Consider the following 461,373-nt stretch of genomic DNA (forward strand, 5'->3'; position numbering starts at 1 on the left):
ACTAACAATGCAAGGAAAGGCACCAAGGCCAGAGCCACGAACAACAAGCGCCGCGCAGGCAAAACCCCAGCCCATTAAATGGGCCCTTCCTTCATCAACAACTTCAACAAAACCGGCAACAAAACCAACACCAACGGCAACTGCACAATCAACCCAGAAATAATAGCAACCGCCAAAGGCTGCTGCATAGCAGCCCCTTGCCCAAGGGCAAAAGCAAGCGGCAGCAGCGCCAAAATAGCCGCAATAGTGGTCATGGCAATCGGCCGCAACCGATTCCTCCCAGCCGCGATTAGCGCCTCCTCAACCGCAATACCTTCATCCCGCACCAACCCCTGCAACTCCGATACATAAAAAATCGCCACCTCGGTCACGATACCGATAATCATCGTCATCCCCATCATCGCGGAGATGTTCAACTCGATACCGGTGATCCACAACCCAATAAACACAGCGCCCGCCGCGAGCAACGGCATCGCCATCACCGCCAGCGCAATCCGGAAACGCTCGTACAGAAACAGCAGCAATCCAAACACCAACGCAATCGCAGCACCGAACACGCTCAACAAACCCTTGAAAGCAATCTGCTGTTGCTGGTACAAGCCGCCCAGTTCGTAATACACGCTGGTCGGCAACAAGCTCTTGTCACTTAGCGCCTTCTGCACATCCGCGATCGTCGAGCCCAGATCGCGGCCGTCGATGCGCGCCGTCACCGCCACCATCCGCTTGAGATTGTCTCGGCTGATCTCCGGTTGGCCCGTCACCGTCACCTGATCGGCAACACGGTTCAACGCGAACAGATGGCCGTCCGGTGCGCGAATCTGCAGCAGTCCCAGTTGCGTATCGGTGAGCTTCAGTGCGCCCGCCACGCGCACCCGCACGCCCACCGTCTTCGGTCCGGTCTGGAATTGCGTCGCAACGTTGCCTTCCACCATGTCGGACACGGCCTGCGCAATCGACTGCGGGTCCATGCCCTCGGCGGCTGCGGCCTCAGGGCGGATGTGCAATTCGAGCGCGTCGCCCGCCGGATTGATGCCGTCGTTCACGTCCACCACGCCCTGAATCTTGCCGATCTGCGCGGCGACCTTGCGTGCGGTGGTGTCGAGTGTGTTCTGGTCGTCGGAATAAATTTTTATCTGCACCGGCTGCGGCACCGCGGTCAGGTCGCCGATCAGGTCTTCCATCAGTTGCGCAAGTTCGATGTTCACGCCGGGCACCTGCGTTTCGATCTTCGAGCGGATTTCTTCCATCACCGTTTCGATCGGCTCGCGGCCAGTCGATTTCAACCGCACGAAGAAGTCGCCCTTGTTGGGCTCGTTCAGGTCGCCGCCGAGTCCGGCGCCGGTGCGGCGCGAGTAAGTTGCAACGTTCGGATTCGCGCGGATGATGCCCTCGATCTGCTTCATCAAGCGGTCGGTTTCCGTGACGGATGTGCCCGGCTCGGTGTGATAGTCGAGCACGAAACCGCCTTCGTCCATGCTGGGCATGAAGCCGCTGCCCACGCGCGTGAACGCGAATGCGGCCACCACGATCAGCGGCACCAGGCCGAGCAGTACGAGAACCGGGCGTGCCGTGACGTGCTCGATCAGATAGTCGTAGCGCCGGTTCATCCAGGAAGCGAAGCGGGTTTCCTTGTGTTCCTCGGCGTCCTTCGGTTTCAGCCAGCGGTCGCACAGTATCGGCACCGCGAGCCACGTGACGAGAAACGAAATGAACAGGGCACTTGCCATCGTCACCGAGAGCGCTTTGAAAAACGCACCCGTCACGCCCGACAAAAACGCGAGCGGCACGAAAATGATCAGCGTCGCCGCCGACGAGCCGGCAAGCGGCCGCGTGAATTCAAGCGCCGCCGCCATCACGCGGCCATGGAACTTGTGCGCACCGCCTTCGCGCATGCGTCGCACGATGTGTTCGATCATCACGATGGCGTCGTCGATCACGAGGCCGACCGCAGCCGCCATGCCGCCGAGCGTCATGATGTTGAAGCCCATGCCGAACACGTCGAGCAGCAGGATCGTCGCGGCCATCACGACCGGCACGAGCGCGACCGCGATCGCGGTGATCTTCCAGTTGCGCAGGAAGGCAAACAGCGTGAAGGCGGCCAGCACCACGCCGATCATGATCGCGTCGCGCACGCTGGTCGCCGAGGCGATCACCAGTTCGCTCTGGTCGTACCAGTTCGAGAGATGCACGCCCACCGGCATCTGGTGCTGAAAGTCGGCGAGCTTTGCGCGGATCGCCTTGGCCATCGCCACGCTGTTCGCGCCCGGCTGCTGATAGACGTTGAGCAGCACGGCGTCCTGGCCGTCGGCGGTGACGCGCATCCATTGCGGCACGACGCCCTGGCGAACCGTTGCGATGTCGCCGAGGCGGATCTGGGTCGCACCGTTGGTCGACACCACCACGTTGCGCAGTTCGTCGAGTTGCGTGATCGTGGTGTTGGCAATCACGAGGTACAGCTTGTAATGATCCTCGATGCGGCCCGTGGCCATCAGTACGTTGCTCGCGCCGATCGCTTTCGATACATCCGGGAGCGAGATCTTGTAGGCGGCAAGGCGCGCCGGATCGATCGCGACTTCGAATTCGTCCTGCGCGCCACCCGTCACTTCGACGCGCGCCACGCCCTCTACTGACGACAGCAACGGGCGCATCTGGAACTGCGCGAGATCGCGCAGCGCCGACAGCGATTGCTGGTTCGATGTCAAGCTATACGCGAGCACCGGGAACACGGTTGGGTCCATGCGCCGCACCTGCATCGAGGTCCCTTGCGGCAGCGTCGCGAGGATCTCGCTGATGGCCGACTGCGCCTGTAACGTGGCCTGAGCCATGTCGGTGCCCCAGTCGAAATTGATCGAGATTTCCGCGGCGCCGCGGCTCGTGGTCGATTCGACATCGCGAACGTTCGGCACGCGTCGCAGCGCTTCTTCGACGGGCATCGTGACGAGTGTGGCCATCTGTTCAGCAGGGCGGTCGCCCGCGTCGAGCGAGACGACGGCGCGTGGAAACGCGACGTTCGGGAACAGCGAGATCGGCAGGCGGAACGCGGTGAGTGCGCCCGCGATCGCCAGCAGCGCGATCACGAACAGCAGCGAGCGCCGGTGCTTCTGCATCCATTGACCGAAATTCATCGCGGCGCGCCTCCGCCAGCCCGCACCGCCATGCCGTCCTTCAATTCATAGTTGCCGCTGACGACGAGGCCTTCAGCAGCGTCGATCGGGCCGTCCACGCCGTAGCGCTCGCCGTTCTCGACCTGCGTGACCACGGCCACGCGGCGCGCCTTGTTTTGCGGCGTGATCTGGAATACGTACGCGCCTTTGTCGTCTTTCAGCACGGCGGCACGCGGCACGACCCAATGCGTGCCGCTGCGCGTCGCGATATCGGCGCTGACACGCGTACCTGGAATGAATGCGCTCTGTCCGAGCGGGACGTTCGCGCCGACGTTGACGAGCTGGCTTTGCTGATCGATCGATGCCCCGACCAGCACAACGTGGCCGTCCGCTGCGGCCTTGGCGAGCGAGGTGGACAGGCCGTGCAGCGTGACCGTGTCGCCGGCATGGATAGCAGGGATGTCCGACGGTTCGACGCCAAGCATCACATTCGCGCGGGCATCCTTGCCGTTTCCGCCTGCCAGCTGCAGGATCGCCGCGCCGGGCTGCACCTGATCGCCCTGTGCCGCCGTTATCTGCAAAACCACGCCGTCGATCGGCGCCGTGACGATCTTGTTGCCGCTCGCGACGCCCGTCTGGCTTTGCGCCGCGAGCGCCTGCTGCGCGTCCTCGGCGGCCTTGCGGGCCGTGGCGAGTTGCGATTGCGTGGCGAGCCCTTTGTCGTACAGCGATTGCGTGCGCGCCAGTTCGCCTTGCGCCAGTGTCACCGCGCTCTTCGCCTGAGTGGCGGCCAATACTGCGGCAGGGTCGGCCTGCACGACGAAAAGCGGCGCGCCGCGCGTCACGCTCTGGCCGGCTTGCACGCGCATCTGCACGATACGCGCGAGGTAAGGCAGGTTAACCGTGGTCAGATTCGACGCGGACGCGGCGACGATGCCATACGCGCGGACCGGTTGCGCGATGACGGCGCGCTGCACCCGTACGGTTTGCACGGATACGACGGCCTGGTCGGCCGCATCGTCGCCAGCGGACGCGCTAGCCGCATCGGCCGCATGCACGCCGATGCTCATCAGTGCAGCGCAGGCGAGAGAAATCGCATACGCGGCGATGCGCGGCCGCCGCGCTGCTAGTGGGCTATTTCGCATGAGTTTCGGTGAAGGTCTGAGCGGAGGTAAAGGCGTCGGGGATCGCGCTGCCGAGCAACGCCTGCAAGCCGACGCGTTGTTCGGCGAGCGATTCGCGCAGCGTGGCGACGTCGACACGTTTGGTGAGCGCGGCGCTTTCTGCATCGGTGTAGGCACCGAGCACGAGTTCGTGCTGCGCGTAGGCAGCGGCCGCATGCTGCGCGGTGAGATCGACGTCGGGCAGCGCGGCTTCGGTCTGCTGCAACTGTCGCGTGAGAATTACGCTGTCCGTGCGTAGATGGGCCACATCGGCATAAGCCTGGTTCAGGCGCGACTGATACTCGTCGCGCAGGCGCTGACGCGTCGCTTTTTCGATCGCGACGTTGCCTTGATTGCGGTTGAAGATCGGCAAACTCAGATTGATCTGGAAGCCGCTGGTGTAGATGTTCGAGGTGTCGCGCGCACGCACGAAACCCACGGAAAGGCTCGGAAACTGGCTGAGAATTGCCGCGCGGTATTTCTGCTCCTGCGCTTCATAGCCTGCCTGCAGCGCGATCAGATCGGGGCGGCGTTGCGCGAGTTTGGCCAGCGCTGCGTCGAGCGTCGCGTCGGACAGTTCGGTCGCGTCTTCGCTGCTGGTGAGTGACAACTGCACCTCCGGCGAAAGGCCGAGTAGCGCGTTCAGATCATGATGCGTCTGTTCCGCGGCGCGTTCGGCGTCTGTATATTGCTTGCGTGCGTCGCTGTAGGCGGTGAGTGCGGCTGTCAGCGTGTCGTCGGTGAGATTGCCGTCGCGGTGCGCTTCGGCCATGCGCTCATAGCGCGTGCGCGCGAGGTCGCGCTGCTGTTGCAGCAGCGGCAACGTGTCCTGCTGGAAGCGCGTCTTGATGAACAATTGCCGCGCCTGGGCGACGATCTGCCATTCCTGCCACAGCAGCCCGAGGTCTGTTTTGGCGACCGTCGCGTCGGCGGATTGTTTGTTCGCGCTGCGTAGCACGATCGCCATCACGTCGATGCTCAAACCATAATTGAACGCGCGCGTGGCGCCGGCCGCGCCCGGGTAATCGCTCGATACGCTCAGTTGCGGGTCGGGCAGCAATCCGGCTGAATAGGCCTGCGCTCGGGCAATGCCGAGATCGTCGCGGGCCAGCTTCAGGTCGGGATTGTTCGCCACTGCGAGCATCGCGACTTCGTCGATGTCGAGCCCATCGGACGGATCGAAGCGATGCGTGGCCAGTTCAGGCAGCGGCATGGTGGACGGATCGATCTGGATGCGTTCGAGCGAACGGGCCGAGGTCGACGTATCCTGCGCTGCGAGCGGCTCGCGGTGATACCACGTGCAGCCGCCGAGCAGCATCGCGCAGATCGGCACGAGCACGCGCAACCGCGCCGCTGTAGCGGTGTTGAAAACGGGCAAAATCCGGCTCCTGAACAAAAGGTGAGACGGCCGCGAACGGCTGTCGCCAAACAGGTGCCGATTCTGCTGACGGGGTGCTTAAGGAACGCTTAACGGACATTAAGCCTCGCCTAAGCGTCCCCTAAGCGTTTCCTAAGGGACGCATAAGGAAGCGTTAAGCTAACGGGCCGGACAATGCGGGCAAACTGGAGAGAGGAGAGGCCATGCGTCTGCTACTGGTCGAAGACGACGACATGATTGCCGAGACGGTTCTGGGCGCGATGCGCCGCTCGGGCTACGCAATCGACTGGGCTGAAGACGGCCGCGCGGCGGAACTGTCGCTGGGCAACGGCGTGTATGACCTCGTGCTGCTCGATCTCGGCCTGCCGAAGAAGGACGGCATCGACGTGCTCAATGCGTACCGCAAGAACGGAGGCGCCGCGCCGGTGATCATCCTGACCGCGCGCGACGCGGTCGATGAGCGGATTCGCGGCCTCGATGCGGGCGCCGACGATTACCTGATCAAACCATTCGACCTCGACGAGCTGGCCGCGCGCGTGCGCGCGCTCTTGCGGCGGCGCACTGGCCAGAAGCAGCCCGTCTATGCGCACGGCGATCTCACACTCGATCCCGCGGCGCACGAAGTCACCAAAGGCGGCGAATTGCTGCCGCTCGTGCCGCGCGAGTTCGCCTTGCTGCAGGCATTGATCGAAGAGCCTACGCGCGTGTTCACCAAACCTGAACTGGAAGAGAAGCTCTACGGCTGGGGCGAGGAGGTGGGCAGCAACACCATCGAAGTGCACGTGCACAGCTTGCGGCGCAAGATCGGCGCGGAGCAGGTGGTGACCGTGCGCGGCGTGGGCTACCGTCTGAAGAGGTGCTGATGACGTCGATTCGCCGCTGGCTGCTGGGCTGGCTGATTTTCGGTCTGGCCGCGGCCTCGGGCGCGGCCGGCTTCGGCATTTTTCACACCGCACGCGAAGAAGCGGGCGAACTGTTCGACTACGAACTGCGTACCGTGGCGCTGTCGTTGCCGTCGAATCTGGCCGGCGCTGGCGACGGCGAACATCGCAATCCCGACCTGGGCGACCTGGCTGACGACCGCGTCGTGATCGAAATCTGGGACCGCTCCGGCAATCTCATCTATCACTCGAGGCAGGCGCCGGTATTCTCGCGTTTGCCTGCCGGTTTCAGCACGGTCGAGCGCGGCGAGAATCACTGGCGCACGTTCGGGGTGGAACAGCGCGACCGTTATGTCCAGGTTGCACAGCCGATCTCCGTGCGCGAAGACCTCGCGTTGAAACTGGCGCTGCATACGCTCTGGCCGCTCGGCGTGCTCGTGCCGGTGACGATCGTGCTGGTGTTGCTGGTGGTGGCAAGGGGGTTGGCGCCGATCGGTGGCCTGACGCGCGCACTGACGACCCGTTCGCTCGATTCGCTGGAGCCATTGCATCTGGACGGCAGCGTGCCGGTTGAAATCAAGCCGCTGGTACAAGCGCTCAACGATCTTCTGCAACGTCTGAACGTTGCATCGCAGGCGCAGCGCACGTTTATCGCCGACGCCGCACATGAGCTGCGCTCGCCGCTTGCGGCGCTGAAGCTGCAATTGCAGGCGGCTTCCCGTGACGGCTCGCTAAAGGGCGAGGGGCAAACGCTGGAGCGCGTCGAGGGACGGGTCAACCGGATCATTCACCTGGTGCAGCAGTTGTTGACGCTGGCGCGTGAGGATGCGCATCCGGTGACGTCGATGGTGCCGGTGAGTCTGCGCCGGATCGGCGAGCAGGTCGTCGGCGATTTTTCGCTGCTCGCGGAGACGAGGGAGATCGATCTCGGGCTTGAGTGTGAAGACGCGCGCGCGAACTACGATGTCTACACGGTGCTGGCTGAACCGCACGGGATGAGTGTCCTGTTGGGGAACCTGATCAACAATGCGATCCGGCATACGCCGCGGGGTGGGCGTGTCGACGTGATTCTGAAACGGTCGGGCGAGCGCGTGGGGTTCAATGTCGTGGACAGCGGGTCCGGGATCCCGGAGGCTGAGATCGAGCGGGTTTTCGACCGCTTCTATCGCGGGGAGGAAGCCCAGGGAGACGGCAGCGGACTTGGGCTGGCGATTGTGGCCCGGATCGCCGCACGGCATCAACTGCAGCTTTCCCTGCGCAACAATGCCGGCCGGCCCGGCTTGTGCGTGTCGGTTTTTGGCCTGACGGCGGTTGAGGTGACGGTGCCTGTGGCGGTCAAAAGCTAATTTTTTCCTCTGTTTTTACCTTGGCGGCAAAAAACAAGATCTTCAACTCCATCCTTCGAAAAGCGCAATGAAATACGGGCTTTATTCGCGCTCACTGAAATGCGAACGCGGCAAGCGGGGCGGAAAGTATCGAGTTTAATCGTGCCATAGCAGAAGGTTCGCCACTGCTGGCGCGCGGCGTCTCACCGCCTCTCACGAGCATGTTTCAACACGCTGCTACAATCCTGTCTTTCTCGATTGATTGTGCGCTATGGGTTTCGAACAACTTGCTGAATTAAAGAAGCAACTGGCCGCGGCACGCGCCGAAGCTGCGCCTGCGGCCAAGCCGGTCGCCAAGCCCGGTGCGAAGCCCGCGCGCAAGCCGTCGCCGCCGCGTCGTGCCGCGCCTGGTCACAAGCCAGCGACAGACGCCAAGCCGGCGGCTGACGCCAGGCCTGCGGCCGACGCGAAGCCGGTGGACCCGGTGGTGAAATCGATCGGGAGACTGCAAAAGCGCTTCCCGAATGTTTTCCCGAAGAATCCGGCGCCCAAGCTGCCGCTGAAGGTTGGCATCTTCGAGGACCTCGTGGTTCATGCGAAGGAGCTGTCGCTGAGCGAAGCCGAGTTGCGCGACGCGATCAAAACCTGGTGCCGTGGCAGCCGCTACTGGAAATGCCTGGTTGAAGGCGCCGCGCGCGTCGATCTGACGGGTGGCGAAGCAGGCAAGGTGACGGCGCAGGAAGCGGCCGGCGCGCAGCGTCTGCAGGCGCATCGTGCGGGCAGGGGCGCGGCGAAAGCAGCGGCTTCGTCGGCTGATTCGTCCGCCAATGCTTCTGCTGCGTCGGCCACTCCGCAAGCCGAGGCAGAGAGCCAGCCGCAAGTCGCTTCGACGGACACCCCCGACGCTGAATCGGCTACACCGCCGGCAGCACCGTCGGCCACCGCCGAAGCGTAAAGCGTAAAGAAAAGGCCCGCCGCCCGGTTAAAGGCGGCTGCCTTGCGCCGCCAGTCGGACCCTCACGAAGCCGACGTGCTCGCGCAGCACATAGAACGCGTCGGCGTATGCGAGCGGCATACGCAAGCGGCTCAGCGAGGCCTCGATATGATCGAGCTCCGCGAACAGCTGCTTGCGTTCCTCCTCGGTCGAATCGGCCAGTGCGCCACGTTCGATCGCAATCAGCGCCCCGTAATAGCGATAGATACGCGAGCGCACGCGCCACCGGTACAGCGCCGGGATCAGGCGCATCGCCGGAAACAACAACACCGCCATCGGCAGCAGCAGAACGAGCGTGCGATCGCCGATGCTCGCGAGCCAGAACGGCAGCGTGCGGTATAGAAAACTCTTGCCGGTCTTGTAGTAGCGCTGCGCGTCTTCGCTGATCTGATATTCATGGGCGACCGGACTCGGAAACTCCCCCGCGCGCTGCAACAGCCCCGGCATGCCGTGCACCTCCTGGGCGGCCTCGATCAATAAGTCGGAAATCGCCGGATGCAGACCGGTCCGGGCCACGAGCTCGACCGTCGGGCTGATCAGATGGATGGTGTCGGGCGGAATTCTGCGCCTGAGATCCAGCACGCCGGGCGGCAGGTCGATCTCGTCGAGGTAGGGAAAGAGACGCGTATAGGCGCTCGCTTCATCGAAATCCATCACCGAGATGCCGGGCACTTTCAGGAGCCGCAGCATCAGGCCGCGTGTCGCGGAGTCGCCGTTGAGGATCGCCGCGTCGACGTCGCCGGCCACGAGTTGCGTGGCGGCCTGCATGCCGTCGCTCGGCACCAGCACCGTGTTGCCGCCTGGTTGGATGCCGTTTGCTTCCAGCAGTTTGAGCGAGAGGAGGCGCGTGCCGCTGCCTTCGCGGCCGATTGCAATCCGTTTGCCCTCCAGTTCTGAAAGCTCGCTGATACCCGAGCCGCGATAGAACACCACCACCGGAATATAGAAAACGCTGCCGAGCGACATCAGCGACGAAGTATCGAGCCCATCGGCCACACCGCCTTGGACGAGCGCGAGATCGACGTGCTGCTTCGGATCCAGCAGACGGCTTAGATTCTGCACCGAGCCATCGGACTCCAGCACCTTCAGCGTGATGCCGTTGCGGGCGAGGATCTTCTTGTACTGATTCGCGGTGACGAGGAACGAGCTATCGTGCGGACCCGCGCTGATGGTGATGGTCTTCGGCGGCGCCGGATCGACCACCCAGACGATGAGCGTGATGATCAGCACGATCAGCGCGGCCACGATGATGTATGGCAAGGTGTGATCGCGCCACTCGGCGTGCGACTGATCGCCGGGAAAATGCGGGGGACGCGGGCGATACGCTTTCATGGGCACTCCGTGCCGGTAGCCGGGATGAGGCATTGTCCACTGTCTGCTGCGTATCGGCCAAATGTTCGGCATAACCGGCGCCTTGGCGGCCAGGACACGCGTTAGGCCATGGCATAATCTGCGACAGCTTCTTATCGTGTCGCCGGGCGCATGTTGAGTCGTTTCCATCGGAGGATCGGCAGTTGGCTGGGATTGTTTGCGATCCTGACGGCTACGCTCGCGCCAACGATCTCCCATTCGCTCGCCGCACGCAATGGCGGTGAAGCCGGAGTGGGAGGCGAGCATTGCTCGATGCCGTCGATGGCTTCCATGCCGGACATGGGCGCCATGTCGTCGATGCCCTCCATGTCCTTCATGCACGATCAGGCATCGGACAACTCCGGCAGCACACACGCTCAACACGCTGCCATGTCCGACGGCGACGCCTGCGGCTATTGCAGTCTGCTCGCTCACATGCCGGCGGTGCCCAGCGTCGAGGCGCTGTTTTTCGTCACCGTCCGTGCTGTCCAGCACACCGTCGCGACCCGCTTCGAACGCGTTCGCCGCGTCGAGCCGCTCACCTTCGCGCAGCCCCGCGCCCCTCCGTTCGCATCCTGATTCGAGTCATACCGTTGCGATGCCATGAGCGCATCGCGATGCCGCCGCACGTCCGTTAGTTGACGCGCGCGCCGGCATTGTCACGACCCATGAACAGGATGAACCATGCAAACCCAGGCAACGCGCAGCGCGCTACCGCTGCGCGCGGCGTCGCTCGTTGCGGCGACCGCCAGCGTATTTCTCTTCGCTCCTTCCTTCGCCAGTGCTCACGCGATTGCAGGTAATCGCGTCTTTCCGTCGACAATGGCCGTCGACGATCCCGGTGTCGGCGACGAAGCCAACCTCGAGTACGGCCATCAGCGCGTACCCGGCGACGCCGGCGATCAAAGCATCAATACATTCGACTTCGAGTACGACAAGCTGATCACACCGCGACTGGCGGTCTCGGTAGACGGCACCTACGCGATGCAAAACAATCCCAAAGCGCGTGGCTTCGACAACTTCGGTGTCGGTCTGAAGTACTTGCTCTACGTCAACGATGAACACGAGTTCATGACCTCGGTCGGTGTGAACGCTGAACTCGGCGGCACGGGAAACCGAGCGATTGCGGACAACTTTTCGACGATCTCGCCGACGATTTACGCCGGCAAGGGCATGGGCGATCTCCCTGCATCGCTTGCATATTTGCGGCCGATCGCAATCACGGGCGAAGCCGGCCCGGCGCTGACAACAGGAGCGGGGCAGCCGAACGCCTTCAACTATGGCTTCACGGTGCAATACAGCTTGCCGTATCTGCAGCAGCACGTGCACGACATCGGCTTGCCGCAGCCGTTGGCGAACGTGATTCCGCTGGTGGAAGTTCCGCTCTCGAGAAGCCAGGGGCAGACAACCGGCACGGTCAATCCGGGCTTCATCTGGATCAACCGTTATGGCCAGTTCGGCGTTGAAGCGCAAATCCCGATCAACCGCGCTAGCGGCTCGCATGTGGGCATTCTGGTTCAGGCGCATATTTTCTTCGACGATGTCGCGCCCACTACTATCGGCAAGCCTCTCTTCCAGTAACAGTAACGTATGAACACCGTAACGCAGGAGCAAGCGATGAAAAACGATCGACATGACTGGCTGCGCGCCGCAGCGAAGGTGCCCTTGCTGATTGCCGGGCTCGCGTTCGCGAGTGCCGCTTTCGCCCATGTATTTCCGCAGAAGCAGGAGCCGGGTGCCGGCGCGACGGTGGCGTCGCCCGCTCAGGTCCGCGTGATATTCGACGGGCCGCTCGAGCCGTCATTCAGCTCGTTGACGGTGACCGACGCGAGCGGCAAGCAGGTCAACACGGAGAAGTCCGCAGTCGACGCCCATCAAGCGGCGGCGATCGCCGTGCCGCTGCCGCCGCTCGCGGCGGGTCACTACACCGTGCATTGGGTGGCGGTGGCCTCAGATGGGCATCGCACGCATGGCGACTATGCATTCGACGTGAAGTAGCACTGAAATCGTGCCGCGCTGCGTCATCGCAATGGTGGCGCGGCGTGTCCGAGTTCGCCCGGGATCGGATGCGCTTGAAAAGTACTATCATCGAATGCAGGCGTTAAGCGCCTGGCTGTGCAACGCAGCCGGCCTTGGCCTCCCGGGAGAGAACCCATGGTGGAGTTTGTGAAGGCGCTCCTCGGCGAGGAAAACGGCCATCAGCGCCGCCAGATCGCATGGCTGTACGCGTTACTACTTACTTTCAATATCGCGGCTTGGGTGGCGGCCTTCGTGGCATTCCGCGGCTATCCGCTGCTGATGGGCTCCTGCCTGCTGGCTTATTCGTTTGGTCTGAGGCATGCGGTGGACGCGGATCATATCGCGGCCATCGACAACGTCACGCGCAAACTGATGCAGTCCGGCCAGCGTCCGGTGACGGTCGGACTGATGTTTTCGCTCGGCCACGCCACCATCGTCGTTCTCGCGACCATCGGCATTGCGGCGACCGCCATGGCGTTGCAAAGCCGTATAAGTGGCTTCAAGGAAACCGGCGCCATGATCGGCACGCTGGTGTCGACGTTCTTCCTGTTTGCCATTGCACTCCTGAATCTGATCGTGCTGCGCTCGGTGCTGCGCGCTTTTCGGCGCGTGCGCCGAGGCGAGCCTTATGTCGATGAAGATCTCGACATGCTGCTTGCGAATCGCGGTTTGCTCGCGCGTATTTTCCGACCGTTGTTCCGTCTGATCAGCAGGAGCTGGCACATGTACCCGCTCGGCTTTCTGTTCGGGCTGGGTTTCGATACGGCAACCGAAGTCGGGCTGCTCGGCATATCCGCTGCCGGCGCCGCGCAAGGCATGTCGATCTGGTCGATCCTGGTGTTTCCGGTGCTGTTCATGGCCGGCATGACGCTGATCGATACGACCGACAGCATCCTGATGCTGGGCGCCTATGGATGGGCCTTCGTGAAGCCGGTCCGCAAGCTCTACTACAACGTCACCATCACGACGATCTCGGTGCTTGTCGCGCTTCTTGTCGGCGGCATAGAAGGCCTCGGATTACTGGCGGACAAGCTGCATCTGAATGGCGGATTCTGGCAGGTGGTGGGCAGTCTGAATGAGAACTTCGGCATGATCGGCTACGCGATCATCGGCGTATTTCTGGCGAGCTGGTTATTGTCGGTCGCGGTTTACAAATGGATGCGATTCGAAGAACTCGAGATCCACTCGTGAGCGTGGCGGCAGATCAACGGTCGCGATTGATGACGCTTACGCGGCATTGAGCTAAACCCTTAAGGGCTATCGTCAGAGAATTACAAAAGGCACGCCTGCCGAGTCCTTATCGGTCCAATACGCTGCGCGTAGTTTAGTGAGTTAGTTACGGAAATTGGGTTATTTCGTATCGCTGAACTATACTCAAAAAAGTTTTTCGGGCTCATCACGGTGGGCACCTATCACCAACAATACATGCAGCAAATCCGATCCTTTTAACCGCATCGCGCGGAATACTTATCGATCGATTGCTGGACACGTGACTGCCGTGCGGCACTCGCCACGTATCTTTGCCTGACCTGAAAAGAACGTGGTTCGCAGTGGAGACACTCATCATGGCAGAAGCAGACAACGTCCCCTATGGGCGCAAGACTCAGCACGCGCCGGCTCTCAAGGAAGTGCACATCATCTGGATTACCGCGGGCCTCGGCTGCGACGGTGATTCGGTATCAATTACCGCGGCGACTCAGCCGAGCATCGAGGATGTAATTCTTGGTGCTATTCCCGGTCTACCAAAGGTGCATTTGCATAACCCCGTATTGGCGTATGAAAACGGCGACGAGTTTCTCAAGCCGTTTCATCAGGCCGCGCGTGGCGAGCTTGAGAACTTCGTGCTGGTAATGGAAGGGTCGATTCCAAACGAACGTATCAATCGTGAAGGATATTGGGCCGCACTGGGCACCGACCCCGATACGCAGGAACCGATCACGATTCCGCAATGGCTCGACCGGCTTGCGCCGCGCGCGCTGGCGGTGGTCGGCGCGGGCACCTGCGCGACCTACGGCGGCATTCACGCGATGGAAGGCAATCCGACCGGCTGCATGGGCCTCGCCGACTATCTCGGCTGGGACTGGAAGTCGAAAGCGGGCTTGCCGATCGTCAACGTGCCGGGTTGTCCGGTGCAGCCGGACAACTTCATGGAGACGTTGCTCTATCTGCTCTATCAACTGGCCGGCCTCGCGCCGATGATTCCGCTCGACGAAGCGCTGCGGCCGAGGTGGTTGTTTACGCGCACCGTTCACGACGGTTGCGATCGCGCGGGCTCCTACGAGCAGGCGATCTTCGCCACCGAATACGGCAGCCCGAATTGCATCGTCAAGCTGGGTTGCTGGGGGCCGGTCGTGCAATGCAACGTGCCCAAACGCGGCTGGATGGCCGGCATTGGCGGCTGTCCGAATGTGGGGGGTATTTGCATTGGCTGCACGATGCCAGGCTTTCCCGACAAGTTCATGCCGTTCATGGATGAGCCGCCAGGAGCGGTGCTGTCGTCGAATCTCATCAAGAGTTATGGGCCGCTGATTCGCAGTCTGCGCAAGCTGACCAGGAACACGCTCAACGACGAGCCGAAATGGCGTCACAACGGTTCGAAACTCACTACCGGCTACCGTCGCTGATCTGGCGGCGTAGTTGGCGGAATTCGACTTGTCAGCAGGGAGAAGGTCATGGCCGTTAGTACCGCACCTGAAGCGACCACCAGTACCCAGGCAGCGCCGGGCAAGCTGGTCGACATGAACTGGGATCCGATTACGCGGATCGTCGGCAGTCTGGGGATTTACACCAAGATCGATTTTGCGAACCGCCGCGTGGCGGAGTGCTACAGCACGTCGTCGATCTTTCGTGGCTACAGCATTTTCATGAAGGGCAAAGACCCGCGCGACGCGCACTTCATCACGAGCCGCATCTGCGGAATCTGCGGCGACAATCACGCGACCTGTTCGGTGTACGCGCAGAACATGGCCTACGGTGTGAAGCCGCCGGCAATTGCCGAATGGATTGTCAATCTGGGCGAAGCGGCCGAATACATGTTCGACCACAACATCTTCCAGGACAACCTCGTAGGCGTGGATTTCTGCGAGAGGATGGTCAAGGAAACCAATCCCGGCGTGTGGGACAAGGCACAGAAAACACCTGCGCCGCACGCGGACAAGCACGGCTACAAAACCATCGCGGACATCATGACCGCGCTCAATCCGTTCACCGGCGAGTTCTATCGCGAGACCTTGATGGTCAGCCGCTATACACGTGAGATGTTCTGCCTGATGGAAGGACGTCACGTGCATCCGTCGACGCTTTATCCCGGTGGTGTGGGTACGGTGCCGACCATTCAGTTGTTCACGGACTACATCACGCGCTTGATGAAGTACGTCGAGTTCATGAAGAAAGTCGTGCCGTTGCATGACGATCTGTTCGACTTCTTCTATGAAGCGTTGCCGGGTTACGAAGAAGTCGGCCGCCGTCGCATTCTGCTCGGTTGCTGGGGGTCGTTCCAGGACCCGAACGTATGCGACTACAACTACAACACGATGACGCAATGGGGCCGTGGCATGTTCGTCACGCCGGGCGTGGTGGTGGACGGCGAACTGGTGACGACCGATCTCGTGGATATCAACCTGAACATCCGCATCCTGCTGGGCAGTTCCTATTACGACGACTGGGATCACGAAGAGACCTTCGTCAAGAACGATCCGCTCGGCAATCCGGTGGACCGTAAGCATCCGTGGAATCAGACCACGCTGCCGCACCCGCAGAAGCGCAAATTCGACGGCAACTACACGTGGGTGATGTCGCCGCGCTGGCTCGACAAGCGCACTGGCGATCACCTTGCGCTCGATACCGGCGGTGGACCGATCGCGCGCTTGTGGGCCACCGCGTTGGCGGGTCTGGTCGATATCGGCTATATCAAGGCGACGGGTCACAGCGTGAAGATCTATTTGCCGAAGACCGCGCTCAAGCCCGAAGTCGAATTCGAATGGAAGATTCCGAAGTGGAGCAATGCGATTGAACGCGATCGCGCCCGCACGTATTTTCAGGCGTATTCAGCGGCTGCGGCCTTGTACTTTGCCGAGCAGGCGCTGGCCGAATTGCACGCTGGACGCACTCGTACGTTCAGCGACTTCACGGTGCCGGAAGAGGGCATTGGCTGCGGTTTCCACGAAGCGGTGCGCGGCGTGCTCTCGCATCACCTCGTGATCCGCGACGGCAAGATCGCCAACTATCATCCGTATCCGCCCACGCCGTGGAACGCCAATCCGCGCGATATCTACGGTACGCCTGGGCCCTATGAAGACGCGGTGCAGAACACGCCGATCTTCGAAGAGAACGGCCCGGACAAGTTCAAGGGCATCGACATCATGCGCGCGGTGCGCAGCTTCGACCCGTGCCTGCCGTGTGGCGTGCATATGTACGTCGGCAACGGCAAGACGATCGATACGTCGCACTCGCCGACCTTTGGCGTGATGCAGGGAGCGCACACGTGAGCAACGAGAGCGCGGTCGTCGCCCAGCAACGCCGCATCGAGGAATTGATTGCGGCGCTGGAAGCGCTCGACGATCCGCGCGCGAGAGAGCCGGCGAAAGAACTGCTGCAGGTCGTCCTCGATCTGCATACGAACGGGCTCGCACGGCTGATGGAGATCGTGTCCGAGGCGGGCGTGATGGATGACGCCATGATCGAAGCGTTCGAGCGCGACGCTGGTGTGTCCGCGTTGCTGCTGTTGCACGGCTTGCATCCGCAGGATCTGCCGACGCGCGTGTCGCGTGCAGTCGAGAAGATGCGGCCGTTGCTTGGCGTACAGGGCATCCAGATCGAGTTGCTCGACGCCGCGGAGGAGGCCGTGCGTGTGCGCGTGGCCGGCCGTCTGCAGGGCAAGCACAACTCAGTGGGCGAATTGCAGCAGGAAATCGAACGTGCGATTTTCGAAGCAGCGCCGGAAGCGATGCGTGTCGAGATTGCAGGTCTGACGGACGTCAATGTGCACGAGCTGCGCTTTGTGCCGCATCACACCGATGCGGCGGATGACGTAGCAAAGGACGTGACAAATCAGGTAGCAAATGAGGTAGCAAGCCGGACCGAGGCCGGCGCGCAATGACGCCCGCCGCTCCGACACGCGGCTGGGTCGCGCGGCTGCGCCAATTCGTGCGCAACGCCGACGACATACAGTGCGAGTTGTGCGGCCTGCCGCTACTGCCCGATCATCCGCATCTGTTCGAAACCGCCAAACGAAAGCTCTTTTGCTGTTGCCGCGCGTGCGCGCTACTGTTCGGCAGTCAGCAGAATGCGCGCTATCGTCCGGTGCCGCGCGACGCACACTATCTCAACGGTTTTCGCATGAGCGATGCGCAATGGGACGCGCTGGCGATTCCTATCGATATCGCGTTCTTCTTTCATGACAGCGCGGCGCAACGCGTCGTGGCGCTGTATCCTGGACCCGCCGGCGGCACGCAATCGTTACTGGAACTGCGGGCGTGGGACGAACTGGTCGCGGAAAACCCGTTGCTCGCGCAACTGCAACCCGACGTCGAAGCGCTGCTGGTCAACCGCAGCGAAGGCGCGCGCGATTACTACCGTGTGCCGATCGACCAGTGCTACGCGCTAACCGGCGTGATTCGCGCGCGGTGGCGCGGACTGTCCGGCGGCAGGGAGGCGTGGGATTCGATTCATCGTTTCTTCGCCGCACTGAAGGCCCATGGCCGCGTGCCGGAGGGCCTGCTCCATGCCTGATCTCGAGTTCACTGTCGAGTCGGCGGAAGTCGTGCCGTTCGCCGCAGCGCCGCTGCTGACGTTCAGGCTGCGTATCGCCAATACCCCGGCGCAGGAAGAGATCGCCAGCATCACGTTGCAATGCCAGATCCAGATCGAAGCAACGCAGCGCCGCTACGCGCCCGCCGAGCAGTACGGACTCGAGGACCTGTTCGGGGCGCCGCCGCGTTGGGGCGAGACGCTGCGTACGCTGCTATGGGCGCATACGTCGATAGTCGCGCCACCGTTTGCCGGCGAATGCACGCTCGATTTGCCGGTGCCATGCAGCTACGACTTCAATGTGGCCGCAACCAAATATTTTCACGGCCTTGAAGAAGGCGAGATTCCACTGATGCTGCAATTCAGCGGCACGGTGTTCTATCGCGAAGACGACGGCGCGTTGCAGGCCGCGCCGATTCCCTGGCACAAGGAAGCGGCGTACCGGCTACCCGTCGCGCTATGGCGCGACATGATGACCCGCTACTACCCGAACGGCGCCTGGCTGTGTTTGCATCGGGACGTCTTCGATCGCCTCTCGCATTACAAAAGCAGGCGGGGTCTCACGAGCTGGGAGCAGGCGGTGTCGAGCCTGCTCGACGGCGTCGAGGAGGACATATCGTGAATGCGGTCGAGAGCGTGGTTCAGGCGGTGCTGTACGAAGGCTACATGCTGTATCCATACCGGCCGACTTCGGTAAAGAACCGGCAACGCTGGACCTTCGGCGGCGTGTATCCGCGCGCCTATGCCGAGGGGTCGGGTAGCGATCCGTGGGTGACGCAAACCGAGTGTCTGCTGCGCGGCGACGAGCACACCCGCGTGGCCGTGCGGCCCGGTTTTCTGCAGGTGATCGAGCGAACGGTACTCGACGTGGACGAGGGTTCCGCCGCGCGGCCGGAGTCGGGCGAGCCGGCCTGGCGCACTGTGCCCGTGCTCGATATCGACGAGCGGCGCTACACCCCATGGCAGGAAGCGGCCGAGCGGCACATCGCCGTGCCGGTTCTGATGATGGGCGAATTGCTTGACGCACCGCTGCGGATCGCCTTTTCGTTCGATGCCGCCAGCGATCTCGAACCGCTCGCTGACAGGCAAGGCACGCTACGTGGCGCTCTGCGCCGTATCCGCGCTTCGCTGCAAGGCCATGTCGAATTGAGCGCCGCGAGTGTAGCCGCCGGCGTTTATCGTTTGACGGTGCGTATCGTCAACGAGACCCTGCTCGACAATGCCCACGATTTGAAGCGCGATGCGGCTTCCCTATACGCGCTGGTGTCCTGTCATACGGTACTGACCGTCGAGGGCGGCACGTGGATTTCTTCCATCGATCCGCCCGCGGAGCTGGCCGCGGCTGCTGCCGCGAGCCGCAACATCGGCGTGTGGCCCGTTCTCGTGGGTGACGAACAACAGCCCGACACGATGCTCGCCTCGCCGATCATTCTGTACGACTTCCCGCAGATTGCGCCTGAAAGCGCCGGCGATCTATTCGACTCCACGGAGATCGACGAAATCCTCACGCTGCGCATTCTCACCATGACCGACGACGAAAAGCGCGAAATGATCGCCACGGACGAGCGTGCGCGTGCCTTGCTTGCACGTACCGAAAGTCTCGGTGCCGAGCAGATGGAAAAGCTGCATGGCACGTTACGGCAGGTGCGCGTACTCGACGGCGCGAGTGTCGGCGGATTTTCACCGCTGGAAACACCCGCCATGCCGGTCTCACCATGGGCGGAACTCGACGCGCGGCCGCATCTGGCTTGCGTGCGGGTGGCGGGCGTCGAGATCCGGATCGGCGATCAGGTGCGTTTGCGTCCACGCGGTCGCGCGGACATCTTCGATATCGCACTGAGCGGCATGGTTGCCACGATCGAATCGATCGAGCGCGATTTCGACGATCACGTGCACGTTGCCGTGACGGTCGACGACGACCCCGGCAAAGACTTCGGCCTGCAGCGCATGCCCGGCCATCGTTTCTTCTTCGGCCCGGACGAAATCGAGCCCCTGGTCAGTGGCGCCGGCCCGTCCCGGCCATTCGGCTCGTTCAGTCAACCGAGTCGTAAAGGAGGGCACGCATGAGCGCGATTCTGGTGGCGGGCATCGGCAATGTGTTTCTCGGCGACGATGGTTTCGGCGTCGAAGTGGTGCGCCGACTGCGGGAGAAACTGGCGGCCGGGGAATTGCCGGCGTTCGCTGACGGCGTGAGCGTGGCGGACTTCGGCATTCGCGGCATCGATCTCTGCTATGCGCTGCTCGACGGCGTGGACAGCGCGATTCTGATCGACACGACACAGCGCGGCTGCGCGCCGGGCACGCTGTATGTGATCGAGCCGTCCGTGGAAAATGCCGCCGGCGATGAGCCGGGCGATCCGTATGCGGCGCCGATTCTGATGTCGCCGCACGAAATGGATCCGGCCAAAGTGCTGCAAACGGTGCGGATGCTGGGCGGTGGCTGCGAGGACATTGTCGTGCTCGGTTGCGAGCCGCAAGACTTCGGGTTCGAGCATGGCGAGGAAGGAAGAATGGGGTTGAGCGGCACGGTGGCGGCGGTCGTCGAGCAGGCGGTCGAACTGGCTGTGACGCTTGTGATGGCAAGGATGGAACGGTTGCCCGCGCGAGCCGCCTGAGCGCTCGGGCTGCGGGCGGCTAAGCGGTGGGCCGTCACGGATACGGTGTGAAATAACTGAAGTGGGAGGCGTCATGAAAGGCTTTCTGAAGTACCTCTTGTTGCCGGCGTTGGTGCTGGGCGTGATGGCGAATATGAAGGACATCAAGCGCTATATCCGTATCCGCAACATGTAGGCGACAACAGTCAGGGAGGTGGCCATGAGCACGCATTCACAGCCTGCAGGACAGTCTTCACCTCCACTCCCGATGGTTCACGGACCGGTCGGTGAGGAAATCCGTGTGCGCGGACTGGTGCAAGGCGTCGGCTTTCGCCCGACCGTATGGCGGCTCGCGCATGCGTGCGGTGTGGTCGGCGACGTGCGCAACGATAGCGACGGCGTGCTGATCCATGCGTGGGGCGATGCGTGGACGCTGCAACGCTTCATCGAAAGCCTGAGCGCGGAGTGTCCGCCGCTCGCACGCATCGACGCCATCGAGCGGCATCAACTGAGTGAAGCGGCCGAGGCCAGCGATTTCCGCATCGTGGCGAGCGAGACCGGCCATGTGCAGACCGGCGTCACGCCTGACGCAGTGATCTGTGCGGACTGTGCAGCGGAGATCGCCGACCCGGCGAATCGCCGTTACCGTTATCCGTTTACGAACTGCACGCATTGCGGACCACGTCTTTCGATCGTCCAGGCCATTCCCTACGATCGCGCCAATACGACCATGGCCGCGTTCGACCTGTGCGAAGCGTGCCGCGCCGAGTATGAGAATCCCGCCGACCGGCGCTTTCACGCGCAACCGGTTGCGTGTCCCGTATGCGGCCCGCGTGTCTGGCTGGAAACCCGGCACGGCGCACGGGCTGATGGCGACGATCCCTGTCGTGCGGCAAGCCTGCTGTTGCGGCATGGTTCGATTGTCGCGATTAAAGGCCTAGGCGGCTTTCAGCTTGCCTGCGACGCGTGCGATGAAGCCGCGGTCGCCCGTTTGCGTCAATTGAAACGGCGCGAGCGCAAACCGTTTGCACTGATGGCGCGCGACCTGCAGGCCGTACGCCGCTATTGCAAACCCGACGAGACAGAGCTCGCCCTGCTGCAGAGCGCGGCAGGACCCATCGTCATCCTGCGCGCCGACGGCGCGGAGTGCGTCGCATCTGGCGTCGCGCCGGGTGTGGGCACGCTCGGTTTCATGCTGCCGTCCACGCCGTTGCATCGGTTGCTGATGGAGTCGATCGACACGGCACTCGTGGTGACAAGCGGCAACACGAGCGACGAGCCGCCGTGCATCGACAACGCGGATGCCCGAGCGCGCCTCGGTCGCATTGCCGATGTTTTCCTGATGCACGATCGCGATATCGCACGCCGGGTCGACGATTCGGTGGCCCGCGTGGTGCAGGGCGAACCGCGTGTGCTGCGTCGCGCGCGTGGCTATGCGCCCGCTCCGTTGCGGTTGCCGGCGGGCTTCGCCGAAACGCCGGCGGTGCTGGCAATGGGCGGCGAACTCAAGAACACCTTCTGCCTTGCGGGCAATGCGCAGGCAATCGTCTCGCACCATCTCGGCGATCTGGAAGACGCGCTGACCTATGCGGACTATCGTCGCTCGGTGGCGCAGTATCTGCGCCTGTTCGAACATGAACCGCAGGCAGTGGCGCTTGACTTTCATCCCGAGTACCTATCGCGCAAGATCGGCTATGACCTCGCACAAACATGGCAGGTCCCGGCGGTCGAAGTGCAGCACCATCACGCGCATCTCGCCGCGTGCATGGCGGAAAACGGCGTGGCGCTCGATGCGCTGCCGATGCTCGGCGTCGCGCTCGACGGTCTCGGTTATGGCGACGACGGCACGCTGTGGGGCGGAGAGTTCATGCTGACGGATTATCGCGGCTTCACGCGTCTCGGGAGATTCAAACCGGTTGCGATGCCCGGCGGCACACGTGCCGTAGACGAACCGTGGCGCAACGCTTACGCGCATCTGCTGGCGGCTTTCGATTGGCGCGGCTTCACGCGGCAATACGCGGGACTCGACATACAGCAGTTCCTCAGCAGCCGTCCGCGCGACGCGCTCGATACGATGATCGCGAAACGCGTCAATAGTCCGCTGGCAAGCTCTGTGGGGCGTCTGTTCGACGCCGTGGCGGCGACACTCGGCGTGTGCCGGGAGCGCGTGCTTTATGAAGGGCAGGCGGCTATCGAGCTCGAGGCGCTGGTCGATCTGCACGCGCTGCGAAACGACAGCGACGCCCATGCGTACCCGTTTGAAATCATCAGCACCATGCCGGACGGCCTGCGTTGCATCGAACCGCAGCCGATGTGGGAGACCTTGCTGGACGACCTGTTGCGCGGCACATCCGTGCCGGTGGTCGCGGCACGATTTCACAAGGGGTTGGCCATTGCGATCGTCCGAATGGTCGAATGCCTGGCCGACCTGCTGACAGGCCCGGTCGATGCGCGCAGTGTGGCGCTGTCCGGTGGTGTTTTCCAGAATCGCATCCTGTTCGAACAGGTAGCCGGGCGGCTCGGTGCAGCCGGTTTTCGGGTGCTGACGCACCGGCAGGTGCCGGCTAACGACGGTGGGTTGTCGCTGGGGCAGGCGGTCGTGGCGGCGGCCAAGGGGCGCGACGGGTTCTGATCGTGGCGCTGAGGCGGCGGTGTAGCGGTAGTGGCGCGGAAGTAGCAGTGCGGAAGTAGCGGCGCACAAGCGGGTTAAAGGGAGAACACCATGTGTTTGGGCATCCCGGGACAGATCGTCGAAGTGACCGATGCGGCGAACGATCTCGCGCTCGTCAACGTCGGCGGTGTGCGGCGCGTGATCAACATTGCTTTCGTGATCGGCGAGGGACGGACGGCGAACTCGTGCGTCGGCGAATGGGTGCTGGTGCACGTGGGCTTCGCGATGAGCCGGCTCGATGAGCAGGAAGCGGCGCGCACGCTCGCGTTATTGCACGAACTCGGCGTCGCGCAGGGCGAGATGGACGACATGGCCAAGGTGGGCGAACTGCAGGACGAACTGCGCGAAGAATTGCGCAGCGCGCCTTAAGCGTCCGATCGGAAGCCAACGGAGACCGGCATGCCCGAACATGAATCTCTGCAGGCGTTGTATCCGTTCCTGCACGGCGCACGCCAGGACGCGGACAAGCTCGACGCGGCGTTGCTCGATTCAGTGCGTCTGAAAGCCAAGGACAGCGTCGACACCAAACAACGCTTCTTCGACGAAAACGGCCCGGCAGTAGTGCGGATCGCTCACGCGATTGCGGAGATGTACCGCCGCGACGGCAGGCTCTTCACCATGGGCAATGGTGGTTCGAGCTGCGACGCCTCGCATATTGCCGTCGAATTTCTGCATCCGGTGACCACGGGTCGCCCGGCACTCACCGCCATCAACCTTGTGGCTGACACGGCCATGATGACTGCGGTCGGCAACGATGTCGGCTTCAGCCATATTTTCGTGCGGCAACTGGTGGCGCAAGGCCGGCGTGGCGACGCGCTGGTCGGCGTGTCGACCAGCGGAAATTCCGAAAACCTGCTGACCGCCTTTGCGAAAGCGAAAGAGATGGGCCTGCTGACCATCGGTCTGTCCGGCCACGACGGCGGACGCATGGCTGCCAGCGCGGCTGTCGATCACTGCCTCGTGGTGAGAAGCGACAGTATTCATCGCGTGCAGGAGACCCACGTCGCGATTTATCACATTCTGTGGGACCTCGTGCATACCCTGCTCGCCGACGACCGCGGCGGCCTCGCCGGTTCGGCTGGACTGGCCAGCTCGGCGGAGGGAGGTGCGCCATGAAATACGTCGATGAGTTTCGCGATCCGCACAAGGCGAAAACGCTGGAGAAGGAAATCCGCGCGCTGGTGTCCCGCATCGAGCGCGCCAAACAACGGCCGCTGCAAATCATGGAAGTGTGTGGCGGCCATACCCATACGATTTTCCGCTACGGTATTCAGCAAATGCTGCCCGATGCGGTGGAGTTCGTGCATGGTCCCGGTTGCCCGGTGTGTGTGCTGCCGATGGGCCGCGTCGACGATTGCGTTGCGTTGGCCGAGCGCCCGGAAGTGATCTTTACGACCTTCGGCGATGCGATGCGCGTGCCGGGTTCGAAGAAGAGCCTGCTGAAAGCGAAAGCCGACGGCGCGGACGTGCGGATGGTCTATTCGCCGCTCGACGCCTTGAAGATCGCGCAACAAAACACGGATCGTGAGGTGATTTTCTTCGGCCTTGGCTTCGAGACGACCATGCCCAGCACTGCGATGACGGTCCTGCAGGCACACGCGCAAAAGATCCACAATTTCTCGCTGTTCTGCAATCACATCACGATCATCCCGACCATCAAGGCGATTCTCGATTCGCCCGACTTGCATCTCGACGGCTTTCTTGGCCCGGGGCACGTCAGCATGGTGATCGGCACACGGCCCTATGATTTCATCGCGCGGCACTATCGCAAGCCGATTACGGTGGCGGGATTCGAACCGCTCGATATATTGCAGTCGATGTGGATGGTGTTGCGGCAGATCGAAGCAGGGCGCTGCGAGGTGGAGAACCAGTATGGCCGGATCGTGACCGAGGACGGCAATGCGCAGGCTTTGTCGGCGGTGATGCGCGTGTTCGAGACGCGCGAGTTCTTCGAATGGCGTGGACTGGGTTCGATCGATCACTCGGGCGTCAGGGTTCGTGAGACGTTTGCCGCTTTCGACGCGGAGCGCAAGTTCGACGTGCCGAACCTGAAGATCGCCGATCCGAAAGCATGTCAATGCGGCGAGGTGTTGAAGGGTGTCATCAAACCGCATCAATGCAAGGTGTTCGGCACCGCCTGCACACCGGAGTCGCCGCTCGGCTCGTTGATGGTGTCGAGCGAAGGTGCCTGCGCAGCTTACTACAACTATGGACGTATCGATACATCGCGGATCGATGAGCGGCGCGTTGCTCGGCAAAGCGCGAAATCAACCGATGCGACAGCCCAGGCGTGCCTTGGCGCAAGCGGCTTGGCCGTTGTGCCTGATGCGCCTGCGCTGATTGACGATACGATCACTACGGCGGCCACGCGAGGCCATTCATGAACGACCGCGTGCCCGACCCTCTACAGCCCACGGCGCCTCGCCGCGTCGCCCGCATACACGACGCTTCCGTCAATCTCGCACATGGCGGCGGTGGCCGCGCGATGCGGGATCTGATCGAAGACGTATTCGTCTCGACCTTCGACAATCCCACGCTCGCGGCGCTGGAAGATCAGGCCGTCTTCGCACTCGCCGATCTTGCTACGCATGGAGACCGTCTCGCGTTTACGACCGATAGCTACGTAGTCGATCCGCTGTTCTTTCCAGGTGGCGACATCGGTACGCTGGCTGTATCGGGAACGGTCAACGATCTTGCCGTGTGCGGAGCGACACCGTTATATCTCTCGTGCGCGGTGGTGATCGAAGAAGGTCTTGCCGTCGATATCTTGCGGCGTGTTGCCGCGAGCATGCAGCGAGTCGCGCTCGAAGCGGGCGTCGCGATCGTGACGGGTGATACGAAGGTGGTCGAACGTGGTTGCGCGGACAAGCTCTTTATCAACACCGCCGGCATCGGCGTGGTGCGCCACGACGTGTCGATTTCAGCCCGCAACGCACGCCCCGGCGACGTCGTGATCGTCAACGGTTATCTCGGCGATCATGGCGCGGCGATTCTGGTCGCACGTCAGCAGCTTGCCCTGGAAGCCGATGTGGAAAGCGATTGTTGCCCCCTCAACGGCCTGATTGCGGCAATGCTCGATGCGTGTCCGCAGATTCATTGTTTGCGCGATGCGACCCGCGGCGGCGTCGCGACGGTGTTGAACGAGTTCGCACAGAGTTCGAACGTGACGATACGGCTGCGCGAAGCGGACCTGCCGTTGCGGGAGGAGGTCAAAGGCGCGTGCGAGATTCTCGGCCTCGATCCGCTGTATCTGGCTAACGAAGGCAAGCTGGTGGCCGTCGTGCCCGCCGATGCAGCCGGGCGGGTGCTCGCGGCCATGCGCGCGCATCCGGCGGGGCGCGAGGCGGCGGCAATCGGTACGGTGGAGATGAGCGAGGCGGGCGCGGGTGGTCTTGTCGTCATGCAGACCGCGTTCGGTGGACAACGCATCGTCGACATGCTGGTGGGCGAGCAACTGCCGCGCATCTGCTGACCGCTGGAGGAGCGCGCCATGCATGAGTTGAGCATTGCCAACAGCGTCGTCGAGATTTGTGCGGAACAGGCCAACGGCGCGCGCGTGCGAAGGGTGACGCTGGAGATCGGGCGATTGTCGGCGGTGATGCCGGACGCGATCCGGTTTTGCTTCGACGTCTGCGCGAAAGATACAGCCGTGGAGGGCGCGACTCTGGAAATCATCGAGATGCCTGGGCAGGCACGTTGCCTCGCGTGCGGCGAGACGCTCGACGTCGATGTGCCGTTTGGGCAGTGCGAATGCGGGAGCGACAATCTCGAACTGATTTCGGGGCAGCAGTTGAAGATCCGGCAGATGGAGGTGGTGTGATGTGTACGACATGCGGATGCTCGAATACGCAGGGCGCGGCGGTGACCGATCTGGATGCGGAGGAGGCGGCGCAGACGCAGGTGGACGCGCAATCGCAATCGCAAGCTAAGCGAGAAGGCGCCGCAGCCGGCGCGCGTGAACCGTCGTATCGACGAGTGACTGACAATGAGCAGGGGCATGCGCACCTGCATCCGCAGAGCCATTCGCACGTGCGCGGCCAGCCACATTCACACGACTCGCAGTATCCGCACCATCACGAGCATGAGCATTCGCACGACGGTGTCCACGCGCATTCCCATCCCCATGAGCATTCACATGACGGCGACCACTCGCACGATCATAGCCATGCACATGATCACCCGCATAACCACGGGAGCGAGCACGTCACGTCAATCACCTTGGAGCAGGACATTCTGGCGAAGAACCAGTTGCTGGCCGAACGCAATCGCGGCTGGCTGGCGGGGCGATCGATTCTCGCGCTGAATCTGATGAGTTCACCGGGCGCGGGCAAGACTACTTTGCTCGAGCGCACGATCCGCGATCTTGGCGAGACGTTGCCGCTCACGGTGATTGAAGGCGACCAGGCGACGCTTAACGACGCCGAGCGCATTCGCGCCACGGGGGCACGTGTGGTTCAGATCAATACCGGCACGGGGTGTCATCTGGATGCGGAGATGGCGTCGCGGGCGCTGACGCAACTCGATCCGCCGATGCATTCGGTTGTGGTGATCGAGAATGTCGGCAACCTGGTGTGTCCCGCGTTGTTCGATCTTGGCGAAGGGGCCAAGGTGTTGATTCTTTCCGTCACGGAGGGTGAGGATAAGCCGATCAAGTATCCGCATATGTTTCGGGCTTGTTCGTTGTTGTTGTTGAACAAGATCGATCTGTTGCCGTATTTGCGGTTTGATGTCGAGAAGTGTATTGGCTATGCCCGGAAGGTCAATCCTGGGATTGAGATTCTGCAGGTGTCGGCGCAGAGCGGCGAAGGGATGGAGACTTGGTATGCGTGGCTTCGGGCGATGCGGTAGGGGTTTTTGTGCCTGCTCGGCGCTTTTGTCAGTGTTCTTGGGGCTTTGGCCTTTCCTTGTTTTGTTAGTGGTCTATTAGCGTTGCCCCTGTGCGGGGCGGCACCTACTTCTCTTTGCCGGCTGCAAAGAGAAGTAGGCAAGAGAAAGCAGCTCAAACCGCTAATGCTAAGTGGGCACCGTGGTCTGCTGCGGGTAGTGGTGCATCTGGAATCTGGGTTCGTGCCCCTGCATACGCCAGTGACAAGGGCGTCATACTTCCGGCGGCGCTGCGCGCGCCGAAGAGCAGTTCATAAAACCACCCGCTACGTTTTAACGTCTACGCCTCGCCACCGGGCCGTGGCTCGCCCTTGCACCGCCGCAACTGTGACCGTGATTGAGGGGCACCGACGTATCATTTGAAGCGGGGGTTCTCGGGCGAATGCAGGAGCGCGTCGCCGAGGCGAAGCCGACGGCCCCCTGCAGACTTGAACCGAAGCCTGTGGTTTCCCATGCAGACCCGTCCGCGACGCACGCAGTGCGGAGTGGGAGCTGATGAGCCCCTTGTCACTAACGCGGAATGTGCGAGAACACGGATTCCAGATGCACCACTACCCATGGCAGACCACGGGCCCCACTTAGAATTAGCGGTTTAAGCTGCTTTCTCTTGCCTACTTCTCTTTGCAGCCGGCAAAGAGAAGTAGGTGCCGCCCCGCACAGGGGCAACACTAATAGACCACTAACAATGCAAGGAAAGGCCAAAGCCCTAAGAACACTGACAATGAGCGCCACGCAGGCAAAAGAGGAATTCAGAACTTGTGCCGCAGGACCACCCGTGCTGCCAAAGAACAAAGTATTCGGATTGGCGACATCGAGACAACCCACACCCAGCGCCAACGGCCCATTCCCTTAATCTGATCGACTGTTTCGTTGAAGCCGTCGCGGCGGCGCCGCAGTTTCAGTTCGATACCGATAGCGCGGGCGTAATTTAAGCAGGCCACGCGCCGCGGCTGGTTTCAATCGTTCCCGTCGCACCTCAATGCGACGCCGAGCGCTTGATGCGGTGGAAATTGCGATCGAAATAGATCAAGCCATCGCCATCCGTGCGCACGCTGATGCAGGTGGTTTTGACGAACATGACCGAGTGCGAACCCACTTCCTTCAGATCGACGATCTCGCCCTGCAGACTCGCGAGTGCGTCGCGCAAAACCGGCACGCCGTGCGTGCCGTCGTCCCAGATCGGCCAGCCAAAGCGTTCCTCCATCGGCACCTGCGTCATGCCGGCGAAGTGACGCGCGAGCAGTTCATGCTCACCGGGCAGTACGTTGATGCAAACATGCCGGTTGCGTTCGAAGGTGGCGTGCATCGCGCTCGAGCGGTTCAGGCAAACGAGCAGCGTGGGCGGCGTATCGGTCACCGAGCACACGGCGCTCGCGGTGACGCCGCAGCGTCCATGCGGACCAGCAGTCGTGATGACGTTCACGGCCGCGGACAGATGCGCCATGGCCTGACGGAATTGCTGCCTGGCTGCCAGGTCAGGATCGGCGGCGGGAGTCGTTTGCGTTACTTGCGAGGTCGGTGTCATGTTCTGGGTTCCTGGGGCGCGGTAGGGATCTGGATTCAAGCGTAATCAATCCACGCGCGGAAAAAAATCAGCGCGAGCGGTGCGCGTAGAGGCCTCTTTCCCAGTCCGTCTAAAGGTTTCCCCAATGCCTGTCTGCATGGTGCAGCGTATGAGCGATTTTTATCGCCGCCACAGGGTAATTATCGCTTTGCAGCGCTTTTTCCACTGGTTATCATGAACCCGCAAGACGCTTCGAATTGCACCCATCCCGAACCGTTCCACAGACGCCATGTCCCAGCAGCCTCAGTCCGCTCCGTCCCTCGCACCGATCGTCTATATCGTCGACGACGATAACGGCATGCGTACCTCGCTCGCCTGGCTGCTCGAGTCGGTCGGCGTGAAGTCGGCGGGCTTTGCTAACGCTAGTGAATTTCTGAGCGCGTTTGATCCGAACGTGCCCGCGTGCCTCGTGCTCGATGTGCGCATGCCGGAGCAAAGCGGCTTCGACGTGCAAGCGGAGTTGAACCGTCGAGGTGCGACGCTGCCGATCATTTTCGTCAGCGGTCATGGCGACATTCCGATGTCGGTGCGGGCTTTGCAGAATGGCGCAATTGACTTCGTCGAGAAGCCGTATAACTCGCAGCAGATGCTCGATCGCGTGCAGCGTGCGTTGAAACTCGCGTCGCAACGTCATGCTGCCGATCAGAAGCAGCGCGAGTTACGCAAGCGCCTGGCGTCGCTCACGGCACGCGAGAAAGAAGTGCTGCGCGGCGTGATCGACGGTAAGGGCAGCAAGCGTATCGCCTCCGATCTGTCCATCAGTGTGAAGACCGTCGACGTGCATCGCGCAAGCATCAAAGACAAACTTGGCGCGGCGTCTATCGCGATGCTGGTGCGCGACGTAATGGCGGTGTGGGATCAGGAGGCGGCCGCGTCGAGCACTAACGCATGAACAGGCCGCCGTTCACATCCCAGCATGCGCCGTTTGCAAAGTAAGCGTTCTCAGCAGCCAGCATGACCGCGACATCGGCGACATAGTCCGCTGAGCCCAGACGTCCCGCCGGAATGTTGGCGATCACCGCCTTCAGTTTGTCGGCCGCGACGCTCTCGTGCACGATCGGCAGATCCATCGGCCCAGGCGAAATTGCATTGACGGTCACGCCCGCTGCGCCGAGGTCACGTGCGAACACCTTGGTCAATGTAATGACACCGCCTTTTGCTGCGGCATAGTGCGCGCCGGTGGCCGATCCGCCGTTCTGTCCCGCCAGCGAGGCGATATTGACGATGCGGCCCGCGCCGGCGTCGGCGAAATACTGGCCGAACACCTGGCAGCCGAACAGCACGCTACGCAGGTTCACGTTGATCACCTGATCGAATTGCTCGGCGGTGATCTCCATCACGGATACGACTTTGGATGCGCCCGCGTTGTTGATCAACGCGTCGATGCGGCCCCAGCGTTGCAGGATCGCATCGCGTGCGGATTCGAATGCGCTCTTCGAGGTGACGTCGAGATTCAGTGCGAAGGCGCTCGAGCCGTCCGCGCTCAGATCGCGGGCGAGGGCCTGTGCGGCATCGAACGCAATGTCGCCGATGGCGACCGCATAACCCGCTGCATGAAAGCGTGTGGCAATCGCGGCGCCAAGACCACGCGCGGCGCCGGTGACGAGTACGACTCTTTTCTGCATTGCTTTTTACTCCGAGATAAGAGCGGCTTCAAATCGCGCCGCAATCGCGCACACCTGCTCATCCGCCCCTTTGCGTCCGACGATCTGCAAGCCGGCCTTGAGCGGCGAGCCATCGATAGGCAAGGGCAAGCTCAGTGCCGGATGGCCACTCAGATTGAACGGCCGGATCAACGACGACATGGCGATGACGGAGGTGCCGCCGCGTGCCTCGTCGAGCGTGATCGGCAGCGCGGAAAGTGTGGGCAGAATCAATACGTCCACGCTTTCAAGCGCGTGATCGACAGCGGCTGTGAATTGCCGACGCACCGACTCTGCCGCCTCGCATTGCGCCGCGGTTGTATTCGCAGCGGCGCGCAGCCGTGCGTCGAGATCGGCGCCGAGCTTGCCGCTTGCCACGAGATGGCCGAACGCATGAAAAGTTTCTACGTTGATGATCGCGAGGCCTGCTTCGAAGGCTGCGGCAAGCCCTGCGAGTTCCAGCGTGCGAGCGGTGCAATCGGCTTGGTCCGCGGCGCGCGTGACGGCTTTAAGGATTTCCGGCGCTGCGTCGACCTGCACGATACCGACGTTCCACGCGCCGCTTCCTGAAACTTGGGCCGCCTGCGTGTCGAAGTCGGCGGTGATCGCCTGCATCGCGGCGACGATCATTTGCATCTCGCGCGCGAACGGCCCGACGCAATCGAGCGTCGATTCACGCGGTGCGACGCCGCGCCGCGAGACGCGTCCAAAAGTCGGCTTCAAACCGATTACGCCGCAACACGCGGCGGGGCCGCGAATCGAACCACCGGTGTCCGTGCCAAGCGCGGCATCCGCAAGCTTCAAACCAACGGCCGCCGCCGATCCACTCGACGAGCCGCCAGGAATGCGCGAGGCGTCCTGGGGATTTTGCGGTGTGCCGGTGTAATCGTTGATACCCGTCATGCCGAACGCGAGCTCGTGCATATTCGCCTTGCCGACGATGTGCCAGCCGGCATCGAGCAAGCGCTCCACGACTTCCGCGTGCTGCTGCGCGGGTGGTGCGTCGGCCAACGCACGGCTCGCCGCCGTGGTCGCATAGCCGTCGATATCGATCGTGTCCTTGATCGCGATGCTGGGGCCTGTGCCGCCTAACGACAAAGTCTGGATAAACTCGTTCATGGGTTCGGTTTCCTTGCGTTGACTTGCCAGGGCGCATCGAAAAGGCGTTCGGTGCGAAAGTGCGTGATGAGCCAATCGTGGCCATTGTCGGCGGGTGCGAAATCCACGTCGAGGCGCGCCGAGATCAACTCAGCTTGCGCGTCGACATAGCCGGACGCTTGCAGCATGATCCAACGGCCTTTCGCGCTTGCGCCCCGCACCTCGATGGTTTCCGACGTGAGGAAATGCACGTTGACCGAGAAATGCGGCGATGGCGGCAAGTAGCGCGTGAGCATCGCGAGAATTTCCGCGTGACCTGTGAGGTGGCCGAACTTGCTCGCGTACTGCGGGCCGATGCCTTCCCAGATCGCGTCGGCAGCGAAGAGGGCCGCAAGCGTCTCGCCCTCGAGCGCCCCCGAGGGCACGTCGCAGAGCGCCATATAGCGCGCCATCGTGCGGCGCACGGCGGATTCGGCTTCGAGCGCGGCAAGCCGTTCGGTCAACTTGGCAAGCGTATCCGGGTTCTCGTTCATCGCATCGTGCTCCGGCGCGTTCAAGCCGCGTTGGCGTGTTGCGGCGGCACTTGCAGCGCGCGGCCAACGCGCGCTTCGATCTTGCCGTACCGCCACAGGTTGTATTCGCCGACCGGCGTGGTGCGATACAGATTGCACACCGCCACGGCGGTATCGAAGTCGCGCACGTCGGCCATGATGTAGAAGGTCCACGGCGAGTTGTCGGCATTGCCGACGGTCAGGCGATCGTCGTCCATGATGCCGAGCACGTTGACGCCGTCCATCGATTCGACGGCAGCCAGCATCTTGCCGTAAGCCTGCCAGACTTCGCCGATTTTCTCGCGCGGCAAGTCGAAGAAATTCTGCGTCACGCCGCAGCAGAACAGAACGCGCAAGGGCAGGTTCGGGTTATCGGACATTGTGTGGTTCTCCATGAAATCGTTTGAACGGCAAAATCAACAAAATCAGAAAATAGCTTACAGGTAGCCCGGAATCGGCGGCACGCCGACGAACACCGCACCGGCGCCGTCGAAGTTACCTTCGCCGAGGAACGCGTGCTGGGTGACCACCATCGCGTCGCGCACCAGGCGTTGCAGCGGATGCGAGCGATAGATCGCCATCGTGCCACCGAGCCGGTAGGCGCGCTGCACGACGTCGGCGCCTTCGCGAGCGATCTGCGTCGCGGCGAGCCGCAGCAGGCTGGTCTGCTCGGGTGTAACGGGGTTGCCGGCGAGGATCGATTGCCAGACGTCGTCAGTGGTGTCGTAGAAGAATGCGCGGGCCGAACGCAATTGGGCTTCGGCTTTCGCGAGTTCGATCCGGTAGTACGCGCGGTCGGCGAGTTGTGGCGCGCCGGTTGTCGTCTTGCGGCCGCCGGCCATCTGGTTGGCGACATTGAGCGCCGCGCGTGCGAGGCCGAGGTTGACGACGGCCAGCACTTGCGCCGCGTAGGCGATGGTCGGATAGCGATACAGCGGTTCGTCCACGCACGGTTCGCCGCCCCGCACGAAGGTCCAGTCGTCGGTGACGAACTGATCGGTAACGCGCAGGTCGTGACTGCCGGTGCCTTGCATGCCGACCACGTCCCAGTTCTCGACGATCTCGACCTGATGCGGGCGGAACACGGCGGTGCGCGGTTTGCCGGGCGCGCCAGCGCTTGGGCCGGCCGCGCCAATCCCCACGCCAAGCCAATCCGCGCCCTTGCAGCCGCTCGCGAATTTCCACGTACCGTTCACGCGCCAGCCGCCGTCGGCAGGCTGAGCGGCTTGTACCGGGAAGAGACCGCCTGCGAACACCTGATCGGGACCGTCGGCGTAGATCTGCGCCTGAGTGGCCAGCGGCAAGGCCGCGAGATACACGTTCGCCGAGCCGAAGCTCGCGACCCAGGCGGCTGAGCCGTCCGCTACCGCGATACGTTCGATCATGTCAAGAAACGCGGTAGGCGCGAGCGCATCGCCGCCAAAACGCTTAGGCGTTGCCGCGCGATACACACCCGCGCGTTTGAGTTTGGCGATGACATCGCGCGGCACATGCGAGAGGCGATCGAACTCTTCGCGCCGTGCGGCGATTTCGACGATGACGTCGGCGAGCGGCAAGCGCGCTGCATCGCGGCTGGCTTCTGCGACGGCGGCAACAGTGTCGATGGCGGTGTCTGACATGGCGGGGGCATCTCCTTGATTCGTTATCGGCTGGAACACGAGGCACGTTTCGGTCGCGGGCAAAGACGCCGACGACGGCGCGTGCAGGGTGAAGCCAGTCTAGAAATGCAAAAAGAACGCTTCAATTGGGACGCAAGACGTGTTTTTAGGTACGGCGCCGGGGGTATCTAAAGAAATCTTCAGACGCGAATCATGCCGACTGGTGTTATGTTCCTCCACGTACGCGATCGAACTTTTGTGCAGCCTCGCCCGATGAATTTCCCCGCCGAAGAAGATTTCCACCGCCTGCTCGACGCGCTGACGCTGTGCGTGCTGCTGCACGACGCCGAAACGAAGGCGATCGTGTGGGCCAATCGGGCAGCTTGCGAGGCGCTCGGTTTCACGCTTGAGGAAATGCTGCCGCTCAAGGCGAAAGACATGACCCGGCCGGTACCGAAGTATCGGCGCGAGATCGGCGTCGGGGCCATGGACCGTGCGATCACGGAAGGTCCGCAGGTCTACGAGTGGTGTTACCGTTCGCGCACGGGCGCCGACATGCTGTCCGAAGCCATTGCAACCTACGTGCCTTTGCAGGAGCGTGCGGTGGTGATGGTGCAGTTTCGCGACATCAGCGTCGAGGACACGCTCAAGCAAACGCTGCGGCGCTATGAGTCGCGGCTGCGCGAGTTCATGCAGGATCTGGGTGAGGGCGTGGCCGTACTGACGCCCGCGGGCGAAGTGGAGTTCGTCAGCGAATCCGGACGGCGTGTGCTGGGTCTGGAAGAGGGCGCGCCGATGGGCGACGTGCTCGACTATTGCAGCGAGCCGGATCGCGACCGGCTGCTCGAACAGCTCGCCACCGCACCGCGCATCCAGCCTTCGCCACCGCAGCGTTATCGCATCACGCGCCGCGACGGCACGCCGGGCTGGTTGCGCATCACCTGCCGACGAATCGAGATCGAAGACGACCTCAACGGCCGCCTCCTGCACTTTCGCGACATCACGGACGAAGTGGCTATCGAAGAGGCGCGCCGTAACGAGGCACGGCTGCTGGAATACGCGGGGCGCTACAACGCGATGGGCGAAATGGCGACCGCCATCGCGCACGAGTTGAGTCAGCCGCTCGCCGCGGTGCGCAATTTCATCGAGGGCGCGATTCTGCGGCTCGGCCAACCCGGTCCCATCGACGATGCATTGTGGGGCCTGCGCAGCGCTGATCGCCAGGCCGAGCACGCGGCGGTGATCATCAAGAGCGTGCGCGATTACATTGTCAAGCGGGAGCCGAGCGAGACCCAGGCGGACTTGCGAGACGTCGTCGCGGACGTCGCATACTTCATCGAATTGCGCGCGAGAGACGCAGGCGTTGCGGTCACGATCGAGCAGGCACCGGAAGTCTTGCCGGTGTATTGCGAGCGCGTGCTGATTGGCCAGGTGGTGCTGAATCTGGCCTTCAACGCGATCGAGGCGCTGACTGAATGCCTGAATGCCGCTGCGCGGCGCGGTGAATTGCGCCTCGTCACCAGCCTGCGCGGAAAATACGCGCTCGTACAGGTCATCGACAACGGCCCGGGCGTGCCTGCTGAAGCGCACGGCCGCCTGTTCGACGGGTTTTCTTCGTCGAAGGCGGGCGGCAACGGCATCGGTTTGTCGCTGTGCAAAAACATCGTCACGCGGCATGGCGGCGAAATCTGGGCCAAACCGGCGCGGCAGGGCGGGCTTCAATGCAGCTTCACGCTGCCGATTGTGGCCGCTCCCGCCGGCTGATCGCATTTCAGTCATGCGCCGTGTTGATGTTCTTCGGAATGGTCACGAGTGTGATCGCGGTGATGAGGCCGAAGCCGATCAGCATCAACGCGACTGGCCAGGGCGCATGGAACTTCGAATACAGCGCGATAGCGACGAGAGGTGCGAGTCCGCCGGAAAACACCGAGGCAATTTCATGGCCTAGCGCCATGCCCGAATAGCGGACCTCGGTGGGAAAGAGTTCACCCATCAGCGCGGGCTGTGTACCGATCATCGCGGCGTGGCAGAAGGGCAAACCTAATGCGAGCGAGAGGAACACCAGCAACGGTTCATGCGTATCGATCAGCCAGAACGCGGGAAACGCGATCACGACGAGGCCGAGCGCGCCGATCATATACACCGGCCGCCGGCCGATCACATCCGATAGCCGCCCCCACAGCACGATCGTGGCGAGTTCGAGCAACATCGCGAGCATCACGCCGCCGAGCATCACCGAGACCGGCACACCGATCGTCTTGCCGTACACCAGCACGAACGAAAGGAAGATATACGTGCCGCCGTTTTCGGCGATACGCAGCCCCATGGCCTGCAATACCTGCTTCGGGTGATTGCGCAGCACGGTCAGCACCGGCATGTGCTTCGGTTTGGCCGCGGTAAAGTCGCGGCTCTCGGGCAGGCTTCGGCGAATATAGACACCTACGCCGAAGATCAGCACGCTAGCGAGAAACGGCAGGCGCCAGCCCCACGACATGAAGCTCTCTACTGGCAGCCGCTGCACCAGATAGAACGCGGCCGCCGACAGCACGAAGCCTCCCGCCACGCCCAACTGACTGAACGATGCGTAGTAGCCACGGCGATTCGCCGGTGCGCTCTCGCTGATGAGCAGCACGCCACCGCCCCATTCGCCGCCGGATGCGATGCCTTGCACGACCCGCAAACAGATGAGCGCGATAGGCGCGAGGAAACCGATCTGCGAGAACGTCGGCAACAGGCCAATGCCGAAGGTCGCGACGCCCATCATCATCAGCGTCACGACGAGCGCGCGTTTGCGGCCATGCCGGTCGCCGATGTGCCCGAACACGATGCCGCCTAGCGGCCGCGCCAGGAAGCCGATCGCGAAGCCCGCAAACGCGGCGAGGGTGCCCATCAGCGGGTCGCCGTGCAGCGGGAAGAACAACGGCCCGAAGATCAGGGCCGCGGCCGTGCCGTACAGAAAAAAGTCATACCACTCGAGCGCGTTGCCGATCACGGAGGCGACGATGATCCGCCGCAGTGTCCGCGAGGTCGCAGGCGCCGCTGGCGTGGCGGCTGATACGGCCGAGGGAGAAAGCGTGTCGTTTGGCATCGTCGTGCTCGCTGGTTCGCTTGTGGGGGGAAGGGACGCTAGCGCCCGAGTGACTTCGCGGTCTGGCCGCCGATACCGAAGTCGGTATTCGGAATGTCTTTGATCATCACGCGGGTGGCGTCGAGCGGCGAGTCGAGCACAGCAGCACTCGTTTCACTGAGCATGGCGATCAGCGCGGTCTTTTGCGCGGGCGTGCGGCCCGCAATCAGGATCGCGACGATCACGAGCAGCGATGCGCGGCTGCCTGCACGATCCGCTGCGCTCGAGCCGCCGATGCCGAAATCGTGCGGCGGCAATTCACTCAGCAGAACTCGCACCGATTCGGCGGGTGCGCTGATCGCGTCGACAGTGGCCTGAGTGAGACCGGCAATCAGTTGCGCTTTACGCGCTTCTGCGTGGCCGGCCGGTAGATAAACCTCTAGTGTGGGCATTGTTTTGCTTCGCTTGCGTTTCGAGAGTTCACAGCAGGAACCCGATCGCGCTGAGCGCCTCGGTCGAATCGATCAGGCGGATCACCTTCTGCACGATGCGTGGCTCGCCGCTCGCGAAACTGATGCGATGCGTGAGATCCGCCGCGAACAGGGTCGACTTGCCGCGTTTGTACGCGACGATGACCTGCGCCGAGCTCACCTCGACCTCGTCGCTCGCATCGCTCGACAGCGTGAAACGCGAGACCGTGCGCACGGTGCGGGCGGCGTCGCTCGCCGAGGCCGAATAGCCGGACGTCATGCGTTGCACGCGCTTTTCGCGCATGTCCTGATCGTCGTATGCGTAGTTCAGCGTGGCGGCGAAATCGGTGGTGTCGTGATCGATCGGCACCACGTAGAAGCCTGCCGGGTCCCACAGCGAAAGCCACGCGTGATAGTCCTTGCGGTCCAGCAGTTCGGCTTCCCGCCAGATCAGTTCGATCGCGCCGGCAAAGGTCTTCTGCGAGAACAGCGTGTTCCTGTCATCCATCATGCTTGCTCCATCATCGTGCGCCATTGCGCGTACGCTTCCCGCATCCCGGTTTCGTCGGTAGCGTGGGCGGTCTTTTCGCCGTTCGGCGCGGTGCTCTCGCGATTCAGGCCGCGGTTCACGAGGATCGGCAGATCGGGGCCGGCATGCGAGCCGCGCTGCACGCGTTCCCATGCTTCGGCGTCGTCCGGGCTGCCGAAACCGAATGGGCCCTGGAAGTGCTCGTGAATACGCAGACGCACGCGGTTCGCTTCGTCGGGGCCGCCGTCCATGGCAAGGGCGACGTGACGGATTTCCGTCTCGTTTGCGGAGATGGGCCGCAGCACGCGGAAAAACGCCATCGAGAGTGCAAGGTTCGGAAACAGATTCAGGTTGAACCCGACGCCCATCAGCGAGCGCACGATGCGTCGCACCTCGTCGGGCGTATGCTTTTCGCCAAGCGTGGCGGCGAGTTCCTGGAAGCGTTCGGGAATGGGCGCGCCGTCATCCTTGTCGAGATCGATGAGTTCCGGCACCAGCACGGCGAGGCTATGGCCGTTGCCGAGTGAGCGGCAGAAGGCTTCGTCGCTTGTCATGAAGCTCGTGATCGCCGCGGCGGTTTCGTCGTCGATCGATTTCATCCACGACTTGTGGACGACCGGGAAGTGATACAGGTCGGTGGTGTTTTCGAGCTGGATCTTCCAGTTACCGTTAAAGCGGAAGCGATGTTCGCCGTTGGCTTTGATAGGATAGCCCGCGCCTTGCTTCATGAAGAGGTCGATCCACGGCTTGGCGCCGCCGAGGAAATCTTCGAGCGGCTCGATCTCCTGATTAAAGCTCGCGAAAATCAGACCTTGATAGATCCCCACGCGCAAGCTGGCGAGCGGCAACTCGGTCTTGTCGATCACGCCTTCATAGCCGTCGCCATAGGGCAGTGCGCGCAATGCGCCGTCGAGGCCATACGTCCAGCTGTGATACGGGCACGTGAAGCCTTTCGCATTGCCCTTGTGCTGTTCGCAGACCGTCGCGCCGCGATGGCGGCAGCGGTTCTGCAGCACGTTGACGGCGCCGCTCTTGTCGCGCACCACGATCACCGGCTGACGGCCGATCGTGGTGGTGCGGAAGTCGCCCGGATTCGGCAGTTCGCTTTCGTGCGCTACCCAGATCCACGTCTTGTAGAAAATGCGCTCGAGTTCGGTTTCGAAGACCGCCGGGTCGTAGTACAGCGAGGGGGCGACGCGGTCGGACTGCGCGCGCTGATACAAGGCGCTCGCGTCGACGGTCTGATATGAGGAATCGCTCATCGTGGTGTAGGTGGGGTGGTCGATGGAGCAAAGTCTCGCTGAGCGACTGATATGCGTCAAATTGATCTAAAATAAAATATAAAATCAATCTCATGGATATCTAGATGAATTCGCTAGACCACGTCGACCTCAATCTGCTACGCGTTTTCCAGGCGATCGTCGAGGAGCGCAGCCTCACGCGGGCCGGTCAGCGGCTTGCGCTGTCGCAGCCGGCAATCAGTTACTCGCTGGGGCGTTTGCGAACCCTGTTCGACGATCCGCTGTTTATTCGCACGCGCGCCGGTATGCAGCCCACGCCGATCGCGCTCGAACTGTCGGGCATCGTCGCGCGGGCGCTGGATACGGTGCGTGAGGCGCTGCGTTACGCGGAGCATTTCGATCCTGCGGCGAGTACGCGCACGTTTCGCTTATCGCTGTCCGATGCGGGCGAGTTGGCGTACTTGCCGCCGATTTGCGAGGCGTTGCACCGGCAGGCGCCGCGCGTGAAGTTGCGCATCGAGCCGCTGCCGGTGGAAGAAATCGAAGATGCGTTGCGCGCCAGCCGGCTCGATTTTGCAATCGGCAATCTGCCGACCTTGACCGCGCGCACGCGTCATCAGGCCCTGTTCGAAGAGACTTACGTTTGCATGACACGCAAACGGCGCGGCCTGCCACGCACGAAAGAACTGGCCATGAAGACGTTTCTGGACGCGTCGCACGTGCAGATCACGTCGGTCGAGCACAGCCACTATGCACTCGACGATGCGTTTCGTGCGCAAGGTGTGGGCCGGCATATTGCGTTGGAGCTACCGCATTTCGTGGCCTTGCCGAGCGTGCTGGCCGTGACCGATCTGTTCGCGACGCTGCCGCGGCGTCTTGCGCAGATTTTCAATCGTGATGGCGGGTTTCAGCTCTACGAGTTGCCGGTTACGTTGCCGATGGCGGCCGTCACGATGCATTGGCACGAGCATTTCGATCAGGACGAGGGCAACGTTTGGTTGCGCAATCTGATGGGCGATATCGTGCGGCGGTTTGATGAGCGGTGAAACGGGCGCCCGACGAGTGCCAAGGATTTGGCGTCGCTGAGCGCTTTTGGCTGCCTTTTCAGTTACTGCGGTAGCGCGGACAGGGCGATTTCGCCGGCGCTGTTCAGCTGCTCGACTTGCCAGCACGTGTCGATCAGCTTGCGTGTTCGATCCGGCGAGAGAATGCCTTCGGTCAGATCCGAGAATTTCTTCTCGAGTTGCTGATCGGTCATCGGCACTTCGGTGCTGCCGATCGCGTGCTGGATGAATTTATGCAGCTTGCGCCCATCCTTTAGCGTGATGGTCATGTCAACCTGCTCCGGTTTGACCGCCGGGTCGATGATGGTATTTACCTTCTCTCGCAGTGCCACCGTCATCGGGTCACGTACTTTCGCGTCGCTGAACTGCTTTTCACCCGCTGCTCCGTCGATCACGGCAATCGCCACTGCGTGATAGATGCTGAACTTGCCCTCGAGGCCGATCTGCGGGGTCTTCTTGCCGGTTAGTTCGATGACGAGAGGATTCACGCGCAAATCGATACGGTCGATCTGCTCAGCTTTCAGATGGTATTGATTGCGAAGCTGGATTGCTGCGTCGATCGCCGGGTGGATCACGATGCCGCACGCAAAAGGCTTGTAAGTGTTTAACGTCGACTCGTAATGGGAGCCTAAGCCCTCGGTGATTTCGCGGTAGTCCTGTTTGGTGCTGATGGTGTTCGCCCATCCCCGTTTCGCTTCGATCATGCCGTCCGAACTGGTGTAATCCTTGCCTGCCAGCAGCGCGGCGAAAATACCATCGGCGGCCGCGCGTCCTGGGTTGAAGCTCTTGTTCATCGAGCCGAAAGATTCCCGCAGCCCGACCGGCTGCGACGCGGCGAGGCCCAGTGCCCAGATCATTTGCTGAACGCTCAAGCCCATGAGTTTGCCGGTCGCCGCCGCCGCACCGAATACACCGCACGTGCCCGTGATATGCCAGCCGACATCGTAGTGGTTCGGATATACGGCATTGCCGATGCGCAATTCCGTTTCCACGCCGAGCACGAGCGCATTCAGAAAGTCTTTGCCCGACACTGGACGATACTGTGAGTACGCCAGAATGGCGGATACGACTGGACCAGCCGGATGAATAATCGTCTTCAGATGGGTATCGTCGTAATCGAAAATGTGACTGCTGACGCCGTTGATAAACGCCGCGTTCATGATGTCGAAGCGCTCGGTACGGCCAAGCAGGTTTGCCTGCGGCGCCCCGGAAAACGGTGTGAGCGCCGCCACTGCGCGATCCACGGTTTCGTCATGCGAACCACCGACAGCGACTCCGACCCAGTTCATCAATGTCCGCACGCCCTCCTTACGGACCTGAGCGGGCAAGTCCTGATAACCAGTCTTGACAATAAACTCCGCGAGGATGCGCGTGACTTTCGGCGGGTGTGCGGCGTCGCCGTTGGTGGGCGCAGGCACGGGGGGCGCACTGGCTGCGTCTGGCGCTTGAGCGAATACCACCTTGCTGGCGGCCGCCGATGCCAAGGCGCCCACAGCACCTGTTTTCAGAAAATGACGCCGGTCGATCGTAGACATGAAAATTGTCTCCTTCAGGTTCGATATTCGATAGCCTGGACGGCAGTTTTCACCTTCAAGGCTTGTTGGATGTTGGATGAGCTCGCGCAAGGACACGTCATGTCGTGATCAACGGCCTGAGTTCGCGAATGTCCTTAAGCGTCTCCAGGTGGTTAATTCTCTCGATCAGCCTGGCGGTTTTCGCCGCGCCGAGTACGGGCGCCATCAGATCGCGCGCTTTCGCGTTGACGGCCTCGGTGGACAGCGGGTTCTCCTTCGTGCCGGGCGGAAAGCGCGTGAAGTGGTCTACGGTGCGGCCATCCGTCAGCGTGACTTCTACTTTGGCGCCGCGCGGCGCGGCGGGGTCCATCAACGACTGGTCAGGTTGCACGGTGACTTTCGCGCGCTGCGCGACGATCACTGGATCGTGCATCAACGCGACATCGTGACTGTCGCGAAACGACACCGCGCCTTTGACCAGTGCGAGCGCCACCAGGTGCTGACAGTTGACGTCGGGCATCGCACTGTCGCCGACGATGCCTTCCGCGTCCGACGGAATCCGGACGACGATGCTGCGCACGTTATCCGGCGTCAGGCCGTACTGCTTGCGCAGGCTCAGCAACGCGTCGAGGGGCGACTGGATCGGATAACCGACCGAGTAAGTCTTGATGGCCGTTTCGGTCACGTAGAAGCGGGTGCCGAGTCCGTCGAGCATGGCTTGCGGGTTCGGCTTCGTCGATAGCGCGATGAACAGGTTGTGCGTGCCATCAAGCACATCGTAGACGCCGGTCATACCCGACCGAACCATGCCGACTGCCGTCACGCCGTTGCGCGCACCCATGCCGGCAAAATCGAAGGCCTTTTCGATGTGGTCCTTGTCCTTGACCCAGCTCCATAGTCCCGACACCTGTTGCGCCGAGTAGGAAAGTGCATAGCGCATCTGGGTTTCGTCGAGCCTCGCCATCGATGCCGCTGCACCGAGCGAGCCGAACGTCGAAGCGGTGCCCTCGGCACTCCGATGCGAGCCTCTCACGAGATCGGGCCCGAGTGCCATCAACAGCCGACAGGCGAGATCGTATCCGAGTGCGACAGCACGGATCATTGCCTCGCCGCTTTGTGCCTGATGTTCGCCGACCGCGAGGGCCGCCGGCACCACCGAACTGCCGGGATGCGCCTTTGTCACCGGCTCGAAGTCATCGGTTTCGTCGGAGTGTGCGCACATGGCGTTGGCCAGCGCTGCGTTGACGGTCGTCGTGCGAAACGACGAGCCGATCACCGATGCCTGCGGTTCGCCACCCAATTCGCGCACGTAGTTCGAGGCCATCATGCCGGGCCGCATCCGCGCGCCAGAAACCATTGCGCCGAACGTATCGAGGATGCGCTGCTTGCAGGCGACCATCGCCGCCTCGGGCAGCGGCGTATCGCGCGTCGACACCATGTAACGCGCGAGCTGGCCGGTGATATCGGCGCCTTTCGCGGCCTCATTGCCGTCCTCGTTTGCCGCGCTGGCGACGCGCAGCGGCATGATCGATAGCGCCGCCAGCGCGCCCGCCGATCGCAGCAGCCGGCGACGTGCCGATATGAAGTCTCCGTCCATGAACATGGCGTCTCCGTGGCTTTTTATGGCATTGTGTCGGGACCTTAGTGTCGACACTTTTGGCGGTCTAGTCAAATATTACGCTGGATTTTGGCAAAACGTACGCCAACTGTGCTCACTTTGATGGAGATGAGAAAGACCTGCCGTCCTTGAGGCAGGGGGCGAGTCGGCACCGTTTGGTAGAGTTGGTTTGGTGGCGCGGCAGCCATCCCGATCGAATGAGGAGTTGTGATGAGCCAGAATGTCGACAGAAGCAGGATAGAAGAGGGCACCGAATCGCCGCCGGTCACGGAGATCGTCGACTGGGTGGCGCGCGGAATCATCGAGGGGCGACTGTTGCCCGGCGACGATCTGAACTCTGTCGATCTCGCGAAACGGTTCAACGTCAGTCGCACACCGGTGCGCGAGGCGCTGTTCGTGTTGAGCCGCGAAGGACTGGTCGACTGGTCGCCGCGCCACCGCCCGCGCGTGTCGGCAGTCAAGCTGAAGGACGTGCGCGAGATCTATCAATTGCGCGCGATTCTTTACGCACAGGTGTCGGCCGCGATTGTCGAACACGCGACCGACGCCGACATCCAATCGCTCTGGGACGCTCATCGCCGTCTCGCCGAAGTTGCCGCGCGAGGCGATGTAGACGGCTATTTCTGGGCGAACGTCGCGTTTCGCGACGAGGAACTCCGGGTGTGCGGTAACGGCATTTTCAAGGAAGTGCTGGACTCGATGCGCATGCGCACCAACCGGTTGCGTCGTTTGAGTACGTCGTTGCCGGGACGTTTGCAGCGCTCATGCGCCGATCATCAGCGACTTTGCGAGGCGTATTCGGAGCGCGATGGGGTGCTTGCAGCAGCGCTGAACCGGTCGATCGTGTTGAGCGCGCTCCAGGCAATCGAGCAGGCATGGGATCACGTGCCTGAAAGCGGCAATATCGCGACTCCGTAGACCGTATTAAAGCTGTCGCCGTTACGTGCGCATCACGACAGCCGCAGTCGCCTCACGTCCTGCTGGGGAGGCGCGCCGAACAGACGGCTGTACTCGCGACTGAACTGCGAGGCGCTTTCGTAGCCGACCTGGATCGCGGCACTACCCGCGTCGATGCCAAGGTTGAGCATCAACTGCCGCGCTTCCTGCAGGCGCAACTGCTTCTGATATTGCAGAGGACTTGTTCCGGTGATGTTGCGGAAATGCTGACGGAACGTTGAAGGACTCATGTGCGCGTGCGCGGCCAGGTCATCCACCCGGAGTCCCTTCGAGAAATTCTGCTTGAGCCATCTCACGGCCCTGGCGATCTGTTGGCTCGGCGATCCGTTGGCCGCAAGGTGCTGTAACTGCGGACTGTGCGGACCAGCGAGAAGCCGCACGATGATTTCCTGCTGAAAGAGCGGCGCCAATTGCGGAGCCAATGCCGGTTGGTCCAGCAATTCGATCAGCCGGATCAGGACGCCGATCAAGGCATCGTCAAGGGTTTCGATCGTGATGGGCGTGAAGGCAGGTGTTCGAGGCGGAGCCGGCAACTGCATCTCCGCAGCTGTCTTCACGATGTCACGGCTGTCCAGTGTCAGCATCAGGCCCAGCATCGGTTCCTCAATACTCGCGCGCGTGACGTGCGAGATCACAGGCAGGTCGATGCTTGCCAGCATCGATTGGCCGGGGCCGTAGTTCACCACCTCTTTTCCTACCAACGCCTGCTTATGGCCCTGGGCAACGACGCCCAGCCCGAGGCTAAAGATGCAGTGCAACGGCTCGGTTGGCCCTTTCCGGCGGTGAAGGGAAAGGGCTGGTATGGCTGTGGCGTAGTCGCCGTCAGACTGGGCAAAGCGGGCGATGGCTCGCGCGAGGCCGTGCGTGCGTGTGGCAGTCGTACTCATTGGCTGGGAAACCCGGTATTTCATGCGCAATCTCTAATGCCAGGACGGCGGAAACACTTTACTCCGGTAGAAGACCATTCACGTTGCTTTAAGCACGCTTCGTCAGTTTGGGCAAGAAGTTCGGCGCTTTCGGCAACCTCCCCGGTGCCAATCGCGCGACACTGAAGCCAGTTAATTCATATCCGATGCTCGAATTTTGGGGCATCAAGAACAGAGAGGACCCACGTATGAATAGCAAGAAAGTGTGGCTGATTACCGGCGCTGGCCGCGGCATGGGCGTGGATATCGCCAAGGCAGCCTTGGCGGCCGGCCACGATGTTGTGGCGACCGGCCGCGATCCTGAAAAGGTCAGGAACGCCATCGGCGATCACGATAATCTTCTGGTCGTCCAGTTGGACGTGACCAGCTCCGCGGATGCCGAGGCCGCCGTCGAAACCACCGTCCAGAGCTTTGGTCGCATTGACGTGCTGGTCAACAACGCGGGCAACTTCTATGGGGGCTTCTTCGAGGAGCTTAGCCCCGCCCAGGTGCGTAGCCAGCTCGAAACGCTTCTGTTCGGCCCGATGAATGTTGCCCGGGCTGTATTGCCGGTGATGCGCAAGCAGCACTCTGGCCTGTTAGTCACAATCTCATCGACGGCTGGCATTACTGCCGGTGTGTTTTGCAGTGCATATGCCGCTGCAAAGTTTGGCGTCGAAGGATGGATGGAGTCGCTTGCCCAGGAAATTGCTCCCTTTGGCATTCGCACCATGCTGGTAGAACCAGGTTTTTTCCGAACAGACCTTCTCAGCGCAGACTCAACGACCTACGCCGAACTCTCCATTGATGACTATGCGTCCCGCACTCAGGAGACCGTGACTGCGTGGAAAGGCATGAACGGCAAGCAGGGTGGCGATCCGGCCAAACTTGCCGCCGCGCTAGTGGAGTTGACGGCACAGGAAGAGCCGCCCGCTCGCTTCGCCGCCGGCGCGGATGCAGTTGAGGCTTTTGAATCCAAAGCGAACACCTTGCTCGCTCAGGCGAATGCCCACCGCGAGTTGTCTTCGTCGCTTTCATACGCCCCAGAATAAAGACGGGCGCCGCCGGACAAGTGGCGACGCCCGCAAGTCGACTTAATAGGGCACTCCAAGAAGCAACGGCTGGGTTTTCTACGGAACCGCAGTCAGAATTCGCCTCGCTTTTGTCGGATATTTCTCTAGATGCAGCCTATGATCGTTGTCTCGACTGTGTTACCTCGATCGAGTCACCGACGATATTGCCTTTCATTCCCGAATAGACGGCCGTGTTGGTGGCCTTCCGTCTTTTTATCCATCAGAACCGCGAGAGTCCGAACAGCGTGCAGTCATCGCCGCATGCGCGACACTGGCGCGAGCGGCCGTTTGTTAAGCACTGGATTCAGGCGCCTCAGCACCGCGCGGCCCGCCGCCGGTGCGTCTGCCGAAATCGTGCGACGAGTGCAACAGATGGGGACCCGTCGCGACACGCTGAGGGAGCGACCATGCGCGCACTCGACATCATGACGCCGTCCGTCGTCACAGCCACACCGGACATGACAATCCACGACGCGGCACGACTGTTCGTCGATAATCGTATCAGCGGCATGCCGGTCGTCGACGCGAACGGACAGGTCGTCGGCATCGTTAGCCAGGGCGATCTGCTGCATCGCGTGGAGACTGGCACCTGCCACGGAAAGCGCTCGTGGTGGCTCGAACTGCTGTCGTCTTCGCCCCGCGGGGAGGCTGCGAGGTATGTGAAGGAGCACGGACATGTCGTCGGCGACGTGATGTGCGACCGGGTGATTTCGATTCCCGAGGACATGCCGTTCCAGCAGATCGCGGACCTCATGGAGCGCCGGCATCTCAAACGCGTGCCGGTACTGAAGGACGGCAAGCTGGTCGGAATCGTGAGCCGTTCGAACCTGATTCGCGCACTCGCGAGCGTCGCACCGGCCGTGGACTCGGCTTCGCACGACGATGTGAGCCTGCGCGAGGCAATAGTCATGGAAATGCACGGGCAGCGCTGGGGGTTGCCGAAACAAGGCGTGCTCGTCACGGACGGCGTCGCGCATCTGTGGGGCGTGATCGAGTCCGAGGAGGAAAAGCGCGCGATCCGAATCGCGGCCGAGGGCGTGCCCGGCGTCAAGCGCGTAGAGAGTCACCTGGTGTTTCCGAGCGTGATGCCGTCGCTATAGCGCAGCGCCGATCAAGAGGCGCTTGGAGCCCGCTTCAAGCGTCCTTCCGCGCCTTCAACCCCGCTTGAACAACTCCCGCGCCAGCGAACAGAGCAGCGTGGTCGTCGGCGACTCGTCCTGCAAGCGTCGGCTCATGATGATCGGCGACGAGATATTGGCCGCCGGAACCGGCCGGTACACCACGCCATGCGCGCGCAAACCTTCGACGCTTTCCGGCACGAGACACACGCCAACCTGCGCCGCAACCAGCCCCAGCGCGGTTTGCAACTCCCTCACTTCATGAACCGCTTTCGGCTCCAACGCATGGTCGTGCATTGCCGATAGCTGCTGGTCCGCATAGCTCGGCCGCGGTGTGCTCGGATAGACGATCAGCGTTTCCTCAGCAAGCGCGGCAAGCGTCAGCGCCTTCTTCTGCCGCGCGAGCGGGTGATTTTGCGGCAATGCGGCAATCATCCGTTCTTCGACGAGCACTTCGCGCGCCAGTTGCGCATCGTCGAAGCGCAAGCGGCCGAAACCCACGTCGATACGGCCGCCTTTGAGGGCACCGAGTTGCTCGATCGTAAACATTTCGATCAGCGACAACTCGATATGCGGCGCCGCTTCGCGAAACGCGCGGATCACCGCGGGCAACGCGCCATAGAGCGTGGACGGCACGAAGCCGATCACGATGCGCTCGGCCAGTTGCGCGAGGCGCCGCGTGAGCGGGGCGAGTTCGTCGGCATCGTCGACCAGACGCTTGGCCTGCGCATAGAAAATGCGGCCGGCTTCGGTCAGCCGCAGCGGCCGCGAGCCGCGCTCGAACAGCGCGAGGCCAACGCTTTCCTCGATCTGCTGGATCTGGCGGCTGAGCGGCGGCTGCGTCATATGCAGGCGATTGGCGGCCCGCGTGATGTTCATTTCTTCGGCGACCGCGATGAAATAGCGGAGTTGGCGAAGTTCCATGCATACCCCTAAGGTATGGAAGTAGTCGGAATCGGTGTTGGACTGCTTCGCGGGTTGTTTCTACTATGGGGCTCTCATGAAAGCAGTTCAGGAGAGCACCGAATGATAGCAACACCCGTGAAGATCGAGAGCGTGGAGACGATTCTCGTCGACGTACCGACGATTCGTCCGCACCGGCTTTCGGTTGCAACGATGAATTGCCAGACGCTCGTGCTGGTGCGCATCCGTTGCGCCGACGGCATGGTTGGCGTGGGCGAAGGCACGACCATTGGCGGCCTCGCATACGGCGAGGAAAGCCCGGAAAGCATCAAGGTCAACATCGATACGTACTTCGCGCCGCTGCTCAAAGGCATGGACGCAACCCGTCCGGGCGCGGCGATGGCGAAGCTGCGCACGCTGTTTCAGGGCAACCGCTTTGCGAAATCCGCGGTTGAAACCGCTTTGTTCGATGCCCAGGCGCAGCGTCTCGGCGTGCCGCTGTCGGAGCTGTTCGGCGGCCGTGTACGCGATTCGGTGGACGTGGCGTGGACCCTCGCAAGCGGCGATACCACCCGCGATATCGACGAAGCCGAGCGCGTTTTCGAAACGAAGCGGCATCGCGTGTTCAAGCTGAAGATCGGCTCGCGTGCGTTGGCCGACGACGTCGCGCACGTCGTGGCGATTCAGAAAGCGCTGGAAGGCCGGGGCGAAGTGCGTGTCGACGTGAACCAGGCATGGACCGAATCCGAAGCGATCTGGGCCGGCAAGCGCTTCGCCGATGCCGGCGTTGCGCTGATCGAGCAGCCGATTGCCGCGGAGAACCGTGCGGGCCTCAAACGCCTGACGGATCTCGCTCAGGTGCCGATCATGGCGGACGAAGCGCTGCACGGCCCGGCGGACGCATTCGCCATCGCCAGTGCGCGTGCGGCAGACGTCTTCGCCGTCAAGATCGCGCAATCGGGTGGTCTGACTGGCGCCGCACAGGTGGCGGCGATTGCGCTCGCCGCGAATATCGACCTGTACGGCGGGACGATGCTCGAAGGCGCGGTGGGCACGATCGCCTCGGCACAACTCTTCAGCACCTTCGCCGAACTGAAGTGGGGCACTGAACTCTTCGGGCCGCTGCTGCTGACCGAAGAGATTCTCACCGAGCCGCTGCGCTACGAAAACTTTGCGTTGCATCTTCCACAAGGACCCGGTCTCGGCATCACGCTCGACTGGGACAAGATCGACCGTTTGCGGCGCGATACGTGCAAAGGCGCAAGCGTTACCACGAACTGACGGTTCATCCGCTAACCGCCGAGAACATTAAACGAAGGAGATACCCCATGAACAAGCAAGCTATCGACGCACTGCTGCAGAAATTCAACGACAGCGCCACCAGCGAAGGCAATCCGCGCACAAAGCAGATCGTCCAACGCATCATCCAGGATCTGTTCTATACGATCGAAGACCTCGACGTGCAGCCGGCCGAGTTCTGGACCGCGCTGAATTATCTCGGCGACGCAGGCAAGAGCGGCGAGCTCGGTCTGCTGGCCGCGGGCCTCGGCTTCGAGCATTTTCTCGATCTGCGTATGGACGAAGCGGAAGCCAAGGCCGGTATTGAAGGCGGCACGCCGCGCACCATCGAAGGACCGCTGTATGTGGCGGGCGCACCGGTGTCCGACGGGCATGCACGACTCGATGACGGCACCGATCCCGGCCAGACGCTGGTGATGCGCGGCCGCGTATTTGCTGAAGATGGCAAGCCGCTCGCCAACGCGCTGGTTGAAGTGTGGCACGCGAATCATCTCGGCAACTACTCGTACTTCGACAAGTCGCAGCCGGCGTTCAATCTGCGCCGCTCGATTCGTACGGATGCCGAAGGCAAATATAGCTTCCGCAGTGTGGTGCCGGTCGGTTACTCGGTGCCGCCGCAAGGGCAGACGCAGTTGTTGCTCGATCAGCTGGGCCGTCATGGGCATCGTCCGGCGCATATCCACTTCTTCGTGTCGGCGCCGGGCTGCCGCAAGCTGACCACGCAGATCAACATCGACGGCGATCCGTATCTGTGGGACGACTTTGCGTTCGCCACGCGCGACGGCCTCGTGCCGGCGGTCAAGCAGGCTGAGGGCGCGGAAGGCAAGCCTTATGGCGTGGAAGGCCAGTTTGCGTTGATCGACTTCGACTTCACGCTGTTCAAGGAGCGTGACAACCTGCCGGGCGCTGAAATTGACCGGCTGCGCGCCGAAGCCTGAGGCTGTGGCTGTGGCGCTCTAACGCGCCGATGACTGAAAACGCATACACGTACCGCATGAATCAATCGACCCTGGCTGCGCGGCGGAGTATTCCGCGTAGTCGGGGTTTTTCATTACCGATCAGAGAAGGAGAGCCAGCATGCTGTTTCACGTTGAGATGACCGTCAACCTGCCGCTCGATATGGACGCCGAGCGCGCCGCGCGCTTGAAAGCCGATGAGAAAGCCATGTCGCAGAAGCTGCAGGAAGAGGGCGTATGGCGGCACTTGTGGCGCATCGCCGGGCGCTACGCGAACATCAGCGTGTTCGATGTGGAAAGCCCGGCGCAACTGCATGACGTGCTGAGCCAGTTACCGTTGTTTCCGTATATGGATATCGAAGTGCGCGCACTGTGCCGGCATGCATCGTCGATTCGCGACGACGACCGGTAAGGGCGTAAAAAAGAAGGTGCTGCGAATGCAGCACCTGGTTTGCATTAAAGAGTCTTAGAGATCGAGCACCAGCAGCGGTGACGTGGCGCGCGAGACGCAGCAGCAGATCACTTTGCCGCTAGCCCTTTCAGCTTTGCTCAGGCAATGGTCGCGATGCTCGGGCGTGCCGCTCACCACATCGACCATACAGGTTCCGCATACGCCTTCGCCGCATGAGGTATCGACTTCGATACCGATCGACGCCAGCGCCGCGACGATGGTCGTATTTTTATCGACATGAACCGTAGCCCCGCTGCTGGCGATCTGCACATCGAATGCATCGAGCGCGTTCGATTCGCTGCTAGCTGCCGAAACGGGCTCGGCGGCGAAGCGTTCAAGGTGAATCGCCTCCGAAGCCACGCGCGTTTCGCCGATCGCCACCACACGCTCCATGAAGGGCCCCGGGCCGCAGGTATAAATGTGCGAACCTTCGCCCGCGCTTGCCACGCAGTCGGCCAGCACCGCATCGAGCTGTTCTTTTTCGACGCCGAAGTGAGGCCGTACGAAATCGCTGAACGGTGCGCGTGAGAGTAATGGCAAGAACGCCGCATGCTCCGCACTGCGCGCGAAATAATGCAACACGAAGCGCTCGTTCTGCTTGAGCAGGCGATAGGCCATGCTCAACAGCGGCGTGACGCCAATGCCTGCCGCAATCAGAATGTGCTCGCTCGCGCCGGACGCAAGCTGGAACAGATTGCGCGGCGCACCGATCGTCAATTCGCAACCGACCGTCACGTCGTCATGCAGCGAGCGCGAACCGCCGCGCGACGCGTCTTCACGTTTGACGGCAAACAGGTGCGCTTCACGATGATCGGGGTCGCCACACAGGGAATATTGCCGCGTGATGCCTGAGGGCACGGTGACGTCGATATGGGCGCCGGGTTCGTAGCGGTCGAACGGTTGTCCGTCCAGACGCGAGACACTGAACGAGCGCACGCCGTGCGCTTCGTCACGCACGCTGTCGACGCGTACGCTGAAGGTGGTTCTTTCCATGATCTTGCTGGCCAAAGGACAGAGAGGGGCAGAGCGGACGCCGCATGCAATGCGCAGCGCCCGGTTGTGCGTCAAGGATAAGAAGCCGCCGACAATCAGGCAAATCGATTAAAAATCGGTTATGAAATAAGTCGAATTGATAATATGGTGCGCAGCCATGCGCCCTCGTCATCCTTCGACACCGGCCAGATGCCGGACCAGCGCCTTTTCCGGCCGTTTCAGCGCGTTCAGGTCGCGCATGCAGATCAGCAACTGACGCGTGGCCCAACTGTCCGTCAGTTCGATCGTGCGAATGCCCGGCGTGCCGCGATAGCGTTTCGCGGCGGTGGCCGGCACGATGGCGATGCCCGCGCCCTGTTCGACCATGCAGCAGATGCTGTCGAAGGTTCGCATATGCGCGCGGACGCTGAGAGGCTGTCCGGATAGCAGGGCGCGTTCGCCGAGATACGCGTGCAACGCGCTGCCCGTACTCAAGCCGATGAATTCATGGTCGGCCACTTCCGCAAGCGTCACGCGGCGACGCGCGCCCAGCGGGTCGTCGCGGCTGGTAACCAGCACGAGTTTGTCGACGGCGAAAGGCACCGTTTGCAACGCGCCGTGTTCGACGGCATCGGAGATGATGCCGATCTCAGCCGCGCCGGTCAGCACCGCTTTCACGGTTTCGCTGCTTTGCCGTTCCTTCAGATCGATCTGCACGTTGGGGTGATCGCGCAAAAAGAGCCCAACCGGGGCAGGCAAAAACTCGGTGATCGCGGCGGTATTGGTCCACAAGCGGATGAGGGCTTTGCTGCCGGCCTGATGTTCGCCGAGCTCGCCTTGCATCAGGTCGATCTGGCTGAGCACGAGTCGCGCATGATGCGCGAGCGTATCGCCCGTTGCGGTGGACTCCACGCCGCGTCGGCCCCGCTCCAGCAAGGGCACGCCCAACGCGTCTTCCATGCCGCGCAAACGCGCGCTGGCCGATGGCAGCGACATGTTCGCGCGCGCCGCGCCGTGCGTGATGCTGCCAGTGTCGAGGATGTTCAGGAAAAGGCGGAGATCGATCAGGTCGAAGCGCATGGGGTCGAATTTTAGTTGGTGTCGTAACCGTGACTGGCGTTGCGGTTGCAGATGCAGTTGTGGTTTTAGCCTTAGCCCTAGCCTAAGTCACAGTACGTATCTTACGCATTGTGGACGGCGCTGCGGCAATCGAAAATCGCGGACATGACATCCAGAACCTCATCCCCATGACCTCTTCTTTTGCGCTGCATGTAAGCGTGATTGCCGCGACCTTCGTGCTGGCCGGCTTCGTCAAGGGCGTGACCGGTATGGGCCTGCCGACCGTCGCCATGGGCGTGCTCGGCACGCTGATGCTGCCGGCGCAGGCGGCAGCGATGCTGTTGCTGCCGTCGTTCGTCACGAACGTCTGGCAGCTGTTCGCGGGGCCCAGCGTGCGGGAATTGCTCAGACGTTTGTGGCCGATGATGGTGGGCATCGTCGCGGGCACGCTCGCGGCTGCATCGTTCATTGCCGGCGGCGGTGGCGAATGGGCCGTGGCCGGCTTGGGCGCCGCGTTGACGCTCTATGCCGCGGCCGGGCTGATGGCGTGGCGCTTCTCGGTGCCGGCACGCCACGAGCGCTGGCTGTCGCCGGCGGTCGGCGTGGTCACCGGCGCGATCACCGGAGGGACCGGCGTGTTCGTTGTGCCGGCGGTGCCTTATCTTCAGGGCTTAACGTTAAAAAAGAGGATCTGGTCCAGGCGCTCGGCCTGTCGTTCACCGTTTCCACCATCGCGCTCGCGATCGGACTGACAAGGGAGCATGCATTTGCGGTCGACGACCTCGGCACGTCGCTTTGCGCCGTAGCACCTGCCTTGCTCGGCATGTGGATCGGCCAGCGGGTGCGCGGCCACATTAGTCCGGCGACCTTCCGCCGCTGGTTTTTCATTTGTCTGCTCGGCTTGGGTATTCAGTTACTGGCGCGCGTATTCGTTTGATCAGGAAGTGGGAAGCGTGAAGCAGGAGGGCTGGATTGTGTGGTCGACTATTCTGGATACGTTAGGCGCGTTGGCTGTACTGGCAAGTGTGGCAGTGCAGATCGCGTTCATCCGCAAATGCGGAAATCGGTGAGCCGTCAGGTTCATCTTCGGTTAGCGCGGCGCAAGCCGTTCAGGTAGCGCGTAGCGTTGCATCGTGCGTTCCATGCCATCGAGAAACGCCTGCTCCGCGGCGTTCATCTTGCGTGCGCGCAGCCACAGCAGATCGATGTCGACGTCGACCAGACCCTCTTCGGGTGGCAGACGCCACAAGCGTTGCTGTGCGAGATCGTCGCGCACGATGTGCTCGGGCAGACAGCCGATGCCATAGCCCGCGAAGATCAGCCGCCGCACTTCATCGAGGCTCGGCGAGGCCGCCACGATGCGCCCGGTAAAGCCGCGCTGATCGCGAAACACGGTGAGCGGCGACAAGCTGTCGCCAATCTGGTCGCTGGTGAACGATACGAAGTTTTCCGCCAGCAATTGATCGATCGACAATGCATGCCGCCCGAACAGCCGATGATGCCGTCCGCAGAAAAGCGCATACCGTTGCCGCAGAAAGCAGCGCTGTTCGAGTTTATCGACGGGCGTGCGGCACAAGCCGAGCCCGGCCGTGGCCGTTTTTTGCAGCAACGACGAGATGATGTCCGACGAGCGCATCACTTCGATCTGCAAATCCACGCGCGGATAGCTCTTGTGGAATTCCGCGAGGAATTCGTCATAGACGCCGGAGTCGATCCGGCTCACCGACAGAAGCCGGATCGACCCGGTGATGTCGTCGCTGCGGTCGTCGAGTTCGGTTTCCAGCCGCGACATATGGCCGTAAATATCGCTGGCAATGCGGTACACCTCCTCGCCGGCGCGAGTCGGTTCGAAGTGCGGGCCGCGACGCTGGATCAGATTGCGCCCCAGCGTGTCTTCGAGCCGTTTAAGCGCCTGGCTAACTGCAGGTTGCGTCAGATGCAAACGGGCCGCGGCACGGCTAACGCTGCGCTCCTGCATGATCACGAGGAAGGTGCGCAACAGGTTCCAGTCGAGCCGGTCATTCAAAAAACGCGTGACGTCCGCGCGCAACTGAGTCATGGAATCACCTTCGACATTAGCCAGATTTATAGCCGGGATAATAAACCGAAATTTGACTAATATTTTATGGCTGGCGATAAAACACCTCACAAGATGGCCTGATATCAGGCATCGCGACAGAGGAGCCGCCATGAACGCTTCACCCCAAGCCACCCGTCAGCCCGTGCGAGCGGCCAGCGCCGCTTTCATCGGCACGATGATCGAGTGGTATGACTTCTACATCTACGCCACGGCCGCCGCGCTGGTGTTCGGCGAGTTGTACTTCCCCTCGCATGACCCGTTTGTCAGCACGATGGCGTCGTTCGCGACCTTCGCGGTCGGCTTCTTCGCGCGGCCGTTGGGCGGCGTGATCTTCGGCCATCTGGGCGATCGTATCGGCCGCAAGAAGGCGCTGATGACCACGCTGATGATGATGGGTGTCGCCACCGTGTGCGTCGGCTTGCTGCCGGCTTATACGAAAGTGGGCGTGCTCGCGCCTGTGCTGCTGGTATTGCTGCGCGTGGTGCAAGGCGTGGCGGTGGGTGGCGAGTGGGGCGGCGCCGTGCTGATGGCTGGCGAACATGCGCCGAAAGGGCGGCGCACGTTCTTTGCTTCGTTCGCGCAACTGGGCAGCCCAGCCGGGCTGATTCTTTCGCTGATCGCATTTCGCGCGGTCACGTCGATGTCGCACGACGATTTCATCGCGTATGGCTGGCGTCTGCCGTTTCTGGCGAGCGCGGTGTTGCTCGTGGTCGGCATTTTCATTCGCCTCGGTGTGAACGAGTCGCCGGAATTCCAGCGCGAGAAAGAAGCGAAGCGTACGGTCGAGTTGCCGATTGCCGAAGTGTTCCGTTCTTCCGGCGCGCTGGTTGCACTGTGCATCGGCGCGAACACGATCGGCATTGCGGGCGTGTACTTCACCAACACTTTCATGATTTCGTACACCACGCAAAACATCGGTGTGTCGAAATCGTTGATTCTCGATTGCCTGTTCGCGGTCGCAATCATTCAGTTTCTGTCGCAACCGCTCGCCGCGTGGCTCGCTGAAAAGATCGGCGGTGCGCGCTTCCTCAAGTTGGCCGCGTTCGCCGCGATGCTCTCGCCGTATCCGATGTTCACGCTCGTGCAGAGCGGCAGCCGGCTGTCGATGATTGTCGGCATCGCGCTTGCCGTGGTGTGCATGGCGAGTTTCTATTCGGTGATCGCGGGCTTTGTCAGCGGCGTGTTTCCGGTGCGGGTGCGTTATTCGGCGATCTCGCTGTCGTACCAGGTGTGCGGTGCGATTGCAGGTGGTTTGACGCCGCTGGCGGGGACATGGCTCGCGCACAAATTCACCGGGCAATGGTGGCCGCTTGCCGTGTTTTACACGTGCCTCGCGGGCATCTCGTTGTCGTGCATCGTCGCACTGGATGCGCTGAAACACCGTCGTGCCGACGCACCCGAAGCACTGCCGGCACGCTGAATCAAATGAAATCCAAGACGTTGCCGGCGCGTGCGATGATGGCCGCACCGGCCTACGCCTGAAGCAAAGGAACTGGACTATGCAGACGTTTTTTCATCCGGCGCAGTTGAAGCATCATCCGCGCAGCTATCTGTCGCGTGGCCAGATGCGCACGCCGCAGGAAGTGCCCGAACGTGCGTTGCGCCTCGTCGAAGCCGTGAAGAAGCTCGGTTTCGACGTGCAGGAGCCGACGGATTTCGGGGCCGCACCGCTCGCCGCGGTGCATGGCATGAACTATCTGCGCTTCCTCGAAGAAGCGCATCGCGAATGGAAAAAGATTCCCGCGGAGTGGGGCGACGAAGTGATGTCGAACGTGTATATCCGCGAGAACAATCCGTTGCGCGGCGTGCTGGCGCAAGCGGCTCGCTATCTCGCCGACGGCAGTTGTCCGGTCGGCGCGGATACCTACGAATCCGCTTACTGGTCGGCACAGAGCGCGCTGGCCGGCGCGCACGCGATTCTCGACGGTGCGGGTGAAGCGTACGCGTTATGCCGCCCGCCGGGTCATCACGCGCGTGCCGAAGCGGCAGGCGGTTTCTGCTATCTGAACAATGCAGCGGTTGCAGCGCAGGCGCTGCGGCAAGAGTACGGGCGCGTCGCGATTCTCGATACTGACATGCATCACGGCCAGGGCATTCAGGAGATTTTCTACGGTCGTGACGACGTGTTGTACGTGTCGATCCATGGCGATCCGACGAATTTCTATCCCGTGGTAGCCGGTTTCGAAGACGAACGCGGCGCGGAGCAAGGCGAGGGCTATAACGTCAATCTGCCGATGCCGCATGGTTCGTCGGAAGCCGTGTTCTTCGAGCAACTCGACGCGGCGCTGCGTGTTCTCGCGCGCTTTCAACCGGATGTGCTGGTCGTTGCACTGGGCTTCGACATCTACAAGGACGACCCGCAATCGATGGTGGCGGTGACGACCGAAGGCTTCGGCCAACTCGGCGGCCAAATCGGTGCGCTGAAACTGCCCACGTTGATCGTGCAGGAAGGCGGGTATCACATCGAAACGCTCGATGTGAACGCGCAGTCGTTCTTCGGCGGGTTTGCGTCGAAGCGATGAAGTCAGGCGGGTGTCGCGCCGGCGTCAGCGTCGGTGCCCGCCGTGCCCTTGTCTAACCTTGCCCCACGCGTTCCGCCCCCAACGTCTTTCCGATTGTTCGGCTCATCCGACGTATCTATTCGTTTCCAGCCGCTTTATCCATGCGGCCAGTGTGCCTACATTGTCTCCAGTGACAGCGCCACTGCCTGTCTCGCTTCATCGGCGTCAGCCCTCGAATCTTCGCGGCAGCGACGCCGGCGCGAACTCCATCCAAAGGAAACGATCATGAGCAAACTCACAGGTAAGGTTGCGGTTGTAACGGGCGCATCGAAAGGCATCGGCGCCGGGATTGCCAAGGCACTCGCTGCGCAAGGCGCGTCGGTGGTGGTGAACTATGCGTCCAGCAAGGCAGGCGCGGATGATGTGGTTGCCGCAATCACCGCGGCGGGCGGCAAGGCTGTGGCCGTTGGCGGCGATGTGTCCAAGGCAGCGGACGCGAAAGGCATCATCGATTCGGCAGTCGAAACGTATGGCCGCCTCGACATTCTCGTCAACAATTCCGGCGTGTATGAGATGGCGCCGATCGAAGACATCACCGAAGCGCACTTCCACAAGCACTTCGACGTGAACGTGCTGGGTCTGCTCCTGGTCACGCAAGCGGCGGTGAAGCATCTGGGCGAAGGCGGCAGCATTGTGAACGTCAGCTCGGTTGTCAGCCGCATCACGCCGCCGGGCAGCTCGGTCTATACCGCCACCAAGGGCGCGGTGGACGCCATCACCGGCGTGCTCGCACGTGAACTCGGCCCGCGCAAGATTCGCGTCAACTCCGTGAATCCCGGCATGGTGGAAACGGAAGGCACGCATACCGCCGGCTTCATCGGCTCGGACTTCGAGACCTGGGCGCTCAGCACAACACCGCTTGGCCGTATTGGTCAGCCTGACGATATCGCCGACGTCACCGTGTTCCTTGCGTCCGATGACTCGCGCTGGATGACTGGCGAAAGCCTGATTGCTAGCGGCGGTATGCGGTAACAGGATTGGCTGGCAGCGCGTTGTGATGGGTTCATGTGGCAATGCCATGCATTGCCACGATACGCGCCCGCTGCGCCAGGACTGGATGAAAACGCCGCCGGGCAATCGTTGCCCGGCGGCTTATTGTTTTATTGAGCCGTCACAGTAGCGGCGCTTATCAGCTCCACCGCAAACAACGCGTCCAGCAGATTCGACCCCGGCCGTTCAGCCAACCGCGTGAGCGATTCGATCATCTGCACCTGGCAATCCTGAAGCGGAATCATCCTGATCCGCCGCGATTCCTTGAATTCGGCGCGCGCGATCACGCCTACCCCCATGCCTTGCGCGACCGCTTCCTCCAGCGCTTCGCGCCCATCCACGTACATCACCGGTTCAACCTGCAACGACTCGCGCACCAACTCGATCTCCAGCAACTGCTGCGTGACTGATTGCCGCTCGCGAAAAATCATCGGCTGTTGCACCAGTTCCGCGTAACTCAGCTTGCGTTTCTTCGCCACCGGATAGCTCGCCGGCACCATGGCCACCAGCGGATCGCGCCGCAGCACGCGTGACTCGAGCCGGCTATGCACTTGTGGAGCGGCGGTAATGGCGGCGTCGACCGCGCTCGACAGCACGCGCTGCATGCAATCTGCGGCATTGGCGATCGAGAGCGTTACGACGATGCCCGGATGAAGCTTGCGAAACGCGCCGATCAGCGCGACGGCCAGATCGGGCGCGTCCGCCGCCAGCGAGAGCGAGCCGGACTCGAGCCCACCTGCCGATTCGAGCAGTTGCCGCGCGTCGCGCTCGCAACTGAGCATCTGCCGCGTCACGGTGAAAAGACGCAGACCGAGTTCAGTGGTTTCGACGCCGCGCGGGCCGCGCTCGAACAATTTGACACCGAAATCCTGCTCGAGCCGCTTCACGTGATCCGACACCGCCGGCTGCGTGAGCGACAGCGCCTGCGCCGCTTTGGAAAATCCGCCGTGTTCCGCGACCGCATGAAAGGCCCGCAATTGCGCGTATTGCACGTCTGCCTCGCCGAGAGATAAGTTTTTGCGATACCTGCATCGATTATATCGATTTTACCGATGGACAGCCTTTATGTACTGTGTCATGACCGCAACAGCGATATCGGAGATTCCGACCATGGAAAGCGTCATCGGCAGCGCCCCGACAGTGTCCGCACTGCCTTCAACCGTGATGTGCGCCGCGCCGGCCCAGGGCGAGCCGTATCTGTTGACGCCGGGACCGCTGACCACGGCGTTCTCGACCAAGGAAGCGATGCTGCGCGACTGGGGTTCGTGGGACGGCGACTTCCGCGCAATGACCGCTCAACTGCGCCGCAGCCTGCTGGACATTGCCGGCGACACCGCCGGCGAGTACGACTGCGTACCGCTTCAGGGCAGCGGCAGCTATTGCGTCGAAGCCATGCTCGGCAGCCTGATTCCGCGCGACGGCCATGCATTGGTGCTGGCCAACGGCGCCTACGGCAAGCGCATCGCAACCACCCTCGGTTATCTCGGCCGCGCCTGCACGGTGCTCGACAAGGGCGACTACCTGCCGCCGCGCGGCGCCGAAGTCGAAAGCATGCTGGACGCCGATCCGCGCATCACGCACGTGGTCGCGGTGCATTGTGAAACGAGCTCCGGGATTCTCAACCCGATCGAAGAAATCGCCGCAGCCACCGCTAAAAAAGGCCGCGAGCTGCTGATCGATTCGATGAGCGCATTCGGCGCGCTGCCGCTCGATGTGCGTCAGATTCCGTGCGAGGCCTTTGTCTCCTCGGCGAATAAATGTATCGAGGGCGTGCCCGGCTTCGGGTTTGTGATCGCTCGCAAGAGTGCGTTGCAGGAGGCCAAGGGCCGCAGCCATTCGCTCTCGCTCGACGTGTACGACCAGTGGGACGTGATGAACCGCACCGGCCAATGGCGCTTCACGCCACCGACGCACACCGTGGCCGCATTTATCGAAGCATTGCGTCTGCACAAGCTCGAAGGCGGCCAGCCCGGGCGTCTCGCACGTTACGCGAACAATCGCGACGTGCTGGTCGCGGGCATGCAGGAACTCGGCTTCGAGCCGCTGCTGAACGCGCGTTGGCGCTCGCCAATCATCGTGACGTTTTTTGCGCCGGCGCATCCGTCGTTCAAGTTCGAACACTTCTATGAATTGATGAAGAAGCAAGGTTTCATCATCTATCCGGGCAAGCTGACGGTGGTGGATAGCTTCCGCATCGGCTGCATCGGCCAGGTGGATGAGCGCGTGATGCACCGCGTGGTGCGAGCCTGCGCGCAGTCGCTGCAAGCGATGGGTGTTGCGCACGCCGCGCCGCCGGCGGCCGCGCTCGAAGAGCGCAAGACCTTGGCCGAAGCGGCTTGAGTACGGAAAACAAATGCGCGGCACGTCGCGCGAGCCTTACAACTTCCAGAGAATCGAAGTAAATGAAACACGTAAAAGCAGTGATTTTCGACTGGGCCGGCACGGTGGTCGATTATGGTTCGTTGGCGCCGATGGGCGCTTTTGTCGAGACGTTCGAGCAGTTCGGCGTATCGATCACGATCGACGAAGCACGCCGCCCGATGGGCATGGCCAAGCGCCCGCATATCGCGGCGCTGATGGCGTTGCCGCGTGTGTCGCAGGCATGGGCCGACAAGTACGGCCACAAGCCGGGCGAAGCGGACATCGACGCCGTGTACGACGTCTTCGTGCCGAAGAACATCGCGGTGGCCGCGAGCTACAGTTCGGTGATCCCGGGTGTGGCAGAAGTGGCGAGCGCGCTGCGCAGCGACGACATCAGGATCGGCACGACCACGGGCTATACGCGCGAAATCATGGCCGAGATCGTGCCCGGCGCGGCGGCTCAGGGTTTTTCGCCGGACAGTATCGTGTGTACGGGTGACACGCCGGAAGGGCGTCCGTCGCCGTACATGATCTACAAGACGTTGCCGGAACTCGGCGTGTGGCGCGCGAAGGATGCGATCAAGGTCGACGACACCGAAGTCGGTATCGAGGAAGGGATCAACGGCGGCACGTGGGCGGTGGGTGTTGCCGTGAGCGGCAATGCTTTCGGCATGGCCGAGGATGATGTCAAGGCGCTGGCGCCGGATGAATTTGCATGGCGGCGCAAGGTGGCGATTCAGAAGTTGCAGGCCGCTGGTGCGCATTATGTGATCGATAGCGTGGCGGATCTGATGCCTGTGGTACGCGATATCGATGCGCGGTTGGCGCGAGGTGAGCGGCCTTAAAAAGCAACAAACCCGGCAAAAGCCGGGTTTGTCGCATCTGGAGCAGGTATTAGTCGGTACGAAGGCCGCCGCGCTGCCTGATCTGCTTCTGGGTCATGGGCCTCCCCGCGATCGCATAGTCGTGATCGAGAGAAATGGTGATCTTGCCGTACCTGTGGTCGACGCTGAGCATGACCTGCTGCCCGGGGCGGAAGCCGATGCGTTCGAGCAACGTATCAGTGACAAGCATCCACGGAAAGGCGACGCGCCTCGCCTGTTGCTGAGGGCTGTCTGTGGCAGGTGCCCGTTCAAGTGTTGCAGAAATGTTCGTTGGTGGTTCGGCGCGGGTGCGGCGTGGTTTAAGATTGATGTTAGCCATGGTCAACTCCCTTTTTGAGTTGGTTGTGGTCAGCGGGCCGTGAGTGTTGGTAGCACTCATGGCCCGCGCTTCGTTTACCTTCTGCGTTTGCCTCTCGGTTCGGTACATGCACCTTGTTGCTTCACGTCAGGCACGGTCGCGGCGCGGACGTTATGTCATGACTTCGTGTTCGATAGCCCGCTCGATGAGCTGGTTGAGACTGATCCCTTCGGCCGCAGCAGTTTCGACCGCGCGCGCATGAAGCTCGGGGTTGATGCGTGCATTGAAGCGGCCGGAGAAGTGGCGAAACGGATCGATGCCGTTCTCCTTGCAAACCTCAAGGAAAGCCGCCAGGGACCTGGAGCCCTCGGCCTTGAGAGTGGGGATATCGCTGGCGTAGAAGTCAGCACCGCCGTTCAGGCCGAGGAATTCGCCGCGCAGCATATCAGTGTCGGGGTCATACGTGACGACTGCGCGATGGTTGTCGATGGTAAGGATGTTCATGGTTTGACTCCGTTCGATTCGAGCCATTTGCGGATGCTGGCGACCGCGCCCTTGTCGGTGGTGGGGCGCGGGTGCGGGCGGTGATAGACCTGCACTTGGCCGAACAGCACAACAGCGATTCTGGAGCCCTCGCGCTCGGTGATCTTTGCGCCGAGCTCGAGGAAGAGCGCTTCGATGTCGGACCATCGCACATTGGCCGAAACGGGGCGTGCGAAGATCAGTTCAAGGGTTCGGGAATGGGCTCGCTTCATGAGGGAAAATGGTACCACAAATTGGTACTGTGGTGTGGCTATCTGAACCAGTTGGCCTCAGCGTTTGTGAACAGAGCATACAGATCAAACGCCTCGAAGGATTTACGACGATGGCCGGGGTCTACGCTGCTGTGTGAGAGCAGGGCAGGTGGTTAGCACGCACAGAAGATTTATTTTGTCTGCGTCCCTGCCGAAGATATGCTCGATTCGTTCTAATAGAACAATCCCCCATTCACACCGTTCGTGGAGCGCCATCCGATGACCTGCATCGCGCAGATTTCCGACATCCACGTCCGGCCGAAGGGTTCGTTGTATCAGGACCTGGTTGACTCGAACGCCATGCTCGCGCAGGCGATTACCGCGCTGAACGAGGTGAGACCGGCGCCTGATCTAGTCATCATTACGGGCGATCTTGTCGACGAAGGCAGGCCCGCTGAATACGCGATGGTGCGCGAACTGCTCGGCGCGCTGACGCTTCCTTACATCGTAATGCCCGGTAATCACGACAACCGTGATCATCTGCGCGAAGCGTTCGCGGATCATCCATGGCTGCCTCGCAGCGGTCCGCTGCATTTCACACGCGACGTCGGCACGGTGCGCTTGATCGCGCTGGATACCTCTGTGCCTGACAAGCATCACGGCGAACTGAACCGCGACGATCTGGCGTGGCTCGATGCGCAACTGGACGCTTGCCAGGACCGCACGGCCGTGATCGCCATGCATCATCCACCATTCATTACCGGCATACCGTATCTCGATCTTTATGGACTGCGCGATGCAGAGCCGTTCGCGGCCTTGATTGCTTCACACCCGCACGTCGATCGTGTGATCGCGGGGCATGTGCATCGATCGATGCAGACGAGGCTCGGCCCTGTGCCGGTGCTGACCTGTCCGAGCACGACGACGCAGATTGCTTTGCGTGTGGAGGCCGATGCGCAACCGGCGTCGTATCTCGAGCCGCCTGCTTTCATGCTGCATCGCTGGGTGCAGGGCAAGCCGGCCGTTTCGCATCTGAGCTATATCGGCCGGTTCGAGGGGCCGTTGCCGTTTGCGTGAAAGCGTAGCGCGGACCGTCTATTGGTCGCGGTCATCACTTTGCAGAGCTCGCCAATTCGCGCGACAGTCCCAGGACAGCTTGCAGAATCGCCGCGCGCGCCTGTCCGAGAATCATCCCCCGCCATGCGTCGTCATCGCAGTAGAAGGCTTCGCGAATAGCATGATGGATCGCGCTGATGTGCTGCTGCTCTGCCTGTGGATGCTGGCGCAGCCAGGCGTCGGCTCGCAGCATGTGCAACATGTCGACGAGTGGAATCGTGCCGTATTCGATTGCGATCGCCGTGGTATCGGCGTGCCTGCAGGTCCGGCGCAGCGTGTCGAGCACCGGTCCTGCTACATTGGCCGCGACCGACGTGCCGTCGAGCGGACTCGTCACGTCGGCACCCCACCAGCCGCGAGCGCGCTGCAGCTCGCCGTCACCGACTTGCCCCACGCAGATTTTCTCGCCGTGCCCGTACGGGCCCAGTCCGGTATGAAAATCGATCCAGCCAATGCTGTCGCACGCCGCGCCGTGCCGTTCGAACAGCGTTTGCAATAGCCGCGTGCTCCAGACAGAACGATGGCCGCCGAAGAACATGCCGTCGGCATGCTGATATTGTCCGACGGTCAGCGCCCGCTGATACGCTTGTTCACCGCGTTGTGAGATGTAGTCCGCAATGGCCGCCGCGTTTTCGTCCGACGGCGGCCAGCTCGACGGCACCAGCAATGCGTGCAGATCGTCATAGGCGGGATTGACCGGTAGCGGCAGCGAGAAATCGACGCTGTTGCGGTTCAGATCAACGTTGTCCTCGTTCGTGCGGCTCAAATGCGAGGAACCATAGGGATTGATCGCGTGGACCAGCAGGATCGCGACGTTCAACCTGTCGAGCAAGGCCTGCAGCGGGCGGTCATGCAACAACGCGATCTGCGCCGCCGAGCCGCAGAAGCCCTCCACCCCGTGTGTGCCGGACGTCAGCACGAGCAGCCGCCGCGCTGTCGCGGGGCCGAGCCGCACGACATCGGTGGACAGGTCTTCGCCTTCGAGACCTTGGTGCTCCGGTATCACGTGCGTTTCCACGCGTGCCTGAATAGTCGCGGCGGCCCGCCGATACCGCTCGCGGGCGTTCGCATAAGACGACTGGAAATACGGTGATTCGTTCAAGGGATATCCTCGTGAGACGGGTGCCTGCGAGCGGCCGACTGCTTAGGCCGGCGTCAGAAACGATTCGGTTAGGCGCACCCAGTAGGTTGAACCTAGCGACAGCACGTCGTCGTTGAAGTCATAGCTCGTGTTGTGCAGCATACAGGGGCCAAGACCATGACCGAGGTCGCGGTGCTCGCCGTGACCGTTGCCGATGTACGCGTAGCAGCCCGGCTTCTCGAGCAGCATGAACGAAAAGTCTTCGGCGCCCATGGTTGGATCGATGTTCGTCTCCACGTGATCCTTGCCCACGATGTCCTGCATCACGCCCAATGCGAAATGCGTTTCCTTCTCCGTATTGACGGTCGGCGGATAGTTGCGCCTGAACGAGAACTCGACGCTGCAGCCATAGGCGAGCGCGGTCGCTTCGGCGAGCTGCTTCATGCGGGTTTCGATCAGGTCCAGCACGTCCACCGAGAACGTGCGCACCGTACCGGCAAGCGTCGCCGTATCGGGAATCACGTTGACGGCTTCGCCCGCGTTGATCTGCGTGATGGACAGGACCGCCGCGTCGATCGGACGTTTGTTGCGCGTCATGATGCTCTGCAGGCCTGTGCCGATCTGCATCGCGGTGAATACCGGATCGATGCCGTTGTGCGGAATGGCCGCGTGCGCGCCGACACCCGTCACCCGAATGCGGAATTCATTGCTCGACGCCTGCGTCGCGCCGACACGCGCGCCGAATTCGCCGGCAGCCATACCCGGCCAGTTATGTAGCGCAAACACAGCATCCACCGGAAACCGTTCGAACAGTCCGTCCTGGATCATGGCTTTTGCGCCGCCACCGCCTTCCTCGGCGGGCTGAAAGATGAACACAACCGTGCCATCGAAATTTCTATGCTGTGAAAGATACTGCGCCGCGCCGAGCAGCATCGCGGTATGGCCGTCGTGGCCGCACGCATGCATCTTGCCTGTATGCTGCGATGCATGCGCAAACGTGTTGAGTTCCTGGATCGGAAGTGCGTCCATGTCGGCACGCAAGCCGATCGCCTTGCGGCTGGAGCCGTTGCGCAGCACGCCGACGACGCCCGTCTTGCCGAGTCCGCGTGTGACTTCAATTCCCCACGACGCGAGCTTCTGTGCGACGACGTCCGCGGTACGGTTCTCTTCGTAGCAGAGTTCCGGGTGCGCGTGAATGTCACGACGAATCGCCTGGATCTCGGCTTGAGCCTGAGTAATCTCGGGAATGATTTTCATAAGGATCCTTTCTTTAGATAGGGTTCGACGCACAGGCGTGACACGTCGTGACGCAACACGCCCAAGGCCGGGTATGACGTGTTTCCGGTTACGTTAGGGGTTGCTTCGAGCGGTCCTCCAGCAGTGCAATCGTGACCAATCCGATGACGCAGCCGAACAGCCCGTAATAGACGACCGCGAGCTTGTCGTCGGTTATCTTGATGAGCAGCGTCGCAATCGCGCCCGCGAAGCCCCCGAAGATCATGACCGCAAAGTTGTAGCCGATGGCCATACCCGTCGAGCGCACATGCGACGGAAACAGTTCGCAGACGAACGCACAGTACGATCCCTGAAAGAGGCCGAGCGATGCCATCAGGCAGCACTGGACCAGAATCAGCACCGGCAGTGTCGGATGGCCAGTCAGCAGCACAAAGAGTGGATAGGAGATCAGCAGACTCAGAATGGTGGAGATCATCATCGGCTTCTTCCGGCCGACAGCGTCCGAGATAAGCCCCGACGCGAAGGTCGCGGCAATATAGGCAATGGCCGCGCAGCACGAGGCAATCACGCTGCTCGAGAACGGGATGCCCAGCGTCTTTGTCGCGTAGCTCGGCATGTAGTAATAGAAGATGTAAGTGCCGATGGTGCCGTATACCGTCAGACCAAAACCGGCGAGAATCGCCCGCCAGTGAATCACGATTGATTCGAGAAAGGGCGATTTTGCGGTCGGCAACCGATTCCCTTGATGCTTGAAAACCGGCGATTCGTCCAGCTTTGAACGCACATAGAGTCCCACCGGCACGATCAGCAATCCGAGCATGAAGGGAATGCGCCAGCCAAACTGGTCGAGCTGCTCCGGACTCAGAAACCGCGTCAGCGCCACGCCGGTCAGCGCGCCGAGCAGCATGCTGCACGCCTGGCTGATCATCTGAAAACTGCCGTAAACGCCGCGCCGTTCAACCGGCGCATGTTCGACGAGAAACGCTGTTGCACTACCCACTTCGCCGCCGGCGGAAAATCCTTGCAGGAAACGTCCGATCAGCATGAGTATCGGCGCAAAGATGCCGATCTGCGCATAGGTGGGCGAAAACGCGATGATCCCCACGCCGGCTGCCATCAACAAAATGGTCACCACCAGGGCGGCTTTGCGCCCGTGACGGTCGGCATAGTTGCCGAGAATGATCCCACCGAGCGGCCTTGTCAGAAAGCCCACACCGAAGGTTGTCCATGCCGCCAGCAGCGAGGCGGTGGCATTGTCGCTCGGGAAAAACTGCTTCGCGATGATCGCCGCAAAAAACGAGAAGACGGTGAAGTCAAACCACTCGAGCGCATTGCCGATTGTGGCAACGACAATCACCCGCGCGTCGAACGGCTTCGCGCCTGCGGTGGCGAGAGACGACGCAGCAGATTCGCCTCGTTGAACGGATACATCCATTTCTGGCTCCTTGAGCACGGCAAATAGTCTGTTTTCGATAAATCAAGCGGTCCCGTCAGCATTGAAACGCAGGTGGGCCGCCTTCATGCCTTGTGCTTAATCCCGCTTCATCATTCGACTGCTCATTGTCCATAGCCGTGATCATCAAAGAAAGCTAAAATTTCTTGTGATTTGCTTCAGAATTTTTGATGTTTCAGCAGCGTCCGGATAGTTGCGGGCGCATTCGTTTCCGGTGTCGTCGAGGTTGACTTGAGCACGTTACGCTTTCTCCGTACCTTCGTAGCGGTGGTACGCCACGGCTCGTTTGCGGTTGCAGCCGAGCAGATGGCACTCACGCAATCGGCGGTCAGCATGCAGATGCGCGCGCTCGAAATCGAGTTCAAACATGAACTCTTCGACCGCTGCGGGCGCAAGGTGATGCTGAACGCGATGGGCAAAAGCCTGTTGCCGCACGCGCAGCAGTTGCTATCGCTGTATGAGGCCATGAGGCTGGTGGCGGGTGGCCTCGAAGAGGACGTCGGGCCTGTCTCCATCGGGGCGGTCGAATCGGTCGTGGGCGCGCTCGCCGAGGCTGCGGCGCATCTGAAGATCGCGCGACCGAACCTCGATGTAAGAATCATGGCTGCAAAATCCGTCGACCTGGCCGCGCGCGTCGACGCGGGCGAGATCGATGCCGCCGTGATCATCGATACCCCCGGGCGCCGGCCAGCCAGCGTGCAATGGACGCCTGTCTACTCGGAGCCGCTCGTGCTGCTCGCCAACGCGAATATGGTTCCTGGATCGGTACCCGAGTTGCTCAAGTCGCAGCGATTTCTGCGCTTTGACCGGACGCAGCGAACCGGCGTCGTCATCGATCGCGCGCTACGCAAGCAGCGCTTCAAGGTGAACGAATTTCTCGAACTTAACTCGCTGGAAGGCATTGCGGAATTGGTGCGCCAGGGGATCGGCGTCGCGGTTGTGCCGCTGTTGCGGCGTTCGTCCTGGATCCGCGACGAGGCGTTGCGGGTGATACCGTTGTCTCAGACAGATGCGAGACGAAACGTGGGCATGCTGGAGCGCGCTGAGCACGGCAAGATGGCCGTGACAGCGGCGCTTGTGAGGCACCTGAAGGAGGTGATTTGAACCTCGCCATGTGGGGGAGCCGTTTGGTCTGATTTTCTTCGCCGCCGTTGCCATTGCTGCTGTTGTTGCTGAATACCCGGGTCTGCGGACTGTTGTCGAGCGGCGCGCGCGAAGCTGCCCGCGACGGCGACCTTGACGAAAGCCTGCATGGCCTGAAAAAGATTGACCATGTGCGTGCGAAATACGTGTTCGTTCAAGCGCGTGGCGAGATTCAGATTGCGCCTGAGCAGCTGCAATTGTCTGTTGATTGGACGCGTTGTCTAACTTTGAGAGAAAACCCAGGCGGCGTGCGGCTGGCGCTCAAGTTTCGAATGCAGATGCCGTTGACACGAGCTAGTCACTTCCGGGAACCCAGCCGTGCAACTCGCTTACAGTAACGACCGTCTGTCCAGCAGGATGTTGGTTGATCCGTCCGCCGCTGGCGAACCCGAGGTGGAATCGTCGGTCATCGAATGGCTGTTGCACGACGATCAGGTGATGCGCGAATGCTTCACGCACGCGGCGGAAATTCTGAAGAGCGTGACCGGCGCGGCGATCACCGCGATCACGCTGCTCGACGAGGAGCATCAGCACTACCGGGCCGAAGTCGGCATGGCGATGCCGCTCGTGACCCGCGCGCGCTCGCTGGCCGACTACGCGGTGCGCGACGCGGACCTGTTCGTCATCGAGGATGCCCACGACGACACCCGTTTCGGCGAATGCATGCTGGTGCAGCGCCATCCCTTCGTGCGCTTTTACGCGGCGATTGCACTGCGCGCGCCGAACGGTGAGATCGTCGGCGCGCTGTGCGCGATGGACCCGGCGCCCGGCCGCCTCGATGCCTCGAAACGCGGCGTGTTTTACCACCTGCGCGCGATGATCGAAAACGATCTGAAAATGCGCACGGCCACCGCAATCGATCCGCTCACCCAGTTGTACAACCGCCGCTTCCTGCTGGAAAGCATCGCGCGCAAATGGAAAGACGCACGCGAGGGCGACGTAATGGGCTCGGTGGTGGTCGACGTCGACTGGTTCAAGCAGTACAACGACACCTACGGCCACCAGGCGGGCGACCATTGTTTGCGCAAGGTAGCTTCGGTGATGCAGGCGGCGGCCGACGGCGATCGCATCATTGCCGGCCGCATGGGTGGCGAAGAGTTCGGACTGCTGGTGCTGCGAGCGGAGCCAGTGGCGCTCGAAGACACGCTCGAAGCGCTGCGGCAGGGCGTCGAGGATCTGGCGATCGAGCATCGCGCCTCGCCGTTCGGCATGGTGACGGTAAGCGTCGGCGCCTCGCTGACGCGTATGACCGAGGGCTCGCGGCTGGCGCATCGCGAAGGCTTCGCGAGCGCGGACCGGGCGCTGTATCGCTCGAAACACGAAGGCAGGAATCTGGTGACGATGGCCTAGGACAGGCCGCCTCGCTATAGCGCTGCCGTTATCAGCTTCAACCCCGCAGGCAGCGATTCGCCGAACACCCGGCCTTCGTCGGCGTCATCGAGTTCCACGGTCTCGCCGACCATCGTGATCCACGCGCGCGGCGCATTGGCCGCTTCGAGTTTGCGCACCACGGCATGGCGCACGTCTTCCGGCAGGTCGCGCGAGCGGTCGCCGGTCATGCGGGCGATCTGCACGGCGGCGAACGCTGCGGGGTCGACCTTCTTCCAGTCGAGCGCGAGGATCGTGTTCAGCCAAAGCGCCGCGACGTCCGGCGGCACGACGCTATGCGCGCTGCCGTAGAACGGCCGCCGCGCACCGATGCGGCCGACCGCCCACCAGCTCTGATGATTTTCCGCGGGCTTCTTCAAGCGCGTGAGCACGGACTCGCCGAGCTCGATCTTGCGTTCGACCGGAATACGTTCGAGCGACGCGCTCAGCCGGACCATGTCGGTGAAGCCGGTTTTCGACACGTCGAAGGGCAACTTGTGACGCGATTGCGCGGCCGTTTGCAGATAGGCCATCGCGTCGAGCACGCGCAGTTGCGCGCTTTCATCGAGGCCTCCCGCAGCGCGGCGCCATAGCGTCCACCATTCCGACCAGACCTGGCTTTCGTTGACGTACTGGATGCCGTCGTCGAAGAGCGACCAGAGTTGCTCCACGCGCCATTCGTCGAGCGGATAGCCGAAGCCAGGCCGCACGCAATAGCCAGCAAGATTCAGCCACGAGCGTTCGTGATCCGCCGAGCGCCGCCGACGGCGCGCGCGTTCCCACAGCGCGCCGAAGAGTTCACGCAGCAGCGCGCTGTTCCAAGCTTCGCGAGGCCCGAGCAGCTGTTCGAGTTGCGAGCGCAGGCGTTTGATTTCTTTCGGGTCGATTTTTTGCGCGCGCGTGCCGAAGCAGCGGTCGATATGGTCGATCGCCTGGTCGAGCGCGGGGTGTCGGGCTTGCGATGCACCCGCCGCCAGGTTCACCTGAGCATCTTCGCGGCGCAACTGGAATTCGAGCAGCCAGCGCTGCGCCGGATTGTCGAGCTCGATGCAGTGCACTTCTAGCGTGCCGATTTCGGTCAGCGACGTTGCGATCTGTACGGCGGTTTCGCCGCGCGTCGTGCTCGCGCCGCGCGGTTGCACGATCGTCGCAATAGGTGGCAGCCGAACGAAATCGCCTTGTGCAAGGTCGGCAAGTTCGCCTAGTTGATAGACGGTATCCGCGCTTGAAGAGGCCAGGTGAAAGCGCACAGGGTGGCCGAGGCGCAACGCGAACGTACGGTCTTCGATCCGGATCTCGTGACCTTCTTCGGTACCGCGCGGAAGCAGGCAGATGCCGCGTTGCGTCGGTTCGGCGTCGCGTGCGCCGTCACTCGTTTCGTCCAGCACGAGGAAATAACTGCGCGCCGAGCCGCCACCGATTTTCGGCGCCTGACCCGCGCGGGCGAGGGCATAAGCGACCGCGCCACGCGCCACGGCGACGTCGGGATTGTCGTTGTGCAGAACGTTGAGCGCTTCGCCGCGCCACGTGCCCAAAGTGCTGGACAGGCGTTGCGCCAGCGCTTCAGCGCGGAATACGCCGCCGTTCAGTAACAGCGTGTCGGGCACCGGCAAAGGCTCGTCCTGAGCTTCACCCGCATCGGAAGGAAGCGCGGAGGAATCAGTAGCCGAACCCAGCGCCTTACGCGACTGCGCCGCGAAGCGGTTGAGAAACGCCGCGATATGACGCGTGACCGCGGCATCGGTGGCATAGGGCAGGCCGAACTCGACGATCGCGCCGCGCGGCCTGCCGGGCCGTTCGTTCGATGCCACCGCCGGAAAGAAGCCGTCGACGATGATCTGCTCGACTTCCTCTCGTGTGACCTGCACCGTGCGTGCGCCGCCGATCAACTTCGAGCCCGCGCCGAGCAGCGTGATCGAAGCCGACTCCGGCGCGTCTGGACCGAGCAGTTGTTCCTTCGCGCCGCGGCAACGCTCGACCAGTTGTGAGAGGCTCGCCGCCGACAGACGCGTGCGCTCGTTGCCCGCTTGAGGCAAACGTGCCTCGACGCGATGCGCGAGTGCGAGATCCATGTTGTCGCCGCCGAGCATCAGATGGTTGCCCACGCCGATACGCGTGAGCTCCGGCTCGCCGTCACGCATGCGGACTTCGATCAGCGTGAGGTCGGTGGTGCCGCCGCCGACGTCGCAGATCAGGACGAGTCGCGTGTCCGACAGTTCGGTCGCAAGGCTGTCGCGATGATGAAACAGCCAGTCGTAGAACGCGGCCTGCGGTTCTTCGAGCAGCCTTAATGTCGGTAAACCCGCCATGCGCGCTGCTTCCACCGTCAGCGCTCGCGCGCCTTCGTCGAAAGAAGCGGGCACCGTCAGCACAACGTCTTGCGCTTCGAGCGGCGCGTCGGGAAAGCGTTGATTCCAGGCCGCCCGCACGTGTGCCAGATAGCTCGCGCTGGCTTCGACCGGTGAGACCTTGCGGACATCGTCCGCGGCGCCCCACGGCAGGATCGGCGCGACCCGGTCCACGGACGCGTGCGACAGCCAGCTTTTCGCACTCGCCACCAGCCGTCCTGGCACCTGGCCACCGAGTGCACGCGCGAGCCTGCCGATTACTACGGGTGGATACTGCTGACTTTCGCCAGCACGATCGACCGCGTTGTCAGGCGCGCGCCACGGCAACTGCAGATCGCCCGCACTCAGCTCGCCCGGCGCCGCGTGATACCGCACCGAAGGCAGCAGCGGCCGCGCCGCGACTTCGCCGAGACTCACCAGTTGATCGATCTCGAAGACGCGAATTTCCTGCGAGCCCACCGCGGCATACGCCAGCACCGTGTTGCTGGTGCCGAGATCGATGCCGACGCTGTAGCGCTTCTGCTTCACTTCAGTCATGCATTGGCGTTGCCGCGCAGTCGAACTCGACCTTCCAGCGTTCGTCGGTGCCGCGCGGCACGGCTTCGAGTTCGAGCGTGCCGGCTTCCGTCACGCGCGCACGCAGTTTCACCGGCACGACTTCACCAGCGGTGCGGCCGGCGGACGGCAACGTTGCCTGGATTTCCTCCAGCTCCTGCAATTCCTCGGGGCCCCAGAAGTCGAGCAGCGTGCCGACCTGATCCTGACGACGCACCGACGATCCGAAGAAGCGGAAGTGCACCGGCTCGCCGACGACCAGCCCGAACTCCTGCGCCGGCAATTCGGCGTCCGTGCCTTCCTCCATGCCGAACGGCGCGACGCACAGCGCCTGCACCGGCGGCTCGAGACCGGGGACGGCGGGCATCGCCGATTCGATCGCGATGTAGTACGCGCGTGCGGTGCCGCCGCGGATACGCACGCCCTGGCCGCGCCGCACGTAGCCGTAATAAGCCGCGCCGCGCGCGACGGCGAGATCGAGATCCGCGCCCTCGAGCAGACGGGCTTGCGGCGCACCTTCGGCACCGAGCCAGCCGTTGAGCGTGCCCATGATCCGCTCGACCAGCAGCGGCGACTTGAACACACCGCCGTTGAAGAGCACGGCAGTAGGGTGCAGGAAAGTCGCGCCTTCCGTCGTGGCGATATCGCGCAAGCCTTCGAGTTCAGCCAGCGCGCCCACCTGACGGCCAAGGAAGGCCGCCAGATGCCGCGTGATGCCCGCGTCCTGCGCATACGGCAGGCCGAGTTGCGTCAGACCGGCACGCGCACGGCTTACCGGACGCGCAGCGCTATCCACCTGCGGGAAGAATCCTTCGAGGATCGTCTGGGTCAACTCCGCACGCGTGAGTTCGGTGCGGATCGAACCGCCGATCAGCTTCGAACCGCGGCTCGGCACGACGAGCGGCACGGTATCGGTCGACGGGTCGCTGAGCAGCGTTTCCTTCGCCGAGCGGCAGGCATAGGTGAGGGCGCGCAGTTGCCACGCGTCGGCCTGAGTACCCTGCGCCGCAAGTTTGCGCGCGACCACGTGGGCAAGCGCCAGGTCCATGTTGTCGCCGCCGAGCAGAATGTGTTCGCCGACCGCAACGCGATGCAGTTCGAGATTGCCTTCGCGCTCGATCACCGCGATCAGCGAGAGGTCAGTCGTGCCGCCGCCCACGTCGACCACGAGAATGATGTCGCCGACCTTGACCTGCTTGCGCCATTGGCCGCCGCTCTTCTGAATCCAGCTATACAGCGCGGCTTGCGGTTCTTCGAGCAAGGTCATGCGTCCGTAGCCGGCGGCTTCGGCGGCTTCGGCGGTCAACTCGCGCGCAGCCGGATCGAACGACGCAGGGATCGTCACCGTGATGTCCTGCTGGCTGAACGGCGCGTCCGGATGCGCGTGGTCCCACGCTTCGCGCAAGTGCGTCAGGTAACGCACCGAGCTTTCGAGCGGCGACACGCGCGCGACTTCGGGCGGCGCGTCGTTCGGCAGAATCGCCGCGCGACGATCGACGCCCGGATGGCACAACCAGCTCTTGGCGCTCGACACGAGCCGGATCGGCGTGGCCGCGCCGCGGCTGCGGGCGAACTCGCCGACCGCGAATTCGCGCTGGCCGGTCCACGGCAGGTACAGGTCGCCCGAGGCAAGTTCGTCCGGATGCGGCAGGTAGAGGAACGAGGGCAGCAGATCGAGGTTGTCGATCGCGCCTGGGCCCGTGAGTTGTGCGACCGGCAGCACGCCTTGAGTGGTCTTTTCCCCATCGCTGGCCGTGGTGTCCACGTAGGACAGCGCGCAATGCGTGGTGCCCAGGTCGATACCGATTGAGAAGCGTGCGTCGCTCATAGCTCCACCTCGGCCGGTGCGATGACCTTGGCGTTGTGGCTGTCGGTCAGCTTCGGCAGACGCACTTCGTCGACACGCCAGCCGCGGTGGCTGATGCTGCCGTTGAACGGCGCCTTGCCGACCACATTGCCGGTCAGGCGAATCGAGGTGGCGTCGAAACCTTCGGCCAGCGTCACGCGGCTGCCTTCGGCTTCGTCGCGCACCGGACGGATCGTGAAATGCTCACGCAGCGTCATGCGGCAGCCGTCGTGCACGAGGCGGGCAGCGGCGCCGATGTCGGCGTCGCTATAGGCCTTGATGTCTTCTTCGACGAAATCGATGAAGCGCGCGTCGCGTTGCAGCAGACCGAGCAGTTGGAGTGCGGCGTCCGGGCTTGCTTCTTTCAGCGTGGGGGCCGGTTGCGGGGCGGGGGCCGGTGCCGCGGCGGGAGCGGGCGTGGGTGCGGGTGCTGCGCTCGCCGCAGCGGCGCCGCTGTTACGCAGACGCAGCACGCCGGCGGCGAATTCACCATCGCCGAGGATGCTGAAAAATGTACTGACGGCAAGTGAAATCCTGCCGAGGAAGGACGGGTTCGAATCGGTCATGAATGCTCCTGAGGGGCTCTGTTAAAGGACGAGCTGTCCTGGCTGCGCCGCACGCGACGGGCCCGACGTGCCTGATTGGCGTGCTGGGCCGTCGTCATGCGTCATTGCGAGGGTCGGCGGCAAGCCTGCCGCCGAGGTCTGATTCATCCGGATTCGCGGCGCGTTTTGCGCGCGCAAAACCAGTATTTTGCCTTGTCGCGCGCCCGACGCGGGCAAAGGCGGGAATTCTAGCGGCTAATGGGTGGAGATTGGCGGGTGGTGGAGGCGCTCTTCCGGATGTGCACGGCGGCCCGTTTCACGCGGCGTGCGGCCCGAATTCGGCCACCACCTGATCGATAAACGCGCGCAGTTTCGGGGTGGCGCGGCTGGCCGGAAACACCAGATGCATGGGGCGTGCGGGCGCTTCGTAGCCGTTCAGCAGACGTACCAGCCGACCCGCGGCGAGTTCGTCCTTCACCGCCACTGCGGGCGCGAGGATTACTCCGCCCCCATTAAGGGCTGCGGCCAGCAGCGCTTTCACGTCGTTGGCCTGAAAGCGGCCCGAGATCGGCACCACATGTTCGCCCTCGGCATCAGTGAAACGCCATGCGGTGTCAACCGGCAGGCTCGTATAGACGAAGCTCAGGCACTCGTGCTGCGCCAGCGCTTGCGGCGTCTGCGGCTCGCCGCGCTCGGCCACGTAGCCGGGCGACGCGCAGGCAACCAGCCGGTACGGCATCAACTGCCGCGCGATCAACGACGAATCCGACAGCGAGCCGAGACGGATCGCGGCTTCATAGCCTTCGTCGATCAGATCGACGAAGCGGTCGGTCAGCGCCAACTCGACCCGTACCTCGGGATTGGCCTTCAGGTAACGCGTGATCATCGGCGCGAGACAGCAGACGCCGAAAGTCACCGGCGCCGTGATGCGCAAACGCCCGCGCGGCGAGGCAGACAGCTCCTGCGCGACGGATTCAGCCGCGTCGGCATCCGCCAGCAGCGCCTTGCAGCGTTCGTAGAAAATCTGGCCGATCTCCGTGAGGCTCTGGCGGCGCGTGGTCCGGTTGAGCAAACGCGCGCCGACGCGTTCCTCCAGCGTGCTGACATGCTTGCCGGCCATCTGCGCGGAGATGCCGAAGGCGAGCGCGGCCGCGGCGAACGAGCCGCTGTCGGCCGTTTTCACGAACACGGCCATGCTGGTCAAACGATCCATGATTCACCACTACTGGTTTCGACAGCCATCAAACTACGCCCGTTTATCCGATTGAAGTTTTGAATCATAGTGCTTCTCACCGATGGGCGGGCGCTCAGCCGAGCGATCCGCGGATAAACATGGAGTGTGAAACATGAAGATAGGCATTCTCGGCGCCGGTTTTCTCGGCCGCGCGATGGCGATCGTCGCGAAGAACCATGGTCATGAAGTGATGATCAGCAATTCCCGTGATCCGCGGACCTTGATCAGTACGGCCGCAGTGCTTGGCTGCGCGCTCGGTACGGCTGAAGAGGCGGCGAAGTTCGGCGATGTGGTGGTGGTAACCGTGCCCTTCAGCAACATTGGCGCGCTGCCGGTTGCGGCGCTCGACGGCAAAATCGTTATCGACACGTGCAACTACTATCCCGACCGCGACGGCCAGATTGAGGCGCTCGACAGTCGCTCGACGACCACCAGTCAGATGCTGGCCGCCGCGTTGCCGGGTGCGAAAGTGGTCAAGGCCTTCAACGCGATTCTGGCGAGGGACCTCGAAACGGACGGCAAGCCTGCCGATGCGTCGAATCGCCGGGCTTTGCCGTTCGCCAGCGATGACGAGCAGGCCAAACACGTTGTGCGCGAGCTTCTCGATCAGTTCGGCTTCGATCCAGTCGATGCCGGCGCGCTCACCGACAGTTGGCGTTTCGAGCGTGCGAAGCCGGTCTATTGCATTCCACTGGATCGCGCGGGCATCGTCGAAGGATTGGCGGCGGCGCAGCGGGACGTCGAGTTGCCGCATGGATCGTGGCGGCATTGAGTAGCGCGTGGCGATGTGTTCCCAAAATTAAATCGATATGCGACTATGCCCTCCATGGAATCCCGTAACGTACTGTTCAACTTTCACCACCATCACGGCCGCATGCTGTTGCGCCGTGGTTCGTTACGTCCATAGCAGGGAATCGGGATTTCACTGATCCCGTTTCATGCACCAACGACCAAGGCGCCCCCAGGGCGCCTTTTTTTATTTCTACGCACAAGAGACCAGATATGACCATGATCCGTGGAACCAGTTTTATCGTCGGAACCGAAGCCGCACAAATTCGTGCACTCGAAAATCGCTTCCAGAGCTACCTTCATTGAATCCGGGGCAGAGGAGGCGATCGTTCCCGCGCTGTGGGGACAAGACACCTTTATCCAGAAAGCCGGTGGCAGTGAGGTCATCGGGCAGATGTGGGCTTTCCCGGACAAGAAAGGCAGACCGTGCTGTCTGATCCCGGAGGCGACAGCGCTCTTCCAGGAGCGCTGCACGGAATTACTGGGACGGCAGACGGAGCGCATGCTGTTCTACGTTGCGCGATGCTATCGGTATGAACGGCCGCAGGCAGGCCGATACCGCGAATTCTCGCAACTCGGCTTCGAATATCTTTGCCCGGATCCTCAACGGGCCAGCCTGCGCAGCCAGGAGATCGTGGCGGGTTTTCTGGATTCGTTCGGACTGCGCTACGAAATCGACAGTTCGGCTCGACGCGGTCTTAGCTATTACCTGAACGGCATGGGCTTCGAGATGCGCTGCACCGAACTCGGCGCGCAACAGCAGATCGTCGGCGGTGGGGCGTATCGGGAAGGCGCGGGTTTCGGCATCGGCGCAGAGCGGTTGCTGCTTGCGATGGTGGCTCAGGGGCTAGCGTAGAAGGCCGTGTAGAGATTGATCAACACGAGCCGATCTGTTGACTGAAGCGCCTCGCGCTTCAGTCAACAGGATGTGGCTGCGGATTTAAGCGATGCCGGCGCCAAGAGCCGGGAACACATCGGTGAACAGCAACGTGATCAGCTGTTGTCCCGCAGGGGTGGACCAGTCCTGCGCGATTTCCGCCATGAGCGTGTTGGTGGCGGTGAGCACCACGCCCGCATCGTGCATCCGTTGACGCGAAAACTCTTCGGAAAGATCGCTAGGCGATCCCGAAGCATCCATCACTGCCTGCACGCCAAAGCCTTCGAGCGCAGCATCAATTGCCGGGAAGATCAGGCAAACGTCGGTGGTCACGCCGGCCATGATCAGGTTCTTGCGTCCCGTGGCGAGCACCGCTTCGCGGAAGTCGGGATAGGCCCATGCGTTGACGACGCCGGGGCGCTTGATTCGCGCCGCGTGCGCTTCGGGCAGAATCGCGGCGATTTCCGGAAGAATCGGCCCTTGGGCATGGTCTTCCTGACTGGACGTGATCACGACCGGCAGATTGAGAATCTTCGCCATCTTGGCCAGCGCAATCGACTGTTTCGCAGCGAGTTCGCGGTCGATGTTCTTGATCAGTTGCATCGTGCCGACCTGATGGTCGATCAGCAGCAAGGCGGTGTTGTCGGCAGTGAATCGTTCAACCTTCATGAAGTAACTCCTAAGTAGTGATGGGGCGTATGCCCCGGGTTCGTGGAGGCCTGTTACAGCCTTCCCATCTCGCCACGGTGGTAAGCGGCGGTTGCCGCGATCAGGCTCTCCTCGCTCGCAAAAGCCATAGGTCCGTTTGAAAGCACAGGCTGGTGCAGCGGTTCGCCGATGAACACGGCGACCCTGGCGCCGCCAGCAATGGCTGCTAGCTTGTGCGTCGTCGTGTCGGACGCGGACGGCAGGATCGGAGCACCGAGGTCGTCGAGGTCAAAGCCTTCGCCATCGAGCTCCGCGCGGCCGTGGATCGGCATGAAGAAGGCGCGCTCGCCCGCGGCCACCGGGAGCGCCAGCTCAGCGCCGGCCTTCAGCGTGATGTCCAGCAAGGTGACCTGCGTCGGCGGTGTCAGCGGGGAGCGCATGCCGTCAAAACTGCCCAATGGAACGCGGACGCGAACACCGGGGCGCTCCACCACCGGCACGTCCTCAGGGGCGAGGCTCAGCGCGAACGGCGCCGCATCCTGCTTTGCCTGCGGGAGATTGACGAAGATTTGCAGCAGGTGAGTGGTACTCCCCCGCACTGCGGGATTTTCTTCATGGACCACACCCCGTCCTGCAGCAGTCCAATGTAGGCCGCCCGGTTCGATCAGCGTGCTGTTACCGAGCGAATCGCGGTTGGCAATGCCTGTCTCCGAGTCGAGGAACAGGTAAGTCACCGCGGAGAAACCGGCGTGCGGATGCGGCGGGAAGGTGGGCGCACTCATCCAGGCGTGGTCGATACCCATGAAGGGATCGAGTTGCGAGGGATCGGAACCATGCAGGCGGTACGCGCGGAAATGGCTTCCCCGATTGGCGCGCTGCATGCGGGCGATGGCGGTTGACATGGCCCGGTCCTCAGACGTTACCGGCCGCACTCGGCGCGAAGTGATCGACGCTTGCGCCGAACAGGGCGACGTGGGTGAAAAGCTGACGCATCTTGTGCTCCTCAGTAGTGACGTGTTCATCAGATGTGGTCATCATCCGGAAAACCGTAGGTGGGATAAAGATGGCAAAATGGAAATCATTGAGCCATTTTTGGAGCAGTGAGGTGGAGTTTCTGAACGACATGGCGCTGTTCGTCGAGGTGGTCAAGGCGAAGAGCTTTCGCCGCGCGGCCGAGGCAATCGGGGTGCCCAACTCGACGCTGTCGCGCCGGATCAGTGCACTGGAGAAGGCAATCGGATTGCGCCTTCTGCATCGGACTACGCGCAAGATCGAGCCGACCGAAGCCGGTCAGCTCTACTTCGAACGCGCGAGGCGCATCGTGGAAGAGGCGCGGCTTGCGCACGAGCAGCTCGGTGAGATGCTGGCGCAGCCAGTTGGCGTGTTACACGCGTCGTTGCCGGTCGATTTCGCGAATATTTTTCTCGCGCCTTTGCTCGCGGAATTCGCCCGGCGTTATCCGGGCATCAGCTTCGAGTTTGACCTCACGCCGCGTCGCGTCGACCTGGTCACCGAACCCGTCGATGTCGCGATTCGCATGGGCGAGCCGCCGAGCTCGAATCTGATCGCGCGACAGCTCGCTCGTTTGCCGCGGTATCTCTATGCATCGCCGCGCTATGTCGAACTTTATGGTGAGCCAGGTGAGCCGGCCGATCTCTTGCGGCACGAGTGCTTGCGTCTCAAGCCGGCGGAAGTCGCCGGATGGAGTCTTCATCGGGGAAAGGAAACGGTCGAGATTGCAGTAGGCGGCCGGTTTTTGCTTAACAGCGTCGGCATGATCCGGCGACTGGCGACGCTCGATCTCGGCATTGCCGTGCTGCCTGAAGAAATCGCGGCCGATGATGTCGCCGCCGGGCTGTTGCATCGGGTGATGCCAGAGTGGCAAGCGCCGTCTGTTCCCGTCTACGCCATCACCGAGACGCGGTTGCTGCCCGCGAAGACACAACGTTTCATCGAGTTCTTGCGCGAACATCTGGGGGCGTGAATAGGCCGGAGCATGACCGGCCACATTCCCAACGTTCGATCTAACTCATCGCATCGAGCAATCCATACCACGCAACCCCAGCGCTGATATAAAAGCGCTGAAGCGCGTGCAGCGGGATCCGCCGGATCGATGTCGGCGGCAACGGCAGTCCACGCGTCGCGCCTGCCAGATGCGCAGCGAGGTGCTTGCCGAGCGTCGTGGCCATCGCGATCCCGCGGCCGTTGTAGCCTAGCGCGATTGTCAGTCCCGCTGCGGGCAGATGAACATGCGGCAGGAAATCCCGCGTGATGGCGATGCGTCCGGCCCAGCGATACTCGTACTCGACGTCCAACAGTTGCGGGTACAACAATCTGGCGGCGCGTTCGAGGTGCGCCCAGTCCGCCGCACCGCGTGGTTCGCGAAAAGGTCCGCGGCCGCCAATCAACAGGCGGCCTTCGCTGTCGCGCCGGAAGTACAGCAGCAAGCGCCGCGAATCGGACGCCACTTCGCGGCCAGGCAGTATGCTTGCGCTGATGCTTGCGGCGAGCGGCTTCGTCGCCACGATGAAGCTGTTCGCCGCGATCACCGACTGCGCGATCCCCGGCCACAGCGAATCGCTGTATCCATTGGTTGCAAGCAGGACCTGACGCGCATCGATGGCCGGTCCGTGAGCCGTGTGAATGCGCCATCCATCGGCGCGCTGTTCGAGACGGCTCGCGACCGTCGTGCCGTGAATCGCCACGCCACGCGCGAGGGCAGCGCGCGCAAGTCCACGCGCGTAGCTGAGCGGTTGCACGCTGCCCGCGCGCCGGTCCACCCATCCCCCGACAAACGCCTCCGTGCCGAGCCGCTGCGCAATCTGCGCGCGATCAAGTAACTCGACGCGCGCGCCACGCGATTCCCACTGGCGCGCCCGCGCATGCAGCGTATCGAGCAGTCTGGTCGAATGCGTGGGCTGAATCCAGCCGGCGCGTGTCGCATCGCATGCGATGCCGTGGCGCTCGATCAGATCGAACACCGTGTCGGCTGCGCCGCCCGCCATCCTGACAAGCGCGTCGCCATCCTCCGGGCCAAACCGGCGCAAGAGTTCGTCGGGGTCGTACTTGAGACCCGGGATCACCTGTCCGCCATTGCGTCCCGATGCGCCCCAGCCCGGCTCGTTCGCATCGATCACGCAGACGTCCACACCGAGTTCGCTCAAATGCAGCGCCGTGGATAAGCCCGTGTAACCCGCGCCCACAATCGCCACCTGAACACGCTTCGGTGCATCGAGCGGCGGCGTGCGCACCGCGGCCTCAGCGGTGGCAGCCCAGAGCGAGGGCGGCAACGGCTGGCCTGCTTCTACTGACTTCATTGCACGGTTCCGTTCGACGTGGGCGTGAGCATGCGGCGCAGAAAATCGCGCGTGCGTGGATGGGTCGGCCGCTCGAGCAGATCGGCTGCCGCGCCTTCCTCGCAAATGGTGCCGTCGTACAGAAAGCACACGCGATCGGCTACTTCGCGTGCGAAGCCCATCTCGTGCGTGACGACGATCATCGTCATGCCGTCGTTCGCGAGTTGCCGCATCACGCCGAGCACTTCGCCGACGAGTTCCGGATCGAGCGCGGAAGTTGGTTCGTCGAACAGAATCGCTTTCGGCTCCATCGCCAGAGCACGCGCAATGGCGACGCGCTGTTGCTGGCCGCCCGAGAGCTCCGCTGGATACGCGTCCATCCGATGCGCGAGGCCGACCTTGTCGAGCAGATGCCGCGCTTTCTCGCGTGCCGCATCACCGGCTTCCTTTTTCACATAGAGCGGCCCTTCGCAGACGTTCTCCAGCGCCGTGCGATGCGGAAACAGATTGAAGCGCTGAAACACCATGCCGACCTGCGTGCGCAACTCATGGATGTGCTTCGACCTGGCGTCGACGCGCGCGCCTTCGACAGTGATCGTGCCCGCGTCGTAGGTTTCGAGACCGTTGATGCAGCGCAGGAGCGTCGACTTGCCCGAGCCCGACGGCCCGATCAGACAGACGACCTGGCCGGCTTCGACGTTGAGGCTGACGCCCTTAAGCACCTCCTGATCGTGGAAGCGCTTGTGAATGGATTGAACTTCGATCATCGCTTTCCCTTCTGACCGAGACGGCGCTCAAGGCGCCGCAAGCCGTAGACGAGCGGCAGGCTGAGCGCGAGATAGAGCAGCGCGACGAGCGTGAATACCGTCATGTTCTGGAACGTCGACGACGCAATCAGCTGGCCGGCGCGCGTCATTTCCGCGACGGTAATGGTCGAGGCCAGCGACGAGTCCTTCAGCATCATCACGAGCGTGTTGCCATACGGCGGCAGCGCGATTCGAAACGCTTGCGGCAGGATCACTCGGCGCATGATCAGCGGGCTACGCATGCCGATGGATTGCGCGGCTTCGATCTGGCCGTGGTCGATTGCCTGAATGCCGGCGCGAAAGTTCTCCGCCTGATACGCCGAGTAAGCAACGCCCAGCCCGATGAAACCCGCCTGGAACGCGCTCAACTGCACGCCGAGATCGGGCAGCACGAAGTAGATGTAGAACAGCTGCACGATGATCGGCAGGCCGCGAATCACGTTGATGAACGTGGCCGCTGCGTTCGAGAGCACCTTGTTCGACGACACGCGCATCAGCGCCAGCACGAGGCCGAGGAGCGTACTGAGAACGAACGCGCAGAAGGTGATCTCGACGGTGACGACCGCGCCTTTCAGCAGGATCGGCAGGAAGTCGAGCGCATTCTGGATGAACATGACGTGATCTCCTCAGGCAGCGAGCCGCGTCATTCCACCTGCCACTTCTTGATGATCTGCGTGAGCGTGCCGTCTGCCTTGATCTTGCGGATGCCGGCGTTCAGCTTCTCCAGCGTTGCGTTATCGCCCTTGCGCACCACGAAGCACAGTTGGCCTTTCACGCTCGGCTGATAACCGTCGACGAGCCGCAACTGCGGGTTCGGGTTCTTCTGCAACTGGTACGCGATGATCGGATGGTCGCCAAAGCCTGCCTTGATGCGGCCGAGCGCGACGTCGCGCATGATGTCCGCGACCGAATCGTACGTGCGCACTTCCTTGAAGATGCCTTTCTTGTTCAGCGCGTCGACGAAGGCGGTGCCCACTTGCGCGCCGACCACTTCGCCCTTGAGATCGTCCATCGACGTGTACTTGCCCTTGTCGTCGGCGCGCACGATCAGACCTTCGCCGTACGAATAGACCGTGTCGGAGAAGTCGACGACCTGCTCGCGGGCTGGCGTCTTCAGCATGGCGGCGGAGATCACGTCGATCTTCTTCGTGGTGAGCGACGGGATCAGCGCGGAAAAGGTGGTCTGTTCCACCTTCACGTCGAAACCGGCGGCCTTGCCGGTTGCGGTGATCGCATCGACCAGCAGACCCTGGATCGAATTGCTCTTCACGTCGAGGAAGGTGAACGGCACGCCGGTGGCCGTCGCGCCGACCGTGTACTCCGGCTCGGCGGCTGCCATGGCCGGCGTTGCTGCGAGGACCAACAGCGCGACGACTGCGCCGGCGATGCGCTTGACTAACTGGATCATGAGATTCTCCACGACGGTGACGGACTACGATTGAGGAATCGGTGGCTGGTTTGACTTCATCATATTCGAGTCAAAAATATCGAATAACATTATTTGCGTATCGATATTCGATATGCTAACGTCAATGCATCACGATCACCATTGGGTATTTCCATGAGCGGCAAAGGGGTGGAGCAGGCAAGCGAGAGCGAAGCGCCGGGCGAAGTGCCGGACGCGCTCTTCAATCAATCGCTGGAAAAAGGCATCGCAGTGCTGCGCGCATTCAGCGCGCAACGCCGGACCATGAGCTTGCCGGAAGTGGCCGAGGCGACTTCGATCACGAAGAGTTCAGCGCAACGGATGATCTACACGCTGGAGAAGCTAGGCTACGTGCGCAAACATCCCCGCACGAAGCGCTATCAACTGACCCCGCGTGTCGTGCAGATTGGCTTCAACTACCTCGCGGCGGATACGCTCATCGACGTGGCCAACCCGTTCCTCTCGGAACTCACGAACGTGACCGGCGAGACGACCAGCCTGACCGAACCGGATGGCGCGGAGATGCTGTACGTCGCGCGTTTTGTCTGCATGAAGTTCGTACCGATTCACATGCCGATAGGCAGCCGTATTCCGATGTACTGCACGGCATCAGGCCGTGCTTATCTGAGCGCGCTGCCGGACGACGAAGTGCGCACGCTGCTCGAGGCGAACGACCGTGTCGCGCATACGCAGTACACGGTGACGGACATCGGCGAGATCGAAGCGCTGCTCGGGGAAGCGCGCCGCAGGGGTTATACGTCGAACCGTGAGGAACTGTTCATCGGTGACATGACGATTGCGGCGCCGGTGCTGGATGGTGAAAGAAGACCCGTGGCGTCGGTGCACGTGGTCGCGCCGACCAGTCGCTGGACGCTAGCCGATGCCGAGCAGCGCCTCGCACCCGCGGTGATCGATTGCGCGCGTGGCATCAGCAATTCGATCAGGACGCTGGGTTGACCTATCCGTGCAGTTCGCCGACAAGGCGGGAAAGGCGTGCAATGCGATGGCGATACATCGGCGCCTGCGGCGAGTTTTTCAGATGTTCGACGCGGTCGCGCCAGTAGGTCGGCGGAAAAGGTTTTTGCGGCGCGCATGCCACTACGCGTTCAAGATGAACGAGTTCGCTTTCGAAAAGATGGTGGTGCATTGTTCGATTTCCCCGTGGATGGCCAGTCTGGTCCGTTCGCGACGTCGCTAACTATCTGACACCGCTCAGGGCTTCTAAAGCAGATTCTCGTCCGCGCGGTGGACTGCGCGGTAATGCAATGCAACGCAACGCAAAAAGACCGCTTACCTGGCTATCCGGAAAAACCTGGGGGGGTGGCCGGGTGCGTGAGTGCCGCAACGTGCTTCACGCAGGATCGGTCGATGTGCCGCGATTGACGCGGACAAATTAAAAGGGCGGGCCGCCGCTGCCTGTCCCCGCAAAGGGAGGCAACGACGGCCGAACCTCGGAGCGGCCCGCCTGATGCATAGCCAGGCGGATTCCACCATGTCGGTTTTACGCATTGCAACGATCTTCTCTACGGAAGTATTCGGTTGCCGCGTGCCGACACACAACAGTTACAGCTACAACAACAGCACAGCCCTCTCTCAAACTGCCGCCAGCGACTTGGTATCGTTGGCGTTGATCGCGCGTCAAACATGGTTCGGATCACTAACCGCAGGGTCGTGACGATTCACGGCGATCCCTCGATCAGCAACGTCGGCGATCCGCAAACAAACAGGACGTCGCCAGACGTCGGTGCGTCGAACACATTGCAGCGCGCGATCTTTTTTGGTCCCTCAGGCTCCCCGGCTTGTCTGGCAGGTTTATTGCACGTTCTGGGTACTACTGCAGCCTTGGTGGTCGTTTTTATCGATCGGTGGCGGCCATCAACGGTATATAAGCAATCAATGTGCCATGCTGCGAAGCCGCATGGCAGCGGGAATGTCGAAACGTTTCAGTCGCGGCATTGGACAGTCTCGTCCATGCGCACGCCCGGAAGTGGACGATTTCGTCCAATCGGCAAATCGTGGCGCATTGAAGGACTAATTCGTCCGTATGACGACGAACCCGGCGAGTCGGCAGGAAGGCGTGTGGGGAAGAGGCTGATTGAGGCGAGAACATCCGGCGCGGCGCGGCAATCGCGCGCCGCGCCGGATGGACAGACAGGCAGGGAAGGCAGTGCTGCTTACGACTGGAGGCTGACCTTGCTATAGGTCAACCGGCTGGGGCGCACCTGCATACGCACCAATGACACGAGGAAGCTGAACCCGGCCTGATTCGGATCGATCACCGGCACATAGGCGCCCAGTTCCTTGGTGAGCAACTGGGAGACGCGGCTCGCGACATCCACGAAACCGGTGCACCCGAGCAGAATGGACTGCGCGCCGTCCTTCTTGATCGCCTTCAGCGCCGCTTCGAAGGTGCGAATGACCACCACATCGACGTCGTCGAGTTGCGCGACGGGGCAATTGATCGCACGGATCGACGCGAACGAGTCCTGGATGCCATAGGTCTGCGGATGACCGCGCTGCATCGCGAGCGTGCTTTGCAGGATCGTGACGATCGAGAAGCGCTGGCTAAGCGCGAGCGCCGTGAAGGCCGTAGCGGGAAAGCCGCCGATGATCGGAATGTCGATCACCTCGCGCGCGGCTTCAACGCCGCACATATCGAAGTCGGTCAGCCAGATCCCGTCAAAACCGTCGTTTGCGATTGCTTGCGCAAGTTCGACCACCGGCATGCCGTTCTGCAGCCAGTTCGTGCGGTTCTCGATATCGGGGTGCCCCTGCGTGATGTTGCGGATCTCGACCTGGACGTCCGGCGGCACGACCGGTGCGATTGCCTTCAGGATGCGCTCGTTGTATTGCGACGTGGCGACGGGCACGAGCACACAGATGCGCAGAGTGGGATTCAAAGGCGTGTTCAAGACAGGTTTCCCCTGGTCGTGGAGGGGAGCGATTCCAGCGGCACATACGGCCCGAGATAGCCGAGCGAGTTCAGCAGCTGCATGAAGCTGTCGAGAATCAGACCGGGCTTGCGCAGTTCGGCTTCGGCACGCCAGGCAATCAGCGTGACGGGGCGCTTGCCGATTGCCGGGTTCAGCGAACCGTCATCCTGCACGAGGTCGCCGTTGCTGTAGATCGACTGGCCTTCGCCGCCGACGAAATAGGCGACGCTGTCCGGCGACAGCACGATCGGCTGCGGACTCGCGCTGTCCCACGCGAGCAGCGACTCGTTCTGGTACAGCACCGTGTAATTATGCTGGCCGGCCTGAATGCGAATCTTGCCGACGTCGAAGCCGCCGCTCGTATCGACTTCGGCCGAGACCAGCTCGCCCGGCTCCGAGATAGCCCGCGCGGCGAGCCCGCAACGCTCATTGAGATAGCCGATCATCTGCTGGGCGCTGCCGATCTGCCCGGCCTGCACCGCGCGCCCGAGGTCCAGCGCGCGTTTTAGCGTGCCGCGGATGGGTGTCGCGCGGCCGATATCGGCCGGCGTCATGACCCACATCGCGAGGCCGCCGAACTGGCCGAACTCGGGATCGGCGACGACCGGACGCATCATCTGTTCGACGATCGCCGACACGTCGCGTTGATGAGTCGGACCGCCGTGGTTGCTGTCGCGCGGCGTCACGTCGAGTTCGACGCACAGGCCGCCCTGGCTCACGAGGAACGCCGGGCGCGGATCGATTTCGGCGGCTGCGAAGGTGAGCATCGGCAGCGAGGGAACGGCGCGGCCGGCTCCGTCAGCGTCGATGACCGCAAGGCCGAGCTTCGCCGCCACGAGCGCCGCCACCGTGAAGCCCAGCGCGCCGCTTTCCGGCGGCATCACATAGGCGAGTCTGGTGGATTGCGATGCGAGCCGGGCCTGGACATTCTGCACAGCCGTCACCGGCCCGAGTGGGTAGATGGCTGAATTGATCGCTTCGGGCGCACCGAGATAGGCGACCATGACCGCCGCGCCTTCGGTGGCTTCTTCGACGGACACAACCTTGATCGTGTCGGTCGAGTAGTAATCGCCGGGGACAAAATGCGCAGCCAGATGCCGCGCGGATTCGATTGTGCCGCCGCCACCGCTGCCAAAGAACGCGGCCCCTAGCAGCAGCGGTTCCAGGTCTTCCTTGCGTAACTCATAGGCCATTTGTTATTCCTTTCGTATAGACGTCGATAGAAACTTCGCGCTGGAGTTCGGCGAGCAAACTCATGGCGCTGGTGACACGCGTGGTTGAATCAGTCGTCAGCGAACGCAAACCGCGCTCGAGGATGTCGATTGCTTCGGCGATGCGGCCGGTGGCGCGCAACAGATCAGCGAGATAACGCGCGGCGTCCACGCGCGCCGGCACCGAACCAAACGCAAGCGCGGTGGACAACGCGGTACGCAGACCCAGTTCCGCCGCGTTCACCTCGCCGAGTGCCCACTGCGCCCGCGCCCGGGTAACCAGCAATTCGCCCAGGTAGACACGTTCCTGACGCGCGAGGGTCTCGTCGATCGCGGCGGCGAGCATCGTCTCGCAGGTTTTCGCGCGGCCGGCGCGCAGCAGCAGCTCGCCGTGCTGCCATGCCATGAAGGAATAGAACAGCGCACCGCCGTTGCAAACGACGTGATTATCGTAGCCGTCGAGCATGACAGTTTCCGCTTCATCGGAATGGCCGAGCGCACTGAGGTGGCAGGCGCGAAGGACCTGCCCGACGCCACGGTAGAACGCGAAGCCGTTCGCGATCGAGACCGACTCGAGTTCGCTCGCGAGGTGCCCCAGCCGGTCCATGTCTTCGAACAGGCAGGCGAGCCAGGAGGCGCCCTGAAGGTTGACGGCATGAGCGAACGCGTGCGCGCCTGGCTCGGAGGCGCGCAGGATCAACATTTCCATGGCGCGCCGCGCCTGTCCGAAGGCGCCGATCTGGTAGGCCGCGAGTCCTTCGAAAGTCAACGCGAGACTGGCGAGATCGATCCCTTGCGAGCCGGTACGGGTGTCGTCGCGCGCCACGCCAAGCAGGTTGCCGCGCGCGAGACAGGCGAGGGCTTCTTCGCTGTCGCCGAGCCAGAAGAGAGTGTTCGTCATTGCGACGTGAGCTTCGTCGAGTGACACCCGGTCGCCGCCGTTCTGCGCGCGCTCCAGCATGTTCTGCGCGGTTGCGCGCGCCTGCTTGAGTTGCAGCGTCGTCAGCTGCGTGGTCCAGACGCCGAACTGGATCGCGGCGATTTCGGCGGGGGTACAGACGCCTTCGCCGACGGCCAGCGCGGCGGCGTAGCAAGCGGTGGCCTCCGCGTACAGCCAGCCGTGCACGCTACGCAGGCTCATGCCGAGCAAGCGGTAGGCGTCGAACTGAAGACGGCGCGCGGCCTCCTGTTCGTGCGGTGTTTGCAGCAGGTCGAGGCAGCGGCGCAACGGCGGAATGGCTTCGGCGAACTTCGATTCCTCGATCAGCGCGCTCGCATGTTCGAGACACTTGCGCGCTTCACGGTGATGTTCCTCGCGCGACTTCAGACGCCGCTCGATTGTCTTGCGGCCTACGCCCAACAGGGTGGCTGCCGCACTCTTGTTGCGCCCGGTCCGCTCGAGCGCGCGGTCGATCAAAAGGTCTTCAGCGGCCGCGAGTTTGTCGCGCCCTTCGAGTTGCAACAGCATGTCGGCGAGGCTGGCGCGCGACACCGGTCCGCCGGTTTCGTTGGCGAGAAACGGCTCGAGCGAGTCGACGTCGATGTTCGTGTTCTCGGCGAGCACGCTCAACTGGCTGATCAGGTTGCGCAATTGCCGGATGTGGCCCGGCCATGCGTGCTGGGCAAGCCGGCGAACGGCGGCCGGCGAAAACTCCAGACGACGCGTGTGCTGCGACGCGAAGTGGGTGACAAGCGCGGGGATGTCCTCGACGCGCTGTTCGAGTCCGGGCACGGCCAGCACGAAGACCGCGAGCCGGTAGAAGAGGTCCTCGCGGAAGAGCCCTTCGCGTGCGAGTTCGCGCAGGTCGCGGTGAGTCGAGGCAACCACGCGTCCTGCGAAATGCAGACTGGTTGACGAACCAATCGGACGGAAAGTTCGCGTTTCAAGTACGCGCAGCAGTTTGGGTTGCAGCGCGAGCGGCAGTTCGCCGATTTCATCGAGCAGCAGCGTGCCCTTGCCGACCTGCTGGAAAAGTCCCTGGCGGTTTTCGCCCGCGCCGGTGAAGGCGCCTTTAACGTGGCCGAACAATTCGGCTTCGACGAGGTTCTCTGGAATCGCGCCGCAGTTGACGTCGACGAAGGGTTGATCCTGACGCAGGCTGTGTGCGTGCACACGGCGAGCGACCAGTTCCTTGCCTGAACCAGTCGGCCCAAAAATGAGCAAGGGATGATCGGTGGGGGCAACCCGATCGATCATGCGGACCAGTTGGCGAAACGCTGGCGCGCCGCCTACGAAGGCGCCGGAATCAGCCTTGTCGTGAGCGAACGGAACGTCAGGGGTGTAACTCATTACAAAATACGCTCCACTTGATCCGCGTGTTGCGCAACGCGGAAATTACCGTCGAAAAGACGGGGCGGACGGTCATGCAAATCGGTCTGGCGTCTGGCCAGTTTGTCCAATTGCGTGGTCGAATCCGTCCACCGTAATAAAGAGACAGAGTATGACGGCTTGTTGCCGATGTTGTCTTTTCGAAAATAACCCTCGCAACAACGCGATTGCGGATTGCATTGCAGTGTGCTGCGAGGGTGGGCGAGTCGATTTCTCTGTGGCGGCGGTGGCCGTAGAAATGAAAGTATCAGCGGGGAATGTAAATATCAGCGGGGAATGAAACGTGTCCCGGGTGCCGTGCCGGGCTCATCGAATGAAAGGTGAGTGTGAAGATTGGAGGCTGCGTTTACAGCCAGCGCCAGATGCCCGCGGCCCACCCCGTGAGCGGCATATGAGCCCAGGTCGCGACGAGCCACATAACGAAACCGCCCAACAATGCATGCAAGCCGAAGCCGCCCAGCCGCGCACGGCCAGCGGCGATCGCCGCGAACGGCAGGTAGCTCGTCTTCGACTCCCACTCAGGCCAGAGATCGGGCTGAAGCTGCTCTTTCTTCCGGTCCTGCAAGGCGGCGCCGACGAGCGCGAGAATCACAATAGCCGCTGCAACGATGTTGCTCTTGGCCACTGGGAACACAGCGATGTGACACAGCCCCCACAGTACGAACGACCACATCATCGGGTGGCGAGTCACTGCGTACACGCCGAGCGCCGCTGCCGGGAATGCAGCGGGCCGGCCGCCGGTGGGCAGCGCCGGGTTGCGAATCAGAGAGCCCATCAGGAGGATCGATGCTATCAGCATGATCACGGTTGCAACCGCCCAGACCCCGTCTCCTGCTTGCCATAGTGGTGCCGTCAAAGGCGCCTTCAGGTAGGCGGCGATCAACCAACCAAGCGTCGCGAACGCCACCAGCGAATAGACGCCCAGGAACCCCGTTTCGCCAATCGTGCTGACCAGCCGCCTGCGCAGCGGATGGGATAAAACAAAGTGACTCCCCACGAAGGCGACTGCCGCCGCCGCAACTGCGCTGGTGCTTCCCATTGGCCCGGCTCCTCACGTTATATCGCTGGCTGACCGTACTGCGCGTGTTCGATTTCCAGTACCGAAGATTACTCCTTTGCGCTTTCCCTTCTTGTGGCTGCATGTGGCAACATCGCGGAGATCTCTAAATCACGTCCGGCCTTACGCAGGCCCACACACTTCAGGAGAGCCCATGTTCGACCACGTCAAATTCGGAGTGAGCGACTATGCAGCGAGCAAAGCGTTCTTCCTCAAGGCACTCGAACCGATCGGCGTAGCGGTTGTCGGGGAGGGGCCGCCGACGTACGGCGTCGAGCTTAGCCCGCCGGGCAAGGCTTCTTTGTGCCTATACCAAACTGATGAGAAGCCGGCGCATCTTCACCTGGCATTCACGGCCGACAATCGCCGGCAAGTCGACGCTTTCTATCGCGCGGCGCTGGAGACGGGTGCCAAAGACAATGGTGCGCCGGGTCTGCGCCCGCACTACCACGCGAACTACTATGCCGCTTTTGTGATTGGTCCGGACGGGCACAACATCGAAGTGGTTTGCCACCAGCCCGAAGCTTAGTCCTTCCATCTAGCGGACTCGCGAGGCCCGGCGCGCGTCCGCTTCGGGCCTCGCGGCGAACGGTCAGGTTGATGGCTGTTCAGATCGACTTGACCTCGCCGCCATCCATCCTCAGCGTCGAGCCAGTCATCCAGTGCGCCCCGGGCGACACGATGAACGCCATCAACTCGGCGATCTCTTCGGGTGTGCCGTAGCGCGCGATTCCCGCTTCGACCGGAAAGCGCGCCGTCGCTTCTTCAACTGTCATGTTGTGAAGCGGCGCCCAATGTTCCAGATAGGATTGCCGCCGACCTGTCATCACCGGGCCGGGCAGCACGCTGTTGACCTGCACGCCGTCTGCAATCCCACGGTCCGAGAAAGCCTTCGCCAGCGCCACAATCGCCGCGTTGATCGTGCCCACGGCGGCGTAGGGTGCTTTGGGAAACAGCGCCGAGTTACCCGACATCAGCACCACCGATCCCGATGTTTTCTTTAACGACGGCCATGCCGCAATCGTCAATCGCCGCGCGCCGTGCAGCTTCAACGCGAAGCCGCGGTCCCATTGATCGTCGCTCATTTCGAAGACATCAATCTGCGGTACCGCGCCCGCGATGTTGAGTAATGCGTCGATCTGGCCGAACGCCGACAGCGTCTGATCGACCACCTTCTGTGCGGCTTCCGGATCTGACAGATCGAGGTCGATTGGAAGCGCTTTTGCGCCGGTCTTTCTGACTTCGTCAGCGGTCTGAGCGAGGTTCTCGCGATTGCGCGCAACCACCACGATCGACGCAAAGTCTCGCGCCAATCTGATGGCGGTTGAACGGCCGATACCCTGGCTCGCACCTGTAACGATTGCTACCTTGTTCGACATTTCCTTTCTCCTTCATTCCTGAACTGAACTGGACCCGATGAGTCGCTAAACCAGCGATTCAATGGACAACCACCACGCCGCGTTCGCCTGTCAGCGAATCAGAAATCCGGAAATAGCCGCTGCGATCTCCGCCGCATGCGTTTCCAGCGCGAAGTGGCCGGTATCGAAAAAACGCACCTCGGCATTCGGGATGTCGCGCTTGAACGCCTCGGCGCCGGGCGGCAGGAAAAACGGATCGTTCTTTCCCCACACAGCGAGGAACGGGGGCTGGTGGCTGCGGAAGTACTGCTGGAATGCGGGATACAACGCGACATTGTTCCGGTAGTCGCCGAACAGATCGAGCTGGATCTCGTGCGCGCCCGGGCGGCTCAGATAGAACTCGTCAAGCGAGTAGCCGTCTGGCGATACGGACGCCGTGTCTTGCACGCCATGCCTGTACTGCCACATGGTCGCGTCGTGCGTCAGCATCGCGCGAAGCGCCTCGCGATTGGCTTGTGACGGATCCTGCCAGTAAGCGCGAATCGGATTCCAGCCTTCGCTCAGGCCTTCTTCATACGCGTTACCGTTCTGCGAGATGATCGCCGCGATCCGCTCGGGATGCCTGAGTGCAAGCCGGAAGCCGGTCGGCGCGCCGTAGTCGAATACGTACATGGCAAAGCGGTCGAAACCGATCTGCTCGGTGAAGCGTTCGATCACGGTGGCGATGTTGTCGAACGTGTACGTGAAGGCATCGCGGCTCGGCATGTCCGACTGGCCGAAACCAGGCAGATCGGGCGCGACGATATGGAAGTGCTCAGCCAGTAACGGGATCAGGTCCCGAAACATGTGGCTCGAGCTCGGAAAACCGTGGAGGAGGAGCAGTTTCGGCGCGGTCGGACGACCCGCTTCGCGATAGAACACCTTGATGTGGTCGACGTCAGCGTAACGATAGGAAATGGCGGACATGAGTTGACTCCCGGTTGGGCAGCGGTGAGTTCGAAATGGCAGGCGCGAACAACGCCTGTCGGTATGACGGGTTTGAGTAATCCCTAGCGTGCCGAGACGGCTTGAACTGCTTCGACGATCACGTCGGTGACGATGTCAGGGCCTGTAACGGTGGGCGTGTGATCGACCTGGTGTGAATGCACGCGCGCCTTCATGCGCTGTGCCATGAAATGTTGCGTGTCGGGACTGATCATCCGATCCTGCTCCGCGGTCAGGAACCAGCTCGGCCGGTCCATCCAGAGTGGGCGCCCGACCGGCTCGCCAATGCACGACACTGAAATGGGACGTTGAACCGCACCGAGCACCGTCAATTCCTGCGTCGTGGCGTTCTGCGCGAACGCCGCTGCGAATGCCTCTTCGGGCAGCCAGATCAGGCCATGCTGATCCGGTGACAGTTTGGGCGCCAGCGGATGCGCTTCGCCACGGTAGAACACATCGCCCACCGTTTCGCCTTCGGCAGGCGCAAGCGCGGCGACATACACCAGCGCCTTGACGTTGTCGGCGCGCGTCGATCCGATTACTGCGCCGGCGTACGCATGCCCGGCAAGAACAACCGGACCTTCAATGCGCTCCAGCGTTCTGTTGAGGGCGGCCACGTCGTCATGCAACGAGGTCAGCGGCAACGGCGCCGCTACTGCGCTGATGCCGCGTGCCTTCAGGCGTTCGACGACTTTGCTCCAGCTTGATCCATCTGCCCACGCGCCGTGCACAAGCACCACGCTCACATTGCCAGTAGACATTTCTCGCTCCTTTGAAGGAATGGGGTGCTGCTTGTAATGCACGTTCATCGCGTCGAGTTGTGCGCTGCGTAACCTGTAAAACGCGTATTTACAGGTTACAAACTGGATGTGTAACTTGTCAAGTGCATTTTTAGTGGTTACACTGCATCCATCGTCACTTCATATTCGTCATGAGAAATGGACTATCGTCAGATGCCCGCGATCCTCGTGGCCGATGCGCCCGGTCTGGATTTCCTGAACTCGATCGCGACGCCGGTGGATGAGCCGGTCGACTGGATCGGCGATGGAGAAGATCTGCTCGCCTGGCTGGAGCAGACCGGGTTCGTGCCGCCCGCGGCGCTCGCGGAAATACGGACCCGCTCGACGCCGGCCGAACTCGACGACGTTGCGGCACGTGCGCGCGAATTGCGCGAGTGGTTCAGGGGATTTGTGCGAAAGAGGAAAGGGCGGCCGCTCGCAGCCAAAGATTTGCGCGAACTCGAACCCGTGAATCAACTGCTCGAGCGCGACCAGCAGCATGGCGAAATCGTTCCGAACACCTCGGGCGGCGCGGCAGGCTTTGAGCTTCGGGCGAAGCGGCGCTGGCAGTCGGCGGAGTCGTTATTGATGCCGATCGCCGAGGCGTTGGCGAAGCTGGTTTGTGAAGAGGACTTCACGTACGTGAAAGCGTGCGAAGGCCCTAAATGCACGTTGCTGTTTGCGGATCACACACGTGGCCACGCGCGGCGGTGGTGCAGCATGGCGATCTGCGGCAACCGCGCAAAGGTCGCGGCGCACCGCAAGCGGCTCAAGGAGCAGGAGAACGGCTAGCTTTCGCGGCCAAAGCCGCATCACACAGCAACGCACGTCGGGTCAATGTCTGAGTCGACGCCGCCTCGGCCGATTCGGGTCGCGTATGAACCTTTTGATGGAACACCGCTTCGTTCTCCGCGCAAGTCAAATGAATCCGCCGGCTGCGCGCAGTCACCATGCCGGCGGCGCGACAGTCGGTGAATCAGGCGGGAGATCGGGGTGACGGCTACGTAGGCTCGCTCTCGTACCCGCAAACAGGCAATGCAGCGAAGCGTAGCAGGGAAGGTTGCCGCCAGTTGGTTTCCGGAAGAACGAATTACTCGCGTATGTGCAGTGGCCCACACTTCTCCGTGGCTTGCCGGGCGGCACGATGCTTGCTGAAATAATCGCGGGTGTTTTTCTTTGCGCGAAGTCGGCGCTCGGTGCAAGCGAAGGAAACTGACGCAGCATCGTGGTCAATTCCGGACTCAGACAACGCCAGTTCCGGGCTTGATTGCGGCAGAATAATCAGCTCGACCCGATTAAGATTAATTATTCCATTCGCATACTCTGACGGAAAGGCCGCGCAAGTTTGCACTGTTCATGCAAAGACCCCGGTACTATATGGTTCAGCGGGAATTGGCCCGGGAGCCAGCGTGAGAGAAGCCGGCGTGCAAGCCGGTGTGAAACGCGCCGCATATTCCACGTATAAACATGAACAATTTTATTCGACCCCCTGTTTCCTATCCGGCATCCGTCGTTTTCGTGGACGACAGCGACAGCTACCTCGATGCATTGCGCCGATTCTTTCCGGATGTTTCAACCAATCTGTTTTTCACTCGGCCCCAAACTGCACTTGCTTTCATCCGCAAGCATGCTCGCGAGCATTCGCTGGTGTTTGCGCCGGCCTCGGCCGGTTTGAGCGAGGTCGGTCTGGAACGGTTCGTTGAAACCTCGGCCGAGCGTGACGTCCTGGCCCGGAACGCCCGATTTTCGGAGGTGGCCGCGGTTGTTGTGGATTACGACATGCCCGGACTCAGCGGCGTCGAATTCCTTTCGTCCATATCCAATTTGCGTTGTGCGAAGGTGCTCCTGACCGGCGTTGCGGATGAGACCGTCGCGGTAAAAGCCTTCAATGCCGGCATTGTCGATCTGTATCTGAGAAAGACGGACGCGGATTCGGCTAACCGACTGGTTCATTTTTTGAAAGATGCCAGAAGCCGGCATTGTTCGGAGGCAGGCTGGTTGGGGCTGGGCGAAAACGGCCTGACCTATTGCGATCCGCGAACGAGCAAGGCTATCGACGCGGTGGTTGCCGCCGAAAACATCGTCGAGTATTACTGGCGTCCGGAGCAGAATGCCATCCTGATGTTCGACCGGGCGGGCAACCCGAGTGTTTTCCTTGCCTGGGCTGAGAACGACTGGATCGCCCAGGCGGAAATTGTGGCGGATGAGAGCGGGCCGGCGGATCTGTTGCGGCGGATGGCGGTACGCGAGTCGATGCCGATTTTCTGGCCGTACCTGGCCTATCGTCCCGGTACGAACTACAAAACGGTCACGCCGCAATCCATCCCGGGTTGGGACGACGCTTTCTATTGCTGGAGCCGAATCGATTCTGCCGACGTGGGTCTGAGCACGCAGACATTTTCGCAATGGCGCAGCGGCCGGATGCAGCAGACCAACTCATGAAGGATCGGCCCCTTCGCATAGTCAGCTATGAACCTGCCGGAATAGACCGACGTTTTCCGCCCCATTGAGCCACATGTACGCCATTCCGACCGCCTTTGTCTCTGCGCTGTTCGTGGTGTTCGGACTCTATGTACTCATCACACAAGGCGTGACGCGGCTGTCCGCGCCATTCCTTCTGATGTGCGCGGCGACATTTGCATGGCAGGGCACATGGACCTTGCTGTTCCAGACAGAAGATCCCCACATTGCGAGCGTGCTGGTCCGGGTCGGTTATCTCTTCATTCTCTTTCTGCCCACAACGTTCTATCACTTCGTCACCGAGGTGGCGGCGAGGCGCCGCGAGCGGCCCATCTTGCTCGCGTCTTACGGCATGTGTGTTGTCCTCGCCGTGCTGCTGCCCGGCACCGAAGTAGTCTCCGGCTACCGGCACTTTTTCTTTGGCTACTATCCGAGCGCCGGGACGCTGCATCCTTTGCACGTCCTGCAGACCGTGTTGCTCGCCGCCCGCAGCGGACAGCTTCTGCTCGCCGCGCGCAAGCAGGCCGGCAGTGAAGCGCGCCGGCGTCTCGATCTCTGCTTTGCAAGCCTCTGCCTATACTCGTTCGCGGCAGTCGACTATGCGGTCAACTACGGTTACCCGTTCTATCCGCCGGGTGTGCTGTTCATTGCGCTCAGTCTGGGCCTTCTCGCGATCACGATCGTTCGTTATCACCTGATTCACCCCTATGCGATCGCAGCGACAATCGCGCACGAAATCGCGACGCCGCTCGCGACGATCGCCATGCACGCCGACGAAATCGCCAGCGTATGGGCGCATGTGTTCAAAGGTTACAAGCTGGCGGTCACGCATGGGCTGTACGACGATCAGGAGGGGCATTCCGGGCAGTCCGAGCGCATCAGCCACCTCGCCACGGCGATCAGAAGGGAGGTGTCGGGCACCAGCGCGATGGTCGAGATGGCGCTCGCATCGTTCACCCTGGATCGCCTGGACCGCACTCGCTTCAGTCCTCATTCTATGCAGCAATGTGTGACGTCGGCGCTGGAGCGCTATCCGTTCCGTAGCGACGAACGCGTACGCGTCACCGTGGCGCCGATCGACCCGGCGCTATGCTTTTCGGGTTCGGACACGTTGGCGGTTTTTGTGCTGTTCAATCTGCTGAAAAACGCGTTGCACGCGATTCACGTGAGCGGCGAAGGCGAGATCGCAATCAGCGCGGTTCAGGAAAACGGCTTCTGCGTACTGCGATTCCGCGACACGGGGCCGGGCATCGCGCCCGACGTGCTGCCGCATATCTTCGACGCCTTCTTCTCGACGAAGCGGCATGGAAGCGGCGCGGGAATGGGGCTCGCCTTCTGCCGCCGCGCGGCGGAATTGCTGGGCGGCACGATCGAATGCATGTCGACGCGCGGTTCACACACCACCTTCACCGTGCGCTTACCGGTACCGGGGTCGCCAGCGGACCGTGCACTGAGTAAAGCGCCGGCGCGCTCCTTGCGCCGGCGTCCGCAGTGAAGATTAAGGGTGGAATTAGCGGTGAAACTTAAAGATCAAACTCAGCGGAAAAACTGAACGGCGAAAGTCCGCCGCTGAGATCAGGCGGCCAGTGCCGTCATCGGCAGCTCATATTCCTTGACCCGTTCGACGATTCCTTCCGGAAAGCGCCTGATCTTCCGGTCCCGCCCGGCGTACAGGATCTGCTGGTAACCCTGTGAAACCTGGCGCCCATCCACGCAGAAGCGAAACAGCAGGTAGGCGGAGCATTGCTTGACCTGCACCGTGTTCAGATAGCAATCCACGTGCTGGAAGGGGAAGGTCTCGTGGACGTACTCCTGGTGCGCGCGTTTGGTCACGAACATGCCGTCCGATCCCAGCAGGTCATTGTGGATGCACTCATGAAACCACCGCTCGCGGCAAACACCTTGCCACTCGAAGTAGCGTGAGAAGTACGTATTCATGAACGCGTTCGAGTCCTTTAGATAAATATCGAACGTGTGGTGGAAGGTTTTGAGCGAGCCCGTGGCGATCGGGTCTTCCGAAAGAAGGGCGGATCCTCGGTTGAGGGCGGTAGGGATATTGTCACGCATCAACATACGATTTTCCTTTCGCAGGAACGGCTGCTTGCGGCAACCACGCATGCCTCCCTGTACGGCAGGCACATCCCATTCTGTTGGGGATGTGGGTCGTGTGGCTATTGGCTGACAAACATGTGACGAAGAAAACCTGAACTTTCGATGACCACGATACGGGGCCGCAACCCCGGAACGTGGACATCCCCACGCCTGGCCGAGGCTTCAGGCCCAGCTAATTGAGCCTGGCTCCGGACACACCCACGACGATTGCAGCCGCTCGCGAATCTCCGCCAACGATTGCGTGACCAACAACTCGCCGTCGCGGAACACCGGCACCAGTGCGCCGCCTTCCGCCTGCTCGACCGTCTGCTGTTCGTACAGCACGAACCGGTCGCCTTCTTTCTCGACCCGCAGGAGCCCCTTGGCGGACTTCTTGGTACCGTCGTCGGTTGCCGGATCCTTGTAGATGTCAACTGCTTCGCCGCCCACTTCGGCATAGATCGCCTTGAGCGCATAGCCGAAGGTGTCGCGGGAATTCATGCCGTACACATAGCTCCCGATACCGAGCACCACGTTGCAGGACGCAAAGCCCTTGGCCGCGAGGCGCAGCATGATGTCACGCGCGCGCGGCAGCGTGATCGAGTCGCCGTAAATCAGCCCGACGTGCGAATCCAGCACCTTGTAGCCCTTGGCCGTGGTCGTGCCACCGTAAATATTCCACAGGCACTGGACCGCGCCCGTGCGCTCCGCTTCGCTAATCGACTCGCCGGTCGCTTTGACCGTGTATTTGCCGGCTTCGGACACGGCCAGCGTGCCGTTGCTGTGGAGCAATTCTTCGTCGGTGTAGCCGGTCAGGATTTTCACCGGGTCGCCGGAATCCGGCCGGAACACCACTTTTGCGTTGCCGAGCGCGTCCGGCTTGCGGGCGAGGATGTCCGCCTTGAGTTCCTTTGCGACGACGGTCATCACGTTCCAGAAGTCGAACGTGTCGCTAACAATCGAGACCATGCCTTGCGGGTAGCCTTGCGTCACGAATTCGCGGACGACTTCCAGTTCCGCCTGACGACGCAGCGCCTTGGGCTCGAGCGCCGCATGGGCGGGATCGCGTTCGAGGCGTTGCAAGGTCAGCAGGATCCGCAGCGCCATCACGCTGTGCTCGGATGCGGGAATCGAGCCGCCGACGAGCTCACGGTCGGCATCCGCGCCATAGTGGTCTTCAAGATAGTCGATCGCCGGAATCGTATCGGTACCGGTGAAGGACAAAAGGTGGCCGGCGCCGCAGCGCATTGCATCGTGCACGCCGCTCATGCCGCGCATCGAGAAGTCGTGACCTTGCCAGTTCACGAAGTCGAGCGGGGCACCGGTCAGGTTCGCGAAATAGGTCAGCAGCTTGCGGAATTCGAACGCAATGGTCGCTACGGTGGAGGGTTTCCACGATTCGCAGCTGACCACCGTTTCAAAGTACGTCGATACCCACGGGAAATCCGGATGGGTGTTGATGAAGATGACCGGGGGCACCTTGATGTCGACACGCGAGCCTTCCGGCAGCGAGCGGATTTCGAGCGGCAGATAGCCCAGATCGTGCAAGCGTTCCAGATTCGACACCGGCACGGCATCCGGTCCCAACGCCGTATCCATGCGGCGCTTGTATTTGCGTACGGCCTGCGCCTTGGGCTTGCGGAAGAACTCGTTGCCGAACAGATCGATCAGGAATTCCTGAATGAAGCCTTGCAGACCAAACCAGACGACCTTGTCGTCGAAGAGCTCGCGCAGAACCGGCGCGTACTTCGCCGAGCGCGGCGTGAAGTTCGCAACGAGCTTCGTCGTCGCCTTCGGATACATTGAAGGGTGGCCGGTCTTGTAGAAATCGGCCAGGTTGAACGGGACGAGGTTGTTCTTTTCAAGGACTTCGTTGCGGTCAGGGGCGTTCATGAAAATCTCCTGGCGATGGGTGATGGGCGATGGGTTCAGACAACCTGGCAGCGGGTGTCGCCGGTCCAGTTGTTGCGCGTGAAAATCGTCTGGTAGTGTTCGAGCAGTGGCCCGAGGCCTTTGCTGAAAATGCCGTGCGTCACGTAGAGATACAGCGGTTGGTCCTGGCGCTGTTCGGCCTGACGGGTCTTGAGCACGGAGGCCAGTTCGGTGAAGGTGCGGCCACCGTCGCAGATATCATCGACGACGAGTAACGGACAATCGGGCAGGGCACCCACCACCTGGGTGCCGGTAATTTTGCCGGTTTGGGTATTGCGCACCTTCTCCGCAAATACGACATCGAGTTCCAGGGCGCGGGCCAGCGCTGTTACCCGCTTGCGCGCGCCGGCATCCGGCGCCACCAGCGCGACCCGCCCGAGGCTTGCGAGCGCCTTGCGAAGCGGAGGCAACGGATCGGCGACGACGACCCGATTCAGCAGAGCAGTCACGACGTCGCTGTGCGGATCCTGCACTTCGACCTGTGCATAGTCCTGCGTGTTGATCAGGTCGCAGAAGACACGCGCACTGAGCGCTTCGCCGGCATTCGCGACGCGGTCCTGGCGGGCGTACGGCACGTACGGCATCGACAGGCGAATCGGCGTGGCGGGGTAGCCGCGGCGCAGTGCGTCGGTCACCATCAGCAGCGTCATGACCGACCCGGCATCAGGAAGGTGCGCCTGAATGCGAAGCGCATGGGCAGGCTTGCCCAGCTCTACGGTGACGTTGACTTCGCCCCCGGGAAACACCAGCTTGCGTACCTCCAGCGCTTGCTCCTGCAGATCACGCGACACGGTAAAAACCTGAATCATTGTTGTCCTCCGTCGGCCTTCGTCGAAATGTTCGACTAACTTGCCGCAAGTATATTTCGACTTAGTTGAGATTTGCAACTATGTATGGAAAAATACTTATGCCGCATACCCGGTCGACGGAGTTCTCAATGAAACAAAGCCACACCAAGCCAGACGTCAGTGTCGATGTCGTTCTGCTGACCTTGGACGAGGGCATGCTGAAGGTGGCGCTGCACCGGCGTGCGAGCGCGCCAGGAAAGGGCAGTCTGGCGTTACCGGGCGGGTACGTGCATGTGGATGAGGACGCTTCGCTGGAAGCAACGGCCCACCGCGTGTTGCGGGAGAAGACTGGTCTCGAACCGCGCTATCTCGAACAGTTGCGCACTTTCGGTGGTCCTGAGCGCGATCCGCGCGGCTGGTCGGTTGCGGTGTCCCATGTGGCGCTGATCCCCCATGGCGAGCTGAGTCAGGCCGGAGCCGGTGTGTTTCACTTCTACGACGTGGACGATCTTCCCGATCTCGCATTCGATCACGCCGGGCAGGTTCAGGAGGCGGTGCAGCGTGTACGCAACAAGGCTAGCTATTCGACGCTGCCGTGCTGGCTGCTGCCCGAATTGTTCACGTTGACGCAACTGCAAGGCATTTACGAACAGATCTTTGGGGAAACCGTTTCACGCGGGACGTTCCGCTCGCGTCTCGGGATCAGGGTGGGCGAAGTGACGCCGGGCGAATCGGCAGACGAAGCCGATATTCTGATTGCCACCGAGCAGTTCCGGGGAGGCAACCAGCGGCCGGCGCGGTTGTTCAGGGTGAATCGCCTCAGTCTTTTCAAGCGTGCGTTCTGGTAGGGGCGCTACGCCGCAACACTCGCTTGCAACCACCTAAGAAGCGGTTTCAATTTCTCGCGATATTCATTGCGCGGCGGATGCACCAGATAATATCCAGCCCCGGTTTCCACCACGCGCTTGAACGGCGTCACCAGTGAGCCACTGGTGAGATTCTCTCCGACCAGGTTCAGATCCCCCAGCGCCACCCCCAAGCCGCGTGCCGCGGCGCTGAATGCGAGATCCAGCGTGTCGAACACCTGCTCCCGATACGTATGCGCGGCAAGGTTGCCTTCCTGCTGCAGCCACAGAATCCAGCCTCGCCGGCCGAAGCTGGAATGCAGCAACGTGTGGTGTTTCAGATCTTCGGGTTCCACGAGCGGCGGTGTGCCGCCAGCAATCTGCGGCGAGCACACTGGCGTCAATCTCTCGCGCATCAGACAGGTGGCTTCCAATCCTTCCCAATTGCCGGTTCCGAACAGGATCGCCGCGTCGAGCGTGCCTTCGCCGAAATTGGTCGGCAGGAACCATGCGGTGTCGATATTCAACTGCGTGCCGGGCACTTCAGCGTAGAAGTCGGTGAGGCGCGGCAGCAGCCAGCGCGCCGCCAGTGTGGGCGTGACACGCAGGGTAATGGTCTGGCCGCCTGAGTTGGTGATGTGCATCGAGCGGCGCGCGGTTGCCAGCAACTCTTCGACGATCGGCACCAAGCGTTGGCACTCCGCAGTCTGCACGACCATGCGGGTGTGCCTGACGAACAGCGCGCAACCGAAATACTCCTCAATCTGCTGGATATGCCGGCTCACCGCGCTCTGGCTGAGAAACAGCTGCTGCGATGCAGCCGTGAAATTGCCGCAACGGGCGACCACCAGCAGGGTTTGCAGCACGTTGAAGGGAGGATAGCGTTCGATCTTCATTTATGCACAACTCGCATGGTAACCATGAGATTTTACCGTTTGTGGCCGGAAAATTGGCGTTCTTAAATCCCTTCAACAAGTCCGGATTTCCATGCCCGAAGTAGCCTCGCAGTGAGTGCCGGGGTGCCGCCGCTGAGCATCGGGTTTGCCTTACCCAGCGGGCAGAAACACCGGATCGACGCCGTGTCGAACAATGCGTTTAAGGGAGTTTTAGTTTGGTCCGATCTACCGTCACGTTGCCCGTGCAACAGGGCATGCGAGCGTCGCAAAGCCATGCAGACAGTGCAAGTGCGTCTGAGGAGTCGGGCAACGGTTCTCAAATGGGATATGTGGAGCGCCAGCTGGTTCAGACCGCACCGCGCTGGCCGGAAGGACACCGTTCCTGCGTCGCGCTCGCGTTCGATCTCGACGGCCCGACCGGCGATGCGATGCTCAACGGTTCGATCTGGACCAACCCTTCGTATTTCACCCTGGGCAGTTATGGCCCGTGGCGCGCGCTTGGCCGTCTGCTCGATATGCTGAACGAGCGGCGTGTGCCGGCAACCTTCTTCGTGCCGGCCTGGGTGGTCGAAAACTGGCCGGATCAATGTGCGGCGATCATCGCGGGCGGCCATGAGATCGCTTACCACGGCTACCGGCACGAGGCTTTCTGGACTCTGGATCGCGACGGCCAGCGCGAAGTGATGGAACGCTCCGCGGAAGTCTTCGCCAAATATCTCGGCATGCAGCCGGTTGGTTTTCGCACGCCGTCGGGCGACTGGGGGCCGGACACGATTCGCTTGCTGATGGAGGCCGGCGTGCGCTATTCGAGTTCGATGCGTGGCGACGATCGTCCTTATCTGCTGCACGCCGAGGGCATCGCCGAGCCGATGGTCGAAATTCCGGGCCGCTGGGAGCTCGACGATTATGCGTCGCTGGCCTATCACCGCAACCCGGATTTTCCGGCGAGCCTCGACCGCATTGCCAGCTATGACACGACGCTCGACAACTGGCGTCGCGAATTCGACGGCTCACATCGTGACGGACTTTGCCTGACCACGCTGTTTCATCCGAAGGTGTCCGGCAAACCCGGCCGGATTGCGTTGTTGGAAAGACTGATCGATCACATGCACGCACAAGGCGACGTATGGTTCGCCACGTGCCGCGACGTCGCGCAATGGTGGCTCGATAACAATGCCTCGGGACACGCGCAGGAGTTCAGCGCATGAATGCACTTCACTGGCCGCACAACGCGCGCTGCGCGGTGGTCGTCACGGTCGACTTCAACGACGAACACGGCATCCTGACTCAGGAACCACGTATCGCCGGCCGCGAGAAATCTCTGTCGGTCTGGCGCTATGGTGCGAAACGAGGCGTGGATCGCGTGCTCGATGCGTTCGATGAGTTCGATGTCCGCTCGAGCTGGTTCCTGCCGGGACGCGTTGCTCAAACTCACACGGACTTGCTGCGCCGTATCGACGCGCAGCAACACGAAATCGGCACGAGCGGATTTCGCTGCGAGAACTTCGACACCCTCACGTTCGATGAGCAACGACAGGCGTTCCTGGCAGGTCAGCAAGCGCTCGTCGACACACTCGGTCGGCGCGTGCAGGGTTTTCGTTCTTTCTACGGCAATTGGGCGCCGGGCTTCGCGGACTTTCTTCGCAGCGAAGGGGTCACGTGGTCGTCTTCATGGCGCGGCGACGATCTGCCGTATTTTCATCTACCGGACGCAAACGCCGGGACTGTGGTGGTCGCGGACACGCCCCCGCTGGTCGAACTGCCGCTTCACTATGAACTCGAAGACGAGCCGTACTTCGTCTACAACCTCTCGCCTGCAGTACCGGTCGGACAGCCACGGATTCCCTCGTATCGGGAAGTGCTGTCGAACTGGAAGCAGGACTTCGCGGCGTTCCGCCGCTTCGGTCTGTGCTTCGTGCTGAGGCTGCATCCGGAGCTCATCGGTACAGCGGGACGTATCGACGTGTTGCGCGAGTTGCTGGCGGAGATGCGTTCGCATGACGACGTGTGGTTCGCGACGGGCGCGGAAGTAGCGGCCTGGTGGCGCCAGAACGTCGATGGCAACGAGCCCGGTCATCCGGCCGAGGTTTTTGCACGGCATCGCGAGGCTGCACGATGAGCGCGCGTGATCTGTCGCTGTCGGAGCAACTGGCGGCATTCGTCGCCGGCGTACCCGACGACGCGCTGCCTGCTGCCGTCGTCCATAAGGCCAAGCGGCACATCCTCGACACATTCGGCGCGTCGCTCGCCGGTGCCGCGGCCGTGGAGTCGCGCAGCGCGCGGGCGGTCATGTCCGGCGACGGGCCAGGCGTCGCGCAGGTCTGGGGCACGCGGCAGTCGCTCGGCCCGCGCAGCGCGGCCTTCGTCAACGGTGTCGCCGCGCACGCATTGGAACTCGACGACTCGGGCGGCTGCGATCATTCCGGCGCGGTCGTGCTGCCCGCCGCATTCGCGGCGCTTGCGTGCTCACCGCGACCAGTCTCGGGGCGTGAATTTCTCGCGGCAGTGGTGCTCGGCTATGACGTCGGCAGGCGAGTACTCGAAGCGTGCGGCGGATATTCGCCGCACAACGCACGCGGCTGGCATTCGACGATGACCTGCGGCGTGTTCGGCGCGGCGGCGGCAAGCGCGCGCCTCCTCGGACTCGACGCCGCGCAAACCGGCGCGGCGTTCGGCCATGCTGGCAGCTTCAGCGGCGGCCTATGGGGTTTCATTCACGACGCGTCGCAAACGAAACGCATGCACACCGGCCGCGCGGCTGAAGGTGGATTGCTGGCGGCATTGCTGGCGAGGGAAAACGTCAGCGGCCCGACGCAGGTGTTCGCGGACGTATGGGGCGGCTTCTTCAACGCGTTCGCTCCCGACACGCAGAAGCCCGAAGCCTTGCTGCACGAACTGGGCGACACGTGGAAGATCATGCGTTGCTCGATCAAGCCGCACGCGTCGTGCCGCAGCACGCATGCAGCAGTCGATGCCACGCTCGATCTGCTGCGTGACATCAGATTCGATCCGAACAGGCTCTCGAACGTGCACGTCCGATTGAGCGCATTCGTCGAAGGCATGTGCGGTGGCCGCGATTTGCGCAACCTGGCCTCATCGCAGATGAGTTTGCCGTATGCGGTTGCTTCGGTGCTGGTCTATGGCCATGCGAGGATTGGCGCTTATCTCGAGGCTGCGCGAACCGATCTGCGGGTGGCCGCGATGATGGAGCGCATCACGCTCGAGGTCGATCTGACGATGTCCGATCTGGACGAGCCCGTCGTCACGCTCACGATCGCCGATGAGATGCCGCGCTCGCGGCAGGTGCTCACGCCGCTCGGCGATCCGCGCAATCCATTGTCGGATGCAGACTTGCTGTCGAAGTACCACGCCCTGGCCACGATGGCGCTCGACGACTCATCGGCGAACGCGCTTGCCGACTCCGTACTCGATCTGGACAATCTCGCCGACGCGCGAACGCTTCTAGCGTGGCTTGGCGGCGATGCCGATGCCAAACCCGCGCTGCGATAGCACGACAGACCGTGACCGAAGCTCAATCGTTTTGATGACAAGCGTTCAATTCTTTAAAGGTATGTCCTCCATGTCCAAGCTGAACCCGCTGCGCGTTGCGTCCCGTTTGATGACTGTCTGCCTGTCGACCTTTCTCTTCGGCGCTGCAGCCCATGCGCAAGCGTTGCCTGATTCGATCGCCAAGGTCAAAGTCATCAAGGTCGCGGTCAACTCGATCTACCCGCCGATGGAATACAAAGACCCGGAGAGCGGCGAATTGACCGGTTTCGATATCGACCTCGGCAATGCGATTGCAAAGCAACTCGGCGTCAAGCTGGACTGGCAGGAGTCAGCGTTTGAACAATTGCTGCCCTCGCTCGCTACCGGGCGTGTGGACATGGTGTTGAGCGGATTGAGCGATGTGCCGGGGCGCCGTGATACAGCGGACTTTCTCGACTATCTGAATTCAGGCGCGCAGTTCTACATCCTGACGGGCGCGCATGGCGGCGAGATCCGGCAGTCGGCGGATCTGTGCGGGAAGCCGGTCGGCACGAGCCGCAGCACGTCGTTCCCGGCGGACACCGCAGCATGGAGTACGAAGAACTGCGTCGGCAAGACGCCGATCACGGTAGTGGGTACGGAAGACACGTCATCCGCGCGTATGCAGTTGAAGCAGGGGCGAATCGTGGCAGGCGTGCAGGGCAGCGAAACCCTGCCGTACGCAATGAAGCTCGAACCGAACACCTACAGGCCCATTGGTGAACCGTTCGCGGCTTCGCCTGAAGGTATTGCCTTTGCGAAATCCAACCCGAAGCTGCGCGATGCGGTGCGGGCCGCGCTCGACAAGCTGGTCGCGAACGGCACATACAGTGCGATCGTGGCGAAGTGGGGCCTGCAATCGAGCGCGGTTCAGCAGGTGACGATGAACGGCGCGAAGGACCATTGAAGCAGATGGGTCACTCGACGTATTCGCTCAGCCACGTGGCGAATGCGGACACGAGCGGCGTATCGGACAACTCCTGCCGGGACACGAGGTAATACGCGTGTCTCGACGGCACGGTGATGTTGAACGGCCGGATCAGCGTGCCGTCCATCAGGTCGTCCCGCACCGAGAAACTGTCGCCGAGCGCCACACCCTGACCGTGAATCGCCGCTTCGATACCGATATGCGCATTGCCGATTTCCAGAATCCTGATGCCCTCGAGTTTGTCGGCCGATGCATGCGCGAGCCATCGCATCCACGACCCCGAGTGCTCGCAAAACAGCGCTTTGCCCGCGAGATCCTCGGTCTTGCGGATCGCGTTGGGACCGTTCATCAAGGCGGGACTGACCACCGGAAACAGCGCGGGATGCGTAATCAGCGTGACGTGACGATCGCGCCAGCGGCCTTCTCCGTAGCGCACGCATACGTCGACATCGGGCGAATACACCTCGCGGTCGTCGTTGGAGGGGATCACTTTCAGATTGACCGCCGGGTACTGGTCGAGAAACTCGCCGATGTGCCGGGCCATCCAGCGCGACGTGAACAGCAGCGGCGTGGACACGACGAGATCGCCCGCCATCTCTGGTGAGTCCAGCTTGACCACGGCGTTGGCGATCATGTCGAACGCGTTTTTGACGGGCTGCAGCAAAGCTTCGCCTTCGCGCGTCAGCTTCACGCGCGCCTTTGATCTGACGAACAGCGTAACGCCGAGTGATTCTTCGAGAATGCGGATCTGATGGCTGACCGCGCTGGCGGTCACGTGCAACTCCTGCGCGGCGCCGGCCACGCTCGAGCGCCGTGCCGCGGCTTCGAACGCACGGAGGGGATTGAGCGGTGGCAGACGGTTTCGCATGTGGCGGGAAGGGATGCTGAGAAAAATTTCATTTGAACGGAATTTAATTCTCGCTACAAGAAGAAAAACTGGATACGTACAGTGGAGTCAACTTAACCGAGGGCTGGCAGCGATGAATATTTCTGAACCGATCGAGCGTTTGTGGGGTGGGCGTTTCAAGTCGGGGCCGTCGGCGGCGCTGAAGGCGTTGTCGCGTTCGGACCCGAGCTTCTTCCGGCTCGCGCCTTACGATCTGGCCGGTTCCCGCGCACATGCTCAGGAACTGCGCCGCGCGCAGATTCTGACCGAGGAAGAGCTGCAGCAACTGCTGGCCGAAATGGACACGCTGCAAGCGCAGTACCTTGCAGGCGAGATCGGGCCGTCGCAGGATGACGAGGACGTGCACACGTTCCTCGAACGCGAATTGACGCAGCGTTTGGGCGCCACCGGCGGCAAGCTGCGCGCGGGCCGTTCGCGCAACGACCAGGCGGCCAACGACCTGCGCCTGTTCCTGCGCGACAAGGCACGCACGCTGACGCACGCGGTGATCGATTTGCAGAACGCACTGATCGAACAGGCCGATGCGCACACCCGCAGCGTGACGGCGGGCTTTACCCATCTGCAGCCGGCGCAGCCGGTCGTGTTCGCGCATCATTTGCTGGCGCACGCGCAGTCGATTTACCGCGACGTCGATCGTCTGGTGGACTGGGACCGGCGCAGCGCGCGCTCGCCGCTGGGCGCGGCAGCGTTGGCGGGCTCGGCGATCTGCCTCAGCCCGGAGTTGTCAGCCGCTGAGCTCGGTTATGACGCGCCGTGTGAGAACTCGATCGACGCCGTCGCTTCACGCGATCACGTGGCGGAGTTCGTGTTCATTGCGAGCATGCTGTCGGTGAATCTGTCGCGGCTGTCGGAAGAAGTGATCCTGTGGACGACGCGTCAGTTCGGCTGGGTCGTGCTAGACGATGGCTACGCCACGGGCAGCTCGATCATGCCGCAGAAGAAGAACTCGGATATCGCGGAGCTTACGCGCGGCAAGGCGGGGCGACTGATCGGCAACCTTGGCGGCCTGCTGGCGACGCTGAAGTCGCTGCCGCTCGCCTACAACCGCGATCTGGCGGAAGACAAGATCGCCGCGTTCGACAGCATGGACACGTTGGAGTTGGTATTGCCGGCAATGGCTGGCATGATCCGCACGATGCAGGTGAACGTGGACGAGATGCGCCGCCAGGCGCCGCTGGGTTTCACGCTCGCCACGGAGGTGGCCGACTGGCTCGCGCTGCGCGGTATTCCGTTCAGTGAGGCACACGAGATCACGGGCGCGCTGGTGAGGGCGTGTGAAGAGCAGGGCATCGAGCTGGGTGAAGTATCCGTGGCGACGTTGGCGCAGGTGGATGCGCGGCTGGAAGCATCGGTGCTGGAGCACGTGACGCTCGAAGCGGCGGTGGCCGCGCGCAGCGGCTACGGCGGCACGGCGCCGGCTCGCGTGGAAGAGCAGATCACCCGGCTGCGTGCGGCGATCGACCGGCAGGCCGCGTGGGCGGCCGACTACAGGGGGCCATCATGGTAAGCGTTTCCAACGATCGGGCGGCACTGCCCGCGGAGGCTCAGAAGCAGATGACAGAGATGAGTGAAGACGTCACCGACATTTCGCATCTGGTCCATGTGCGGCGCCGCTACTGGGGCCGTTATGTGGCGTCGGCAGCGATCATCGCGTTGATCGGGTATGTGGTGCTGGCGTTCGCGCATGGGCAGATCGAATGGAGCTACGTCGCGCGCTTCCTGACGGCGCGTTCGATCCTGAACGGCCTCGTCAACACGATCGTGATGACGGTGCTGGCGATGGTGCTGGGCGTGGTGCTCGGCGTGATCACCGCGATCATGCGGCTGTCGCCCAATCCGGTTTTGCAAGCGGTCGCGCAAGGCTATGTGTGGCTGTTTCGCGGCACGCCGGTGATCCTGCAATTGCTGCTGTGGTTCAACCTCGCGCTGGTGTTTCCGTCGATGGGGATTCCGGGCCTTTTCGAATTTCGCACGGTGGACGTCATGACGCCGTTCCTCGCGGCGTTGCTGGGTCTGGGGATCAACCAGGGGGCGTACACGTCGGAAGTGGTGCGCGCGGGGCTGCTGTCGGTGGACACGGGCCAGTATGAAGCGGCCAAGTCGATCGGCATGCCGCGGCTGCAGGCGCTGCGCCGGATAATTCTGCCGCAGGCGATGCGGGTGATTGTGCCGCCGATCGGTAACGAGCTGGTGGGGATGGTGAAGCTGACCTCGCTCGCGAGCGTGATCCAGTATGCGGAGATGCTGCACAACGCCGAGAACATCTACTACGCGAATGCACGGGTGATCGAGCTGTTGATGGTGGCCGGGGTCTGGTACCTGGTGGTGGTGACGGTGCTGTCGTTCGCGCAGTCGCGGGTGGAGCGGCACTACGCCCGCGGGGCGGGACGTGCATCGGGCCGGCAATGAAGGCGCCAGCGACGACAGGACAAGGAGCCGAAATGAATTCAATCGTTCGCGCGGTCGACGTGCGCAAATCATATGGCGAGTTCAAGGCCTTGCAGGGCATCACGCTGGATGTGGCCAAAGGCGAGGTGCTGTGCGTGATCGGGCCGTCGGGCTCGGGGAAAAGCACGTTCCTGCGCTGCATCAACCAGTTGGAGAAGATCAACGAAGGGGCGCTGTGGGTGAACGGCGAACTGGCGGGCTACCGGCGCGTGGGCAACCGGCTGCACGAACTGTCGGAGCGGCAGGTGGCCCGTCAGCGCCTTGCGACCGGCATGGTGTTCCAGAAATTCCACCTGTTCCCACACAAAACGGTGCTGGAGAACGTGACCGAAGGTCCGGTGCAGGTGCTCAAACGGCGTCGCGCGGAAGCGGAAGAAGAGGCGCGTTCGTTGTTGAAGCGCGTAGGGCTCGCTCATAAGTGCGATGCGTTTCCGGTGGAACTGTCCGGCGGACAGCAGCAACGGGTGGCGATTGCACGTGCACTGGCGATGCATCCGCAACTGATGCTGTTCGACGAGCCGACCTCGGCGTTGGATCCCGAACTCGTGGGCGAAGTGCTGGCGGTGATGCGGGACCTCGCGCGAAGCGGCATGACGATGATCGTGGTGACGCATGAACTGGGCTTTGCACGCGAGGTAGCCAACCGCGTGGTCTTCATGGATCAGGGGCAGGTGGTGGAAACCGGCACGCCTGATCAGGTACTTGGGCAGCCAAAACATAAACGTACGCAGGATTTCATCTCGGCCGTGCTGTCCTGATCACAACCGCGGGTTCCGGCTGGGACCCGCTTTTCAGATTCTTCTAACAAGCGAGTTTCTATGAACGCGTCCCTTCGTTTGCGTGAATGGTTCACCCTGGTTGTTGGCGTCGTGGCGCTGCATGCGCCGCTGCTTCATGCACAAACCGCTTCGTCGATTGGCAAGAGCACGCTCGTCGCGGCGATCGTGCCGAACTATCCGCCGTTCGAATACAAGGACCCCGCTACCGACAAGCTGATGGGCTTCGACGTCGATCTCGGCGAAGCGCTTGCCGCGAAGCTCGGCGTCAAGCTCGAATGGCAGGAAACCAACTTCGACCAGATGATGAGCGCGCTGACGACGAAGCGCGTCGACGTGATCCTGTCGGGCATGACCGATCTGCCCGAGCGCCGCGGGGCGGTGAACTTCCTCGACTACATCACGACCGGTCCGCAGTTCTATACGGTGAAGGCGCGTGCGGGTGAATTCGCGACGATGGATGCGTTGTGCGGGAAGACTGTCGGAACGAGCCGCCGTACATCGTTTGTGAACGATACGACGAAGTGGAGCAATGAGCATTGCGTGAAGGCAGGTAAGCCGCCCATCAAGGTGGTCGGTACGGATGGCTCGTCGGACGCGCGCATGCAGTTGCGCCAGAACCGGATCGATGTGGCAGTTCAGGGCGGTGAGACTTTGCCGTACCAGAACTCGATTGAGCAGAACGCGTACGCGCCGATCGGCCAGCCATTCCTGTCGCAGTACACCGCGATCGGCATGTCGAAGGACAACGCGGCGCTCAATACGGCGTTGACCAATGCGTTCAATCAATTGATCGCTGACGGCACCTATCAGAAGATCCTGGCGAAATGGGGTTTGCAGCAACACGCTGTGCCGAAGGCGCTTGTTAACGCTGGGACTTGATACGGTCGGCCGCTAGCCTCGCCCAGGCTGTCATCAGGCTCGACAGATGGTTGGCCCACGCCGCTGGCTTCCCGAGCCAGCGGCCCATGGTAGTGGGCTTGAGCGCTTCGAAGCCGCCGTGCGTTTTCAGCTCCGAGCCATCGCCTTGCCGACATGCTCCGCAAACGCTTTCACCTTCGCCGAATGCCGGCGCTCCAGCGGGCTCACCAGATGGATCGGGATGGGGATCGTGTCCCAGTCCGGCAACATCCGCTGCACTTCGCCACTGGCTAGCTCGTCGTCGAACAGCCATGTCGGCGAATAGCCAATCCCCATACCCGCGAGCACCGAGGCCCGCATGACCTCGCTGCTGTTGGTTTGCAGATTGCCTTCGACCCGCACGATGCGCGTGGTTCCCACCGGATCCGTCGCGCCGGGCCCCGCCGTAAAACGCCACGCGTTGCGCATCGCCAGTTCGGTGTAGACGATGCAGTTGTGCTCGACCAGGTCGTCGGGAACGCGTGGCGCTTTCGTTCCTTTGGGCAGTGAGCGCACATAGCTGCGATGCGCCATCAGCATCCGCTGTGCCGTTCCCACGCGACGCGCGATCAGGCTGCTGTCCGGCAGATCGCCGAGCCGCACCGCGACGTCGATCCCCTGTTCCACAAGGTCGACAAAACCATCGCTCAGGCGCAGGTCGATCTTCACGCCCCGATGCTCTGCCAGAAACGACTGAACCAATGGCATGAGCTTGAGGCGCCCGAAGCCGACTGACGCCGCGATTCGCAGCCAACCCGTCAGTTGCTGTTCGCCGCGCCGCAGCGCGCCTTCGGCCTCCGCGATCTCCGCGACGAGGCGCCGCGCCTGCTCGAAATAGTGTTCACCTTCTTCCGTTAGCGCGAGCGAACGCGTGGTTCGCGTCAGCAGCCGTGCGCCCAACTCGCGCTCGAGTGCCGCGACCTGTTTGCTCACTGCGCTTTGCGTCGTGTCGGCTTCGTGCGCGACCGCGGAAAAGCTGCCGGCCTCCACCACGCGCACGAACGTCTTCATTGCCTGCAGCTTATCCATTTTGCTCAATATATTCCTATGCGGAATCAGTCATATGAGCATACACCATCTATATCCCCAATCTGGAATCAGTCAAAGTGCAGTCATCGCAAACGCGATTCGATGCAACCCAATCCAAGGAGTACGGACATGAACTCACCCGTCGTTCTTATCACTGGCGCGCTGACCGGTATCGGCCGCGCTACCGCTCTTGCTTTTGCTCGCGAAGGAAACCGTGTGGTCGTCAGCGGTCGTCGCGAAGAGGCAGGTCAGGCGCTTGCCGCCGAATTGCGCGCGCTCGGTGCTGAAGCTGAATTCCTGCGCGCCGATGTGCGCTTCGAAGCCGAAGTGCGCAGCGTAGTCGAGCAAACCGTGGCGCGTTTCGGGCGCCTCGACGTGGCGGTCAACAACGCAGGCACGGAAGGTCAACTGGCGCCGATCGTCGAGCAGACAGCAACCAACTACGAAGACACGTTCTCGGTCAACGTGCTCGGCACGCTGCTGTCGCTCAAGCACGAAATGCGCGTGATGCTGGAGCAGGGCGCGGGTTCGATCATCAACCTCTCGTCGATCGCGGGCCAGGTGGGCATTGCGGGCGCGTCAGTCTACGCAGCCAGCAAGCATGCGGTCGAAGGCCTCACGAAGAGCGCGGCGCTCGAAGGCGCTGCCGCAGGCGTGCGCGTCAACGCCGTGGCGCCCGGTCCTGTAGCGACCGAAATGCTCGACCGTTTTGCCGGCGGCAGCGAGGAGGGCAAGGCCAGCTTCCTCGCAACGATACCGGCGCGACGCGCCGCGACTCCGGACGAAATCGCCCAGACCATCGTCTTCCTTGCGAGCGACAAGGCGCGCTACCTCACCGGACAGAACATTGCAGTCGACGGCGCCTATACCGCGCAATAACGCACAGGTTTTCCCACCCAGCTTCATTCATCTTTTTTACTCAGGAGTATCACCATGACCACCATCAACGTCCCGACACGCGACGAAGTCTCCCCGGCTAACCAGGCTATCTTCGACAAGCTCAAGAGCAGTCTCGGCACAGTGCCCAACCTGTACGCGACGCTGGCCCATTCGGAGCATGCGCTCGGCAGCTACCTCGCGTTCCAGAACGCGAAGAGCAGTATCACCGGCAAGGCGCGCGAAGTCGTGAACCTCGTCGTGAGCCAGGTCAACGGCTGTGAGTACTGTCTGGCCGCCCACACGATGATCGGCAAGATGAACGGCTTCACCGACGAACAGATTCTCGAAATCCGCAGTGGCAAGGCAAGTTTCGACGCGAAGTTCGACGCGCTCGCGCGTCTGGTGAAGAACATCACGGTTAACCGCGGGCACGCCGATCAGGCGCTTGTGGATGCGTTCTTCGCTGCGGGCTGGACCAAGGCCAATCTGGTCGACACGATCATCGTGATCGGCGACAAGACTGTCACCAACTACCTGCACTCCACGACGCATGTACCGGTGGACTTCCCCGCTGCGCCGCAACTGACTGCATGACGGTTGCAGCCGGGCAAGGCGGAGCGTTCATGCGATGCTCGCGTTGCCCGGCTGACTGGAGCGTTACCTGTATCTATCCAGTCAGCGATCCCGGCATGTCAGCCAGGTGCCTGGCTACAATGAAGAGCCTTGAAAGCACTCCCGATGAACTGCAAGCGATCAATTGAACACGGAGAAGACGATGATAGAACGACACATGGTGACGACAGCGTTTGACCTTCCGGGCCACAGGATAGAGCGCTCATTCGGCGTCACTCGCGGGATCATCGTTCGGTCCCGATCCATCGTTGGCGCACTTGGCGCGTCGCTGCAGACGATTTTCGGAGGCAACATCACGCTTTACACGTCGCTGTGTGAGCGAGCGCGGCAGGATGCATACGAGCGCATGATTGCGCAGGCTGCGGACCTGGGCGCAAACGGCATCATCGGTATGCGGTACGACGCAACCGAGATAGCGAGGGGCATTACGGAGGTGCTGTGTTACGGGACGGCGGTCCGCGCGACGTTGCTGGCTTGAAGAGCCTGTGCCGATCAGCGCTGAGAACATGACCACCTGGTCATGTAATGCTTTGCGAGTGAAATGGGTTTGTATGCCTGCATGAATCGTGGCACGATGGTTTTTTGACCGGGCGTGATTCTGTGCGATCCGCGCCAGTACTGGCGAATCGCACATGTGTCGAATATAACTATGCATCGCAGGCGTTTTGTATTGGCTGCACTGAGTGCGGCAGGCGTGACGCTCCGTGCGCATGCAGCATCCGCAGACCCATTCGCTATCGTATACCCGCATTACCGCCCCGAAGATCGGGCACGTGCGGTCTTCCCCCTGGCGGTGCTCGACCTCGCAATGAAAGCGGCCGGCGCCGATTACGTGGCGCGGCAGGCTGACGTCCTGATGGAACGGGGGCGTGCGCTGGCAGAACTGGCGGGCGGGAGCAACGCCATCAATCTGCTCTGGACGAGCACGGACGCCGAGGCGGAACGCGGCTTGAACGTGGTACGGATTCCTATCAATCGCGGGCTGATCGGCCACCGGATCTTTGTCATACGAAAAGATCGTCAGGCTGATTTCGACAGGGTGAGGAACCTGGACGATCTGAAGGCATTGACGGGTGGTCAGGGGCTTGGCTGGATCGACACAAAAATCATGAGAGCAGCCGGTCTGAACATAGAGACGGTTCCCTATGAGACAGTGTTCGACATGGTTCAGGGTGGCCGGCTGGACTATTTTCCGCGCGGTGCCATTGAAGCTTTCGCGGAACTGGACGAGCCGCGGCACAGAGATCGGGATCTGGTTGTCGAGAAGCACCTGCTTCTGAAATACCGGTCGGACTTTATTTTCTACGTCTCCACGAAGCACGCAAGCCTCGCCCAGACCATTAACAGGGGGCTGGAGAAGGCCTATCTCGACGGATCGTTCATGCGGCTGTTCAACTCGCATCCCTACATTCAGGACGGGCTGCTCCGTTCCAACCTCGCGAGCCGCAAGGTCTTCGTTCTCGACAATCCGTATCTTTCCGAAGAAGATCGCCGGATCCCGGGCAAGTACTGGATGAGCTAATGTCGTGCGGGCTTGGAGGCGTGCTTTGCTTCAAGCATCATCGTGTCGCCGGCCATCTTAAGAAAACTATCAACGATTGGATTGGTGTACTGCAGCTGCGGACATACGGTGAACCCCCGAAACATGACGTCCGGTGAAAACGGCCGAAACTGGATCTTCGTGGGATTGGCATCGATAGTCGCGAGCGGATTCACGATGCCGATTCCCAGTCCGCGCGACACCATCGCGCAAATCGTCGCGCCGTATGGCGTTTCGATAGTCGGCACCTGATTGACTTCCGCCTGACGCAACACGCGATCCAGCGACGACCGCGTGTCGTCCGCATACGAAGCCAGAATCAACCTTTCGTTACGCAGATCGCGTGCATGGATACGTTTGCGCGCGGTCAGCGGATGCCCGGCCGGTAGCGCACACACGCCGGGTAGCCGGTATAACTCGGCGCTCGTCACACCGAACGCTTCGGGCGTAGTCGTAGCAAAGCCGATATCGCAATAGGCCGACGACGCCCAACGCTGGATCGTGCCTTCACTGCGCATTTCCAGCGATATCGCGATGCGTGGATAGACGGCGAGAAAACGCTCGATCACCATCGGGATGAACGACAACGCCAGCACCGGCGCCGCGACAAGCCTTAGACGGCCACTGCCGAACTGGCGGATTTCACGCGCGGAATGCGCCAGTTTCTCGATACCCACAAAACTCCGGTCCACTTCGCGATAAAACGCGCTCCCCGCATCCGTGGCCTGAATCCGTCCGCCGCTGCGCGTGAACAGCGCCAATCCCGTCGAAGCTTCCAGTTCCGCAATCAACCGGCTGACGCTTGGCTGCGACGTGCCAAGCTCCTCGGCGGCGGCGGTCATCGAGCCGCGCAACATGACCAGCCTGAACGCATCGATCTGCCGCTGATTCATCGTTTTGCCTCGTCTGCCTTCGTTAATCCGGCTCCCAGCTTGCCATATCAAATTTGAATGGCGGACGTTTTTGGTCGTATTTGACCGGATGGTCGACGAAATCCTAGACTGGCTTGCATCTTCTTACCGGCCATAGACGATGCGCTCCGATGCCCTGCTGCTTCACGACGATTTTCGCGTGGCCCCGTACTGGTGGGACGCCGCGCCGCCCGAAACGGCCCGTGACGCGTTGCCGTCCGGCGTCGACGTGGTGATCGTCGGCAGCGGCTATTGCGGCTTGTCGGCGGCTGTGGAAGCGGCGCGCCTCGGCGCCAGCGTCGCCGTGCTCGACGCTGCGGAGATCGGGGCGGGCGGCAGCACGCGCAGCGGCGGCATGGTGTCGAGCGGACAGAAACTCGCGCTGACCAATGCGATTCGTGGCGTATCGGCAGAGCGGCTGGGACGGCTGATGCGCGAGTCGATGGCGAGCTTCGATTACCTGAAGCGCCTTGTCGCCGAGGAGTCGCTCGACGCCGATCTGCAGATCACGGGGCGTTTCTTCGGCGCATTCACGCCGCGCCACTTTGATCGTTTGCGGCGCCAGGGCGATCTGTTGCGCGACAAGACCGGCGTGACGGTGCACGTCGTGCCGCGCGCGGAGCAGCACACGGTGATCGGCTCCGATTACTACTACGGCGGGATTCTCGTCGATGAATACGGCGGTTTGCATACGGCGAAATATCATCGCGCGCTGCGCGATCTCGCACGGCGTTGCGGTGCGACTTTGCATTCACATGCGGGCGTGGAACGAATCGAACGCAATGGCGCGGGTTTTCGGGTTCACGCAACGCGAGGCAAAATCGACACGAAGCATGTGCTGGTCGCGACCAACGGCTACACCGGACGGCTGCTGCCGTTCTTCGCGCGGCGAGTGCTGCCGGTCGCGAGTTACCAGATCGCGACGGAGCCGCTGCCGCCCGGGCTGATGGCCGTGCTGAATCCGGGGCGGCGCATGATCAGCGATTCGAAGCGCAATCTGTTCTACACGAGGCCATCGCCCGATGGCACGCGAATGCTGTTCGGCTCGCGCCCTGCTATCCGCGAGGTGAGCGAGCGTGAAGCGGCGAGGATGCTGCACGCGAAGATGATCGAGTTGTGGCCCGCACTGCGCGACGTGCGCATCACGCACGCGTGGAAGGGCTACGTCGCGATGACGGGCGACAAGCTCGCGCATATCGGTGAACAGGACGGCATTCACTACGCGCTCGGCTGCAACGGCAACGGTGTCGCGCTGATGAGCTATCTGGGCTCGCGAGTCGCGAGATCCATGCTCGGACTCGATGCACAGGCGGGCGCATTTGGTGAGGGCACGTTTCCGGTCAGCCCGGCTGGCATGGCGAGCCGCCTGAGCGTGCCGGTCGGCACGGCGCTCTACGCGTTCGACGATTTCTGGAGCGGCCGCGCGCGCGCCGCGCTTTCTTGACAGACTTCCCATCGCAGGTCCTTTCGACGGAGCAAACATCATGCGTTTTCGCCATCTTCTCAGCCTCTTTGCGGTTGTCGTGCCGCTATCGCTCGCGTTGCAAGGCAACGCCCGTGCCGACGACATCGGCACGTTGACGCCCGGCAAGCTGGTCGCCGGCGTGGATGCGAACAACAAGCCGTATTCGTATATCGACAACGGCAAGATGACGGGCTTCGACGTCGAACTGCTGCGCGCCGTCGCGGCGAAGCTCGGCCTGAGCGCGGAGTTCCGCGCGCAGGATTTCAGCGGACTGCTGCCGAGCGTCGCGAACCAGCAGATCGATCTGGCCGCCGGGTCGATTTCGATCACGAAAGAACGCCTGAAAATGGTCGATTTCTCAGAGGGCTATCTGACGGGTCTTCTGAGCGTAGCAACCTTGCCCGACAGCACGATCACGAGCGATCCGTCATCGGTGAAGGGCAAACGGATCGGCGTCGTGCAGGGCACCATCGAGGACACGTATTCGGACAGCTACCTGCCGGGTGCGCAGATCGTGCGCTTTCCGAACCTGAACGCGGGATTCCTTGCGATGCGCTCGAAATACATCGATGGCTACTTCGTGGATAAAACGCTCGTAGAAGGCTTGCAGGGCAAGTATCCGCAAATGAACATCGCGGACAAGCTCGACATCTCCGCCGTCAATCTGCCTGCCGGTTTCCCGGTGCACAAGGGCAACGCCAAGCTCGAGGCGGCGCTGAACAAGTGCATCGGCGAACTGGTCGCGGACGGCACCTGGCTTAAGCTGTACCTGCAGTTCCACCCGGGTTATTCGAAGCCCGCGAGCCTGCCGCCGTACGCGATGAAGACCGATAACTGATTGAGTTCGGCCGACTGCGGACCGGCGGCTGAACCCGCCGCCGACGCTCAACAGGGAGCGCACCATGAATGCTTTCTTGCAGAACTTTCTCGACTGGCCGTTGCTGATCTCGTCGATACCGTCGTTGCTGTGCACGGGCCTCGTCAACACGCTGGTGCTATCGGTGTTTTCGACTGTGCTGGGGATTGTCGCGGGCATGATGCTCGCGTTGATGACGGTGTCGCATACGCGCTGGTTGATGCTGCCCGCACAGGTGTTCATCGACGTGTTTCGCGGGCTGCCGGCCGCGCTCGTGATCCTGCTGGTCGGCCAGGGACTCGCGCCCGTGGGGCTCGCGATCTTCGGACCCAATCCGTATCCGCTTGCGATCGTCGCACTTGGGCTGATCTCGTCCGCGTATATCGCGGAGATTTTTCGTTCCGGCATTCAAAGCGTGGGACGCGGACAACTGTCCGCGTGTCAGGCGCTCGGCATGACATACTGGAGCAGCATGCGCCACGTGATCGTGCCGCAAGGCGTGCGGCGTATCTTGCCGGCGCTTGCGAACCAGTTCATTTCGATCGTCAAGGATTCGAGTCTGGTCTATTTTCTCGGCCTGCTGACTTCGCAACGCGATCTGTTTACGATCGGCCAGAACACGTCGGTGAATACCGCGAACCTGTCGCCGCTGGTGGCCGCGGGTGCGGTGTATCTGCTTGTGACCGTGCCGCTCACGCACGCGATCAATCACATCGACCGCTGGACCAACCGTCATGCGAATCCGGCGCGCGGCAATTCCAGCACACGATTGTCACGCCGGCAGCGCAAGGCGCAGGCTTCGGCCAGTTCGACTGTGCCGGTCAGGGCCGGCATCGCCGATCAACATAACTAGTCTTCACAGGCAGGACACCAGCCACAATGGGACCCAAAGTAGAAACGGTCGCTGACGACACCACCTTGCCCGCGCAAGTCGATGTCGTCGTCATCGGCGGCGGCATTATCGGCGTGAGCACGGCCCTTTATCTGAGCGAGAAAGGATTGCAGGTCGCGCTATGTGAGAAAGGCCATATTGCGGGCGAGCAATCGAGTCGCAACTGGGGGTGGGTGCGCGTCACGCATCGCGACATGCGCGAGTTCACGTTGAGCATCGAAAGCCTGAAGCTGTGGCGGAAAATGGATGCGACGCTCGGCATCGACACCGGCTTCAACCAATGCGGCATCCTCTACATGACCGACGAAGACGCCGTGATGGACAGTCATCACGTATGGCTCGACAAGGCGCGCCACGTAGCGGGCGATACATTCGACACGCGCGTGGTGGACGGGCGTGCCGTTGCTGAACTGTTGCCCGGCGCGACGAAAGCGTTCAAAGGCGGACTCTACACATCCGGCGACGGTCGCGCCGAACCGCAAAAGGCGGCACCGGCAATCGCCAATGCGTTGCGCAAACGCGGCGTCAAGATTCTGACGCCATGCGCCGCCCGTGGCATCGAAACAAGCGCAGGGCGCGTCAGTGCGGTCGTCACCGAGCACGGCGCGATTCGTTGCAACAGCGTCGTGGTCGCGGGTGGCGCGTGGTCGCGGTTGTTCTGCGGCAATCTGGATGTCGACGTACCGCAACTGCTGGTAAAAGCCTCCGTGCTTCGCACCGAGCCGCTCGACGGTGGCCCGACCTGTAGCGCGAGTAACAAGAAATTCGCGTTTCGCAAGCGCGCCGACGGCGGCTATACGGTCGCTTTTGGCTTCCGCACCTACAGCGATCTCACGCCCGATTCCTTTCGTCTGTTCTTCAAATATGTCGAAGCGTTGAAGAGCCAGCTGGGCGCTTTGCGCATCGGCATCGGCGCTCGTTTCTTCGATGAACTGCGCCGTCCGCGTCATTGGGCGCTCGACCGTCCCACAGCGTTTGAAGCGATCCGCACTCTCGATCCCGAACCGATCACCCGCTACACCGACGCAGGTTTGCGCGAGTTCATCAAGGTCTTCCCGCATCTGGCGCACGCGCGAATCGCGCAGCGCTGGGCGGGCTACATGGACGTGACGCCGGACGCGATTCCAGTGATCTCCGGTGTCGATACGGTGCCGGGCCTCTTTATCGGCACCGGCTTTTCGGGGCATGGATTCGGCATCGGCCCGGCGGCCGGAAAGCTGATGGCGGATCTCGTGACGAACGACACGCCGCTTGTCGACCCGCATGCATTCCGCCTCAACCGGTTCAGCGACGGAACCAGGATTGTGATCGACGCGGGCTTCTAAGGTGGTCTTTCTACGCTTTCTACGGAGCTATCCGTGCAAAGAGTGGCGATTATTTGCCGAGCCACTTCGCGCTCATTTGCGCGTACTCGCCGTTCGCCTGGCTCAGATGCAGCCACTGGTCGACAAAGTGTTTGAACACGTCGTCGCCGTTCGGCAGCAGGTAGCCCATCTCGGCATATTGCAGCGGCTTGTCGGGATTGACGGCACATAACTCGGGATGCGCCTTGCTCTGCACGATTGCCTCCGCAGCTTCGGTAACGAAGACGTCCGCGTGTCCCTTGATGATCTCATCGAAGATCGTGAGGTTGTCCGAGTGCATGGTCAACTGGGCGTGGCTCAGTTTGGTCCTGGCGAACTTCTCGTTGCTGCCACCCGGATTCGCGATCACGCGGACGGACGGTTGGTCGATCGCTTCGATGGACTGATATTTGGCGACGTTTTCGCAGCGCGTAAGCGGCGTTTTACCGTTGACCATATACGGCGTGCTGAAGTACGCCTGTTTCTGCCGCTCAAGCGAAACTGAAATACCGCCTGCCGCGATGTCGCATTTACCGGCGACGAAATCCGGCAGCAGGTTCGCCCAGGTGGTCTTGACGAATTGTGGTTTCGCGTTGAGGGCCGTGGCAAGCGATCCCATCAGATCAACGTCAAGTCCTTCGAATTCACCCGGTGCGCGCTGGAAGCTGAACGGCTTGTAATCGCCCGGCGTGCACACCCGCAGAATGCCGCTCTGCGTGACACGCGCGAGCGTAGACGGCGGCGGCGTCTGTGCAAATGCAAAAGACTGCGCGAGTAGCAAGGTCAACGCGACAACGAATTTCATAGTCCAACTCCGTCAAGAATCAATTGAAAAGTTCAGAAGGATTATCACAGCCAGAATTTCCAGAAAAAATATCCGGTCATCACAAAGCTGAAGATCAGAATCAACACACGCAGCAGGTTTGCGTCGATGCGCTGGGCAACACGCGCGCCCCACAGGCCGCCGATCAGCGAACCGGCCATCATCAGCGCGGCCGAAGCCCACGCGACCTGCCCGCCCACCGCGAGCGCTGCGATCGACGCACCCGCCGCCACCGCGCCGAGCAGGTTCTTGAAGCCGTTCAGCAGTTGCGTCTCGCGCATACCCGACATGCTCAGGCCTGCCATGACGATGATCCCGCTGCCTGCATTGAAGTAGCCGACCATCAGGCTCGCGAAGAATTGGATCGTCGTATGAAGCCGCGTGGCTTTCCCGCCAGAGGCCGCCGCCACATCCGTGGACCGGCGCGCCGCTGCCACCACGCGCGGCGCCAGCAGGAACATCAGCGTAGCCAGCAACATCAGGAGGGGAATGGCACGCGTGAACGTTGCGGCCGGTGTCATGAGAAGGAGTGCGCCGCCCGTTACGCCACCGGCGAGGCTTGCTGCCGCATAGCGCAGTAGCCGGCGGGAGTCGCCGGAGAGACGATGCCGATAACCATAGGCGGCTGTTATCAGGCCGGGCCACGCGGCAACGGCGCTGGTTGCATTCGCAACCGTCGGCGGTACGTTAAAGAACAGCAGTGCCGGCAGCGTGATGAAACTGCCGCCGCCCGCGATCGCGTTGATCACACCGCCGCACAGACTGGCGACGAAGAGAAAGGGATATTCGTAGGGATGCACGTCGGACCTCGCAAGAAGGCCCTCAGTGTCAGGGTTATCCCGAGGCAGAATTTATTCTTATCGGAGCGCTTCCGCTGCATCAAAAAAAGGAAATCTTTTGGATCGTCAGCATCACGAGAGTTTTTTACTTTTGACAAACGCCCAGTCGTCCAAGCCGTGGTGGCGGACAGTCGGGATGCTCTATCAACGACAATGTTCCGCATGTCTCGCCTGTGCGTGGCGCGACTTGCTTGCCATAACGTCATGTCATGGGCACCACAACAATTGCGGCGTTGTCGCCATTAAATAGACTCACTATATTGGGCTCAATGCGCATTACATTTACGATCTCTTTCGCTTAACCCTTTCGAGGACAAAGTCGTGATCAAGAAGCCCATGTTGCGCCCGCTTGCGGCGGTTCTGATTCTTGGTGTCGCGGGTCTGGTGCCTGCGTGTCTCACGCCTGCTTTTGCTGCGGGGAAGATTACCTTTGTTTCTCAAGGCGGCACGTATCAGGAAGCGCAGACCAAGGCGATCCTCGATCCTGCGGCGAAACTGCTGAACATTACCGTGAACCAGGACAGCATCCCGGACGCGTGGCCGCAGATCAAGGCGCAGGCCGCAACCGGCAAGCCGATCTGGGACGTGGTCGATACGCCGACGTCCAACTGCCTGCGCGGCGGCCACGAAGGCCTGCTGGAGAAGCTGGATTTCTCGAAGATCCCGAATGGGGCTGCGATGCCCGAGAAATATCGCACGCCGTATTCAGTCGCCTATGAGTTCTATTCGACGGTCATCGGCTACAACAAGAAGTCGTTGAAGAAAGTGCCGCAGAGCTGGGCCGATTTCTGGAATGTGAAGGGATTCCCCGGCACGCGTGCGTTGCGCAACGATCCGCAGACGGTGCTCGAAGCCGCGCTTCTGGCCGACGGCGTGCCGCGCGACAAGCTTTATCCGCTCGACGTCGATCGTGCGTTTAAAAAGCTTCAACAGATCAAGCCGGACGTGACCGTCTGGTGGACCTCAGGCGGGCAGTCGGCACAATTGCTGCACGACGGCGAAGTCGACATGACGATGATCTGGAACGGCCGCGCAAGCGCCGTGCGTAAAGACAACCCCGATATCGACTTCACGTTCAACGACGGCATTCTGCAGAACACCCAGTTATGCGTGCTGAAGAACGCGCCGAACCTGGCCGACGCGATCAAATTCGTCAACGCCGCTGTCTCGCCCGAATTGCAGGCGAATCTGCCGCTGTATATCGACTATGGCCCGGGCAATCCGGCGGCCTTCAAGACCGGCAAGATCGACGCGAAACGCGCGAGCGAGCTGCCGAGCTCACCGGACAACGCGGCGAAGCAGGCGCTCATGTCGGAGGAGTGGTGGGCCTCGGACGCCGGCATTCAGGCGAAGGCGCGCTGGCTCAAGTTCATGCAGTAAGGCGCGGGCTGACGTCGACGCGCGGGCTCACAGGCTCGCGCGCACGTTTTGCTCACCCGTTCCGCACGTTTCAACGCCCGCGTAATCATCGAATGTGATCGACTATCTGATTCTCGGTGGCGGTTCGGCGGGCTGCGTGCTCGCCGCGCGCCTGTCCGAAGACGCCGGCAAGACCGTCTGCCTCGTCGAGGCCGGCCGCAATATCTCGCAGACGGACATGCCGGCTGCCGTGCGCAGCCGGTATCCTGGTCGCGCCTATCTCGACACGGCGAACATCTGGCAGCGCCTGAAGGCGCGCATGAGCATGTCGGCAACGACACGACGCTACGAACAGGCGCGCCTGCTCGGCGGTGGTTCGGCAATCAATGCGTTGATGGCGAATCGCGGCGCGCCCGCCGATTACGACGAATGGCACGCGCTTGGCGCGCACGGGTGGAACTGGAACGCCTGCCTGCCGTACTTCCGCAAACTCGAATCCGATTGCGACTTCGACGGCGAACTGCACGGCAAGAGCGGCCCGGTTCGCATTCAGCGCACGAACTGGGCACGCATTTCGCCCTTCGTGCGCGCGGTGCTCGCCACGCTCGCAGCGCGCGGCCACGTGCGGCGTGACGATCAGAACGGCGGGTGGGAGGACGGTACGTTCATCGGATCGATCGCGGTGAGCGAGGCCGGCGAGCGGATCCCGACGTCGGTCTGTTATCTCGACGATGCCGTGCGTGCCCGTCCGAACCTCCAAATCCGAACCGGAATGCTCGTCGAGCGCGTGCTGTTCGATGGCACGCGCGCAGTCGGTGCGCGCATCGTCGGCAGCGAGGGTGGCGAGGGTGGCGAGGGTGGCGAGGGCAGGGATGGCGCCAGCGACGAATTGCGCGCCGCGTATGTAATCGTCTGCGCCGGCGCGATCCACAGTCCCGCGCTGCTGATGCGAAGCGGCATCGGCCCGGCCGCTGAACTCGCCGCGCTCGGTATCGAAGTGCGCGCGGACCGGGCTGGCGTCGGCGGCAATCTGATGGAGCATCCGTCGATCGCTGTTTCCGCAGTTTTGCCGCGGGCCGCCCGCACGCCGTTTCCCGACGAGCATCACGAGCAGGCCATCGTGCGCTTTTCGTCAGGCATGCACGGCACCGTGCCCGGCGACATGCACGGTGCGATCCTGTCGCGTTCGGGCTGGCATTCGGTGGGCCACCGGCTCGGTACGATCTTTTTCTGGGTGAACAAGTCCTACTCGCGCGGCCGGGTGACGCTCATGTCGGCGAGTCCGCATAGCGAGCCTGCTGTCGATTTCAACATGCTGTCCGATGCTCGCGATCTCGAACGTCTGAAGGGCGCGCTGCGCTTCGGCGCTGAAACGCTGGCCGATCCGCTAATGGCGAAGCATCGCTCGACGCTTCTACCTTCGAGCTATTCGCCGCGTGTCGCGAGTGTGGCCGTGCCGGGTGCGTGGAATGCGTTGCAACGCGGCACGCTGAGCGCGCTATTGGATATCGCGGGTCCGTTTCGCGCGTGGCTGGTGCGACGCGTGGTCACTCAGGGCGTGACGCTGAACGACCTGCTCGCGGACGACCGTGCCTTGACGCAATTCGTCACGCGCTCGGTTGGCTGCACCTGGCATCCGTCGGGAACCTGCCGGATTGGCGCCGTCGACGATCCGCTCGCTGTGTGCGATGCGCGTGGCGCCGTGTATGGCGTGAACGGGCTTTATGTGTGTGATGCGTCGCTGATGCCGTCAATACCGTGCGCCAACACGAATATCCCGACCATCATGATCGCGGAGCGCATCGCGGATATGCTGCGTGGCCGCGCCTAGGGACTTGCTGGGTCGAGAAAGGGAAGGCGGCCCGTCGACCGCCGCGACGCTCAGTTGCCCTCAGTCCCCATACCCCACGATGCCTTTCACCTCAAGAAATGCCTCGAGCCCCCACTCGGCGTATTCGCGCCCATTGCCTGACTGCTTGTAGCCGCCGAAAGGCGAGCCGGCATCCCACGACGGGTAGTTCAGGTACACGCTGCCCGCCCGCAACCTGAACGCTACCCGCCTCGCGCGCTCGTGATCGGCGCATTGCACATAGGCCGCGAGGCCGAAGGGACTGTCGTTCGCAATCGCGATCGCATCATCTTCGTCGCGATACGGCATGATCGCGAGCACGGGCCCGAAGATCTCTTCGCGCGCGATCGTCATAGACGGACGCACGTTCGCGAACACAGTCGGTTGCACGTAATAGCCGCGTTCGAGACCGTGCGGACGGCCGAGGCCACCGGCCACGACTTGCGCGCCCTCGTCGATGCCGGCTGCGATCAAACGTTCCACGCGCTCAAATTGCACGCTGCTGACAACCGGCCCCATCGTCGTGCGCTCGTGGTCTGCGGGGCCGACGCGATGTGCTTCCGCCGCCCGCCGGGCAATCGCCACCGCCTCGTCATGGCGCGCCTCCGGCACCAGCATGCGCGTCGGTGCATTGCACGACTGGCCGCTGTTGTTGAAGCACGAGTTGACGCCCGCCGTCACGGCGGCTTCAAAGTCGACGTCGTCCAGCAGAATGTTGGCCGACTTGCCACCCAGCTCCTGATGTACGCGCTTGACGGTCGGCGCCGCGAGCTTCGCGATCTCGATGCCCGCGCGCGTCGAGCCGGTGAACGACACCATGTCGACATCGGGATGCGCTGCAAGCGCCGCACCAACGGTCGGTCCATCGCCGTTCACGAGATTGAAAACACCGGGCGGCACGCCCGCGGCGTCAAGAATCTCCGCGAACAGCAGGGCGTTAAGCGGCGTGACTTCGCTGGGTTTCAACACCATCGTGCAGCCGGCCGCAATCGCGGGCGCAGCCTTGCAGACGATCTGATTGATCGGCCAGTTCCACGGCGTGATGAGCGCGACGACACCCACCGGTTCGTGATTAACGAGCGTGGTGCCTTTATTGCGTTGCCACGCGAACGTTTCGCACGTGCGGATCAATTCGTCTAGATGCCGCCGTCCGATCCCTGCTTGCCATGCGTGCGCCATCGCGCGTGGGGCGCCCAGTTCGCGCGAGATCGTGTCGCCCATCTCGTCGTGACGTTCAAGAAAAACCTCGAGAATGCGGCGGATCAGCGCGAGGCGCTCGGCGGGTGTGGTCTGCGAGAACAACGTGAACGCGCGTTTTGCCGCAGCGACAGCGCGATCGATATCGGCGGGTGTGCCCATTGCCACTTCGGCGAACGCTTCTTCGGTGCAGGGATCGATGACCGGCAGGCGTGCCGTGCCCGACGGCTCGACCCACGCGCCGTCGATATAGAACTTCAGTGCATTGATCATGTGATAGGTGTGTAGGTGGAGTTCAGGCGCGCGCCGCGCCGGAGCGCCGGCTCACCACGACGATCATCACGAGGCACAGCGTCAGCGCCGTGAGCATCGTACTGATCGCGGCAATGGTCGGATCGATCTCGTCACGCAGCGTGACGAACATGCGGCGCGTCAGCGTCTGGTTCGAGCCGCCCGACACGAACAGGGCGACCACCGTTTCGTCGAGGGCCTGTATGAACACGAACACGGCGCCAGAAATAACGCTTGCCTTGATCTGCGGCAGCGTCACCGCCATGAAGCTGCGAAAGCGATTCATGCCGAGGCTGCGGGCGACCATTTCCTGGGTGCGGTCGAAGGTGCGAAGGTCAGCGCCGACCGAGATCAGCACATACGGCAGCCCGAGCATCGTATCCGCGAGAATCAGCCCGCCGAGCGTATTCACGTAGCCGGCCTGCGAGTAGACGAAAAACACGCCCACCGCGACGATGATGATCGGCACCATCAACGGCAGCATCAGCAGCGTGCGCAGATAGCGCATGATCCAATGTGTGCCGTTCTGGATCGCGTAGGCAGCGCACACGCCGAGTGGTGTGGCGAGCAGTGCGGCGCAGACCGAGGCGGTCAGCGTAGTGCGCGCGGCGTCGATCCACGCGGGGTTGTCGAAGAAGGAGTGATACCAGCGCAGCGAATAGGCGGGCGGGGGGAAGGTCATGAAGCGCGTGTCGGAAAACGACAGCGGCACGACGATCAACACCGGCACCATGAGGAACAGGAGGATCAGCACGACCGCCGCACCGAGGACGATCCGTCCGAACGAGAGCTTTGTCATTTCGCGCCCAGGGTCTTTTCGAGTGGCACCACACGGCTCGCGGCGTAGAAAATCGCGAACACGCAGATCAGCAGCACGACGCTCACCGCGCTCGCCGCGCCCCAGCTGTTATAGATCTCGACGTTGCGGCTCACCACCATCGACACCATGATCGACTTGCCGCCGCCCATCAACTCGGGTGTGATGTAGAAGCCGAGGCACAGCACGAACACGAGGGTGACGCCGGCGAACACACCGCTCATCGAAAGCGGCAGGAACACGCGCATGAACACATGCAGCGGCGAGCCGCCCAGACTCGCGCCCGCCTGCGAGAGATTCGGCGGAATCTTCTGCATGGCCGAGTACAGCGGCAGCACCATGAACGGCAGCAGGATATGAACCATGGCGATGATCGTGCCGAACTGGTTATAGGCGAGCTGCACCGGTCGCTCGATCAGGCCCGAGGCGATCAAGGCCTTGTTGACGAGGCCCGTGCGCTGCAGCAACACGAGCCACGCGTAAGTGCGCACGAGCACGCTCGTCCAGAACGGCAGGATGACCATGCCGAGCACAAGCGCACTCAGCTTCGGCGACACTGAAGCCGCGAAGTACGCCACCGGATAGCCGAGCACCAGCGTGATGACGGTCACGATGATGCTCAGTTTGAACGTAAGCAGGAAGGTTTCGAGGTAAGCGCCTGAGAACATGCGCCGATAGTTCTCGAGCGTGAAGCCGTCGTGATAGATGGACTGCCACGACAACCAGGCGAGCGGCACGACAAGCAGCACGACGATCACGAGGAGCGCCGGCGCCATCAGGAGAAGCATCGTGCGATCTTCGCGTCGCTGGTAGCGCGCGGCAGGATCGGACTCGGTGGCCTGCATCAATGAGTGTCCTTGGAGCATCCGTTTGGCGGTCGTCATCATGCACCTACGGCGTCGAGAAACTGATACCACGCGGCGACGAGCCTCACACCCGGCGCGCGCAGCGAATGAAAAGGCACGGGCCGCAAGCCAGGCGCGCCGAGCAACGAAAGCTCGGGCGTCTCGCCGAGGGCGAGCGCGGCGGCATGCTGTCCGAGCAGGCTGGCCATTGCGACGCCTGCTCCGTTATACCCCAGACAGAAGGTGGTGGCATCGTCGCTGCGCCCGACATGCGGCAGCGAATTGAACGTCATGCCGACATAGCCCGACCAGCGATACGCCACGGGTACATCCGCGAGATCGGGAAAGAGCGCGACCATCGCTCGCTGCAGTCCATCGAAGCCGGTCGTCTGGCCTTCCTTGCCGAACGCGTCACGGCCGCCGAACAGCATGCGGCCGTCCACCTTGCGGAACCACTTCATCATGCGGCGCGTTTCCGTGTAGCTGCGGCGTTCGACCATCAGGCGCGCGTCGAGATCGGCGGGCAGGCGCTCGGTGGCGATCATTGCGCTGCGGAACGGCACGAGTTCGCGTTGATACGGCGCGGTGGCCGGCGTGAGATCCGAATAGGCATTGGTCGCGACGATCACCTGCTTCGCACGCACCGTACCGCCTGGCGTGCGCAACGTCACGTGCGTATCGCCGGGCGCGCGATGCATCTGCAATACCGGTGTCGATTCGTAAATCGGCACGCCGCGCAGCGTCATGCCGCGCGCGAGTCCGCGCAAGTATTCGAGCGGCAGGATCGTGCCGGCGTCCTTGCTCAGCACGCCGCCAACAAAGCCCTTCGACCCCGTCTCGCGCTCGACTTCGGCGCGCAATTGCACGCTCATCGATGTATCACCGAGCGTCGCGCGTACCCAGTCGGCTTCGGCGCAGATCGCCGCGAGCGCGCGCTCGGTGTGCGCGCAGCGCAGGCTGCCCGTATGCTCGAAGCGGGACTGCGTGAGCCCGAACTCGTCGACCAGCGATTCGACCACCCGCACGCCTTCATGCGCGAGCCGATGCATACGCTTCGCGGTATCGAGGCCATGCAACTGGTCGATCGTGGGAAACGACAGCCTGAATTTCGACGACACGACGCCGCCATTGCGCCCACTCGCGCCCCAGCCGACCACGTTCGCGTCGAGCACGGCGCAACCGACGCCGCGTTTTTGCAGCGCATAGGCTGCGGCGAGGCCCGAGTAGCCCGCGCCGATCACCGCGACTTCGACGTCGAGATCGCGCGCGAGCGGCGCGCCGGTGCTGACCGCCGCGCCCGCATCGGGCGATGCCGCAGCAAGCGCTTGCCAGAGCGAGTCGGGCAGGGGCGAGGGGCGTGCCTTCGGCGCGAGCATCGGTTCAGGCGGCGAGGCGCGCTTCGGCTTCGACGGCGTCCGCGAGCTCGGCGAGCGTCGGGAACATGAACGTCGGCGTCGTGACAGCCTCAGGCACCGGCGTAGCGCCGAAGCCCTTCTTGCCCTGACGACGCTCGATCCAGCAAGTGGCGTAGCCGAGTTCCGTGGCGACGCCGATGTCGTGGTACTGGCTTTGCGCGGTGTGCAGAATCTCGCCGAACTTGTAGCCGAATGCCGCCTGACGGCCGCGGTTGTACGCGAAGAATTGCGGATCGGGCTTGGCGACGCCGGTTTCGTCGCAGCAGACCGTGTCGTCGAACGGGTCGCCAAGCGTGTGCGCATAGGCCGACAGTGCGACGCGGTCCGCGTTGGTCATGGCAACCAGGCGGAAGTGTTTGCGCAGACGCTTGAGCGCGGCGACCGAATCCGCGAAGGCCGGCCATTCGAGCACGTCGCGCTGGAAGGCGGCGGCCGATTGCGCGTCGTCGGGCAGACCGAGTTCCTTCGCCAGCGACAGGTAGACGTTGGCCATTTCATGGCTCGAGCGGCCCGGATGGGTCGCACGGCCGCGCATGTACGGCTCGAAGATCTGGTCGTCGGTCAGGTCCTTCGCGGCCGGCCCGCCGAGGCGCCGCACGGAGGCGAGCACGCCGCGCTCGAAGTCGATGAGTGTGCCGACGACGTCGAACGTCAGGACCTTGAAATCGGTGAGCTTCATGAAATCATCCTTTTGCAGTTTGCTGTAAAAACGGGAGAGGGAGTGCCCCAAGCGCGGGCGGATAAAAAATGAGAGGAGTCAGGCGGGCACGACGATGGTGTCCTGCGGATCGAGAACGACGCTCATCGGCGCGCCCGGTTCCGGAATGCGCCGGCGCGCGTCGTGGCCGCCGGGCTGCCTGAGGCTGATGGCAGTGCCGTCGGCGAGCGTGGCGAACACGCGCAGGCTTTCGCCCTGGTACAGCACCTCGGTGACGTGGCACGACAGACGATTCACGCCGTCGCGCCGCTCGCCGCCGTCGATCACGAGTTTTTCGGTTTGCACCGCGAGCAGCAGCTTGTCGCCGCGCGGCAGCGGGTGCGCCGTGCGCAGAACCGTATCGCCGAGGCGCACGGCATCGTCGCCGGCGCGCGTCACGGCGAGCAACGTCGCCTCACCGATGAAGCTCGCCACGAAAGCGTCGCACGGGCGGTCGTAGAGCCGCTCAGGCGTGTCGATCTGCACGAGCCGGCCGTTCTTCAGCACGGCCACACGGTCGCTCATGGTGAGCGCCTCGCGCTGATCGTGCGTCACATAGACGATCGTCGCGCCGAGCTTGCGATGCAGCCGCCGCAGCTCGATCTGCATGGTTTCGCGCAGTTGCTTGTCGAGCGCGGAGAGCGGCTCGTCCATCAGGATCAGTTGGGGCTCGAAGACCATCGCGCGGGCGAGCGCCACGCGCTGGCGCTGGCCGCCGGACAGTTGACCGATACCGCGGTTTTCGTAGCCCGAGAGTTCGACCATGGCGAGCGCATCGGCGACCTTCTTCGCCCACGTTGCTTTGGGCTGACGGCGCGCGCGCAGCGGAAACGCGACGTTCTCGCCGACGCTCATGTGCGGAAAGAGCGCGTAGTTCTGGAAGACGATGCCGATGTCCCGTTTATGCGGCGGCGCAAATGTAATGTCGCGCTCGCCGACCCAGACCGCACCCGAACTCGGCTGCACGAAGCCGCCGAGAATGCCGAGCAGTGTGGTCTTGCCTGACCCCGAAGGACCGAGCAGCGAGACGAATTCGCCCGGGGCGATGTCGAGCGACACGTCGTCGAGGGCCACGACCGGGCCATAACGTTTCGCTGCCGATCGGATCGAAACACCTGTTTTCGCTCGTGCGTCCATTGCGTCCTGTCTCGCTGTAGAGGCCTGCGTTAGGGAAAATATAGGCCGCGTCATTATTGACGGCAATTCCCAAATTGTTGGATAAGGCATAACATCAGGTCATGCCTAACCTTCGCAAAAAACTGCCGAGCGCCAATGCGCTGTTCGTGTTCGAAGCTGCCGCGCGCTGCGGCAACTTCACGCGCGCGGCGCAGGAGTTATATGTGAGTCAGCCCGCGGTGAGCCGCATGCTGGCGCGCATGGAAGACCATCTCGGCGTGCGCCTTTTCGAGCGCGTGCGGGGTGGGATCGAACTGACCGAGAACGGCAAGATCCTCTACCGGAAGATCTCGGAAGGCTTCAATGGCATAGAAGGCGCTATACGGGAGATCGAGGCGCGGGCGACTGGCGTCGAGTCCGTCACGCTCTCGGTGTCCACCGCATTTACTACGCATTGGCTGATGCCGCGCATGAGCCGGCTGAACCAGGCGTTTCCGAATGTCGATTTGCGGTTTCAGCTGATCTCGGGGCGTATCGGTGGGCCGCTCGTCGATGTCGATCTCGGCATGCGCTTTTTACGCGAGGACGAGATCGGCGAGAACAGCGTGCTGGTGATGCCGGAGACGCTACTGCCGGTGTGCAACCGGCGCTATCACGAGACGGCCGCGACGCAGACGGGCCGCGAGCACGGCGACACGGTGATCGTGATGGACGACGGCGAGCGCGGCTGGCATGAGCGCTTCGCCACGTTCGCGGCACACGGGCGGCACGTGGCGAGCATGCTGAGCTTCAACGACTACGCGATCGTCGTGCAGGCGGCGCTGCTGGGGCAGGGCGTCGCGCTTGGCTGGCTCAATGTCGTGTCGCATTGGCTTCTCGAGGGCGCGCTGCTCCCGTCCGAGGAGGAATTGATCGTGACGAACCGGCGCTGCTGTCTGGTGTGGCCGGAGAATCGGCCGTTGCGGCCGGTTGCAGCGGATGTGCGCGACTGGATCATCGAGGAGACGCGTGCCGATGTGCGGGCCGTCGACCGCAATTATCCGAAGCTGGGACTGCGGCGTTTGCTGGCAGAGGCGGGGCTCGTGATCGGGCCGGGCCAGGATGATGGGCGAAGGGTTAAGGCAGCCACGCCTTGATTGCGCGGCAGGAGGTCCGCCCCTCGTTGTTCCAGCCGGCCCTGATTTCCAGGCCCGCACTCCCCGACACAATCAGGCCAGATCGCGTCCGCCGGTTTCTTCGAGCATCGTCACGGCGCAGAGCGAAATGATGACGCACGCAATCATGTACCAGGCCGGCGCCATCGTATTGCCCGTCACCTTGATAAGCCACGCGACGACGAGCTGCGCCGTGCCGCCGAACACCGACACCGCCACGGCATACGCGCTTGCCAGATAGCCTGCGCGCACATGTTTCGGGAAGTTTTCCGGCATGAGCGCATACGCGGGCGCCGAACCCATCGTGTAGAAGAACATCAGAAGGACGATCAGGCCGGTGACGACCGGCAGCGTCGGAAACTGGTTCATCAGCCAGAACGCGGGATACAGCAGCGCGATCAGCACTACGCGTCCCAGCACGGTCAGCGGCTTTCTACGGCCCATGCGGTCCGACAGCGCGCCCCAGATCGGGCACATGAGCAGCGAGACACAGGCGGCGCCAATCGAGACCAGCATCGACAGCTTGGGCGGCATCTTCAGATACTGAATCGAGTAGGTGGGGATGTAGTACATCAGCACGTATGTCGCGACTGTCATGCCCATGATCGCGAAGACCGTCAAAAACCATTTGCGCACGAGGGCCGGTTCGAAGCGCGAGTGCTCCGTTTTGACGGGCTCATCGTCCACGATATGCCGGCGCAGATACACGCCCACGGGCATGATCAGCGTGCCGGCCAGAAACGGAACGCGCCATCCCCAATCGAGCAGCTGCGGACCGGTCAAATGATAGGTGAGCAACGCAGCCATACCCGAGCCGAGCAGGGCGGCCGCGCCCTGGCTCGCCAGCTGCCAGCTTGCGCGAAAGCCACGCCCTTTTGCAGAACCTGTTTCCAGCAGGGTCGCGGTGGCCGCGCCAAACTCGCCGCCCTGCGCAAAACCCTGCACGAGGCGCGCCACCACGATCAACGCGGGCGCAGCAATGCCGATGGTTTCGTAGGTCGGCGCGAGACCGATCGCTGCGGAGCCGACTGCCATCAGGAAGATCGTCAGCGTGAGCGCGGCCCGGCGCCCGCGTTTGTCCGCGTAATGGCCGAGCACGAAGCCGCCGACGGGCCTCGCCACGAAGCCGATCGCGAACGCCGATAACGCCAGCAACGTCGACACGACGGGATCCTGCGACGGAAAGAACAGCTTTGCGATGGTCAGCGCGAAAAAGCTGTAGACCGTGAAATCGAAGAACTCGAGCAGATTGCCGACGACGGCCGCCACGACAATGCGGGTCTGCGAAACCGCAATCGTGCCGGACGACGTAAGAGGCTGGGTTGACATGGTTTAGGTCCTCACCGTAGGTGTATTTATGATGGTTCCGTCTGCGCTTTCTGATGGGCGCTTAGACTTTCGACGCAAGAAACCGCTCGACCAGCCGCGTCCAGAATGCGGCGCCGACGGTCAGGTTGTCGTCGTTGAAGTCGTACTTCGCGTTGTGCAGCATGGGCGTGTCCTTGCCGTTGCCCACGCGCAGGAAGCAGCCCGGCTTCTTTTGCAGGTAATAGGCGAAGTCCTCGCTGCCCGCGATCGGACCAAAGCCGTCGACCACGCGTTCGTCGCCCACCAGTTCGCGTGCGACCTGTAACGCGAATTCAGTCTCCTGCGTGCTGTTGACGAGCACCGGGTAGCCCGGCACATAGTCGATCTCGACGCTGGCGCCGTGCGCTTGCACATGCGCATTGGCGAGCGCGCGGATGCGTGTTTCGAGCAGCTTGCGCACTTCGGGATCGAACGAGCGCACGCTCAGTTGAAGACGCGCCGTTTCGGGGATCACATTGGGTGCGTGTCCCGCATTGAACGCACCGATCGTGACCACGGCGGGCTGCATCGGATCGATGTTGCGCGACACGACGGTTTGCAGCGCCGTCACGAGTCCTGCGCCGATCACGAGCGGATCGGTGGCGAGATGGGGGCGGGCAGCGTGACCGCCGCGACCGTGGATCGTGATGTCGACGGTATCGCATGCAGCCATGAACGGACCGCTGCGGAACATGAACGTGCCCGCCGGCGCGCCGGGATGGTTGTGCAGGCCGAAGATGGCCTCGCAAGGGAAGCGCTCGAAGAGACCGTCTGCGATCATGCGTTGTGCGCCGCTATCCGAGCCGACTTCCTCAGCGGGCTGGAAGACGAGATGGACGGTTCCGTCAAAGCGGCGCGTGCGCGCCAGATGCCGCGCTGCACCAAGAACCATCGTCGTGTGACCGTCGTGACCGCATGCGTGCATCTTGCCCGGGTGAACGCTGGAATAGGGTAGGCCCGTGGCCTCGGTGATGGGCAGGGCGTCCATATCGGCGCGTACCGCAACGGCCCGCGACCCCGTTCCCGACTTCAGCGATGCGACCATGCCCGTTCCGCCCAGACCGCGCGCGACTTCGTAACCCCAACTTGCGAGCGCTTCGGCAACAAGATCCGATGTCTGGAACTCCTGGTAAGCCAGTTCAGGATGCTGGTGCAAACGGTGGCGGATGCCGCGCAATTCATCGTTCAGATCGCTGGTTTCATCGAGCGTGCAAAAGTGCTGGGTATTGGGCATTTGGATTGACGTGCATATAGAAAGCGAAGCGTCAGTATTTCGCTGCAAAAACGTGCGATCAATGACGTCTTTCGGTCGATAATGTTGACTTGAATGTCAACAGTCGAGAAAGCATGTCAACCGACACCGATATCCCTCAAACAGGTGCCCTCAATCCGCGCAGCCTGCGCTATCTGCATGAAATCGCCGTGCATGGTGGCGTGCGGGCGGCAGCGGACGCGCTCGGCATCAATGCGTCGGTGATCAGCCGGCAGGTGACGCAGTTGGAGCGCGCGCACGGCGTGGCGCTGCTCGAGCGGCAGGGCCGGCGCGTGACGCTCACGGAAATCGGCCTGAGTCTCGTCGATCATTTTCGTGAAAGCCGGCGCCGCGACGCCGAGATGCTGGTGCAACTGGAGGACTATCGGGGGCTGCGGCGCGGACGGATCGGTATCGGCTGCGGCGAGGGGTTTGTCGGTAATCTGATGGCGATCGTGCTCGAGCGGTTTAGCGCGCAGTTTCCGGATATCGTCGTCGATCTGCATACCGGCGCGACGTCCGAAATCATCGCGATGGTTCGCAACGACGAGGTCGATCTTGGCCTATGCGCGGGCGGGGCGAGGGACCCGGCGATACGCTCGCGCACATTTCGCGCCGCGCCGTTCTGCGCGTTCGTGAGCCCGCGGCATCCGTTGGCGGGACTGCAGCGTATCCGCTTCGAGCAGCTTGCCGATGCCCGCCTGATTTTCATGCCGCCGCGTTTCGGCGTTCAACAGTATGTCGACTCGATCATTCGTGCGGAGCGGCTCAGCCTGACGCCGGCTTACCGGTGCGATATGTTCGCCGCGGCGCAGGCGATTGCGGCGGCCGGTCTTGGCGTCGCGTTCATGTCGACCGATGCCGCGCGGCAATATCTCGATGCGGGCAAGCTCGTTGCGCTGGAGATCGATCATCCGATTGCACGCGACTTCAGCAGCCAGGTGATACGCCGGGTTGGCCGGCGTTTGTCGCCGGCGGCGGAGTTTTTGTGGAAGCAGTTGGTGGGGGCGATGCAGAGGGGGTGGGCGGCGGCTGGGAAAGATTAATGCTATGCACACACGTGTCATGGCTTCTCCACCCGAATTTTGCTTCAAGATATCCATCTGACTCGTTTGTCAGTGGATTCGTGTTTATCGGTGCGGTTGCGTTGCTCAGTGCGGAGTCTTACATTTTCGTACTGAGTAACGCCAAACTTAGCGATGGGTCGCGCAGGCCATCCAGATGCTTTCCCAATCCTTGCGTCGCTTCACTTGTAAAAACCTTCGAAGGCGATCAGATGCAACCTTCCGACTACGCACATGAAGACATAGGCAATCTGGTGCTGCTCGAGCATATCAACCTCACGATACCGGACCAGAGTCTCGCGACTGCGTTCTATGTCAGCGGACTTGGACTCACGCGAGATCCTTATCTGATGACCGGCCTGAACAATATGTGGATCAACATCGGTCGTTCACAGATTCACTTGCCGCACGGCGACGCGCAGCGACTGCGCGGACACGTGGCACTGATCGTGGGCAAGCGCGAATCGCTGGTCGCACGGCTGCGCGCAGTTCGGCCCGTACTCGATCGAACCGCGTTCGGATGGACGGAGCGGGCAGACCGTGTAGAGATCACCTGTCCGTGGGGAAACCGCTACGACTGCCTTGATCCGAATCCCGATCAGTCGAACGCTCCGTGGTCGCGCATCGATCTCGGCATTGCTTATGTGCAACTTGATGTGCCGCTCGGTTGCGCCGGGTCGATTGCCGCTTTTTACCGCGAGGTATTCAATGCGTCCGTCGAGGTCCGCGACCACAACGGTTCGCAGCAGACGGCAATTGCGGTCGGGACGCATCAGCAGCTTATCTATTCAGAAACACCCGCTGCCAACCTGGAATACGATGGACATCATATCCAGATCTATGTCGCAAACTTCTCCGAGCCCTACGCACGACTCGCTGCGCGCGGGCTGGTTTATGACGAGGAGCCTCATCAATATCGCTTCGCCGACGTCATCGATCCCGTGAGCGGCGCGCATTGCTTCAAGCTCGAGCATGAGGTACGTAGTCTGCGTCATCCGCTCTATGCGCGACCTCTGGTGAATCGAAATCCGGATCAAAGTAACAGGAACTACCGCATGGGTGGCGACGCGCGCAGAGGCGTGTTCTAGTCGGCGCGCGCAGCTTCGTCGGTGCGACTAGCAAAACGTCGCGCGGCCAACGCATTAATGACAAGCGACGCATCGAGACGATCAACGTGGATGAACGAGCGTGACGTCGACCCCAAGTGGTTTAATTGGTTCTGATCCAAATAGGCTCAGCGAATCAGGTGCAGCGTTCGACCGAACAATCTGGTGATCGGTGATGAGCAAACGGAAAGGCGTGGACGAGAGTGTTCTCAGCCGTTAATAATTTTACATAATATAAATTATCAACAATCTGGTTGTAAGAGCAAAGTTGTAATGTCGTATCTGGGCAAAGTTCAAATGTCGTAGCTGGAGCTTTTTCGGCTCATGCTGGATGCCGGTTCTGACTGCCGGAGTCCATCGTGGCCCAACCCGGAACGATCACCATGAGCATGCGCGAACTGGATCGACTGAAGGTTATCCAGGCGGTCATTGAAGAGCGGCTGATGCCCTGGCGGGCTGCCGAGCGGCTCGGACTCAGCCGGCGCCAGGTTGAGCGGCTGGCTAACCGGTATCGATGCGAAGGTGCTGCAGGACTTGTTTCACGCCGACGTGGCCGCCCGGGCAATCATCAGTTGCCCGTCAATCTGTGCCCTCAGGCCCTGGCGCTGATCCGCGAGCGCTACGCCGATTTCGGACCGACGCTGGCCCGCGAGAAGCTGCACGAATGCCATGGGATCACGCTGTCGAAGGAAACCGTGCGGCATCTGATGACGGATGCCGGGCTGTGGATTCCGCGCCGGCAGCGCCCGCCGAAGGTCTACCAGCCGCGGGCCCGGCGCGCGTGTCTGGGCGAGCTGGTGCAGATCGACGGCAGCGGGCATCCGTGGTTCGAGGCGCGGGCGCCGCAATGCACGCTGCTGGTGTATGTCGACGATGCAACGAGCCGGCTGATGGCGCTGCATTTCACGGCGACCGAGTCGACCTTCAGCTACTTCGAGGCAACGCGGGCGTACCTCGAGCGCTATGGCAAGCCGGTGGCGTTCTACAGCGACAAGGCGAGCGTGTTCCGGCCGACGCACACGCAGACCGGCGAGCGCGGCGTCACGCACTTTGGCCGGGCGATGTACGAGCTGAACATCGACACGTGGTGCGCGAACAGCAGCTCCGCCAAGGGCCGCGTCGAGCGGGCGCACCTGACGCTGCAGGACCGGCTCGTGAAGGAACTGCGGCTGCGCGGCATCAGTACCATTGACGCGGCGAATGCGTATGCGCCCGCCTTCATTGCATCGTATAACGCGCACTTTGCGAAACCCCCGAAGAGCACGTTCGACGCGCACCGGCCATTACGTAACGATGAGGATCTCGATACGCTGCTGACCTGGCGCGAACTGCGGCGTGTGACGAAGTCGCTGACGGTGCAGTACGACCGGGTGATGTATCTGCTGGAGGACACGCCGGCGAACCGCAAGCTGATTCACCGGTATATCGACGTGTGGGAGTATCCGGACGGGCGCATCGAGGTGAGGGCGAACGGCACGGCCCTTCCCTGCGTGCCTTACGACCGGCTCGCCGCGATCGATCAGGGCGCGGTGATCGAACACAAGCGGCTCGGTCATGCACTGCAGGTCGCACAGGCGCTGCAGGCACAGCGCGACAACCGGCGCGCATCGGGTTCGCCGTCGCGCACGAACCGTGGCGAGGCGGTCCAGCCTGACCAGCGCAAAAGTGGCACGAAGAAGCAGCGCGAGTTCACCCAGGCCGATGTTGATGGTGTGATCGTGCAGTTGGCGCAGCAGAACGTACAGACACACAAACCACCGCGCAAACCTGGCCGTCGGTCTGCAGGATCTGTCTGATCGGACTGACACGCCCTGCCCGCTCACACGCTGTCCTTCAACGCTGTGTGAGATTCAAACCGTTAAAGTCAGAGACAAAACCAACGTCAAAACCAACCCCGGATACGACATTTCTACTTTGCTGCCGCCACGACACTTCAGAATGGCCTCGACACTGGTTGTAGAGGCTAAGTTGTAATGTCCGCTATGACCACGAAGCAAAAGAAGTCACCCGGCGCTCGGCCAAGGCTCCTAAAGCTCGCGACTGAGCGGAAAGGCGTCGATTTAAGGTGAGGGGATTTGCTTGATTTCACCTGGCGTCGCCTTCTGGCCCTGGGAGTGCCAGCGTCGAGTCGACGCCGCTTGGGGTGTTCGGACCGGAACCTCTGCTACGGCGAAAATGAGCCTGATTAAAGCAGCCCGAAGGGCAACTCCCCACGAATGTTTCGTCGGTGCGTTGCGGCAACTAGGGGCGCTCGACAACGTCTGCGTTCCGCGCTAACCCGTCCACCGGCGCGCCGTATCCATGGTTTCTACAGGTTTACCAATGGCTGCCCGTGTAGCATCTATTTGGGCGGGTTGTTGCCATTTAAACGCGGTTTTTCGTTTGATTTTTTGTTGCTTCCAATAAAAGAAGATTTGCAAATTGATAAAGGTCACAGCAGAAACGACCGCGACACCCGGAAACGGAAGTGTTGCCAAAAAGACGTTAGGCGTCGCCTGAGGGCCGGGGCGGCACTCGTTCAATTAAGAGAGCTCTTACGTTTGGGTGTTTTTAGCCAAGTTCAAATGTCCGCTTCGAGGCGGCATAAGCTTACCCGGCGTCGATCCTCCGGCGCCGGAGGCTGCGATGGCTGCGACGGACAGGATCGCCATGACGATGTGTGAGCTGGACAGGTTCAAGGTCATTCAGGCCGTGGCGGACGATCTGCTCAAACCGTGGCGCGCTGCACAGCGGCTCGGCCTGACGACGCGACAGATACGACGGCTGGTCGCGCGCCTGCGTGAAGATGGCCCGGCGGGTCTGGTGTCCGGCCGATGCGCGAAGCCGAGCAACAACCGGCTCGATGCCGGCACCGCGGCTCGCGTGCTGGCGATCATTCGCGAGCGCTATGCCGATTTTGGCCCGACGCTGGCGTGCGAGAAGCTGCGTGTATGCCATGGGCTGCGGCTGGCCAAGGAAACCGTCAGGCGACTCATGACCGATGCCGGCCTGTGGATTCCGAGGCGTCAGCGGCCGCCGAAGATCCATCAGTTGCGCAGTCGTCGGGCCTGCGTGGGCGAGCTGGTGCAGATCGACGGCAGCGATCACCGGTGGTTCGAGGAACGGGCGCCGGCGTGCACGCTGCTGGTGTACGTCGACGACGCGACCAGCCGGCTGATGGCGCTGCACTTCACGGCCACCGAGTCGACCTTCAGTTACTTCGAGGCGACACGCGGGTATCTCAGGCAGCATGGCAAACCGGTGGCGTTCTACAGCGACAAGGCCACCGTGTTCCGCTCGGCGCAGACGTCGACGACGGCTGGCAAGGGATTTACGCAGTTTGGGCGGGCCCTGTACGAGCTCAATATCGAGTCATGGTGTGCGAACAGCAACCAGGCCAAGGGGCGGGTTGAACGGGCGAATCTGACCTTGCAGGACCGGCTCGTGAAGGAACTGCGGCTGCGTGGGATCGATACACATGAAGCCGCGAACGACTATGCGCCCCACTTCGTGGCCGACTACAACACGCGCTTTGGCAAGCCACCGAAGAGCGCTTTTAATGCACACCGGTCACTGCGCGACGACGAGGATCTCGACCTGATCCTGACGCACCGGGCAACACGCTGCGTGTCGAACACGCTGACCGTCCAGTATGACCGGGTGATCTATCTGCTCGAAGACACGGCCGCGAACCGTGGCCGGATCCATCGCTACATCGACGTCTATGAATATCCGGACGGGCGCATCGAGATCCGTGCGGACGGCAGCGCTCTGCCCTGCTCCCGCTATGACCGGCTCTCGGAGATTGATCAGGGGGCGGTCATCGAGAACAAGCGTCTGGGGCACGCGCTCAGGGTTGCCCAGCAGGTGCAGGCCGAGCGCGATAACCGGCGCGCAGCAGGCTCGCCATCGCGCACCAATCGGGGTGACGAAGTTCGCCCCAGGGTCCGTCCCACCGGGACGCGCAAGCAACGCGAACTTACCGTGGGCGACCTGAACGAGATCGTGCTGGGAACCGCCGGCGAACGGGCAGGCTCGGTGCTTAAAACCCCTTCCAGATAGAGATATTTAACCACTCAGAAGCGGACATCTGAACTTGGCCGGAACCCGGACATCTGAAACAGGCCTCGACATAAGTTGTCAGAGCTTTTTAGTAATGTCCTCTTCTAGCGCGACCGCCTATTTTTCGCTGTGAAGCATCGCGAAGTACTCCTGCTCCGCGACCTTCATGAAATCGATCATCAAACTTTTGACACGCCTTGAATCGCGCGCACTGAAGGCCTCGAGCAGATGGCCAATACCTTCGACGACAATTTTCTGCGTTGCCGGTCTATTCAATGTGCTCAGCCGCACATGCTGTACGTGATCAGCAAAACGCTCGATTGTCGATTTGAGACGCTCGTTTTTAACGGCAGCAAGCCATGTATCGCGAAACGCCGCGTTCGCGGCAAGCATCATTTCGACGTCATTCATCTCATATGCGCGGCAGGCCATCTGGTAAGAGTTCTTCATCGCCGCCAATTGCGCATCCGTCAACGTTGCTACTGTCCCAGAAGCTGCTGCCGGATCGAGTAAGCGCCGCACTTCGAAGATTTCGTGAATATCGGTTTCCGTAATGGTCGGCACAACAAAACCCCTTGTGGTGCCGACCAGATAGCCCTCATTGACCAGGCGCAGGAGCGCCTGGCGCACGGGCATCCGAGTACAGTCGAACTCCTCTGCGATCTCGTAGTCAAGCAGGCGGTCGTCCGCGCCGACCTCACCGCGCTGCAAGCGACCGAGCACCTCCTGGTAGACCGATTCCATCAGTGTGCCCTGCTTGAGCGCCGTGCGGCGCGGAAGCTTGACTACCTTACGTTCGGATTGGGGCACATCAACCTCTTGGAGTTTGCATATTCTGAATTCAGAATATTGCGTTGCTCCCTATTAGTCAAGACGATGCCCCCTATTCCACTGCCCAGCGAATCGCGGAGGGGGCTATTCGGGCAATAGATCGGCGAGCTGAGCGGCAATCGATGCGTGCGTCAGGTCTCCAGGCGAAAAACGCATCACGCGGCCCCGCGTATCTACGCTTACGTTGGCTTCAAAAAGCCGCGATTCCAACGCTTTCGCGTCAACATGCTGCGGCAATTGCGCCATCACACTGCCCCCTCGCTCTTCTGCATTCTGTGGCGATGCAAGCCTGTAACCTTTGTGCTCAAGCACGTCGGCAATTGCCTGACACAGTTGCAGGTTATATGCGCGCAGACCCTGCGAGGCGTCAGAGAGGCGCCACGAAAGACCCGGTGCAGAGGCGATAAATGGCAGGAATGACGGTGTACCGGTGTCGAAGCGTCGAGCGTCCGGCGCGAACGAAAATCGATCGAGATCCCAGTTGAACGGATCGGGTTGGCTGAACCAGCCCCGCGTGGCGGGCGCGAGACCGTTGTCGAGCAGAGTGGGATTAAGGAATGCGAGTCCGGCGCCTGGTGCTCCGCATAGCCACTTGAGGGTCGTGCTCGCAACGAAATCGACAGGTGTGTCTTCAATGTCGAAGTCGAGAAGACCCGCACCCTGCGTGATGTCCACCGCGATCAGGCTACCTTGTGCGCGGCCGTGCGCCGTGAGGCGTTTCAAGTTCGCGCGTTTCGACGCCGTCGACGTGACCCACGTAATGACAGCCAACGCCACACCATCATCCCAGCGCTCGACGAACGCATCGTCGGTGACATACGTTCCGTTGTCTGCTAGCGGCACGGTGTCGAGTGTAAATCCGAACACGGGTGCCAACCCTGTAAGCAAGAAATGCAAGCTAGGGAAGCAGTCGGCTGCGATTAGCACGCGCCTCCCCTCGAGGCGTGCGCGGCCCAATGCGCCGACGAGCTTTCCGAACGCCTCAGTCACACTGTCCGCACAGAACACTGCGCGAGAAGGCGCGCCAATCAGCATCGCCCAATCATCAAGCACGTGTTGCCGCGCCTGGAGACAGTATTCCCATCGGACCTGGTCTGGCCGGTACCACTGGGACACGAACGTATCAAGCGCCGCGCGCACCGCGTTCTGCTGGTCTGGAAACATGCCGACGGAATGGTACATCAGCCATCCGTCGTATCTGGAATCTTTTTTGTCATGCATGACAAGTAATCCTAAGTTTAATAGATAAACGCTTAAAAACGATGGCGCATGCCGATCCGAAGCAATAACTGATTGCGACCAGATGAACCAGTCATGCTGATGATATCGGCGTGCGCCGTATCTCCCACGGCATGCTGAAAAATGGATTCCACGTATACGTCTGTGCGTGCTGACAGAAGATAATCGGCGGTGAGGCTCCCCTGGTGATACTTGTTGCCGTTCAGCGTTGTCAATGTGTAGCCGAATCCGAAATTCCAAACCACGTTGTAGAGCCAGGCAAAGCCGCCCTCATAGTTACGGAACGTCCCGTTCGCCGTCGCGGCGGCCCCACGGAAAATCGACTGCGTGTAAAGCGCGTACGTTGTCACGCCTGGCAGAATCTTGTATGTACCACCCACGCCAAAAGTGCGGGCGAAGTCGCCGCCCAGCAGCACGGGCTTCGACGAGCCAACAAGGGGAGAAATATCGAGAGTCTGGCCACTGATGTCCGTGTAAGCCGCACCGACATTCAACGGTCCGTTGACATAGTTCGCACTGAAGCTGTAAGTTCGCCCGGTGCCGTTGAACTGGCCAGCAAGGTTGGAAAATCCGATCATTGCACCCATAGTGAAGCCGCCGTAGCTAGGTGTCAGATACTTCACTGCGTTATTTACGCGCTGGCCGCTCAGGCGATCGTTATCGAGCGGGTTATTACTGTACCCGCCAGCTGACCAGGTCGGCGTGTTGTAGCTACCGAGTGAGTCGTACATGAAGTCGTACTGACGGCCAAGCTTTACCGTGCCCAACCGCGTATCGGAAAGCCCGACCCAGGTCATGCGGCCGAAGCCTAATCCGCCCTGCCCGAGTGCACCGGTGCCCAAATTAAAACCACTCTCGATCGCGAAAATCGCTTTCGTTCCGCCGCCAAGGTCTTCTGATCCCCGAAAGCCTAACCGGTTGCCCTGCATCACACCCGTGTCAAGCAGAGTGGCAGTCTTACCACCGGCATTGCTGTTCCATGTCACGCCAGCATCGACGATGCCATATAGCGTGACGCTGCTTTGTCCGTAGGCTGCGGTAGACAGTCCCGCAAGCGCGGACAGGCCGATCGCCATCCGCGACGCGAGCCGATTGTATTTCGTCTCGCTGCTTCCTGTATGTGTCATGGTCTTCCCCTTTAATGTTTCCAACGCGTATCGTGGAGTTGTTGCGCAAGTTCCCGCTCACCGTGCCCGCCAAGCGGCTGGATAATGCCTTCGTTTACGACTTCTTCTGCAACTGACGCCACGATGGCAGTACGAGGACCAGCAGACTCCCGACGACCGCACAGGCCGCAATGGCAAGCATTGAAGTCGCGGTATTGCCAGTGAGATCCTGCGCGAGCCCCATGAGATACGGGCCGAAAAATCCACCCAATGCGGCGAGCGCGTTCATCAGTGCAAGACCAGCCGCTGCTGCGCGTCCCGTTATAAAGTTCGACGCCAGCGCCCACACCAGCGGCGTGGCGCCTATGAAGGCGCCCGTCGAGATAGCGACGCCTGCAATGGCGAGTCCGGGCGTCGAGGCAAACACAACACTCGTCAGTAGCCCGGCCGCACCTACGACGCATGCGCCGGCAATGTGCCAGCGCCGGTCGTCAAAGAAATCAGAACTGCGGCCAAGCGCCAGCGTCGTAACGGCCGCAGTCAGGTATGGAATCGCGGAGATCAAGCCGATCGTGCCGTACTGATGAAACCCGGCGGCCTTGATGATGGTCGGCGTCCAGAACACCACCGCGTATATGCCAAGGTTCAATGCAACCAGCACGAACCCCATCAACCAGACCTCCCTTTCGCGCAGTGCGTCGGCGATACGCGCGCGCTGATGCTTCGGAGAGCGGTCAGCGTCCACAAGAAGCTGCAGTTGCTCGCGCCCGGCCTGATCGAGCCATTTGGCATCGCGTGGCGCGTTGTCCAGCAGGCGCCACACCATAGTGCCGATTAGCACCGCCGGCACGCCTTGCAACAGAAACAGCCACTGCCAGTTGTGCAGTGAGCCCACTTTGTCGAAGACTCCCATCATCCAGCCGGACAGCGGACCGACCACGATTCCCCCTACCGCGGCCGCCGTGACCAACAACGAGATGATGCGTCCCTGGCGCCGCTGCGGATACCATTGGGTCAGGTAATAGACGACGCCGGGCAGAAATCCTGCCTCGGCCGCGCCTAGCAGAAAGCGCATCACATAAAACATCATCGGCGTCTTGATGAATAGCATTGCTATTGAAATCAGACCCCAGGTCACCATGATCCGGGCGATCCATAGTCGCGCGCCGACGCGATAAAGAATCAGATTGCTAGGAACTTCGAACAGGACGAAGCCGATGAAGAAAATTCCCGAACCCAGCCCGTAGACTGCCGCGCTGAAGTGCAAATCGTCGAGCATCTGCAGCTTCGCGAACCCGATGTTGACGCGATCGATATAGGCTATGACGTAGCTGATAAACAGCAACGGCATCAGGCGCCATGTGACCTTACGAAACAGGCGATCTTCCTGTGCCGACGCCAGTGGTGGTGAATGACTGAGACTAACCGTCTTCATAGCAAAACTCCTCTTCATGAACTGGGGCAATCAAGTAGACGATTATCTGGACAGGCGCTCGACGAGGCGCGCCACGAAGAGTTCACAGGCTGCCAACTGCTCTAGCGTCACGTATTCATCCGGCTTGTGCGCCTGTTCAATAGATCCGGGGCCGCACACCACGCTTGGCACGCCCGCTGCCTGAAAGAACGAAGCTTCGGTTCCGTAGGCGACTTTTTCGGCGCGCGTATGACCGAGCAGCGCGGCCGCAAGGCGAAAGATCGCGTCGCGCTCCTGCGCGTCGAGTGCGGGTATCGCGCCGAGGCACTCGAACTCGATTGACGCCTGCGAATTCTTCCGGCGCATTTTCGGCAATACGACTTCGCGCGCATATTCCTCGAGCGAGGCGATGAAGAGATCCGGCGAAGTACCAGGCAGGAACCGATAGTCAAAATCGAATTCGCAGTCGGCCGGAATGATGTTGCGAGCCGTGCCGCCGACAATCGTATTGGTCGAGATCGTCGAAAATGGAACGTCGAAGCCGTCGTCGTGGCAGCCACAGGTCTCCTCGCGCTCAGCGAGATCCTGAATGTGCGCGATGAGCCGGGACGCGTACTCGATCGCGTTGACGCCTCGTGGAGTCAGCGAAGAATGCGCCGCACAGCCGCGAACATGGCAGCGATAGATGCGCCCTCCTTTATGTGCACCTATCAGCCTCATGCCTGTAGGTTCACCAACGATGCAACCCGATGGTCGAAAGCCTGCTTGCGCGATGTCTGCGAGCAACGCCGGCACGCCGAGACAGCCGACCTCTTCGTCGTACGACAGCGCCACATGCAATGGTTCGCGCAGATCGGCGCGGCCGAATGCTTCAGCCTGACTCAATACCACCGCAATGAAACCTTTCATGTCACAAGCACCACGACCATAGACGCGGCCATCACGTATCTGCGCGACGAATGGATCGCTGCGCCAATCCTGGCCGTCGACAGGCACTACATCGGAATGACCGGAGAGTACGATTCCACCGTCACCTGCACCGAAGGTGGCAAACAGATTCGCCTTCGTGCGGTCGCTGTTGTAGGTGTAGTGCAACCGTGCACCGGCGGTTTCGAGTTCCTGGGCGGCCCACTCGATCAACGCGAGATTCGAATTGCGGCTCGTGGTATCGAACGAAATCAGCTTCGAGAGACAATCAAGCGTCGCCTTCGACGCAAGCGAGCCCGGCGAGGCCGGCGTTGAGCGTGACATCTGAAATTTTCCTGATAATCGGGTTTCGGCATAGGTGTGCCGTCTGAGTCGGGTCCGGCTCACGCGGGTCCGCAGGACGCGAAGCATTCGAACAAGAATGCGCTCTTTAGCCGCTTTTCATTGGACGGTCGATGCCCGCGATCAGCCGCTCGAGCCGATCCATTGCCTCACTGAGTTGTACCTCGCTGCGTGCATAACAAAGCCGGATCTGCTGCGCTGTCGCTGAGCCGAATGCGATACCCGGCGCCAGACCCACGCCGGCTTCGAAAACAGCACGCTTGCAGAATTCAAGTGTGTCCGTCACGCCATCGATCTCAAACAGCGAATAGAACGATGCGGTGTTTGGCACCACGTGTACGCCAGGGATGCGAGCAAGGCGATCAAGTACGAGTGCGCGTCCATTGCGGCAACGCTCGACAAACCCACGCACGAATGGCTCGCCGTCCGACAGTGCGACTGTTGCGGCTTCCTGGAGGAACGCCTGCCCACCGCTCGTACTGAACTGAATCAACTTCTCAAAAACGTCAGTGAAGCGCCGCGGAAAGATCATCCAGCCCATGCGCCAGCCGGTCATCGCCCAAGCCTTCGAAAAGCTGTTGATCAGGAACACCGGATCGTCGGGTTCAGCAACTTCGACAAACGATGGTGCGTAGTCACAGTCGTACGTGATTCGCTGGTACACCTCATCCGCGATGACTGCTATGCCGCACCGCCGCGCGAAGTTGACAAGCCATCGCTGCTCCTCGACCCCGATGACCCACCCCGTCGGATTGCCCGGCGACGCGAGATAGATCGCACGCGTGCGGCTGTCACAGGCAGTAATCAGTCGCTCAGGGTTGAGCGACCAGCCTTCCCTGCCCCGATCCAGCTGGACTTCGCGTACCTCGCCGCCTGCGATCGACACTGCACGCAGTATGTTGGGCCACGAAGGCGTGATGCAGACGACGTTGTCGCCCGCGCCGACGAGCGCCTGTACGACAAGCATCACGCCGTTCATGCCGGATGAGGTCACGGCGATCCGGGAGTCGTCGATTTCCAGACCGCACAACCGCAGGTAGTAGTCGCGAATCGCGTGCCGCAGCGGTGGGATACCGCGGTTCGGTCCGTAAAACGTCTTCCCTTGGGCCAGCGCGCGGCTCGCGGCGTCACAAATGAAGGTCGGCGTCGGCAGATCGCTCTCCCCCGCCCACAGTCCGATTACATCAGGACGATCGACACCGAGCCGCCAGATATCGACGATCGGCGAATCCTCGATCTCCCCGATAACGGGTCTCGCGAGTTGCGCGGCGGATGGATGCACGGTTAAACCCTCGGGCAAGAATGCTTGCGGAATTGGGTAAAAAACTAAATTCAAGATTCTGAATTCAGAATAAGTGCACGAAATCCGAGTGTCAAGGCAATGACAGATGGGGTTTTCACTGTGTGCGGGACACCGATGCACTGAGTGGTCGTCGACTCGTATGAGTTTTGACTGGTGCGCACAGGACGCAACAAAAGGATTCGGGGCGCCTTCGTGCTGATAGTCCCATCAGGCGAGCGGCAGCTTGAGCGTGGAGTTCCCAACTTTGGCGCAGCCTGCCATGGACGATTCCCGCGGGAACCGAATGTTTGAAACTGCTGACTATCTCAGCCGGAACATGCGCTACGCTCCGAGCGCTGCCGCTCAAACCGCGTCACGAATGCCCTCCCTTATCCAGGTTGTGAAAGCATCCATCGTGACCTGGGTCCGTGTCGGCAGATGGCGGTCTCTCGGATAAAGAATCGACACTTCGGGCGCTGGCGTCTCCCACGACGTCAGGAGCCGCTCCAGCTTGCCTTCGCGTAGTGCGGGTGCCGCAATGAAGGAGAGGCTCTGCACGATACCCATGCCGGCGATCGCCAGTTGCAGCCGGGCATCGGAATCCCCAATCGACGCGATACTGCGAGGAAATAGCTCCTCCCGTTTCCCTTTCCTGTCGAACTCCCACTCGAGCCGTGCGCCTGGTTGCGGTAACAGGAAGTCGATCAGATGGTGTTCCGCGAGGTCTTCCGGACACTTCGGCCTTCCCATTTTCCGCAGATACTCGGGAGACGCGACCGTGACGCGTCGTGGACGCCCCAATGGCCGCAGCACCAGATCCTGATCCTCAAGTCCGCCAATGCGTACCGCGAAATCGATCCCGTCGCGTACAAAATCGCTGCGCCGGTCATTCATCACCAGTTCGATGTGGATCTGCGGATGCTGTTCAAACCACTGAGGAAGGCGTGGTATGAGAATCGACCGGGCAATCGAGATGTTCGCGCTGACCCGGACCCGCCCCGCAAGCGCTTCTTGAGAGCAAGTCAGTGAAGCCTCGACTTCGTCCAGTTCGCCGAGCACCCGGCGACAGACCTCGTAATAGCGCGTACCGGCCTCGGTAGGGGCAACTGCACGCGTCGTGCGGGCCAATAGTCGCAAGCCAAGGATTTCCTCAAGGCGAGCCATCCGTTCCGTTGCATTCGAAGACGACATGTCCATTGATCGGGCTGCCTTACCGAAAGAGCCCGTTTCCACAATGCGAACAAAAAGGCGCATGGCCGCCAACTGATCAACACGCATCGCATTACTCGCTCAGACCGAAAAGAGTCTTCGTATCTTACGCTCTGGGCGACTTACCGTTGAATCCGTATTGTGTGACCTGTTCTCAACATAAACGGAATTTGCTGTCATGAACTACTGCACATTCGGCCGCTCCGGGCTGCGTATTTCCCGTCTCACACTTGGTGCCATGACGTTCGGCGCAGGTGACGGTATCTGGGCATCGATTGCCGGCTTGAATCGTGAGCAGGCAGCACGTCTTGTGGGTCTTGCCGTGGATCAGGGGGTGAATCTGATTGATACTGCCGATGCCTATTCGCAGGGTCAGTCCGAGGTAGTGGTCGGCCAGGTACTGGCCGATCTTGGCCTCGACGAAACGCGCATGCTCATCGCGACCAAGGTGCGTCTGCGCACAGGCCCCGGCCCCAATCAGGTGGGCCTTGGCCGCTCACATATCATCCGCACCGTCGAAACGAGCCTGAAGCGCATCGGCCGCGACCACATCGATCTGTTGCAACTGCACGATCGTGATGCACTCACACCGCTCGATGAAACATTGCGTGCGCTCGACGATCTGGTTGCACAGGGCAAGGTCCGGCACATCGGCGTATGCAACTTCAGCGCTTCTGAACTCGAACAGGCGCACTCAATCACGTCGCAGGCGCATTGGGCGCAGATAACCAGTAACCAGGTGCACTACTCGCTGGCCGCACGCGACATCGAGCACGAAATTGCGCCCGTCGCACGGCGGCACGATGCGGCATTGATGGTTTGGAGTCCACTTTCAGGCGGTTATCTGAGCGGCAAATACACCGCTCAGAACGGCCAATCTGAAAAGGGGCGACGCACCAATCTCAACTTTCCACCAATCGACCCGAAAAAGGTTGATCCCATCGTTGAAGAACTACGCGCCGTCGCAAATGCATTGAACACCACGCCAGCACAGGTCGCGCTCGCGTGGTTACTCGGGCGCGACGAAGTGGCAACCGTGATGATCGGGGCGAGTTCCGAAGAGCAGCTTGGCGCCAATCTGCAAGCAGCAGAACTCCTGCTCCCGCCAGAGTACCGTGACCGGCTCGATCACGTCTCCCAACCGGACGTACCGTATCCGCACTGGATGCAGCGCTTTCATGACAAGGACCGTATCTGATCCCACGGGAAGCCGGATTCGTGACCGGGATCTGCGCCCGGTCACGCTCGAGGAGAATCTCATGCAGATGACAAACAAGTTGCGCTGCTCAGCGCGGCTGCTCGGCATGCTCGCCGCGCTAGCCAGTCCTTTGTGCTGGAGCGATGTTTCGACCGCCCAGACGGTTGCCGCACCACAAGTCGGCTCAGCCACGGCGACACCCGATAACGCGGTGCTGCTCACGGTCTTCTTGCGACATGACCAATCCCGTCCACTGAGTGAGCTGAATGCACAGCTCGCGAAACAGGGTTTCTACAAGGCATTCCCCCCGCCTGGCGTCGAGGTGGTCAGTTGGACCGTCGTAATGGGAATCGGACAGATCGTCACGCTTCGTCTGCCGGCCTCTCGGGTCCGCGAGGTCAATCGCGTCCTTGAAGATAGCGCCTGGGGCGTATATCACACCGATTTCTATCCCACCTACGACTACAAGGCCGTCGGCCTGGCCGAACACGACAAGGCCAGGTGACGGGGCGCTGCGCGCATGCGCCGACTGGCGGACAGCGTCTGCGACAAAACCGCCATTTGCGTGTTCTGGACGACAAGGAGAGTTGTCGTGCGAATAGCAGACATCGCTGGCATCAAGAAATGGAACTGTCCTTGTTACACAACGTGGGATGCGCAACGACGCTACGGTGTAGCAACTATCTCGAAGCGGGAAAAATATCAGGAGCGGTGAGTCTTGGCCGTGAACCGACCGATCGCATGCGGAGCCGCGTTGATGAAGGCGTCAATTGTTACATCGAGAACCGTTTGGCTTAGCTCGTGGTCCGTTGACGTGCCAAAGGCGCAACGCCGAATTCCATGATAGAAAATCCCACCGTGAAAGGACCATACATAGTCAAGTTCGTCTTCTGTAATGGGAATGTCGACCGCAGACGCCATCCTGTACTCGGCGCGTAATTCCTCGCACAGCGGCATCAGAATGCGCTGCTCAAGGATACGAAAGTACCTGCGATTGATTTCCACACCCGAAAGACCCGCGAAGACATAAAGTCTCATCCAATCTCGATTGAAGACCACCTTCAGGTACGAGTTATAAAATCGGACAAGCCGTTCCCGAAGTGGAAGTGAACGGTCACGGATCAGCTTGGGCCATTGGCTGTCCCAGCGTTGGGTGAACACGGCGTTGAACACGGCGTCGATCAGATCGTCTTTCGATTCGAAGTAACGAAACATGAGCGGCTGCGTGACTCCAATCTGTTTCGCCAGGTCATGGGTCGAACCAGCAAAGCCATGCTCGGAAAAGAAATTGATGCTCTCCCGGATTATCTGCGCCCTCCTCTCGTCGGGCGATTGCCGGCGCCGCTTTTCTGGCACCGCAGCGGCAACAGCGCTGGTGCGGGTCGATTTCGCTCTGCCGTTCACGTTACTTTGCGTCCTCTCGAAAGTCGGTTGCCATGTTTTGGGCTGTCTCGTGACCTGGATCTTGGGCGATGGCCATCTGCTACGTTGTCAACAAAGTAACTGGCTGCCGACGCGCTGCGATAGGCCCGGATGCGTTTTTCAAAGCCACTGGCCGTAGCCCGGATTGTGCTGCCAGTTCATGGCGAACAAGCCACTGCACTGAAACCCAAGTAGCTCCCATGTGGTGGAGCGTCGACGCCGCGTCGGAAAGTATTATATCGACAATGCGTACAGTAGGACCGGTATTGGGCGATCCCCTGTTGTACCAGGCAGTCGACGCGGCTCAGCCAGACGACCAATCCGGCTTTCCATCCACTACGCAGTATCCGCGATGAACCCGTCGTCACTCGCCGATGACCGTTTCCAATCTCCGTCGTCGAAAAAATAGACTGCCTCCGCCTGGCCGCGCAGCCGGATCGCCTCATCAAGCCAGCGACGCGATCCTGCAGAAATCCTTCGCCACGCGCCACACATTGCGACCCAGTTAAAGTTCATCTCCGCCTCCTGCCCTGTTTGCTCCTCGGAGGGTGACTTTTCCTGACATACGCGATGCTCTGGAGAATCATCACGTTTCATTTTCTATGATAGTTATTGATTGATAATTTATACGTCATGGATGCATGAAGTCAAGACTCCCCGCTTAGGGGTTTCCCCATCAGGATATGATCTGGGTTTACTGCATCCCGAGCCACGGCATGCCGGCGATACACAGCAACGATTCAACGGAAAGCACAGATGAAGTCCGATCCGGTCAATATGGAAGTGGAGTCCGAACGGCGCCCAGCTACTGCCTATGAGGTCGCTGAACTCGCGGGCGTATCCCAGTCCGCGGTATCTCGTGTCTTTACTCCTGGTGCCAGCGTGTCGGCGACCATGCGCGCGAAAGTCCTGGATGCGGCACAGCAACTTGGCTATCGCCCCAACCTGGTTGCCCGCTCGCTAATTACCAGACGCTCGAGTCTCATTGGCGTTGCGGTACCTGGTACCGCCAACCCTTTCTACCAGGTAGCCCTTGACGCGCTTTCCACCTCTTTTGCCAGAATCGGCTACCGGGTATTGCTATTCACCTCCGATCCTATGGCCGGCTCCGACCCGATCCTTGACGAGGTGCTGCGCTACCGGGTAGATGCGCTCGTTCTCATATCGACAAGCCTTTCATCCCATTTCGCGGACGAGTGCCTGCAACTGGGTCTTCCGGTGGTCATGCTAAACCGCAAGACCGACAGCGATTCTGTTTCCAGTGTTACTGGCGATAACCGGCGAGGAGCAAAGGAGCTTGCCGCCTTCCTGCTCGCCGGCAAACATCGGCGTTTCGCGTACGTCGCCGGACTTGAACATTCATCAACCAGCCGGGACCGGGAGGCGGGATTCCTGGAAGGTCTCGCCGAACGCAAGGTCCGCCATGTTGAACGCGTGGTCGGAAACTATTCCACTGCTGACACAGAGTCGGCCGTACGCACGCTACTGTCGTCCGCGACACCTCCAGACGCCATTTTCTGCGCGAACGATTACATGGCACTTGTGGCTATCAATCTTGCCCGGGCGGAATTCGGACTCCAGGTCGGTACCGACCTCTCCATCGTCGGGTTTGACGACATTGAGATGGCGCGATGGCCCATCTTCGGGCTGACCACCTACTCGCAACCCGTCGAGCTAATGGTCCAGCGAGTCATCCAGGTTGTGGAGCGTCAGCTTTCCACCGCGGCGGCGCCCGCCGTGCAGCACATCGTCGACGGAGAATTGATCGTGCGTGGATCCGCGCGCATACCACAGACCGGCGTCGTGCGGTCCGCAGACCATTGGATCTGGCGCTCGCGGAAGCGCTCCGATGCATCACGGTGAGCGCCATCCAGGCTCGCATCAAATCACAAATTATCGATCGATAACTTGAACTTCCACTAAGAGAGCGCTATTCTTGGAGTGCGTTTGCATTCGCATGCAAACGCTATTGCATTCGAATGCAAATTTCTGACCTAAACATGACGGAGAACTCCAAATGGCCCAATGGCTCAAGCGCGGCGCAGAAGCCGAAGTGATCAAGTCCGCGGCGAAAGAAGTGCGCGATACCGTAGAAGCAACACTTGTGGACATCGAGACGCGTGGGGATGAGGCAGTGCGCGAACTGTCGATCCGGTTCGACAAGCTGGATCGCGAGGACTACCGGTTGTCGCAGCGTGAAATCGACGATTGCCTTTCCCAGTTGACCAACCGCGACATCGCGGACATCGAATTCGCGCAGAGGCAGGTGGAAAATTTCGCACGACACCAACGGGAATCAATCCTCGACATCGAAGTAGAAACGCTTCCCGGCGTAATCCTCGGGCACAAGAACATTCCAATCAACGCCGCAGGATGTTATGTGCCGGCCGGTAAATACCCGCTACTGGCTTCCGCGCACATGTCGGTCATCACCGCTCGTGTCGCCGGTGTGCCACGCATCATTACCTGCGCACCGCCCTTCCACGGCAAGCCAGCCCCCGCCATCGTCGCTGCACAGCATATGGCCGGTGCGAACGAGATCTATTGCCTCGGGGGCATCCAGGCGATCGGCGCCATGGCAATCGGCACAGAGAAGATTGCACCGGTAGACATTCTGGTCGGCCCGGGTAACGCCTTCGTCGCAGAAGCCAAGCGGCAGCTTTTCGGTCGCGTTGGCATCGACCTCTTCGCAGGTCCGACAGAGACACTCGTGATCGCGGACGAATCGGTCGACGCTGAGATGTGCGCGACCGATCTGCTCGGACAGGCAGAACACGGTCCGGACTCACCCGCCGTATTACTGACAACCTCCGAAAAGCTCGCGCGTGAGACGCTGACGGAAATCGAGCGGCTGCTTAAAATCCTCCCGACCGCCGACATTGCCCGCAAATCGTGGGATAAATACGGCGAAGTCATTGTTGCGGACAGCGACGAGGAGATGGTCAAGATCGCCAACGACATCGCCTCCGAACATGTTCAGGTGCTGACCCGCGACGTTGACTATTTCCTGAAAAATATGACCAACTACGGTGCGCTCTTTCTCGGCCCGCGCACGAACGTTGCGTTCGGCGACAAGGCCATCGGCACGAACCATACGCTACCCACGAAGAAGGCGGCGCGCTATACCGGTGGGCTTTGGGTGGGCAAATTCCTGAAGACCTGCACGTATCAGAAGGTAATCACCGACGAAGCGTCTGCGTTGATCGGTGAATACTGTTCCCGCCTGTGCGCGCTAGAAGGGTTCGCCGGTCATGGCGAACAGGCTAATCTGCGGGTGCGCCGTTACGGACACAAGGAGGTGCCGTACGGCGGAGCCGCGGTCTGAAAAACTTTCAGACCGCCTGGTTGTGCTACGCGTAAGGAGCCACTCGCAGGTGGCTCCTTACATCGCGTACCGAACAAGCCAGAGCGACTATTTCACCTTTGGCACTATCGGCAAGAGCACGTAGTTCTCACGTCCACCACCCAGGTGCAGTGTCGTTGTGCCACCGAACACGTCGGCAGGCCGGTCACGAGGATCATCGTGGAGAAACGGGCCACAACCGGTAAACTCATTCTTCATGTTCGACAACTTGCCACCGCTCCCGCCTGGGTAGACGTAATCCTTGCCGCGCACGCTCAGGGCGATACGCGCTCCCGGCGGCACAACGATTGACGTCGGCCACAGCTCAATATCGAGTTCGTAGATCTGGCCAGGCGTGAGTGGTTGAATCTCATCGTGAGTGTGATACGGCCGGAAAGGCAGCGATTTATCCGGGTCGAGCTTCCGGTGGGACGCGCGCAGCCACCCCTGTGCGATCGGCGTGTGAGGGTCCAAGGCCCCGACAAATACCACCTCATTGAAGTCGGCAGAAAATACACGCAAGACCAGAAACAGATCGGCGTCCTTTGTCGTAGACGACACATGAAGTCGCGCTGCGATAGGCCCGGTCACCTCCACCTCCTCCTCAACCGGTGGCGTAACAAATGTGAGGCCGTCACCCAGCGCGTCGAATGGCAGTCTCGCAACCTGTTGCTGCTGCAAGGTATCCAGCACGTGACCCTCAGCGTGAAGGTGGTAACGAGTCCACTGCGTGTGCGGGATCGGCCAGTTCTCCTCAAAGCGCTCGACGAATGTCTCCCCCGGATGGCGAACCTGTAAGCGTACCTTCGGTTCCTGATCCCAGCCGTTGCTCTCGCCCTTCAGGAAGTAATCGAAAAACCGCCTCTGGATGGCGATGCCGTAATCGGTGTAGTAGTGCGTCCAGTGCTCGATACCGTGAACCTCGAGCCACTTCTGCTTCGAGGCCGCGAGCATGTAACCTTCGAAATTGCCGCGTGGATGGAGCCCCTGACCGCCCCAGTTAGCAGCCGACAGCACAGGCACTTCGATATCGTTCCAGTCGGGCGTGCGGCATGTGTGAAATTCATCGATCAACGGATGCTTGATGATCTCGTCCCACATGTCGATCCTGTTGCTACCGAGTTCTTCCTCGGTCAGCGTCGCGGGGCCCGACACCCATTCGCCATTCAAGCGGCTACGATACCCGCGCTTGCCGAGACCGTGTTGCACGGTCTTCACCTGCATGTCGTACCAGTTCTGAGCGAACGTGCAGTAGATCCCACCGTGGAAAAACATCTCCCGGTAGTAATCCTGGAAGCCTTCCCAGACACAGATCGCAGCGAGGTGCTTCGGCTTTTCCGCAGCAACCTGCCACTGATTGTTTGCATAGTACGAGATACCGCTTAACCCGACCTTTCCATTACACCAGGGTTGGACACCCGCCCAGTCGATGCAACGCGCGAAGTCCTTGATCTCCTGAGCCGACCATGTCTCAAGGTAGCCCGGCGAGCGGCCCGCACCGCGGCTGTCGACGCGGACGCAGATGTAATCGTGCGGCACCCATTTCTCCGGGTCCGCTACCTCCCAGCTCTGATAGGCATTGGAGGAGCCAGCTGCCACGTCGGGATGCTCGTCCACCATCCGGTCCCACGCCGTCTTGTAGCCGTCTTCGAAATGCAACAGCTTTCCATAGGGTCCATGCGACATCAGGACCGGAAAACGGCCCTCTTTGGCCGGCCGGAATATGTCCGCCCTCAGGACAGTGCCATCGTTCATTCTGATCGGCACATCCCATTCGATAATCATACCCAGCCGGGTCTCGGTCCTCAGCGCCCGTGATTCGCCAGCCGGCGCATGATCGGGCTCAAGTCTCGTTGAAGTCATTTCGTTTCTTCCTCTTTCAGGTGAATCCTGGGGTCTAGGGCGCGACAGCCCCTCTATCTCGACCGTGTTCAATGGGCGATGCCGTTGACCGCGTGTCCAGGTGTATCTGATAGCGTTTCAATGCCGGTTTCGCCTCGTTCAGAGGCGTCAGCGGGAGCCAGCACGGCAAACAGAATGCCGATCAGAAGACCACAACCGGCGAGAAACAGAAACGCGGGAAGAACCGCATCTGTTGTTGCGCGCGGTGTGATGACGTTGCCCGTTCCCGCAATAACGGCGAGGCACAACGGGCCGAGAATCTTGCCAATGCCGTTGGCGGCCTGGCCTACTCCGATGGCGCGAGCTGCAAGCCGTGTGGGGAATATTTCCGCCGAATAAGGGCCGATCACGCACCAGCCACCGTCGAAAAATAGAGCACCAACCGCAACCATGGCCACAAAGAACGGAAATCCCGCGACGGTATGCTGGGCGCCCAGCCCGGCGACACCAAGCGAGAGCGCGATGCCAAAGCCGAAAAGAGCGCAAACCCTCCTACGCATCATCCACCTGGGTAGCAAGGAAAGAAGCAGCCGGCCAGCAATTCCCGCGAGCGCTACGACGATGAAGTATCTGGCGGCTTCTGCAGGCGATATCTTTAGCAGCAACGCGACGATCGTTGGCCCCCAGAGATAGACTCCGTAGCCAGCCGTACTCAGTGCGGCCCACGTCACGATCACCAGTAGTGTGCGACCGGGAAACAAAAGTAGCTCGCTGATCCGCCCATTGGGCGCAGGCGCATTTGTAACGCTCGTCGCTGTAGTCATCGTGGGTAGGTCATCAGCATCCACGCCGAGCAGGAGCGCGAATACGTTGCGTGCCTCGCTAAACCGCCCTTTGCTGATCAGCCACTGTCCTGATTCGGGGACGAACAGCGTAGCGAACAACGTCACGAGCAGCGGTGCAAAACCCAGGGCTGCGACGCCTCGCCAACCGAATGCGTGCAGAAGGGTCGCGGCGGAAATCGACGCAATCAGCGATCCGACAGAAGCGGCGATGAACGGAAAACCTGTCAACCGCGTGCGATAGCTCGCAGGTGTGTGCTCGACGAGAAGAACTGTCTGTGTCGTCGCTGCGCCTGCAAGCCCGCAGCCGACGAGAAAGCGCAACGCGGCGAACCCCAACCACGCCCCTTCCGGTAGGAATGCAACCGCGCCTGCACCGAATCCGCAGATCGTTGTACTGATCAACAACACGCGCTTTCGGCCAAACGCATCCGCCAGAGAGCCACTGAATAGCGAACCCACGATCGCACCGGCCCCAGCGCTAAGGAGAATCAGCGACGATTCTCCATACGTCAGGTGCCATCCTGGACCGAGAACAGCGAGCAGGAAGCCGACGAGGTAAAAGTCAAAGAAGTCGAGTGTAAAGCCGAGGCAAAACACGGAGAATGCGCCGAAGTAGCGCTTTGTGGGTCGCGAACTCGCGTATTGATTCAGCAAGTCCCGCCGCTGCGTGAAGGGTTGCATGAGCTGTCTCCATCTGTAATTTAGTCTGTGTAGCGATATCGTCGCTGCTAGCGGTTACGGCATGCAGCGCGCCATCTGCTGCTTCCATCACTGCGCAGTCCAGCCTCCGTCTATCCTCAGACTTGTTCCTGTCACCATCGCAGCTGCGGGTGACGCCAGGTAACAAACGGCCGCCGCGACATCCTCCGCCGGTAACAGCCGCCCCATTGGCAATCGCTCCATGACCCAGCTATGAAACCTGGCGTCCTCGAAGAAGGACTTCGTCATCGGAGTCTCGACGAATGTTGGAGCTACCGTATTCACGCAGATGCGGTATGCGGCGAGCTCCAGCGCCATCGCCTTGGTAAGCCCCTCGATCGCATGCTTTGTCATGCAGTACACCGACCGACGGATGGCACCCACATGCCCCATCTGCGACGACATGTTGATAATCGAGCCTCTGCCCGTACTGCTCGCAATCATCTTGCGAGCACACGACTGCGCTACCGTAAACATTGATCGCACGTTGAGCGTCAGCATGATGTCGAGCTGCTCCAAAGTAACGTCAACGAATTCGGTCGGGAAATTCGTTCCCGCGTTGTTCACGAGGACATCCAGCCGATCCATGCGGTCGACCATCGCAGAAAACGCGTCGACATCTGTGACATCGCATACGAGTGCAGACGCCTGACCGCCGGCGTCGTGGATTTTCGTGACCACCTCGTCAAGTTCGCTCGCACTGCGACTTAGTGCGTAGACTTTGGCGCCACGTTGTGCGAGCGCGCCTGCGATTTCTGCACCGAGCCCTCTCCCGGCTCCCGTCACGAGAGCCACCAGACCGTCAAGGTCTGAAGACGATTTCTGCGACCGCATCATTGTTCCCGTGGAGTTATCTTCGGCATCCCGCTCTTCCGATGTACCGTTCAAGGAACTACTTGATGGCGAGCGGATTGAGAGGCGAGCCAACTGCTTTCGTAATCGGCAATGGCGGCGCGGTGAACATGAACTCGTACACGCCATCTTTCGCACAGTCCTCCGCGAGTTCCTTCACGTAGAAAATCTCCCCCATGCTGATCCCAATCATCGGGATCACGACCCAATGCCACGGCTGCGTGCAGTCGTCGGTTTCATTCGGGCGCACTTCACATCCCCATGTGTCAGTGCAAATTGCCGCGATCTGTTTGTCATGCACCCAGTTCGCCGTCTCAAAGGCGAGACCTGGAGCCGAACCACCTGCGTATCCGCCCCAGTCCCCCTCGTGAAGACAACGCTCCATATGACCCGTCCGCACGATCACAAAGTCGCCTCGACGCACGGTCACACCCTGAGCTCGCTGTGTCGCCTCGAGATCCTCGATCGAGATTGCATCGCCGTCCCGCAGCGAATGGACACCCAGATAGCGCGCAACGTCGAGCAACACACCGCGGCCTACCATCTTCGCCTTCGTCTTCTCAATGCCGTTCTTCTGCGCGCCATCGCTATCCACAAGTCGTGCGTCGTAGCCGTTCCACATCTTGTCGTCGAAGAAGATATGACTAAGGGCGTCCCACTGTGTGCCGCACTGCAGTGGCAGCGAAACGGCGTCATCCGCATATCTAAGACCGCCCGCGTCCTGGTTTCCGGCAACCGCGTCGGTCCCGGTGGCGAGCATCGTGTGGATCGGGTTAAAGCGATTTCCCCAGTGCCCTTTCTGCGGACCGTCGCGATCGAAGTTCAAACCGAGGGAGAACACCTTGCCTTTGCGGACAAGCTTCGCTGCGGCCTGGATATCCTCTTCCGCGACGTAGTTGAGGGTTCCGATTTCGTCGTCGGGGCCCCACTTACCCCAGTTCTTGCACCGCTCGGCGGTGCTACGCACGTGGTCCAGCGTGAATTTGTTTGCGTCGTAACGATGTACCATTTCCGTCTCCTTGTTTATTATTTGATAAATTATAAGTCGCCAAGGCAAATGTCAAGAGACTCATCTGTCGTCAGCCAATTTTTTTGCAGAACCTGGGGTACTTCCTGATCTACCGTACAGCGATGAATACAGCATCCCCTGGCGTCGCTGCGGCCGCATCATGGGGCCGCCGGGCCGACCGAGCGATAGCGGCACACGGCACACTCAACCGGTCAGACGCCTCGTCACACCGCTTTACGTTTGGATGAGCTTGTCAGGTGTGATTGGCAGATCGCGTACACGTACGCCGATTGCGTCGAATACAGCATTCGCTACGGCCGCTGCGACGCCTGTCGCGCCGAGTTCACCGATCCCCTTGGCACCAAGCGGACCGGAGTTCGCGTCGAATTCGTCGATAAACGCCACGTCTATGTCAGGTGGGATGTCCGCGTTCACCGGGATGGGAACGCCCGCAAGATCTTTTGCAAGCCAGCGCCCGAGTGTCGGCTCGTAGTGGCTGGCCTCCATGGCGGCCATACCCCAGCCCCAGACAATGCCGCCGATCATTTGTGATCGGGACGTCATGGAGTTGATGATTCGGCCCGCGCTATAGACTCCTGTTGCCCGGCGAAGTCGCAGCAGTCCCAGCTCGGGATCAACAGCGACTTCCACAAAGACAACCCCGAAAGATCGCGTGGGGAATCCCGGAGAACCCATATCGACCGGCGCGTTGCCAGGCAAATCAAATGCGCCTTCCGAAGCGAGTTCGGCCACACCAGCTTCGCCCAGAATGTCCCGGATAGTGCGCGACGTACTGCCGTAAGCGATCCGTCCGCCCTCCAGCGAAACCTGGTCCGCGGGCCAACCGGCGAGCCTCGCCAGTTTGGACCGAACATCCTGTGCGGCCTTTTGTACAGCGGCACCCGTGCTTATTGTGGTGCTCGATCCGTAGGTGGGCCCGGCATACGGCAGGTTCGTGTCGCCCGATAGCGCCGTCACCTGCGCCGGGTCCAGCCCGAGCACGTCGGCAACGATCTGAGGAAACACCGTGGCAGGCCCCGTGCCAATGTCGCAGAAGCTTGATTCAAGTTGAGCCGTCCCGTCCGCGCGTAGCCTCACCTTCGCGGTCGAGTGAAACCGTGCCTGCCCCTGGCTGCAGTCCGCCATTCCGCATCCGATCCGCCAGTGACCGTCAAGCGTTCCGCCTTTCGGACGTTCGCGCCACCCGAAGCGTCTTGCGCCTTCGTCGTAGGCCTCCCGCAGCTTTTTCGACGACCACGGCTTTCCGCTCTCGGGGTCCAGCTCCGTGTAGTTAGCCAGGCGCAGATCGAGAGGATCGACGTTTAAAGATCTCGCCAGTTCATCCATGGCCGAGCCCAGTGCCCAGGACCCCGGACCATCCCAGGGTGAACGCATGAAGGTCGGCAATACAACGTGACCACGGCGGATTCGGTGGGTAGCAGAAATGTTCTCGCAGGCGTAGAAGGACTTCGCGGGTACTGCACCAAATTCCACATAGTCGTCGGTCACACCTGTGACATTTACGGCCTCATGGCTAACACCGAGAAGCCTACCCTGCGAATCCGAACCAAGACGTACTTCATGGGTCATCTGGGGTTGATAGCCGACCATGCCGTACTGCTGCTGGCGGGTCAGCACCATCTTGACCGGCCGACCCGCGACGCGGGCAGCCATGCTGACCAGGATTTCATGAGGCCATACAAAGGCTTTGGTGCCAAAGCCTCCGCCCGTGTGCGGGGCGACAACGCGAACTTTAGAATGATCGATTCCGAATGCCGCCGCCAGTGTGTTCTGCACTGCTGGAAGATGCTGCACCGCATCGTACACAGTCAGCCTCCCGCCCTCCCAAACCGCGAGAATGGCGCACGGCTCCATCGGATTGCCATGACGAGAGGGTTGCGTATATTCGCCGCCTGCGCGGACTGCAGCACCCGCAATCGCCCCAGCGGCATCGCCCTTGTGGAATTCGAGTGCATTCGCTTTCGAATAATTACCCTTATCTGGAGCAACGTCTGCGGCAGGCGCGGTGTCAGGTACGACAAACGGGCGCCTTTCATAGCGCACGCGGACGACAGCTGCGCCCGCTTCGGCTGCCTGCAAACTCTCAGCCAACACCATGGCAACCGGCTGTCCCTCGTAGACGATGTCGTCCGATTGCATGGGCATGAATCGCGTCGCAAGCGGTGGCACGCTGATTTCGTCCAGCTTCCGATGCACGCGCGGCATGTCGGACGCCTTCAATACTCTGACCACGCCGACTCGTGCCAGAGCGGCCGTCGTCTCGATCGAGACGACCCGTCCTGCTGGAATCGTCGCATTGACGAACACCGCATAGAGTTGGGACGGGAGGTTCCGGTCGCCCGCATAGAGCGCGGAACCTGTGACCTTGATGGGGCCGTCATGCCGGGGGATGGATTGACCCAGATTGCTCATCATGTCCTCGCTGCCGTATCGATGGTGCGCAATACTGCGTTGCGTGCGATAACAACCTTATAGCCGTTGCGCGAGAGTGGGCGCGCATCGACAAGACCTGCGTCGACGGCCGCATTTATGCCTGCGGAGCCCAGACGCTGACCAACCAGCCTGCGCTCAGTTTCGTCCAACCTCCATGGCCGCATCGCCACCGAACCCAGCGCGATCCGCGCATTCGTGATGACGTCACCGTCAAGGTCGAGCGCCACGGCTGTCGACACAGTCGCGTACTCGTAGCTTTCGCGCTCGCGAATCTTCAGATAGGCGGACTTTGGCCAGGCTCTCGGCAGTTCAACCGCCGTAATCAACTCCCCGCCCGCGAGTCGGTGATGCGCCGCCGGGTTCTCGCCGGGCAGCACGTGGAAGTCGCGCGCTGGAATTCGCCGGCCTCCCCCGGGACGGTCGGTTATGAATACCGCGTCGAGGGCCGCAAGCGAGACCGCTGGGTCGGATGGTTGTACGGCCACACAGTCCTCGGTCCAGCCGAAAATGGCGTGCTTCTCGTTGAAACCGTGCAGCGCAGCACAGCCCGAACCCGCAACGCGTTTATTACAGGGTGTCGGCTCGTCCGCGCGGAAATATGGGCATCGCACACGTTGCAGCGGATTTCCACCTATCGTCGCCAGATTCCGGATTTGCGCCGATGCAGCCTTCAATATCGACTGCGAGAGGACAGGATAGTCACGCATGACCTGCGGATGCTGGGCGATATCGTTCAGCTTGCTCAACGCACCGATAGTCAGCCCGCCGGACGATGTCTGACGGATCTCCGACAAGCCCTCAATTCGACCGATATCAATGATCTTCGTTGGCCGCTCGATCCCAATGCGCATCCAGTTCAACAGCTCGGTGCCACCTGCAAGGAACGCTGACCCACTGGAATGGGCAAGTGCGAGTGCTTCACCTGTCGATGACACCCGCTCGTATTCAAACGGTTCCATGGACGCCTCCGTGCATTTCGACCGAAGCCGTCTGGACTGCCTCGGCGATTTGAGGGTAGGCCGAACATCGACAGATGTTTCCGCTCATCCATTCCCGAATTTCCGCATTGGACTTGGTGTGCCCCTCTTCAATGCAGCCGACCGCAGACATGATCTGCCCCGACGTGCAGAACCCGCACTGGAAAGCATCGCATTTTATGAAAGCACGCTGCACCGGATGCAACGAATCGCCAGCCGCGAGTCCCTCGACCGTCGTCACGTGCCGGCTCTCCAGGGTGGCCGCGAGAACGAAACAGGAGTTGACTCGTCTTCCGTCCAGCATAACCGTACAGGCGCCGCACTCCCCGCGGTTGCAACCTTTCTTGGCACCGGTGAGGTGCAACTGCTCCCGCAGCAGATCGAGCAACGTCACGTCGGAGCGCACCTCTACACGATGCGCAACGCCATTGATCGTGACCGATATGCGAACAAGATTGTTCGCACGCGGAGCGTGAGACCTGCCCTGCGTCGACGTAGGGACGGGTGCAGCCTGGACGCCATTCAGCGCCACTGACGTCGCGGCGGCGAGAGTTGACCGGAATAGACCGCGGCGAGTCATCGCCACGCCGCCCCCTCCTTGGTGTGCATCGCCGTCGGCCAGATCTGATTTTGCTTCCTGATCGTCTTTCATGTGTATTCCTCAATATCTGCATAACATCACGAACACAAAGCGTGCTTCGATTTCATGGAAGACAACCACTCAAGAACCCGTCGAGACGCTTTCGAACCGAGGATCTGGTTTATTGTGCGCGCACGACACCGAAGGCTCGATAGCGTTTATGTCATTTTTTAAATGACGATTTGTCATCAATATCGACTGCGAGTTGCTTGCTCCCCGTCTAAGTGCCTCGTACAACCCCAACTCCACGCACGACCAGAGCGATCCGTTTGCTCCATCGAGTCATCATTTAATTATTAAACGATAATTACAAGAAATGCAAGCAACGACTGACACCTTTACCAAGGTCGAAACAGCGGTACAGTCAGACGGTTTCAGACATACGTTGGATCACCCCGCGCACGACTGTTTCCAGCGGAACGCTGCCTTTGACTGTACTCGCCGGGCGTTCGAATTCGATCCACCCTTCGTTGAAACCATCCAGCATCTGGATACGCGGCAATGAATTTTTCATTCCTTGGGACGCGAACAGACGCTCCCACGTGTCCCGAGCCACAGGCTCCATCCGAACATTCCTACCTAGTAATCGGGAGAACACTTCAGCGACTTCGTTGGGCGTCGTCCGACGCGGTCCCTCGAGTTCTATGATCCGGTGCTCAGTCCAATTTTGGCGGAGCAGGCTCGCCGCCATCCGGCCTACATCGGCGGTTGCTACCATAGGAACAGGCCTGTCCAACGGATAAAGGAAACTGGGAATTACACCGGACGCGAGCGCCGGCTCCAGGTCGAATGCCGTGTTTTCCATGAACCATCCCGCGCGGAGGCACGCGACTGGCATAGGCAGCAAGCCGAATGCTCGCTCCATCATTCCTGATTGCTGCAGCAGGTTGGGCTGCGTTGCCTGGGCACCGATCGTGGACAGACAAACTACACGCTTGGGCATTGACGCGGTCAGGGCGTCGCTCAAAGCGGCGATTGCGGCCTTCGACTCAGGAAACCCGGGCGCCGGATCAAAATTCGGGGGGAGCGAAATGAAGACCGCGTCGGCTCCGTCAAAAGCACGTGCCAAGGCGACTGCGTCGTTCATTTCGGCTATTGCCACCTCACATCCCTGGTTTGCCCAGCCCTCTCCTTTGACAGGATTCCGAACGACTCCACGCACGTCCAGTCCTGCCGCAAGCAGAACACGTGCAACGACCCCTCCTACTTGCCCGGTAATTCCGGTGACCGCAAACATTGGCCCCTCCTGATTCGCATCATTCAATGCAGCAATTTTGTGCGTCGACACGTCCTTTCGCGATAACATCAGTGTCATTTGATAAATGCTGCGGAGGCATTGATGGCCGGCTTCGACGAACGAATTCTGAACGGAATGAGTGTTCTGTCCGCGATAGTCGACACCGGTAGTTTCGCTGGTGCGGGTGACATGCTCGACATGTCTCAGTCCGGTGTCAGCCGCTGCATAGCACGGCTTGAAGCGCGCCTCGGGGTCCGTCTCCTGGATCGCACGACGCGCTCTGTCACGCTGACGGATGAGGGCCGTCGCCTCTGCGAGCAAGTGATACCACTGCTTGCGGCGCTTGAAGAGGCCGCGACGTCCGCTACCGAAGGAGCGACCGCCGTACGCGGTCGCCTGAGGGTCAATGTCGATCCATTTTTTTCCCGCCTGCTCCTTGCTCCGAAGCTAGGGTCATTTATCGATCAATATCCGGAGCTCCGACTGGAATTGGTCACCAGAGATCAGCTCGGCGATATGATCGCCGACGGCTTTGACCTCGCGGTCCGATTTGGTGAACCTCGACCTTCCAGTCTCGTGGCGCGAAAACTCCTCGATACGCGCATCCTGACGGTTGCAGCGCCCGCTTATCTCAAGCGCAAGGGCCGCCCCGAGCAACCCTCCGAGCTCGAAAATGATACTCATCAATGCATCAGGTTTCGGGATCCCGAAACAGGGCGGCCCTTCGACTGGGAATTTCACCGCGGGCGCAAAAAAATTTCCGTTGAGGTGGCTGGACGACTCACGGTCAACGATGTCGGCACCATGCATAGCGTCTGCGTGGCCGGGCACGCCATTGCTCAGGTGATGGAGCTCGGTGTAGAACAACTACTCGCGGATGGCCGGCTCGTGGAGCTGTTCCCCGACTGGCCTGACGATCGATTCCCTCTCTACGCACTCTATCCTTCCCGCCACCATGTTCCGGCAAAGGTGCGCATGTTTCTCGATTTCATTGTGTCGCTCAGCGCAGCGCCAGAAAAAACGCTTGATAGGCGACCCAAGGCTAGTCGTCCCTAACGACAAGATCGTTCACCATCTTTGAGCTCGAAAGCTTGTCCCGCGTGGATGAGCGGTTCACCCGTCCGGCCGTGACCCCGCGCTGACGATTTCGCATCTCCCTGCCGTTGAAAACCGGCGCATTTCCGTGGCTTTCACCAGGCCAGTCCCCTATCGCGGTAGACAGCCGCTTCCGGCTCTCACCTGAACCGTCGTCCGCCGCGACCTCAAGACATATCGGGGCGTCATACCCCCACAGCCTGCCTCCCAACGACGCGGATACCTGCCGAACATTTTGCCAGCAGCGCTGGCCGCAGAATTTAGCTGCGACGCGTTTCGGTTGCTCGATTCATTTCTTCCTGTCAGCTTCCCGGCGATTCATTTCATGACAATCCGGCATCAATGAGATGACCGCGATGCTATTTCAGTTTCATCTCCTTTTGTCCAGAATCCATTCCGAACCATACGTTCTTCTCTTAACCCAAACCGAAGGAGATTTGCCATGAACTTCCGTCAACTCACCCTGGCCGTCGCAACTGCCCTTGCCTTTCCAATCGCGAGCCATGCCCAGGAAACCGCTTCCCCCGTAACCCGTGCCCAGGTGCGCGCCGAACTCGTGCAGATCGAAAACGCCGGCTACCTCCCGGGTAAGAACGATCCCCACTACCCGGACGACATTCAGGCTGCCGAGGCCAAGATCAGCGCACAGCGCGATACCGATGCCAACGTCGAAAGCAGTTTCGGTGGCGTACAGGACGGCTCCGTGGCATCGGGCAGCCGCACTGTCGCTAAAGGGCTCAGTTCTCTCTTTGCGCATCACTGAACGACATGCCGTCCGGCCCGCAAATCTGCACTCTGCCTCGCCGGACGGTCGCCTTCAGGCTGGACTTTCACTCGCCCGAATTACCTGTAGCCAATCGCCCGCGCGCTTTACTACGGACCCAATGCCAGCATGCGTAAGCCCCGCTACTGTCACACACTCAAGTCTATTGAATTCAATCGTTATTTTTAATGACATTTTGTCATATGACTTCTGACGTGGCGGATATTCATTTACCAGGTCGTTCAACTTAAGCTCCAAGACGCTTCATCAGAAGGCAGCGATGCATTGAATCAGCGCTCTGCCGGGTTACTCGCCGTCAACCAATTGTCTGGATGCCAGATTGAACGGTATTCGAGCGGTTCTCGTCGTTTCCTGAAGTTCGGCGAGGTCCCCTTCCTTCGCCGCTGATCTCCGAAGGCAGGCTATGTCCGCCGCCCCGACAGTTTCAATATCGTTTAAAGGACTAAAACAAATGTACGCAATTACAGGAATTACAGGAAAAGTCGGCGGTGTCGTCGCTCGATCGCTTTTGAAGGCAGGACTACCTGTTCGTGCCGTTGTCCGCGACGTCGCGAAGGGTCAATCATGGGCAGAGCTCGGTTGCGAGATCGCCCTTGCGGAAATCGGCGACGCAGAAGCGCTTACGAAGGCTTTCGAGGGCACAGACGGCGTGTTCCTGATGACACCTCCGAATTACGATCCCCAACCAGGCTTCCCGCAAACGCAGGCTAACGCTGTTGCAGTCAAGAAAGCGCTGCTGGCTGCGCAGCCAAAACAGGTAGTGTTCCTTTCGACAGTTGGTGCGCATGTCGCGGAGCCCAACCTGCTCAATAACTCCAGGATGACCGAGGAGATGCTTCGCACGCTGGACCTCCCAGTGTGCATGCTTCGTGCGGCCTGGTTCATGGAAAACGCAGCGTGGGATGTAGATGCCGCGCGCACAGGGGCAATTCATTGCTTCCTGCAACCGCTAGACCATCCCATCCCGATGGTGGCCGCTGATGACATCGGACGCAACGCAGCAGAAATCCTTCGTGACGCATGGACCGGCGTGCGAATTGTCGAACTGGAGGGGCCTGCACGCTATAGCGCAAACGACATCGCGTCCGGATTCAGCGCCGCCCTGGGCCATCCTGTGCGCATGGTTCCGGTGCCGCGCGATACATGGGAAACACTGTTTCGGTCACAAGGCATGCAGTATCCAATGCCCCGTATCCGCATGATCGATGGCTTCAACGAGGGTTGGATTGACTTCCAGGGCGGTATTGGCATTGAGCACCGTAAGGCCCAAATTCCGCTCGATGATGTTCTCAAGACGCTGGTTGCGTAACTGGGCAAAGATACGCTGACCGAAAATCGGTTTCTGTTTCCAGCTACATACCTGCCCGAACAAATGACAAAACGGCATTGATGAGATGAGAGTCGCGATATTGATGGCTCGGAGGAGTCCTCGGAAAATCGACCCGTTGATTAGTTAATCGGGCGGCTGGGCGTTGAACAAAACGTAATCAACGTCCAGCCCCAAATCAGGGGGTACAGTGGGAACAGATCTATCAATTGAGGAATCGCCTGCTTCCTCGACTCACCACATCGGCTTTGCGATGACTGCGCTTATGGCGCTCGCATGCGGACTTATCGCAGCCAGCAGTTACCTCGCACAACCGCTTATCGTCTTCATCGCGCCCAAGGTCGGACTGCCGCTTTGGGGCGCAAGTCTGGTCATTACACTCAGCCAGGCGGGCTACTGCGTCGGACTAGTCATTCTCGCCCCCCTCGGGGATCTCGTGGAGAATCGACGACTCGTTTTGTTGACACTCACCGGACTCTGCGTCGCGTTGACTGTGATGGCAGGCGCAACCAATGCTGTTCTGCTTCTGGTCGCCGCGTTTTCTCTTGGTGTCGGCACCACCGCCGTACAGATGCTTATCCCTTTGGCGGCGCACATGACTGACGATGCGTCCCGAGGTCGAGTAGTTGGCAAGATCACTGGCGGACTACTCGCGGGCATCATGCTTGCGCGACCTATTGCGAGCATCGCTGAAAACGTCTTGGGGTGGCGCGGTCTATATATTCTCGACGCCGTCATTCTCGTCGCGCTCACGCTTCTTCTCAGTCGCCAGCTTCCGGTTAGGCAACCGGAAGCAAGGCACAGCTACAAGGCGTTGATCGGATCTTTACTTTCGCTAGCGCGGGCGCACCGATCCCTGCGGCAACTTTCAACGGCCCAGGCATGCCTATTCGCGTCATTTAGCCTCTTCTGGGGTACTGCGCCGATCATCCTCATGCACCGATTCGGGTTCAATTCGATGGCTGTGGCATTGTTCGCGCTCGTCGGGGCAGCCGGCGCACTGTCGGCACCTCTCGCTGGCTACGCAGCCGACCATGGGTTCGGGCGGATTGGTCGCATCGCTGGGATTTCGCTTGTCGTCTGCGGGTTCGCGATGGTAGGGGCACTGGACTCGGTGACAGGATGGGTCATAGGAGCACTGATGATCGACGCAGGTGTACAGGTGTCTCACGTCATTTCACAGCGAGCCATACTAGCGCTGGATCAATCAGCCAGCAGTCGCCTGAATAGTCTTTACATTGCCATCTTCTTTCTTGGCGGCGCATTGGGCTCTGCTCTGGTCTCCCCCCTGCTGCTGATCGATTGGCGGTGCATCGCAGCGGCAGGCGCGCTGACTGCCTCATTAGCAGCGGTATTTTCTCCAGACAGGGAGTTATAGAGAACCCTTCAACATCGACTTCATCATTTGCTTCGATAGAGACGGGGCGATCCGCGTCTGCGCGGACGCGGTCGGAGTCGGCACGCGACTCATAACAGAATTGGAGTTTCAGTTGTGTATGTAGAATGACATGTGTGCTTTCCTCCGTACCGTTCGTCCATCAATACACGGAGCGGGTGCAGTGCACCCGCATCGCCGTAGCCTCGCCGCCACTTCTCGTTCAAAATACGCTGTCGCCTACGTGGATCGAACCATGCGCAGAGGAAAACTCGACTTGAATGTTCTGGAGACGTACGCGACGGTCTGCCTTTCCGGCAGCACTCAAAAGTGCGGCGGAACACCTTCATCTGACGCAGTCGGCAGTCAGCATGCAGATCAAGCGGCTCGAAGACGCTGTCCAGCAGCGGTTGCTGGAGCGGAACAATCAGAGCCTCCGCGTCACGCCGGCTGGCGAGCGAATGTTGATTCACGCGCGTGCCCTACTCCGGCTTGAGAACACGTTGGTCAATGCGTTCGCGAGCGATCCTATTGCTGGTGAGGTGAGAATAGGCGTACCGGCGGACTATGCACCTGCGCTCCTGTCTGCGGCGTTGCCGTACCTGCACGGCAATTTCCCAGCGGTAGTGCCTTCAGTTGAATGTGACCTGAGCCGGAAGCTGCGCCGAAAGATCGAGAATGATGAGCTTGACCTCGCCATTCTGACCCAGGATGTAGACATCGACTCCGGCTTGCCCCTTTGGGAGGAGCGCCTCGTCTGGGCCGAGCCCTTGCCGGTCGAGCCTATTACCGGCGGCTATACGCCGATCGGACTACTGGACGTCGATTGTGTGCTGCGAGACATGACCCTACGTCTCGCAGCTCAGCACGCTCCATTGCACAGAATCGCCTTCCGCTCAGGAAATCTGGCAAGCATTGTCTCGGCCGTTGAGAACGGATTTTGCGCGTCCCTCATCCCCCAGAGCTCGCTGAGCCTGACAACCAACGTGGCGAACAGACTTAGGATCACGCCGGTCAACGATCGCCTCCGGATCCGCCTCGCAGTCTCTAGCGGAGGAAAGCCGGGAATGGAGGCGATTGCGGCCTTTCTGCAAACGCAGCTGATTATTTCGGCCCGGCGTACCGAAGGAAGCCCTTGACCGGAATTTTCAGGTGTTCGGGCATATGCGAAGGCACGTCGTTGCTTACCTCGTTCGGCAAGTGCCAGAATTACTGACTCGCGCCGACCCACGTGTTCACGCGCTCTCCGTGCGCGGCGATCCACGAAGCAGCGGCATCCTCGGGCTTAGCGCCGTTCTCCGTGGCAAGCATAATGCTGTCGAGCTCGCCGGGCTTCCACTGGAACTTCTTCAGGAATGCAACCACCGAAGGCGCTTTCGAGTCGAGGCTCGGATTAACTACGCTATCGTAATGATCTCCGTCGCCGAAAGCACTCTTCGGATCCTGGAGGAACTTCAGCTTCCATTTCGCGAACATCCAATGCGGTATCCATCCCGTCACGACGACAGGTTTGTGTGAGTTGATGGATCGGGAGAGTTCCGCGACCATTGCCGGTCCCGAGCTGGGAAGCAATTGGTAATCCAGGTTGTAGACCTTGATCGCGTCCGCAGCCTTTTTCATGATGCCCGCACCCGCATCGATCCCGACGATGCGCCCAGAAAAGTCCGCCTTATGCGCCTGCAGGTCGGCAATGCTGTCGATGGAGACATAGTCGGGTACGACGAGCCCTATCTTTGCTCCAAGATAGTTGGCGCCAAGGTCGTGGACCTGATCCTTGTATCGTTCCCAGTAAGCGGCGTGTGAGTTGGGCAAAGCCGCCGCGAGAATGATATCGAGGTCACCTCGCGCGACGCCGCCCCACATGATGCCAGGTGCTGCGGGAATAAGCTTGACGGGATATCCGAGGCGCTTCTCGATGACTTGTGCCGCCACCGTTGCAGACGCGACGCTGTCATCCCAGCCTTGCACATAGCCAAGGTTCAGCGTCGGCTTTGAGTCCGCCATCGAGTTTCCGGTGATGAGACCGGTGAGCGCGAATGCGCCGGCCAGAACAAGCTTCTTGAGATGTTTCATTTGGTTCTCCTTTTCCCTGGACATGTGGAGTGGTATTTCCTACTGGTGCTCAACATTGTGGCGACCTCGTCTCGATCAATTTGATCCCTCATCGCCTGGAACCGATCGAAGTGAATCTCACGAGTGAAATTTCAGAGCAACGGGACTCAGCGGTTTCTTTCCGAGTACCAGGTCGCTGGCGCGTTCGGCCAGCATGATCGTCGCGGCGTTGATATTGGCGCTTGGCACGGACGGCATGACGGAAGCGTCAATGACTCGAAGTCCGTCCACTCCCAACACCTTGAGATCAGCGTCTACGACCGTCATTGGGTCGTTTCCTGATCCCATGCGGCACGTGCCACATGGGTGGTAGGCGCTGGCGGCATCTTCGCGGATGAACTCATCAAGGCGTTCGACGTCAGTTGTGTCGACTCCTGGCATGTCTTCCCGAAAGTGATAGCGTCGGAACGCTGGCTGGCTGGAAAACAGAAGCCCCAGACGTACTGCCTCACGCATGACACGCCAGTCTTCTTCAGTGGCAAGATAATTCGGGTCGATCAGAACAGGATCATCAGCCCTGCCACTTCTGAGGCGTACCTGTCCTCGACTCGTCGGACGCATCGGGCCAACGCCGATGCGATACCCATTTGTATGCCTGGTTGGCGTCCAGTCCTTGTTGAAGAACACGGGAAAAAAATGGAACTGGATGTCTGGATGCGGAATGTCCAGTGCGCTTTTCAGAAACGCACCGACGTGGCATTGATTCACCGCCGCGACGCCCGTTTTGCAACCGAACCACTGAACTCCGGCGATCAGCATTCTGTGCAGTTGAAGTTCCCGGTTCAACGATACCGGCTCACGAGTCTCGATCTGAATGTGGCACTCAAGATGGTCCTGAAGGTTTGACCCGACGCCGCGAAGATTCACGCGTGAGTCGACGCCGTGTTCGCTGAGATGCTCCCCGGGCCCAATCCCCGACAGCATCAGCAGTTGTGGAGAGCCAAAAACGCCAGCACAAAGCAAGGTTTCCCTACGTGCCACAACGTTCACGAGCTCACCATGCCGCTTCACGTTGAATCCGGTGGCTCTATTCCCGACGAAGTTGATTCTGCGCAGGGTACTGTCGGTCCAGACAGTCAACCGGTCGTCATCGGGCCGGCTATGCAGGTACCCATACGAGGCGCTATTTCGAATACCTCTGTCAACGCTCATTTCAAAACGCGACACGCCTTCCTGCTGATATCCGTTAACGTCTTCGGTCAGCGGATAGCCTGCCTGCTGTCCAGCAGCCAGGAAGGCCCGGTTCAGAGGGCTCAGGCGCTCCTGGCGCTGTGCGCGAATAAATCCCTCCGCACCGCGGTACTCGCTTTCGACCTCGCTTCGCTCGATCTTGCGGAAATACGGGAGACAGTTTTCCCATCCCCAGCCTGTTGCACCTTCCTTTACCCATCGCTCGTAATCCAGTGGATGACCTCGCAGCCATGTCATACCGTTGATCGATGAGGACCCCCCTAGTACGCGTCCGCGGGGCTGTGTTATCCGGCGGTCATTCAAATGATGTTGCGGCTCAGTCTGGAACCAATAGTTATACTTCGAGGTCGGCCGAAAAATCGATCGCAGCCCGGCAGGCATCCGAATGATCCAGGAGTTATCGCTCGGCCCCGCTTCGATGAGCAGAACCGTGTGGCCGGCGTCAGCCAGTCTTCGAGCCAATACGCAGCCCGCCGAGCCTGCGCCTCCGATAACATAGTCGAATATCGCCGTCTGGCTCATGCGCTCACCCGCGAAGCACGGTTGCCGCTCGTGGGCACATCGGCGTGATAGCAGTATCTAGTTTCGATCTCGGCGTCGATTTTCCACGTTGCCTCGGCACCCGTGGCTATTGACACAAAATCACCCGCTTCGATATCAACAACCGTCCCATCTGGGAAAGTTAGACGTGCCCTCCCCCTCACAACGTAAAACGAAGCGCCAGGGAAATATCGATGGACATAGCTGTCGTCATTGCATACCCACGTTGACCACTCAATCGTTTTTCTTTCAATATCTTTAGTAGCACGAATGTTGTAAATCGGCGCAGTGCTGAAAAAATACTTCTTGGTGGACATGACCTGAGACCGGGATCGAGAAAAATGTGGAAATCGACGATTGCCCGCTTATCTTCAAAGATAGTCGAGCTCAAACGGACAGTCAGAAAGAGCGACTGGGCCGGTTGATGTAATCAAGGCGGGTTGTTCGAGCTTGACACCATCTGGACCTCCGACCGCGCCAATATAGCTTTCAACACAAACGGTCATACCCTCCACGAATTCGCCAGGGTACTGCCACGCCGGAGCATCCTGTCGGAAATAGACGAGTGGGTATTCCACGCCAAAACCGATTCCGTGAACCATCTCCGCGTAACGGTTGGGGACGTAGAGATCCGGCATCTGCCACGACGCCTGGACGTATTCTTCGAAAGTTAAGCCTGGGCGCAGCAACGACAGATTGTGTTGCAACTGCTCGTAAGCGAGAGCGTAGTTGGTCCGCTGCTCGGGTGTCGGACGACAATCTCCAATAACGAACGAGCGAGTCTGGTCAGTGAAGATGCCGTTTGGACCCACCAGATCGCTGTCAAACACCAGCATTTCCCCTGCTTCAATGATCTTGGCGGACGCTTCCGTGAACCACGGATTGGTGTGATGGCCAGACGCGAGGCATCGTGTCTCCTGATGTTCACCACCGTGTTCGATGTTGTACTGATTCAGCAGAGAGAGGAGATAGTTTTCCGACACTCCTGGTCTGGCATGCTGACGCATGAAGGTAATGGCATCGGTGCAAACTTGCATCGAGCCACGAATGATCTCAATCTCTTCGGTTGATTTGACAGATCTTGCGAGTTCGAGAGGACCTTTGGCGTCGACCACATGTACGCCTAGCCGGTCGAGCGCTCGCAATGGCAAGAGATCGGCCCGGTCCAGACCGAGCGTGGCATCCTGTCCGCAGACTTCCCGCAGGAGGTCAGCTATCTCGGACGCCCATAGGGTTGCGTGTTCAGCGGCCCGGCTTCCGGAGCCGAAGTAATCCCATGATTTCGCGGGTCTCGTTTCACTGATCAATGTGTTGCTGTCGGAAAGGTGCATCGCACCACCGTAATCGAACAGAACAACGGGGCCAGAAACCGGAACGAACACGTAGCGGACCATATGGTGCGAACTCCACACCTGCATGTTGCGACTGCCGGTCGCGTATCGAAGGTTCAGCGGGTCAAACAGAATGGCGGCGTCGACACCTGCTTCCGCGAGCATCAAGCGCGTTCGCTCGAGCCGATAAGCGCTCACCCTGTCGTAACCGATTGCCTCCATTTCCTTCCTCATCAAGACTCAAGCGTCACTGGTGAGTTTGAAGATACCCGGTCGAATTTCAGTCGGCAAACGAAAGTATCTGACGCGGTACTTCAAATTTTTTGAATCACGCGTCGGGAGCAATCTGCGGGCCGTGACGGGACGCTGCGTCGCAGACGGGGACCAAATATCGGCTGAATGGCGCGTTAGGGCAGATGGTCCGGCTGGCCGATTTCCCGCTATCTGCCTTTCAAAGGCGATGTCGAAAAGTACCGCCGCTCACCCATTACGCTCACTAATGCTGAAAGCGCGGACGAATATGTCCTGCCGCGTCGAACAAAGACCTGAGCGCGTGCGGACTGCAGAATCGGGTTCGAGCTCGGCAGCGCAAAAAGGCTAGCCTGATTCAATTCAGGCTGAACCGATATCTTCGGCAAGAAGGTCACAGCGTCGTTCGTGGCGGCAATCGCTTTAAGCGCACGCACCGAATTTGCCACAAAGCGCGCCTCCACCTCTATCCTTTCAAGAGTCATCCTGTTTAATGGTCGCTCCGCTAGGAGGCCAATAGCACAGCCGATGATAAGGCGAGCGCTCGTTGAGGCTCGCCGGTCACCGGATTTGGCATACACCTTCTTCCGCTTAAACCTCTACCCTTTGCGCCACGACGCCATGGCCTGAAAAACGCCATCACGCCTGACCAGCGCATGAAAGAGCGCGGCTGCGATATGAAGAACGATCAGCGCAAAGAAGCACAGCGCAAGAAATCTGTGCGCATTCCAGAGCAGCGTGTGCAGTTCGTTGCTGTGAGGCAAAAATGACGGCAGTCGAATGCCGGCCACCACGACGGGATAATCGGCTGCTGACAGCATGCCCCAGCCGAGTAGCGGAAGTGCAAACATCAACGCATAGAATGCTACATGCGAAAGATAAGCCGCAAGCTTCATCGGCTCAGGCATATCTGATGGTAGTGGCGGCGCACCTCGCACAAGTCTTACTATCAGCCGGATCAGCGCGAGCACGAGAATCAGCATGCCCAACGGTTTGTGAATCGAAACCAGCGTGAGATAGTCGGGCCGAACGGTCGACACCATGCCGACGCCAATAAACAGCATCGACAGAATGCATATCGCCATGATCCAGTGCAAAGCGCGCTGTATTGGCGTGAAGCGCTTGTGGCTCGATGTCATGGCTTGACCCCTGCGGTTGGCGTGTGCGGATAGTCTTTGTCCTCGGCGGTCCGACGGTTGAACGATACCGAGTAGGCCGCCGAGCGCGCAGCGGGGAACGGATCGTCAGAAACACGAATGCCCGAAGGAAGCACTGTCGGATCGAAGTTGAGATCACGGCACGGCCCATTGGCTTCGGGTTCGATGGCGTTGACCACCAGTGTGCCGGCCTCCACTTTGCGGCGATCATCAGGCCAGGCTTTGCTCGGATCGGCAGTCGGGTCACCCGGATTGGCGACGGTGACGATCATCGTCCAGCGTTGCGGAGCGCTGCTCACCCGCTGCGTAATGTCCGAAGCAAGGAAGTCGGGGCTGCGCTGTTTAAGATCGTCCGGAGAGACAGGCTCAGGCTTCGCTTCCGGTACAAAGGACCAGCGCACGACCTGATCCTGTCCTTCTGCGTTCGTGAAGATAAAGCTGTTGAGGCTGTTATACCGCTCTTGCGCATAAGACGCCGTCCAGGGTGCGCCGGTTGCCCACGCACCGAATCTCGCAAACTCAGGGTGGGCGGCAATGAAGTTCTTCATCGCGTCGGGGTCGTCCGTTCGCGCCGAAGCTTGCAACAGGGCATAGAAGCCTTGGGGCGTCGCAACGGGGAAGAAAGGCGCATCGATCATCGCCGAGCGCCATTCGTTTCCATCCTGTGTGACCACACGCAGGCTGAGGCCGCGAACGCGCACGGTAGCGTCTGTGGCTTTGGCATCCGGCGTGGCCAGATTGAACCGTCCTGTGACCGGATACGAGCCCGGCGCAAACATCTGCGCCTTTGACAGCGCTGCTGCGCCTCCATTCGACTCGAATGTGCCGGTAAAACAGACGCCTTTAGCGTGGTTACGCCGGAAACCCAAAGCGGGTCCGCCTGGAGGCGCCAGGCCATTGACGATTTTTGCGGGGGTCAGGCGGTCTGGCGAAAGCCAGCCTGCGGTGTAGGCGAAGGCAAGCACTACCACGGCAACGACAAGTGCGATCAGGGCCAGCGAACGCGTAACGGAAACGTTGGAGCTCGGTCTGTCGGTCATGGGACTCTCGATCAAGAGTGCAGGTAGCGAAAATCTAGCAGCATTATGAAACTCGTGCCAGGAAGATGCGCGTTGAACCAGCACTCGTCTCCCTTCCCCCCACCCCGCCACCCGCCATCCCGGCAAATCAGCCGAGACGCTTCGTACATTCACTAAGGGAAATCCTTCCCATCCAGTCAATTGACAATTCCCCATTGTGGGAATATAAATTCCATCCATGCGATCCCATTCGTGACGCGAAGCACGGCTTTGCGCATGCGATCGTGTCTCACGCGCTTCGGTCTCGAAAATCGTAATCGCATCTTCGGCAAAGTTTGCCGATAGAGAAAGCGCCGGCGACCAACCGCGCACCAAGGAAACGCGAAAAGGCTGGAGGTCGCCGAACGTTAGGTGGAAATGCTTTCCAGACCGCTTCACATCAGTTAGTACTATAAAATATACATTGGAGACAGGCATGAATCGGATCACGGCGATCTCAGGCGTTCTCGTAGCTGCGCTCGCTTCAACGTGGTGCAGCGCGGCCCGCGCCCAGAGTGTCACGCTATACGGAATCATCGATACGGGCATTGAATACGTGAATCACGCGAACCAGACGGGCGGTTCGCTCGTGCGAATGCCGAGCACCACCGGCGAGCTACCCTCGCGGTGGGGTCTGAAAGGCTCAGAGCCGCTTGGCGAAGGCTACAACGCGGTGTTCACGCTCGAAAGCGGTTTTGCAACCGGCACAGGCAGCCTCAATCAGGGTGGCCGCTTGTTCGGCAGACAAGCCTTTGTCGGGATCGACGGTCCGCTCGGTGCGTTGACCTTCGGTCGGCAGTATTCAATGCTGTTCTGGTCGCTGCAGCCCGCCGATATCGTCGGCACCAACATCTATGGACTGGCCTCGCTCGATGCATGGATTGCAAATCCTCGCAGCGACAATACGGTCGTCTATCAGAAGCATGTCGGAGGCCTGACGGTCGGCGCAAGCTACTCGTTCGGTCGGGACGCGTCACCGGCAAACGGATTCAATACGCCCGGAGAGGGAACCTGCGCAGGTAGTATTCCCGGCAATGCCGCGGCATGCCGGGAATGGTCGCTTCTGCTGAAATACGACGCCAGAAGCTGGGGCGCCGCGGCGAGCTACGATCGCCAGAATGGTGGTCCTGGTGCTGCGGCTAGCCTCTTCAACGGCCTGACACCCGTTGCTCTGACCAGCAGCGGCAATCGGGACGCACGTCTGGTGCTGGACGGGTATGCGAAGGTGGGCAAGTTCACCTTCGGGGCAGTATGGCTGAATCGTCATGTGAACTCGGCCTCAACGACAACACCCACCATCACGTCGAATCAATATGCGCTGGAGGCGGACTATCAGATGTCGCCGGCGCTGTTTTTCGACATGCTGCTGCAGCGGGTTATCGATCGCCAGCAAGATACGCGAGCAAGCATGGAAGTGGCCCGCGCCACCTACCTTTTGTCGCCGCGCACGGCAGCGTATGCGCAACTTGGTTTTCTGCAGAACAGCGCCAAGGCCGCTTATTCAGTAAGCGGCGGCGGAGCGTCCACGCCAGGCAAAGGGATGAGTCAGGTGGGCAGCATGCTTGGCATCCGGCACTCGTTCTAGCCGCTCCCCGATGAACGGCCGCCTGCTCGATTGTTTCGAGGCTGGCCGTTCTGAAGCAAACCTTCCGGCTACTCCGGAATGCTGGCCAGTTCGGGATCGATCTCGGCCAGCAGCCTCACATCTTCCTCGGGATGCTTGATCAGAAACTCCGGCAGATTCGCGACCCAATGCTGATTTGCAAACGGCGGGTTCCAGATCCTCGGTTGCCAGCGATCGTCCAGACAGTCGGTATCGGCCGAATACTCGGCCTCACCGCCTGCTGGATTGTTGATGTAAGCGTAAATCGTCGAAGAAAGCCGATGCCGCCCCAGCCCCAGGTTGCTTGTCCAGCCCGTGCGTTGCATATGATTCGCACCCGCTACAAGCTCATCCAGATTTTCGACGCCGAACGAGATATGGACAAATCGGGCGCGCGTGTCTTTTAGCCAGAACAGGTTGTGATGATCGGACCGCCCGTCGGCTCGAAGAAATATGCCGCGATCGCGTGAAACATCCGTTATGCGGAACTTAAGTCGATCCCGATAGAACCGCGCCGCCTTCTCGTAATCCGGGCAGGCAAAGACGACATGATGGATGAGTTGAGGCGCCGCGCGCTTGAACCATTTACGGTGGCGATTCCAGCGTAGCGAGCGGCCAGGCGAGTTGACCAGCTCTTCGTCCGAGATCAGCGGCTGGCGTTCGAAGAGACCAAACCCGATCGACAAGCCCGCATCGTCGATACAATAGATTCGCCCGTAAGCGTCTTTTTCGACGGCCCGATCGCGGCGCAGGTCAGCCTCGATCGCGTCGAGGCTTGCCTGACTATCGACTCCCCAGATGACCTGCCGGACACCCGGCCCCGAACCGAAAGACGGCGGCAGCGCGGAATCTGTACTCTGCCGCAGAACTACGTTCGAACCTTCGCGTAGTCTGTACTCTACGGCATCGGTATCTTCTCTCACCAGGCCAAAATCATCGAGGAACTGTGTGCAGCGCGCCATATCGTCGACGCCGAACACCACTGTTTGCACACCCAATATAGCCATTTGTGTCTCCATTCAAGAACGCGAAAAAAGCCGCTTATTCCAATTCTCCGAAGCGGCCACGCTGTCACAAAGACAGCTTCAAACGGAGATTTCTTCGAGAATGCGGCCCTTGGTTTCGATTGCGGCAACGGCAACCGTCAGGCCACCGATCAATCCCATCACGGCAAGGAAGAGAAACACCGCACCAACGCCGATGTGGCTAAGGAGTGCCCCAATCACAAGCGGACTCACCACCTGAGCGATACGCAGCCAGGCCATGGCCGCGCCTGCACCTAGCGCCCGCATGCGGGTCGGATAAATTTCAGTGGCATAGGTATGGATACTGCCGAGCCCAATGGCGAGCAGGTAGTTGCTCACCGTCAGCAACGACACCACTGCGAGCATCGGCACCTGCCCGGCCAACCCCAGCACGATCAGCGGCACGGCGCTGCCGAACAACGACAACATGAAAGTGCGGCGACGGCCGATGCTGTCGATCACGAGAACGCTCGTAATGGCACCAGACAGGCCCGCGATGCCCAGCACACTGCTGAGTAGGAACGTGTTGGTGAGGGTGACGTGATAAACGGTCTTGTAGATCGTCGGCAGCCAGGTGATCAGCGCATTGCCACATGCGGAAATGCAGAACATCAGGACCCAGATGCAGACGGTACGAACCGCATAGCCGTTGCGGAACAGATCCGCAAAGCGGCCATGCCGCCGCATAGGATGAAGTGTGAGCGGGCCGACCGCCGGAAGGGTTCGCGTGCCCTGCTTCGATATAGCCGTCTCGATACGCTCCGTGGCAGCGGTGGCTTCATCGATCCTACCTCGCAACGCTAGCCATCGCGGCGATTCCGGGACCACGCCGCCAATCACAAAGATCAGCAAGCCCGGCAGCGCGCCCAGGTAAAACATCGATTTCCAGCCAAACTGCGGAATCAGCCAGACTGCAGCGAATGACGTCAGAAAAAGACCGGCGGCGAATATGCTCTGTAACGAACTGATAACGCGGCCACGAAAACGGGCCGGCGTTAGTTCGTTGACCAGGGTGGCGGCAACCGGCACTTCGCCGCCGAGTCCCAGCCCCTGGATCAGGCGCAGGATAACGAAGGTCATGTAGCTGCCGGCGAACGCGGTCGCCAGACTAAGAACAGCCATGATACCCAGCGCGAGACGCAGTACACGAAGGCGCCCGAAGCGTTCCGACAACCAGCTCAAGCCGATCGCTCCGACGATCTGCCCAAGATACCCGATGGAAAAAACCAGCCCGACCTGACCCGGGGAAAAGTGCCAGAGCTCGATCAGTACAGGCAGCACGAGCGCAATGGCCAGCGAGTCGAACGCATCGAGCAGATGCGCGATACCGACCACGGCAACCAGGCGAACATGCCAGGAAGAGAACGGCAGTCGCTCGATACGTGCGGTGATTTCCGCCGCAGCGGCCGCATGATTGGCATCGGCCGCTGTTGCCGGCGAATGGGTTGCATGCTCCTCAGTGGGAACAATTGCTTTTACCGTCAACACGTCAAGTCTCCTGATATCGTCTGCCCGTCGACGAGGGCAGTTATTATTGAACGTCGATTCCGACGGTGAATGAATCTAAGCTTGTTCCACCATGCGGCCGATGGCTGGCCAGGGATCGACGGAAATCTCTTCGAACGGCGCCCGATCCACCGCCGTCATGCTGCTGACGATTGCGCGCTCGACCGCCGGGCGTTTTCGCGTGCGCTCGTACCATGCCGCCACATGAGGATAGGAATGCAACATCGGCGCGAGGCGCAACATGTCCAGACGGATCACATAGGGTATGACCGCGATATCCGCGAGCGAGAATTCGTCGCCGGCCAGAAAGTCATGATCGAGCGTTGCACGTTCGATCCACTGCAATAGCTTGATGAAATGCCCGACTGCCTCGACACAGAATTTCGAGTCCAGGCCGTGGGCTATCACATCGCGCTTGTAGTCGGAACGCTTCTGATTCGGCGCGCCCGATAGATAGCTTTCGCGGTTGACCGGATCCATTTTCTGGAAGCGTGTCCGGAATGCGATAGCAAAAGTCAGCACCGTGCAGGCGTTGTGCACGTACTCGTCGATGAACTTGTTGAACAGCCGCACGGTAACGCGATTCATCGGGTCTTCCGGCATCAACCGCACGTCAGGAAAGCAGTCCTCGAGATAGTAGAGAATGACTGACGATTCGATGACAGGCTGTCCGTCATGGATCAACGTCGGTACCACACCGTTCGGATTGAGCTTGAGATAAGCCTCGTCGAACTGGTCGCCGCGTAGGGTCATCTGATGGCTTTCCCAATCCAGGTCCTTTTCTGCCAGTTCGATCCTGACTTTCTGCGCGCAGACGGAGTTCACCGTGTGATAAAGCTCAAGCATTGACTTTCTCTCCTATCCGCTGAACACTGTCAATGATTTAATTCCCATTTATGGGAAATGTCAATATGCTTCGACTGCGGGTACCGCCAACCTCGTCCTCACCACAGTCGCGGATTGGGCATAATTCCGCTGCGATGCTCCAATCCTCCGAGTACGATTACCCGTCACCACCAGGAAAAGAACCACCCGGATATGCCAGCCCGAAAAACTGAAAAGACTCGACGCCCGCAAGGCCGCCCGTCCACTGCTGGCGCCGTCGGCAAGGAAGCTATCCTGGCCGCGGCGCGGGAGACACTGAAAACCGTACCGCCAGGAGAGATCACGTTCCAGCAGGTGGCGCTGCTGGCAGGCATCGACAAGAAGTTGATCCGCTACTACTTCGGTCAGATGCCGGATCTTCTCAAGGTGGTCGCCATCCAGATCACGGAGGAACTGCGCAACCGCTTCATCGCCTCCAACGTCCACGACGGTTCCGTCAGAGATCGTCTGCGTCTGCGCATCTCGATCTTTTTGGACTTTTTCGGGAGCAACCCGCACTACCATCGTCTGGTGGTCGACTATCTCTTCAACACGATCGGCCCCGAACGCGATGCCGCGCTCGAGAGGTTCCGGCATTCCATCGGCGAATTGCAGACGCTCCTGAGCGGTGAACACGCTACCGGACAGGCCTATCCACTGGATGCGCGATTCATTCACGTTTCGATTGCCGCGCTTTGCGAATTCATGTTCAGCGCGAAACCTGTCTTCACTGCATTGTTCGGAAACGAAGTCGACTCCCCCGCATTCAAGGAACGATTTTGCGACTTCGTCACCGATCTGGTGATGGGCTCAGCCGCAATCAACGTAGCGGCGAGCGGCAAAAGCGTGGACAAGCCATCGGTAGCCGCGCGAACGCCGCGCAAGCGATAACCGGTGAACGTGCGCCCGTCACCGTTCTCCGACACGCTCTAGATCGGCTCCGCGAGGCGCCGTTCGTGCGGCCGCGGCTGCGGGTCCTGAAAGGCAGCGCGCATTCGCTCATTGCGCAGTTCGCAAAGGACGGGGTCGTCGAGATTGCCGTCCTGTCCGATCTGGTGCGAGATGTCCTGCACGAATTTGCATCGCTCGTAGCGGCGCTCCATGAACCTCGCGAGCGTTTTCTCCACGCCCTCGCCTTCCGCGATCAACTCTGCCAGCACGACGGCGTCCTCGATCGCCATGGTCGCTCCTTGCGACACGTGTGGACCGGAGGCATGCGCGGCATCGCCGATTAGCAACACACTGCCTCGATACCAAGGCGATGGGATGATGACCTCTTCGATCGGACCATAGATGACGCGCGCCGGGTCTTCAATCTGTTCGCGGATCTGTCGGACGAGAGGCGCAGTAAATGATTGCAGGCGTTCGCGCAGCAGACGTGGAAGCTGATCGGCGTCGAAGCGCGGATTGCCGGGTTCATTGGTGACCAGCAGGAGATACATCTGGTCCTTGGAGACCGGCATGATCCCCGCTTTGACCCCCACGCCGAAATACATGATCTGATGGTCGATCTCAGCAGGCCGGGTGGTCGTAAAACGCCAGACACCGTGGCCCGTGTATTGAGGGTCGAACTGACTGCCGAATAGCAGCGTCCGGATCCGCGAGCGGATACCGTCTGCCCCGACGACGAGATCGTATTTTTCGCGGGAGCCATCGGTCAGCGTCACGTCCACCTCGTCGCCGACCTGTTCAAGCGCCTGCACGCTCAACCCCAGCCGAATCCTCGCGCCAAGAGCGTTAGCCGTCTCGGTCAGGATGCGGTGCAGCGCCGTGCGCGGCAAACCGTTGACGGCAGGAATATCCGGACTTGCGATCCGCAGCAGCTTCATCCTGGCAATGAACCCGCCGTCACTGTCGTTCATCACGTAGTAGTCGATCTGAAGCCCTTCGGCGAGACAACGCTCCATCAGGCCAAGACCGTTCAACGCACGCAGCGCATTACCGGGCTGGATGATGCCCACACCGTAGACGTTGTGTTCAGACTTGATCTCGACGATTTCAGCCTGAATCCCCCGGCGCCCCAATGCGACGGCCAGTGACAGACCGCCGATGCCTCCACCTACAATCAGCACCCGCCTAATCGGCTTCATCATATTTCCTTTCATAGTGTTCAACTGCTGAGGATCTTCATTCATAAATTTGCGAATCATGCAGGCAGTGCGGCAATAAATCACCGGCAGGTGGTCCGTACCGACTACCGGTGTCTTTGCGTCATCCGACCGCGGTCATCGCGTCGCCCGCGATCGTCACCGGCGCGGCATCGATCAGGACAAAAGCGATGACACATGGCGCATCACCTCGATTGACCCAGTTGTGAATCGTGCCGCGCTGCACGAGCACATCTCCAGCGCGCAGCACCACGGCCTCATGATCGATTTCCATCGTAATCTCACCGGCGAGCACGATGGCGTAGTCGATCGAATCGGTCCGATGATTGCGCGGCGCGACACCCGGCGCGTATTCGATGACACGGAAGACCGAGCGCCCCTTCATTGCAGTACCAACGATCTGTTTCGCCCCGTCGTTGGGGTCGTCGTTATCGGCCGGCAACGCCGCCGACCAGATATTGCAGACCGTGGCGCCTGGACGGAAGCTGACAACATCCTTGGACGATTCGTCGATCAGGATCGTGGCCTCGCCGTTCGGCTTGTGTCCGGTGACTACCCTTCGAATCTGCATTGCCTGCTCCTCTCAATCGTTAGTTCCGGGGATATGGGGAAGCGTCAGATAGGACGCACGGGTCCCGCCGGTCAGAATGCGACTGCTGCCCTGGAAGGTCGCGCCGCCGCGGTCGGATGCATGCTTGTGCAGGATCCGGCCGGGAATGTCGGGGAACTCGAAATCCTTGCCCATGATGGTCAACACCAATCGATAGCCCTTCGGAAAGACCATCGACGTTGGCCAGATCTCGACGTCCACTTCATAGAACTCACCCGGCACCAACGGTTCGACCCGGTCATGAGCGTGGAAGGGACGTAGCGCATTGCTCCGCTGTGGATCGAGCCTGCGATGCGACGCGCGCAGCCAGCCGCGCGACACGGGAGACGCTTCGTGCGCACCATTGATGACGAGCTCCTTGCCGGCCGGATCGACGATACGCAAGACGGCAAACAGGTCCATGTCCTCCGTCGATGAAGACACCCAGAGATGGGCCGTGATGAAGCCGGTAAATTCTGTATCGACTGCAAAGGGTGCTGTCGTGAAGCTCACCCCATCTCCCATCGCGTCGAAAATCGCGCTGCACTCCTCTGCGGGACAATCGGTGGAGAGCATCCCCGACGCGACGTCGAGGTAGTGGCGTGTGGGTTGCGTCTCCGGCAGCGGGAACGACGACGCTGTGCGCACCCGATCGCCTCGAGGATCGCGCACAACGAGCCGCACTTCAGGCTCGTTCTGCCAGCCGTTCTGCTCATCGCGCAGAAAATGATTGAAGAAGCGCTTCTGCATGGCGACGTATTCGGGAAGATAGAACCCCTCCCAGTGCTTGCCGACGTGCAGGGAGAGCCACTTCTGCTGCGAACCCGTTCCGAGAAAACCCTCGATGTTTCCGCGCAGATGCATGCCGGGCCCGCCCCAATTGCCGGCCGACAGCACCGGCACCTCGATACGATCGAGCACCGGCGTCCGTTCGCGCCACCAGGCGCTATCCAGCGAGTGCCGCAGGATATCGGCGACGTAGTCAGTGCGATTGGCGATGAGTTCCTGCTCACTCAATGCTTCTTCGCCGGTGACACGCTTGCCGGTTTCCCGTTCCCGATGCGGTGAGGCGCCATTGCCGTGCTGCACGGCGAGACATTGCTTCGGCCACCAGTAATTAGCGAAACCGCTGCTCAGGATGCCGCCGTGATGCGTGCTGTCGCGGTAGTAGTCGGTATAACCCTCCCACGGGCAGATCGCTGCCAGATGAGGTGGTCTCAGCGTCGCGACGCGCCACTGCGTCACGGCGTAGTAGGAAATACCCAGCAAGCCGATTTTGCCGTTCGACCAGGGTTGCCGGGCCGCCCATTCGATGGCGTCGTAGTAGTCCACGATCTCGCGCGGCGAGCGAGGATCCAAGTAGCCGGGCGACTTGCCGCTTCCCCTCGAATCGATCTGGATGATCACAAAACCATCAGGAACCCAACGCTCAGGATCGGCCGTTTCCCAGCGAAGATATTTGCCCGTGGAGCCGTTGCTGCAAAGGTCCGGATACACGCTGACTAGCTGATCCCATTGCGTCTTGAAGCCGTCCTCGAAATGGAGATCCTTGCCGTATACGCCCTGCGCCATGATCACAGGAAAGTTGCCTTCTGCGTCCGGACGGAATACGTTCGCACGCAGAACGAGCCCATCGCTTACGGGAATCGGAACGTCCTGCTCGAAGATCATGCCGTAGGAGTTTTTATGATCCAGCTCGCTTCGTTCCAATCCTGTTTCTTCAGTCATCCTCATCCTTATCTCCACTTCTTTGCACTGGACCGATGCCTTCATCGGTCGCTGTTCTGAACAGCCCGGAACACGTAGCCCATCCAGACCGTGGACGACACCGGTCGCCCATGCTTTCGTGCAATATATTCCCCATAATGGGAATATGTCAAGACGGTACTCGCTCCTTCGCTGGCTGTCCTCCCTCACGGAACAACAGCCTCGACGGCGAAGAGAAATCCGGCTTCCATGGAAGCCTTAGGATTTCAGTTGAAAAATTCCTTATTTTAGGAATAAACTGACGGCAGCACGATCCGCTAACAACAGAACTGGAGAACTTGGAATGTCTGATCGACCCGTTTTACTTGGGATCTCGGGAAGTCTGCGTAAGGCCTCGCACTGCACGGCGATCCTGAAGAACATCGTCGATGCCGCTGAGAGCCGCGCGACGCTCGAAATTTTTCCGCTCGACGCTGTGCCCTTGTACAACCAGGATCTCGATAACGAATCGCCTCCCGAGTCGGTGACTGCCCTGCGGCAGGCAATCGAACGCGCGGCAGGTCTGGTGATCGTCACGCCGGAATACAACTACGGCATGTCCGGTGTTCTGAAGAACGCGCTGGACTGGGCATCCAGACCCTACGGAAAATCAAAGCTGAAGGGGAAAGCCGTGCTGACGCTCTCGGCATCGCCGGCCTTTACGGGAGGGGTGAGAGCGCAGGCGCAACTCAACGAAACGCTGCTCTCGAACGCTGCTTTACTCGTATTGCGTCCGCAGATTGTCATCGGCATGGTGCATGAAAAAATACGGGATGGTCGGGTTGTCGATCAGGAGACCGCAAGATTTATTTCCGAAGGATTGAACGATCTGCTCCGCGATATCGCCAGCAAAGCAACAGTCGCTGATCAGGAAGCCTGAACCATGGCAACCGGGATAACCCCGGCAGAGTCGTCGTCTCAATCGACGCAACGGAGATAACATGAAACTTCTGTCTTACGAGTTCGAAGGTGCTTCCCGTCTAGGGGCGCTCGTCGATGATGGTGTCGTCGACATCGGCAGGCGGCTGGGTGTGAACAGCCTGCGCCACCTGCTCGAAGCCGGGAAACTCGGCGCGGCGACTGAACTCGTTGGAGCACAGCCCGACCACGTCCTGGGCGACGTGGCCTTCCTGCCGCTCATCCCGGACCCGGCCCATTTTTATTGCGTCGGCGTCAACTATGCGGATCATTTGAAGGAGGTCCAGGATGCCGGCATCGTACGCCCGAAACCGAAGCACCCGTCGCTGTTTCCCCGCTTTCCGGAATCGCTGGTCGCGCATGACCGGCCTCTGCAAATACCGAAGGTATCGGACGAATTCGACTACGAAGCAGAACTGGCTGTGGTCATTGGAAAAGGCGGGCGCTATATCGATGAAGCCGACGCGTTGAATCATGTCGCCGGATATACCTGCTTCAACGACGGCAGCGTGCGCGACTGGCAATATCATTCGAGCCAGGTGACCTCGGGCAAGAATTTCTGGCAAACCGGTGGGCTTGGTCCGTGGCTTGTCACGGCAGACGAGATCCCCGATCCGGGTTGCCTCGACATCAAGCTTTTGCTCAATGGCAAGACGCTTCAGGACAGCAATACCCGCCACCTGATCTTCAATGTCGCGCAAATCATTGCTTATGCTTCGGCACTCATCCCGTTGAAACCAGGCGACGTCATTGCCACCGGTACACCATCGGGTGTGGGTTTCTCCCGCACGCCGCCGATTTTTATGAAAGCCGGCGACATCTGCGAGGTCCAGATCGAGAAAATCGGTACCTTGCGGAATACGGTCGAGAAGGCAGTCGGCTAATCCGTTCGCCGCGCAGGCTGCCTGGCGGCAGGCGCGGCAGTGCGTGCTTCCCTGCGGCAGCGCACACTTCGGCGTCGTTCGCATCGCGCGCAAGCGGCGCCAGAGTTCCAGCTTTATGTAATAGTCACCCTGCGCCGCACTCACTACTATCAAAGGATATTGAACAACGCTGACGGTGCCCCCGCGACGCCCATCCAGCTTCGCGATCCCGAACATCCAGACCGACACAATCCTTTGAGCCGGCATGAACCAAGACGCCCTCCCTCGCCAAGGCCCCATAGACGAAGTGGACACCGTCTCATTGGCAGCCTCACTGCTATTCACGCACGGGCAGACCACGGAAAGGACGGTCGTCGCGGCGCAGCAGTTCGGGCGCACCCTTGGCGTACCGGTCAGGGTGTTGCCACACTGGGACGAACTCGTGGTCGAGCTTGACCACACCTCCTTCTCGGAAATTGTCCCGGCCGCGCCGCTAGGCGTCGACATGGGCAAGGTACTCGCCGTCCAGACAATCGTGCATCAGGTGTGCGACGGCGCCATGTCGACCACAGACGCCCGCCCGGCGCTCGTAGCGGCAGAGCGCATGCCACCCGTCGCGGTACTCCGCTTTGCTCTCTTCGCGGCCATCGGCGCTGCGTCGCTCGGCGTGATCTACGGCGTGTACGATGCGGCGAGCCTGGCGCTGATCGCCCTGAGCGCAGGCGCGGGGGCCCTGATCCGTCGCTGGCAGGCAAAGCTTGGCAGCGACCCTTTCCTCGAACCGCTGACCGCGGCCACGCTCGCCGGTGTGATCGGCGCCCTCGCGGGTCGCTTCCACCTGTCAGACGCGCAATCGCTCGTCGCGTTTTGCCCCTGCATGGTGCTGGTTCCCGGCCCGCATATCCTCAACGGTGCGATCGATCTTGCACGCACCCGGATCACCCTGGGTGTCGCGCGGCTGACCTATGCCGGTCTCATCGTGCTGATGATCTGTACGGGCCTGCTGATCGGGACGGCCGCCAGCGGCGGCGCGCTTCAGGCCGGGATGTCCGCGGCCGCGCCCGCGCCCTTCGCGGCCGATGTCCTCGCCGCAGGATGCGCGGTCGCGAGCTTCGGGACTTTCTTTTCGATGCCGTGGCGCCTGCTGCCGCTGCCAATCGCCGTCGGCATGCTGGCGCACGCCGCGCGCTGGGCGCTCGTCTCGATCCTGAGCGCCAACGCTGCGATAGCGGCGTTTTTCGCCTGCCTTCTGGTGGGCCTGATCGTCGCGCCGCTGGTCGATCGCCTGCGCCTGCCGTTCGCCGCCGTCGGCTTCTCCGCGGTCGTCTCGATGATGCCGGGCTTCTACCTGTTCCGTGCCGCAAGCACGCTGCTTGAGTTGGTCGCCATCGGACCGCGTGCGTCGGCCGACCTTGTCCCGGCCCTCGTTGCGAACGGCGCCACGGCGTTCCTGATTATCCTGGCGATGACCGTGGGACTGGTTCTGCCTCGCATGCTGTATGCGCGGTTCGCGACGGCGCGCTCGGCGTTTTGAAGGACCTTCAGACCCAAACCGCGGCGAATGCTTGTTGCCTGATCCGAAAAGTAGGCAGCTTCCGGGCGACAACCATGCGACTGTCCCTTTCGCTCGGAGCAACAACCGTCACGAAGTTCTCGCACAACCTACGGTAGTCTGTCGGGAATGGTTCAGCAGCGGCGGGTCTGCGCATCGACTCCGCCAGTACGACAACGGTTATCGACACCTGATGGAGGGTACTTACTGTGGCTACGAACAATGGCGGTACGCTGTATGTCCTGCAGGCACGTCCACCGGCAATCATCGCTCTGTCGCCGGACGGTTCACACGAGGTCGTTCTCGCGAACCTCACGCGCACGCCCGACGGCATCAAGGTCGATGCTGAAAGCCAGATGGTCTACTGGACCAACATGGGAACCGGCATCCATCTGGTCGACGGCGATCCGGCTTCAGGCGCCGTTCCCCCGAACGACGGCACGATCGAAAGCGCGAAGCTCGACGGAACCGGGCATCGGGTGCTGGTGCCTTCCGGTAAGGCCGGAACGCCCAAGGAAATCGTGCTGGATAAGGAAGGTGGTCACCTGTACTGGTGCGATCGCGAAGGCATGCGGGTCATGCGCGCGCGGCTGGACGGCTCGGAGGTCACTGAACTCGTCCGCACCGGAAACTTCCCGGACGATACGCACGACGCGAAGCGCCATTGCGTAGGCATCGTCCTGGATAAGGCAAACGGGCATGTCTACTGGACACAAAAGGGCGCGCCGGATGCCGGCGAGGGCCGCATCTTCAGGGCGGGCCTTGAGCTGCCGCCTGGCGCGACACCCGATCGGCGCCCGGATATCGAATGTTTGCTGGCCGATCTGCCCGAGCCCATCGATCTCGATATCGATCAGCGCGACACCATGCTTTACTGGACGGATCGTGGCGACGATACGCATGACGGCAATACCCTGAATCGCGCAAGAATCACAGCGTCCGGACTGGTTGATCGCCAGGTGCTCGCCCGCGAGCTGAAAGAAGGGATTGGCGTATCTCTGGACTCCCGCGGGCGCCGTGCATTCGTGACCGATCTGGGCGGCAATGTGCGCGAGTTGGACATCGATATGAACGAGGAGGCGCATTTCACTACCGTTGCTCATCTGGGTGTGCTGACCGGTATCGACTACGCGGAAGACATCTGAGTCGGATCCCGCAGAACCGCCCGGCTCAACGCGCCTGACGGGCCGGCCTGAACAGGATTTCGTTCAGGCCGGCATCGCCCGGTTGGCCCATCGCGAAGATCACCACGCGGGCGAACGATTCCGCGGGCATTGTCACCCACTGTAGCCACCCATGGCACACCGACACAGTGGCTACCTAAAAATAGACAAAATCGGTCATTTAATAACACCAGTCGAGCGCCTAATCTTCACTCATCGGCCCACGAAGTGGGTCCAACCCCAAGGAGTGAATCATGGAACAACGTCTCGACTTCTATAAAGCCAACCCCGCTGCCATCAAGGCGATGCTCGGCGTCGAAGAACGCATCGGCAAATCGGCCCTCGAAAAATCGCTCACCGAACTGGTCCGTCTGCGCGCCTCGCAGATCAACGGCTGCGCATTCTGCGTCGACATGCACACCACCGACGCCCGCAAAGGCGGTGAGTCCGAACGGCGTCTCGCCACCGTCGTGGTGTGGCGTGAAACGCCCTTCTTCACCGACCGTGAACGCGCGGCGCTCGAATGGACCGAAGCGCTCACGCTGGTGTCGCAAGAACACATACCCGACGCCGTGTGGCAAGCCGTTCGCCCGCACTTCAGCGACGAGGAACTGGTCGACCTGACGCTGCTCGTGTCCGCCATCAACGCATGGAACCGTTTTTCGATCGCGTTTCGCAAGATCCCGGCCTAAGCGCGCCGCCGCCCTATCCCAGCGCCCCCTTTCTGCATAACCCGGAAGGAAACAAGTCATGAAAATCATGCACGTCGACGCGAGCGCCAAACGCGAGCGATCCAACTCGCGCGCGTTGAGCCAGCATTTTCTGGAGCGCCTGCGTGAAGAAGGTCTGGATATCGAGGTCGACTACCTCGACGTCACAGTCGATACGCCGCCGCATGTGAACGAAGCATTCGCCATCGCGACCTACACGCCGTCGCATGAGCGCACGCCTGCCATGAAAGCACGGCGAAGCCGGAATCGGCCTCAGCATTGGAACAGGACAGCGATGTTCTGGCACTCAGCCAGGAGTAGCCGCATGAAAATTCGTACGCTGACGGCGACAGTAGCGCTCGCCGGTCTTTCCCTCGCGGGACTCTCGCCAACCGTCTTCGGCGCGGATACGGCCGCAGGACGCGAGACGATTACGCCCGCGTTCACTGAGGCGATCGCCAACGTTCCGGGTAAAACGATGACGGCGCTTGTCGTCGACTACCCACCGGGCGGGAAGTCGCTACCGCATCGGCATGGGCAGGCGTTTGTGGTCGGCTACGTGCTGTCAGGTGCGATCCGCAGTCGTATCAACAATGGCGAGGAGCACGTGTTTCATGCGGGCGAATCCTGGACCGAGAAGCCCGGCGCGCATCACACGGTCGGCGAAAACGCGAGCGATACCGAACCCGCGAAGCTGCTGGCCATTTTTGTGGCGGACACAAAGGATAAAAAGCTGGTGACGTTCGACAAGCAATAAACGCGTAACGTGAGCTGCAGCCGCGCCCGCCTAGAACTTCGGATGACACTCAAAATTCACTGACGACGCGTGCGCGGTCATCATCTCCACGCCGCTCACCGTTTCAGTCGTGACACTGCTCTGCATGCCGCGACGCTCGCAGTAGTCGCGCGCCTCGCTTATCGCGTGTTCATGCGCGCGAGCCCAGGCCATCTTCCCGCCGGTCGCGCTCGCCGCTACCGTGTAAGTGCCGGGTTTGTCGGTCGTGACGACATCGGTCGTCGACGCGCAGCCCACGAGGCTCGCGCACGCGACCACTGCAGCGATGAGCGCCCGCCCCCGGTTCGACAACAAGCTTCCGCTCTGCGGCATTTCGGACGCTCGCTCCTGATCGAGCACGGAATCTGACATATGGTTGAACATATTCGCCCACATTTTTTAACCATTTTTCCAATCTCGAAATTATGCGCAATCAGGCGCGTCAGATCAGCCTCGTCACCCGAAAACACTGTTGCACACGCCTGAACAATCGCCCGTAGTCCACGCCAGGTAGGGACTCCGCAAGTCCACGGCATAACGGATCAACATCGCGTCCCCGCGGGCCTAAACCCTGTTTTTGCGCCTCTTCCGTTTCATGCAATTTCTGCACTCTCTTCATACGAACAATGCACTGGCTTTATTCCGCCAGTTGACCGAAATTAGCACGGTCATTCCATTTTGCGGTGCGCAGGATTCGGGTCGCAGAACCCTACCCGCGATAACCCCGCAGCAAGACTGTGCAATCGAGTCCGCAGCAGGCGGATATAAAAAGAGGAGACATGCATGCGTTTTATCAATCACGGCGTTTGCGGAGCCACGCTGATTCTTGCCGCTGGTGGCGCCGCGGCCGCCGAGTCGAGCGTGACCTTGTACGGCGTCGTCGACGCGAACATCCAGTATCTCGACAACGGCGGCGTGCATTCGTATGCCGAAAAGAGCGGCGGCTCGACGGGCTCCCTGTTCGGGCTGAAGGGCACGGAAGACCTTGGTGGCGGCCTGAAGGCGCAGTTCAACGTCGAAACCGGCTTTAACGTGAACAACGGCGGCTTGTTCGCCGACACCTCGGCGCTCTTCTATCGTCAGGCATGGGTCGGCCTGAGCCACGACCAATACGGTTCGTTGACCATGGGACGGCAGTACGAGCCGAGTTTCCGGGTCATCTATCCGTCCGATCCGTTTCGCGCGAACGAAGTGTTGTCGCCGTTCTCGGCCAACGTCCTCGCAGTCGACCGCAACACGCTGTCAACGCAATACGATTCCGGGCGCGCCAGCAATTCGATCATGTATCAATCGCCGGATATGAAAGGCCTGAAGTTGTACGGCATGTATGCGTTCTCCGCCACGGTGAGCCAGCCTATACCGGCCACGACCGGCAACATGCTGAACGTCGCGGCCACTTACTCGGGCTACGGTTTCTACGCGGGTCTTGCCTATGTGAACCAGCATCCGGGACAGGAAACCATCGCCGGCCTGCCCACGTCGCTGAGCCTGCTGGGCACCGAGCACTTCATCGGCGCGCTCGCCTACCGGATCGGCATCGTGAACTTACAGTTCAACTATTCTTACAACCGCGCGCAGGACCCGGCGCCTGGGTCGCTGGCCGCGCACCTCGGCACCGGCCATTCGCTGAGCATTGCAGAACTGGGCGCAACAATTCAGGCAACCCCGGCCGATACGATCACGATTGCCGGCGTTCAGCGCAGCGTGCGCGGCGCGCATGACAATACGTCGAGCATCGAAGTGGGCGCCGACCATTCGATCTCCCAACGTACGAGTTTCTACATGCGGGCGGGCTACATGAAGAACAACGGCACCGCGACGGTGAGCTGGCCGGGCGTGACCGTGACCGCCCCCGGAACCAGGCAGATTCTTGCAACGGTGGGTATGACGCATCGGTTCTAAGACGGATCGCCACCGCCGGGTGACGCGGGAGCGTCGCCTGGCGGCGGGCGCTCCCGAGGCAAAACACTTTCGGAATCGCGCTCCACCGACTAGTCTGTATGCACATCAAGCAAACAGACCGGACGCTGAACCGGAGGAGACGTCGATGGATATCGAAGCACGCACCATAACCCGCGTGACGGTTCGGCTCGTACCGTTCCTGATCGTCTGCTATTTCATTGCCTATCTCGACCGGGTCAACGTCGGTTTTGCTGCACTGCAGATGAACAAGGCGCTTGGTCTGTCGGCCAGTGCGTTCGGCTTCGGCGCCGGCATTTTCTTCATCGCGTATTTTTTCTTCGAAGTCCCTTCCAATCTTCTGCTCGAGAAATTCGGTGCGCGACGCTGGATCGCCCGGATCATGTTCACGTGGGGGATCCTTGCCGGCGCGATGGCCTATATCCCGGACATCGCACGCATGACCGGCCTCTCGCCCGCGCACGTGTTTTATGGCTTGCGCATTCTGCTGGGCGTGGCCGAAGCGGGTTTCTTCCCCGGCATCATTTTTCTGCTGACGCTATGGTTTCCCGCCGCCTATCGTGCCCGCGTGGTCGGCTATTTCATGGCGGCGATTCCGCTCTCCACGGTAATCGGCGGCCCGATTTCCGGCGCCCTGCTCTCGATGGATGGACGCGGTGGATTAGCCGGCTGGCAATGGGTCTATCTGATCGAGGCGCTGCCCGCGCTGGTGCTCTCGTTCTGCGTGCTGTTCTATTTGACCGACAAACCGGCGGACGCCACCTGGCTTGCCAATGACGAACGTGACTGGCTGGTCGCCCGTCAGGCTCAGGAACGCGAGCATCGTGAGGCCGTGCGCACGTTCAGCGTGAAGGAAGCGCTGTTCAATCCGCGTGTGCTCGCCGTCGCGCTCATCTATTTCGGTGCGAACGCAACCAACTACGGCCTCAGTTTCTTTCTGCCGCAGATCGTCAAGTCCTTCGGTCTCACCAACCTGCAGACCGGTTTCGTGACGTCCTTGCCTTACATCGTCGGCGTGGTCAGCATGATCTATTGGGGACGGCATTCGGACCGCAAGCTCGAACGCAAATGGCACGTGGCGATTGCGTTGCTGGTCGCGGCCGGCGGCATTGCGGCGGCGGCCGGGCTCGACAATCCGGTGCAGAAGATGATCGCGCTTTCGATTGCCGGCTTCGGCATCTTCGGCTGCCTGCCCGTGATCTGGACCTTGCCGGCCGCGTTCCTCTCGGGCGCGGCGGCGGCGGGCGGTATCGCCGCGGTCAATTCTCTCGGCAATCTGGCGGGATTTTTCGGCCCGTACGCGATGGGCTGGATCAAGGACAGCACCGGCGGCTTCGGCGCCGGTCTGCTGTGTCTGTCGGGCGCGGGACTCGTCGGCGTGGCCGCCGTGCTTCTGCTGCATCACGACACATCGCTCGAGGCGTCGTGCAGTCTTCCGGATGCCGGCGCGGCAGGCCGGGAGAAAGTTGCCAGGCCGTCCTAGCTGCGTCTGCGAAGCGCCAACTTAGCTATGCGGCCCGGGATGGTCGAACCTCAGGGCGATGCGCTCCCCGGCGCGCTGGCCGGCACGCTCGGGAATGAGTTCGCCGCGCCGCCAGCGTCCGGCGGCAGCACGTCGTCCGGCGTGGGCGTAGGCGCGAGAGCCGGCTCGCCGTTGCCATGCACCTCGCCGTCGACGGCCCTGTTTGCAGGCGCAGCCGATGATGCCGGTACTTGCAGGAGCGGCGGCTGAGGCGGCAACGCACGCGGTTCGACATCAGCAGCAGTTGCAGAAGGCGCCGCGGCTGCCGATGCAGCGGACGTCGGTGCAGTCGCAACAGCAGGCGCATGGCGCGTCGTATTGCGCATCACAACCGGCGCCTCAGTCTTCGCGGGCGACGCTGCAAACAGATGCTGGAACCACTCGCGCAGTCTGCCTGAGCGTTCCGCAAACCAGCCCGGCTCCTCGTCGGTCGCGAACTTGACGCGGCTGTCCACCAGCTTCGAGCGTTGCGCGCGCTGGAAGAAGTCGCCGACGATCGGCAATGCGCTGTGCGCCCCCTGGCCCCAATAGTCGCTGCGCAAGGTCACCCGGCTGTCGTTGAAGCCGACCCACGCCCCGGCCACAAGCTGCGGCTGAATCAGGATGAACCAGCCGTCCGCGTTGCCCTGCGTGGTACCCGTCTTACCCGCGACATCGCCACGCACGCCGAAGCGGCTGCGAATGCTCGAACCCGTGCCGCGGCTCACCACATCGCGCATCACATCGACGAGCGTGCGGGCGGCGTCGGCCGGCAACTCCTGTTTCGGCGATGCCGGCCCGAACTCGGCCAGCACTTCGCCGTTACGGTCTTCGATGCGTGTGACCATCACCGGCTCCACGTAACCGCCGAGGTTCGCGATCGTGCCGTAGGCCGAGACCATCTCCTTCAGCGTCACCGGGCTCGTGCCGAGCGCGAGCGACGGCACCGGGTCGAGTTCGCTGTCGCGCACGCCCATGGCGCGCGCCAGCTTCGCGACCTTGCTCGGACCGACCGTTTCCATCAACTGGGCGGTGATCCGGTTGCGGGAATAAGCGAGGCCGTCGCGCAGGCTGATTGCCCGGTCGCTCGGCTCGTCTTCGTCGCTCGGACGCCAGACTTCGCCGCCGGCCAGCGGAATCTCGACGGGCTTGTCGATAAATGTATCGCTGGGTTTAGCGCCGTCTTCGAAGGCCGCAGCGTAGACGAACGGCTTGAAGGTCGAACCCGGCTGGCGCCGCGCCTGCTGGACGTGGTCGAACGGGTCCTGGCTGAAGTCGCGGCTGCCGACCCATGCCTTGATCTGGCCGTTGCGCGGGTCCATGGCGAGGAAGTCCGCCTGCACCCGGGTCTTGGACTCGCACACGCTCTTCACCAGGTCGCGGTCGGAGGAGACGCGCTTCATCGCGTCGTCATCCGTCAGGCCGGCGTCTTTTGCGGCGCGATAGTCGGGCGTTTCGCGCAGGAAAGTCTGCAGCAGGTCACGGCCGTTCGCACAACCCGCGCGCGTGCCCCACGCCGAATTCGCGATGCCCTGCAACTGGTTGCCCTGCAAGGTCACGGCCTGAGTGGCCATGGTCTGCAGGCGTGAATCGATGGTGGTGCGCACCACCAGGCCATCGGAATAGATGTTGTAGTCGTTGCGGTCGGCCCATGCCGCGAGCCACTTGCGCAGTTGCTGCGCGAAGTGCGGCGCGGGCCCGGGCGGCTCGGTTTGCCGCTCGAAATCGATGCGCAAGGAACGGCGCGAAAGCGTTGCGTAGGCCGCGGGCGTGAGCTTGCCGTACTTGACCATTTGCGCCAGCACCGTGTTGCGCCGTTGCAGGGCACGTTCCGGGTTGAGCACCGGGTTGTAGTAGCTATTGCCCTTGAGCATGCCGGTAAGCGTCGCGCTTTCCAGCACATTCAGGTCGCCGGCCGATTTGTCGAAATAGGTCCGCGCCGCCATCTCGATGCCGTACGCGTTGTAGAGGAACGGCACCGTATTGAGGTAGGTCTCGAGGATCTCGTCCTTGGTGTAGAGCGCCTCGATCTTGAAGGCCGTAATGGCCTCCTTGATCTTGCGGGTCAGCGTGGGGGCGCGACCGATCTCGTCGGGATACAGGTTGCGGGCGAGTTGCTGGGTGATGGTCGAGCCACCCTGCCGGTCACCGGAAAACGTGTGCAGAGCGGCGGACGCCGTGCGGCGCCAATCGAGCCCGAAATGCTGGTAGAAGCGGTGGTCTTCCGTGGCGATCAGCGCATTCACCACATTCGGCGAGATGTCCTTGAGCTTCACCCACTCGCGGTTCGAGGGCTTGAATTCGGCCAGCAGTTTGCCGTCCGCCGAGAGAATCTGCGCCGGCTGCTCGATTTTCGCCTTGCGGATGTCGCCGATGCTGGGCGTGAACGGAATCAGGATCAGCACATACAGAACCAGCAGCACCGGGCTCGCGGCACAGGCCCATGCCACGCCGCGCAGCGTGGGATGGCGCAGATGCCAGAGGCCCCGCACGATGGGCTGGTTCGCCCGGGTTAGCCCTTTTTCAAGGGTCTGTAAGAATGAGGTGATCAGGCGCTTCACACTTGCTACCGTCTGCTGGGAAAGGCTGAATCCTACCAAGATGCTGGGCGAAGGCCGATTTTTGCGTCGCAGAGCGACAAACCCAGACGCCGCGCACAGGCAGAAACCCAAGCCCACTATAATGTCGGCAATTCTGACAAGAGGTGCTTCATGATCATCAAACCGCGCGTGCGTGGCTTCATCTGTGTATCGACCCATCCGGTTGGCTGCGAAGCCAACGTCAAAGAACAGATCGAATACGTCAAGGCACGCGGCCCCATCGCCAATGGCCCGAAAAAAGTGCTCGTGATCGGCGCCTCCACGGGCTACGGCCTCGCCGCCCGCATCAGCGCCGCGTTCGGCTCGGACGCGGCCACGCTCGGCGTGTTCTTCGAGCGCGCCGGCAGCGAAACCAAAGCCGGCACCGCAGGCTGGTACAACACCGCCGCCTTCGAGAAATTCGCCACGGAAAAAGGCCTGTACGCGACCAGCATCAACGGCGACGCCTTCTCCGACGAAGTCAAGCAACGCGCCATCGAAGTCATCAAGCGCGATCTCGGTCAGGTCGACCTGGTTGTCTACAGTCTCGCCGCGCCCAAGCGCACGCATCCGAAAACCGGCGAAGTGTTCACCTCGACCCTGAAGCCGGTCGGCAAGGCCGTCAACCTGCGCGGCATCGACACCGACAAGGAAGTCATCAAGGAAACCGTCCTCGAACCCGCTACGCAAGCCGAAATCGACAACACCGTCGCGGTGATGGGCGGCGAAGACTGGCAGATGTGGATCGACGCCCTCCTCGAGGCCAACGTGCTCGCCGACGGCGCGAAGACGACCGCGTTCACCTACCTCGGCGAAAAGATCACGCACGACATCTACTGGAACGGCTCGATCGGCGCGGCCAAGAAAGATCTCGATGAGAAGGTGCTCGGCATCCGCGAGAAACTGGCGGCCAAGGGCGGCGATGCACGCGTTTCGGTTCTCAAGGCGGTCGTGACGCAGGCGAGCTCCGCGATCCCGATGATGCCGCTGTACCTGTCGCTGCTCTTCAAGGTGATGAAGGCGAAGGGCACGCACGAAGGCTGCATCGAGCAGGTCTACGGGCTATACAAGGACAGCATGTACGGCACGACGCCGCACATCGATGAGGAAGGCCGTCTGCGCGCGGACTACAAGGAGCTCGATCCCGAAGTGCAAGCGCGCGTTCAGGAACTCTGGACCCAGGTGACCAACGACAATATTTACGAGCTCACCGACTTCAGCGGCTACAAGACCGACTTCCTGCGTCTCTTCGGATTCGAGATCGCCGGCGTGGACTATGAAGCCGACGTCAATCCGGACGTGCAGATTCCTGGGCTTGTGCAGATGTGAGGTTCGTTTGCGGGGTCTTTACGGCCCCGCAAGCAGTGCGTTTTCTGTATGAGCAGTAGACGCGTTCAAGATGGCGTCGTGGCTGAGCTCATCCGGCGTATCAGCAGGGAAACGCCCCCTGAAGCGTGCGCAGAATGGCGAGCCCGATCGGGAAGTCGTCCGAGATGCTTGGATGGTTGGTGAAAAACTGATCGAGTAACGGGTAGACGTTCTGATTGCCGATAGCAAGGTTTTGCGGCGGGCAGAACAGCGGCGGACGCTTCTTCGACACCAGGTCCCCGTTCGCCCACCCCAGCGCATTGATCGTGCCGGTGATGTACGCCGCGTAGACCGAGTTGTTGTCGGTATGAGCCCAGAGCTTGTATTGCGCGGCCGTCATCTCGGCGCTTGCGTTGAGAGTAAAACAGGCCGTCAGCAAAGCCAGTGCAAATTTCGATACCCGCATCTTTAAACCTTCAATCTGTGTCGCAAAAGCGGCCATTGTAGGCGACTCGGATCGTGGCGCGCAGAAGCACTCGACACTTAGGTTTTTGTAAGTACTGCGCAGGCTTTTTTGTAAGCGTCGCGTGCGAATTGACCCCTTGATGCCAGGGCCGCCGCCATTACCTGAGAACGAACTGCTCACGGTGTGCCGTTGCGGCAGTACTCCAGATAGCCGGGACACGTGACAAGACGCTCCATATAAGCCGTCAGCGCAGGAAAATCGGCATGCTGCAATGGCGTCTCAAGCCAACGGTTGATCGAAAGCGCGATCGGAATGTCCGCAAGCGAGAACGCCGAACCAGCGATGAAGCCGCCGGTCGTTCCCAGTTGCCTGTCGACGATTGCAATATGCCGCGCCCAGTTCGCACACGACAGATCAATCTGCTGACGGTCCTGGTGAGCCGGCGAGTGCCGGACTAGCGCAAGAAACGCGTAGCTCCACGCCCGGTTCAGCTCGCTCGCCTGCCAGTCGATCCATTGATCGCACCTGGCGCGCTCGCAAGGATCGCTCGGATACAGAAACTCGCCGTCATAGCGGCCGGCCAGGTAACGGATGATCGAGTTGGATTCCCACAGCACAAACTCACCGTCCTTGATCACCGGAACCATGGCATTAGGATTCAAAGCGACAAATTCGGGCACATCAGTCGCCTTGAATCCGGAACCCCAGTCCTCCCGTTCAAACGGCAGGCCGAGTTCGGCACACGTCCACAGTACTTTGCGCACGTTGATGGATGAAGCTTTGCCTAGTATCTGAAGCATAGGATCGGGGCCGCTCGTTCAGTCGCTATAGATAAAGTCACCGGGAATCCGGCTCGAATCGTAGCGTATCGATAGCGCGATAAAGCGAACATAGACACTTCGCACATTGCGCACTGGGCCAGCTTGCGTCACGACAGAGGGTCAGTTAAACCGACTCAAAACCCGTCAGCACATTCACGGCGTTGACCCCGATCGCCGCGACCGCGTAGCCACCTTCCATCACGAACAAGGTCGGTTTCCCCAATCGTCCGATCGCCTCGCCAATGCGCAGATAGTCAGCGCTGCGCAGCTTGAACTGCGAAATCGGGTCTTCCTCGAAAGTATCGACACCGAGCGACACCACCAGCGCATCAGGCGCGTAATCAGCAACACGCGCACAAGCCGCGTCGAGCGCCACCGCATAGTCCGCCCATGCCGTACCCGGTTGCAGCGGGAAGTTCGCGTTGTAGCCGAGACCCGCACCCGCGCCGGTTTCGTCCGCGTGCCCGAGAAAGAACGGATACTCGGTGCGCGGATCGCCATGCAGCGACGCGAACAATACGTCCGAACGATGATAGAAAATGCTCTGCGTGCCGTTACCGTGGTGATAGTCGACATCGAGAACCGCCACGCGTTTCGCGCCCGCGTCGAGGAATGACTGTGCCGCCACCGCCGCGTTGTTGATGTAGCAGTAACCGCCCATATAGTCCGCCGCGGCATGATGCCCAGGCGGCCGGCACAACGAGAACGCACCGCGCGCGCCTTCCCTCACGTGGCGCGCCCCCGTCAGCGCGACATCCACCGCATCGCTCACGGCAGCCCATGTGCCCGCGGTGATCGGCACACCCGCATCCATCGAGTAATAACCGAGCTTACCGTCGATATCTTCCGGCACGCGATCCTGGCGCAAGCCGCGCACCGGCCAGATGAGCGGCAGCGCGTCGTGCTTGCGGCCGAGCGCGCTCCATTGGTCCCATGCGCTGGCAAGAAACGCAATGAAGCCCTTGTCGTGAATACGGTGCACGGGATCGAGTCCGAACGATGCGGGCGCAATCACGTCGCCGAGCTTCGTCTCGCGCACCCGTTCCAGGATGAAATCCGCACGGCTCGGCATCTCGAAGCAAGGCTTCATTTCGCCGTCGATCAATTCGGCATGGCCATGATGCAGCCGGTGCCGATCGCTATACACAGTCAACATGCAATGTCTCCTCAGGATGCTTGTTGCTCGAATCCGTCGCTTGATACGTCGTTTAACGCGTTGAGGTTGGCCACGCCCGTGAATACGACACTCAAGATACCTGCTCTTGTGTACGGTGCTCGCCATCGCTCGTCGCAAGGATGCCGTAGCAGGCTGGACGCCGGTCACGAAACACGCCCCATGCATGACGAGTCGCGGCGACCGCATCCAGATCGAAACGATGCAGCAGGATCGCGGGCTCGTCGCGCCCAGCTTTCTGCACCTGCTCGCCGTACTGATCGGCGATAAACGACGAGCCGTAATAGCGCTGCGGAAAGTCGCGGCCCTGCTCGCGGCCGGTGCGGTTCGCAGCAATCAGCGGCACGAGGTTCGCGCCTGCGTGGCCCTGCATCACGCGTTGCCAGTGCGCGCTGCTGTCGAGCGAAGCGTCTTGCGGTTCGCTGCCGATCGCAGTCGGATAGAACAGCAGTTCAGCGCCGAGGAGCGCCATTGCGCGGGCCGTTTCCGGAAACCACTGGTCCCAGCAGATGCCGACGCCGAGCGTGCCGTAACGCGTCGGCCAGACGCGAAAGCCCGTGTCGCCGGGCGTGAAGTAGTACTTCTCGCTGTAGCCTGGACCATCGGGGATATGGGTTTTGCGGTAGCGGCCGAGCACGCTGCCATCGGCATCGATCATCGCCACCGTGTTGTAGAAGACGTTGCCGCCCCGCTCGAAGAAGCTGATCGGCAGCACCACGTTCAACTCAGCCGCGACGCGGCTAAAGCGCGTGATGGCGGGATGGCCATCGAACGGCAGCGCATGGCGGAAGTGCTTTGAATCCTGTTCGGTGCAGAAGTACGGCAGCTCGAAAAGCTCGGGCAGCAGGATCACCTGCGCGCCCTGCGCCGCCGCTTCGCGCACCAGGCGCTCGGCTTGCGCGAGATTTGCTTCGTGATCCCATCCCGGTACGGCCAACTGGATTGCCGCCACGCTGACTGCTCGCATCTCGTGTCTCCTCTGTTTTCCTCTGGGAAAATTCTGCCCGAGGAACGCGGCTGGGCGATAACGGGGAAACGGTCATCGAGGGGATAAATGTGGCCAATCTGGCCGGGCCGACGTGACATTGGAACTGGATCGACGAAAGAACGTAGTCGCGCCGCTGACACCGTGCGCTCAAAAGGACTCAGGGCAGAAAACCGCAAGCTACGCGCAGCGATAGTCGCTCGGACAACGGCCGGTCCAGCGGCGAAACGCGTGCCGGAATCCGGCCGTTTCGCTATAGCCGAGCCGCTCGGCGATATCCGACATCGACAGCCGCGTACGCACCAGGTAGTCGAGCGCGAGATCGTGGCGCACGCGGTCGAGCAGCGCCTGGAAAGCGGAGCCGCTGCCCGCGAGACGCCGTCGGAGCGTGCGCTCCGACACGCACAGCGCATCGGCGAGCGAGCGCAGTGAACCGTAGCGGCGTGGGTCGGAATACAGCAGGCGCAGGCTGCGCGCCGTGACGTCGTTGCCCGCCGCGGTAGCCCATTCGCGCTCGAGTTGCGCGCATTGCTGACGCGACATCAGATAGCTCACCGGCTCGGCGAGGGGCAGCGGTTCGTCGAGCCAGCTGGCCGGAAAAATCAGCGCGTTTTCGGCAGCGTCGAAGGTGGCGCGTTGGCCGATCCGCTCTTCGTAGGCGTCCGCGTGAGCCGGTGCGCCGAACGTTACCTCGAGCGCGGATGGCGCGCGCCGCGCTGACAGCACGTCGCAGACCACCGCCCACATCGACGCGAGACACATGTCCGTATTGATCACGGCGAGATCCGGCCGGTAGCGGTAATCGGCCGCGACGATCGCCGCGACATCTGCGTTGCGGCGCAGCGATACCTTGAAGTAGCTTCCAAGCAGTAGGGGAAAGTCCTGGGCGCACTGCAGCGCGTCGCCAAGCGTGGGACTCACCAGCATCGCGTAACCGAGGATGCCGTAGCTCGAGATATGCATGGCGCGGCCGATATCGAGGCCGATGCGCGTATCGCCGCAAGCCTGCAACGCGTTGGCGAACACGATCAGTTCCTGCGCGTGCGTGACGAGCCCGGACGGCTGACGCAAATCGCCCTCGCTAACGCCGCTTCCCGCCAGCAACACCTCAGCGCCAATCCCCTGCCGCTCCAGCAAGGAGACGGCGGCGGCAATCGTATGCAAGGTCGCAACGCATTGGGCCGGCGACGGGCGTGGCGAGCACGGTGCATCGGTCATGGGTGATTCTCAGGTTCCCTCGATCAACCGATGATATTTGATCAAATTTCCCAAAAGGGAAAATCCGTGCGATGATTTGATCAAATCTCATGATGCAAAATACCCAGCTTTTCCGAACAGGCTCGTTCGCGCAAGGTTTGCAGCCGCGCTTCGCGCCGTCTTCATCAACCGACTGGAGTCAACCTTGCAAAGCGACCTACGCGACGACCTGCGTGAATTCCTGGAACATCACCGCATCCATGAAGTGGAGTGCGTGATACCGGACATGACAGGCGTCGCGCGCGGCAAGATCGTGCCGAAGAACCTGTTTCTCTCGGAAGGCAAGATGCACATGTCGAACGCGCTGCTGATGATCACCGTCAACGGCGAGTTCGCGGATTTCGAGCGCTTTGTCGGGCCGAGCGATCCCGACATGGTCTGCATCCCCGATCCCAACACGGTGCGGCTCGTACCGTGGGCGATCGAACAGGTCGCGGTCGTGATCCACGATTGTGTCGGACTCGACGGCAAACCGATCGGCATTTCACCGCGCGCGGTGTTGCGGCGTGTGCTGAAGCTCTATGAGGAAAGAGGCTGGCGCCCGGTGGTCGCGCCGGAGATGGAGTTCTACCTGATCGCGCAGAACAAGAATCCGCATGAACCGCTGCGCCCGCCGCTCGGTCGCGCAGGGCGCAGCGAAGCCGGCCGCCAGTCGTTCTCGATCGACGCCGTCAACGAATTCGATCCGTTCTTCCAGGACCTCTCGCGTTTCTGCGAGACCACGCATCTCGGCGTCGAAACGCTCGTGCATGAAGTCGGCGCGGGGCAAATGGAGATCAATTTTTCGCACGGCGATGCGCTCGATCTTGCCGACCGCGTGTTCCTGTTCAAGCGCGCGGTGCGCGAAACCGCCTTCCGTCATGGCATTTTCGCGACTTTCATGGCCAAGCCGATGGAACATGAACCCGGCAGCGCGATGCATATTCATCAGAGCATCGTCGACAGTCAAACCGGCGAAAACATCTTTTCGCTGCCCGATGGAACGGCGAGCCCGCTATTTTTCAACTACATCGGGGGCCTGCAGAAGTACATGCCACAAGCCATGCCGATGTTCGCGCCCTACGTGAACTCCTACCGGCGCCTGTCGCGCTTCACCGCCGCGCCGATCAACGTGCGCTGGGGTTACGACAACCGCACCTGCGGCATCCGCGTGCCGAACTCCGGACCGGACGGCCGGCGGCTCGAAAACCGCGTGCCGGGCGTCGACGTCAATCCGTATCTGGCGATGGCGGCCACCCTCGCCTGCGGCTATCTCGGCATGGTGGAGCAGCAGGAAGCGTCGGCGCCGATGATCGAAAGCGCCTACGATCTCGAATACGAATTGCCGCGCGGTCTCGAAGATGCGCTCAAGGCGCTCCTCAAGTGCACCGAACTCGCGGACGTGCTCGGCGACAAGTTCGTGCAGGCCTATTGCGCGGTGAAGGAAAAGGAGTTCGAAACCTTCTCGCAAGGCATTACCGCGTGGGAGCGCGAGCATCTGCAACTGCTCGTGTGAGTGCGGGCGGCTTATGGAAACGTCATCGGAGAAGCTGGATTTGAATACTCGCCAAGGTATCAACTGGGAGCGCGCACAGGCGCTCGTCGAACGCGAACGCCGCGCGTTTGCCGACGCCATGCCGACATCGCGCGCGCTGTCCGAACGCGCCGCGCGCCACCTGTTGTTCGGCGTGCCGCTGCACTGGATGAACGACTGGTCGACGCCCTTCTCGCTCTATGTCGAAGAAGCACGCGGCGCCGCGTTTACCGACGTGGACGGTCATCATTACGCGGACTTCTGCCTCGGCGACACCGGCGCGATGTTCGGCCACTCGCCAGCGCCCGTGGCCCGCGCGTTGGCAGCCCAGGCCGAGCGCGGTTTGACGACCATGCTGCCGGGCGAGGATGCCGCGTGGGTCGGAGAAGAACTCGCGCGCCGTTTCGGCCTACCCTACTGGCAGTTCGCGATGACCGCGAGCGACGCCAACCGCTTTGCGTTGCGCTGGGCGCGCGCGGCGACCGGGCGCAAACAGATCCTGATCTTCAACGGTTGTTATCACGGCACCGTGGACGACGTGTTCGTCGATCTCATCGACGGCCAGCCGCAACAGCGCGACAGCCTGATCGGCCAGGTGCACGACCTGCTCGGCACCACGCACGTGATCGAGTTCAATGATCTGGCCGCGCTGGAAAACGCGCTGAAAGACGGCGAAGTGGCCTGCGTGCTGGCTGAACCCGCGATGACCAACATCGGCATGGTGCTGCCCGAACCTGACTACTGGCGGCAAGCGCAAGCGCTCATACGCCGCTACGGCACGCTGCTCGCGATCGACGAAACCCACACCATCAGCTGCGGCCCCGGCGGTTACACGAAAGCGTACGGCCTCGAACCCGATCTGTTCATCCTCGGCAAACCGGTGGGCGGCGGTTTTCCGTGCGCGGTGTATGGGTTCAGCGCGGAGCTCGCGGCCCGCGCGCAGCACGCCAAGCGCAGCGCACCGCCCGGCCACTCAGGCATCGGCACCACCCTCACGGCGAATATGCTGGCGATGAGCGCGATCCGCGCGACGCTCGCCGAGGTCATGACCGACGCCGCCTACGATCACATGTTCGCGCTCGCCGAGCGAATCGAGACCGGTCTGAAGGATGCGATCGCACGCCACGGCCTCGCGTGGTGCGTAACGCGCGTCGGCGCCCGCACCGAATTCCAGTTCACGCCGACGCCGCCGCGCAACGGTGACGAAGCCGGCCGCCAGCTCGACCCGGAACTGGAGCACATCCTGCACCTGTACCTGCTCAATCGCGGGGTGCTGATCACGCCGTTTCACAACATGATCCTGGTATGCCCCGACACGTCGGCGGCCGACGTCGACAGACTGGTTTCCACATTCGACGCCTGCCTTGCGGAACTGACCTGTCGAGCTTTATGAAAACTTCGCGCCATCACACGCTGCAGGACCAGACCTACGAAACGCTACGGCAGTGGCTGACGATCGGGCGCTTCGTGCCGGGCGAGCGCATCAAGATCCGTCACGTCGCCGCCGAACTCGGCGTGGGCGAAATGCCGGTGCGCTCCGCCTTGCAGCGCCTCGCCGCCGAATCGGCGCTGGTGAACGTGCCCAATTGCGGCGTGACGGTGCCACGTCTGTCGAAAGAACAATTCGACGACGTGCTGCGCGTGCGCCTGATTCTCGAAGGCCAGGCCGCCGAACTGGGCGTGCCGCATCTCAGCGAGCACGATCTGGAAACGCTGGAAAAACTGAATGCGCAGATGGTGCAGGCCTTGCGGATCGCCGACGCCAAGGGCTATCTCGACGCCAACGAGGCGTTTCACCTGATTCTCTACCGCGCGGCCGGCTCGCCGCTTTTGCTCGAGTTGATCGAAACGGTGTGGCTACAGGTCGGGCCGATTTCGAATCTGTTGTTTGGCGACGCGCAGTTCGCCGCCACGCTCAACGATGCCCACGACGACTTGCTGAACGCCGCGAAGGCGCGGGATGCGGCCGGCGTGCGACGCGCGATCGAGGACGATCTGAGTCATGCGGCGAGTTGTTTGCGCGCGCAGTGTTTATAGGGTCCGGCGCAGGAATCACGCTTTCAACGTCGCCTGTTCCAGAATCATGTCGTAAAGCGCCTGCGCCGCCGGCGACAACTGAGCGGTCTTACGCGCCACGAGAACAAGCGTGCGCGAAACCACCGGATGCGTGAGCTCAACCGTGCGAACCGTCGGATACGCGCCCTTCTGAATGGCGAGCGCCGGCACGACGGCCGCACCCACACCCTGAGCGACCAGCCCGACAGCAGTCGAACTGCGCTGCACTTCATAAAACGAGCGCAGCGCCAGTTCGCTCTTTTCCAGCGCGACATCGAGCAATGCGCGATTGCCGCTGACCTCGCCGGCAAAAATCAGCGGATACGGTTGCAATTGCTGCCAGGCGATGCGCCGCCGTTTCGCCAGCGGATGATCTTCATGGCAGATCAGCACGTAGCGGTCTTCAGTCAACGGCACGCTGGCAAGATCGGGATGACGCTCGCCGGCGATATTGATGCCGAACTCCACCTCCCGGCGCAGCACCGCCTCCTCCACTGCGGACGACGCGTGATCGAGAATCTTGATGCGGTTATGCGGATAACGCGCGGCATAGGCCTGCAGAATGCGCGGCAGATACTGCACGCCCACGGTCGGCACGCAGGCGATCGACACATCGCCGCGACGGGCCACGCCCGTCTCACGAATTTCCACCAGCGCATCGGCAAGCTCGCCCAACAAGCGGCGCGCTTGCGGCAGAAAACTGCGCCCTATTTCCGTCAGTGCCATGGAACGCGTGGTCCGCTCGATCAGCGTGACGCCGAGATACGTTTCGAGCTTACGCAGACGCTGCGTAATGGCCGTTTGCGTGACGTGCAGTGAATCGGCGGCGCCTTGAAAGCTGCCGCGATCCGCGATCGCGACGAACGCCTGTACGCCGAGCGTGTCGATTTTCATTAGAAAAATGAAGGAATTGGAATGATAAATTCATTTTACTCCGCCTTCGCCACCGCACAGAATGAGCGCATTGGATCGATTCGACACCACACGCTGTGCGTGGATGTCAGCGAAAACGGTCCGGAAATCGGTGCAATTGGGCGCAATCGGGACAAAGGAGCGAGAGATGACTTCATCGACGAACTGGCAGGCAAAACAGTACGTGTTATTCGAAAACGAGCGCACGCGTCCGGTCAGGGATCTGCTGGCTGCGGTGCCGGCAACGGATGTGCGAGTGGCGGTGGACATCGGCTGCGGGCCTGGCAATTCCACCGAAGCGCTGGCGGCCCGCCTGCCCGGCGCGAAGGTCAGCGGCATGGACAGTTCCGCCGACATGATCGCGGCGGCCGTCAAGCGCCTCCCGCAATTCCAGTTCGAGGTGAGCGACATCGAAACGTGGGATGCGCCAGGCCCTTACGACCTGATCCTCGCCAACGCCGTGCTGCAGTGGGTGCCGAATCACGAGCAACTGTTTCCATCGCTGGTAAAAAAACTTGCGCCGGGCGGCAACCTGGCCGTGCAGATGCCGGACAACCTCGACGAACCCGCGCACCGTCTGCTGCGCGAAATCGCGGCGGACGGCCTCTGGGCGAACAAGCTGAGGGGGGTGGAACGCACCATGCGCTATGGCGCCGACTGGTACTACGCGTTGCTCAAGCCACTGTGCGCGCGGGTCGACGTATGGCGCACCGTCTACCATCACCCGCTCGCGGGCGGCGCGGACGCGGTGGTCGAGTGGTTCAAGGGCAGCGCGCTGAGGCCGTTCCTCGCCGAACTCGACGAGAGCGAACACGGCGTCTTCCTCGGGCGCTACCGTGATGCGATCGCGCGAGCTTATCCGGCCCAGGCTGACGGCACCGTGCTGCTGCCCTTCCCACGGCTGTTTATCGTCGCTACGCGCTAGCGGAGTCAGGCCGCCTGCGGGTTACCCCGTGGTGTTTGTGGTGCCGGAGTCGCCAGGGTCAGTCAGGCATTGCCGCTCGTGAATTCTGCGTGATATTGTGTAACGTAAGCGGAGGGCGGCTTGCCGCCCTAATCGGAACGCAAATTTCAGCAGCGAGCGTCGCCATGAGTGATGTACGCCATCATCTGAGTCCACGGGACCGTTTGGAGCTGTTGTGCTGGCTCACCTGCGGCTGCCTGGGCGCTTATTACCTGAATGAGGACTGGCCTGACGCGGCGTTTCACGTGCAGGCCGCTCATAAGTGGCTCGACTACCGGTCCCGGGAAGCAGACTGGTTGAGTATCGCCAGGTTGTCGGCAACCGCACTGGAGATTGCGCAGCGGCACGCGAAATTTGTCGAGGCCGACTGGGCGCGGGATGCGGTCGAAGAAATTCTCGATACAGACGAACTCGACCCGCAGGCGCGACTGGTGAAGCAGGTGCTGGCGGATTGCCAGAACGCGCTTTCGGACAAGCGCCTCGCCGATTAATTTTTTCCCGCGCGGCATGTTGCGTGAGTCGGGATGCGGCGTTGGCTCCGTTGATCGGTTTGCCAGCGCCGCGTTGGCAGATTAAAAATTGTGCCGCAAGCCCACGATCACGGAGAGTTGCTTGTCCGTGTCCGAATTGACGATATTCGGAATCTGCGCCAGATTTTCCGTCTGCCCCGTCGACGGATTGATCCCCAGCCCTGCGCCGGAAGATTTCTGCCCGATCGCTACCGCATAAACCGCCGTCCGCTTCGACAGGCTATACACCGCGCCAAGGTTGATCTGGTGCACGCGGGTCGACGCGCTGCTGCTCGGTTTTGCGTCGTTGAAAATATAGGCCAGACCAAGCTGCAAATCCGGCGCGACCATATAGGTCGTGTTCAACTCGGCAATGTCGAAAGAAATATCTTTCCCCGCGGGCGTTGCCGCACTCGCGAAATACTGGCTCTGTGATAGGCGCGTATGCGTATAGGTGAGCGCCACGCCCGCCTTGCCGAACGCGTACGAACCCCCTGCTCCGAAAATCCTCACCTTGCTCGCCTGTTGCAGCAAACAATACGACGCGTCGGCGTTCGCGCAACTGAAGTCGCCGATATACCCGGTCGTGCCGCCCAAGGCTGCCTGCAACGGCTGGTTCAACTCGAGATATCCCGCGCTCAACGACAACGGCCCCTGCGCGTAATTCGCCGCCAATGCCCAGCCCTTGTTCTGCGAGAAATTCCCCGCCACGCCACCCAGGCTGAACAAGCCGCCCACCGTCAAACCACCGAAGCTCGGGCTGATGTATTTGATCGAGTTGTTGAAGTTGAACGCTTCGTTGAGGTTGTCGACGTCGCCGAAATGCGAGCCGTACAGCGTCGCCCAGTTATTGCTCGATGCGTACGCCCCCATGTAGTCGGAGAACGGATCGTATTGACGGCCGAACGTCAGCGCGCCGTACGTACCGTTGTTCAAACCGACCCATGCGTTGCGGTTGAACAGCGTATTCGATTGCAGCATCGCACCGTTGCCGATCAGAAAGCTGTTCTCCAACGTGAAGTTCACCGTGGTGCCGCCACCGATATCTTCAGCGCCCGTCAAACCCCAACGCGACGGCACCAGATTGCCGCCCGCCAGCTGATAATTCGCGCGGCCGTTGGTGCTGCCGTCGGCGAGCGTCGTCTGCTGGTTGGTGGTGTACACGACGCCGGCGTCGACCGTGCCATAAAGCGTCACCGAAGATTGCGCATGTGCGCCCATCGCGAGGCCGCACGCGGCCAGCGCAAGCGCCGAGCGCTTGACGAATGTGTCTGCCATATTTTTTAGCCGGAAGTTGAGTGGTGAAATCAGCAAGAACAAACTGGACGCCTCAAACGAACGACACCATTCCGCCGCCGTTCAGGAATGAACGGCAACAGTCGATCGTTAGAACGTGGCGAGCTAGCGCGCGCTGGGTGTCTTGCGGGCTGTTCGATTACTGCCCGAAGCGCGCGTAGATATCCGGTCGCTTCTTGCGCAAGATGAGACCGATCACGACGCCGGAGAGCGCCACCGCGAATACGATCCAGGGGAAGGACTTGACGATCGGGCTATCGGAGCCGCTGAGCGCGTCGAGATTGCGCACCAGAATCACGCCGATATACAGCAGGCCGATGCCACCGACGAGAGGCGCGACGAACGAGTGCCATACGCGCGTGTCCTTGCGCGTCTTGCGGAAGAACGCGATGACGGAGAAACTCGTCACCGCTTGCAACATCACAATACCAATCGTGCCGAGCGCCGAACTCCAGCTGAACACGATGTTGAACGCATCGCTGCCTGCCGCGATGAAGAGCCCGAGCAGAACGCACACGGAGAGCGTTTGCAGATAGCTCGCCACATACGGCGAACGGTACTTTTCGTGCACGCGGTTGAGCGCTTGCGGCAGGATGCCCTCCAGGCTCAGCGCGTGGATATACCGCACCAGTGTGTTATGAAACGACAACAGGCTCGCGAAGATACTGCTGAGCAACAGGAAGCTCATCACCGTCGTCACCGCACCACCCAGGTACTTGCCGGATTGAATGAACCAGAAGTCGCCCGGCTGCTTCGTCGCAACCGCGACCACGTCGTTGAGTCCATACGCGCAAACAATCGTCCACGTGACGAAAGCGAAGAACACGAGAATCAGCATCACCGACACGTACGTCGCGCGTGGCACAGTCACTTTCGGGTCCCGGCATTCCTTGCCGTAAATCGCCGTCGCTTCGAAACCGATAAACGACGCAAAGGCAAACATCACCGCAATGCCCAGGTGGCCGCTGAACACATGCTCCGGCGTGAACGGCGCGAGCGTGAGGCCGTTCGGGCCACCACCATGCACGACAATCGCAATCGCAAGCAGCAACAGGATGCCCAGTTCCAGACACATCAGCACGCCGAGCAGCCGGCTATTCAGATCGATACCGCGGATGCCGGTGAATTGCACCACCGCCACGCAGATCAGCGAATAGCCGTACCAGGGCATCGCCGTGTGCAGAAGTGGAGAAAGAATCACCGTGCAGAAGAATCCAAACAGGCCATACAGCGCGATCTGGATGAAGGTGTACGACATCAGCGCGACGAGTGCGCCGGCCATGCCCAACGGCCGGCCAAGTCCGGCGGTAATGTACGCGTAAAACGCACCGGCGCGCACCACATGCCGGCTCATCGACGCGAAGCCCACGCTAAAGATCAGCAGCACGACGCCGGCAATCACGAACGCGCCCGGAATGCCGGCGCCATTGCCCAAGCTGATCGCGGGCGGCACCGCACCGAGCATGCCGGTAAGCGGCGCGGCCGCGGAAATCACAAGAAACACGATCTGCCACAGGCCCAGCGTATTGCCCTTCAGTTCCACGGGATTCTCCGCGTCGACCAGACGGGTCGGAGAGTAGGGTTCATTCATCGCTGCCTCTATTTTGTTGGCTAGTCTGGAACTCGCCTAAACCCTGCAAATACTGGTCCAGACGCTCGCTTGACCGACGTTCGAAGTTTCGGTGTGAGCGCATGGTAGGTAGCTAAAAAATAAAGCGACTTCGCGAACTGCGCCAAATTTTCGATAAATTGCGCCAATGCTCGCGAGCGTCTCAAGCAATGCGGTTCGCAGCGAATAGTTAGGAAACTGAAGTTTTTTTGTGTGAGGATTGCGCCTTCAAGTTCTTTCAAAATGAAAGCAACTGCGGCGCCACCACCTTTATTGTTTTTTCCAGTTGCGCGTCGCGCGCCACAGCACGGTTGCGTCGGCATAACCCACGGCGCGGGCGATCGCCGCGTTGGTGAGCCCTTCGCGTTCAAGCAGTCCTTCCACACTACGCTGCCGCTCTTCGCGCACGATCTGCCGCACGGAAGTCCCCGCCTCGGCCAAATGCCGCTGCAATGAACGATGAGAGAGACCGAGATCTTTCGCGATGTCGGCAACGATCAGCTTTTCGTGCGCGAGCCGCCGCGTCACCAGATCGCGAACCTGGTCGGCGATGCTGTGGGGCACCGCATCGCGCGCAATCAGATCGGTGGCGTGGCGCTCCATCATGCGCGCCATTTGCGTGTCGGCGCTTTTGAGCGGCGCATCGAGATCCGATGGACGCAGGATCACACCATTGAAAGGCTGCTGAAAGCGCACCGGTACGCGGAAAATGCGTGCATACGGTTTGAGGTCAGCTGGCGCGGCATGTTCGAAATGCACTTCCGCCGGATTCCACGCCGCGCCACGCACGGCCCGGATCATATGGCACATCGTCGAGAGGCTGTATTCCGCGTCCTGCCGGCGCGGCCAGATCTGCGGATTGGCGATCTGATAGGTCCATACCGGCCATTCGCCGTCGCGCAGCAACTCGCAGGTCGTGGTGTTCTGCCACGACGCTAGCGCGAGCGAGAACTTGCGCACTGCCGCATTCAAGGTCGGCGACGATAGAAACACGAGACCTGCCGGCCCGAGCTCCGTCACCTGCAATTCGCTGCCGAGACGCAGGCCGAGCGACGGCTCGCCGAGTACTTCGGCTGCACGCTCGAAGGCCGCCACGTAACGCGTCAGCGGCAGGATTTCATAGGGATTCGAAAGGAGCTTGCGGCTCATGCCGAACGCTTCGAGCAGCGCGTCGCAATTGGCGCCTGATGCATCGAGTGCGCGCACAACCGGCCCCATGACCGCGGCGCGGATCATCGGGAAACTACCGTTGAGCGTGACTTTTTTCATGCTGAGCGTCTCCTCTCAAGTCTTCGCTGATGTGCTGCAGTGTTCTTCCTCGTGGCGCACTTTATCGTTCATTTGGCGCGATAAGCAAGCGCGAAAATATTATTGGGTTCCTACGATTTGCCATCGACTCAGCGTTCGGCACGTTTCACGCAGCCTCGCACGCAGTCCGGTCCAGCACACTCCTTACGGGAACCTTATGAACACGAATGCCACGAAAACCGCACACGCCCCCGTTCATCCGCTCGATCCGCTGAGTCCGGACGAAATGCAGCTTGCCTGCGATCTCGTGAAGGCCGCCGAAAATCTCGACGGGCACGTGCGCTTTCCGATGGTCGAATTGCGGGAGCCGCCGAAGGCCGAAGTGATCGCATTCAAGACCGGCGAATATTTTTCGCGCACGGCATTCGTCCTCGCAATCGATCGCACGAATGGCACGACCACCGAATTCCATGTGGACCTGAGAGAGAAAAAAATCGCCTCGCGCAACGTGCTGCCGTTCGATCAGGCGCCCTATGGCCAGCCGCCGATCATGATCGAAGACTTCATGAACGCCGAGCAGATCGTCAAGAGCGACGACGCATGGCGCGTTGCGGTGATGAAGCGCGGTTTGACCGAGAAGGATCTGGAACGTGTCCAGGTCGATCCGTTTTCCGCCGGTTGCTTCGACCGCGAGAACGAGAATGGCCGGCGCCTCGTGCGTTGCGTGAGCTACTACCGCGAGACCGTGACCGACAACGGTTACGCGCATCCGATCGAGGGCGTGGTGGCGGTGGTCGATCTGCTCGAGAAAAAAGTGATCGAACTGGTGGACGATGGCCGCATCATTCCGATTCCGCGCGCGAGGCACAACTACGATACGCCGAGCCTCGGCGAGCCGCGCAACACGCTCAAACCGCTGTCGATCAGCCAACCCGACGGCCCGAGCTTCAAGATCGACGGCTGGCACGTGAGCTGGCAGAACTGGAGCTTCCGCGTCGGGTTTACGCCGCGCGAAGGTCTGGTGCTGCATCAACTGTCATGGGACGACGGCAAGAACGCGCGGCCGATCATCTACCGTGCGAGCGTGACGGAGATGTGCGTGCCCTACTCCGACCCGAGCACGAATCACTACTGGAAGAGCGCATTCGATGCCGGTGAGTACGGCCTCGGCAAACTGGCGAATCAGCTTGAACTCGGTTGCGATTGTCTCGGCACGATCCGCTATTTCGACATTCCGTCCGCCGACGATTTCGGCAATGCGTTCGTGATGAAAAACGCCGTGTGCATGCACGAAGAGGACTACGGCACCCTGTGGAAGCACTACGAGTTCCGCACCGGTGTCTTCGAAATGCGTCGCTCGCGACGCCTCGTGATCTCCTTCTTCGCGACGGTCGGCAACTACGACTACGGCTTCTACTGGTACCTGTACCAGGACGGCACCATCCAGCTCGAATGCAAGCTGACCGGCATCGTCCAAACCTCGGCGGTGGCTGACGGCGACACGTATCCGTGGGGCGGCATGATCACCGAAAACCTTGGCGGCCCGACCCATCAGCACTTCTTCAATGCGCGGATACACATGATGGTGGACGGCGAACGCAACACCGTGACCGAACACGAATTCGTGCCGCGTCCGATGGGCGAAACGAATCCGTACGGCAACGTATTCGACACCACCAAACAGGTGTTCAAGACCGAGAGCGAAGCCGCACGCCTCGCGAACGGCCGCACCGGACGTTACTGGAAGGTGACCAATCCGAACGTGAAGAACGCCGTCGGCGCGAATCCTGGTTACAAGCTGATCGTGAACGACTCCCCGCTGATGCTCGCCGACGAACGCTCGAAGGTCCGCCAACGCGGCGGCTTTGCGACACGTCACGTGTGGGTCACACCATTCGATCCGGCCGAGCGCTACGCGAGCGGCGACTATCCGAACCAGCACGCGGGCGGTGACGGCTTGCCGCGCTATATCGAGGCGAACCGCAACATCGAGAACGAGGACATTGTCTTGTGGCACAGCTTCGGCCACACGCACGTGTGCAAACCCGAGGACTTCCCCGTGATGCCCGTGGAATACGCCGGCTTCATGCTCAAGCCGAACAACTTCTTCTCCGCGAATCCGACGATGGACTTACCGTCCGAGCGGGATCAGAACAGCGTTGAGGATGGGAAGTCTGCGGATCATGGCTGCTGCAAGCGGTGATTCGATGACGTGCGACGTGCGGCGTGCCGTTGCGCATATAGCGGGCGCGACACGCGGACTAAGCGGCACGGCCTGTGTGTTGCTCGTGGGCGGCGCCGCGACGCTGGTGAGCCGAGCCGATCTTAGTCAACGAGCCAACGCGCTGTGGATGAGCGCGTTGGCGTTGGCAACGATGACGATCGTACCGTTGTTGATGTCACGCGTATCCAGGCCGCGGGCCACGCTTGCGACGGCGGTGACATTGATCGTCACGATGAGTGCAATCGGCATCGTGCCGGCGTATGTGAGTGGACTGGTGCATTCCACCACGATAGCTGGGTTGTTTGTGGTGGCGGGTGGCGCGTTGCTGTTGTACGGGCGTCATTTTGTTGGCGCGCCAGTATTGTCTCCTGAAGATGTCGATTGGAATCGGTACACGAATCGAAACACGGACCAGTCGACCGAAGCCCTCCGCGCGACCGGCACGACCGCCCTGCTCGCATTGCTTGCGGGCTTATCGAGCGGCAGTCTCGCGCGTTTCCAGTTGTTTGCGATTTGCGGCATGAGTGGTGCCCAACCGATATGGCAGGTCTTGCTTTCGGTGGGTGCGGTTTGCGCACTGGCGTTCATCGCCGACCGTTCCGGCAACAACAAACGAATGTTGATTGTGCTGTACGTGCTACGAGCGGCGTTAATTGGAGCCCTCGCAGCCGTGGACAGTCCAACCCTAGCACTACTCGCAGCAAAGATATTTCTGATTCTCGACTGCCTGACGATTCCGGCGCTGATGAAACTGCGAAGAAATTCGTGCAGCGCGTTGAGCGCAAGTTGTCCCGGCGCAGCCCACCACATCGGGATGGTATTGGGCGCAACGTTATCGACAACACCCTACTTTTTCGGCGAAGGATTCATCGTGCTGTACGCACTAAGCGCGATCACGAACCTGCTATGCGCCGGCACATTAGCAACCAACTGGTTCGAAAGAAAGGCGTGCCACGAGCATCTAAACCATGACCACCGCCTGGCAGACTCTTCCGACGAGCACAAAGTGCGAGTCGGGAAGTATGACTCCCTTGTCACGAACGTTGAATGTGAGAGAACACAGATTCCAGATGCACCACTGCCGTCTGCGAGCTGCGGGCCCCACTTAGCAGGCGTGGTTTGAGCCGCTTTCTTTTGCCTACTTTTCTTTGCGGCGGCAAAGAAAAGTAGGTGCTGCCCCGCACAGGGGCAACGCTAATAGACCACTAACAAAACAAGGAAAGGCACCACCGCAGGCAAGCAGCAAAAAAAAGCGCCAACCAAACATCACCAATCTAACCCCGTCGGAGACAAAACCATGCCCGAACAAAAAACCCAAACACCGCAGCTACCAAAAACAATGTTCATCAACGGCGAAAAAACCCCAAGCGCCGCAGGCAAAACCTTCCCCATCTACAACCCCGCAACAGGCGAAGAACTCGCCCACCTCCCAGACGCATCAGAAACCGACATCGACCACGCGGTCAAAACCTCAAGAGCAGCCTTCGAGTCAGACACCTGGCGCAGAATGCCGCCAGCCACTCGTGAACGTCTGCTGCTAAAACTAGCCGACCTGTTAGAACAACACACCGACGAACTAGCCACATTAGAAACCCTGAACCAGGGAAAACTAATAGCCTTCTCCAAGATGCTGGAAGTCTCAGGCAGCGTCCAATGGCTCCGCTACATGGCCGGCTGGGCCACCAAAATCGAGGGCACCACCTTCGACCTGTCGATCCCCTTCCCACCCGGCACCCGCTACAACGCCTCAACAAAACGCGTCCCAGCAGGTGTAGTCGCCGCAATCGTGCCGTGGAATTTCCCCCTCCTGATGGCGGTCTGGAAGATCGCCCCAGCCCTCGCTTGCGGCTGCACAGTCGTGCTGAAACCGGCGGAAGAAACGCCTTTAACAGCAATCCGCCTGGCCGAACTGGCTCACGAAGCCGGCTTCCCTCCAGGCGTATTCAACGTCGTCACAGGCCGCGGCGAAACCGCCGGCGCAGCCCTAGTCAAGCATCCCCTGGTGAACAAGGTCACCTTCACAGGATCGACCGAAGTCGGCCGCATCATCGGCCGCCAATGCGCTAGCGATCTGAAGCGCGCATCGCTGGAACTGGGTGGCAAGAGTCCCGTGATCGTGCTGGACGACTGCGACCCGAAGAAAGCCATCGAAGGCGCAGCCGGCGCAATCTTCTTCAATCACGGACAGGTCTGCACCGCGGGTTCCCGCCTGTACGTTGCGCGCTCGATTTACGACGAAGTGGTGCAAGGTATCGCCGCCGTGGCCGATGGAATCGCCTTGGGTTCCGGCTTCGACGCCGCAACGCAGATGGGCCCGATGGTTTCCGCGCGGCACCGCGACAAGGTCATGGGAATGATTGCGCAAGGCCGGCAGGAAGGCGGTGAGATTCTGTCACGTGACGCGGCCGTTGATGCCGATGGCTTCTTTGTGCGCCCGACAGTTATTGCCAATCGCGCATGCAAGCCGCTTTCCGTGGTCAGGGAGGAGGTATTCGGACCGGTACTGGTGGCCATGCCCTACGACGATATCGACGAAGTCCTGATTCAGGCCAACGCATCGGAATACGGTCTCGGCGCGAGTGTGTGGACGAATCAGCTCGACAAGGCATTGAGGCTGGTCGACGGCATCGAGGCGGGAACCGTTTGGGTCAACACGCACAATATGGTCGATCCGGCGATGCCGTTTGGCGGGTTCAAGGCATCCGGAATCGGACGCGAGCACGGCAAGGCCATCGTGGATGCGTATACCGAGAGCAAGTCGGTCTGCATCGCGTATTGACCAGTCGGTCTCCGCACGTCTTGCGGCACCAACGCATCGCCGCCACAAGACGTGCACGCTTCTAGCGCCTCGAGGGCAACACAGTAAAATAGCGGGCACCCGCGCCGCCGCGCGTCAGCCTACCCTTGGGTGCCCCACCTTGAAACGCAAAATGCCCGCGCTGAATGCGCTGAAAGCCTTCGAAGTCGCCGGCCGCACGGGCAGCTTCACGCGCGCAGCGGAACTGCTGAACGTGACGCAAAGCGCGGTCAGCCGGCAAGTCCGGCAACTGGAAGCCCAACTCGGCGAGACCTTGCTCCAGCGTCACCATCACCACCTCGAGCTCTCGGCCGCCGGCCGCATCCTCCTGCAAGCACTGCAACAGTCATTTGACCGCATCGAACTCACGGTCCGCAGCCTGCAGGAGAAAACCCACCGCAACCGTCTGCGTATCAACGCGCCGCCCACCTTCACGAGCCGCTGGCTGATGCCGCGCCTCGGACGTCTGCGTGACGCGCATCCGCATCTCGAACTCAGCCTGTCGACCCGCGTCGACGACAATCTCGCCGAATCGGGCGTGCTCGACTGCGCCATCCGTTTCGGCAACGGCGAGTGGGAAGGTTTCGACAACCGTCTGCTGATGAACGAACGGCATATCGCCGTCTGCGCGCCCGCCTTGCTCGCGCGCCAGGCCGGCCGCGCGGCCATCGATCTGAATCAGTTCACGCTGCTGCACGTGCTCGCGAGCACCGATCAGCGCTATCTGACCTGGCAGCACTGGTTGAAAGCCGCGGGCATCGAAAACGTCGACACCCGCGGCGGCTACGAATTCGATCTGCTCGATCACGCGATCCGGGCCGCTATCGACGGGCTCGGCGTGACCATCGCCGATCGTCATATGATCGGGCGTGAGCTGGCTGACGGGCAGTTGGTACAAGTGCTCAATGTGCACGTCGACGGCCACCAGTCGTACTGGCTCGTCACGCGCGCGGAACAGGACGAGCTGCCGCACGTCGCACTGTTCCGCGACTGGCTGCAGCAGGAAATCTGGTTGACCGAACGTGCACTCGATTCGTCGGAGTCGGCGCAATTAGGCGAAGCGGGTTGAGGCGGACGAACTCAGGCGGCCGCAGCCAGCTCCGCCGCTTCGGGTTTAAAAGCAGCTTCGACGGCCGCATCCATGAGGATCATCTCGGCGCCCTTCTCCGCGACCATCATCGTTGGCGCGTTGATGTTGCCCGACGTGATGTTCGGGAAGATCGACGCATCGACCACGCGCAAGCCGGTAACGCCGTGCACCCGCAAGCGCGCATCGACCACTGAGGTGCGCGGGTCGTCGCCCATCGCGCACGAACCGCACAAGTGATAGATCGAACCCGATTGCTCGCGGAAATACTGCAGGAAGCCTTCGCGCGTATTCACCTGCGGCCCCGGCGAGATTTCCTCGACCGTGATCTCCTTCAAAGCCGGCGATGCCATCACCTTGCGCACCAGTTCGCAACCCTGGATCACTTCGTCGATGTCTTTCTCCGTGGTCAACGCGTTGATGCGGATTTTCGCGGCGTCTTCCGCACGGTTCGACGCGATCTCGATCGAACCGCGGCTCGTCGGCCGGCACGGGTTGAATGCCAGCAGGAAGCCCGAATACGGCTCGGGTTCCAGATTCGCCTTGTTGCTCTTCGGAATCCGGTACGACAGCGGATTGAAGTACAACTGCAGATTCGGCTGCGCTTCGTGGTCGTTGCCCTTGAAGAACCCGCCCGACTGGTTCACGCTCATCGCGAGCGGCCCCTTGCGCGTCAGCAGATACTGCAGACCGAGCTTGAGCTTGCCGAGCAACGGGCGCAATTCGTCGTTCAACGTCTTAACGTTCGCGCGATAGTAGAAACTCACGCACAGATGGTCCTGCAGATTCTGCCCCACGGCAGGCAGTTCCTTGACCATCGCAATACGATGTTTCGCGAGCAATGCGCTATCGCCTACGCCGGAGAGTTGCAACAGTTTGGGCGAATCCACCGCGCCCGCCGACAGAATCACCTCGCGATTCGCCATGAACTGCCGCGTCGCGCCGTTCTGCGTCACGCTCACACCAATGGCCCGTTGGTTACCGTCGAATAGCACGCGGCTCGCGAGCACGTCACGCTCGACCGTCAGGTTCTTACGCGTCAGCACCGGATGCAAATACTCGAAGCTGCTCGACGAACGCTGCCCTTTGCGCGTATTCACGTCGTAGATACCCGCGCCTTCGAATCGTTCGCCGTTGAAGTCGTCGCTGCGCTTGTAGCCGGCCTGGTCGCAGCCTTTCAGGAACACATGGCAGATCGGATGGACTGCATCCTTCATCGGCGAGATACGGATCGGGCCGTCCGCGCCGTGATACTCCGTGTTGCCGAGCGGATGCGACTCGAGCTTGCGGAAATACGGCAGCACGTCGCGAAACGCCCAGCCCGGGTTGCCCGCTGCAGCCCAGTCGTCGAAATCATGCGGCTGGCCGCGCACGTAAATCATCGCGTTGATCGAGCCGGAACCGCCCTGCACCTTGCCGCGCGGGCAATAGATCGGCCGGCTGTCGAGTTCCTTTTCGGGCTCGCTGTAATACATCCAGTTATAGGTTTCGTTGTAGTACGTCTTGGTGAAACCCACCGGGATCTTGAACCAGAACGAGCTGTCCTTGCCGCCCGCTTCAAGCAGCAGCACCGAATATTGGCCCGACGCCGAAAGGCGATTGGCGAGAATGCAGCCCGCCGAGCCCGCGCCGACGATGATGTAATCGTAGTTCATGCTCTATGTCGCCAAGCGGCGCCCAATCCATTGAATGCGTAAAACAGCTGGAAACCCACAGCTTGAAACCCGGCCTCAACCCTTGGCCGGCGCGAGATCCTTCACGTCGGCAGGAAGTGCTGCCATCTGCAGATGCAGACGCTCGCCGGTGTAAGGTGCGTGCTGCCGAACGACGTCCATGTTCAACTCCACGCCCAGACCCGGTTCCTGCGAAGGAATGATGTAGCCGTCTTCCCATTGAATCGGCTTCTTCAACACTTCGGCGTGGAAGCCGTCCCACGTGCCGATGCTTTCCTGAATCAGGAAGTTCGGCGTGCAGGCGGCGAGCTGAATGCTGGCGGCTGCGCCGATCGGACCGTTGTACAGATGCGGTGCGATCTGCGCGTAATACACCTCGGCGATCGCCGCGACTTTCTTCGCTTCGAGCAGGCCGCCCACACGCGCGACGTTCAGTTGCAGAATGGACGCCGCGCCCGCTTCGAGCAGCTTGAAAAACTCGTACTTGGTGGTCAGGCGCTCGCCCGCGGCAATCGGAATGCTTGTGTGCTGCGCGACTTGCGCCATCGCGCCTTCCTGTCCTGGCGGCACCGGTTCTTCGAACCACAACGGATCGTATTTCTCGAGGCGCTTGGCAAGCCGGATTGCCGACGACGGCACCATCTGCCCATGCGTACCGAACAGCAGATCGGCCTTGCTGCCGACAGCCTCGCGCACACGGCGGCAGAAGGTCTCGCAACGGTCGAGCACTTCCATCGACAGTTGATGACCTGAATAAGCCGTATACGGCCCCGCCGGATCGAACTTCACCGCAGTGAAACCACGCTTGACGTTCTCAACCGCACATTCGGCAGCGAGATCGGGATCGTCGTAGTCGTATTCACCGCGGCTGTTCTTCGGATACAGATAGGTGTACGAGCGCAGACGCTGATTCACCATGCCGCCGAGCAGTTCGTACACCGGCTTGTTCGCCGCCTTGCCGATAATGTCCCAGCACGCCATTTCCAGCCCGCTGACCACGCCCATCATCGTCAGATCGGGGCGTTGCGTGAAGCCGCTCGAATACGCTTCGCGCCAGAGCCGCTCGATATGGTGCGGGTCCTTATCGAGCAGATAACGGCCGAATACATCGTCGATGATGTGGGTCATCGCTTTCGGATGGAACGTCGCCGAATAGATTTCGCCGACGCCTTCAATACCGCAATCGGTCTTGAGCTTGACGAAGATCCAGTACATGCCGCCCACATGCGGCGGCGGTACGGCGACGATATGCGTTTCGAGCGAGACGACTTTCATTTACGCAACCCCTTTTTTGCTAAGCATGTTTCTCAGCGCGAGGCCGGCAAAGCCGCCGAGCGCCGCCATTCCGGCCACATAGCCGAAGTAAAGCTGGTAACCGAAGACGCCCGGGAAGTTCTGCGTCAGATAACCGTTGATCAACGGCAGGAACACGTCGGGCGAATAGCCGAGTACGGAGATCAGGCCGATAGCGAGGCCCATCGTTTCGACCGGGATATTGCAGCGATCCAGCAGCGACCAGTACAGCCCGCGAATCGCGTAAGTCAGAATGCCGATGAACAGCACGAGGAACACCAGCAGCACATGGCTCGAGATACGCGGCGCCGCCATCAGACCAAGCAGCGACAGTGCGGCGAGAAAGAGCGCGATCACCAGCACAGAGACTTTCGAATAACGGTCGCCAAGAAATCCCCCGCCGATGCCGCCGATCGGTCGCATCCACAGCTTGAGCGTCGTGATCGTGCCGGCCATCACCACCGTCAAGCCGATTTCGCCTTCGTGCAGATACGCGGAAAAGCTGTAAGTCGCCCAGAACACCTGGTAACCACAGAACACAATAGCCGCGACCAGCCACAACTCAGGAATCGACGCGAGCGTTTTCAGATCGACCAGCACGTTGCTGCGTTTCTTCGTGGCGCGGTTGGCCGCCGCGTCTTTAGCGCCTTGCGGATCTTTAACCAGCGCAAGCACCACGCCCAGTGCGATGCACAGAAACGCGTACATGTAGACGACCAGCTTGAAGCCAGCCGTCACCGGTTCGCCTTTGGTCTGCGTGAACCAGGCGAACAGCGTGATCGCGATGGTCGCGAGCATGGCTTCGATCAGGCCACGTCCACCATCGAGCAAACCGAAGAAACGGCCCTGCTCGTGCGTGCCGGCGATCATCGTCACGCGCTTGATCACGGCAGCCCAGAAGGTCAACCCGGTCGACAATCCCCAGCCACCGAAAATCAGCATCAGCATCTGGAACGACGGCGCGGTCGAATACCACAGCCCGAGCACGCCAGTTGCGATCAGCGAAAAGCAGATCAGCAGACGCGGCGCGATCCGGTCGGCGAGCCAGCCACTCGGCAGGTAACTCAGCAGGAAGATCGTGCCGAGCGACGAATACAGATAGCCGAGCTGACTATCGGTGATGTGAAACACTTCGAGCATCGTCGGCTGATAGACCTGCCGCAGATACAGAATCGGGTAAATCGCGCCGGCCGCCACGACCAGCAACATGAGCTGGATGTAGCGTTGAGCCTTGTTGGCTTGCAATGCGGTTTCCGCGGCGCTCGAGGCGAGCGAAGCGGTGGTTTGAACGGGTTGAGATGACACGTGAGCGCTCCTGGAAGACGCAGCGCCGGTTCACCGGGCCGCCGGGTCTTCAAATATTTTTATAAGTGCAGCGGATTGGCTGCGTTTTTGCGGGTTTTAAAGCAACGCGTGCCGTCTACTCCGAATCGCGCGGCACGCGCCGGTTTCAGCTTTTCAGCTTTAGTACTTCATGACCACGAGACGGGTCTGCGTGAATTCGAGCATGCCGTGCTTGCCGTCGTCGCCGCCGAGACCCGAGCGTTTCCAGCCCGCGTGGAAACCTTGATACGGATCGGCCGGCGTACGGTTCACATACAACTCGCCTGCCTCGATGCCGTTGGCGATCTTCATCGCACTGCGGTAGTTCTCGGTATAGAGCACCGACGACAATCCAAACTGATGGTCGTTGGCCATCTCCAGGGCTTCGTCGAGCGTGCGGTATTTGACGACCGGCATGATCGGACCGAAGGTTTCTTCCTGGATGATTTCCATGTCCTGACGGCAGTTCGACAACAACGTGGCCGGATAGAAAAAGCCCTTGCCTTGCGGCAGCCTGCCGCCGGTTTCGAGCGTGGCGCCCGCAGCGATCGCGCGTTCCACCATCCCGTGAATCGACTGGCGCGATGCGTCGTTGACAAGCGGCCCCATCAGCGAAGGCTGTTCGGCACGATCGCCGCTTTCCACCGCGCTCATGTGCTTCTTCAGCAGCGCGACGAAACGGTCATGCACGCTTTCCTGAACGTAGACGCGTTCGATCGCCGTGCAAAGCTGCCCGCAGTGCGTGGTTTTGGATGCGACCAGATCGCGCGCGGCCTTCTCGAGATCGGCATCCGCCTCGATGATGGCGGGCGTCTTGCCGCCGAGTTCGAGCGACGGCTTGGCGATGTTCGCCTTGCAGTATTCAAGCACCTTGCGCCCCGCGCCGACGCTGCCGGTCAGCGTGATCATGCCGACCTTCGGATGCGTGCAAAGCGCCTCGGCGGTTGCGTGATTCATCGCGAGAATGTTCACGACGCCGGCCGGCAGCCCTGCTTTCTCTACTGCCCTGGCGATCTCGAACGCGGAGGTCGGCGTGTTGTTGCTGGGGCGCACCACCACGGTATTGCCGGCGATCAGCGCGGGCGCCACCTTGCGCATGAACGTATAGACCGGGTAGTTGAACGGGATCAGGCATGCGACCACGCCGATCGGTTCGCGATGCAGCACGAGGTTTTCGTCGGGCGTGTCGCTCGGAATCACCTCGCCCTCGATGCGGCGCGCCCATTCGGCGTGGTAGCGGGTGATCTGGCCGGCGTAGATCGCTTCGTTGGTGGCGTCCGCGACGCTCTTGCCCGACTCCAGCGCGAGCGCCGCGCCGATGGCGGGCGCGCATTCGGTGAGCGCGTCGGCGAGCTTGTGCAGATAGACCGCGCGCTCGGCCGAAGGCAGCTTGCGCCAGCCCTTCTGCGCGGCGGCTGCGGCGTCGACCGCGGCGATCGCCTCGGCTTCGGTGGCGCCCGTGACGTGGGCAATCACGGCTTCGGTGGCGGGGTTGGTGACGGCGATGAGCTCGTCGCTTGCCGCGTCGATAAAGCAGCCGTTAGCAAAATTCCGATCGAGTCGCATCTCGTCTCCTGAAAACCTGGTGCGGTGGCGCATTGCCTTCGGCTATCGCCTTCATGCCAAAGGTGCATGGACGGAATTTTTCTCTGGGGCACGGCGCACCACAAGCGAATAATTCGCGGGACAAACATTCGAAAAAATCACGTTTATCCAGGGATGTGCCTCATACGCGAATCCCATCTCGAATAGCAGAATCCGGGCTTTGCCAAAAGCAGCGGCCTTTACAGGCGGTCGAACCCCGTTTCGACCCACTGAGGTCACTCATTACCAAAGTCTGGAGCTCACAATGAAAAAGAATGTCATCGCCACCGCCGCCTTCACGGCACTCACCTCGCTGGCGGCCCCGTCCGCCTTCGCGCAAAGCAGCGTGACCCTGTACGGCGTGCTCGATGAAGGCATCGACTACACCAATAACGCCGGGCGTGGCGCGGTCTGGGAAATGGCGAGCGGCTATGCGCAGGGCAGCCGCTGGGGCATGAAGGGATCGGAAGATCTGGGCGGCGGCATGAAGGCCGTGTTCCAGCTGGAAAACGGCTTCGACGTGAGTTCGGGGCGGCTCGGCCAGGGCGGGCGCATGTTCGGCCGCCAGGCCTATGTGGGCTTGAGCGACAACCGCTTTGGCACGGTCACGCTCGGGCGCCAGTACGACTCGGTGGTCGACTACCTTGCGCAGACCACCGCCAACGGCAACTGGGCCGGCTACCTGTTTGCGCACCCGTACGACAACGACAACACGGACAACTCGTTCCGTCTCGGCAATAGCGTGAAGTACGCGAGCCCGGAGATTGCGGGCTTCCAGTTCGGCGGCGTGTACAGCTTCAGCAACGACACGAACTTCGCGAACAATCGCGCTTATAGCTTCGGTGGCCAGTATGCGAACGGCGGCCTGCTGATTGCGGCCGCGTACCTGCAGGCGAACAATCCGGGCGCGGGTTCCACCGGCGCGATCACCGCGAACGACGCGAGCTTTATCGCCGGGCGCATGCGGGTGTTTGGCGCCGGCATCAACTACACGTTCGGTTCGGCAACCGCCGGTTTTGCTTACACCAACTCCAACTATAAGGACCCGACCGGCAACGGCTATATCGGCATCCCGCTGGCGGCATCGGGTGTCAGCCTGAATACGCTGAAGTACCAGAACTTCGAAGTGAACGGCAAATACCAGTTCACGCCGGCCTTCTTTATCGGCGCGCAGTATGTGTACACGATGGAGAACTACGATGCGTCGACGGGCAGCGTGAAGCCGAAGATTCACTCAATCGGTTTGATGGCGGATTACAACCTGTCCAAACGCACGGACGTGTACGTGCAGGGCGAGTACCAGAAGGTCGCGGGCGACACCACCCACTCGATTCTCGACAACGCGTTCATTCCGGGCGTGCAGACGCCGTCGTCGACGGGTAATCAGGTGGCCGTGCGACTCGCGCTGCGGCACAAGTTCTGAGGATCGGGGGATTCGTGCGCTGGAGCCGCGCCGTGAGCGGCTCCAGGCCATAGGTGTTCAATTTTTCGCGATGTTCACGTTCCGTATACATTCTGATTTTCTGAACGCCCCTGGGTTGCTTCGCCGGCGTTCAATTTTGCAGGCTGTTCACGTTACGTATACACTCATAAAAATTGAACAAGGGTGGACCATGCCACGCAAATCCCCGCCGCCGTTCGTGCCCGATCCGACGGTTCAAGCCGCAGCAGCAGCGTTTTCCGCTGCGACAGGCGTGTCCACCCGAATCCTCCGGCCGCCACATCGCGCTCACTATGCAGCGAAGATACAGTTCCAGGCATCGCCGGACAGGACCTGGTCGCGACCGGTGCTGCTGATGGACAACGTCGACCGTTTCGCCACGCTGGCTGCGCTCAAATCCACGGCCCATATCCATGCCGACGATCCGTTCGTGCTCGTCGCGCCCTACCTGTCGCCCAATCTGCTTCGACATTGCCGGGAGTTAGGCCTTGATGCGCTGGATATGTCCGGTAACGCCGTCATGCAAAGCGACGGCAACCTGATCATGATCTCCGGTGAGAAGCGCACCGGCATGGCAAGCCGTATCAAAGACCGCGCCTGGACCACCAAAGGGATGAAGGTGGTACTGGCCCTGCTTTGCGACCGGTTGCTCATCAATGCGGGCCAACGCCCCATCGCACAGCGGGCGGGTGTCAGTCTCGGCACCGCACAGTCGACGTTTCGAGACCTCCTCGAGCGAGGCGACATCGTCCAACGCAAAGATAGTTACGTCTTTGCAGACGCCGCTCGACTGCTCGACGAATGGGCCGCACTGTACCCTTCCCGCCTTCGCAACCAGTTGCTGGTCAACCGCTACCGCGCCGAAGATCCGGCATGGTGGCGCAGCATCGATCCGACCAGTGAGCAATGCCAGTTCGGCGGTGAAGTGGCCGCGGCGCTCCTCACCGGCTATCTCAAGCCGGCGACCGTGACGCTTTATTGTGAACAGGCAATACCGCGTAAATGGCTGATCGACGCCCGCCTGCGCCTCGATCCGGACGGCGAGGTGGAAGTCCTGAACATGCCGATCCCGCTTGCAAGGACGCCGAACCTGCCGCCATCTGTCGTGCATCCTGTGCTGATCTATGCCGACCTGATCGCAACAGGTGATTCCCGCAACATCGAAACGGCACGGATGCTACGTGAGCAATACCTCTCCACTTGATATTCCCGACCGCAGACCACTGCCGGCGCTCGTTGTCGAACTGTTAAGGCATGTCGCTGAAACAGCCCATGCCTCGAACGTCGAGTGGTTCGTTGGCGGCGCGACCGCGCGCGACATCATGCTGACCCACGTACACGGCATCGAGGCAACGCGTGCAACTGCCGACGTCGATATCGGCGTAAGCGTGGAAAGCTGGACGAGCCATGCCGCGCTCAAGGCGGCGCTGATCGCCGGCGGCGCTTTCGAGCAACGCAGCGAGGCGCACCGGCTGTACTATCGCGCCCCCGGCAGCGGCGAGTTGATGTGGCTCGACATTGTTCCTTTCGGTGGCGTGGAGAGCGATGCACGCAATACAGGTCATTCAGGCAATGCGGCAACAAAAGAGATCGCCTGGCCACCGGATCACGCGATCAGGATGAACGTGGCCGGCTTCGCCGAAGCGCTGACCGGTGCCATCACGGTCCGGGTGGCAACAGACCTGACTGTGCCCGTCGCATCGCTGCCGGGCCAGGCGATGCTGAAAATCGTCGCCTGGCGTGACCGCCACGCATCCGACAGAAAAGATGCGACGGATTTGCTGTTCCTACTTGGTCACTATGCTGCGGCAGGTAATCACGCGCGTCTTTACGACGAGAATTACGAACTCGTCGAACACTATGATCATCACTTGGAGCTCGCCGGCGCCGCGCTGCTTGGACGCGACACAGCAGCGATCGCCTCGGCGGAGACTACCGGATTGATCACGCAAGTGCTGGCGTTCGACGAGGACTATCCGCGCATTCTCGACCACATGATGGGGCGCCGTGCCCAGCTTTTCGAGCCGACGCCTGCCTTCATCGAGTCTGCGTTCAATGCGTTTCGCGAGGGTTTCCGCAATCCCGGCTGACCTGCGAAAACATCGGCCCATAGTCTCGTCTCAATCCCCCTCCACCGCCGCCTTCAACCTCAGCAGCGCGTGATCCCACTGCTGCGAGATCGCTTCAAGCGCGCGCCGCGCTTCGTCGAGGTGCGCCGGTTCGAACGCCCATAGGCGTTCACGGCCTACCTTGACGTCGCGCACGAGGCCCGCATTGGCGAGCACCTGCAAATGCTGCGTGACCGACTGCCGCGTAATCTCCGTGCCGGCGGTCAACTGCGCAATCGACATCGCACTGCCCGCGCACAACACGGCGATCAGACGCAGTCGCGTTTCGTCGCCGAGCGCCGCAAAAATCTGCGCGGAACTTCGCAGCATGGCCGCCTTCACTCGCGTATTGCCCACTGCCGGCTTAGCCCTTGGCGACATACTTTTCGATGTTGATCAACTGCTCTTCCCACCCGCCGCTATTCATGCGAAACGCTTCCTCGCGGCGTGCAGCGGGAATTCGATCGAAGCCTGATTCGACCACCCGCAGCAACGTGCCCGAGTCGACCTCGCTCAGCTCGAATACGACCAGCGTCGTGGGCTCGGGCGAGTAGTCGACCGACACATCGACCGCGGCCGGATGCCAGCGAAACGACAGAAGATGTTCCGGCTCGACGCGCTCGATCAGTACATCCATGACGAGATCCTCATAGCCCGGATAGGTGATGTTGCCTTGGACGGATTGACCGGCGATAAACTGTTTGCCGCTGAAATCCACACGAAACCATTTGCCGAATTCCTCGGCATTGGACACCGCGCGCCACACTCGTGAGCGCGGCGCCTTCAGCAGAATCTGTTTTTCGATGCGGTCAGTCGACGCATTATTGGGTGTGTCAGATGAGATTGTCATACGCAGCCTCCTGACTGCATATTAGGCTCGCAACTGGCAACATGCAAGTATTTGCCTGCGTATTTTCAGGCAGCGCCCTGCTTTCTACTGAAGGACGGCGAAACAGATCGCCACAGGGCGCTTGCTTATCCCGCCGACGTCTTCTGCACAAACGCGCTCACCACACCCTCAAGTTCCTTGGTGATCGAAGTCATTACGCCCGCAATCACGGCGAACTCCCGGCCTGTCACATTCGAGCGGCTCGCCACGATCTGACCGTTGAACGAGACAATATGCGCTTCCTTTGCGATCGCGTTGATCCGCTCGATGAGGTCCTGCTGACCTTTCTTCTGCGCCCGCGCAATGCGCCGGCTTTCCTGCTCGTAGACAGCGGTCACGGCGTGCAGATGCGTCAGCAACGGATCGACGGAACCGATTAACGCGTTCAGTGCTTCATTGGCGCGCGGCGAGCCGCGTTCGATCGCCTCCAGTGCTACCGAGGCCAGCGAGATAAAGTCTGTGATCTTCTTCGCCACGTTCCCGCTGCCGTGAAAAGCTTCGTGCAACGCCGGCGAGAACAGTCCGGGCAAGCCGTCGCGGCCTTGCACCAGCGCTGTATGGCTGTCGGAAAACGTACGCAAGGTCTCCTGCGCAATCGCCAACGCACCGTCGAACTGTTGAAACGCCAACATCGACTGCAACGCGATGCGCTGCGACAGCATCCGTTGACGCCCTGCCAGGTTGATCAACGAGCTCAATACCTCGCTGGAGACGTCCGCTTCGGACCGTGGTGCCTGAACCCGATCTTTCGTGATGCTCATGTCTTCTGCTTATGATTCGATTGACCCTTTCGCTCCGCCCGGCATCCTCGCCGCGTGACCGCCATCGGCATCCACGCCTCGGCGCGGACGCCGAATTGCATCACTCCGTTGCGTGCGCATGCATCACATTGGTATGCATCGACCACGCCATCCACGGACGACGCAGCGCGACGATCGCGAGGAAGGCGCAAGCTGCCAGCGCACCGAAGGTTGCGAAACCCATCTGATAGCTGCCCGTGCTTTCCTTCGCGATACCCATCACGACCGGCAGATAGAACCCGCCGATCCCACCCGCGGCGCCGACGATGCCCGACATCAAACCGGTACGGCCAGCCCAGCGATGCGGCACCAGCTGGAAGGTCGCGCCATTACCCAGACCGAAGGCCACGTACAGACACAGCAGCAACACGATCCCGCCCAGCATCGACGGCATGGCGGCGGCAAAAACGAAGTCGCACAGCGAAATGACCGCGAGCAGGAAGGTCAGCGCGCGCACGCCCGACACTTTGTCGGCGATCAGGCCGCCGAGCGGCCGCACGATCGCGCCGGTTGCGGCAAGCAGCGCCATGAACAGGCCCGCGTCGATCTTCGACAGCTGATACAGGTTGGTCAGCAGCAGCGAAACATACGACGACATGCCGACAAAACCGCCGAATGTGATGCTGTACACCAGCATGATCGCCCACGTGTCGCGCTCGGACAGCACCGAGCGATAGCGCTTGGGCAGCACAGCAATTGCAAGCAGCGCGCCGATCACCGGCAACAGCAGCACACCGGTCTTGCCGGAGCCGAACATGCCCGCTTCGACCAGCAGCACGAGCACGATCAAGCCAACGAGCGTCACCGCGAAGCTGCCGAACGCGCGCAGCACGCTGCCGGATTTGATACCGGAATCGTTGGCCCAAAAGTACAGCGTGATCGCGGCAATCCCGAGCAACGGCAGTGCGCCTGCGGTCGCCATTTGCCAGCCGTAGTGCGTCGCCAGTTGCGGGAACAGGAAGCCGTCGAGCACAGCGCCGATGTTGCCGGCGGCGGCCAGACCCAGCACCAGACCCTGCACCTTCGGCGGATAGTTGCTGCCGGCCATCGGCAGCGCCACCGCGAAGCTCGCGCCACCCACGCCGAGGAACACGCCAAGCACCAGTAGCAAGGTGTACGACGGCACGAACGGCAACAACGGCAGCACGATCGTCGGCACCGCGGACAGCAATACGCCCATCAGCGCGATGCGTTTGCCATGCGCGGATTGATAGAGATTGCCGAGCGTCACGCGCAGGATCGCTGCCGACAGCACCGGCACGGCGACCAGCAAACCTTGCTGCGCAGGCGTCATTGCAACGCTCTTGCTAATGAACGGCGCGAGCGGCCCGTATAGCACCCAGACCGTGAAGCCGGTGTCGAAATAGAGGAAACACGCCACCAGCGCGCGCCAATCTCCGCTCTTTAGAGAGCTCATCACGTTTTTCATTAGACATCCTCACATTGACTGGTTGTTCGCTTACCTGGTACACGGCTTTTAGGCGCCGCGCACCGGAATGGTCACGATGTTGAATACCGGTCCTGGCACGCAATCTCCATGCCATCCGGGCCCTTCTTTCAAGCTTGACTGCGTACTCTCTGAAACCGTGATGCCGCGTCTGAGCCGGCCGCTTTAAAAATCAATAAACGTCGCGTACGTAGCGCTTTTCCTGCGCTAAACAGCTCACATACTCAGCGGCTTTTTCTTCGCTCATGCCGCCGTGCTGAGCAACCACTTGCTTGAGCGTCGCGTCGACATCTCTGGCCATTCGGCTTGCGTCGCCGCAGACATAAAAATGCGCACCTTCTTCGAGCCATGCCCACAGTTGCGCACCCTGCTTGCGCATGCGGTCCTGCACGTAAACCTTCTCCGTCTGATCGCGCGAGAAAGCGACATCGAGGCGGGTCAGCAGACCGCTGTCGCGCATCGCTTCCAGTTCGTCGCGATAGTAGAAATCCGTCGCCGCATGTTGTTCGCCGAAGAACAGCCAGTTGCGACCCTTATCGCCGCGTGCACGTCGCTCGTGCAGAAAGCCGCGAAACGGTGCGACGCCGGTGCCGGGACCGACCATGATGATCGGCGTGTCCGAAACATGAGGAGGCCGAAAGTGTGCGGATTTCTGCACGAATACCGGCACATTCACATCGCCGGCGCGGTCGGCTAGAAACGTCGACGAGACGCCCTTGCGATGGCGGCGGCCATTGCTGTAGCGAACCGCGGCAACCGTCAGATGAACTTCGCCAGGATGTGCTTTCGGGCTCGATGCAATCGAATACAACCGTGGCTGCAGGCGCTTGAGCATGCCGGTCAATTCCGTGGCAGTCAGGTCCACGGGAAATTCGTGGAGCACGTCGGCGAGTTGCTGGCCCCACAGCCAGTGTTTGAGATCGGCTTTGCGTGCGGGCGTCAACAGATCGCGCAATGCGCCGTTGCTGCTTCGCGCAGCGATGAATGCCAGTGCGTCCGGGCTGGGACGCGCGATTTCGTAGTGCTTGCTGAGTGCGTCGGCGAGGCGTATGTCGCCCACACCGGATACGTTCACGGCCGCGTCGGCACTCAAACCGCTCAGGCCGATCAATTCGTCGACCAGTTCGGGACAATTGCTCGGCCATACACCCAGCGCATCGCCGGCTTCGTATTCAAGGCCCGAGTCGCCCGTGTTCAACGAAAAGTAGCGCGTGTCCTTCGCGGCGCCCTGCTTGTTCAGTTGCAGGTTCCTGACGAGACGCGATGCGGCCGGACGCGTCCGGGTCGGCACGGCGCCGGGGACCACAGCGGTAATCATGCCGCCAGGAGGCACTGCATGCAGCGCCGCATCTGCTTCCTTGATGCGCACGATGATGCTTTCGAGCCACGCGTCGGCATTCTCCTGATACTCACTGTCGCAGTCGACGCGATCCATCAGACGCTGCGCGCCTTGCGCGGCGAGACGTTCATCCAGACGGCGGCCGTGACCGCAAAATTGATCGTAGTTGCGATCGCCCAGCGCGAGCACGGCGTAGCGCAGGCCTTCGAGACGCGGTGCTGCGTCGCCGATCAGTTCGCTCCAGAAACTCTGCGCGTTATCGGGTGGATCGCCGTCGCCGAAAGTGCTCGACATCAGCAGCACGTATTGCGCTTTCGCGAGCGCCGAGGCCTGATAGTCCGCCATGCATGACGTGCGGATTTCAAAGCCGGACTCCATCAGACGTGTGGCATAACGTTCGGTCAGCGATTCGGTGTTGCCGGTTTGCGAGGCCCACAGCAAAGTGACTTTGGGTCGCACGCGCAAGATACGCACACCGGACGCATGTGCCTCGTCTGAGTGCAAGGTGGCACGCGCGGAGGCTGGTACGGCCGCCTGGGTCCCACTGCGGCTATATAGTCCGGCCAGCAAACCATCCACGTACAAGCGGCTCGCCGGATCAAACGGTGCACTGGCTGGCAGAACCGGCACGCCGTCGATGCCCTCTCCTTCCGTCGAACGCAGGCCGCCGACGAAACCGGCCAGATACATCCGCTCGGCATCGGTCAACGACGGCGCGGGTGTCGGCGGAAGCTGCAACAGACGAGTGAGGGCATCGATACGGGGCATGTCCAGATCCTCGACGTTCGCCGATATAGCGCTTGCCGGCGCAGTGTCGGCTGTAACCATGGGCGCGTCGCTCAGCGTCTCGTCGTCCGCATTCGAAACCGGCTCACGGGCGTCGATCGCGACCGGGCTGAGCGCGACTGCGCAGAATTTGAGTTCGGGCTGCTGCGAGACCGGATCGATGGCGTCGCTCGTCACTGCGTTGATGCACAGGTCGTCGCCGAAGACGTCGTTCCAGTGCATCGGCGCGAAGCAGTTCCCTGCTTGCACACGCTCCGTAACGACCGCCGGCAACACGGCACGTCCGCGGCGCGAACGGATTTCAACCGGATCTTTTGCCTTGATGCCAAGCGTGGCCGCGTCTTCGGGATGAATCTCGACGAACGGTCCCGGGTTCAGCTTGTTAAGCATCGCGACCTTGCCGGTCTTGGTCATGGTGTGCCATTGATGCTGCAAGCGGCCCGTATTCAACACGATCGGAAATTCCCGATCGGGCAGCTCGGCCGGGGCGGCAAACGCGCGGGCGAAGAACATAGCTTTGCCGCTCGCCGTCGGAAACACGAGCCGCGGAAGGCTGCCGTTGGGCAGTTGCTTCAGCGCCTGGCTGACGCCGTCGTTGATGTAGCGAACTGGATTGCGGTCGGCGGCATCGTCAGCGGCGAGCGGCCATTGCAACGGCGTTTCCTTCAGACGGCGATGGCTCGCGCCGCGCAGGTCGTAGCCGGTTTTCGGATTCGATGCGCGCGTAATTTCCGCGAAAACTTCTTCGGCGCTTGCGTAGGTAAACGCTTCGGCGAAACCCATTTCACACGCGACACGCGCGATGATCTGCCAATCCGGCAACGCAACGCCCGGCGGTTCGATGCCCTTCTGCATCAGCGTCAGGTTGCGCTCGGAGTTGATCATCACGCCTTCGGCTTCCGCCCACAGCGCGCCGGGCAACAGCACGTCGGCGTAACGATTGGTCTCGGTGTCGAGGAAGGCATCCTGCGAAATCACGAGTTCGGCCGCACGCAATCCGGCGATGGCATTCTGGCGATTCGCAACGCTCGCCACCGGATTCGTGCAGATGATCCAGCACGCCTTGATCTCGCCCGCAGCCATGCGAGTGAACATATCGATCGTGCCGTTGCCGACTTCAGTCTTCAACGTGCCCTTCGGAATGCCCCACAGGTCCTCAATAAACGCACGGTCTTCTTCGACCAGGACTGAACGCTGTCCGGGCAAACCGGGCCCCATGTAGCCCATTTCACGGCCGCCCATCGCGTTGGGCTGACCCGTCAGCGAAAACGGACCGCTACCGCGGCGGCAGATCTTGCCTATCGCCAGATGCAGATTGCAGATCGCATTCGTATGCCATGTGCCATGCGTGCTTTGATTCAGGCCCATGGTCCAGCAGCTGATCCACTCCGGCGCGGCGCCGATCATTTGCGCGGCCTGGTGGATATCTTCTACAGAAAGGCCTGTAATCGCGGACACATTCTCTGGTGTGTAGTCCGCGAGAAAGGAGGGCATTCCGTCCCAGCCTTCCGTGAAGTCCGCAATAAAGGCCGCATCCGTGTTGCCGTTTTCGTGCAGCAAATGAAGCAAGCCGTTCAGCAACGCCAGATCGGTGCCCGGCTTGATCTGTAGAAATAGATCGGCCTTATCTGCCGTCGTATTGCGACGCGGATCGACTACGATCAGTTTCGCGCCGGCCTTCACGCGATCCATCATGCGCAGGAACAGAATCGGATGACAGTCGGCCATATTCGCGCCGATCACGAAGAACAGGTCGGCGTGGTCGATGTCTTCGTACGATCCCGGCGGGCCGTCCGCACCGAGTGACAGTTTGTAGCCGCTGCCTGCGCTCGCCATGCACAGACGCGAATTCGATTCGATGTTGTTAGTGCCGACAAAGCCCTTGGCGAGCTTGTTGACGAGGTACTGCGCCTCGATCGACATCTGTCCCGACACATAGAACGACAGCGCGTCCGGTCCATGTTCGTCGAGCAGGCCGCGCAAACGCGCCGCCGTGGTGCTGATCGCCTGCGCCATCGGTAGCGGCGTCGGATCCTGGTCGCGCGCATGACGCACGAACGCGCCCTCCAGACGGCCCGACTTGCGCAACGCGACGTGCGCCGACTGGCCCTTCGTGCAGAGCCGCCCGAAGTTAGCCGGATGCTCTTTATCGCCGGAGATCTTGACGACCTGCCCGTCCTCGACGTGCAGCACCATTCCGCAGCCAACGCCGCAGTAGGGGCACACGGTTTTTACGCTAGAGGAAGACATGGAGCGCGACGTCGTTCGAATAGACACAAAGAGAAATCAGCAACTCAGGCCGCGACCCACACCTGCCCGTCTTCCACCCGCGCGGCGAACGCGCTAACGGAATACGCCGGCGTTTCGAGGCACTCGCCGGTACGCAGATCGAAGTGATGCTTGTAAATCGGCGAAGCAACCACGAGGCGCTCGCCGAGACTGCCGATCAATCCGCGCGAGAGCACCGCGGCTTGCGAGCCCGGATCATAGTTTTCGATCGCATACACAGCGCTGTGCGCGTCGCCGTTGTTTACGTGAAATACCGCTACCTGCTCGCCGTTGACAAGCGCGCAGACGCCCGTATTGGGGACGATGTCGTCGAGCGGGCAAATCGGCGTCCAGGCGAGCGGCAGGCGGTCAAGGTTCATGGCGGAAGTCCTCGGTGAATAGCGTAAAAAGAATCAAACGGTCTCGACAACCACGGGAATCGAAGTGAGCTTCGATACCCGCTCGGCCACCGTCGCCGGCCGGATCTGGCCGCGTTCCTCGACAAAGGTGACATTGCTGTCCGGCTCGCCACTGTTGACGAAGTGCCGGAAGCGCTTGCGCGTTTCCGGATCGGTAACGGCCCGCTTCCATTCGCATTCGTAGGTGTCGACCACGTGCTGCATTTCCACCTCGAGCTCCGCGACTACGCCCAGACGATCGTTGACGACCACGTCGATCAGATAGTCCAAGCCCCCTTCAAGGTTGTCGCGCCACACGCTGGTGCGTTGCAGACGGTCTGCCGTGCGCACGTAGAACATCAGGAAGCGGTCGATGTAGCGCACCAGCGTGTCCTTATCGAGGTCCGAGGCGAGCAGTTCGGCATGGCGCGGTTTCATCCCGCCGTTGCCGCAGACGTAGAGATTCCAGCCCTTTTCGGTGGCGATGATGCCGACGTCCTTGCCCTGCGCCTCCGCGCATTCGCGAGTGCAGCCGGATACGCCAAACTTGATCTTGTGCGGCGTGCGCAGGCCTTTGTAGCGGTTCTCGAGCTCGACCGCGAGGCCCACCGAATCGCCGACGCCGTAACGGCACCACGTCGAACCGACGCACGACTTCACCGTGCGCAGCGATTTGCCGTAGGCATGACCGGATTCGAAGCCTGCGGCGATCAGTTCTTCCCAGATGAACGGCAGTTGCTCGACGCGCGCACCGAACAGATCGACTCGCTGACCGCCGGTGATCTTGGTGTAAAGGCCGTATTTCTTTGCCACCTGACCGACGGCGATCAAACCATCCGGCGTCACTTCTCCGCCCGCCATGCGCGGCACGACCGAATAGGTGCCATCGCGCTGGATGTTGGCGAGGTAGTAATCGTTAGTGTCCTGCAGCGCCGCGTGCTCCTTCTTCAGCACGAATTCGTTCCAGCACGACGCGAGAATGCTCGCCACCGCCGGTTTGCAGATATCGCAACCGAGGCCGTGACCATGCTTCGACAGCAATTCACCGAAGCTGCGCACACCCTCCACGCGCACGAGGTGATACAGCTCCTGGCGCGAATACGGGAAGTGCTCGCACACGTGGTTATTGACCGCGAGGCCCTGCTTTTTCATCTCGGCCTTCATCACCTGGGTGACGAGCGGTACGCAGCCGCCGCACGACGTGCCGGCCTGGGTCGCGCACTTCAACGCGCTGATGTCGGTCGCGCCCGCGCACACGGCGGCGCACAGGTCGCCCTTCGAGACGTTGTTGCACGAACAGATTTGCGCGCCGGCGGGCAATGCCTCGACGCCGAGCGCCGGTTTCGCTTGACCGTCGGACGAAGGCAGGATCAGGAATTCGGGCGACGCCGGCAACTCGATCCGGTTCAGCATCATCTGCAGCAGCGTGCCGTATTCGCTCGCATCGCCGACCATCACGCCGCCGAGCAGATACTTGCCGCATTCGGACACCACCAGCTTCTTGTAGATCTGCTTGCGTTCGTCGCTGAACTGATAGGCGCGGCTGCCCGGCGTGTTGCCATGCGCATCGCCGATACTCGCGACGTCCACGCCCATCAGTTTCAACTTGGTGCTCATGTCGGCGCCGGCGAATTCCGCCGAGTCGCCGTGCAGTTGCTTCGCCACCGCGCGCGCCATCTCATAGCCGGGCGCAACGAGGCCGAACAGCTTGCCTTCCCATAGCGCGCACTCGCCGATCGCGTAGATGTGCGGGTCGCTGGTGCGGCACGCGTTGTCGATCACGATGCCGCCGCGTTCGCCGAGCGCGAGCCCGCTTTGGCGCGCGAGATCGTCACGCGGACGAATGCCTGCCGAGAACACGATCATGTCGGTGTCGAGGTGACTGCCGTCGGCGAATTGCATGCGATGCGTGCCCGTCTCGCCATCGACAATCGCCGAGGTGTTCTTCTGCGTGTGCACCGTCACGCCCAGCTCTTCGATCTTGGCGCGCAGCACGCGGCCGCCGCCTTCATCGACCTGCACCGCCATCAGGCGCGGCGCGAACTCGACCACGTGCGTTTCCAGCCCCATGTCACGCAATGCCTTCGCGCATTCGAGACCGAGCAGGCCGCCGCCGACCACGGTACCGGTCTTCGAACGGGCGCCGCATTCCCGCATCGCTTCGAGGTCGTCAATGGTGCGGTAGACAAAACAGTCGGCGCGCTCCCGCCCTTGCACGGGCGGCACGAATGGATAGGAACCCGTAGCGAACACCAGCTTGTCGTACGGCAGAGTCTCGCCCGTCGATACCGTTACGGTGCGCGCGTGGCGATCGATCGCCACGGCTTTTGCATTGAGCTTCAGCAAGACATTCTGGCGCTCGAAGAAACCCGGTTCGACGAGCGACAGATCATCCGCCGTTTTACCCGCGAAGAATTCGGACAGGTGCACGCGGTCGTACGCAGGGCGTGATTCCTCGCACAGCACGGTGATGTCGAGGCCATGCTCCGCGTCTTGTGCGAGGCATTCGACCAGTTTGTGGCCGACCATCCCGTGACCGATAACGATGATTTTCATGACCGCGGCTTCCTCAATGTGCTGGGCTCGAATCGCTGCCGGCTGGCTGCTGCGCGAAAGCGATTCCGGAAATAAAAACGGCGTCCCGCGAACCCAGTCGATGACTGAGTTCGGGGGACGCCGTTGTCCTGACCTGTGCTGCGGCGAGTACTTTGTTGTTGCACTCGCGACGGATCCACGTTGATCCGCTGGCAGGGCTTAATGCAAAGCTTGTGCCAATCGAGAGAAATTCCCGCTGCGGCGCCGTGGGACGGGGCTTTGCGGCATATGACACGGGTCTGCTGTCAGCAGGATGTGGGGCACGTCTTGATGCAGCGAGGCACAGGGATGGTGCGACGCAGCACCGTGTACGTGCGGGCAGCGTTTCGCAGCACTGGGCGAGACTTACCGCGCACGATCTGACCGATCGGTACGGAAATGTACCTACCCAGGTTGTAGATCAGCAGTGTATGACGGCCGCGATAGACCGGCGGCGGCAAAGCCCATCCGGGTGTTCTTGCAGATCAGACGCAGGACCTTGGACACGGCGTGAATGCGGCTGCCCGCGGCGCTATCCCGTGCGATTCGCGCTTCCTCGTCGTCCCCGGGTGGTAACTCATTCGTACGAAAGCCGCGCCAAATACCTTGCTGGAATGAGCGAAAAAATAGAATAAAGGGCTTCGATTCTATCGGGACCCCAAATTGCTCAATACAAGGTACGCAACCTGGAGAAGCCGGATGTCCATTTATGATGCCGCCCGCCTCCTGATCGCCGACGACGATCCGGATCTGTTGGCCGCCTACGTACTCTATTTCAGCGCACACGGTTTCGACATCCGGACCGCGCGCAACGGCCTCGACGCGCTCGCGCAGTATTGCGCGTGGCATCCGGGCGCCGCGCTGCTCGACGTCGAAATGCCGCGTCTCGATGGCCGCGCGGTCGCCCGGCGCATCCGCCATGAAGCCGACACGCCGGCGCCCATGCTGGTCGCCGTGACCGGCCTCGCGCGCGACGAGGACAGGCGCGAGTCGTTACGCTCCGGATTCAATCATCACTTCGTCAAACCCGTGCCGATGCCGGTAATCCTCGCGGCGCTGACCGGGCGCGGCCGGCATTAATCGCCAAAGCCCAATTCAGCGTCGACCGTTTGACCGACGCGCAGCCACGCCCCAGCCCCGCGCGCGACGAGCGCATTGTTGCCGAACGTCACCGCCCCATCCCGCTGCGGATTCGCCCGGTAGACGCTCATCGTATCCGTAGGTTCGTTCGGCCAATCGGGATCCGGCGCGCCCTTTGCCTGATCGACGGTCGGCATCGGACAGCGCGCACACGGCTTGACCAGTTTCAGTTCCACGGCCTCCTCCGCCGCACCGCCGACACTCAGACTCTCCACATAGTCCTCTTCGTACGCTTCGAGCCCTGTCAGCACGACGTTCGGGCGAAACCGGTCAATCGGAATGGACGGCGCGCCCTTGCTGTTCAGGCGCACGTTCAGATCGTCGAGCGAGGCCTGGCCGATCACCAGCAGCGGAAAACCATCGGCGAAATACGTGGTGGCCCCGGGGACGCTAGCGGTGTAGTCCGGATCGACCTGCCGTTCGCGTTCGGGATCGAAGCGCAGAAGCCGCGACGGCACGCCGAGAAACGCCGAAAACCATGCTGCGCTCTCTTCTCCGGTGTCGAGTCCGTAAGCCGCGTCGCGCCAGACCACGGTTTGCACCTTGTGCGGAGCGCTGAGCCCGGCGGCGTCGAGCGGCGTGCGCAACTCACTCATACCCGGCGCGCGGATCACGAGCTCATGTTCGCCGAGCTCGACCCTGATCAGCGCCATGCGGGGATACGCGCGCTGCGTGAGCATCGCGCCGCTCGGGTCGGTCACCATCCAGTATCGATCGTATTCGAGGCCGGTGGCGAGCAGGCGCGCCTCGTTCAACGCAATGCCGGCGCAGGATTTGATCGGATAGACGAAAAGCTCGCTGATGGTAGGCATAGTGTGGGTGGTGTGGGAAACACGCGCTTTTTGTGTTGAACTCCGATTGTAAAGCGCTGGCGCGTGCTGCCGGACATTGGTCGCGCCGAACTTGAGCGGCCTATCGAGCTTCCTCTTGAGCGGCCCGCCCCGAAACGCCTGCTGAGCAAGAGTTTGCGCCACGCGATCGCGAATCCGGCGGGAGTTGCCATGCGGCCTGAAACCGGCCGGGCGATGCGGTCGTTTCTTCCGGCCACGCTTGGACGTAAAATCCCCAATCGAACCGCTCGGGCAACGACAGAGCCGGCGCCGGGCACACTCCGGTGCGTTACAGGATTGAACTTGTAGAAGCATCCCTACCATAAACGAAACAGGAAATTCATTATGCTGAGCAAACCCGTGTTGACCGTTGCCGAAACGACCCGAATTCTCGAAGCCGCCCGCGCGGAGGCCGAGAAGAACCAGTGGGCCGTGGCCATCGTGGTGGTCGACGACGGCGGCCATCAACTCGGCATGCTGCGTCTGGACGGCAGCGCGCCGGCCAGTTCGTACATCGCGACGGAAAAAGCCCGCACTTCGGCGATCGGCCGCCGCGAAACCAAGGTATACGAAGACATGATCAACAACGGCCGCACGGCATTCCTGAGCGCGCCGCTGCAAGGCACGCTGGAAGGCGGCGTGCCGGTGATCGTCGAGGGCCAGGTGGTCGGCGCGGTCGGCGTGTCGGGCGTCAAGTCGGATCAGGACGCGCAGATCGCCAAGGCCGGTATTCAGGCAATCGCCGCTTAAGTCGGGAGCCATTCGGAATCCGTTCAAAGCGGCGGCAATAAAAACGAAACACAACACGGACCGATGCCCCCTCATCGGTCCCATTCAAGGATGGAGCAGTCGATGACTCAGATGAACACGCGCGGTGGACTGCAAGTCGCCGCCAACCTCGACCAGTTCGTCGAAACCGAAGCCCTGCCCGGCACCGGAATCGACAGCGCCGCATTCTGGTCAGGTTTCGACGCACTCGTGCATGAGCTGGCGCCGAAAAACCGTGCGCTGCTGGCCGAGCGCGACCGCCTGCAAACCGAACTCGATACATGGCATCGCGCCAATCCGGGTCCGGTGCGCGATCTGCGCGCGTACCGTGCCTTCCTCGAAGGCATCGGCTACATCGTGCCGTCGCCCGCAAGCGTTAAAGCCACGACCGACCAAGTGGACACCGAAATCGCCGAACAGGCCGGCCCGCAGCTCGTCGTGCCGCTCTCGAATCAGCGCTATGCGCTGAACGCGGCTAACGCCCGCTGGGGCAGTCTGTACGACGCGCTGTACGGCACCGATGCGATCCCCGAGACCAACGGCGCCGAAAAGCAGAAGGCCTTTAACCCGGTGCGCGGCGCCGCGGTGATCGCTTATGCCCGCAAGTTTCTCGACCAGGCCGCCCCGCTCGCGAACGGCTCGCACGTCGACGCCACGCTGTATAGCGTCGAAGGCGGCAAGCTCGTCGTCACGCTGAAGAGCGGCAAGACCGAACTGAAAACGCCGGCGCAGTTCATCGGCTATCAGGGCGACGCGAGCGCACCGTCCGCCGTGCTGTTGAAGCACAACGGCCTGCACTTCGAAATCCAGATCGACGCGAACGATTCGATCGGCAAGACCGATTCGGCGCACGTGAAGGATGTGCTGGTCGAAGCCGCGGTGAGCACGATCATCGACTGCGAAGACTCCGTTGCAGCCGTGGATGCGGACGACAAGGTCCAGCTCTATCGCAACTGGCTCGGCCTGATGAACGGCACCCTGACGGAAGAAGTCACGAAGGGCGGCAAGACCTTCACGCGCAGTCTGAACGCCGATCGCGTGTACACCGCCGCGAACGGCACAGCGCCGGTCGTGCTGCATGGCCGCTCGCTGCTGTTCATCCGCAATGTCGGCCATTTGATGACGAATCCGGCCGTGCTGACGAAAGACGGCAAGGAAATTCCGGAAGGCATTCTCGATGGCGTCATCACCACGTTGTGCGCGCTGCACGACCGCAAGCACCAGCTGAATTCGCGCACCGGTTCGATCTATATCGTGAAGCCGAAAATGCACGGCCCGGCCGAAGTCGCGTTCGCGAGCGAACTGTTCGCGCGCGTCGAAGACCTGCTGAAGCTGCCGCGCAACACGATCAAGATGGGCATCATGGACGAGGAGCGCCGCACCAGCGTTAACCTGCTCGCCTGTATCGGCGAAGCGTCCGAGCGTGTCGCGTTCATCAACACGGGTTTCCTCGACCGCACCGGCGACGAAATGCACACGGCGATGGAAGCCGGCCCGATGATGCGCAAGGGCGACATGAAGTCGAGCGCATGGATTGCCGCGTACGAACGCAGCAACGTGCTGGTCGGTTTGAGCGCGGGCCTGCGTGGCCGCTCGCAGATCGGCAAGGGCATGTGGGCGATGCCGGACCTGATGCACGCCATGCTCGAACAGAAGATCGCGCATCCGAAGGCCGGTGCGAACACCGCATGGGTGCCCTCCCCGACCGCCGCGACGCTGCATGCGCTGCACTATCACCAGGTCGACGTACAGGCGGTTCAGCAGGAGCTCGAACGCACCGACTACTCGAAGGTTCGCGACGAACTGCTCGACGGCCTGCTGACGATTCCAGTCGTTGCCGAAGCGAAGTGGAACGCGGATGAGATCCGCAGCGAAGTCGAGAACAACGCGCAAGGCATTCTCGGCTACGTGGTGCGCTGGGTCGATCAGGGCGTGGGCTGCTCGAAGGTGCCGGACATTCACAACGTCGGTCTGATGGAAGACCGTGCCACGCTGCGTATCTCCAGCCAGCACATTGCGAACTGGCTGCATCACGGCGTGGTCACGCGCGAGCTGGTCGAAGAGACCTTCAAGCGCATGGCGAAGGTGGTCGACGAGCAGAACGCGGGCGATCCGCACTACCAGCCGATGGCGCCGGGCTTCGACACGCTGGCGTTCAAGGCTGCGCAGGCGCTGGTGTTCGAAGGACGTGAACAGCCGAGCGGTTACACGGAACCGTTGCTGCACAAGTTCCGGCTGGAAGTGAAGAAGGCGCAGTAAAGGCCTTTTGCGCATGACCTGGGTACCAGCCGCAAATCCGGCCAGATAAGCCGGCCAGATAAGCAGCCCAGATAGAAAGACGGGCGCCGCATCATGCGGCGCCCGTTTTAATTTGCGCGATAGTGCTGCGCGTTGCTTCTGCGTGAAGAGTTTCCTACACCGAGTTTCCTACACCTTAAGCTGCTTCAGCCGTGTACTGCGCCGGCACGCCGGCCGACATATTCGCCTGCATATAGGTTTGCAAATACGCTTCGAATTCCGCCTTCACTTCCGGATGGCGCAGCGCGAATTCCACGGTCGCCTTCAGATAGCCCAACTTGCTGCCGCAATCGAAGCGTGTGCCGAAGTAGCGGTACGCAAGCACCTGCTCTTCGGTCAGCAGCGATTGCACCGCGTCGGTCAATTGCAGCTCACCGCCCGCGCCCGGCTTGAGCGCGCGGATATGCTTGAAGATGGTCGGCATCAGCACATAGCGGCCCACCACGCCGAGGTTCGACGGCGCCTTGTCCGGCGCCGGCTTTTCGACGATGCCCGACAGCTTGATCACATTGTCTTCCCACTCGCGGCCATCCACGACGCCGTACGAACGGCTGTCTTCGCGTGCGATGGTTTCGACGCCGATCACCGAGCTGTGATAGTGGTTGAAGGTGTCGACGAGCTGGCTCATCACCGGCTTCGAACTGTGCAGCAAGTCGTCCGCCAGAATCACGGCGAACGGGCTGTCGCCCACCAGTTTCTCGGCGCACAGCACCGCGTGGCCCAGACCGAGGGCTTCGGCCTGACGCACATAGAAGCAGTCGACGTTAGCCGGCTTGATGCTGCGCACGAGGTCGAGCAGCTTCTGTTTGTTGCGTGCCTCGAGTTCGGCTTCGATCTCGTAGGACTTGTCGAAATGATCTTCGATAGCGCGCTTGCTGCGGCCCGTCACGAAGATCATCTCGGTGATGCCGGCGGCAATCGCCTCTTCAACCGCGTATTGAATCAGCGGCTTGTCGACGATCGGCAGCATTTCCTTGGGGCTTGCTTTGGTAGCCGGCAAAAAGCGTGTCCCGAGGCCCGCTACGGGAAACACGGCTTTGGTGACTTTCAGCATGGTAGGCATTCCCACATCGGTTAGAAATTAGTGTGTTCGCGGGCCTCGCGGCCACTCGATGTCGCAGAAAAGACTAACAAAAAAATTAATCCATTTCGTGCGTTAATTTTTCTCGATTCAAATAAATAAATCGATTGGCTTTCGATATTCCGGATCGTGGCATGCACCAGGAAACAATTACGTATCGGTGTCGAATTATTTTCTGAAATTCCGAAAATTTTACGTATCCGGCGAAGCGGATCACGGGCCATCTCAAGCTCGTCCGGGGGCGCATCGTGGATGCACGAAAGCGCCCCCGCGCACCGCTCATTCGTTCTCGTCGATCTGGGGCAGCTTGCCCGGGTTCATCCGAAAACGGCGGATCGGCTCGTTGCGGAGCGCCTCGCGGTAGGCGGAGGCGGCGACAAGGATCAGCAGCACGGCAATGCCGGCGAGTAAATGCAGGTTCATGACTTCACCTCTGGTCAAGAGAATCCGTGCTTTAAATTAGCACAACAAAAGCGGTAAATAATTCGATGTAGCAAGTACTTATGCGGAATTACACTTCGTCACAAAATCGCCATTTAATTCGATTTGCCACGCAATTTTTTATCGTTTTTTTACCTCCGCTGTGCACTAGCATGTGATGCACCGCGGGCGCGCACGGCGCGCCCGCGGAATAAGCTTTTTCTTCCTTCAGATTAAGGACCGCGTATGAGCGACTCAGCACTGGATGCCGCCGGCTCATCCCTGCCCCTTTCCCCGTCACGAAAGGCCGCCGCGCCGCGCGCGCAGAGCGAAGCGCGCGCCGAGAGCGCCGGCAAGGAACATGTAATCGACGCCATGCGGGGCTTCGCCGCGCTTCTGGTCGCCTATTTTCATTGCCGCCAGGTCGAATGGGTGGGCATGCAAACCTTTCACCAAAGCGTCGGCCATTCTTTCAGTCTGAGTACGATCGCCGCCTACCTGACCTTCCCGATTGCGTGGGGCTCGGCCGGCGTGCCGATTTTCTTCGTGATCAGCGGTTACTGCATTCATCGCGGCGGCGCGCTACGCCTGGCAAAAAATCCCGACTACCGGCTCGACACCGGCAATTTCTGGATCCGCCGTTTCGCGCGCATTTATCCGGTATTGCTGGCGGCGCTCGTGCTGACCTTTGCACTCGACTGGGTCAGCTTGCAGTTGCCGCCGGTCAACCACAAGATTCGCGAGATCGGTCTGCAGGCCTTCCTCGTCAACCTGTTTTCGCTGCAAGGGGTGGCCGGCAAGACGTTTGGGTCGAACGGCGCGCTCTGGACGCTATCGCTCGAAGTACAGTTCTACGCGATCTATCCGCTGCTGTTCGCGCTGCGCCGGCGTCTGGGCATGACCTCGGTGCTGGCGATCGTCGCGGTGATCAATGTGGTGTCCGCCTATGTGCTCGAGCGCCACGATTTGCAGTTCTTCACGTCCTACTGGTTTTCGTGGACGCTCGGCGCGTGGATCGCCGACGCGAAAGCCCGTAGCACGCCGGAGGCGCGTTCGTCGGTCTGGCTCTACGTGCTCGCCGCGGCGTTCATTGCGCTCGGCTGCGCGGCGTTTCATTTCGGCCAGTACGGGGCATTCCAACTGTGGGCGGTCGGCTTTGCCTTCTACCTGTACAAGGCGCTGGAGCGCCCTAATGCTGATAAGGCCGATACCCCAGGCGTGCGCCTCCTGTCACGGTTCGGCGATTTCAGCTTCTCGCTGTATCTGATCCATCTGCCCATCTTCGTGCTGCTGTCGTCGATCCTGTTCCGTTCGTCGCTGCAGATGTCGATCTGGCCGTCGTTCGGCTACATGCTGATGGCCGTGCCGGTGGCCTACGTGTTCTACCGGCTGGTCGAACTGCCGGCGATGAAGTGGTCCGCGAGTTTCAAACCGAAGAACGTAGTGAAGCCAGCCTGAGAGCGATGTAAGAGAAAGGTCGGAGAAACACACTGTTCAGTTCAGAAACAGGTTTCTCCTTCGACAATGTGAAGAAGCCGTGCCGCCGGGACCACGTTGTATAACCCGGTTGCATAGCCGGTCGGTTGCATAGCCTGTGTGTCGCGCGAAAAAAACGGAGCGGAAGTCCTCAGGACTTTCGCTCCGCTGCGCTAACGACAAAGACTGGCCGAGTCCCTGCCTACCCCCGCGTTAAATCACTTCGCACGTTCATCTGCTCAAGAAGCGCCCGCACAAGCCCCTCAACGCCCCGCCACGCGCTTCAGAATCCGTTCGACACCTTCCACATACGTTGCCGTCCCGAACCGGCTCAGCGCCGTCTGATAGCCGTTTCTGACCAGCTTGTTGCGCAGGTCGTCGTTCGAGCGCAGCTCGGCGAGCGTGTCGGCGAGGCCATGCGCGTCGCCGGGGGTGCATAGCACGCCATTCTCGTAATCGTCGATGATCTCCAGCACGCCGCCTGCGCGTGCCGCCACTACCGGCCGCTGCGCCAGCATCCCCTCGACGATCACGCGACCGAACGGCTCCGGCGTGATCGACGTATGGACCACGGCATCGACCGCGCACATGCAGGCCGGAATGTCGTGCTGGAAGCCGAGGAAATGCACCCGGCCACCCAGGTTGTGCGCGGCGACGAACGCATGCAGCTCGATCTCGTACGCGTCCTCGCCGAACAGCGGCGCCCCCACCAGCACGGCATGCATCTGCGGATTGAGGACCATCGCTTCAAGCAGCACGTGTTGGCCCTTCCAGCGCGCGAGGCGGCTGAACGAACCGACCAGAAACGCATCCTGCGGCAGGTTCAGGCGCTGGCGCAGGGTCGCTTGCGGGACCGTGCGCAAGGCGTCGAACGGCGTCGCGGAAATGCCGTTGAACACCACGTCGATACGCTTTTTGTCGAAGTGCGTGAGTTCAGCGAAGGCGTGAGCGGAAGCCGCCGAATTGGCGATCACGTGCGTGAGGCCGAGGCGCGCGCACCACTTGATGATCGCCAGTTGCTTGCCGCCGAAATGCTCGGAACTCACGATATCGCGCAGGTGCCAGACCACCGGCCGTCTGGCCAGCTTGCCGGCAATCGCGCCGATCACCATTGCGCGCTGTGTGTTCGCGTAGATCACCTCGGCGTCGCGCGCGCGTTTCGCGGTGGCGCGCACGAGCGACATCAAGCCCTTGAGCGCCTGGCCCTTCGGCAGCGAACCGCCCTGCTTGCGAACGTTGCGCAAGGCGCCGGCTTCCAGCACGTTGACCGTCACGCCGGCCTTGGCTAGAGCGGTGCGGAACGGACCGTCGTCGAACAGCACGACTTCGATGCGCGAGCGCAAGGCTTTAACGATTTCCAGCAGCGATAACTCAGCGCCGCCGAGCACGCCACTCTGATCGACCGCGAGAATGCGCGGCGCGGTGGCGCCCGGCTCTGCTTTATAAGGGACGTACGTCGGCAACGTCGCCGAGCGCAATGCCGGCACCGAAGCCCGCACGTGGGCGAAGAAACGTTCGCGGAAATTCGCGGCCGAGAACTGCTCGGCATTCGCGCGGCAATCCGCTGGCGAAAAACGCTTCACGTGGCCGTCGAAACGCTCGACCGCCGCAATGATCGACTCGACGTTCTGCTCGTCGAAGAACATGCCCGTGGGTTTCGACTCGGACAGATCGCGCACGGTTTCAAGCGCCCCACCCTTGCCGTAGGCGATCACCGGCGTGCCGCACGCCTGCGCTTCGACCACCGAAATGCCGAAGTCTTCTTCCGCGGCGAACACGAACGCCTTCGCGCGGCTCATCTTTTCCTTGAGCACCTTGAACGGCTGGTAGCCCATGATCTCGACATTCGGCCCTGCCTTCGCGCGGATCTTCTGCATATCGGGGCCGTCGCCGATCACCACGAGCTTGCGCTCCGGCATCTGCGCGAACGCTTCGACGATCAGATCGATCTTCTTGTACGGCACCATCCGCGAGGCGGTCAGATAGAAATCATCCTTGTCGGTGCACAGCGCAAACGCTTCGACATCGACGGGCGGAAAGATCACCTGCGCTTCGCGTTGATAAACCTTCCTGATCCGTCGCGCGATGAAATCGGAGTTCGCAACAAAGCCGTCCACCGAATTCGACGTGCGGATATCCCAGTTGCGGATGTAGTGCAGGATCAGCCGCGCCATCGCGGACTTCGGCCCGGCGGTCAGCTTCGACTGCTGCAGGTACTGATGCTGCAGATCCCACGCATAACGAATCGGCGAATGCACATAGCTGATATGCACCTGATCGGGGCCGGTCAGAACGCCCTTCGCCACCGCGTGACTGCTGGAAATCACCACGTCGTAGGCCGACACGTCGAGCTGCTCGATTGCGAGCGGCATCAATGGCAGATACGTGCGGTATTTGGTCCGTGCAAGCGGCAGTTTCTGGATGAATGAGGTCGTGACTGGCTTGCCGCGCAGGAAGCTGCGATCGTCGAGAAAATCGACGAGGCTGAACAGGTCCGCGTCCGGAAAGCACGCAACGATCTGCTCGAGCACCTTCTCGGCGCCCGCATAGGTGACGAGCCAGTCGTGCACGATCGCGACACGCACCGTCTTGTCGCTACGCAACGCCGAGCGGCGCGACGGCGCCTGAGCACCGGGAACGGTGGTGAGTTCAGCCAGTGCGCTGCGCGTCGCGGGTTGCAGCACGGCTTCTTCAAGGACTTCGTGGTTCATGCGCTTTTCCTCGGATTCAGTCGCAACAGCAGTGAACGCGCAAGATCGCGCAAAGCGGGTGTCATCGTGATCGACCAGGCGACGTTCGCGCCAACCATCAACAGGCCGGCGACGATCGCCAAGGCGAGACTCGGCAGGAAGCTGGCAAGCCACAGGCTGGCCAGCAGAAAAGCGAGGTGGGCGAGCATGTCGAGCGCGATCTGGCGGGCGCGAATCGCCGACAGGCGCAGCAGCACGACGTAATCGAAGAGCGCCCGGCCGGCCACGGCCATCGCCGCGCCCGTCAAACCGAAATGGGTAATGCCGAGCCACAATGCCCCTGCAAACAAGGGCAATTCAAAGAGGCCGACGCGCGCGGCGGTGGCCGGATTGACCTGCGACTGGATCAGAATCCGCGTCACGTTCGCCTGGCCGACGAGCCACACGGCGACGATCATGATCCGGCCCACCGGCGCGGCCACGGTGGCGATCTCATTGCCGACCCACAGATGCAGAAACGGTTCGAGCACCAGCATCGCGACCAGCGCGACCGGCGTGAACACGCCATTGAGGAATTCGAGCGACTGTTGTGTGATGGTGTCCGCATCCGCGCGGCCCACGGCTGACAGGCGCGGAAACAACGTACGCACCAGCGCGGTCGGCACGATATTCAGACGCGTCACGAGGTTCTGCGGCACGGTGTAGTACGTAACGAAACGCGCGCCGAGACTTGTGCCGAGCATCACGCGGTCGAGCGATTCGGCGATCATGTTGGTGACGCTCGCAATCAGCATCCAGCCGCCGAAGTTGAAGAGTCCCTTCGCCACGCCGAGCTGCGGCGGCAGAATGCTGCGGATGTCCAGCACTTTCAGTGCGGAGCGGCCCAGCAGAATCGCCGCGAGAATCCGCGCGAACACCGCGGCGGCGAGCACGTTCTGCAAGGTCGCCCCCAGCCACAGCGCGGCGCCGAGCGGCAGCAACTGGAACAGGAAGGTGCCGATCGTCTGATTGGTGTTGTAGACACCAAAGCGCTCCGCGCCATTGATCGCACCGGCGAACACCCACGATACGTTGGCAATCGGAATCGCCACCGCGAGCCACGGCAGCGCCATATAGACCTCATGCTGCAACTCGGGCGACACCTTGGTGAAGTACGCGGTGTACAGAAACGCGCCGAAATAGATGATCAGGCCGCCGATCACACCGGTCGCGAGATTGAGCCACGTCGCGCTCCAGAACACGCGCGCGCTCTCGCCCTTGTCGCCCGAGGCGCGCGCCTTCGAGATGTGGTTCTGCGCGGCCATGCTCATGCCGAGATCGAGAATCCCGAAGTAGCCGATCAGGGTCCACACGAGGCTGATCACGCCGTAGCGCTCGACACCGAGCAGCTTGATATACGACGGCACGGTCACGAGCGAGACGAAAGTCGGCAGCACCAACCCGAAGAAGTTGATCGCTACGTTCTTGAGAATGCCTTTGTCCATCGGATGCCTTGGGTTTGACTACATTTGCCTGGTATTGCGAAGAAAACGGTCATGCCATACGTTGTGTCATGGTTTCCAGCGATACATCATTACTTTGCCGCGGGCGTCTTCTTCGACGAACACGAGGTACTCGCCATTGCTGCGCTTCGCGGCGCTGATGCCGTTGGGCACATCCACCCAACCCGACGCGCTGCCCACTTCCGGGCCCGGACGGATCACGCCGATCTCCTTGCCGCTATCCTTGTCCCACACGTGCACCGCACCGACCGGCTCCACACCGAAGAGGTATTGCCCTTCGACCGTGAGGCCGATGATCGTGGCAATGGGTTTGGTCTGCGTGGTCCACGGCAGCGTGATCGAATAGCGCTGTACCGGATTGCCGCTCGACCATTTGTCGTAGCGCACCAGCACGCGGCCCACTTCCTTCCAGAAGCCGCGATCCACCGGCGTATCGGGCGTATAGCCGGTCACATACATCGTGTCGGTCTCGGGCTCATAGATCGCGCGATGCAGTTCGGTGAACGGCTGCGGCACCGGGTACTGCGTCAGGTTCGAATACGAGTAGATGGGGTTGCCCTTCCCATCGAGTCCACCGAAACGGAAGCGATAAATGCCCTTGTTATCGCGGGTGCGCCAGATGTCGCCGGCGCTGTCGACCCACCAGCCCCAGCCGCCCGCGAGCTTCGTGCCGCTTGTGTTGAGCGTGAATTCGTCCGTGTTGAACTTGCCGTCGCCGTTCACGTCGCGCCAGATCCAGTCGCCGCCCGGCGGCGCATTCGGCACCTTGGAGACCGCGCGCTCACGCCCGGCGATGAAGCCCGAAGGAATCGCTGTTTCGCCGTCGTGCTGCGGGTCGAAGCGATAGATCTTCAGGTGATCCGCGTACATGTCGGTCAGAAACAGGAACGTGCGGCCCTTGAGCTTGCGAGCGATCGGCAAGCCGGGATATTGGTCGGTGCGAAAGACCGGGTCGTCCGGATACTTGAAGCGGTTCGACAGAAAACCCGCGTATTTCCAGTCCTGCCCCGCAGGCTTCGAGAGATCGAGTTCGAAGCGCTTGTTGCCGGTATAGACGCTGTCCGGACGCGACGGATCGATCCATGCGCCGTCGACGAATAACAAGCCTTGCACCTGCCAGTTCTGTTTGCCGTCCGGCGCGTAACTCTCGAGCGTGGCGCCGAGGCCCGCGCCGATCGGGTCGTAACGCGGACCGATGCCGTTGGTCGACACATAGACGTTGCCGCGTGCATCCACGCCCACACCGGTCAAACCATTGAAGCGCTGCGGCCCCGGCTTGCCGGGCGTACCGCTGAAAATGCCGCCGCGTTCACCGAGCGAGCCCGACTCAGCATAACGGCCGTTGCTCTTGCTGAAGAACAGCACCTGTTGGCGCGGGCCGTTGTCCGCGATCAGAACGCGGCCTTGTGCATCCAAAGCGATATCGACCGCCACCGTATCGGCGGGCAACGTGAGCGTTTCGTCGATGCGCTTGCCCGCGGCGGTGTAGTGCTCCACCTGCGGCGTCTTATCGTTGCGCGTGCCGGTCAACACCCAGAGCGTGCCGTCAGGCGCTAACGCGATACGGCCCGGCTCATGCACGGTCCAGGTTGTTTTCTGCTGCATCGATTCCGCGTCATACACCTCGATGCGATCGCGCGCGGTGTTCGCCGCGTAAAGCGTCGTGTCATTCGCTGCCAAACCGCCGATTTCGGCACTCGTGCCGGTCGGCACTTCGTTCATCATCAGAAAGCCCGCTGCCAGTTGCGCATGCGGGTCGGCGCTTTTCGCGGCCGGCTGGAACGGCGCGGCGCGCTTCGGATCGGCGATCTGCCTGCGCGAAATGCCGAACCATTGCTTACCCTTCTCCGGCCACACGCCCTGCTCGACCAGACGTCCTTTCTCGTTGCCAACCTGGATCGCCACGAAGGCATACTTCCGATTCACCGCGATCGCGCTGCCGCCAGCGTTGCCCCAACCATGCGTGCCGCCCGCGAAGCCGAGCATCTTGCCGTTCTGGTAGACGCTCGCTTCGGCGCCGCTTTCGTCCCACGGCGCGTTCGTATAGACCTTGCCGTCAGGCGCGACCGCGATCGCGGTGATGTTGATCTGCGTCCACGTGCCATCGCCGAAGCCGAAGGTATTGCCGATCCAGGAGTTTTTCGCGTTCAAGACGGTTTCCGCGGATGCCGTGAAGCTGACCGATGCGGCCGTCATTCCGGCTGCATAGGCAAACACAGCAAACCAGGTTTTGAACGTGAAACGGGCCAAAGTTATTCCTCCAATCAGGGCCGTGCCGCGATGGGGTAAAAGCCCGCGCGGATGCAAAATCCAATGAGATGACGGCTGACGCCGCTAGAAGCGGCGCAAGAACACGAGACTGATTCCCGCAAGACACGACGTATAAGAAGGGGCGTCGAGCGCAGATTCGCCGCAGCCCGAACCCGGTCGAATACGAGCGCTCGGCGCGTGACGCACGCGCCATCCCCGGCCCCCGTCCACACGGCTCACATTACGCGGAAAGAATGCCGCGACGAAAATCGAAAATAATTCAAAAATATTCGACGATTTAAGCGTCGTGAAAGAAAATGATTTAAAAATCGATTAAATGAAAATAGCCGTGCACGGCGGGCTCCCGCGGCGCCTTGGCGCCCCATCCTTACCGATACAGCCTGACTCCGGCTGCACTTCTTACGGATTACGACAGCCACAAGACACAAGCATAAAAATCTATTGCGAATGGATAACGAAACACCCTGTTGCAATCTGATTCATTTATCCATTTCATTCCCGTTTTTTCATCAATTTATTTTCCCTAGAATCGAATGCACTTCCGTTGCGATGCGAAGCGAGCGCGCTCTTGCCCTCAAGCCCTGTTCCTGACTTGAGACGGCTCGCGCGATCCTTCGCCCGGCCCATCCGCTTCACACCATGGACGGTTCATGACTGCTAGCGCACTGCCCTTAGCGCCTTCTCACTCCCGCCGCATCCTGCAGCTCGACGGCTTGCGCGCCATCGCCGTGCTCGCGGTATTCGCCCAGCACGCCTTGAAAGCGCCGCTGTGGATGGGCGTCGATCTGTTTTTTGTTTTGAGCGGTTTCCTGATTACCGGCATCCTGCTCGAGCGCAAGGCGCGCCAGCAGTCGTATTTCGGCTATTTCTATGCACGCCGGGCGCGGCGCATCCTGCCGCCTTATCTGCTGCTGATGGTGGTGTCGTCGATTCTGTTCGGCTTCGGCTGGGCGCAGCACTGGCAGTGGTATGCGTTCTTCGCGACCAATATCGGCGACGCGCTCAATCAAAGCGGTCACGACAGCCTGAATGTGCTGTGGTCGCTGGCGGTCGAAGAGCAGTTCTATATTTTCTGGCCGTTCGTGATCCTGCTGCTGCCCGAGCGCGTGCTCGGCTACGTGGCGGCAGCGTTGATTGTGCTGGTCCCGGTACTGCGCGCGGTCGCCACGCCCTGGTTCGATTCATTCTGGCCGATCTACTACCTGACGCCGTTCCGCATGGACCTGCTGGCAGCCGGCGCATTGCTCGCCGTCGCCGTACGGCGCAACCGCAACGCACTCGAGCCGTTCAAGGGCCTCGCCGTGCTCGGCTTTTTCGCCGCGCTCGCCGTGCTGGCGTGGCTGCATCTGCACTATCCGCGGTTCCGGGCGGCCAATACGCCGCTATCGAATGCCGCGCTCTACAGCGTTTCATTGGTGCTTTGTACTTCGGTCGTGGTCATCGCCCTGCAAAGCAAGGGCATCGTCAAGCGGCTGCTGTGCAACCCCGTGCTGGTCTATATCGGCACGATCAGCTACACGATCTATCTGATTCACCTGAGCGTGCTGTACACGCTGTGGCCCCTGCATCTGAACCGCTATCTGACGGCGGCGCTGGCACTCGCGATCACCCTCGCCTACGCCAGCATCACGTGGTTCGCGTTCGAAAAACGTTTGATTTTCGGCTCGGCAGGCAAAGCGCATGCACCCGCCGGCAGCGTGTCGGGGGGCGCATCGCGAGCGCCGCAAAGCCGCGCATGAGGCGCCGCGCGTGGCTCGCTGCGGGCGTGTCGGCCGCTGCGTCAGTGCTGGTTTCGCTGACACTGGATGCGCACGCCAGCGGACCTGCATCGCAGGTGCTGGTGGACGCCTACGGCGATTCGACCACGCTCGGCATTACGTGCAGCGAGGGCCACTGCGGACCGCAGGCACAAAACGCCGTGTCGTATCTGCAGGACGAATTGCAAGCCAGGTACGGTCAAAAGGTGCACGTCACGAATTACGGCGTGGGCGGCACGATGGCGAGCCAGTTGCGCGACGGCACCGGCAATCGCCGCGCCGGCCCGACCGCCGGCTTGCCGTGGCAGGAACGGCTCGCCGCTTCGTCCGCGCAGATCGTGTTGATCAACTACGGCATTAATGAAGTGATGCAGAACCAGACGCCCGAGCTGTTCTACGCAGCGGAAACAACGCTCGTGAAAACCGCCCGCGCGCTTGGCAAGGAGCCGGTTCTACAGACCTCGAACCCGATGCCCGACAACCACCTGAACGCGCGGCTCGCCGCGATGGTCGCGATGACGCGCCGGGTGGCCGCCGAACAGCAGGTGCCGCTCGTCGATCAGTTCGCGTACGTCAGCAATCTGCCGGACTGGAAGACGCTGATGTCCGACGGCGCGCATCCCAAGCCAGGTTTGTACCGGCTCAAGGCGGAACAGGATTTTCAGGTCGTCGATCCGCTAGTGCGGCGACTGCTGGACGGCACGCTTTGAAGCTCCTTTTTCAAGTGCACTTCTCTTTCTCTTTTACCAATATCGAAGGCAAGCTATGAGCCAACCACGCAAAGCGATCATCACCGGCGTTTCCGGACAGGACGGCGCCTATCTGACCAAACTGTTGCTCGACAAGGGCTACCACGTGACCGGCACCTACCGGCGCACGAGTTCGGTCAACTTCTGGCGCATTCGTGAGCTCGGCGTGCTCGATCATCCGAATCTGCGTCTGGTCGAACACGACCTGACCGATCTGGGCTCGACGCTGCGCCTGCTCGAAGGCGCGCAGGCCGACGAGCTGTACAACCTCGCCGCGCAGAGCTTCGTGGGGGTCTCGTTCGACCAGCCCGTGACGACCGCCGAAGTGACCGGCATCGGCGCGCTGAATCTGCTCGAAGGCATCCGCATTCTGAATCCGAAGACCCGTTACTACCAGGCGTCGACCTCGGAAATGTTCGGTCTCGTGCAGGCAGTGCCGCAACGCGAGGACACGCCGTTCTATCCGCGCAGCCCGTATGGGGTGGCCAAGCTGTTCGCGCACTGGTCGACCATCAACTATCGCGAGTCATACAACCTGTTTGCAAGCAGCGGGATTCTGTTCAATCACGAATCGCCGCTACGTGGCCGCGAATTCGTCACGCGCAAGATCACGGACACCGTCGCGAAGATCAAGCTCGGCAAACAGGACGTGCTGGAACTCGGCAACCTGAGCGCCAAGCGCGACTGGGGCTTCGCGCTCGAATACGTGGAAGGCATGTGGCGCATGCTGCAAGCCGATGAACCCGATACCTTCGTGCTCGCCACCGGCCGCACCGAGACGGTTCGCGACTTCGTGCGCATGGCGTTCGCCGCCGCGGGTTACCAGATCGAATGGTCGGGCAAGGAAGAGCGTGAGACGGGTATCGACGTGGCAACCGGCAAGACGCTGGTGCGCGTGAATCCGAAGTTCTATCGCCCGGCGGAAGTGGATCTGCTGATCGGCTGCGCGGACAAGGCGCATGAGAAGCTCGGCTGGAAGCCGGAAACCACGCTTGAACAGCTGTGCCACATGATGGTTCATGCGGACCTTGGTCGCAACGAGCATCACGAGACGTTCTAATACTGTCCTGAGTGACGGCTGCGCGAGCAGCCGTCACTCCATGAAAAAAGGCCTGGTCGCAATGATTCAGGCCTTTTTTCTATTGCGTCATGAAGCCTTCAATGCACGCCACCCGCCGCGATCGCCTCGCTATACACCGACGCCACACGCTTCGCGATCACCGAATTATCGAAGTTCTCGCGCGCATAGCGGCGGCAGGCATCGGCATCCGGCAACTTCAGTGAGCCGTTCAACGCGCCTGCCAGGCCTTCCGCAATCGCCTTCGCGCCGGTTTCCGGCAACACCAGATTCGGCGACAGACCCGCCACCGCTTCCGGCAACCCGCCCACCGGCGTCACCAGCACGGGCGTGCCGGAAGCCAGCGATTCAACGGTAATCAGCCCGAAGCCCTCGAGCGCCACGGTCGGCACCACGCTGATATTCGCCGCACGGTACAACGCGGCCAGATGCTGATCGGGCACGAAGCCCAGCAGCTTCACGTTGTCCTCGAGGCCCGCCTCGGTGATACGCGCCTGCAATTCGCCTTCGAGCCGCCCCTTGCCCGCGATCAGCAACAGCACATCGGGCTCAGTGCGCTTGAGCAGCTTCACCGCATCGATCAGATCTTCCAGACCCATGCGGCGCACCAGACGCCGCACGGCCAGCACGATCGGCCGGTCCTGCGGCAGTTGCAGCTTCAGACGCGCTTCGGCCGGCGTGATCGGCAGATTGAACTGCTCGACATCCACGCAGCCCGGCACCACGCGCACGCGGTCCGGCGCGATGCGATAGCGCGAAGTCAGAATCTTGCCGAACGCTTCCGACAACACGATCAGCCGCGACGAGCGCGCATACACCGATTGCTCCAGATAGCGCTTGGCGCGCTGGCCGAGCGAATCGGCGCCTTCGACGTGACTCTCGTCGGCCCACGGTCCCTGGAAATGCGACACCTGCGGAATGCCGCGCGTCACGTCGAGACCCGGAAACGTGTACAGCGCGAAGTGCGACGAAATCACATCGGGACGCGAAGTGCTGATCTCCTGGCGCAGCGCGCGGCGTGCCGCCATCAAGCGCAGCGGCAGCGACTGCGCGGCGGAGCCGAAACCGTTGATCGCGCCACCGGTGTCCGCGGCTACTTTGGGTGAGCCGGCCACCACGCCGCGCACCGCGACGCCCGCGCCCGGCAATGCGCCGACCAGCGAGTAATACATGCGGTCGAGACCGCCCGCGCGTTCCGGAAACCAGTGCATCCCGATCTGCAGCGATTTGATTGATCTTGAGGTCATAGTTGTTGTCCCTGAGCGTTCTGAGCGTTGTGGTGGATTGTCTGCCCGGCCAGCGTGTTGAGCGTCAGCGCGTCGGTCTTGGCGACCACTGCGGCTTCCGCTTCGCTGCGTCGGCGGTCCTTCTGCTGCCCCGCCAGTTGCCGGTACAGCGCGATGTATTGCTCGGCCATCCGCGCCCAGCCAAAGCCGGTCGCAAGTTCGTTGGCGGCGACGCCCATCGCGCGGCGCGCATCGTCGTTGTCGGCAAGACGTGCGACAGCGCCCGCCAGTGCCTTGGGATCGTCCGGGTCGTCGAGCACGATGCCGCATTCCGGCGTGATGATTTCCGCACCGCCCGCCGTGCGCGCCGTGACCACCGGCAGACCCGCGGCCATCGCTTCGAGCAGCGACAGGCTCATCGCCTCATAGCGAGACGGAAACACGAACGCGTCGACCGAATGCATCAGCACCGGCATTTCTTTGACCAGCCCGAGAAAATGCACGCGATGCGCAATGCCGAGCGCCTTCGCCTGTTCCGGATACGGGCTGCCCGGCAGAAAACCGGCCACTGCGATCTGCACGTGTTCGGGCAGATGCTTGAGCGCCTGCAACACCGTGCCGAGGTTCTTGCGCGGCGTGCGCAAGTCGCCGACGAACAGCAGCAGGAACGCGTCCGCCGGCAAGCCGAACTTCGCGCGGTCGCCCGTGGCGGCCGCGAAGCCTTGCGTATCGACGCCGTTGTAGATCACGTCGACCCGGTTATGAGGCGTCAAGCCGATCGCGCGAATTTCATCGGCGACCTTTTGCGACACCGCCGTGATCACCTTGGAGCGCCGGTAAGCCCAGCGTTCGAGCAGTGCGTTGCAGCGCGTATAGACCGACTGATACGCGGACCACACGCCCTTCGTGAGCCCGAACGGGTAGTACTTGCTGCCGAACCAGCCGCTATGCACGAAGTGCGAGGTGTTGACATCGGCAGGCGCCCACGTAATGAAGCCGTTCACGTGCAGCACGTCGAATTCGCGGCGATGCGAGCGCAGCCACATCGCGCTTTTGAAGGCGAACACCTGCTGGCGCAGCAGATTGGTGGGCCACCAGCGGCCGATCTTCATCGGCACCCAGCGTACATTCGGATGCGCGAGCAAATCCGGCGCAACGTGCGACGCAACCAGCGTCACACCGATGTTTTCCTCGAGGGCGGCGCGCGCAATCTCGTGGTTGACGCGCCCCTGGCCGTCGTTATGGCGCACGACGTGCGTGACAATGGCGACTCTCAATCAGTGCCTCCGTGGAAAAGTAGCGTGCGTCTGCGGTTCATCTTTTCGTAGTGCACCGCGGATAGGATCGAAAAAACACTCATGAAAAGCAGCAGCCCGCCGGTGCCGACCAGCGAATTGGTGAACACCAGCATCGCGAAAGTCGCGAGACTGAGACTCAGGCAGGCGGACACGAATTTGTCGTTGCGCAGCTTGAACGACGCGAGCGCCGCGCGCACCACCAGCCACACGATGCCGGACATGTAGAGCAAGGTGCCGGGCCAGCCCAGCACGAACGGAATGTTCATCACGCCGCTGTCGAAGTTGCCGTACTGGCCGAGTTGGCCGCCGTCGTTCGAGAGCTTGGTCGAGGTACCGGTCGCGCCCATGCCTTCGCCGGAGACGTCGGTAAAGGCCGTCTTCGCAAAGGTCGCGTAGAACTCGTTACGCGCGGCGTAACTCTGGTCGTCGCTCAGGTTGACGAGCGTGTTCAGGCGCGCCTGCATCCGCTCGGCCACCGGGCCGACCGTAAGCAGCGGCACGCAAAGACCGGCAAGCAGCACCGCACTCGCCACGATCCGCACGCGCACCTTGTTGTTCGCCTTGACCAGCTGAATCAGGAGCGCGATCACCCAGCCGCCCCACGTCGAACGCACGAGGCTCAGCGCGAAAGCGAAGAAGCCCAGCGCCGCCGCAACCCAGCGCACGCGGTGCGTCGCCGCCATCACGTAGACCATCGCACCCATCATCGCGAATGCGAACGGTCCCGACGAGTTCATCGTGCTGAACACGCGCACGCCCATCGGCACAGGATCGCCCTGCGAATTCATCTGCGAGCCGAGCATCCACAGCGCGTCCCACGGCGGCATGATGAAGAACTGGATCAGGCCGTAGCCGCCCATCACCAGCATGCCCCAGATGAAGGTACTCACGATCGTGTCGCGATACTTCGGGTACTGGCGCGTGTGCGCCATGATGTGAAAGCCGATCAGGATCGGATAGAGCCAGTTCGCGAGGTCATAGGTCGCGGCGAGCGGCCCGCTCGACATCACACCGATCATGAACGCGTAGGCGAGCCCCATCAGAACCAGCAGCACCGGCAAGCCGCGACGCTGCGAAAGCAGCTTGTAGTAGCGGAGCAAGGAAAGCGCACTGATCATCGTCACCGCGAGCGGCGCGACCTGGATCAGGCTGGTCGGCGTGAACGAGCCTTTGGACCAGTCGGCGAGACGCCGCACCTCCGGGCTCAGGAACCACAGCCACCACATGAAGCCGATGTAACGCGCCGGGCTCTTGAAGTAGAGCCACAGGCCCGTCAGGATCGCGAGCACCGGGAAGCCGAGCGTGAGCACCGTGCCCTGATGCGCGATGATCAACATCACGGTGATCAGCCACAGTAAGGCCTCCGGCAGCCACTCCTTGCGAGCGCCGGACAGTACCCGCTCCGCGTTATCGCCGCCTCGCGCAATCGTCGACATCGTTTAGAGGCCTCCGCGTGATTCGCGCGGGCCAGGGCGTTGGCCTTGCCCCTGGCTGCCCGCGCGAACGCGCGCCGGTTGGTTCACCGCGGTACGCGGCGCCTTTGCCACGGCATCGGCGTCGGCCGCGCCGGCCACAACGCGTCCGCGCGACGCTGCGCGCGCCCGCAGCATCTCCTGCGTGATTCTCACGTGCTGCATCGCATAGTTCTGCGTGGTCAGATCGCGCGACAGCAAACCGGCGGCGGCCGCCTGTGCCTGGTGCAACGCGTCCGCGGGAGAAGCCGCCAGCTGGTCCACCGCCTCACGCAACGCTTGGGGATTGAACGGCGGGATGTAAGCCGCCTCGCCCGCCGGAAAGTAATCCTGCAACGCGCCGACGTTGGTGACCACCATCGGCTTGCCGACCGCCGCCGCCTCCAGCATCACGGTGATGCCTGAGGCGTGCGAATTCGGCCGCAGCGGCACGACGATCACGTCGGCCCAGTCGTAGAGTTCGTGCTGCTTCTTGATGCCGGAGAACAAAGCGATCTCCACGTTCGGCGCGCGCAGCGAGGCGGGAATCCGCCGGCGTGTCGCAAGCTTCACCGTGTAGCGCGCATCGTTGCCGAAGGCCTTGATGAGCGTTTCCCAATCGCGGTCGCGATCGTTGCCGATCGCCGCGATGCGGATCGGCGTGTGCGGCGTCCACTCGGTCGGCGTCTTCACCGGAAAGTCCTGCGTGTTCAGGCCGTACAGGAGCGGCTTCGCGTCGCGATTGAAATAGCGCTGGCACAGCTCGGCGTTTTCGCTGGCGAGCGTCGTCAGCTGGTCGGCGCGCGTCATCAGCTTGCGATAGAGCCAGCTGCGCAGAATTCCATAGGAAGGCCATTTATCGAGCAGCCACACGCTTTGCGCCAGCAGCAAGGGGCTGGCATTAGCGCCCGCCTTGCGGCCGCTCAGCAGCAACATCAGCGCGGCGGACAGCCATTCCTGCTCGGTATGCGTCCAGATGACGTCCGAGCGCAGCATCTCGTCGCGGTTGCGCCACGTATGGATGAAGTCGAACCCGAGCGCCGCCTTCAGCGCTCGGCGCAGCAAACGCACCGGTTTGCTTTCGCGCGCGTCCTGCGAATAGGTCAGCCTGAACGCATCGGATTCGGCATGGTGATACCCGTACAGGCAGCCGATGTTGTCGCCGGGCCGGTAAAAGCGCGGGTCGGCGCCGTAAAACAGATGAACGTGAACTTTCGTACTCATGCAGACACTCCGCTCTGCCGGTGGAAAGGGGCATCGGCCTGCGCGAGCAGGCGCCAGTGCCGATGCACGAACGTGCAGGACGTTGGGGACACGTGAGCGCTCGCGGGCGTCACGCGGTCCGCGACAACGCGCGGCGCGCCTCATGCGCGCCGGTGCGCACCGCACGCCAGCGCGACAGCCTCAGGCTCGCCTGTTTCGACACCAGCGCAAGCGCGGCGTGGGTAAGGCCCGGATAAACGCGCGTGCCCACCAGCGTCCACCACCACCACGCAGTTTCACGGCGCAGCGGCGGTAACTGGTCGCGCAGGATCAGGTGGAAGTTGAAGGCGGCGTTACGCAACGCCGCCATGGTTTGCGCGTCGCGCCGGTCGTCGTCGAAACGCTCGGCCGGGAAATGGTCGACGGCCACGCGCGGGTCGTACATCAGCTTCCAGCCGGCGTTCTTCACGGCGAGGCTGAAGGCCATGTCGTTATGAACCTGGGCACCCGCACCGCGCAGGCGCTGATCGAAGCGGATCGTGCGGACCGCGTCGCGCCGGTAGCTCATGTTGGCGCCCTTCAGGATGTCGACTTCGCGTGCGCCGCCCACACCCAGGTGGTGATTGCCGATGATCTTGCCGTGCGCCGTGACCTTGCCGACCAGCGGCCGCTCGCCGTCGAGCACGCGGCCTTTTTCGTGCACCCAGTCGCGGCCGCCCAGCGCACCGAGGCGCGTATCGCTTTCGAACGCGGCAGCAATCCGCTGGACCCAGTCGACGTGCGGCGCGGCGTCGTCGTCGGTAATCGCAATCACGTCGCCTTTGGCCGCATCCAGTCCGCGATTCAAAGCCGCGACCTGGCCCGGCACCTCCACCAGCGCGACGGACAACGGCAAGCTGCCGGGCACGGCCGGATCGCGGAGGCAGGTGTGGGTCGCTTCGTCGTCGGCGCGCGCGACCACCACCACTTCGTCCGGCGCGCGCGACTGCCGTTGCAACGCCGCAAGGCAGCGCGCCAGGTCGGCCGGGCGGCGGTAGGTCGGAACCAGTACGGTGACTTTCATCGTGATGTCCTTTTCTATCGTGTTTGCGCTGGCATCAGCACACTGGGCTCAGCCTCGTGGCTCAGGTGCTCAGATATTCCTGGACCGCTGCATAGCCACGGTCGTAGCCGCCGCGCGAGCGCGCCGGCATACCGTTGAAGATGCCGCCCTGCACGTGCACGCCGGCGGCGCGCAGGCGCTTCAACGCCTCGGCAATCTCGCCTTCGTTATGCACGCCCGAACGCATCACGAAGAAGGTCGAACCGGCATAGGCGCCGATGATCGATGCATCGGTCACGGCCAGCACCGGCGGCGTGTCGATGAGAATCACGTCGTAACGCTTGGCAAGGCCCTCCAGGTATTGCGGAAGACGCGGCGACATCAGCAATTCCGACGGATTCGGCGGACGGCGGCCGCACGAGATGAAGCTCAGGCCTTCGACGTTCGAGGCGCGGATCGCTTCTTCGAGCGAGATCTGCCCGCTCAGTAATTCCGACAGGCCGTTGTCCTGCGCACCGCCCACATAACGTTCGAGCGCACCGCGACGCATATCGCCGTCGATCATCAAGACGCGTTTGCCCGAATTCGCGAGCAGCACCGCCAGATTGACCGTCAGGAAGCTCTTGCCGACGCCGGCCATGGGGCCGGTCAGCATGACGATGCGATTCTTCGCGTCCATCATCGTGAACTGCATGGACGTGCGCAGGCTGCGCAGGCTTTCGATCGTGACGTCCTTCGGCCGCGCATCCGCCAGCACCGAGCGCAGGCGTTCGCCGCCGCGCTGGAAGCTGCTTTCGAGCAGAGCCTGTTCGGCGCTCAAGGGCACGAGACCGTACACCGGCAGATGGAATGCGCGCTCGATATGGTCGGGGTCGTCGATGCCCTTGAACATATTGCGGCGCAGGAACACGAAGCCGGTGCCGCAGATCAGGCCCAGAATCACTGCGGCCGAGAGAATCAGCACCTTCTTCGGCTTGACCGGCGCACCCGGACGCATCGCCTGGTCGACGATATGCACGTTGCCGCCGGTACCGGCCTTCTGCACCGACAATTCCTGCACGCGGTTGAGCAGCAGCACGTAGATGTCTTCCGCCACCTTCGCATCGCGTTGCAACTGCACGGCCTTGACTTCGGTTGCCGGCAGATCGCGGAAGCGGTCAGCGTATTTGGCGCGTTGCGCCTCCAGTTCGGCCATCTGCTGGCGCGCGGCCACGAGCATCGGATGGTCGTCGCCGTAACGCTCGGTCAGTTGCGCCATCTGCAGACGCAAACCGGCGATCTGCTGCTCGTACTGCACGCTGCCTTCGAGGTAGACCTTGGCTTCATCGCTCGCATTGATCGAGCCGGATTGACGCTGGTAAGCGGTCAACGCGGCTTCGGCGCGTTCGAGATCGGCCTTCAGGCGCGGCTCTTCGCTCTTCAGGAAGTCGAGCATCTTGCTCGCGTCGACCTGCTTGTTCGACACGTGCTGGCGGACATACGACTGCGCGAGCGCATTGGCCACCAGCGCGGCGTGCTCAGGACTCTTGTCTTCCAGCGAGATCTGGATCACGCCGGTCTGCTTGCCCTGCTCCTGCACGGTGATCGCCGACTGGAACGCGGTGATCGCGTCGAGGTCGTTAAAACGCGTCACGGTGAACTCTTCACCCGGCCGGGCCACCAGCTTGTTGACGAGGATCGTCACGCCGCCGCCCTGCTCCTGCTGGCCCACCTGACCGCGCAGCAGCAGCGTGCCGTTCTTTGCGTAGAGCTCGTAGTGCTGTTCGTCGAACACCTTCATCGTCAGCTTCTCGCCTTCGAGCGCCGGCACCACGTCGAGCGAGTCGATGTCGGCCTCTTCACCGCCCCAGGCATATGAAGCCAGACCCAGCCACGGCGCCGCCGGCTGGCCCGGCGTCGCCAGGTGCGCGGCAATGCTGCCGAGCAGCGGAATCGTCTTCGGCACGACGCTGAAGTTCAGCTTCAGTTGCTGGACCACCGGGCCGACCACGCCGCGGCTCTTGATGATTTCGATTTCGGCATCGGTAGGCAGCGAAGTCGAGCCGGTGGTGATGGCCGCGCCCGTTTGCGTCTGCGTGAGCGCCTGCGAGGTGTTGTCGGACTGCTCGACCCGCACATGCGCATCGGCCGAATAGATCGGCTTGGCGAGGAAACAGTACGCGGCGGCCAGCGCGACGATCGCCGCGGCGATCGTGATCAGCCACCAGATGTCGTCGAGGATCACCTGCACCAGTTGCCCGAGGACGACGTCCTCTTCTTCGGTCTTGATTGGACCGGCCATGTGTGGAGAGATTTGGTTGCTCACAATTCGATCCCGTTTCGGTTGCTTCGGCGTGGGCTTCAGCGGGTGCTCTGGCATGGGCTTGCGCGTTTGCCTCGGCGTTTGCTTCGGTCCCGCGCCCTTTGAGAGCGGCGCGGGCCTGTCGACGGCTCAGACAGTAGTTATCTCGTCAACTGCTTCAGGTAGAACAACGTCTGTACGCTCGGCAGGACTTGCTGCAACACACGGTTGAACGTGGTCGAAGCGGCGGTGCCCACATACACGACATCCATCGGCTGCAACTGGAACTGGGACGACAGCATGATCGCGTCGGGCTGCGTCATGTCGAGGCGGTACACGTCCGGCGTGGTCGGATGCTCGCGCATGCCGCGCATCACGAAGATCTGGCGCGGATTGGCGTCCGTGTCGAGAATGCCGCCCGCCTGGGTCAGCGCGTCGGCGATCGTCAGGCGGCCCTTCACCATCGGCAGCTGGATCGGCGTCTTCACTTCGCCCATCACGAAGATGCGGCTGTCGTTGTGATCCGGCACGTTGATCACGTCGCCGTTTTGCAGCATGACGTTCTGCGTGGTGTCGCCCTGGTCGAGCATGCGGTTGGCGTCGAGCACGTACAGCTTGTTGTTGCGCGTGAGACGCACGCGCTGGATGTCGGCGTCGCTGTTGGTGCCGCCCGAGCGCGTGATCGCGTCGACCAGCGTGAGCGGCACGTCGCTGATGGCGAGCGGGCCCGGCGTCTTCACGTCGCCGGTCACCTGCACTTTCTGGCCGCGGTACGACAGCACGCGCACGTCGACCTGCGGATTGCGGATGTAGCGCACGAGGCCGGAGCTCAACTGATCGCGCACTTCGCCCACGGTTTTGCCCGCGGCCTTGATGCGGCCGACGAACGGGAAAAAGATCGTGCCGTCGGGGGCAATCGTCTGGCCGTACGGATCGGCCTGGCCCGGCAGCGCGGCGGTATACGGCTGCTGCAAGGCGCCGCCGATCGACTGCGTGGTATTGCCGCCCGCGGACAGCGTGCTGCCCTGCGGGGTGGTCAATTCCGGGTGGTCCCACACGGTGATGCCGAGAATGTCCTGCGGCGAGAGCCGGTACACGTACTGCGACGGATCGCTATAGTGCGAAGTCGGCAGCGCCTGTTGCGCGGCAGTGGCTTGCGCCTGAGCTTGCGCCGCCACCAGCGGGCCGTCGATCAGATGCACCGGATAGGTTTCGTTAGCTTGCTGACTCTGGTGCTGGCCGTCGTCTTTCAGACGGGACGTGTCGAGATAATTGCCAGGTGCGGTAGCGCAGGCCGACAGAAAGGACGTCAGCAAAAGCGTGGCGGCGAGTTTCGAATTGACGTTCGCGAATGTGTGTGCAGTGCGTTTTTTCATCAGCATATTTTCTTCAGCCATCCCATGACCAGGTGTTCGATGAGCACGAGACTCTCCCTATAGTCGGCTTCCTTGCCGCCGTGCGGATCGGCGACGTCGGAATCGTCTTCCCACTTGCCGAGCGGATAGACCTTGCCGCGCGAAGCCGGATCGAGCGCTTCAACCGCGCTCACCTGCGAGCGCTCGCTGACGAGTACGAGATCGGCTGCGCGCACGAGCTGGCGGTCGAGGCGCCGCGAATAGTGGATGCCGGAGGCGACGCCCTGCTCGGCGAGCAGGCGCCGCATCACCGGGTCCATGGCGTGGCCGTTGGTGGCGCGGAGACCCGCCGAATGAAACGCGATCGGCGCTGAGGACGGCCGCGACGGCGCGCGCTGCCGGGCCTTGAACAGCATCTCGGCTGCGGGCGAACGGCACACGTTGGCGTGGCAGACGATCAGAACGTTGGCGAACATGGCGGGCTCCTTAGTGAGGCTTTGGCTACACGGCGGCTTATTGGCCAACTCATTGGCCAACTTACTGGCCGACCTCGACCGTATCGGCCGCGTCTACCGTGACCGGCAGGCCGTTCGCACCGACTTTCGCCGGCGCATTGCGCAGCGCGTGCTGACGGCCGATCGCGTGATACTCGATACCGAGTTCGAGCAGCGCGTCCGGTTCGTACAGATTGCGGCCGTCGAAAATCAGCGGCGTGGTGAGGCTCTCCTTGAGCGAACCGAAGTCCGGACTCTTGAAGACCTTCCATTCGGTGAGGATTACCAGTGCATCGGCACCCTCGGCCGCTTCCATCTCTTCATTCACGAACGACAGGCGCGCATGCTGTTGCGGCACGTCCTTCAGATCGAGTGCGAACACGCGCTTCGATTCGTCGATCGCGACCGGATCGTAGGCCTTCACGCGTGCGCCGCGGCGCAACAGTTCGGCGATCAGCGGGCGGCTCGGCGCTTCGCGCATGTCGTCGGTATTCGGCTTGAACGCGAGGCCCCACACGCCGAAGGTGCGATCCGACAGGTCTTCGCCCAGACGGTCGACGATCTTCTGCGCAAGGATCTTTTTCTGCGTGTCGTTGACGGCTTCCACCGCTTCGAGAATGCGCAGATTGGCCTTGTGGTCGGCTGCCGTGCGAATCAGCGCCTGCACGTCTTTCGGGAAGCACGAGCCGCCGTAACCGCAACCGGCATACAGGAAGTCGTAGCCGATGCGCGGATCGGAACCGATGCCGCGGCGCACCGCTTCGATATCCGCGCCGACGCGGTCGGCCAGATTCGCGAGTTCGTTCATGTACGAGATACGCGTGGCGAGCATCGCGTTAGCCGCGTACTTGGTGAACTCGGCCGAACGCACGTCCATGTACAGCGTGCGTTCGCGATTGCGGTTGAACGGCGCATAGAGGCGCTTCATCAGCTCGCGTGCTTTTTCGCCGGGCACGTCTTCGTCGCAGCCGAGCACGATACGGTCGGGGCGCGTGAAATCTTCCACGGCCGCGCCTTCTTTCAGGAATTCCGGATTCGACACCACGGAGAACATGTGGCTCGCGTTGCGCGCGGCCAGTTCCTCGGCGATCACGTCGCGCACGCGCGAAGCCGTGCCGACCGGCACCGTCGATTTGTCGACGATCACCTTGAAGCCCGTCATATGGCGGCCGATATTGCGCGCAGCGGCCAGCACGTATTGCAGGTCGGCGGAACCGTCTTCGTCGGAGGGCGTGCCCACCGCGATGAACTGGATGTCGCCGTGCGCGACCGCGGCCTCGATGTCGGTCGAAAACTTGAGGCGGCCGGCCTTGCGATTGCGCGCAATGATTTCCTGCAGACCCGGTTCATGGATCGGCACGCCGCCGTTGTTGAGCACGTCGATCTTGCGTTGATCGACGTCGAGACAGAACACGTCGTGGCCGATGTCGGCGAGACATGCGCCCGTTACGAGGCCTACGTAGCCACTACCGATGATCGTCAGGTTCATGTATTACACCTCGGAAAATGGAGTTGATTCGGGAGAGCGGCCGCGCGTTGCACGGCTGCGCCTCAATATGCGTTGCTGCCCACAAAGCCCTTCCACAGCGTCAGCACGACGATCTTGATGTCGAGCCAGAAGGTCCAGTGCTGCATGTAGTACAGATCGAGCTTGACGCGGCCCATCATCTTTTCGATGCGATCGGTTTCGCCGCGATAGCCGTTGATCTGCGCCCACCCGGTGATGCCCGGCTTGATCCGGTAACGGTGCATGTAGCCCTTCACCAGATCCTTGTAGATGTCGTCGTGTTCGAGCGCATGCGGACGCGGACCCACGACCGACATCTCGCCGCGCAGCACGTTGATGAACTGCGGCAATTCGTCGAGGCTAGTGCGCCGCAGGAACGCGCCGACCGCGGTGATGCGCGGATCGCGCCGGGTCGCCTGAGTGATCTTGCCGGCCTCTTCCTTGTGCATCTTCATCGAGCGAAACTTGTAGATCTCGAACTGGTTGCCGTCGATGCCCTTGCGCTTCTGGCGGAAGAACACCGGGCCCGGCGAGCTCACCTTCACCATCACCGCGATCACCAGCATCACCGGCGACAGCGCTGTCAATGCCGCCAGCGCGAACAGCCGGTCGAAGATGCGCTTGGGCAGCACGCGCAGATCGGTGATCGGCGAGGCGGCCAGGTTGATCGCCGGCACACCGAGCAGGTCCACCATCGGCTGATTGAAGAGCGTGAGGCTGCGAACGTCCGGAATGAAGCGGATGTTCACGAAGTCATTCTTCAGGTCCATCACGAAGCGATGGATCGCCTTCTCCTTCGAGATCGGCAGCGCGAGCCACAGTTCGCGAATCGCCCGCTGACGCACCAGTTGAAGCATCCGCGAGTAGTCGCGCTCGACCGGCACGCCTTCGATCACATCGCTCGCATCCGGATCTTCATACGGGTTGATCGTGCCCTCCTCGTCGAACAGCACGACGGGGCTAAAGCCAGCTTCCGGGCGGCTGCGCATCTGTTCGATCAGGAAGCGCCCATACGGCGCGCCGCCGACGATCGCCACCGCGCGCTGATTGAAGCCTTCGCGGCGCAGTCCGCGCAGGATCGAATAGACAATCACCTTGGTGACGATCAGCAGCACGATCGTGGCGATCGCCCAGTAAAACAGCCACAAACGCGACAGGCTGTCCGAACGGTGCAGGCTGAAGCTGATCAGGATGCCGGTGATCTCCACCATCACCCAGCCGCCCGCAACGCGGCACAGCAGGTCGTACAGCGGCTTGCCGCGCCACGACTGATAGATCCCGAGCGCAGGGAAGAACACCACCACGAGCAGGCAGTCGAACGCGAGCGACACACTTTGGACGTCGTCCAGCCACACCAATTTCCCGCTGTGCACGGCCGTCGCGATAGCCGCGCCGAGCGCGACCATGGCGATGTCGATGATTCTCGATAGAACGCTCAGCATGAGCTGCCCCTCAGTTCGTCAGTCAAGTGCCATCCGTTGGTTGGTTGAATTCCCGTCACACTCATCACGTCCTGCCACCGGGAGCGCAACGCCGGTATTCGCGCCCGCAGATCGATGCGCGGCGCGAAACTGATTGACCCGGTGTTAATTACCCTGCCGCTTTCCGGATTAAAAAAATTCCTGAACGGACGATCCGGAAAACAGGTGTCGAAATGAGTGAATACCCTTGTACAGGTATAGATAAAGCGGTATTAAAATTCGGACTGCAAGACAGCAAAATATCTCAAAATGTATCGGTCATTTTTTCGATATTTTTTCGGAATTTTGCGCGGCAATTGTTACCGATTTCGCGTTTGAGAGGCCGGTTTCTTGCCTTTCTGGAAGCGGATGTGAGCCAGGCTGTCCGTTTTCCTACGAAGCTTACGCCCCGCCTTTCGTCCCCATTCTGCGTCATTCCGCCGGATAAAAAAATCACCTGTTATTTTTTTCGGGTAATTTTTCTTTTTTAAAAATTGGCCGGACATTTTTTCTTCACGAAACAGCCAATTTTATTAGACGGTTTATATAGTTTCTATTTAACGCTCTTTTATTCATTCTTTACTTCGTGATAAAACTCGACGCATTCACCCAGCCTCGAGGAGTCCATCATGACAGCTCCGGTTACGGCCACACCTGCCGACACCCGGTCCACGCAAGCTATGCACCTAAACGTCAAGCTCAAAGTTCATCCCGTGATTCTGGCGGGCGGCTCCGGTACACGCTTGTGGCCGATGTCGCGCGAGCAGCATCCGAAACAGCTGATTGGCCTGCTCGGCGACGACTCGCTGCTGCAGTCGACCACGCGCCGGCTCGACGGGCTCGAAACGGGCCATCCGCTTGCGGAGCAACTCGTCGTGGTGGCCAATGAAGAACAGCGCTTCACCACAGCCGAGCAATTGCGGACGAGCGGCAAGCCGACCCGGCTGATTCTCGAGCCCGCCGGCCGCGATACGGCGCCGGCGCTGACGGTGGCCGCGCTTTCGATCGCCGCGCAGGACGAGGACGGCATCATGGTCGTGATGCCCGCCGATCACGCGGTAACCGACAGCGCCGGTTTTCATGCAGCGGTGGCGGCCGGCGTGCAGCATGCGGCAGCCGGCCATATCGTGACGATGGGCATCGTGCCGACGCGTGCGGAAACGGGTTATGGCTACATCCGTATTGGTGCGGCGCTTGGCATGCCTAATGACGCTCGCGCAACGGACGGCGATGCGGCCGGAAAGGTCGGCGCGCACAAGCTCGATCGCTTCGTCGAAAAACCGCATCTGGAACTGGCGCAGCGGTATATCGATTCGCAGGAATACTGGTGGAACAGCGGCATTTTCATCATGCGCGCCTCGACCTGGCTGAAGGCGATCCGCCACTTCCAGCCGGCGATTTACGAAGCGTGCGACGCGGCCTTCGCAGGCGGCAAAGCGGACGGCGATTTCTTCCGCCTGCAACGCGACGCGTTCTGCGCCTCGCCGTCGAATTCGATCGACTACGCGGTGATGGAGCAACTGGGTAACGATCAGACCGCCGCATCCGGCGTGGTTGTGCCGCTGCAAGCGGGCTGGTCGGACGTGGGTTCGTGGGACGCGATCTGGGACATTTCGGAGAAAGACGCCGATCGGAACGTGGGGCGCGGCCGCGTGATGTTCGAAGGGGCAAGCTCGACCTTCGCGCATTCGGAAGGACGCCTGATCGCCTGCGTCGGCACGCAGGACCTCGTGGTGGTCGAAACGGCCGATGCGATTCTGGTCGCGGACAAATCGCGCGTGCAGGACGTCAAGAAAATCGTCGGACGGATTCGCAACGATGGCGGACTGGAAGCGACCAACCATCGCAAGGTGCATCGCCCGTGGGGCAACTACGATTCCGTCGACACCGGCGAGCGCTTCCAGGTCAAACGCATCGTCGTGAAACCGGGTGCGCGACTCTCTCTGCAAATGCATCATCACCGCGCGGAACACTGGATCGTCGTGCGCGGCACCGCACTCGTCACGCGGGGTGAAGAGCGCTTTATCGTCTCCGAAAACGAATCAGCTTATATTCCGCTGGGCGTCACTCACCGTCTCGAGAATCCGGGCAAGATGCCGCTCGAAATGATCGAGGTGCAGTCGGGCTCATATCTCGGCGAAGACGATATCGTGCGCTTCGACGATACGTATGGACGTCAATGATTCACAACGAATGAAGCGGGAACCTGCGGCTGTTGCTCCTGACGGCCGCGGGGGTATTGCTGTATCGCTAACCGCCGTGCTCACCCCGCATGGGAGATGAGTTCTGGATAGGACGGAAAACGATCTGATGCACTGCTTTCGGTTGCGGTTGCAGGTGCGGCCGGTTCGCTGGGATAACGGCGCAGCGGTCCACGGAATGCATTGAGCGGACCGTGCAAAGGCCCACCGTGATTCACCGCGACCGGCTCCGGCACATGACGCATGGCCGGCAACGGACGCGCCGCTGCAGCAGCCGCCGCAGTGGCATTCACTGCAGGTGCGGCCTCGGCTGCAGCCTGCGTACGGCATTCACGGTCGATCCACTGCCGCGCCCATTCGAGCGCGTATTCCTCCGCCGCGTCGGCCTCGGCAAAGCGCGGGCCCACGAGGCCGGAACGCTCGACGCGTTTGCCGTCCTTCATGATCTCCGCCCACGCGCGATACATGGCGTTGGGCACCTGCTCCGCCGCAACGTAGATCACATAGCCGCGCCGGTCGGCGACCTGCGTGCCGCGTGGCGCGAGGCTCATCGACAGCGAGCTGCGCTGCTGATCTTCAAGCTGTTGCGTGCGGCGTGCCGACGTGATGGCCGAATCCAGGCTGTGCATTGCCGCGCCCACCGCCCGTGCTTCTTCCATGCTTTGCAGACCGGCGCGCATGACGGGCCGGTGCGCAGGTGGCGCGGATGTCGAGCTGGCCGAAGGTGTACGCGACACCGGCGGCGCGTTTGTCATACCCGACAACTGGCGCGTGATATCGGCGAACGGATCCGCCGAACGCCAGTTGCTCAGGCTGCTCGATACGCCGGGCGCCTGCCACGATTCGGGGCTCTTCCACGACACACCACGCAGACCTTCGTCGCGCACACTAGGGGTTTCGGCTACCGGTGCTGCCGGTTTGGCCGCGACAGGCGGCGCCGGTTGCGGGACGTACGCGAAGGTACGTCCGGTTTTGGACAACAGCCGAACCATCTCGAGCAGCGTGCCGTTCAACTGCCATTCTTCAAAACGGCGCCGGCATGTAGGACCTGACGGATAGCGGCCCGGCAGTTTCGACCAGGGTTCGCCAGTTGTCAGGATCCACAGAACGGCATTCGCCACGATACGCGGTTCGGCGCGGGGCCGGCCGCGTCGGTTCAGACGGACGGCCGGCTCATCAGAGACAAGCGCTGCCAGCAGCGCCCATTCGTCATTGCTTAGCTCATCGAAAAACATTGGGTTTTCTCCACGCAGCCTGGCCGGGCCGCGGCTTTGGGCGGCCACGGATTCAACTTTCACGATCCGTGTGCAGCCCGCGGTTGCACAAATATGTTTTGTACGTTCTGTTTGCGGGTCAATAGCGCACTGGGTTAGTGCGGTTTGTCCCTATTGCGAAGCACAAAACGTGGTCTCACTCGTGCATGGGAGAATTTGTGCACGAAGCATACCACCACCAGGGTTTGCGTGAATATGATTGAGACAAGTGTTACGGATGGAAACAATCTTGTCCTTTTTGCTGCGTCATTTCTCGTATTGCCGTAACAGAACTGCCGTCGGTTCCGGCGCCGAAAGACGCTGTTGCACAGCACAACAGCGCGGCAACGATGGCGAATTGCGTTTACGAAATTTATATTTGAGCCACAACGCATTTCGATGCATTTTGATGGCATTTCCGCCTGGCTGCGGGATGCCTGGGCGCAGTGTTTTGGCAGCAACTGGGTGACATCGAGGTGCGATTGCCGTCGAAGCGAACACAGCGCTTCTTCATGCCGTTCGCATTCCTCTCGACGCCGCGCGAGCGCGGCGGTTTGGTTTGCTTCTAACGCACGGGGTTCGCCGCGCCCTCACCCACCACGGTCATCCATGGGCGTACGCGCCAGCGCGTCACGAGCCCCGCGAGCACATACGGATCGGCTCTGGCAAAGGCTTCGGCGGCTTCGGGCGTGTCACCTTTGAAGAGCAGCACGGCCGTGTCCACAGGCTCGGTCAAGGCTCCACCCAGTTGCAATTCACCGCGCTCGGTGGCCGCCCAGGCGAGCGCCAGATGGGCGTCGCGATACGTGCCACGCCTCTCGAGGTAGTCCGGCACGAGGTCGTACATCAACAGGTAGTGCATGGCGAGCCTCCTTTGGCTTGCGTGACTGGGACGACGGGCGGCGCATCGGCGCGGGAATTCCGTCAAGATTACCCCTGCGATCTTCAACGGGATTTTCTGCCGATTTCCTATTCATTTGCACCTGCAGCAATGCAAATTGGATGTTTAGAATTTGATCGCCCATATGGAATGACGACGGCCTAATTCATTTGCATACGCCTTACCAATTAATCCGGATTGCATAACATATTCTTGCACTGCCGTGATTCGGCCGTTTTATCGCCCGGGAGCGCCGCCAACCCCGCTCCGTAGGGGAAAACCAGCGTGCTCGCGTGTCAACCGGAATGGCATTCCGTCCGTTCTGGCAGACAGCATTTGCCATAATGGACGTGCCGAGGGGTCCTGGACGCCGTTGACGCCCACGCGCATGAACGACCAAAAACGTTTTCACCACCGATGGAGTGTCACATGAAAATCCAATCCGCTATCGCTGCACTGGTGCTGGGTACTGTCCTCGTTTCGCCGGTGTTCGCGCAGAACAGCCAGCAAACGAAAATGGCCGACTGCAACAAGCAGGCTGCCGACAAGAAAGGCGACGACCGCAAGGCTTTCATGAAGACCTGCCTGTCCGCGAAGCCGGCTGCCGCAGCGCCAATGAGCCAGCAGGACAAGATGAAGGCGTGTAACACGCAAGCCACCGGCAAGAAAGGCGACGACCGTAAGGCCTTCATGAAGACCTGCCTGTCGTCCGCACCGGCTAACTAAACACGAGGCAATCGGCGCGGGCCTCACGCCACGCGCCTGGCCACGTATTGCTCGAACAGGGCCGCGCCGTTTTCCGGCGCGGCCTTGGCCTTCCTTCTGTCCCGACGCCTGCGCTCTCTCGCCGCTGATCTCCAGGCGGCCGCCCTCGCGCTACCTCTCCCTTCGCAGCCCATCCGCGCGAACGCGCCGTTTTTCTTCTATGATGGCTGCGGAGACGGCCCACCCCCATACACAACATTAGACGGGCCGCCATCTTGTCGTTGGTGCTGCAGAGCATCGATCGGAGGCAAGGATGGTATCGAAGCATAAAAACCGCTGGTTGAGGCGGTGGTTGGTCGTCATCATTTTCTGGGCCGTGCCCGTGGCGATCGTTGCAGTCAGCGAGATCCGGGAGGAAATGGCGTATAACGCCGTCGACCTCGACCGTGCGCTGACCACCTGGAATTTCACCGACGCACAACGCGCCGCCGGCGCGCCCGCGCGCTGCCACGGCAAGCCCGACGAGGCGCAAGCCGCCGGCTGTCCGGCCGATGTGCTGGCGGCCAATGCGCCCCGCCAGCAGAACGCCCGCAACGAATACAGCGTGCGCCGCTCCACGCTTATGGGTTACCTCTGGCATGCGTTCGTCGGCTACTGGATCGTGCCGGCCGTCACGCTGTTCCTGATCGGCGTATTGATCGGCATGATTCGCCGCGTGCTGCGGCGCCCGCCGGTCAAAAGTCCGGCAAACCATGGGTGAGGACGCGGGTGCGAATGCAGCGTCGAGGCAACACTTTCAATTCGATTTCAATGCGAATCGTGGACGCGGAAAATCGGTAAAAACCGGTCTTCGATACGGTTTCAACCCGGCCGCCGATGAGCCGGTCCCTGGGCGATTCGATTCGCCGGAAGCCCATTCGAAGGCGCTGTCCGAGCGTCTTTCAACGCCCTCCCGCCACCGGTCAAAATTACAGCAGCGCGCCTGGCGATGGCTCGCAAGCCCCCGCCCCGCAAGGCTTTTCGCCGAACGACGAAGTACGCTCTTCACGCTTGCGTGTGATATAACTTAAAAGCAGCCCGGCAACACCATATGAGGTTGCGCCCAGGAACCATGATGGAGAAAAACGATGCAAAGACGAAACTTCATGCTGAAGACTACCGCTGCGCTCGCTTTCGGAGGCCTTGCACTCGCTGGTTGTACGACTAACAGCGGCAACCCCAACACCCCCTCCACAGATGCCTCCAAACGCCAGTCGATCGACGCCAGTGTCGACGGCACCATGTCGCGCCTGTTCACGACCGTGAAGGGTTCGCGCGAACTCGTATCCAAGGCGCGCGGCGTCCTGGTGTTCCCGTCGGTACTGCAGGTGGGCTTCATCGTCGGCGGCCAGTATGGCGAAGGTGCGCTGCGCGTAGGCGGCGGCACGGTCGGCTACTACAGCACGGTTTCCGGCTCGTTCGGTCTGCAGGCGGGCGCGCAATCGAAGGCCATCATCTTCCTGTTCATGACGCAGGACTCGCTCGACTCATTCCGCAATGCCGACGGCTGGTCCGCGGGCGGCGACGCCTCCGTCGCGTTGGTGAAGATGGGCGCCAACGGCGCGATCGACACGACCACGGCAACGGCCCCGGTCGAAGTATTCATTTTGACCAATGCCGGCCTGATGGCCGATGTCTCGCTGCAGGGCACCAAGGTAACGCGCCTGAAGATCTAGGCGCGCGGTCCTGCGCTGTCCCGCGCGGTCCGGTTGCCGACCCCAGGCACAGCGGCAATAAAAAAACGGCGATGCGTAGTGCACATCGCCGTTTTTTTCAGACCGCCGTGCGGGCCGGTTTTACGCCGCTCAACTACCCGACGTATCAATCACCTTGAAGCGCGAACGCTTCTGCGCGCGAATCACCGACTGATACGCATCCACATACTGCTGCGCCATCCGGTGCGACGTGAAGCGCTCTTCGAAGCGTTGCCGCACGCCCGCCCGCGGCATCTTATGCAGGCGATTGACCGCAGCCACCGCGCCGATCTCATCTTCGACGATAAAGCCCGTCACGCCGTCGTCGAGCACTTCCGGCACCGAGCCGCGGTTAAACGCAATCACCGGCGTGCCGCACGCCATCGCTTCGATCATGACGAGGCCAAACGGCTCCGGCCAGTCGATCGGGAAAAGCAGCGCATGCGCGCCGGATAGAAACTCGGCCTTCTGGTTATCCGCGATCTCACCGATGAATTCGACATGCGGCAAGTCCAGCAACGGTCGGATTTCGCGCTCGAAGTATTCGCGGTCGGCAGAGTCCACTTTCGCGGCAATGCGAATCTGCATGCCGCAGCGTCCGGCAATCCGGATCGCGGTATCGACACGCTTTTCCGGCGAGATACGGCCGAGAAACGCGAGGTACTTCTGCTCGACCGGTTGCGGCGTGTAGAGCTGCTCCGGAAGACCGTGATAGACGGTGGTGAGCCACTTGGCCTGCGGCAAGGGATGACGCTGCGCATTCGAAATCGAGATCACAGGCGCAGTGTTGAAGGTGTCGAACACCGGCTGTTGCTCGGGCAAATCGAGCCGGCCGTGCATCGTCGTGACGAAGGGTGTCTCCTGGCGCTTGAAGACCGAAAACGAGTAATAGTCGAGGTGAAAATGCAGCACGTCGAAGTTTTCGGCCTGGCGGCGCACCAGTTCCATCAACAGCATATGGGGCGCAATGCGGTCGCGGATACCCGGGTCCAGACGCAGCGCGCGCGGCCAGACGGCTTCGAGCTTCGCGCTCGTAACGGAGTCGCCGCTCGCGAACAGCGTCACGTCATGGCCGAGATCGACCAGCGCCTCGGTGATATAGGACACGACGCGCTCCGTGCCGCCGTATAGCTTCGGCGGCACTGATTCGGTCAGAGGGGCGATCTGCGCAATCTTCATATTTTGTCTCCGTGAACTGACGGCTCGCGCCAATGGCGGTGCACGTCAGCGGCGCTGCTTATGACAGCGCCGGTCCTTCTCCATCAATGCAGTGGACGCCGGGCGTCCGCCTGCACCATCCGCATCACACCATTATTCACCAGGGTGGAACAAAAAGCCCCTAGCCTTGCAATTCCTGTGCGCTGTTACATTCAGCTTACATCCGATGGCGTGCCTATTATCCGCTCAGGTACGTAGCTTAGACACATTGCCTGGGTAGCTCGCTTGCCTGTTGCCCTTGGCCGGATCGCCTGGCCACGGCTATCGCGCCGGCCATTTCCACGGCGGCAGGTCGCGATCGTCCGCGTCGGTGATGCGCGTGGCGCCGAAGTGCTTCTCGAGCACGATCGACTGGCTGCCGTCCTCCCGCTTGAGCGCCGCGATCAGCCGCGCCGCGTGCGACACCACCAGCACCTGGGAATGCGCGGAAGCACGCGCGATCAGGCGCGCCAGCGCCGGCAGCAGGTCCGGATGCAAGCTCGTCTCCGGTTCGTTCAGCACCAGCAACGCCGGCGGACGCGGTGTGAGCAACGCGGCCACCAGCAACAGATAACGCAAGGTGCCGTCCGACAACTCCGCACCCTTCAGCGGCCGCAGCAGGCCGTGTTGCTGCATCGATACTTCGAAGCGGCCGTCCTCCGACGAGGCGACGTCGAGGCGCGAACCAGGGAAGGCGTCGTCGATGGCGGCATCGAGCGCGACCGGGTCGCCGATCTCGCGAATGGTTTGCAAGGCCGCGGCGAGGTCCGCGCCGTCGTTCGAGAGCACCGGGGTGTGCGTGCCGATCTGCGGCAAACGCACGGCCGCTTCGGCATCCGTGCGGAAGTGGTCGTAAAAGCGCCACGAACGAATCTGCTCGCGCACCGTGATCATCTCGGGAGCGGTCCGTGGGTCGGAGAACTCCGTCATCATGCTGTCGAAGCTCGCGACAGGTTGAGGGATGGTTTGCCACTCCCCCTGCTCGTCGCGCGTACGTAGCGCTGCGCCATGCCGGTCGACCAGCAAGGCCGACGGCCGCAGCACCGGGCCGCTCCAGATGCACTCGCGTTTGATGGTGGGGTCGAGCGGGAAGCGGGTAGCCCTGTCGAGCGGCGGCAAGCCGAGATCGATCGCATAGCCGAACTCGTCGCCGGAAAATCCAAGCCGCAGACTCACCGGGTCTTTGCGGCGCGTGCCCTCGACGGGCAATTCCCCAGCCAGCATCGCGCGCGAGAAACGTTCGGGTCCAGCCCACAAGGTGGATTGCAAACCACCCTCACGCGCAAGTGAAGTAATCACGCCGCCGCGCGCCGTCTCGGCCAGCAAACGCAACGAGCGATAGACGCTCGACTTGCCGCTGCCATTCGCACCCGTGATGACATTCAACTGCCCGAGCGGCACGATCAACTCGCGCAGCGACCGATACCCCGCGATGGCCAACGTCCTCAGCATGCGGCCACCTTTCGATCAAACGCGCGCTTTGGCGCGTTCACCAAAACAACTCCGTGCAAACACGCCATCACTTATGCCCACCGCCCTTGCCCGGCGTCTGCACGGGCACACTGCGCAAATCGTTCAGGAAGGTATCGCGCCACACGCCAAGATCGTTCTTGCGCAGCGCCGCCATATTGATCTCGTGACGCCGCTGGCGTGCATCGAGCGGCATTTGCAGCGCGCGCTGCAAGGCCTCACACATGCCGATTGCATCGTGCGGGTTGACCAGCAGCGCGCCGGTCAACTCCGCCGCCGCACCGGCGAAAATCGACAGCACCAGTACGCCCGGATCCTCCGGATTCTGCGCGGCGACATATTCCTTCGCGACCAGATTCATGCCGTCATGCAAGGGCGTAACAAAGCCGATCTGCGACTCGCGAAACAGCGACATCAGTTTCCAGCGGTCGTACTGCTGATTCAGATAACGGATCGGCGTGTAATCGAGGCCCGAATAACGGCCGTTGATGCGCCCTGCTTCGTATTCGAGATCCTGGCGGATTTTCTGATAGGTGGCGACGTCCGAACGGGTCGGCGGCGCGATCTGCACGAGCGTCACGTTGCCGCGCCATTCGGGCGAGCGCTCCAGCAGTTGCTCGAAGGCGCGAAAACGTTCGACGAGCCCCTTCGAATAATCGAGCCGGTCAACGCTCATGATCAGCTTGCGGCCCTCCAGACTCTGCTTCAGATCGAGCACGTGTTGGCGGCTCTCGTAGCGCTGCGCCTGTTCGGCGATTTCGTCGGGGAACACGCCGATCCGATAGACACCCGTGCGCAGCTTGCGGCCGAAAGCTTCGACGTGATTGCCTTCGCTGACGGTGCCGCGCGCGTGGCGCGTCACGTAGTCGTGAAAAGCGAGTTCATCGGTCGCGGTCTGAAAGCCCAGCAGGTCGTAGCACGACAGCGATTTCACCAGCTCTTCGTGCGGCGGGATGTTGAGCAGAATCTGCGGCGCGGGAAACGGAATGTGCAGGAAGAAGCCGATGCGGTTCGTGATGCCCTCGGAGCGCAACGCTTCGGCGAACGGGATCAGATGGTAGTCGTGAATCCAGATCACGTCGTCGGGTTCGAGCAGCTTGATCAGCTTGTGCGCGAGCCATGCGTTGACACGGCGGTAGCCCGCGTATTCTTCGCGCTCGTAGCGCGCGAGGTCGTTGCGGTAGTGGAACACCGGCCACAGCGTCGCGTTCGAGAAGCCGCGGTAGTACTGGTCGTAATCCTTGCGCGTGAGTCCGACGGTCGCAAAGGTTACCGCGCCGTCCTGCTCCAGCGTCGGCCCGGCATTGGCGACGGTCTCGCTCACCACGTCGCCGCTCCAGCCGAACCACACGCCGCCCGCGTCCTTCAGCGCGCCGAATACGCCGACCGCGAGGCCGCCCGCCGACCCCTTGGTTTCCGTCGGCGTAGCGACACGATTCGACACGACGATCAGTCGGCCCATGTTGGTAGTCCTCCTTGGTTCGCACGGCGCGGCGTTCGCGCTTCAGCGGCTTGTGACGCCTCGAGCGTTGCAACACTTCGATGACGTCAAGCGGCCGAACAACACGCGATACCGCGCCAGGTTCGTGAGTCAGATGGACGGTTCGACCACATCGGCGTCCGATCAGTTGCACTCATCTGATCCGCGCGGCACGCGGCGCTACACCTTTTCCTTCACGTGCTGCAACGGATCGCTCGCCTGATGACGACCGGCGCGGCTTGCCACGGGATCGGCCTCGGTGTGCGCGGCGGTGCTGCCGGCGGGCGTCTGCGTGCTGCGCGGCACCCAGTCGGGCGCCTCGCTCTTGCCGGTTTCGAGTTCGGCCGACACGTCGGCGCGCGCCCGCGGCAGATACTGCGGATAGCGCTGCTGGATGAAGTCGAGCAGCCCCTCGCGCACGCGGCAGCGCAGGTCCCAGTTCAGGCCTGAATCAAGCGAGCTGACCAGCGCGCGCAACTGCATCGCGCGCTCGGTGCCGTCGGTAACCTGCAGCACCTGCACGCGCCGATCCCATTCGGGTGCGGCTTCGACGATGCGCGCAAGCTCTTCGCGCAACGGCGCAAGCGGCATCCGGTAGTCGACGTACAGGAACACGGTGCCGATGATCTGCGAACTGCTGCGCGTCCAGTTGGCGAACGGGTTTTCGATGAACCATTGCAGTGGCACGATCAGCCTGCGCTGGTCCCACAAGCGCACCGAGACATACGTGCCGGTGATTTCCTCGATACGTCCCCACTCGCCCTGAATCACGACGACATCGTCGAGCCGGATCGGTTGCGAGAGCGCGATCTGCAAACCGGCGATCAGATTGCCGAGCACCGGCCGCGCGGCAATGCCGGCAACCAGACCCGCCACGCCGGCCGACGCCAGCAGGCTCGCGCCGATCTGCCGAACGTTCGGAAACGTCATCAGCGCGCCACCCACGCCGACGATCACGATCACCAGCATCACCGAGCGCGCCAGCACGCGCGCCTGCGTATGGATGCGGCGCGCCTGCAGGTTGTCGGCGGTATCGAGCGGATGGGCCTGGATGATCGCCTCGCCGATCGCCGCCGCCGAACGTACCGACAGCCACGTGATCGCGCCGATCAACGCAATCGCGGCGGCGTCGCGCAACGGCGTGATGAAGGTGAGCGTGTCAGGCGCTTCCCACCACACCGCCTCCAGCATCAGGATCACGAGCACGAAGAGCGAGGGCTTGTCGATATAGCGCAGCACGACGCTCGTGAGTGGGTACGGTCGCGCAATCCGCGTGATGATGCGTGCGCCGATTCGATGGATGCCCAGCGCCAGCACGATCGCGATGGCCGAGACGATCAACGCGCCGAGCCACGTATGCAACGGGGCTTCGGCGATACGGCTGAAGTCGTCGGGAGTTGGCATGGAGGGCGTGTTCCTCTTGGTTCGAAGGTGAACGGAATCGCAAGCCCGAAGCGCGACGGTGGCGTTGCGTGGGGCGGGCGCTACGCGGGCGAAGCCGTCGGGCCATCCATCGGCCGACCAGGCGGCAAAGCGTCGAGGAGGCGAGCATGAGCGCGAATGCCACGCTCCTCTGATGACGCTAACGCTAACGAGCGCTGAAGCAGCGGCACGCCGGCCAGGGTTCGATGCTTCCGGCGCGGCATGCCTGTAGACATCTTAGGCGTTCGTCCGCCAAGACCAGGGAAAGGTGCTCAAGCCGGCGGCATTCTGAATGCGGCCGGGTTTGAGCCAAAATCAACTACGCGATCAGCTACCGCTCTTGCAAGGAAATGCCTTGCCGAGCCCGAGCGAGATCGCCGTGCTGGCGTTGTAGCCTGCCACGATCGGATTCTCGGCGATGTACTTCCGTACCGCGTCGGTGAGTTGCGCCGAGCGCGCGTCCGGCGGCAGGCAGTAGTACTGGCCGACGCGCGGCCCGGTGGTGCCGCCGATTGCGTCGATCGTATTGAAGATGCCGTCGGCAGCTCCCTCGATATACGCGGCACACGCACTACGCGATGCCACATCGGTTTTCGTGCACAGCTTGTTGAGGTCGCCTCCCGTAAACGCGGCTGCCGATAGCGGTACGGCAAGCGCGCTGGCGAAAATCAAAGCCCGCAGCATGGTGTTCCTTTCCAGGGTCGTTTATCAGGCGGTCTTGCGCCGCATCGAACCGGCGCGCCTCGCAACGCGCCAAGTCGTCATTCTGCACTGTTTTGCGAAGCCGCAGGCATGCCAGCAGGTGCTATCTTCAGGCAAATTTTTGGTCCGGGGAACCGGCGGCCGGCTATCCAGCAGCCGGTTCTCCGGATTTTCTCGCAGTTCACTTCTGTTGCATCTGCTGCAGGCGCGCGGTGAGGCCTTCAACCACGTCCGGTTCCTTGTAGGTCTTCGCGAAATCGAGCGCGGTCAGGCCGATCTGGTTCTTCACCGTGAGGTCCGCGCCGTTATCGAGCAGGAGCTTCACCGTCGACACATGACCGCCGCGCGCGGCCATCATCAGCGGCGTGGTGCCGTTCGGCGAACCGGCATCGACGTAGGCCGAATGGTCGAGCAGCACCTTGACGATATCGTCGTGGCCGTTCGCAGCCGCGTAGTGCAGCGGCGCCCAGCCCTTCTTGTTGACTTCGGCGTCCTTCGCGATCAACAGGTTGACGAAGTTGAGGTCGCCGGCCAAGGCGGCCATCATCATCGCGTTCTCGCCGGCCTTGTCCTCGATCTCGATGTTGGTCTTCGGATTGGCGAGCAGCGCGGCGCCCACCTTGTCCGATTTCTCACGCGCGGCGAGCACTAGCAGCGGGATGCCCTGGTTGTCGACGCTGTTCGGGTCCATGCCCTTGGCAAGCAGCTTGTTGACGCCATCCACGTCGTCGAATTTCACCGACTTGATGAGCGAGTCGATCGGCGCGGCCTGAACGGGCGCCGCGACCAGCGAGCTCAGCGCGGCGCAGACGAGCGTAGCGGCCAGCGCGAGGCGCGAGGCGCTGCGGCGTGCCGAACCGAGGGCCGTTTGCGCTGCTGAAGTCTCTTGAAGCGCTGCCGTCGAAGTCGAATAATTTGTCATGTTTTACTTTAGGAAACGTCCCTATCCATTTGATATTTATTGGCTTTACCGATCACACACCAGCCGGCGCGGGAATCTTGAAGAGCCGGAAGAAGTTTTGTGTCGTCGCGGCGGCCAGCGCCGTGTCCGCCATCTCGCGCTGTTGCGCGATGAAGCGTCCGACATAACTTACGTACGCAGGTTCATTAGGCTTGCCGCGATACGGCACGGGCGCGAGGTACGGCGAGTCCGTTTCGATCAGCAAACGCTCGAGCGGCACACGGCGCGCGACGTCCTGCACGTCGGTCGCGCTCTTGAACGTGACGATGCCCGACAGCGAAATGTAAAAATTCTGCGCCAACGCCTGCTCGGCAACCGCCCACGGCTCGGTGAAGCAATGCATCACGCCGCCCGGCTCGCTCGCGCGCTCCTCGGCCATGATGCGCAGCGTGTCTTCCGACGACGAGCGGGTGTGGATGATCAGCGGTTTCTTCGTGGCGTGTGCCGCGCGGATATGGGTGCGAAAGCGCTCGCGCTGCCATTCCATATCGGCGATCGTGCGGCCTTCCAGACGGTAGTAGTCGAGTCCGGTCTCACCGATCGCGACCACCTTCGGATGTTCGGCCAGCTCAATCAGTTCGGCGAGACTCGGTTCGCGCATGTCCTCGTGATCGGGATGCACTCCAACCGACGCGTAGACGTTCTCGTACTGGTCGGCGATCGCCAGCACGGACGGCAGCGTCTCCAGATCGACCGATACGCACAGCGCATGCGTGACCGAATGGCTGCGCATGTTCTCGAGCACCTGCGGCAGGCGGTCGGCGAGTCCTTCGAAGTTGATATGGCAGTGCGAATCGACAAACATGATGATGTCCTGCTGATAAGTAGCTGGGTGTGAACCAGGCTGTAAATCGTGGCCGTAAATCAGGCCGCGGCCGGCTCGAGCCGCTTGCCGAGAATCACCAGATCGCGCTCCACGCCGTCCAGCACCGCGACGCGCGGCAGCGACCCCCACGTGTCGAAACCGAAGCCTCGGAACAGGCGCAGGCTCGCGTCATTGTGGCCAAAGATAAAGCCCAGCACGGTGTCGATGCCGAGCGTCGGCGCCACTGCCAGCGAGGCGGCCAGCAGTTGCTTGCCGAGGCCCTTGCCACGCGCGCTTTCGTCCAGGTAGATGCTAACTTCGGCGGTGCGCAGATAGGCCGGGCGGCCGTAGAAATCCGAGAAGCTCAACCACGCGATCACGCGGCCGGACTGCTGCGGATCTTCCACCACCCACAGCGGACGCTTGTGCGGCCCGTGCGCATGAAACCACGCCAGACGGCTTTCGACGCTGACCGGTTCGAGATCGGCAGTGACTTGCCGCGACGGCACGGTCGAGTTGTAGATGGCGACGATCGCGGGCAGATCGTCGAAAGTGGCATCGCGGTAGGAAAGGCTCATGGTGCTTTGACGTGAGATGGAAGGCAAATCAGCGGACGGATGCACAGGTCGGCGCGGCGGGTTAAGGCACGCCAGCCTTGCACACACCGTCGGCCACCCAAGTTGATTTATGCAAACAGCTCGCGGTAGCCGATAAACAGTTCTTCGAACACCAGCCGCGCGTTCAGCGGATGGTTCTCGACAGCGCGCTGGCGCGTCACGGTGCGCATGAAGCGCGCGAATGCGCTGGCATCGGCTTGCGACGCACAGCGCGACAAGGCAGTCGACGCCTGCGGAAAATAACGCGGTGCGCCGGCCGTGCGCTGCGCCAGCAAATCGTACATCCAGCGTTGCAGCCAGCCGAGCACGAGTGGTACCGGCAGCTTCTGCAGCGCCTCGCCGCAGGCGAAGGCGTCGCAATCGGCGCCGGCGGCCAGTTGCTTCAAGGTCCAGTCGCGCAGCGTGCGGTTCTCGTCACTCGCGAGAGCGAGGGCCGTGAGCGGCGCACCGCCGGCTTCGGCGAGCAGCACTGGCGCTTCGGCGACGCCTTGCGCGGCGAGCCACTTCGTGGCGACTTCCGGCGCGGGCATCGTCATCGGCCATTGGCGGCAACGGCTGATGATGGTGGGCAGCAGGCGGTCGACGCGCGCCGACACCATCAAAAACACCACGCCGGCCGGCGGCTCTTCGAGCGTTTTCAGGAGTGCGTTGGCCGCGGCGATGTTCAGCCCCTCGGCGGGATAAAGCACGACCACACGCGCACCGCCACGGTGCGACCCGACGCCGACGAAATCGAGCAAGCCACGAATCTGCTCGATCTTGATTTCCTTGCTGGGCGCGCGCGTTTTCTTGCCTTCATCGCCGTCGGCCTTTTCGGCTTTTTCGTCCGCGGCGCCGGCGAGTCCGGCTTCGGCGGCCAGCGCCTCGGGCACGATGATCCGGTAGTCGGGATGATTGCCCTGCGTGAACCAGTTGCAGGCGACACAGGCGCCGCACGGCTCACCGTTGGCCTGCTGGGCTTCGCACAAAAGCCCCTGCGCGAGGTGCTGCGCAAAGCGCAGCTTGCCGATCCCCGCCTGGCCATGCAGCAGCAGGGCATGCGGCCAGTGCCCACGCAACTGCTGCAGGCGGTTCCAGTCATCGGCTTGCCACGGATAAATCATTGTTTCTCTTTTAAATCAATCGGTTGACGACATTTTATGAGACATAACACGAACTTCGCCATCCGTCATAACTCAGGACTATATTCTTTTAAAATCAAATAACTGCAATCAATTCTTCAAGCTGCTTCTGAATTCGTGCGATGGTCTGCGAAGAGTCAATGATAGCGAACCGGTACGGCGCTTCTTCCGCGCGGCGCAGATATTCGGCACGGGTGCGGTTGAAAAATGCCTCCGACTCGCTTTCGAAGCGATCCGGATCGCGCGCGGCGCTGCGCCGTTCGCTGGCCACCTCCGGCGTCAGGTCGAACAGCACCGTCAGGTCCGGCTGAAAACCGCCCTGCACCCAGCGCTCCAACGTTTCCAGCTTGTCGCGCGGCAGGCCGCGGCCGCCGCCCTGGTACGCGAAGGTCGCGTCCGTGAAGCGGTCGGACAGCACCCAGTCGCCGCGCGCAAGCGCCGGCTCGATCACCTCGGCCAGATGCTGGCGGCGCAGCGCGAACATCAGCAATGCCTCGGTTTCGAGGTCCATCTTCTGATGCAGCACGATTTCGCGGATCTGTTCGCCGAGCGACGTGCCGCCCGGCTCGCGCGTCATGACGACCGAGCGGCCGGTGCTCGCGACTTTCTCTTCGAGGCGTTCGCGAAACCAGCCCAGATGGGTGGTCTTGCCGGCACCGTCGATGCCCTCAAACGTGATGAATTTGCCCCGCGCCATCATTGCCCTCGAATGTATTTGTCCACGGCCTTGTTGTGATCGCCGAGGGTGTCAGAAAAGATACTGCTCCCGTCGCCGCGCGAAACGAAGTACAGCGCGGTGGATTGCGCCGGGTTCATCGCCGCCTGCAGCGATGCGACACCGGGCAGCGAGATGGGCGTTGGCGGAAGCCCCATCCGGGTGTAGGTATTGTAGGGAGTGTCGGTCTGCAGGTCTTTCTTCCTGATGCGGCCGGCGTAGCTGTCGCCCATGCCGTAGATCACCGTGGGGTCGGTTTGCAGCGGCATGCCCACGCGCAGACGGTTCGCGAACACGGCCGCCACCATCGGCCGGTCCGATTTCCTGCCGGTTTCCTTTTCGATGATCGACGCCATCGTCAACGCATCATACGGCGTCTTGTACGGCAGGTTCGGCGCACGCGCGGTCCACGCCTCGTCCAGACGCAGCCGCATCAGACGATACGCGCGGCGATAGATGTCCAGATCGCTGGTGTTCTTGTCGAACAGATAGGTGTCCGGGAAAAACAGCCCCTCGCCGTTGCCGATCGGAGCTTCCGGCGCGTTGATCGCGTTCATCAGATCGGTGTCGCTCATGCCGGCCGTGTCGTGCTTGAGCGCCGGATTGGCGTCCAGCTCGGCGCGCATGCGCTTGAAGGTCCATCCTTCGATGATGGTCGCCACGTATTCGTTGACGTCGCCGCGGGCGATTTTTTGCAGCACTTCGTACGGCGTGATGCCCGTCTTGAACTCGTAGTTGCCCGATTTCAGGTCGCTTTGCAGACCGAGCAGCCGCGTCATGATAACGAACAGCTCAGGCTCGACCGGCACGCCGCCGCGGTTGAGCTGCAGCGTGACGCTGCGCAGGCTGCTGTGCGGCTTGACGGTGACATCGAGTTGCGCGGGGGTCAAATCGAGTGGGCTGGTGGCCCAGTGATATCCGCCTGCGATTGCGGCTGCGGCCAGCACAATGACGATTGAGCCGGCGACGAAACATTTCTTCAGAAGGGTCATGCGAAACTGGGCTGGGTTGGACCTCATATAATACTTGTTTGCCTTAGCTAAAGTCAGAATTGACTGTTCCCGGAATCCATGAACACACCGCTCGCTACCGCTTCAGGCACGCCTTCAGTTGCGCCCGCAGTTGCTCACACGGGTACCGCCGCCACGGCACAGGCTTCCGCGCCCGTCCGACTTCCAGTCTTGCCGCGCCCCGCCGCTGACGAATTCGACGCTGTCATCGGGCAAGGCGCCTACATGCCGCTGACGCAGTTCGGCGTGATCGACGCAACCGGTGACGACGCAGCGAGCTTCCTGCACGGCCAGTTGACCAACGACACCCAGCATCTCGACGCCGCCAATGCGCGCCTCGCGGGCTATTGCTCGGCCAAGGGCCGGCTGCTGGCGTCGTTCCTGACGTGGCGCACCGGCGAGACGATCCGCCTGCTGGTGTCGAAGGACGTGCAGGCCGCCGTGCAGAAACGGCTGTCCATGTTCGTTCTGCGCGCCAAGGCCAAGCTGGTTGATGCGAGCGGCGAACTGGCGGTGGTGGGTCTGGCGGGCGACGTGCGCAAAGCGCTTTCCGGTGTGTTCGACGCGTTGCCCGACGGCGTGCACGTCCAGGTGGACGGCACGGCGGGGTCGCTGATTCGCGTTCCGGATGCGCTGGGCCGGCTGCGCTATCTGTGGGTTGGCCCGAAGGCCGCGGTCGAGGCGCGCCTGCCCTTGCTCGACGAAAAGCTCAAGCGCGTGTCGCCGGCGGTATGGGATTGGCTCGACATTCGCGCGGGCGAACCGCGCATCACGCAACCGGTGGTCGAGCAGTTCGTGCCGCAGATGGTCAACTTCGACGTGCTCGGCGCGGTCAATTTCCGCAAAGGCTGCTATCCGGGTCAGGAAGTGGTGGCGCGCAGCCAGTATCGCGGCACGATCAAGCGGCGTACCTCGCTCGCGAACGTGACGGGCGAACTGGAGACGGTCAAGGCCGGTGCCGAACTGTTCCACTCGGCCGATCCCGGCCAGCCGTGCGGTATGGTGGTGAATGCGGCGTCGGCGCCGGAAGGTGGTGTCGACGTGCTGGTGGAGATCAAGCTGGCGGCGCTCGAAGGCGGCACGGTGCATCTGGGCGCGGCGGAGGGTCCGGTGCTGACATTCCTCGCGTTGCCGTATGGGTTGCCGACTGAGGTTTAAACGCCCCAACCCGAGCGGCGCAATCGAGCGCCGCTTTTTCATGGCATCTGTCTCTGTTCCTCCACCGTCCCCACCGGGAGACTCCACCCGATGTGCCTGATCGTTTTCGACTGGCGGCCCGATGCGGTCGACGGACCGCTCTTCACGCTCACCGCGAATCGCGACGAATTTTTTCGCCGCACGGCCGAACCGATCGGCTGGTGGCATGACGCGCCGACCGTGCTGGCCGGACGCGATTTGGTGGGCGGCGGCACGTGGCTCGGCATGTCGCGCGATGGCCGCTTCGCCGCGCTGACCAATTACCGCGCGCCGCACGAAATGCGCGCCGATGCGCCGACCCGCGGCACGCTTGTCAGCGACTGGCTCAGTGCCTCGGCAAAAGACTCGCACAACGGCACGCACGAAACGCCGCTCGACTATCTGCAACACGTCGCGCAAACCGGTGACATCTACAACGGCTTCAATCTGCTCGTTGGCGACTGGACGCGCCGCGAACTCGGCTGGTACTGCAACCGGTCGAACACCGCGCCCACACTGCTCGAGTCCGGCACGCACGGTATCTCGAACGCGGTGCTCGATACCGCCTGGCCGAAGCTGGTTAAAAAGCGCGCGGAACTGGGCGCCATGCTTGCGCGTGATGCGATGCCGCCGCTCGAGCGCCTGATCGATCTGATGCGCGATCCGCACCTCGCACGCGATGATGAATTGCCGTCCACCGGTATTCCGCTCGAACGGGAGCGGGCGTTGTCGGCGGCGTTTATCGAAACGCCGGAGTACGGCACGCGCGGCACGACCGCGGTGCGCGTGGTGGCGCATGGCGAGGTGATCAGCGTAGCGGCCGCCGAACGCAGCGATGACAACGGCTCGCATCGGATCGTGCGGCCCGGAGACTTCGAGCGCAGCTTCGCGTTCAATGTTGAACGCGAGATCGCCTGAGGCGCTACCAGCAGCAGCGATTACTCCACGCCAAACGCCACCCGCAATGCCGCGGCGGCATCCGCATGCGCCTCTGCGACCTCGGCTACGTAGCCACCCATCTTGAAGAACTCGTGAATCATGCCCGGGTAACGTTTCAGCGTGACCCGGTTGCCCGCTGCGCGCAGTTTCTCCGCATACGCATCGCCTTCGTCGCTTAAAGGATCGTATTCGGCGGTCGCGATCCATGCCGGCGCAAGGCCGCCGAAATCAGGTGCGCCGCGCGTGCCGTCGAGCGGCGCGAAACGCCAGTCGTCGCGGTCACTTTTATCGCGCACGTATTGGTCGAAGAACCATTGAATCGTGTCGCCCGACAGCAGGAAGCCATTGGCGAGGCGCGAGTGCGAATCGGTTTGCTGATAACCCGTGGTACCCGGATAGATCAACAATTGCAGCGCGAGCTTGATGCCCGCGTCGCGTGCCAGCACTGCGCACACCGTTGCCAGCGTTCCACCCGCGCTATCGCCACCCACCGCTAGCCGCTCCGCATCGATGCCGTACTCCGCTGCATGCGCGTGCAGCCAGGTCAACGCATCGAATGCGTCTTCAACGGCGGTGGGAAATTTGTACTCGGGCGCGAGCCGGTAATCAACTGACAGCACTGTGCAACGTCCGTCGCGCGCGAGCATCCGGCACAGCGCATCGTGCGTATCGACACTGCCAACCGTGAAACCGCCACCGTGGTAATACACCAGCGCCGGCGCAGGCTCGGCCCAACTCGGCTCGACCGGCTGATAAAGCCGTGCGCGAATCGTCGCGCCGTCGCGCGTCGGCACGCGCAGATCTTCGATCGCGAACATCGGCGCACTCGCAATCTCCAGAATCGGCGCGCTTTTTTCGTAGGACGCGCGCGCCTGTTGTGGAGTCAACTCGTGAAGCTGCGGGCGTTTCGCGCGCGCGATCATGTCGAGCACCTGCTCGATTTTCGGGTTCAGCGGCATTGGGCGTCGGGTGGCGCGTGGGCGGCGAAGGTTAGTGGATCAAAAGTGAGAAAACAGCACCTAGCCTGCGTTCTTCACTTCGGGCTTCAGCGACATCGGATCAGTCGGGTTACGCAACTGCTCGATGTCCTCATGACGCAGCTTCACCGTCGCCATGATGCCCGGATGCGTGACGATGTAGAAACGCCGCGCCGCGATCGCTTCGAACGTGATCTCGGCGACGTCGGCCGCGGTCAGCTTGCCCGATTGCACCGCGCGTTGCAGTTGCTTGCCGGCGGCGATCTGCGAGCGGGTCGGCCTGCTATCGTTGCGCAAATCCGCGGGCCTCGCGCGTTCCGCATCGGCGATGCCGGTCGGCACGAAGGCCGGGCACAACAATGAACAGCCGACTGTGCCGCCCTCCGTACTCCCGGCTTGCGCCAGCTGCAGGTCGTGGTAAAGCGTCTCCGTCAACGACACGACGGCATGCTTCGAGGCGTTGTAGATACCCATCGCAGGCGGCGACAACAACCCCGCCACCGACGCCGTATTGACGATATGCGCGGGTTCGTTCTGCCGCAACATGATCGGCGTGAAGGCGCGCACGCCGTGCGCGACACCCATCACGTTGACGTTGAACACCCACGCCCAGTCGTTCGCCGTGCTTTCCCAGAGGAAGCCGCCCGAGCCCACGCCCGCATTGTTAAATAGCAGATGGACTTTACCGAAGGCATCGAGCGCCGCTTGCGCGAGCGCTTCGACCTGGGCGGCGTCGGACACGTCGGTCGGCACGCCAATCGCCTCCGCACCGCCGGCGCGCAATGCGTCGACGGTTTGCGCGAGCGCCTCGGGATTCACATCGGCCAGCACGAGCTTCATGCCGAGCGACGCGCCCTTCTCCGCGAACGCCCGGCCGAAACCGCTTGCCGCACCGGTGATCACCGCCACCTTGCCTTCAAATTCGAACATCCTTCCTCTCCTGGATTTAGCGGTCGGGGATTATCGGCTGGACGCCATCGACATCTCGCATGCGCGGCTCGACGACCGCCGAGCTTAGATCAGCTTGACGAGCTGCTTGCCGAAGTTTTTGCCCTTCAGAAGACCGATAAACGCCTCGGGCGCCGCATCGAGCCCTTGCGCGATGGTCTCGCGATATTGCAGCTTCTTCTGCGCGACCAGCGTGCCGAGCTGCTTGAGCGCTTCCGGCCACACATCCATATGCTCGCTGACGATGAAGCCCTGTACCAGCAGCCGCTGCGTGAGCATCAGCGACGGATGCTTGAGCGGCATCGGCTGGCCATCGTAGCCCGCAATAAACCCGCACAACGCGATGCGGCCGAACGCATTCATGCGCGCAAGCGTCACGTCGAGCACTTCGCCGCCGACGTTCTCGAAGTAGCCATCTACGCCGTCCGGCGTCACCGCTTTCAGCTCCTGATACAGATTGCCGGCCTTGTAGTCGACGCAGGCGTCGAAGCCGAGTGTCTCGACCACATAGCGGCACTTATCCGCGCCGCCCGCGATACCGACCGCACGCGCGCCGGCCAGCTTCGCCAGTTGCCCGACTACGCTGCCCACGGCGCCACTCGCCGCGCTGACCACCACCGTGTCACCCGCCTTCGGCACGATAATTTTGTTCAGGCCGTACCAGGCAGTGACGCCGGGCATGCCGACCGGGCCGAGATAGGCCGACAACGGCACATGCGTATCGTCGACCTTCTGCACGCCCGCACCATTCGAGGTGCCGTACTCCTGCCAGCCGAACATCGCGACGACCTTATCGCCGACCGCGAACTTCGGATTCTTCGACTCCACCACTTCGCCCACCGTGCCGCCGATCATCACTTCGTTCAGCGGCTGCGGCGCTGCGTACGACTTGCTGTCGTTCATCCGACCGCGCATATACGGGTCGAGCGACAGGAAGTGATTGCGCACGCGGAATTCGCCTTCGGCAAGCGGCGCCAGCGGCGTTTCGACGAGCTTGAAGTTATCGGGCGTAACAGCGCCTTGCGGACGCGAAGCCAGCACGAGTTGACGGTTGATCTGGGGCATGACGATCGTCTCCATGAGTTACCGATGTGATCGGCGAATAGTTCGAACCAACAGCGTCTGCAAAAGAGGAGTCAGCGCGCGGCGCTCGACACGCACGCTATTCGTCCGGTGATTAACCGTCGCTTGGACCGGGTTTCGCCGAAGGGTCGCTGCGCAGACGCTGTTGCGTCACGTCGCGGCCCACGGCGAGGCGCCGCATGTATTTGAAAGTGCCGAGTGCTTTGGCGACGAAGTGGCCTTCGCTGTCGCGGATCTCGCCTTCGCAATAGGCCATGGTGGTCGAGCGGTGCAGCACGCGGCCGGTGGCGCGCAATTCGCCGCGGCCCGGCTGCATGAAGTTGACTTTCATCTCGACGGTGACCACGCCGACGCCGTCACCGGCCAGACTGCGCGCGGCCATCGCGAGCGCGACGTCGGCGAGCGTCATGGTCACGCCGCCATGCGCGACGTCCCACGTGTTCATGTGATCGGGTTGCAGCGGCAACACGACTTCGCTGGCGCCGTCCGCCGCCGACAACAACTGCGCGCCGAGCCGGTCGACGAACGGGCTTTCGGGCAGCGTCGCGCTGCTCGCTTTGGATGAGGATGAGTCGGTCATTGCGGATTTCAGATTTCGTAGTCGACACATTCACGCGATTCACGCACCGCACCGGTGAAGCCCTTCAGCGCCTGGTGCTTCGGATGGACCTGATAAGCGTCGAGCGCGGCCTTGTCGGCGAAGTCCGACACCATCACGATGTCGTAGGTCGATTCGAGGCCCGGTGCCGCGATGCCCACTTCGAGCTTGAGCATGCCCGGAACAATGTCGCGGCAGCCTTCAAGTTTTTCTTTCAGCTTCAGGACGTTTTCAGCACGCGACGCACCTTCGGCGTGTTCTTTGAGTTTCCACATCACAATATGACGGATCACAGAATCACCTTCTTCGATTCAATTCGTGGGGCCAGGACTCGGCACAGCAGGAAATCATAACCGCTACGGCGTTCGCGCATGCGCCACCCTACGTGCCGCCAGACGTCCTAACCTGCGCACCGCGTCATCGGCCTCATCGAGATCCGTACTCGGGCAACTCAGGCGAATGAAATGATCGAAGCGCCCGGCGTTCGAAAACACCGTGCCCGGCATCACGCGAATGCCTTCGTCCAGAGCCGCATCGAAAAAAGCAGCCGATGACACGTCACGCGGCAGCTCGATCCAGAAAAACATGCCCCCGCCCGGCGGCGTAAAGCGTGTGCCCTCGGGAAACGAAGCGGCGATGGCTGCGGCCATCCGTTCGCGCTGAATCCGCAGACGGTCGCGCAAACGCCGCAGATGTCGTTCATACGCATTCGTTTCCAGAAATTCGGCGAGCACGACTTGCGACAACTGCTCGTTATGGCGCGATTGCGCGAACTTGAGCATGCCGATGCGCGGATGCCAGCGTCCGCCGTTGATCCAGCCGACCCGCATGCCAGGTGCGAGCGTCTTGTTGAACGACGTGCAATGGATCACCGTGCCGTCGGTGTCCCAGGCCTTCAGCGATCTGGGCGGCTGCGCGGCGTCGGCGAGTTCGCGGTAGGGATCGTCTTCGATCAGCGGAATGCCCGCTCGCGCGCAGAGTTCGACGATCTGCGCCTTGTGCGTGTCGGGCATCACGCTGCCGAGCGGGTTCTGCAGATTCGGCACGACCACGACTGCCTTGATGTCGGGATGCGTTTGCAGTGCGAACGCCAGCGCTTCGATGGCAATGCCGGTGGTCGGACTGGCCGGAATTTCGAGCGCACGCAGGCCGAGGCTTTCGAGCACCTGCAGCAAGCCGAAGAAGCACGGCGATTCCACCGCGACCGTGTCGCCCGGCTGCGTGACCGCGCGCAAGGCCAGGTTCACGGCTTCGATGCCGCCGTGGGTCATGATCACATCGTCCATGCCGATCTGGATGCCGGCGTCGAGCGCACGGCGCGCGATGATGGCGCGCAGTTCAGGATCGCCCTGATCGGGTCCGGCTGCGGTCAGCAAGGTCGGCCGTCGGCGCAAAGCGCGCAGTGCGGCTTTCTGCAAAGCGTCGGTGGGATAAAGATCGGGCGATGCGGTGGCACCGCCGAGATTCAGCGCGTCGGGATAGCGCTGGAATTTCGACACGATCGCCGAAATCGCCGAATGGATACCGACGAACTGCGCGGCGCCGGGCGCGACGGCAAGATCGGGCTCGGTTGCCGCGGGCAGCGCCGCCGTTTGACGGGCGCGCACGAAATAACCGGCACGCGGCCGGGCGTCGATCAGCGCCGCGCGTTCCAAGGTTCGATAGCTCTCGGTCGCGGTTGCGAGGCTCACGCCGTGCCGCTGCATGAAGGCGCGCATCGACGGCATGCGGTCGCCGGGACGCAGCACACCGTTATCTATGGCGCGGCGGTATTGGTCGGCCAGTTGGCGGTAGAGGGGGCGGCCATCCGGGGGGCGGCCGTCGGCGGGCGACGCTTCCGTGCACGTTGCCGCTTGTGCGTCGGGTATCGAGGTAGAAGTGCTCATGAGCCGATGGTGCGGATAGTTAGGGCGTGGCGACAGATACACATCCGCGAGATTCCAACCGATACAGCACGTTTAAACCTCGCCTTGTACCGGTTCACATTGTCCATTATTGCGCCTGTTTTCACCTGGACGGACTCAATAAGCTGTGTGGCATGAAAACGGTTTAAAGGAATCGGTCATGCCCCTCACTCAGCCTCGCACCGGTTTACCTCACGATGCCACCACCTCGCACGTTGCCGGCGGTCAGATGGCCGTGCACGATCTGCGCGCACGAACCTCGATCGTGGCCGTCGAAGGTGATCTGCAACTCGCCTTTCGCGATCATTCTCTCGCGTTGCTCGGAGACGCCGTGCCGGTCACGTCGGTCACGCTGCACGAAGGCGAACGCTATGTCACGCCACAGCGCGGCATCGTGTCGATCAGCACAGCGCATGCAAAATCCGCCGTGTTCGTCGTCGAGCCATGGCGCGCTGAACACGAATGGCACCGCTCCATCAGCCAAGCCGTGCGCAAGCTGACGAGCCTCGTGAAAACGCGGCCGCAGCGCGCCACCTGAAGCGTCGCTACCGGCGCACAACGGCCCGCTACAATGCATGACCCAAGCCGCTTCCTTCGAGGTGCCGGTCATGCCCTTCTTCCGCGTACTGCTGTCCCGCCCCGACGCCCGTTATGCCCGTTACGCCCGTCTGGCCGCGATCCTCGCCGTCATCACGCTGGCGCTCAACGGCTGCGTCGGTCTGTTCGGCGGCGACCCTTTGCGCGTGAGCGTGGCCGGCATCGAACCGGTCGATGGTCAGGGTCTGGAAATGCGCTTCAACGTCAAACTACGCGTACAGAACCCCAATGAATCCGCTGTCAACTTCGACGGCGTGTCGCTTGCGCTCGAACTGAACGGCAAGCCGTTCGCCAGCGGCGTCAGCGATCAGAGCGGCACCGTGCCGCGCTTCGGCGAAACGGTCGTCAACGTACCGCTGACGGTGCCCGCCTTTGCCGCGGTTCGCCAGGCATTCGCCTTCGCTGGCGCCGCGCAGTCGGGACAGATTCCGTACATCCTGCGTGGCAAGCTTGCGGGCGGGCTGACAAGTACGACACGTTTCGTCGATCAAGGGACGTTGAGCCTGCCGGCGCTCGGTATGGCGTTGCCCTGATGTGAACCGGGCCGGGCCGCGCCGCCAGTTGATGCTGGCCACGCATGCCCAATACCAAAACAAGCCCGACCCACGCGAATAAAAAACGGGTGCTGTGGATTCAATGCCTGCACATCCCATCGCACCGAACCACACGACACCCGCTTTTAATCAAGCCCGCTTTCGCGCCTGATCAAACTACTTCGAACAAACCCGCCGCACCCTGACCGCCGCCGATACACATCGTCACGACGACCAGCTTCGCCCCGCGCCGCTTGCCTTCGATCAGCGCATGGCCGGTCAAACGCGCGCCCGACACGCCATACGGATGGCCCACAGCGATCGCGCCGCCGTTCACGTTCAGACGGTCTTGCGGAATGCCGAGCTTGTCGGCGCAATACAGCACCTGCACCGCGAACGCCTCGTTCAGCTCCCACAGGTCGATGTCTTCGACTTTCAGGCCCGCCTGCTTGAGCAGCTTCGGCACCGCGAACACCGGGCCGATGCCCATCTCGTCCGGCTCGCAACCGGCCACCGCAAAGCCGCGGAAAATGCCCAGCGGTTGCAGTCCTTCGCGCTCCGCGACCTTCGCGTTCATCACGACGCAAGCCGACGCGCCGTCCGAGAACTGGCTCGCATTGCCTGCGGTGATCACGCCGCCCGGCATCGCGGTACGAATCTTCGACACGCCTTCGAGCGTCGTGTCGGCACGAATGCCTTCGTCGGCGCTGACCGTGACTTCCTTCGTGAAGAGACGCCCGCTCGCTTTGTCGGCGACGCCGGCCAGCACCGTCAGCGGCACGATCTCGTCCTTGAACTTGCCGGCTTCGAGTGCGGCCGCGGCGCGCTGTTGCGAGCGCACGCCGTATTCGTCCTGACGCTCCTTCGAGATCGAGTAGCGCTTCGCGACGTTCTCGGCGGTCTGCAACATCGACCAGTAGATTTCCGGCTTGTTCTGGCTGAGCCAGCCTTCGGTCACCATGTGGCGGTTCATCTCGTTCTGCACGCACGAGATCGATTCCACGCCCCCCGCGACGAACACATCGCCCTCACCGGCAATCACGCGTTGCGCGGCCAGTGCGATGGTTTGCAAACCGGATGAACAGAAACGGTTCACCGTCATGCCCGGCACGCTAACCGGCAAACCGGCGCGCAGTGCGATCTGGCGCGCGATGTTCATGCCCGTCGCGCCTTCCGGATTCGCGCAGCCCATGATCACGTCTTCAATGCGCGCCGGGTCCAGCTTCGCGCGCTCGACAGCGGCCTGCGTCACATGCCCGCCGAGCGTCGCGCCGTGCGTCATGTTGAAACCGCCGCGCCATGATTTGGCGAGGCCCGTACGGGCGGTCGATACGATTACGGCATCAGTCATACATCTCTCCTATGTCGACCCGAGTTAGCGCTTTAGTGCTTACTCGGGTCCCATGCAAAGCGGTCGCCCAAGTTGGTGCTCTAGCTGTCGACCCGAGTTGGCGCTTTAGCGCTTACTCGGGTCTCATGCAAAGCTCTTACTCGGGTCCATGCAAGTTGGCTAGTGATGGCGGGCGCGCTGGCAGATCGCTCAGTCGCCCCACTTCATTCATTTCACTCATTACGCCTGAGCGGCGGCGCTTCAGCCGTTGAACCCCCGGCCCTTTGCCGCGAGCTCCGCAATGCTCGGCGCCAGTTGCCACGCATCGCCATTCGGGCGCGACGCATAGCGGCGAATCGCGCGCTCGACGTTGTAGAGGCCGACCGTATCCGCGTACAGCATCGGACCGCCGCGATAGAGCGGGAAGCCGTAGCCAGTCAGATAGACCATGTCGATATCCGACGCCTTCGACGCAATGCCTTCCTCGAGAATCTTCGCGCCTTCATTAACGAGCGCGAAAACAAGACGCTCGACGATTTCCTCGTCGCTGATCTTGCGGCGCTCGGCGTTGGCTTCCTTCGAGAACGACGTGATCATCTCGTCGACCACTTTCGACGGATACGCAGTGCGGTCACCCGCCTTGTAGTCGTACCAGCCGCCACCGGTCTTCTGCCCGAAACGCCCTGTCTCGCACAGACGATCGGCGATCTTCGAGTAGTGCATGTCAGGATGTTCCTGATAGCGGCGTTTGCGGATCGCCCAGCCGATGTCGTTACCGGCCAGGTCGCTCATGCGGAACGGGCCCATCGCGAAGCCGAACTTCTCGATCGCCTTGTCCACTTGCGCGGGCAATGCGCCTTCTTCGAGCATGAAGAGCGCCTGACGGACGTACTGTTCGATCATCCGGTTGCCGATGAAACCATCGCACACGCCCGAGACCACCGCGGTCTTCTTGATCTTCTTGGCGAGCTTCATGACGGTGGCGAGCACGTCTTTCGCCGTGTCCTTGCCGCGCACCACTTCGAGCAGCTTCATCACGTTGGCGGGACTGAAGAAGTGCATGCCAACCACGTCCTGCGGACGCTTGGTGAAAGCGGCGATCTTGTCGACATCCAGCGTCGACGTGTTCGAGGCCAGGATTGCGCCGGGCTTCGCCACTTCGTCGAGACGCTTGAACACCTGCTCCTTGACGCCGAGTTCTTCGAACACCGCTTCGACGATCAGGTCGGCGTTTTTCAGGTCTTCATAGGAGAGTGTCGGCGTGATCAAGGCCATGCGTTGTTCCAGCGCCTCGGGCTTGAGCTTGCCTTTCTTGACGGTGGCTTCGTAGTTCTTGCGGATCGTGCCGAGGCCACGATCAAGCGCTTCCTGCTTGGTTTCCAGCAGCGTGACCGGAACGCCCGCGTTGATGAAGTTCATCGCGATGCCGCCGCCCATCGTGCCGGCGCCTATCACGGCCACCTGCTTGATGTCGCGCACCGGCGTGTCCGACGGCACGTCAGGGATCTTGCTCGCAGCGCGTTCGCCGAAGAACGCATGACGCAGCGCATGGCTTTCCGGCGTCTGCACAAGCGCGATAAAGCATTCGCGTTCGAACGCGAGGCCCTTGTCGAAACCGTTCTGAACGCCCGCTTCCACCGCGTCGATGCACTTCAGCGGCGCCGGGAAATTCTTCGCCATCGCCCCGACCGTATTGCGCGTGAACTGGATGAAACCGGCGGCATTCGGATGCTCGATCTTGCGGTCGCGCACCTTCGGATGCGGGCCCGTTTTCGCGCCGACCTTGCGGGCAAACGCGAGCGCGGCTTCGGCCAGATCGCCTTCCACGACTTCGTCGAACAGGCCCGAATCGGCGAGCTTTTCCGACAGCACGGGCGCGCCGGAGACAATCATGTTGAGCGCGGCTTCAAGGCCGATTGCGCGCGGCAGACGTTGCGTGCCGCCCGCGCCCGGCAGGATGCCAAGCTTCACTTCCGGCAGCGCGATCTGCGCGCCGGGTGCGGCGATGCGGTAGTGCGCGCCGAGCGCCAGTTCCAGCCCGCCGCCCATCGCGACGCTATGAATCGCGGCGATAACCGGCTTGGCGCTGCCTTCGACGGCGTTGATAACCGTATGGAGGGTCGGTTCCTGAGTCGCTTTCGGCGTATTGAATTCGGTGATGTCGGCGCCGCCTGAGAAGGCTTTGCCGGCGCCCGTCAGCACGATCGCCTTGATGGCCGGATCGTTCTGCGCGCGCTCGATCCCTTCGACGATGCCGGCTCGAGTCGAAAGGCCGAGCCCGTTTACGGGGGGATTGTTCAGCGTGATGACGGCCACGCCGTCATGAGTTGTGTAGTCCACTGCCATCTGCCTGCCTCCGTGCGATGAGGCGGCGCATGGCGCGCCGCCTGTCCGGTTGATCGAGTCGGCTCATTGTCCGACTTTAGCGCCGATTTCCCCGGGATCAGCAGGCAGAATACACAAAAAAGCACGCTCGTTCAATTTATCGTTAGACGGGGTTTCCCCTGGCAAGCGGAGTCAGGGGGCAATCCTTCTCGTCTTCGAGCGCGGACGGCAGGATGTGGTCGCGGAAAATGTCGCGCAGTTTGAGTTTTTGCAGCTTGCCGGTGGCCGTATGCGGGAGTTCGTCGACGAAGACGACGTCGTCGGGAATCCACCATTTGGCAACTTTGCCGTCGTAGAACGCGAGCAGTTCCTCGCGTGTCACCTCGAAACCCGCACGCTTGACAATCACCAGCAACGGCCGTTCGGTCCATTTTGGATGCGAGCAGGCGATGCACGCGGCTTCGGCCACCGCCGGGTGCGCGATCGCGACGTTTTCGATGTCGATCGAACTGATCCACTCGCCGCCCGACTTGATCACGTCTTTCGAGCGATCCGTGATGTGCAGGAAACTATCGCGGTCGATGGTGGCGACGTCGCCAGTCGGGAACCAGCCGTCCACCAGCGGCGAATCGTCCTTGCGGAAATACCGGTCGATCACCCACGGGCCGCGTACGTGCAGATCGCCGAACGCCACACCGTCCCACGGCAGATCGCGCCCGTCTTCGCCGACGATCTTCATATCGACGCCATACAGCACATGACCCTGCTTTTCGAGCAATTTGCGCTGCTCTGCCAGGGGTCGCTGACTCTGTTCCCACGTCAGTTTCGACAAGGTGCCGAGCGGCGACATTTCCGTCATACCCCATGCATGGATCACCTGTATGCCGTATTCGTCTTCGAAAGCTCGCAGCATGGCTGGCGGACAGGCCGAGCCGCCAATCACCGTGCGATTCAGCGAAGAAAAACGCACCTTGGCTTCGCGCAGATAGTTGAGCAAGCCGAGCCACACGGTCGGCACGCCGGCCGAATACGTGACGCGTTCGTTTTCCATCAATTCATACAGCGATTTACCGTCGAGATCCTTGCCGGGAAAGACCAGCTTCGCGCCTGTCAGCGGCGCGGAATGCGGAATGCCCCAGGCGTTCACATGGAACATCGGCACGACCGGCAGCACGGAGTCGCGCGCGGACAGGCTCATCGCGTCGGGCAGCGATGCACCGAACGCGTGCAGGACTGTCGAACGGTGCGAATACAGCGCGCCTTTCGGGTTGCCGGTGGTGCCGGATGTATAGCAAAGATAGGAGGCCTGCCGTTCGTCGATAGCCAGCCAGTCGTAATTCCCGTCCTGCGCTTCCACCAAGGTTTCGTAGCTCAGCACCGGCGTTTGCATCGTCGGTAGATGCGCTTCGTCGGCCAGTGCGATCCAGCCGCGCACTTTCGGGCACTGCGGTGCCAACGCATCGACGAGCGGTGCGAACGTGGTGTCGAACAGTACGTAGGCGTCGTCGGCGTGGTTGATGATGTAAGCGATCTGATCGGGGAAGAGCCGCGGATTGATCGTGTGACACACGGCGCCGAATCCTGTCGTGCCGTAATACGCCTCCAGATGCCGGTAGCCGTTCCAGGCCAGCGTGGCCACCCGCTCGCCGGGTTCGACGCCAAGCGCGATCAGCGCCTGCGCCAGCTGCTTCGCGCGCTTTTCGCAGTCGCGGTAGGTGTAGCGATGCACGTCGCCTTCGATGCGCCGCGACACGATCTCGGTGTCGCCGAAATGCCGCGCGGCATGCGCGAGCAACGAGGACACGGTGAGCGGCACGTCCATCATCTGGCCAAGCAGCGGCGTCGTCATAAAGAGAGGTCTCCTCGCCTTGTTTGCGTCGTTTGGGTGTAGCTCGGGGGCCGCGCGCGACGCTTCGGTGGGTCCGCAAGAGACGCTCCGGCCGGTCGCGCGACGTGCTCTGAAGCGGCGCGGAAGCGCTCCGGCAGGAGACGTCCGGCACGCAGGCGCGTGTCCGGCCAAACCTCGGACTGACAGCCGGCCAGCACCGCCGCGGGCGCGGACTTACAATATCGGTTAATCCAGAGGCGCTCAACATGTCGTTTTCCCCAAGCATTGCAGGGTTATCCGGGCCTTTAGCGGCTCTTTCCGACGCACTGATCACCTCGCCCGAAAGCGCATTCGCGCGGCTCGGCAGCGTGTTTCTGACGCGGCTGCCGGCTGCGCCGCTGAGTGCGCCGTACGTGGTCGGGTTCTCCGCAGAGACCGCCGCGTTGCTCGGTTTAGAGCCCGGGCTCCAGAATGATCCGGGCTTCGCCGAACTGTTCTCTGGCAACGCCACGCGTGAATGGCCTTCCGAAGCGCTGCCGTATGCGTCGGTGTATTCAGGGCATCAGTTCGGCGTGTGGGCGGGCCAGCTCGGCGACGGCCGCGCGCTCGGTCTCGGCGAAGTCGAACACAATGGCCGGCGCTTCGAGCTGCAGCTCAAAGGCGCGGGCCGCACGCCCTATTCGCGCATGGGCGACGGCCGCGCGGTGCTGCGTTCGTCGATCCGCGAATATCTGTGCTCGGAAGCCATGCATCACCTCGGCATTCCGACCACGCGCGCGCTGTGCGTAATCGGCTCTGACCAGCCGGTGCGCCGCGAGGAAGTCGAGACCGCGGCGGTCGTCACGCGCGTCGCGCCGAGTTTCGTGCGCTTTGGGCACTTCGAGCATTTCTATTCGAACGACCGCGTCGATGCACTGCGCGCGCTCGCCGATCACGTGATCGAGCGGTTCTATCCGCATTGCCGCGAAACCGACGATCCGTATCTCGCGCTGCTGAATGAAGCCGTGAATTCGACCGCCGATCTGATGGTCGAGTGGCAAGCCGTGGGCTTCTGCCACGGCGTGATGAATACCGACAACATGTCGATTCTCGGTCTCACGATCGACTACGGCCCGTTCGGTTTCATGGACGGCTTCGACGCCGGCTACATCTGCAATCACTCGGATTCGCAAGGCCGCTACGCGTACAAGATGCAGCCGCAGATTGCGTACTGGAACCTGTTTTGCCTCGCACAAGGGCTGCTGCCGCTGTTGGGCGTCCAGCATGAAGAAAGCGTGCGCGGCGAGAAGGCGATCGAAGACGCGCAGCGCGTGCTCGGCGGCTTCAAGGAGCGGTTCGCGCCGGCGCTGGAGAAACGCATGCGCGCCAAGCTCGGCCTCGAAAGCGAGCGCGATGGTGACGACACCCTGATCAACCGTCTATTCGAAGTGATGCACGCCAACCGTGCGGATTTCACGCTTACGTTCCGCAATCTGGCGCGTATTTCGAAGCACGATGCGAGCGGCGACGCGCCAGTGCGCGACCTGTTCCTCGACCGCGCCGCATTCGACGCGTGGGTGAACGACTACCGCGCGCGACTGTCCGAAGAAACACGCGACGACGCCGCGCGCGCCATTGCAATGAACCGTGTGAACCCCAAATTCGTACTTCGTAATCATCTGGCAGAAACGGCGATCCGCCGGGCGAAAGAGAAGGACTTCTCCGAAGTGGAACGCCTGGCAGCCGTCCTGCGCCGCCCGTTCGACGAGCAACCGGAAAACGAGGCGTATGCGGGGCTGCCGCCGGATTGGGCCAGCTCGCTGGAAGTGAGTTGCTCTTCGTGACGAGCCCCCAAAACAATCTTGAGACAGGAACCCCGACCATGAACAAGCCCGACGACCTCAACACTGGCGCCCCCGCCGTGCAGAAAGACGACGCCGAGTGGCGCAATCAGCTCTCCGACATCGAATACCAGGTGACGCGCCACGCGGCCACCGAGCGCCCCTTCACCGGCCGCTATCACGATCACTGGGACCGCGGCATCTATGACTGCGTCTGTTGCGGCACGCCGCTGTTCGAATCGGACACCAAGTTCGACGCCGGCTGCGGCTGGCCGAGCTATTTCAAGCCGATCAACGGCGAAGTGATCGCCGAGAAAACCGACCGCACGCACGGCATGCTGCGCATCGAAGTGCAGTGCAAGAACTGCGGCGCGCATCTGGGCCATGTGTTCGAAGACGGACCGGCGCCGACCGGTCTGCGTTACTGCATCAATTCGGCTGCGTTACAATTCGAGCCCAAGTAACGCAGCGCGGCGTCCGGCGCCCGTTGAATGATGTGCGGCCAGCGTCTGTCGTCAGGCACGCGCCGGCCGCGACACCCTTCATCCGGCTTGCAATCCGGTCACCCCAGCGGTCAGCCGGCGGTCGACCCGGCACGGCAATCATGCTACGAACAGCGCAATGCGCTGTTCCCGGCTGCCGCGACGAGTTTCTGCAGCATCCCTGCCACCGAACGCCCCGCGCCGCGTCCCCAATTCTCCGACTCTCCAACCCACTCTCCGAATTCCCGACCAGATAATGAAATTCCTGTTCGATCTGTTCCCGATCATCCTGTTCTTCGTCGCCTTCAAGATCTGGGGCATTTTTACGGCGACGGCAGTGGCGATCGTCGCCACGCTGGTGCAGATCGCGTGGGTGGCATTCCGCCACCGCAAGGTCGATCCGATGCTGTGGGTGAGCCTCGGCGTCGTCACCGTGTTCGGCGGCGCGACGCTCGTGCTGCACAACGACACGTTTATCAAATGGAAGCCGACCGTGCTGTACTGGGCGTTTTCGGTCGCGCTGATCGTCTCGCAACTGGCCTTCAACAAGAACCTGATCGAAGCGATGATGGGCAAGCAGATCACGCTGCCGCACGCGATCTGGGGCAAGCTGAACATCGTCTGGGCGATTTTCTTCGTGCTGCTGGGACTGGTGAACCTGTTCGTCGCGTACAACTACACGACCGACCAGTGGGTCAATTTCAAGCTGTTCGGCGCCACCGGGTGTCTGGTGGTATTCATCGTCGGGCAGAGTTTGTGGCTGTCGAAGTATATGAAGGAAGAATGACATGACGAGCGATGTGTTCATGCACGCCACGACCGCCGAGCGCGCCGCGCTGATCGAGGCGCGTCTTACCGCGGCGCTCGCGCCGGTCGCCTCGATCCAGATCACGGATGACAGCGCGCAGCACGCGGGCCACGCCGGCGCGTCCGCCGGCGGTCATTTCTCTGTCACGATCGTGGCTGCCGCATTCGCCGGGAAAGCCCGCGTGGCGCGGCATCGCATGGTGTATGATGCGCTGGCCGATGCCATGCAGCGCGGCATTCACGCCCTTGCAATCACGGCGTATACGCCCGAAGAATTTGCTTTGTTGCCCCGCTAGGAAACCTTTCGATGACCTTGAAGAAAACCCGCCTTTGGGTATTGCTGGCTGCATTTGCAGCCGCACCTGCATTCGCACAGAACATCGCCGTCGTGAACGGCACGCCGATTCCGAAAGCACGCGCTGACGCGCTGATCGATCAACTGGTTCATCAAGGCCAGCAAAACACGCCGCAACTGCAAATGGCCGTGCGCGAAGAGCTGGTGAACCGCGAGATCCTGATGCAGGAAGCGCTGCGCCGTGGCCTGCCGAATCGTCCGGACATCAAGGCGCAAATCGCCGTCGCGCAACAAACCGTCGTGCTGCGCGCGCTGATCGAAGACTTCGTGAAGAACAACACGCCGACTGACGCGGAAGTCACCGCGCGTTACAACGCGCTGATCAAGGACGCGGGCGGCAAGGAATATCACCTGCATCACATCCTGGTCGACAATGAACAGCAAGCGAAGGATCTGATCGCCAAGATCAAGGCCGGCGCAAGCTTCGAAGACCTCGCCAAGCAATTCTCGAAGGACCCGGGATCGGGCAAGAACGGCGGCGACCTGGACTGGTCGGACCCGAAGGCCTATGTACCTGAATTCGCGGACGCGGCCACGCATCTGCAGAAAGGCCAGATGACCGACACGCCGGTTCACACACAATTCGGCTGGCACATCATCCGTGTCGACGACGTGCGCAACATCACGCCGCCGCCGCTGGAACAAGTGCGTCCGCAAATCGTGCAGCAGATCCAGCAGGAAAAGCTGCAGGCGTTCGAAGAAGGTCTGCGTAAGAACGCGAAGATTCAGTAAGCGGTTTTTGCGCTGCTGCGTTGGAATAAAAAAACCGCCCTCGGGCGGTTTTTTTGTTTCTGCGGGTTCTGCTTTACTTCCCTTCTGCTACAGCGAGGGAGCCGCCGCGACGAGCGGCGGCCCCCGTCGCATCATCAACCCAGCCAGCGGCGTGCGTTCTGGAACACGCGCAGCCACGGGCTCGCGTCCGTGCTGCCCTCACCCCAACCTTCCGGATGCCAGCTCATCTGCACCGCGCGATGCACGCGCTCGGTGTGCGGCATTAGCACGCTGAAGCGGCCATCAGGCGTCGTGACCGACGTGATGCCGTCCGGTGAACCGTTCGGGTTGAACGGATACTGCTCCGTTGCCTGCCCACGGTGATCGACGTAACGCATCGCCACCGCTACCTTCGACGCATCGCCTTGCTGCGAGAAGTCCGCGTAACCCTCGCCGTGCGCAATCGCCACCGGAATGCGCGAGCCTTCCATGCCGGAGAAGAAGATCGACGGCGAAGCCTGCACCTCGACCAGCGAGAAGCGCGCTTCGAATTTCTCCGACTTGTTACGGGTGAACTTCGGCCAGGCTTCCGCGCCCGGAATCATCGAAGCGAGGCTGCTCATCATCTGGCAGCCATTGCAGATGCCCAGCGCGAACGTGTCTTCGCGGCCGAAGAACGCAGCGAACATATCGGCGAGTTGCGAGTTGAAACGGATCGCCTTCGCCCAGCCTTCACCGGCGCCCAGCGTGTCGCCGTATGAGAAGCCGCCGCACGCCACCGCGCCGGCGAAATCCGCCAGGTTGGCGCGGCCGGCCAGCAGGTCGCTCATGTGCACGTCGTGCGCGTCGAAGCCGGCGCGGTCGAATGCATAAGCCGTTTCGAGGTGCGAGTTCACGCCTTGCTCACGCAGGATCGCGACACGCGGACGTGCGCCCTTGCCGATGAACGGCGCGGCGACGTCTTCAGAAGGATCGAACGTGAGGACCGGCGAGATGCCCGGATCGGCGGCATCGGAGAGCGCGTCGTATTCGGCATCGGCACACGCCGGGTTGTCGCGCAGACGCGAAATACGCCAGCTCACTTCGCTCCACGCACGATGCAACTCGGTACGCGGCGCGTCGTAGATCTTCTTCGCGTCGCGATAGATTTCGATCGTGTCACGATCGTTGATCTTGCCGATCACGTGCGAGCACGCCGACAGACCGTGTTCGCGCAATGCGCCCAGCACCGCGTCGCGGTCCGCTGCGCGCACCTGAATCACGGCGCCAAGTTCTTCGGTGAAGAGCGCGCGGATCGTGCGGTCTTCACGACGGCCGCTGGTCTGCTTCGCCCAGTCTTTCGCATCGCCGTAATCGGATTCATGGTTCGGATCGAGCACCAGCATGTCGACGTTGAGCGACACGCCCACGTGACCCGCAAACGCCATTTCGCAAACCGTCGCCCACAGGCCGCCGTCCGAGCGGTCGTGGTACGCGAGCAGCTTGCCGTCGCTATTGAGTGACTGGATCGCGGTAAAGAAACGCTTCAGATCTTGCGGATCGTCGACGTCCGGCACCGTGTCGCCAACCTGCTGTGTGACTTGCGCGAGGATACTGCCGCCCAGACGATGCTTGGCGCGGCCAAGGTCGATCGCGATCAGCACGGAGTCGCCCGCGCCGCTTGCGCTGCGCAGTTGCGGCGTGAGGTGCTTACGCACATCTTCGACCGGCGCAAATGCCGAGATGATCAGCGAGACCGGCGCGACGACTTCCTTCGCCACGCCACGGTCTTCCCACTTGGTGCGCATGGACAGCGAATCCTTGCCCACCGGAATGCTGATACCCAGCGCCGGGCACAGTTCCATGCCGATGGCCTTGACCGTGTCGTACAGCGCGGCGTCTTCGCCTGCTGCGCCGCATGCGGCCATCCAGTTGGCCGACAGCTTGAGCTTATCGAGCGACGCAATCGGCGCCGCCGCGATGTTGGTGACCGCCTCGCCGACCGCCATGCGGCCCGACGCCGGCGCGTTGATCACAGCGAGCGGCGTACGCTCGGCCATGGTCATCGCTTCGCCACGGAAGCCTGCGTAGTCCATCGTCGTAATCGCGACGTCGGCCACCGGCACTTGCCACGGCCCGACCATCTGGTCGCGCGCGGTTGTGCCGCCCACCGAACGGTCGCCGATCGTGATCAGGAACGACTTGCTGGCAACCGTCGGATGACGCAGCACGCTGACCGCCACTTCCGACAACGCGATGCCGGTGACATCCACCGGCTCGAGCTTCTGCTCGACGCGCTTCACGTCGCGATGCATGCGCGGCGCCTTGCCGAGCAGCACTTCCATCGGCATGTCGACCGGCTCGTGTGCGGTGTCGCTGTTCGATTCGGAGTCGATCACCTTCAACTGACGTTCGGCCGTAGCCGTGCCGACCACCGCGAACGGGCAGCGCTCGCGCTCGCACATGGCCTGGAAGGCCGGCAGATCAGCCGGCGCAATCGCCAGAACGTAACGCTCCTGTGCTTCGTTCGACCAGATTTCACGCGGCGACAAACCGCTCTCTTCCAGCTGGATCTTGCGCAGATCGAAGATCGCGCCCTTGCTGGCGCCGTCCACCACCTCCGGGAAGGCGTTCGACAAACCGCCCGCACCCACGTCGTGAATGCTCAGAATCGGGTTCTTCTCGCCGAGTTGCCAGCACGCGTTGATCACTTCTTGCGCACGGCGCTCGATTTCCGGATTGCCGCGCTGGACCGAGTCGAAGTCGAGTTCGGCTGTGTTGGTGCCGGTCGCCATCGAGCTGGCAGCGCCGCCGCCCATGCCGATACGCATACCCGGGCCGCCGATCTGGATCAGGAGCGAGCCTTCCGGCAGATCGTGCTTGTGCGTGTGTTGATCCGAAATATTGCCGATGCCACCGGCGATCATGATCGGCTTGTGATAACCGCGCACCAGACCTGCAACGTTCTGCTCGTATGCGCGGAAATAGCCACCCAAATTCGGCCGGCCGAATTCGTTGTTGAACGCAGCGCCGCCGAGCGGGCCGTCGATCATGATTTGCAGCGGCGACGCGATGCGGTCAGGACGGCCATACGCTTCGTGCTTGTCGTCCGGGTTCCGGTGCGCCAACGGCTGCGCGGCGTCACGGGCGTTTTCCCATGCTTCGACGCCATCCGGCAACTCCAGATTCGACACCGTGAAGCCCGCCAGACCCGCCTTCGGACGCGCGCCGCGGCCCGTCGCGCCTTCGTCGCGGATTTCACCGCCCGCGCCGGTCGAGGCGCCCGGGAACGGCGAGATCGCGGTCGGGTGGTTGTGCGTTTCCACCTTCATCAACGTGTGCGTCAGTTCGACGTTACGGCGATAGTGTTCGGGCAGCGCGCCGGGTTCAGCCGGCGCGCGCGGGAACCAGCGCTCAGCCACGCCGCCCGCCATGATCGCCGAGTTGTCCGAATACGCGACGATCGTGCCCTGCGGGTTCAGCTTTTCCGTGTTGCGGATCATATTGAACAGCGAGATGTCCTGCTTCTCGCCGTCGATCGTCCAGTCCGCGTTGAAGATCTTGTGACGGCAGTGTTCGCTGTTGGCCTGCGCGAACATCATCAGCTCGACGTCGGTCGGGTTGCGGCCGAGTTTCGTGAAAGCGTCGACCAGATAGTCGATTTCGTCGTCCGCGAGCGCAAGGCCCAGTTCCGTGTTCGCCACTTCCAGCGCGCCACGGCCGTTGCTCAACACGTCGACGGTTTGCAGCGGCTTGGCCGGCAGTTCGTCGAACAGATGCAGCGCGTGGTCACGCGAGGGCGCCACGCTTTCGGTCATGCGGTCGTGCAGCGCTGCGGCGACGGCCGCGCGGGCTTCGTCGGAGAGCGCCTTCTTGCCGCCCAGCAGACCGCTTTTCAGCGTGACCGTGTATTCGACGCCGCGCTCGATACGGCGCACCTGCGTGAGACCGCAGAGGTGGGCAATATCGGTTGCCTTGCTGGCCCACGGCGACACCGTGCCGAAGCGCGGCACCACGAGGAAGGTTTCGGCCGCGCCGCGCTCTTTGGTTTCTTCGAGCGGATCGCCGTAATGCATCAGCGCTTCGATCTTCGCGTTGTCTTCCGCTGACAGCGGATTTTGCGCATTGACGAAGTGCAGATACTGCCCGCGCACGCCGGTGATGTTGGCGTCGATGCGCGTAAGCGTCTCGAGCAGGCGGGTTTGACGGAAATCGGAAAGGGCCGAAGCGCCGGGGAAACACGAGAAGTGGGCCATGGACTTGACGTTGCGTCGCTAATGATGCCGATGAGTCGCGCGTGAAGGCGACGTGAGGCGGAAAGGAAGTCCGAGATTATACCCCGGGAACGGCCCTCCAACGGGCCTCGCACCAGGGTTTTGGCGGGGTTTGCGTGGCCGGTCTGCCGTTTTGACTGCTATCATTCGCCCTTTCACCAGATCGGCGCGAGCAGCCTGAGCAATCCCGGGCCGTGCGCCGCATGCCACGCTTAACGGGAACGCGGTGTTTCGGCGTCCCGCCGGCAAATCGAATCAGATCATGGATGTCATCGTCATTGGCGGCGGGATTGTGGGCGTCGCCACCGCTTATCAGCTGCGCGCGGCCGGTCACCGGGTATGCGTCGTCGAGCGCCACGCAACGGTCGCGCAAGGCGCGACCTATGGGCACGGCGGCACCGTGCTGCCGACCCCGCTCGACGTCTGGTTCGGCCCGACTTTCATGGCGAGCCGTCAGGCCGCCAAAAACGGCGTGATCAGTAAGACCGGCTTTAACGGGCCGGTGCGCCAGTTCGTCAAGCAACTGGCCGCTTTGCAGGAGCCGGCGGCGTTCAGCCGCCAGTACGCGCTGCTGCGTCCGTTGATCGAAGCATCGCGTGAGGCGATGGCCGACGTCGAAGCGCGCTTCGGGCTGGAATTCGAACAGGCGAGCGGCCTGCTCTATCTGGTGCGTTCCCCGCAGGAATGGCAGCAGACCCAGACTGCGCTCGAGCTGCTGCGCCAATACGAAGTCCCGCACCATGTGCTCACGCCGGCCGAATGCGCCGCGTTCGAGCATTCCGTGCGGACCGAGCCGGAATTCGCCGGCGGCGTGCTGTTCGACCACGAGCGTACGGCCAATTGCCCGCTTTTCGCGAAACTGATCAAGCAGACCCTCGATACGCAAGGCGGCGTGCAATTCATGCTGGGCTGCGAAGTCTCGGCAATCCGCCTCGACGGTCAGCGCCCTGCGGTAGAACTGGCGCCACGGCCCGGCATGGCATCGCGTTCACGTGAAGTCGACGTGATCAACGCCGATGCGATCGTCGTTGCTGCCGGTTACGGCAGCCTGCCGCTGCTCGAACGCCTGGGGCTGCGGCTGCCCTTGCATCCGCTCCGCCTGCATAACCTGGTGGCACCGATCGCCCATGAGGAATGCGCGCCGCACGTCGCGATTGTCGACGCGGTCAAGCGAATTACCGTCAGCCGCATGAATCATCGCCTGCGGATTGCAGGCGGCGCGGTTTTGCAAAGCGCCGGCCAGATCGACAAACCGCTCGGCGAAGCATTGACGAAGGAAGCGCTGGCGCTGCTGGGCCAGGCGACTCACGACTGGATTCCGGGCGCTGCCCGGATCTCCGCAGCTCTACCGTGGGAAGGCGTCAAACTGCTGTCACCGGACGGTTTGCCGGTCATCGGCAATGCGCTTCATCCGCGCCTGTTTGTGAACGCCGGCCACGGCCCGGCCGGCTGGGGCCTGGCATGCGGGGCGGGTAAGCTGATCGCCGACCTGATCTCGGACAAGACCCCTGACGTCCCCGCGGACACGCTGGCGGCGCTGCGCGCGGACCGATTCCAGTAATTGGCGCGGCGGGAGCGTATCAGCACTACCATAGTGGCTCCCAACGCTTCCTCACCTTGCCCAAGGTGAACTCCAAGCCTCGCCATGACAGTGCCCGAATCCACGCTCCCGACGCTAATCAGCCCGCATAAGCGGGCGTTGCCGCTGCTCTCGCTCACCGACCTGCGCATCCTTGAAACCCAGGCCGCGGCGGCACTGCCTCAGCACACCCTGATGTCTCGCGCCGGCAAAGCAGCCGCGAGCTACCTGCAAGAGCTGATCACCCGCGACACCTCGATCGAAAAATCGAAGCACAAGGTATGGGTCGTAGCCGGCCCGGGCAACAACGGCGGCGACGCATTGATCGTGGCCGCGGAACTGCACCGGGCAGGTATCGCCGTAGATTTTTGCATGCCGCTTGAAGTCAAGCCGGACGACGCCCGCTGGGCGCTCGACACCGCCCGTGCCGCAGGCGTGGCCATCACATCGACGCCGCCGGCTTCGCTGGAAAGCTATACGTGGCTGGTGGACGGCATGTTCGGCATCGGATTGACCCGTCCTCTGGAAGGCGTCTTTGCCACCATCGCCCGCCAGCTTTCACAACGCACGAAAGCAAAGTCCAGAAGAGGCGGCGTCCTGGCGCTCGATACGCCAAGCGGCCTTGACAGCGACACCGGGACGATTGTCGGTGAGAAACAGGACCAAAGCGACAGCCAGAACGGCGGCGCCGCAGTCCACGCCACCCATACGATCACCTTCATCGGCGCAAAGCCCGGCCTCTTCACGGCGCAGGGCCGTGATCTTGCCGGTACGGTAACAGTGGCGCCGATCGGCATCGACAGCAGCACTCGCACGGCCGTGCAACTCAACGCGCCGGCCCTGTTCGCCGACTTCCTGCCGCCGCGCGACTTCGCCAGCAACAAGGGCACCTTCGGCAGCCTCGCCGTGGTCGGCGGCGACACCGGCATGTGCGGCGCGCCGATCCTCGCCTCGCGCGCGGCGCTCTATACCGGTGCCGGCAAAGTGCATGTTGCCTTGCTCGGCGACGGTGCCCCGCCCTACGATCCGCCACATCCCGAACTGATGCTGCATGCAGTCGACGATCTGCCGCTCGACAAAATGGACGCACTCGCCGTCGGTTGCGGCATGGGTCAGCGCGACATCGCCACGCGTGTCATGCACGACGTGCTGACGCTCGACGTACCCAAACTGTTCGACGCCGACGCGCTCAATCTGATTTCGACAGACCCATCGCTCGCGGCCGAAGTCACCGCGCGCGGCATACAAGGCGATCCTTGCGTGCTCACACCGCATCCGTTGGAAGCCGCGCGCCTGCTCGGCACGGATGCGCGAGGCGTGCAACGCGACCGCCTCGCCGCAGCGCGGGCGCTGGCTGCGCGCTTCGCCGCAGTGGTCGTGCTGAAAGGCACGGGCACGGTCATCGCCGCGCCGGACGGCCGCGTCGCGATCAATCCGACCGGCAATGCCGCACTCGCGACAGGCGGCACCGGCGACGTGCTCGGTGGCATCATCGGCGCACTGCTCGCCCAGCATCTGCCGCGTTACGAAGCCGCGCTGGCAGGCGTCTACCTGCATGGCCTCGCCGCCGACACGCTGAGCGCGCAAGGCCACGGCCCAGCCGGATTGACGGCGGGTGAACTCGCCCCGATGGTGCGCACTTTGCTCAACCGTCTGTTCTATCCGGCAACGGGTGGATGAGTCAGCGGGTGAATGAAGCGCCCCATGCAGCGCATCAAACGGGGTGCCCTGAACGTGGCGCCTCATCCCACAGTTTGCATGGGACGCCCAAACCGCTGCCACCCGTCACACAACGCCGTTATACTGATTGACTGCGCCGCCCGTCGGATTCATCGCGGGTTACGGCGAAATTTCGGTGGGCCGTTCGATCTCCTGGCGGACTCGCGAAGTTTCCCCGCAACCCACTACGAACCCCACCGCGCGGCATCGCTCTAACAGCATCGTTGCATCATCCTCGGCAGCGCTTCACGCGCGCGCCATTCTTCGTGCCCCTTCGTTAGACGGACGCTATGACGCAGAACTCGCTCCCCTCCTGGTCCTCGCTGCAAACGCATTACGAGAAGATTCGCGATGCGCACATGCGCGACTGGTTCGCCCCCGAGAACGATCCCGCCCCTACCCGTGCTGAGCGCTTTGCGTTCGCGGGCGGCGGTCTCGCGGCCGATTTTTCGAAGAACCGCATCTCCGACGAAACCCTGAAACTGCTGGTGCAACTCGCGCGCGAAGCCGGCGTCGAGAAGCGCCGCGACGCGATGTTCGCGGGCGAAGTCGTCAACCCGACCGAAGGCCGCGCCGCCTTGCACACCGCGCTGCGCGCCACTGATCCGAAGGCGCCGTTCCATGCGGAAATCCAGGCGGAGCGCGCCAAGATGGCCGCATTCGCCGACAAGGTCCGCAGCGGCGAGTGGACCGGCTATACCGGCAAGCGGATTCGCTACGTCGTGAACATCGGCATCGGCGGCTCGGACCTCGGGCCCAAGATGGTCGTGCACGCGCTGCATCACCTGGCCACGCCGGAGATCACCACGCACTTCGTCTCGAACGTGGACGGCGCGGATCTGTACAACGTGATGCAGATGATCGATCCCGAAGAGACGCTCGCGATCATCGTCTCCAAGACTTTCACGACGCTCGAAACGATGACCAATGCGCGCTCGCTGCGCGACTGGTTCATCGAAAAAGGTTGCCCGGAGAGTGCGCTGGCGAAGCACTTTGTTGGCGTGTCGGCCAATCCTTCTGAGGTGGTCAAGTTCGGCATCGCGAAAGAGAATGTGTTCGAGATGTGGGACTGGGTCGGCGGGCGTTATTCGCTGTGGTCGGCAGTGGGTTTGTCGATCATGATCGCGATCGGCCCAAAACAGTTCGACGAACTGCTGGCCGGCGCCAACGAGATGGACCAGCATTTCCGCGACGCGCCGCTCGAAAAAAATCTGCCGGTGCTGCTCGGCATGATCGGCATCTGGTATCGCAACTTCTTCGGTTCGCAAAGCTATCTGGTCGCGCCGTATTCGGAAGCACTGCATTTCCTACCGTCGTATCTGCAGCAGCTCGAAATGGAGAGCAACGGCAAGTCGGCGCGCCTGGATGGCGTGATGGTCGACTATCCGACCGCCGCCGTGACCTGGGGCGAACCGGGCACGAACGGTCAGCATGCGTTCTTCCAGATGCTGCATCAGGGCCCAACGATCGTGCCGATCGACTTCATCGCCGTGTTGACGCCGGAGCATCCGCTCGTCAGCCATCATCCGAAGCTGCTGGCGAACTGTTTCGCGCAAAGCGAAGCGCTGATGCTCGGCCGCACGCTCGAAGAAGCGAAGAAGGTGGCCGGTGCGGACAAGCCGGAACTGGCGCCGCATCTGGTGTTTCCGGGCAACCGTCCGACGAGCACGTTGCTGGTCGATGCGCTCACCGCGCGTTCGCTCGGCGCATTGATCGCGCTGTACGAGCACAAGGTGCTGGTGCAGGCATCGGTATGGGACATCAATCCGTTCGATCAATGGGGCGTCGAGTTGGGCAAGATCCTCGGCAAGGTGGTCGAGGCGGATCTGACGTCGGCAAGCGTCGATGAGAAGAAGCATGACTCGTCGACGTCGGCGTTGATCGCGCGGGCGCGTGCTGCCTTGAAGCGATAAGCGTGAGCGGCGCGCTTGCTCGTGCCGCATGCGCTGATTGCTCACGCCCGCGTGGTTAGCGGCGTTGCGTTATCGAGTTGCGTGAGAGGAAAAGCAAAGCGGGCCCTTGTGGCCCGCTTTGCTTTATACGAACGAGTGGTGCTTGGCTGGCACGCTTCTCAGGCCAGACGTCCTGCTTCGATGGTCACCGTCGTATCGCAGCGGCGCGCCAGTTCGATGTCGTGCGTGACGAGGATCAAGGTGGCGCCATTCGCGCGGTTCATCTCGAACATCAGATCGATCACCGCGTGACCGGTGGCTGCATCGAGACTGCCGGTCGGCTCGTCGGCGAACAGAATCGCCGGATGCGTGACAAAGGCTCGCGCGAGCGCGACCCGCTGCTGTTCGCCGCCCGATAGCAGCTTCGGATAATGCGCAGTGCGTTTGGCGAGTCCCACCTGCTCCAGCAGTCCGCGCGCACGCGCCGCGGCCTCGCGCGTACCGATGCCGCCTTGCAGTTCGAGCGGAAGCGTGACGTTTTCGAGCGCCGTCAAATGCGGCATCAGTTGAAACGACTGGAACACGAAACCGACCGAGCCGCTCCTCAACGCGGCGCGCTCGTCTTCGTCCAATTCGGTGAGCTCGCGGCCGAGCAGCCGAACCGAGCCCGAGCTTGCGCTGTCCAATCCTGCGAGCAAGCCGAGCAGCGTAGACTTGCCCGACCCGGATGCACCGACGATCGCCACACTGCTGCCGGCATCGATAGCAAGATCGATGTCCTCGAGAATCGTCAGTTCGCCTGTTGCATCCTTAACCTTCTTGCACAAACCCCGCACTTCAATGACTGGATCAGTTTTGTTTAGCATGGTGAAGCGTAGGTTGAAAGTGCGCGCCGTAGCGACGGCGCTGACTACTGCATTCGGCCCGGCCGTGCTGGCCGCAACCCTGTTTTCGTTGCCCTTCACAGCCCATGCGGCCAACCCGCCCGAACAGGCCAAGCCGGTGATCGTCGTGCTAGGCGACAGCATCTCGGCCGAATACGGCTTGCCCCGCGACACTGGCTGGGTTGCCTTGATGCGCCAGCGCCTCACCGATGAGCGAATCGATTATAGCGTCGCCAATGCAAGCATCAGCGGCGACACCACCAGCGGTGGCCGGGCGCGCTTGCCGGCGCTTCTGCAGCGGCTCAAGCCGAGTATCGTGATCGTCGAGCTCGGCGCCAACGATGCGTTGCGCGGCGTGCCGCTCTCCACCACCGAAGACAACCTGCGCACGATCATCGAGCAGGCTCAACAAGGCCACGCGAAGGTCGTGCTGGTCGGCATGTACGTACCACCCAATTACGGCCCCGACTACACGCAAAAGTTCCACGGCCTGTACGGCGAACTCTCGAAGCAATTGCGCGTGCCGCTGGTGCCCTTCTTGCTGGCCGGCATCGCCGACAAACCGGAAATGTTTCAGGCGGATCAGATCCATCCCACGCAGCAGGCACAGCCAGTGCTACTCAACAACGTGTGGCCGGCTATCAAGCCACTCCTTCGCACAAGTTCGCCGCACTGAAAAGCTCGCTAACAACTTGTTTCCGGTAATTGGGGAGCGCGGATCGGCAAGATCGCTCCAACTTTCGTAATCCCGCGCAACCCGGCTCGATTCTGAGCGACTTCTGAGGAGATAACGTGAAATATTTACCGTTAATCGCTTTGACCGTGGCAATTTCTGCATGCGCCGCTCAACCGCCGGCAGGTGTCCAATCCGTGGGCCAAAGCCAGCAGCCGCCGAAGGCCGTCGCTGCGTGCATCGCGCACAAATGGGCCGATAGTTCACAACAGCAAGTCGTGTCGCAAGACGTCATGGCTAACGATCAGGCAATGGATGTCTATGTGCCGGGTCAGCAGCCGCCTAACGGCGCAGCCGCCGTCGTACGGCCCTCCTACAGCGGCCCGGGCTCGTGGGTCGGCTTCCGCGCCAATGGCGCTGCGGGCAGCGACGCCACCAGTTCGATCAGCGCCTGCCTCTAGGCGGCTGACGGCATAACAAGCCGCGCTCCCAGGCTGACTGTTTGACGCGCTTGCACGCGTCAAATGAAAAAGCCCCGCAATTGCGGGGCTTTTTTGTGGCTGCGCGCTTTACCTGCTTGCGCGCTCGCGCTAGTGGTAGTGCTTATTCGCCGCTCGCCTGCGCATTGCTGCTGTCGAGCGAGCCGTAGAACTTCACCTTCGAACGGGCACGCAGCGATTCGACGTAAGCCTCAGCGTCGGATTGCGCATCGACTTGCGCAATCTGCTGCTGCGCAGCAGCCAGACGCTGCGGATCGATAGGTGCGCTTGCAACGACCGCGTTCACGCGATAGATCGCATAACCGTCGCCGCCGAGGTCCACACCGACGTACGCAGGTAACTTTTGCGCGTCTGCCTTGTAGATTGCACTCAATGCAACCGGCGGCACACCTTGCGCGTCGTTGCGCGACACCTTCAGCGTCGACGAGAAGCCCGTCGTGGCCTTCGACTTATCGAGCTCCGCCAGCTTCGCAATGCCTTCCTTGTGAGCGGCCTCGTTCGACTGAGCCGCGATCACTTTCTGACGCACTGCGTCCTTGACGGCGTCGAGCGCCGGCACGGCTGCAGCTTTGTAATCCGTCACGCGCGCCGCGATCAACGTGTTACCGCCGACATCGATCGCTTGCGTGTTGTTGCGCGCGGTGACTGCATCGCTCGCGAACACCGCAGCCAGGAACTTCGCGTTGTTCAGCGGGCTGTCAGGCGGCAGCTTCGGATCCGGCTGCGGCGTGACCGTGGCCGTTTGCAGTTGCAGCTTGTACTTGTCGGCAGCCGGCTGCAGGCTCTTCGCCTTCTCGTAAACGATCGACGTGAAGCCTTCCGAGTCGTCGCTGAATGCCTTGCTCGCCAACTGCGTTTTCAGGTCTTTTGCGATTTGATCTTTCACTTCGTCGAACGGCTTGGTGACGGCCGGCTTCACGTCCGTGACCTTGACGATGTGATAGCCGAAATCGGTCTGCACGATGCCGCTGACTTCGTCTTTCTTGAGACCGAACACGGCGTCGTCGAATGCCTGGCCACCAGCGATCATGCCGCGACCGAAGTAACCCAGATCACCGCCCTTCGACGCCGAACCCGGATCCTGCGAATTCTGCTGCGCGATCTGCGCGAACTGGTCCGGATGCGCCTTGACCTGCGCGAGCACCTCGTCGGCCTTCTGCTTTGCCTTGGCCTTGTCAGCTGCGCTTGCATCTTTTGGCGCGGCGATCAGGATGTGGCTCGCGCGCACCTGGCCGTCCGTACGGTAATGCGCGATGTTGTCGTCGTAGTACTTTTTCAGATCAGCATCGCTCGGCTGCACAGCAGCCGACAACGTTGCCGGCGACATCACAAGGTACTGGATCGTTGCCGTGGCGGGCGTGGCGAAGTCGTTGCGATGCGCGTCGTAATACGCCTGAAGTTGCGCGTCCGTGGGCTGCACCTTCGCTGCATAGTCGCGCGGATGGAACGCAATGCCCTGCACTTCGCGTTGCTGTTCGGCGAGCTCAGTGAGATGCTGTGCGAGCGTCTTCGACGTGAAGGCGCTGCCTTGAATGCTTGCAGGCAACTGCTGCGTGGCAATGCTGTAACGCACACGTTCGTCGTACTGATCGGGCGTCATGCCTTGCATCGCGAGCAGCTGCTTGTAACGGTCGACGTCGATCGAGCCGTCAGGATTCTTTAGCGACGAGATCACCGGATCGTTCAACAGCACACGGCGCACGGCGTCGTCAGATGCGGTCAGATGCAGGCGCTGTGTTTCGTCGGCCAGCACGCGCTGCTCGATCAGACCGTCGAGCATTTCGCTACGACGCGCAGGCGTATCAAACGACTTCATGTCGAACTGCGCACCGAGCATTTGACGGGCGCGGTCGAGTTGCTGACGCATCGCGTCGTCATACTCTGCGCGAGTAATCTTGTGGCCGTTAACGCTGGCGACGTTTGCACTTTCGTCAAAGAAGCCGCGGAAGCCTTGAATACCCACAAAACCCAACCCCGGCACAATGACGAGGATGAGCATGAACATCATCAGGCGTTTGTGATTGCGGAAAAAATCGAGCATGCGTGAGGGAGTGCCAAAAACAGAACGCCCGATCTTACAACAGCGGGCAATAAAAAAGGCGAACCGGAGTTCGCCTTTCGTGGATACTGGCGGAGTGGACGGGACTCGAACCCGCGACCCCCGGCGTGACAGGCCGGTATTCTAACCGACTGAACTACCACTCCTTATACTGCACTTGTACTAAACAGAACCACTATGCCGAATCTGAAACTGGTGGGTGCTGAGAGGCTCGAACTCCCGACCTACGCCTTGTAAGGGCGCCGCTCTACCAACTGAGCTAAGCACCCGTTTCGCGATTCAGCGTGCTCCTGCTTTTGCTGCCCGATTGATCAACTTGCGTATCAACTAGTGCGACACCAAGTCACACAGATCACGCACGATTCGTTGCACTTCTTTCTAACGAATCTGCAATTCCTCAAGCAGCAAGCCCATTAGTTTAGCGCATCCTTCAGAGCTTTGCCAGGCCTAAATTTAGGGACCTTCGCTGCCTTGATCTTGATGGCGGCGCCGGTGCGCGGATTGCGCCCCGTACGCGCGGTACGCTTGCCCACGGCAAAGGTACCGAATCCCACCAGCGTCACCGAACCGCCCTTCTTCAACGTACCTTTGACCCCACCGATCACCGCGTCGAGTGCACGACCTGCCGCCGCCTTCGAAATATCGGCTTGCTGTGCAATGTGATCGATCAATTCCGTTTTATTCATTCCAACCCCCGAGAATGTTTGTGGCAACCGTGACGGCGCTCTGTAGCGCCTGGCATCACGCGGCCGGCGGGTAACGCCGAGCCGACTCATTAGAATTGGCCGAAACCCTTGTGTCAAGCGGGGTTGAGCCTGATTTAAGCGCTTCTGGAGGGCGCCCTCTGTCACCAAATCTTGCGATAGATCGATGCGCGCACAACCAGTCGCCGGCTTAGGAGGTTCTTTACTCAAAAAGTGGGATTGCGCGCGTTCCAGACATGATTTCATGCATCTCGCAGGCAATAAAAAACCCGCGACCGAGGCCGCGGGTTTTCATACAGCAAACAGCTTTCGCTACTGACCAGCTTAGTGCTTCACGACTTCCGTTGCACCGGCGTCTTTGCCCGGCTCAGCCGCCGCGACAGGCGCAGCAGGCTTGGGCTCTTCGTCCGGCAACGCCTGCGGCACACGTTCGAGCGCCAGTTCCAGAACCCTGTCGATCCAGCGGACCGGCATGATTTCGATGGCGTTCTTCACGTTATCCGGAATCTCCGTCAAGTCCTTGACGTTTTCTTCCGGAATCAGCACCAGCTTGATACCGCCGCGATGCGCCGCCAGCAGTTTTTCCTTCAGGCCACCGATCGGCAGGACTTCGCCACGCAACGTGATTTCGCCCGTCATCGCGACATCGGCACGAACCGGGATACCGGTCAACACCGACACCAGCGCGGTCGTCATCGCGATACCGGCCGACGGACCGTCCTTCGGCGTCGCGCCTTCCGGCACGTGAATGTGAATATCCTGCTTCTCGAACGCTTCGTCCTTGATACCCAGACGGCGCGAACGCGAGCGGACCACCGAGCGCGCAGCCTCGACGGATTCCTTCATCACGTCGCCGAGCGAACCCGTGCGGATCACATTGCCCTTACCCGGCATCACCGCGGCTTCGATGGTCAGCAGATCGCCGCCCACTTCCGTCCACGCAAGACCCGTGACCTGGCCAACCTGATTTTCCTTCGCAGCCAGACCGAAGTCGTACTTGCGCACGCCGAGGAACGTGTCGATATTGCTACCGTCGACCGTCACCGCGCCTTCCGCCTTCTTCAGCAGAAGCATCTTCACGACCTTGCGGCAGATCTTCGAAATTTCACGCTCGAGCGAACGGACGCCCGCTTCACGCGTGTAGTAACGAATGATGTCGCGGATCGCGGTTTCCGTCACATCGACCTCGCCATCCTTGAGGCCGTTGTTCTTCTTCTGCTTGGGCAAAAGATAACGTTGCGCGATGCTGACCTTCTCGTCTTCCGTGTAACCCGACAGACGGATCACTTCCATCCGGTCGAGCAGCGGCGGCGGAATGTTCAGCGAGTTCGACGTTGCCACGAACATCACGTCCGACAGATCGAAGTCGACTTCGACGTAGTGATCGGCGAACGTATGGTTCTGTTCCGGATCGAGCACTTCCAGCAGAGCCGAGGACGGATCGCCGCGGAAATCCTGGCCCATCTTGTCGACTTCGTCGAGCAGGAAGAGCGGATTGCGCACGCCGACCTTGGTCAGGCTTTGCAGAATCTTGCCGGGCATCGAACCGATGTACGTACGACGGTGACCGCGGATCTCGGCTTCATCGCGCACGCCGCCGAGCGCCATACGCACGAACTTGCGGTTCGTAGCGCGAGCGATCGACTGACCCAGCGACGTCTTACCAACACCCGGAGGCCCAACGAGGCACAGGATCGGCGCTTTCACCTTGTCGACACGTTGCTGGACCGCGAGATACTCGAGAATGCGTTCTTTCACTTTCTCGAGACCGAAGTGGTCTTCGTCGAGCACGCGTTCCGCATTCGAGAGGTCGTTGTTGACCTTGCTCTTCTTGCGCCACGGCAAGCCGATCAGCGTATCGATGTAGTTACGCACGACGGTCGCTTCAGCCGACATCGGCGACATCAGCTTGAGCTTCTTCAGCTCGGCGTCGGCCTTCTTCTTGGCTTCCTTCGGCATGCGGGCAGCCGTGATGCGCTTCTCGAGTTCCTCGAGATCCGCACCTTCTTCGCCTTCGCCCAGTTCCTTCTGGATCGCCTTGACCTGTTCGTTCAGGTAGTACTCGCGCTGGCTCTTCTCCATCTGGCGTTTCACACGCCCACGGATGCGCTTTTCGACCTGCAGGATGTCGATCTCGGCTTCGAGTTGCGCGAGCAGATGCTCGAGGCGCTCGATGACCGGGAACATTTCGAGAATGTGCTGCTTCTGGTCGAGCTTGAGCGGCAGATGCGCCGCGATCGTGTCGGCCAGGCGGCCAGCCTCGTCGATGCCCGACAGCGACGTCAGGATCTCCGGCGGGATCTTCTTGTTCAGCTTCACATACTGGTCGAACTGCGACACGATCGCGCGGCGCAGCGCTTCAGTTTCAGCGCTGTCGGCGTGGTCGGGTTCGAGCGGCATGACTTCGCACGAGAACTGCGTTTCCTGTTCTTCGATGGAAAGCGTTTTCGCGCGCTGCAAGCCTTCGACGAGCACCTTAACGGTGCCATCGGGCAGCTTCAGCATTTGCAGGATGTTGGCGATACACCCTACTTCGTACATGTCCTTTTCGGTCGGCTCATCTTTCGCAGCCGTTTTCTGGGCGACGAGCATGATGTGCTTGCCGCCTTCCATCGCTGCTTCGAGAGCCTTGATCGACTTCGGGCGGCCTACGAAGAGCGGAATCACCATGTGCGGGAAGACGACTACGTCACGCAGCGGGAGCAGCGGGAGCGTAATGCGTTCCGGCGGAAGGAGTTGGGTTCCTGACATTTCATTTCCCCATGAGTGGAATCAGTTCGTTCGATAGGTGAGGCCAGCAGAAAAGATTGCAAGCCTCCGCGTGTGGGAAAAGTTCAGTGACTCCGAAGGTTCAGTGACTCCATAGTGAAAACAACCATCCTGACCACACGATAAACGAAAAAAGCCGTTCACGTTGCCATGAACGGCTTTTTTTGCAGAACCCGAAAGCCGATCAGTTCGAACCCGCCACTTTGGGCGCGTCTTCGTAGATCAGTAGGGGTTTCCCGTCGCCGTCAATCACGTTGTCGTCGATGATGACCTTGCTAACACCTTTCATCTGCGGCAAATCGTACATGACATCAAGCAACGCCTGTTCCAGGATGGAGCGCAGGCCGCGAGCGCCCGTCTTGCGACGGATCGCCTTGCGTGCAACAGCCTGCAACGCAGCCGGGCGAATTTCGAGCTCGACGCGTTCCATATTGAACAGCTTGTGGTATTGCTTCACCAGAGCATTCTTCGGTTCGACGAGGATCTTCATCAAAGCCACTTCGTCGAGCTTGCCAAGCGTAGCCACCACCGGCAGACGGCCGATCAGTTCAGGGATCAGGCCGAACTTGATCAGATCTTCCGGCTCCACTTCGCGCAGCACTTCGCCGGCGTCGCGGTCCTGCTTGCTCTTCACGCTTGCGCCGAAGCCGATACCGGTTTTCTCGGTACGGTCGACGATGACTTTCTCGAGGCCGTCGAATGCGCCACCGCAAATGAACAGAATATTGGTGGTGTCGACCTGGATGAAGTCCTGATTCGGATGCTTACGGCCACCTTGCGGCGGCACCGACGCCATCGTGCCTTCAACCAGTTTCAGCAGGGCCTGTTGCACGCCTTCGCCCGACACGTCGCGGGTGATCGACGGGTTGTCGGACTTGCGGCTGATCTTGTCGATTTCGTCGATGTAGACAATGCCGCGCTGGGCCTTGTCGACTTCGTAATTGCAGTTCTGCAGCAACTTCTGAATGATGTTCTCGACGTCTTCGCCGACATAGCCGGCTTCCGTCAGCGTCGTTGCATCGGCAATGACGAACGGGACATTCAGAAGGCGTGCGAGCGTCTGTGCGAGCAAGGTCTTGCCGGAACCGGTCGGGCCGATCAGCAGAATGTTGCTCTTGGACAGCTCGATTTCGTCCTTCTTGTCGAGGTGCTTGAGGCGCTTGTAGTGGTTGTACACCGCGACCGCGAGAATCTTCTTCGCGCGTTCCTGACCGATCACGTACTGGTCGAGGATTTCACGGATTTCCTGCGGACTCGGCAGATCGGACTTGGACAAGCCCGCCTCGATGCCCGCACCTGCAGCCTCATCGCGGATGATTTCGTTGCACAGGTCGATACATTCATCACAGATGAACACCGACGGGCCGGCAATCAGTTTTTTGACTTCATGCTGGCTCTTGCCGCAGAACGAGCAATACAACAGCTTTTCGCTGTTAGAACCTTTCTTGTCCGCCATAGATGTGTGAGCCTCCGGACACTCGATTACATGATACGCCGTTTGCCCCGGCCTCGCAGTTTGGGCGCGGCAGGGCTTGAGCCAAGGTGACGGCGTTTGCCGCAGGCACTCGGACGAGTCTTGATTATTTCACAACCGATCCGACGACGGCCTCGCCCCATTTTGGGGCAAGATCGCACCGGCGTTTCAAGGACACTTCAAGGACGCTTGTGCGCCACCTGATCAACCAGACCGTAAGCTTGCGCGTCATCGCCGGACATGAAATTGTCGCGGTCGGTGTCGCGTGCAATACGCTCGACCGGCTGGCCGGTGTGGTGCGCGAGCAGGTGATTCAGACGTTCCTTCAGGTACAGAATTTCACGCGCCTGGATTTCGATGTCCGACGCCTGGCCGCGCGCCCCGCCCAGCGGCTGGTGAATCATCACCCGTGAATTCGGCAGCGCAAAGCGCTTGCCCTTCGCGCCCGCTGCCAGCAGGAATGCGCCCATACTGGCCGCGAGACCCATGCACAACGTGGACACGTCCGGCTTGATGAACTGCATCGTGTCGTAGATCGCCATCCCGGCCGAAACCGAACCGCCCGGGCTGTTGATGTAGAAGCTGATGTCCTTGTCCGGGTTTTCACTTTCAAGGAACAACATCTGCGCGACGACGAGGTTGGCCGTCTGGTCGTTCACTTCGCCGACCAGGAACACGATGCGTTCCTTCAGCAGACGCGAATAGATGTCATACGAGCGCTCGCCCCGGCCGCTCGTTTCCACGACGATCGGCACCAGTCCGAGCGCCTGCGCTTCGAGATCCCGGGACGACTGGGAGGTCAACGTGTCCAGCATTTGGGCGCGAAAGGTCATGCAATGGATCCTTGTCTGGAAATATTCTAAATATTAGATGCTAGACAGGTGTGGCCGACGAGCCCGTATTCAAGTGCCCGATCAGTGCGAGCGCGGCGTGCGACGCAGTGTGAAACACACCATGCAAAACGCACCGCACTTTCACAGCACAAAAAAACGGCGTGCGGGCCGTCGCTCCGACAGCCGGCACGCCGTTGCAGCGACGCTTACGCTTGCGCCGTTGCGCTTGCCAGTTCTTCGAAGCTTACTTCCTTGTCCGTCACCTTGGCCTTGCTGAGGACGAAATCGACGACGTTGGCTTCAACGACGTACGCTTCCATTTCTGCAAGACGTTGCTGATTGGAATAATACCAGCGGACGACTTCCTTCGGGTCTTCGTAGCTTTTCGCGAATTCGTCGACTTCGGCACGAATCTGCTCCGGCTTGGCTTGCAGTTCGTTGGCCTTGACCAGCTCGGCCAGCACGAGGCCCAGCTTGACGCGACGCTCAGCCTGTTCCTTGAACATTTCAGCCGGGATCGGTGCGTCGGCGGCGTTCGGCACGCCACGTTGCTCCAGGTCCTGACGCGCCATGCCGACGAGGCGTTCCTGATCTTGTGCGATCAAGGCGCTCGGCACGTCGAGCTCCGAAATCTTCAAGAGCGCGTCCATCACCTGATTCTTGACGATGGCTTGCGTGCGGCGCTTCGCTTCGCGTTCGAGATTGTCTTTGATTTCAGCGCGCATCTTGACCAGATCGCCGTCTTCGATACCGAGCGACTTGGCGAATTCGGCGTCGATTTCCGGCAGATGCGGCCACTCGATCTTCTTCATCGTGATCGTGAATTGCGCAGTCTTACCAGCGACATCCTTGCCGTGATAGTCAGCCGGGAAAGCCAGGTCGAATTCCTTCGATGCGCCGACCGCGAGGCCCAGCGCTGCCTTTTCGAATTCCGGCAGCATGCGGCCTTCGCCCAGCACGAAAGCGAAATCTTCAGCGCTGCCGCCCTGGAACACTTCACCGTCGATCTTGCCGACGAAGTCGACCGTCACGCGATCGCCGTCTTTAGCCGCCGTGTCCGCGCCGCCGTCGCCATGCTCGCCGGCTTCGCCGCGAGCGTGGAAGTGCACGCGCTGCTTGCGCAGGATGTCCAGCGTGCGGTCGATTTCCGCTTCGCTGATGGTGGTCGTGGTGCGTTCGATTTCAGCCGTGGCGACGTCGCCCAGCTTCACTTCCGGATACACCTCGAACGTCGCGTCGAACGCGTAGTCGCCTTCAGCAGCGTCGGCCTTCGGCGCGAAGCTCGGCTGACCGGCAACGCGCAGATTTTCGGCGCGGCTGATGTCGAAAAATTCCTTGCCGACCTTGTCGCTCAGCACTTCAGCTTCAACCTGGCCCGAATACTGTTGCGTCACCATCTTGAGCGGCACCTTGCCCGGGCGGAAACCCGGCATGCGCACGTTCTTTGCCAGTTGGCGGATACGCGAGTCCACTTCCTTCTGCACGGCGTCCTTCGGCAGGGAAATCGTTACGCGGCGTTCGAGCTTGCCGAGGTTTTCAACAACGTTAGCCATGGCTTCAATCGTCCTAAAATTATTCGAGCGAATCAGTTATCTTCTCCGTGCCGCTTTTCGATGTCGCCGATGTCGCATTTGCGTCGTCTGGCATCGATAGCGCGCCTGCGCCGCGGGCTTGCAGGCCGCCGGCAGCACGGTTGGGTCCAAAGAGCCGAATATTTTAGCAAACTATTTGCGCGCTTAGCCGGGATTCGATGATTGCGCGCGCTTTTATCGGTGTTCGAGCCGTTTTCCGCGCTGTTTTTCGCCTGTTTGCAGGTTGCCTGGCGGCGGTTCGCTGAACGCTTCACGCCCATCCCCTGCCAGTTTTCAGCCCGCTTACGGCGTCTTAACGACCCCTTTCCCTGCCACGCTTGCGTCGGAAGCGTCCGCATGACCGATATGCCTCGCGCCCGCCGCCCGCGTTCATACGGATGGATCCCGCGCGCGCCTCCACGGACAATCCCGGCTATGCCATTCGACATATTCAGTCGGCGCGCCCATGCTGATAAGCTTACGGACGCGCTCGGGGCTGCGCACGCATCTGGTCAATTCACCCGCCCTCGCAACGACTCCAACCATTCAGAGACACCATGCCGAATTTGCCGTCCTCGCCTGTCGTCGTCATCGCCCCCGATTCCTTCAAAGGTTCGCTCAGCGCGGAACAGGTCGCCCTGGCGATTGCGTCCGGCATCCAGCGCGCCCGGCCGGACGCCAGCGTGCGCATCTGTCCGATGGCCGACGGTGGCGAAGGCACGCTCGACGCCATGCTCACGAGCGGCGGCGAACGCCGCAAGCTGAGCGTGCGCGGCGCGGCCGGTCCGATGCGCGAGGCACTCACGGGCCTGCTGGCAGACGGCAGTGCGATCATCGAAACTGCGGAAATCGTCGGCATTACCGATCCGGTCGGCATGGGTGTACCGGTCGAGGCGCGCAGCACGCGCGGCATGGGCGAAGCGATTCGCGCGCTGCTCGATGCAGGCGTGCGGCGCTTTTTCGTCGCGCTCGGCGGCAGCAGCACGAACGACGGTGGCGCCGGCCTGCTGGCCGGCCTCGGGCTGAAACTTTTCGACGCACAAGACAAAGAACTCGACGCCACACCCGAACAACTCGCGCGCGTGGCGCGTCTCGACGTGTCGCAACTTGATGCGCGCCTCGCGGACACACAATTCGTCGGCATGTCGGACGTGGATAATCCCCTGACCGGCGATCACGGCGCAACCGCGGTGTTCGGTCCGCAAAAGGGCGTGAAGCCGGAACAGGTTGCTGCGATCGACGCCGCCCTCGCCCGCTTCGCCGATCTGCTCGAGGCAGCGCTCGGGCGCACAGCCCGCGACCAACCCGGCGCGGGTGCGGCCGGCGGTCTCGGCTTTGCGCTGCACATGCTCGGCGCGCAGTTCGAGCCGGGTGCGGAAACCGTCGCGCGCCAGATCGGTCTGGACGCGGCGCTCGAGGGCGCGAACTGGCTGATCACCGGCGAAGGCCGCTCGGACGTGCAAACGCTGCACGGCAAGGCGCCGTTCATTGCGTGCCGTCATGCGCAGGCGGCGGGCGTACCGGCCACGCTGCTCTCAGGCGCGGTCGACTCCGCGGCGCTACCGCGCCTCGCCGAATACTTCAGTGGCTGCTTCTCTCCGGCCCCGGGGCCGATCACGCTCGAGGTTGCGATTCGCGACGCGGCGCGTCTGCTGGCGGACGCGGCCGAACAGTTGACGCGTCTGAAATACGGCGCGCGTTGACCGGCGGAACGGTTGCGGCAACAATCACAGCGCCACGACCGCACCCACTCACCACGGGAAGACAATGAAGGCATCCGCCAGAACCGGACTCGAACAGTTCCTCACGTACCGTCTGCACGTCCTGAACAAACTCGCCGAGCGTGGCATCAGCGAGCGCTATCAGGACAAATTGGGCGTGACATTACCTGAAGCAAGAGTGGTGGCGTCGGTGGGCTCGTTTGGACCGTTTTCGATCATGGAACTGGCGCGGCACGCTAACCTCGATAAGAGTCAGGCGAGCCGTGCGGCTGAGGCATTGATCAAACAAGGACTTGTCAAGCGCGAGCCGAGCGCCGAAGACGGGCGCGTCGTGCTGGTGTCACTGACCCCTGAAGGCCGCGCGCTCTATCGCAAGGTGATGCCGATCGCGCGCAAGTGGAACGGGGATATGTTCGACTGCCTCGACGAACAGGAAAAACTCGCGTTCGGCGAAGCGCTGGACAAGATCATCAACACGATGTCGGAGCGCGAGGAGTAAGCAACGGCGTGCGCAGGCGCGGGGTGCCCGTGACGGGCAATCCTCTGGCGCCGCGTTCGCTCTGTTCGGCGCGATTGCCACGCTACAGCGCTGCCCCTCGGCACGTTCCAATAGCACGACTTCCTGCAATCCTTTACGCCGAGGTACGCTCGCACTGAAGTCACTTCTTTTCCGTGCTTTGACCGTCAGCGCTAGCGGTGCCTGCGTCCTTAGCTGCAGCGCTCGCCGCGCCTGACCCGCCGCCGAGGCCATCGGCCAATCCGCCAGCGTCGGCCGCGCCGGCCACTCCACCGCCGCCGTCGGCCACGCCGTGAGCCTGAGCCGCAGCCTGCCCCTGAGCGCCACGCGCAAGCCGCCAGGCAATCGCACCGAGCGAGCCAACGGCCAACAACAAAGCGGCCCACAACATATAGCGCCGCATTGCATCGGGGTCTTTGCCCGACAACTGCGCATCCGCCTCCGGCCCAACGGGCAATTCCTCACCCACCCGCGCCATCACCGCAACTGACGAAGCGCCCATCAGCAGATCCGCGCGGCTCACCGCCGACGACACCGCAGCCGCATTCCCCACCGCCAACGTAAACGGCGCCGCGCCGCGCGCGACAAAGGTGAGCGTCGCCGGACGCCAGCCCGCGGCGACGGTCAACGCACCGCTTCCCAAACCGCCGTTGCGCGTGTCGACCACCACGCGCCAGTGGCGATCCGTGTCGGGCTCCATTTCAAGCGATGGATTGCTCTGTTCCACCGTGCCGTTATGCAAGCGGAACAGCGTCGCGCTCGATACCTCTCGCCACGCCGTCTCCAGACCCGAGCGCGAATAGACGACGGCCGGCGCCACCGTATTCGGCTGCGGGAGATTCAGACGCAAACGATCGACGGGATACGGCCCACCGCTCTCGAAGAAATACTCACCGGCTTTCGGCCCCGGATGGGCGACGATCCCTTCGCGCCATTGCCGTTGCATATCCGCGCGCTGCGCCGCGCCGGCGCTGGACACCTGCACCTGAGCGTCGATCGATTCGACATACGGCGCGCCGTCGAGCCAGTGCAAACGCAGATAACGCGCGCGCATCCCGTTGAGCTCGATGCGATCCTGGCTCAGCGTGCTGCCGTTGTAGCTGACCTTGAGCAGTTGTGCCTCGCCCGCGGGTTGCCAGTTGCGCAGATCGTCACTCGACTCGACGCTGACGCGCCCCTGGTAATTGTCGTCACGCACATGCACGACCAATGCATCGACCCGCGCTTCGCCCCGCGCCTCGCGCGCGACGTCGATCAGGTCCGTGTCATGTTGCGAGCGATCAGGCGGCGCTGAGGTTGCTCGCAGCGATCCGTCAGCGGCAATCGTCACGCCGAGTGGCGCACCGGTGCCGCCGGAAGCGGCGGGCGGCAAGGGAAACCAGTGCACCGTTCGCAATGTGGCCGGCGCGCGGGCTGACTCGCGTGGCGCGTCAAGCGAATACGGCACAGGTTCGCCGGCGCCATTGAATACGCGCACATCACCGAGATCGTTGCGCTGACTGGCAGCGTAAACGGCCGCCGGCAACGGCACGCTGTAATAGGCGGCGCCGCTTTCGAGTTCGAGCGCAAAACGCAGGGCAAAACGATCGGCCGCTACGGCCGCCGTCGATACCCACACGGACGAGATCGCAAGACACCACCCCGTCGCTATCAGGACACGCTTCATTGCTCAGTTTCCAGAACGGCCGCTTTCGGCGGCAACGGCGAGAAGTAGCCTATCAGCAGCAGCATCAGACCGATACCGATGAACGACACGATCCGTTCGATACCCGTCACGTGCGACAAATCGAACAGGAACAGCTTGACGACGGTCGCCGCCAGCAGGCCGCCGCCGATGAACCAGAATATCCGGCTCGCCCGGCGCGTTGCCCAGATCATCATAGCCAATGCGCAGACTGTCCAGAACACCGATATCGAAGCCTGCACGAGCATCGAATGTGACATCTCGTCGAGCTGATACGGCACGCCGATCCAATGATGCAGCGTGCGCAGCAGCATCGCATTGAGCCAGATGAATCCGGTCACGCCGACCGCCACCTGCAAGGGCACACGGTATTCGCCGACCGGCACACCCAGACGGCTGATGCGCACGAGCCACAACGCCGCCAGCGCAAAAATCACCGCCTGCACCAGGTCGAGCGGATTGAGTAGCGGCAGCTGCGCCCAAGCGCCGCCATCTTGTGTCAGGTTCGCGTAGAACGTCCAGACCCACATCACCAGCACGAGCGGCGTCGATGCAATCGCGCACAAGCGCACGATGCTGTCGCGACGCGCGAGCCACAGCCCGGCAAATGCAAACGCGCTCCAGCCGACCAGAAACACCTGTTGGAAATTGAACGACGCCAGCACGGCATCGACATCGTACGCCGCATGGAAATGATGATGCAGCGTGCGCAGCAGCAACGCGTTGAACCATAGGAACAGCGTCGCGAGCACCGCATAGTCGAAGGCCCGCGGATGCCAGTGCACACCGAGTGCGCGCAACCGCCGCAGCCACACGGCGCAGGCGATGAACGCGAGGATCTGCGCGACATCCAGTGGATTCAGAATCGGCAGCCAGAAGAGCGGCGCGGCGCTGCCGTCGCTCGTCACGCTCGCGATGCTCCAGGCCCACAGCAAGGCGGCGAGCGGCGCCGCGGCCCACACCTGATAGGCCATTACGAAACGCGCGACCGGCCAGCGCAAACGATGCCCGACGCCCGCCACCAACAGCAGCAGAATGCCGAAGCCATAAGCCCACGCGCTCCAGCTCCATGCGCCTTCCGGCACGTAGGCGCGCAGGCCCCAATAGCCTTCGAGCGCGACGAGCGCGCCGGCGGTCCAGAACATCAGCGTATGAAGCGGCGCAAGCACACGATCGCCGACATCGCGTTGCTGACGCCACAGCAGCAAGTAGGTGGACGCGGCGGCGACCGCGCAAACCAGCCAACCGTAACCGCTGACCGGCGCCATGCTCAACATGAACAGGCCCAAGGTCAGCAGAGCGAGAACCGGCACGAGCGCGAGCGCCGGAAGTTCGACGAGCGGCCAACGCAGCTTGCGGCGCGTGCCGTGCGCGAGCCACGCTGTCAAAACGGCGAACAACGCGACGACGGCAGTCTCGAAGCGATCGCGGTCATACGCAAGATGGGTCTGCGCATACGTGTTAATTTCGCTGAGACCACCCAATATCCACCACGACAGCCCCCACACGCCGGCGACAAGGCCAATCTGAGGCATCCACGCGTGCCACGCGCCCGCCTCGCTCCGCCCATGCAGCCGCCATCCCGTGAAGATGCCCGCGACCGCGATCAGCACGCTCGCGATATACGCACCGTTGAGCACCGGCCAGGCATGCGCGGCATCGATCTGCGCAAGCGTGCCGACCACATACGCACCCGCCGCGGCCAATTGCATCAGCAAGCCGAAGCCGAACGCGATCAGGCGCCGCTGACGCACAGCGAGCCAGGTGATCGCGGCGCCTTCGATTGCCCAGGTCGCGCTCGTGGTCGGTCCGGTGAAAGCGAGCGGGATCGCGAGCGTGGCAAAGATCACGGCCAGCGCGAGCATGGCTTCGAACATCATGCCGAGATGCGCGCGCCGCCGCGCGAGCCAGCCCGCGATCGCGAGGTAGAACGCGGCCAGCGCCACCGCGCTCCACGCGAGACCGAATTCGGTGCCTTTCATCAGCGCCGCTTGCAGACCGATCGCAACGAGTGGCGTGCCGAACACCAGCGTGCCGTCGACGTAATGCTTGAGCGCGACCTCGCGGCGCACCGCGTAGAGCAAGGCGATGCCGACGTACATCAGGAAGAACAGAATCAGGAACGGTTCGGTGCTGGCAAGCAGTTCGGGCCGGTAGGCCGTCACGCCCCACGCGGCGCCGATCGAAAACGTGAACACGAAGCCGAGCAGATTGAGAGGCCGCCACGCCTTGAACCACGCAATCGCGAAGATGCCCGCATTGAGCAGCGCGTAGTAGCTGAACAGCATCACGTGACTGCCGCCGCCCGTCGACAGGAGCACCGGCGCGAGGAAGCCGCCCGCGCTGCCCATGAAGGCCAGCGACGACGCGTTCTGCCGCACCGCCAGAAACGCGCTCAAGCCGCAGATCGCGATCATCAGCGGCAAGGCGGCGCCCGCCGGCAGCAGATGGTAGAGCCTGGTTGCGGCGAACACGGTCAGATAGAGCGCGCCGACGCCACCGCCCTGCAGAATCAGCCCGTACGCGCCGCGGCGCTCACCGATACGCCAGCCGAGTCCGATCAGCACGGTTGCAGCAAGCGCGACGCCGGCAAGGCGGAATTCGATCGGCAGCAGGCTGTTGTCGGCTGCGTATTTGAGCAGGAACGCAATGCCGAAGAACAGCACGATGATGCCGACCCGCACGACCGTGTTGCCGCCGAATAGCCAGTCGCGGCCACTTTTGAAGAGGCGTTCGGCGAGATTGGGACCGCGCGGCGGAGACGGTGGTGCGGGCGGGGTTTGCGCTGGCAGTTGTTCGGTGGAAAGCGCGGGCCCGGCGGATGGCGACAGCGTCATCGGGCTGGTTGGCTGAGCACTCAGCGTGCTTGATGCACCTGAAGCGCTCGATGCAGGCGTGCCGGTCGACACGGGTGGCGTGACCGCAGTGGCGCTCGTCGTCGGGCGCACAGCGGCGGGCTGCGCCGGCATTGCCTCAGGCTCGGGATGCGACTTCTGCCGCACTGCAGGCGGCATCGCGTATGGACGCGGCACGACATTGGCCGGACGCAGTTTGAACGTCGCAGGCTCGCCATCCACGCTTTCAGTCGCCGATACGCCTGTAACGCTGGCCCGCAATTCGTGGATCTCGCCGCGCAGCGCGACGATCTCGCGCTCGAGTTGCTCGACGCGCTCGGCCAATGTGCCGGATGGGCTGCCGGGTTGGCTCAAGCTATAGGCCGCAGCCGGCTTGGATGTGGGTTCGTTCGCGACACCCGGACGCTTCTTTTGCAACAGCCGCGCAATCGCAACGCCGGCCACCCCACCCACCAATGCACCGAAGCCGATCGAGAAATCGTTCGACACGGCGGCGATTATCCCGACCACCACGCCGATCACGGCAAATATCACGCTCATCGCATCCCTCTTTTATTGTCTTCTGTTGCGAGATCCATTTGTCGCCCGGATTAATCCGAGAATATCGCGTCAGCAATACAGCGAAAATCGGCGCGCAGAATACCACGTAAAGCACGCTTTTGAGCCATCGGGCGAGCGCTGTCGGATCGTGACGCTTATTTGCTGATGCATATCGGTTTTTCCCAACTTTGCGCGCTTATTTCCAGAGATTAATCCGCCGGCGGGTAGGCATGAGCGCATCGCGTGCATTTAACAATTTACGCAATATGGATGACAACGGATACCACCCAATCTCGGGCGCAGTTCGACGGGCACACCAATTACCTGGACAAATCCAGCAGCGGTGTCCGACTCCATATTGCTCAATAGACTGACCGCGCTGAAAACCATCGTCCCGCAGCGAACACGGCAGCCCCGCCGAGACAGCCGCGTTCGCGGCAACCCGTCAACCATGTCAAAATTCGGGATCGGCCGCCAGGCCTTCAGTCACCCCCATTTCATCCAGGGAAGCTTCAGTGGACATCAACAAACAGGTAGCGGCCCTCACCGCTTCAGAACTTCAAACCGCCGGCGCGAGCCAGGCGACGGCGATCGCCGTCAGTGTCGTGCTGCGTCATCTGCGCTCGCCCGAGCTGGCGAAACTGTTGTCGTCGGCGTTCGAAAACCACCAGGCCGTCATGCTGCAAACGCCGTGGCCCGATCCGATGCTACAGGCGTTCGAATCGACCCGCCGCTTTCTCGAAGGCGCCGTGCAAGCCGAGTTGCCAGGCACGCAAGCCGAACCGCAACCGCCAGCACCGGACGCCTGAGCGCTGCCGGGCCCACCAGGCCTGGCACCAGGTCGCAAGAAAAACAAAAAACCCCGTCAGTCCAAAGACTTAACGGGGTTCTCTGCTACATATTTGTTGGTGCGAGGGAGGGGACTCGAACCCCTACACCCTTGCGGGCGTCAGGACCTAAACCTGGTGCGTCTACCAATTTCGCCACCCTCGCAGCCGGGCAAAGCGCTGTGCGTTGTGCCCGATGTCCTGCATGCCCACGGCCGCGTTAAAACCCGCGCCCGAAAGCGTAAGCGCGAGATTCTAACCGATTGATTCGCAGTTGTCTGCATTTGCTCGTGCATCGGCCCATTGGGCGTCGATGCTACAATTTTTGGCTAAACGCACGCACGACGTGCCCTTGTTCGCCCGCCCTTCCCCACATTCCTATCCCGTGAATTTCGACGAATACTGCCAGCAAAAAGCGGCGCCGCCCGGATCGAGCACTTACTATGCGCTTCGGCGGGCGCCCGCGGCAAGCCAACCGCTCCTGACCGCGCTGTTCGCGCTGCGTCGCGAGTTCGAGGAAACCGTTAAGGAAACCAGCGATCCGGCCATCGGCCGCACCAAACTCGCGTGGTGGCAAAACGAACTCGCCGCGCTGGCTTCGGGCTCACCGTCACATCCGGTTTCCAAGGCGCTGGCGGCTTATCTGCCCAACGTAGAAACCGAATATCCCGAGTTGCAGGCCTTGCTCGCCGGTTTCGAAATGGACCTCGACCAGGCGCGCTATCTCGACTACCCGAATCTGAGGCGCTATGTGCAAGGCGTCGGCGGCACCTTCGCGTCGCTGGTCGCGCGTGCTTCGGCGAAAGACAGCGCGCAGGCATCGACCTGGTCCGCGGCGCTCGGCGAGGCGCTGCAGCTTGCGCAGTTCGTCGCCGAAACCGGCAATGACGCGCGCCACGGCCGCATCTATATTCCGATCGACGAAATGCAGCGCTTTAACGTCACCGCTGCGGATCTGATCAACAGGAAATATTCCGACGCGTTTACCGAGCTGATGCGCTTCGAGACCAAGCGTGCGCGCGACGCGTTGCAAGCAGCGCTCGCCGCCATGCCCGCAAATGAGCGCCGCTCGCAGCGCACGCTCGTGGCGCAGGCAGCGCTCGCCCTGGCGCTGCTGGATGAAATCGAACGCGACGGCTATCACGTGCTGCATCAGCGCATTGCGTTGACGCCGATCCGCAAACTCTGGATCGCGTGGCGCGCGAGGTAGGCGAGCGACACAACGGCCGTTGGCTCATGCTGATGAGGCAACGCTGTCCATCGTCAGACGCGTAGCAACGGCAGCGGTTCGAACCGCTGCTGCAGGATCGCGGACGCGTCGAGCCCCCACCACGGCCCGAGCACGGTCGCGTAGAGTTGCTGAAAATCGACGCCGACCGGCAAGTTGCCATTGCCATCGAGCCGCGCGAGCACCGGCGGCACGCCGTACAAACCGCCCCGCACTCGCCCGCCCATGACGAAATGCGGCGCCACGGTGCCGTGATCGGTGCCGTTGCTCTGATTCTCACGCGGGCGCCGGCCGAACTCGGCATAGGTCATCACCAGCGTCTCGTTCCAGCGGCCGAGTTCCACCAGCGCCGATTTCATCGACGCAAACCCATCGGCCAGTTGTTTGAGCAGCGCCGCCTGTTGACCCGGCTGATTCTGGTGCGTATCGAAACCGTTCAGCGTCAAACGGATCACCGCCACACCCTGCCCGCTCTTCGGCTGTCCTTGCGGCGTATTCCCAGCCGCGAGCACCTGCATCGCCGTCTTGATCGAACCGCCGAATGCGCCGCCGGGAAACACCGTCTTCAATTGCGCCTGACCTTGCGTGGGACGCAGACGATCGGCGGCTTTCACGATATCGTTCTCGACGTCGAGAATGTGCGCCAATTCCGGATTGCGCTCGTGCAGCGACACCGGCGTGACGAGGCGCGAAGCCTTGACGAACTGTGCCGGATTGACCAGCGCGATCGCGCGTGCGCCGTTGGCAAGCGGTCCCATTTCGGCGCTACCGATCACCACACCGTCGGCGGCAAAACCGGCGGGCACCGGCGTCTGCGCGAACGCGCGTGTGAGCCAGCCCTCCCGCAGATATTGATCCGAACGCGAGGCGGTGTCCCAGATCTCGATCGAGCGGAAATGCGACAGGTTCGGTTGCGCGTAGCTAACGCCCTGCACGATCGCCAGTTGCTGGCTCTGCCAAAGTGGCATCAGCGGCTGCAACGACGGATGCAGCGCGGTGCGCTCGTCGAGCTGGATCGCCTGCTCACGTTTGATGCCGATGTTTTTACGCAGCTGATAGTAAGTGGGATCGGCAAACGGAATCACGGTATTCAAACCGTCGTTGCCGCCCTTCAGTTCGACGAGGATCAGCAGGTTGCCGTAGCCTCGATTCGCTGAGCCGCCCACTTCTGCCGCCTGCGCACCGAACGCGCGTGGCAACCAGAGCGTTGCGCTGGCGGCTGCGCCCATCGAGAGAAAGCTGCGTCTTTTCATCCTGCACCTCGTTCGATTGTCATGGCGCGTGTCTTGCCGCCTTCGACGGATCGTTTATTTGCGCTGCTCATCGGCGTTATACGGTTGAGCGGCTCAATTCCGTCGCCCGTCCGCGCTGCTCACTTTCTCACTTCAGCTGATAAGCCGGGTCCATCAGCAGCGCCTCCAGATAAGCGCTGGCCGTCGAATCGGTTTCGATCGCGTCGACTGGCGTGAGCGGCAAGACCGCGTGCTGCAACTGAAGCTCCGCCGACAGCCCCGGTTTCGCCGTCGGCGCGGTGTTGTAATGCGCAAGCCACGTGTCGATATCAAAGCGTACGCCACCCTGGCTGACCGGGCCGACTCGCGCCATCGCGCGCTGCATCGGCTGACTCGCCGGCATATTGCCAGGTGCGCCACTCGCCGCGATCTTTGCGCCCACCGGATTGTTCACGCGCTGCGGACGGGCGGTTTCAGTCGCGCGAAACAGTTGCTCGACGAATTGCTTGCGCGCCAGCAGCGTCGAGCTATTGATCCATATCGTACCGCCCGGCCATCCTTTGACGTTGGGCGGGTAGAACAGGTTCTCGCCAAGCGTGCGGATCTGTGCGGCGAATGGCGCCGTGTTGTCGTAGCCAATGTCGAACGCACGCAGTGTCCCGACCATGAATTCAACCGGCGATTTCACTAGCACGCCGCGATCGCCGTCGTCCCAGAACGCGTCGCTCATGAAAAGGCCGCGCAGCGCGACCTTGATATCGTAATGACTCGCGCGGAACTGGGCAGCGATCGGCGCGATGCGAGCGGGGTCCGGTGTGTCGGAGACGAACTCGCGCCACAGTTTGGTCGTGACGAATGTCGCGGTTTCCGGTCGCGCAAGCAGGATATCGAGCACCTGATCGCCGTCGAACGGACCGGTTTGACCGAGCACGGTCTTGTCGCCATCGTCGTGCAGGTTGGCGCGCCACACGTAAGCCTGGGTGTCGGGGTCGAGGCTCCACCCCGTGTAGGCACGCGCGGCTTCCGATACGTCGCGTTGTGTGTAGTGCCCTTCGCCGAGCGTGAACAGCTCCATCACTTCACGCGCGAAGTTTTCGTTGGGCTTGCCCTTGCGATTGCTGGCACCGTCGAGGTATTGCAGCATCGCCGGATCTTTCGCGACGTCGTGCAACAACTCGCCGAAGTTGCCCAGCGCGTCGCGGCGCAACAGCATGTTCTGCTGCGCCATCTGCTGCGGATACTGGACCTTGTCCTGGCCGGAGGTGAAGTGGTTGTGCCAGAAGAGCGTCATGCGCTCGGTCAACGGCGACGGCGTGCCCAGCATCTCGCGCACCCACCACGCACGTAATAGTTCGTAACGTTGGCCGCGCAGCCGCTGCTCGTCGCGGCGTTGATCGTCCGTCCATGTCTTGCGAATGTCGCGCGTCGGGATGGGTTCGAGCACCCAGTCCGGCAGCGGCGTGACAGATTCGGTTCGGGCTGTTGCGAGCACCTTGTCCACTGCCTGCTCGCGCGTGAGGCCGACGTATTGCGCGACCTCGCCGCTATCGGGCGCAAAGCCGACGCGCGTCAGGAAAAAGCGGGCATCGTCGGCGTCGAGGGTGTCCTGGTCGGCCACGGAAACGGCTGACGCGGCAGACGGCGCGCGATGCTTGTTGTGGGGAGCATGAGAGATAGAGGCGCCCTGCTGCACGGCCGGCGCCGGTGCACACCACGTCACGGCCACTAACGCCGTGGCCATGACTGCCAGCCAGCGCCCATCTTTACCGCCTGTCAGCACTTTCATCATCGGTCATCCGGTTGCGGGGCATCACGGAAAGGCATTCGCGCATGGAAAAACGCTCTATGCACGCGCTGTGCTCTGGCGACTCAACGGCAGATGGAACGGGAAAGTTGACGGGGGAAGTGCAACGAAATCTTTCATGCGCGGAGAAACGGAGTCCGGCTGACGACCAGCGTGCCCAGGAGCAGGCACGAAAATAGCTACCTCTTATAGAGCTCGCGGACAGCGTCTTCGATGTGCTGCCGTAACAGGCGCCGCTCGTCGGGCGTCATATGGCCATCACGACGGCGTTGATCGAGATCGGGGGGAACTGCAGTGCGCAACATCACGTCTGACGCAGGGCGGTCGTTAGTGACGCTGGGGTTGTGGCGGCCCGCTTTGGAATTAGGCGGCTTGGGGCCGCGCTCGCTCGCAGCTCTGTCGGCCGAAGGCTGGGCGTGGGCGAGCGTTGGTCCTAGTGTGCCTGCAAGCGTACCGGCAATCGCCAGTGCAATTACGCTCAGGCGCACATTCGGCCAAACCCCTCCCTTCATGTTGTTCCCTTCGTGGCGCGGCAACCGGCTACCTCAAATGCGTATACAAACCCCGGTAGCGAGCCGGGTGCGAGAGTTTTAGTCGTGTGAAGTATCCACCGAACAGCCGCATTCAGTAAAGGAGTCTACCTGCCCATGCTTTACGTCGTGCCACAGTGCGGGTAAATTTTGTAACTGACTGTAACCCGATAAATGATGCAACCGCGCGCTACTTTCTAATCGCGCTAAGATGCCGACCATGGAAACCAAAAACCCTTCGAAAATCCTCGTCGTCGACGACGATCCGCGCCTGCGCGATCTGCTGCGCCGCTACCTCGGTGAACAGGGCTTCAATGTCTACGTTGCCGAGAACGCGCCGTCCATGAACAAGCTCTGGGTGCGTGAGCGCTTCGACTTGCTGGTGCTCGATCTGATGCTGCCAGGCGAAGACGGCCTGTCGATCTGTCGCCGCCTGCGCGGCAGCAACGACCGCACGCCGATCATCATGCTGACGGCCAAGGGTGAAGACGTCGATCGTATCGTCGGCCTCGAAATGGGCGCCGACGACTACCTGCCCAAGCCGTTCAACCCGCGCGAACTGGTCGCGCGGATCCACGCGGTGCTGCGCCGGCAATCGCCGTCGGAGCTGCCGGGTGCGCCGTCCGAAACCACCGAGGTGTTCGAGTTCGGCGAGTTCGCGCTGAATCTCGCCACCCGCACGCTCACCAAGGCCGGCCAGGAAATACCGCTCACCACCGGCGAGTTCTCGGTGCTGAAGGTGTTTGCGCGCCATCCGCGTCAGCCGCTGTCGCGTGAAAAGCTGATGGAACTGGCACGCGGCCGTGAATACGAAGTGTTCGACCGCAGTCTCGACGTGCAGATTTCGCGTCTGCGCAAGCTGATCGAACCGGATCCGGGCAGCCCGCGTTTCATCCAAACCGTCTGGGGTCTCGGCTACGTGTTCATTCCGGACGGTGCAGCCTGAGTTTGCTCTCACACCCCAGTGTCGACCAGAGTTGGCGCTTCAGCGCCTTATCTCTGGTCCCATGCAAAGCGGTCGACCAGAGTTGGCGCTTCAGCGCCTTATCTCTGGTCCCATGCAAAGCGGTCGACNGACCAGAGTTGGCGCTTTAGCGCCTTATCTCTGGTCCCATGCAAAGCGGTCGACCAGAGTTCGCGCGTCAGCGCGACTACTCCGGTCCCATACAAGCTAGTTCCAGATAAGAAGGGCCCATGCGGATCGACCGGCGCCTCCTGACGCTCGCGTTCGGCGGCCTTTTCTGGCGGACCTTTCTGTTGATCGCGCTGTTGATCGCAGTCAGTCTCGCCGCGTGGTTCCAGAGCTTTCGGGTGATCGAACGCGAGCCGCGCGCGCAGCGCGTGGCGTTGCAGCTGGTCGCCATCGTCAAGCTCACGCGCACCGCACTCCTCTATTCCGATCCTGACCTGCGGCGTGCCTTGCTGCAGGATCTGGAGAGCAATGAAGGGGTGCGCGTGTACCCGCGCGAAACCACCGACAAGTACAAGCTCCAACCCGACGAGTCGCTGAACCGGCTGATCGAACACGACATTCGCGGCCGCCTCGGCGACGACACGGTCATTGCACAGAGCGTGAACGACATCCCCGGCGTCTGGATCAGCTTCAAGATCGACGACGACGATTACTGGGTGGCGCTCGACCGCGATCAACTCGACAACGCGACGGGCCTGCAATGGGCCGGCTGGGGCGTGTTCGCGCTGGCGCTATCACTATTCGGCGCGGCTTTCATCACCAGTCTCGTGAACCGCCCGTTCGCCCGGCTCGCCATGGCTGCTCGCAAGGTCGGCTCGGGCCAGTCGCCAGAGCCCTTGCCCGAGCGCGGCATGGGCGTGGCCGCCGAGACCAATCGCAGTTTCAACCAGATGGTGCAGGACCTCGAACAGCTCGAGGCCGACCGCGCGCTGATGCTCGCCGGTATCTCGCACGATCTGCGCACGCCGCTCGCACGGCTGCGGCTCGAAACCGAAATGAGCCCGTCCGACCAGATCACCAAAGACGCGATGGTCGACGACATCGAGCAGATGGACATGATCATCGGCCGGTTCCTCGATTACGCGCGTCCGGTGCAGCGGGTGCCGGAGCCCGTCGACCTGTCGGTGATTGCAGGCGAGCTTGCCGCGCGGATGCAAAGCGAGGACAGCATGCGGCTGATCACGCGTCTCGCGCCCTCGGCGGTGATCGAGGCCGATGAGACCGACATGCGGCGCGTGGTGGGCAATCTGCTGGAAAACGCGCGCAAGTACGGTTTGAGCGACGGCGACGGCATACCGCACGTGATTCTGGAAACCCGGGTATCGCACTCGCGGGTCGAGTTGTCCGTGGTCGACGAAGGGCCAGGAATTCCTGAAGACCAATTGGCGCTTGTCACGCGACCGTTCTATCGCGTGAATTCCGCGCGCACCCAGGCGAACGGCACGGGCCTCGGCATGGCCATCGTGCAGCGGCTGGTAGGCCGTTATCGCGGCGCGCTGCGTCTGCGCAACCGCACACCAGGTCCGGGCCTCGAGGTCACAATCGAGTTTCCGCTCGCAAAAGGCGCCTGACCGGCTGGGCGTCGCGCAGCCCGTGAGGCGGTCGACCGCGTTGAGTCATATCGCTCCAAGGCGCTAGCCAACGACTATTGAGCGCATAACCTCATAGGGCCATACTCGAAAACGTGCAACGTGCCTGTTACGACGAGCTGACAGCGTCGAACATGCTGCTTTCCCATCTCACGAAGGAGCTCTTGCATGAAAACCGTTGGCGATAAAGTCGAAGCGTTCACCGTCACTGCGGCCAAGCCGGGCTTCAACAATCATGAAGAAAATGGCGTGTCCGCGTTCGAAGAGATCACGGAGCAGTCGTTTCCGGGCAAGTGGAAAATCATCTACTTCTATCCGAAAGACTTCACGTTCGTGTGCCCGACCGAAATCGTCGAGTTCGACAAGCTGGTCAAGGATTTCGAAGAGCGCGACGCCGTACTGCTCGGCGGCAGTGTGGACAATGAATTCGTCAAGCTGGCCTGGCGCCGCGAGCTAAAGGAGCTAAGCAGGCTAAACCACTATTCGTTTGGTGACGTGAAGGGTGAGTTGATCGACCAGCTCGGTGTGCGCGACCAGGAAGCCGGCGTGGCGCTGCGCGCAACGTTCATCGTCGATCCGGACAATACGATTCAACACGTTTCCGTGAACAACCTGAATGTCGGCCGCAACCCGACAGAAGTGCTGCGTATTCTCGACGCTCTTCAAACGAACGAAGAGTGCCCGTGCAATCGCCCGATCGGCGGTGCAACGCTGTAAAGCCGCGTATTGCTGCTGAAGATGGACAGGTTTTTTTCGCGCGCAGCGGGATTAAGTTTTTTCGCTGCACGCTCATGGTTTTTGTGGATGCACCGCAAACACCAAAACCAAAATCCAATATCAATTCTTGATTAACAAAACCACCGCCTGCGCTTCAATGCCCTCGCCTCGCCCGAGGTAGCCCAGCTTCTCATTAGTCTTGGCCTTAACGTTAACCCGTTCAACCGGCAGATTAAGGTCCGCAGCGATATTAGCCCGCATCCCTTCGATATGCGGCGCCAGCTTGGGCGCTTGCGCAACCACGCTGCTATCCACGTTAGCGATAGAAAACCCCGCCGCCGTTACGCGGGCAAAACACTCCCGCAATAAAACCCGACTATCCGCGCCGGCGAACTTCGCATCCGTATCGGAAAAATGCCGCCCAATATCGCCCATCGCGGCCGCGCCGAAAATAGCATCGGTAATCGCATGCAACAGCACATCCGCATCCGAATGCCCGAGCAGCCCGCGCTCATAAGGAATCGTCACGCCGCCGATAATCAACGGACGTCCAGGCACCAGCGCATGCACGTCATAACCCTGCCCAATTCTGAAATCCATATGCGTCAAGTCCTCAAGCCCATTGATTAAAATCTGATTTATCCATTCAGGAAGCCGAAGACGGCCGGCACAAAATCGCCTCGGCCAGATCGAAGTCTTCCGGATAAGTGACCTTGAAGTTGCGCAAACTCCCCTGCACCAGGCGGGGCGCGTGCCCCAGCCACTCGATCGCGCTTGCTTCGTCGGTCAAATCGTGGCCGTCCGCTTGCGCGCGCAAAATCGCCTCGCGCAACATGCCGATGCGGAACATCTGCGGCGTTTGCGCTTGCCACAGGCCATCGCGCGCCTCGGTGCGGGCAATCCGCCCGTCGGGCGAGCCCGGGTCGATCCGCTTCAAGGTATCCGCCACCGGCAAGGCCATGATGCCGCCCACCGGGTCGTCCTTCAGCGCGCCGATCAGCGTGCGGATCAAGCCAGGCGTGATGCCCGGCCGCGCGGCGTCGTGCACCAGCACCCAGTCGTCGTCGCGCGCGCCGAACTCGGCCAGCGCGTGCAGCCCGTTCAGCACCGACGCCTGGCGCGACGCCCCACCGGCGCGGCGCACGGCGAAACGCAGGCCGCTGAAGCGGCGGGCGTCGAAGTGCTGGTCGTCGGGGGCAATCACGACAAGGGTTTGCGAGAACTCGCTGCAGGCGTCGAAAGCCGCCAGCGAGTAATGCAACATGTCGCGACCGGCGACAGTGCGATATTGTTTGGGCATCGCGGCGCCGGAACGGCTGCCGGTGCCAGCGCACGGAATCAGGGCAAATAGACGGGAAGTCACGAGTGCGGATGCCGCGAGGTCGAAGTAAAGGACGGATTTTATAATAGGTCCTTCGCATCTACGCCCCGACACGCGTAAACTTGCCGATCACGTGTGAGCCCGAGGCCGCTTTTTCTCTTCTATGCCAGACATCGCCGCATCATCGCAGTACTCCCCGCCCGTCGCGCTCGTCAAAGCCGGCCAGCGTTTCGCCTTCGACGGCACGCACGGCTCGTCCGACGCGCTGCTGATCGCCCGCTACCATCTCGCCTACCGCGAGAAGGTGCCGCTGCTGGCGGTCGTCTGCGAAAGCGCCGTCGACGCGCAGCGGCTGGCGCAGGAAATCAGCTTTTTTGCGCCCGAGGCACGCGTGCGTTTGCTGCCCGACTGGGAAACGCTGCCTTACGATACCTTTTCGCCCCACCAGGATCTGGTCTCGGAACGCCTCGCCACGCTGCACGACCTGGGCGAAGGCCGCTGCGACATCCTGCTGGTACCGGCCACCACCGCGTTGTACCGGATGCCGCCCGCCTCATTCATGGCGGGCTACACCTTCTCCTTCTCACAAGGCGAACGCCTCGACGAGGCCAAGCTCAAAGCGCAGTTGACGCTCGCCGGCTACGAGCACGTGAGCCAGGTGGTGCGTCCGGGCGAATACTGCGTGCGCGGCTCGCTGCTGGACCTCTACCCGATGGGCTCGCCCCTGCCGTACCGGATCGACCTGTTCGACGACCAGGTCGATTCGATCCGCGCGTTCGACCCGGACACCCAGCGCAGCCTCTATCCGGTAAAGGACGTGCGTCTGTTGCCCGGCCGCGAATTCCCCTTCGACGAAGCAGCGCGCACGGCTTTCCGCAGCCGCTGGCGCGAGACCTTCGAGGGCGATCCGAGCCGCGCGTCGATTTACAAGGACATCGGCAACGGCGTGCCGTCGGCGGGCATCGAATATTATTTGCCGCTCTTCTTCGAAGAAACGGCGACGCTGTTCCACTACCTGCCCGAAGGCGCGCAGCTGGCATTCGTCGGCGATCTGGACGCGGCGATCCGGCGCTTCACCAACGACACCAAACAGCGCTACAACTTCCTGTCGCACGATCGCGACCGGCCGATTCTGGAGCCGCAGCGTCTGTTCCTCTCGGACGAGGATTTCTTTGCGTTCGCCAAGCCGTTCGCGCGGCTCGCCTTGCCCGCCAACGCGGGCGGCGGCTGGTCGACCCCGCTGCCGGATCTGGCGATCGACCGTCACGCGGAAGATCCGGTCTCGGCCTTGCGCACCTATCTCGAGACCACGCCGAACCGCGTGCTGTTCGCGACGGAATCGGCGGGCCGTCGTGAAACGCTCTTGCAACTGCTGGCCGACAATCACCTCAGGCCCGTATCGAGCGACAGCTTCCAGGACTGGCTCACGAGCGACGAACGTTTTTCGCTAGGCGTCGCGCCTTTGGCGAACGGCTTTGCGGTGCCCGTCGACGGCATCGCGATCATCACCGAGACCGAACTTTACGGCCCACTCGCGCGCCGCACAGGGCGCCGCCGTCAGGAACAGGCGAGCAACGTCGATTCGATGGTACGGGATCTGTCCGAGCTGAAGCTCGGCGATCCGGTCGTGCATTCGCAGCACGGCATCGGCCGCTATATGGGCCTCGTCACGATGGATCTCGGCGAAGGCGAAACCGAGTTCCTGCATCTCGAATACGCGGGCGACAGCAAGCTTTACGTGCCGGTCGCGCAATTGCACGTGATCTCGCGTTACAGCGGCGCGGATCCGGAAAGCGCGCCCTTGCATTCGCTCGGCTCAGGCCAGTGGGAAAAGGCCAAGCGAAGAGCCGCGCAGCAGATCCGCGACACCGCGGCCGAGTTGCTGAACCTGTACGCTCGCCGCGCCCTGCGCGAAGGCCATGCATTCGCGCTCGAACCGAGAGACTATGTGAAGTTCGCCGAGAGCTTCGGCTTCGAAGAAACGCCGGACCAGGCCGCGGCGATTGCTGCGGTGATCGGCGACATGACGAGCGGCAAACCGATGGACCGCCTCGTGTGCGGCGACGTCGGCTTCGGCAAGACCGAGGTGGCCTTGCGCGCGGCATTCATTGCGGTGATGGGCGGCAAACAGGTTGCGCTGCTCTCGCCCACCACGCTGCTGGCCGAACAGCACACGCAAACCTTTAGCGATCGCTTCTCCGACTGGCCGGTGCGGATCGCCGAATTGTCGCGCTTCAAGTCGACCAAGGAAGTCAACGCGGCGATCCAGCAGATCAACGAAGGCACGGTCGATATCGTGATCGGCACGCACAAGCTGCTGTCGTCGGATGTGCAGTTCAAGCGGCTGGGGCTCGTGATCATCGACGAGGAACACCGTTTCGGCGTGCGTCAGAAAGAGGCTTTGAAAGCGTTGCGCGCCGAAGTCGATGTGCTGACGCTCACCGCAACGCCGATCCCGCGTACGCTCGGCATGGCGCTCGAAGGACTGCGCGATTTCTCCGTGATCGCCACGGCGCCGCAAAAGCGCCTCGCGATCAAAACCTTCGTGCGCCGCGAAGAAGACAGCGTGATTCGCGAAGCGATGTTGCGCGAGTTGAAACGTGGCGGCCAGGTCTACTTCCTGCACAACGAAGTCGAAACGATCGAGAATCGCCGGCAGATGCTTGAAGCGCTCGTGCCGGAAGCACGTATCGCCGTTGCGCATGGACAGATGCATGAGCGCGAACTCGAACGCGTGATGCGTGACTTCGTTGCGCAACGCGCGAACGTTCTGCTGTGCACGACGATTATCGAAACCGGTATCGACGTGCCGAGCGCCAACACGATTCTGATTCACCGCGCCGACAAGTTCGGTCTCGCGCAATTGCATCAGCTGCGTGGCCGCGTGGGCCGCTCGCATCACCAGGCGTATTCGTATCTGCTGGTGCATGACCCGCAAGGACTGACCAAGCAGGCGCAGCGCCGCCTCGAAGCGATCCAGCAGATGGAGGAACTCGGTTCGGGCTTCTATCTCGCGATGCACGACCTCGAAATTCGCGGTACGGGTGAAGTGCTCGGCGACAAGCAATCGGGCGAGATTCAGGAGATCGGATTCCAGCTTTACACCGACATGCTGAACGACGCCGTGAAGGCGCTCAAGGAAGGCAAGGAACCGGACCTCACGGCACCGCTCGCGGCGACCACCGAGATCAATCTGCACGCCCCCGCGATTCTGCCGGCGGACTATTGCGGCGATGTGCAGGAACGCCTGTCGCTCTACAAGCGCCTCGCTAATTGCGAACACAACGATTCGATCGACAGCATTCAGGAGGAGTTGATCGACCGCTTCGGCAAGTTGCCGCCGCAAGCGCATGCGCTTGTCGAGACGCATCGCCTGCGGCTGGCGGCGAAACCCTTGGGCATTTCGAAGATCGATGCAGGCGAAACGGTGATCGGCTTGCAGTTCATCCCCAATCCGCCGATCGACGCGATGCGGATCATCGAGATGGTGCAGAAACACAAACACATCAAGCTCGCGGGCCAGGACAAGCTGCGCATTGAAACGCGCAGCCCGGATCTGGCCGTGCGTGTAGCGACGGTGAAAGAAACCTTGCGCGCACTCGGCACGCCCAGCCGCGGCACAGCGGCCACGGCTGCCGCGCGCTAAGGCTGCGCACCGTTGCGTACCCGCACGCCGGTGTCGCGGCAACACCGGTGTCAACACCGGCGCCGCCAACGGAACCAACGGCGGCACCATTAAAAAAACGGGGTACGTCTAGCCGTTTTTTTGTTTATGCTGCGGTGCGCAAATGCGCGCCGCAGCATACGGGTGCGTTTTTTTTGGGTATGATCGAAAGACTCAAATGCCGGAGTCTTGTTATGTCTCACGTCGCTGAAACAGCGCAGTCCTCGCAAACGCCCGCCTCTGAATCGAATTCCTCGTTGCCTGCCTCGCTTCCGTGGGTGACCCGTCTCGTGTCGATGGACACGGTGAGCCGCAATCCGAATCTCGGCCTGATCGAAACCGTACGCGACGAATTGCGCGCAGTCGGCATCGAAGCCACGCTCACCCACGACGAAAGCGGCAAATGGGCGAATCTGTTCGCAACGATTCCCGCACACGACGGCGAGACCAACGGCGGCGTGGTGCTGTCGGGCCATACAGATGTTGTGCCCGTAGACGGTCAGCAATGGGACAGCGATCCGTTCAAACCGGAAATTCGCGGCGATAAGCTGTACGGCCGCGGCACCTGCGACATGAAAGGCTTCATCGGCGCGGCGCTCGCACTCGTGCCAGAGATGCAGCGCACCAGGCTCGCGAGGCCGATTCACTTCGCGTTGTCGTTTGACGAGGAAGTGGGCTGTGCCGGCGCGCCGCTCCTGATTGCCGATCTGATGAAGCGTGGCGTGAAGCCGGACGGTTGCATCGTCGGCGAGCCGACCAGCATGCGCCCGATCGTGGCGCACAAAGGCATCAACGCGTATCAGTGCTGCGTGCGCGGCCAGGCCGCGCATTCGTCGCTCACACCGAAGGGCTTGAACGCGATCGAATACGCCGCGCGCCTGATCTGCTACATCCGGGATATGGCCGATCAATTCCGCGCACAAGGCCCGTTCGACGAACTATACGACGTGCCCTTCACCACCGCGCAAACCAGCACGATCATCGGCGGCAACGCGATCAATACCGTGCCCGCCGAATGCAAGTTCCAGTTCGAATTCCGCAATCTGCCCACGCTCGATCCCGAACCGATCTTCGAGCGCATCGATCAATACGCACGCGAAACGCTGCTGCCGAAAATGTTGCGCGAGCATCCATCTGCCGCCATCGAGATCACAAAGATTGCCGCGGCGCCCGGCCTCGATTCGTCTGAACAAGCCGCGATCACGCAACTCGTGCGCGCGCTGACCGCTGACCAGGACAAGCGCAAGGTCGCGTACGGCACTGAGGCGGGACTGTTCTCGCTGGCGGGCATTCCGAGCATTGTGTGCGGTCCCGGCGACATCCAGCAGGCGCACAAAGCCAACGAATTCGTCGCGCTGGATCAGCTCGTGGCATGCGAGCGCTTCCTGCAAAAATTCATCCACAGCATGTCGGTGGAAGCGCACGCGCACTGAAACTGAGCGCGGTAAAAACGGTCTTAGCCATATCGAGGAAAAACACGCCCACGCCATGTCAACCGCCACACCGCAGCACACCGACCACACGATCAACGGCGAGCCGATCCCCACTCTCGACAACATCGCCACACAGCATTTTGCGTTGACGCCGTGGGTAACGCGAACGCCGGTGTTCGACCGGCTCGATTTTCCGTCGCTGGAAGGCACGGTGGTGAACTTCAAGTTCGAGTTGCTGCAGGCGGGTGGCAGCTTCAAGGCGCGCGGCGCGTTCACTAACCTGCTCGCGCTCGACGAAGCGCAACGCAGTGCGGGCGTCACCTGTGTGTCGGGCGGCAATCATGCGGTGGCGGTCGCGTACGCCGCCATGCGTCTCGGCGTTAGCGCGAAGGTCGTGCTGTTTCGCGCCGCCAATCCGGCACGCGTCGCCTTGTGCCGGCAATATCACGCCGACATCGTCTTCGCGGAAAACCTCGCCGAAGCCTTCGAGCTTGTGCGCCGTATCGAGGCGGAGGAAGGCCGTTATTTCGTGCATCCGTTCAACGGCTATCGCACCGTGCTCGGCTCAGCCACGCTCGGCTATGAATGGGCCACGCAAACGCCCGACCTCGAAGCGGTGATCGTGCCGATCGGCGGTGGCGGTCTCGCTGCCGGCGTGGCCACCGCCATGCGGCTCGCGAATCCGCGGGTGCACCTGTACGGTGTCGAACCGGAAGGTTCGGATGTGATGGGCAAAAGCTTTGCCGCCAATCACACGGTCAAGATGGGCCATATGCACACCATCGCCGATTCATTGGCATCGCCGCATACCGAGGAATACAGCTACGAGTTGTGCCGTCGCCATATCGACCAGCTCGTCACCGTATCCGACGACCAGTTGCGCGCGGCGATGCTGACCTTGTTCGGACAACTGAAGCTCGCTGTCGAACCCGCCTGCGCCGCCGCTACGGCGGCACTGCTCGGACCGCTGCGCGAAACGCTGCAAGGCAAACGCGTGGGCGTGCTGCTGTGCGGCACCAATACCGATCCGGTCAGTTTTGCTGCGCATATCGAACGGGCGCGTCATAGCCAGTCACAGTTTCCAGAATAAACGCAATCCTTCCTTTCCGTGCCAAAAGACTAGCCTATCCTTCTCAGATTGGTATGATTCGATAATCGACTTCTGGGAGGAACGTATATGAGCATGATCAAGGAATTCAAGGAATTTGCCCTCAAAGGCAACGTAATGGATCTCGCCGTCGGGGTGATTATCGGCGGCGCATTTTCCACCATCGTCAATTCAATTGTTAAAGACCTGATCATGCCGGTTGTCGGCGTTGCCACCGGCGGCCTCGATTTCTCCAACAAGTTCGTTCGCCTCGGCGATATTCCCGCCAGCTTCAAAGGCAGTCCCGAGTCGTATAAAGACTTGCAGACGGCGGGCGTGGCAGTGTTCGGTTATGGCTCGTTTATCACCGTGGCCATCAACTTCGTGATCCTCGCGTTCATCATTTTCCTGATGGTCAAGTTCATCAATAATCTGCGCAAGCCGGCTGAAGCCGCGCCGGCAGAACCGGCGCCAACGCCGGAAGAAGTCGTGCTGCTGCGTGAAATCCGCGATTCGCTGAAGAGCTCGTCGCCGCGTTGAGCCGCTGGAGTTAAGTCACCCAAGTTGGATCAACCTGAACCACGTTAAACGTTCGCGTCGACACATTAAGCGGCGCAAATAAATAAGGCCTGTCGCGAGGAAATCGCTACAGGCCTTTTTCATACCGCGCGCAGATTACGCCACCTGCGTCGAGTTGACGTGGCGAATACACTAAGCGTTCTTTTCGTCCCCTTCGTTCTTTTCTGCCTTCTGATTCACCGCGCTTTCGATCATCGTCTCGAGCTGTCCGAAATTGACAGGCTTGGTCAGATGCGAAGTAAAGCCGGCGCTCAGGCAACGGCGCACATCGTCGTCAGTACCGAAGCCGGTCAACGCGACTGCCGGCGCATCCGAACGCTCGCGGAACGCTTTGACGAAATCGAGGCCCGTGCCATCGGGCAAGCCCACGTCGCTGATCACCAGATCGAACGTCTGCGACTGGGTGGCGGCGAGCGCATCGTCCACACGGCCCACCATGGTCACGTCGTGACCCAGGCTGCGAATCAGCTGCGCCATCACCTCGGCGGTATCCACGTGGTCTTCGATCAGCAGAATGGTCAGCTGGGCGTGATGACGCACCTCATCAGGCGCTGCAACGGGCGTGAGCTCCTCAGGCGCGGCGGCGGTCGGCAGCGTGATCGTGAAAGTCGCGCCGCAGTGTGCGCCCGGGCTCTGTGCGACCACCGTGCCGCCGTGCACGTCGGTCAGGGCCTTCGTGATCGCGAGACCGAGACCCAGGCCGCCGAATTGCCGCGTCATGTTCTGGTTGCCCTGCTCGAACGCGTTGAACAGTTTGCCGATCTGCTCGGGCTCGATGCCGATGCCCGTATCCTCGACCGAGATCTGCACATGCATGCGTTCATCGTGCGTGCGCACGTAGATATGGCCGCCGTCCGGCGTGAACTTGGCGGCGTTGCGAATCAGGTTCCACAGCATCTGTTGCAGCCGCGCGCGGTCGGCGAGCACGTAATGGTGCTGCGCATTCGTGCAGACGTGCACGTCCTGCTGCTTGACCTGGATCTCGCTGCGAAACAGTTCGAGCACGCTGTCGATCACTTCGTGCACGTCGACGGTTTCAAGCGACAAACGCAGCTTGCCGTTCGCCACGCGCGTGAGATCGAGCAGGTCGTCGATCAGGCGCGCTTCGAGTTCGACATTGCGGCGAATCATGCGCACGCTCGCACGCGCCTGATCGGGCAGACCCGGGATCATCTCCAGCACGCTAGCCCCTGCCAGAACAGGCGTGAGCGGTGTGCGCAATTCGTGCGACAGCATGGCGAGGAAGCGGTCTTTCGCACGATTGGCTTCTTCGGCGATCTGGCGGGCGGCCTGCTCCGAGGCGAGCAGCCGTTCGCGTTCCTCGATCGCCTCGCGCTGCGGATGAATGTCCGTGCAACTGCCGAACCACTTGCTGACGTTGCCTTCGGCGTCGCGCATGGCGACCGCGCGGATGTCGAACCAGCGATAGGCGCCGTCGTGGCGCCGAATCCGCAGTTCGTGCCGATAGTCACCGGCGCCGCCCGTCACCGCTTTGAGCCAGGTGCGGCGAATCTCTTCGCGATCGTCGGGATGCACCGCTTCGAGCCACGCGAGACCATGCGAACTGCTTTCCGCCAGCCCGGTGTAGTCGAACCACTGCTTCGAGAGGAAATCGCAATCGCCCGCGGCGTTGCAGGTCAGCACGAGGTGCGGCAACGCCTCTGACAAGGTTCGGTAATGCTGTTCGCGATCGCGCAGCAGCAAGGCTTCGTCCGAGGCCTTCTGCAAACGCACCTGGGAAAGCACCCGCTCCACCGCCTCGGGCAGGTAATCGAGGTAGTCGCCGGATTTCGGCACAACGTCGGATACGCCCGCGCGCAAGGCTTCGATCACACGCGATTCGTCAGTAAAACCGGTCACGAGGATGGCGGGGATCCGCACGCCTTCCGCACGCAGGCGGCGAAAGAAATCGAGGCCGGTCTCCGGCCCGCTGAGCTGGTAGTCGAGCACGAGCAGGTCGGGTGCACCCGCGGCGAGACGCGCGCGGGCCGCTTCGACCTGCGCGCAGATGGCAACCCGGCAGCCGGCGCGTTCGAGCGACTTGCGCGCGAGCCGCAGGATGCCTTCGTCGTCATCGACGACCAGCACATACGCGGCAGGCTGCGTGGACACGTCTTCGGTCATGCGGAGTCTTCTCTGGCTAGGTCTGGTGTGGCTATCTTGTCATGGGTCGCTTTGGGAGCGCCTTCATGTGAATCTTCTGTCACGGCGCGGCCAGCCGGTGGCCCGAGGGCAGTTTGACCACCTGCAGGAAGAAGCCGAGACGGCGCACCGCTTCGATGAACGCATCATATTCGACCGGCTTGGTGATATAGACGTTGCAGCCGAGTTCGTAACAGCGCGCGATTTCGCGCGGATCATCGGTCGTGGTCAGCACGATCACGGGCACCGCGGCTGTCTGTGGCGAATCCTTCAGACGCCGCAGCACCTCGAAGCCATCCACGCGCGGCATTTTCAGATCGAGCAGCACGACGAAATTCGTCAGATCTTCGCGAGGTGGGTAAGGACTGGCAGCGGGGTCCGCCGGCGCCGGACCAAAGAAATAATCAAGGGCCTGCTGGCCGTCGCGAAAGCGCACGAAACCATTCGAAATACCGGCGCGGCGCAGATTGCGCTCGACCAGCGTGGCGTGGCCGTCGTCATCTTCGATCAGCACGATACTGACCGTTTCCCCGTGACTCATATGCCCTCCGTACTGACAATCCGTTTTTGCATCATGCTTTTAACTATCCCCACCGTTTTCTCTCGCGCCGGTCGCGGTTCAATTGCGCGCAGGCTGTTCTGGTAACACAACAAAAAAAGTCGATCCCGCACCTTCGGCCGATTCGACCCAAACGCGGCCGCCATGCCGTTCTACCATACGCCGCACCACCGCGAGGCCGATGCCGTCTCCGTTCGCGACGTCGCCATGCAGGCGCTGAAACGCCCTGAATACCTTCGACATATACGCCGCCGGAATCCCGAGTCCGTTGTCTCGCACATAATAGGTGCGCGTGCGCAACGCGCGCGGCTCGGTTTCGTCGACCGGTTCCGGCTCCAGCGCGCCGATCTCGATGCGCCCGTTGCGCGCCGGGTCGAGATAATTGAGCGCGTTGCCGATCAGGTTGCCGAAAATCTGCTCGATCGCACCCGGGTCGCCCCATGCAGGCGGCAACTCGCGCACGGTCACCACCGTACCGCGCTGGCTGATGGCGCCTTGCAGTGCGTCGACCACTTTGCCCACCACCCGCCCGACGCTCACCCGCTGCCACTGATATTCGAGCCGCCCGGCGCGTGAAATCCGCAACAGCGCGTCGATGATCGCCGCCGCCCGCGTCACCGCGGTGCGTAGATATTGCAGAGACTCGCGCACGTCGCCGTCAAGAATATGCGTCATACGCCGATGTTCGGCTTCCGGCAGTTTGGCCGCCTCGACGAGGCTGTCGAGATCGTCGCACGACACCTGCAATTCTTTCGAAAATCCTTGCAGATTCACCAGCGGCGAGCGCAAATCGTGCGACACGCTGTAGATGAACATTTCGTTGTCTTGCGTCTCCTGACGCAGCTCCTCGTTGACGCCTGCCAGTTCCCGCGCGCGCGCCTCGAGCCGCACTTTCAGCTTGGCCTGCTCGCCTTCGGCCTCACGCAGGCGTTCACCCGTCTGATGCAGCACGGCGTCGAGCGCGGCAATTTCGTCGCTGCCGGAGAGCGGCGCCGCAAGCTGCCGCCCACTGCCCAGGCGCTCGGCATTGCCGGTCAATACCTCCAGCCGCCGGCCAATACTGCGCGCGAACACGACCGCAGTGGCCGCCCAGATCAGCATCGAGCCCAACACCGCGGCGATCAGCGCATATTGCTGGCGTTCGCGGCGCCGTGCCAGGGCCGCGCCGCGCTCGGTGTCGAGCCGCGAAGCCTCGTTGCCGAACTCGGTAAGCTGATCGCGAAACAGTGCGATCTGCTGGGGCAGCGCGCCCGTGTCCTGCGCGGCAAACGAATTCAGGTTGTGTCCGGCACGCAGCGCCTGCGAGATCTCAGTGGCCTGCATGCGATACGCGTCGATCGCCTGTTGCATCTTGCGCACACGCGTGACCTGTTGCGGCGTATCGGCCACCAGCGTTTCCAGATTCGACAGGCGGTCGCCGAGATCGACCCATACAGTATGGCGGTCGACAAACGACGGATCGCCGACGACCATACCCGTGCGGACCCGCGCGGCCTGACGCAGCAGCGGATCGACAATGGCCGACGACTGATAAAGGATCTGCTTGCTGTTGCTGACCCACCGCGCGGCCTGCGCTGTTTGCTCCTGGGTATCGAAGACGACGCCCAGAAGCGCCAGCTCGACCGCGCTCGGCACTGCAATCAGCAGCAGACCCTTGGTGAATAGTTTCATGTTCGCCCGAAGGGTCGTTCAAGCCACGGCAGTACGCACGGACCATGCGCCTCGCCTCGGCATGCGGGCGGGCGGGCGGTTGCGGTGCAGGACTGGCCAGCACGCCGCGGTGCAGCCGGACGGGCCATTATCGACGTGAATGTGAGATATTTCAACGTAGCGGCTAGATGCGCTCGCCCACATAAAAATGACTTTTTTATTGATACGAGTTGTTTTTTCGGCGGCGCGTGCGTCTATGATGGAGACAGATGTGCTGGGAAGCGAAAGCGCGCGGCGAGGCGGTTCGGCATGATTCGTGCGGGAGGCGGTGAGAACGGCGTAGAAGCCGAATCATCGTGAATCCGGCCTTGTCGTATGCTATAAAAGATCGACGTGCGGCGCGCGAAGCCGGGAGTTGTCGCATGAGGACGCTGCGTTTCTTGCAATTCTTTTTCAGGCGAATTTTTATGTCCTTCCCGAAAAAGCGTAGACGCGCGAAGGTGGACGGCGATGAGTCGTTCCTCGCGGTACTACGGCATTTCAAGCCGTTCGGTCAGCTCGACACCAAAATTGCGCGCGCTCGCGCACAGGACGAGCCGGTGCTCTATGCGCATGTGCTGCCCGGCCTCGACGTTCTTCTGTGCAGCGTCCGCGGCGCCCAGCCGCCCTATCCCGCGCCCGCCGAATTGCGGCGGCGTTGTATCGAATCCATTACCAATGCATTGGAACAGCCGCTCGATGGTCTCGAGAACGGCGGGTATTGGTATGAAGCCGACGGATTCGGGTTCCTGGTCTTTGCCAGCCGAGCCCGCGGCAAGATTCTGACGGAGTTTGGCGCCACCCGCGTTGGCGGCGCCCGGCGAGGGGTTCGCAGGCAGGACGCGGCGGGAGATGCTGCTCCGCGCTCGCTACGGTAATTCTTTTCTTTCCTTTGCCTGTTGCGACTGATTAGTGTTCGCCCCGTATTGGGGGAGCGCTAATCAGCCACAAGAAAATAAAGGCAAGGCCGGACCCGAAGAACCAACTCCACCAGTCCGCCGACGCAGCAGAAAACATTAACTCCCCTTGTATTCAGCTCCCGTGGGCGGCGACGTGACCGCAGGCTTCCTGTCGCCCGCAGCCGGTGAGGAAGCGCCCGCGGGAGACTTGTTCACCGGCGCGCCGTCGAGGGAAATGGCGGGCTTGGGCGCTTGCTTCATACCCGGCGCGGGCGCGGTCGGCGCCTGACGAACCTGCGCCAGCAACTCCCCGCACGGCAGCGGTTTGTTATTGCTAGGCGCCAGCAGCGGAATCAGCGCCGCAAACGGATTGATCAACCCGAGCCCGATTACGGCGCCCCCTCGCAGCGCCAGCGCGGTGGCATTCACGCCTACGTGCGGGTCTTTGAACGTCCCCTTCACATACAGCGGCGAGCGCAGCGAAAACACCCGGAAACCCTTGGTATGCGGATGCACGCCAAGATCCATCGATTCGTCGCGCAGATTCACGTTGCCGTCGATATTGATGACCGCGTCGTCCGTGTCGAGCGCGAACACACGCGAATCCAGCACACCGTTCGTCGCGACAAAATCCGCCGCCGCGCAGTTGATCTTCACGTCGCGATTGCCGAACAGCTTTTCATAGACCACGTTCGCCACGTTCAGACCCGCGGCTTCCATCAGCAGGCGGCTTACCGTGCCGTCGGTGATCAAGGCTTTCACCTCGCCGTTCGACGTCGCCGCCAATGCCGCCGGCGAATTGCCGGTCGCGGTGAGCGCGGCGTCGCCGTTGATTTCGCCGAGCGCGTTCTGCATCGTCTTGAAGTCCGGGAACAGCTGCTTGAGCTTCAGATGCCGCGCTGAGGTCGCGAAGCGGCCCTTTAGCGGCGTCGTGCTGCCGTCCAGATGAATATCCGATGACAGCGAGCCACCCGCCACGCCGAACTTCAGCGGTTCGAGCGACAGCACGCCGTCGGTCATCACGACGTGCGTGTACAGGTCAGTAATCGGCAGATTGGCGTCCTTGACGATGCGGCGCCCCGTGAACTTTACGTCGGCGTCGATCGCCTTCCAGCGATCGGTGCGGAATTCTTCGACCGGCAGGACCTTGTTGGCGGGCTGCGCGGTCGCATCGCCGCGTTTGGCCTTGCTGGCCTTCGAATCCGCGCCGATGACCGGCGCCAGATCGGCGAATTGCAGCAGATGCGACACCAGTTCGCCCTGCAACAGCGGACGCGGCTCACGCGCCGTGTAGGTCAGCGAGCCATTCAGATCGCTGCCACCCACCCGGCCTGTAAAATTTTCATACTTGAAGACGTTGGCGCCGGGCTTGAACTGGCCGACCAGGCGCCCTTCGGTGGCATACGGCGGCGTGTCGGGCAAGGTCACGCCCGTCAGCGAATATAGCCGCGCCAGGCTGTTGCCTTGCAGCCAGAGACGCAGATCGACCGCGGCAAGATGCGCCGGATCGGTAATCGTGCCCACGAGGCCGACGCGCAGATCGCCGGCCTTCACGTCGGCCTGGACCGGGAACGGCCGGTTCGCGTCCTGCAACGCCAGCACGCCGCCCACCTTGCCGCTGCCGGAAACCGGCGTCTTGTTGTAGGTGCCCTTGACGGTCCAACCGATCGCGTACGGCGGGATCGTCGGCTTTGCGCCGGTTGCCGCGCCTGCCTCGCTGGCGTTCGGCGCCGAGGCTACGGCGGCGCCGCTTGCGCCCTCGCTCGCTCCGCCGGCAATCAGCGCGCCCGACGCGCCAGTGGCCGCTGTCGCGCCCGACGCGTTGATATCGGTCGACGAAGCACCGGAAGCCGCCGCCGCGGACGCTGCCGCCGCTTCCGATGCAGCCTGCGCGTTAGCCTGCGCCGTCAGCTTGCTCGCACCCGCTTTACCGACCGCCTCCGCCGATGCGCTGCGCGACGCCGTCTCCTGCTGCTTCATCACTTCGCCGATCGGAATCGGCTGGCCGAGCGTATCGATGGCCATCTGCATCTCGACCTTCTGCTGCTGATCCGAGAGCGCGATATTGCCTTTGGCAAAGGCGATGTCGTGCAGATCGAGCTTCCATTCGGAAGGGCCGCTGGAAGACGCCAGTTTGATGGTCCAGTTGTTGCGCCCGTCGAGCAGTCGTTCGAGGTCGACGGAAGGATTCACAAGGTTGATCGCGGGAATCACGATGTCATGCGCGAGCAGCGGCAGCACCTTGACCTGGAAGTCGATTTCGTCCAGCGTCGCGAAGTGCGGCTGTTTGGCCCAGTCGGGATTGCCTACCGTGATATTGGCCGCTGAGAAACGCGGCCAGGGCACCCAGCCACGCCAGCCGGTTTCGCCGACCGGATGCTGCCAGCCTACTTTCAGATCGCCGTTGATCGCGAACGGCCGGCCGATCGCCTGCGTAACCTTGTCGTCGATGTAGGGGCGCGCCCGGTTCCAGTCAAAGGTCAGGATGAAGATTGCCAGGGCGACAATCAGAATGACGATGATCGCCAGCAACCATGCGATGATTTTTCCTATCCGTCTTCCAATCGTGCTCGACACTGCCATTGAAAAGCTCCGTCTTTTTTCTTCGTTGTGCATGGGGACCAGCACGTATCGTGCCCGGTGGTATTGTCTAATAGGGGTCGTTTTATCATGCCGCACAGCGCCGGCACAGGTCTCCCGGCCATGGAAACGTAAGGAAATGTCATGGCGGCCTCCGAATCCACGAAAAAATCCACCACGATCCAACTCATGTCAGATGTTCCCTTCGTCTCCGCTGAAGGCATCGCCCGGCGCGATGCATTGCGCGGACAAACGCTGCTGCAGCCGACGACCTTCGCCCTTTGCGCCGGCGACCGCGTCGCGGTCACCGGGCCGTCAGGTTCGGGCAAGAGCGTGTTTCTGCGCGCCCTCGCCCTGCTCGATCCGCTCGATGCGGGACGCATCATGTGGCACGGCGCGGCGGTCGAGCGCGCCGCCATTCCGCGTTACCGGCGCAACGTCGCGTATATCCGGCAGCGACCCGCGCTGCTCGACGGCAGCGTCGAAGACAACCTGCGTTACCCGTTCGAATTGCGGACCTATCGCGACGTGCGCTTCGATCGCGCGCGTGCTGCAGGCCTCGCCGCTCAGGCCGGCCGCGGCGACGATTTTCTCGACAAGCGCGCGAGCGAGTTGTCCGGCGGAGAAGCGCAGATCACCGCGCTGATTCGCGTTCTGCAACTCGCGCCTGAAGTGCTGCTGCTCGATGAACCCACCGCTTCGCTCGATCCGGAGTCGTCGCATGCGATCGAGGCTTTGGTGCACGCGTGGTTCGCGGCCGAACCCGGCCGGCATGCGTCGATGTGGGTGTCGCACGATCCCGCGCAAGCCGCGCGCATGAGCGAGCGGCACCTCACGATGCGCGCCGGCGTGCTCGACGAATCCCCCGTGACGCCCGCGCACCAGGAGCTCGGCCAATGACATTGCAAAATCTGAGTCTCTGGGACGTCGCGATCGCCGCATTGCTGATCGTGGTGAACGGTGCCGTGTCGGTGGCGCTCAAGCTCGATCTCGAACGCAAGCTCGCGTGGGCGGCGGTACGCACCGTCGTGCAATTGCTGGCGATCGGCTATGTGCTCGGCTGGGTGTTCCGCTATGACCATTGGTTCGTGGTGTTGCCCTTGATGATCGTGATGACGCTGATCGCCGGCTTCGCGGGCGCACAGCGCGGCAGCCGCACCTACGCCGGGCAGCGTGCGGACAGCGTGCTGTCGATCTGGGTCAGTTCGTGGCTGGTGGCCGCGGTCGGACTCTTCGTCGTGATCCGCATTCATCCATGGTACGAGCCGCAGTACGCGATTCCGATTCTCGGCATGATCCTCGGCAATACGCTCACCGGCGTGTCGCTCGGCATCGAACGGATGACCGAGGAACTGACCGCGCGGCGCGACCGTGTGGATATGGCGCTCGCACTCGGCGCGACCCGTTGGGAAGCGGCGCAGGCGCCGGCGCGCCAGGCGGTGCGCGCGGGCATGATGCCCACCTTGAATCAGATGGCCGTGGTCGGCGTGGTGAGTTTGCCCGGCATGATGACCGGGCAGGTGCTGGCCGGTCAGTCGCCGTTGCAGGCAGTGCGTTATCAGATCGTGATCATGTTCCTGATCGCCGCGGCCTCAGCCCTGGGGACGGTGGGCGCGGTGCTGCTCACGTATCGGCGGCTCTTCTCGGCGGAGCACCGGTTTCTGTCGGCGCGGCTGGTGGAGCGGCCCGCGGCGCAGCGTTGATGGGGCAAACAGTACACGGGGCGACGCGGCTGGCGTCGCCCGTTCGCGGTTTGCCTCATCGGCCGCGCGCGTGAGGTCTGCGCTCATCGCGCAGACCTCACGCGTGGCCTTCAGCGTTTCGCGGTGACCGCCACTTCGGTGCCGTCACTAAGCGTCAGCGTTTTCGTGCTGCCGTTGGTCGGCATCGTAAAACGCAGAATCTGGCTGACTGCCACGCTGTTCGGACACTTGAGCGTTTTGCCGCCGCTCGTCACCGTCTTGACGCCATGCGGGGTCTGCGCCTGGAAGCTCAATTGCACTGACGCGGTGCCGTCACTGCCGACGACCGGCGCAAAACGGATCTGCGTCTGGCGAATCATCGCGCCGTTGGTATCGGTTGGCAGCGACGAGTAATTCGGGCAGCTATCCGTCGCGGGCACGGGGCCGCCTGGGGGCACCGTCTTCCACGTGAAGTCGTCTGATTCGCCGGAGCGGATCGTACGCGTTTCCTGTGAATTGCCGAACTGTTTCGACGTGACGCGGACCGTATAGCGGATCGGCCCGTCGAGAGCGGACTGCGACGTCACCGTGATCGGCGTGGCTGCGTGAGCTGGCGTCACGAGCATGCCGGGCGCGAGCGCGCATGCGAGAGAAGCAACAACTGAAACGGCGGAGAGTTTGAAGCTGGAGCTCATACTGTCACCTCGTTGTTGTACCGCTGCGCGCCCGCTCAAGCGCTACTGCCAATGCACCGCCTGACTGGAGCCTGATTCACGCCGAGTTAATACCTGGTAGCACCTGGTTAACACCCAGCTGAGGCCCTGCCAGACGAGCCGCGAGACGCGCAACTGTTTTAGCATGATGCCCCACCAGTCTACCGCCAAGCGGCGCTGCGCGCGCTTCATACGAATCGGGTGTTACCCCGCTTGCGTTGAGGCGTTTTCTGCGTGTGCGACGTGACAGGAACGCCAACCCCAGCTCTGGCTAGAAGCCCGTCAGCACCAGCTTGCCGATCGCGCGCCCCTCTTCGAGCAGCCGATGCGCACGGCGCAGATTGTCGGCGTTGATCATGCCGAGATTCTGGCCGACCGTCGTGCGCAACGTGCCTGCATCGACGAGACGCGCCACCTCGGTGAGCAGCTTATGCTGCTCGATCATGTCCGGCGTGCTGAACATCGAACGCGTGAACATGAACTCCCAGTGGAACGCGGCGCTTTTCGCCTTCAGCAGTTCGACAGGCACCGGCTGGCTGTTTTCGACGATCGTGCAGATGCCGCCTTGCGGCTTGACCACTTCGGCGGCTGCTGGGAAATTACTGTCGGTATCGTTGAAGATCAGCACGTAATCGACCTGGTCGATGCCGAGCTTTTTCAACTGCGCGGGCATATGGTCGAAGTGATCGACGATATGATCCGCGCCCAACTCCGTCGCCCACTTCGCCGATTCAGGGCGCGAGGCGGTCGCAATCACTTTGAGTTTCGCGAGTTGCTTGGCCAGCTGAATGCCGATCGAACCGACCCCGCCCGCGCCGCCGATGATCAGCACCGTGCGGCCTTCATCCGCGCCTTGCGGTGACACGCCGAGGCGGTCGAAGAGTGCTTCCCACGCCGTGATCGCGGTCAACGGCAAAGCGGCCGCGTGTGTGAAATCGAGCGACGCCGGCTTGCGCCCGGCAATGCGTTCGTCGACCAGATGGAACTCGCTATTCGCGCCCGGCCGGGTGATGCTGCCCGCATAGAAAACCGGGTCGCCAACTTTGAACAGCGTGACGTCGGGGCCAACCGCCACCACCGTGCCGGCGGCGTCCCAGCCGAGCACCCGCGGCGCTTTCTCGACGGTGTCTTTCGGGGCGCGCACCTTGGTGTCGACCGGATTGACCGAGATGGCTTCCACCTTCACCAGCAGGTCACGGCCGGCGGCTTCGGGTTTGGGAATTTCGACATCGACCAGCGACTCGGCATGATCGATCGGCAAGTAACGATGGAGACCTACAGCTTTCATCACAGCTCCTGTTTTTTCTGATGAGGTTGAGAAACCGGCGATCGGTGCCGACAGCGCCTCGCGCCGTGCAGGGCTATTCGATCGCATTGCCGTCATCCTAAGGCGGTTCTTATTCTCATAAAAGCATCATAATGACTGAAACATCTTTTTGAATTTCAGAAAAATGGACCATCCTGCCGACCCCGTGGAACCCGCCGTCAAGCCCTCGTCCGGCGAACGGGAACGACTCGATCTGCTAGACGTCGCCCTGTTCGTGCGGGCCGCCCTGCTCGCCAACGTGTCGGCGGCCGGCCGCGAATTCGGCCTGTCGGCAGCGGTGGCGAGTTCGCGCATCGCGCAGCTCGAAAGGCTCCTCGGCGCGCGGCTGCTGCATCGGACCACCCGTCGCATCAGTCTCACGCAGGACGGCGAAGTGTTCATGACACGCGCTCAGGCGCTGCTCGACGCAGCCGATGCCGCGCGCGCCTCGGTGGGCCGCGCGCAGGCCGAGCCGCAGGGGCGCTTGCGGGTATCGATGCCATCGTCGTTCGGGCGGCAGCACGTATCGCCAGTAATCAGCGAGTTTCTGCGCCGCTATCCCGGCGTGAGCGTCGATCTGCGTCTGACGGATCAGATGGTCGATCTGGTCGATGCGGGTATCGACGTGGCGATCCGTGTCGGCGTGCTCAAGGATTCGTCGCTGGTGGCGCGGCGTCTCGCCGTCAACCGCCGCGTGCTATGCGCCGCGCCCGCTTACCTCGCCGCGCGTGGAGCGCCGCACCATCCTTCGGACCTCGCACAGCACGAATGCATCATCCTGTCAGACCAGCGGGACTGGGCATTCGTGACGCCCGCCGGACCGCTTACGGTGCGCGTGAGCGGACGCCTCGTCGTCGACAACGGCGAAGTCATTCGCGACGCCCTGCTGGCCGGTTTCGGCATCGCGCTCAAGTCGACGTGGGACGTGGCGCCGTATCTGCGCAGCGGCGAACTGGTCAGCGTGCTCGACACCTATCCGCTCGCGGAGCAGGTGGCGATCTGGGCGGTCTATCCAAGCCGTGCGTTCGTGCCGCCGAAGACGGTCGCGTTTATTGAGTTCCTTGTCGCGCATTTTGGCGATCCGCCTTACTGGGATGTGGAGCCGGGGTGAGCCGGTGGGCCAAACGCTGGGCCGCACCAAGGCGCTGAGTGATCACCGATGGCCTCGGTGCGAGCGCATAGGATCCGGTTCAAAGTGCGGCCGCGACGGCTCATTTGCGGACACGCCGGACCAGCACGACGCAACGTTTTACGCGGATCAGCGCGCACCTAACATCAGCGCTTGCTGGACCTGCCACCACTTGCTTTGCCATCGGAGTTGACGTCCACGTGCGCATCGTTCTGCGTCTTTTGCTGATACTCGTCACCGCCGCGGCGGTCCGTGTCCTTCAGTCCGCGCTCGATGTCGCGATGCGCCTGCTTGCCGACACGACGCGGAGCGTCTTCGTGTTGCGATTCCGGGTCCTGATCGGTTTCATGCGGCAGCGGCGCCGACGCTTCTTCGCGCGAACGCGGAGACTTCTTTGCGTGCGGGTCGGCCTGCTTCTCGCCGTCGGACGATTGCGCTGAGGTCTTCATGGTTTGCTCCTTTTTCAGATTGAATCAGGTTGGCTGGATCGCGGTCACTCCGCGTCATCCAGACGCTTTCTCATCGCTGCGGTGATGCGTTGACGTGTCTTTGCGTAGTCCGCCCACGGGTCGCGCTTGAGGTCTGCCAGACGCTCATGTACGTTTTCGATGGTCCATTGATCGCCGCTCGTGGTGGTGGCGACTTCGTCCCACGAGAGCGGCACTGAAACGCCCAGCCCCGGTCGGGCGCGTGCCGAGAATGCGGCCACCGTACTCGAGCCGCGGTTGTTGCGGAGGTAATCGACAAAGATCTTCTGCTTGCGATTCTGGGCGCCCATCTTCGCGCTGAAGTACTTGGGCAACGTCGTCGCCATATGCTGCGCGACGGCTTGCGAAAACGTCTTCACCTCGTCCCAGCCGGCATGCTTAGCGAGCGGCACCACCACGTGGAACCCCTTGCCGCCACTCGTCTTGCAGAACGAGGTCAGACCGAGTTCTTCGAGCAGCGAGCGCGTCAGTTGCGCGGCCTCGATCATCCGCTCCCAACCGAGCGATGCGTCCGGGTCGAGATCGAACACCATGCGATCGGGTTTTTCGATGTTTGACACCACGGCATTCCACGTGTGAAATTCGATCGTGCCCATCTGTGCGGCGCCGACCAGCGCCTTGAGCGTATCGACTGTAATCAGCGGTGGATGACCAGGGTCGAGTCCTGGATGCTGTGTGACGTTGGGAATCGACAGCTTCTGGCTATGCTTCTGGAAAAACAGCTCGCCGCCGATGTCCTCGGGCGCGCGCACCAGCGACACCGGCCGGTCCTGCAGATGAGGCAGCATCCAATCGGCGACCGATTCGTAGTAGCGCACGAGATCAATTTTGCGGGTGCCGGTGCTTTTGTCGATGACGCGGTCGGGATGCGATACACGGACGCCGGCGACTGAGGCTGGTGTTGCAGCGGTTTTTGATTTCGCTGCCGTGGTTTTTGTTGCGGGCGCTTTGGTTGTTGCTTTCGCGGTCGGTGTGTTTTTGGCCGGCTTCTTTGCTGCGGTGGCTTTGGTCGCTGTGGCATTGGTCGCAGACGTCTTCGCTGCGCCTTTTTTAGCTGGCTCGGATGCGGCACTCGTGATGGCTTTTTTCGTTGTGCGCTTCTTCGCCACGGTGTCGGATGCGGTATCGGTTTGCTCCTGCACATCGGCTCCTTTACGGGATGCTTCCCTGACGATCTGCCGCGCCGGTTTGTCATTGCGCAGACTCACGAACGACGCCTGCCGCACGATGCCCTCGCTCGTCCATTCAGCGAAATTGCATTCGCAGACAAGCACCGGTTCGACCCAATGCACCGGCGTTCGGCTGCGCTCGCGCGGTGTGCTGGCGAACGGCATGCGGCTGGTGGCGTGCGCGTCGAGTTCCTTCTTGAGCGAGCGCAGCAACGCCGCATCGAAACCCGTGCCGACACGACCGGCGTATTGCAGTTTGCCTTTCTCGTCGTAGACGCCAAGCAACAACGCACCGAAGGCCGCACGGCTACCCGCCGGCTCCGAATAGCCGCCGATCACGAATTCCTGGCGGCGTCGGCATTTCAATTTGATCCATGCGGACGAACGCCCCGAGGTATAGCCGCTATCGCGCCGTTTGCCGATGATGCCTTCGAGCGCCATGTCGCACGCGCTCTTCAGCAGATCGTCGGCGCTGAACGCGAAGTCGTTCGAGAAGCGCAGTACGCTGTCATCGTGCCCATCCCCCCCTTCCAACAACGCGCGCAGAATCGCGCGGCGTTGCTCGAGTGGCACGTCTCGCAGGTCGTAGCCGTTCAGGAACGGCACGTCGAACAGATAGATGACGATGTCCTGCGGGCGGTCCGCGTCGAATGCGTTTTGCAGCGCCTGAAAACTCGGTACGCCGTTGTCGTCTAGCACCACCGCTTCGCCGTCGAGCCAGGCGCTTTCGATGTCGAGTCGTTCGAACGCCTTCACCTGCTTGCCGAACTTCGCGGTCCAGTCGTTGCCTGCGCGCGTGAACACCTTGAGCGTACGGGTCTTTGCGTTTCGATCGATGCGGGTCAACACACGATAGCCGTCGAACTTGATTTCGTATGCCCATTCATCACCGGGTGGCGCGGCGTCGACGAGCGTAGCCAGTTGCGGCTTGAAGGTGGCGGGCAACGCGGCCTTGACCGCGCCTTCAATTGAGGGCGATGCGGCAAGCTCGCGCAGTGACTGTGTGCTGCGGGTCGACACGATGTCGGTTTTTTTCGGGTCGGGACGGCTTGAAGAGCTGGCTTTCGCGCGGTTCCTGCCAGTGATGTTCGAGTTCGATGCTGTTTCTTTGGCACTGGCGACGTTTGCAGTCCTGGCGGCCTTGATTGCAGTCCTCGCTCCGGTCTTGCTTGCGCTCTGGCGTGCGGACTCGCTCGCAGCCGTTTTTGTCGCGGTTCTCGTGGCCTTTGCGCGCTTGCCCGCCGACCCACTGCCCTCCAGTACGCTGCCAGGCCACTCCTTCAAGACGTCGTATTCGTCCTGATCACGGGCTTCATCGTCGCGCTCCTTGATCAGCAGCCACTGCTCCTTGTCGCCACTGCCGCGCATGTGACTGCGCACCAGCGTCCAGCCACCGTGCAGCTTTTCGCCAAAGAGCCGGAACTTGAGTTTGCCCGCCTTATACGATCTGGCCGCCTCCGCCGCGCCGCCGACCGGCTCCCACGTCCCGCGATCCCACACGATCACGGTCCCCGCGCCGTAGTTGCCAGGCGGGATCTCACCTTCGAAAGAGCCGTATTCGACAGGATGATCTTCGACATGCACCGCGAGCCGCTTCACCGACGGGTCGAGGCTCGGCCCCTTGGGCACCGCCCACGACAATAACGTGCCGTTCAGTTCGAGGCGGAAGTCGTAATGCAAGCGCCGCGCGTCGTGCTCCTGAATCACGTATGACAGCGCCTCGTTCGAGATGCGCGCGGCGCTCTTGCGGCCGGCTTTCTTCCGCGCAGCCGTGCCCGATGGCTCCGGCGTTTCGCCGAAGCGGCGCTTGCGGCTGTAGAGATCGAGCCTGTCGTTCATGGAGATGAACTCGTCGTGGATCGAGCTGGTGCGGTGTTATCGATCAAGCGAGCGATCAGGCGGCCGCACGCCGTTTGCGTGCAGCCGGGGCTGACTTGGCGCTGGCGCCACTGGTCTTGCCACCGCTGCGGCCCGTGGCCGCCGAGCGCACTGCACGCGGCTTCTTGCGGGCTGGCGTGGCTGCTTCGGCTTCGGCATCGTCGCCCTCCTCGTCATCGTCCGCGGCATGCTTGCGCGCGCCCGCCGCCGGCTTGCCTTTGCCGCGACCGAGGCTGCGCTTGAGCAGATCGGACAGATCGAGGATGTCGGCAGATTGACGCGATTCGCGCGGCGCCTCGACCTCGGTGATTTCCTCGGTCTTACCCGCGCGAATCTTTCGGTCGACCAGCGCCATGATGTCATCGTGGAAGGTGTCGTGATACTGCGATGGATCCCACTTGTCACTCATGTCGTTGATCAGCTTTTTCGCCATGTCGAGTTCGCGCGTGGTCACGCCGGCCGCCTTCATTCCTTCCGGCGGCAATTTGAATTCGTCGAAGTCGCGCACCTCGACGGCCCAGCGCAACGTGTTCAACGCCAGCATCGGCCCGACCGGAATAAGTGCCGCGAGATGCTGCTTGTTGTGCAGCACGACACTCGCCACGCCGATCTTGCCCGACGCTTTCATCGCTTCGCGCAGCAGCGCGTACACCTTTTCGCCCTTGCGGTCAGGCGTCAGGAAGTATGGCGTGTCGAGATAGAGAAACGAAATGTCGGGTGCGTCGATGAAGGCGAGGATATCGACCGTCTGTGTCGACTCGGGATTGGCCGCCCGAATCTCGTCGTCGGAGAGGACGACGTACTTGTCCTTTTCGTACTCGAAACCGCGCACGATGTTCTCGCGCGCCACCTCCTTGCCGGTGCGCTTGTTGATCTGCTTATAGCCGATCGGATCGATCGAGCGCTTGTCCAGCAGATTGAAGCCGACTTTCTCTGACTGCGTCGCCGGATACAACTGCACCGGAACGTGGACGAGGCCAAAGCTGATTGCGCCCTTCCAGATCATGTGTGCCATCGTGCGCTCCCCAAGGCCTGAGACCTTTGGTGAAGCAGCAAGCGTGCCACGGTTTTGCGCGCTTTCGCTCGCGCGGCACGGCGGTGGCTGCCACGGTTCTGGGCGCTATTGCCGCCTTGGCGCCGTGCAGGTTGCCGCCGGCATCGGCTGTAAGTCTTGCGTCATGTCGGCAAAAGATACGGCGCTTGTCGGCTCGTCTAACGGTGCTCGGCAAGCGCCGATCTTCAACCACCGCTTGCCGGTTCGAGTTCGATCGGCACCGCAGCGAAGCCGCGAAACCGCACCCGCCCGCCACGCGTTGGCTCGCCGTCGAGCCGATACGCCGGGAAGCGCTGCACGAAGCGCCCAATGGCGATACGCGCTTCGAGTCGCGCGAGCGACAACCCCGCGCATTGGTGAATGCCGAAGCCGAACGCCAGATGCCGGTTCGGATCACGGCGGATGTCGAAGCGATCCGGCTCCGCGAACTGCTCGGGGTCGCGATTGGCCGCGCCGATGCACAGCGTGACGGGCGTACCGCGCGCCACCGCGACGCCGCCGATCTCCGTGTCGACGGTGGCCATCCGGTTACCCAGCTGATTCGAGCTCTCGAACCGCAAACACTCTTCGACCGCCGACTCTATCAGCGACGGTTCGCGCAGCAACGCGGCGTGCTGCTCCGGCCAGCCGGTGAGCGTAACGAGACCGTTGCCGATCAGATTCGTGGTGGTCTCATGACCGGCGTTCAGGATGAAGATGCAGTTTTGCAGCAGTTCCGCTTCCGACAATTGCTCGCCGCCCTGTTCGCCTTGTTCGCCCTGAATCAGGCGCGTCAGCACGTCGTGTTGCGGATCGCCAGGCTCGCGCCTGCGCCGTGCCACCAGATCGCGCAGATAGTCGACAAATTCCGTGACCGCCCGGTTGCCCCGTTCGAGTTGCGCCTCGTTCAGCGACGGCTCCAGCGCGCCGAGGATCGCCAGCGACCAGTCGCGCAACGGCTCGCGCTCTGCGTGCGGCACATCCAGCAGATTGCCGATGATCTCGACCGGAATCGCCGACGCGAATTCTCCAATCAGATCGATCCGGCCACGCGCGGCGGCTGCATCGAGCAAACCATCGACGAGGCGGATCAGCCCCGGCTCCATGGCCGCGATCGCGCGCGCCGTCAGCGCGCCGGCTATCAGTTTGCGCACCCGCGTGTGACGCGGCGGATCGTTGAAGACGAGACTGGTGGTGTGGTGGGTGTAGAGCGGCGAGTCGCCATACTTCGGTTTGAATTCGACGGTCTTGTCGGAACTGAATGTTTTCGGGTCGCGGTAGACCGCCTGCACGTCGCGAAAACGCGTCAGAAACAGCGAGCCGTCCGGCATGCGTTTGATCGGTTCATGGGTGCGCAGCGCGTGGTAGACCGGGTATGGGTCGGCATAGAACGCGGGGCTCAGTTGCCGCAGATCGAAATCGCGTGCGAGGGCGGACGCGTCGCTGACTGTCGCAGGGGGCATTGCTTGTCTCCGTGGTAGTGCGCCTCGTCATGGGTGCCGATACCTTGCCGAGGCTTGCCACGTGCGGGTGTGCTGCGCGCCTTTTGGGCGCGACGGGCTTGGCGGGTTCGATAGGCTGCGAGGCGTCGTTCGAAGCGCCAGTATGACGCGGGCGCCTGATCGTTGCACGGTGGATTGCCCAGATGGTTACGCGATGTGCCAGGCGATGGGCCTCCTGGCCGGTCGTTTGTTTGTCTATTGGCCAATTGCCGCCCGTCGGCTCGAGTGCCGCCCGCGGATACCTGTCGCCCTTTGTCGGCTGCCCCTGCGGGCCGCACGCCGCCGAACCGTTACAATGACGGAATTTTCCGCGCGCCTCGCGCGGCCGCCCTTTTCCGCTTCAATGCGTCGTCCATGAACCTCGTCATCCAAAGCACCGCGCCTCTTTCCGCCGACCACCACAAAACGCTCGTCGCGCTTGCGCGCGGCTCACGCGCCGCTGTCATCGACGCGAACGCGATTCGTATCGCCGACGCGAACGTTGCGCAGCGCGGCGACCTTGAGGTCTATTGCAGCACGCATCAACTGGACTACGCGTTTGTCGAACCCGGCCGCCAGTTGCGTGACTTCGGCCTCGTCGCAATGGATATGGATTCGACGCTGATCACGATCGAATGCATCGACGAAATCGCCGACTTCTGCGGATTGAAAGCGGAAGTCGCCGCGATCACCGAAGCGTCGATGCGCGGCGAAATCAAGGACTTCAACGAGAGCCTGACGCGCCGCGTGGCGCTGCTCAAGGGGCTCGACGCCGGCGCGCTCGAACGCGTCTATGAAGAGCGGCTGCAACTCTCGCCGGGCGCCGAACGAATGCTGGCCGGCGCGAAAGCGACCGGATTGAAAACGCTGCTGGTGTCGGGCGGATTCACGTTCTTTACCGAAAAACTGAAAGCCCGGCTCGGCCTCGATTTCACGCACGCGAACACGCTCGAAATCGTGGATGGAAAGTTGACCGGCAAGGTAATCGGCGAGATCGTCAACGCCGACGTGAAAGCACGCACGTTGCGCGAGACATGCGCCCAACTGGGCATCGAGTCAACCCGCGCGATTGCGATGGGCGATGGGTCGAACGATCTGAAAATGATGGCGGCTGCCGGACTTTCGGTAGCGTTCCGTGCGAAGCCGGTAGTGCGCGAAGCAGCCAGTGTGGCGTTCAACCACGTTGGGCTGGATGGTTTGCTGCGCCTGTTTTGAAGCCGGCTTTGCGCTGGCCGATGCGATGGCGGCCAGCGCTGACAAGAGCATTATTTGTTGAGATAGCTGATCAGGAACACACCTAACACGCTGACCGCAACGGTGCCGTTCACAACGTTAGCCCACTTCACAACACGAGCGAAATTTTCGTCGGATTCCAGAAACGTGAATAGTTTGTGCATGAGTGCCTCCTTAAGCTGATTAGTATAATTGCTGCGTTATCTAAAAAAACTAAATCAGGCGCACGTGTAGGATTGCAAACAGAACTGCGGCGACGGCCGTTGCAAAAATAGAGGCGCCAATTGCTACGGGCGATAACAAACCGGCAACGTCCGGTGTCCGCCGATTGTGAGCTTGCGTGCCCGCCCGGTCATGATGCGCATTGACCAGCGCCGACATGACGATAGTGGAACAGGAAAACGCCACGATGCAGAGTCCGGCGATGGCGAAGGCCAGGATCGGCACCACGCCACTTCCCCGCTCCAGCGCGGTCACCGCCTCATAAACCGCGGCCGCGCACAGCCCGATCGCACACCAGAACAGTTGGCCGTCTTTCACTGATGCGGCAATCAACGCCTTCGCGACGCGCCAGCCGTGCGTGGGTGCGACGAGCGCTAGCGTAAAGATCGGGCCGACAATCGGCACGCCAAGATTCAGTAACATCCAGAAAAAAAGATTCATCGAAACTCACCATAGTGCGGCAACCGTTAGTAAAGTTCGCACCATCGTAGCGTCGGGATCCGGCGCCGACCATTCGGCCGAATGGTTAGGCTTACTGGCCATCTTGACAAAACAAAAAGCCCATCGTGAACACGTCACAATGGGCTTTCTCGACTTCTGCAATCGCCGGCAATCAGCAGCCAGCGCTCAGACGCTCAACTCAGCGCCGTCAGGCACTGTTCGATATCCGCGCGCAAATCGGCTTCTTCTTCCAGGCCGATATAGAACCGGACCAGCGTGCCGCGATACGGCCATTGACCTTCCGTGCGCATCGAGGTGACGTCGTACGGCATCGCGAGACTGTGCGCACCGCCCCAGCTCCAGCCGAGCGAAAACAGCTCGAGCGACTCGCAGAACGTGTCGATTTCCGCCGCGCTGTAACGTGCGTCGAACACCACTGAGAACAGTCCGCCGGCGCCGGTAAAGTCGCGCTTGAAAAACTCATGCCCTGGACAGTCGGACAACGCCGGGTGCAGGACCGCGGCAATTTCCGGACGCGTCTTCAGCCAGGTGGCGAGGCCGAGCGCTGCACGGTCATGCTGTTCGAAACGCAAGCGCATGCTCGGCAGACTGCGCAGAATCAGCGAACAGTCATCCACTGACACACCGATACCCGTGCGCATGCGCGCGGCCTTCAGCTTCAGATGCAACTCGCGATCGACTGTGATCGTCGCGCCCATCAGCACGTCGCCGCCGCCTGACTGGTACTTGGTCAAGGCCTGCACCGAGATGTCGACGCCGTGGTCGAACGGCCGGAAACCGAGCCCCGCCGACCAGGTATTGTCGATCGCCGTGACGACGTTGCGCGCACGCGCCGCCGCGGCGATGGCGGGCACGTCGGGCACTTCCATCGTGACCGAGCCGGGCGCTTCGAGCCAGATCAAACGCGTATTCGGCTGGATCAGATCCGCGATACCCGCGCCGATCATCGGATCGTAATAGCGCGCGGTGATGCCGAAATCGCGCGCCAGCCAGTCGCCGTGATCGCGGTTCGGCGAGTAGACGTTATCGGGAATCAGCACATCGTCGCCAGTCTTCAAGAGGCCGAAGTACACGTTCGAAATCGACGACAAACCCGACGGCTGCAGCAACGCGTGATTGCCGCCTTCGATGGTGGCAAGCCGCTGCGCCAGCGCGAGCGAAGTCGGCGTGGCGTGCAGGCCATAGCGCCATTGCGCGTCGTTTTTCCAGTCGAGCGCGCGCATCGTCGCGAGATCGGGAAACACGACGGTCGAAGCGCGCGTCACCGGCGTCGAGAAGGATTCGAAGCCCGGCGTAAGCTGGTCTTCGTGACGCACGATGCTAGTTTGCAGGCCGCGTTTGAGTTTGGATTGGGTCATGGTGTAGGTAGATCTTATTCGCCGATTTGCAGGTTGCTCACCCCGCCAACGGCGTGACCACCGCCTGTCGCCGAGGCAGGCGCTGCTGCGCTGCCGGCGGACGCAGCTTTGTTAGCGGCAGCACCGGCGCTCGCTGAAGCAGCCGGCACAGCCTGCCCCGCTGCCAGCGGCTTCAGATCGAATGGCTGCGGGTCGGAATCGTCGACGTTCATCCGGTCGCCCGCCACCGAGCCGTCGGCGGCAAACTTGCCCACCCAGTTGCCGGTAATATGCGTGCCGTCGTTCGACTCCTCGACTTCGAGCGTATCGCCGTCGCGGTCACCCGCGATCAGGATCACCTCGCCGGTGTCGGTGTACTGATACTCGCCGTGCACGCCGGCCGGATCGTCGGTTTTCGCGCCGAGACGCAGCACGATCTGACGCGAACCCAGCATGCCGGCGTAACGCGGAAACTTCGCGAATTCGGGGCTCGGCTTGAGCGGCAACTGAATCGGCGGGGGCGCCGCCAGTTCCTTCACCGCGTCGCTTTCCGCCCATGCCTGCGCGGGCAGCACAGCCCCGGCGCCGACACACAGCAATGCGGCCGTGCTCACTAAACCCCGAAGGAAGTGCCCCTGGAGGACTGCCCAACCGCGCCGGCGCGTCACACCCTTCATCGCTTTGGATTCCTGCATCCGTTCTTTCCTTGTTGCCTGATACTGCTCGATACTCGTTTGCTAGCCGCTTGCTACCGGGCTCAGTTCGGCGGGGCCAGCGCGACGCCTCGCGTGGCGTCACGTTGCGCCGCCTCAGCTTCAGATCCGTTCGAAGATCGCCGCGATGCCCTGCCCGCCGCCGATACACATCGTCACCAGCGCATAGCGGCCGCCAACTCGCTGCAACTCATACAACGCCTTGACGGTAATCAGAGCGCCGGTTGCGCCGATCGGGTGACCGAGCGAAATGCCCGAACCGTTCGGATTGACCTTGGCCGGATCAAGACCGAGCTCCTTGCTGACCGCGCACGCCTGAGCGGCAAACGCTTCGTTCGCTTCGATCACATCGAGATCGGCGACCGTCAGGCCGGCGCGTTCGAGCGCCTTGCGCGTCGCCGGCACCGGGCCGATGCCCATGTAGGCCGGATCGACGCCTGCATGCGCGTACGAAACCAGCCGCGCCAAGGGCTTGATGCCGCGCTTTTCGGCGACGCTGCGTTCCATCAGCACGACCGCCGCGGCGGCGTCGTTGATACCCGAGGCGTTGCCGGCCGTCACCGTGCCGTTTTCCTTGGCGAACACCGGCTTCAACTTGGAGAAGTCTTCGGCCGTTGCGTTCATACGCGTGTGTTCATCCGTATCGAACACGACGTCGCCCTTCTTCGACGGGATCGTGATCGGCAGGATCTGGTCCTTGAAGTAGCCGCTCGTAATCGCGTTGGCCGCACGGCGATGCGATTCGAGCGCGAGCGCATCCTGCGTTTCGCGCGAGATATCGTACTTGCGGGCGACGTTCTCAGCGGTCACGCCCATATGGATGGACTGGAACGGGTCGTTCAACGCGCCGACCATCATGTCGACGAGGCGCGCATCGCCCATGCGCTGGCCAAAGCGCGCAGCCGGCATGGAATACGGCGCACGGCTCATGTTTTCCGCGCCGCCGCCGATCGCGATGTCGGCGTCGCCGAGCAGCACGCTTTGCGCGGCCGAGACGATGGCCTGCAGGCCCGAGCCGCACAGGCGGTTGACGGTCAACGCGGGCGTATGTTGCGCAACGCCGCCGTTGATCGCGGCCACGCGGGCCAGATACATGTCTTTCGGTTCGGTATGCACGACGTTGCCGAACACCACGTGACCGACTTCGTCGCCCGACACGTTCGCGCGCGCCAGCACTTCACGCACGACGCGTGCGCCGAGATCGGTCGGCGGAAAATCCTTCAGACTGCCGCCAAAACCGCCGATCGCCGTACGCACCCCGCTTACCACCACCACGTCTCGTTGCATCGCTCGCTCCTGTTTAGTGTCTCAAGATAATCATGTCCTGGCAGGCTGCGGCGCGCGCCTCGCAGCGCGTTACTGTCAGCCGGCCAGGATGTGTTCGACCGTCGCGCGCGAAGGGATCGGCGCGACCGCGCCGTAACCTTGCGTAGACAGTGCCGCGGCGACGTTCGCATAACGCGCCGCCTGAAAAGGATCGTCACCCGCGACGATGCGCGCGATGAATGCGCCGCCGAAGCAATCCCCCGCGCCAGTCGCATCGACCGCGTTGACGACGTGGCCAGGCACGACGCGCCGCTCATCCGGCGTGGCGATATACGAACCTTCCTTGCCGAGCTTGAGCGCCACGACACGCGGACCGTGCGACAGCAGAAAGTCGACGATCTCGTCACGGCCGGTCAAGCCGGTGAGCTCGGTTACGTCGTCCCAGCTCGGCAGACAAATGTCGGTGCCACGAATGGCTTCGAGCATCACCGCGCGCGCTCTTGCGAGCGGCCACAGCTTCAAACGCAGATTGGTGTCGAAACTCACGCGCACGCCGTTCGCGCGCGCATGTTCGATCGCCCCCAACGCGGCGTCGCAGGCGCTTAAGCTGATCGCGAGACTGATGCCGGACAAATGGATGACTTTGGCCGCGGCGATCGCATCGAGCGGCAAATCGTGCGGCGCGTAGCGGCTCGCAGCCGAACCCGCACGCAGATAGTCGAACGCGTGACCTGCGGGACCGTGCGAGACGAAATAGACGCCGGTGGGCGCGTGCGGATCGACGCGCACGAGCGACGTCTCAACCTGTTCGCGTTCCCACAGATCGATCAGCAGACGCCCGAAATGGTCGCTGCCCACGGCCGACACAAAACCCGTCTTCGCGCCCTGCCTTGCTGCCGCAATACAGAAGTTCGACGTATCGCCGCCGAAGCCTTGCAGATAGTTCGGCTGATCTTTAGCCGACTGGTTGAACTCGATCATCGCCTCGCCGAGCGCGAGGATCTCCGGACGCGGAGGCCGGGTTGCCGGCGTGCCGGCGGTGCTCACCGTCATTGCTTAGACCTCGCCCCACAGATCGTGACCGTCGGCGCCGGTGATCTTTACCGAGACAAAATCGCCGACCTTATAACGCTTGGACGCCTTGGTGGCCGGTGCGATGTACACGACGCCGTCGATCTCGGGCGCATCCGCCGCGGTACGGCCGATGCCGCCGTCGGCATTGATCTCGTCGACCAGCACTTTCAGCGTCTTGCCAACCTTCTTCGCAATCCGTTTGGCCGACACTTCTTCGGCCACTTCCATGAAACGCGCGCGGCGTTCTTCACGCACTTCGTCTGGCAACGCACCGTCGAGTTCGTTGGCGCTCGCGCCTTCGACCGGCGAATAAGCAAAGCAGCCGACCCGATCCAGTTCCGCCTCGCGAATAAAATCGAGCAGCGTCTGGAATTGCTCTTCAGTCTCGCCCGGGAAGCCCGCGATAAACGTGCTGCGGATCGTCAGATCGGGGCACATTTCGCGCCACGCCTTCACGCGTTCCATCACTTTCTCGGCGTTGGCCGGACGCTTCATGCGCTTCAACACTTCCGGATGCGCGTGCTGGAACGGCACATCCAGATATGGCAGCACGTGGCCTTTGAACGGACCTTCGGCCATCATCGGAATGACTTCGTCGACGCTCGGATACGGATACACGTAATGCAAACGGACCCATGCGCCGTATTGCGCCGCGAGTTCGCCGAGCGCGCCGACCAGATCGGTCATGCGCGTCTTGATCGGCTTGCCGTTCCAGAAGCCGGTGCGGTATTTCACGTCGACGCCGTATGCGCTCGTGTCCTGCGAAATCACGAGCAGTTCTTTCACGCCGGATTTGAAGAGGTTCTCCGCCTCAAGCATCACGTCGGCGACCGGGCGCGACACGAGGTCGCCGCGCATCGACGGGATGATGCAGAACGTGCAGCGGTGGTTGCAGCCTTCGGAAATCTTGAGATAGGCGTAGTGACGCGGCGTGAGCTTCACGCCGGCAGCCGGCACCAGATCGATGAACGGATCGTGCGGCTTCGGCAGATGATTGTGCACCGCCTGCATCACTTCGCCCAGCGCGTGCGGACCGGTCACGGCCAGCACCTTCGGATGCACTTCTTCGATCAGATTCGAGCCGCTCGCGCTCTGCTTGGCGCCGAGACAGCCCGTGACGATCACCTTGCCGTTTTCGCTGAGCGCTTCGCCGATCGCGTCGAGGCTTTCCTGCACCGCTTCGTCGATGAAGCCGCACGTGTTGACGACGACGAGGTCCGCGCCGTCGTACGTGCCGGAGATCTCGTAGCCCTCGGCGCGCAGCTGCGTGATGATCTGCTCGGAATCGACAAGCGCTTTAGGGCAGCCGAGGCTGACGAAACCGACCTTCGGAGTCGAAGGGGTCGGCACGGCGGGGGAAATGGTCTGCGACATAGGATGGGTCCGGCGTATAGCGGTGACGATGGCGACAAATGGGGACGGTGCGGCAAGGCCAAGGGCCAATGGTCAGTCAGACCACGGCCCGGACAGCGTCCCGCGCACGCAACCCTTTATTGTACCGCGCCGGCGACCGTGCAGTCGGCCACGTAGCGGGGCGTTGCCGGATCGGCGAGGCCATGGGCCGCGTATTGATGCGCCGGCATCGGGATCAAGCCATTGAGTGCCTGGGCGCGCTCGATCACGTCAAGAATGTCGCGCGAATCATGCAGGCGCCGGATGGCCGTATGCAGTTCGGCAGCCTGCGGCCACGTCCGCTTCAGATAGCTGAGCCACATTTTGACGCGCCCGTGCTCATGGCGGGCCGCGACGCGGGCCTGCAATTTTCTCAGGTAGTCGGCGAGTAAACCCAGTACAGCCGGCCATTCCTCGCCGGAAGCCGTCTGCTCCATCAGCCCGCGTATGCGCAATGCCAGGAAAGGATCCGATACGGCGCCCCGCCCGATCATTACGTCCGCGCAGCCGCTGACCGCCTGGCACCGCTCCCAGTCGGCCACCGTCCAGACTTCTCCGTTGGCGGTGACCGGCACGTCCACGGCGTCGTCGATACGCGCGATCCACTCCCAGTGGGCCGGCGGCCGGTAGCCATGGTCGCGCGTTCTGGCATGCACGACGAGCGAAGCCGCGCCGCCTTCCGTCAGCGCCGTGGCGCAGTCGATCGCAAGCGACGTATCGGACACGCCGAGCCGCATTTTTGCCGTCACAGCGATGCCGGCAGGCACCGCGGCGCGAACAGAAGAAACAATCCGGTTCAGTTGTTCAGGGTGCGCGAGCAGCATCGCGCCGCCACCGTGCCGGTTGACGACTTTGGCGGGACAGCCGAAGTTCAGATCGAGTCCATGCGGCGACAGGCTGGCCGCCTGGGCCGCATTCAGCGCCATCCATTCAGGATCGCTGCCAAGAAGTTGGATCACCATCGGCGTGCCGCCGGGTGTGCGTCCTCCGTGGAGGACTTCGGGTGTATCCCGCTCGTAGACACGCTCGGGAAGCACCGAACCCGTCACCCGGACGAATTCGGAAACGCAGCCGTCGAATCCGCCCGTGCTGGTCAGCACGTCGCGCAATACGTAGTCCGCGAGCCCTTCCATGGGCGCAAGAAACAGCTGGCTCATGTCGGAATGGCGCCCACGCTGCTTCTGCAAATCTTACGGTCAGCCAAAGCTGACAAGTCCGGCCTTCTGGATCGAAAGCGTGGGGATGGTAGAGAAACGGGTCTGCGACATAGGTGGGGCTGGGATACAGCGATGGCAACGGCGACAAATGGGACGCTGCGGCGCAGTCTGAAGGGCAACAGGATCACAAAGATCCGAAGACCATACCCCGCAACAGCGCCAGCAACCCATGATTGTACCGCGCCCGTCCGCCTGCGCCCGGCGCGTAGGCCGTCGTGGCCCACCCGCCGCCTCATCAAGCGACGGGCACACCACTTCTGCACCGTTGTTTGGCCGTGGGGCCGACGCGTAAAGACGCGCTCGCCGCGTCAGTCTCGCGCCCTTACTTCTTCTCCGGCTCCGGATTGGTTTGCGGCGTAGCCGGTGTGGCCGGTCCGCCTGCCGCATTCACCGGTCCACCTGGCGTGAACGGGAAGGTAGCGAACATCGATTTAGCCTGGTTCTGCATCTGCTCCTGCATCTGCACGAACATGTTCTTCGACTGTTCGATGTAGCTGGTCATCATGCCCTGCATCATGGGGGCCTGCATGTTCATGAATTGCGACCAGACTTCGGGGTTCATCGCCTTGCCTTCGTACAGATTCTTCGACTGGTCGGCGAGCTTCGCCTGAATGTCGATGAAGGCCTGGATGTTCTTCTCCAGATACGTGCCCATCATGCCCTGCATGGCATGGCCGTAGAAACGGATGATCTGCGACAGCATCGAGGACGAGAACATCGGCAGGCCGCCGCTCTCCTCTTCGAGAATGATCTGCAACAGGATGGCGCGCGTCAGATCCTCGTTGCTCTTCGCATCGATGACCTTGAAATCCTCCTGATCCAGCACGAGCTGCTTAACATCCGTCAGCGTGATGTACGTGCTTGTCTCGGTATCGTAGAGCCGGCGATTCGGATACTTCTTGATCAGTCGTTCGGCTGTTTTCTTTGTAGTAGTGGTCATGTAACGCCTTTGAGCGCGAGTTGAGCGCGGAAACGGCGTCATGCCGGCGCACAATCGGGCAATTGTGCAACCGGGACGCCGCCGGAACCATCTGAGTCGAAGCGCGCTGCCTTGTGAGCGGCGCGCCGGTGACTCAGCCCATATGCAAACCACCGTTCAGCGAAAAATCCGCGCCCGTGGAGAAACCCGATTCGTCCGAGGCGAGCCATGCCACGATCGAGCCGATTTCCTGCGGCTGACCGAGACGGCGCACCGGGATCGTCGCAACGATCTTTTCCAGCACATCCGGGCGGATCGACTTGACCATATCGGTGCCGATGTAGCCCGGCGACACGGTGTTGACCGTCACGCCCTTGGTGGCCACTTCCTGCGCCAGCGACATCGTGAAGCCGTGAATACCGGCCTTCGCGGTCGAGTAGTTGGTCTGGCCGAACTGCCCCTTCTGGCCGTTCACCGACGAAATGTTGATGACTCGCCCGAAGCCGCGCTCGACCATCCCGTCGATCACCTGCTTCGTGACGTTGAAGAGGCTGGTCAGGTTGGTGTCGATCACCGCCGTCCAGTCTTCGTGCGTCATCTTGCGGAACACGACGTCGCGCGTGATACCGGCATTGTTCACCAGCACGTCGATCTCGCCGACTTCGGCCTTGACCTTGTCGAACGCCGCCTTGGTCGATTCCCAATCGCCGACATTGCCTTCGGACGCAATGAAATCGTAGCCGAGTGCCTTCTGCTCTTCGAGCCACTTCACGCGGCGCGGCGAGTTCGGGCCGCAGCCGGCGACCACCTTGAAGCCCTCTTTGTGCAGACGCTGGCAAATGCTTGTGCCGATGCCACCCATCCCGCCCGTTACGTACGCAATTCGCTGTGTCATAAACTACACTCCGTTTTTCGTTTTCGAGGTGCCGACCGGCTACCTCTTCCCTCGCCTGTGCTTCATCTCCGCTGCCGCCGGGCGACCGGCCGACGAGGCCATTGCTCACCGCGCACTACCTGCTGCAATGTGGCGCGCGGCAACCCTGCTTACCGCCTGCTAAAACCTGTCTGAGCCTGCTTGAGACCTCAAGACCTGAAGGCCTATCAAGCGCGTTCGAGCGCCAGCGCCACGCCCATGCCGCCGCCGATACACAGCGACGCCAGACCCTTCTTCGCATCGCGCTTCTGCATTTCATGGATCAGCGTGACGAGAATCCGGGCGCCGGACGCACCGATCGGATGGCCGATCGCGATCGCGCCACCGTTCACGTTGATCTTCGACGTGTCCCAGCCCATTTGCTGATTCACGGCGCACGCCTGTGCGGCAAACGCTTCGTTGATTTCCATCAGGTCCAGATCGGCCGGCGTCCAGCCCGCGCGTTCGAGACAACGGCGCGAGGCCGGCACCGGGCCCATGCCCATCACCTTCGGATCCAGACCCGAGGTGGCGTACGCCTTGATGCGCGCGAGCGGCGTGAGGCCGAGCGCCTCGGCCTTCTTCGCCGACATCACCAGCACCGCCGCCGCGCCGTCGTTCAGACCCGACGCATTGGCCGCTGTCACTGAGCCTTCCTTCGAGAATGCCGGCTTCAGACCCGCCAGCGATTCAGCCGTCACGCCGTGACGCACGAACTCGTCCGTTGCGAAACGCAGCGGCTCACCCTTGCGTTGCGGAATTTCGACCGGCACGATTTCGTCGTTGAAACGGCCCGCCTTCTGCGCAGCTTCCGCCTTGTTCTGCGACAGCGCCGCGAACGCATCCTGCTGCTCGCGCGTGATGCCGTATTCCTTGGCGACGTTTTCTGCTGTCACGCCCATGTGGTACTGGTTGTAGACGTCCCACAGGCCGTCGACGATCATCGAGTCGATCAGCTTGGCGTCGCCCATGCGGAAACCGTCGCGCGAGCCCGGCAGCACGTGCGGCGCGGCGCTCATGTTTTCCTGACCGCCGGCGATCACGATGTCCGCGTCGCCCGCGATGATCGCGTTGGCTGCCAGCATCACAGACTTCAGGCCCGAGCCGCACACCACGTTGATCGTCATGCCGGGCACCGCCGTGGGCAGCCCCGCCTTGATCAGCGACTGACGCGCCGGGTTCTGCCCCGAGCCTGCCGTCAGCACCTGCCCCAGAATGACTTCGCTGACCTGCTCAGGCTTCAGACCAGACCGTTCGAGCACGGCGCGAATCACAGTAGCGCCGAGTTCGGGCGCAGCGATCTTCGCCAGCGACCCACCGAATTTGCCAACTGCCGTACGGGCGGCCGATACGATCACAACATCAGTCATTTCCATATCCTCCGGGACATCGGCTAAATACGCCGCTGCCCGTCAAGTTAAAAATCTTGTTGCCAATGCGCCCTTGCGTCTATCAGGACGCGCACTCATACCGCCACACCACCGCGCCCTCAGGCGCGCTGAAGCCTACTCCCGTTGCCGCACATAACGCCCTGGCGCCGGTTCGATCACCGGGAATTCGGCGGAGCCGGCCGTGGCGCGCGGCTTCACTTTCTTGCCACCATACTGATCGAGCCACGTGGTCCATTCCGGCCACCAACTGCCGGGCACTTCGGTCGCCTGGTCGAGCCATTCGTCCGGGCTTTCCGGCAACGTCTTGACGTCGCCTTCCAGCGCCCAGTAGTTACGCTTTTTCTTCGCCGGCGGATTGATCACGCCAGCGATATGACCCGACGCGCCGAGCACGAACTTCAGCGGTCCGGAGAGCAGCGGCACCGACGCATAGGCGGTTTGCCACGGCACGATATGGTCTTCGCGTGAACCGTAGATGAAGGTGGGCACGTCGATCTTCGAGAGGTCGACCGGCTCACCGCAAGTGGTCACCGCACCCGGCTCGCGCAGACGATTCTCGAGATACGTGTTACGCAGATACCAGACATACATCGGGCCCGGCAGGCTCGTCGAATCGCTGTTCCAGTACAGCAGATCGAACGGCACTGGCGTGCGCCCCTTGAGGTAATTGTCGACCACGTAGTTCCACACCAGATCGTTCGGCCGCAGGAACGAGAACGTGTTGGCGAATTCGATGCCGCGCATCAAGCCGGGCTTGCCGCCGTTCTTGCCGCCGATGGTCTGCTCGCGCATTTGCACATGCGCCTCGTCGACGAATACGTCGAGCACGCCCGTGTCCGAGAAATCCAGCATCGCGGTGAGCAGGGTCATCGACGCGGCGGGATGTTCGCCGCGCGCGGCCGCTACTGCCAGCGCCGTAGCGAGCATGGTGCCGCCGACGCAGAAACCCAGCGTGTTGATCTGCTCGCGCCCGCTGATCTTGCTGACCGTTTCGATCGCCTTGAGGACGCCTTCGCTGACGTAGTCATCCCACGTCTTGCCTGCGATCGATGCGTCCGCGTTGCGCCACGAAATCAGAAACACCTGATGACCCGAATCGAGTCCGTGCGCGACCAGCGAATTCTCCGGCTGCAGATCGAGAATGTAGAACTTGTTGATGCACGGCGGCACGATCAGCAGCGGTCGCTCACGCACGGTGGCCGTGCGCGGCTTGTACTGAATCAACTGAATGAGGTCGTTCTCGAACACCACTGAGCCTTCGGTGTTCGCGAGATTTTCGCCGACCACGAAACGCGATTCGTCCGTTTGCGAAATCTTGCCGCGCTGCATATCGCCCAGCAGATTCATCACGCCCTGGCGCAAGCTCTCGCCCTTGCTATCGAGCAAGGTCTTTTGCGCTTCCGGATTCAACGCGAAGAAGTTGCTCGGCGATGCGGCTGCGGTCCATTGCTGAACCGCGAACCGAACGCGCTCGCGCATCTTCGGTTCCGTTTCGAGTGCGTCGACCATTTCCTGCAGATAACGCGCGTTCAACAGATACCACGCAGCGGTAAATGCATAGGCCGGCGTCGCGCTCCACGCGTCGGAACTGAAACGGCGGTCCTTGAGTTCGGGGGCTTTCGTCGTGGAGGTGGCCGCCTGCTGGATCAACTCCATCGCCTCACGCGAATAATCGGCTTGCAGCTTTTGCAAACGCTCCGATGGAATCGCGGCGCTCGGGACATTGAGTCCGGCGAATGAAGGCATTGACGGCAGGGATCCCGCAGCCAGTTTGCTGAAATCAGGCATGCCGGGGAACGACGGTATCTGCGGCAAGCCCATTGGCGGCATCTGGGGCACCTGCGGCATCTGAAAAGGTATGCCGCTGCCACCAGGCGGCGTGCCCAGCGAACGCCATGCGTTCATCCAGGCGTCCAGTAACTGCTGCATGCCTGCGGCTGGTGATGCGCCGCTCGTACCGGCCTGCTGCGTGTGCTCCGTCGAGGAGTCCGTGCTGGGAGAAGCTGAGGAATGTGATGCTGCCATACCTGCTTTTGACCGGTGAGTCCTTGCGGACGGGTTGAGAGGCAGGTTCATGCGCACGTGGGCGATTGCTCGCGACCTCGTCACGCCCTGTCCCATGTACGAGGAGCTGTGAGGAACATTCTTGCTCCCCATCGCAAGGCATGTCAATGCTTGTTCCCGATTTTGCCGCAGTGCGATAGTTTTTTAATTATCGTTTTCCCTGTATAGCAGATCGCGCTTTTGGAACATGGGTTGATAAGTGCTCGCATAAGCAAAAAAAGCTCCCCTATTGCATGGGCTTGTGCATATTTATGCGTATTTATCCGTTCACTCGCGCGCACTTTGAGCGGCAGATTAACGTGCGCGCGACAAATTCCGGCAGCGCAGCAAAAGCACGCAACGTATCTCCGAATAAACCCTCATACGGATGCTTGCGGGAACACATCGCGCCGGTCGAGGCAAGCGCGAGAAGCGCCACGGCCGCACGATGGCGCTGATAAATCGAAGCGTCATGCGATGCGGCCGTGTGTGGATGATTGAATGCAGGACTAACGCGTAACCTGATCGTCCAGCCAGATCAGCGCAGCCATACGCCCGGTCTCGCGATCACGGCGATAGGAATAGAAACGTTCGCGTTGCGTGACCGTACACAGATCGCCGCCGACAATGCGCGTCACACCAATCCGTTGCAAGCGCAAACGCGCGAGCGCCGCGAGATCGGCGAGATATTTGCCGGGATTTTGCGGATGCGTAATGAATGCATTCGCGGTGGCTTCGCGTTGTGCGCCGTCCACGCCATTCATGAAGGCGTCACGCACATCTGCACCCACCTCGAATGCGTCCGGTCCGATCGCCGGACCCAGGTAGGCATGCAACGATGCGGCCTCCACGCCGGCGAGGCCGGCGACACGCTGTGCAGTCTGCTCGACGATGCCCGCTGCCAGACCACGCCAGCCGGCATGGGCCGCGCCGACCGCGCGTCCTGCTTCGTCGCACAACAGCACCGGCATGCAATCGGCGACCATCACGACACACACCGTGCCGGGCCGATCGGTGACGCTGGCGTCCGCTCGTGTCGGCGTACCGCTTGCCTGAGTCTGCGCAAGCGCATCTTCCGCGCGCACGATGCCGGCGCCGTGAATCTGTTCGAGCCACGCAGCCTCGCTTACACCCGCCAGACTCAGCAAGCGTGCGCGATTGCTTGCGACCGCGGCGGGATCGTCACCGCTTTTCATCCCCAGGTTCAGGCCGCCGGGTTGGTCAGCGCCATCCTGCCAGCGGCCAAACGGCGGCTCGCTCACACCGCCGTTGCGGGTGGTGACGAGCGCACGCACACGCGGCGATACGTTCCATGCGGGTTGCACAACATCGGCAAAGCTCAGCTCGGGCAAACTCATGCGTGACCGTCCTCGTCGTGTTCGTCGTCGTGATCCTGGTCTTCGTCGTGCTCGCCGTCGCCGTCTTCATCGATATCGTCGTCAAGCGAGGCGTCGTAGTCGTCTTCCTCGTAGTACGTCTCGTCGAACTCGCCCGCATCGTCACGCCCCAGGCCAAGCGCCGCCGACAGCACCTGCATGTCTTCCGGTGCATCGGCGCGCCATTGCATGGTCCGGCCGGTTTTCGGGTGAATCAGACCGAGGCGCCATGCATGCAGCGCCTGACGCGCGAAACCGTCCGGCAGCGGCGTCACCGAGCGCTTGCCGCGTGCACGTCCATAAACCGGATCGCCGAGCAGCGGATGGCCGATATGCGCGCAATGCACGCGAATCTGATGGGTGCGGCCGGTTTCCAGATCGCAATGAATCGCGGTGACCGGCTGACGCTGCCAGATCGCCGTGTCCACGCGCCGGAAATGCGTGCGCGCCGCTTTGCCCGATGCGCTCGTCACCACCGCCATGCGCGTGCGTTCGCGCGGATCGCGGCCGATCGGCGCGTCGATCGTGCCCTCTTCGGGCATGTTGCCCCATACCAGCGCAAGGTAACGGCGCTTCACCGTGCGTGCCTGCAGCTGGCGCACCAGATCCGTCTGCGCCTCGAGCGTGCGCGCCACCACCATCAGACCGGACGTTTCCTTGTCGAGCCGATGCACGATACCGGCGCGCGGCAAGCCGGCTGCGGCATCGCCATAGCGGTACAGCAAACCGTTGAGGACGGTGCCGCTCCAGTTGCCGGCCGCCGGATGCACGACCATGCCGGCCGGCTTGTTGATGACCACCAGCGTGTCGTCCTCGTAGACGATCTCGAGCGGCACCGGCTCGGGCGTGAACGCGAGCTGCTCAGGCAGCAGATCGGGCACGAGCTCGATGGTCGCCCCAAGCGGCACCGGCTGACGGATTTTGGCCGGTTTGCCGTCGATGCGCACCCGCTCCGACTCGATCCAGCTTTGCAGCCGGTTACGTGAAAACTCCGGAAAGATTCGGGCAAGCACCTTGTCGAGGCGTTCGCCGGCCAGTTCGTCGGGCACGACGACGCTGCGCGGCGACTCGTCCGCCACGGGGCTCGCCACGGTTGGCACCCTGTCCGGGCCGGCGGCCGCGAGGGCGTCGCTGCCGAGATCGTCGTCGAGTGAATCGACGCCCAACGCGTCGGAGGGGTCAGCGCTTACGCTATAATCTTTGTTGCTATTCCCGGCACCGGTTGCGGCGCCTGGAGTATTTGAGCGGGTCATTGAGTCTGGGTCACCTGGACGTAAAGCTAGACTGGAAAATGCGAGCCTTGAACACCATCACTAAAGCGGCGATCAATTTGGCGGTCATCAAGAAGATGGCCCGGAAAGTGGCCGGATACATTGCGTGCGCCGCAGCCGTCGCCGTAGTTGCGGCTTGCCACGGCCTGCCGGAAAAGACCGACGAGACGGCTGCGTGGAACAACAACAAATTATATACGGAGGCGAACGACGCTCTGACCGGTGGTGATTTCGGCAAGTGCGCCAAGTATTTCGAGATGCTCGAAGGCCGCGATCCGTTCGGCCACTTTGCCCAGCAAGCGCAGATCAACGTCGCGTATTGCAACTGGAAAGATAACGAAAACGCCGCCGCCGACCAGGCGATCGACCGCTTCATCCAGCTGCACCCGGATCACCCGGACATCGCGTACGCGTACTACCTGAAGGGCATGATCCACTTCAACGACGACCTCGGTCTGTTCGGCCGCTTCTCCGGCCAGGACATGAGCGAGCGCGATCCGAAGTCGCTGCGCGAGTCGTATGACGCGTTCAAGGTCGTGGTCGACAAGTACCCGAACAGCAAGTATGCGCCGGACGCTGCGCAACGCATGCGCTATATCGTGAATGCGCTGGCCTCGCACGAGGTCCATGCGGCGGATTATTACTACCGTCGTGGCGCGTATGTCGCCGCGATCAACCGCGCGCAACTGGCGTTGAAGGAATACAAGAACGCACCGGCTATCGAAGACGCACTGCACATCATGATGCTGTCGTACGAGAAGCTGAACCAGCCGCAACTGGCTGACGACACGAAGCGCATTCTGGCCGGCACCTTCCCTGACAGCCCGTATATCACGGGTCACGCAAGGCCCGGTAAGGAAAAGTCGTGGTGGCAGTTCTAAGCCTCGACTCGCTGCCTTAAACAAAAACGCCACGACTTCGGTCGTGGCGTTTTTGTTTGCGCAGTCGCCGCCCAGCCTATGAAGCACCAGCCGGCAACCAGCGCCCTCAGTCCCGCTCGAACAACGCAATCGACTCCACGTGCGAGGTATGCGGGAACATGTTCACCACACCAGCGCCCACCAGCCGGTAGCCGGCCTCATGCACCAGCAGGCCCGCATCGCGAGCGAGCGTGGCCGGCGCGCACGACACATAGACAATACGCTTGGGCAACGGCCCATTGCCGCTCTGCGCGATCTCCGCGAGCGCCTTGGCGACAGCCAGCGCACCTTCGCGCGGCGGGTCGATCAGGATTTTGTCGAAATGGCCGAGCGCACGCATGTCGTCGGCGGTGACTTCGAACAGGTTGCGGCAAGCAAACGACGTATGGCCGGCCACACCGTTCAGCTCGGCATTGGCAAGCGCACGCGAAGTCAGCACTTCGCTGCCTTCGATCCCCATCACTTCTTTCGAAATCCGCGCGAGCGGCAGCGTGAAGTTGCCGATTCCGCAGAACAGGTCGAGCACCCGGTCCGTGCTGGACGGGGCCAGCAGACGCAGCGCACGGCTCACCAGCACGCGATTGATGGCGTGATTCACCTGGGTGAAATCGGTCGGCTTGAACGGCATCCGGATGTTGTATTCCGGCAGCGTGTAGTCGAGCTGCGCGTCGAGCGGATAGAACGGCGCAACCGTGTCGGGACCGCCCGGCTGCAACCACCACTGGATATTGTGTTCGTCGGCGAAATCGCGCAGCACCTGCTCGTCGGCGGCGGTGATCGGCGCGAGATTGCGCAGCACCAGCGCGGTGACCGACGAGCCGACCGCGAGCTCGATCTGCGGCATACGATCGTAAATCGACAGCTTGCGGACCATGAAGCGCAGCGGCATCAGCATCGCCGAAATGTGCGGCGGCAGTATCTCGCAGGTCTTCATGTCCGAGATGTAGCTGCTCTTCTTCTCGTAGAAGCCGATACGCATGCCGCCCTTTTCCGGCAGATAGCGCACAGCCAGACGCGCGCGGTAGCGGTATCCCCAGGCCGGACCGTGAATCGGCCGGAACACGGTCTCCGGGCGCAGCTTCGCCAGATGCTGGAAATTGTCTTCGAGCACGCGCTGCTTGACGGCGATCTGGGCGCGGATGTCGAGATGCTGCATCGAACAGCCGCCGCAGATATCGAAGTAGGTGCATTTCGGCTTGGTGCGAAGCACGCTTTCGCGGAACACCTGGACGACCTCAGCCTGCTCGAATTTCGGCTTGCTGCGATGCGTCGAGTAGCTGACACGCTCGCCGGGCAACGCGCCTTCGACAAAAATCACCTTGCCGGGCGTGCCGTCTTCGCTCTCGATGCGGCCCACGCCGCGCGCTTCCATGTCGAGCGAAACGATTTCGATGATCGGCTCATTGCCGGTAATGACGTGTGCTTTCGCCGGAGCGGGCACCTTTTGGCGCTTCGGCGAGCGGCGTTGGGGGGCAGTTCGGGACACCTGCGACTTCCTGACAAACTTGGGGAAAGGCGAGATTGTAGACGAAGCGCCGCGCACACCGATCGCTTCGATCACGATCAGCATACGGCGAACCCTGGCGCTTGCGTCCGACTTCGCACTACGGCGTCTGCCGTCAGACGCTCAACCGCATTAGTGTACGGCGAACGGCTTCGCTACAACGAGACTGATGAGCAAGCCGCTTACTGATCGAATGCGGCCAGATACTCGGCCCATTGCGGCGCCGCCTCCAACGCCAGCGCATTCTTGACCAGGTTGATCTCGTCAGCATACTCTTCGGCCGAAAACGCGCCGCGGATTAGCTGGAAGCGGCAATACAGCAGGTATGTATTGACGACGTCGGTCTCGCAATAGTTGCGGATTTCCTCGATGCGGCCTTCCTGGTAAGCGTTCCACACCTGGCTGCCGTCCATGCCCATCTTGCCCGGGAAGCCGCACATCTTCGCGAGCGCGTCGAGCGGCGCGTTGGCGCGCGCCTGATACATCGCCAGCACGTCCATCAGATCGGTGTGACGCGAGTGATAGCGGCTGATGTAGTTGTTCCACTTGAACTCGCGGTCGTCCTCGCCGAGGTCCCAGAAACGGGAGGCGGGAATGCCGTTGACCAGCGCGCGGTAGTTCAGGACCGGCAGGTCGAACCCACCGCCGTTCCAGGACACGAGCTGTGGCGTGTATTTTTCGATCACGCGATAAAACGACTGCACGAGCGCGGCTTCGCCGTCTTCCAGCGTGCCGAGCGAGCGCACGCGGAAACCGTTGTTGTCGCGGAACACGCAGGAAATGGCGGCGATCCGCTGCAGGTGGTGCGGCAGGAAATCGCTGCCGGTCTTTTCGCGGCGCGCGGCAAAAGCGTGCTCGGCGACTTCGGCGTCACTCAGCGTGGCAGGCAGATCTTCGAGGCGGCGAATGCCGACGACATCGGGAATCGTCTCGATGTCGAAAACAAGAATCGGTGTCATCAGGTTATAGAACGGCGTCCTTCCGAACACCGTTGGAGGCAAAGAAGCGCTTCAGCCGCACCAGCGCTTCCTGTTGGATCTGGCGCACACGCTCGCGCGTGAGGCCCATTTCGTCGGCCAGCTCTTCGAGCGTGGCGGGCTCGATATGGTTGAGCCCGAAGCGGCGCTCGATCACATGACGATGCTTGTCCGACAGCCGCGCGAGCCATGCCCGTGTAAGCGTTTCCAGCTCGCGGTGCTGCACTTCGGCATCCGGCGACTGGCTCTGGTCGTCGGACAGCAGGTCGAGCAGGCTGCTCGCCGGGTCGAGATCGAGCGGCGCGTCCAGCGACGCGGTGTGCTCGTTCAACGCGAGAATGTCGGTAACTTCGTCTGTGGTCTTGCCGGTCAGATAGGCAATGTCGTCGATGCTCGCGTCGCGGCGTTCGGCGGCTTCGCCGGAATTCATCGAATTCTTTTCCAGATGGCGCTTCGCGCGCAGCACCTGATTGAGCTCACGGATCACGTGCACCGGCAAACGCACCGTGCGCGCCTGGTTCATGATCGCGCGCTCGATGCTTTGGCGAATCCACCATGTGGCATAGGTTGAGAAACGGAAGCCGCGCGTGGGATCGAATTTCTCGATGGCGTGCATCAGGCCGAGATTGCCCTCTTCGATCAGATCGAGCAGCGGCACGCCGCGGTTGAGGTAACCCTTCGCGATGCTGACCACGAGCCGCAAATTGCGCTCGATCATCACTTGCCGCGCTTCGAACTCGCCCGCCTTCGCCAGACGCGAATACTTCTGCTCTTCCTCGACAGTCAGGAGCGGCTTGACGCTGATGCGGTTCAGGTAGTGCTGAATCGTGTCGGCCGTCAGCTCGGCTTGCAGCAGCGCGCGAAAGTCGTCTGCGTCGGCAGCGACTTCGCGGGCCTCGCTGGGTTCTTCCGCGCCGCCCTGACGTTCGTCGAGATCGCGCTCCTCTGCGATCTCTTCTTCAACTTCCGAAGCGCCGCTTTCCTCCACCGAAGCGGGCGTGACGCGGCTAATCGTCTCAGACTCGGCTTGCGGCAGGCGGCGCTTCGATTTCGGCATGGTCGTATCGCTTATTGCGGCGGCAAATACTTCAGTGGGTCGACAGGTTTACCCTGGCGGCGAACTTCGAAATGCAACATCACGCGGTCGGAATCGCTATTGCCCATCTCGGCGATCTTCTGCCCTTTGGTTACCGCATCTCCCTCTTTTACCATCAAAGCGCGGTTGTGTGCATACGCCGTGAGATAAGTTGCATCATGCTTGATGATAATGAGATTGCCGTAACCACGCAGCCCATTTCCGGCATAAACCACGCGCCCATCCGCAGAAGCCTTAACCGGGTCGCCAGCCGCGCCGCCGATATTAATACCCTTGTTGGTCGAATCGTTGAACGTGCCGAGCATCGGTCCACGCACCGGCCATGAGAACGCCACGTTGCCGGACGCGCCGGCGCTCGAATCGCTCGCTGCGCCCGGGTTGGCCGGCGGCGTCAGCGAGGCGTTGTTCGCACCCGAACCATAGATCGGCGGCGCCGCGACGCCTGCCGTCGGCGGCGTACTGCCGAGCGGTGCGCTCTGCACAGCGCCACCACCGCCAATCGGCGCCGTCGACACGCCCGGCGTCAGCGCGGCGGTGTTCGCACCTGGCGGCACGACGCGCAGCAACTGATCGACTTCGATCTGATTCGGGTTAGTGAGATTGTTCCACGTCGAAATGTCGCGGTAGTTCTGGCCGTTCTCCAACGCGATCCGATACAGCGTATCGCCCGGCTTCACGCGGTAGTAGCCCGGCGGCGGCGGTCCGAGCGGCACGGCCGGCTGTTGCGCGGCTTGCGTGCCGAGCGCACCGCTGCCGGAACGGTCGACGACCGGCGCCTGATCGAGGCGGGTCGCACAGGCCGACATCAACAGGGACAAGGCGAGCACGCACACGCTACGCTGGGTTACGGTCATAGGGATAGTCAGTCTGGTTCTTTGCATCGCGCGCAACATACTCATCGGTGTCAAATCACTCCGGATTTTAAGGGTACAAAGAAAACGCGATCAAGCCGCGACTCGCGCCACTGCGCGGGTCCGAGGCGTTCGACCAGAGTCAGCACCTGATTCTGGCCTTCCTGCGAGCCGACCGGCGCGACCAGACGGCCGCCGATCGCGAGTTGTTCAAGTAATGCTTGCGGTACGTCGAGTCCTGCTGCGGCGATCACAATGGCGTCGAACGGCGCCGCCGACGGCAACCCCAGGCGACCGTCGCCGTAGTGCAGCCGGATGTTCGGAATGCGCAGCGGACGCAAGTTTGTCTTCGCGCGTTCGGACAGCGGCTTGATGCGTTCGATCGAGTAAACATCGCGCGCGACCTGGCTCAGCACCGCCGCCTGATAGCCGCAACCGGTGCCGATTTCGAGCACGTTGTTCAACGCGCGGCCGGCGGCCGCCAGTTCGATCATCCGCGCGACCACGGAGGGCTTGGAGATCGTCTGGTGATGGCCGATCGGCAGCGCGGCATCTTCGTAGGCCTGAGCGGCGAGGCCCGGGTCGACGAACATGTGGCGCGGCACCACCGACATCGCGTTCAACACGCGCTGATCGGTTACGCCATTCGCACGCAGGCGTTCGACCATCCGTTCGCGAACCCGTTCCGAAGTCAGTGCCAAAGCGCCGTTCAATGCGACGTTCGGCACAGCGGCGCGCTCGTTGAGTTTGGCGGCGGGCTTGTTCACCGGCGCCGGTTTTGGCGCGGCGCGCGCAGGCGAGCTTTGTCCGACCGCTGTTGCGTGTGGTTTGGCTTGTGGCTTGGCCTGGGCGCTGACAGGCGGTTTCAGCGTCGAGTTCACCGGCGCCTTGATCGGTGCCTTCGCCTGCGGCTTGGCTTGCGATGTCGCTTGTGGTTGGGTCTGCGCTCTCGCCGGCGACTTCGCCTGGGTCTTCCCCGCAGAGCCAAGCGGCGAGTTCTTCGCCGGTTGCTGGCGTGCGTTCAGCGCCGCGCTCGCGGCAAGTGCCGCTGCGCGCACTTCGCCCGGACGTCCTTCGGGCCGGCGCGGCTCGCGCACCAGGTCCTCGAGACCGAGCGGAAAGCGCTTTGCGCGCTCGCTCGTCATGAAGCGCCGCTACCGGCGCGCGCCCAGTTGCGCGCTGCGGGCAGCATTTGCGTGTGGGTCAGGTCGAGCTGCAACGGCGTGATCGACACCTGGCCGTTGGCGACAGCGTGGAAATCGGTGCCTTCGCTCGCGTCACGCGCGCTGCCCGACGGGCCGATCCAGTAGATCGGTTCGCCGCGCGGGTTGGTCTGACGGATCACCGGTTGCGACGGATGCCGCTTGCCAAGACGCGTGATATGCCAGCCGTCGAGTTGCTCGTACGGCAGGTTCGGAATATTGACGTTCAGGAGCGGATGCCCCGGCAACGGCTGCTTGAGGTAGTGCGCGACGATCTCGGCGGCCACGCGCGCAGCGTCTTCGAGATGCACCCAGTCTTTGTCGACCAGCGAGAAAGCGATGGCCGGCACGCCGAACATGATGCCTTCGGTGGCGGCGGCGACGGTGCCCGAATAGAGCGTGTCCTCGCCCATGTTCTGGCCGTTGTTGATGCCCGAGACAACCAGGTCTGGCGTGTGGTCCAGCATGCCGGTCAGCGCGATGTGCACCGAGTCGGTTGGCGTGCCGTTCACGTAGTAGAAACCGTTCGCCGAGCGCAGCACCGAAAGCGGACGCGACAGCGTCAAGGAATTGGACGCGCCGCTGCAGTTCTGCTCGGGGGCCATCACGGTGACGTCCGCGATCGGCTTGAGCGCTTCGTAAAGCGCGGCAAGGCCGGGCGCCAGATAACCGTCGTCATTGCTGAGTAGGATTCGCATGCGGCGATTGTAACCGAGGAAAGAAGGCACGCGAACGACACGGCAGGCCGTGCGCGTATCCCATGCAAAGCGCACGCGCCGGGCCGCGCGCCGATGGGTATCGATCGCGCACGAACCGGCTTCGAACAATAAAAACGCACGGTCGTGCGGATTGTTTTACACTCAGAATAGTTGCGAACCCCTGATCGATATGGAGACACGATGCGCGCGATTCGCTGTAATCAATATGGACCGCCGGAGAGCCTGGTCGTCGAAAATCTGCCTGACCTCGAGCCGCCGCCCGGCCACGTCGTGATCGACGTCAAGGCCGCGGCCGTCAACTTTCCCGATGTGCTGATCATCGAGAACAAATACCAGTTCAAACCGCCCCTGCCCTTTACGCCCGGCTCGGAAGTCGCGGGTGTCGTGCGCGCGGTCGGCGCCGGTGTGACGCAGTTCAAGCCGGGCTCGCGGGTGGTCGCGTTCACCGGCTCGGGCGGCTTTGCCGAGCAGGCGCTGGCGCCGGTCGCGGCGTGCGTGCCGCTGGCGGACGGCGTCGACTTCGAACTGGCCGCCGCGTTCACGCTCGCCTATGGCACATCGCATCACGCGGTGGTCGATCGCGGCCAGTTGAAGGCCGGCGAGACGATGCTGGTGTTGGGCGCGGCGGGCGGCGTCGGACTCGCCGCAGTCGAAATCGGCAAGGCGCTCGGCGCGCGCGTGATCGCGGCGGCGTCGACCGACGAGAAGCTCGCCACGTGCGTGAAGCACGGCGCGGACGCCACCATCAACTACAGCACCGAAGACTTGCGCGAACGCATCAAGGCGCTGACCGACGGCAAGGGTCCGGACGTGATCTACGATCCGGTCGGCGGTGTGTATGCGGAACCGGCGTTTCGCAGCATCGGCTGGCGCGGGCGTTATCTGGTGGTCGGCTTTGCGAACGGCGAAATCCCGAAGTTGCCGCTCAACCTGACGCTGCTCAAAGGCGCGAGTCTGGTCGGCGTGTTCTGGGGCGACTTTGCGAAACGCGAGCCGCAACACAATCACGCCGCGTTCGAGCAGATGACCGGCTGGATCGGCGCGGGCAAGCTCAAGCCCTATGTGTCGGAACGTTATTCGCTCGAAGACACCGGCCGCGCGTTGCGCGATATGGCGGAGCGCCGGGTGATCGGGAAGATCGTGATTACGCCTTAGGCGCAATGCTCTGACGCAGCCGCTCCTTCGAGCGGCAAGAAAACAGAAAACGGCGTGCGGTTTAAAACCGCACGCCGTTTTTGTTAAGCCGTTGGGAATGCGGGCCTACAGCTTTTCCGTATCACCCGACTTCGGCTGCCACTTCATCAGCCGCCGCTCGCCAATCCCGACGATGGCGTCGAGAATCAGCGCGAACGCGGTCAACACCAGAATCCCGGCGAACACCGTATTGATATCGAAGGTGCCTTCGGCTTGCAGAATCAGGTAACCAACACCGCGCGCCGAGCCGAGATACTCCCCCACCACCGAGCCGACGAATGCCAGGCCCACCGAGGTGTGCAGGCTCGAAAACACCCAGCTCATCGCACTTGGCAGGTAGACAAAACGCAGCAACTGTTTGCGATTCGCGCCGAGCATGCGCGCGTTGGCAAGCACGACCGGGCTCACTTCCTTCACGCCCTGGTAGACATTGAAGAACACGATAAAGAACACCAGCGTGACGCCCAGCGCCACTTTCGACCAGATGCCGAGGCCAAACCACACGCCGAAGATCGGCGCGAGAATCACGCGCGGCATCGAGTTGGCGGCCTTGATGTACGGATCGAACAGCGCGCTCGCGAGCGGCGACAGCGCAAGCCACAGACCGACGCCGAGCCCGAGCGCGGTGCCTAGCACAAACGCGAGCACCGTTTCAACCAGCGTGATCCACAGGTGCAGATAGATTTCGCCGCCCGTGAACCACTCCCAGATGCGCTGCAGCACCTTCTGCGGCTCGCCAAAGAAGAACGCGGCCTTGTTCGGGTCGTCGAAATAGAACGCCGGCAGCAAGGTCGGACTGGTCAGCACGTACCACAGTACGAAGCACAGCACGAGCAGCAGCCACTGCCAGATCACCAGGTTCGCCCGATTCGGGCGCAACGTCTTCCACATGACTCGGTTTGCCTTAGACGATTGATCGACGCCAATACAAGACGCTACAAACAGGACTTAACTACGGATATCCGTACGTGCCGCCACTTCGCAGCAACTACACAACGCAACGACACGACGCAACTACGCACCCCGCTTAAACGGCCGTGAGTTGCTGCTGATAACCCTTGAGCACTTCATCGCGCAGCACGCTCCAGATCTGTGCATGCAACTCGACGAAACGCGGATGCGCACGAATTTCGGCGACGTCGCGCGGACGCGGCAGGTCGATTGTGAATTCACCGATCGGATGCGTGCCCGGCCCCGCCGACAGCACCACCACGCGGTCCGACATCGAGATCGCTTCGTCGAGATCGTGCGTGATGAACAGCACCGCTTTGCGCTTGGCCGCCCACAGGTCGAGTAACTCGTTTTCCATCAACTGACGCGTCTGGATATCGAGCGCGGAAAACGGCTCGTCCATCAGGATGATGTCCGGATCGAGGATCAGCGTCTGCGCCATCGCGACGCGCTTGCGCATGCCGCCCGACAGTTGATGCGGATAGCGGTCGCCGAAACCGCCGAGGCCCACGCGTTTCAACCACTCGTCGGTTTTGCTGCGCGCTTCGGCCGGCGGCACGCCGTGAAATGAGAGCCCCGCCATCACGTTGTCGATAGCCGAGCGCCACGGCATCAGCGCGTCGGCCTGGAACATATAACCGGCGCGCCGGTTGATGCGCTTGAGCGGTTCGCCGAACACACTGACCGTTCCCGACGACGGCTCCAGCAAACCCGCGCCGACGTTCAGCAAAGTGGATTTGCCGCAGCCGGTCGGGCCGACCACCGAGACGAATTCGCCCGGCGCGATGCGCAAGGTCGTGTCCTTGACCGCTGTATAGCGCTGCGCGCGGTTGTCGCGCGCAGCAAAGGTGCAGGTGATGTTGTCGAGCGCCAGGGCGGCAACGGTCATCGTTCGACTCGCTTCGAAGATCGATTTCGGTTTGTCACGTCGTCGTGACGACGGTGGTCGAGGCGAATGCGGCACGCGCCGTCCTTCGCCCCATACTGACTGACAGCACTCAGGCCTTGACCGTGGTCAGCGCTTTCTTGACGAAGTCGTTGGTCCACGTCTTCGACAAATCGATCGGCTTGCCCTGCACGTTCGGATCGAACGCCTGCAGGGTTTTCAGCGACGTGGCCGGGCCATCGGCGGGCATCAGACCGTCCGGCGACATGGCCTCCTTCACGTGCTGCCACGCGTCCAGATACACCGCGCGGTCGCCGAGCAGGTAGCCTTCCGGCACGGTATTGATCAGCTCGCTGCCGGTCGCCGTTTGCAGCCACTTGAGTGCGCGCACCATCGCATTGGTCAGCGCCTGCGTGGTGTTCGGATTCTTCGTGATGAAGCTTTGCGACGCGTACAGACACCCGGCCGGCATGTCGCCACCGAACACGCTGCGCGTATCGGCCAACGTGCGTGTATCCGACACAACGCGAATCTCGCCGGTGCGTTCGAGCTTGGTCATCACCGGGTCGAGATTGGCGATGGCGTCGATCTGGCCCGACTGCAGCGCGGCAATCGCGCCAGCCCCTGCGCCCACGCCGATAAACGAAACGTCTTTCGCGGTCAGTCCGGCTTTCGCCAGCACGAAACTCGCCATGATCGAGGTCGACGAACCCGGCGCGGTCACGCCGATTTTCTTGCCTTTCAGATCGGCGATCGACTTGTAGTTCGGCATCGCCTTCTTCGACACAGCTAGCACGATCTGCGGGGCGCGCCCTTGCAGCACGAATTCGCGGAACGCCTGCTTTTGCGCCTGCAACAGCAAGGTGTGTTCGAACGCGCCGGAGACTACATCCGCACTGCCGCCCACGGCTGCCTTCAGCGCTTGCGAGCCGCCGGCGAAATCCGAGATTTCGACTTCGAGCCCTTCGTCCTTGAAATAATTGCGGCGCTCGGCAATCGTGAGCGGCAAGTAATAGAACAGGTTCTTGCCGCCGACGGCGATCGCCACCTTGGTGGTTTCGGGCTTGCCCTGTGCGAAAGCGAACGGCGTGGCGGCGAACGTGGCGCCCGCGAGCGCCGCGCTGCCGGCGAGGAAGGTTCTGCGTTGCATGGTCTCTAGTCTCCGAACTTTTGTTGTCTTTTTGCCGCGCGCTCACTCACACAATCTGTTGCGCATGCAACCTTGCAATGTGGTCAGAATCATAACCCAGTGATTGAAGGACTTCATCGGTATGTTCACCCAGTTCCGGGCCTAACCAGCGCGTCTCGCCGGGCGTTTCCGAGAGTTTCGGCGTCACCGACGGCAGCGTGATCTCCTGACCGTCCTGCCATTTGAAGCGCTGGATCATCTGGCGCGCCATGTATTGCGGATCGGTGAACATGTCCGCGACGCTGTAAATCCGGCCGACCGGCACGTCGGCGGCGTTCAGCACGGCGAGCGCTTCGTCGATGGTGCGCGTGGCGAGCCACGCAGCGATCGCGCCGTCGATTTCCTGGGTACGCGGCACGCGGCCGTCGTTGTGCGCGAGAGCCGGATCGTTCGCCAGATCTTCGCGTTCGATAGCGATCATCAAGCGCTTGAAGATCGGGTCGCTATTGCCGCCGATCACAATGCTGCCGTCGCGGCACGGATAGGTGTTCGACGGCACGATCCCCGGCAGCGATGCGCCGGTGCGCTCGCGCACCATGCCGTACACGCCGTACTCCGGCACCACGCTCTCCATCATGTTGAAAACCGCTTCGTACAGTGCGACGTCGACCACCTGCCCTTTGCCGCCATTCACCTGCTTGTGATGCAGCGCCATCAACGCGCCGATCACGCCGTGCAGCGCGGCAATCGAATCGCCGATCGAAATGCCGATGCGCGGCGGCGGCAAATCCGGATAGCCGGTGATATGGCGCAAGCCGCCCATGGATTCGGCGATCGCGCCGAATCCGGGCCGGTCGCGATAGGGCCCGGTCTGGCCGTAGCCGGACAGACGCACCATCACGAGCCCGGGGTTCTCCGCCGACAGAACGTCATAACCGAGGCCGAGCTTCTCCAGCAGACCCGGTCGGAAATTCTCGACGACGATGTCAGCTTCTTTCGCCAGACGCCGCACGATTTCCTTGCCCTCTTCGGCTTTCAGATTGATCGTGACGGATTTCTTGTTGCGCGCCTGAACGGCCCACCAAAGCGACGTGCCGCCGACTTCCGGATAAAGCTTGCGCCATTTGCGCAACGGGTCGCCGCCTTTAGGATCTTCGATCTTGATGACGTCGGCGCCGAACTCGCCGAGAAAGCGCGCGGCGAACGGGCCGGCGATCAGCGTGCCGAGCTCGAGTACCTTGACGCCGGCGAGCGGGCCTTTCGGCGTGGCGGTGGCGTTGGGATCGGGATTGACGCTCATGTGTCTCCTCTATGTTCTGTGCTTGCCTCGACGCGGCGCGGCTGGACGCGTTGCGGAGCGGTGCCGCGCGGCGCGTTCAGGCATTGCAGGCGCCGCGACATGGCGCTGCCGGTTGCGTCGCGCTACATCGAACGGCGGTCGAGCATCGCGCGGGCAATCGTGCCGGCGTCGACATACTCGAGTTCGCCGCCCACCGGTACGCCGCGCGCGAGGCGCGTCACGGCAAGACCGCGCGCCTTGAGCGTCTGCCCGAGGTAATGCGCGGTGGCCTCGCCTTCGTTCGTGAAATTGGTTGCGAGCACGACTTCCTTGACGATGCCATCCGACGCGCGCTTGACCAGGCGGTCGAAATGGATCTCCTTCGGACCGATGCCGTCGAGTGGACTGAGCCGCCCCATCAGCACGAAATAGAGGCCGCGATAGGTCATCGTCTGTTCGAGCATGATCTGGTCGGCGGGCGTCTCGACGACGCACAACAACGCGGGATCGCGCTCCTCATCGAGGCAGACCTCGCAGATCTGCGCTTCGGTAAATGTGTTGCACTTCTCGCAGTGCTGCAGATGTTCAGTCGCGAACAGCAACGAACGGCCGAGTTTTTCGGCGCCGTCACGATCGTGCTGCATCAGGTGATACGCCATGCGTTGAGCGGATTTGGGCCCGACACCGGGGAGCACGCGCAGCGCTTCGACGAGCGCCGACAAGGCGGAAGGTTGTTTCATGCGGATCGGTGGTGTCGAAGTGGGTGTTGCCCGGTATGGCCCGGTATGCGGGTGGCGATGCGGTTGTTTCTGGTTGCTGCTATCAGCTCGACGACCGAGCTGAACTGCTCCGATGCAAACTTGCGCGCACCGGGAGCTGCGAACTGAGCAGGTATTTGAACGAGCCCGGCTCGCGTATTCAACTCATGCCGCACTCAAAGCCGCGGCATGAGCCCCTTCTTGCAGCGACGCCGCTCAGAACGGCAGCTTGAAGCCCGGCGGCAGCGGCAGACCCGAGGTCATACCGCCCATCTTTTCCTGAGCGGTGGCTTCGGCCTTGCGCACGGCGTCATTGAACGCAGCGGCGACCAGGTCTTCCAGCATGTCCTTGTCGTCGGCGAGCAGGCTCGGATCGATCGATACGCGGCGCACGTCGTTCTTGCAGGTCATCGTCACCTTGACGAGACCGGCGCCCGACTGTCCTTCGACTTCGATCAATGCAAGCTGCTCCTGCATCTTCTTCATGTTTTCCTGCATCTGCTGGGCCTGCTTCATCAGCCCGGCGAGTTGGCCTTTCATCATGGACATGCTCCTTCTTGAAAGCGTGAAATCCGAAAAATCGGGTGCGCCGCACGGCGCGGCGAATCAGTGAGCGGGCGGCGCGCCGTTCGGGCCGGCGTCCTGCGTAATCGGGCGAATCGAGCCGGGCACGATGCTCGCGCCGAACTCGCGAATCAGCGACTGCACGAACGGATCGGCGCCGATTTCGCGCTCCGCTTCCTGCTGGCGCTGGGCGCGCATGGCGGCGTCGTGCGCGGCCGCGGTGCGGCGCGCCGGGCCGACTTCGACCAGGACGTCGACGTTCTGGCCGAGCTTTTCCGCAAGCGCAACTTTCAGTTTAGCGACCTGCGAGGCTTCCGCGTACTGCGGCACCGGCACGTTCAGTTTCAGCGTGCTGCCTTCGAGCGCCATCAGTTCGCTGTTGAACGCGAGCTGATACGAAATGCCCTTGAGCGGCAGGTCGACGGCGAGCGCGGGCCAGTCGCCCTGAAAACCCAGCGGATCGAGCGGCACGGCGGGCGGCAACGGCCGCTTGTCGACTACGGGTGCGGGGGCCGACGCAGGCGTGGCGTTCACGCGGACGTCGTCGGGTCCGCTGTCGAACACCGGCATGTAGTTGTCGTCCGGCAGGCCGTAATAGCCTTCGTCCGCTGCCGTGAGCGGCATGTATTCATCGGGCGGCATGTCGTCCCACGGTGCGCTCGACGAGCCGTTCTGCTCCTGGGCTTGCGGCGACGGCGCACGTGCGGCCGGAGCGGCGTCCTGTTGCGGCGCGCGGCGCGGGGCGCCCGGTGTCGGCACATTGACGACCACGCGGGGTGCGACGGCCTTCGGCGTGGCTGGGGCTGCTGCGGGTTTGGCGGTGGAAGCTGCTGCTGTAGCGCGGCCACGGTCGGATGACACCTTCAGGCCCGCGCTGCGCAATACGTTGAGCGCGTCGCTCGCACCACCTGCGCGGCGCGGCGGGATGTCGGCTACGGGCTGCGATTCTTGCGATGCTCTCGCGGGGGCGGCCTCTTCTGCCCGTGCGGACGCGGCGGCGGCTGGGGCAGTGAGCGGAGACGCGGGCGCCGATTCCTGAGGCGCGGCGGCAGCGGGTGCTTCGTTCCAGGCTGGCTCGGTGGGTGCGTCGTCCCATGGTGCCAAGGCCGGTGCAGTTGCTGGTTTCGTTGCTGCGGTCGATTCGGCCACTTCGGTCGCCGTCACAGCCGCTACTTTTGTTGCTGCGATCATTTCCGTCGCTTCGGCCGCCGGTGCCGGGGACATCGCTTCGGGCATCGGTGCCGCTTGGGGCAAGGTCGTGTCCGTAGGTGTAGGCTCCGGATCGCTCAGGACCGGTCCGGCGGACGCTTCTTCCTGCCACGGCGCTAAAGCCGGCGCGGCGGTAACGTCAGGCGCCGTGCTCGCTTCGCTAGAAGCTGGCGAGGACGCAGACTTGGAAACAATCGGCGCTTCACCAATAGCTGGTTTCGGCGCGTCAACACTTTCAGCAGGCTCCGCCGACGCTACGTGCTGCGAATCCGGCATCGCAGGCTTCGCTTCCGCCACGGGATTTGCCGAACGCACCGGCACGGCGGCGGCCGCGTCAACCGCACGCGACGACGCCATCGCCTGTTGCGCAGCGACTGCCGGCGAGCCGGTACGTTTAGCGCCACCCGCCCCGGCCGGCCCTGCCGCTCGCGCCGCAGCCGCGCCGCCCCCACCACCGGTGGGCGCGGGCTCGAACGCCAGCATGCGCAACAGCGTCATCGTGAAACCGGCGTATTCGTCAGGCGCGAGACCCAGTTCGCTTCGGCCGATGGTCGCAATCTGATAGAACAGCTGCACCTGCTCGGCGCTCAACGCTTCCGCAAAACGACGCAGATCACCCGCTTCCGGCCACTCGTCCAACACCGACGACGGCGCAAACTGCGCCCACGCGATTCGATGCAACAGGCTCGCCAGATCCTGCAACGCCGTCGAAAACGACAGGCTGCGCAACGCCATCTCGTCCGCGACCGACAGCACGGCGGCACCGTCACCATCGGCAAGCGCGTCGAGCAAGCGAATCAGATAGCTTTGATCGAGCGCGCCGAGCATGCCGCGCACCGCTTCTTCATTCACCTGATTGGCCGAATAGGCGATCGCCTGATCGGTCAGCGAGAGCGCGTCGCGCATCGAGCCGTCGGCCGCGCGCGCGAGCAGGCGCAATGCCTGGGCGTCGAACGGCACCTTCTCTTCGCCGAGAATGTGCTCGAGATGCGACACGATGTGCCCGGCCGGCATCTGCTTCAGATTGAACTGCAGACAGCGCGACAGCACCGTGACCGGAATCTTCTGCGGATCGGTGGTAGCAAGAATGAATTTGACGTGCGAAGGCGGCTCTTCCAGCGTCTTCAACATCGCGTTGAAAGCGTGGTTGGTCAGCATGTGCACTTCGTCGATCATGTAGACCTTGAAGCGCGCGTCGACCGGCGCGTAAACCGCACGCTCCAGCAGCGCCGCCATTTCGTCGACACCGCGGTTACTCGCCGCGTCCATCTCGACATAATCGACAAAACGGCCTTCATCGATCTCGCGGCACGCGCGGCACACGCCGCACGGCGTGGAGGTCACGCCGGTTTCGCAATTCAGCGCCTTGGCAAAGATGCGCGACAGCGTGGTTTTACCGACGCCGCGGGTACCCGTAAACAGATAGGCATGATGCAGACGGCCACCGTCGAGCGCGTGCGTGAGCGCGCGCACCACGTGCTCCTGTCCGACGAGCGAAGCGAAATCCTTCGGCCGCCATTTGCGTGCGAGAACTTGATAGGTCATCCGGAAATTGTATCAGTAACGATGGCGCGCAAAACCGAATCGAGACGGCGTGCGAACGCGTGTTGCCGCTTCATTGAAACAGGCTAACGGACCGATAGAAAAAAATAGATGAAGCGCGCGAGAAATGCCACTGCGGCGTCTGGGTGACAGCGCTTGGGGTAAACAGAAAATGGGAGGTAAGGCAGAAAAACACAGAAGAAAGGAAGGTGACGAGCCTGACCCTCGGCACTGGTGGAAAACGGCTGTGGCTGCTTCGTTCCCGACCTGACCAGGTTGACCATCCCTCCATGCGAGGAGGCCCGTCACGAAACATTCTATCACCGCTTGGCCCGTCGCGCGACTGTTAATACGACCAAACCGACATCGACGCGCCGAATCACGCGCTTCGTACCATATAGACACTACCCTCGAATGACGCGTCCGGGTCACTTGAGTTTGCGCCGCCCGCCACCAGATAAGCTGCGTCGCGGTTATCAGAACGTAGCGGTGCTTCACCGGCAGCCGTTGGCCCCACTGCCCTTGATGAGTACTATCACCACCGGCAACGCATAGCGAATTAAGCTAAACTCCGGTACGGATGACCCGCAGACGCGAGCTTTCCGCGCATTCCAGAATGGGTTTTTCGACCATTTCAGGCGTGCGCAGGTAAGACTCCGATTGCGGCAAAGCGAACGGAAGTTTCCTTAGATTTTGACGTATCGTGGCGAGCAATTCAGGCGGGCCTCGAACCGATAGAGGTATTCATACAATGAGCGAATCAATCAAGCATATTAGCGACGCATCGTTCGAACAGGACGTCGTGAAATCCGATAAACCCGTGCTGCTCGATTTCTGGGCTGAATGGTGCGGTCCGTGCAAGATGATCGCGCCGATCCTCGACGAAGTCGCGAAGGATTACGCCGATCGCCTGCAAATCGCCAAGATCAATGTCGACGAACATCAATCGACGCCGGTCAAGTTCGGCGTGCGTGGCATCCCCACGCTGATCCTCTTCAAGAACGGCGCTGTCGCCGCGCAGAAGGTCGGCGCATTGTCGAAGTCGCAACTCACCGCGTTCCTCGACGGCAACCTGTAAAACTGCCGCATCGGCGCGCGTGAGGCCCTCGGGACCTTCAGGCGCGCTGCTATAGGCGTGTTGTCCAGTGACAACACGCCTAATAAGAAAGATGCCAAACCGTCGTACTGACGGAATTTGGCGTGTGCTATGCTAGAATCCGCAAAACGTCGAAAAGACGTGTAAGTCCTTGAGCGGTTCCGCTCACTCTCCTCCCAGATTTCATTTCGTCGCACCTTCTCCTGCGGGTTCTCCGTATGCATTTATCCGAGCTTAAGACTCTGCACGTGTCCGAATTGATCGAGATGGCCAATGGCCTTGAGATCGAAAGTGCAAACCGCCTGCGCAAGCAGGAATTGATGTTTGCCATTCTAAAAAAACGAGCCAAAACGGGCGACACGATCTTCGGCGACGGCACGCTCGAAGTGCTGCCGGACGGCTTCGGCTTCCTGCGTTCGCCGGAAACCTCGTATCTCGCCAGCACGGACGATATTTACATCAGCCCGTCGCAAATCCGCCGCTTCAACCTGCACACGGGCGATACGATCGAAGGCGAAGTGCGCACGCCGAAAGACGGCGAACGCTATTTCGCGCTGGTCAAGGTGGACAAGGTCAACGGCCAGCCGCCGGAAGCCTCGAAGCACAAGATCATGTTCGAAAACCTGACGCCGCTGCACCCGAACAAGGTGCTGCTGCTCGAACGTGAAATGCGTGGCGAAGAAAACGTCACGGGCCGAATCATCGACATGATCGCGCCGATCGGCAAGGGCCAGCGCGGCCTGCTGGTTGCATCGCCGAAGTCCGGTAAGACGGTGATGCTGCAGCACATCGCGCACGCCATCAAGCAAAACCACCCTGACGTTGTGCTGTTCGTGCTGTTGATCGACGAACGCCCGGAAGAAGTGACCGAAATGCAGCGTTCGGTGGCCGGCGAAGTGATCGCCTCCACGTTCGACGAACCGGCTGCGCGTCACGTGCAAGTCGCCGAAATGGTGATCGAAAAAGCCAAGCGCCTCGTCGAAATGAAGAACGACGTGGTGATTCTGCTCGACTCGATCACGCGTCTCGCACGTGCGTACAATACCGTCGTGCCGGCCTCGGGCAAGGTGCTGACGGGTGGTGTCGACGCGAACGCGCTGCAACGTCCGAAGCGCTTCTTCGGCGCGGCGCGCAATATCGAGGAAGGCGGCTCGCTCACCATCATCGGTACAGCGCTGATCGAAACCGGCAGCCGCATGGACGACGTGATCTACGAAGAGTTCAAGGGCACCGGCAACATGGAAGTGCACCTGGAGCGTCGCCTGGCTGAAAAGCGCGTCTATCCGTCGATCAACCTGAACAAGTCCGGCACGCGCCGTGAAGAACTGCTGATCAAGCCCGAAGTCCTGCAAAAGATCTGGGTGCTGCGCAAGTTCATTCACGATATGGACGAAGTCGAGTCGATGGAATTCCTGCTCGACAAGATTCGCCAGACGAAGAGCAACTCCGAGTTCTTCGACATGATGCGCCGTGGCGGCGGCAGCTAAGGTTTAAGCCTCAAGGCTGCACCAGAAGCAACCAACCACACCGCAAAAAAGCCGCTCACCGCAAACGAGCGGCTTTTTTTTCGTCCGCAGCACCTGCAATGACACACAGGCACCGCGCTCATTCAAATGCTGGTGCCCCTCTGCCAACCTGAACGTGAACGTACACGTTGTACTATAATGCGGTCAATCCATCCAACCCGCCAACTCCCATGTCAAAGGACTCGCCCACCCTGCTGACCGTCCGAGACGCCGCGGAGCGCCTTGGCGTCACACCACGCACGCTGAAATACTACGAGGAGCGCGGCCTCGTTTCGCCTGGTCGAAGCGAAGGCCGTTACCGGCAGTACGATGAGGAAGACCTCAAGCGCTTCGGCCGCATTCTGCGTTTGCGCTCACTCGGTTTCTCGCTGCATAGCGTCACCGAGATGCTCAAACGCCCGCTCGAAGCAGTCGACGGCGGCCACCGTTACTCGCAGGAATCGCTGCAGCAGATTCGTGACGCCCTCTCGCAACAGGTCAGCGCCCTCGACACGCGCATCGAAGCGATGCGTCGCGAACTCAAGGAAGCGCAGAAGCTGCGGACCGAGTTGGCGCCCGATCTCGACTATCTCGAACGCCGCCTCGCGGGAGAAAACGCCGACGTTCTGCTCGAGCAACGGCGCAACGCGCGCGCGGCGGCGGCGGCGGGTCCGTCCGCGAAACGCCGTAAGACGCAGGACGAAGCAGCACCCGATGCCGCAGAGCCTGACAAATCCGCATGAGCGCCACGTCTTCTCGCGTACCGTTGTTTAGCGCCGCAAAACTGCGCGGCGATTTTTTCCCGTGGGTACTGGCCGCCGTCACCGGCCTCGACTATTTCGACAACGCGATTTTTTCGTTTTTCACCAGCTACATCGCGGGCGGCATCAATGCGTCGCCGGACGAGCTGGTATGGGCGTCGAGCGCCTACGCGGTGGCGGCTGTGCTCGGCATCCTGCAACAGCAATGGTGGGTCGAGCGCTTCGGTTACCGGCGCTACGTGGCCGGCTGCATGCTGCTCTATTCAGTGGGCGCGATCGCCGCCACGCTGTGCGAGTCATCGATAGAACTCGCCTTCGCGCGCGGCTTTCAGGGCTACTTCATTGGCCCGATGATGGGCACCTGCCGCATCCTGATCCAGATGAGCTTTACGCCGCGGCAGCGACCCGCGGCGACGCGCGCTTTTCTGGTGCTGATCGTGTTGAGCAGTGCGCTTGCGCCGCTGATCGGCGGTCAACTGGTCGCGCATTTCGACTGGCGTGCGCTGTTCGCCTGCACCGCGCCGGTAGGTGTGCTGTTTGCCATCCTTGCCCTGCTCGCCCTGCCCGACACCGGCAACCGCCTCCCGGAAGAGCGCGGCGCAGCGCACTTCTGGCCTTACCTGATCTTCGCGTTCGCGCAAGGCGCGCTGCAAATCGTCATGCAACAAGTGCGGTTCCAACTGTTCAGCGCCTCGCCCGGACTGATTCTGCTGACGGTCGCGGGCATCGTCGCGCTCGGCTGGTTCGCGTACCAGCAATGGCACCATCCGGCGCCGCTGATGCGCCTGCACGCGCTGCGCGAAAAGGTGTTTCAGGTCGGGCTCGTACTGTACATGTTCTACTACTACATCTCGACGGTGTTCAGCTATCTGACGTCGCGCTTTCTCGAGAGCGGCCTCGGCTATCCCGTCGAGAATGCCGGGCGGCTGGTCGGCGTGACGTCGCTGATTTCGGCGAGCGCGCTGTTCGTCTACCTGCGCTACGCGAAGCTCCTGCCGCGCAAGAAGTGGATCATCGTGCCGGGCTTCGCGGTGGCCGCATTCGCCGCGGCATGGATGACGCGCATGTCGCCGGGCGTGGGCGAAGCCGCGCTGATCGTGCCGATGCTGCTGCGCGGCTTGCTGTTACTGTTCATTGTGCTGCCGGTCGCCAATCTGACGTTTAGAATCTTCGCCATTGAGGAATTCACGCACGGCTACCGGCTGAAAAACATCGTGCGGCAACTGACGATCTCATTCGCGACGGCCTCGGTGATCATCGTCGAACAACATCGGCAGGCGCTGCATCAAGCGCGCCTTGCGGAGTTCGTGAATCCGTACAATCCGTTGTTCCAGAATTCGCTCGCGGCGCTGACCCGCGGCTTCAGCGCAGCCGGCCGCTCGGCGTCCGAGGCGCATTCGCTCGCGATAGTAGAAATCAGCCGGACGGTCGCGCAGCAGGCCAGTTTTCTGGCGTCGCTGGACGGCTTCTACTTTCTGGTTGGCGTCGCGATATGCGGCGGCCTGTTCGCCGCGTGGCAAAAACAGATCGACTAAGGGTTTCATCAGGCCATGCTCTCGAAACTCACCCAATGGTTCGGCACGCGCCGCCGCGACCGCGCGCTGCGCGACTACGCGATCGACGACGCGCTTTGGCAGGCCACGCTCGACGGCCTGCCGTTCCTCGCCCACCTGGAGGCGCCGGATCGCGTGCGTCTGCGCGAGCTGACCAGTCTGTTCATCGCGCAAAAAGAATTTTCGACCGCGCACGAACTCGAACTAACCGACGCCATGACCGTGGCGATCGCCGCGCAAGCGTGTTTGCCAGTGCTGAATCTGAGCCTCGATCTGTATCGTGGATGGGTCGGCGTGATCGTCTATCCGGGCGAGTTCGTGATCCGCAAGACGGTCGAGGACGAAGACGGCGTAGTTCACGAGGTCGAACAGGACGCGAGCGGCGAAGCGTGGGAAGGCGGCCCCGTCATTCTCTCGTGGGAAGACGCGCAGATGACGGACGGCTCGGACGCCTACAACGTCGTGATTCACGAATTCGCGCACAAGATTGACATGCTGACCGGCGAGGCGGACGGCCACCCACCACTTATGCGCCGCTGGCACGCGCCGCTCGACACGCAAGCGTGGGCGGACGTTTTCGATCATGCCTACGACCACTTCTGCGCCAAAGTCGACGCCGTGCCGGAGCGCCGCTGGGCACGTTTCGAGCGCGATTCGCTGATCGATCCGTATGCGGCAGACCATCCGTCGGAATTTTTTGCCGTTTGCAGCGAGGCGCTGTTCGTTCAGCCGCAGGCCTTCGAGGCGGAGTATCCCGAGCTATACCGCTTGCTGGCGCGGTATTACAGGCAGGATCCGGCGCGGATCGGGCTGGAATTCGCTCCGACCTGAAGCCGCCGCCGCGCAAGCGCCCGCCGGATAAGGGCTGCCGCGCCGCCGACCCACCCGATACGAACCCGCGCGGCGGCGCCCAAAACGTGGTGAAAACGAGGCAAGCGGCTGCCAAAAAGCTGGCAGAAAGGTCGTCAAGCGACTGATTTTCTGGCATAATCGCCGTTTTTCGACCATAGGCAAGTGGCTCGCGCCTAGATGCTGTCCGCATTCGTAGCGGCTGCTCGCGGGTTGGCTACCGCCAGATTAAAGGAAAGACCATGAAAGAAGGCATTCACCCGGATTACCGCGAAGTCCTGTTCATCGACATGTCGATCGACTTCAAGTTTGTGACGCGCTCGACCATCCAGACGCGTGAAACCGCCGAATTCAACGGCAAGACTTACCCGCTCGCCAAGATCGAAATATCGTCGGAATCGCATCCGTTCTACACCGGCCAACAAAAGATCATGGACACGGCAGGCCGCGTCGAGAAGTTCAACAAGAAGTTCGGTTCGCGCGCTACCGGCAAGGCAGCAGCGAAGTAATACCCGCCTCGTCGCCGGCCTTGGCCCGCAACGAAGCAGCAGCAAAAAAGGGCAGCGCGAGCTGCCCTTTTTTGTCTCCGCTTGTTCGTAGCGCCTGTTTGTCTCGCTTCTTTGTCCTCTTACCCCGGACGTCTCGTCGCACCTCGTCGCCCACCGCGGCGCCGTGTTACAGGCACCCCAATGACGTTGCGAGCCATTACCAGCCGTGACGCGCATCGCACGGCACGACTACAATGCCGGATGCTCCAAATTGGCCATTCCCGCCGGACAATCCATCCGGTCCCGGCTGCACCGCTTATCCGATATCCACACACCGCATGAGACCTGCCGTTCGCCTCACTGCCTCCGCGACCAGTGCTTTGCCGCGCTGGCTGCTGCTGACCATCTGTATCGTCTACGCATTTTTCGGCCTGTTCGGCCGGGATCCGTGGAAGAACGAGGACGCAGCCGGCTTCGGCGTCATGTGGACGATGGCCAACGGCAGCGCGCACGACTGGCTGCTGCCGAATCTGGTCGGCAAATACATGACGGAAGACGGCCCGCTCGGCTACTGGCTCGGCGCCAGCGCGATCCGCGCGCTCGCGCCGTGGGTCGATGCGAGCAACGCGTCACGCGTCTTCACGGGCCTGCTGTTTTGCGCCGGCTGTGGGTTCGTCTGGTATGCGGCCTACCTGCTCGGCCGACGTGCCGAAGTGCAGCCGTTCAAATATGCATTCGGCGGCGAGCCGGAGCCGCGCGATTACGGGCGCACCCTCGCCGACGGCGCGTTGCTGATCCTGCTCGCCTGCTTCGGTCTTGCCGAACGTGGTCACGAAACCACGCCGCAGCTCGCGCAGTTCTTCGGCATCGCCATGCTCGTGTACGGGCTCGTGCGGATGATCGACAAGCCCATTCAGGGCGCGCTGATCTGGGGCCTGGCGCTCGGCCTCGTCACCCTGGCAAGCAGCCCGGTGCTGGTCGGCGCGCTGTTGCTCGGGACCCTGGCAATGGCGCTGATCGTGCGCGAAGCGCGTACGCGCTGGCTGCTGCTGGCCGGTTTGCCGGTGGCGCTCGCGCTGTCAGTCTCGTGGCCGATCGCCGCACTCGCCGCCTTTCCCGACGACGCCGTCTGGTACCTGAATCAATGGGTGCACGTCAGCCTGTCGTCGTTCGCCGGGCCACCCGGCTCGGTAGCCGCCTACGCGCTCAAGAACCTGCCGCTCTTCACCTGGCCCGCCTGGCCGCTGGCGCTGTGGGCGTGGTTCAGCTGGTCGGGCCTGCGGCGCGCGCCGCACGTGGCGATGCCGCTGTCGGTGATCGGGCCGCTGCTCGTGCTGGTCGTGTTGCAGAGCCATCAGTCGAACCGGCTTTACATGCTGCTGTTGCCGCCGCTCGCGGTGCTGGCCACCTTCGCACTGCCCACGCTCAAACGCGGCGCGATCAACGCGATCGACTGGTTCGCGCTACTGAGCTTCACGATCCTCGGCAGCTTCGTCTGGCTGGTCTATGCGGCCGGGCTAACCGGATTCCCGCATCCGCTCGCACGCAATCTCGCGCGTCTCGCGCCGGGTTTCGCGCCGGAGTTCAAGGTTCTGTCGTTCGTGTGCGCGGTCGCCGTGACGATCTGCTGGTTCGTCCTGGTGCAATGGCGTCTGGCCCGTCATCCGAAAGTGCTGTGGCGCAGCGTGGTGCTCTCGAGCGCCGGCACGACGCTGATGTGGGTGCTGCTGATGACGCTGTGGCTGCCGGTTGTCAACTACAGCCGGACCTATAAGGACGTCGCCGAGCAGATCGCGAGCCATCTGCCGGAGGACTACACCTGCATCTCGCCGGTGCGCCTCGGTAATGCGCAGATCGCAACCTTCGCCTATTTCGGCGATATGCATTTCTCATTCAACCAGGATTGCGATGTGATCCTGCGTCAGGACACCCAGGACTTCGGCGACCCGAGCGCGATGTCGGACTTCGTGTGGAAGCTGGTGTGGGAAGGCCGCCGCGTGGCCGACCGCGACGAACGCTTCCGCCTGTACGTGCGGATCGACCGTCCGAAGCCGCCGGTCGTCAAACGCCGCAACTGGCATAAGAAGCCGGACTGAGCATGTTCGCCGACGTACGGAAAATCGCCGGGCTCGCATGGCCCGTGCTGATTGGCCAACTGGCGATCATCGCGTTCGGCGTGATCGACACGGCGATGGTCGGGCGCTATTCGGCCGTCGATCTCGCCGCGCTCGGCCTCGGTTCATCGATCTACATTTCCGTCTACATCGGTCTGACCGGCATCCTCACCGCGCTGCAACCGATCACCGCGCAACTCTATGGCGCGCGCCGCTATACGGAGATCGGCGAGGAAGCGCGCCAGGCCTTGTGGCTCGCGCTCGCGTTGACCGTGATCGGCTTTCTGATTCTCTATTTTCCGGGACGCGTGCTGCAGCTCGCGCGCGTGCCCGCAGCGCTGCACGAGCGCACGGTCGCCTACCTGCAGATTCTGGCGTTTGGCTTGCCGGCCGGCCTTGCCTTTCGCGTCTATAGCTCGATCACCAATGCCGTCGGCAAACCGCGGCTGGTGATGATCCTGCAGATCGGCGCACTACTGCTCAAGGTGCCGCTCAACACATGGTTCATCTTCGGCGGACTCGGTGTGCCGGCGCTCGGCGGACCGGGTTGCGCGCTTGCCAGCACCACGATCAACTGGGGGCTGGCCGTAGTGGGGATGCTGCTGTTGACGCGCGTCGACGTGTTCAAGCCGTTCGCGATCTTTGCGCACTTCTGCTGGCCCGTCTGGCGCCGGCAGGCGGCACAGTTGCGCCTCGGCATTCCGATGGGTCTGTCGTACCTGATCGAGGTCACCTCCTACACGTTCATGGCGCTCTTTATTGCGCGCTTCGGCACGACGACGCTCGCCGGCCACCAGATCGCCGGCAACATCGGTGCGGTGCTCTATATGACGCCGCTGGCGATCGGGATTGCCTCGTCGACGCTGGTCGCCCAGGCGCTCGGCGCGCATCGCCCGGAAGCGGCGCGCACGCTGTCGCGGCACGGCATCATGATGGCGGTGGCGATCGCCTTCTGTTACGGCGCGATCGTGCTGGTGCTGCGGCCGTACGTGATCGAAGGCTATACGCCGAACGCGCAGGTCGCGGCGGCGGCGATGCCGCTGGTGTTGATCGTCGTGTGCTATCACGTGTTCGATGCGTTGCAGATCACCACCGCATTCGTGCTGCGCGCGTACAAGGTGGCGGTCGTGCCGACCGTCATCTATGCGGTTGCGCTGTGGGGCGTGGGGCTCGGCGGCGGGTATCTGCTTGGCTTCAATGTCACGGGTTTCACGCCGGAGTGGCTGACCGGCGCGCGCGGTTTCTGGGTCGCCAATACGGTGAGCCTGGCGATTGCCGGGATCGGTTTGCTGTTGTACTGGCGTGGCGTAAGCAAGCGGTATTTGCGCGCTGAGGCGGTGGTCAGGGTGGATTCGGCGGCTTGAGGGGCTTGTTGGGCTCAATCGGCTTGCTGGGGTTGCCGGGCCCACCAGGTTGTCGGGAATGGTTGACCGGATTGTGGCAGCTGCGGCGCAATACCGAAGGAAAAGGCCCCAGCCATGCTAGCCAGGTTTTCAGGTTATACCGCCACCGCCACGTCGGAGTGGCACACAATAGCTGACCGTTAGTTGCATCTTGAGCCCTATAAAAAGCGGCCACCCCCGGCAGCCGCCCTTCTCTCCTGTCTCAAGCCGCTTGTGCTTCCTCCGACGCCTGATCCCGCCGCTCGAAAATCTCCCTTGCTGCGAACAGCGCGTTCAGCGCCGCCGGGAAGCCCGCATAGAGCGCCATCTGCATGAACACTTCGACGATCTCCTCGCGCGTGCAGCCGACGTTCAACGCCGCCTCGATATGCACCTTCAACTGCGGTTGCGCGCAGCCGAGCGTCGCCAGCGAGGCAATCGTCGCGATTTCTCGCGCCCGCAGATCGAGTTGCGGCCGGCTGTAAATATCGCCGAAGCCGAATTCGATCAGCAGCCGTCCAAAATCCGGCGCGATCGGCGCAAGCGCGGCGATCACCTGCTCGCCGGTCGAGCCGTCGATTTCCTTCAGTTTGTCCCAGCCTCGGGTGTAGCGATCGTTTTGTGCGTGTTCCATGGTGAGTCCTCGTCCGAATGCGAAAGTGATTGGGTTTCGTCGATCTGTCGTGTCGGCGTGCTCGCGGCGGGCGTCCGCCCAGCGGTCTCGTAATAGGCGATTTTGTCGATGATCGCGCCGAGATTGCTCTGCAACTCGGCGATCCGCGCCAAAACGGCATCCCGATGCGCCACCAGCAAGTCGCGGCGCTCACCCACCGTAGACTGACCTTCTGCCCGCAGCGCCGCGAACGCCTGCATCCCGGCGATCGGCATGCCGGTCGCCTTCAGACGCATCACGAACTGCAGCCAGTCGAGATCGGCCGGCGAATACAGGCGATGCCCCGCCTGCGTACGCCCGACCGCTCGAATCAGGCCGGCCTGCTCGTAATAGCGCAGCGTGTGAGTGGAGACGCCGATCGTTGCGGCGACCTCGCCGATGGTGAGTGCTTTTGACATTTTCGACATGACGGAACTCAGGTTAGGACTTCGAGTGCACTCTAAGTCAAGTAGAAGGCGCTGTCATTTATCTGCCTTGTCGTTATTTACGGAGGATCGATAAACTCATAACTGCTTAATCGCTAGGCAAAAGCTTCAAATATTGTCCAGCCTGATTTACTTGTCATGAATCGATCGGTATAAATCGTCGGCGTTTGCAAATAAGGGCGCGCAATTTGTTCTATGCTTAAGCGCAGCGCCTGCTGACAAGGTGCGTCGTCCCGAGTTTTCCCTTTGCGGCTAACTTTTTTTGCCCTCAATGGAGTGCTTGCCATGCTAAAGAAGCTTTTGATGCTTTGCGTTGCTTTGGCTTTGTCGCTGTCGGCCGGATTTGCGGCAGCCGTCGAAGTAAATTCCGCCGATCAGGCGGCGCTCGAATCGGTCAAGGGTATCGGGCCGGTGCATGCGAAAGCGATCATCGACGAACGCACCAAAAACGGCCCGTTCAAGGATGCCGATGATCTCGCCACCCGCGTCAAAGGCATCGGCACCAAATCGGTGACCAATCTCGAAGCAGCCGGTCTGACCATCAACGGCTCGTCCACGCCGCCTACGGGCGCCAAAGCTGCCTCGAAGTCCAGCAGCACCGCCAGCACCAAGGCGGCGCCGGCAGCCGCTCCTGCGGCGACCACCGCGGCGACGACAACAGCACCAGCGGCGCCTGCCGAAGCATCCGGCACCAAAGCATCGAAGTCGAAGAAGAAGAGCAAGGCCGCGGCATCCGACGCAGCGGCAGCTTCCGCGCCGGCCACAGCGGCCGCTGCGAGCGCGCCGGCCGACGCGTCCGGCACCAAGGCTTCGAAGAAGAAGGCGAAGAAGAGCAAGGCTGCATCGGCTGCGGCAGCCTCTGGCGGGGCGTAAATCGGGTTGAGTACCGGCCGCATGGCGGCCGCGCTGGTCACGTGCGATACGCGCGTGATGCACACGTAAGCGCGGCCCCGCTCCCGGCTACCTTCCTTCCACCGGCGCCGCGCGACCGTGCGGCGTTTTCACCCGCTGACTCGTCAAACACGGGTCGGCATTCAAGAGAGACCGTCATGAGCCTACTCGACACTATCGGTTCCCTGGTTGGCAAATCGCCTGAAGGCGGTGGCCAGCAAGCCCTCATTTCAGCCGCGCTGGAATTCGTCAACAACCAGCCGGGCGGCCTGAACGGGCTGATCAGCAGCTTCAAGGAAAAGGGGCTCGGCGACGTCGTGTCGTCGTGGGTCAGCAACGGCGAGAACCAGGCGATCTCGCCCGACGCCCTGCACAGCGTGCTTGGGTCGGACGTCGTCACCAACCTCGCAGCGAAGGCCGGCGTACAACCGGATCAGGTCACCGGTCTGCTCTCGCAGATTCTGCCGCACGTTGTCAACGCGGCCACGCCCGACGGCGAAGTCCCCGCCGAAGGCAAACTGAATTCAACGACCGTGCTCGGCGCGCTCGGCGGCTTGTCGGCGCTGTTCGGCAAGGGCAACGCGTAAGTAAGCTCGTCACCCGTCACCGCCCTGTAGCAGACGCAAGCAGGCGAAAAAAGCGGCAACGAAGTCACCTTCGTTGCCGCTTTTTAACTTTGGATGGAACGGCCCAATCTCTGCCGTTCCATCCTTAGCCCAACGCGTTTCGCTTAGTGCACGACGCGGTCGAACACCAGCTTGCCGTCTTCCACTTCGACCGGAATCACATCCTTCGGACCGAACTTGCCGGCGAGTATCAGCTTGGCGACCGGGTTCTCGATCTCCTGCTGGATTGCGCGCTTCAGCGGCCGCGCCCCGAACAGCGGATCGTAGCCGACCTTGCCGACGTGCTCGAGCGCCGCGTCCGACACCACCAATTGCATGTCGAGCTTGGCAAGCCGTTCGTGCAGACGTTGCAGCTGAATCCGCGCGATCGACTGGATGTTCGAACGGTCGAGCGCATGGAACACCACGACGTCGTCGATCCGGTTCAGGAACTCGGGCCGGAAGTGCAGCTTCACTTCTTCCCAGACCGCGTCCTTCACCGCTTCCTGCGGCTCGCCGACCATCGCCTGGATCACCTGCGAACCGAGGTTCGACGTCATCACGATCACCGTGTTCTTGAAGTCCACGGTACGGCCCTGGCCATCGGTCATGCGGCCGTCGTCGAGCACTTGCAGCAGGACGTTGAACACGTCCGGATGCGCCTTCTCGATTTCGTCGAGCAGGATCACGCTGTACGGCTTGCGGCGCACGGCTTCGGTCAGGTAACCGCCTTCCTCGTAGCCGACGTAGCCCGGCGGCGCGCCAATCAAACGCGCGACGCTATGCTTCTCCATGAATTCGCTCATGTCGATACGGATCAGATGATCTTCCGAATCGAACAGGAACGACGCCAGCGCCTTGCACAGCTCGGTCTTGCCCACGCCGGTCGGCCCGAGGAACAGGAACGAGCCATACGGCCGGTTCGGATCCGCAAGACCCGCGCGTGAACGACGAATCGCGTCGGCCACCGCGGTGATCGCTTCGTCCTGACCGACCACGCGGTCGTGCAGTTTCTCTTCGATCTGCAGCAGTTTTTCGCGCTCGCCCTGCATCATGCGCGACACCGGAATGCCGGTGGAACGCGAGACGACTTCAGCGATTTCTTCCGCGCCGACTTGCGTGCGCAACAGACGCGGCCGCGTCGGATTGTTCTGCTCCTTCGCTTCGGCCTGGGTCACTTCCTTCAACTGCGCTTCAAGACCCGGCAGCTTGCCGTACTGCAACTCGGCGACCTTCTCCAGCTTGCCTTCACGCTGCAAGCGAACGATTTCCGCACGCGTTTTTTCGATGTCTTCCTTCAGCTGCGCGCTGCCCTGCACCGCCGCTTTTTCCGCGGTCCAGATTTCTTCGAGGTCCGAATATTCGCGATCCAGCCGCTCGATTTCTTCTTCGATCAGTTGCAGACGCTTTTGCGACGCTTCGTCCTTTTCCTTCTTGACGGCTTCGCGCTCGATCTTCAATTGGATCAAACGACGGTCGAGCCGATCCATTTCTTCCGGCTTCGAGTCGATTTCCATCTTGATCTTCGAAGCGGCTTCGTCGATCAGGTCGATGGCCTTGTCCGGCAGGAAACGATCCGTGATGTAGCGATGCGACAGTTCGGCTGCCGCGACGATCGCCGGGTCGGTAATGTCGACGCCGTGATGCAGTTCGTACTTTTCCTGCAAACCGCGCAGGATCGCGATGGTCGCTTCAACCGACGGTTCGTCGACCAGCACCTTCTGGAAGCGGCGCTCGAGCGCAGCGTCTTTTTCGATGTACTTGCGATATTCATCGAGCGTGGTGGCGCCGACGCAATGCAGTTCGCCGCGCGAGAGCGCCGGCTTGAGCATGTTGCCCGCGTCCATTGCGCCTTCGGCCTTGCCCGCACCGACCATCGTGTGAATTTCGTCGATGAAGACGATGGTCTGGCCTTCGTCTTTCGCGATGTCGCTCAGCACGGCCTTCAGGCGTTCTTCGAACTCGCCGCGGTATTTTGCGCCGGCCAGCAACGCCGCCATGTCCAACGACAGCACGCGCTTGCCCTTGAGCGTTTCCGGCACTTCACCGTTGACGATACGCTGCGCGAGACCTTCGACGATCGCGGTTTTACCCACGCCCGGCTCGCCGATCAGCACCGGATTGTTTTTGGTGCGGCGTTGCAGGATCTGGATCGAACGGCGAATTTCGTCGTCACGGCCGATCACGGGGTCGAGCTTGCCGGCCCGCGCACGCTCGGTCAGGTCGACGGTGTACTTTTTCAGCGCTTCACGCTGGCTTTCGGCGTCCTGGCTATGCACTTGCGAACCGCCGCGCACCGCCGCGATCGCGCTTTCCAGCGACTTGCGCGACAGGCCGTGCTGACGCGCCAGACGCCCGGCCTCGCCTTTGTCGTCGGCAACCGCGAGCAGGAACATCTCGCTCGCGATGAATGTGTCGTTGAGTTTTTGTGCTTCCTTGTCCGCCTGGTTCAGCAAGCCGGTCAGTTCGCGGCCGATCTGCACGTTGCCATCGGTGCCCTGCACTTGCGGCAGGCGCGTAATGGCATCGTTCAGCGCAGTTTGCAGCGCCTGAACATGCACGCCGGCACGCGAGAGCAGCGAACGCGCCGACCCATCCTGCTGGGCGACGAGCGCCGAGAGGACATGAACCGGTTCGATGTATTGATTGTCGTGACCGACGGCCAGACTCTGCGCGTCGGCCAGTGCTTCCTGGAATTTAGTAGTAAGTTTGTCGATTCTCATCAAGAGACCTCCAATTTCAATTACCACCAAATTGAGGCGTTTTACGCAGGTTTCAAGCGTTTTTTTGCAATCAGCAACAACTATTTAACATTTGACGCGCGAGAACTTGCCCGCAGGTTTCAGGAAGCCGGCGTGGCGCCGCCAGTGGAAGCAACCGGCACGATCGGAATGACGGTGCTCAAACCCAGCAGCACAGCCAGCGGGCCGTGCGGCTCTGCAACCTCGCCGATGGTGTGACGATCGAGTTCGGCCAGGAACGCGTTGCGCGCCGCCTCGAGCGCGCCGCGCAGACGGCAGTGCGATGTAATGACACAGGCCCGGCGCTCGCTTTGCTGCTCCGGGAAGCAGCCGACGAGCGCAAAGTCGCTTTCCGTGGCCCGCACGATTTCGCCCACCGTCAACGCGCTGGTTTGTTCGGCCAGCCGCAGGCCGCCGTTACGCCCGCGCACCGTCTCGACCCAGCCGAGTTCGCCGAGTTGCTGCACCACCTTCATCAAATGGTTCTTGGAGATCCCGTACGCGTCCGAGATGTCCTGGATGGTCGATAAGCCTTCACCGCGGACGGTGAGGTACAGCAGGACGCGTAGTGAGTAATCCGTATAGTCGGTCAGTCTCATAAGTGCAGGTGCCACGATGAGCGCAAGCCGCGATCCGGGGGATAACCGCGTCGATGCAAGGGTTGCCGGGGGCCGTCGCTTCGCCATAAGATGCTGGCGCTACGCATGTTTTCTTATTTTGCGCTGACAGTCGGTGTTTGTCTTTCGGCAGTAATGGTAACGTTTCCCGCACGGGCCATTCATACGAAAAGCGGGGCATTCGTGGCCTACTTCCTTTTGTTTGGACACAGTTTGAGGTCATTCCTGACGGTCTGTGGCGCCATGTGGCGATTCATAATGAATAACGACTTTATCCGGAATTTGCATGAATCCGTCTTTTCCCGCCGCACCGGTTGTCGAGCGCGCCGCCGAGCCTACTGAGGCGAATATTCGCGAGCTCGTCTACGGTTTTTACGACCGGGTGCGCGCCGATCCGCTGCTGGGCCCCGTGTTCGAGGCGACGCTGGCGGGCCGCTGGGACGACCACTTGCCCAAGATGTGCACCTTCTGGGGCAGTCTGGTACTGGGCGCGAAGCAATACCGCGGCAATGTGCAGCAGGCGCATCAGCCGCTCGAGGGCGTCGAGCCGCAGCATTTCAGCCGCTGGCTGTATCTGTTCCTGGATACGGTGGAGTCGCGTTATCAGCCAGCTGCCGCGGTCCGCTTCATGGAGCCGGCGCTGCGTATCGCGCAGAGTTTGCAGTTGAGCCGCTTCGGCTGGGATTACAAGATTCCGGCGGAGCAGCAGGCGTTGCTGGAGCGGGTCGCGCCAAAGCGGCGGCGGGACGATGACTCGGACGAAGCGCATGCGCCGGGCACCTCGGCGCGGCGACCGGGTGAGCCGTTTCCGACTAGGATCATCGGCAAGGGGAAGACTGACTGACCGGGCGCCCGCCTAATCCTCTTCCTCGTTACCCGGTTCGATGCCCCAACGGGCCAGCGCCGCATCGTCGGCGACGCGGGCATCCACCCAGCGCTCGCCCTCTTCGGTTTTCTCTTTCTTCCAGAACGGCGCCTGGGTCTTCAGATAGTCCATCACGAACTCACACGACGCGAAGGCGTCGCCCCGATGCGCGGCGGTGGTCGCCACCAGCACGATCTGGTCGAGCGGATAAAGCTTGCCGACCCGATGCACGATCAGCACCTCGATCCCCGGCCAACGCTCGCGCGCGCTCACGACGATCGTTTCCAGCGATTTCTCCGTCATGCCCGGATAGTGCTCGAGCTCCATCGTTTCGACCGTGCTGCCGTCGTTCAGGTCGCGCACGGTGCCGACAAAACAGGCCACCGCGCCGATTTTCGGATTGCGCGCGCGCAACGCGGCAACCTCGGCGGTGAGGTCGAAGTCTTCCGTCTGGACACGAACGGGCATCTCTGGCTCCTGGGCGGCTTGGCGAGGTTTAGCGTGATTTGGCAGGTTTTTTAGCGGCGATCCAGCGCGTTTCAACCGCCGGTGACGGGCGGAAAGAACGCGACCTCGCAGCCTTCGGTGACGCGTGTGCCGGCATCGGTCATCACGTGATTGCAGGCCATGCGCAGCGCGCGGCCTTCGGCAAGGGTATCGGCCCAGATGCCGCCGCGCACGCGCAACCAGGCACGCACGTCGCCAACGGTCGCGATGCCGTCTGGCAGATCGACCGTTTCGTCGGCGGTTTCGAGCGCTTCGCGCACGCTTGCAAAATATCGGAGTTGAATCTTCATCGGGAAACCGCCGGCTGTGGCGGGCCTCAGTTCAGCAATTCGGAAAAAGGGATGAAACGCACGGTCTCGCCGGCGCTGATCGCATGATTCGGCGGATTGTCGATCAGGCCGTCGCCCCACACGGTCGACGTCAGCACGGCCGAGCTCTGATTCGGAAACAGATCGAGGCCGCCGGCCGGATTGATGCGCGCGCGCAGGAATTCGTTGCGCCGGTCGGCCTTCTTCTGCGTGAAATCCGCGCGCAAAGACAGCGCGCGCGGCTCAACTGTCTGCATGCCGGCCAGAAGCAGGACGAACGGGCGAACGAACAGTAAAAAGGTCGCGAAGCTGGAAACCGGATTGCCCGGCAGGCCAATGAAGAAGGTTTCGACTGAAGCTGTCGCAGCCGCATCTGCCTGCTGCGCGGCACGGCGCACCGCGCCGAAGGCGAGCGGCTTGCCCGGTTTCATCGCGATCTGCCACATCGACAGGCGTCCCTCCGCCTCGACCGCCGGCTTGACGTGATCTTCCTCGCCGACCGACACGCCGCCGCAGGTAAGGATCAGATCGTGCGCTTGCGCGGCTTCACGTAACGTCGCGCGAGTCGCGTCGAGTTTATCGGGGACGATGCCGTAGTCGGTTACCTCACAGCCGAGCTTTTCCAGCAGGCCGCGCAGCGTGAAACGGTTCGAGTTGTAGATCGCGCCGGGTTTCAGCGGTTCTCCGGGCATGGTCAGTTCGTCGCCGGTGAAGAACACGGCGACTTTTACGCGGCGGCGCACCTGGAGTTCGGCGCAGCCGACTGAGGCTGCGAGTCCTAATGCTTGCGGTGTCAGGCGAGTGCCGGCTGGAAGGATGATCGAACCGCTGCGGATGTCCGCGCCTTGGGCCGTGATCCATTCGCCGGGTGCCGGGTTGTGGAGGATCGTGACTTCGTTGCCGGCGGCCTCGGTTTGCTCCTGCATCACGATGGCGTCGGCGCCTGGCGGCACCGTGGCGCCGGTGAAGATGCGGGCTGCCGTGCCGGGTTTTAACGGCTCGGGTGCGTGGCCGGCTGGAATGCGTTGCGAAACTGGCAGGCGGCGGTCGCCATCGGTTGCCAGATCTTCTGTGCGGATCGCGTAGCCGTCCATTGAACTGGTGTTCATGGGGGGGACGTCGAGCGGCGAAATAACGTCTGCCGATAGCACGCGGTTGAGGGCGTCTAGCGTGGGGATCGATTCTGTGCCGGGGATTGGGCTCGCTGCGCTGAGCAAGGTCGCCAACGCTTCGGCGGTGGAGAGCATCGGGGCGCGGGGCGTTGGGGTGGACATCTTCTGGTCTCGAAGCCGCTGGTTAAAGGAATATTGTAGCGGTCGAGCGTGGGGGCCGGTGGCGGGTGGGTGTTATGGTGGTTTTTTTGCCTGCTCGGCGGTTGTTTGTCCGTGTTCCTGGGGCTTTGGGCTTTCCTTGTTCTGGCTTTGGTGCCTTTCCTTGATTTGTTAGTGGTCTATTAGCGTTGCCCCTGTGCGGGGCGGCACTTACTTTCTTTGCCGCCGCAAAGAAAGATAAGCAAAGAAAGCGGCTCAAACCGCTAATGCTAAGTGGGCACCGTGGTCTGCCACGGGTAGTGGTGCATCTGGAATCTGTGTTCGTGCACCTGCATGCGCTTGTGACAAGGGCATCATTCTTCCGGCGGCGCTGCGCGCGCCGACGAGTATTTCTTTAAACCAATCTCGCCCCTTGCATCGAGCGCGACGCAGTCGCGCTCGATGCTCGCGGTGTTATTCGCTCGTGTTTGCGACGATGTAGTCCTTCACGCGCTGCGCGTTCGCCGGCAGCACTTCGAATCGCTGCGGTAGCGATTCCAAGCCTGAGAATGCGGCGGGGCGCTCCGGTTCGCGTAGCAGCGCTTCGCGGATCGTTTCGCCGAACTTGATCGGTTGCGCCGTCTCCAGCACGATCATTGGGATGCCGGCCTGCAAATGCTCGCGTGCCACCTTCAGGCCGTCTGCCGTGTGCGTGTCGATCATCGTGTCGTAACGCTCGAAGACGTCGCGGATCGCGTCCACGCGGTCCTCGTGGCTGCTGCGGCCCGATACGAAACCGAATTCCTTCACTCGCGCAAAATCACCGCTTGCCGCCAGGTCGAAACCGCCCTTCTCTTCGACGTCGCGGAATAGTTGCAGCACGCGCGCCGGGTCGCGGCCCAGCAGGTCGAACACGAAACGCTCGAAGTTCGATGCCTTCGAAATGTCCATGCTCGGACTGCTCGTGTGGTACGTCTCGGCCGCCTTGCGCACGCGGTAAATGCCCGTGCGGAAGAACTCGTCCAGTACGTCGTTTTCGTTCGTCGCGACCACCAGCTTCTCGATCGGCAAACCCATCATGCGCGCGATGTGGCCCGCACATACGTTGCCGAAATTGCCCGACGGCACCGTGAACGAGACGCGCTCGTCGTTCGACTTCGTCGCGGCAAAGTAGCCCTTGAAGTAGTACACGACCTGCGCCACGACGCGCGCCCAGTTGATCGAGTTGACCGTGCCGATCTTGTACTTCGCCTTGAACGCGTGGTCGTTCGAAACCGCCTTCACGATGTCCTGGGCGTCGTCGAACACGCCTTCGACCGCGATGTTGAAAATGTTCGGGTCCTGCAGGCTGTACATCTGTGCAGTCTGGAACGCGCTCATCTTCTTGTGCGGCGAGAGCATGAAGACGCTGATGCCTTTCTTGCCGCGCATCGCGTATTCCGCTGCGCTGCCGGTGTCGCCCGAGGTTGCGCCCAAGATGTTCAGCGTCTCGCCGTGTCTGGCCAGCGCGTACTCAAACAGGTTGCCGATCAGTTGCATCGCCATGTCCTTGAACGCGAGCGTCGGACCGTTCGACAGTTCCAGTAGCGACAGCGGCGCGCCGTTCTCGACGCCCAGCGTCTTCAACGGCGTGATCTGCGCGGCGCTTTCGTCGTCGCGCACGTGGCAATACGTCTCGGCCGTGTAGGTCTTGCGCGTCAGCGCGCGCAGGTCTTCGGCGGGGATGTCGTCGCTGAATTTCGACAGGATTTCGAACGCGAGATCCGCGTACGGCAGCGTGCGCCAGCGCGCCAGTTCGTCAGCCGTGACGCGCGGATATTCCGCCGGCAGATACAGGCCGCCGTCTTTCGCAAGACCGCCCAGCAGAATGTCGGAAAACGTATGGTGCTCGCCGGCTCCGGCGCCGCGCGTAGAGAGGTAGTTCATATTCGGCCTAGTTCAGCGCTTCCATGCGCAGCTTCGTGACTTGCGAGACAACGGTCTTCAGTGCTTCGATCGTCTTGATCGCCGCGTTGACGTTCTTTTCAACCGTTTCGTGCGTAATCAGGATGATGTCGGTTTCACCCTTGCCGTTCGCATCGACCTGCTCCGATTCCTTCTGCAGCAGCGCGTCGATCGAAATGCCCCGATCCGCGAGGATGCGCGTGATGTCGGCCAGCACGCCCGTCACGTCCGCCACGCGCAGGCGCAGGTAGTAGCCACTCGTCACTTCGTCGATCGGCAGGATCGGCGTGCTCGACAGGCTGTCCGGCTGGAACGCCAGATGCGGCACGCGATGCTCCGGGTCCGCCGTATGCAGACGCGTCACGTCGACCAGATCGGCCACCACGGCGGAGGCCGTCGGCTCCGCGCCCGCGCCCTTGCCGTAGTACAGCGTGGAGCCCACCGCGTCGCCGTGTACGACGACCGCGTTCATCGCGCCTTCCACGTTCGCCAGCAGGCGTTTTTCCGGAATCAGCGTGGGATGCACGCGCAATTCGATGCCCTTGTCCGTACGGCGCGAGATGCCAAGCAGCTTGATGCGGTAGCCAAGTTCTTCAGCGTATTTGATGTCGATTGCCGCCAGTTTGCTGATGCCTTCGACGTACGCCTTGTCGAACTGCACCGGCACGCCGAACGCGATCGCGCTCATGATCGTCGCCTTGTGGGCGGCGTCCACGCCTTCGATGTCGAAGGTCGGATCGGCTTCCGCGTAACCCAGCTCCTGCGCGGCCTTCAAGGCGGTCGCGAAATCGAGCCCGCGGTCGCGCATCTCCGAGAGGATGTAGTTCGTCGTGCCGTTGATGATGCCGGCGATGTACTGGATGCGATTGGCCGTGAGCCCTTCGCGCAGCGCCTTGATGATCGGAATGCCACCCGCCACCGCCGCCTCGAACGCCACCATCACGCCGTTGGCGCGCGCCGCTTCGAAAATCTCCGTACCGTGCACGGCGAGCAGCGCCTTGTTGGCGGTGACCACATGCTTGCGGTTCTTGATCGCGCGTAGGACGAGGTCGCGCGCAACGCCCGTGCCGCCGATCATTTCCGCCACGATATCGATCGACGGATCGTCCACCACCGCGTTGAAGTCATCGGTCAGCGCCACGGTGCCGGCCTCGCTGCCGAGTGCCGCAGTCGCCTTGGCGGGATTGCGCACGGCAATGCGCGCAATCTCAATGCCGCGGCCCGCGCGGCGTTTGATTTCTTCCTGATTGCGGCGCAGTACCGTGAAGGTGCCGCTGCCTACCGTGCCGAAGCCCAGCAGTCCAACTTTGATCGGTTCCATGCAGCGTGTGTTTTCGAGTAAGGGATTAAAAGGAAACTGGGGCTGACAGCGGCGCGCGCCGGGCGCGCCGTCCATCTCAAGCCGTGTGGCGTTTGCGGTAGCCGTCGAGGAAGCGCGCGATCCGGTTGATCGAATCCGCGAGGTCGTCCACGTTCGGCAGGAACACGACGCGGAAGTGATCCGGCGTCTTCCAGTTGAAACCGGTGCCTTGAACCAGCAGCACGCGCTCTTCCAGCAGGAGGTCGAGGATGAACTGCTGGTCGTCCTGGATCGGATAAATCTTCGGATCGAGGCGCGGAAACATATACAGCGCCGCCTCGGGCTTCACGCAACTCACGCCGGGGATGGCCGTCAGCATGTCGTACGCGAGTTCGCGCTGTTTGTACAGGCGCCCACTCGGCACGATCAGGTCGTTGATGCTCTGATAGCCGCCGAGCGCGGTCTGGATCGCGTACTGGCCGGGCACGTTCGGACACAGGCGCATCGAGGCCAGAATGCCGAGCCCTTCGAAGTAGTCTTTGCCATTGCGGCGATTCTCGCCGGTCAGGCCCGAAATGAACATCCAGCCTGCGCGGTAGCCGCACGAACGGTAACTCTTCGAGAGGCTGTTAAATGTGACAGTGAGCACGTCTTCTGAGAGCGCGGCCACTGACGTGTGCTTCTTGCCGTCGTAGACGATCTTGTCGTAGACCTCGTCGGCAAAGATCACGAGGCCATGCTGGCGGGCGATCTCGATCAGGCCGAGCAACAGTTCGTCCGAGTACAGCGCGCCGGTGGGGTTGTTCGGATTGATGACGACGAGCGCACGCGTATTCGGCGTGATTTTCGCGCGAATGTCGTCCAGATCGGGCATCCAGCTGTTCGATTCGTCGCAGATGTAATGCACGGGCGTGCCGCCCGACAGGCTGACGCCGGCGGTCCACAGCGGGTAGTCCGGCGCGGGCAGCAAGACTTCGTCGCCGTCGTTCAAGAGGCCCTGCAGCGCCATCACAATCAGCTCGGAGGCACCGTTGCCGATGTAAATGTCGTCCAGTTCGACGCCGTGCACGCCCTTTTGCTGCGTGTAATGCATGATCGCCTTGCGCGCGGCGAACACACCCTTGGAATCCGAGTAGCCGGACGAGCCCGGCAGATTCAGGATCATGTCCTGGATGATTTCATCCGGCGCGTCAAAGCCGAACGGCGCGAGATTGCCGATGTTCAGCTTGATGATGCGGTGGCCCTCTTCTTCGAGGCGCTTCGCATGTTCGAGGACGGGCCCGCGAATGTCGTAGCAGACATTCAACAACTTGTTGGATTTGAGAATCGGTTTCACGGCGGGCACTTCATCCTGTTGATGGGCTTGGGCGAACAAGCGGGGGCGGAAAAACCGGGACCCGGGCAAGTCCGCCGATACGGGGAATTATGACGCGGCACGCTCGCCAGAGACGAGAAAAGCAGACGAAATGCAGGCAAAACCAGGGCAGGTAGCCGATGGGCCGCGCCCGTCCTCTCAGGGCGGCTTATGACAGCACATGAGGGGGCACTCGAGCGAGGGGCGCCGCAAGGCGGCTAAAAAGTTATAATTTAGCGGATTTTGGCCGACTTCCGCAATGCACCAACCGCAACGGCAAGGCTTTTCGGCCGCTTCTGTGTCACTCGCTGTGCCACTCGCGTGTCCCACTCGCGTCAAACCGCCCTGCTTCCGTTCTGCCAGGTCAGGCCGCCAACACGCATGATGTCTCACGACGACTTCGGAAAACGAATTTGAAATTACATCAGGATTCCAGCGGCGCCCTTAATACCGTCACCGGTTACGGCGCCGGCTATGTCGAAATCAATCTGGTGCGCCACGCCGGCAGCATTCTCCTGCTGCCGGAAGCCCCGGTTATCCCTTGGCCCGTCTCCTCGTTCGAAGACCTGAGCGCCGAGCACTTCGCCATGCTGGTGGACGCCGCGCCCGAAGTGGTCATATTCGGCAGCGGTGAGCGCCTGCGCTTTCCCCATCCGCGCCTGACCGCCGCGCTCACCGCCAAACGCATCGGCGTCGAAACGATGGACTTCAAGGCCGCCTGCCGCACCTACAACATTCTGATGGCCGAGGGCCGCAAGGTCGCGGCCGCGTTGCTGATCGAAGGCTAGAGGCGGCGGGCAGCGAGCGTTTGCCTGACGTGCCGACAGCGGCCGCGAGGCATGGCAGCCGCCGCGTGCGCATCGCCGGACCGGCCGCGCGCCCTCGCCGCGCCACGGCCGATAACGTACACTGCGCGCCATTGGCGCCATGCTGGCGATCGCCATTTTCAGATAACACTGCCTCGCTGCCCACGCGGCGTCGCCAACAAGGTTGAAATTCATGAACGATACGCCGACGAGGCTACCGCTCAACCGCACCACGATCCTGCTGCTGGTGCTGGCCCTCGCCGTAATCTGGTTCGTGCCGCTCGGCTGGCGGCATCTGCTGCCGAGCGACGAAGGCCGCTACGCCGAAATGGCGCGCGAAATGTTCGTCACCGGCGACTGGATCACGCCGCGCTACAACGGCTACAAGTATTTTGAGAAGCCACCGCTGCAAACCTGGCTCAACGCGCTCACGTTCGCGTGGTTCGGCATCGGCGAATGGCAGGCGCGCCTCTACACCGCGCTGACGGGCTTTGCCGGCGTGCTGTTGATCGGTTTCACCGGTGCGCGCGTGTTCAATGCGGCGACCGGCGTGTTCGCGGCGATCGTGCTGGCCACGTCGCCGTACTGGAACCTGATGGGCCACTTCAACACGCTCGACATGGGCCTGTCGTTCTGGATGGAACTGACGCTCTGCGCGCTGCTGCTCGCGCAGCGCGCCAACCTGCCGACGGCCAACGTGCGGGCATGGATGTGGGTGTGCTGGGGGGCGATGGCGCTGGCGGTACTGTCCAAGGGCCTCGTCGGCGTGATCCTGCCAGGTGCGGTGCTGGTGCTGTACACCCTCGTCGCACGCGACTGGGCCGTATGGAAGCGCCTGCATCTGATCGGCGGCCTGATCGTGTTCTTCGCGATCGTCACGCCATGGTTCGTGCTGGTGCAGCAGCGCAACCCGGAATTCCTGAACTTCTTCTTCATCGTTCAACAATTCAAGCGCTATCTGACGCCTGAACAGAACCGCCCGGGGCCGTTCTACTATTTCGTGCCGGTGCTGCTGGTCGGCTTCCTGCCGTGGTTGTCGGTGACCTTCCAGAGCGTGCGCCATGCCTGGCGCCTGCCGCGCCAGCCGAACGGCTTCGCGCCGGTCACGCTGATGCTGGTGTGGACCGCGTTCATCTTTCTGTTCTTCAGCGCATCGCACTCCAAGCTGCTCTCGTACACGCTGCCGATCGCGCCGTCGATCGCCCTGGTGATCGGTATGTACCTGCCGCTCGTCACCCGTGACCAGTTGCGCCGCCATCTGGCCGGCTATGCGCTGTTTCTCGTCGTCGCCGCGTTTGCCGCGCTGTTCATGGCGCGCTTCGGCAACGCGCGCAACCCGACCGAGCTGTACGTCGAATACCGCAGCTGGGTGCTGGCGGCGCTCGGCGCTGCCTTCGTGGTCACGCTGTTCGCGCTGTGGCTGAACCGCCGCAGCCGCGCCGGCACGCTTGGCGCTGTCGCGAGCTTTGGCGCGGCGTGGCTACTGCTCGGCACAATCGCAGGCACAGGTCACGACGTGTTCGGCCGCCTGAGTTCCGGCGCGCCGCTCGCGCCCGCGATCAAGGCCGAGATCGCGAAGTTGCCGGCCGATACGCCGTTCTATTCGGTCGGCGTGCTCGATCATACGATGCCGTTCTACGTCGACCACACGATGATCATGGTCGAACATCCGGACGAACTGGCGTTCGGCATATCCGTCGAACCGCAGAAATGGGTGCCGACGGTCGACGCGTGGGTCGAGCGCTGGAAGGCCGATCGCTATGCGCTCGCGCTGATCCCGCCGTCGACTTACGACAGCCTGCTCAAAGAGGGGCTGCCGATGCAGGTGATCGCGCGCGACTCTCGCCGGGTGGTGGTGACGAAGCCCGCGGCGGTGGCCGCGCCCGCATCCGGCGCTGCGACGCAGAACGCACCGGCGCCCGACGCACCCGTGCCAGTGGAAAAACCACAACAATGACCCCATCTCAGGAACTGACCGTTCGATGAACCCGATTTCGCTCTTTTGTATCCTCGCAGGCGTCACGTTGAACGCCGGTGCGCAGTTGCTGCTCAAAGCCGGAACGAATGCCGTTGGACACTTCGAATTCACCCGTGCGAACATCCTGCCCATCGCCTTTCGCCTCGCGACCCAGCCGCCGATCATCGGCGGGCTGGCCTGTTATGTGATCAGCGTGGGCGTATGGGTGATCGGACTCTCGCGGGTGGACGTGTCGATCGCCTATCCGATGCTGTCGCTCGGATACGTCGTCAACGCGTTCGCGGCGTGGTATCTATTCGGCGAAGTGATGTCGGTACAGAAGCTGGTGGGGATCGGCGTCATCCTGATCGGCGTGGTCGTCCTGGCGCGCAGCTAGGCGGCACAGCCCCGGCAGCACGGTGCCGGGCACGATTTATTACCGTTTATTGCGCTGCACCGATGCACGCGCCGCGAAAATGCTGGCGGAAAAAGATGCGGTAAGCCGGGCACCGCCGCCGGCTAAGTAAAACGTAAGCTTGGCCGCGGTAAGCTTGGCGGTTACGCCCTTTTTTAGTCGTGGCCTTGGGTTTGCGCTTAGTTTGTGATCTACTTCGCGCCCTTCGGGTTGCGCCCCTTTCAATCGAGCGAAGCATTCATGAGCCAGTCAACAGTCCCGTTTTTGCCGTTTGTCAAACCTGAGATCGATGAAGAAACGATTCAGGGCGTCGCCGACGTGCTCCGCTCCGGTTGGATCACCACCGGCCCGCAGAACCAGAAGTTCGAAGCGGCGTTGTCCGAGTTCTGCGGCGGCCGTCCGGTGCGCACGTTCAACTCCGGCACTGCGACGCTCGAAATCGGATTGCGCATCGCCGGTGTGGGCGAAGGCGACGAAGTCATCACCACCCCCGCCTCGTGGGTTGCGACCAGCAATGTGGTCTACGAAGTCGGCGCGACGCCAGTGTTCGTCGACATCGATCCGGTGACTCGCAACATCGACCTGGATCTGCTGGAAAAGGCCATCACGCCGCGCACCAAAGCGATCATTCCGGTGTACCTGTCGGGCCTGCCGGTCGACATGGACCGGCTGTACGAGATTGCCCGCGCCCACGAGCTGCGCGTGATCGAAGACGCCGCGCAGGCGTTCGGCTCGACGTGGAAAGGCGAGCGCATCGGCAAACTCGGCGATATCGTCTCGTTCAGCTTCCACGCAAACAAGAATCTGACCTCGATCGAAGGCGGCGCCCTGGTGCTGAACAATGAGGAAGAAGCCGTCCTCGCGCAGAAGTACCGCCTGCAAGGCATCACCCGCACCGGCTTTGACGGCATGGACTGCGACCTGCTGGGCGGCAAGTACAACCTGACGGACGTTGCCGCGCGTGTCGGCCTTGGCCAGATGCCGCATCTCGAACGCTTCATTGCGCAGCGCAAGAAACTGGCGCGCGCGTACTTCGCGGGCTTCGAAGGCGGCGCGGCGGCCAAACTGGGCGTCGGCCTGCCGCTGGCGGATTTTGAAAACAGCAACTGGCACATGTTCCTGATCACGCTGCCGCTCGAAAAACTCTCGATCGACCGCGCCGGCTTCATGGGCCAGTTGAAGGAACGCGGCATCGGTTCGGGCGTGCACTACCCGGCGATTCACCTGTTCTCGCTGTACCGCGCGAAGGGCTTCAAGGAAGGCATGTTCCCGCACGCGGAGCGCTATGGCGCCAGCACGGTCACGCTGCCGCTGTTCACGCTGATGAACGAGGGCGACGTGGAGCGGGTCTGCCGCGCGGTCAATGAAATTTGCGAACAATACGGAAAATAAGCGGAAATGATTTATTCGGAACATCGCGCCGTCGCACCGGAAGTGTCGATCATCATCCCGGTGTACAACGAAGAGGCCGGGCTGGCCGCGCTGTTCGCGCGACTCTACCCGGCGCTTGACGCGCTCGGCACCGGTTATGAAGTAATCTTCATCAACGACGGCAGCCGCGACAAATCCCCCGCGCTGCTCGCCGATCAGTTCCGCGCCCGGCCCGACACGACCCGTGTGATTCTGCTGAACGGCAACTACGGCCAGCACATGGCGATTCTGGCGGGCTTCGAGCAATCGCGCGGCGAGATCGTGATCACGCTCGACGCCGACCTGCAGAATCCGCCGGAAGAAATCGGCAAGCTGGTCAATAAGATGCGCGAAGGCTACGACTACGTCGGCACGATCCGACTGCAACGCCAGGACAGCTTGTGGCGCCGCAAGGCGTCGCGCGCGATGAACCGTCTGCGCGAGCGCATCACGCGTATCAAGATGACCGACCAGGGCTGCATGCTGCGCGCGTACAGCCGGCACATCATCGACACGATCAATCGCTGCGGTGAAATCAACACCTTCATTCCGGCACTCGCGTACACGTTCTCGCAGAATCCGGTCGAGATCGAAGTCGCGCACGAAGAGCGTTTTGCCGGCGAGTCGAAGTACTCGCTGTATTCGCTGATCCGTTTGAATTTCGACCTCGTCACCGGCTTCTCGGTAGTGCCGCTGCAATGGCTGTCGTTCATCGGCGTGATCCTGTCGCTCGGGTCCGCGGCGCTGTTCGTGCTGCTGCTGATTCGCCGCTTCATCATCGGCGCGGAAGTGCAAGGTGTGTTCACGCTGTTCGCTGTCATCTTCTTCCTGCTTGGCGTGATCATCTTCGCGTTGGGCCTGCTGGGTGAATACATCGGCCGGATTTATCAGCAGGTGCGCGCACGTCCGCGTTATCTGGTGCAGACGATTCTCGAGCAGCGCGACGGCACGACCGTGACCGAAGCGCCGCGTCAGGCGGTCGTGCAGGCCGTGCAGGCCGCGCCGCTGATTGATCAGGACCCGAATCCATGAAGCCGCGCGCCGTCGTTTTCGCGTATCACAACGTCGGCGTGCGCTGCCTGCAGGTACTGCTCGCGCGTGGCGTCGACGTGGCGCTGGTCGTCACGCACGAGGACAGCCCGACCGAAAACATCTGGTTCGGCAGTGTCGCCTCGGTTGCGGCCGAGCACGGCATTCCCGTCGTCACGCCGGCCGATCCGAAGAGCCCGGAGCTGCGCGCCGCGGTGAGCGCCGCGCGCCCGGACTTCATCTTCTCGTTCTACTACCGCCACATGTTGCCGGTCGACCTGCTGGCGCTCGCCGCTCGGGGCGCTTACAACATGCACGGCTCGCTTCTGCCGAAGTACCGCGGCCGCGTGCCGACCAACTGGGCGGTGATCCACGGCGAAACCGAAACCGGCGCGACGCTGCACGAAATGGCCGCCAAACCCGACGCGGGCGCGATCATCGCGCAAACGCCGGTGCCGATCCTGCCCGACGACACCGCCGCGCAAGTGTTCGACAAGGTCACGGTGGCCGCGGAACAAACGTTGTGGCGCGTGCTCCCGGCGCTGCTTGCGGGCGAAGCGCCGCATCTGCCGAACGATCTGGCGCACGGCAGCTACTATGGCGGGCGCAAGCCTGAGGACGGCCGGATCGACTGGACGCAAGCCGCGCAGCAGGTCTACAACCTGATCCGCGCGGTCGCGCCGCCCTATCCCGGCGCGTTTACGGATCTCGAAGGTCACCGTTTCATCATCGCCCGTGCGCGTCTGGCTCAGCCCGGCGCGCTTCGCTCGGATTTGCCCCCGGGCCTGCACGTAAGCGATAATGCCGTTTTTGCGATATGCGGCGACGGTCGCTCGATCGCCATCCACGAATTGCGGCACCTGCACGACGGCAGCGAAACCGTCGTTACCCCGTCCGAATTCGCCCGGCTCATCCAAACTCCCCTCGAAACTCCCCGTTACTCATGAAAAAAGTCCTGATTCTGGGTGTGAACGGCTTCATTGGCCATCACCTGTCCAAACGCATTCTCGAAACGACCGATTGGGAAGTCTTCGGGATGGACATGCAGACCGAACGTCTGGGTGACCTGATCAACCATGAGCGGATGCACTTCTTCGAAGGCGACATCACGATCAACAAGGAGTGGGTGGAATATCACATCAAGAAGTGCGATGTGATCCTGCCGCTGGTCGCGATCGCCACGCCCGCCACGTACGTGAAGCAACCGCTGCGCGTGTTCGAACTCGACTTCGAAGCGAACCTGCCGATCGTGCGTTCGGCCGTCAAGTACGGTAAGCACCTCGTGTTCCCGTCGACCTCCGAGGTCTACGGCATGTGCACGGACGAGCAGTTCGATCCGGAAGAGTCGCAACTGTCGTACGGCCCGATCAACAAGCCGCGCTGGATCTACGCGTGCTCGAAGCAGTTGATGGACCGCGTGATCTGGGGTTACGGCATGGAAGGCCTGAACTTCACGCTGTTCCGTCCGTTCAACTGGATCGGCCCGGGCCTCGATTCGATCTACACGCCGAAGGAAGGCAGCTCGCGCGTGGTCACGCAGTTCCTCGGCCACATTGTGCGCGGCGAGAACATCAGCCTCGTGGACGGCGGCGCACAAAAGCGTGCGTTCACGGACATCGACGACGGCATCGGCGCACTGATGAAGATCATCGAAAACAAGGACGGCGTCGCCACGGGCAAGATCTACAACATCGGCAACCCGACCAACAACTTCTCGGTGCGCGAGCTCGCGCACAAGATGCTGACGCTGGCCGCCGAATTCCCGGAATACGCCGAACTGGCCAAGAAGGTGCAGCTGGTCGAAACGTCCTCGGGCGCCTACTACGGTGCGGGCTACCAGGACGTGCAGAACCGCGTGCCGAAGATCGACAACACGATGCAGGAACTCGGCTGGGCGCCGAAGTCGACCTTCGACGAAGCGCTGCGCAAGATTTTCGAAGCGTATCGCGGCCACGTCGCCGAAGCGCGCGCCCTCGTCGAACAACAATAAGGCCTGATCCTTGGCTCGTATCGTCCTGAAGATCGACGTCGACACGCTGCGCGGCACCCGCGAAGGCGTGCCGAATCTCGCGCGCATCTTCGACCGCTTCAAGGCGCGCGCCACTTTCCTCTTCAGCCTCGGGCCCGACCACACCGGTTGGGCGATGCGCCGCGTGTTGCGGCCGGGCTTTCTGAAGAAGGTGTCGCGTACCTCGGTGGTCGAACATTACGGCATCAGGCAATTGATGTACGGCGTGCTGCTGCCGGGTCCGGATATCGGCGTGAAAACTGCCGCGGAAATGCGCGCGATTCACGAGGCCGGTTTCGAATGCGGCATCCACACCTGGGACCACGTGTACTGGCAGGACAACGTGCGTTCGCAAGATCAGGAGTGGACCGAGAAGCAGATGCAGAAGAGCTTCAACCGCTTCGTCGCGATCTTCGGCGCGCCGCCCGTCACGCACGGTGCGGCGGGCTGGCAGATGAACGGACATGCGTTCGAGCAGATCGACGCGTGGGGCATGCGCTACGCGTCCGACGGGCGCGGCCACTCGCCGTATCTGCCGGTGGTCGACGGCCGGCAACTGTCGCACGTACAGATGCCCACCACGCTGCCCACGCTCGACGAAGTGCTGGGTGTGGATGGGGTCGACGAGCACACCGTCGCCGCATGGATGTTGAAGCACACCGAAAACAATCCGCACGATCAGGTGTTTACGCTGCACGCGGAGCTCGAAGGACAAAAGCTCGCGCCGATTTTCGAACAGCTGCTGGAAGGCTGGCGGGCGCAAGGTCATACCTTCGCGACCATGGGTGATTACTACGCCACGCTAGACCGCAGCACGCTGCCATCGTACCCTGTTACGTGGGGCGAAATTCCAGGTCGCTCCGGCGAGTTGATTGTCCAGCCCTGACTGGCCAATCTCTCGCCGGCACTGACGACCAGGCCGCGCGAGCGACCACCACACGCGCCAGTCGCCCTCCCCGAAAGCCTCGATGCCAGGCCGGTGCCGCAGCAGTTGCAAGTGCAAATGCTGCGGCGTCGGCCATAACAACCGGAGAACCTCGTGCCCATCGCAGTCGACCAACCCATCCCCGACTTTACCGCCCCCGCTACCGGTGGCGAGATCACGCTGTCCAAGCTGCGGGGCAAGAAGGTGGTGCTGTATTTCTACCCGAAGGACAACACGCCGGGCTGCACGACCGAAGGTCTGCAATTCCGCGATCTGTATCCAAAGTTCAAGAAAGCCGGCGCGGAAATTCTCGGCGTGTCACGCGATAGCCTGCGCTCCCATGACAATTTCAAGGCAAAGCTCGAACTGCCGTTTCCGTTGATCTCGGACCCCGAAGAAACCTTGTGTGCGCTCTTCGGCGTCATGAAATTGAAGAAAATGTATGGCAAAGAAGTGCGTGGGATCGAACGCTCCACGTTCCTGATCGACGCCGAAGGCGTGCTGCGCCAGGAGTGGCGTGGCGTGAAAGTGCCAGGGCATGTCGATGACATTCTGGAGGCTGTACAAGCGCTTTGAGGCGCGTTATATTGGGTTCCAATGAGTGCCTGTCCACCCCACACTTTTCGTCGCTGCGCCGGACTTGACGGCCGTTTTATCGGCTCCGTCGAAGTCATGAGGCGCAACGCGATAACCGAAGGCGAGCCGCTTGTCCCGTACGCCGGGGCGGCGGCTTTTTTAATTGCGCTAAGCCGTGCGTTCACTCGGCCACGCGCTTCCGTTAAGGAGCCGATCGAAAACCAGGCGAACCGGCATCTCTAGACCGAATGCGCGCCTCCGGGCGCAAACTGCGTGCGCACTCACTGGCACCGGCAGAATGCGACAGGCGGCGCACGAAATGTGACCCGATTAATTCGAGGGAAACCATGCCTTTGCCTACCCCCCCCAGCAAGCTCGGCAATCTCCTGCCGCCTGACGAATACAAGGCCAAAGCCGCCACGCCGGCGCGCTCCGCCGCGAAGAAACAGGCAGTCGGAGGGGAATCAGCAGAGTCGGCCGATTACGGCCGCGCAAACGTCGCCACACCGATGGCGCACGCCGCCAATGCCGCAACCACGTTGCGGCCCGTGCCGGCATCGTCGGCCTCCCCTGCTGCGTCCGCATCCGCCGAGCAAGCTGCACCGGCGCGTGGACGTAAATCGAAGCAAACTGCCGCATTGCTGCAACCGGTTCCCGCTGCCCGTCCGCAAGCCGAGCCGGCGGTTGTTTCTACGCCTGCGGCCAAATCGCAACCGGTCGTCGCGCGCGCGCCAAGCGCGAAAGACCCGGCCGCCAGCACGCCCGCAGCCGTGGCACCCAGCACGCGCGGCACCAGCAAGAAGCGCGGCGCGTCCACCGACCCGCTCGAAATGCAGAAGCTTTTCGTGCTCGACACGAACGTGCTGATGCACGATCCAAGCTGCCTGTTCCGTTTCGAGGAACACGACGTCTATCTGCCGATGATGACGTTGGAAGAACTGGACAACCACAAGAAGGGCATGTCCGAAGTCGCGCGTAACGCTCGCCAGGTGAGTCGTACGCTGGACGCGTTGGTGGCGAACGCCGGCAACATCTCTGACGGCATTTCGCTGGCGCGTCTCGGCAGCCGTGAGGCGTCCGGACGCCTGTACTTCCAGACCAAGCTCAACGCCATCGAGCCGGTCGAAGGCCTGCCGGATGGCAAGGCCGACAACCAGATTCTCGGCGTGGTGCGGGCGTTGCAGCGCGACCGGATGGATCGCCAGGTCGTGCTGGTGTCGAAAGACATCAACATGCGGATCAAGGCGCATGCACTCGGCCTGCCCGCGGAAGACTACTTCAACGACCAGGTGCTCGAAGACAGCGATCTGCTGTACTCGGGCATCCGCGCGCTGCCCCAGGATTTCTGGACCAAGCACGCGAAGGGCATGGAGAGCTGGCAGGACACCAAAACTGGCACCACGTATTACCGCGTGACGGGACCGCTCTGCGCCTCGATGCTGGTCAACGAATTCGTCTATCTGGAGCCGCAGAACGGCGAGCCGACGTTTCATGCGCTAGTACGCGAGCTGAACGGCAAGACGGCGCTGCTGCAAACCTTGCGCGACTACGGCCACCACAAGAACAACGTGTGGGGCATCACGGCGCGCAATCGCGAGCAGAACTTCGCGCTGAACCTGTTGATGAATCCGGAGATCGACTTCGTTACGCTGCTGGGTCAGGCCGGTACCGGCAAGACGCTGGTCGCGCTCGCGGCTGGTCTTGCCCAGGTGCTCGACGACAAGCGCTACAACGAGATCATCGTGACGCGCGCCACGGTGCCGGTCGGTGAAGACATCGGCTTTCTGCCGGGTACGGAAGAGGAAAAAATGCAGCCTTGGATGGGTGCATTCGACGACAACCTCGAAGTCCTGCAGAAAACCGACGATGCCGCCGGCGAATGGGGCCGCGCCGCGACTCAGGAGCTGATCCGCTCGCGCCTGAAGGTCAAGAGCATGAACTTCATGCGCGGCCGTACGTTCGTGGACAAGTATCTGATCATCGACGAGGCGCAAAACCTGACGCCGAAGCAGATGAAGACGCTGGTCACGCGAGCGGGTCCGGGCACGAAGATCATTTGTCTCGGCAATATCGCGCAAATCGATACGCCTTACCTGACAGAAGGCAGTTCGGGCTTGACGTACGTGGTCGACCGCTTCAAGGGCTGGGCGCACAGCGGGCATGTGACGCTGGCGCGCGGCGAGCGTTCGCGCCTGGCGGATTACGCGTCGGAGATCCTTTAAGTTTCAATGCTTTAGCTTCGGCTAGAAGCCGCGTCCGGGTCAGCCCGGACGCGGCTTTTTTATTGGGCACGCGTTCCCGCTGGGCAACACTTAGCGCACAAACTTCAAGTAAGTTATCAAGAATTCTTGCCTGAGCCAGGTTCGACGGGCTACCATCCCGACATCGTCCGCCATTAAACGAGCGTTTACCGCTCCCTTCGTCTTCATGCGCCGACTCGCCTTTTCGCTGCTGACCGTTTTGCTGCTCGCCGCTTGCGCCGGCGCGCCGCAAAAGACGTCGCGCGGGCCGGGTTCATCGGTTGTGGTCACGAATGGTGCCTATCATGCACCGCCGCCAGGTTTCCCGAATTTCGTCGACCATAGCATCGGGCGCGAGGAAATCTCGATTCAGGCGATGAGTCTGGTCGGCATTCCATACCGCTGGGGTGGGAATACGCCCGATAGCGGCTTCGATTGCAGTGGATTGGTTCGCTATGTGGTATCGCGCGCCGCTTCCGTCAATCTGCCGCGAACTACCGCGGATATGAGCGGCCGCGGCGAATCCGTCGAACCGGATGAAATTGCGCCGGGCGATCTGATTTTCTTCAATACCACCGGACGCGCACATTCTCACGTTGGCATTTATGTGGGCAAGCTGCGCTTTGTCAACGCCCCGTCGACAGGTGGTACCGTGCGGCTCGACTACCTGACCAATCCCTATTGGGCCAAGCGCTTCGACGGTATTCGTCGGGTCGCAGCGCCGGCTGCGACACCGGCGCCGTTCGATACGCCGAGCTATCAGGCTGCGGCGCCTCAACCCGAGCGTGTTGCGCCGGTGGCTCAGACTCAGTCGGCACCGGCTTATGCAGGTGTCGCGGTGGCGGCGCAAGCTTCGGGCTACTCCGCGAATTCTGCGGCGACGCGACCTTCGGGCTATGCGGGAGCTCCTGTTGCGGCGGAAGCTTCGAGTTATACCGCGGACCCTGTGGCGCCGCAGCAAACGGCGCGTGTCGCGGCGACCACTCGTCCGCCGCTGACTGCAAGCGGTCAACCTACGGTGGCCGCGGCTGCGGCACCACAAGCTGATCCGTTCGAACCCCCACCGCCTGGTATGAGCGCCGCGCAGATGCAAGCGCGTGCGGCAGGCGCGGTGCCTCCGGGGTCTGTGTCGGCCGCTCAGGCGAATACGTATGACGCTGCTGCCGGCTCAGCGAATCAACAGGTGGCGGCAGCTGTGCGTGCTGAACCGCCAACGATTACAGTTCGCGCGCCTGATCCGATCGACGCCGCCGCCGATGCATTCGAGCCGCCGCCCCCCGCGTCCGTCGCCGTGCGCCAGGCCCAACAAGCTCGTCAAGCCGATGGGAATGCGGGCGTCCAGATCATGCGCGCCTCGACCGCATCGCGTGGCATCCCTGCCCCGACGCAAACCACCGACGACCCGATCGCGCGCTTCGCCAACGGCAGTTACTAACGATTCAGTCAGTGGCGCGTGACGCACGGCTCGTCACTCATAGCGATGGCCGTACCGCCCGAATTCAGTCTCCCGGTAGCACCCACACTCCTCACCTCGACCCTGTCCATCCCCGCTGCGCTGCCGATCTGCTATCGTCATCGATATTCTTCCGACAGCGGGTGATAACGATGGATCTCGGGCTGAATGACAAGGTGGTGTTAATCACGGGCGGCAGCAAAGGGATCGGGTTCGCCTGCGCCCGGGCGTTCGCCCTCGAGGGCGCAAAAGTCGCGATCGTTTCGCGCGACCCCGCCAATCTCGCGCGCGCGTACGAACAGTTGAAGCAGGAAGGTCTGCACGTGCATCGCACCCGCGCCGACCTGCACGAACCGCACAGTGCCGCGGACATCGTCGAGGAAGTCAGCACCGCCGTCGGGCCCATCGACGTGTTGATCAACAGCGCCGGCGCTGCCCGTCGCTATGACCCGGAAACGCTGGACGCCGACGCGTTCCGCGCGACCATGGAAGCCAAGTATTTCCCCTACATCTACCCGCAGCAGGAAGTGCTGCGGCGCATGGCCGAGCGCGTCAAGGCCGGCGACGGCGGCGCACCCGGCACGATCGTCAACATCATCGGCATGGGCGGCAAAATCGCTAGCGATATCCATATCGCCGGTGGCGCCGCCAATGCCGCGCTGATGCTGGCCACTGTCGGCCTCGCCCACTACTACGCGCGCTACGGCATCCGCATCAACGCGATCAATCCGGGTTCGACACTGACCGAACGCGTCGAGGAAGCGGTCAGGCTGGAAGCGTCGCAGCAAGGCATCGAAAACGCGGACGCGCTGGCGCGCGGGCAGGCCAAGGTGCCGCTCGGACGCTATGCAAAACCGGAGGAAATCGCTGATGTCGCGCTGTTTCTGGCGAGCCGCCGCGCGAGCTATGTGACGGGCGCAATCGTCCCGATGGATGGAGGCAGCACGCCGCTGATCTGAGCGGCGCGCTTTTTTTGCAGCTTTAGGGGTGTGAGGCCCGGTGCTTGTGGCGTCGGGCTCCGAGACAGAGCTTTGAAGCCTGAAAACGCGCGGACGGCCTTCGCCGTCCGCACCGCATTTACAGGAAGCGGTGGCCGAGCCACCAGGCAGCCGCGGAGAGCGCTGCGGAGGCCGGGATCGTCAGAATCCACGCCCAGACGATGTTGCCCGCCACCCCCCAACGCACCGCACTCAACTTCTGCGTCGCGCCGACACCGACGATCGCGCCGGTAATCGTATGCGTGGTGGACACCGGAATGCCGAGCCACGACGCGGTGAAGAGCGTAATCGCCCCACCCGCCTCGGCGCAAAAACCGCCGACCGGCTTCAGCTTGGTGATCTTCTGGCCCATCGTGCGGACAATCCGCCAGCCGCCGAACAACGTACCAACGCCCATCGAGAGATAGCAGCCACCGATTACCCACAGCGGCGGTGCATCGGCAATCGACGAGGCGTAGCCGGTCGCGATCAGCAACATCCAGATAATGCCGATGGTCTTCTGTGCATCGTTACCGCCGTGGCCAAGGCTGTACAAGCCTGCGGACACCAGTTGCAGACGACGGAAGCGCCGGTCGACCTTGCTCGGTGGCGTGCGGAAATAGATCCACGACACCGCCAGCATGAAGAACGAGCCGAGCACGAAACCGAGCAGCGGCGAGATGAAAATGAAGGCAACCGTCTTCATCAACCCGTCGATATTGAGCGAACCCCAGCCCGACTTGGCGAGCGCCGCGCCCACCAGCCCGCCGATCAGCGCATGCGACGAGCTGGACGGAATACCGTAATGCCACGTGATGATGTTCCAGCCGATCGCCCCGACCAGCGCGCCGAAAATGACGTAGTGGTCGACGATATTCGGATCGATCGTGCCCTTGCCGACCGTCTGCGCCACCTTCAGGTGGAACACGAAATACGCGATAACGTTGAATGCCGCGGCGAAAGCCACGGCCTGCTGCGGCTTCAGCACGCCGGTCGACACGACCGTGGCGATCGAATTCGCCGCGTCGTGGAAGCCGTTCATGAAGTCGAAAATCAGCGCGACGGCGACCAGGCCGGCAACGACCCAGATAGCGAGTTGTATCGATTGCATTATGCGTTTTCCAGCACGATGCCTTCGATGATGTTCGCCACGTCCTCACACTTGTCGGTGATCGTTTCGAGCAGTTCGTAAATCGCCTTCAGCTTGATCAGCGTCTTGACGTTGTCTTCTTCGCGGAAAAGCTTCGACATCGCCGAGCGCAGCACGCGGTCGGCTTCCGATTCCAGACGGTCGATGTCTTCGCACGCCTTCAGGATCTGGCTCGCCTGCTTCATGTCCGACAGCAGGCTGACGGCGAACTGCACACGCTCGGAGGTGGCCGTGCAGATATGCGCCAACTGGCTCGCCTCGGAGGTCACCGCCTGCACGTCGTACAGCGAGATAGCGGTGGCGACGTCCTCCATCAGATCGAGGATGTCGTCCATCGTGGTGATCAGCTTGTGGATCTCGTCGCGGTCGAGCGGCGTGATGAAGGTCTTGTGCAGCAGGTCGATGGTTTCGTGCGTGAGCTTGTCAGCGGCCTTTTCGGCCTTCTGCACGTTTTGCTTGTGGGTCTCGGCGTCCTGCAGGTTGTCGATCAGCAGTTCGAGTTCGCGGCTTGCTGAGACGATGCACGTTGCGTGCGCATTGAAAATTTCAAAGAACTTGCCCTCGGTGGGCATGAATCGACCGAACATTGGGATCCCGAAAATTGGTCACATTATGGCTGACATAAAACCGCCACATTGTACCGTTCCGGGATCGATGCCGCACTTTTGAAAGCACCGTTACAACAGTCCCAACAGTTATCTCCGCAGTTGTGTCTCTACTCGCTGTAGAAATTCTGCGCGCCGGCAAAATTGTCGAACTTCGTGAATTGGCCGTGGAACGTGAGCCGAACAGGGCCGATCGGACCATTCCGCTGTTTACCGATGATAATCTCCGCCGTGCCCTTGTCAGGGCTGTCCGGGTTGTAGACCTCATCGCGGTAAATGAACAGAATGACGTCCGCATCCTGCTCGATAGCGCCGGATTCACGCAAGTCGGACATGATCGGCCGCTTGTTCGGGCGCTGTTCTAGACCCCGGTTGAGCTGCGACAAGGCGATCACGGGTACGTCGAGTTCTTTGGCGAGACTCTTCAGCGAACGCGAGATTTCCGAGATTTCGGTCGCACGGTTTTCACCCGACGACGAACCGCTCATCAGCTGCAAATAGTCGATGATGATCAGGCCCAGCTTGCCGCACTGGCGCGACAGTCGACGCGCGCGCGAGCGCAGTTCCATCGGGTTCAAACCACCGGTTTCGTCGATGAAAATCTGCGCCTCGCTCATTTTCTGCACCGCGTGCGTGAGCTTCGGCCAATCCTCGTCAGTCAGACGCCCAGTCCGCATACGGTGCTGGTCGAGCCGGCCGACCGAGCCCAGCATACGCATGGTGAGCTGCGAGCCCGGCATTTCCATGGAGAACACGGCGACCGGCAGGCCATACTCGACCGCCACATACTCGCCGACGTTCATCGAAAACGCCGTCTTACCCATCGACGGGCGCCCTGCCACGATGATCAGCTCACCACCGTGCATGCCCGAAGTCATGCGATCCAGATCGACGAAGCCAGTCGGCGTGCCCGTCACATCGCTCGGATTCGCGGTGTGATACAGCGTGTCGATACGTTCCACCACCTCGGTCAGGAGCGGCCCGATCTCCAGGAAGCCCTGCGTACCACGCGCGCCGTCTTCAGCAATCGAAAACACCTTCGATTCGGCTTCGTCCAGCAACTGGCGGACTTCCTTACCCTGCGGGTTGAAAGCGTCGGCGGAAATTTCGTCGGCCACGGATACGAGACGGCGCAGCACCGCGCGATCGCGCACGATTTCCGCATAGCGGCGGATATTGGCCGCGCTCGGCGTGTTCTGCGCCAGCGCGTTCAGGTACGCCAGACCGCCGACCTCTTCCGCCTTGCCCGAGGTGCCGAGCGCCTCGTACACGGTAATCACGTCGGCCGGACGCGTCGCCGCGATCAGCTTGCCGATGTGCTCGAAAATGATGCGGTGGTCGTATCGGTAAAAATCGCTCTGCGACAGGAAGTCGGCGATGCGGTCCCATGCCGCGTTGTCGAGCAGCAGGCCGCCCAGCACCGACTGCTCGGCTTCGATCGAATGCGGCGGGACTTTCAGCGACTCGATTTGGGGATCTTTGGACGGTGCGTTCATGGAGAGGAATTATCGGGTAAATGCGCGCGGAGGGAAATCAAAACCGATACTTCGATACATCGGAAACGGGCAACAAAAAAAGGCAGGGGCCGGTCACCCGGCCCCTGCCTTTTGCCAGTAACAACCTGGCAGATGCTAACTGATGCTTAGACGTGTTCGCCGATCACAGCCACGTTGACATCGACGAGAACGTCGGTGTGCAGCGAGATCTGAACAGCGTGGTCGCCAACCAGCTTCAGCGGGCCTTCCGGCAGACGCACTTGCGCCTTTTCCACTGCGAAGCCTTGCTTGACCAGTGCGTCAGCGATGTCCGCGTTCGTCACCGAACCGAACAGACGGCCGTCGACGCCAGCCTTCTGATTGATCTGAACTGTCGAGCCTGCCAGCTTTTCGCCTTGAGCTTGAGCGGCAGCCAGCTTTTCAGCGGCGATCTTTTCCAGTTCTGCACGGCGAACTTCGAATTCGGCCAGGGCTTCCTTCGTTGCACGGCGAGCTTGCTTGTTCGGGATCAGGAAGTTACGTGCGTAACCGTCCTTGACCTTCACGATATCGCCCAGGTTGCCCAGATTGACGACTTTTTCCAGAAGAATAATTTGCATTCGGATACTCCTTATCGCGTCGTCGGGTTAGGCCTTGTGCTGGTCGGTGTACGGCACCAGCGCGAGGAAACGTGCGCGCTTGATTGCTGTATCCAGCTGGCGTTGATAGTGCGACTTCGTACCCGTGAGACGCGCCGGCGTGATCTTGCCGTTTTCGCCGATGAAGTCCTTCAGCGTTTCGAGGTCCTTGTAGTCGATGTGATCGACGCCAGCGGCCGTGAAACGGCAGAACTTCTTGCGCTTGAAGAGCGGATTTTGTTGCTGACGACGCTTGTCGAATTTCTTACCAGTCGGGCGGGGCATGTTCAGTCCTTTCCAATGTCCTGCAATTCTGTGATGTGAAATACCAGAGTTCTTGCGTTGCGGTGCTTTTTCGCCAGAAAGCCTGTGAAGAGCGTTTCCACGCCCATCTGACAGCCTTCCAGCTTACCGCTCGCCTCACCTGCGGCTACCGCCTGCATGGTCAGTTCGACTTGCCGGGCAATGCCGGCTTCGACGACTTCCGTGCGGTGGTGCAACGTGCAGCCTGCAATCGGAACGCCGGCGGGGGTATACCGCACCGGTTCGCGTTCAACGACGCTGGCCGTAAGTTGCAGCCGATTCATGTAGCCTTTGGCGAGAGCGACGCTTTCGTCTGGTAGCTTAAATAGTGTGTCTTAAGCCTGCGCTTCGGACGGTTGCGTAGCAGCCGACTTCTTGGCTTCTTCGCGCTGCACTTCCTTCATCATCGGCGACGGGCCGGTTTCGGCCTTCTTCATCTTGACGATCAGGTGACGCAGAACCGCGTCATTGAACTTGAATGCGTGTTCCAGCTCGTCGAGCGTGGTTTGGTCGCATTCGATGTTCATGCAGACGTAGTGAGCCTTCGCGAGTTTCTCGATCATGTAGGCCAGTTGGCGACGGCCCCAGTCTTCGATACGGTGGATCTGGCCACCGTGCGAGGTGATCGTGCTTTTGTAACGCTCGATCATGGCGGGCACTTGCTCGCTCTGATCGGGGTGCACAATAAAGACGATTTCATAATGACGCATACACACTCCTTGTGGACTTGTGGATTAGAGCCACCCGGGCGTCTGAACCGGTGTGGCAAGTGAGAAGCCAAAGAGTGTAACCCGATTAGGGCCGGGTTGCAAGATATCCCGTTAATGCGGCGCCCGAATCGGGTGTGTTTTCAAGGGTTTAGGACGAAGTGAATAAACGGGGACAAACGGGAACACAAGGCCGCCACGCGTGCGCGCCCGGGAAAATCACGCCCGGGGGGCGCACACGAAGCCCGCTCAGCCCCCCTCGGTCTGCTCGCTGCCGCCCGCCAGACGGGCTTTCAGCGCCTTTTCGAGCCCACTGAGCGCGTCCGGCGCGGCGTCGGTGACCGCCCACCAGGTCATCCCCTGCGCATTCCAGTGCGCAAGCGAGTAACCCTCGCGGGTCTGCGCCATCGAAAGCCCGGCGGCGGCTTCTGGTCCAGCATCGGCGGAGCGCGCTTCCGGAAACACGTAGACGTCGATGATGTGCTTCTGATAGCGGTATACCAGCACCGCCACCCGCTGATGCGCGATGTAATCCAGCCGGCCGCCTTCAAGCGGAAAACCGCTCGCCGCGAGGTCCTCGACCGGCGGCGAATAGTCGATCCGGCCGTTGAACCACGGCTTGACCGTGTGCCGGTCAGTCGAAATGACGTCGATGTCGTGGCCGGACATTTGCGCCCGCACATGGCTTTCGACCAGTTCATCGGAGAACCCGCCACCTTGCGCGGGACGATGCTGGCTCATGGTCACGCCCACCGCCACCGCACCAAGCGCGACCACCAGCGCGACGAGCCAGCCCTGCCCGATCATTGCCCCTGAGCCTGAGCCTACGCCGCTGCCCGGCCGCCCCATCGCACCTTGCGGACGCAGCCAGCCATTCAGCCAGTTGCCCAGCCAACTGCGCTTCGGCCTCGGCTGTGCCGTGGCCCGCGGGGCTTCGATGGGCTCGTCAGCGGCCACGTCACCCTCCGGGAGGGCAGCAAGAATCCGCGCCCGCAGGGCATCCGGCGCCCGGTAATAAGGCTGTGCGCGCAGCGAGGCGCTCAACGTATGCAGGTTTTCGCTTTCGCGCCGGCAGGCGTCGCAGCTCTCGATGTGCTGCTGGACGCGCTGTGCATCCGGCGCGGGCAATTCGTGGTCGGCGTTCGCATCGAGGAGCGGCCGCGCTTCGTTACAGTCCATCTGGCGTCTCCTGAGTTAAGCCGGCAGCACTCGCGCCGGGGTTGTTGGATGGACGGCCGTTGGAGGCCGCCCGGAGTGGTGTGACGGAAGCCGTGGGCGCCGCAGAGGCCCCCGGCGGTGTTGCTCGCGGCGGACTTCCACCTCCCGAAAGGCCGGCCCCCGGATGCCCGGACGCCGGATGGCCGGCCCCCTGCTTCGCCATCAGCAACGTGGCCAGCTTGCGCCTGCCCCGTGCGAGCCGCGACATCACCGTGCCGATCGGCACATCTGCGACCATCGCGATCTCGCGGTAACCCATTTCTTCAAGCTCCCGCAGGATCAGCACCTCCCGATACTCGACCGGCAACTGCGCCAGCGCCTCGTGCACGAGCTTCGTGTCTTCGTCGCGGATCAGGAGCGTCTGCGGATCCGCGCCGCCCGTGCTCCAGCCATCGAAGGTCGCCTCGTCCATCGTGTCGTCGAACTCGACCACCTCGTGCGACGACGCGCGCCGCCGCCATTCCGTGTACCAGGTGCGGCGCACGATCGCCAGCAGCCATGGCCGCGCAGAGTCGCCACGGAACGTGTCGAAGAAACGAAACGCGCGCATGAATGCTTCCTGCACGACGTCGTCGGCATCGTTAGCGTTGCCGCACAGCCAGCGCGCAAGGTTGTACGCGGCGTCGAGATGCGGGAGCGCCAGTTCCTGAAAACGACGGTTCCTCGCTGCATCGGCGTCGTGCGCGCGGGCGGCATTTGAATCGGGTTGACCCACCTCGGCCCTCCGGGGCATTGCGGCTAAGCTATTGACTCGTCATCCAACATGACCGGCTGCATACCAAGTTTATTCCCGGCTTCGCGTGAAATCCGCGAAAAATTACCGTCACCCCACACTCAATAAGTCGGACGATTCCAGTAATCCTCGCTGGCATACACCTCTTTCAGGTAGTCGATGAAGTAGCGCACCTTGGCCGGCACGTAACGCTGCTGCGGATAGACCGCCAGAATGTCGTAATCGGGCAGCGCGTATTCATCCAGCACGGTTTCCAGTTCGCCGCGCGCCAGTTGCTGCTGGATTTCCCACGTGGAGCGCCAGCCGAGCCCGAGCCCTTCTGACACCCAGCGGTGCAACAACTCGCCGTCGTTGCAGTCGAGCGTGCCGCCTACCCGCACCGTCGCCAGTTTGCCGTTGCGGCGGAAGTACCAGCCGCGGTTCTGGCCGCCTTGCAGGTTGAACGCGAGGCAATTGTGCTGCGGCAGATCTTCGAGTGTTTTGGGTTTGCCGTATTTCTTGAAATATTCCGGCGTACCGCACACCACGCGCCGGTTCGACGCCAGTTTCACCGCGACGAAATTTGGATCGACCGCGCCGCCGATCCGGATCGACAGGTCGTAACCTTCGCGCACCAGGTCCACGACCCGGTCGGTGAGGTTGAACGACACCTGCAATTCTGGCTTGTCGGCGAGAAAAGGCGGCGCAAGCGGCGCGACGTGCTTGCGCCCAAACGCGGCCGGCGCCGACACGATCAGATGACCGTTCACCGCGCGCCGCCCCGCGCTCAGTTCGTTTTCCGCCTGGTCCCATTCAGTGAGCAAGCCGCGGCAGCGCTCAAGAAACGCCGCGCCTTCTTCGCTGACCACAAGACGCCGCGTCGAGCGGTACATCAGCTTCACGCCGAGGCGCTTTTCAAGCGCGTCGATACGGCGCCCGAGAATCACCGGCGACACCCCCTCCTCCAGCGCCGCGGCCGCGAGGCTGCCCGCATCGGCGACGCGCACGAAAGTTTCGATTTGTTTGAAGCGGTCCATTTTTGTCTCCGGTCCCACGCAAGCGGGTTGCAACCGCCTTGTGCCCCTCTCCTACCGTCAGGCCCATTCCATACTTTTTGTTTCGAAATAAGCGACCCGGACTGATCTTATCAAACCTTTAGGTGAAGCCTACAGTTCGATCAACACCTTTGGTTTGCATATCCGTCAGCGAATTCGTCAGCCAGCTTATTCGCCCACCCCAAGACATTCAGGAGACATTCATGGCCAAGATGAGAGCCGTCGACGCAGCCGTGCTGGTGCTCGAAAAAGAAGGCATCAACACCGCATTCGGCGTTCCGGGCGCAGCAATCAACCCGTTCTACTCGGCCATGCGCAAGGCAGGCAGCATCAGCCACGTGCTGGCGCGTCACGTCGAAGGCGCGTCGCACATGGCCGAGGGCTATACGCGCGCCCAGCCGGGCAACATCGGCGTGTGTATCGGCACCTCGGGCCCCGCCGGCACCGACATGATCACCGGTTTGTACTCCGCTCAGGCCGACTCGATTCCTATTCTGGCTATCACGGGCCAGGCGCCGCGTGCGCGTCTGTACAAGGAAGATTTCCAGGCCGTCGATATCGAATCGATCGCCAAGCCCGTCACCAAGTGGGCCGTCACCGTGCGCGAACCGGCGCTGGTGCCGCGCGTGTTCCAGCAGGCTTTCCATCTGATGCGCTCGGGCCGTCCGGGTCCGGTGCTGGTCGACCTGCCGATCGACGTGCAGCTCGCCGAAATCGAATTCGACATCGACACGTACGAGCCGCTGCCGGTCTACAAGCCGAAAGCGACCCGCAAACAGATCGAAGCCGCGTTGAAGCTTTTGAATGACGCTGAAAAGCCGTTGATCGTTTCGGGTGGCGGCGTGCTGAACGCAGCCGCTGAAGACCTGCTGGTCGAATTCGCCGAAACCGTCGGCGTGCCGGTGATCCCGACGCTGATGTCGTGGGGCGCGATTCCCGACGACCATCCGCTGATGGCCGGCATGGTCGGCTTGCAAACCTCGCACCGCTACGGCAACGCGACGATGCTCGCCTCCGACTTCGTGCTCGGCATCGGCAACCGCTGGGCGAATCGTCACACGGGCAGCGTCGAGGTTTACACCAAGGGCCGTAAGTTCGTGCACGTGGACATCGAGCCGACGCAGATCGGCCGCGTGTTCGGCCCGGACCTCGGCATTGTGTCGGACGCGAAGTTCGCGCTCGAACTGTTCGTTGAAGTGGCGAAGGAATGGAAGGCTGCTGGCAAGCTGAAGAACCGCAGCGCATGGGTCGCCGATTGCCAGCAACGCAAGCGGACGATGCATCGCAAGACGCACTTCGACAACGTGCCGATGAAGCCGCAGCGCGTGTACGAAGAAATGAACCAGGTGTTCGGCCGCGATACCTGCTACGTGAGCACGATCGGTTTGTCGCAGATCGCCGGCGCACAATTCCTGCACGTCTACAAGGCGCGTAACTGGATCAACTGCGGCCAGGCAGGCCCGCTCGGCTGGACGATCCCGGCAGCGCTCGGCGTGCGTGCAGCAGACCCGCAACGTCCGATCGTCGCGCTCTCGGGCGACTACGACTTCCAGTTCATGATCGAAGAGCTGGCAGCCGGCGCGCAATTCAAGCTGCCGTACGTGCACGTGGTGGTGAACAACTCGTACCTCGGTTTGATCCGCCAGGCGCAGCGCGCGTTCGATATGGACTTCTGCGTGCAACTCGGCTTCGAGAACATCAACTCGCCGGAAACGAACGGCTACGGCGTGGACCACGTCGCGGTTGCCGAAGGCCTGGGTTGCAAGGCGATCCGCGTGTTCAAACCGGAAGAACTCAAGCCGGCCCTGCTGAAAGCGCAATCGATGCTCTCCGAGTTCAACGTGCCGGTGATCGTCGAAGTGATCCTCGAACGTGTGACCAACATTTCGATGGGCACCGAAATCGACGCGATCAACGAGTTCGAAGAACTGGCCGAGAAGCGCGAAGATGCGCCGACGGCAATCAGCATGCTCGACTGAGCTTTGTGACTTTGCAGTAGATGAGCGCGATTCAGCGGCGTAGCCATTCAACGTCACTGAATCGCCTCATGAAGTTATTCCACTGACCGACCAGCGAGACAAAAAGCACCATGCCGAAATTTGCAGCGAATCTCACCATGCTGTTCAACGAAGTCCCGTTCCTCGACCGCTTTGCGGCAGCGTCGGACGCGGGCTTCAACGCCGTCGAATTCCTGTTTCCGTATCCGTATCAGATCGCCGAATTGAGCGAGCGTCTGCAGCAGAACCGTTTGAAACTCGTGTTGCACAACCTGCCCGCGGGCAACTGGGAAGCGGGTGAACGCGGCATCGCATGCCTGCCGGATCGTGTGGGCGAGTTTCAGGAAGGTGTCGGCCGCGCGATCGAATATGCGAGCGCCCTGAAGGTGCCGCAACTGAATTGCCTCGTCGGCATTCCGACTGCTGGCGTCGATGCGGACAAGGCGCGCTCGACGATCGTCGACAATCTGCGCTTCGCCGCGGGCGAACTGAAAAAAGCCGGCATCAAGCTGCTGGTCGAGCCGTGCAATTCGTACGACATCCCTGGCTTCGCGTTGAACCGTTCGGGCGAAGGCCTCGACGTGATTCGCGCAGTGGGCTCGGACAATCTGTTCCTGCAATACGACATCTATCACATGCAACGGATGGAAGGCGAACTCGCGGCAACGATCAAGAAGAATCTGCCGCAGATCGCGCACATCCAGCTCGCCGACAACCCGGGGCGCAACGAACCGGGCACCGGTGAAATCAACTACCCGTTCCTGTTCGACCTGCTCGACTCGCTCGGCTACGAAGGCTACGTCGGTTGCGAATACAAGCCGCGCACGACCACCGCCGCCGGCCTCGGCTGGGTACAGAGCGTGGCCGGGCAAACCCGCGGCGCAGCCCACGCCGCTGCCTGATCGACTCATCGATCGGCTAGGCACATCACCCCAAACAACACTGGAGATTTAGACACATGGCAAAGATCGGTTTCATCGGCCTCGGCATCATGGGCGCGCACATGGCGCGCAACCTCATCAAGGGCGGTCATTCGCTGTTCGTGAATGGCGCTTATCCGGTGCCGGAAGATCTGAGCAAGACGACCACCGTGGTCGCCAATTCGACCGCTGTCGCCCAAGCTGCCGACGTCGTCATCATCATGGTGCCGGACACGCCTGACGTCGCTAACGTGCTGTTCGCGGACGACGGCGTCGCCGCCGGCCTCACGCAGGGCAAGCTGGTGATCGACATGAGCTCGATCTCGCCGCTCGACACGCAAGCCTTTGCGAAGAAGATCAACGCGCTGGGCGTCGACTACCTGGATGCACCGGTCTCGGGCGGCGAAGTCGGCGCGCGTGAAGCGTCGCTGACGATCATGGTCGGCGGTCCGGAAAAAGCCTTTGCTCTCGCCAAGCCGCTGTTCGAACTGATGGGCAAGAACATCTCGCTGATCGGCGACAACGGCGCGGGTCAAACCTGCAAGGTCGCGAACCAGATCATCGTCGCACTGAACATCGAAGCGGTGGCTGAAGCCCTGCTGTTCGCGTCGCGCTCGGGCGCGGATCCGGAACGTGTGCGCAAGGCATTGATGGGCGGCTTCGCTTCGTCGCGCATTCTCGAAGTGCATGGCGAGCGTATGACCAAGCGCAAGTTCGATCCGGGTTTCCGCATCGAATTGCATCAGAAGGATCTGAACCTCGCACTCGACGGCGCACGCAAGCTCGGCATCGCCCTGCCGCATACGGCGAGCGCGCAGCAGCTGTTCAGCGTATGCGCGGCGAATGGCGGCAAGGCATGGGATCACTCGGCCATGGTGCGCGCGCTCGAAATCATGGCGAACTACGAAGTCGCGCAAGCGCCGGGTAGCGAAGCCAAGGCAGCTTAAGCAACAACAAGGTTGCCGTGACGGTTGCGGTTTCAACGTGACCGTCGTGGCAACCGCAGGTGGGGCGCCCGGTTCGTCGTGCGGCATGCATGGCGGAACGGGCAAATCGTGTCGCTCTGGGCTGAGAGCGGCAAGTGGGGTCCGCAGCGGCACCCGGCGGCGCCGGGGAAGCCTTGGTCGGTCAGACGTCGTCGTCGGGTGTCCGGCTGTCGGATTTCAAATTTATGCGTTTTCCGCCAATCTCTCGCAGCGGCTGCATCATGCATGCCGCCTGCCAGTACCTCTCAATGCAGGTCTCCTCGCACGTGTGCTCGCAAGTCCGCTTGCATTTGCTTGCAACTCCGCGCCCGCGGCACGACCTTTTTTGACACATCCCTCCCCGCTTTTCTCCTACACTCGTTGAGTCTGGTTGCGCGCGTATCAGCGTTCACGTGCGGCTTGCCGATCATCGCGGCACATGTGCTCCGTTTCATTCGCCCGATTCGCAACCAGAGTTCAACCCGTGAGCGGAATGTGCTTGCGCCGGTAACCCCTCTGCAAAGGATTCAGCATGAGCATTTTTGGTGACATCGTAAACAAGCTCTTCGGCAAAGCGAAGCCCGACCAGCCTGCGCCTGCGGTTGAGCCGACACCGGATCCGGCAGCGGCACAAGCTGCCGCACCAGACGCTGCGCCGGCACCGCCACCGCTGACTGACGTCGACGTCGCGGTCGTCATGGACCAGTTCGTGAGTGAGAGCGGGCAAACGTTGAACTGGCGCACGTCGATCGTCGACACGTTGAAAGCGCTCGGCGTCGACAGCAGCCTCGAGCATCGTAAGCAACTCGCCCAGGAACTGAAGTACAGCGGCGACACGAACGATTCGGCAAGCATGAACATCTGGCTGCACAAACAGGTGATGCTAGCGCTGGCGGCGAACGGCGGGAAGTTGCCTCCGGATCTGGCGTCCTAAATGCTTGCCTGCGCCGCCTGTTTCCGGCGATAGCGA

The 461,373-nt window shown here is 61.9% G+C and carries 400 protein-coding genes, 3 tRNA genes, 1 other RNA gene and 2 pseudogenes; 175 read left to right on the top strand and 231 right to left on the bottom strand.

Annotated elements, in window-relative coordinates; translation table 11 throughout:
• Positions 1-74: 74 nt before the first annotated feature.
• The 3 genes from M0D68_RS11235 to M0D68_RS11245 are packed head-to-tail and all read right to left on the bottom strand — an operon-like array spanning position 75 to position 5,645.
• Positions 75-3,125, bottom strand: a complete 3,051-nt coding sequence (locus M0D68_RS11235; RefSeq protein WP_266224251.1) for an efflux RND transporter permease subunit — start codon at positions 3,123-3,125, stop codon at positions 75-77.
• Positions 3,122-4,249, bottom strand: coding sequence for an efflux RND transporter periplasmic adaptor subunit (locus tag M0D68_RS11240; protein ID WP_200619382.1), 1,128 nt, complete (start codon positions 4,247-4,249; stop codon positions 3,122-3,124). Before M0D68_RS11240 ends, M0D68_RS11235 begins: the two co-directional genes overlap by 4 nt.
• Positions 4,239-5,645 (bottom strand): TolC family protein, encoded by a 1,407-nt coding sequence (locus M0D68_RS11245; protein ID WP_211707226.1) that lies wholly within the window; start codon positions 5,643-5,645, stop codon positions 4,239-4,241. The genes M0D68_RS11240 and M0D68_RS11245 overlap by 11 nt, the downstream gene beginning before the upstream one ends.
• A gap of 203 nt (positions 5,646-5,848) precedes the next feature.
• Here M0D68_RS11245 and M0D68_RS11250 point away from each other — a divergent pair, with 203 nt between their 5' ends.
• From M0D68_RS11250 to M0D68_RS11260, 3 genes are all read left to right on the top strand, one after another.
• Positions 5,849-6,508, top strand: a complete 660-nt coding sequence (locus tag M0D68_RS11250; RefSeq protein WP_093642898.1) for a response regulator — start codon at positions 5,849-5,851, stop codon at positions 6,506-6,508.
• Positions 6,508-7,872 (top strand): HAMP domain-containing sensor histidine kinase, encoded by a 1,365-nt coding sequence (locus tag M0D68_RS11255; protein WP_211701354.1) that lies wholly within the window; start codon positions 6,508-6,510, stop codon positions 7,870-7,872. The genes M0D68_RS11250 and M0D68_RS11255 overlap by 1 nt, the downstream gene beginning before the upstream one ends.
• A 250-nt stretch (positions 7,873-8,122) precedes the next feature.
• Positions 8,123-8,806, top strand: a complete 684-nt coding sequence (locus M0D68_RS11260) for a ProQ/FinO family protein (RefSeq protein ID WP_200619380.1) — start codon at positions 8,123-8,125, stop codon at positions 8,804-8,806.
• 27 nt (positions 8,807-8,833) lie between these two features.
• Here the strand turns inward: M0D68_RS11260 and M0D68_RS11265 are convergent, their stop codons facing one another.
• A complete protein-coding gene (locus tag M0D68_RS11265; protein ID WP_200619379.1) occupies positions 8,834-10,177 on the bottom strand; it encodes a TAXI family TRAP transporter solute-binding subunit in 1,344 nt (447 codons plus the stop codon).
• A 150-nt stretch (positions 10,178-10,327) separates the two neighbouring features.
• Between M0D68_RS11265 and M0D68_RS11270 the strand changes: the two genes are divergently transcribed.
• The 18 genes from M0D68_RS11270 to hypB all read left to right on the top strand — a co-directional run bounded on the left by M0D68_RS11270 (position 10,328) and on the right by hypB (position 28,075).
• Entirely contained in the window at positions 10,328-10,774 is a 447-nt protein-coding gene (locus M0D68_RS11270; RefSeq protein ID WP_266224252.1) for a DUF2946 domain-containing protein, read from the top strand.
• Positions 10,775-10,879: 105 nt separating this feature from the next.
• Positions 10,880-11,776 carry a hypothetical protein gene (locus M0D68_RS11275; RefSeq protein WP_266224253.1) on the top strand — a complete coding sequence of 299 codons (897 nt, stop codon included), beginning with the start codon at positions 10,880-10,882 and terminating at the stop codon, positions 11,774-11,776.
• A 36-nt stretch (positions 11,777-11,812) separates the two neighbouring features.
• The gene (locus tag M0D68_RS11280) at positions 11,813-12,193 is read left to right on the top strand and encodes a copper resistance protein CopC (protein ID WP_200568181.1); all 381 of its coding nucleotides are present in this window, start codon (positions 11,813-11,815) and stop codon (positions 12,191-12,193) included.
• Between the two features lie 156 nt (positions 12,194-12,349).
• Entirely contained in the window at positions 12,350-13,405 is a 1,056-nt protein-coding gene (locus M0D68_RS11285) for a HoxN/HupN/NixA family nickel/cobalt transporter (RefSeq protein WP_200619376.1), read from the top strand.
• A gap of 374 nt (positions 13,406-13,779) precedes the next feature.
• Positions 13,780-14,838, top strand: coding sequence for a hydrogenase expression protein HypE (locus tag M0D68_RS11290; RefSeq protein WP_054043013.1), 1,059 nt, complete (start codon positions 13,780-13,782; stop codon positions 14,836-14,838).
• A gap of 48 nt (positions 14,839-14,886) precedes the next feature.
• Positions 14,887-16,701 (top strand): nickel-dependent hydrogenase large subunit, encoded by a 1,815-nt coding sequence (locus M0D68_RS11295; RefSeq protein WP_211707222.1) that lies wholly within the window; start codon positions 14,887-14,889, stop codon positions 16,699-16,701.
• Positions 16,698-17,312: a NifU family protein gene (locus M0D68_RS11300; RefSeq protein WP_266224254.1), complete on the top strand. Its 615-nt coding sequence runs from the start codon at positions 16,698-16,700 to the stop codon at positions 17,310-17,312. Before M0D68_RS11295 ends, M0D68_RS11300 begins: the two co-directional genes overlap by 4 nt.
• Positions 17,309-17,944: a DUF5947 family protein gene (locus M0D68_RS11305; RefSeq protein ID WP_266224255.1), complete on the top strand. Its 636-nt coding sequence runs from the start codon at positions 17,309-17,311 to the stop codon at positions 17,942-17,944. Before M0D68_RS11300 ends, M0D68_RS11305 begins: the two co-directional genes overlap by 4 nt.
• Positions 17,937-18,584: a DUF6084 family protein gene (locus tag M0D68_RS11310; protein WP_266224256.1), complete on the top strand. Its 648-nt coding sequence runs from the start codon at positions 17,937-17,939 to the stop codon at positions 18,582-18,584. Before M0D68_RS11305 ends, M0D68_RS11310 begins: the two co-directional genes overlap by 8 nt.
• Positions 18,581-20,029: a hypothetical protein gene (locus tag M0D68_RS11315; protein WP_266224257.1), complete on the top strand. Its 1,449-nt coding sequence runs from the start codon at positions 18,581-18,583 to the stop codon at positions 20,027-20,029. Before M0D68_RS11310 ends, M0D68_RS11315 begins: the two co-directional genes overlap by 4 nt.
• Positions 20,026-20,577 (top strand): hydrogenase maturation protease, encoded by a 552-nt coding sequence (locus M0D68_RS11320; protein WP_093642856.1) that lies wholly within the window; start codon positions 20,026-20,028, stop codon positions 20,575-20,577. Before M0D68_RS11315 ends, M0D68_RS11320 begins: the two co-directional genes overlap by 4 nt.
• Before the next feature lie 199 nt (positions 20,578-20,776).
• Positions 20,777-23,188 carry a carbamoyltransferase HypF gene (hypF, locus tag M0D68_RS11325; RefSeq protein WP_266224258.1) on the top strand — a complete coding sequence of 804 codons (2,412 nt, stop codon included), beginning with the start codon at positions 20,777-20,779 and terminating at the stop codon, positions 23,186-23,188.
• A 90-nt stretch (positions 23,189-23,278) separates the two neighbouring features.
• On the top strand, positions 23,279-23,596 hold the full coding sequence (locus tag M0D68_RS11330) for a HypC/HybG/HupF family hydrogenase formation chaperone (RefSeq protein ID WP_093642850.1): 318 nt from the start codon (positions 23,279-23,281) through the stop codon (positions 23,594-23,596).
• 30 nt (positions 23,597-23,626) lie between these two features.
• On the top strand, positions 23,627-24,343 hold the full coding sequence (locus M0D68_RS11335) for an SIS domain-containing protein (RefSeq protein ID WP_266224259.1): 717 nt from the start codon (positions 23,627-23,629) through the stop codon (positions 24,341-24,343).
• The gene (gene hypD, locus M0D68_RS11340) at positions 24,340-25,611 is read left to right on the top strand and encodes a hydrogenase formation protein HypD (RefSeq protein ID WP_266224260.1); all 1,272 of its coding nucleotides are present in this window, start codon (positions 24,340-24,342) and stop codon (positions 25,609-25,611) included. The genes M0D68_RS11335 and hypD overlap by 4 nt, the downstream gene beginning before the upstream one ends.
• A complete protein-coding gene (hypE, locus tag M0D68_RS11345; RefSeq protein ID WP_266212768.1) occupies positions 25,608-26,699 on the top strand; it encodes a hydrogenase expression/formation protein HypE in 1,092 nt (363 codons plus the stop codon). Before hypD ends, hypE begins: the two co-directional genes overlap by 4 nt.
• Positions 26,700-26,717: 18 nt before the next feature.
• On the top strand, positions 26,718-27,047 hold the full coding sequence (gene hypA / locus M0D68_RS11350) for a hydrogenase maturation nickel metallochaperone HypA (protein ID WP_093642837.1): 330 nt from the start codon (positions 26,718-26,720) through the stop codon (positions 27,045-27,047).
• Positions 27,047-28,075: a hydrogenase nickel incorporation protein HypB gene (hypB, locus tag M0D68_RS11355; protein ID WP_308112733.1), complete on the top strand. Its 1,029-nt coding sequence runs from the start codon at positions 27,047-27,049 to the stop codon at positions 28,073-28,075. The genes hypA and hypB overlap by 1 nt, the downstream gene beginning before the upstream one ends.
• Before the next feature lie 1,012 nt (positions 28,076-29,087).
• Here hypB and hpaC read toward each other — a convergent pair.
• Entirely contained in the window at positions 29,088-29,636 is a 549-nt protein-coding gene (gene hpaC / locus M0D68_RS11360) for a 4-hydroxyphenylacetate 3-monooxygenase, reductase component (protein WP_093642831.1), read from the bottom strand.
• Between the two features lie 268 nt (positions 29,637-29,904).
• Here hpaC and M0D68_RS11365 point away from each other — a divergent pair, with 268 nt between their 5' ends.
• Positions 29,905-30,567 carry a response regulator transcription factor gene (locus M0D68_RS11365; RefSeq protein ID WP_256455024.1) on the top strand — a complete coding sequence of 221 codons (663 nt, stop codon included), beginning with the start codon at positions 29,905-29,907 and terminating at the stop codon, positions 30,565-30,567.
• Here the strand turns inward: M0D68_RS11365 and M0D68_RS11370 are convergent.
• From M0D68_RS11370 to M0D68_RS11390, 5 genes are read right to left on the bottom strand one after another with little or no spacing between them, the layout of a single operon-like run.
• A complete protein-coding gene (locus M0D68_RS11370; protein ID WP_266212769.1) occupies positions 30,557-31,300 on the bottom strand; it encodes an SDR family NAD(P)-dependent oxidoreductase in 744 nt (247 codons plus the stop codon). The genes M0D68_RS11365 and M0D68_RS11370 overlap by 11 nt on opposite strands.
• Positions 31,301-31,306: 6 nt before the next feature.
• On the bottom strand, positions 31,307-32,437 hold the full coding sequence (locus tag M0D68_RS11375) for an amidase (protein WP_266212770.1): 1,131 nt from the start codon (positions 32,435-32,437) through the stop codon (positions 31,307-31,309).
• Positions 32,434-32,949 carry a nuclear transport factor 2 family protein gene (locus M0D68_RS11380; protein ID WP_266212771.1) on the bottom strand — a complete coding sequence of 172 codons (516 nt, stop codon included), beginning with the start codon at positions 32,947-32,949 and terminating at the stop codon, positions 32,434-32,436. Before M0D68_RS11380 ends, M0D68_RS11375 begins: the two co-directional genes overlap by 4 nt.
• 20 nt (positions 32,950-32,969) lie before the next feature.
• On the bottom strand, positions 32,970-33,347 hold the full coding sequence (locus M0D68_RS11385) for a hypothetical protein (protein WP_200619362.1): 378 nt from the start codon (positions 33,345-33,347) through the stop codon (positions 32,970-32,972).
• Positions 33,348-33,404: 57 nt separating this feature from the next.
• Complete coding sequence (locus M0D68_RS11390) at positions 33,405-34,586, bottom strand: acyl-CoA dehydrogenase family protein (protein WP_266212772.1); 1,182 nt, start codon at positions 34,584-34,586, stop codon at positions 33,405-33,407.
• Positions 34,587-34,838: 252 nt separating this feature from the next.
• On the opposite strand from M0D68_RS11390, the gene M0D68_RS11395 reads away from it, so the two are divergent.
• Entirely contained in the window at positions 34,839-36,329 is a 1,491-nt protein-coding gene (locus M0D68_RS11395) for an ATP-binding protein (protein ID WP_211707209.1), read from the top strand.
• A 7-nt stretch (positions 36,330-36,336) separates the two neighbouring features.
• On the opposite strand, the gene M0D68_RS11400 is transcribed toward M0D68_RS11395, so the two are convergent.
• The 4 genes from M0D68_RS11400 to M0D68_RS11415 are packed head-to-tail and all read right to left on the bottom strand — an operon-like array spanning position 36,337 to position 39,893.
• The gene (locus M0D68_RS11400) at positions 36,337-37,653 is read right to left on the bottom strand and encodes an MFS transporter (protein ID WP_093642810.1); all 1,317 of its coding nucleotides are present in this window, start codon (positions 37,651-37,653) and stop codon (positions 36,337-36,339) included.
• Between the two features lie 38 nt (positions 37,654-37,691).
• Positions 37,692-38,084 carry a tautomerase family protein gene (locus M0D68_RS11405; protein ID WP_266212773.1) on the bottom strand — a complete coding sequence of 131 codons (393 nt, stop codon included), beginning with the start codon at positions 38,082-38,084 and terminating at the stop codon, positions 37,692-37,694.
• Between the two features lie 28 nt (positions 38,085-38,112).
• Positions 38,113-38,613 carry an aromatic-ring-hydroxylating dioxygenase subunit beta gene (locus tag M0D68_RS11410; protein ID WP_200651641.1) on the bottom strand — a complete coding sequence of 167 codons (501 nt, stop codon included), beginning with the start codon at positions 38,611-38,613 and terminating at the stop codon, positions 38,113-38,115.
• Positions 38,610-39,893, bottom strand: coding sequence for an aromatic ring-hydroxylating dioxygenase subunit alpha (locus M0D68_RS11415; protein ID WP_266224261.1), 1,284 nt, complete (start codon positions 39,891-39,893; stop codon positions 38,610-38,612). The genes M0D68_RS11410 and M0D68_RS11415 overlap by 4 nt, the downstream gene beginning before the upstream one ends.
• A 104-nt stretch (positions 39,894-39,997) precedes the next feature.
• Here M0D68_RS11415 and M0D68_RS11420 point away from each other — a divergent pair, with 104 nt between their 5' ends.
• Positions 39,998-40,918, top strand: a complete 921-nt coding sequence (locus tag M0D68_RS11420; RefSeq protein ID WP_211707208.1) for a LysR family transcriptional regulator — start codon at positions 39,998-40,000, stop codon at positions 40,916-40,918.
• Between the two features lie 62 nt (positions 40,919-40,980).
• Here the strand turns inward: M0D68_RS11420 and M0D68_RS11425 are convergent, their stop codons facing one another.
• A complete protein-coding gene (locus M0D68_RS11425) occupies positions 40,981-42,471 on the bottom strand; it encodes an MmgE/PrpD family protein (RefSeq protein ID WP_266224262.1) in 1,491 nt (496 codons plus the stop codon).
• A gap of 97 nt (positions 42,472-42,568) precedes the next feature.
• Positions 42,569-44,053 carry an MmgE/PrpD family protein gene (locus M0D68_RS11430; RefSeq protein WP_266212776.1) on the bottom strand — a complete coding sequence of 495 codons (1,485 nt, stop codon included), beginning with the start codon at positions 44,051-44,053 and terminating at the stop codon, positions 42,569-42,571.
• A gap of 225 nt (positions 44,054-44,278) precedes the next feature.
• On the opposite strand from M0D68_RS11430, the gene M0D68_RS11435 reads away from it, so the two are divergent.
• The gene (locus tag M0D68_RS11435; RefSeq protein WP_266212777.1) at positions 44,279-44,986 is read left to right on the top strand and encodes a GntR family transcriptional regulator; all 708 of its coding nucleotides are present in this window, start codon (positions 44,279-44,281) and stop codon (positions 44,984-44,986) included.
• 32 nt (positions 44,987-45,018) lie between these two features.
• Here the strand turns inward: M0D68_RS11435 and M0D68_RS11440 are convergent, their stop codons facing one another.
• Positions 45,019-45,936 (bottom strand): AraC family transcriptional regulator, encoded by a 918-nt coding sequence (locus tag M0D68_RS11440; protein WP_266224263.1) that lies wholly within the window; start codon positions 45,934-45,936, stop codon positions 45,019-45,021.
• A gap of 83 nt (positions 45,937-46,019) precedes the next feature.
• Between M0D68_RS11440 and M0D68_RS11445 the strand changes: the two genes are divergently transcribed.
• Positions 46,020-46,982, top strand: a complete 963-nt coding sequence (locus M0D68_RS11445; protein ID WP_266224264.1) for an SDR family oxidoreductase — start codon at positions 46,020-46,022, stop codon at positions 46,980-46,982.
• A gap of 428 nt (positions 46,983-47,410) precedes the next feature.
• A complete protein-coding gene (locus M0D68_RS11450) occupies positions 47,411-48,103 on the top strand; it encodes a CBS domain-containing protein (protein ID WP_093642786.1) in 693 nt (230 codons plus the stop codon).
• A gap of 54 nt (positions 48,104-48,157) precedes the next feature.
• Here M0D68_RS11450 and M0D68_RS11455 read toward each other — a convergent pair whose 3' ends face one another.
• Positions 48,158-49,045: a LysR family transcriptional regulator gene (locus M0D68_RS11455; protein WP_093642783.1), complete on the bottom strand. Its 888-nt coding sequence runs from the start codon at positions 49,043-49,045 to the stop codon at positions 48,158-48,160.
• A 102-nt stretch (positions 49,046-49,147) separates the two neighbouring features.
• Here M0D68_RS11455 and catB2 point away from each other — a divergent pair, with 102 nt between their 5' ends.
• From catB2 to catC, 3 genes are all read left to right on the top strand, one after another.
• Entirely contained in the window at positions 49,148-50,305 is a 1,158-nt protein-coding gene (gene catB2 / locus M0D68_RS11460; RefSeq protein WP_266224265.1) for a muconate cycloisomerase CatB2, read from the top strand.
• A 47-nt stretch (positions 50,306-50,352) separates the two neighbouring features.
• Complete coding sequence (gene catA / locus M0D68_RS11465) at positions 50,353-51,261, top strand: catechol 1,2-dioxygenase (protein ID WP_175052487.1); 909 nt, start codon at positions 50,353-50,355, stop codon at positions 51,259-51,261.
• A gap of 139 nt (positions 51,262-51,400) precedes the next feature.
• A complete protein-coding gene (catC, locus tag M0D68_RS11470; RefSeq protein ID WP_175052486.1) occupies positions 51,401-51,691 on the top strand; it encodes a muconolactone Delta-isomerase in 291 nt (96 codons plus the stop codon).
• 54 nt (positions 51,692-51,745) lie between these two features.
• On the opposite strand, the gene M0D68_RS11475 is transcribed toward catC, so the two are convergent.
• Positions 51,746-52,723, bottom strand: coding sequence for a PDR/VanB family oxidoreductase (locus tag M0D68_RS11475; protein ID WP_200619350.1), 978 nt, complete (start codon positions 52,721-52,723; stop codon positions 51,746-51,748).
• Positions 52,724-52,891: 168 nt separating this feature from the next.
• Positions 52,892-53,782 carry a LysR family transcriptional regulator gene (locus tag M0D68_RS11480; protein ID WP_211707201.1) on the bottom strand — a complete coding sequence of 297 codons (891 nt, stop codon included), beginning with the start codon at positions 53,780-53,782 and terminating at the stop codon, positions 52,892-52,894.
• 167 nt (positions 53,783-53,949) lie between these two features.
• On the opposite strand from M0D68_RS11480, the pseudogene M0D68_RS11485 reads away from it, so the two are divergent.
• Positions 53,950-54,698, top strand: a pseudogene (locus M0D68_RS11485) (sulfite exporter TauE/SafE family protein).
• 153 nt (positions 54,699-54,851) lie between these two features.
• On the opposite strand, the gene M0D68_RS11490 reads toward M0D68_RS11485, so the two are convergent.
• Entirely contained in the window at positions 54,852-55,811 is a 960-nt protein-coding gene (locus M0D68_RS11490) for a LysR family transcriptional regulator (protein WP_200651728.1), read from the bottom strand.
• 139 nt (positions 55,812-55,950) lie between these two features.
• On the opposite strand from M0D68_RS11490, the gene M0D68_RS11495 reads away from it, so the two are divergent.
• The 3 genes from M0D68_RS11495 (at position 55,951) to M0D68_RS11505 (ending at position 59,374) form a co-directional block, all read left to right on the top strand.
• The gene (locus tag M0D68_RS11495; RefSeq protein WP_211701387.1) at positions 55,951-57,261 is read left to right on the top strand and encodes an MFS transporter; all 1,311 of its coding nucleotides are present in this window, start codon (positions 55,951-55,953) and stop codon (positions 57,259-57,261) included.
• 79 nt (positions 57,262-57,340) lie between these two features.
• Positions 57,341-58,363, top strand: a complete 1,023-nt coding sequence (locus M0D68_RS11500) for a histone deacetylase family protein (RefSeq protein ID WP_266224266.1) — start codon at positions 57,341-57,343, stop codon at positions 58,361-58,363.
• A 264-nt stretch (positions 58,364-58,627) separates the two neighbouring features.
• On the top strand, positions 58,628-59,374 hold the full coding sequence (locus tag M0D68_RS11505; RefSeq protein ID WP_200651659.1) for a glucose 1-dehydrogenase: 747 nt from the start codon (positions 58,628-58,630) through the stop codon (positions 59,372-59,374).
• A 128-nt stretch (positions 59,375-59,502) separates the two neighbouring features.
• On the opposite strand, the gene M0D68_RS11510 is transcribed toward M0D68_RS11505, so the two are convergent.
• Positions 59,503-60,384 (bottom strand): LysR substrate-binding domain-containing protein, encoded by an 882-nt coding sequence (locus M0D68_RS11510; protein ID WP_266210761.1) that lies wholly within the window; start codon positions 60,382-60,384, stop codon positions 59,503-59,505.
• A 118-nt stretch (positions 60,385-60,502) separates the two neighbouring features.
• On the opposite strand from M0D68_RS11510, the gene M0D68_RS11515 reads away from it, so the two are divergent.
• Positions 60,503-61,732 (top strand): 2-aminoethylphosphonate--pyruvate transaminase, encoded by a 1,230-nt coding sequence (locus tag M0D68_RS11515; RefSeq protein WP_266224267.1) that lies wholly within the window; start codon positions 60,503-60,505, stop codon positions 61,730-61,732.
• Between the two features lie 62 nt (positions 61,733-61,794).
• Positions 61,795-62,598 (top strand): phosphonoacetaldehyde hydrolase, encoded by an 804-nt coding sequence (gene phnX, locus M0D68_RS11520; RefSeq protein WP_266224268.1) that lies wholly within the window; start codon positions 61,795-61,797, stop codon positions 62,596-62,598.
• A 49-nt stretch (positions 62,599-62,647) separates the two neighbouring features.
• Here the strand turns inward: phnX and M0D68_RS11525 are convergent, their stop codons facing one another.
• From M0D68_RS11525 to M0D68_RS11535, 3 genes are all read right to left on the bottom strand, one after another.
• On the bottom strand, positions 62,648-62,956 hold the full coding sequence (locus M0D68_RS11525) for a hypothetical protein (protein WP_200622175.1): 309 nt from the start codon (positions 62,954-62,956) through the stop codon (positions 62,648-62,650).
• A gap of 150 nt (positions 62,957-63,106) precedes the next feature.
• Positions 63,107-63,439, bottom strand: a complete 333-nt coding sequence (locus tag M0D68_RS11530; protein WP_200622173.1) for a type II toxin-antitoxin system HicB family antitoxin — start codon at positions 63,437-63,439, stop codon at positions 63,107-63,109.
• Positions 63,436-63,690: a type II toxin-antitoxin system HicA family toxin gene (locus M0D68_RS11535; protein WP_093642740.1), complete on the bottom strand. Its 255-nt coding sequence runs from the start codon at positions 63,688-63,690 to the stop codon at positions 63,436-63,438. The genes M0D68_RS11530 and M0D68_RS11535 overlap by 4 nt, the downstream gene beginning before the upstream one ends.
• Positions 63,691-63,948: 258 nt before the next feature.
• Between M0D68_RS11535 and M0D68_RS11540 the strand changes: the two genes are divergently transcribed.
• Positions 63,949-64,746, top strand: a complete 798-nt coding sequence (locus M0D68_RS11540; RefSeq protein WP_093642737.1) for a phosphodiesterase — start codon at positions 63,949-63,951, stop codon at positions 64,744-64,746.
• Between the two features lie 34 nt (positions 64,747-64,780).
• Here the strand turns inward: M0D68_RS11540 and M0D68_RS11545 are convergent, their stop codons facing one another.
• The 3 genes from M0D68_RS11545 to M0D68_RS11555 all read right to left on the bottom strand — a co-directional run bounded on the left by M0D68_RS11545 (position 64,781) and on the right by M0D68_RS11555 (position 68,537).
• Positions 64,781-65,887, bottom strand: a complete 1,107-nt coding sequence (locus M0D68_RS11545; protein ID WP_266224269.1) for a M14 family metallopeptidase — start codon at positions 65,885-65,887, stop codon at positions 64,781-64,783.
• Positions 65,888-65,929: 42 nt separating this feature from the next.
• A complete protein-coding gene (locus tag M0D68_RS11550; protein WP_266224270.1) occupies positions 65,930-67,123 on the bottom strand; it encodes a M20 aminoacylase family protein in 1,194 nt (397 codons plus the stop codon).
• An 88-nt stretch (positions 67,124-67,211) separates the two neighbouring features.
• Positions 67,212-68,537, bottom strand: coding sequence for an MFS transporter (locus M0D68_RS11555; RefSeq protein ID WP_266224271.1), 1,326 nt, complete (start codon positions 68,535-68,537; stop codon positions 67,212-67,214).
• Positions 68,538-68,786: 249 nt separating this feature from the next.
• On the opposite strand from M0D68_RS11555, the gene M0D68_RS11560 reads away from it, so the two are divergent.
• Genes M0D68_RS11560 through M0D68_RS11570 form a run of 3 tightly spaced genes read left to right on the top strand, consistent with a single transcriptional unit; the run spans position 68,787 to position 71,048 of the window.
• Entirely contained in the window at positions 68,787-69,659 is an 873-nt protein-coding gene (locus M0D68_RS11560; RefSeq protein ID WP_266224272.1) for a LysR family transcriptional regulator, read from the top strand.
• 53 nt (positions 69,660-69,712) lie between these two features.
• On the top strand, positions 69,713-70,036 hold the full coding sequence (locus M0D68_RS11565) for a hypothetical protein (protein WP_266224273.1): 324 nt from the start codon (positions 69,713-69,715) through the stop codon (positions 70,034-70,036).
• Positions 70,017-71,048 (top strand): sensor domain-containing diguanylate cyclase, encoded by a 1,032-nt coding sequence (locus tag M0D68_RS11570; RefSeq protein WP_266224274.1) that lies wholly within the window; start codon positions 70,017-70,019, stop codon positions 71,046-71,048. The genes M0D68_RS11565 and M0D68_RS11570 overlap by 20 nt, the downstream gene beginning before the upstream one ends.
• A gap of 14 nt (positions 71,049-71,062) precedes the next feature.
• Here M0D68_RS11570 and M0D68_RS11575 read toward each other — a convergent pair whose 3' ends face one another.
• From M0D68_RS11575 to M0D68_RS11590, 4 genes are all read right to left on the bottom strand, one after another.
• Positions 71,063-73,951, bottom strand: coding sequence for an Hsp70 family protein (locus tag M0D68_RS11575; RefSeq protein WP_266224275.1), 2,889 nt, complete (start codon positions 73,949-73,951; stop codon positions 71,063-71,065).
• Positions 73,944-75,797, bottom strand: a complete 1,854-nt coding sequence (locus tag M0D68_RS11580) for an Hsp70 family protein (RefSeq protein WP_266224276.1) — start codon at positions 75,795-75,797, stop codon at positions 73,944-73,946. The genes M0D68_RS11575 and M0D68_RS11580 overlap by 8 nt, the downstream gene beginning before the upstream one ends.
• Positions 75,794-76,381, bottom strand: coding sequence for a DUF2760 domain-containing protein (locus tag M0D68_RS11585; protein WP_266224277.1), 588 nt, complete (start codon positions 76,379-76,381; stop codon positions 75,794-75,796). The genes M0D68_RS11580 and M0D68_RS11585 overlap by 4 nt, the downstream gene beginning before the upstream one ends.
• Before the next feature lie 295 nt (positions 76,382-76,676).
• A complete protein-coding gene (locus M0D68_RS11590; RefSeq protein ID WP_256455003.1) occupies positions 76,677-77,573 on the bottom strand; it encodes a LysR family transcriptional regulator in 897 nt (298 codons plus the stop codon).
• Positions 77,574-77,706: 133 nt separating this feature from the next.
• Here M0D68_RS11590 and M0D68_RS11595 point away from each other — a divergent pair, with 133 nt between their 5' ends.
• Both M0D68_RS11595 and M0D68_RS11600 read left to right on the top strand, forming a co-directional pair.
• Positions 77,707-78,366 (top strand): NADPH-dependent F420 reductase, encoded by a 660-nt coding sequence (locus M0D68_RS11595; RefSeq protein WP_266224278.1) that lies wholly within the window; start codon positions 77,707-77,709, stop codon positions 78,364-78,366.
• A gap of 285 nt (positions 78,367-78,651) precedes the next feature.
• Complete coding sequence (locus M0D68_RS11600) at positions 78,652-79,239, top strand: ATP phosphoribosyltransferase regulatory subunit (RefSeq protein WP_266224279.1); 588 nt, start codon at positions 78,652-78,654, stop codon at positions 79,237-79,239.
• Positions 79,240-79,323: 84 nt separating this feature from the next.
• Here the strand turns inward: M0D68_RS11600 and M0D68_RS11605 are convergent, their stop codons facing one another.
• Genes M0D68_RS11605 through M0D68_RS11615 form a run of 3 tightly spaced genes read right to left on the bottom strand, consistent with a single transcriptional unit; the run spans position 79,324 to position 80,946 of the window.
• Positions 79,324-79,929, bottom strand: a complete 606-nt coding sequence (locus M0D68_RS11605) for an isochorismatase family protein (protein WP_093642717.1) — start codon at positions 79,927-79,929, stop codon at positions 79,324-79,326.
• Positions 79,930-79,982: 53 nt separating this feature from the next.
• Positions 79,983-80,810 carry a pirin family protein gene (locus M0D68_RS11610; RefSeq protein ID WP_266224280.1) on the bottom strand — a complete coding sequence of 276 codons (828 nt, stop codon included), beginning with the start codon at positions 80,808-80,810 and terminating at the stop codon, positions 79,983-79,985.
• Between the two features lie 10 nt (positions 80,811-80,820).
• Positions 80,821-80,946 carry a hypothetical protein gene (locus M0D68_RS11615; RefSeq protein ID WP_266224281.1) on the bottom strand — a complete coding sequence of 42 codons (126 nt, stop codon included), beginning with the start codon at positions 80,944-80,946 and terminating at the stop codon, positions 80,821-80,823.
• A 67-nt stretch (positions 80,947-81,013) separates the two neighbouring features.
• On the opposite strand from M0D68_RS11615, the gene M0D68_RS11620 reads away from it, so the two are divergent.
• Entirely contained in the window at positions 81,014-81,892 is an 879-nt protein-coding gene (locus M0D68_RS11620; protein WP_093642709.1) for a LysR family transcriptional regulator, read from the top strand.
• Between the two features lie 40 nt (positions 81,893-81,932).
• On the opposite strand, the gene M0D68_RS11625 is transcribed toward M0D68_RS11620, so the two are convergent.
• Genes M0D68_RS11625 through M0D68_RS11640 form a run of 4 tightly spaced genes read right to left on the bottom strand, consistent with a single transcriptional unit; the run spans position 81,933 to position 85,418 of the window.
• Positions 81,933-83,225 carry an FAD-binding oxidoreductase gene (locus M0D68_RS11625; protein WP_266224282.1) on the bottom strand — a complete coding sequence of 431 codons (1,293 nt, stop codon included), beginning with the start codon at positions 83,223-83,225 and terminating at the stop codon, positions 81,933-81,935.
• A complete protein-coding gene (locus tag M0D68_RS11630; RefSeq protein WP_200651677.1) occupies positions 83,222-83,971 on the bottom strand; it encodes an amino acid ABC transporter ATP-binding protein in 750 nt (249 codons plus the stop codon). The genes M0D68_RS11625 and M0D68_RS11630 overlap by 4 nt, the downstream gene beginning before the upstream one ends.
• Positions 83,968-84,624, bottom strand: coding sequence for an amino acid ABC transporter permease (locus M0D68_RS11635; protein ID WP_093642700.1), 657 nt, complete (start codon positions 84,622-84,624; stop codon positions 83,968-83,970). The genes M0D68_RS11630 and M0D68_RS11635 overlap by 4 nt, the downstream gene beginning before the upstream one ends.
• A 29-nt stretch (positions 84,625-84,653) precedes the next feature.
• A complete protein-coding gene (locus M0D68_RS11640) occupies positions 84,654-85,418 on the bottom strand; it encodes an ABC transporter substrate-binding protein (protein WP_200651679.1) in 765 nt (254 codons plus the stop codon).
• A 153-nt stretch (positions 85,419-85,571) separates the two neighbouring features.
• Between M0D68_RS11640 and M0D68_RS11645 the strand changes: the two genes are divergently transcribed.
• A complete protein-coding gene (locus tag M0D68_RS11645) occupies positions 85,572-86,393 on the top strand; it encodes an IclR family transcriptional regulator (protein WP_093642697.1) in 822 nt (273 codons plus the stop codon).
• A gap of 1,217 nt (positions 86,394-87,610) precedes the next feature.
• On the opposite strand, the gene M0D68_RS11650 is transcribed toward M0D68_RS11645, so the two are convergent.
• From M0D68_RS11650 to M0D68_RS11665, 4 genes are all read right to left on the bottom strand, one after another.
• Complete coding sequence (locus M0D68_RS11650; RefSeq protein ID WP_093642981.1) at positions 87,611-88,336, bottom strand: aspartate/glutamate racemase family protein; 726 nt, start codon at positions 88,334-88,336, stop codon at positions 87,611-87,613.
• 8 nt (positions 88,337-88,344) lie between these two features.
• Positions 88,345-89,562, bottom strand: coding sequence for a DUF917 domain-containing protein (locus M0D68_RS11655; protein WP_266224283.1), 1,218 nt, complete (start codon positions 89,560-89,562; stop codon positions 88,345-88,347).
• Positions 89,552-91,870 (bottom strand): sigma-54-dependent Fis family transcriptional regulator, encoded by a 2,319-nt coding sequence (locus tag M0D68_RS11660; protein ID WP_200570855.1) that lies wholly within the window; start codon positions 91,868-91,870, stop codon positions 89,552-89,554. Before M0D68_RS11660 ends, M0D68_RS11655 begins: the two co-directional genes overlap by 11 nt.
• Positions 91,871-92,255: 385 nt before the next feature.
• Positions 92,256-92,948, bottom strand: coding sequence for an NnrU family protein (locus M0D68_RS11665; protein WP_266224284.1), 693 nt, complete (start codon positions 92,946-92,948; stop codon positions 92,256-92,258).
• Positions 92,949-93,120: 172 nt separating this feature from the next.
• Between M0D68_RS11665 and M0D68_RS11670 the strand changes: the two genes are divergently transcribed.
• Complete coding sequence (locus tag M0D68_RS11670) at positions 93,121-93,495, top strand: VOC family protein (RefSeq protein ID WP_200651683.1); 375 nt, start codon at positions 93,121-93,123, stop codon at positions 93,493-93,495.
• A 79-nt stretch (positions 93,496-93,574) separates the two neighbouring features.
• On the opposite strand, the gene M0D68_RS11675 is transcribed toward M0D68_RS11670, so the two are convergent.
• The 3 genes from M0D68_RS11675 to M0D68_RS11685 form a co-directional block, all read right to left on the bottom strand.
• Positions 93,575-94,345, bottom strand: coding sequence for an SDR family oxidoreductase (locus M0D68_RS11675; protein WP_256454994.1), 771 nt, complete (start codon positions 94,343-94,345; stop codon positions 93,575-93,577).
• 90 nt (positions 94,346-94,435) lie between these two features.
• Complete coding sequence (locus M0D68_RS11680; protein WP_200619974.1) at positions 94,436-95,290, bottom strand: alpha/beta fold hydrolase; 855 nt, start codon at positions 95,288-95,290, stop codon at positions 94,436-94,438.
• Positions 95,291-95,373: 83 nt separating this feature from the next.
• The gene (locus M0D68_RS11685; RefSeq protein WP_266224285.1) at positions 95,374-96,069 is read right to left on the bottom strand and encodes an alpha/beta fold hydrolase; all 696 of its coding nucleotides are present in this window, start codon (positions 96,067-96,069) and stop codon (positions 95,374-95,376) included.
• 177 nt (positions 96,070-96,246) lie between these two features.
• Between M0D68_RS11685 and M0D68_RS11690 the strand changes: the two genes are divergently transcribed.
• The 3 genes from M0D68_RS11690 (at position 96,247) to M0D68_RS11700 (ending at position 100,042) form a co-directional block, all read left to right on the top strand.
• The gene (locus M0D68_RS11690) at positions 96,247-96,879 is read left to right on the top strand and encodes an ABATE domain-containing protein (protein WP_266224286.1); all 633 of its coding nucleotides are present in this window, start codon (positions 96,247-96,249) and stop codon (positions 96,877-96,879) included.
• Between the two features lie 675 nt (positions 96,880-97,554).
• Positions 97,555-98,529, top strand: coding sequence for a response regulator (locus tag M0D68_RS11695; protein ID WP_266224287.1), 975 nt, complete (start codon positions 97,555-97,557; stop codon positions 98,527-98,529).
• 73 nt (positions 98,530-98,602) lie between these two features.
• A complete protein-coding gene (locus M0D68_RS11700; RefSeq protein ID WP_200619978.1) occupies positions 98,603-100,042 on the top strand; it encodes a sensor histidine kinase in 1,440 nt (479 codons plus the stop codon).
• A gap of 80 nt (positions 100,043-100,122) precedes the next feature.
• Here the strand turns inward: M0D68_RS11700 and M0D68_RS11705 are convergent, their stop codons facing one another.
• From M0D68_RS11705 to M0D68_RS11715, 3 genes are all read right to left on the bottom strand, one after another.
• Entirely contained in the window at positions 100,123-100,620 is a 498-nt protein-coding gene (locus M0D68_RS11705; protein ID WP_054041457.1) for a thioesterase family protein, read from the bottom strand.
• A 201-nt stretch (positions 100,621-100,821) separates the two neighbouring features.
• A complete protein-coding gene (locus tag M0D68_RS11710; protein ID WP_266224288.1) occupies positions 100,822-102,531 on the bottom strand; it encodes a nicotinate phosphoribosyltransferase in 1,710 nt (569 codons plus the stop codon).
• A gap of 35 nt (positions 102,532-102,566) precedes the next feature.
• Positions 102,567-103,361, bottom strand: coding sequence for a ribose-phosphate pyrophosphokinase-like domain-containing protein (locus tag M0D68_RS11715; RefSeq protein WP_266224289.1), 795 nt, complete (start codon positions 103,359-103,361; stop codon positions 102,567-102,569).
• Positions 103,362-103,507: 146 nt separating this feature from the next.
• On the opposite strand from M0D68_RS11715, the gene M0D68_RS11720 reads away from it, so the two are divergent.
• Complete coding sequence (locus tag M0D68_RS11720; protein ID WP_266224290.1) at positions 103,508-104,206, top strand: NUDIX domain-containing protein; 699 nt, start codon at positions 103,508-103,510, stop codon at positions 104,204-104,206.
• A 5-nt stretch (positions 104,207-104,211) separates the two neighbouring features.
• Here M0D68_RS11720 and M0D68_RS11725 read toward each other — a convergent pair whose 3' ends face one another.
• Entirely contained in the window at positions 104,212-105,099 is an 888-nt protein-coding gene (locus tag M0D68_RS11725) for a LysR substrate-binding domain-containing protein (RefSeq protein WP_200570867.1), read from the bottom strand.
• A 215-nt stretch (positions 105,100-105,314) separates the two neighbouring features.
• On the opposite strand from M0D68_RS11725, the gene M0D68_RS11730 reads away from it, so the two are divergent.
• From M0D68_RS11730 to M0D68_RS11745, 4 genes are all read left to right on the top strand, one after another.
• A complete protein-coding gene (locus M0D68_RS11730) occupies positions 105,315-106,307 on the top strand; it encodes a polysaccharide deacetylase (protein WP_266224291.1) in 993 nt (330 codons plus the stop codon).
• Positions 106,304-107,218, top strand: a complete 915-nt coding sequence (locus M0D68_RS11735; RefSeq protein ID WP_266224292.1) for a polysaccharide deacetylase — start codon at positions 106,304-106,306, stop codon at positions 107,216-107,218. The genes M0D68_RS11730 and M0D68_RS11735 overlap by 4 nt, the downstream gene beginning before the upstream one ends.
• The gene (locus tag M0D68_RS11740; protein ID WP_266224293.1) at positions 107,215-108,609 is read left to right on the top strand and encodes an MmgE/PrpD family protein; all 1,395 of its coding nucleotides are present in this window, start codon (positions 107,215-107,217) and stop codon (positions 108,607-108,609) included. Before M0D68_RS11735 ends, M0D68_RS11740 begins: the two co-directional genes overlap by 4 nt.
• A 70-nt stretch (positions 108,610-108,679) precedes the next feature.
• The gene (locus M0D68_RS11745; RefSeq protein ID WP_266224294.1) at positions 108,680-109,534 is read left to right on the top strand and encodes an ABC transporter substrate-binding protein; all 855 of its coding nucleotides are present in this window, start codon (positions 108,680-108,682) and stop codon (positions 109,532-109,534) included.
• Between the two features lie 10 nt (positions 109,535-109,544).
• Here the strand turns inward: M0D68_RS11745 and M0D68_RS11750 are convergent, their stop codons facing one another.
• The gene (locus tag M0D68_RS11750) at positions 109,545-110,423 is read right to left on the bottom strand and encodes a LysR substrate-binding domain-containing protein (RefSeq protein ID WP_093642647.1); all 879 of its coding nucleotides are present in this window, start codon (positions 110,421-110,423) and stop codon (positions 109,545-109,547) included.
• Between the two features lie 112 nt (positions 110,424-110,535).
• Here M0D68_RS11750 and argH point away from each other — a divergent pair, with 112 nt between their 5' ends.
• The 4 genes from argH to M0D68_RS11770 are packed head-to-tail and all read left to right on the top strand — an operon-like array spanning position 110,536 to position 114,568.
• Positions 110,536-111,969, top strand: a complete 1,434-nt coding sequence (gene argH, locus M0D68_RS11755) for an argininosuccinate lyase (protein ID WP_200651700.1) — start codon at positions 110,536-110,538, stop codon at positions 111,967-111,969.
• 47 nt (positions 111,970-112,016) lie between these two features.
• Positions 112,017-112,871, top strand: a complete 855-nt coding sequence (locus M0D68_RS11760) for an amino acid ABC transporter permease (RefSeq protein ID WP_266224501.1) — start codon at positions 112,017-112,019, stop codon at positions 112,869-112,871.
• Between the two features lie 32 nt (positions 112,872-112,903).
• Entirely contained in the window at positions 112,904-113,668 is a 765-nt protein-coding gene (locus M0D68_RS11765; protein WP_093642644.1) for an amino acid ABC transporter ATP-binding protein, read from the top strand.
• A 60-nt stretch (positions 113,669-113,728) separates the two neighbouring features.
• Positions 113,729-114,568: an ABC transporter substrate-binding protein gene (locus M0D68_RS11770; RefSeq protein WP_211701415.1), complete on the top strand. Its 840-nt coding sequence runs from the start codon at positions 113,729-113,731 to the stop codon at positions 114,566-114,568.
• A 126-nt stretch (positions 114,569-114,694) separates the two neighbouring features.
• Here the strand turns inward: M0D68_RS11770 and M0D68_RS11775 are convergent, their stop codons facing one another.
• Positions 114,695-115,615, bottom strand: a complete 921-nt coding sequence (locus M0D68_RS11775) for a LysR family transcriptional regulator (RefSeq protein ID WP_093642639.1) — start codon at positions 115,613-115,615, stop codon at positions 114,695-114,697.
• A 129-nt stretch (positions 115,616-115,744) separates the two neighbouring features.
• Here M0D68_RS11775 and M0D68_RS11780 point away from each other — a divergent pair, with 129 nt between their 5' ends.
• From M0D68_RS11780 to M0D68_RS11795, 4 genes are all read left to right on the top strand, one after another.
• On the top strand, positions 115,745-116,494 hold the full coding sequence (locus tag M0D68_RS11780; RefSeq protein ID WP_200651701.1) for an SDR family NAD(P)-dependent oxidoreductase: 750 nt from the start codon (positions 115,745-115,747) through the stop codon (positions 116,492-116,494).
• Positions 116,495-116,548: 54 nt separating this feature from the next.
• On the top strand, positions 116,549-117,088 hold the full coding sequence (locus tag M0D68_RS11785) for a carboxymuconolactone decarboxylase family protein (RefSeq protein WP_256454984.1): 540 nt from the start codon (positions 116,549-116,551) through the stop codon (positions 117,086-117,088).
• Between the two features lie 181 nt (positions 117,089-117,269).
• A complete protein-coding gene (locus tag M0D68_RS11790; RefSeq protein ID WP_256454983.1) occupies positions 117,270-117,605 on the top strand; it encodes a YbjQ family protein in 336 nt (111 codons plus the stop codon).
• 192 nt (positions 117,606-117,797) lie between these two features.
• Positions 117,798-118,649, top strand: coding sequence for a hypothetical protein (locus M0D68_RS11795; RefSeq protein WP_308187585.1), 852 nt, complete (start codon positions 117,798-117,800; stop codon positions 118,647-118,649).
• Here M0D68_RS11795 and M0D68_RS11800 read toward each other — a convergent pair.
• The gene (locus M0D68_RS11800; protein WP_256454981.1) at positions 118,646-119,560 is read right to left on the bottom strand and encodes a LysR substrate-binding domain-containing protein; all 915 of its coding nucleotides are present in this window, start codon (positions 119,558-119,560) and stop codon (positions 118,646-118,648) included. The genes M0D68_RS11795 and M0D68_RS11800 overlap by 4 nt on opposite strands.
• A 139-nt stretch (positions 119,561-119,699) precedes the next feature.
• On the opposite strand from M0D68_RS11800, the gene M0D68_RS11805 reads away from it, so the two are divergent.
• From M0D68_RS11805 to M0D68_RS11820, 4 genes are all read left to right on the top strand, one after another.
• Positions 119,700-121,022 (top strand): FAD-binding oxidoreductase, encoded by a 1,323-nt coding sequence (locus M0D68_RS11805; RefSeq protein WP_093642625.1) that lies wholly within the window; start codon positions 119,700-119,702, stop codon positions 121,020-121,022.
• Between the two features lie 40 nt (positions 121,023-121,062).
• Positions 121,063-121,881 carry a transporter substrate-binding domain-containing protein gene (locus M0D68_RS11810; protein ID WP_266224295.1) on the top strand — a complete coding sequence of 273 codons (819 nt, stop codon included), beginning with the start codon at positions 121,063-121,065 and terminating at the stop codon, positions 121,879-121,881.
• A gap of 64 nt (positions 121,882-121,945) precedes the next feature.
• Entirely contained in the window at positions 121,946-122,752 is an 807-nt protein-coding gene (locus M0D68_RS11815; protein WP_200570893.1) for an amino acid ABC transporter permease, read from the top strand.
• Positions 122,753-122,778: 26 nt separating this feature from the next.
• On the top strand, positions 122,779-124,116 hold the full coding sequence (locus tag M0D68_RS11820; RefSeq protein ID WP_266224296.1) for an FAD-binding oxidoreductase: 1,338 nt from the start codon (positions 122,779-122,781) through the stop codon (positions 124,114-124,116).
• 49 nt (positions 124,117-124,165) lie between these two features.
• Here M0D68_RS11820 and M0D68_RS11825 read toward each other — a convergent pair whose 3' ends face one another.
• On the bottom strand, positions 124,166-124,939 hold the full coding sequence (locus M0D68_RS11825) for a transporter substrate-binding domain-containing protein (protein ID WP_200567053.1): 774 nt from the start codon (positions 124,937-124,939) through the stop codon (positions 124,166-124,168).
• Between the two features lie 44 nt (positions 124,940-124,983).
• Positions 124,984-125,757, bottom strand: coding sequence for a sulfite exporter TauE/SafE family protein (locus tag M0D68_RS11830; RefSeq protein WP_054042915.1), 774 nt, complete (start codon positions 125,755-125,757; stop codon positions 124,984-124,986).
• A 360-nt stretch (positions 125,758-126,117) separates the two neighbouring features.
• On the opposite strand from M0D68_RS11830, the gene M0D68_RS11835 reads away from it, so the two are divergent.
• Together M0D68_RS11835 and M0D68_RS11840 are read left to right on the top strand one after the other, a co-directional pair.
• On the top strand, positions 126,118-127,176 hold the full coding sequence (locus tag M0D68_RS11835) for an ABC transporter substrate-binding protein (RefSeq protein ID WP_093642607.1): 1,059 nt from the start codon (positions 126,118-126,120) through the stop codon (positions 127,174-127,176).
• A gap of 94 nt (positions 127,177-127,270) precedes the next feature.
• Positions 127,271-128,986, top strand: coding sequence for a GMC family oxidoreductase (locus M0D68_RS11840; RefSeq protein ID WP_211701421.1), 1,716 nt, complete (start codon positions 127,271-127,273; stop codon positions 128,984-128,986).
• 60 nt (positions 128,987-129,046) lie between these two features.
• Here M0D68_RS11840 and M0D68_RS11845 read toward each other — a convergent pair whose 3' ends face one another.
• The 6 genes from M0D68_RS11845 to M0D68_RS11870 all read right to left on the bottom strand — a co-directional run bounded on the left by M0D68_RS11845 (position 129,047) and on the right by M0D68_RS11870 (position 135,403).
• A complete protein-coding gene (locus M0D68_RS11845) occupies positions 129,047-130,474 on the bottom strand; it encodes an aldehyde dehydrogenase family protein (RefSeq protein WP_266224297.1) in 1,428 nt (475 codons plus the stop codon).
• A 22-nt stretch (positions 130,475-130,496) separates the two neighbouring features.
• Positions 130,497-131,291, bottom strand: coding sequence for an ABC transporter permease (locus M0D68_RS11850; protein ID WP_093642599.1), 795 nt, complete (start codon positions 131,289-131,291; stop codon positions 130,497-130,499).
• Positions 131,288-132,154 (bottom strand): ABC transporter permease, encoded by an 867-nt coding sequence (locus M0D68_RS11855; RefSeq protein WP_266224298.1) that lies wholly within the window; start codon positions 132,152-132,154, stop codon positions 131,288-131,290. Before M0D68_RS11855 ends, M0D68_RS11850 begins: the two co-directional genes overlap by 4 nt.
• Before the next feature lie 38 nt (positions 132,155-132,192).
• Positions 132,193-133,530 carry an FAD-binding oxidoreductase gene (locus M0D68_RS11860; RefSeq protein WP_266224299.1) on the bottom strand — a complete coding sequence of 446 codons (1,338 nt, stop codon included), beginning with the start codon at positions 133,528-133,530 and terminating at the stop codon, positions 132,193-132,195.
• A 4-nt stretch (positions 133,531-133,534) separates the two neighbouring features.
• Positions 133,535-134,248, bottom strand: coding sequence for an HAD-IA family hydrolase (locus M0D68_RS11865; RefSeq protein WP_266224300.1), 714 nt, complete (start codon positions 134,246-134,248; stop codon positions 133,535-133,537).
• Positions 134,249-134,326: 78 nt separating this feature from the next.
• Entirely contained in the window at positions 134,327-135,403 is a 1,077-nt protein-coding gene (locus M0D68_RS11870; RefSeq protein WP_266224301.1) for an ABC transporter ATP-binding protein, read from the bottom strand.
• Positions 135,404-135,504: 101 nt separating this feature from the next.
• Between M0D68_RS11870 and M0D68_RS11875 the strand changes: the two genes are divergently transcribed.
• Positions 135,505-136,518, top strand: coding sequence for a LysR family transcriptional regulator (locus M0D68_RS11875; protein WP_200651722.1), 1,014 nt, complete (start codon positions 135,505-135,507; stop codon positions 136,516-136,518).
• Positions 136,519-136,590: 72 nt separating this feature from the next.
• Here M0D68_RS11875 and M0D68_RS11880 read toward each other — a convergent pair whose 3' ends face one another.
• Both M0D68_RS11880 and M0D68_RS11885 read right to left on the bottom strand, forming a co-directional pair.
• Positions 136,591-137,865, bottom strand: a complete 1,275-nt coding sequence (locus M0D68_RS11880; RefSeq protein WP_093642582.1) for an MFS transporter — start codon at positions 137,863-137,865, stop codon at positions 136,591-136,593.
• 61 nt (positions 137,866-137,926) lie between these two features.
• Complete coding sequence (locus M0D68_RS11885) at positions 137,927-139,117, bottom strand: M20 aminoacylase family protein (protein ID WP_266224302.1); 1,191 nt, start codon at positions 139,115-139,117, stop codon at positions 137,927-137,929.
• Positions 139,118-139,230: 113 nt separating this feature from the next.
• On the opposite strand from M0D68_RS11885, the gene M0D68_RS11890 reads away from it, so the two are divergent.
• The 3 genes from M0D68_RS11890 (at position 139,231) to M0D68_RS11900 (ending at position 143,101) form a co-directional block, all read left to right on the top strand.
• Complete coding sequence (locus M0D68_RS11890; RefSeq protein ID WP_200620000.1) at positions 139,231-140,181, top strand: LysR family transcriptional regulator; 951 nt, start codon at positions 139,231-139,233, stop codon at positions 140,179-140,181.
• Positions 140,124-141,287 carry a VOC family protein gene (locus M0D68_RS11895; RefSeq protein ID WP_266224303.1) on the top strand — a complete coding sequence of 388 codons (1,164 nt, stop codon included), beginning with the start codon at positions 140,124-140,126 and terminating at the stop codon, positions 141,285-141,287. Before M0D68_RS11890 ends, M0D68_RS11895 begins: the two co-directional genes overlap by 58 nt.
• 377 nt (positions 141,288-141,664) lie before the next feature.
• Positions 141,665-143,101 carry an ISNCY family transposase gene (locus tag M0D68_RS11900; RefSeq protein ID WP_266224304.1) on the top strand — a complete coding sequence of 479 codons (1,437 nt, stop codon included), beginning with the start codon at positions 141,665-141,667 and terminating at the stop codon, positions 143,099-143,101.
• Between the two features lie 477 nt (positions 143,102-143,578).
• Here the strand turns inward: M0D68_RS11900 and M0D68_RS11905 are convergent, their stop codons facing one another.
• Positions 143,579-143,827 (bottom strand): hypothetical protein, encoded by a 249-nt coding sequence (locus M0D68_RS11905; protein ID WP_256454967.1) that lies wholly within the window; start codon positions 143,825-143,827, stop codon positions 143,579-143,581.
• A gap of 103 nt (positions 143,828-143,930) precedes the next feature.
• Between M0D68_RS11905 and M0D68_RS11910 the strand changes: the two genes are divergently transcribed.
• Entirely contained in the window at positions 143,931-145,346 is a 1,416-nt protein-coding gene (locus tag M0D68_RS11910) for an ISNCY family transposase (protein ID WP_256454966.1), read from the top strand.
• 117 nt (positions 145,347-145,463) lie between these two features.
• On the opposite strand, the gene M0D68_RS11915 is transcribed toward M0D68_RS11910, so the two are convergent.
• The 7 genes from M0D68_RS11915 to M0D68_RS11945 form a co-directional block, all read right to left on the bottom strand.
• Positions 145,464-146,156, bottom strand: coding sequence for a GntR family transcriptional regulator (locus M0D68_RS11915; RefSeq protein ID WP_256454965.1), 693 nt, complete (start codon positions 146,154-146,156; stop codon positions 145,464-145,466).
• Between the two features lie 105 nt (positions 146,157-146,261).
• The gene (locus tag M0D68_RS11920; protein ID WP_266224305.1) at positions 146,262-147,359 is read right to left on the bottom strand and encodes an aminotransferase class V-fold PLP-dependent enzyme; all 1,098 of its coding nucleotides are present in this window, start codon (positions 147,357-147,359) and stop codon (positions 146,262-146,264) included.
• Positions 147,360-147,430: 71 nt separating this feature from the next.
• Positions 147,431-148,543, bottom strand: coding sequence for a porin (locus M0D68_RS11925; protein WP_256454963.1), 1,113 nt, complete (start codon positions 148,541-148,543; stop codon positions 147,431-147,433).
• Between the two features lie 94 nt (positions 148,544-148,637).
• Positions 148,638-149,957 carry an MFS transporter gene (locus tag M0D68_RS11930; RefSeq protein WP_256454962.1) on the bottom strand — a complete coding sequence of 440 codons (1,320 nt, stop codon included), beginning with the start codon at positions 149,955-149,957 and terminating at the stop codon, positions 148,638-148,640.
• Positions 149,958-149,999: 42 nt separating this feature from the next.
• On the bottom strand, positions 150,000-151,187 hold the full coding sequence (gene argE / locus M0D68_RS11935) for an acetylornithine deacetylase (protein WP_256454961.1): 1,188 nt from the start codon (positions 151,185-151,187) through the stop codon (positions 150,000-150,002).
• A gap of 106 nt (positions 151,188-151,293) precedes the next feature.
• The gene (locus M0D68_RS11940; protein ID WP_256454960.1) at positions 151,294-152,487 is read right to left on the bottom strand and encodes a pyridoxal phosphate-dependent aminotransferase; all 1,194 of its coding nucleotides are present in this window, start codon (positions 152,485-152,487) and stop codon (positions 151,294-151,296) included.
• A 363-nt stretch (positions 152,488-152,850) separates the two neighbouring features.
• Positions 152,851-153,765, bottom strand: coding sequence for a LysR family transcriptional regulator (locus tag M0D68_RS11945; RefSeq protein WP_256454959.1), 915 nt, complete (start codon positions 153,763-153,765; stop codon positions 152,851-152,853).
• A gap of 109 nt (positions 153,766-153,874) precedes the next feature.
• On the opposite strand from M0D68_RS11945, the gene M0D68_RS11950 reads away from it, so the two are divergent.
• Positions 153,875-154,894: an aldo/keto reductase gene (locus tag M0D68_RS11950; protein WP_211701559.1), complete on the top strand. Its 1,020-nt coding sequence runs from the start codon at positions 153,875-153,877 to the stop codon at positions 154,892-154,894.
• 61 nt (positions 154,895-154,955) lie between these two features.
• Positions 154,956-155,399 carry a hypothetical protein gene (locus M0D68_RS11955; RefSeq protein WP_211701560.1) on the top strand — a complete coding sequence of 148 codons (444 nt, stop codon included), beginning with the start codon at positions 154,956-154,958 and terminating at the stop codon, positions 155,397-155,399.
• Positions 155,400-155,596: 197 nt separating this feature from the next.
• Here M0D68_RS11955 and M0D68_RS11960 read toward each other — a convergent pair whose 3' ends face one another.
• Entirely contained in the window at positions 155,597-156,298 is a 702-nt protein-coding gene (locus M0D68_RS11960; protein ID WP_200620005.1) for a TetR/AcrR family transcriptional regulator, read from the bottom strand.
• 774 nt (positions 156,299-157,072) lie between these two features.
• Here M0D68_RS11960 and M0D68_RS11965 point away from each other — a divergent pair.
• Together M0D68_RS11965 and hisD are read left to right on the top strand one after the other, a co-directional pair.
• A complete protein-coding gene (locus M0D68_RS11965; protein WP_266224307.1) occupies positions 157,073-158,179 on the top strand; it encodes a LacI family DNA-binding transcriptional regulator in 1,107 nt (368 codons plus the stop codon).
• A gap of 154 nt (positions 158,180-158,333) precedes the next feature.
• Positions 158,334-159,641 (top strand): histidinol dehydrogenase, encoded by a 1,308-nt coding sequence (hisD, locus tag M0D68_RS11970; protein ID WP_266224308.1) that lies wholly within the window; start codon positions 158,334-158,336, stop codon positions 159,639-159,641.
• An 87-nt stretch (positions 159,642-159,728) separates the two neighbouring features.
• Here the strand turns inward: hisD and M0D68_RS11975 are convergent, their stop codons facing one another.
• The 8 genes from M0D68_RS11975 to M0D68_RS12010 form a co-directional block, all read right to left on the bottom strand.
• Positions 159,729-161,522, bottom strand: coding sequence for a CocE/NonD family hydrolase (locus M0D68_RS11975; protein WP_266224310.1), 1,794 nt, complete (start codon positions 161,520-161,522; stop codon positions 159,729-159,731).
• 68 nt (positions 161,523-161,590) lie between these two features.
• On the bottom strand, positions 161,591-163,027 hold the full coding sequence (locus tag M0D68_RS11980) for an MFS transporter (RefSeq protein WP_266224312.1): 1,437 nt from the start codon (positions 163,025-163,027) through the stop codon (positions 161,591-161,593).
• An 87-nt stretch (positions 163,028-163,114) separates the two neighbouring features.
• A complete protein-coding gene (locus M0D68_RS11985; protein ID WP_234486788.1) occupies positions 163,115-163,933 on the bottom strand; it encodes an SDR family NAD(P)-dependent oxidoreductase in 819 nt (272 codons plus the stop codon).
• Between the two features lie 4 nt (positions 163,934-163,937).
• Positions 163,938-164,906, bottom strand: a complete 969-nt coding sequence (locus tag M0D68_RS11990) for a cyclase family protein (RefSeq protein ID WP_200620008.1) — start codon at positions 164,904-164,906, stop codon at positions 163,938-163,940.
• A 234-nt stretch (positions 164,907-165,140) separates the two neighbouring features.
• Positions 165,141-167,342: a xanthine dehydrogenase family protein molybdopterin-binding subunit gene (locus M0D68_RS11995; RefSeq protein ID WP_266224314.1), complete on the bottom strand. Its 2,202-nt coding sequence runs from the start codon at positions 167,340-167,342 to the stop codon at positions 165,141-165,143.
• The gene (locus M0D68_RS12000) at positions 167,339-168,319 is read right to left on the bottom strand and encodes a xanthine dehydrogenase family protein subunit M (RefSeq protein WP_266224316.1); all 981 of its coding nucleotides are present in this window, start codon (positions 168,317-168,319) and stop codon (positions 167,339-167,341) included. The genes M0D68_RS11995 and M0D68_RS12000 overlap by 4 nt, the downstream gene beginning before the upstream one ends.
• Positions 168,306-168,989 (bottom strand): 2Fe-2S iron-sulfur cluster-binding protein, encoded by a 684-nt coding sequence (locus tag M0D68_RS12005; protein ID WP_308112680.1) that lies wholly within the window; start codon positions 168,987-168,989, stop codon positions 168,306-168,308. The genes M0D68_RS12000 and M0D68_RS12005 overlap by 14 nt, the downstream gene beginning before the upstream one ends.
• A gap of 352 nt (positions 168,990-169,341) precedes the next feature.
• Entirely contained in the window at positions 169,342-170,214 is an 873-nt protein-coding gene (locus M0D68_RS12010) for an NmrA family NAD(P)-binding protein (RefSeq protein WP_266224503.1), read from the bottom strand.
• A 102-nt stretch (positions 170,215-170,316) separates the two neighbouring features.
• Between M0D68_RS12010 and M0D68_RS12015 the strand changes: the two genes are divergently transcribed.
• From M0D68_RS12015 to M0D68_RS12035, 5 genes are all read left to right on the top strand, one after another.
• The gene (locus tag M0D68_RS12015; protein ID WP_093633673.1) at positions 170,317-171,270 is read left to right on the top strand and encodes a LysR family transcriptional regulator; all 954 of its coding nucleotides are present in this window, start codon (positions 170,317-170,319) and stop codon (positions 171,268-171,270) included.
• Between the two features lie 481 nt (positions 171,271-171,751).
• Entirely contained in the window at positions 171,752-172,072 is a 321-nt protein-coding gene (locus M0D68_RS12020; protein WP_266224318.1) for a DUF4148 domain-containing protein, read from the top strand.
• A gap of 472 nt (positions 172,073-172,544) precedes the next feature.
• Positions 172,545-173,402, top strand: coding sequence for an NmrA family NAD(P)-binding protein (locus M0D68_RS12025; RefSeq protein WP_266224320.1), 858 nt, complete (start codon positions 172,545-172,547; stop codon positions 173,400-173,402).
• Positions 173,403-173,610: 208 nt separating this feature from the next.
• On the top strand, positions 173,611-174,798 hold the full coding sequence (locus M0D68_RS12030; protein ID WP_266224322.1) for an MFS transporter: 1,188 nt from the start codon (positions 173,611-173,613) through the stop codon (positions 174,796-174,798).
• A 278-nt stretch (positions 174,799-175,076) separates the two neighbouring features.
• Positions 175,077-175,934 carry a LysR family transcriptional regulator gene (locus M0D68_RS12035; protein ID WP_266224324.1) on the top strand — a complete coding sequence of 286 codons (858 nt, stop codon included), beginning with the start codon at positions 175,077-175,079 and terminating at the stop codon, positions 175,932-175,934.
• 70 nt (positions 175,935-176,004) lie between these two features.
• Here the strand turns inward: M0D68_RS12035 and M0D68_RS12040 are convergent, their stop codons facing one another.
• From M0D68_RS12040 to M0D68_RS12065, 7 genes are all read right to left on the bottom strand, one after another.
• Complete coding sequence (locus tag M0D68_RS12040) at positions 176,005-176,868, bottom strand: glycine betaine ABC transporter substrate-binding protein (protein WP_093633678.1); 864 nt, start codon at positions 176,866-176,868, stop codon at positions 176,005-176,007.
• A gap of 117 nt (positions 176,869-176,985) precedes the next feature.
• On the bottom strand, positions 176,986-178,620 hold the full coding sequence (locus M0D68_RS12045; RefSeq protein ID WP_266210717.1) for a choline dehydrogenase: 1,635 nt from the start codon (positions 178,618-178,620) through the stop codon (positions 176,986-176,988).
• Positions 178,617-178,955 carry a cupin domain-containing protein gene (locus M0D68_RS12050; RefSeq protein ID WP_266210716.1) on the bottom strand — a complete coding sequence of 113 codons (339 nt, stop codon included), beginning with the start codon at positions 178,953-178,955 and terminating at the stop codon, positions 178,617-178,619. Before M0D68_RS12050 ends, M0D68_RS12045 begins: the two co-directional genes overlap by 4 nt.
• 54 nt (positions 178,956-179,009) lie before the next feature.
• Entirely contained in the window at positions 179,010-180,191 is a 1,182-nt protein-coding gene (locus tag M0D68_RS12055) for a Xaa-Pro peptidase family protein (RefSeq protein WP_167378335.1), read from the bottom strand.
• A 218-nt stretch (positions 180,192-180,409) separates the two neighbouring features.
• Positions 180,410-180,703 (bottom strand): LysR substrate-binding domain-containing protein, encoded by a 294-nt coding sequence (locus M0D68_RS36610; RefSeq protein WP_367619316.1) that lies wholly within the window; start codon positions 180,701-180,703, stop codon positions 180,410-180,412.
• 114 nt (positions 180,704-180,817) lie between these two features.
• Positions 180,818-181,357 carry a cytochrome b gene (locus tag M0D68_RS12060; protein WP_093633683.1) on the bottom strand — a complete coding sequence of 180 codons (540 nt, stop codon included), beginning with the start codon at positions 181,355-181,357 and terminating at the stop codon, positions 180,818-180,820.
• Positions 181,354-182,415: a catalase family peroxidase gene (locus M0D68_RS12065; protein WP_266224504.1), complete on the bottom strand. Its 1,062-nt coding sequence runs from the start codon at positions 182,413-182,415 to the stop codon at positions 181,354-181,356. The genes M0D68_RS12060 and M0D68_RS12065 overlap by 4 nt, the downstream gene beginning before the upstream one ends.
• 454 nt (positions 182,416-182,869) lie before the next feature.
• Between M0D68_RS12065 and M0D68_RS12070 the strand changes: the two genes are divergently transcribed.
• Complete coding sequence (locus M0D68_RS12070) at positions 182,870-184,018, top strand: porin (protein WP_266224326.1); 1,149 nt, start codon at positions 182,870-182,872, stop codon at positions 184,016-184,018.
• 68 nt (positions 184,019-184,086) lie between these two features.
• Here M0D68_RS12070 and M0D68_RS12075 read toward each other — a convergent pair whose 3' ends face one another.
• From M0D68_RS12075 to M0D68_RS12085, 3 genes are all read right to left on the bottom strand, one after another.
• A complete protein-coding gene (locus tag M0D68_RS12075; protein ID WP_266224327.1) occupies positions 184,087-185,043 on the bottom strand; it encodes a VOC family protein in 957 nt (318 codons plus the stop codon).
• 78 nt (positions 185,044-185,121) lie between these two features.
• Positions 185,122-186,549, bottom strand: a complete 1,428-nt coding sequence (locus tag M0D68_RS12080; RefSeq protein WP_167378336.1) for an MFS transporter — start codon at positions 186,547-186,549, stop codon at positions 185,122-185,124.
• A 75-nt stretch (positions 186,550-186,624) separates the two neighbouring features.
• Entirely contained in the window at positions 186,625-187,413 is a 789-nt protein-coding gene (locus M0D68_RS12085; protein ID WP_266224328.1) for a glutathione S-transferase family protein, read from the bottom strand.
• A 57-nt stretch (positions 187,414-187,470) separates the two neighbouring features.
• Here M0D68_RS12085 and M0D68_RS12090 point away from each other — a divergent pair, with 57 nt between their 5' ends.
• Complete coding sequence (locus M0D68_RS12090; RefSeq protein ID WP_266224329.1) at positions 187,471-188,322, top strand: TetR/AcrR family transcriptional regulator; 852 nt, start codon at positions 187,471-187,473, stop codon at positions 188,320-188,322.
• A 38-nt stretch (positions 188,323-188,360) separates the two neighbouring features.
• Here M0D68_RS12090 and M0D68_RS12095 read toward each other — a convergent pair whose 3' ends face one another.
• The 3 genes from M0D68_RS12095 to M0D68_RS12105 all read right to left on the bottom strand — a co-directional run bounded on the left by M0D68_RS12095 (position 188,361) and on the right by M0D68_RS12105 (position 191,901).
• Complete coding sequence (locus M0D68_RS12095) at positions 188,361-189,581, bottom strand: FAD-dependent monooxygenase (RefSeq protein ID WP_266224331.1); 1,221 nt, start codon at positions 189,579-189,581, stop codon at positions 188,361-188,363.
• 61 nt (positions 189,582-189,642) lie between these two features.
• Positions 189,643-190,110 (bottom strand): cupin domain-containing protein, encoded by a 468-nt coding sequence (locus M0D68_RS12100; RefSeq protein ID WP_200650986.1) that lies wholly within the window; start codon positions 190,108-190,110, stop codon positions 189,643-189,645.
• 12 nt (positions 190,111-190,122) lie between these two features.
• Positions 190,123-191,901: a CocE/NonD family hydrolase gene (locus M0D68_RS12105; protein ID WP_266224333.1), complete on the bottom strand. Its 1,779-nt coding sequence runs from the start codon at positions 191,899-191,901 to the stop codon at positions 190,123-190,125.
• Between the two features lie 277 nt (positions 191,902-192,178).
• On the opposite strand from M0D68_RS12105, the gene M0D68_RS12110 reads away from it, so the two are divergent.
• The 4 genes from M0D68_RS12110 (at position 192,179) to M0D68_RS12125 (ending at position 196,352) form a co-directional block, all read left to right on the top strand.
• Positions 192,179-192,754, top strand: coding sequence for an NADPH-dependent FMN reductase (locus tag M0D68_RS12110; protein ID WP_093633692.1), 576 nt, complete (start codon positions 192,179-192,181; stop codon positions 192,752-192,754).
• A 61-nt stretch (positions 192,755-192,815) separates the two neighbouring features.
• Positions 192,816-193,676, top strand: a complete 861-nt coding sequence (locus M0D68_RS12115) for a fumarylacetoacetate hydrolase family protein (RefSeq protein ID WP_093633693.1) — start codon at positions 192,816-192,818, stop codon at positions 193,674-193,676.
• 244 nt (positions 193,677-193,920) lie between these two features.
• Positions 193,921-195,189 (top strand): threonine/serine exporter ThrE family protein, encoded by a 1,269-nt coding sequence (locus M0D68_RS12120; RefSeq protein WP_093633694.1) that lies wholly within the window; start codon positions 193,921-193,923, stop codon positions 195,187-195,189.
• Positions 195,190-195,416: 227 nt separating this feature from the next.
• Positions 195,417-196,352, top strand: coding sequence for a hypothetical protein (locus M0D68_RS12125; protein WP_266224335.1), 936 nt, complete (start codon positions 195,417-195,419; stop codon positions 196,350-196,352).
• Between the two features lie 25 nt (positions 196,353-196,377).
• Here the strand turns inward: M0D68_RS12125 and M0D68_RS12130 are convergent, their stop codons facing one another.
• Complete coding sequence (locus M0D68_RS12130; protein ID WP_266224337.1) at positions 196,378-196,482, bottom strand: alcohol dehydrogenase; 105 nt, start codon at positions 196,480-196,482, stop codon at positions 196,378-196,380.
• Between the two features lie 142 nt (positions 196,483-196,624).
• Between M0D68_RS12130 and M0D68_RS12135 the strand changes: the two genes are divergently transcribed.
• The 3 genes and pseudogenes from M0D68_RS12135 (at position 196,625) to M0D68_RS36620 (ending at position 197,837) form a co-directional block, all read left to right on the top strand.
• The gene (locus M0D68_RS12135; RefSeq protein WP_266224339.1) at positions 196,625-197,062 is read left to right on the top strand and encodes a carboxymuconolactone decarboxylase family protein; all 438 of its coding nucleotides are present in this window, start codon (positions 196,625-196,627) and stop codon (positions 197,060-197,062) included.
• Between the two features lie 67 nt (positions 197,063-197,129).
• Positions 197,130-197,300 (top strand): annotated as a pseudogene (locus M0D68_RS36615) (NAD(P)H dehydrogenase); the annotation flags it as partial.
• Between the two features lie 105 nt (positions 197,301-197,405).
• Positions 197,406-197,837, top strand: coding sequence for a cupin domain-containing protein (locus tag M0D68_RS36620; protein WP_308187589.1), 432 nt, complete (start codon positions 197,406-197,408; stop codon positions 197,835-197,837).
• A 30-nt stretch (positions 197,838-197,867) separates the two neighbouring features.
• Here the strand turns inward: M0D68_RS36620 and M0D68_RS12145 are convergent, their stop codons facing one another.
• A complete protein-coding gene (locus tag M0D68_RS12145; protein WP_244179322.1) occupies positions 197,868-198,188 on the bottom strand; it encodes a hypothetical protein in 321 nt (106 codons plus the stop codon).
• Positions 198,189-198,638: 450 nt separating this feature from the next.
• Here M0D68_RS12145 and M0D68_RS12150 point away from each other — a divergent pair, with 450 nt between their 5' ends.
• Entirely contained in the window at positions 198,639-199,757 is a 1,119-nt protein-coding gene (locus M0D68_RS12150; RefSeq protein ID WP_200619447.1) for a porin, read from the top strand.
• 145 nt (positions 199,758-199,902) lie between these two features.
• Positions 199,903-201,258, top strand: coding sequence for an MFS transporter (locus tag M0D68_RS12155; RefSeq protein WP_266224343.1), 1,356 nt, complete (start codon positions 199,903-199,905; stop codon positions 201,256-201,258).
• Positions 201,259-201,308: 50 nt separating this feature from the next.
• On the opposite strand, the gene M0D68_RS12160 is transcribed toward M0D68_RS12155, so the two are convergent.
• Positions 201,309-203,837 (bottom strand): penicillin-binding protein 1A, encoded by a 2,529-nt coding sequence (locus M0D68_RS12160; RefSeq protein WP_266224345.1) that lies wholly within the window; start codon positions 203,835-203,837, stop codon positions 201,309-201,311.
• Positions 203,838-203,987: 150 nt separating this feature from the next.
• Between M0D68_RS12160 and fabV the strand changes: the two genes are divergently transcribed.
• The gene (fabV, locus tag M0D68_RS12165; RefSeq protein WP_266224347.1) at positions 203,988-205,184 is read left to right on the top strand and encodes an enoyl-ACP reductase FabV; all 1,197 of its coding nucleotides are present in this window, start codon (positions 203,988-203,990) and stop codon (positions 205,182-205,184) included.
• Between the two features lie 100 nt (positions 205,185-205,284).
• Here the strand turns inward: fabV and M0D68_RS12170 are convergent, their stop codons facing one another.
• From M0D68_RS12170 to M0D68_RS12190, 5 genes are all read right to left on the bottom strand, one after another.
• Positions 205,285-205,665 carry a hypothetical protein gene (locus tag M0D68_RS12170; RefSeq protein ID WP_234475165.1) on the bottom strand — a complete coding sequence of 127 codons (381 nt, stop codon included), beginning with the start codon at positions 205,663-205,665 and terminating at the stop codon, positions 205,285-205,287.
• Between the two features lie 140 nt (positions 205,666-205,805).
• Complete coding sequence (locus M0D68_RS12175) at positions 205,806-206,429, bottom strand: glutathione S-transferase family protein (RefSeq protein ID WP_266224348.1); 624 nt, start codon at positions 206,427-206,429, stop codon at positions 205,806-205,808.
• A gap of 145 nt (positions 206,430-206,574) precedes the next feature.
• Complete coding sequence (locus M0D68_RS12180; protein ID WP_266224349.1) at positions 206,575-207,606, bottom strand: histone deacetylase family protein; 1,032 nt, start codon at positions 207,604-207,606, stop codon at positions 206,575-206,577.
• Positions 207,607-207,697: 91 nt separating this feature from the next.
• Positions 207,698-208,591, bottom strand: a complete 894-nt coding sequence (aguB, locus tag M0D68_RS12185) for an N-carbamoylputrescine amidase (protein ID WP_266224350.1) — start codon at positions 208,589-208,591, stop codon at positions 207,698-207,700.
• Positions 208,592-208,789: 198 nt separating this feature from the next.
• Positions 208,790-209,827 carry an AraC family transcriptional regulator gene (locus M0D68_RS12190; RefSeq protein ID WP_200619442.1) on the bottom strand — a complete coding sequence of 346 codons (1,038 nt, stop codon included), beginning with the start codon at positions 209,825-209,827 and terminating at the stop codon, positions 208,790-208,792.
• A gap of 184 nt (positions 209,828-210,011) precedes the next feature.
• Between M0D68_RS12190 and M0D68_RS12195 the strand changes: the two genes are divergently transcribed.
• Genes M0D68_RS12195 through M0D68_RS12205 form a run of 3 tightly spaced genes read left to right on the top strand, consistent with a single transcriptional unit; the run spans position 210,012 to position 213,416 of the window.
• Positions 210,012-211,361: a glutamine synthetase family protein gene (locus M0D68_RS12195; protein WP_211701581.1), complete on the top strand. Its 1,350-nt coding sequence runs from the start codon at positions 210,012-210,014 to the stop codon at positions 211,359-211,361.
• 40 nt (positions 211,362-211,401) lie between these two features.
• Positions 211,402-212,772, top strand: a complete 1,371-nt coding sequence (locus M0D68_RS12200) for an aspartate aminotransferase family protein (RefSeq protein ID WP_200619440.1) — start codon at positions 211,402-211,404, stop codon at positions 212,770-212,772.
• Positions 212,769-213,416: a GntR family transcriptional regulator gene (locus tag M0D68_RS12205; protein WP_200619439.1), complete on the top strand. Its 648-nt coding sequence runs from the start codon at positions 212,769-212,771 to the stop codon at positions 213,414-213,416. Before M0D68_RS12200 ends, M0D68_RS12205 begins: the two co-directional genes overlap by 4 nt.
• A gap of 15 nt (positions 213,417-213,431) precedes the next feature.
• Here the strand turns inward: M0D68_RS12205 and M0D68_RS12210 are convergent, their stop codons facing one another.
• A complete protein-coding gene (locus M0D68_RS12210) occupies positions 213,432-214,328 on the bottom strand; it encodes a LysR family transcriptional regulator (protein ID WP_200619438.1) in 897 nt (298 codons plus the stop codon).
• A 166-nt stretch (positions 214,329-214,494) separates the two neighbouring features.
• Between M0D68_RS12210 and tam the strand changes: the two genes are divergently transcribed.
• Complete coding sequence (tam, locus tag M0D68_RS12215; protein WP_200619437.1) at positions 214,495-215,271, top strand: trans-aconitate 2-methyltransferase; 777 nt, start codon at positions 214,495-214,497, stop codon at positions 215,269-215,271.
• A gap of 164 nt (positions 215,272-215,435) precedes the next feature.
• Positions 215,436-215,801, top strand: a complete 366-nt coding sequence (locus M0D68_RS12220; RefSeq protein ID WP_054037539.1) for a hypothetical protein — start codon at positions 215,436-215,438, stop codon at positions 215,799-215,801.
• An 81-nt stretch (positions 215,802-215,882) separates the two neighbouring features.
• On the opposite strand, the gene M0D68_RS12225 is transcribed toward M0D68_RS12220, so the two are convergent.
• The 3 genes from M0D68_RS12225 to M0D68_RS12235 all read right to left on the bottom strand — a co-directional run bounded on the left by M0D68_RS12225 (position 215,883) and on the right by M0D68_RS12235 (position 219,993).
• Positions 215,883-217,097, bottom strand: a complete 1,215-nt coding sequence (locus tag M0D68_RS12225; protein ID WP_266224352.1) for a porin — start codon at positions 217,095-217,097, stop codon at positions 215,883-215,885.
• A gap of 157 nt (positions 217,098-217,254) precedes the next feature.
• Positions 217,255-218,706: an APC family permease gene (locus tag M0D68_RS12230; RefSeq protein WP_054037543.1), complete on the bottom strand. Its 1,452-nt coding sequence runs from the start codon at positions 218,704-218,706 to the stop codon at positions 217,255-217,257.
• 288 nt (positions 218,707-218,994) lie between these two features.
• On the bottom strand, positions 218,995-219,993 hold the full coding sequence (locus M0D68_RS12235) for an AraC family transcriptional regulator (RefSeq protein WP_200619434.1): 999 nt from the start codon (positions 219,991-219,993) through the stop codon (positions 218,995-218,997).
• A 196-nt stretch (positions 219,994-220,189) separates the two neighbouring features.
• On the opposite strand from M0D68_RS12235, the gene M0D68_RS12240 reads away from it, so the two are divergent.
• The 4 genes from M0D68_RS12240 to M0D68_RS12255 all read left to right on the top strand — a co-directional run bounded on the left by M0D68_RS12240 (position 220,190) and on the right by M0D68_RS12255 (position 226,062).
• The gene (locus tag M0D68_RS12240) at positions 220,190-222,175 is read left to right on the top strand and encodes a primary-amine oxidase (protein ID WP_266224353.1); all 1,986 of its coding nucleotides are present in this window, start codon (positions 220,190-220,192) and stop codon (positions 222,173-222,175) included.
• Positions 222,156-223,319, top strand: a complete 1,164-nt coding sequence (locus M0D68_RS12245) for a hypothetical protein (protein WP_266224354.1) — start codon at positions 222,156-222,158, stop codon at positions 223,317-223,319. Before M0D68_RS12240 ends, M0D68_RS12245 begins: the two co-directional genes overlap by 20 nt.
• Before the next feature lie 216 nt (positions 223,320-223,535).
• Positions 223,536-224,975 carry a phenylacetaldehyde dehydrogenase StyD gene (gene styD / locus M0D68_RS12250; protein ID WP_301712042.1) on the top strand — a complete coding sequence of 480 codons (1,440 nt, stop codon included), beginning with the start codon at positions 223,536-223,538 and terminating at the stop codon, positions 224,973-224,975.
• Between the two features lie 151 nt (positions 224,976-225,126).
• Positions 225,127-226,062, top strand: coding sequence for a LysR substrate-binding domain-containing protein (locus M0D68_RS12255; RefSeq protein WP_093633716.1), 936 nt, complete (start codon positions 225,127-225,129; stop codon positions 226,060-226,062).
• Between the two features lie 11 nt (positions 226,063-226,073).
• Here M0D68_RS12255 and M0D68_RS12260 read toward each other — a convergent pair whose 3' ends face one another.
• The 4 genes from M0D68_RS12260 to aldA all read right to left on the bottom strand — a co-directional run bounded on the left by M0D68_RS12260 (position 226,074) and on the right by aldA (position 231,935).
• Positions 226,074-227,735, bottom strand: coding sequence for a GMC family oxidoreductase (locus tag M0D68_RS12260; RefSeq protein WP_266224358.1), 1,662 nt, complete (start codon positions 227,733-227,735; stop codon positions 226,074-226,076).
• 75 nt (positions 227,736-227,810) lie between these two features.
• Positions 227,811-229,028 (bottom strand): mandelate racemase/muconate lactonizing enzyme family protein, encoded by a 1,218-nt coding sequence (locus M0D68_RS12265; RefSeq protein WP_200651007.1) that lies wholly within the window; start codon positions 229,026-229,028, stop codon positions 227,811-227,813.
• Positions 229,029-230,351: a nitrate/nitrite transporter gene (locus M0D68_RS12270; protein ID WP_200651008.1), complete on the bottom strand. Its 1,323-nt coding sequence runs from the start codon at positions 230,349-230,351 to the stop codon at positions 229,029-229,031.
• A 159-nt stretch (positions 230,352-230,510) separates the two neighbouring features.
• Positions 230,511-231,935 carry an aldehyde dehydrogenase gene (aldA, locus tag M0D68_RS12275; protein ID WP_266224359.1) on the bottom strand — a complete coding sequence of 475 codons (1,425 nt, stop codon included), beginning with the start codon at positions 231,933-231,935 and terminating at the stop codon, positions 230,511-230,513.
• Between the two features lie 283 nt (positions 231,936-232,218).
• Here aldA and M0D68_RS12280 point away from each other — a divergent pair, with 283 nt between their 5' ends.
• From M0D68_RS12280 to M0D68_RS12290, 3 genes are all read left to right on the top strand, one after another.
• The gene (locus tag M0D68_RS12280) at positions 232,219-233,376 is read left to right on the top strand and encodes a porin (RefSeq protein WP_266224361.1); all 1,158 of its coding nucleotides are present in this window, start codon (positions 232,219-232,221) and stop codon (positions 233,374-233,376) included.
• A 190-nt stretch (positions 233,377-233,566) separates the two neighbouring features.
• Entirely contained in the window at positions 233,567-234,598 is a 1,032-nt protein-coding gene (locus M0D68_RS12285; protein ID WP_266224362.1) for a type IV toxin-antitoxin system AbiEi family antitoxin, read from the top strand.
• On the top strand, positions 234,576-235,484 hold the full coding sequence (locus M0D68_RS12290; RefSeq protein ID WP_266224364.1) for a nucleotidyl transferase AbiEii/AbiGii toxin family protein: 909 nt from the start codon (positions 234,576-234,578) through the stop codon (positions 235,482-235,484). Before M0D68_RS12285 ends, M0D68_RS12290 begins: the two co-directional genes overlap by 23 nt.
• A gap of 30 nt (positions 235,485-235,514) precedes the next feature.
• Here M0D68_RS12290 and M0D68_RS12295 read toward each other — a convergent pair whose 3' ends face one another.
• The 7 genes from M0D68_RS12295 to nirB form a co-directional block, all read right to left on the bottom strand.
• Positions 235,515-235,832 carry a helix-turn-helix transcriptional regulator gene (locus M0D68_RS12295; RefSeq protein WP_244179281.1) on the bottom strand — a complete coding sequence of 106 codons (318 nt, stop codon included), beginning with the start codon at positions 235,830-235,832 and terminating at the stop codon, positions 235,515-235,517.
• Positions 235,833-235,866: 34 nt separating this feature from the next.
• Positions 235,867-236,352 carry an SRPBCC family protein gene (locus M0D68_RS12300; protein ID WP_266224365.1) on the bottom strand — a complete coding sequence of 162 codons (486 nt, stop codon included), beginning with the start codon at positions 236,350-236,352 and terminating at the stop codon, positions 235,867-235,869.
• 125 nt (positions 236,353-236,477) lie between these two features.
• Positions 236,478-237,152, bottom strand: a complete 675-nt coding sequence (locus M0D68_RS12305; protein WP_266224367.1) for a type IV pili methyl-accepting chemotaxis transducer N-terminal domain-containing protein — start codon at positions 237,150-237,152, stop codon at positions 236,478-236,480.
• A 100-nt stretch (positions 237,153-237,252) separates the two neighbouring features.
• A complete protein-coding gene (locus tag M0D68_RS12310) occupies positions 237,253-238,620 on the bottom strand; it encodes an MFS transporter (protein WP_093633727.1) in 1,368 nt (455 codons plus the stop codon).
• Between the two features lie 190 nt (positions 238,621-238,810).
• Positions 238,811-243,013 carry a bifunctional nitrate reductase/sulfite reductase flavoprotein subunit alpha gene (locus M0D68_RS12315; protein ID WP_266224369.1) on the bottom strand — a complete coding sequence of 1,401 codons (4,203 nt, stop codon included), beginning with the start codon at positions 243,011-243,013 and terminating at the stop codon, positions 238,811-238,813.
• Between the two features lie 44 nt (positions 243,014-243,057).
• Positions 243,058-243,411, bottom strand: coding sequence for a nitrite reductase small subunit NirD (nirD, locus tag M0D68_RS12320; RefSeq protein WP_093633729.1), 354 nt, complete (start codon positions 243,409-243,411; stop codon positions 243,058-243,060).
• Positions 243,412-243,444: 33 nt separating this feature from the next.
• Positions 243,445-245,985 carry a nitrite reductase large subunit NirB gene (nirB, locus tag M0D68_RS12325; RefSeq protein ID WP_266224372.1) on the bottom strand — a complete coding sequence of 847 codons (2,541 nt, stop codon included), beginning with the start codon at positions 245,983-245,985 and terminating at the stop codon, positions 243,445-243,447.
• Positions 245,986-246,702: 717 nt separating this feature from the next.
• Between nirB and M0D68_RS12330 the strand changes: the two genes are divergently transcribed.
• On the top strand, positions 246,703-247,083 hold the full coding sequence (locus M0D68_RS12330) for a response regulator (protein ID WP_093633731.1): 381 nt from the start codon (positions 246,703-246,705) through the stop codon (positions 247,081-247,083).
• Here the strand turns inward: M0D68_RS12330 and M0D68_RS12335 are convergent.
• Entirely contained in the window at positions 247,080-247,955 is an 876-nt protein-coding gene (locus M0D68_RS12335) for an MOSC domain-containing protein (protein ID WP_200651018.1), read from the bottom strand. The two genes, M0D68_RS12330 and M0D68_RS12335, sit on opposite strands and share 4 nt — an antisense overlap.
• Before the next feature lie 363 nt (positions 247,956-248,318).
• Here M0D68_RS12335 and M0D68_RS12340 point away from each other — a divergent pair, with 363 nt between their 5' ends.
• Positions 248,319-248,723 carry a heme-binding protein gene (locus tag M0D68_RS12340; RefSeq protein WP_093633733.1) on the top strand — a complete coding sequence of 135 codons (405 nt, stop codon included), beginning with the start codon at positions 248,319-248,321 and terminating at the stop codon, positions 248,721-248,723.
• A gap of 102 nt (positions 248,724-248,825) precedes the next feature.
• Entirely contained in the window at positions 248,826-251,000 is a 2,175-nt protein-coding gene (locus tag M0D68_RS12345; RefSeq protein ID WP_200651019.1) for a malate synthase G, read from the top strand.
• A 175-nt stretch (positions 251,001-251,175) separates the two neighbouring features.
• Here M0D68_RS12345 and galU read toward each other — a convergent pair whose 3' ends face one another.
• The gene (galU, locus tag M0D68_RS12350; RefSeq protein WP_093634048.1) at positions 251,176-252,093 is read right to left on the bottom strand and encodes a UTP--glucose-1-phosphate uridylyltransferase GalU; all 918 of its coding nucleotides are present in this window, start codon (positions 252,091-252,093) and stop codon (positions 251,176-251,178) included.
• A gap of 306 nt (positions 252,094-252,399) precedes the next feature.
• Positions 252,400-252,543 carry a hypothetical protein gene (locus M0D68_RS12355; protein ID WP_167378338.1) on the bottom strand — a complete coding sequence of 48 codons (144 nt, stop codon included), beginning with the start codon at positions 252,541-252,543 and terminating at the stop codon, positions 252,400-252,402.
• Between the two features lie 243 nt (positions 252,544-252,786).
• Between M0D68_RS12355 and M0D68_RS12360 the strand changes: the two genes are divergently transcribed.
• Complete coding sequence (locus M0D68_RS12360; RefSeq protein ID WP_266224375.1) at positions 252,787-253,998, top strand: acyltransferase; 1,212 nt, start codon at positions 252,787-252,789, stop codon at positions 253,996-253,998.
• 281 nt (positions 253,999-254,279) lie between these two features.
• Here the strand turns inward: M0D68_RS12360 and M0D68_RS12365 are convergent, their stop codons facing one another.
• From M0D68_RS12365 to M0D68_RS12375, 3 genes are all read right to left on the bottom strand, one after another.
• Positions 254,280-256,727 (bottom strand): glycosyltransferase family 4 protein, encoded by a 2,448-nt coding sequence (locus M0D68_RS12365; RefSeq protein ID WP_256454922.1) that lies wholly within the window; start codon positions 256,725-256,727, stop codon positions 254,280-254,282.
• Positions 256,724-258,190, bottom strand: coding sequence for a flippase (locus M0D68_RS12370; RefSeq protein ID WP_200651022.1), 1,467 nt, complete (start codon positions 258,188-258,190; stop codon positions 256,724-256,726). Before M0D68_RS12370 ends, M0D68_RS12365 begins: the two co-directional genes overlap by 4 nt.
• 66 nt (positions 258,191-258,256) lie before the next feature.
• Entirely contained in the window at positions 258,257-260,458 is a 2,202-nt protein-coding gene (locus M0D68_RS12375) for a hypothetical protein (RefSeq protein ID WP_266224377.1), read from the bottom strand.
• A 671-nt stretch (positions 260,459-261,129) separates the two neighbouring features.
• Between M0D68_RS12375 and M0D68_RS12380 the strand changes: the two genes are divergently transcribed.
• From M0D68_RS12380 to gmd, 3 genes are read left to right on the top strand one after another with little or no spacing between them, the layout of a single operon-like run.
• Positions 261,130-262,218, top strand: a complete 1,089-nt coding sequence (locus M0D68_RS12380; protein WP_266224379.1) for an acyltransferase — start codon at positions 261,130-261,132, stop codon at positions 262,216-262,218.
• Positions 262,215-262,946 (top strand): SGNH/GDSL hydrolase family protein, encoded by a 732-nt coding sequence (locus tag M0D68_RS12385; RefSeq protein WP_266224381.1) that lies wholly within the window; start codon positions 262,215-262,217, stop codon positions 262,944-262,946. The genes M0D68_RS12380 and M0D68_RS12385 overlap by 4 nt, the downstream gene beginning before the upstream one ends.
• A 55-nt stretch (positions 262,947-263,001) precedes the next feature.
• Positions 263,002-264,045, top strand: a complete 1,044-nt coding sequence (gmd, locus tag M0D68_RS12390) for a GDP-mannose 4,6-dehydratase (RefSeq protein ID WP_093633741.1) — start codon at positions 263,002-263,004, stop codon at positions 264,043-264,045.
• Between the two features lie 98 nt (positions 264,046-264,143).
• On the opposite strand, the gene M0D68_RS12395 is transcribed toward gmd, so the two are convergent.
• The 10 genes from M0D68_RS12395 to M0D68_RS12440 form a co-directional block, all read right to left on the bottom strand.
• Positions 264,144-265,310 (bottom strand): glycosyltransferase family 4 protein, encoded by a 1,167-nt coding sequence (locus M0D68_RS12395; RefSeq protein ID WP_054037586.1) that lies wholly within the window; start codon positions 265,308-265,310, stop codon positions 264,144-264,146.
• On the bottom strand, positions 265,307-266,566 hold the full coding sequence (locus tag M0D68_RS12400) for a glycosyltransferase family 4 protein (RefSeq protein ID WP_211701602.1): 1,260 nt from the start codon (positions 266,564-266,566) through the stop codon (positions 265,307-265,309). The genes M0D68_RS12395 and M0D68_RS12400 overlap by 4 nt, the downstream gene beginning before the upstream one ends.
• The gene (locus M0D68_RS12405; RefSeq protein ID WP_093633743.1) at positions 266,563-268,023 is read right to left on the bottom strand and encodes a glucose-6-phosphate isomerase; all 1,461 of its coding nucleotides are present in this window, start codon (positions 268,021-268,023) and stop codon (positions 266,563-266,565) included. Before M0D68_RS12405 ends, M0D68_RS12400 begins: the two co-directional genes overlap by 4 nt.
• A 3-nt stretch (positions 268,024-268,026) precedes the next feature.
• A complete protein-coding gene (locus M0D68_RS12410; protein WP_266224383.1) occupies positions 268,027-269,262 on the bottom strand; it encodes a glycosyltransferase in 1,236 nt (411 codons plus the stop codon).
• Between the two features lie 109 nt (positions 269,263-269,371).
• A complete protein-coding gene (locus M0D68_RS12415; protein WP_200619411.1) occupies positions 269,372-270,304 on the bottom strand; it encodes a glycosyltransferase family 2 protein in 933 nt (310 codons plus the stop codon).
• 61 nt (positions 270,305-270,365) lie between these two features.
• A complete protein-coding gene (locus M0D68_RS12420) occupies positions 270,366-272,564 on the bottom strand; it encodes a polysaccharide biosynthesis tyrosine autokinase (protein ID WP_266224506.1) in 2,199 nt (732 codons plus the stop codon).
• Between the two features lie 161 nt (positions 272,565-272,725).
• Complete coding sequence (locus tag M0D68_RS12425; RefSeq protein WP_093633747.1) at positions 272,726-273,946, bottom strand: polysaccharide biosynthesis/export family protein; 1,221 nt, start codon at positions 273,944-273,946, stop codon at positions 272,726-272,728.
• Positions 273,940-274,395, bottom strand: a complete 456-nt coding sequence (locus M0D68_RS12430; protein WP_093633748.1) for an exopolysaccharide biosynthesis protein — start codon at positions 274,393-274,395, stop codon at positions 273,940-273,942. Before M0D68_RS12430 ends, M0D68_RS12425 begins: the two co-directional genes overlap by 7 nt.
• Positions 274,396-274,456: 61 nt before the next feature.
• A complete protein-coding gene (locus M0D68_RS12435; protein WP_200651027.1) occupies positions 274,457-275,902 on the bottom strand; it encodes a UDP-glucose/GDP-mannose dehydrogenase family protein in 1,446 nt (481 codons plus the stop codon).
• A 62-nt stretch (positions 275,903-275,964) separates the two neighbouring features.
• Positions 275,965-277,362 (bottom strand): undecaprenyl-phosphate glucose phosphotransferase, encoded by a 1,398-nt coding sequence (locus M0D68_RS12440; RefSeq protein ID WP_266224387.1) that lies wholly within the window; start codon positions 277,360-277,362, stop codon positions 275,965-275,967.
• A 647-nt stretch (positions 277,363-278,009) separates the two neighbouring features.
• Here M0D68_RS12440 and M0D68_RS12445 point away from each other — a divergent pair.
• Positions 278,010-279,563 (top strand): mannose-1-phosphate guanylyltransferase/mannose-6-phosphate isomerase, encoded by a 1,554-nt coding sequence (locus M0D68_RS12445; RefSeq protein ID WP_093633751.1) that lies wholly within the window; start codon positions 278,010-278,012, stop codon positions 279,561-279,563.
• 80 nt (positions 279,564-279,643) lie between these two features.
• On the opposite strand, the gene M0D68_RS12450 is transcribed toward M0D68_RS12445, so the two are convergent.
• Both M0D68_RS12450 and M0D68_RS12455 read right to left on the bottom strand, forming a co-directional pair.
• Positions 279,644-280,816 (bottom strand): transposase, encoded by a 1,173-nt coding sequence (locus tag M0D68_RS12450; RefSeq protein ID WP_266224389.1) that lies wholly within the window; start codon positions 280,814-280,816, stop codon positions 279,644-279,646.
• Positions 280,817-281,399: 583 nt separating this feature from the next.
• Positions 281,400-281,696, bottom strand: a complete 297-nt coding sequence (locus M0D68_RS12455; protein ID WP_093633753.1) for a YciI-like protein — start codon at positions 281,694-281,696, stop codon at positions 281,400-281,402.
• A gap of 447 nt (positions 281,697-282,143) precedes the next feature.
• Here M0D68_RS12455 and M0D68_RS12460 point away from each other — a divergent pair, with 447 nt between their 5' ends.
• The 3 genes from M0D68_RS12460 to M0D68_RS12470 all read left to right on the top strand — a co-directional run bounded on the left by M0D68_RS12460 (position 282,144) and on the right by M0D68_RS12470 (position 284,134).
• Positions 282,144-282,440 carry a PsiF family protein gene (locus M0D68_RS12460; RefSeq protein WP_200651029.1) on the top strand — a complete coding sequence of 99 codons (297 nt, stop codon included), beginning with the start codon at positions 282,144-282,146 and terminating at the stop codon, positions 282,438-282,440.
• A 292-nt stretch (positions 282,441-282,732) separates the two neighbouring features.
• Positions 282,733-283,179: a hypothetical protein gene (locus M0D68_RS12465; protein ID WP_266224391.1), complete on the top strand. Its 447-nt coding sequence runs from the start codon at positions 282,733-282,735 to the stop codon at positions 283,177-283,179.
• A gap of 367 nt (positions 283,180-283,546) precedes the next feature.
• Positions 283,547-284,134: a YSC84-related protein gene (locus tag M0D68_RS12470; protein WP_093633756.1), complete on the top strand. Its 588-nt coding sequence runs from the start codon at positions 283,547-283,549 to the stop codon at positions 284,132-284,134.
• Between the two features lie 129 nt (positions 284,135-284,263).
• Here M0D68_RS12470 and M0D68_RS12475 read toward each other — a convergent pair whose 3' ends face one another.
• From M0D68_RS12475 to mltG, 11 genes are all read right to left on the bottom strand, one after another.
• Positions 284,264-285,331, bottom strand: a complete 1,068-nt coding sequence (locus tag M0D68_RS12475) for a glycosyltransferase family 4 protein (protein ID WP_093633757.1) — start codon at positions 285,329-285,331, stop codon at positions 284,264-284,266.
• Positions 285,332-285,631: 300 nt separating this feature from the next.
• On the bottom strand, positions 285,632-286,801 hold the full coding sequence (locus M0D68_RS12480; protein WP_266210684.1) for an AAA family ATPase: 1,170 nt from the start codon (positions 286,799-286,801) through the stop codon (positions 285,632-285,634).
• 67 nt (positions 286,802-286,868) lie between these two features.
• The gene (gene otsA, locus M0D68_RS12485) at positions 286,869-288,281 is read right to left on the bottom strand and encodes an alpha,alpha-trehalose-phosphate synthase (UDP-forming) (RefSeq protein WP_093633759.1); all 1,413 of its coding nucleotides are present in this window, start codon (positions 288,279-288,281) and stop codon (positions 286,869-286,871) included.
• Between the two features lie 198 nt (positions 288,282-288,479).
• Positions 288,480-289,703, bottom strand: coding sequence for a mechanosensitive ion channel family protein (locus M0D68_RS12490; protein ID WP_200619957.1), 1,224 nt, complete (start codon positions 289,701-289,703; stop codon positions 288,480-288,482).
• Positions 289,704-290,048: 345 nt separating this feature from the next.
• Positions 290,049-290,405, bottom strand: a complete 357-nt coding sequence (locus M0D68_RS12495) for a Rap1a/Tai family immunity protein (RefSeq protein ID WP_054042704.1) — start codon at positions 290,403-290,405, stop codon at positions 290,049-290,051.
• A 199-nt stretch (positions 290,406-290,604) separates the two neighbouring features.
• Entirely contained in the window at positions 290,605-291,345 is a 741-nt protein-coding gene (locus M0D68_RS12500; RefSeq protein ID WP_093633762.1) for an ankyrin repeat domain-containing protein, read from the bottom strand.
• A 52-nt stretch (positions 291,346-291,397) separates the two neighbouring features.
• Positions 291,398-292,189 (bottom strand): TatD family hydrolase, encoded by a 792-nt coding sequence (locus M0D68_RS12505; protein WP_093633763.1) that lies wholly within the window; start codon positions 292,187-292,189, stop codon positions 291,398-291,400.
• A 59-nt stretch (positions 292,190-292,248) separates the two neighbouring features.
• Positions 292,249-292,767, bottom strand: coding sequence for a GNAT family N-acetyltransferase (locus tag M0D68_RS12510; RefSeq protein ID WP_093633764.1), 519 nt, complete (start codon positions 292,765-292,767; stop codon positions 292,249-292,251).
• A gap of 107 nt (positions 292,768-292,874) precedes the next feature.
• A complete protein-coding gene (locus tag M0D68_RS12515) occupies positions 292,875-293,909 on the bottom strand; it encodes a DNA polymerase III subunit delta' (protein ID WP_200651033.1) in 1,035 nt (344 codons plus the stop codon).
• A gap of 94 nt (positions 293,910-294,003) precedes the next feature.
• A complete protein-coding gene (tmk, locus tag M0D68_RS12520) occupies positions 294,004-294,624 on the bottom strand; it encodes a dTMP kinase (RefSeq protein ID WP_266224508.1) in 621 nt (206 codons plus the stop codon).
• Complete coding sequence (gene mltG, locus M0D68_RS12525) at positions 294,624-295,634, bottom strand: endolytic transglycosylase MltG (protein WP_266224394.1); 1,011 nt, start codon at positions 295,632-295,634, stop codon at positions 294,624-294,626. The genes tmk and mltG overlap by 1 nt, the downstream gene beginning before the upstream one ends.
• A gap of 78 nt (positions 295,635-295,712) precedes the next feature.
• On the opposite strand from mltG, the gene M0D68_RS12530 reads away from it, so the two are divergent.
• A complete protein-coding gene (locus tag M0D68_RS12530) occupies positions 295,713-296,810 on the top strand; it encodes a folate-binding protein YgfZ (RefSeq protein ID WP_200651035.1) in 1,098 nt (365 codons plus the stop codon).
• A gap of 90 nt (positions 296,811-296,900) precedes the next feature.
• Positions 296,901-297,746: an NRDE family protein gene (locus M0D68_RS12535; RefSeq protein ID WP_200619952.1), complete on the top strand. Its 846-nt coding sequence runs from the start codon at positions 296,901-296,903 to the stop codon at positions 297,744-297,746.
• Positions 297,747-297,766: 20 nt separating this feature from the next.
• Here M0D68_RS12535 and M0D68_RS12540 read toward each other — a convergent pair whose 3' ends face one another.
• The 6 genes from M0D68_RS12540 to M0D68_RS12565 all read right to left on the bottom strand — a co-directional run bounded on the left by M0D68_RS12540 (position 297,767) and on the right by M0D68_RS12565 (position 303,259).
• Positions 297,767-298,726: an alpha/beta hydrolase gene (locus tag M0D68_RS12540; protein WP_200619951.1), complete on the bottom strand. Its 960-nt coding sequence runs from the start codon at positions 298,724-298,726 to the stop codon at positions 297,767-297,769.
• Between the two features lie 60 nt (positions 298,727-298,786).
• Positions 298,787-299,674, bottom strand: coding sequence for an SDR family oxidoreductase (locus M0D68_RS12545; protein WP_200619950.1), 888 nt, complete (start codon positions 299,672-299,674; stop codon positions 298,787-298,789).
• Positions 299,675-299,758: 84 nt separating this feature from the next.
• Entirely contained in the window at positions 299,759-300,757 is a 999-nt protein-coding gene (locus M0D68_RS12550) for an NADP-dependent oxidoreductase (RefSeq protein ID WP_200619949.1), read from the bottom strand.
• 112 nt (positions 300,758-300,869) lie between these two features.
• Positions 300,870-301,355, bottom strand: a complete 486-nt coding sequence (locus M0D68_RS12555) for a PaaI family thioesterase (RefSeq protein ID WP_054042689.1) — start codon at positions 301,353-301,355, stop codon at positions 300,870-300,872.
• Between the two features lie 8 nt (positions 301,356-301,363).
• Positions 301,364-301,666, bottom strand: coding sequence for a Dabb family protein (locus M0D68_RS12560; RefSeq protein ID WP_200619948.1), 303 nt, complete (start codon positions 301,664-301,666; stop codon positions 301,364-301,366).
• Between the two features lie 63 nt (positions 301,667-301,729).
• On the bottom strand, positions 301,730-303,259 hold the full coding sequence (locus tag M0D68_RS12565; RefSeq protein ID WP_266224397.1) for a PLP-dependent aminotransferase family protein: 1,530 nt from the start codon (positions 303,257-303,259) through the stop codon (positions 301,730-301,732).
• A 178-nt stretch (positions 303,260-303,437) separates the two neighbouring features.
• Between M0D68_RS12565 and M0D68_RS12570 the strand changes: the two genes are divergently transcribed.
• Positions 303,438-303,815 (top strand): hypothetical protein, encoded by a 378-nt coding sequence (locus M0D68_RS12570; RefSeq protein ID WP_266224398.1) that lies wholly within the window; start codon positions 303,438-303,440, stop codon positions 303,813-303,815.
• 70 nt (positions 303,816-303,885) lie between these two features.
• Positions 303,886-304,407: an LEA type 2 family protein gene (locus M0D68_RS12575; RefSeq protein ID WP_266224509.1), complete on the top strand. Its 522-nt coding sequence runs from the start codon at positions 303,886-303,888 to the stop codon at positions 304,405-304,407.
• 172 nt (positions 304,408-304,579) lie between these two features.
• On the opposite strand, the gene M0D68_RS12580 is transcribed toward M0D68_RS12575, so the two are convergent.
• From M0D68_RS12580 to M0D68_RS12590, 3 genes are all read right to left on the bottom strand, one after another.
• The gene (locus tag M0D68_RS12580) at positions 304,580-305,758 is read right to left on the bottom strand and encodes an acetyl-CoA C-acyltransferase (RefSeq protein ID WP_093633775.1); all 1,179 of its coding nucleotides are present in this window, start codon (positions 305,756-305,758) and stop codon (positions 304,580-304,582) included.
• A gap of 240 nt (positions 305,759-305,998) precedes the next feature.
• Positions 305,999-308,083, bottom strand: a complete 2,085-nt coding sequence (locus tag M0D68_RS12585) for a 3-hydroxyacyl-CoA dehydrogenase NAD-binding domain-containing protein (RefSeq protein ID WP_266224400.1) — start codon at positions 308,081-308,083, stop codon at positions 305,999-306,001.
• Between the two features lie 142 nt (positions 308,084-308,225).
• The gene (locus M0D68_RS12590) at positions 308,226-309,911 is read right to left on the bottom strand and encodes a 3-(methylthio)propionyl-CoA ligase (RefSeq protein ID WP_266224401.1); all 1,686 of its coding nucleotides are present in this window, start codon (positions 309,909-309,911) and stop codon (positions 308,226-308,228) included.
• 245 nt (positions 309,912-310,156) lie between these two features.
• On the opposite strand from M0D68_RS12590, the gene M0D68_RS12595 reads away from it, so the two are divergent.
• From M0D68_RS12595 to M0D68_RS12615, 5 genes are all read left to right on the top strand, one after another.
• Positions 310,157-311,713 (top strand): YdiU family protein, encoded by a 1,557-nt coding sequence (locus M0D68_RS12595; RefSeq protein ID WP_211701612.1) that lies wholly within the window; start codon positions 310,157-310,159, stop codon positions 311,711-311,713.
• A gap of 38 nt (positions 311,714-311,751) precedes the next feature.
• Positions 311,752-312,174: a peptide-methionine (R)-S-oxide reductase MsrB gene (gene msrB / locus M0D68_RS12600; protein ID WP_093633779.1), complete on the top strand. Its 423-nt coding sequence runs from the start codon at positions 311,752-311,754 to the stop codon at positions 312,172-312,174.
• A 274-nt stretch (positions 312,175-312,448) separates the two neighbouring features.
• Positions 312,449-312,979 (top strand): septation protein A, encoded by a 531-nt coding sequence (locus tag M0D68_RS12605; RefSeq protein ID WP_054042677.1) that lies wholly within the window; start codon positions 312,449-312,451, stop codon positions 312,977-312,979.
• Position 312,980: 1 nt separating this feature from the next.
• Positions 312,981-313,295 (top strand): BolA family transcriptional regulator, encoded by a 315-nt coding sequence (locus M0D68_RS12610; protein ID WP_266210677.1) that lies wholly within the window; start codon positions 312,981-312,983, stop codon positions 313,293-313,295.
• Positions 313,296-313,306: 11 nt separating this feature from the next.
• Positions 313,307-314,086: a peptidylprolyl isomerase gene (locus tag M0D68_RS12615; protein ID WP_054042673.1), complete on the top strand. Its 780-nt coding sequence runs from the start codon at positions 313,307-313,309 to the stop codon at positions 314,084-314,086.
• A gap of 134 nt (positions 314,087-314,220) precedes the next feature.
• Here the strand turns inward: M0D68_RS12615 and purL are convergent, their stop codons facing one another.
• On the bottom strand, positions 314,221-318,300 hold the full coding sequence (gene purL / locus M0D68_RS12620; RefSeq protein ID WP_266224404.1) for a phosphoribosylformylglycinamidine synthase: 4,080 nt from the start codon (positions 318,298-318,300) through the stop codon (positions 314,221-314,223).
• 280 nt (positions 318,301-318,580) lie between these two features.
• On the opposite strand from purL, the gene M0D68_RS12625 reads away from it, so the two are divergent.
• The 3 genes from M0D68_RS12625 (at position 318,581) to pgi (ending at position 323,529) form a co-directional block, all read left to right on the top strand.
• Entirely contained in the window at positions 318,581-319,879 is a 1,299-nt protein-coding gene (locus tag M0D68_RS12625; RefSeq protein ID WP_266224406.1) for an FAD-dependent oxidoreductase, read from the top strand.
• Positions 319,880-319,963: 84 nt separating this feature from the next.
• Positions 319,964-321,577, top strand: coding sequence for an NAD(P)H-hydrate dehydratase (locus M0D68_RS12630; RefSeq protein ID WP_266224408.1), 1,614 nt, complete (start codon positions 319,964-319,966; stop codon positions 321,575-321,577).
• A 329-nt stretch (positions 321,578-321,906) separates the two neighbouring features.
• Positions 321,907-323,529 (top strand): glucose-6-phosphate isomerase, encoded by a 1,623-nt coding sequence (gene pgi, locus M0D68_RS12635; RefSeq protein ID WP_200619938.1) that lies wholly within the window; start codon positions 321,907-321,909, stop codon positions 323,527-323,529.
• A gap of 158 nt (positions 323,530-323,687) precedes the next feature.
• Here the strand turns inward: pgi and M0D68_RS12640 are convergent, their stop codons facing one another.
• Positions 323,688-324,374, bottom strand: coding sequence for an ABC transporter ATP-binding protein (locus M0D68_RS12640; RefSeq protein WP_093633784.1), 687 nt, complete (start codon positions 324,372-324,374; stop codon positions 323,688-323,690).
• On the opposite strand from M0D68_RS12640, the gene M0D68_RS12645 reads away from it, so the two are divergent.
• Positions 324,373-325,068 carry an arylesterase gene (locus tag M0D68_RS12645; protein ID WP_093633785.1) on the top strand — a complete coding sequence of 232 codons (696 nt, stop codon included), beginning with the start codon at positions 324,373-324,375 and terminating at the stop codon, positions 325,066-325,068. The genes M0D68_RS12640 and M0D68_RS12645 overlap by 2 nt on opposite strands.
• 116 nt (positions 325,069-325,184) lie before the next feature.
• On the top strand, positions 325,185-325,526 hold the full coding sequence (locus tag M0D68_RS12650; protein ID WP_200619936.1) for a hypothetical protein: 342 nt from the start codon (positions 325,185-325,187) through the stop codon (positions 325,524-325,526).
• 142 nt (positions 325,527-325,668) lie between these two features.
• Here the strand turns inward: M0D68_RS12650 and M0D68_RS12655 are convergent, their stop codons facing one another.
• The 8 genes from M0D68_RS12655 to tig all read right to left on the bottom strand — a co-directional run bounded on the left by M0D68_RS12655 (position 325,669) and on the right by tig (position 334,957).
• Positions 325,669-327,606, bottom strand: a complete 1,938-nt coding sequence (locus tag M0D68_RS12655; RefSeq protein WP_266224409.1) for a SurA N-terminal domain-containing protein — start codon at positions 327,604-327,606, stop codon at positions 325,669-325,671.
• 87 nt (positions 327,607-327,693) lie between these two features.
• Positions 327,694-327,770, bottom strand: a tRNA-Asp gene (locus M0D68_RS12660).
• A 47-nt stretch (positions 327,771-327,817) separates the two neighbouring features.
• Positions 327,818-327,893, bottom strand: a tRNA-Val gene (locus M0D68_RS12665).
• 144 nt (positions 327,894-328,037) lie between these two features.
• Positions 328,038-328,574, bottom strand: a complete 537-nt coding sequence (locus tag M0D68_RS12670) for an HU family DNA-binding protein (RefSeq protein WP_308187586.1) — start codon at positions 328,572-328,574, stop codon at positions 328,038-328,040.
• 78 nt (positions 328,575-328,652) lie between these two features.
• Positions 328,653-331,079: an endopeptidase La gene (gene lon / locus M0D68_RS12675; protein WP_054039529.1), complete on the bottom strand. Its 2,427-nt coding sequence runs from the start codon at positions 331,077-331,079 to the stop codon at positions 328,653-328,655.
• 202 nt (positions 331,080-331,281) lie between these two features.
• Positions 331,282-332,553, bottom strand: a complete 1,272-nt coding sequence (clpX, locus tag M0D68_RS12680) for an ATP-dependent Clp protease ATP-binding subunit ClpX (protein ID WP_007182009.1) — start codon at positions 332,551-332,553, stop codon at positions 331,282-331,284.
• Positions 332,554-332,750: 197 nt separating this feature from the next.
• Positions 332,751-333,404 (bottom strand): ATP-dependent Clp endopeptidase proteolytic subunit ClpP, encoded by a 654-nt coding sequence (gene clpP, locus M0D68_RS12685; protein WP_007182010.1) that lies wholly within the window; start codon positions 333,402-333,404, stop codon positions 332,751-332,753.
• A gap of 206 nt (positions 333,405-333,610) precedes the next feature.
• A complete protein-coding gene (gene tig, locus M0D68_RS12690) occupies positions 333,611-334,957 on the bottom strand; it encodes a trigger factor (RefSeq protein ID WP_054039527.1) in 1,347 nt (448 codons plus the stop codon).
• Between the two features lie 575 nt (positions 334,958-335,532).
• Between tig and M0D68_RS12695 the strand changes: the two genes are divergently transcribed.
• A complete protein-coding gene (locus M0D68_RS12695) occupies positions 335,533-336,678 on the top strand; it encodes a glycerate kinase (protein WP_266224411.1) in 1,146 nt (381 codons plus the stop codon).
• Between the two features lie 64 nt (positions 336,679-336,742).
• Complete coding sequence (locus tag M0D68_RS12700) at positions 336,743-337,195, top strand: MarR family winged helix-turn-helix transcriptional regulator (protein WP_054039525.1); 453 nt, start codon at positions 336,743-336,745, stop codon at positions 337,193-337,195.
• Positions 337,196-337,355: 160 nt separating this feature from the next.
• On the opposite strand, the gene M0D68_RS12705 is transcribed toward M0D68_RS12700, so the two are convergent.
• Both M0D68_RS12705 and M0D68_RS12710 read right to left on the bottom strand, forming a co-directional pair.
• Entirely contained in the window at positions 337,356-338,879 is a 1,524-nt protein-coding gene (locus M0D68_RS12705; RefSeq protein ID WP_266224413.1) for a DUF3999 domain-containing protein, read from the bottom strand.
• Positions 338,876-342,292 (bottom strand): DUF2339 domain-containing protein, encoded by a 3,417-nt coding sequence (locus M0D68_RS12710; RefSeq protein ID WP_266224414.1) that lies wholly within the window; start codon positions 342,290-342,292, stop codon positions 338,876-338,878. Before M0D68_RS12710 ends, M0D68_RS12705 begins: the two co-directional genes overlap by 4 nt.
• A 515-nt stretch (positions 342,293-342,807) precedes the next feature.
• Between M0D68_RS12710 and M0D68_RS12715 the strand changes: the two genes are divergently transcribed.
• Positions 342,808-343,101, top strand: a complete 294-nt coding sequence (locus M0D68_RS12715) for a hypothetical protein (RefSeq protein WP_093632685.1) — start codon at positions 342,808-342,810, stop codon at positions 343,099-343,101.
• Positions 343,102-343,198: 97 nt separating this feature from the next.
• Here the strand turns inward: M0D68_RS12715 and M0D68_RS12720 are convergent.
• A tRNA-Leu gene (locus tag M0D68_RS12720) sits at positions 343,199-343,285 on the bottom strand.
• A gap of 219 nt (positions 343,286-343,504) precedes the next feature.
• Between M0D68_RS12720 and M0D68_RS12725 the strand changes: the two genes are divergently transcribed.
• A complete protein-coding gene (locus tag M0D68_RS12725) occupies positions 343,505-344,329 on the top strand; it encodes a squalene/phytoene synthase family protein (RefSeq protein ID WP_093632684.1) in 825 nt (274 codons plus the stop codon).
• 53 nt (positions 344,330-344,382) lie between these two features.
• On the opposite strand, the gene M0D68_RS12730 is transcribed toward M0D68_RS12725, so the two are convergent.
• From M0D68_RS12730 to M0D68_RS12740, 3 genes are all read right to left on the bottom strand, one after another.
• A complete protein-coding gene (locus M0D68_RS12730; protein WP_093632683.1) occupies positions 344,383-345,600 on the bottom strand; it encodes a DUF1501 domain-containing protein in 1,218 nt (405 codons plus the stop codon).
• A gap of 127 nt (positions 345,601-345,727) precedes the next feature.
• Positions 345,728-347,368: a DUF1800 family protein gene (locus M0D68_RS12735; protein WP_266224416.1), complete on the bottom strand. Its 1,641-nt coding sequence runs from the start codon at positions 347,366-347,368 to the stop codon at positions 345,728-345,730.
• Between the two features lie 194 nt (positions 347,369-347,562).
• On the bottom strand, positions 347,563-347,895 hold the full coding sequence (locus M0D68_RS12740) for a hypothetical protein (protein WP_093632682.1): 333 nt from the start codon (positions 347,893-347,895) through the stop codon (positions 347,563-347,565).
• 238 nt (positions 347,896-348,133) lie between these two features.
• Here M0D68_RS12740 and ompR point away from each other — a divergent pair, with 238 nt between their 5' ends.
• The 3 genes from ompR (at position 348,134) to M0D68_RS12755 (ending at position 351,192) form a co-directional block, all read left to right on the top strand.
• A complete protein-coding gene (ompR, locus tag M0D68_RS12745) occupies positions 348,134-348,859 on the top strand; it encodes a two-component system response regulator OmpR (protein WP_033379433.1) in 726 nt (241 codons plus the stop codon).
• A 248-nt stretch (positions 348,860-349,107) separates the two neighbouring features.
• On the top strand, positions 349,108-350,457 hold the full coding sequence (locus M0D68_RS12750; protein ID WP_093632681.1) for an ATP-binding protein: 1,350 nt from the start codon (positions 349,108-349,110) through the stop codon (positions 350,455-350,457).
• A 186-nt stretch (positions 350,458-350,643) separates the two neighbouring features.
• Positions 350,644-351,192: a peroxiredoxin gene (locus M0D68_RS12755; protein WP_093632680.1), complete on the top strand. Its 549-nt coding sequence runs from the start codon at positions 350,644-350,646 to the stop codon at positions 351,190-351,192.
• Between the two features lie 120 nt (positions 351,193-351,312).
• Here the strand turns inward: M0D68_RS12755 and ispF are convergent, their stop codons facing one another.
• On the bottom strand, positions 351,313-351,792 hold the full coding sequence (gene ispF, locus M0D68_RS12760; RefSeq protein WP_266224418.1) for a 2-C-methyl-D-erythritol 2,4-cyclodiphosphate synthase: 480 nt from the start codon (positions 351,790-351,792) through the stop codon (positions 351,313-351,315).
• Positions 351,793-351,838: 46 nt separating this feature from the next.
• Positions 351,839-352,555, bottom strand: coding sequence for a 2-C-methyl-D-erythritol 4-phosphate cytidylyltransferase (gene ispD, locus M0D68_RS12765; protein ID WP_266224420.1), 717 nt, complete (start codon positions 352,553-352,555; stop codon positions 351,839-351,841).
• Between the two features lie 121 nt (positions 352,556-352,676).
• Here ispD and mfd point away from each other — a divergent pair, with 121 nt between their 5' ends.
• The 4 genes from mfd (at position 352,677) to mscL (ending at position 359,237) form a co-directional block, all read left to right on the top strand.
• On the top strand, positions 352,677-356,159 hold the full coding sequence (mfd, locus tag M0D68_RS12770) for a transcription-repair coupling factor (protein WP_200622566.1): 3,483 nt from the start codon (positions 352,677-352,679) through the stop codon (positions 356,157-356,159).
• 212 nt (positions 356,160-356,371) lie between these two features.
• A complete protein-coding gene (argE, locus tag M0D68_RS12775) occupies positions 356,372-357,610 on the top strand; it encodes an acetylornithine deacetylase (RefSeq protein WP_093632676.1) in 1,239 nt (412 codons plus the stop codon).
• A 55-nt stretch (positions 357,611-357,665) separates the two neighbouring features.
• The gene (locus M0D68_RS12780) at positions 357,666-358,700 is read left to right on the top strand and encodes a pyridoxal-phosphate dependent enzyme (RefSeq protein ID WP_093632675.1); all 1,035 of its coding nucleotides are present in this window, start codon (positions 357,666-357,668) and stop codon (positions 358,698-358,700) included.
• 87 nt (positions 358,701-358,787) lie between these two features.
• Positions 358,788-359,237, top strand: coding sequence for a large conductance mechanosensitive channel protein MscL (mscL, locus tag M0D68_RS12785; RefSeq protein WP_054039506.1), 450 nt, complete (start codon positions 358,788-358,790; stop codon positions 359,235-359,237).
• A 171-nt stretch (positions 359,238-359,408) separates the two neighbouring features.
• Here the strand turns inward: mscL and M0D68_RS12790 are convergent, their stop codons facing one another.
• The 3 genes from M0D68_RS12790 to M0D68_RS12800 all read right to left on the bottom strand — a co-directional run bounded on the left by M0D68_RS12790 (position 359,409) and on the right by M0D68_RS12800 (position 363,648).
• Positions 359,409-361,400: a response regulator gene (locus M0D68_RS12790; RefSeq protein WP_093632674.1), complete on the bottom strand. Its 1,992-nt coding sequence runs from the start codon at positions 361,398-361,400 to the stop codon at positions 359,409-359,411.
• Between the two features lie 79 nt (positions 361,401-361,479).
• Positions 361,480-361,959: a response regulator gene (locus tag M0D68_RS12795; protein ID WP_054039505.1), complete on the bottom strand. Its 480-nt coding sequence runs from the start codon at positions 361,957-361,959 to the stop codon at positions 361,480-361,482.
• A gap of 78 nt (positions 361,960-362,037) precedes the next feature.
• Positions 362,038-363,648 (bottom strand): ATP-binding protein, encoded by a 1,611-nt coding sequence (locus tag M0D68_RS12800; RefSeq protein ID WP_266210666.1) that lies wholly within the window; start codon positions 363,646-363,648, stop codon positions 362,038-362,040.
• Positions 363,649-364,049: 401 nt separating this feature from the next.
• On the opposite strand from M0D68_RS12800, the gene M0D68_RS12805 reads away from it, so the two are divergent.
• Positions 364,050-364,544 carry a hypothetical protein gene (locus M0D68_RS12805; protein WP_028196609.1) on the top strand — a complete coding sequence of 165 codons (495 nt, stop codon included), beginning with the start codon at positions 364,050-364,052 and terminating at the stop codon, positions 364,542-364,544.
• Positions 364,545-364,682: 138 nt separating this feature from the next.
• On the opposite strand, the gene M0D68_RS12810 is transcribed toward M0D68_RS12805, so the two are convergent.
• Positions 364,683-367,148 carry an AsmA family protein gene (locus M0D68_RS12810; protein ID WP_266224423.1) on the bottom strand — a complete coding sequence of 822 codons (2,466 nt, stop codon included), beginning with the start codon at positions 367,146-367,148 and terminating at the stop codon, positions 364,683-364,685.
• Positions 367,149-367,334: 186 nt separating this feature from the next.
• On the opposite strand from M0D68_RS12810, the gene M0D68_RS12815 reads away from it, so the two are divergent.
• Together M0D68_RS12815 and fetB are read left to right on the top strand one after the other, a co-directional pair.
• Positions 367,335-368,045 (top strand): ATP-binding cassette domain-containing protein, encoded by a 711-nt coding sequence (locus tag M0D68_RS12815; protein WP_200621597.1) that lies wholly within the window; start codon positions 367,335-367,337, stop codon positions 368,043-368,045.
• Positions 368,042-368,848, top strand: a complete 807-nt coding sequence (gene fetB, locus M0D68_RS12820; protein ID WP_266224425.1) for an iron export ABC transporter permease subunit FetB — start codon at positions 368,042-368,044, stop codon at positions 368,846-368,848. Before M0D68_RS12815 ends, fetB begins: the two co-directional genes overlap by 4 nt.
• A gap of 110 nt (positions 368,849-368,958) precedes the next feature.
• Here fetB and M0D68_RS12825 read toward each other — a convergent pair whose 3' ends face one another.
• Together M0D68_RS12825 and M0D68_RS12830 are read right to left on the bottom strand one after the other, a co-directional pair.
• Positions 368,959-369,522, bottom strand: a complete 564-nt coding sequence (locus M0D68_RS12825; RefSeq protein ID WP_200621598.1) for a DUF6013 family protein — start codon at positions 369,520-369,522, stop codon at positions 368,959-368,961.
• A gap of 289 nt (positions 369,523-369,811) precedes the next feature.
• Entirely contained in the window at positions 369,812-370,828 is a 1,017-nt protein-coding gene (locus M0D68_RS12830) for a zinc-binding alcohol dehydrogenase family protein (RefSeq protein WP_266224427.1), read from the bottom strand.
• 163 nt (positions 370,829-370,991) lie between these two features.
• Between M0D68_RS12830 and M0D68_RS12835 the strand changes: the two genes are divergently transcribed.
• On the top strand, positions 370,992-371,957 hold the full coding sequence (locus tag M0D68_RS12835; protein WP_266224429.1) for a LysR family transcriptional regulator: 966 nt from the start codon (positions 370,992-370,994) through the stop codon (positions 371,955-371,957).
• 164 nt (positions 371,958-372,121) lie between these two features.
• Here the strand turns inward: M0D68_RS12835 and M0D68_RS12840 are convergent, their stop codons facing one another.
• From M0D68_RS12840 to M0D68_RS12855, 4 genes are all read right to left on the bottom strand, one after another.
• Positions 372,122-372,424: a hypothetical protein gene (locus tag M0D68_RS12840; protein WP_266224431.1), complete on the bottom strand. Its 303-nt coding sequence runs from the start codon at positions 372,422-372,424 to the stop codon at positions 372,122-372,124.
• 44 nt (positions 372,425-372,468) lie between these two features.
• Entirely contained in the window at positions 372,469-375,471 is a 3,003-nt protein-coding gene (ligD, locus tag M0D68_RS12845; protein ID WP_266224433.1) for a DNA ligase D, read from the bottom strand.
• Positions 375,472-375,526: 55 nt separating this feature from the next.
• Positions 375,527-376,525 (bottom strand): Ku protein, encoded by a 999-nt coding sequence (locus M0D68_RS12850; RefSeq protein ID WP_266224435.1) that lies wholly within the window; start codon positions 376,523-376,525, stop codon positions 375,527-375,529.
• A gap of 224 nt (positions 376,526-376,749) precedes the next feature.
• Positions 376,750-378,006: a cytochrome P450 gene (locus M0D68_RS12855; protein ID WP_266224436.1), complete on the bottom strand. Its 1,257-nt coding sequence runs from the start codon at positions 378,004-378,006 to the stop codon at positions 376,750-376,752.
• Positions 378,007-378,399: 393 nt separating this feature from the next.
• Between M0D68_RS12855 and serB the strand changes: the two genes are divergently transcribed.
• Positions 378,400-379,239, top strand: a complete 840-nt coding sequence (serB, locus tag M0D68_RS12860; protein ID WP_266224438.1) for a phosphoserine phosphatase SerB — start codon at positions 378,400-378,402, stop codon at positions 379,237-379,239.
• Between the two features lie 50 nt (positions 379,240-379,289).
• On the opposite strand, the gene M0D68_RS12865 is transcribed toward serB, so the two are convergent.
• The 14 genes from M0D68_RS12865 to M0D68_RS12930 all read right to left on the bottom strand — a co-directional run bounded on the left by M0D68_RS12865 (position 379,290) and on the right by M0D68_RS12930 (position 394,835).
• Positions 379,290-379,421 (bottom strand): hypothetical protein, encoded by a 132-nt coding sequence (locus tag M0D68_RS12865; RefSeq protein WP_266210658.1) that lies wholly within the window; start codon positions 379,419-379,421, stop codon positions 379,290-379,292.
• 49 nt (positions 379,422-379,470) lie between these two features.
• Positions 379,471-379,884, bottom strand: coding sequence for a hypothetical protein (locus tag M0D68_RS12870; protein ID WP_266224440.1), 414 nt, complete (start codon positions 379,882-379,884; stop codon positions 379,471-379,473).
• Between the two features lie 230 nt (positions 379,885-380,114).
• Complete coding sequence (locus tag M0D68_RS12875; protein ID WP_266224441.1) at positions 380,115-381,299, bottom strand: cystathionine beta-lyase; 1,185 nt, start codon at positions 381,297-381,299, stop codon at positions 380,115-380,117.
• Positions 381,300-381,313: 14 nt separating this feature from the next.
• Entirely contained in the window at positions 381,314-381,973 is a 660-nt protein-coding gene (locus M0D68_RS12880; protein WP_266224443.1) for a hypothetical protein, read from the bottom strand.
• Between the two features lie 120 nt (positions 381,974-382,093).
• The gene (gene bktB, locus M0D68_RS12885; RefSeq protein ID WP_266224445.1) at positions 382,094-383,278 is read right to left on the bottom strand and encodes a beta-ketothiolase BktB; all 1,185 of its coding nucleotides are present in this window, start codon (positions 383,276-383,278) and stop codon (positions 382,094-382,096) included.
• A 75-nt stretch (positions 383,279-383,353) separates the two neighbouring features.
• Positions 383,354-384,310 carry a sugar kinase gene (locus M0D68_RS12890; RefSeq protein WP_200621606.1) on the bottom strand — a complete coding sequence of 319 codons (957 nt, stop codon included), beginning with the start codon at positions 384,308-384,310 and terminating at the stop codon, positions 383,354-383,356.
• A gap of 3 nt (positions 384,311-384,313) precedes the next feature.
• Positions 384,314-385,705, bottom strand: a complete 1,392-nt coding sequence (gene rimO, locus M0D68_RS12895; RefSeq protein ID WP_054039491.1) for a 30S ribosomal protein S12 methylthiotransferase RimO — start codon at positions 385,703-385,705, stop codon at positions 384,314-384,316.
• Positions 385,706-385,821: 116 nt separating this feature from the next.
• Entirely contained in the window at positions 385,822-386,880 is a 1,059-nt protein-coding gene (locus M0D68_RS12900; protein ID WP_266224447.1) for a tRNA-dihydrouridine synthase, read from the bottom strand.
• A gap of 382 nt (positions 386,881-387,262) precedes the next feature.
• On the bottom strand, positions 387,263-387,880 hold the full coding sequence (gene phaR, locus M0D68_RS12905) for a polyhydroxyalkanoate synthesis repressor PhaR (protein ID WP_054039487.1): 618 nt from the start codon (positions 387,878-387,880) through the stop codon (positions 387,263-387,265).
• A 133-nt stretch (positions 387,881-388,013) separates the two neighbouring features.
• Positions 388,014-388,754 carry a 3-ketoacyl-ACP reductase gene (locus tag M0D68_RS12910; RefSeq protein ID WP_054039485.1) on the bottom strand — a complete coding sequence of 247 codons (741 nt, stop codon included), beginning with the start codon at positions 388,752-388,754 and terminating at the stop codon, positions 388,014-388,016.
• 206 nt (positions 388,755-388,960) lie between these two features.
• Positions 388,961-390,142: an acetyl-CoA C-acetyltransferase gene (locus M0D68_RS12915; RefSeq protein WP_200564516.1), complete on the bottom strand. Its 1,182-nt coding sequence runs from the start codon at positions 390,140-390,142 to the stop codon at positions 388,961-388,963.
• 135 nt (positions 390,143-390,277) lie between these two features.
• The gene (phaC, locus tag M0D68_RS12920) at positions 390,278-392,092 is read right to left on the bottom strand and encodes a class I poly(R)-hydroxyalkanoic acid synthase (RefSeq protein WP_167378282.1); all 1,815 of its coding nucleotides are present in this window, start codon (positions 392,090-392,092) and stop codon (positions 390,278-390,280) included.
• A 623-nt stretch (positions 392,093-392,715) separates the two neighbouring features.
• The gene (gene pgeF, locus M0D68_RS12925; protein WP_211701636.1) at positions 392,716-393,564 is read right to left on the bottom strand and encodes a peptidoglycan editing factor PgeF; all 849 of its coding nucleotides are present in this window, start codon (positions 393,562-393,564) and stop codon (positions 392,716-392,718) included.
• Positions 393,561-394,835 carry an RluA family pseudouridine synthase gene (locus M0D68_RS12930; RefSeq protein ID WP_093632655.1) on the bottom strand — a complete coding sequence of 425 codons (1,275 nt, stop codon included), beginning with the start codon at positions 394,833-394,835 and terminating at the stop codon, positions 393,561-393,563. Before M0D68_RS12930 ends, pgeF begins: the two co-directional genes overlap by 4 nt.
• 38 nt (positions 394,836-394,873) lie before the next feature.
• On the opposite strand from M0D68_RS12930, the gene M0D68_RS12935 reads away from it, so the two are divergent.
• Positions 394,874-395,734 (top strand): outer membrane protein assembly factor BamD, encoded by an 861-nt coding sequence (locus M0D68_RS12935; protein ID WP_093632654.1) that lies wholly within the window; start codon positions 394,874-394,876, stop codon positions 395,732-395,734.
• A gap of 106 nt (positions 395,735-395,840) precedes the next feature.
• On the opposite strand, the gene rlmD is transcribed toward M0D68_RS12935, so the two are convergent.
• The 6 genes from rlmD to surE all read right to left on the bottom strand — a co-directional run bounded on the left by rlmD (position 395,841) and on the right by surE (position 402,101).
• Positions 395,841-397,259, bottom strand: coding sequence for a 23S rRNA (uracil(1939)-C(5))-methyltransferase RlmD (rlmD, locus tag M0D68_RS12940; RefSeq protein ID WP_093632776.1), 1,419 nt, complete (start codon positions 397,257-397,259; stop codon positions 395,841-395,843).
• A 200-nt stretch (positions 397,260-397,459) separates the two neighbouring features.
• Positions 397,460-398,236, bottom strand: coding sequence for a 3'-5' exonuclease (locus M0D68_RS12945; RefSeq protein ID WP_093632653.1), 777 nt, complete (start codon positions 398,234-398,236; stop codon positions 397,460-397,462).
• A gap of 4 nt (positions 398,237-398,240) precedes the next feature.
• Entirely contained in the window at positions 398,241-399,311 is a 1,071-nt protein-coding gene (gene rpoS / locus M0D68_RS12950; RefSeq protein ID WP_266224453.1) for an RNA polymerase sigma factor RpoS, read from the bottom strand.
• Between the two features lie 11 nt (positions 399,312-399,322).
• Positions 399,323-400,249, bottom strand: coding sequence for a peptidoglycan DD-metalloendopeptidase family protein (locus M0D68_RS12955; RefSeq protein ID WP_093632652.1), 927 nt, complete (start codon positions 400,247-400,249; stop codon positions 399,323-399,325).
• Positions 400,250-400,254: 5 nt separating this feature from the next.
• Positions 400,255-401,346, bottom strand: a complete 1,092-nt coding sequence (locus M0D68_RS12960) for a protein-L-isoaspartate(D-aspartate) O-methyltransferase (protein ID WP_266224454.1) — start codon at positions 401,344-401,346, stop codon at positions 400,255-400,257.
• On the bottom strand, positions 401,343-402,101 hold the full coding sequence (surE, locus tag M0D68_RS12965) for a 5'/3'-nucleotidase SurE (RefSeq protein ID WP_266224455.1): 759 nt from the start codon (positions 402,099-402,101) through the stop codon (positions 401,343-401,345). The genes M0D68_RS12960 and surE overlap by 4 nt, the downstream gene beginning before the upstream one ends.
• 201 nt (positions 402,102-402,302) lie before the next feature.
• Between surE and M0D68_RS12970 the strand changes: the two genes are divergently transcribed.
• A complete protein-coding gene (locus tag M0D68_RS12970) occupies positions 402,303-403,277 on the top strand; it encodes an NADPH:quinone oxidoreductase family protein (protein WP_175052247.1) in 975 nt (324 codons plus the stop codon).
• A 105-nt stretch (positions 403,278-403,382) separates the two neighbouring features.
• On the opposite strand, the gene M0D68_RS12975 is transcribed toward M0D68_RS12970, so the two are convergent.
• From M0D68_RS12975 to ffs, 8 genes are all read right to left on the bottom strand, one after another.
• On the bottom strand, positions 403,383-404,207 hold the full coding sequence (locus tag M0D68_RS12975) for an ABC transporter permease (RefSeq protein WP_093632649.1): 825 nt from the start codon (positions 404,205-404,207) through the stop codon (positions 403,383-403,385).
• A gap of 136 nt (positions 404,208-404,343) precedes the next feature.
• A complete protein-coding gene (locus M0D68_RS12980) occupies positions 404,344-405,156 on the bottom strand; it encodes an ABC transporter ATP-binding protein (protein ID WP_266224457.1) in 813 nt (270 codons plus the stop codon).
• A 109-nt stretch (positions 405,157-405,265) separates the two neighbouring features.
• On the bottom strand, positions 405,266-406,303 hold the full coding sequence (locus M0D68_RS12985; protein WP_266224459.1) for an ABC transporter substrate-binding protein: 1,038 nt from the start codon (positions 406,301-406,303) through the stop codon (positions 405,266-405,268).
• Between the two features lie 46 nt (positions 406,304-406,349).
• Positions 406,350-407,582 carry a CaiB/BaiF CoA-transferase family protein gene (locus M0D68_RS12990; RefSeq protein WP_093632646.1) on the bottom strand — a complete coding sequence of 411 codons (1,233 nt, stop codon included), beginning with the start codon at positions 407,580-407,582 and terminating at the stop codon, positions 406,350-406,352.
• 122 nt (positions 407,583-407,704) lie between these two features.
• Positions 407,705-408,301, bottom strand: a complete 597-nt coding sequence (gene recR / locus M0D68_RS12995) for a recombination mediator RecR (RefSeq protein WP_063496327.1) — start codon at positions 408,299-408,301, stop codon at positions 407,705-407,707.
• Positions 408,302-408,535: 234 nt separating this feature from the next.
• Positions 408,536-408,862 (bottom strand): YbaB/EbfC family nucleoid-associated protein, encoded by a 327-nt coding sequence (locus M0D68_RS13000; RefSeq protein WP_007182071.1) that lies wholly within the window; start codon positions 408,860-408,862, stop codon positions 408,536-408,538.
• Between the two features lie 63 nt (positions 408,863-408,925).
• A complete protein-coding gene (dnaX, locus tag M0D68_RS13005; protein WP_266224460.1) occupies positions 408,926-411,637 on the bottom strand; it encodes a DNA polymerase III subunit gamma/tau in 2,712 nt (903 codons plus the stop codon).
• Between the two features lie 205 nt (positions 411,638-411,842).
• Positions 411,843-411,941: signal recognition particle sRNA small type (ffs, locus tag M0D68_RS13010), an RNA gene on the bottom strand.
• A 444-nt stretch (positions 411,942-412,385) separates the two neighbouring features.
• Between ffs and trxA the strand changes: the two genes are divergently transcribed.
• The 8 genes from trxA (at position 412,386) to M0D68_RS13050 (ending at position 421,364) form a co-directional block, all read left to right on the top strand.
• Positions 412,386-412,712 carry a thioredoxin TrxA gene (trxA, locus tag M0D68_RS13015; protein WP_054039468.1) on the top strand — a complete coding sequence of 109 codons (327 nt, stop codon included), beginning with the start codon at positions 412,386-412,388 and terminating at the stop codon, positions 412,710-412,712.
• 236 nt (positions 412,713-412,948) lie between these two features.
• Entirely contained in the window at positions 412,949-414,217 is a 1,269-nt protein-coding gene (rho, locus tag M0D68_RS13020) for a transcription termination factor Rho (RefSeq protein WP_006048863.1), read from the top strand.
• A gap of 209 nt (positions 414,218-414,426) precedes the next feature.
• Positions 414,427-414,978, top strand: a complete 552-nt coding sequence (locus tag M0D68_RS13025; RefSeq protein WP_266224462.1) for a MerR family transcriptional regulator — start codon at positions 414,427-414,429, stop codon at positions 414,976-414,978.
• On the top strand, positions 414,975-416,531 hold the full coding sequence (locus M0D68_RS13030; protein ID WP_266224463.1) for an MFS transporter: 1,557 nt from the start codon (positions 414,975-414,977) through the stop codon (positions 416,529-416,531). Before M0D68_RS13025 ends, M0D68_RS13030 begins: the two co-directional genes overlap by 4 nt.
• A gap of 15 nt (positions 416,532-416,546) precedes the next feature.
• Positions 416,547-417,380: a M90 family metallopeptidase gene (locus tag M0D68_RS13035; RefSeq protein WP_200651751.1), complete on the top strand. Its 834-nt coding sequence runs from the start codon at positions 416,547-416,549 to the stop codon at positions 417,378-417,380.
• Between the two features lie 260 nt (positions 417,381-417,640).
• Positions 417,641-417,907, top strand: coding sequence for a type B 50S ribosomal protein L31 (locus M0D68_RS13040; RefSeq protein ID WP_054039460.1), 267 nt, complete (start codon positions 417,641-417,643; stop codon positions 417,905-417,907).
• Between the two features lie 317 nt (positions 417,908-418,224).
• Complete coding sequence (locus M0D68_RS13045) at positions 418,225-419,982, top strand: glycosyltransferase family 39 protein (protein WP_266224464.1); 1,758 nt, start codon at positions 418,225-418,227, stop codon at positions 419,980-419,982.
• Positions 419,983-419,984: 2 nt separating this feature from the next.
• The gene (locus tag M0D68_RS13050; RefSeq protein ID WP_256456453.1) at positions 419,985-421,364 is read left to right on the top strand and encodes an MATE family efflux transporter; all 1,380 of its coding nucleotides are present in this window, start codon (positions 419,985-419,987) and stop codon (positions 421,362-421,364) included.
• A gap of 241 nt (positions 421,365-421,605) precedes the next feature.
• Here the strand turns inward: M0D68_RS13050 and M0D68_RS13055 are convergent, their stop codons facing one another.
• The 3 genes from M0D68_RS13055 to M0D68_RS13065 all read right to left on the bottom strand — a co-directional run bounded on the left by M0D68_RS13055 (position 421,606) and on the right by M0D68_RS13065 (position 422,767).
• Positions 421,606-422,016, bottom strand: a complete 411-nt coding sequence (locus tag M0D68_RS13055) for a carboxymuconolactone decarboxylase family protein (protein ID WP_093632639.1) — start codon at positions 422,014-422,016, stop codon at positions 421,606-421,608.
• A complete protein-coding gene (locus M0D68_RS13060; protein WP_093632638.1) occupies positions 421,968-422,462 on the bottom strand; it encodes a MerR family transcriptional regulator in 495 nt (164 codons plus the stop codon). Before M0D68_RS13060 ends, M0D68_RS13055 begins: the two co-directional genes overlap by 49 nt.
• A gap of 113 nt (positions 422,463-422,575) precedes the next feature.
• Positions 422,576-422,767: a hypothetical protein gene (locus M0D68_RS13065; RefSeq protein ID WP_200619916.1), complete on the bottom strand. Its 192-nt coding sequence runs from the start codon at positions 422,765-422,767 to the stop codon at positions 422,576-422,578.
• On the opposite strand from M0D68_RS13065, the gene M0D68_RS13070 reads away from it, so the two are divergent.
• Both M0D68_RS13070 and M0D68_RS13075 read left to right on the top strand, forming a co-directional pair.
• Entirely contained in the window at positions 422,766-423,353 is a 588-nt protein-coding gene (locus M0D68_RS13070) for a helix-hairpin-helix domain-containing protein (protein ID WP_200619915.1), read from the top strand. The genes M0D68_RS13065 and M0D68_RS13070 overlap by 2 nt on opposite strands.
• A gap of 176 nt (positions 423,354-423,529) precedes the next feature.
• Positions 423,530-423,958 (top strand): YidB family protein, encoded by a 429-nt coding sequence (locus tag M0D68_RS13075; protein WP_054039452.1) that lies wholly within the window; start codon positions 423,530-423,532, stop codon positions 423,956-423,958.
• Positions 423,959-424,101: 143 nt separating this feature from the next.
• Here the strand turns inward: M0D68_RS13075 and clpB are convergent, their stop codons facing one another.
• Positions 424,102-426,699 (bottom strand): ATP-dependent chaperone ClpB, encoded by a 2,598-nt coding sequence (clpB, locus tag M0D68_RS13080; protein WP_093632636.1) that lies wholly within the window; start codon positions 426,697-426,699, stop codon positions 424,102-424,104.
• A gap of 119 nt (positions 426,700-426,818) precedes the next feature.
• Positions 426,819-427,316, bottom strand: coding sequence for an Rrf2 family transcriptional regulator (locus M0D68_RS13085; RefSeq protein ID WP_266224466.1), 498 nt, complete (start codon positions 427,314-427,316; stop codon positions 426,819-426,821).
• A gap of 304 nt (positions 427,317-427,620) precedes the next feature.
• Here M0D68_RS13085 and M0D68_RS13090 point away from each other — a divergent pair, with 304 nt between their 5' ends.
• The gene (locus M0D68_RS13090; RefSeq protein WP_266224467.1) at positions 427,621-428,178 is read left to right on the top strand and encodes a group III truncated hemoglobin; all 558 of its coding nucleotides are present in this window, start codon (positions 427,621-427,623) and stop codon (positions 428,176-428,178) included.
• Between the two features lie 12 nt (positions 428,179-428,190).
• Here M0D68_RS13090 and moaE read toward each other — a convergent pair whose 3' ends face one another.
• The 6 genes from moaE to M0D68_RS13120 form a co-directional block, all read right to left on the bottom strand.
• Positions 428,191-428,667: a molybdopterin synthase catalytic subunit MoaE gene (gene moaE / locus M0D68_RS13095; protein ID WP_200619914.1), complete on the bottom strand. Its 477-nt coding sequence runs from the start codon at positions 428,665-428,667 to the stop codon at positions 428,191-428,193.
• 71 nt (positions 428,668-428,738) lie between these two features.
• Positions 428,739-428,996, bottom strand: a complete 258-nt coding sequence (moaD, locus tag M0D68_RS13100; protein WP_054039444.1) for a molybdopterin converting factor subunit 1 — start codon at positions 428,994-428,996, stop codon at positions 428,739-428,741.
• A gap of 26 nt (positions 428,997-429,022) precedes the next feature.
• On the bottom strand, positions 429,023-430,261 hold the full coding sequence (gene glp / locus M0D68_RS13105) for a gephyrin-like molybdotransferase Glp (RefSeq protein ID WP_200619930.1): 1,239 nt from the start codon (positions 430,259-430,261) through the stop codon (positions 429,023-429,025).
• A gap of 477 nt (positions 430,262-430,738) precedes the next feature.
• A complete protein-coding gene (gene thrC, locus M0D68_RS13110; RefSeq protein ID WP_266224469.1) occupies positions 430,739-432,190 on the bottom strand; it encodes a threonine synthase in 1,452 nt (483 codons plus the stop codon).
• A 7-nt stretch (positions 432,191-432,197) separates the two neighbouring features.
• On the bottom strand, positions 432,198-433,529 hold the full coding sequence (locus tag M0D68_RS13115) for a homoserine dehydrogenase (RefSeq protein ID WP_093632629.1): 1,332 nt from the start codon (positions 433,527-433,529) through the stop codon (positions 432,198-432,200).
• Positions 433,530-433,605: 76 nt separating this feature from the next.
• Complete coding sequence (locus M0D68_RS13120) at positions 433,606-434,853, bottom strand: pyridoxal phosphate-dependent aminotransferase (protein WP_093632628.1); 1,248 nt, start codon at positions 434,851-434,853, stop codon at positions 433,606-433,608.
• Between the two features lie 422 nt (positions 434,854-435,275).
• On the opposite strand from M0D68_RS13120, the gene M0D68_RS13125 reads away from it, so the two are divergent.
• The 12 genes from M0D68_RS13125 (at position 435,276) to M0D68_RS13180 (ending at position 448,640) form a co-directional block, all read left to right on the top strand.
• The gene (locus tag M0D68_RS13125; protein ID WP_093632627.1) at positions 435,276-435,650 is read left to right on the top strand and encodes an Mth938-like domain-containing protein; all 375 of its coding nucleotides are present in this window, start codon (positions 435,276-435,278) and stop codon (positions 435,648-435,650) included.
• A gap of 211 nt (positions 435,651-435,861) precedes the next feature.
• On the top strand, positions 435,862-437,625 hold the full coding sequence (locus tag M0D68_RS13130) for a glycosyltransferase family 39 protein (RefSeq protein WP_266224470.1): 1,764 nt from the start codon (positions 435,862-435,864) through the stop codon (positions 437,623-437,625).
• Between the two features lie 25 nt (positions 437,626-437,650).
• Positions 437,651-438,022: an SMR family transporter gene (locus M0D68_RS13135; RefSeq protein WP_054034531.1), complete on the top strand. Its 372-nt coding sequence runs from the start codon at positions 437,651-437,653 to the stop codon at positions 438,020-438,022.
• A 258-nt stretch (positions 438,023-438,280) separates the two neighbouring features.
• A complete protein-coding gene (locus tag M0D68_RS13140; protein WP_266224471.1) occupies positions 438,281-439,432 on the top strand; it encodes a DegT/DnrJ/EryC1/StrS aminotransferase family protein in 1,152 nt (383 codons plus the stop codon).
• Between the two features lie 6 nt (positions 439,433-439,438).
• Positions 439,439-440,482 carry a glycosyltransferase gene (locus tag M0D68_RS13145; protein WP_093632624.1) on the top strand — a complete coding sequence of 348 codons (1,044 nt, stop codon included), beginning with the start codon at positions 439,439-439,441 and terminating at the stop codon, positions 440,480-440,482.
• The gene (locus tag M0D68_RS13150; protein WP_266224473.1) at positions 440,479-441,426 is read left to right on the top strand and encodes a formyltransferase; all 948 of its coding nucleotides are present in this window, start codon (positions 440,479-440,481) and stop codon (positions 441,424-441,426) included. Before M0D68_RS13145 ends, M0D68_RS13150 begins: the two co-directional genes overlap by 4 nt.
• A complete protein-coding gene (locus tag M0D68_RS13155) occupies positions 441,423-442,469 on the top strand; it encodes a bifunctional UDP-4-keto-pentose/UDP-xylose synthase (RefSeq protein WP_093632622.1) in 1,047 nt (348 codons plus the stop codon). Before M0D68_RS13150 ends, M0D68_RS13155 begins: the two co-directional genes overlap by 4 nt.
• A gap of 10 nt (positions 442,470-442,479) precedes the next feature.
• Positions 442,480-443,373: a polysaccharide deacetylase family protein gene (locus tag M0D68_RS13160; protein ID WP_266224475.1), complete on the top strand. Its 894-nt coding sequence runs from the start codon at positions 442,480-442,482 to the stop codon at positions 443,371-443,373.
• A 153-nt stretch (positions 443,374-443,526) separates the two neighbouring features.
• The gene (locus M0D68_RS13165) at positions 443,527-443,988 is read left to right on the top strand and encodes a peroxiredoxin (RefSeq protein ID WP_054034536.1); all 462 of its coding nucleotides are present in this window, start codon (positions 443,527-443,529) and stop codon (positions 443,986-443,988) included.
• Between the two features lie 347 nt (positions 443,989-444,335).
• A complete protein-coding gene (locus M0D68_RS13170; protein WP_266224476.1) occupies positions 444,336-446,210 on the top strand; it encodes a PhoH family protein in 1,875 nt (624 codons plus the stop codon).
• 205 nt (positions 446,211-446,415) lie between these two features.
• Positions 446,416-447,663 (top strand): NlpC/P60 family protein, encoded by a 1,248-nt coding sequence (locus M0D68_RS13175; RefSeq protein ID WP_266224478.1) that lies wholly within the window; start codon positions 446,416-446,418, stop codon positions 447,661-447,663.
• Positions 447,664-447,833: 170 nt separating this feature from the next.
• Positions 447,834-448,640 (top strand): SDR family oxidoreductase, encoded by an 807-nt coding sequence (locus M0D68_RS13180; protein ID WP_200651759.1) that lies wholly within the window; start codon positions 447,834-447,836, stop codon positions 448,638-448,640.
• A 118-nt stretch (positions 448,641-448,758) separates the two neighbouring features.
• On the opposite strand, the gene M0D68_RS13185 is transcribed toward M0D68_RS13180, so the two are convergent.
• The 10 genes from M0D68_RS13185 to M0D68_RS13230 all read right to left on the bottom strand — a co-directional run bounded on the left by M0D68_RS13185 (position 448,759) and on the right by M0D68_RS13230 (position 456,503).
• Complete coding sequence (locus tag M0D68_RS13185) at positions 448,759-449,769, bottom strand: inorganic phosphate transporter (protein WP_200619907.1); 1,011 nt, start codon at positions 449,767-449,769, stop codon at positions 448,759-448,761.
• Positions 449,769-450,395, bottom strand: coding sequence for a DUF47 domain-containing protein (locus M0D68_RS13190; RefSeq protein ID WP_012432805.1), 627 nt, complete (start codon positions 450,393-450,395; stop codon positions 449,769-449,771). The genes M0D68_RS13185 and M0D68_RS13190 overlap by 1 nt, the downstream gene beginning before the upstream one ends.
• 128 nt (positions 450,396-450,523) lie before the next feature.
• Entirely contained in the window at positions 450,524-451,909 is a 1,386-nt protein-coding gene (locus tag M0D68_RS13195) for a replicative DNA helicase (RefSeq protein ID WP_063495982.1), read from the bottom strand.
• A gap of 146 nt (positions 451,910-452,055) precedes the next feature.
• On the bottom strand, positions 452,056-452,508 hold the full coding sequence (gene rplI / locus M0D68_RS13200) for a 50S ribosomal protein L9 (RefSeq protein WP_054034563.1): 453 nt from the start codon (positions 452,506-452,508) through the stop codon (positions 452,056-452,058).
• Between the two features lie 27 nt (positions 452,509-452,535).
• Positions 452,536-452,811: a 30S ribosomal protein S18 gene (gene rpsR, locus M0D68_RS13205; protein ID WP_007182109.1), complete on the bottom strand. Its 276-nt coding sequence runs from the start codon at positions 452,809-452,811 to the stop codon at positions 452,536-452,538.
• A 2-nt stretch (positions 452,812-452,813) separates the two neighbouring features.
• Positions 452,814-453,113 carry a primosomal replication protein N gene (priB, locus tag M0D68_RS13210; protein WP_028196682.1) on the bottom strand — a complete coding sequence of 100 codons (300 nt, stop codon included), beginning with the start codon at positions 453,111-453,113 and terminating at the stop codon, positions 452,814-452,816.
• Between the two features lie 51 nt (positions 453,114-453,164).
• Positions 453,165-453,539, bottom strand: a complete 375-nt coding sequence (rpsF, locus tag M0D68_RS13215; RefSeq protein WP_006048823.1) for a 30S ribosomal protein S6 — start codon at positions 453,537-453,539, stop codon at positions 453,165-453,167.
• 246 nt (positions 453,540-453,785) lie between these two features.
• Positions 453,786-454,715 carry an anti-sigma factor gene (locus tag M0D68_RS13220; RefSeq protein WP_266224480.1) on the bottom strand — a complete coding sequence of 310 codons (930 nt, stop codon included), beginning with the start codon at positions 454,713-454,715 and terminating at the stop codon, positions 453,786-453,788.
• The gene (locus tag M0D68_RS13225; RefSeq protein WP_266224482.1) at positions 454,705-455,469 is read right to left on the bottom strand and encodes an RNA polymerase sigma factor; all 765 of its coding nucleotides are present in this window, start codon (positions 455,467-455,469) and stop codon (positions 454,705-454,707) included. The genes M0D68_RS13220 and M0D68_RS13225 overlap by 11 nt, the downstream gene beginning before the upstream one ends.
• 119 nt (positions 455,470-455,588) lie before the next feature.
• Positions 455,589-456,503: a LysR family transcriptional regulator gene (locus M0D68_RS13230; RefSeq protein ID WP_200651761.1), complete on the bottom strand. Its 915-nt coding sequence runs from the start codon at positions 456,501-456,503 to the stop codon at positions 455,589-455,591.
• Between the two features lie 221 nt (positions 456,504-456,724).
• On the opposite strand from M0D68_RS13230, the gene gcl reads away from it, so the two are divergent.
• The 4 genes from gcl to M0D68_RS13250 all read left to right on the top strand — a co-directional run bounded on the left by gcl (position 456,725) and on the right by M0D68_RS13250 (position 461,337).
• On the top strand, positions 456,725-458,500 hold the full coding sequence (gene gcl / locus M0D68_RS13235; RefSeq protein ID WP_266224483.1) for a glyoxylate carboligase: 1,776 nt from the start codon (positions 456,725-456,727) through the stop codon (positions 458,498-458,500).
• A 110-nt stretch (positions 458,501-458,610) separates the two neighbouring features.
• Positions 458,611-459,420, top strand: coding sequence for a hydroxypyruvate isomerase (gene hyi / locus M0D68_RS13240; protein WP_266224484.1), 810 nt, complete (start codon positions 458,611-458,613; stop codon positions 459,418-459,420).
• 56 nt (positions 459,421-459,476) lie between these two features.
• Positions 459,477-460,385 (top strand): 2-hydroxy-3-oxopropionate reductase, encoded by a 909-nt coding sequence (locus M0D68_RS13245; RefSeq protein WP_266224486.1) that lies wholly within the window; start codon positions 459,477-459,479, stop codon positions 460,383-460,385.
• Positions 460,386-460,935: 550 nt separating this feature from the next.
• Complete coding sequence (locus M0D68_RS13250) at positions 460,936-461,337, top strand: DUF3597 domain-containing protein (RefSeq protein ID WP_093632610.1); 402 nt, start codon at positions 460,936-460,938, stop codon at positions 461,335-461,337.
• Positions 461,338-461,373: the final 36 nt, after the last annotated feature.

It is taken from the genome of Paraburkholderia sp. SEWSISQ10-3 4, assembly GCF_030464785.1.
Taxonomy (GTDB): domain Bacteria; phylum Pseudomonadota; class Gammaproteobacteria; order Burkholderiales; family Burkholderiaceae; genus Paraburkholderia; species Paraburkholderia aspalathi.

Coding starts and splice junctions, on each gene's coding strand:
- M0D68_RS11235 (WP_266224251.1), bottom strand. CDS start 3,125: ATGAATTTCGGTCAATGGATGCAGAAGCACCGGCGCTCGCTGCTGTTC.
- M0D68_RS11240 (WP_200619382.1), bottom strand. CDS start 4,249: ATGCGAAATAGCCCACTAGCAGCGCGGCGGCCGCGCATCGCCGCGTAT.
- M0D68_RS11250 (WP_093642898.1), top strand. CDS start 5,849: ATGCGTCTGCTACTGGTCGAAGACGACGACATGATTGCCGAGACGGTT.
- M0D68_RS11255 (WP_211701354.1), top strand. CDS start 6,508: ATGACGTCGATTCGCCGCTGGCTGCTGGGCTGGCTGATTTTCGGTCTG.
- M0D68_RS11260 (WP_200619380.1), top strand. CDS start 8,123: ATGGGTTTCGAACAACTTGCTGAATTAAAGAAGCAACTGGCCGCGGCA.
- M0D68_RS11265 (WP_200619379.1), bottom strand. CDS start 10,177: ATGAAAGCGTATCGCCCGCGTCCCCCGCATTTTCCCGGCGATCAGTCG.
- M0D68_RS11270 (WP_266224252.1), top strand. CDS start 10,328: ATGTTGAGTCGTTTCCATCGGAGGATCGGCAGTTGGCTGGGATTGTTT.
- M0D68_RS11275 (WP_266224253.1), top strand. CDS start 10,880: ATGCAAACCCAGGCAACGCGCAGCGCGCTACCGCTGCGCGCGGCGTCG.
- M0D68_RS11280 (WP_200568181.1), top strand. CDS start 11,813: ATGAAAAACGATCGACATGACTGGCTGCGCGCCGCAGCGAAGGTGCCC.
- M0D68_RS11285 (WP_200619376.1), top strand. CDS start 12,350: ATGGTGGAGTTTGTGAAGGCGCTCCTCGGCGAGGAAAACGGCCATCAG.
- M0D68_RS11290 (WP_054043013.1), top strand. CDS start 13,780: ATGGCAGAAGCAGACAACGTCCCCTATGGGCGCAAGACTCAGCACGCG.
- M0D68_RS11295 (WP_211707222.1), top strand. CDS start 14,887: ATGGCCGTTAGTACCGCACCTGAAGCGACCACCAGTACCCAGGCAGCG.
- M0D68_RS11305 (WP_266224255.1), top strand. CDS start 17,309: ATGACGCCCGCCGCTCCGACACGCGGCTGGGTCGCGCGGCTGCGCCAA.
- M0D68_RS11310 (WP_266224256.1), top strand. CDS start 17,937: ATGCCTGATCTCGAGTTCACTGTCGAGTCGGCGGAAGTCGTGCCGTTC.
- M0D68_RS11320 (WP_093642856.1), top strand. CDS start 20,026: ATGAGCGCGATTCTGGTGGCGGGCATCGGCAATGTGTTTCTCGGCGAC.
- hypF (WP_266224258.1), top strand. CDS start 20,777: ATGAGCACGCATTCACAGCCTGCAGGACAGTCTTCACCTCCACTCCCG.
- M0D68_RS11330 (WP_093642850.1), top strand. CDS start 23,279: ATGTGTTTGGGCATCCCGGGACAGATCGTCGAAGTGACCGATGCGGCG.
- M0D68_RS11335 (WP_266224259.1), top strand. CDS start 23,627: ATGCCCGAACATGAATCTCTGCAGGCGTTGTATCCGTTCCTGCACGGC.
- hypD (WP_266224260.1), top strand. CDS start 24,340: ATGAAATACGTCGATGAGTTTCGCGATCCGCACAAGGCGAAAACGCTG.
- hypE (WP_266212768.1), top strand. CDS start 25,608: ATGAACGACCGCGTGCCCGACCCTCTACAGCCCACGGCGCCTCGCCGC.
- hypA (WP_093642837.1), top strand. CDS start 26,718: ATGCATGAGTTGAGCATTGCCAACAGCGTCGTCGAGATTTGTGCGGAA.
- hypB (WP_308112733.1), top strand. CDS start 27,047: ATGTGTACGACATGCGGATGCTCGAATACGCAGGGCGCGGCGGTGACC.
- hpaC (WP_093642831.1), bottom strand. CDS start 29,636: ATGACACCGACCTCGCAAGTAACGCAAACGACTCCCGCCGCCGATCCT.
- M0D68_RS11365 (WP_256455024.1), top strand. CDS start 29,905: ATGTCCCAGCAGCCTCAGTCCGCTCCGTCCCTCGCACCGATCGTCTAT.
- M0D68_RS11370 (WP_266212769.1), bottom strand. CDS start 31,300: ATGCAGAAAAGAGTCGTACTCGTCACCGGCGCCGCGCGTGGTCTTGGC.
- M0D68_RS11375 (WP_266212770.1), bottom strand. CDS start 32,437: ATGAACGAGTTTATCCAGACTTTGTCGTTAGGCGGCACAGGCCCCAGC.
- M0D68_RS11380 (WP_266212771.1), bottom strand. CDS start 32,949: ATGAACGAGAACCCGGATACGCTTGCCAAGTTGACCGAACGGCTTGCC.
- M0D68_RS11385 (WP_200619362.1), bottom strand. CDS start 33,347: ATGTCCGATAACCCGAACCTGCCCTTGCGCGTTCTGTTCTGCTGCGGC.
- M0D68_RS11390 (WP_266212772.1), bottom strand. CDS start 34,586: ATGTCAGACACCGCCATCGACACTGTTGCCGCCGTCGCAGAAGCCAGC.
- M0D68_RS11395 (WP_211707209.1), top strand. CDS start 34,839: ATGAATTTCCCCGCCGAAGAAGATTTCCACCGCCTGCTCGACGCGCTG.
- M0D68_RS11400 (WP_093642810.1), bottom strand. CDS start 37,653: ATGCCAAACGACACGCTTTCTCCCTCGGCCGTATCAGCCGCCACGCCA.
- M0D68_RS11405 (WP_266212773.1), bottom strand. CDS start 38,084: ATGCCCACACTAGAGGTTTATCTACCGGCCGGCCACGCAGAAGCGCGT.
- M0D68_RS11410 (WP_200651641.1), bottom strand. CDS start 38,613: ATGATGGATGACAGGAACACGCTGTTCTCGCAGAAGACCTTTGCCGGC.
- M0D68_RS11415 (WP_266224261.1), bottom strand. CDS start 39,893: ATGAGCGATTCCTCATATCAGACCGTCGACGCGAGCGCCTTGTATCAG.
- M0D68_RS11420 (WP_211707208.1), top strand. CDS start 39,998: ATGAATTCGCTAGACCACGTCGACCTCAATCTGCTACGCGTTTTCCAG.
- M0D68_RS11425 (WP_266224262.1), bottom strand. CDS start 42,471: ATGTCTACGATCGACCGGCGTCATTTTCTGAAAACAGGTGCTGTGGGC.
- M0D68_RS11430 (WP_266212776.1), bottom strand. CDS start 44,053: ATGTTCATGGACGGAGACTTCATATCGGCACGTCGCCGGCTGCTGCGA.
- M0D68_RS11435 (WP_266212777.1), top strand. CDS start 44,279: ATGAGCCAGAATGTCGACAGAAGCAGGATAGAAGAGGGCACCGAATCG.
- M0D68_RS11440 (WP_266224263.1), bottom strand. CDS start 45,936: ATGAAATACCGGGTTTCCCAGCCAATGAGTACGACTGCCACACGCACG.
- M0D68_RS11450 (WP_093642786.1), top strand. CDS start 47,411: ATGCGCGCACTCGACATCATGACGCCGTCCGTCGTCACAGCCACACCG.
- M0D68_RS11455 (WP_093642783.1), bottom strand. CDS start 49,045: ATGGAACTTCGCCAACTCCGCTATTTCATCGCGGTCGCCGAAGAAATG.
- catB2 (WP_266224265.1), top strand. CDS start 49,148: ATGATAGCAACACCCGTGAAGATCGAGAGCGTGGAGACGATTCTCGTC.
- catA (WP_175052487.1), top strand. CDS start 50,353: ATGAACAAGCAAGCTATCGACGCACTGCTGCAGAAATTCAACGACAGC.
- catC (WP_175052486.1), top strand. CDS start 51,401: ATGCTGTTTCACGTTGAGATGACCGTCAACCTGCCGCTCGATATGGAC.
- M0D68_RS11475 (WP_200619350.1), bottom strand. CDS start 52,723: ATGGAAAGAACCACCTTCAGCGTACGCGTCGACAGCGTGCGTGACGAA.
- M0D68_RS11480 (WP_211707201.1), bottom strand. CDS start 53,782: ATGCGCTTCGACCTGATCGATCTCCGCCTTTTCCTGAACATCCTCGAC.
- M0D68_RS11495 (WP_211701387.1), top strand. CDS start 55,951: ATGAACGCTTCACCCCAAGCCACCCGTCAGCCCGTGCGAGCGGCCAGC.
- M0D68_RS11500 (WP_266224266.1), top strand. CDS start 57,341: ATGCAGACGTTTTTTCATCCGGCGCAGTTGAAGCATCATCCGCGCAGC.
- M0D68_RS11505 (WP_200651659.1), top strand. CDS start 58,628: ATGAGCAAACTCACAGGTAAGGTTGCGGTTGTAACGGGCGCATCGAAA.
- M0D68_RS11515 (WP_266224267.1), top strand. CDS start 60,503: ATGGAAAGCGTCATCGGCAGCGCCCCGACAGTGTCCGCACTGCCTTCA.
- phnX (WP_266224268.1), top strand. CDS start 61,795: ATGAAACACGTAAAAGCAGTGATTTTCGACTGGGCCGGCACGGTGGTC.
- M0D68_RS11525 (WP_200622175.1), bottom strand. CDS start 62,956: ATGGCTAACATCAATCTTAAACCACGCCGCACCCGCGCCGAACCACCA.
- M0D68_RS11530 (WP_200622173.1), bottom strand. CDS start 63,439: ATGAACATCCTTACCATCGACAACCATCGCGCAGTCGTCACGTATGAC.
- M0D68_RS11535 (WP_093642740.1), bottom strand. CDS start 63,690: ATGAAGCGAGCCCATTCCCGAACCCTTGAACTGATCTTCGCACGCCCC.
- M0D68_RS11540 (WP_093642737.1), top strand. CDS start 63,949: ATGACCTGCATCGCGCAGATTTCCGACATCCACGTCCGGCCGAAGGGT.
- M0D68_RS11550 (WP_266224270.1), bottom strand. CDS start 67,123: ATGAAAATCATTCCCGAGATTACTCAGGCTCAAGCCGAGATCCAGGCG.
- M0D68_RS11555 (WP_266224271.1), bottom strand. CDS start 68,537: ATGGATGTATCCGTTCAACGAGGCGAATCTGCTGCGTCGTCTCTCGCC.
- M0D68_RS11575 (WP_266224275.1), bottom strand. CDS start 73,951: ATGACTGAAGTGAAGCAGAAGCGCTACAGCGTCGGCATCGATCTCGGC.
- M0D68_RS11580 (WP_266224276.1), bottom strand. CDS start 75,797: ATGAGCGACGCACGCTTCTCAATCGGTATCGACCTGGGCACCACGCAT.
- M0D68_RS11585 (WP_266224277.1), bottom strand. CDS start 76,381: ATGACCGATTCGAACCCGTCCTTCCTCGGCAGGATTTCACTTGCCGTC.
- M0D68_RS11590 (WP_256455003.1), bottom strand. CDS start 77,573: ATGGATCGTTTGACCAGCATGGCCGTGTTCGTGAAAACGGCCGACAGC.
- M0D68_RS11595 (WP_266224278.1), top strand. CDS start 77,707: ATGAAGATAGGCATTCTCGGCGCCGGTTTTCTCGGCCGCGCGATGGCG.
- M0D68_RS11605 (WP_093642717.1), bottom strand. CDS start 79,929: ATGAAGGTTGAACGATTCACTGCCGACAACACCGCCTTGCTGCTGATC.
- M0D68_RS11610 (WP_266224280.1), bottom strand. CDS start 80,810: ATGTCAACCGCCATCGCCCGCATGCAGCGCGCCAATCGGGGAAGCCAT.
- M0D68_RS11615 (WP_266224281.1), bottom strand. CDS start 80,946: ATGATGACCACATCTGATGAACACGTCACTACTGAGGAGCACAAGATG.
- M0D68_RS11625 (WP_266224282.1), bottom strand. CDS start 83,225: ATGAAGTCAGTAGAAGCAGGCCAGCCGTTGCCGCCCTCGCTCTGGGCT.
- M0D68_RS11630 (WP_200651677.1), bottom strand. CDS start 83,971: ATGATCGAAGTTCAATCCATTCACAAGCGCTTCCACGATCAGGAGGTG.
- M0D68_RS11635 (WP_093642700.1), bottom strand. CDS start 84,624: ATGTTCATCCAGAATGCGCTCGACTTCCTGCCGATCCTGCTGAAAGGC.
- M0D68_RS11640 (WP_200651679.1), bottom strand. CDS start 85,418: ATGATCCAGTTAGTCAAGCGCATCGCCGGCGCAGTCGTCGCGCTGTTG.
- M0D68_RS11645 (WP_093642697.1), top strand. CDS start 85,572: ATGAGCGGCAAAGGGGTGGAGCAGGCAAGCGAGAGCGAAGCGCCGGGC.
- M0D68_RS11655 (WP_266224283.1), bottom strand. CDS start 89,562: ATGGCCTATGAGTTACGCAAGGAAGACCTGGAACCGCTGCTGCTAGGG.
- M0D68_RS11660 (WP_200570855.1), bottom strand. CDS start 91,870: ATGAGTTACACCCCTGACGTTCCGTTCGCTCACGACAAGGCTGATTCC.
- M0D68_RS11665 (WP_266224284.1), bottom strand. CDS start 92,948: ATGGGAAGCACCAGCGCAGTTGCGGCGGCGGCAGTCGCCTTCGTGGGG.
- M0D68_RS11670 (WP_200651683.1), top strand. CDS start 93,121: ATGTTCGACCACGTCAAATTCGGAGTGAGCGACTATGCAGCGAGCAAA.
- M0D68_RS11675 (WP_256454994.1), bottom strand. CDS start 94,345: ATGTCGAACAAGGTAGCAATCGTTACAGGTGCGAGCCAGGGTATCGGC.
- M0D68_RS11680 (WP_200619974.1), bottom strand. CDS start 95,290: ATGTCCGCCATTTCCTATCGTTACGCTGACGTCGACCACATCAAGGTG.
- M0D68_RS11685 (WP_266224285.1), bottom strand. CDS start 96,069: ATGTCTACTGGCAATGTGAGCGTGGTGCTTGTGCACGGCGCGTGGGCA.
- M0D68_RS11690 (WP_266224286.1), top strand. CDS start 96,247: ATGGACTATCGTCAGATGCCCGCGATCCTCGTGGCCGATGCGCCCGGT.
- M0D68_RS11695 (WP_266224287.1), top strand. CDS start 97,555: ATGAACAATTTTATTCGACCCCCTGTTTCCTATCCGGCATCCGTCGTT.
- M0D68_RS11700 (WP_200619978.1), top strand. CDS start 98,603: ATGTACGCCATTCCGACCGCCTTTGTCTCTGCGCTGTTCGTGGTGTTC.
- M0D68_RS11705 (WP_054041457.1), bottom strand. CDS start 100,620: ATGTTGATGCGTGACAATATCCCTACCGCCCTCAACCGAGGATCCGCC.
- M0D68_RS11710 (WP_266224288.1), bottom strand. CDS start 102,531: ATGAACGCCCCTGACCGCAACGAAGTCCTTGAAAAGAACAACCTCGTC.
- M0D68_RS11720 (WP_266224290.1), top strand. CDS start 103,508: ATGAAACAAAGCCACACCAAGCCAGACGTCAGTGTCGATGTCGTTCTG.
- M0D68_RS11725 (WP_200570867.1), bottom strand. CDS start 105,099: ATGAAGATCGAACGCTATCCTCCCTTCAACGTGCTGCAAACCCTGCTG.
- M0D68_RS11735 (WP_266224292.1), top strand. CDS start 106,304: ATGAATGCACTTCACTGGCCGCACAACGCGCGCTGCGCGGTGGTCGTC.
- M0D68_RS11740 (WP_266224293.1), top strand. CDS start 107,215: ATGAGCGCGCGTGATCTGTCGCTGTCGGAGCAACTGGCGGCATTCGTC.
- M0D68_RS11745 (WP_266224294.1), top strand. CDS start 108,680: ATGTCCAAGCTGAACCCGCTGCGCGTTGCGTCCCGTTTGATGACTGTC.
- M0D68_RS11750 (WP_093642647.1), bottom strand. CDS start 110,423: ATGCGAAACCGTCTGCCACCGCTCAATCCCCTCCGTGCGTTCGAAGCC.
- argH (WP_200651700.1), top strand. CDS start 110,536: ATGAATATTTCTGAACCGATCGAGCGTTTGTGGGGTGGGCGTTTCAAG.
- M0D68_RS11760 (WP_266224501.1), top strand. CDS start 112,017: ATGACAGAGATGAGTGAAGACGTCACCGACATTTCGCATCTGGTCCAT.
- M0D68_RS11765 (WP_093642644.1), top strand. CDS start 112,904: ATGAATTCAATCGTTCGCGCGGTCGACGTGCGCAAATCATATGGCGAG.
- M0D68_RS11770 (WP_211701415.1), top strand. CDS start 113,729: ATGAACGCGTCCCTTCGTTTGCGTGAATGGTTCACCCTGGTTGTTGGC.
- M0D68_RS11775 (WP_093642639.1), bottom strand. CDS start 115,615: ATGGATAAGCTGCAGGCAATGAAGACGTTCGTGCGCGTGGTGGAGGCC.
- M0D68_RS11780 (WP_200651701.1), top strand. CDS start 115,745: ATGAACTCACCCGTCGTTCTTATCACTGGCGCGCTGACCGGTATCGGC.
- M0D68_RS11785 (WP_256454984.1), top strand. CDS start 116,549: ATGACCACCATCAACGTCCCGACACGCGACGAAGTCTCCCCGGCTAAC.
- M0D68_RS11790 (WP_256454983.1), top strand. CDS start 117,270: ATGATAGAACGACACATGGTGACGACAGCGTTTGACCTTCCGGGCCAC.
- M0D68_RS11800 (WP_256454981.1), bottom strand. CDS start 119,560: ATGAATCAGCGGCAGATCGATGCGTTCAGGCTGGTCATGTTGCGCGGC.
- M0D68_RS11805 (WP_093642625.1), top strand. CDS start 119,700: ATGCGCTCCGATGCCCTGCTGCTTCACGACGATTTTCGCGTGGCCCCG.
- M0D68_RS11810 (WP_266224295.1), top strand. CDS start 121,063: ATGCGTTTTCGCCATCTTCTCAGCCTCTTTGCGGTTGTCGTGCCGCTA.
- M0D68_RS11815 (WP_200570893.1), top strand. CDS start 121,946: ATGAATGCTTTCTTGCAGAACTTTCTCGACTGGCCGTTGCTGATCTCG.
- M0D68_RS11820 (WP_266224296.1), top strand. CDS start 122,779: ATGGGACCCAAAGTAGAAACGGTCGCTGACGACACCACCTTGCCCGCG.
- M0D68_RS11825 (WP_200567053.1), bottom strand. CDS start 124,939: ATGAAATTCGTTGTCGCGTTGACCTTGCTACTCGCGCAGTCTTTTGCA.
- M0D68_RS11845 (WP_266224297.1), bottom strand. CDS start 130,474: ATGATCAATGCACTGAAGTTCTATATCGACGGCGCGTGGGTCGAGCCG.
- M0D68_RS11850 (WP_093642599.1), bottom strand. CDS start 131,291: ATGACAAAGCTCTCGTTCGGACGGATCGTCCTCGGTGCGGCGGTCGTG.
- M0D68_RS11855 (WP_266224298.1), bottom strand. CDS start 132,154: ATGCAGGCCACCGAGTCCGATCCTGCCGCGCGCTACCAGCGACGCGAA.
- M0D68_RS11860 (WP_266224299.1), bottom strand. CDS start 133,530: ATGCTCGCGCCGAAGGCACGCCCCTCGCCCCTGCCCGACTCGCTCTGG.
- M0D68_RS11865 (WP_266224300.1), bottom strand. CDS start 134,248: ATGAAGCTCACCGATTTCAAGGTCCTGACGTTCGACGTCGTCGGCACA.
- M0D68_RS11870 (WP_266224301.1), bottom strand. CDS start 135,403: ATGGACGCACGAGCGAAAACAGGTGTTTCGATCCGATCGGCAGCGAAA.
- M0D68_RS11875 (WP_200651722.1), top strand. CDS start 135,505: ATGCCTAACCTTCGCAAAAAACTGCCGAGCGCCAATGCGCTGTTCGTG.
- M0D68_RS11880 (WP_093642582.1), bottom strand. CDS start 137,865: ATGTCAACCCAGCCTCTTACGTCGTCCGGCACGATTGCGGTTTCGCAG.
- M0D68_RS11885 (WP_266224302.1), bottom strand. CDS start 139,117: ATGCCCAATACCCAGCACTTTTGCACGCTCGATGAAACCAGCGATCTG.
- M0D68_RS11890 (WP_200620000.1), top strand. CDS start 139,231: ATGTCAACCGACACCGATATCCCTCAAACAGGTGCCCTCAATCCGCGC.
- M0D68_RS11910 (WP_256454966.1), top strand. CDS start 143,931: ATGGCTGCGACGGACAGGATCGCCATGACGATGTGTGAGCTGGACAGG.
- M0D68_RS11920 (WP_266224305.1), bottom strand. CDS start 147,359: ATGTACCATTCCGTCGGCATGTTTCCAGACCAGCAGAACGCGGTGCGC.
- M0D68_RS11925 (WP_256454963.1), bottom strand. CDS start 148,543: ATGACACATACAGGAAGCAGCGAGACGAAATACAATCGGCTCGCGTCG.
- M0D68_RS11930 (WP_256454962.1), bottom strand. CDS start 149,957: ATGAAGACGGTTAGTCTCAGTCATTCACCACCACTGGCGTCGGCACAG.
- argE (WP_256454961.1), bottom strand. CDS start 151,187: ATGTCACGCTCAACGCCGGCCTCGCCGGGCTCGCTTGCGTCGAAGGCG.
- M0D68_RS11945 (WP_256454959.1), bottom strand. CDS start 153,765: ATGCGTGTTGATCAGTTGGCGGCCATGCGCCTTTTTGTTCGCATTGTG.
- M0D68_RS11950 (WP_211701559.1), top strand. CDS start 153,875: ATGAACTACTGCACATTCGGCCGCTCCGGGCTGCGTATTTCCCGTCTC.
- M0D68_RS11955 (WP_211701560.1), top strand. CDS start 154,956: ATGCAGATGACAAACAAGTTGCGCTGCTCAGCGCGGCTGCTCGGCATG.
- M0D68_RS11965 (WP_266224307.1), top strand. CDS start 157,073: ATGAAGTCCGATCCGGTCAATATGGAAGTGGAGTCCGAACGGCGCCCA.
- hisD (WP_266224308.1), top strand. CDS start 158,334: ATGGCCCAATGGCTCAAGCGCGGCGCAGAAGCCGAAGTGATCAAGTCC.
- M0D68_RS11975 (WP_266224310.1), bottom strand. CDS start 161,522: ATGACTTCAACGAGACTTGAGCCCGATCATGCGCCGGCTGGCGAATCA.
- M0D68_RS11980 (WP_266224312.1), bottom strand. CDS start 163,027: ATGCAACCCTTCACGCAGCGGCGGGACTTGCTGAATCAATACGCGAGT.
- M0D68_RS11990 (WP_200620008.1), bottom strand. CDS start 164,906: ATGGTACATCGTTACGACGCAAACAAATTCACGCTGGACCACGTGCGT.
- M0D68_RS11995 (WP_266224314.1), bottom strand. CDS start 167,342: ATGATGAGCAATCTGGGTCAATCCATCCCCCGGCATGACGGCCCCATC.
- M0D68_RS12000 (WP_266224316.1), bottom strand. CDS start 168,319: ATGGAACCGTTTGAATACGAGCGGGTGTCATCGACAGGTGAAGCACTC.
- M0D68_RS12005 (WP_308112680.1), bottom strand. CDS start 168,989: ATGAAAGACGATCAGGAAGCAAAATCAGATCTGGCCGACGGCGATGCA.
- M0D68_RS12010 (WP_266224503.1), bottom strand. CDS start 170,214: ATGTTTGCGGTCACCGGAATTACCGGGCAAGTAGGAGGGGTCGTTGCA.
- M0D68_RS12015 (WP_093633673.1), top strand. CDS start 170,317: ATGGCCGGCTTCGACGAACGAATTCTGAACGGAATGAGTGTTCTGTCC.
- M0D68_RS12020 (WP_266224318.1), top strand. CDS start 171,752: ATGAACTTCCGTCAACTCACCCTGGCCGTCGCAACTGCCCTTGCCTTT.
- M0D68_RS12025 (WP_266224320.1), top strand. CDS start 172,545: ATGTACGCAATTACAGGAATTACAGGAAAAGTCGGCGGTGTCGTCGCT.
- M0D68_RS12035 (WP_266224324.1), top strand. CDS start 175,077: ATGTTCTGGAGACGTACGCGACGGTCTGCCTTTCCGGCAGCACTCAAA.
- M0D68_RS12040 (WP_093633678.1), bottom strand. CDS start 176,868: ATGAAACATCTCAAGAAGCTTGTTCTGGCCGGCGCATTCGCGCTCACC.
- M0D68_RS12045 (WP_266210717.1), bottom strand. CDS start 178,620: ATGAGCCAGACGGCGATATTCGACTATGTTATCGGAGGCGCAGGCTCG.
- M0D68_RS12050 (WP_266210716.1), bottom strand. CDS start 178,955: ATGTCCACCAAGAAGTATTTTTTCAGCACTGCGCCGATTTACAACATT.
- M0D68_RS12055 (WP_167378335.1), bottom strand. CDS start 180,191: ATGGAGGCAATCGGTTACGACAGGGTGAGCGCTTATCGGCTCGAGCGA.
- M0D68_RS36610 (WP_367619316.1), bottom strand. CDS start 180,703: ATGACTCTTGAAAGGATAGAGGTGGAGGCGCGCTTTGTGGCAAATTCG.
- M0D68_RS12060 (WP_093633683.1), bottom strand. CDS start 181,357: ATGACATCGAGCCACAAGCGCTTCACGCCAATACAGCGCGCTTTGCAC.
- M0D68_RS12065 (WP_266224504.1), bottom strand. CDS start 182,415: ATGACCGACAGACCGAGCTCCAACGTTTCCGTTACGCGTTCGCTGGCC.
- M0D68_RS12070 (WP_266224326.1), top strand. CDS start 182,870: ATGAATCGGATCACGGCGATCTCAGGCGTTCTCGTAGCTGCGCTCGCT.
- M0D68_RS12075 (WP_266224327.1), bottom strand. CDS start 185,043: ATGGCTATATTGGGTGTGCAAACAGTGGTGTTCGGCGTCGACGATATG.
- M0D68_RS12085 (WP_266224328.1), bottom strand. CDS start 187,413: ATGCTTGAGCTTTATCACACGGTGAACTCCGTCTGCGCGCAGAAAGTC.
- M0D68_RS12090 (WP_266224329.1), top strand. CDS start 187,471: ATGTCAATATGCTTCGACTGCGGGTACCGCCAACCTCGTCCTCACCAC.
- M0D68_RS12095 (WP_266224331.1), bottom strand. CDS start 189,581: ATGATTCGCAAATTTATGAATGAAGATCCTCAGCAGTTGAACACTATG.
- M0D68_RS12100 (WP_200650986.1), bottom strand. CDS start 190,110: ATGCAGATTCGAAGGGTAGTCACCGGACACAAGCCGAACGGCGAGGCC.
- M0D68_RS12105 (WP_266224333.1), bottom strand. CDS start 191,901: ATGAAGGCATCGGTCCAGTGCAAAGAAGTGGAGATAAGGATGAGGATG.
- M0D68_RS12110 (WP_093633692.1), top strand. CDS start 192,179: ATGTCTGATCGACCCGTTTTACTTGGGATCTCGGGAAGTCTGCGTAAG.
- M0D68_RS12115 (WP_093633693.1), top strand. CDS start 192,816: ATGAAACTTCTGTCTTACGAGTTCGAAGGTGCTTCCCGTCTAGGGGCG.
- M0D68_RS12120 (WP_093633694.1), top strand. CDS start 193,921: ATGAACCAAGACGCCCTCCCTCGCCAAGGCCCCATAGACGAAGTGGAC.
- M0D68_RS12130 (WP_266224337.1), bottom strand. CDS start 196,482: ATGCCCGCGGAATCGTTCGCCCGCGTGGTGATCTTCGCGATGGGCCAA.
- M0D68_RS12135 (WP_266224339.1), top strand. CDS start 196,625: ATGGAACAACGTCTCGACTTCTATAAAGCCAACCCCGCTGCCATCAAG.
- M0D68_RS36620 (WP_308187589.1), top strand. CDS start 197,406: ATGAAAATTCGTACGCTGACGGCGACAGTAGCGCTCGCCGGTCTTTCC.
- M0D68_RS12145 (WP_244179322.1), bottom strand. CDS start 198,188: ATGCCGCAGAGCGGAAGCTTGTTGTCGAACCGGGGGCGGGCGCTCATC.
- M0D68_RS12150 (WP_200619447.1), top strand. CDS start 198,639: ATGCGTTTTATCAATCACGGCGTTTGCGGAGCCACGCTGATTCTTGCC.
- M0D68_RS12155 (WP_266224343.1), top strand. CDS start 199,903: ATGGATATCGAAGCACGCACCATAACCCGCGTGACGGTTCGGCTCGTA.
- fabV (WP_266224347.1), top strand. CDS start 203,988: ATGATCATCAAACCGCGCGTGCGTGGCTTCATCTGTGTATCGACCCAT.
- M0D68_RS12170 (WP_234475165.1), bottom strand. CDS start 205,665: ATGGCCGCTTTTGCGACACAGATTGAAGGTTTAAAGATGCGGGTATCG.
- M0D68_RS12175 (WP_266224348.1), bottom strand. CDS start 206,429: ATGCTTCAGATACTAGGCAAAGCTTCATCCATCAACGTGCGCAAAGTA.
- M0D68_RS12180 (WP_266224349.1), bottom strand. CDS start 207,606: ATGTTGACTGTGTATAGCGATCGGCACCGGCTGCATCATGGCCATGCC.
- aguB (WP_266224350.1), bottom strand. CDS start 208,591: ATGCGAGCAGTCAGCGTGGCGGCAATCCAGTTGGCCGTACCGGGATGG.
- M0D68_RS12190 (WP_200619442.1), bottom strand. CDS start 209,827: ATGACCGATGCACCGTGCTCGCCACGCCCGTCGCCGGCCCAATGCGTT.
- M0D68_RS12205 (WP_200619439.1), top strand. CDS start 212,769: ATGAAAACTTCGCGCCATCACACGCTGCAGGACCAGACCTACGAAACG.
- M0D68_RS12210 (WP_200619438.1), bottom strand. CDS start 214,328: ATGAAAATCGACACGCTCGGCGTACAGGCGTTCGTCGCGATCGCGGAT.
- tam (WP_200619437.1), top strand. CDS start 214,495: ATGACTTCATCGACGAACTGGCAGGCAAAACAGTACGTGTTATTCGAA.
- M0D68_RS12220 (WP_054037539.1), top strand. CDS start 215,436: ATGAGTGATGTACGCCATCATCTGAGTCCACGGGACCGTTTGGAGCTG.
- M0D68_RS12225 (WP_266224352.1), bottom strand. CDS start 217,097: ATGGCAGACACATTCGTCAAGCGCTCGGCGCTTGCGCTGGCCGCGTGC.
- M0D68_RS12230 (WP_054037543.1), bottom strand. CDS start 218,706: ATGAATGAACCCTACTCTCCGACCCGTCTGGTCGACGCGGAGAATCCC.
- M0D68_RS12235 (WP_200619434.1), bottom strand. CDS start 219,993: ATGAAAAAAGTCACGCTCAACGGTAGTTTCCCGATGATCCGCGCCGCG.
- M0D68_RS12240 (WP_266224353.1), top strand. CDS start 220,190: ATGAACACGAATGCCACGAAAACCGCACACGCCCCCGTTCATCCGCTC.
- M0D68_RS12245 (WP_266224354.1), top strand. CDS start 222,156: ATGGCTGCTGCAAGCGGTGATTCGATGACGTGCGACGTGCGGCGTGCC.
- styD (WP_301712042.1), top strand. CDS start 223,536: ATGTTCATCAACGGCGAAAAAACCCCAAGCGCCGCAGGCAAAACCTTC.
- M0D68_RS12255 (WP_093633716.1), top strand. CDS start 225,127: ATGCCCGCGCTGAATGCGCTGAAAGCCTTCGAAGTCGCCGGCCGCACG.
- M0D68_RS12260 (WP_266224358.1), bottom strand. CDS start 227,735: ATGAACTACGATTACATCATCGTCGGCGCGGGCTCGGCGGGCTGCATT.
- M0D68_RS12265 (WP_200651007.1), bottom strand. CDS start 229,028: ATGAAAGTCGTCTCGCTCGAAACGCATATCGTCGCCGTACCGCCGCCG.
- aldA (WP_266224359.1), bottom strand. CDS start 231,935: ATGCGACTCGATCGGAATTTTGCTAACGGCTGCTTTATCGACGCGGCA.
- M0D68_RS12280 (WP_266224361.1), top strand. CDS start 232,219: ATGAAAAAGAATGTCATCGCCACCGCCGCCTTCACGGCACTCACCTCG.
- M0D68_RS12285 (WP_266224362.1), top strand. CDS start 233,567: ATGCCACGCAAATCCCCGCCGCCGTTCGTGCCCGATCCGACGGTTCAA.
- M0D68_RS12295 (WP_244179281.1), bottom strand. CDS start 235,832: ATGCTGCGAAGTTCCGCGCAGATTTTTGCGGCGCTCGGCGACGAAACG.
- M0D68_RS12300 (WP_266224365.1), bottom strand. CDS start 236,352: ATGACAATCTCATCTGACACACCCAATAATGCGTCGACTGACCGCATC.
- M0D68_RS12305 (WP_266224367.1), bottom strand. CDS start 237,152: ATGAGCATCACGAAAGATCGGGTTCAGGCACCACGGTCCGAAGCGGAC.
- M0D68_RS12310 (WP_093633727.1), bottom strand. CDS start 238,620: ATGAAAAACGTGATGAGCTCTCTAAAGAGCGGAGATTGGCGCGCGCTG.
- M0D68_RS12315 (WP_266224369.1), bottom strand. CDS start 243,013: ATGTCTTCCTCTAGCGTAAAAACCGTGTGCCCCTACTGCGGCGTTGGC.
- nirD (WP_093633729.1), bottom strand. CDS start 243,411: ATGAACCTTGACCGCCTGCCGCTCGCCTGGACGCCGATTTGCCCGCTC.
- nirB (WP_266224372.1), bottom strand. CDS start 245,985: ATGAAAATCATCGTTATCGGTCACGGGATGGTCGGCCACAAACTGGTC.
- M0D68_RS12330 (WP_093633731.1), top strand. CDS start 246,703: ATGTCCATTTATGATGCCGCCCGCCTCCTGATCGCCGACGACGATCCG.
- M0D68_RS12335 (WP_200651018.1), bottom strand. CDS start 247,955: ATGCCTACCATCAGCGAGCTTTTCGTCTATCCGATCAAATCCTGCGCC.
- M0D68_RS12340 (WP_093633733.1), top strand. CDS start 248,319: ATGCTGAGCAAACCCGTGTTGACCGTTGCCGAAACGACCCGAATTCTC.
- M0D68_RS12345 (WP_200651019.1), top strand. CDS start 248,826: ATGACTCAGATGAACACGCGCGGTGGACTGCAAGTCGCCGCCAACCTC.
- galU (WP_093634048.1), bottom strand. CDS start 252,093: ATGCTGAAAGTCACCAAAGCCGTGTTTCCCGTAGCGGGCCTCGGGACA.
- M0D68_RS12355 (WP_167378338.1), bottom strand. CDS start 252,543: ATGAACCTGCATTTACTCGCCGGCATTGCCGTGCTGCTGATCCTTGTC.
- M0D68_RS12360 (WP_266224375.1), top strand. CDS start 252,787: ATGAGCGACTCAGCACTGGATGCCGCCGGCTCATCCCTGCCCCTTTCC.
- M0D68_RS12365 (WP_256454922.1), bottom strand. CDS start 256,727: ATGAACCACGAAGTCCTTGAAGAAGCCGTGCTGCAACCCGCGACGCGC.
- M0D68_RS12370 (WP_200651022.1), bottom strand. CDS start 258,190: ATGGACAAAGGCATTCTCAAGAACGTAGCGATCAACTTCTTCGGGTTG.
- M0D68_RS12380 (WP_266224379.1), top strand. CDS start 261,130: ATGACTGCTAGCGCACTGCCCTTAGCGCCTTCTCACTCCCGCCGCATC.
- M0D68_RS12385 (WP_266224381.1), top strand. CDS start 262,215: ATGAGGCGCCGCGCGTGGCTCGCTGCGGGCGTGTCGGCCGCTGCGTCA.
- gmd (WP_093633741.1), top strand. CDS start 263,002: ATGAGCCAACCACGCAAAGCGATCATCACCGGCGTTTCCGGACAGGAC.
- M0D68_RS12395 (WP_054037586.1), bottom strand. CDS start 265,310: ATGACCTCAAGATCAATCAAATCGCTGCAGATCGGGATGCACTGGTTT.
- M0D68_RS12405 (WP_093633743.1), bottom strand. CDS start 268,023: ATGTCGACGATTGCGCGAGGCGGCGATAACGCGGAGCGGGTACTGTCC.
- M0D68_RS12410 (WP_266224383.1), bottom strand. CDS start 269,262: ATGAGTACGAAAGTTCACGTTCATCTGTTTTACGGCGCCGACCCGCGC.
- M0D68_RS12415 (WP_200619411.1), bottom strand. CDS start 270,304: ATGAAAGTCACCGTACTGGTTCCGACCTACCGCCGCCCGGCCGACCTG.
- M0D68_RS12420 (WP_266224506.1), bottom strand. CDS start 272,564: ATGGCCGGTCCAATCAAGACCGAAGAAGAGGACGTCGTCCTCGGGCAA.
- M0D68_RS12425 (WP_093633747.1), bottom strand. CDS start 273,946: ATGCTGATGAAAAAACGCACTGCACACACATTCGCGAACGTCAATTCG.
- M0D68_RS12430 (WP_093633748.1), bottom strand. CDS start 274,395: ATGTTCGCCAACGTTCTGATCGTCTGCCACGCCAACGTGTGCCGTTCG.
- M0D68_RS12435 (WP_200651027.1), bottom strand. CDS start 275,902: ATGAACCTGACGATCATCGGTAGTGGCTACGTAGGCCTCGTAACGGGC.
- M0D68_RS12440 (WP_266224387.1), bottom strand. CDS start 277,362: ATGCTGAGCGTTCTATCGAGAATCATCGACATCGCCATGGTCGCGCTC.
- M0D68_RS12445 (WP_093633751.1), top strand. CDS start 278,010: ATGACAGCTCCGGTTACGGCCACACCTGCCGACACCCGGTCCACGCAA.
- M0D68_RS12450 (WP_266224389.1), bottom strand. CDS start 280,816: ATGTTTTTCGATGAGCTAAGCAATGACGAATGGGCGCTGCTGGCAGCG.
- M0D68_RS12455 (WP_093633753.1), bottom strand. CDS start 281,696: ATGCACTACCTGTTGATGTACGACCTCGTGCCGGACTACCTCGAGAGG.
- M0D68_RS12460 (WP_200651029.1), top strand. CDS start 282,144: ATGAAAATCCAATCCGCTATCGCTGCACTGGTGCTGGGTACTGTCCTC.
- M0D68_RS12465 (WP_266224391.1), top strand. CDS start 282,733: ATGGTATCGAAGCATAAAAACCGCTGGTTGAGGCGGTGGTTGGTCGTC.
- M0D68_RS12470 (WP_093633756.1), top strand. CDS start 283,547: ATGCAAAGACGAAACTTCATGCTGAAGACTACCGCTGCGCTCGCTTTC.
- M0D68_RS12475 (WP_093633757.1), bottom strand. CDS start 285,331: ATGAAGATTGCGCAGATCGCCCCTCTGACCGAATCAGTGCCGCCGAAG.
- M0D68_RS12480 (WP_266210684.1), bottom strand. CDS start 286,801: ATGCTGAGGACGTTGGCCATCGCGGGGTATCGGTCGCTGCGCGAGTTG.
- otsA (WP_093633759.1), bottom strand. CDS start 288,281: ATGGGCCGACTGATCGTCGTGTCGAATCGTGTCGCTACGCCGACGGAA.
- M0D68_RS12490 (WP_200619957.1), bottom strand. CDS start 289,703: ATGCCAACTCCCGACGACTTCAGCCGTATCGCCGAAGCCCCGTTGCAT.
- M0D68_RS12495 (WP_054042704.1), bottom strand. CDS start 290,405: ATGCTGCGGGCTTTGATTTTCGCCAGCGCGCTTGCCGTACCGCTATCG.
- M0D68_RS12500 (WP_093633762.1), bottom strand. CDS start 291,345: ATGACAAATTATTCGACTTCGACGGCAGCGCTTCAAGAGACTTCAGCA.
- M0D68_RS12505 (WP_093633763.1), bottom strand. CDS start 292,189: ATGTTTGTCGATTCGCACTGCCATATCAACTTCGAAGGACTCGCCGAC.
- M0D68_RS12510 (WP_093633764.1), bottom strand. CDS start 292,767: ATGAGCCTTTCCTACCGCGATGCCACTTTCGACGATCTGCCCGCGATC.
- M0D68_RS12515 (WP_200651033.1), bottom strand. CDS start 293,909: ATGATTTATCCGTGGCAAGCCGATGACTGGAACCGCCTGCAGCAGTTG.
- tmk (WP_266224508.1), bottom strand. CDS start 294,624: ATGGCGCGGGGCAAATTCATCACGTTTGAGGGCATCGACGGTGCCGGC.
- mltG (WP_266224394.1), bottom strand. CDS start 295,634: ATGACCCTTCTGAAGAAATGTTTCGTCGCCGGCTCAATCGTCATTGTG.
- M0D68_RS12530 (WP_200651035.1), top strand. CDS start 295,713: ATGAACACACCGCTCGCTACCGCTTCAGGCACGCCTTCAGTTGCGCCC.
- M0D68_RS12535 (WP_200619952.1), top strand. CDS start 296,901: ATGTGCCTGATCGTTTTCGACTGGCGGCCCGATGCGGTCGACGGACCG.
- M0D68_RS12540 (WP_200619951.1), bottom strand. CDS start 298,726: ATGCCGCTGAACCCGAAAATCGAGCAGGTGCTCGACATGATCGCGCGC.
- M0D68_RS12545 (WP_200619950.1), bottom strand. CDS start 299,674: ATGTTCGAATTTGAAGGCAAGGTGGCGGTGATCACCGGTGCGGCAAGC.
- M0D68_RS12550 (WP_200619949.1), bottom strand. CDS start 300,757: ATGCCCCAGATCAACCGTCAACTCGTGCTGGCTTCGCGTCCGCAAGGC.
- M0D68_RS12555 (WP_054042689.1), bottom strand. CDS start 301,355: ATGACCGACTCATCCTCATCCAAAGCGAGCAGCGCGACGCTGCCCGAA.
- M0D68_RS12565 (WP_266224397.1), bottom strand. CDS start 303,259: ATGAGCACTTCTACCTCGATACCCGACGCACAAGCGGCAACGTGCACG.
- M0D68_RS12570 (WP_266224398.1), top strand. CDS start 303,438: ATGCCCCTCACTCAGCCTCGCACCGGTTTACCTCACGATGCCACCACC.
- M0D68_RS12575 (WP_266224509.1), top strand. CDS start 303,886: ATGCCCTTCTTCCGCGTACTGCTGTCCCGCCCCGACGCCCGTTATGCC.
- M0D68_RS12580 (WP_093633775.1), bottom strand. CDS start 305,758: ATGACTGATGCCGTAATCGTATCGACCGCCCGTACGGGCCTCGCCAAA.
- M0D68_RS12585 (WP_266224400.1), bottom strand. CDS start 308,083: ATGGCAGTGGACTACACAACTCATGACGGCGTGGCCGTCATCACGCTG.
- M0D68_RS12590 (WP_266224401.1), bottom strand. CDS start 309,911: ATGACGACGCCGCTGCTTGGCCAGATGATGGACGTGCCGCTCACCGTG.
- M0D68_RS12595 (WP_211701612.1), top strand. CDS start 310,157: ATGTCGTTTTCCCCAAGCATTGCAGGGTTATCCGGGCCTTTAGCGGCT.
- msrB (WP_093633779.1), top strand. CDS start 311,752: ATGAACAAGCCCGACGACCTCAACACTGGCGCCCCCGCCGTGCAGAAA.
- M0D68_RS12605 (WP_054042677.1), top strand. CDS start 312,449: ATGAAATTCCTGTTCGATCTGTTCCCGATCATCCTGTTCTTCGTCGCC.
- M0D68_RS12610 (WP_266210677.1), top strand. CDS start 312,981: ATGACGAGCGATGTGTTCATGCACGCCACGACCGCCGAGCGCGCCGCG.
- M0D68_RS12615 (WP_054042673.1), top strand. CDS start 313,307: ATGACCTTGAAGAAAACCCGCCTTTGGGTATTGCTGGCTGCATTTGCA.
- purL (WP_266224404.1), bottom strand. CDS start 318,300: ATGGCCCACTTCTCGTGTTTCCCCGGCGCTTCGGCCCTTTCCGATTTC.
- M0D68_RS12625 (WP_266224406.1), top strand. CDS start 318,581: ATGGATGTCATCGTCATTGGCGGCGGGATTGTGGGCGTCGCCACCGCT.
- M0D68_RS12630 (WP_266224408.1), top strand. CDS start 319,964: ATGACAGTGCCCGAATCCACGCTCCCGACGCTAATCAGCCCGCATAAG.
- pgi (WP_200619938.1), top strand. CDS start 321,907: ATGACGCAGAACTCGCTCCCCTCCTGGTCCTCGCTGCAAACGCATTAC.
- M0D68_RS12645 (WP_093633785.1), top strand. CDS start 324,373: ATGGTGAAGCGTAGGTTGAAAGTGCGCGCCGTAGCGACGGCGCTGACT.
- M0D68_RS12640 (WP_093633784.1), bottom strand. CDS start 324,374: ATGCTAAACAAAACTGATCCAGTCATTGAAGTGCGGGGTTTGTGCAAG.
- M0D68_RS12655 (WP_266224409.1), bottom strand. CDS start 327,606: ATGCTCGATTTTTTCCGCAATCACAAACGCCTGATGATGTTCATGCTC.
- M0D68_RS12670 (WP_308187586.1), bottom strand. CDS start 328,574: ATGAAATCATGTCTGGAACGCGCGCAATCCCACTTTTTGAGTAAAGAA.
- lon (WP_054039529.1), bottom strand. CDS start 331,079: ATGTCAGGAACCCAACTCCTTCCGCCGGAACGCATTACGCTCCCGCTG.
- clpX (WP_007182009.1), bottom strand. CDS start 332,553: ATGGCGGACAAGAAAGGTTCTAACAGCGAAAAGCTGTTGTATTGCTCG.
- clpP (WP_007182010.1), bottom strand. CDS start 333,404: ATGACCTTTCGCGCCCAAATGCTGGACACGTTGACCTCCCAGTCGTCC.
- tig (WP_054039527.1), bottom strand. CDS start 334,957: ATGGCTAACGTTGTTGAAAACCTCGGCAAGCTCGAACGCCGCGTAACG.
- M0D68_RS12695 (WP_266224411.1), top strand. CDS start 335,533: ATGCCGAATTTGCCGTCCTCGCCTGTCGTCGTCATCGCCCCCGATTCC.
- M0D68_RS12700 (WP_054039525.1), top strand. CDS start 336,743: ATGAAGGCATCCGCCAGAACCGGACTCGAACAGTTCCTCACGTACCGT.
- M0D68_RS12705 (WP_266224413.1), bottom strand. CDS start 338,879: ATGAAGCGTGTCCTGATAGCGACGGGGTGGTGTCTTGCGATCTCGTCC.
- M0D68_RS12710 (WP_266224414.1), bottom strand. CDS start 342,292: ATGAGCGTGATATTTGCCGTGATCGGCGTGGTGGTCGGGATAATCGCC.
- M0D68_RS12730 (WP_093632683.1), bottom strand. CDS start 345,600: ATGAAAAGACGCAGCTTTCTCTCGATGGGCGCAGCCGCCAGCGCAACG.
- M0D68_RS12735 (WP_266224416.1), bottom strand. CDS start 347,368: ATGATGAAAGTGCTGACAGGCGGTAAAGATGGGCGCTGGCTGGCAGTC.
- M0D68_RS12740 (WP_093632682.1), bottom strand. CDS start 347,895: ATGAAGGGAGGGGTTTGGCCGAATGTGCGCCTGAGCGTAATTGCACTG.
- ompR (WP_033379433.1), top strand. CDS start 348,134: ATGGAAACCAAAAACCCTTCGAAAATCCTCGTCGTCGACGACGATCCG.
- M0D68_RS12750 (WP_093632681.1), top strand. CDS start 349,108: ATGCGGATCGACCGGCGCCTCCTGACGCTCGCGTTCGGCGGCCTTTTC.
- M0D68_RS12755 (WP_093632680.1), top strand. CDS start 350,644: ATGAAAACCGTTGGCGATAAAGTCGAAGCGTTCACCGTCACTGCGGCC.
- ispF (WP_266224418.1), bottom strand. CDS start 351,792: ATGGATTTCAGAATTGGGCAGGGTTATGACGTGCATGCGCTGGTGCCT.
- mfd (WP_200622566.1), top strand. CDS start 352,677: ATGCCAGACATCGCCGCATCATCGCAGTACTCCCCGCCCGTCGCGCTC.
- argE (WP_093632676.1), top strand. CDS start 356,372: ATGTCTCACGTCGCTGAAACAGCGCAGTCCTCGCAAACGCCCGCCTCT.
- M0D68_RS12780 (WP_093632675.1), top strand. CDS start 357,666: ATGTCAACCGCCACACCGCAGCACACCGACCACACGATCAACGGCGAG.
- mscL (WP_054039506.1), top strand. CDS start 358,788: ATGAGCATGATCAAGGAATTCAAGGAATTTGCCCTCAAAGGCAACGTA.
- M0D68_RS12790 (WP_093632674.1), bottom strand. CDS start 361,400: ATGACCGAAGACGTGTCCACGCAGCCTGCCGCGTATGTGCTGGTCGTC.
- M0D68_RS12795 (WP_054039505.1), bottom strand. CDS start 361,959: ATGAGTCACGGGGAAACGGTCAGTATCGTGCTGATCGAAGATGACGAC.
- M0D68_RS12800 (WP_266210666.1), bottom strand. CDS start 363,648: ATGAAACTATTCACCAAGGGTCTGCTGCTGATTGCAGTGCCGAGCGCG.
- M0D68_RS12805 (WP_028196609.1), top strand. CDS start 364,050: ATGAGGACGCTGCGTTTCTTGCAATTCTTTTTCAGGCGAATTTTTATG.
- M0D68_RS12810 (WP_266224423.1), bottom strand. CDS start 367,148: ATGGCAGTGTCGAGCACGATTGGAAGACGGATAGGAAAAATCATCGCA.
- M0D68_RS12815 (WP_200621597.1), top strand. CDS start 367,335: ATGTCAGATGTTCCCTTCGTCTCCGCTGAAGGCATCGCCCGGCGCGAT.
- fetB (WP_266224425.1), top strand. CDS start 368,042: ATGACATTGCAAAATCTGAGTCTCTGGGACGTCGCGATCGCCGCATTG.
- M0D68_RS12825 (WP_200621598.1), bottom strand. CDS start 369,522: ATGAGCTCCAGCTTCAAACTCTCCGCCGTTTCAGTTGTTGCTTCTCTC.
- M0D68_RS12830 (WP_266224427.1), bottom strand. CDS start 370,828: ATGAAAGCTGTAGGTCTCCATCGTTACTTGCCGATCGATCATGCCGAG.
- M0D68_RS12835 (WP_266224429.1), top strand. CDS start 370,992: ATGGACCATCCTGCCGACCCCGTGGAACCCGCCGTCAAGCCCTCGTCC.
- M0D68_RS12840 (WP_266224431.1), bottom strand. CDS start 372,424: ATGAAGACCTCAGCGCAATCGTCCGACGGCGAGAAGCAGGCCGACCCG.
- ligD (WP_266224433.1), bottom strand. CDS start 375,471: ATGAACGACAGGCTCGATCTCTACAGCCGCAAGCGCCGCTTCGGCGAA.
- M0D68_RS12850 (WP_266224435.1), bottom strand. CDS start 376,525: ATGGCACACATGATCTGGAAGGGCGCAATCAGCTTTGGCCTCGTCCAC.
- M0D68_RS12855 (WP_266224436.1), bottom strand. CDS start 378,006: ATGCCCCCTGCGACAGTCAGCGACGCGTCCGCCCTCGCACGCGATTTC.
- serB (WP_266224438.1), top strand. CDS start 378,400: ATGAACCTCGTCATCCAAAGCACCGCGCCTCTTTCCGCCGACCACCAC.
- M0D68_RS12865 (WP_266210658.1), bottom strand. CDS start 379,421: ATGCACAAACTATTCACGTTTCTGGAATCCGACGAAAATTTCGCTCGT.
- M0D68_RS12875 (WP_266224441.1), bottom strand. CDS start 381,299: ATGACCCAATCCAAACTCAAACGCGGCCTGCAAACTAGCATCGTGCGT.
- M0D68_RS12880 (WP_266224443.1), bottom strand. CDS start 381,973: ATGCAGGAATCCAAAGCGATGAAGGGTGTGACGCGCCGGCGCGGTTGG.
- bktB (WP_266224445.1), bottom strand. CDS start 383,278: ATGCAACGAGACGTGGTGGTGGTAAGCGGGGTGCGTACGGCGATCGGC.
- M0D68_RS12890 (WP_200621606.1), bottom strand. CDS start 384,310: ATGACGGTGAGCACCGCCGGCACGCCGGCAACCCGGCCTCCGCGTCCG.
- rimO (WP_054039491.1), bottom strand. CDS start 385,705: ATGTCGCAGACCATTTCCCCCGCCGTGCCGACCCCTTCGACTCCGAAG.
- M0D68_RS12900 (WP_266224447.1), bottom strand. CDS start 386,880: ATGAGCCAGCTGTTTCTTGCGCCCATGGAAGGGCTCGCGGACTACGTA.
- phaR (WP_054039487.1), bottom strand. CDS start 387,880: ATGACCACTACTACAAAGAAAACAGCCGAACGACTGATCAAGAAGTAT.
- M0D68_RS12910 (WP_054039485.1), bottom strand. CDS start 388,754: ATGACACAGCGAATTGCGTACGTAACGGGCGGGATGGGTGGCATCGGC.
- M0D68_RS12915 (WP_200564516.1), bottom strand. CDS start 390,142: ATGACTGATGTTGTGATCGTATCGGCCGCCCGTACGGCAGTTGGCAAA.
- phaC (WP_167378282.1), bottom strand. CDS start 392,092: ATGCAGCAGTTACTGGACGCCTGGATGAACGCATGGCGTTCGCTGGGC.
- pgeF (WP_211701636.1), bottom strand. CDS start 393,564: ATGAGTTTGCCCGAGCTGAGCTTTGCCGATGTTGTGCAACCCGCATGG.
- M0D68_RS12930 (WP_093632655.1), bottom strand. CDS start 394,835: ATGACCCGCTCAAATACTCCAGGCGCCGCAACCGGTGCCGGGAATAGC.
- M0D68_RS12935 (WP_093632654.1), top strand. CDS start 394,874: ATGCGAGCCTTGAACACCATCACTAAAGCGGCGATCAATTTGGCGGTC.
- M0D68_RS12945 (WP_093632653.1), bottom strand. CDS start 398,236: ATGACACCGATTCTTGTTTTCGACATCGAGACGATTCCCGATGTCGTC.
- rpoS (WP_266224453.1), bottom strand. CDS start 399,311: ATGCCGAAATCGAAGCGCCGCCTGCCGCAAGCCGAGTCTGAGACGATT.
- M0D68_RS12955 (WP_093632652.1), bottom strand. CDS start 400,249: ATGAGTATGTTGCGCGCGATGCAAAGAACCAGACTGACTATCCCTATG.
- M0D68_RS12960 (WP_266224454.1), bottom strand. CDS start 401,346: ATGACGAGCGAGCGCGCAAAGCGCTTTCCGCTCGGTCTCGAGGACCTG.
- surE (WP_266224455.1), bottom strand. CDS start 402,101: ATGCGAATCCTACTCAGCAATGACGACGGTTATCTGGCGCCCGGCCTT.
- M0D68_RS12970 (WP_175052247.1), top strand. CDS start 402,303: ATGCGCGCGATTCGCTGTAATCAATATGGACCGCCGGAGAGCCTGGTC.
- M0D68_RS12975 (WP_093632649.1), bottom strand. CDS start 404,207: ATGTGGAAGACGTTGCGCCCGAATCGGGCGAACCTGGTGATCTGGCAG.
- M0D68_RS12980 (WP_266224457.1), bottom strand. CDS start 405,156: ATGACCGTTGCCGCCCTGGCGCTCGACAACATCACCTGCACCTTTGCT.
- M0D68_RS12985 (WP_266224459.1), bottom strand. CDS start 406,303: ATGCAACGCAGAACCTTCCTCGCCGGCAGCGCGGCGCTCGCGGGCGCC.
- M0D68_RS12990 (WP_093632646.1), bottom strand. CDS start 407,582: ATGAGCGTCAATCCCGATCCCAACGCCACCGCCACGCCGAAAGGCCCG.
- recR (WP_063496327.1), bottom strand. CDS start 408,301: ATGAAACAACCTTCCGCCTTGTCGGCGCTCGTCGAAGCGCTGCGCGTG.
- M0D68_RS13000 (WP_007182071.1), bottom strand. CDS start 408,862: ATGATGAAAGGCCAACTCGCCGGGCTGATGAAGCAGGCCCAGCAGATG.
- dnaX (WP_266224460.1), bottom strand. CDS start 411,637: ATGACCTATCAAGTTCTCGCACGCAAATGGCGGCCGAAGGATTTCGCT.
- trxA (WP_054039468.1), top strand. CDS start 412,386: ATGAGCGAATCAATCAAGCATATTAGCGACGCATCGTTCGAACAGGAC.
- rho (WP_006048863.1), top strand. CDS start 412,949: ATGCATTTATCCGAGCTTAAGACTCTGCACGTGTCCGAATTGATCGAG.
- M0D68_RS13025 (WP_266224462.1), top strand. CDS start 414,427: ATGTCAAAGGACTCGCCCACCCTGCTGACCGTCCGAGACGCCGCGGAG.
- M0D68_RS13030 (WP_266224463.1), top strand. CDS start 414,975: ATGAGCGCCACGTCTTCTCGCGTACCGTTGTTTAGCGCCGCAAAACTG.
- M0D68_RS13035 (WP_200651751.1), top strand. CDS start 416,547: ATGCTCTCGAAACTCACCCAATGGTTCGGCACGCGCCGCCGCGACCGC.
- M0D68_RS13040 (WP_054039460.1), top strand. CDS start 417,641: ATGAAAGAAGGCATTCACCCGGATTACCGCGAAGTCCTGTTCATCGAC.
- M0D68_RS13045 (WP_266224464.1), top strand. CDS start 418,225: ATGAGACCTGCCGTTCGCCTCACTGCCTCCGCGACCAGTGCTTTGCCG.
- M0D68_RS13050 (WP_256456453.1), top strand. CDS start 419,985: ATGTTCGCCGACGTACGGAAAATCGCCGGGCTCGCATGGCCCGTGCTG.
- M0D68_RS13055 (WP_093632639.1), bottom strand. CDS start 422,016: ATGGAACACGCACAAAACGATCGCTACACCCGAGGCTGGGACAAACTG.
- M0D68_RS13060 (WP_093632638.1), bottom strand. CDS start 422,462: ATGTCGAAAATGTCAAAAGCACTCACCATCGGCGAGGTCGCCGCAACG.
- M0D68_RS13070 (WP_200619915.1), top strand. CDS start 422,766: ATGCTAAAGAAGCTTTTGATGCTTTGCGTTGCTTTGGCTTTGTCGCTG.
- M0D68_RS13065 (WP_200619916.1), bottom strand. CDS start 422,767: ATGGCAAGCACTCCATTGAGGGCAAAAAAAGTTAGCCGCAAAGGGAAA.
- M0D68_RS13075 (WP_054039452.1), top strand. CDS start 423,530: ATGAGCCTACTCGACACTATCGGTTCCCTGGTTGGCAAATCGCCTGAA.
- clpB (WP_093632636.1), bottom strand. CDS start 426,699: ATGAGAATCGACAAACTTACTACTAAATTCCAGGAAGCACTGGCCGAC.
- M0D68_RS13085 (WP_266224466.1), bottom strand. CDS start 427,316: ATGAGACTGACCGACTATACGGATTACTCACTACGCGTCCTGCTGTAC.
- M0D68_RS13090 (WP_266224467.1), top strand. CDS start 427,621: ATGAATCCGTCTTTTCCCGCCGCACCGGTTGTCGAGCGCGCCGCCGAG.
- moaE (WP_200619914.1), bottom strand. CDS start 428,667: ATGCCCGTTCGTGTCCAGACGGAAGACTTCGACCTCACCGCCGAGGTT.
- moaD (WP_054039444.1), bottom strand. CDS start 428,996: ATGAAGATTCAACTCCGATATTTTGCAAGCGTGCGCGAAGCGCTCGAA.
- glp (WP_200619930.1), bottom strand. CDS start 430,261: ATGCTCTCCACCGCCGAAGCGTTGGCGACCTTGCTCAGCGCAGCGAGC.
- thrC (WP_266224469.1), bottom strand. CDS start 432,190: ATGAACTACCTCTCTACGCGCGGCGCCGGAGCCGGCGAGCACCATACG.
- M0D68_RS13115 (WP_093632629.1), bottom strand. CDS start 433,529: ATGGAACCGATCAAAGTTGGACTGCTGGGCTTCGGCACGGTAGGCAGC.
- M0D68_RS13130 (WP_266224470.1), top strand. CDS start 435,862: ATGAACGATACGCCGACGAGGCTACCGCTCAACCGCACCACGATCCTG.
- M0D68_RS13135 (WP_054034531.1), top strand. CDS start 437,651: ATGAACCCGATTTCGCTCTTTTGTATCCTCGCAGGCGTCACGTTGAAC.
- M0D68_RS13140 (WP_266224471.1), top strand. CDS start 438,281: ATGAGCCAGTCAACAGTCCCGTTTTTGCCGTTTGTCAAACCTGAGATC.
- M0D68_RS13145 (WP_093632624.1), top strand. CDS start 439,439: ATGATTTATTCGGAACATCGCGCCGTCGCACCGGAAGTGTCGATCATC.
- M0D68_RS13150 (WP_266224473.1), top strand. CDS start 440,479: ATGAAGCCGCGCGCCGTCGTTTTCGCGTATCACAACGTCGGCGTGCGC.
- M0D68_RS13155 (WP_093632622.1), top strand. CDS start 441,423: ATGAAAAAAGTCCTGATTCTGGGTGTGAACGGCTTCATTGGCCATCAC.
- M0D68_RS13170 (WP_266224476.1), top strand. CDS start 444,336: ATGCCTTTGCCTACCCCCCCCAGCAAGCTCGGCAATCTCCTGCCGCCT.
- M0D68_RS13175 (WP_266224478.1), top strand. CDS start 446,416: ATGCGCCGACTCGCCTTTTCGCTGCTGACCGTTTTGCTGCTCGCCGCT.
- M0D68_RS13180 (WP_200651759.1), top strand. CDS start 447,834: ATGGATCTCGGGCTGAATGACAAGGTGGTGTTAATCACGGGCGGCAGC.
- M0D68_RS13185 (WP_200619907.1), bottom strand. CDS start 449,769: ATGCAATCGATACAACTCGCTATCTGGGTCGTTGCCGGCCTGGTCGCC.
- M0D68_RS13190 (WP_012432805.1), bottom strand. CDS start 450,395: ATGTTCGGTCGATTCATGCCCACCGAGGGCAAGTTCTTTGAAATTTTC.
- M0D68_RS13195 (WP_063495982.1), bottom strand. CDS start 451,909: ATGAACGCACCGTCCAAAGATCCCCAAATCGAGTCGCTGAAAGTCCCG.
- rplI (WP_054034563.1), bottom strand. CDS start 452,508: ATGCAAATTATTCTTCTGGAAAAAGTCGTCAATCTGGGCAACCTGGGC.
- rpsR (WP_007182109.1), bottom strand. CDS start 452,811: ATGCCCCGCCCGACTGGTAAGAAATTCGACAAGCGTCGTCAGCAACAA.
- priB (WP_028196682.1), bottom strand. CDS start 453,113: ATGAATCGGCTGCAACTTACGGCCAGCGTCGTTGAACGCGAACCGGTG.
- rpsF (WP_006048823.1), bottom strand. CDS start 453,539: ATGCGTCATTATGAAATCGTCTTTATTGTGCACCCCGATCAGAGCGAG.
- M0D68_RS13220 (WP_266224480.1), bottom strand. CDS start 454,715: ATGGACTGTAACGAAGCGCGGCCGCTCCTCGATGCGAACGCCGACCAC.
- M0D68_RS13230 (WP_200651761.1), bottom strand. CDS start 456,503: ATGGACCGCTTCAAACAAATCGAAACTTTCGTGCGCGTCGCCGATGCG.
- gcl (WP_266224483.1), top strand. CDS start 456,725: ATGGCCAAGATGAGAGCCGTCGACGCAGCCGTGCTGGTGCTCGAAAAA.
- hyi (WP_266224484.1), top strand. CDS start 458,611: ATGCCGAAATTTGCAGCGAATCTCACCATGCTGTTCAACGAAGTCCCG.
- M0D68_RS13245 (WP_266224486.1), top strand. CDS start 459,477: ATGGCAAAGATCGGTTTCATCGGCCTCGGCATCATGGGCGCGCACATG.
- M0D68_RS13250 (WP_093632610.1), top strand. CDS start 460,936: ATGAGCATTTTTGGTGACATCGTAAACAAGCTCTTCGGCAAAGCGAAG.